Origin of the sequence: Bacillus sp. NPDC077411 (assembly GCF_044543425.1) — a bacterium.
GTDB classification, from domain to species: Bacteria; Bacillota; Bacilli; order Bacillales; family Bacillaceae_G; genus Bacillus_A; species Bacillus_A bruguierae.
The window spans coordinates 346,154-671,369 of sequence record NZ_JBITWA010000001.1 but is presented as its reverse complement, the minus strand read 5'-3'; the positions used below and the strand labels follow the sequence as shown (position 1 = coordinate 671,369).

The window sequence follows — 325,216 nt, the reverse complement described above, 5'->3', positions numbered from 1 at the left end:
CTTGCATGGGAATGGTGGAGAACAATTATTAATGAACAAAATGTTCCATTAACAAATGAAATGAAAGTTTCAATTGGAGGAACAACATTATACCCGAGTGCTAATATTAGTCATTAATTAAAAGTGAAGCGCCCTGTTTATAGGGCGCTTTTTTACTTGGTCGCAAGTATATCGGTGTTTTTTCAAATATATCATACTCCTCTAATTGGGGTAAAAGCCTGATTGGACGGGCTAACCATCAGTGGGAGATGAAAAAACTCTCTACTGATGGAAGTTTCACTTTATTTAAATAAACATAATTTGGAATTTAATAGGTTTTTTTTCCTTTTTGTAGAATAGATTAATAGATATGGAGTGATATTAAAGAAAGTATTTTCAAAAAAATTTATAAGGAGTTGAAATAGATATGTGGCTTTTATTAGATACACTTAATCTTTTTATATATTTGCCTTTTTTTAAACCAAGTGAAGAGGATATAGTTAGGAATATAAATGAATTGAAGAAATATGAATGGTTTAAAAATTTATCCAAAGATGAAAAGAATGCTTATCTTATAATACATGATTTGAAAATAAGACAAACGATTGGTAGATTTAATATAAAAAAAATGAGTAAAGACAGTTATCAAAAATATTATCAAAAAAAACTTAATAAAATTTTGAAAAACAAATAATAAAAGATCAAGTTCAAAATTTGAAATTGATCTTTTATTATTTTAGAGGGCATTGATAGATTACTATTGCCACTTGTTTCTACATTGCCATCCATATGTAGCTGCTTCAACTGCTATGTCAGCAGCATTTACTTTAAAACCAGCTTAATGTATTAGCTATTAATTAAAGCTAAATCATATTATTTAGCTTTGATATAAGTAAAAATTGCTCCTGTTAGGAACTGTCTAGCAATACTTCCAATTAATAAATTTATTTGCAACATAATATATGCAATGTTGTATCGCTATAAAAATCAAGTCATAGATAAGTGTGGAGAAATTTTTCTATATATGTAACATGCATGGAAAAATCAAATTCTGTTACAAAAATCAGTGCTTTTGGCAATCAACAATCGATTTTTTGTGAATGTTATGACGGACTAGAACAAGAACCCTGTGATTATCCCTTATAAGAAGTAATAGTATTAATTACCTAAAAATATTATCTTCTACAAATTTAATTTTTCCATAATAAAGATGACATAATTCTAAACCCTAAAGGGAAAATTTTATTAATGAATAACTTTATGCAGTAAATTTTATAAAAAGAAAAGGTGATGGAATGGAATTGTCTAACGAAAGCAAAACTTATCGTGCTGGAGATATTGTCTATGTTTTTTATCGCAATCCCCACACTCAGGATGTAGCAAATATACAAGCCGCAGCTGTTGTAAATAACCCTAATACTCCTAATGAATTAGCATTGTTTCTTTATGAAACTTATTATCCACTTTCACCTGAAATGGCCGTTTATTCTACAGAAGAAGAGGCAAACCAAGCCTACAACTACTATTATGAGGATACTTCAGAGGAGGTGCTAGAATGAATAATCCATTCATGCCTAAACTTGTATACTTTGAACCCAAAGCATTGGATTATCCATTAGGGAGAGAGCTTCATGAAAAATTTGCAAAAATGGATGTTGAAATTCGGCATACTACTTCTCATAATCAAGTGAGAGATCTCCCAGGAGAAAACGATTTTCAAAAGTATCGGGTAGCAAAATCTACTCTTGTCGTTGGCGTTAGAAAAACATTAAAATTTGATACCTCAAAACCTTCAGCAGAGTATGCTATTCCGTTTGCAACAGGCTGTATGGGCCATTGTCATTATTGCTATTTACAAACAACGATGGGAAGTAAGCCATATATCCGTACCTATGTAAATGTTGATGAAATCCTAGAAGCTGCTGACAAATATATAGAGGAACGCGCACCTGAACTGACAAGGTTTGAGGCCTCCTGTACATCCGATATTGTAGGAATTGATCATTTGACTCATACTCTCAAACGCGCAATTGAGCATTTCGGAGAATCCGAGTACGGAAAATTGAGGTTTGTTACAAAATTTCATCATGTAGATCATTTGCTTGATGCAAAACATAACGGAAAAACAAGATTTCGATTTAGTGTAAACGCTGATTATGTTATTAAAAATTTTGAGCCAGGAACTTCTCCCCTAGCTAAAAGGATTGAGGCAGCTGGAAAAGTAGCAAGAGCAGGATATCCTCTCGGATTCATTGTTGCTCCTATTTATCTTCATGAAGGTTGGCAAGATGGGTACTATCAGATGTTTGAGCGTCTTGATGCTGAATTACCCTCTGATGCACGTGATGATATGACGTTTGAATTTATTCAACATCGTTTTACAAAGCCTGCTAAGAGAGTGATTGAAAAAAATTACCCAATGACAAAATTGGAATTAGATGAAGAGAAAAGAAGATATAAATGGGGAAAATACGGAATTGGAAAATACATTTATCAAAAAGAAGAAGAAGAAGATATAAAAAATTATCTTTATTCTTATATGGAGAAGTTCTTTCCCAATGCAAAATTAGAATATTTCACATAAAAGAAGACCAACTCTGTTACAACAATATATAGGTGTTGGAAATAAAATACAGTTTATAATGCCAAATTAAATGTATCTCAATTTAACCCATTGATTACTTACAAGAGGTTAAAGCGATTTTTTATATAAAAGGGATCGCCACATCCCCATCAACTTAAAAATTCAAAATTACCCTAAAATGAAGAAGAGTACGAAATTAATAGGGCCCTTTTTTTACTTTTCTCGAATGTAAACTTTCAACTATTTGTTTACATTCGAATCTCCTTTAATCATTGACTTCACAACAAATCCCCTGATATCCTCAAAATTAACAACAAAAGTATACATTCAAAACACTATACATAAAGAGGTCTAAAATCCATAAACAAAAAACCACATCTTATTGATGTCCAACCCATCCGTAGCAAAGAACAAATTGAAGATATGAAGTGGGCTCTTAAACGTCATTGTTTAGAGAGAGACTATATTTTATAAAGGTCCATCTCCTTTTTTGTTTTGGAGAACATTAAATCTCTTAACTTGATGGCAATGATCATGGAACCCTTTAAACAAATAAAAAAATAGTTGTAATATAAAATCATGACGATTAAAAAGAACCGCAATATAGTAATGGCGGTTCTTTTTCTTGGTATTATATTGTATTTTATGTAAAATATATCTAAATACATATAGATAAAAAGCTATTAATATCAAAAAATATAGAGGAGAGAAATAATGTCTCGTAAATTATACTTTGCACTCATTATACTAAGCTTGATTTGGGGAGGATCTTTTTATTTTTTCAAGGTTTTAATTGTAGATTTCAGTCCTTTAGTTGTAGCATTTTTACGTGCAACTTTTGGAGCTATAACACTTATTGTACTTATACCATTTTTCCGAAAATCTTTTAAAGGAAAAATTCCTTTTATACCTTTATTTGCTGTAGGAATACTAAATACTTTAATCCCATGGACACTTATTTGTTTTAGCGAGCAAAAATTGACTAGTAACTTAGCTTCTGTGTTAAACGCAACCCAACCATTATGGACAATGATTTTAGGGGTTTTATTATTCGGTGTACGTTCTAATCGTAACCAACTTATAGGTTTATGTATCGGATTTATAGGTATTTTGATACTCTCAGATGTACATCTATCTAATTTTTTTTCAGTAAATTCATTAAATTTTGCCGCGATGTTGACAGCAACGTTTTGCTACGGCTTAGCAACGCACATAACAAAACGTTATCTTAAAGAAATATCAATGTTTCAAATTTCTTTAGGTACATTATTGGTCGGTAGTATATGTAGTGGTTTTATAGTCTTATTCTTAGAAGAACCAATTCAAATTTTAACTAAAATATCATGGCATCATATAGGAGCATTAATTGGAATAGGTGTATTTGGATCAGGTATAGCTTATTTACTTTACTTTTACTTGATCCAAAAAGGAAGTCCAGACTTTGCTTCCATATCTACATATTTGGTACCGGTATCAGCTATTTTCTGGGGATATATTCTTCTAAATGAAAATATAACTTGGAGATTAATCATTGGATTAACTTTTATACTAATGGGAGTCTATATAACGAGTCGTAAAGTGAAATTAAATATTCCAGTTAAAAGTTCAAAAGTGTAATATCTAGCCTATTAAGTATGTAGCTTTAATTGAAAAACCAGATTTTGTCGAAAGAGAATTCGATGAATTTTCTGGTTTTTATTGTGTAACTAAATCTAAATAGGTATTTATAATACGAAATACAATTTGAATTATCTTGAAAAATAAATGGGACGTTTCATGATTAAGCCAGGAACTTGAATGATTTCAGTATGTTAGAGTATAGGACTAGGGAAAAGGTGGCTTTGAATTTGCTGTACAACCAGGAATCATTTCTTACGTAAGGAAGGAGTATAAGGGGTTATATGAAAAGAATGAAAAATGTAATGTTGTTAGTGGTATGTTTCTTATTTTTGAGTGGTTGTAACTATGAAAATGAAAAAGAGGTAAAAACATACTTTAAAGAAAAATATGGGATTGATGTTATTGTAACAGATTGGGAAGAAATACATTCAGGGAATATGGGACATGTATATCATACTGTTCAAGTAAAAGATAATAAAAACATTCAATTCCGAGTGGAAGTAGATGGTGTATTTTATTCTACAATAATAGGTGATGAATACAAAGATGGTAAAAATGCATATGAAGCATATAAGAAATTCAAACCAACTCTGAAAGAAATCGAAAAGTTAGGATTCTCGAAATTTGAAGAGGAAAATACTATTCAATATATAACTGAGCATATTGAAGAATACCTAAACAATAATTTGCTACTAACTTTAAAAATGAATAACAAAATCGATTATAGTCAATTTGAATCGACAGAATTAGATCGCTTCTTTGCTTTATTACAACTCATTCAAAGGAATAATAAAAAAATAACAGAGCTTAATCTAAAAGACAATACAGGTGAGCATACTATATTTTATTATAAAAAAATACAAAAAAATCCAACGAAAGAGGATCTGCTACTAGCAATGAAAAACGCATCAAGAGATTACTGGACATATTTAATTCAAACACAAGTTCATGACAAAATAAAAGAAATTCAAAATGAAAGATTTATATTCAAAGAAATCACTTGTTCATATACAAAAAATGGGGACTGTCCAGAGTATAATGTAACCTTAGATTTTAATGATGGTATGTTGCAATATAAAAACAACCCGAATTTAATCCAGGATTTAACCAAAGTAGCCACTTGGGTGAAAGAAGAACTACATAACAAACAATTCAATATTAACTTGACCTACAAAGAAGGTACGAAGTGGGAAGGGAGAATGTCATCAGAAGATATGGAAAAAAGTAATAGTGTTGAAGATTATATGAAAGAATATTTTCTTGAAAAGTAATTACATATTGTTTATCCCGCATTAACGGGCAGTAAGACCCCCACCTCAAGATTCAGAGAGAAGCATTGTCCAGCTCTAGCGGCTAGAATCTCCGGTCGTTTCGCCCCCTCGGACGAGGCAAAAAACGCCTCTCTGTCGCGGGCTCCAACGTCCTGCGCTTTTGGGCGAGTCGCTTCCGTTTTTCTAAAGAGGATAGGTGGGGGATAACTGCCCGTAAAAGCCCGATTGGGCGGGCTTTCCATCAGTGGGGGATAAAGAAAACCCCCACTGACGGAAGTTTCACTTTATTTACTCCAAGCATTTGCTAAACGAGAAAGTATTACATAGCTATAGCTTTCATCGAGAATAAAATGGATTCTTTTTATTTACCATAAAATATTGGTTTGTGAGGCGTTTTTAATCAAACTTTATTTCAAAATATGATTTATATCTGTAATATAACTGATATTTATGTATTGTATCTTGTATCTTTGTATGCAGAAATGCTTCGGAAAAACAAAGATATCCTATAATTTGATTTTTTTAAGTAGGAAAATGAAGGAGAGAGCGACTATGCTCTCTCCTTCATTTGTTTTGACAAGATATAACAATAATATGTTATTTTATATTCCTAACAATTGTTTTCCCTGTTCCTTTAAACTCAAAAACTTTATGTATGTAACAATTTTCCCTCAAAAATATGTACATGTATAGAATGTTATAACTCTATTCACATGTTTGAGCTATTTATATTCATTATTGATACAAAAAGAAAAAGACACTCAGATGAGTATCTTTTTCTACTTCAACATCATAGAGTTAATATCAAGCTTAAGAAGTTTAAAATGAAAGACTTGTTAATGAAGATACAACACTTAAATCATCATTTAATGTGATTGAGAAACATGCTACCAATGGTAATGTGATAGTAATTGAACCGTCTGGATTAATCACTATACTTGGGCTTGTCCCACATGTTCCGTCACAATTTACAGACGATGTTGTTCCACCACCAGGAGTAATTGTAACTACAAGACATACATCAAAACAAACATTATCTGCAGTACATGCCATTGTTTTTGCCTCCTTTCTAACACTTCTATATAAAGATATTCAGCATGTAGAATGAGAGGCACGGCATATCAATCAGTTTCATACAAATAAAGAGAAATTTTAGTAGTTTATCTCTTTATAAGGGCAGCTAATTCAGTTGAAAAACTAAAATCATTATTTAAAGTGGTATTAAAACATGCTGTAAAAGGTATAACATTAAAGTCAGATGAACAATCATCATTACACCTTACAGTAATTTCTGCACCACCATTAGGATTAAGCTTTGTCTCTAAACAAATATTGAAACAGCTTCTATTTATACATGCCACTATATATCCCTCCTAATAGTATAGTCATTAACAATATATTATAATTGTTAAATAAATGTGCGTAGGATTATTAAAAAACAACCAATGAAAATTTAAAAACGAGAGAAAAAATTGAATTTATCGTGAAAAAATATTTACAAAAAGAATAGCTATGAAAGAGTCGGTATCTTAATGATTACGAAATTGACTCTTCATATTTCATAAACAAAAATTAGAAATTGTAGTACTTGATGATTCCGTTCACTTAAATCCACTCTTACGAAAATAATAACTTTTAAAATCAGAAGAGAATAGATATGTAATCAACCATTATTATGCCGAATGTATTCATTTGTTAGACATGAGTAATGATGAATTGGATCGTTATAGAATGAAAGAAAAGGCGTACCAGATTTAGACACGCATCGTGTTGGGCAAAAAACTTTCATGCTTTTAATATAAAACTTACAAGCTTAAAGCACTTGATTGTGAAGTGAACCCAAAAAGTTAGACCAGTTATTTCATTAGGAAACTTCTTGGGGATGGGCTCGGTATTGTACCAATCAATCATGGTTCCCGAACCTCGGACAAGAGAGGGTATACAAAATGCAGATGAGCACGTTGTGAATTCACCTGAAAATGTGAAAATACCTGATGGAGCAACAGTTTGGGGAGAATAAAAGGTTATTAGAGTTGGCAAAATCAAAATCAACAGAAAACCTACAATGATTTTTCTAGATACTGATAAACAATCATAATTTAATAGGCGGTGAGAAAGTGTTAATTAATCGTGTGAAAGAAGTAATAAGTGAAAGAATGTCAATCCATCCAAACTATAGCTTTGGGATAGAGCATTGTTGGAATAAGCTCATAAACTTATTGAGTGAAGATACTCAAAAAACAATCGAAGTTCTCAAAGAATTAGATGAAGAGCAGGTTCTTTATGTAAGTGAAGTGTTTGAGGATATAGCTTATAAGTTGCAAAGCCAAGACTACATTAATGAACTTGAAAAATTAGAAAAAAAATTTCCTAATCTAAATCTTGCATCTTTTGTAGAGACGGCTAAAGATTTTATGAATTAAAACAAGTAGAGGTTATGATTATGAGAAAATATGTTAAGTTAGAAGTGCCTGAAGTAAATATTCACCCTTTGAGAATAACAGAAGGATGGAAAGTGAACTATAACAATTTTTTTGAAATAGATCCACGAAGTTTGGAACCCGATGACGATTGTTGGTTTATGTTTACTGAAAGTTTGTTGCAGCTTTATCATGAGAAATCATCAATCACAGTGGATCTCGGTTGGGATCCTGGTATTTCTCCTGATGGTAATTACCTAGTTTTGATTATAAAAAACATGGACTGGGAAAACCCTATTCACGAATTTACATCTGATAACTATAAAAAAGTTATTGAATATATTGAATTTCATTTAAAACAAATTACGTCTACATGGTGGAAATAAAATTGTTATTGGCTGTAGTGATAAAGATATAAAACGACTATCTTACTACTTAATTTATATTTGGATACGAGAATGATAAAGCCCGTGGTACTAGATGAGGGAAGACATAGGTACATAAGGCAAGTTAACAAAAAATAAATAAAGGAATTATGTATGGGATAACATGAACGATGGTTCCCTGAAATTCATAATTCATGACGCTTGTACCATCATGGAGTTTTGTTTTTATACTAGGATAGTATGAAAAGTACGAGAATTAGACGAGATGAAATTTTATTATTCAAGTTTTATTATTATCTTATAAATATTTGGCAGTTTTTGAGAAAGAAGGTTTTGATATGTGGAAAAATCTGATTTTAGAAATTGAAAAAATAGAAAAAAGTTTCAATGGTAAATTGAATACACCTGCAACAGATATTGAAGTTCAGAGATTGAGAGAACGTGTGAAAGAGAATTTTAATGTTGATTTACCAAGTGAATACGAAGAGTTTCTTAACACTGTAAATGGTTTAGATTTTGATGGACTGGTACTTTACGGAGTTGATCCTTCTTTACTAGAAACAAAAAGAGATGAACAAATTTGCGGATTTATAGAAACGAACGAGATTTGGTATGAAAATGAATTTCAAAAAGAGTATCTTTTCCTTGGAGATTCAAATATAGCATGGTTTTGTAAAAATTTATCTGATGGTACGTATCTAGAACTGGATAAACCATCTGGTACAGTGATGAAAACATATAATGATTGCAATACAATGCTTGAAGAAGCATTAAAAGTAACTCTTCTTTGAATGAAGGGATAGAAGCGCTGATTCCTCTTCCTCCTTGTTACGAATACATACTAATACCGTCCAGCAACAATCATTTCGTATTCTCTATGATATTCAGATAACGCTTCTTATCTTCTTTGTAAACCAACATCGCTCCCCTCTCTTCGGTACCAGCAACATAGAACACTGCCTATGCACGATAGATTTCGAAGGTAATACATCATTTCCATGTTTGATTTTCACATAATACAACTATAAAATCAGGTCGTCCATGAAAAATGCCTGATATAGATAAAGAATAAAAATAAAGGAGATAAATTATGGCAATTCATATCACAATGAATAAAGAATTCGAAGATAACGAAATCGTTGTATATCAGTATTATCCGTCAGAATCTTCAGGAAAAGTTGGAAAAATGTATTTTCATAAGAAAGAAGAAATGTTTTATGACATAGAACCTGTTCCAGAAGAATCAGTTGGAACAAGAAAACATTATTTTAATTGTGCATGTTCTAGAATAGTAATGTGCATTAGAAATGGTGGGGAATTTTTAGAAGAAATGACATATGGAGTATAGTCAAATAAACGAGTGTATGAAAAACCGGTTTTCTTCATTACTTAAATACACGACCATTCAAGTTGTAGCATGTGTACCAATACGTCCTCTGTCTTTAGAATTGTCATCAATAATATCTTTCTCTAATCCACATTTCTACGCATCTTGCCCAAAATCACTAGGTTGTTTGTTTTGCTCTTTATGATTTGAATTGTCTATTTAGGACAGGTTTTTAGCTAGAGGAATGGCAGTGGTTGGTAAAGGTTATTTTAATTCTGATTATCCTCTGACATTAGCTTGGCAATGTTCGGATTTTAAGTGAATATCCTCCAATTAGTATAGACTTATTGCATGATGAGATTTTTGAACCCCGATTTGAAGGGGGTGGCAAAATTAATGCTATGATTGCTCATAAAAAAACGATGCAAAGAAGAATTTGACATTTTCCAGATGAGAACTTATATCGTAATAAATTAATTAGAAAGGAAATTAATAATATGGGAGTATGTGTAGACTTATTTAAAGAATATGAAAATAAAGAGGAGGTTGTTTATCGCTTTTTTCCTTGTGAAGATGAAGAAAAAGCAGGGAAAATTCAATTTAATAAACTAGAAAAAAGGTCCGTAGAATTAGAACCGGCTAAAGGTGAAGGTACAAATTACTATTTTCTTAAAGCTGTTGGTGCTGTGCAAAAATATGTTAGAAACGCATCAAACTTAGATGAATTTCCTGAATTTCTATTTTCACAGTCATAAAATTTTTAATTAAGGAGTGTTTAGAACAATGGGAAGATATCCACTGATTGCAATAATCAAAGAGAATGAGGATAAAGAAAATGTAATTTACAGTTTTGGTCCAGATATTCATTCTTGTGAGAAATATCCACAACGTTATAGGAGATGGAATTTTAAAGTCTTAAAGAATGAAACTAACCCTGATGAAGCATTTGTCTTACTGGATGATATGCCTGATAAACATATTTCTTTATTATATAAATGTATGCATAAGGTGTATGTTCACGTAAAAGAAAATGGTGGCATGGAAAATATGACTAATATAGATTTTCCAGAATACCTTGAGTTTATCGTGTGAATTTTAGAAATATAAGCTACTAGACTCAAGAATCATTGTAGACTCTTTGGGTTATTTTCTACCTTCAGTTGATTTACTTATGAAAGTAGATTAGGAGAATGAATAAAGAATAAAAATAAAGGAGATAAACTATGGCAATTCATATCACAATGAATAAAGAATTCGAAGATGACGAAATCGTTGTATATCAGTATTATCCGTCAGAATATCCAGATAAAGTTGGGAAAATGTACTTTCATAAAAAAGAGCAAATGTTTCATGAAATAGATCCGGTTCCGGTAAAATCAGTTGCAACAAGCGAACATTACTTTTATTGTGCATGCAGTAGAATAATGAATTGCCTCAAGGGTGGTGGAGAATTCTTGGAAGAAATGACATACGGGGTATAGTCAAATAAATAAATAAACGAAAAGCCGATTCATAAGAGCCGGCGTTCTTCCCTCCTCCCATTATTCGTACATTGTTGTAATATGTGTACCAATATGCCCTTTTTCACTTCGTTATGTGGTTTAGAATTGCCATCAATAATCTCCTTCTTTAATCCCTATTTCCGCACATCTTACGCTCAATCACTAGATTGTTTGTTTTGCTCTTCCATGATTTGAATGGTTTAATTGGGACAAATTTTTAGCTGGAGCCGTGGCGGTGGCCGGTTTGACAGCAGTTGGTAAAAGTTTCAACATGATTGCTAAAGCAGTAAAGGCATAAAAAACGCCTCAAAAGTAGATCATTCAATTTATATTAATTCCAGTACAAGAAATGGTAGTATTTCTGTAGATGAATTTTTTCGTAGAGAAGGATATTTGATAACAACATATGCAGGAATAAGAAAATCGACTTAACATCAAAGCTATAGCTGAAAATACTGGAATACATGAAAGACATATAAGGAGGCCTTTATATATGGCGGTATGTTTAGCAATGACTAAAGAATTTGAAGATGAAGAGATAGTTGTTTATCAATACTATCCTTCTGAATCACCCGATAAAGTCGGAAAAATGTATTTTAATAAAAAGGAAAGGATGTTTTATGATTTAGAGCAAGCTCCAGTGAAATCAGAAACAATGAGAAAATATTATTTTGATTGTGCATGTACTAGAATTGTACGATGTCTGAAAAGGAATGAAGGCTTTCCTGATAGCATGGCATATGAAGCATAATGAAATGAACAAATATAAAAGTTGGCTCCTTTGTATACAGAGTCCATGAGTCCACTTGATACACATTTTAAAATCTCTTTAGATAAAGCGTTTAATTAAGGAGTGAATTGAAATGGGAAGATATCCAACGATTATAATAACAAAAGAACTAGACAATAGCGAATATGCAATTTATAGTTTTGGTCCTAGTATTGATATGTGTGATCAATTTCCAGAACTGTACGAAAGATGGCGTTTTAAGGTTTTGAAAGATAAGTTAACGATTGAAGAAGGTTATGCTTTACTTGATGATATGCCTAAAAAACACTTCCCATTATTTTATAAATGTATGTTTAAAGTATATAAGCAAGTTGAAGAGTGTGGTGGAATGGCAAATTTAAAAAATATTGATTTACCAAATCAAATTGCATTTATTATTTGAAATTGATAGGAATAGATTGTATTAGAAGTTGTTTATCAGTTTTAAAGAAGTGCCATAGACTTAACCTTTTCAGAATACTATTTAAAAACACATGAACTTAAAGCATTTGTTTGTCTTCTATAGGCAATGAGTGCTTTTTTTCATGTTTAAATTGACATGTAAATTTGTAAAATGTAAGGTGGATATGGTGCTTAATTATGGTTAGTTTAGAAATTTAAGGTTAAAATAATCATTATTTTGATATAAAAAAGGGGAATAGAATATGTTAACTAATACAAATGCAGACAAAGTATTCGATAAACTAATGGTAGAAGGTGAGACTTATGTTCATTACTTCTATGTTATGAAAATGGCATCTACCTTTCAATGCTTAGCTTTTGGTTTGGGTGCACTTGGCTTAAATAAACATTACCTTGTAGGGTTCACAAATAAGAGAATCTTACTAATAGAGTTAAGTCCTGCAACTGGTAATGTCACTGAAAATATTACTCACTTAGATTTAGATAAAGTAGAGAAAGTAAGTGTAAAGAGGGGTATCCTTAAATCCAATATCACTTTAAAGTTAAAAGAGGACAAAGGGATACTAGAAATGAAACCGAACAGTTTCACAGTTGGTTTATCAAATCACAAAAAGGGTTTAGTTGAGTTAGAAAAATTGTATGGTTAATAAAAAGTATGGAGTCATTTCGCACCTAAAATATTGACTCAAATCTAAAGTTTAAAGTAGAGGGAGAAGTTAAGATGTTAAGTTCAACTTTACCAACAGTATTAGATTATGCAATTAGAACTTTATGCTTTGTTCTTCAAACGTTCATTATATCATTAGTATTAAAATATCTAATTCAAAAGAAAGATGTAAACGAGTCGGCGTTAATTTGGATTTCTACGATTGTGACAATGATTGGTGTAGGGGTAATTATATCTTTAAACACATCTTTACCTTTAACTCAAACAACTATAGGGATTTTAAGTCTTAGTTTTATGTTAAACCAATTTCTTTTTCTATACTATCTAGGATCATGGACAGTAAAACGATTTAAAAAACTTAAAATATTTAATAAGGTATCTAAATTTATGAACATAGTGATTCTTGGACTAATAAGCATCGTTTATATTTGCTTCTTATTGTTCTTTGCCTTAAGTTGGTTTGAGTCTAGCTTGAAGTAAGACTTATAGTGAGTTCAATTCTTATTTTAAAATTATATGAATCCATGTTGATTTTTCGACATATAGATTGCTGCTATGTAGAATACAACATGACCTGTACTTTCTTGCTCCCTTTGTTTGAAACCTCGCATGTGGCAAGAAAAGGCTCTGACCGCTTCTATGCACAGCCAGATGCTCTCGTCCACCTCTAAAAAGAAAGAGGTTTTTATGTCGGGTTTTTAATTGGCATTTATATAGTTAACAAGTATGAACTCTATATTTGTTAGCTATTTTATTATGAAAGCGGATTCATTCTCTGATCTCGGACACATACTATCCTTAACTCATTGTTTCATAGAATTGCTCTTTATTTTGTCAGGTTGCTTCTTTTTTGCATAATAAAGTGAAACTTCCATCAGTGGGGGTTTTCTTCATCTCCCACTGATGGAAAGCCCGCCCAATCGGGCTTTTACGGGCAGTTTTCTCCCACCTATCTTCTTTGCTTCTCTCTCAATCTTGAGGTGGGGGTCTTACTGCCCGTTAATGCGGGATAAATGTCCTCTTATTAAGTGTCCAAGTTCATTAGGGGCTAAAGAGGGGATATCAGAAAGTATGCAAGAGGGTTTTGACGGTGAATAAGGTGGATGGTACCATAAAGAGGAAGGGAAAGGAAAATAAAAACAGAAAAGGTAGGGGTATCCATGAAAGTAAATAAACTACTATGTTTTGCAATCCCATTGATGTTATTAGGTGGTTGCGGAACAGGTGCATCAACAGACAAACCAAAAGATAAAGTTGAGTCTAAAGCAGAAGCTAAAGAAACAAAATCTGATGTTAAGAAAGTAAGAGTCTTAGCAGAAGACTATCCTCAATATTTAGTAGACTTAGGTAATGAGTTTGATAAAGCATTCTCAACGTTTAGTAATACGGTAAAGGAAGCCTTTGACGGCAAGAAAACGAATCAAGACATCTTAGATAGTATAGATGAAGTAAACAAAGTAATTGCTAAGTTTGAAGCAATTGACCCACCTAATAAATATGTAGACGCCCAAAAAGATATTGAGAAAGCAATCGTAAAGTATAAGAAAGCATTTGCATTGGTAAAAGACGCTCATACAAGAGATAAGTCAAACTCAAATGATAAGAGAACAGATAAGGAAATTATTGAACAGGCTGAGAAGATTATCAAAGAGGGTGACAAGTACTGGGTTGCAGTCTACAAAGAAATGAAAAACGAAATAACAAAGTCAAAAGGTGGAGGGGTATCATCTCAAGACCTAAAGGATACAAGTAGTGGTTCAGGGGTAGACTATGATGCGGTTCAAAAGAACGTACTAGATGGTACAGAGTTAATTGCCAACTGGGGTGTAAATCGTGATGATGGATTCAAACCGTTATTCATCCTAAAAGGTGGAAGCCCTAAGACATTTGAGGTATATACCGCAGGCGATTATCCAAATAAGACAAACTACATCGAAGGTACATGGGAGTATGATAAGTCTAATATGATGTTAAAACTACATATCTCAAAGCAAATGGCAAATGGAGTAGTAGCAGAAGTTGTTCATAAAGACATAGATTACAAAGTACAAAACTATGACACAAAGCATTTGCAATTATTTAATGAGAATTCAAAAGCTATAACTAGATATGTAAAACAACAGTAAAATAAAACAGTAAGAACAATTCGTGTGAGGGACTGGGTTTGTAATGAACCTAGTCCTTTATTCATATGGAGGTGTATTTTGGATTTTTAGCTTGGGGTGGGTTCGTTTTTAAAGTTTTTATATTAATAAATATATATATAATGTTAATCTTGTTAAAAAATGTTATTATTCTATATGTAATATTGTTATTCATACAAGGGGTAACAAATAAATGGGAGGGTGGGATTAAAATGATTAGTGATTTAAAAAGAGCGGCCTTATCTTCATTAAAAGGTAGATGGGGTTTGGGAGTAGGGGCATCGCTTCTGTATAACCTCATTTCCGGTATTGGTATGCTTATTATAGGACTTCCAATTTTTCTACTGAGTATTTTATTGATGGCTGCAATAATAGGGTCTAGTGCTTCAATTACAGAAGAAGAAACGTTAAGTGTGGTAATCTTTTTAATTTATGCATTTACTTTTGTTATTGCATGCTTTGCTTTTATAGCTGTACTAGGCATTATATATTATGGGTATTGTAATGTTACATTGCGTTTAGCGAAAAAAGAATCTACTACAATTGATGATTTATTTGAAGGATTCCGAAAAAAGAATGCATTTAGATCGATGAAGCTAGCGTTATTAATGGGTGTATACGTATTTTTATGGAGTTTATTGTTAATTGTTCCAGGTATTATAAAATGTTTCTCTTATTCTATGGCTTACTATATCATGTTAGATCATCCAGAATATACGGCAAGTGAAGCGCTTAAAAAGAGTCAAGAAATGATGAAAGGACATAAGTTAGATTTATTCATACTATCTTTAAGTTTTATCGGATGGTTTATTTTGGGGTATTTTACACTTAGTATTGGGTATCTTTGGATCTATCCATATTACATGATAACAATATCGCATTTCTACTTGAATTTAGCGAATAGAGATACAGTTATAGAGGAAAAAACAGCTATCTAGAAGAAATATTGTTTGTTTCATATTTCTGATGACAGTGCAACGTATTCATACAAAAGAAGCTTTCTCCAAAAGATCGTTATTTAACGACCTTTTGGGAAAGCTTCTTTTATTTTATCTCACGAAGCATCCGCATTCTCAAACTGACTATTATAAAGCGAAGCATAAAAACTACCAGCCTTCAATAACTCTTCATGATTACCTTGTTCTACAATATCCCCGTCTTTCATGACAAGAATTAAATCTGCATCGCGTATTGTTGATAATCTGTGAGCAATGATAAAGCTTGTTCGGCCTTCCATGAGGTTTTCCATCGCTTTTTGGATGAGCACTTCTGTACGAGTGTCAATTGAGCTTGTTGCTTCGTCGAGTATGAGTATTTTCGGATCCGCTAGAAGGGCGCGGGCAATTGTTAGTAGTTGCTTTTGTCCTTGAGATACGTTGCTTGCTTCTTCATTTAATTCCATGTTGTATCTATTTGGTAATGTTTTGACGAAGCTATGAGCGTGAGCTGCTTTCGCTGCTTCGATTACTTCTTCGTCGGTTGCGTCCAATCGGCCGTAACGGATATTTTCCATGATTGAACCGTTAAATAGCCATGTGTCTTGGAGTACCATGCCGAACATGCTGCGCAGGTCTTCGCGGGTGAAGTCTTTTATGTCGTGACCATCTATGCAGATGGCACCGCTGTTTATATCATAGAAACGCATTAATAGTTTTACGATCGTTGTTTTCCCTGCTCCGGTTGGCCCGACGATTGCTACTTTTTGACCAGGTTTAATGTGAGCTGAGAAATTGTTTATGATGATTTTATCTGGATTATAGCCAAATTGAACATCTTTGAAGGTTACTTCTCCGTTTACTTCTTGCAGCTTCACTGGATTTTCTGATTCTGGCGCTTCCTCTTCTTCTTCTAAAAATTCGAAAACTCTCTCTGCAGCTGCTGCGGTTGATTGAAGTACGTTCGCGATTTGAGCTACTTGAGCGATTGGTTGCGTAAAATTTCTAACGTATTGAACAAAGGCTAAAATATCTCCAACTGCAATGGTTCTCTTTACCGCAAGCCATCCGCCTAAAATAGATACAGCTACGTAACCGATATTACCGATAAACATCATAATCGGCATCATCATTCCAGATAAAAATTGAGACTTCCATGCCGAGTGGTAAAGTGTATCATTCACCTTTTCGAATTTTTCCACTTCTTCTTCTTCTTTGTTAAAGGCTTTTACAATATTGTGGCCACTATAAATTTCTTCGACTTGACCGTTCACATGTCCTAAATACTCTTGCTGGGATTTGAAGTATTTTTGTGATCGTTTTACGACTCCCATTATGAGCATCATGGATACTGGCAATATTAAGAGCGCCACTAATGTCATTTGCCAACTTATTGATAACATCATGATGAATACACCGATGATTGTAATAACGGATGTTATGATTTGCGACATACTTTGGTTTAAAGTTTGGCTTACAGTATCTACGTCATTTGTAATTCTCGATAATACTTCTCCGTGCGTTGTTTTATCAAAGTATTTGAGCGGCATTCGGTTGATTTTTTCATCAATTTCTTTTCTGAAGTTATACGATACTTTTTGGGCTACTCCTGAAATGATATATCCTTGTATAATAGCAAACACAGTGCTCGCTATATATAATCCAAGGAGTAACAGGACAATGTTTCCGATATAGCCAAAGTCAATTGCAGCACCAGGTACTCCCGTTACTTTGTCTACGAGTCCTTCGAAAAGCTTTGTTGTGGCTTTCCCTAAAATTTTTGGACCGACGATTATAAAGGCGGCACTACCGATTGCGAAAATGATGACAATTATAATTGATAACTTATATGGCTTTAAGTATTGAAGTAACTTATTCATCGTTCCTTTGAAGTTTTTCGCCTTCTCGATCTTTTGCATGCCGCCGCCCATATGGCCGCCGCCATGACCACCTTGTCTTCCTGTTTCTACTTTTCGCTCGCTCATGATGACAACTCCTCTCTTGAAAGTTGTGATAAAGCAATTTGCTTATAAACCTCACAGTTCTCCATAAGCTCCTCATGAGTACCAGTTCCTACTATTTTTCTTTCATCAAGTACGATGATCTTATCTGCATTCATAATTGTACTGATTCTTTGGGCAACAATTAAAACAGTACTTCCTGCAATCTCATTGTTTAAAGCCCTGCGAAGTAGGGCGTCTGTCTTAAAGTCAAGAGCTGAGAAACTATCATCAAATATGAAGATTTCTGATTTCTTAGTAAGAGCACGCGCAATAGAAAGCCTTTGTTTTTGACCACCGGAAACATTCGTACCACCTTGTGATATCTCTGTCTGGAAGCTTTCAGGTGTCGCGTTAATAAACTCCATAGCTTGAGCAATTTCAGCGGCTTTTACTAGTTCTTTTTCAGCAGCTTCTTTCCTACCGTATTTCAAATTACTTTCGATCGTACCTGAGAATAGAACTCCCTTTTGCGGCACATAACCAATTTTCTCTCTTAACTCCTTCTGAGATACTGCTCTAATGTCAGTACCATCTATTAATATTTCGCCGCTTGTTACATCGTAAAAGCGTGGAATTAAGTTGATAAGTGTCGATTTCCCGCTACCTGTACTTCCAATGAAAGCTGTCGTTTCTCCAGGTTTTGCAGTAAAGGTGATATGAGAAAGTACATCTTCTTCTGCATCTGGATATCTAAAGCTAACATCTTTAAATTCAACATAACCTTTCTTATCTGATGCGAATGTTTTTGGTTCGTTTGCATCACGAATGGAAACGTCAGTATCTAGAACTTCTGCAATGCGTTGTGCGGATACAGAAGCACGCGGAATCATAATGGATACCATAGAAATCATTAAAAATGCCATGATGATTTGCATTGTATATTGCATAAATGCCATCATATCACCAACTTGCATATGTCCCATATCCACTTGGTGTGATCCAACCCAAATAATAAGTACAGTAACGGCATTCATGATAAACATCATCATCGGCATCATAAATGTCATTAAACGGCTTACAAATAAATTTGTTCTTGTTAAATCTTGATTTCCTTTTTCAAATTTCTTTTCTTCATGCTTTTGATTATTAAAAGCACGAATAACGAGCATACCTGTTAAAGATTCACGAGTGATTAAGTTAATTTTATCTACTAACTTTTGTATACTCTTAAACTTAGGAATCGCGATGCTGAATAAACCAATGACTAAGCTTAAAATCGCGATTACCGCAACTGCGATAATCCATCCCATTGAAAGGTCTGTAGTAAGTACCTTAATAATGCCGCCTATGCCTAAAATCGGTGCATAGACTACAATTCGAAGCAGCATAACCATAAGCGTTTGTACTTGCTGAATATCATTTGTACTTCTTGTGATTAAAGATGCAGTGGAAAATTTATCAAACTCCGCATTCGAAAAGCTTGTAACCTTCCGAAATACTTTCTTTCTAAGATCTCTGCCGAGTCCGGCAGCTACTTTTGCAGCAAGTAAACTTACGATAACGGTAGCTGCCATACTCACTAAGGATAAAAGGAGCATTTTCCCGCCAGAAGTAAGAATATAATTGGATTGAAGCTTATCTGTATTGATACCGATCGTTTTATACTCATTCTCAATAAATGTAACAGCTGACTGTGTTACCATGCTGCCTGGCATCTTTTTAAACTTTTCATTTGCCTTTTCTTTCATTGCATCAATTTGATCTTGAGGTAGTTTCGCAATGACTGCGAAAGGATCTGTATTTGCCGGAAGCTTCATCGGTGTTTTGTTATCACCTGACGGAGGGAAAGCGGAGGCGCCGCCTTTTTCAATTCCTTGTGTAATTAACATTGGTTTTCCAAAAATATCGTTAAGTTCGTTAATTGTATTTGTATCCTTTGTATGTAGCTTATAAAGCGGTTCTTTATCAAGCTGCGGATAATCTTTTAAGTCATTTTTCAACTCACTTTTAGAAAGATTGTTCTTATCTAAAAGTACATAGTTGTCAGCTACTTTTTTCTTTTCATTTTCATTCATAAAGAGCTTGAGTTTATCCATCTCACTTTTACGAATAACCTTAGGTACTGCGTTTTCGACACCTTTTTGTTGAATACCGACATTCACAATGTTAGACATGTAGTCTGGCAGTGATAGGTCACATACTGCTTGTATGGATAAAAGACATATAACTGCAATGATTGAGGTAACAAATGGTTTTAAATGTTTGATTATCTTTAACATTTAATTCATCTCTCCATTTTCCTTTTCAAATTTTTTTAGCTTTTTCTTTTTTCTTCAGTTTACCCGCTCTTTATCTATTTTCGACTACAGACTAATTCTATGACTATATTAAGATGTAATGCAACTTTTAGAGTATAGAATAATAAATATAAAGTTTCACTTTATGGATTTTTTATATTATTTACTTTTGCACTAAATGCTGTTACTATATTGATATCATTTTTATAACTTAATGCATACTTTTTTGAAAGCGCTTAATTGAAAAGGCATATGTATTTCAAATGTATGGCCTGTTGTAAATTTTTCTAAATACAAGCAGTTCCTCTGTCACATGTTATTGGAGAAGGGGAGTTGCTTTTTATTGTTAAAACTATGAAAAAATGAATGTATGATGTGAGGAGGTATCGTTGTGAAAAACAGTTTTGTTTTTCACAAGAATATATATGGGTAATGTAGGATTATTGATTTCTGGTGCAGCGCTCTTTTTAAATAGCCTTGTGATGCTAGGAAAAGCGGACGAAAAGAGTGCAGGTGTTTTTAATTTATTTGTAGGTGTACTACAAATTATTATTCCTTTCTATTTAATTGTAGTATCTGATCAAAGTAATTGGACAGTTTATTTATATGCAGCTACTTTTTTATTTGGTTTAACTTATTTATATGTAGGAGTTACTTTCATTGCAGGATTGAAGGGTGATGGATTAGGCTGGTTTTCTCTTTGGGTAGCGATTATTGCACTATTCTACATGATTGTAGCTATTATACATTTTCATGATATCGTTAATGCGTTAACTTGGTTCATGTGGGCATTTCTATGGTTCTTATTTTTTATTTCTAATGTACAGAAAAAGAGCATCAATCATTATGTTGGAAAAATAGCCTTTGTACAGTCATGGGTTACACTAACTTGTCCTGCTCTTCTTTCCCTTATAGGTGTATGGGAAACTTCTTATGTATATAATTTATGGATATGTATATCTATTCTTTCGATTATATATTTCTGTGTTTGTACGTTTAAGTTGAAAAGGAACGTAAATGCTGTTCATAAAAATATAGATACGCACACCATTGAAAAGTGTGGAAACACCAAGTGAAGTTAATTTACCAACCTATTTATTTAGAAAAACGCGATCAATTCCTAAATGATTATTAGAAATTGATCGCGTTTTTTGTTCTGAGCAAGCCGCTTCCGCTTTTCTTTATGATCCAGCTCCAGCGGCTAGAACAGTCGGTGGCTTCGCGTCTTCCGCCGAGGCAAAAAGCGCCTCTATGTCAGAAGCTCCATCCCCCTCCTGTTCTGAGCGAGCCGCTTTCGCTTTTCTTTGTAAGTCGCGGCTATGCAGAATACAACATGGGCTGTACTCGCTTTTTCCTTTTGTTTTAAACCTTGTATGTGGTAAAAAAGTGACCTGACCGCTTCTATGCATGGCCAGATACTCTCGCCCGCCTAAAAAAAGAGGATTTTTTAATTTATATAGGTTCAACACAAAAAGCCACGATACTCTACTTAATAGAGTATCATGGCTTTTATGTTGTTTAATAAGAATTGACGGTTTTCTAATCAAACATTTTTACAGGTTATGACATTACAAATACAAAAGTTGGCCAAATAACTTTTGTAATATAAGGATATCACTTTATAGAGTATTAGAAATCAATATTTTTTCCTTTAATAACTGAAAAAAAAGAGCGTTTTCACGACTTTATTTGTGGCTACAGTTTTTATAGTGCGTATTTTTTTACGATAGATTCTCAATGGTACTCGAAAGTGTACAAAAGGTTATCAAAATTACTAATAGAGATAATGAGAAGCATGGAATTAAACTATATAAACCCATTTTAAGTTTTTGACATATAAGTTGCTGCTATGCAGAATACAACATGAGCTGTACTCGCTTGCTTTTTGTTTAAACCTTGCATGTGGCAGGAAAAGACCCTGACCGCTTCTATGCACGGCCAGATGCTCTCGTCCCTTCTTAAAAGAAAGGGGTTTTTATGTTGTTTTTTAACTTATATATATTAGAGGTCATTCTATTATTATGGTAAAATTATCAATAGTTTATAATAAATTCTAATATCTATCTTTAATTAACAATAAACAATAGTAATATATAGAGAGAATTCTAATTATATAAATCCATTTTAATTTTTCGACATATAGGTCGCTGCTATGGAAGGCCAGATGCTTTCGTCCTCTCCTAAAAAGAAAGGGATTTTGACTTCGTTTTTCAATTTGTATTTATATAGCTTTAAAGTCTTGATAGTTTTGAGGGAAGGTAACAGATTAATGCGTAATTTTATTTATAGTTTAATAGATGATAAAGCAATAAAACGACAAATTTTTATACTGGAGGCTTTAAATCGTGAACCAAAATTAGTATCTTCTCAAAATTTTGCAGATCAGCTACAGTGTTCGACACGAACAATCATGAATGATATTTCTCAATTAAGAAAGAAATTGCCAGGGAATTGGAAAATTATTAGTGTTAAAACGAGAGGATACATTTTAAATAAACCGGTGGAAGAGTCTGTATTACCTGTGATTCATTCTTATTTGACAGAAAGTGTACTTTATAAAGTTATGTTAGAAATATTTCATAATAAGTATTACACATTAGAAAAATGGTCACAAATTTTATATATGAATAAGTTAACTTTGAGAAACCATTTAAAAGATTATAATAGAATTTTAAATGAAAGTAGGTTAAATATTAAATTCAGGAATCTTCAACTAGAAGGAGATGAAATGAATATAAGATATTACTATATTTGTTTCTTTTACTTTACACAACAATTTTCAGATCAATCTGTCTTACCTATTGAGTTAAGAAAAAAACTTTTATCTATTCTCTATCGTAACGAAGTTCACATGGATATCTTATTGTTACGCAGTATTGTTTTTGTTTTTATAAATCGATTTTATAATAAACATTGTGTAATGAAAGAAATAAAATTCAAGCCTATATACAGCCGTAAGCAAGCAACTTGTCTTAATGAAATGATTATAGAAATTGAGAATTATTATAAGATCAAATTTCCAAAATACGAAAAAGATGCACTGAATTTATTTTTATTTTTCGGATTAATAAGTACAAGTTCACAGGGAAAGGCAATGCTTGAATATGTAAGTGAATGTGATCAGGAGGTTTATAAAAAATTCATTAATCTTATTACTACCCTTTTAATATACAATCAATTACCGAATGAATTGAAGGGAAAATTGAAAGCTGAAGTAATTCCGTATTTTTATATGGTGTGTATTTTAAGAGAACTTCATTTTTCAATTCGTCATGTTTTTGATCCAATAAATTCTTTAGATAGTGTATTATTGCGAAATTATAAGGAGAATCTCTCCTTAATTTCTAATTGGAATGAAACATATAATGAGAAAAAATTTACGAAAGATGAAATAAAATATATTGCCTCTCATGCAACAGCGATTCTTAACTCAATTTGTAATGAAATAAACATTGTACTTGTATTTTCTGGGACAACCGTTGAAAAAAATCTTATTTATAGGAAGTTAAAACAAAGCTTAGGGGAAAATGTAAATATAGATAGGATACCAAACTATAATATTAAATATGATTTTATTATTAGTAATTGTCAATTATCAGATACAAGGGCACCTGTCATTTATATTTCTCAAATGTTGACTACAAATGAAATCGATTCTATAAAAAATCGTATTTTTAATTTAAATTAAAGATAGAAGTAGTGAAATGCATTCATAATGAAACGAGAAAAACTAGAGATTTTAACTAAAGATACACAGATGAAAATCATTGATAAAAAAGTCCTGGAAATCATAGTTCCCAGGACTTTTTATCAAATTGGTTAAGAATCATAGTATGATTTAACTTAAATCTTTAAGTAGATTATTTTCCCATGGAACAGCACTCAATAGAGTTTTTTTATAATTAAACAAGTGCGATACGTAATTAATATTATACTTATCTTTATTTATGAATTCTATATCATTTGCGTTAAAGTGGCTGCCGATACGAAAGGCGTTAAAATACTCGTGCCAATCTGAATAAGAATGTTGTGAAAGTCCTGCAGCCTGTATCATAAAGTTCTTTGCTTCCTGTTTTGATAAATAACCGAGCCTTCTACCGACCCGACATAAACAGATACACCATGCATAATCAAACGCTGCAATTCCGGAATCCGTCAAAATATGTAATCCGTAATTAGCAATATAAAGTTTTTCATAGTCAGGATGGTCTTTCGATAATTGCTTTCGCGCTGCCTCGGAAAGAGGGGTCAATTGATGGCGTATACGATTAAATTCCTGCCGTGTTCCTTCTTCTAAAAACCAAATGATTTTCTCTTTTAACTCCGTCGAATTTTCGATCTTCCATGTCCATAACACGTTCTTCAAAAAACGTTTCCCAATAAGGCGGTCTCTGATAAGGGTGAATTCATATCGGGTAAAATAGTTTGTAAGATAAACACAATTCAAACAAACGGAAGACAGACAGCGGAAATATAGTTCGAGCTGTTTCTCTCGTTTTCTTTTATATAAAATAGGCATTCTGTCTCCTCCTTATGCTAATGTTTTAAGCCTAACGAATTTCCATGCTTCCCAAATAAGTGGGAGTAGGAGAAGTAATGCATATTTAGATGGTAATGGGGTTAAAACAATAAGAATCATAAAGATCAAATAAACCCAGGTACGGCTAATAAATAGAAATAAAAAGTATAGCGCATAGCCGATAATAAACTGCATATTTATTTCTTGTTTCTGTCTCTTCTCTGGAATTTCAGTGTGAGCTCGAATACTGTATGAACGAAATTCGAAGCGTTCCGGATAACGCTTTACCACATCCAACGCCCTAGTGGCTACAGTTTCTATATCACCTGATTCGAACGAATACTTCACTAATAAGAACTGTGCGTCCATATGCTCCGGTTGAATCGAAAGTAGGTGCTCACAGTCCCGGATAGCATCTGCAAACTGACCACGGTTATAGTAAATCTGGGCGCGATACAGTAAACCATCTGGGTCATCTGGGTAAATGAAAAGAATGTCATTGAATGATTGTAACGCACGTTCTTTATTTTCGATGCGCAAATAATAAATGCCTTGCATACGTATAAGGTCCGGATCTTCTTGATAAAGCTCGTATGCAAAATCTAGCGCACTTTTTGCTGCTTCTAAGTTATTATTCATAAGTGTGTGCTGGACTTCTTCACGTAAATGTAAATACGCTTCAAAATCTAGATCATCACTTTTCTTGAAAATATCATAACGCATTTCCTTTGCACCGTTAATTCTCTCTAGAAGAAATTGTACCGTTTCTTCACCGTATTCAAACTCTAACTCCTCTTCTTGTTCACTAAAGTGGAATACATTGTCGAGAAGTTCCCAAATTGAGCGTGGGAAATGGTAATGATATTCTAAAAACTCTATTAATCTATCTTGAATTGCTGCAGCATGTTCTACGTTCCAGATCACATCGGAACTTAATAAGTCTTCCCAGTTTTTCGGTTCAATCCGTGCAAAGAAATCGTCATACAGCGTCTCGATTTTTTCCATAAATACGTGAACAGGATGCTCTGAAACGAGAGTCGCAGCAAGTTCAGCGTTCCCATCAATCCATGTAGGAAATGCAGGATTGATATAGGAATTCTCTTCGTTTTCATCCGTTTTTTCTAGTTGAGAGGGAGGTGTGCTCTGCATTTGTTTTGCATTTTTTATCGCTTTATCAAATGCTTCTCTCAGTCGCTGATATCCTTCAGGATCGTCTTCGGGATGATAAATCTTTAGAAGTTTTGCATAAGCCTTTTTAATAGCTGCAATATTGTCGGTAGGCTCAATTTCTAACGTTTCCCAAATGCTCATGAATGACTGATCCACCTTTCTATATTCTCTAAATGCTCTTTTAATACACGAGCAGCTTCTTTCACCTTTTTATCATCTTGCGTTGTGAGCACACTTTCAAATTGTTGTAACAAGGTAGCGACTTTTTGGCGTTCGTCACCGAGTAACTCTTCATAGAGCCGCTCGCCTTTTGCGAGCAGTAATCGGTTTTCGGACCGGTCTCGTGGATGAATTTTAATTTCTTTCAATTCCAAAAGTCTGGCTTCGATCTCTTTTTCCGTAAGGTTTCCGGCATTTTGTTGAATAACGGCTCTTTTTTTCTCTCCAGTTGTTGTACTTATCACTTCGACTTCGAGAATACCATTAATATCGTATGTATAACGTACATCAACAGACTCCTTCCCAGCAGGAGCGGGAGGGATTTTGATTTTGAGTTCACCAAGTTTCAAGTTGTTTTTTACTAGACGATGTTCTCCCTGATAAACATCAACAAGTAGCGATTGCTGTCTATCATTGACGGTATAAAGTCGTTCAACTCTGCTTACAGGAATCGGTGTATTTCTCTCGATAATAGGGAAGAAATATCCGGACTCTTTTGTACCGTCTCTAAGTTCTTGAACAACATCTGTTCCTAACGTATATGGACAAACATCAGTTAAGATGACTTCTTCTAACGCTTTGTTCCGTTCTTTTAAGGCAACCTGAATCGCAGCGCCTAAAGCAACCGTTTCATCAGGATTAATATTCGCATAAGGCATACGTCCGAACATTTTAGAAATGACGGATCTGATAAGCGGCATTCTTGTCGCACCGCCAATTAGAATGACAGCATCTAAATCATTAGGATTTAGCGATGCATCACGAAGTGCGCGTTCAATAGGATAGCGAAGGCGTAAGAGAAGCGGAGTTACCAATTTTTCAAATTCGCTTCTGTTAATATGAGTTTCATATGTTTTATTATTGATAGCGACTTTCATATCCGCTGTGAGCCCATCACATAATGTGAGCTTACAACGTTCTGCTTGTGTATAAATTAACGATAAGGTTTTTGAATCAAGTGAATCAGGATCAAGTTGGTGTGACTCTAAGAAAAAGGTCATTAGGCTTTTTGTGAAGTCTTCGCCCCCAAGATAATTATCGCCGGCAATTGATTTAACATCCATCACTTCTTCAAATAATTCCAAAATGGACACGTCGAATGTACCGCCGCCTAAATCAAATACAAGAAACTTTGTTTCTGCAGCTTCCTGGTACAGCCCGTAAGCGATGGCAGCTGCCGTTGGTTCACTAATAAGTCGTTCAACTTTTAATCCCGCAATTTCAGCAGCCCGTTTCGTAGCCTTGCGCTGAGCATCGTTGAAATAAGCTGGAACGCTAATAACAGCACCTGTAACCGATTCATTTAAATAAGCTTCTGCATCTTGTTTTAAAGATTGAATGATAAAAGATGAGAGCTCTTCTGAAGAAAAATTGTATGTACCTAATTGGTATTTTTTCTCTGTTCCCATAAATCGTTTAAACGTTGATGCTGTAACGTGTGGATGGGTAATAAGTCGCTCTTTAGCAATGCGTCCGACTAAAATTTCACCGCTCTCTTCAACGCTGACGACCGATGGTGTAAGATATTCGCCAAGTGCATTCGGGATAAGGGATGCGCCGTTATCCGACCAATAGGCTACTAAACTATTTGTTGTTCCTAAGTCAATTCCAATCGTTGCCATAATAATCTCCTCCCTTTTTCATCTATCTTACTATACCATTATAATAAGGAAAAGTATGAGAAAAATGGAATCATAAGGTTGTATTTCTTGAAGGGGAGGGAATGGAGATCTGACTATTTTAGTAGTTTAGAATAGGGCAGGGATTTTGATAGTTATGAATCTAATTTTCAGCATTAACTTAGTTTTCTCAGAGTGAAATTGAAAAATAAAGTCAGAAAGGAAGTAAAAACATAATATATTGATTATTACCAGCAAGAAAAGTATAATAATGGTAGAGATGTAATGAAAGGGGAATTAAGATTCTGCATGTGGCAAATCTTGTAATGATTACGAAATGAAATAAATAGAGTGCTTTTCCTATAAATATCCAAGGGGGGGAGTATGTCTATTTATTGAAACAATAATCATACAAGGGATGCATGGTGTGGAGTTATCATTCCATTTATTAGGCGGATACCTGTGTGTATCGGCTTTTCTTTATGAGAACAATACATCTCTACTTACACATATCATCGTGTCCCTATTTATCCCGCTTTAACGGGCAGTAATTACTCCTACCTCAAAATTCAGCAAAAACAAAGAAGTTAGGTGGGAGATAAACTGCCCGTAAAAGCCCGATTGGTTCAACTAATAATCAGTGGGGGATGAAGAAAATCCCCACTGATTAAAGTTTCACTTTATTAGGGGGAATATAAAATGACGCATTTACAAAATAAAGTTGCACTTATAACAGGGGTAAGTAGTCCTAGAGAGATAGGTACCGCTATATGTCGCAAATTGGCTTCTCAAGGTATAGATATTTTCTTTACACATTGGAATTCTGAGGCTAGTTGGCCGGAGGATTTCCGAGAAGAGATTTTGAAATTAGGAGTTCGTTGTGACAGTCTAGAAATTGATTTATCAGATGCAAATGCTGCATTTAAAATAATGGATACTGTTTCAAAGCAGTTAGGTCCTCTTTCGATTTTAGTTAATAACGCAGCATATTCAACAGGAGATGGATATGCAAAGTTAGATGCTCATATACTTGATAACCATTATGCAGTTAATATGAGATCAACGTTTCTTCTTTGTACGGAATTTGCTCGTCGTTTTGAGACATCGAATATAGGTGCAGGAAGAATTATTAATATGACATCCGGACAAGAATTAGGGCCAATGCCTATGGAATTAGCCTATGCTGCAACAAAAGGAGCAATTGTAGCTTTTACTAAGTCTTTATCAGCAGAACTTGCTCCTTTAGGAATTACGGTTAACGCTGTAAACCCAGGACCAACAGATTCAACGTGGATGACAGATGAAATAAGAAAATACCTTTTACCTAAATTTTTAATGGGACGCATTGGCATGGTAGAAGATGCAGCACACATCGTAGCATTTCTCGCTAGTGACGATGCGAAGTGGATCACGGGTCAAGTGATTAACTCAGAAGGTGGATTTTTGCGAAGTTAAATGAAGGATAAAAGGAACCTGAATTGTAGATACTATTTATGAATTGAATAGCCAGTATATGAAACATGAAGAAGATGAGTTCTATAGTAAACAGGGCTCATCTTCTTCATGTTTCTTTTGATTTAGATAGATAATTACGTTGGGAATGATAATGGCGGAAAGAAGAATAGAAATATAGCATACATAGAATAAGAGAATGCAGTACAGATCAGTATGGTTAGAAACGAAGTGTAGCATAAATGATACATGTTTTATATTGAAAATCATTGACAATAAATATTTTAATAGATTAATTTACAATATTTTGCTATCATAAAAAATGGTTAATATGGGTAAAAAAGGATTAACCTGAATATTGAATCGTACCGTAGAGTTTGTAACTGGCTTAATCGGAGGAATCTTTGGATGCCTATTTTCTGGGCTTGTTGTATTTGGTCTTGTTTCCTACGCTACTTTTGGACATAGCGTATCGTAGGTACATTAGATAATAAAATTATGTAACTATTTCAGTGTTTTAATAAAGTTAGAGTATTGAAATAGTTACATAGAGTAACTATTTCAAACCTAGTGTTAACTGTATGTTAGGCAAGAAGGGGGAATAAAAACTTATATGCGTAGTTTCATTTAATAAGGTTTGAAAGCGCCTTCGTCTTTATAAAACGTAAAAGTTTTTCCAATAAGTAAAAGGGGTTGTCGTATTGAAACAGAAGAAGTTATTGTCACTATTTGTAGTATTTTTTATCTCGTTAACCACGTTTATGCAACCAATGGTCACTTTAGGTGCTGGGAACGATACTGTAAATGGTTCTAAGATTAATCAAGAGTATGTAATTAAGAACCCAGATGGAACTCCAAAAGTAGAGTTCAAAAGAGGTGAACAAGTTACTTATAATATAAACGTAGCAACTAAAGGAGACCCTAATACCGGTGTTGCTTTAGACTACAAAGTTAGATTAGAGTTACAGGATGCTAGGGCTTATCTTATTGAGATTCCAAAACATCAAGGTTATATTAGTGACGTAAAAGGTTTTGTAGAAAATGGTAAAAGGGTAGCGGTTATTTCACTATCAAAAGTACCTAATGATACTAAAGTAACGATTCCTGTCAAGTTTAATTTTCATGACGATGCATCTAACGGTCATACAGTAACCCTAAGTGCAACATTACAGTCAGACACAGGAGAAAATTTAGCTTTTGCTAATGATGTATCGTTTAAGGTTTTTGTACCTGTAACTCCTAAAGTAACAAAAGATGTTGAGGGTAAAGACCATTTAGAAATTGCAAAAGGTAAAGAGTTTAATTACAATTTAAAAACAGTAGTACCAGAAAACTTAAAGGGATATGAGTCTTTAACTCTTTCTGATACATTAGATAACAATTTAACAATTGTAGGTACAAAAGTACTTGTTGATGGAAAAGAATCAGAATTAAAAGCTAATGTTAATAAACAGTTGGTAACATTAAAATTAACTCGTGAGCAATTAGAAGTTATCAAAGGTAAAGAGATTAAAGTTGTAGTTACATCCAAGATTAACGAAAACGCACCTATTGAAATTATAAGTAGCAAAGCAACTATTCGATTAAACGATAACCCTTCGGAAGATTCTAATGTTGTAACGGTAATTCCTACTAAAGAAGAACCAACTAAAGAGGAATCAACTAAAGAGGAACCAACTAAAGGGGAACCAACTAAAGGGGAACCAACTAAAGAGGAACCAACTAAAGAGGAACCAACTAAAGAGGAACCAACTAAAGAGGAACCAACTAAAGAGGAACCAACTAAAGGGGAATCAACTAAAGAGGAACCAACTAAAGAGGAACCAACTAAAGGGGAATCAACTAAAGAGGAACCTAAGCAACCGCAAAAAGAAATTCCTAAGATGAATCAAACTAATAATTCAACAGTTACTCTAATTGGTACATTGTTAGTATTAGGAGCATTATTTTCGTTCTTTATTGTAAGACGTAGGAAGAATTCTTAATATGGTAATAAAGAAACCTTCATGCATAAGTATGAAGGTTTCTTTATTACAGTTGAACCATATTGAGAACAGCAGATATTAAAATGTTTAGTATATTTTAATAGGAGACTAGGAGGTTTAATATGAAAAATAAATTCTTATATGTGTTAATCGGATTAATTTTTGTAACTGGGATTGGTTTAATTGTGTACCAACCTCTTTTTAATTATTATGTAATCCCTAAACAATTAGAAAAATCGTATGAAGAAAACTATAACAAAGTAACTACAAATGAGATAAAAGAGAACGTATACAATTCAAGTAAAAAGGTAAATGCTTTTGATTACGATAGTGTACAAAGCGTAGACGAGTTTGATTTTAATTCTGTAAAAGGTAAATTAGATAAAAACATGATTATCGGGTTGATTTACATTCCGAATGTACATATTAAACTCCCTATTTTATACGGTACAAATTATGAGACAATGATGCTAGGTGCAGGTACTTTAAAACCGAATATGACGATGGGTGTAGGAAACTATGTACTTGGTAGTCATAGTATGAGAAATAAAGAGCTATTATTTACACCTACAAGAAATATGGGTAAAGGAGATTTAATATATTTAACAGATAAGGAGTATGTATATACGTATAAAACAACTTCAAAAGATGTTATTTCTCCAAAGGAAACACATGTAATGAATGATAAGAATGGGTTAAATGAAGTAACATTGATAAGTTGTTATGACAGTAAAGGGGAAACAAGATTAGTAGTAAAAGGGAGATTAGAATCAAAGAAAAAGCTAGAAGAGGTAGATGGAAAAGTTAAGTCTCAACTAACAAGTTATTAAGAGTTTCAATAATTTAGTGGAGTTAATATAGTCATATAGACACGACTTAGTTAAGTACTTACAATGGATTTCAAGGAGGAAGTGCTCGTAAGACAAACAAGAAATTTAATGAAGAGTTTAAATGATGGTTGAGTTATATTGTTTGGGACAACCTGTAAAACAATTAAGCAGCGAGTATGGGGTTCAGCTCATTGCCATAAAGTTTAGACAAATTTGTATCGATACTAGAAGTTCTATCGGGATGCTATTAATAGAAAGAAAAGTAAGGGCAGCGGAGAGATACACATATCTCGGCTGCCCTAATCGTATACTATATAGAGTTTGTCCGCTTTTTAACAATCGGAACATGAAGAAAGTAATTCATAATTTATATAACTAGAGTCATAGTAAATAAATTGGTTTCCTCCTAAATTTAACCATCCATTTTGTTCGTAATATACTTTATAGGATTCATTGTGATGTAATGTTCGAATCACATTGCCGCTTGTAGAAGGTTGATCTCTTAAATTCACATTATCACCTGTAATCGTAGCAACACCTATATAGTTGCAATAACAAATATAACTAGGATCATAATAAATAAATTCATTTCCCCCTAAGTTTAACCATCCATTTTGTTCGTAAAATACTTTATAAGACTCATTACGATGTAATGTCCCAATGACATTGCCGCTTGTAGAAGGTTGATCTCTTACATTCACATTATCACCTGCGATTGTAGCAACTCCTATAAAGGAGCTGTTAGGTCCATTATTATTGTTATTAATATTCAAATCTACATAGGCTATATTACAATCGACATTCCCGTTAATGCCTTGTACACTTCCGGTATCTGTGTATTGCCAAATATCACAATCCATTCCTGGACCCCTTGTATTATAACGTGCGACCCACAATAAAGTATTTTGTAAACGTGAAGGGTTTAGACTATTCTGGAAGAAATATAAATTGCTATAAACTCCGGTACTAGTATACCCTGCATTTTTTAATTCTGTTAAAAATGCATTCACAGCATCTGTTAATGTATCCGGATCTAAATTTCTATCATTGACTTCTACATCGACAAATACAGGGGCAGTTAATGTGACGCTCTGTAAATTTTTAATGAAGAAAGCAGCCTCTTGTTTCGCATCATTAACAGAAATTGCTCGAAAAAAGTGGTAAGCCCCTGTCAGGATGCCAACATTATTAGCGCCATTGATGTTGTATTGAAAGGTTGGATCTACATAATTGGTACCTTGCTCAGAACCCTCTGTTACTTTTGTAATCATAAAGTTTACTTGGTTAGGATCATTCTTTACTTGATTCCAATCAATTGTCCCTTCATGGTGACTGACATCAATTCCAAAAGACATAATATAACACTCCTAAACTGTTTATTTAATATTTTGAGGTATTATACTACTTTATATTCTAAATCTTTTAAATTGTTAATAAATGTTTAAAGAGATTTATACCATTTCTACTATTTGTGATAAGTGTGTTTATGTTAATGTTAAATAAGAAAAGACATCCAAAAGGATGTCTTTTCTTGTTTTCTAGATCTACATATTAATTGGGTTTGATAGAGTTGGGTTTTTACTGTAAAGATGGTGATTCTTAACTAGAAAATTTAATTACTCGAAAATTATCTCCTTGTATATTTCTAATATCTAAAGCTTCTCTATCGTTAGTATGTCCTGTTAAATAAACAGTTTCTGCATCCTTTTTTACTACAAACATTGCATGATAGTAACTTCCGCCTGATTTTTTTTGAAGTTGTATAACATCTCCAACTTCAATATCTCTCATAATATTTAATTTATCTGGTGTAATTACTTTTTGAGTTTTACTCCAAAAAGTATAAAAATCTTCGACGTTTATCCATGTACTAGATTCAGTAAAAATATTATATCCTTGTTTTTTGCTGTACCAGTAATTTTTATTTGTATCAATTCCTGAAGGTGGTATAGTTGATGGAAGTGTTTCTTTTATTCCGCCAGCTTTTAGAATTTGAGAGACATAATTCATACAATCGTTTGGATCCCATTTTGCATACTCAGGATTCCTCTTATTCCACCAGTTATTCGCATAATCTAATGCATTTTTTATATTAAGTTGTTGATTTTCTGCTAAATTATTAGTCACTAATTCATCTTGGTTTTTTTGATAGTTATCTATTGTTGATGCTAAAGCAATTGTATTGTCTAGTGTATTTTGAGTGACCAAAATGCCAAAAAATAATGTTGTGTACATAATTTTTTTCTTAAATTTCATACAAACCTCTCCTTACTATTGTTTTGGTGATACCGCGTACATTTTATATAATTAAGAGATTCCTTTGTTTTATTTTTTTAATAGGTTATTTATGTTAATCGGAAATAAATTTTATTAAACTCGGATCATTTTTATATACTATCAAAAATTTGATATTGTAAATTCTTCCACAAACTAACGAAGAAACCTTTTAAAAAGAGTTGAGAAATAAAATATCAATATACATATAAATCCCCCTGTTTTAATTCATCATAAATAAATTCTGTTTTATTGGTGACTGTTGCTGAATCAAATCATCTCGTTTACGAATACAGTATCACTATGATACAATATGGATATTAATTCCAGAGAGGATGATGGGTGGACGATGATTAACTAATCTTATTTTTAAATGTTGAAATTGGATATTTCAATTTACAAAAAATAGGATTAGTCTGCCCATTTTCTATAAGAACGTATTGCTATTTCATACAATAGCTTATTTGGGTATAAATCATATAACGACTAATCCTGCCAAATATAATTGGGAGGATTTTTTGTTCTCCTTTTATAGAAAGGGATGGATAGTATGAAGGAACTTTTAAAATTAAAAGATGTTTATGTAGAAATCATGGAAAATACCTTGTTAGAACAAATAAATGCTACAGTGAAACAGGGAGATATCATCGGAGTAATTGGAAAAAATGGTGCTGGAAAATCCACCTTGTTACAGTTGATAAATGGAAAAATAGGACCAACAAAGGGGCAACTAGAATGGCAACAGACGAACGTAACGATGGCATATGTTGAACAAGAAAAAGAGGCATTTACATCTAAAGAAGTAACAACAGTAGAAGCGGAACTTCTTGCAAAGTGGAGCGTACCAACAAACGATTTTCATACGTTAAGTGGTGGAGAAAAACTTAAAATCCGGCTTGCGAAAGGATTTGCGCAAAATCCAACTCTTTTAATGCTAGATGAACCGACAAATCATTTAGATGAAAATAGTACAGAACTTCTTATTGAACAGATAAAAAGCTATAGTGGAACAATCATTGTCGTATCACATGATCGTTATTTCTTAGATGCTGTTGCAACGAAGATTTGGTCGATAGAAGATAGAAAACTAATTGAGCATAAAGGGAATTATACGAGTTATATGAAAGCTCGAGAACAAAAAAGGCTCACTCAGCAACGCAAATATGAAAAGCAACAAAAAAACATTGAACGTATACAATCACAAATAAAAGAATTAACATCATGGTCGCAAAAAGCACATGCACAGTCAACAAAAAAAGAGGGATTTAAAGAATACTATCGTGTTAAGGCAAAGCGAACGGATGCGCAAGTTAAGTCAAAACAAAAACGTCTGGAAAAAGAGCTTGAAAAAACGAAAATAGAGCGTGTTAAGCCAGACCCAACTGTAGAGTTTTCCATTCAAGCAAATAAAAAGGTAGGAAAGCGTTTTTTAGAAGTGAAACAATTAAAAAAATGTTTTAAGGGAAGAACATTATTTGAGAAAGTTAATTTTACAATTCAACATGGTGAAAAAATTGCAATAGTTGGTCCTAATGGTTGCGGGAAAACAACATTATTGAAGATGATTATGGGACAGGAAACAGTTGAAGGAGAAGTATGGATTTCACCATCTGCAAACATTGGTTATTTAACACAAGAAGTATTTGATTTACCACTTGAAAAAACACCAGAACAATTATTTTATAAAGAGACTTTTGAAGAAAGAGGAAAAGTACAAAATGTAATGAAGCATTTAGGCTTTACATCTTCTCAATGGAAAGAGCCGATCAAGCACATGAGTATGGGTGAGCGTGTAAAGTGTAAGCTCATGGCGTACATTTTAGATGAAAAAGATGTACTTATTTTAGATGAACCGACAAATCATCTTGACTTACCTTCACGCGAACAGCTTGAAAATACATTAGCGCAATATAATGGTACCTTGCTTATTGTTTCGCATGATCGGTACTTCCTTGAAAAAACAGCTAACAGCAGACTCGTGTTTTCAAACAATAGCATCCAAAAGCAATTGAAGGAACCATCTCAAAAAAGAGATAGCCTCGCTGAATTACGTTTAAAGCTTGAAACAGAGAGACAAGAAGTTTTAGGAAAACTCAGCTTTTTAACTCTTAAAGATGAAGAATACATGGAACTTGATAAAAGATTCAAAGAACTTACAAAGCAAATGAAGGAGCTTTAATTGAAAATATTTGTATAAGAATGTATTAGCTGCTCAGAAAAAAAGAAAAGCTGATCTTCCTTAGTTTAGAGGAAATCAGCTTTTCTTTTTCATTTGCTTAGTGTACAAAATTTAAGCCATCGCCATCAAATTAAAAATTGGTTTTGGGGGATTATTTTTTTCTTTTATAAACGCTTTATTTACCAGACAGGTTTTAAGCTTGATGATAATTTGCCCTCATTTGCTTCATAAACTAATTTTGTTAAATCTTCTTTGAGCATTTGCATTCGTTCAGCACCGATCTTTTCAATCCAGCGCCCTTCAATCTCAGTTAGTATCTCATCTTTTGTTTTCACCGCTAACCAACCTCGTTCGGTCAAAACAATAATTTTTCCTCTCTTATCAGTGGGATGAGTTTGACGCATTACATAACCACTTTTCTCAAGATGATCCACCATTTTACTCACAGCTTGCTTTGTAATTCCTAAGTATTCAGCTAGTTCTATACCTGTCGCTCCATTAGGGGTGATACGTTTAAACATAAAACCATGTGCAGGTCTAATATCTCCAAACCCTAATTCACTCATTCTGTCATTTAGTTCATCAATCAAAGTACTAAAGGATAATGACAAAAGTGATGTAAGATCCAATTTACTAAATACTTGATGATTCATACTTAAAACCTCCTTGAATAAAGTCAATTAAGTTGACTTTATTTGAATTCCATTGTACTATACGCAATATAGTCAATCAAATTGACTATATTGCGATAATGAAAGAAACAGGATTCACCGAAATAAAAATGAATAAATTATGATGGGTTCCCTTGCTATGAATTTTATAAACAAACAGATTTTGGTCCATTTGAATTCATATATATACATGATTTCAGAGAAACTGGTGATATTCCCGAAGCGCTAGCTGGAGAAATGGAATACAGTTTTAAAACGACAATATAGATATAAAGTGAAACTTCCGTCAGTGGAGGTTTTCTTCATCCCCCACCTATCTTCTTTAGAAAAGCGGAAGCGGCTCGCTCAGAAACGCAGGACGCCCACGCCCCTGACAAAGAGGCGCTTTTTGCCTCGTCAGAGGGGGCGAAACGACCGGAGATTCTAGCCGCTAGAGCTGGACAACGCTTCTCTCTGAATCTTGAGGTGGGGGTCTTACTGCCCACGAATAGCGGGATAAATATGAATCAAAAGATATCGCTATTTAAATAAGAAGCAGCAATTGATTATGCGAAAGAAATTGCGGCCTGTTTTGCGGGGGGTTCAATGTTATGTATTACCCAAAATAAAATTAGAATTACAGAGGTGTGTCTCATGACTAATATCGTTAAAATTAGAGCAAGTGTATTTATTCCAATGTCTTGGACTGAACCTAGGAAGGATATTCAAACAGGAAACGTAATTCAATTCGAAGGTGATTCACGTGAATTTACACCTTATGCTGTAAACGCTATGCGTTCCAGAGTGGAACAAGAAGTAGTTGTAGATTTTTACAAAAAAGAAATTTTCACATATGCGAATACTGGCATAACAACAGAAAGAGTCACAACTTCAGATGGTTCCGTTAATAAAAGAACAGGAAAAGCGAGTACAGAAGGTATTTTGTGCACTGATATTGTATGGGGTTCTGATGACGTCAAATTTCAAATGGGTGCAAGTGCTAGCAACCCATTAAATGTATATGCACCTCCCGTTGACTACCTATTAACAGTACATGTCAAAAAAGATGGTACTGTCGATATTCAAGGTACACATGATGGATTTCCTTGTTTTGAATTTTATAAGCAAGTAAATTTTGGGCCGTTTGAACAGATTTATACACATGATTTCAGAGAAACTGGTGATACTCCTGAAGCACTAGCCGGAGAAATGGAGTATAGCTTTAAAAAAACAGTGTAGATACTTTATTAGACGTGTACTGAGCGGTGGATGTTGTAGAAGAGGAAAAGTTGTTTCATTTCCATGAAAGGCCGTCCTATAAGAGCAAATATACAAATTGTTTTAAAGGTTGTTGCACAAGAAGCGATGGAGCAAGTATTAGAGAATATGGCAATGGAACAACTCGTTACATCATTTATAGAACCTCCTCAAATAAGGTCAATTAAGTTGACTTTATTTGAATTTTATTGTACTATGCATAACATAGTCAATTGGGTTGACTATGTTGTTTTTGTTATAAAAGAAATGGGATACCCATTTTTAATGTGTAAATATAGAACAACGTAAGAGTGAGTAACAGGAGGAAAAGAGAATGACAACAGTTTTATTTGTAAGAGCAAACAATCGTCCAGCAGATCAGGCGGTTAGTGTGAAATTATATGAGGCTTTTTTAGCGAGCTATAAAGAATCACATCCAAACGATACAGTGGTAGAGCTTGATTTATACAATGAAGAATTGCCATATGTAGGAGTAGATATGATTAACGGTACATTTAAGGTTAGTAGAGGACTTGATTTAACAGCAGAAGAAGCAAAAGCTGTGGCTGTGGCTGATAAATATTTAGATCAATTCCTTGCAGCTGATAAAGTTGTATTTGGTTTCCCGTTATGGAACTTAACAATCCCAGCTGTACTACACACATATATTGATTACTTAAACCGCGCGGGCAAAACATTTAAATATACGCCAGAAGGTCCGGTAGGTCTTATCGGGGATAAGAAAATTGCACTATTAAACGCAAGTGGCGGTGTATATTCTGAAGGACCAAAAGCTGAAATGGAAATGGCTGTTAAATATGTAGCAAGTATGATGAACTTCTTCGGTGTAAAAGATATGGAGAAAGTAGTGATTGAAGGTCACAACCAATTCCCTGATAAAGCAGAAGAAATTATTGCTGCAGGGCTTGAAACGGCTGTTAAAGTAGCAAGTACGTTCTAATTAACAAAACACTTGTCATTCAATATGGCAGTACCAACACTTTTATAGCGGTGGTACTGCTTTTTTATTCTACTTTTGGGTGATAAGAACATAAACGATAGAAAGCAGGATTACATTATAATGGAACGATTATGGACAAAGAACTATATAATGCTGACAATTACAGCATTATTACTATTTAGTGGTTTTTATTTACTCATGCCAACACTACCGATGTTTATTAAACAATTAGGTGGGAGTGAATCTCAAGTTGGATTTATTATTGGAGTGTTTACAATATCGGCAGTCATTTTACGTCCTATTGTTGGCGGATTAATGGATCGATATGGCAGGCGCGTATTTATAATAAGCGGACTACTATTTTTTGCAATTACAATGTATTTTTACGATTGGGTAACAGGTGTTATATTTTTAGTGGTATTACGTATCCTTCATGGAATTAGCTGGGCAATTGCTACAACTTCGATCGGAACGGCCGTGACTGATGTGATTCCACCATCTCGTCGCGGAGAAGGCATGGGATGGTATGGACTGGCAATGACTTTAGGGATGGCTTTAGGACCAATATTAGGTCTTTGGGTAGCAAAATCATTTTCATTTCATTATCTATTTCTTCTATGCACAGCATTAGCACTTATTGCATTCATACTCGCATTTGGTACAAAAATTCCAGCAGTTCAAAGTGCAGCAAAAAAACCAATATCATTTTTTGAAAAAACCGTTTTACCAATCGCTATTGTTACATTTTTTCTATCCCTTACTTTTGGAGGCATTACCACATTTTTACCGCTGTTTGCGGCAAAAATTCAAGTTAATGTTGGTACTTTTTTCTTAGTTTATGCTGTCACACTTACAGTAATTAGGCCACTTGCAGGGAAGATATCCGATAAACATGGAGAAGGGGTCATTATTGTTCCTGCACTTTGTACACTGATAGTCGCACTATTAGTCCTAGCAATGACAAAAGGGCTTGTTGGACTAATTATTACAGCTATTTTGTATGGAATTGGATTTGGAGCAGCGCAACCTGCTCTTCAAATAGTAACTATACGATTAGCTCCACCAGAGAAAAGAGGTGTAGCAAACGCTACATTTTTTACTGCTTTTGATTTAGGGATTGGTTTGGGGTCTATTCTTCTAGGATTTGTTTCACAGCTCATGGGATATCAAATGCTATTTATTGTTTGTGCTGTATCTGGGTTTATTAGTCTGTTCATTTTTATTTTGTTGGTAAAAAAGACACTAAAATAATTTTTAATTTATGAAAAAAGCGCTATTCTTTTTGTAGAAATGTATAAAAAGGATAGCGTTTTTTATGAACTTTTCGATGCAAGATGATTTTCATTTGTTTGCTGAAAAACTACCATTATCTTTCTAGGCTGTATATGAAAAAGCCCATTTGTTTAGACAATGGGCTTTTTTTCTCAGGGCTAGTGAGTGTACTAACCACTAAGACGGTTTGATGGAAAATTTATTGTAACACAATTGTTTTTATCTGAAAATACGAAATCATATGCAATATTGCATATGATACAAATATTACTTCGTGCTATATTAAAAATGTGGGGGGAATAGTATGCAAAAAGTTTTTGTGGGGAGTTTAGTAGCATTAGCGATGCTAACGTGTATGTCTTTTGAACGTAACGAAGTTGCAATGAATCCTAAAGAGGACACTGAAGAAGGCGATTTAATGTCTATCTTGCCATTTGAGTATTGATAAAAAAGAAACAATCGCTTATAACAGGAGATTGTTTCTTTTTTATTAATTTTCCTTCCCATATTTCGTATAAATATACTGTTTCACATCTTCTTGTGATAGATTTCTTTCATTCTTCTTGTTGTAAATTTTGTGCACGATCCCCAGAAATCCTTTTTATATCTAATCTTCTTTTTCGAGCCCATTCATTTTTAGATTCATATAATAAACCAATCTAAATATCAACGGAAAAAACAAAGATCCTATTAGGGATGGAAGAAATACTGTATTAAAAAGTGAACATACTCCAAAAAATATCACCGCAAAAAAGTAGAGCACAATAGCATTCCAATAAACAAAGCGTGAAAATTTAGTTTGGAACGTGTTACCTTTTTTGCAAGGTTTACCAAATATAAATTGGACAAATTTAATCAATGTAATCACTTCTTTCTGTAATAATCAAGGTTTTTATTCTATTAGAAATGGCTTCGCCTAATTATAGTGCGGTAAAAGTTTCAATTCCATCTGTTTTTTTCGTTAATAAAGTGTTTATTGAAAAGCGATTATACAGAAATAGTTTTTAATCAAATGCTTTTCATTTATATTATCTAGACAGTATGAAATGGAAATGTTATATTTTGAATTGAAATCCATTTTTTACTATTTTACTATAGTTATTAAAATAAGAAAGGAGAGATCTTACGTGCAATGGTATTTAAAAGTACTTAAGAACTATGTAGGATTTCGAGGGAGAGCTCGTCGTAAAGAATATTGGATGTTTTTCCTTATTCATGTAATAGTATTCTGTGTACTTGCATTCCTTGGAGAAGTAGTGTCAAAAACATTTTTGTCAATTGCTGGGATGTATGTGATCGCAATGACATTGCCAATGCTTGCTGTTAGGGCTCGCAGACTACATGATACTGGAAAAACAGGATGGTTACAACTGCTAAGCTTTATTCCTATCATTGGCCGTATTGTTCTCCTTATATTCTTTTGTCAGAATAGTCAAGAAGACGATAATAAATACGGCCCAAATCCTAAGTTTGATGGCAAGTGTTAATATTTTTTACTACATGTGGTAGCGTGCACATGCATAGTATATGAATGAAAAATTAATCGTTATCTAAATTCTTCAAATTAAATTATTCTTTTTAGAATAGGATGAAAAAATATTATTTGGAGGAGAAAGTTGTGGAAAAAGTGATTAGAGAATCTTTGAAAGATATTTTTATAAAGATATTTTCAATCATAATATTTGTTATACATAGTATTGGAATTACATTGTCTTGTTTCTATGCAGTAATACTTGCATTATTTTGGGATGATCCAAGTCTTGATATGAGTAAGGACTATCTACCTATGGTGTGGAAAATGATGTATCCAATATTACTAGGTTTTCTATTTTTGGTAATCGCATTATATGTAAGTGGGACATATGAGAAAAAAACAGATGATTCCATTTCAAAAAAGAGAAAAAAACGAGGGATTTTTCTTTTATTTGCATTGATTATTCCATTGATATTAGTTTGTTTAAGTTTTGTATAATCTTTATTGTAATGGTGTTTACTAGTTTTTGAGTCCAATCTTTATTGATATACAAAAGGAAAAAGAAGACAATCATCAAGAGATGATTGTCTTCTTTTTCCTTTTAATAGATTTAACGTATCCAATCTTCAAGAATTCGTACTGTTTTATTTGTTGCATCCATCTCTATTTTCATACCAATTGGAACGGTTAACATCGGGTGGGTGTGGCAGCAATCAAAATCTGCAATAAACGGTATGTTAATGCCATCTAAAACTTCTAATAGAATCTCATAAGGCTTTTTATTTGTACCACTATCGTTAAATTGCTCATGCTTTCCAAGGATTAAACCAGAAATTTTATTAAATATTCCATTGAGTTTTAGTAATGAAAAACTTCTTTCAATAGTAGCAGCATCTTTTGTTGTATCTTCGATAAAAAGGATATCTCCATCTTTTATTTCTGGCATGTATTCGCTACCCCAAATACCAGTTAAAGTGTCTAAATTTCCTCCAATTACCCTTCCTGTTGCCTTTCCTGCATTTACACAGATCCAATCATTTTTTATAGGTTGTTTTTCCTTCGTTTTTTCTTCCCAATTGATAAACTCATCCGTCCAATAAGGCGGCTTTTTAATAGTATATGGGAGCTTCTGTTTCTCTTCTAGCATTTCACTAAAATATTCGTATGTAAAGTTGACAAATGGTTCAAATTCACCAAATGAAGGGATTAATGCAGGGCCATAAAATGTAGTTATTCCAGTTTTGGCGTATATCCCAAGTAATATTGCAGTAACATCAGAATAACCTATCATGATTTTCGGATCTTTTATAAATGCCTCATAATCAATATAAGGCAATATTGAATTAGAATTCATCCCACCAATGGTTGACATGATACATTTGATGTTCGGATTTTTTATTAACTCATTGAATTCTTCTGCCCGTTCTTTAATATTTCCAGACCGGTAGTTATCGTGTTTTCCAGTTAAATTTCCTTCTATTATATGAAAACCTTTGCTCTCTAAAAAATTTTTGGCTCGATCAAATCTTTTCGGTGCTGTATAGGTTGCTGGTGATGAAGGAGAATAGATTCCAATTAAATCTCCTTTTTGTAATTTGCTAAGTTTCATTGTTTTCTCGCTCCCTTGAAAGGCATTGGCATTTATATTGAAATGAAAAACTAGTGTTTATGTATAATGCTTCCTTCTGTTAAGTTATTTTTTGAAAATTACTTTTTATCCAATGTATAATAAATGGAAAAGCGCTGCAATATGAATCTTTCTACATACAAAAAAGAACAAGTCTATCAATGAGTAGTTCCAATTCAAGAAGGGAAATTGAGATACAGAAACGAATGTTTTGTACTGTATTTCGAGAAAAATTTGATTGTGGAGGGATTATTTATGTATGTAACAATTTCAGACTTCATTAAGGAATGGAATAGGGAAGCATTACTAACTCAAAAAGTTTTGGATGGTTTGACAGATGAATCCTTAAAACAACAAGTGTATCTAGAAGGTCGTACATTGGGGAGGATTGCGTGGCATTTGACAACAAGTATTCCAGAGTATTTAGCTCATTTCGGGTTGAAGATAGATGAAGTAGAAAATGCAGAAAGTGTACCAACCTCAGCGGAGGAAATTGCTGAAACCTTTAAAAATATAAGTCTCGATGCGGCCAAAGTTATTGAAGAACAATGGACAGATGAATCCCTAAAGCAAATACAAGAAGCATTTGGAAGACAGGAATCAAACGCTACAATCTTAATGGGGCTAATTAAGCACATTGTTCATCATCGTGGACAAGTTACAGTTCTTATGCGTCAAGCAGGAATCAAACCATTTGGAGTTTATGGTCCACCAAAAGAAGATTGGATTCATTTAGGCGTGGAAAATCCGCCACTTTAAATGAAAACGGACTCGCTTTAATGAATGAAAAGGAGAAGAGAAATCAAGGAATCATTATTTCTCTTCTTTTTTATGTTAGGATTTGAATGTTGCTAAAAAATGTATAACTAAACTTGAATATTGAATTCAATCATCATCGCATCGTCTTTTTTTACTGCATTTATCTTTACGGCGTTTGTGACAGTCAAAACATTGAGAAAAGGAGTTATCGCTGCATTGTTCTGGATTTTGTTCGCGTGGGTTAAAGCTAGGGTTAGCTAGCACCTCGTATGGTCTCATCATGTCGTAATCTTCGTGTTCAAGAATGTGGCAGTGCCACGGGTAGGTTCCTGTAAATGGACCAAAACGTGCAATAATTCGAGTAACTTCCCCGGGATTGGCGCGAACAGTATCTTTCCATCCTCTCTCGTTTGGATCGGGTGGTATTGGTGGCCCGACTTTAAGATTAAATCCAGTTGGATCGCCGGTAAATACAGCACGATTCAAAATTTGAAAATTGACAAGGTGCAAGTGAATCGGATGAGTGTCTGGTGTCGTATTGTACAGCTCCCAAATCTCTATGGTTCCATTATATGGGGTTTCTGTAATGGGCTGATCCCACTCCATGTTATTTAATAATGGCATAGGGCGTCCAAATTTATCGGTAGCTTCAAGTAAAGTGTTTTTGCGTGTCATTACAGCATCCTGGGGATTAAGTTGTTCCAAGCAGCTCAACTTTTCAGGAATTTTACTTTTGTCAGGTTTGTAGCATGTTTGTTTGACGCGAAATTGCATAATCTGTTTAAGATCTCCAGAAGGACTTTCGCCGTCAGGGAACGGGGTTGGTGCGTCATTTGTTAAAATAATATTCTCACTATTATGGTTTGAAAAATCGACAATGACATCGGCGCGTTCCGCAGGGGCAAGGATGAGTTCGGATACTAGGACTGGTTTTTCTAAAAGTCCTCCATCCGTACCAATTTGGACAAAATTTTGCCCAGAGCTCAGCTGCATACGATAAAAACGAGAATTGGAGCCATTTAGGATGCGGAACCGGTATTTTCGCGGTTCAACCTCAAGATAAGGCCATACTTTTCCGTTGACTAAAATTGTGTTACCGAAAAATTCCGGAACAACTGACGGATTTGGTAATGCAGGGTCGATTGGTGGAGGTGGCTGCGGGGCTGGGGGCGGCATATTTCCTGGTTGGGATGGATAAAATAGTTCACCATTGGCATAGAACGAGCGATCTTGAATGACCAACGGAATTTCAAATTTTCCACTAGGAAGATTCAACTTTTTCTCTTCTTCATCTCTGAGAAGATAGAAGCCTGCAAGACCTGCATAAACGTTCAAACGGGTGATTCCAATGGCGTGATCATGATACCAAAGTGTTGTAGGGCGTTGACAGTTTGGATAATAGTAGACTTCAGTCACGAATTTCGTCCCAACATTTTTAAAATCTCTTGTGAACCATGCATCAGGATATCCGTCACTTTCTGGAAGAACCCGACCGCCATGTAAATGGACAACCGTCCTAACAGAAGGTTGGTTTGATTTCGCACCATGAACAGTTTGGTCGACAGGCAGCAGGTGTTCAAAGGGCAATTTATTTTCCCATTTTACAAAAATAGGGTGATTTCTTTCTACTTCGAATGTAGGGCCAGGGTACATACTGTTGTACCCCCAGACGGTAGTTGGCGGCAAATCACGATGTAATTTTTGTTTGACTTGCCTCATCGTTACCTCATAGAATGGGATTCCATCATAGTTACCTTTTGGCTTTAAGACAGGAGGAATGGGTAATGCATCTACAAATTTTTTTAAAGACACTTAACTGCCTCCTTTTTTAAAAATCAAATATTGTTTATCATATATAATATGAATTTAATGGCGGTATAGACGAATTTCTAATAGAAAATGAATGAAATAGGCTTGAATCGTAAAAAAGCAATTCGTCTAAGGAAAAAATCTCATTTACATGAGCTGCGGTGAACCGTACCCTAAATAAGAGGTACGGTTTTTACCATTCGTTAAAAATCATAACAGTATAAAAATACATTAAGTTTTGCTTCCGTTGAATCAAAATAAATTTCTTTTTCATTGATACGCTCAAAGTTTTGACTGTCATAAAACCCATAGTTACATCTATTATCTGTATATAAATATAAAGATTTCACATCCGTACTTTTCATATAATTATACAAATGATTCATTAAAGCCTTTCCAACTCCAAGACCTCTAGATTCTCCTGATACAATAAATAACTCTATACAACCTTCAAAATCATCTTCTTTTCCTTTGATAAGTTCTTTATAAATTTCTTGAACCTTTGCGAATTCTTTCATGAATTTTTTATTTTCCTTATTAGCCATGAGCACTTTAAGCATACTATAGGCAAGACTTAAAGTATTATGAGCTTTCTTTAAACGATTTTTGTCTTTTTTGGAATCGCCCAAAATAACACCAATAATCTTATTGTCTTTTTCTGCTACTTTGCTAAATGAACTTCCTAAAATACAACTTTGCAAGTACATATTTAATACTGAATCTAAAAATTTCTTATCCTCGATAAATTCATTGAAACCAAATGCTTCACCAATCAAAGTTTTAACAGCTTCATAATCTTCTTTAACTAGGCTTCTATATATTACTTTATCCATGGTTATAAACTCCTCTTTATATAAATGCCAATTAAAAACCCGACATAAAAACCCCTTTCCTTTTAGGGGGGACGAGAGCATCTGGCCGTGCATCGAAGCGGTTAGGGCCTTTTCCTGCCACATGCGAAGTAAAAACAGAAAGAGCAAACGAGTGTCTGCTACTTTTTATTATGCGTATCAAGGATTTAGATGTCGAAAAATTAAAATGAATTTATATAGTATTTTCTTGTGAATATCTTATTATGATAATAAAGTCTCCCTTAAGAGGAGAGTCAAGGGTAATGTAAGAAAGAATATAAAGTGAAACTTCCATCAGTGGGGGTCTTACTGCCCGTTAATGCGGGATAAAGGAAGTGATTAGGATGAAAAACTTATTTTCTATTGGAGAAGTTGCTAAAATGAAAGACATTACAATAAAAGCGTTAAGATATTATCACAAAATGGGCATTCTTACTCCAAGATATATTGATGAAATGACAGGTTATAGGTATTATTCTATAGATCAATTTATTCATATAGATATTATAAAAAGCTGTAGAGAGTTAGGAACGAGTATCGTCGAACTTCAAGAGATTTTTAAGGACTGTGATACGGAGAAATTACTACAATTTTTACAATTAAAAAGAGATGAAGCAGAAGAACACATAAAGAAAATGCAGGAAATCATCAAAACGATTGATAGCTTAAATAGGAAGGTAGAGCGTTCTAAAGATATATTACATCATGATGAGATATCTATTCAGTTCTTTGAACAGCGTTATGTCATTGTAGCACCATGTAAAGAAGTGGGAAGTTTAAAAGAGCTACTTTACTATTCAGATTTAGAGAAGATCATTCAAGATAAAGACGGAAAAATGTCAATGGAAAGAGGGATCCTCTATCACGTTAATGCAGATTGGAGTGTAGAACCAAGGTATGTTTTTAGTAGATTGCAAGAGAACTCTAATTTAGAAGCTGAACAAAATATAAAGACATTACCTAAGGGAAAGTATGTAACGTTATCCTATAGTAAAGAGAATGAAGAGGAACGTAGAAATAAAATCATTAAATATGTAAAAGAAAATCAGTTGAAAGTTAAAAATCTCATTGAGGTGGAGTTATTTAACGATTTCTTTAATACGGAATCTTATAGTTGTCAAATGCAAATGTTGATAGAAGATTAAAAAATGTTTTAAAAACCTTTTTTAGGAGGACGAGAGCATCTAGTCGTGTATAGAAGCGGTCAGGGCTTATTTCTGTTACATGCGAGGTTTCAAACAAAGGGAGTGAGCGAGTGCAGGTTATGTTGTATTCTGCATAGAAAAGATTTATATGTAAAAAAATTGAAACGGATATATAAATAAATACATAGATAAACAACCCATGAAGAAAGTCTTCACGGGTTGTTTATCTGCTTATGTAGTAAGAACAATATTAATAGTTTTCGTCAGCCTTAGGATTTGGGCCATATTTATTATCGCCTTCTTGACTATCCTGGCAACAGAATACAAGGAGAACGATACTACCGATGAGAGGAATAAAGCCCAGCAATAGCCACCATCCGCTTTTTCCGGTGTCATGTAGTCTGCGGAAACCAACAGCTAAGGATGGTAATAGGATTGCTAAAGTATAAAGTCCAAATAGAATGTTAAATATGTCTGCTATTTCCCCAAGTATTGAAAATATAAAGAAGATAATGAAGTTAATAAGAGAAAACATCCAGTATTCTTTACGACGAGCTCTTCCTTGAAATCCTACATAGTTTTTAAGTACGTTTAAATACCATTGCATATAAGGTTCCTCCTTTTTTTATTTTGATAATAATTACGAAATTGTAATATAACATTTCAATTTTATCTTGTCTAGACAATAAACGGAAAATGCTGATTCTATATAAAAAAACCTTAATTTTTTAAGGTTTTTTTATAAGAGTGGAGCAGAAAGTTTATTTCTCTTTCTGCTCTTGCTGCTTTGTCAATAACAAACTCCTTAAAACATGCGCCCGGTAACTTTCTAATTTTCGCCCCTCATAATAATTAATTCCAAGCTTTTTCAACTCATACACGTACCAGCCTTTTGTTCCGTAATACATGATGAATCTTCTCCTTTTAGATTTTTAACAGTATATGCTTCAGTAGGAAAAGGAAAGCTTGTTTTACTTATGGAAAGTGTGGATTTTTCTGCATGCTATAATAATAGAATTAAATTCAAAATAGCGGAGGACTTGCGATGCCAATCTACAACAAACTAGTACGTGATCGTATCCCAGAAATTATTGAAAAGACAGGAAAGACATGCACAACAAGAATGTTAGATGAAAAAGAATATATAGAAGAAATGTGTAAGAAAACAGGAGAAGAATTAACGGAATATGTAGAAGCGGAAACACAGGAGCATAAAGTAGAGGAACTAGCGGATTTACTGGAGCTTATCAACGCACTAGCACAGCATGAAGGCGTAACGCTCGAAGATGTGGAAAAAGTCCGCAAAGAAAAAGCTGAAAAGCGCGGTGGGTTCGGGGAGAGAATTTTCTTGATTGAGGTAAGTGATAATTAAGTAGCGGATTGTAGAGCCTGTACTATTTAAGAGTCCGTTAATGAAAGAAGAAAAAGGCACTACTTATACAAGTGATGCCAAGCTATTTGTTAATTTCAAAAAAGCTCCTCCCGTATAAGAAGGAGCTTTCCTCCATCAAGCCGACTGTCTCTTAGCCTTCTCAAGCAAACTAGCCAAAATATGCGTACGATATGACTCTAGTTTTCTACCTTCATAAGTACGGATACCTAATTTTTTCAACTCACTTACGTACCAACCTTTGCTGCCGAAATGCATATGATCGCTTCCTTTCTTGTTTGGAGTGATTCTGATTGTATTTTTTGTAAAATGATGAATTTCCATAGGAAAGAGGTTAACTTCTTTGTCAAAGACATATATACTAGAAGTAGTATATATTGAGGTGGATTGAACAGCGTGATTATTGAAAAACACGAAATTCAAATTGATCAGATTACGAGTGGCAAGGTCAATATTTTTACGTTTTATCGTAATAAGAAGCAAATTGACCATCCGTTTTTACAATTGCAGGATCCTTCTCTGACTGCAAATTATTTTTTTCATTTTCATCTAGATGCGGAAAGCTTGCGTCTCTTACATGAAGAGTTTCCAAGTATTTATCCGTACAATCGGAAAGAAAGTATTCAGCAGTGGACGGATAACATGAAGGATGAGTTAAAGCGCCTTATTCAAACAGGTATGTGGAATAAGCGTGTTCGATTTGGCAATCGAATTGTAGAAGTTGTGTTTCTGTGGTGTGAAGAAGATATAGTGTGAAAAAGAAGCGGTGTAACGCTTCTTTTTTTAGCGCTGGAATAAGACAAGCTTTCCGCTTGAAGATGTGCAGCGGTGCGTGTGGTCATACAATTGTTTGTCTCGTAAAAGGGTTTCACCTTTTGATTTTGCTTCTGCTTCTGTCGTAGCCTCAAATGATTCATCTAGTACTTTGGAACCGTCTTTTTCGAAAACTGTTAGTGTGTATATGCCCATGAAAATTCCTCCCAAAAATAATCAGAATGTTATAACTATTGTGTCACAAAATGGGCAATTATGCAAAAGAAATATGTGACATTATTTGTAATAAGTAAGATGGATTATTTAATGATACGCAAGGTCACTGGGGAAATGAAGAGGTAAAAATTTTATCCCGCTATTCGTGGGCAGTAATACTCCCACCTCAAGATTCTGAGAAAGCATTGTCCAGCTCCAGTGGCTAGAATGTTTGGTGGCTTCGCTTCTTCCTACGAGGAAAAAACCCTATACGTCAGAAGCTCCATCCCCCTTACATTCTGAACGAGCCACTTCCGCTTTTCTTAAGAAGATAGGTGGGAGATAACTGCTGGCATGCGCCCGATTGGGTGGGCTTTCCATCAGTGGGGGATGAAGAAAAACCTCCACTGATGGAAGTTTCACTTTATGTTTAACAGTTTGGACGTAAAAAGGTATAATTCTAAAGGAATGTCTTTACAAACAAAGAAAAATTTTCATGAAAAAGGGGTAATGAGATTAGATGATAATAGGGATCATATGTTTAATTTTAGGAATAGATTTAATTTGGTGGAGTAGAGGGAATTTATGGTTATTGGTACCTGGCATTCTATTTACAGCTGTGGGTGCTATATTAATCGTGACGTTTATTTGGTTGGATAAAGAAGTAAGAAAATCAAAGAAGAATAGTTAGAAGTTAGATAAATGCAAAAGTGAAACTTCCATGTGAAAGTATCTTGTTTGTTATGATAATTTTTGTTGATTAAAGATTTATATTTTTTGCTATCGGGATACCCGCCCAATTGTAATAGCTATATAAAAAGCATGTATCGGGTAGTTGGGAAGATAAGGGGTAGATTCTCCTTGACATCGTCCAATCGTTGGAAGTTTCATATTATACATAAATAAAAAAGAGGGTGAATGAAGTGGAGAAATATTATGACAAAATTAAAGTAATCTCTTTTGATAGAGAGCAAAATAGAATGGTAGAAGTAGAAGAAAGTAAAACGAGTTTTGCAGATGTTGGCGGGATGGAAGATATTAAGAAGCAAATTAATATGGATTTCATCATGCCAATTAAGAATCCTGAATATTTTCAAGCATTTGGTAAGAAAACGGGGGGGAGTTTGCTGTTTTATGGTCCTCCTGGTTGTGGGAAGACGTTTTTAGCGCGTGCAGTAGCTGGGGAAATTAATGCGAATTTTATTCATTTGGAGCTACAAGCTATCCTATCTATGTGGTCAGGTGAAGCTGAGAAAAATTTACATGAGGTTTTTGAAGAAGCACGGAAAACAAAGCCTTGTATTTTGTTTATAGATGAGTTAGATGCATTTGGCGGGAATAGACAGAAGATGGGCGCCCATCATCAACGTACATTAGTGAATCAACTGCTAGTAGAACTGGATGGAATGAATTCTTTTAATGAAGGTGTCTATATTATTGGAGCGACGAATACACCGTGGTATATTGATCCGGCACTCCGCCGTCCGGGACGTTTTAATTCACTTGTTTTTGTGGCACCGCCGAGCTATGAAGAACGTCTGACAATACTAGACTTAAAGACAAAAGATAAGCCTCGAACAGATTTACAGCTTGATATTGTCGCAAAATATGCGGAACATTTTTCAGGCGCTGATTTAACGTTTTTAGTTGAGGATGCGATTAATCAAGCAATTCAACGTTCATTTGAAACAGGACAACTGCAGCCGCTTTCCAACGAAGATTTGTTAGAAGCGATGAAGAAACGTCAGCCAACAACGTTAGATTGGTTTTCAACAGCGAAAAATTATGCAACATTTAGCGATGTAAATAAGGATTTTGATAAGGTGCTCGATTATATGGAAGAGCATAGGTTGAAATAGAAAATAAGGGCAGGGATGAGTCAAGTGATGGAGGATAACTTTAGAAGAATTCAGCATTTGGTGAAGATTGGCGATGCTGAACGGGCAATGGAAGAGGCTGAAATACTTATAGAGGAAGATCCAGAAGATGCTTCCGGATACCTTTGTTTAAGCTATGTTTATTTTTATGGGTTTGATGACAAAGATAATGCAAATAAGTACTTGGAGGAGGCGCTTAAACTCGATCATTTAAATGAGCAAGTTCTCTCAGTGGGATTAGATATTTTCGGTCGTCAAAACGATCTTGAAAGAATAGAAGAACTAGCGGAAATCGGTATAAAAAATTATCCTGAAGATGGTCAGTATTACTTCTATATGGGCGAAGTTTTTAGATGTCGTGAAAGCGTTAAGGATTCACTTGTTTATTTCGAGAAAGCGATGGAGTTGGATCCTGAAAATGAAATATATGTAGGAAGGTACGCGTATGTTCTTTATGCATCCTTCCCTAAACGAAAAGAGGAGGCATTAAAAGCCGAAAAGCGTGCCTTAGAGTTAAATCCAGAAAATACGTTCAATCTCGTTTTATTTGCAAATATAGCAAAACATAAGGGGAATTTTAAAAAAGCAAGGATGTTAGCGGAAGTCGCGATGCGGCTAGACCCAAATGATAAAGGAGTATATGAGCTTTATAAGAGTACGATTGGGACAAAAAATAAGTTTTGTGCGTTTACCGCAGGTTTTTCACATGTTGTAGGTCAAGCTTTTGTGAAGTTTTGTTCGTTATTTAGGTTTGTACGTTCCAAGAATCCAAAAATATTTTATTGTTTATGCTTGTTAAGTTTGTTAGGTTGGCTCATTTTGCCTGTATATGCAACTGGTTGGTATGCAGGGAGTGTTTATATTGCAATTCTTGTTATGTATTTCATTTCTTCTAGAATTAAAAAGAAGATTTATAAAGAAGTTGGTTTAGGAACATCATTTGATGCGAAAGAAAATCTACGTAAAAATCAATTTACAAGAAAGCAAGAAATTTCTAAAATGGCACGTACACTTGATAAAGTAGAACCTGCGGTAGTTTCAACGCCGAAATTATCACAAGAAGAAGTTGAATCACAATTAGCAAGTTTTTGGAGCACTGGAGCTGTGTTTGAGAAACAGCCAATTGAAGAAGTAGCTGCAGCCACACAACCGCAGTTATCATCGAAAGAGCATAAGGAAATTCAATCGTATTCCAATATTGAATCTCCGCGGTATAACAGATGGCAAATTTATTTAATCGTTACGCTGTCTCTTACTCTCGTTTTCCGTGCTGTGCAAGTATTTAACCTTTATCATAAAGAGGATAAAAATCCGATGCCAAATATAAGCCTAGAAGAGAAAAAGAGTATTACTGAGTCTGCACATAACGTTAAAATAGATCAAACGAAATTAAATGTGCCTATGGTTACACTCATATTCCATTCATTAAAAATAAGTGACTTTAGCGAGAATTCGCTTCGCCAAATTGTAGCAGATCAGTATGTACCAATTGTTATGGAAAAGGCAGGACAACCAAGTGTAGAGAAATTAAAAAATTCACATCTTGATAGAAATTATGAAGAAGGAACAAATACATACTTATCGGTGAAAAGTGATGATAGCACTTTTATATTAGAATTTGTAGGGAAGGAAATTAATCATATTTACGGAGAAACCTGGGATAATAGTGAGCAAGAAATGCAAAGGTATCATGAATTACTGAATAAGTTGGAAACACAAGGTGTGGAAGCGAAAGGTAAAAAAGACTAAAGTATAAGTAGGACAACGTAACGAATGATAAAGATAAGCTGGATGTTTTTTTACATCTGGCTTATTTTTGTTGTTTTAATAAGGACGAGAGTATCTAGCCGTTTCGGGCGCATCCCCAATTCGAAAAAAAGTGTTAAAATAAAGTGAAACTTTACCTATTAGTGGACTGTGAATGAGTGAAAAAACAACAAAAACTATTTTTTTAGGTAGGCGAGAGCATCTGGCCGTGTATAGAAGCGGTCAGTGACTTTTTTGCTACATGCGAAGTTAAAACAAAGAGAAAAAGCGAGTGTAGGCTCTTTTTTTCTGTATAGCAGTGACTTAGATATTGAAAAATCAAAATGCATTTAGGCAGTAAGTTTCCCGTTTCAAGATTCAAAGAGAAACGAGGAAGATCAAAGCCAGTATGAACTTGATTGGGCAGAGTATGACGGAGAAAGGACGTTATGTTGTGAAAAAAGTAAAGTTTATTCATGCGGCAGATTTGCATTTGGATAGTCCGTTTAAAGGGATGGAACTGAATGTACCGGCTTTTATATGGGAAAGAATGAAGGAAAGTACGTTTCGTTCGTTTGCGCGCATTGTGGATAAAGCGATTCAAGAGCAGGTTGATTTTGTTTTGCTTGCGGGTGATTTATATGATGCAGAGACGAGAAGTTTGCGAGCGCAGGTGTTTGTTCGTGAGCAAATGAAGCGTCTGGCGCAGTATGATATTCCGGTGTATGTGATTCACGGCAATCATGATCATTTAGGCGGAAGCTGGGCGGCAATTGAGTTTCCAAGTAATGTACATATTTTCACAGAGCCTTATATAGAAGAAAAATCATTTTATAAAAACGGGGAGCTCCTTGTCTCCATTTACGGATTTAGTTATCAGCAGCAAGCTGTGACGGATAATATGACAGAGCAATATAAAAAGATGACAGGTGCACCGTTTCATATCGGCATGCTTCACGGAAGTGTGGAAGGAGATGCGGATCATAATCGGTATGCGCCGTTTCAAATTCGTGAACTGAAGGAGAAAGAGTTTGATTACTGGGCGCTTGGTCATATACATAAACGTGAAGTGTTAGCAGAAGAACCATGCATTGTGTACCCTGGCAATATTCAAGGGCGGCACCGAAAGGAAACAGGAGAGAAAGGTGCGTATGTTGTTTCCTTGTCTCAGCAAGGGACAGAACTGACATTTTTCCGTACGAATGATGTTGTTTGGGGTGAGGTTTCTATTCCTATTGATGAGTTAGAAACGGTCGATGATCTTATTCATACGTGTACGGAGAGCATGAACGGTATGCGAAGAGAAGAGGAAGGTTTGCTTGTGACGATGACGTTTACAGGACAAGGACCGCTTGCTTCTTATTTGCGTGATGAGAAGCGCGTAGAAGAAATTCTTCATATTGTCTCATCTGGCGAGGAGCGCAGTAATTTTGTACATGTTGTGAAATGGAAGAATGAAACGATTTCGTTTGCGGAAATTGAGACGTTGAAGAAAGAGAATCATTTTATTGGGAATGTACTGCAGGAGCTTGAATCGTTCTCGAGTATGGATGAGGTGCTGCGAACAATTTGGACTTCACCTGTTGCAAGGAAGGTGCTCCATTCGTTTTCTGAAGAAGAAAAGAAAGAGATTCAAAAGGGCGCCGAGAATATTATTTTAGAGCAATTATTAGAGCAAGAAAGGAGTAAGGGATGAGAGTTGAGAAACTTCATGTTTACGGATATGGAAAATTAGAAAATGTCCAGCTGAACCTTTCTATGCTTACCGTATTGTACGGGGAAAACGAGGCGGGGAAGTCGACGATTCGTTCGTTTATGAAGAGTATTTTATTTGGTTTTCCAACAAGGGGGCAGCGCCGCTATGAGCCGAAGGAAGGCGGGAAATACGGCGGTGCGATTACGGTTTCTACTAGGGAGTACGGTCGATTAAAAATTGAGCGTCTTCCGAAAACGGCGGCCGGGGAAGTGACAGTTTATTTTGCAGATGGGAAAACAGGCGGTGAGGAAGTTTTAAAGCTGCTGTTAAAGGGAATGAATGAGCAGTTGTTTGATTCTGTCTTTTCCTTTGACATGCATGGGTTGCAAAACATTCACCATATCGGTGAAGGAGATATTGGCAATTATTTATTTTCCGCAAGTGCAGTTGGCAGCGATGGGTTGTTACGCCTGGAAAAAATGCTTGAGAAGGAAATGGAGCAGCGCTTTAAGCCAAATGGCCGCAAGCCGGAAATTAATGTGGCGTTGCAGGAGTTAAAAAATCTGCAAGATCAGCTTGCAGATTGGCAAGGGAAAATTGCCGCGTATGAAGAGCTTGTCGGAAAGAAAAAGAGTATGGAAGAGCGCCTTTCTATTATTCGCACCGAGCAGCAAGAAGCGGGGAAACGAAAGCAAGATTATGAAGTGCTAGAAGCGTTGCAGCCGCTCTTTTTAGAAAAGCGTGCGTGTGAACGGTTTTTACAGCAACATGCAGGACTTGCATTTCCAGTTGATGGTTTGCGGCGTTATGAAGGGATAAAAGCACGGCTTGAACCGCTTCAATTGCAAGGAGAGGCGCTGCGAAAGAAATTAGATAGTGCAAAGTCTGAAATAGACGCGTTGCAAGTAAATGAGGAGTTGCTTCAGCAAGATATGTACGTAGAAGAACTTCGTTTGCAGCATATGTCTTATGAAGCAGCGCTGCAAGAAGTGCGGGATTTGACAGGGCGCATTTTACATATAGAAGAAGAAATACAAGATTTGCAGCAGCAAATCGGCGCAGCATTTGCACGTGAGGACGTTCTTTCTTTTCAGACGAGCTTAGCTATGAAGGAAATGATTACGCAAATGGTGCAGCAAGCAAAAGAGTTAGAAAAGCGTAAGCAACAGTTAGATGAACGGTTTAAAACAGCACAGGAGCAGTTAGAGGAACAGGAAGAAGCGGTGAAAAAGCTGCAGTCGCAAACATTACCGGTCCAGGAGCGGGAGAGATATTTGCCAAAGGTGCAAAGTGCAGCGTCCCGGCAGAAACGAAATCGTAGTGCGGTGCAAATGAATAAAACAGCAATGGCATTGTTCGTTATGGATGTTTTGCTATTGCTTGCCGGTGTTTTCATGGATAATCGTAGGTTATTGTTTGCAGGGGTTTTTTTGTTAATTGGTCTTGTTGTTTTTTATGTGATGTATAGTAAGGGGGCGGATGAACAGGAAAGCGATGAAGCGCTTGAAATCAGGTATCGTCTTGAGAAAGACGATGAAGTGCGGAAGCTATTGGAGCGTGAGGAATTTAAGTTAAGGCAAATTGAGCGCGGGTATGAACGTGTTCTTTCTGAATATGATGAGTGGGAACGTGACTTGTTTGGAGTGAATGAACAGGTGAAATTGTATAAAGAGACGTATGCATTGCCACATAGTTTTACGTACGGTCACATATTACCAGCGTTTGAACGAATAGAAAAGATGCAGCAATTGTATCGCGAATTAGCGAAGCAGCAAGAACGAAAAGAAGTACAGGGAGACATGATTTCTCAATTTGAACATAAACTAATGAAGCTAACGGTTGTTACAGAAAGAAGCGTGGATACACCGTCGTTATTTTTGTATGGTTTAAGTAAAGATGTACAGAAAGAAAAGGAAAAGCAATTGCAGAAAAAGCAGCTGACAGAAAAGGCTATAGCGTGGGAAGAAGAGTATGCTGGAGTAGAACAGCAGATTCATCATCTATTGGAAGAACGTCAGCAGCTTTGGGACATTGCTGCAGCATCTGATGAAGAGGCTTTTTTAACAGCGGCAAAGCAAGCGGAGCAGATGGAAGAGAAGCAGCAGCAGCTTGATCGGTTAATTCCGCAAATGGATATATTGGAAGGGCGATTAATGACGTCAGCGCTAGAGAGCGGTTATCACCTAGATGGATATGAAGAGGAGCGACAAAAAGAGCAGGAGCAAATAGATAGGCTAATGCGGGAGGAAAAAGAATTGACGCATACACTTGCAGCTCTGCGCCACGATATCGCACAGTTAGAAGAAGGCCGTACGTACGGTGATGTCCTTCATGAGTGGGAACTGAAAAAATCACAAGTGCGTGAACAGGTGAAAAAGTGGGCAGCATATGCGGCGGCAAAGGCGGTATTAAGTAAAACGAAGAAGTATTATCATGAAGTGCAGCTGCCGCGTATTTTGCAAAAAGCAGAAGAGTATTTTGTATATTTAACGGGCGGAAACTATGTAAAAGTCTTTTCGCCAGATGCAGAAGAGCCGTTTATTGTAGAACGAAAAGATGGACTGCGTTTTTATAGTCATGAATTAAGCCAAGCAACAGCGGAGCAGCTCTATTTATCGCTGCGGTTTGCGCTTGCACATACGTTTGAAGGGCAGTATCCGTTTATTATTGATGATAGTTTCGTCCATTTTGACGTGCTGCGAACAGAGCGAACCGTGCATCTTATGAAGGAATTAGCGAAAGAGCGGCAAGTCATTTTCTTTACTTGTCACAAGCATCTTTTACCTTTCTTTGGAGAAGGTGAAATTCAGCGATTAAAGCAGTAAGGGAAAAGCGATGTAATATATAAATACAATTTGAAAAAACAACATATCCCCCTCTCTTTTTACGTGGACGAGAGCATCTGGCCATGCAGAGAAGCGGTCAGGGCTTTTTTCTGCCACGTGCAATGCTAAAATAAAGATAGAAAACGAGTGCAAGTTACTTTTTACCTTGCATAACAGGGATTTATATGTTGAGAAATTAAAATGGATTTATATATGCTATACTAACTATATCGATGACGGTGGAGGAAAATATATGAAAAAGAAAATTGCACAGTATGAAGTTGGTGAGCAAGTCGAGTTATATTTAATGATTAAATCGGCAACAAAAGGGATTGCAAGTAACGGGAAACCATTCTTAACGGTCATTTTGCAAGATCAAAGCGGAGATATTGAAGCGAAGCTATGGGATGTGTCACCTGAAGTAGAGCAGCAATATGTAGCAGAAACAATTGTGAAAGTAGCGGGAGATATTCAAAATTATAAAGGCCGCATTCAACTTCGCGTCAAACAAATTCGTGTGGCAAATCCAGGTGAAGTAAATGATATCTCTGATTTTGTGGAAAAAGCACCGCTTAAAAAAGAAGATATGGTTGAGAGAATTACACAATACATATTTGAAATGCGTAACCCTAATATTCAGCGCATTACAAGACATTTGCTGAATAAGTATCAAGGAGAATTTTTAGATTACCCAGCTGCAACGAAAAATCATCATGAGTTTGTTTCAGGACTGGCATATCACGTTGTGTCGATGCTTGACTTAGCAAAAGCAATTGCAGCGCTATATCCGTCTCTTGATAAAGACTTATTGTATGCAGGCGTGATTTTACACGACCTCGGTAAAGTCATTGAATTATCAGGCCCAATTTCCACAACATATACGTTAGAAGGAAATTTACTTGGCCACATCTCCATCATGGTAAATGAGATTGGCAAAGCAGCAGACGAACTAAAAATTGAAACAGAAGAAATATTGATTCTTCAGCACATCGTCTTATCACATCACGGCAAAGCAGAGTGGGGCAGTCCGAAGCCGCCGCTTGTAAGAGAAGCAGAAATTCTACATTATATTGATAACTTAGATGCGAAGATGAATATGATGGACCGTGCACTGAGCCGCACGAAACCAGGTGAATATACAGAGCGTGTTTTTGCGCTTGATAATCGTTCGTTTTATAAACCGACATTTCATAACTAAAAAGATTGAAAAAAGATTCTACTGCTATGGTAGAATTTTTTTTTTTGATTATTGAAGTGTGAAATAGAACAAAAAATAATCCGTTTTACTGCAGAAAAAATTATTCTAATAAAATAATACACATCCAATTTTCGATATATTACAAAAATATTGAAAATTACACCAATCGATAATAATATATAAATATCGACAAAAAGAGTCGGTAACTTATACATAATAGGGAGGGACTACGTTGAAAAAGAACAGAAAATTACAAACTTTTTCAGTGTTGGCAACAGGGGCTATGCTTAGTTCTATGTTTGCTTTCGGTGGTCATGCTGCGTATGCAGAATCATCACCAGCGCCGTCTAGCTTCATAGATGAGCATTTAATACCGGAAGAACGCTTGGCAAATGCGTTGAAACAACGCGGAGTTATTGATCCATCTGCATCACAAGCAGAAACTTCAAAGGCTGTAGAAAAATATATAGAGAAGAAGAATGGCGAAAATCCTGGAAAGGAAACAACGCCAGAAGACAGCCTTACTCAAGAAGCTACTGACTTTATGAAAAAAGTAAAAGATTCAAAAATGAAAGAGAAAGAGCAGCAGCATCAAACTGAGAATGGTGCAACAAATGGACAAGCACCCGGATTTAATGCTGGAAAGTTAAATGGTAAAGTGCCAACGTCTTCAGCTAAGCAAGCGCAGTATAACGGTGCTGTTCGTAAAGATAAAGTTCTTGTGTTACTTGTAGAGTTTAATGATTTTAAACATAACAATATTGCTCAAGAACCAGGATATATGTTTGCGAATGATTTTAATCGTGAGCATTATCAAAACATGTTATTTGGTGATGAGCCATTTACGTTATTCAATGACACGAAAATTAAAACATTTAAGCAATATTATGAAGAGCAATCTGGCGGCAGCTATACAGTCGATGGTACTGTAACGGAATGGTTGACTGTTCCAGGTAAAGCTGCAGATTACGGCGCTGATGCTGGCACTGGTCATGATAATAAAGGACCTCTAGGACCACGTGATTTAGTAAAAGACGCGTTAAAAGCAGCAGTAGCAAAAGGAATGAATTTAGCTGATTTTGATCAATTTGATCAATATGATTACAACGGTAACGGTAATAAAAATGAACCAGATGGAATTATTGATCATTTAATGGTTGTTCACGCTGGAGTTGGCCAAGAAGCTGGCGGCGGAAAATTGAAGGATGATGCAATTTGGTCTCACCGTTCAAAACTTGGTGCAAAACCTTATGCAATCGATGGAACGAAAGCATCTGTTCCAAACTGGGGCGGAAAGATGGCTGCATATGATTACACAATCGAGCCTGAAGATGGTGCAGTTGGTGTATTTGCTCATGAATTTGGTCATGACTTAGGTTTACCGGATGAGTACGATACAAAGTATTCTGGACAAGGTGAACCAGTTGAAGCTTGGTCTATTATGAGCGGCGGCAGCTGGGCTGGAAGAATTGCTGGAACAGAACCGACAAGTTTCTCTCCGCAAAATAAAGAGTTCTTCCAAAAAAATATGAAGGGTAACTGGGCAAACATTGTTGACGTAGACTATGATAAACTTCGTGGTATCGGATCGGCAACGTATTTAGACCAAAGTGTTACAAAGTCAAAACGTCCAGGAATGATTCGTGTAAACTTACCTGATAAAGAAGTGAAAAACATTGAACCTGGTTTTGGAAAGAAATTTTATTATAGTACAAAAGGAAATGACATCCATACAACATTAGAGACGCCATTATTCGATTTAACAAATACAACGACTGCAAAATTTGATTACAAAGCATTCTATGAACTAGAAGCAGCGTATGATTTCGTTGATGTATATGCGATTACAGAAGATGGAACGAAAACAAAGCTTGATAGAATGGGTGACAAAGACATCAAGAATGGTGTGGATACAACAAATGATAAGTGGATTGATAAATCTTATGATTTAAGCCCATTCAAAGGTAAGAAAGTAAAACTACAATTTGAATATTTAACAGATGTTGCTGTAGCTTACAGAGGATTTGCGCTTGATAATGCGACTTTAACTGTAGATAATAAAGTTGTTTTCTCTGATGATGCAGAGGGGCAAGCAAGCTTTGGATTAAAAGGCTTTACTGTTTCTAATGGAATTGAATATAAGAAACATAACTACTACTTAGAGTGGAGAAACTATGCTGGTTCTGATGAAGCACTGCAATACGGACGCGGCCCAGTTTACAATACAGGGCTTGTTGTATGGTATGCAGACCAAAGTTTTACAGATAACTGGGTTGGTGTACATCCAGGCGAAGGATTCCTTGGGGTAGTAGATTCTCATCCAGACGCAATTGTAGGAACATTAAATGGTCAGCCGACTGTGAAAAGTAGTACGCGTTATCAAATTGCAGATGCTGCGTTCTCGTTTGATCAAACACCAGCGTGGAAAATAAATTCGCCATCACGCGGAGTATTTGATTATAAAGGATTACCAGGCGTGGCTAAATTTGATGACTCTAAAGTATATATGAACAACTTAATTCCAGATGCAGGACGAAAAGTTCCAAATCTTGGACTGAAATTTGAAGTAGTAGGTCAAGCTGATGATAAGTCAGCAGGAGCAGTTTGGATTCATCGCTAAGGTGAAAGTTTCTTCAAAATAAAAGAGTCATAAAATCTTCCTTCCTTTCATACAGTGAAACTAACAAAGCTTGTCTGATGAAAGGAAGGAACTAGAATGGAAACTTTACCATGGTGGATTTATCTTGTTATTATTGGAATTGTTGTGAGCGGTTATATGGTCTTATATACGTCCAAAAAAGAGCAAGAAATTGATAATGAGTTTATTGAAAAAGAAGGCGAAGTGTATATGAAACGCCTCGCAGAAGAACGGGAGCGACGTCATCTGGATAAGGATGAGGATTCCGTTTTGCTTTAATACTTATAAAAGAGGATGCGTAGCCGAATGGTTACCATCCTTTTTTCGTTGTGATGCTTTGAAATAAAGTTGAATGGTTTATAAAAAAGAAAAGCTAAAATATCTTATTTTAATCAAAATAAGATATTTTAGCTTTTCTTCTTGAATATCCAATTTGAAGGACTCTTGTTCTACATATCTTAATGTATTTTGGGGCGTACTCTATCTATATGATAAATAATTATAAAAAATAAGTCTACATTTTTCATAATTTTCTTATTATATTTAGGCTACTGAGCTCAGCGAAATTTATGTAGGTGCTATATGAAAGGAGCATATAAATGAAATCTAATCATGTTCCAGTTTTAATTATTGGAGGCGGTTTGACAGGGCTAACCTCTGCATTATTTCTTGCGCATCATAAAGTTGATTATTTACTTATTGAAAAGCATGCTACGACTGCGATTCATCCGAAGGCAGGGGGAATTACTTTTCGTACGATGGAATTATTCCGAGAATTAGGTTTAGAAAAAAACATTCGCGCCGCTGGAAAGTTACTAGAGAACTGCCGTGGAAGGATTACTGTAAATACAATGGCTGAAGCAGACCCTGAAGAGTTAAAAAGGACTAGAATAGCTCAGTACGAAAGTGATAAAAGTATGGCCGCAATCATTAAAAAGATTAGCCCGTCAAAGAGAACATCGTGTTATCAAATTGCTTTAGAACCGATGTTGCTGCAAGAGGCCCGGAGGTTAGGAGGGAAGCTGTGGTTTCATCATGAACTTGTTTCTTACAAGCAGGATAATATAGGAGTAACTGCTATTGTACGAGATCGTGAAACGAAAAAAGAACAAATTATTCACAGTGATTATTTAATTGCAGCAGATGGGGCCAAAAGCTCTATACGTAAACATGCAGGTATTCCAACTACTGGTCGTGGTAATATCGGAGGTCATTATATAAACATTTACTTTGAAGCGGATTTGAGCGATCTCATACAAGGGGATGCCTTTATTTTCTCTATGATTTTACGCCCTGAAGTTTCAGGTGCACTTCTTCCAGTTAATAATAGCGATCGGTGGATTTATCATGTTGCCTATAATCCTTTAAAAGGAGAAACACCTGAAGATTTTTCTGCAGAGCGTTGCCAGAAAATTGTTCGAAAAGCCATCGGGAGATCAAATCTTAATGTGAAAATATTAAGCATTTCACCGTGGGAAGCGACAGAGAGTACAGCAGTCCGTTTTCAAGATAATCGTGTTTTTTTAGTTGGTGATGCTGCTCATCTTATGCCGCCTACGGGAGGATTCGGTTCAAATACAGGTATTCAGGATGCTCACAATTTAGCTTGGAAATTAGCTGCTGTTATACATGATGAGGCGAATCCGAAATTACTGGAAACCTACCATGAGGAGAGGCATCCTGTTGTACAATTAACCACGGATTACGCAAGCAGTATATTGCTCCGTGCTATGAATAAACAAGAAGATAATTTGAATAACATGGATAGTCTAGCTGTTACTGCAGGGTACAAATACTGTTCGACAGCAATTATAGATCAAGATACAACTCCGCATAGAATGGATCTTTTAGAGCTTGGCGGAAGGCCAGGAACACGCGCTCCGCACATGTGGGGTACTTATCAAGGAAAGCGTATTTCCATACTTGATTTACTGGGTAGAAGCTTTGTGTTATTTACTGGTTCAGAACATAACTCTTGGTCAACTGCGGCGCATCCTGTTGCTACTCATTTAGGAACGAGCATTCATGTGTACCGAGTTTGTCCAAAAGGAGATTTTGTTGATCAGGACAACATCTTTGGGAAGTTATATGGAATAAATCCTGAAGGGGCCGTACTCGTAAGACCAGATGGATGTATTGGATGGCGTACAGAAGGAGGCGTATTAGCCCCTGGCTTGGTGCTTGAAGAGGTGATGAACTGCTTATTAGGCAATTCATCTTTAAATGAGAAATAATTTTGAGGCATAATATTGAACTACTATTACAATAAAGAAATATAATACGAATTAACTATATATGTACAAGTTAAAAAAACGACATAAAAACCCCTTTTTTAGGTGAGGACGAGAGCATCTTGCCATGCATAGAAGCGGTCATGTTGTATTTTGCATAACAGCGATTTATAAAGAAAAGCGGAGCCGACTGTTTAAGCCTGATGGCTAAGGAGGCAGAGCTAGACAAAGATGTCGGAAAATTAAAATGGATATATATAGTAAAGGCTCTTTAAATTTAGAGAGCCTTTTTTTACATAAAAAATGTTACATGTATATAAAGCATCCGATAGTTTATTAACGTTTAGAATCTTTCGTAGCATTAAGTTTTGAAATTCTTTTCCCGTCTTTATAGTCAAGACAAGAAACCTCAATCCACAATCCATCAAATACCGTAAAGTAGAAGCCATAACTATTACCTCTTATCTTATAAGGTTCTTTATCTATTTCAATACCTCCCTCTATTAAGCGATTATATACTTGATTAACTTCATTTGGTTCTTCTACTAAGAAACCAATATGAAAAGCTTCTGGGTATATCGCATCTTTTCCACCTTTAAACGCTTTTGGATCACTTAATACAAGAATAAATCCATCATTATCACTCATGACTACAAGAGCTTTTCCTTTCTGTTCTAAAAATTGAAAATCAAAAAATGTTTCAAAGAAATCTCTCGCTGCCGATAAATCATTCACACATAAATTTAAGTGATTTAATTTCATCTACTCATCTCCTTTTAAATGTGGGAGTGTCAGGAAAATGCGGATTTACAACGTTAAGCATATTTTTCTGGTGACTATCTTGATCTTAACGAATCTACTGAGACTTGTTGCTATTTCGAATTACAGATTATTTCATATAGATTACTACAAGCATCCATAAAGCCAAAGCACCAACGATAGCGAGTGCTATACGCGTAGATAGTATCCGTACTTCGAAGTCGGTTTTCTTGGAAGGTTCAGGATATGCAATTACGTAAATGCCCTTTAATAGAGCGAGCCATGCAATGATTGTGATGAATCCTTGCCAGTTGAGTGCCCATACATTATGAAGGATAACAGTGCCTAACCCTAAAAAAATAGATAGAAGGCCATACATAATCCCAAATCCTCTGTCCTCGACTACTAATTTTTTCAGCTCACGTAGTACCGATGGACGTACGAAAAGCATTCCTGATACGATAACTATCATCCATCCCCAAAACAGTCCTAAAAAGGTGCTTACTTCCATTATTATCTCACTCCTTTTCATTCTATTTATATTTCAGGCATTTCCATCTTTAGAACAGTTTCATGTGTAAGCTAAAGGATGTTGTAAATTTATGCATAAGGAGGAGTCTATGGTATGAGTACTAAAAACGTTCATTTATGGTACTAATATCCTTAAAAGTGCTTATTTTTCAGTTCCAAAACGTATTTTGAAAAAAAGATGTCGATTTTTTTCATTGCACGAACGAAGTAAAATAGTTTCACAAACATGTAATATATGATAAAATAACAGAAACGTATGTTCTGTTATGCGGTTACATATGTTAAACATTTTAGAAAGAGGTGCTTGTGATGATTTTAGGTATTAACCCGTATGTAGTGACGAATGGTAATGGACAAGAGGCTGTTAAATTCTATGAAAGCGCATTGGATGCAAAAGTTGTAAGCCTTCAAACGTTTGGAGACATGCCTGAAAATCCGGAATTCAAGGTTCCTGCTGAGGCGAAAGACCGTGTGTTACATGCGCATTTGAAAATTGGTAATACGGATTTGATGATCTCTGACACATTCCCAGGCCAGCCACACCAAGTTGGATCACAAGTGACTATCGCTATTCGCATAGAAAATGCAGAAAAATCAAAAGAAGTGTTTGAAAAGTTACAAGACGGTGGCCAAGTAGTAATGCCGCTTCAAGAAACGTTCTGGAGTCCATTATATGGCCAAGTGAAAGATAAGTTCGGAGTAGAGTGGCAAGTTTCAACGCTAGGTGCTAATATGTAAGTCATTGCTAGGAAAAAACGGGACTGACCTATCTTTAGGGTCAGTCCCGTTTTTTCTTGTTCACCGATATCGACGATTCGACACGATTTAAAGATCATTCGACGATATTCAACACAACAATCATCGAGCCCAGCTGGAACAAAGGTACCATCTTTTCTTTTTCCCTAATTGGTGTACTATAAGAAATAGGAAGATACGAAAAAGGGGATTTTCAAATGGAATTTCATGAACAAAAAATATTACCAGCGGTTCGGCAAATAAAAGATTTAGAGAAGCTGTTACATAGTTCATATGAATATATTGTAATTTTAGATATTCATGTTGGTCAGTTGAAAAGTGTTGTGGCATTAGCAAAGCAGTATTGTAAAAAAGTCTTTTTACATGTGGATTTAATTCATGGCTTGCAAAGTGATGCGTATGCAACGGAATATGTATGCCAAGAGTTTCGTCCGTACGGTGTGTTATCTACAAAGTCTAGTGTGATTATGAAAGCGAAGCAAAAAGGTGTCGTTGCGATTCAACGGGTTTTCTTAATTGATTCTAGTGCAATGGAAAAGAGTTGTGCCCTTTTAGAAAAGACAAAGCCAGATTACATTGAAGTGCTTCCAGGGGCTTTAACGGACGTAATTGCGGAAATGAAAGAGCGAACTGGATTATCTATTTTGGCAGGCGGATTTATTCGTACTGTGGATGATGTGGAAAGGGCTCTAGCAGCTGGTGCAACAGCGATTACCACGTCGAAAAAAGAGCTATGGAAACATTTTCATAGAAAGTGACAAAAATGTGAAAAAACTAATTGACACCGCTTTCAAATGGGTTTAACATTATAGATAAGTTAATAAACGTGACGGAGAAAAGAAGAGATCCACATTTCATTGTTTCTATGATTTTATAGAAGCTTGTATTTGTGGATTTTTTCTTTTGAAAATTTAATTTTTCTCTTTCACTGAAAGCGCTTTAATTTGATTATGGAGGGGTTATATGTCACCATTTTTAGGGGAGTTAATAGGGACAGCATTACTAATCATTCTTGGCGGCGGTGTTTGTGCTGGTGTTAGTTTGAAGAAATCATTTGCACAAAATTCAGGATGGATCGTTATTACGATGGGATGGGGCTTAGCGGTTTCGGTAGCTGCTTATGCAGTTGGATCGATTAGCGGAGCGCATTTAAATCCAGCAGTAACAATTGGACTTGCGTTTAAAGGAGCATTTCCTTGGAGCGACGTACCAAGTTATATCGCAGCACAAATGATTGGGGCAATGATTGGGGCATGTATTGTATACTTACATTACTTACCACATTGGAAAGAAACAGAAGATGCAGGCACAAAATTAGGCGTATTTGCAACAGGACCAGCAATTCCAAACACATTTGCAAACCTTTTAAGTGAAATGATTGGGACTTTTATTCTAGTATTTGGTATTTTAGCAATTGGAGCAAATAAGTTTGCAGATGGTTTAAATCCGTTTATTGTAGGTTTCTTAATTGTAAGTATTGGTTTATCATTAGGAGGGACAACTGGTTACGCAATCAATCCAGCACGTGACTTAGGACCTCGTATTGCACACTTCCTTCTTCCGATCCCAGGAAAAGGCGGATCGAACTGGAAATATGCATGGATTCCAGTAGTAGGACCAATTTTAGGCGGATCATTAGCGGGATTATTCCATCAAGTTGTATTTGAAGGAAAGCAAAACTCAGCACTTATCTATGTAGCAATTGCAACAGTGATTGTTCTAGCAATCTCTTATATGGCAAGCAAACAGAGCGGGAAAAATACAAATAGTAGAAAAGTAGCATAAGGGGGAAATAAACATGGAAAAATTTATTCTTTCATTAGACCAAGGAACAACAAGTTCACGTGCGATTCTTTTTAATAAAGAAGGTAAAATTGTACATGTTGCGCAAAAAGAGTTCACGCAGCATTTTCCTAAGCCAGGTTGGGTTGAGCATAGCCCGCAAGAAATTTGGGGATCTATTTTAGCGGTTATTGCAACTTGTTTAAGTGAAGCAGAGGTAAAACCGGAGCAAATCGCTAGTATCGGTATTACAAACCAACGTGAAACAACGGTTGTATGGGAAAAAGAGACTGGCAAACCTGTATACAATGCAATCGTATGGCAATCTCGTCAAACAGCGGAAATTTGTGAAGAGTTAAAAGAAAAAGGCTATGGCGACATGGTTCGTGAAAAAACAGGTCTTTTAATTGATGCATACTTCTCTGGGACGAAAGTAAAATGGATTTTAGATAACGTAGAAGGTGCAAGAGAGAAAGCGGAGCGCGGCGAGTTATTATTCGGAACAATTGATACATGGCTTGTATGGAAATTATCTGGCGGCAAGGTTCACGTAACAGATTATTCGAATGCATCTCGTACATTAATGTATAACATCCATGAGTTAAAATGGGACGAAGAGCTTCTTGACATGTTAACAGTACCAGCAAGCATGCTTCCAGAAGTACGTCCATCTTCTGAAGTATATGGTCATACAGTTGATTACCATTTCTTCAATCAAAATGTACCGATTGCAGGTATTGCGGGTGACCAACAAGCAGCACTATTCGGCCAAGCTTGCTTCGGTGAAGGTATGGCGAAAAATACATACGGAACAGGCTGCTTTATGTTAATGAACACAGGTGAAAAAGCAGTAGCATCTGAGCATGGTCTATTAACAACAATCGCATGGGGCTTAAATGGAAAAGTTGAATACGCATTAGAAGGTAGTATCTTCGTAGCAGGATCTGCAATTCAGTGGCTGCGTGATGGACTGCGTATGTTCCAAGATGCAAGTGATAGTGAAGCATATGCAACGCGCGTTGAGTCAACTGACGGCGTATATGTTGTACCTGCATTTGTTGGACTCGGAACACCGTACTGGGATAGTGAAGTACGCGGAGCAGTATTTGGTTTAACACGCGGTACGACGAAAGAGCATTTTGTCCGTGCAACGCTTGAATCGTTAGCATATCAAACAAAAGATGTATTATGTGCAATGGAAGCGGATTCTGGCATTGAGTTAAAAACATTACGCGTAGATGGCGGCGCAGTGAAAAATAATTTCTTAATGCAGTTCCAAGGCGATATTTTAGGCGTGCCAGTAGAGCGTCCAGAAGTAAATGAAACAACAGCTTTAGGAGCAGCATATTTAGCTGGTCTTGCGGTTGGATATTGGAAAGGTCAAGAAGAAATCGCAGCGCAGTGGAATATGGATAAGAGCTTTACACCAGCAATGGAAGCGGGTACAAGTGAAGAGCTATATGCTGGCTGGAAAAAAGCAATTGAAGCAACAAAAGCTTTTAAATAATTATAAACAGTGTTACAATGATGATAAGTTAATAATTCGGTAGGAGATTTGGAGAGACCACAACACGCTATAGAAGTGATTCTATGGTGATGTTTGTGGTCTCTTTTTTCGTAATAAAAGGGAGGAATTACCATGAAATTTTCAAGTCAACAGCGTCAAAATGTTTTAAATGAAGTAAATAAACAAGAATTAGATGTTATTGTCATCGGCGGAGGAATCACAGGAGCAGGGATCGCATTTGACGGAGCAAAACGCGGATTATCAACAGTTGTGTTTGAAATGCAAGACTTTGCTGCAGGTACATCAAGTCGTTCTACAAAGCTTGTTCACGGTGGTTTACGTTATTTAAAACAGTTTGAAGTGAAAATGGTAGCTGAAGTTGGGAAAGAACGTGCCATTGTATATGAGAACGGCCCTCACGTAACAACACCTGAGTGGATGCTGCTTCCATTCCATAAAGGCGGTACGTTCGGCGCATTTAGTACATCAATCGGACTTCGTGTATATGACTTTTTAGCAGGCGTTAAGAAAAGCGAGCGCAGAAAAATGTTTAGCCGCGAAGAAACGATGAAGAGAGAGCCGCTCGTGAAACAAGAAGGATTACAAGGCGGCGGTTACTACGTAGAATATCGTACAGATGATGCACGTTTAACAATTGAAGTGATGAAAGAAGCAATCAAACATGGCGCAAAAGCAGTCAACTATGCAAAGGTAGATGGCTTCTTATATAAAGATGGAAAAGTATGCGGCGTACGTGTAGTCGACTTATTAGACGGAAACGTATATGAAGTGTACGGTAAAAAGATTGTCAACGCATCAGGTCCTTGGGTCGATTCACTTCGTGAAAAAGATAATTCGAAAAAAGGGAAAGTACTACAGTTATCAAAAGGTGTGCACCTTGTCATTGATCAAAAGCGTTTCCCATTAGGGCAAGCAATCTACTTTGATACGCCAGATGGACGTATGGTCTTTGCGATTCCGCGTGGAGGTAAAACGTATGTAGGGACAACAGATACATTTTATGATAAAGACGCAGCGGTACCAAAAATGACGACAGAAGATCGCACATATATTATTAATGCGATTAACTACATGTTCCCGAGCGTAAACATTACAGAGAAGGATATTGAATCAAGCTGGGCCGGTGTTCGTCCATTAATTTATGAAGAAGGAAAGAGCGCATCTGAAATTTCTCGTAAAGATGAAATTTGGACTTCTGAATCTGGTCTAATCACAATTGCCGGCGGAAAATTAACAGGATACCGCAAAATGGCAGAGATGGTAGTAGACTATGTAACATCTCTAATGCAAAAAGAAGGGCACGGTTCATACCCAGCAAGTGCAACGAAACATATGCCAATCTCTGGCGGTCATGTTGGCGGTTCTAAAAACTTCCCAACATTCATAGCGAAAAAAGCACAAGAAGGAAAAAAATACGGTTTAACTGTAGAACAAGCAGAGCAATTCGCAAAATTCTACGGTTCAAACGTGGATGTACTCTTCGAATTAGCGAAAGAATATAAAGGAGAGGCAGGGCGTCATAACATGCCGCTTGACGTACTTCTTCCACTCGTATACGCAATGGAATTCGAAATGACAACAAAACCAGTTGATTTCTTCGTACGCCGTATGGGAGCAGTATTCTTCAACATTCACTGGGTATATAAATGGAAAGATGCTGTTATCAATTACATGGCAGAAGCTTTAAACTGGAGCGGAGAAGAGAAGCTGAAGTATACAGTTGAATTAGACGCAGCATTAACAGATGCAGTTGTTCCGGTCGATCAACAAGATCAGGCATCTGCGTTGGCATAAAATAAAACCCACATCATTTCTAAAAGTTTAGAAATGATGTGGGTTTATTTTATATGAATGTTATTAAAAAAGTTACAATTGAATATAAAACCAATATGCGATATATTGGTTTTATGAAAAAAGATATGATTAAACCCATTAAACGTATGTCATTTAGAGATGAAGTATATTTAACTTTAAAAAAAGCAATTGTTACATTAGAACTGCAACCTGAGCAGCGTTTAAATGACAAAGAGTTAGCAGAAGAATTCGGAATTAGTCGTACTCCGGTTAGAGAGGCATTGAAACGCCTCGAGGATGAAGGACTTGTTGAATCTATTCCTGGTTCGGTTACTCGCGTTGCACCATTAAATCTTGAGGAGGCGAAACACGCATTTACTGTGGTAGCAGTTTTACACTCTTTAGCTGCTCGCTTAGCAGTTCCACTATTAAAAGAGTCCGATATTCAAGAATTAGAATTCAGTAATAAGGCTTTGCGATTATCTATTGAAAAAAAGGATACTATAAAAGCAATTGAAGCTGATGAGTTATTTCACAATGTTTTTTTAGATGTAGCAGGAAACCCCGAAATTATTCGTGCGTTAGAACGAAGTATATCTAAGATTCAGCGTCTTGAAATTTCTCAGTTTGCTTCTATAAATGGCCTAAAGTCAGTAGAACAGCATCAACAAATTATAGAGGCGTGTAAACATAAAGATAAAGAAACAACAGCCCATCTTGTAGAACAAAACTGGTTAAGTCTTGGGAAATTACTAACTCATGAAGCAAATTGAGGTGAGGAATTTGCGTCCGGTTTTTTTAGGTACTTGTGCTGCTTTCTTTTTTGCTTTCACATTTATACTGAATCGAGCGATGGAATTATCAGGTGGTAACTGGGTATGGAGTGCTTCACTAAGGTATATTTTTATGGTTCCATTTCTTTTACTTATTGTTATAAGTAAAAAGAAACTACGATCGTTATTACAGGTAATGAAAGAAAATTCAGGAACATGGTTCTTATGGAGTTTTGTAGGATTTGGCTTATTTTATGCTCCATTATGTTTTGCCGCTGCACATGCACCAGGATGGATAATTGCTGGAACATGGCAAATTACGATTATATCGGGATCTTTATTAGCTCCTTTTTTCATCCAAACCATCCAAACACCAAATGGAATTCTCAAGAAAAGAGGGGAAATACCAATAAAAGGGATGGGTATGTCACTTATTATTCTTCTTGGTATTATTCTTATGCAAATGGAGCAAGCGAAATCTCTTGCTGTGAAAGATATTTTGCTAGGCATTATCCCTGTAATTGTTGCTTCTTTTGCTTATCCACTTGGTAATCGTAAGATGATGGAGGTTTGTGGAGACCGTCTGGATGCTTATCAACGTGTACTTGGCATGACATTAGCTAGCTTACCATTTTGGTTTTTACTATCTTTGTATGGATTTTTTACAACAGGAGCACCTAGTAAGGAGCAAACGATGCAATCTATCTTAGTTGCTATTTGTTCAGGGGTAATTGCAACCATTTTATTTTTCAAAGCAACTGATATGGTAAGAGGAGATATGCAAAAACTAGCTACTGTGGAAGCAACACAATCTATGGAAGTACTTTTTGCTGTTATCGGAGAATTAGTTTTATTACATTCTTCATTTCCTTCTATTTTATCTTGGAGCGGTATGTTTATAATCATGTTAGGAATGATAGCACATAGCTATGTTTCTCATAAAGGTGAAATGAAACATAATCAAGATATTGGTACCTAAATGATGTTTTAAAACCACTATAACGTTGTAGAGTATATAGTGGTTTTTCTTTATTCCTTTTTTATTTTTGTAGATTGAAACAAATTTCTTATCATGTAATCTTAAAACCCCTCACTTCCTTCTATATAAATACAAATTAAAAAATCGACATAAAATCCTCTTTCTTTTTAGACGGGCGCGAGCATCTGGCCATGCATAGAAGCGGTCATGTTGTATTCTGCAGAACAGCGACTTATGTGTCGGAAAATTGAATATACACAAAAAATATGAAATATTACATATATAAATATATTGAAGTCTTTATAGATACTTATTATAATTTACTTAAGTATAAAGATTTGTACATCATTATTTTGATAGTTTTGTAGGAAGATGTTAAAAAACGGAAAAGTAGAGGGGAAATGAATGAAAATTTTAAAAGGAATGCTAATGTCTACAATAGTAATTACAGCTTTTACGGGATTAGGAAAAACTTCTCATATAGTGAGTGCTGCTTCAAACGATTCAGTAGTACAGAAAAAAGAAGCTAATGTAAAAAAAGAAGAAAAGCAAATCATTGTAAAGTTTAAAAATGAGATCAATTTACCGTATGAAGATGGTATAGAAAAGCAAATAAAACAGGAAACAAATGATGTAGTACTAGAAGGTATTTTTTCAGAATTTTCGGATTTGAAATTAACTCGCTTATTTACATCTGTAAGTTCTGAAGACATTCAAAATCTAGATGAACATACAAAAACATCTGATAATCATTCATCTGCTAATTTATTAAACTATTATACACTTCAAGTTCCTAAGGGTGTACAAGCAGAACAATTACTAGAAAAGCTAAAAAAATCTTCCTTAATAGAAGATGTCTATATTAACGAACCGCAAAAATTAACACCGCCTGAAATACAGATACCGAATGTATCTCTTAATCCATCTGATGACCCTAGAGTTAAAAGCCAAGGATATCTTACAGAAGCACCATATGGAATTAATGCACCTTATGCATGGGGCATAAAAGGCGGCGATGGAAAAGGGATAACATTTGTAGATATGGAGTACGGATGGTTATTAAATCATGAGGATTTAATAAATCAAAATATTAAACTTATGTCTGGGCGAAATTTAGATCAGCACGTTGCTCATGGGACTTCAGTATTAGGAATTGTTTCAGCGCAAGATAATAATATAGGTAATATTGGCATTACACCAAAAGCTACAGTAAAGGTAATCTCTCAAATAAGGGATAATGGTCAGTATAACACAGCAGATGCCATATTAAGCGCTGTTAATAATTTAAACGCTGGTGATGTTTTATTATTAGAGGCACAAGCATCTTATCCTGGATATGGTAATAAATATTTACCAGTTGAAGTGCGACCAGAGGTATTTGATGCCATTCGTACTGGAGTGGATAAAGGGATCGTAATTATAGAGGCTGGATCAAATGGTTCGATTGATTTAGATGAATTTAAAGATAAAGATGGAAAACAAGTCTTAAATCGTAATAGCAAAGATTTCAAAGATTCAGGTGCAATCATGGTCGGAGCTGGTTCATCAACCGTCCCTCATGAACGTTTACGGTTTTCAAATTATGGAAGTCGAATTGATGTATATGGTTGGGGTGAAAATGTAGATACAACTTCTGCGGAACCAAGTAGAGCTCTTACAAATTTATATAAGTCTAACTTTAATGGTACATCTAGCGCTTCACCAATTATTGCTGGGGCAGCCACTTCCATACAAAGTATTGCTAAGGAACATTTGGGTCAATCCTATAAACCAAGTGAGTTAAGAGACATCTTAAGTAACACAAACACAGGAACACAATCTAAAAATCCATCTGTCGATAAAATTGGTGTTTTACCAGATTTAAAAGCTATATTGTTAAAATTAGGATTTCAACCAAATGGAGAAAATTCAGCTTCAAAACGCTAGCGAGGACAAGAGCCAAATAACCAACATATACAAGTAAATCCGTTAAGCTTTATCACGAATCCGATCTACAAAACTTTGTAGCATATGGGCAAAATGAGTCTAATAGCATTAAAGAAAAATACAACGCGAAATCAGGGAAATATTATTTGTATGTCTATAAATATGAAAATAAAAATGGGTCGTATTCATTAAACGTAAAATAGATTTTAGGCATATGCATAAATGAAACAAAAGGAATTTCTAAAATGAACTGTACCCCAATTATTAGTTATGTCTAATAATTGGGGTACAGTTTTTTATCCCGCTATTCTTGGACAGTAATACTCCCACCTCAAAATTCAGCGAAAGCATTGTCCAGCTCCAGTGGCTAGAATGTTCGGTGGCTTCGCTTCTTCCTACGAGGTAAAAAACCTCTACGTCAGAAGCTCCATCCCCCTCACATTCTGAACGAGCCACTTCCACTTTTTTTAAGAAGTTAGGTGGGAGATAAACTGCTGGCATGCGCCCGATTGGTGAGGGCTGATAATCAGTGGGGGATGAAGAAAACCCCCACTGATTAAAGTTTCACTTTATTAGGGCACTGCTCTTTAATTCTCTTTTTAATACCTTTCCTAAAGCATTTTTCGGTAATTCCTTAACGAATATTACTTCTGGGATTTTATAGCTTGCTAATTGTAGTTTACAGTGCTGAATAACATTTTCTTCTGTTAATGATGTGTGAATGTCTTTTATGATATAAGCTCTTGGAATTTCTCCCCAAAAATCATCTGGAATTCCAACTACTGCAACTTCTAACACACCACTTATTTTATGAATGACTTCTTCTACTTGATCTGGATATACATTATCACCACCATGTACAATAACATCTTTGTATCTTCCCATTATATATAAAAATCCGTCTTCATCTAGCATCCCCGCATCACCCATGTAAAACCAGTTATTCTTTACTACTTTTCTTGTTGCCTTTTCGTTATTCCAATAACCTTTAAACATATATGGGCTTTTTACAATAATCTCTCCAACTGCATTCGCAGGTAATTCTTCTCCTGTCTTTGGATGAATAATCTTGACTTCCACATGTTTAATAGGTTTTCCTACAGAAGAAATTTTTTCTTTTCCCATATCTGGTCGCCATGAACTTACGACCCAACTTTCTGTACTTCCATATGCTTGTACCATGAATATTCCTTTTTCTGCATACTTTTGTATAAGACTTGCAGATACTTTTGTTCCACCACTTTGCGCTGCTTTGAAAGAAGAAATATTCCGTTCTTTTTTATGAAATTCATCAAGCATATGACTGTATACAGCTGGAAACGCAAGCATAGTTGTAATCTTCTCTTTTTCAATTGTATCCCAAATGAGACTAGGATGTGAATCAGATAGAAAAATCATCGTAATACCATGATAAATACAATTTAATATAGAAAGTACACCACTCATATGAAAAAGCGGATGTACGGAAAGAAAACGTTCGCCTACTGGAATCTCCCTTTGGCCTGCAATTTCTGTAAAATAATAATGTAAATTTCTATGACCAATGACACATGCTTTCGCATTTCCAGTTGTTCCAGAAGTAAATAAGAAGATCGCATCGTCATCTTCATGAACTTCTACCATTGGTTCTGTTTTCGACTGGCCTTGTAATCGTAATTCAAATGAATTTGATACTTCTATTCTTTCTCCAGTTTCTAGTACATGTTGAATTTTTTTTACTGCTTCAATTTTAGATAAAATTTCGTTAAATTCAGGATCATAAAATAATACTTTTAGCTTCGCTTCTTTTGCAATCGTTTCTAATTCATAAACAGTAAGCTGATGATTAAAAGGTATTAGTACGGCACCGATTTTTAAGCTTGCCATCATAATCGTTGGAAACATATGATTATTTTTACATAAAACCCCGATACGATCTCCTTTTTGTACACCACTGTTTAACAAGTAATGTGCAAGCTGATTTACTCGTTCGTTATATTTTTTAAATGAATATCTTTCCCCTCCACCAACAAGTGCTTCAATATTTGGTGATTGTGTTGCTCGTTTTTGTAATAATTGTTGCATTGTACGCAAGAAAAACACCCCTTTTTATTTTTAGAATTTAATTTTACTATATTAACTATTAATTTGTTGAAAAATAAATTTGGTGAATTTAATTAAACAATATCCCTTTACCTGGTGGATTAATATATAAGATTTTTTCGTTTTGGGGGAACACTAATTTCTTAAGTTGATGAATGTGAAGCGGGAACCCTATAAGAAGATGGTGTTATCAATCGCATTGTTTACAATTAAGTCCCTCTAAAAGTAGAATATGAACTAAGTGAGTACGGATGGAGTTTACAAGACATGCTAGATACTTGGGGAGAAAAACATATTACGAAAGTATATGGAGATAAATTTGCTGTTTTAGGGGATTGTATTTTAAACGATAAATTGAAATAATAGAGCTTCAAAAATTATATAATTATACTAAGGAAAAGAATGAGGAGATTATTTATATGTACCGTATTATGATTGTAGAGGATGACCGAAAAATTGCTGAGTTACTTCAGTCCCACATTAAAAAATATGGGTATCAAGGAACCCTCATAACTGACTTTGATACTATTTTAAATACATTTCAAGAGCTTCAGCCACATTTAGTATTATTAGATGTAAATTTACCAAGCTTTGATGGTTACTATTGGTGCCGGCAAATCCGTGCGATTTCCACATGTCCTATTATTTTCATCTCTGCTCGCAGTGGAGAAATGGATCAAGTCATGGCTCTAGAGTACGGTGCAGATGATTATATTACAAAACCTTTTCATTATGAGGTTATAATAGCAAAAATTCGTAGTCAGCTTCGCCGTGCATATGGTGATTATGCCCCGAAGGTAGAAGAACGCACAGTAGAACAGGCGGGGTTAATTTTATATCCAGAAAGATTGGAACTAACATTAAAGGGAAAGATGGTTTCTCTTACAAAAAAAGAGGCAATCTTATTAGAAATTTTATTACAACGTTATCCACGCGTTGTCAGCCGTGAAGCAATCTTAGATAAGATTTGGGATGATTATACATATGTTGATGATAATACATTAAGTGTGAACATAACACGCATGCGCAAAAAGCTAACAGAATTAGGAATTCAAGATGCACTGGAAACAGTTCGAGGAGCTGGATACAGGTTACATATTACATGGGATGACGAGGCATTAAAATGAAATTATTTTTCCGTGATCACATCCCGCTTATATTGTATACAGTTGTACAATTGTTTACTGTTTTACTTGTCTATTGGTATGACGGCTACAATCATTGGCTAACCGCACTGTATGCCGTGTTCTTAGGATTGGTCTTATTAATTGGCTATTTGCTATATCGTTACTTTACTCACCGTAACTTGTATGTCAGGTTATCTAACCTCCCTAAAACATTAAATGAATCAATCCAAAAAGCCGATTCTACTCCTTTATCTGTCGCAGTGAATAACGTATTGCATGCACAATATCTTTATTATCACAATCAATTAAAATTATGGGAGAAGAAAAAACAAGAACATCTCACTTTTATGAACCAATGGGTTCATCAAATGAAAACTCCTCTTTCTGTCATTGAACTTATTACACAAGACGCTGATGATGAACGGTTTGAAAGCATAGCTGAAGAAACGGATCGAATGAGACAAGGGCTCGAAATGGTACTTAATATGGCACGTCTTGAAATATTTGAACAAGACTTTTATGTAGAGAAAGTTACGTTACGAGAATTAGTAAATGAAGTGATTCATGAAAATAAACGTTCTTTTTTACGAAATTATGTATACCCAGAAATAAAGGTTGAATCCAATCTTACAGTAGAGACCGATGCCAAATGGCTACGCTTTATCCTAAATCAAATATTATCTAATGCGATTAAATATTCATCTGGAAATCGAGAAAAAATTACGATTTCTGTCTTCACAGAAGAAAGAGGTACTATCTTACAAATCCAAGACCGCGGAATCGGTATTCCCAAGTCTGATTTGCCGCGCGTTTTCCGTCCGTTCTATACGGGAGAAAACGGAAGGTCATATAAAGAATCTACAGGTATGGGATTATACCTGGTAAAAGAAGTCGTTGAAAAATTAGGTCATACAATTAAATTACAATCTGAAGTAGGAAAAGGCACAACTGTGCAGATTATTTTTCCAACTGCTTCTCGGTAGCTGATGAATGGAATCCCATTCATCTTTTTTTTAGAAATCTTACACTTTTGTAAGACAAATGAAAGATGATTCAATATGAGGAACAATAAAATTAGATTACACTGAACAACAGAAAAGCAGTTTGGAAGGAGAGAAAACATGGAGATTTTAAAAATTTGTGATCTTAGTAAAACTTATACAGGAAAAGTGTCGTATGATGCTCTTTCTAATATTGATTTAACAATTCAGAAGGGGGAATTTGTTGGCATTATGGGCCCATCAGGAAGTGGGAAAACAACGTTGTTAAATATGATTTCAACTATTGATTCTCCAACATCTGGTGAAGTGCTTATTAATGGAGAGAATCCATATAAATTATCACAAGATAACTTAGCATTATTTCGTCGTCGTGAATTAGGATTTATCTTTCAATCCTTTAATCTTCTTAACACATTAACAGTAAAAGAAAATATTGTTTTACCTTTGACGTTGAATGGAACGAACCTAGAAGATATGAATGCACGAGTGGCAGCTATCGCAGAGAAATTGGATATTACACACATTTTAAATAAACGTACGTTTGAAATTTCCGGTGGACAAGCACAACGAACAGCTATCGCACGCGCTCTTATTCATAACCCAAAATTAGTGCTTGCGGATGAACCTACAGGAAACTTAGATTCAAAAGCTGCGCGAGATGTAATGGAACTATTATTGCAGCTGAATAAGGAAGAGGAAGCAACAATGATGCTTGTCACACACGATGCAATGGCTGCCAGCTATTGTGACCGTGTCATCTTTATTAAAGACGGTACATTTTATAATGAAATTTATTGCGGAGATAGCCGCGAAGCGTTTTATCAAAAAATCATGAATGTATTATCATTACTCGGAGGAAATGCTCATGACTTTTCAACAATTCGCGTTTAATAACGTAATGCGTAATAAACGAATTTATATGGGTCACTTTTTTAGCAGTACATTTGCAGTTATGATTTTTTTCACGTATGGACTCATTTCGTTTCATCCTAATTTACAAGGAGAACTGACAAGTATTAGTACAACGATGAATACACTTGGAAAAATAGGCTTTCAAGTATCTCAATATTTAACGTTTTTCTTTTCGTTCTTCTTTATTCTATATTCTGTTAGCGCATTTTTAAAAACGCGAAAAAAAGAATTTGGGATCTTAATGATTCACGGAATGTCCCATCGACAACTCAATAAGCTCATTTTCATGGAAAATATGCTGATTGGCTTCTTTTCTATTGTTACAGGGATCGGAATTGGTCTTATTTTTTCTAAATTAATATTGTTAATTAGCGCTTCTATTTTAGCGATTAACAATGGGTTATCATTCTACGTTCCAACGAAAGCAATAGAATTAACTGGCATCTCCTTTTTTGTGTTATTTCTTCTCATTTCACTTTTCACGTCAAGAATGGTGAAAGTGAATGAACTCGTGGAATTATTAAAAGCAGAAGAAAAACCAAAGCCAGAGCCCAAAGCATCTATTTGGCTAGCTTTATTATCGATTATTTCGATTTCTGCTGGTTATGCTGCTGTATTTCATCTATCTGTTGGAAAAGATTACATGACCTCTAATCAGTTACTGATGTTAATTGGAGGAGGTGTCGTTCTTGTCGTTATCGGCACATACTTTTTATTTACACAATTAAGTGTTTATGTTATGCATGCCTTGAAAAAGAACGAGCATACATTTTTTAAGAAAACAAATTTGCTCACAATTTCAGAGTTAATCTATCGGTTACGCGATAATGCAAAAACATTTTTTATTGTAGCTATCATTTCTGCTGTAGCTTTTACTGCGATTGGCATATGTGCTGCAATGGCAAATGCAGGTTGGGGAGAGAGAATGAGCCCCTATGCCTTTCAATATGAATCTTATGCTGGTAATCCATTGGAAAAACAACATATTTCCGAAATAAAACAACAGCTAGATGATGCTCATTTTCAATATACGCTCGTATCACCTAAATTTATAACAACCGCAAACGGTAGAACACTAATCAAATTAACAGACTATAATGAGTACGCCAAAAAATTTGGATACAAAGCAGAAACATTACAACATGAAACTGACAGTTTAGTCATACTACCAAAGGGCTTAAAACCTCAAGAATTTGCAAAATTAGCAGCGGAGAAAAACATTGAATTAAATCACGGTAATGTAAAAGTTACACTTCAAATTATAAAACGTGCGGAAGTTCAAGAATTAAAAGGGTACTATGATTCTAAGATCGTTGTAAATGATTCCATCTATAATCAGGTGATAAGCCAAAAATTATCAGAAGAGTACATGGTCCGTCCAGAAGTAACTGAATACGGATTTATTATAAAAGATTGGCAAAAAACGCTAGATGTTTCAAAAACGCTCTTGAAAATCATAAAACCTAACTCTAATGACGTGAATGCACCTTATTCTTTCTCTTCCTTAAGCTTTAATTGGGTTGAGATGAAACAACAAAACGGCCTTCTATCTATAATGACAGTATTAGTAGGCATCGTATTTTTTATCTTTGCGACTAGCTTTTTATACTTCCGCTTATTCACAGATTTTGATCGAGATCACCAACAATACAGTATGATTGGTAAAATAGGATTAAGTAAAAATGAACTAAAGAAAATTGTAACAAAACAAATGATGCTACTCTTTTTCTTACCTATTTTAGTTGCCATGATTCATAGTAGCGTTGCATTTGCTGCAGTACAATATGTAGCAAAATTCTCCAATGGCGGTCAAGATATTTCTGTTGTAAAAAGCTCGATTATCGTATTAACCAGCTTTCTATGTATGCAAATTATATATTTCTTTATTATTCGTTCTAACTATATCGATCAGCTGTATAAAGCAATGTATCAAATAGAAAAAAGTGAATAACGCACGAAAAACACCCTTTTACATAAGAGGGTGTTTTTACATTAAACCTTCAAAACTTCTGTCCATTATCAATTGTAAATATTTGTCCTGTGATGGATTCCTGCGTTAATTGATACAAGACTGCCTCGGCAATTTCATCAGGTGCGGAAATTCTTTTCGGCGGTATGTTCCCTGCACGTTAAGGAGCCGGTTAAAAATGAAAAACAAGTGCTGATCATCAACGGCGGGGATGCCCGAATTTGATATATTTCTTGCACTAGAAGCAATTTTTCGAATAAAAATCCTAAATAGCCTCCTTACTCAAATTAGAAGGAGGCATAAATCATTTTCTATATATCTGTAATTGTAGCAGTTACAAATGATTGTGGGTCAGTAAAAGTACTAACATCGGCTTTAAGGATGTATGAAGCTCCTTTTTCTAACCAGACATTCGTGCTTTCCGTTATAGAGCCATAACAACCTCCAACATGTAGATTGGTGACAAGCTCAATATTTGTGGGAGAGGTCTTCTTATATAAACTGCAGGAACCATCTGATTCCATTGCTGTAGTCTTACCATAATATGTACATGTCATTTTCATGTACTGTCCTGTCCCAATAAAATGTATACTTTTCGCTGAATTATCCGAGTGTTTAGATGTTACTGATGTAAGAGTAGCAGCACTAGTTGAAGGTATAAATACTGTGAAGAGAATAACTATAGATGCCATTAATAGAGAAACATATTTTTTCATTACTAAAATCCTCCTATGTTATGAGTGGAAATCTATTTGTCTATATAAAATAAACTTATAATGATTGGGATTAATTGTAAATGAATACAAAAATACAAAATATTACAATGTAACTATCGAGTCGATAAGATTTTATTTTTATAATTAAATATTTCATCTACTGCTTTTTTATATCCTCCAGCTTCTTTAAGGGATTTTCCTATTGCATGACTGTTTTGAGAAAATTCTTTATTATTTAGTACTTGTTCTGTTGCTTCGCGTAGCATTGTAGCAGTAAGCTGTAAACGATCTAATTGAATGCCAGCTCCTACTTCTTCCACTCGTTTTGCAACGAGCGGTTGGTCAGCAGCAACGGGAATAACGACAAGTGGAACACCAAAATACAATCCTTCACTGGAGCTGTTCATTCCGCCATGTGTAATAAATACATCTGTATGTTGTAAAACTTCTAATTGTGGTAGGTAATTGTATACTAAAAAATTGGAGGGAATGTTTTTAAATTGGTTAATATCCGTTTTTTTTCCGACTGCTAGAACAACAGTAGCTTCCATATCTTGAAAAGCTTCAAAGCATTTTTCGTAGAATTTTGGTTGCTGATTGAATACGGTACCCAGAGAAATAAAAATTACTCTTTCTGTCTTGAGCTTTTCAATAGGAAAATGACTAACATCTTTTCGTGGACTAATAGAAGGTCCAACAAATATAAACGAGTCATCAAATACTTCTGCACGTGGTTGATATGGCTTTGAAGTAAATACGATTGTAATGTCTCCTGGTTGATTCATGATATCGAATACACTATTACAAACAATATTGTATTGTTTTTCCCATTTCTGCATCGTATCTAAACACGCTTGATACATCGGAGAACCTTTCGTTATTTCATCTAGTTTAGGCATAGAACCAAAAGACATATAATGATTAAAAGCAAAAGTAGTACAAGAAGAAATTTTGGGTAATTTTAATATATTAGCAATAATCTTCCCTACTATAAAATGATTATCGTAAATGACATAATCATAGTTTTCTTCTTTTATTTCCTTTAAAATTGTAGGTACTATTTTGTCTGTAACGTTTATGATTCGATGGATCATTTCTAAAGGATTGGGCCCTTCATCTATTTTTTTCATCACATCCATTTGTGAAGTAAAATCTTCATAATAACGAAATGATGCTCCGGTTTTTTCAATCTTGTCCCTATATTGTTCAACACAATAATAAACTACCGTTTCTCCTTTACGTATCAATTCTTCAACGATTGCTAGGGTTGGATTAACATGTCCCTCACCCGGAAAGCCTATAATAAGAACTTTTGACATGACCATCTCTCCTTACCTATCGATTGTGAATATTTAACATTTTAAAACTAATTATTTTGTAGTCAAGTTAAAGAAATTCCACTACCCTCAAGTGTAAAAAAAAACGAACAATTCTATTGGCATAGTTTGTTCGTTCTGGAAAAGGAGATACAATATAGAACTTCAAACGAAAAAGAGTATATGTATATTTTACTAAAAGATACAAAATATTCAATTTTTTGAGGTTGAGAAAGTTAATTTTCTATTCATGGCGTTTTTTGTTCACAGACATTCGTATCATGAACAAAAGGTTTTTGAATGAATAAAACGGAATACATCGTTTAATTCTGTAAATTCACAAAATTTTCAAAATTAAAGAAAATAAATGTTAATATTTGTTATATAATAAACTTGTCAAACCATTACTTAAGTAGTTCCCCTGTTTTGACTGTTAAGATAGTTTACCCTTACTACCATTATCTCAAAAAGGACTTGTAGTTATTGCTACAAGTTCTTTTTGCTTTTCTTGTTACACATGAACTTCCAAACAATTATTTACCATAAAAAGGAATGTTTATTTTCCATGATTCGTAGCAAATTAAAATCATAGGAGGTGATACATATGGTAAGAAAGAGTAGCAGAAATAATAATCAAGTATTAATTCAAGGTGCTGAGAATGCAATTGATCAAATGAAGTATGAGATTGCACAAGAATTTGGTGTACAGCTTGGAGCAGATACAACATCTCGTGCAAACGGTTCTGTTGGTGGTGAAATCACAAAACGTTTAGTAGCAATGGCTCAGCAACAACTAGGCGGTGGATTCACTCATTAATTTCACCCAAAGACATGCCAGGTGGCAGTACGTAGTAATTCGTTTATAAATAAGTTTAAACACTTACACTATAAGCATCCAAATAGGGTGCTTTTTTCTTTGTTATATAAGTTGAAAAAACGACATAAAAACCCCCCTTTCTTTTTGGAGGGACGAGAGCATCTGGTCGTGCATAGAAGCGGTCAGGACTTTTTTCTGCCACATGCGAGGATTAAAACAAAGGGAGAAAGCAAGTATAGGTCATGTTGTATTCTGTATAGCAGTGATTTATATAGTAACTACACAATAAAAATGATATTTGTGAAAGAGTTTTGTTATATTTGTGAAAGAGAAATGCAAGGTATTTAAATTAATATAAACTTACGAATACCGATTTTATATTAGTCGTTAGTAAAATAAAAATATCAGCAATTAGAGAAAACATTTTTCAAGATTATATGATGATTGAATCAGAGAAAGATTTCTTTCATCCTTGATAAAGGAACAGAGGAGATTTTATGCATGAAAGCAAGAATTGCAATTATAGAAGATGAAGATAATATCCGTGAAATATGCAAACGGTACTTAGAAAGAGAAGGATATGAAGTATACACCGCTGCAGATGGAACAGAAGGTTGGAATGTGTTTCAGCAATATCAACCAGATCTAATTATTTTAGATTTGATGATGCCAAAAAAAGATGGCTGGGAATTATGTGAGGAAATTCGCCGATGCTCTAATGTTCCTATTATTATGTTAACCGCTAGGGGAGAAGAAAAAGATCGAATTTTAGGATTAACAATGGGCGCAGATGATTATATGACAAAGCCGTTTTCACCTCGTGAATTAGTCTTAAGGGTGCAAATTATATTAAGAAGAGGAAATCAAGCAACGATTCAAATAAACGAACCTGTATCAGAAATGATAGAGTTTCTAGATTTGAAAATTGATCCAATAAAAAGACGTGTATTTGTTTGTGGATATGAAATTGAGTTAACGGTGAAAGAATTTGAGGTACTTTATATCATGGCAAAACATCCAAAACAAGTATTTTCACGATCTCAACTCCTTGAACAAATTTGGAAATTCGAGTATGAAGGGTGCACCAATACAGTAACCGTGTTAATGAGTCGTCTCCGTGAAAAGTTAGAGAAGCATACAACAAAAAATCGCTGGATTCATACAGTTTGGGGCATAGGTTATCGCTTTGATCCAGATGGAGGAAATGAAATATGAAGTTACGGAATCAATTGTTATTGATGAATTTATTAAGTACGGGGATTATGTTAATTGCTATCTGGTATAGTGAAATGCGAATGTTACTTAGACCGGAACAGACACGATTATTTATGGGAATTGTGATTGTAGCACTGATTATCTCAACGATTATTTACTGGTTAATGACACGTCCTATTATGAGATCTATTCAAAACTTAATTGCATTAACGAAACAATTTAGTGATAGACAATTTGGAACGATGTACATAATAGGGAAAGAACCGGAAGAGTTTAAAGAATTAGCGACAGCTTTTCAAGAAATGGCTAAAAAATTAGAAGAAAGCTTTACTAAGTTAGAAAAAGGAGAAAAAGCCCGTGCCGAGCTCGTTGCGAATATTTCCCATGACTTACGAACCCCTATGGCCAGCATACAATTGATGGTAGAAGCATTACAGGATGGTTTAATTGAAGATCCTGATCTGAAAAAGCAGTATTTAACAACAATCCTAAATGAAATACAACGATTAAGTGGATTAATTAATGATTTGTTTGATCTTTCTAAGTTAGAACTTGGACAAGAAGTTTTTCATCCAAGTTTAACACATGTAGATAGTATTCTATTAAAAGTAATAAATTCACATGCTATCTTATTGAAGGAAAAAGAGATTGATTTGCAATTGCATGTTTCGGATACATTACCACGACTTTGGATGATGCCATGTAAAATAACGCGGGTTATCAATAATTTGTTACATAATGCGATTCGGCATTCTCCTACATGTGGAACAATCGAGTTAATTGTAGAGGAAAATAAGCAAGAGCAGCAAGTCCAATTCACTTTGCGTGATGAAGGAGAAGGGATTGCTTTAAATGATCAACTACGTATATTCGAACGCTTTTTCAGAACAGACCCATCAAGAAGCTCACAATCTGGAGGATCTGGACTTGGACTCGCCATTGCAAAATCACTAGTTGAAATGCATAAAGGAGAAATTGGTGTTCGGGATCGCCCGGATGGGAAACAGGGATGTGAATTTTGGTTTACTCTTCCCGTTACGTCAGGAAAGAAATAAGATCATTGAAAGAGTTTTATAATATTTACGAGAGAGAAATAAAAAATCGACATAAAACCCTCTTTCCTTTTAGGTAGGCGAGAGCATCTAGCCATGCATAGAAGCGGTCAGGGCCTTTTCCTGCCACATGCAAGGTTGAAAACAAAAGGAGCTTGGATTCCCAAGCTCTTTTCAATATTATTTAATGCCTCTATAACCACCACTTTTCTTGTGGGATTAAAACTGTCTCAACATTAAAATTTTTCTCGAACAAATCCTTCATCAAGGTTTTATGGACAAGGTATTCTGATGCCGAATGGGAAACGCCGATTAAGGACATTGAAGTATTTGAAGCGTATTCCATCATTTTGTTGTATTTTTGTTTGCCATAATCATTATCAATATGGCAATGAATTTCACCAGTAATATAGGCTTGGACACCATTTTCTTCAGCTTCTTTCATCCAATCCACTACATCTCCACAACCAGCAACAATCGCAATTCTTTGAATATCTTCCAATTTTTTACCTTCAAAATCAACATAGGGGATTTCAAAAATATTCTCTAAGACGGAAATCAAGTTGGCAGTATTTGTTTTTTCGATATTACAATATAAGACATATTCATTTTTTGCATTTAATGTATCATCAACAAGAATTTGTGCATTTAGCTTTTTTGCCATTGCTATATTAGTTCCTAATTGTTTATGACAATCCAAAGGTATGTGGCAAGTATAAACTGATAAATTTTTCTCTTTCATTTGTTTAATGTATTTTTCTTTAATTGGTACAAATCCTTGTCCCCATTTTCCTTTTGGATCACCACATTCCATCAACAGGGGATGGTGCATAAATAATAAATCTCCACTATTGCTTTCTTCTATAAACCGTTCCAATACTTTATCGGTAGGAAAAACGGCGAGAAAAACTTTCCCAACAGTTGAATTTCCTTTTAACATCAGACCATTAAATAATTCCACAAAATCTTTTTCAAAAGCTGTTTGCCAATCAAATTTTAAAGGTTCATAAACCCTTGGGATGAACCGACTGAAAGAAGAATCCTTTCCAAATGATTTTATATCAAGTTCGGCATCTAATGTAGACACTATTTCCTTTAGTTCAACCATAACATTATTCCTCCAAATGATTTGATTCTTATTGTTTCATGTTAAAATATTACTTAATATTGGGAATATTTTAACATGAAATTCATTTTTCCTCATAAAAAAATCACTCCTGTTGTTTAAAGACTGCGATTTCCATATGATTTCCTTCTCGTTTTGGGTGTTAAGATGTGGTATATTTTTATGATTTTATTATAGTAACCCCTTACAATTTTATTATTATATATAAATATGCAATATTGCATATTATATATATCTAATTGATCAGAGGAACGATAAAGCTAGTGAACATACGGGTTTCCTGCTTTGTTTGTTCGTTTCATTAGAGAAGAAGTCAGACCTTTGAAAGACTTTTGTAACATTTATGAAAGAAAAATGAAAGATTTGTTAGATAGGATGAGGCTGGTTCTACTAGTAGATGATGCGCGCAAATGGTAAAATCATTAGTAAAAATTAAGAAGGGATGAAGACATGGTTATGAAAAGAAAACTAGCTATACTTACGTTCTTATTATTATTATTTAGTTTGATAGTTACTGTTTTTCCTACAAATTCTGCTTATGCAGCTGAAGATGATCGTATACTTGATATATACGGTGATCCAATTACCACAAATAAAGATTACATCCTAGTAGATAAATATTTATGGGTGACAGGTATTCCTTTTGAAAAACGAGTAGCACCTGTAGGTCAGAATAGACTTGGAGTAACTTATGAGAAGTTTGCGGGTTGGCATTATGTAATTCAATATAAAAACTCATCTTATTACGGTGATGCTGAAAAGCGTAAGGATACAAAAGGTAATGAGTATTATGGTACACCTATCAATTTTGAAGTGCCGGCTGGAGTAGAGAGTGATGGATATGTAAGAAATAATACTCCGATTACAATGTCAATGTGGATTGGGGGACCAAATGCTGATGCAGGAGGAACAAAAAAATATGTAAATGCAGGCAATCGAAGCTGGATTTATTTTAGTGACCAATCAAAAAGTACGTTAACAGTTAAGAAAAAGAATTCGAAGGAAATAGATTTAGTAACAGGTAAAACGGATTATCTGAGAGATAAACTTGGTAGACCTACTGACTGGTATAATGCAGATCCGCAGCAATCTAGTTATGGAGTTACCACAACTTTCCAACTAGAGTATTCAGAGCAACCATTTGCAAATCGAGATAAATTGTGGGGAATAGCTGCCCCTGAAGATTACGCTGGTTATGAATTAGTACCTTTACAATAAGGTATCCAATTACATTCAGTTTTATATAACTGTACTTATTAGCATTTCATGTGTCTTCTGGTAAAATAAGAGAAAATGCTATGAAAGAAAGTTAAATTATACATTAAATGGAGGAATATGTATGAAAAGAAAAGTTTTAGCTATAGCTTCTGTCATTGCTTTAACAGCTCCTGTTCAAAGCGTGGCGTTCGCACATGAAAATGATGGGCAATTTGATCCACCTATTGCTCAAAAATGGTCAGCAGAATCGATACATAATGAAGGAGTAAGTTCCCATTTATGGATTGTCAACAGAGCGATTGATATTATGTCTCAAAATACGACTGTAGTGAAGCAAAACGAGACAGCTCTATTAAATGAATGGCGTACTAATCTAGAGGAAGGTATTTACTCTGCGGATTATAAAAACCCATACTATGATCATTCCACATTTGCTTCACACTTCTATGATCCAGATTCAGGAAAAACGTATATTCCATTTGCGAAACAAGCAAAGCAAACGGGAGCGAAGTATTTTAAACTAGCTGGTGAAGCTTATCAAAATAAAGATCTGAAAAATGCATTCTTTTATTTAGGATTATCACTTCATTATTTAGGAGATGTGAACCAGCCTATGCATGCAGCAAACTTTACTAACATTTCGCATCCATTTGGCTTCCACTCAAAATATGAAAACTTCGTTGACACAGTGAAAGACAATTATAGAGTAACGGATGGAAATGGCTATTGGAATTGGCAAAGTGCAAATCCAGAAGAGTGGGTTCATGCATCAGCAGCTGCAGCAAAAGCTGATTTTCCATCAATTGTTAATGATCAGACGAAAAATTGGTTCCTAAAAGCTGCTGTATCACAAGATTCTGCTGATAAATGGCGTGCAGAAGTAACACCGGTAACAGGAAAACGTTTAATGGAAGCGCAGCGTATTACAGCTGGATATATCCATTTATGGTTTGAGACGTACGTGAATAACAAATAACAAATCCATTTTACACATGGCAAAAGTTATGTATGTCATAAAGTGAAATGAAAACGAATATTGGGTTCAAGGGTCATCATAAGGGTAAATGCTATATTTTGAGTTTGATAAGTGTATTTTAGAAGTTTCAAAGCTTTTAAAATCAATGAAAGACTATTGTAATATTTATAAAAACAAATTTTAATCTGAAGTAAAAAGTATAAGCAATCAATGTACAGTATAATTTCATTTTTGTAATTTTATAGAAATGATAAAGTGAAGTGGGTCATAATGTGGAGGTAAAATCCAGACTATGACCCATTTTTACATGTCTCTCGGCTAAACCCTAATTACATCCGTTAATTCATAATTTGAAAAATACCTCTGATAAAAAAACGTTGAATCAATTGATTGCAACGTTTTTAATTATTTTATTTACTTTTCACTTAAATAGATAAATGGCAATTAAATCTGAATTATTTTAAGACAATCGATGCTAAGTGTACTTGTATAACGGTTATTTATATTACGAAAACGAAAAAAGGAGATGTTGAATAATGACGAAACATATTGTAGACCTCTCAAAATACAATGATAATATCGATTGGGATATAGCGACGCCGCAACTGGATTTAGCAATCTGTCGCGTTCAATATGGCTCAAGGAAAATAGATCCACTGTACAATGAACATGTCCGAAATTTAGAAGCATATGGAATTCCTCATGCCGCTTATGCTTACGGTTGTTATGTAAGTATTGCAGATGCCATTGTAGAGGCCGAAGATTTTTTAGCGCGTGTAAATCCAAATGCAACATTTCTTGTGTTGGATGTTGAAGATGATACGCTAGCAAGCTGCGGAGCTACGAATCTAGCAGAAGCATCGCAAGCCTTTATTCATACTTGCCGAGATGCTGGTTGGAAAACTGGCTTATATGTATCGCATCATATGTATGGCTCTTACGGATTACAAAATGTACAAGCTGATTTCTTATGGATTCCACGATATGGAGGAAGAAAACCTAAATATGCATGCGATTTATGGCAATATGCAGATGGTGAAACAGGGGGATGGCTTGATGGAATTGGAAAAGTAGATCTAAATGATTTAAACGGAGATAAAACGCTCGAATGGTTCACAAATGCTCAGGAACTTTATCGTATTTTTATAGGAGACTTCAATTCGATTGAATGGACAGAAGGCGTATATCACACAATCAAAGGTATTTTCCCAGACTACGGGATGTGGACGCAACCTCTTGACGATGGAAATCAGCGTATTATCATTGGTGATTTCAACTCCAAAACATGGTGTGATGAAACGTTTGCGAAGTTGAAAGAAATTTTTCCGTCATATGGCATGTGGATTGAGCGAATTTAGATACCTTCTATAAACGCTGCATGATGTATATTGTATGGCACGATAGGAAGACCTCTTTTCTGTGAGTTTTGTGTGGTAACTCAATTCTACCAAGAAAAGGTCTTCCTTTTTAGTATCTGTATTTATACAAAATATTTTATACTCTCTTATCATTTTTTAATCTACGGAATTTTCAATGGCTATTTTCAAATACTTTGCTGACATTTTATAAGCACGATTATTATAAAAATAGTTTCCTAGTTCAGTAGCGAGTTCACGAACTAAAGGGTATTGTTTTTTTTCTAAACCTATTTCAATAGCTTTTTGCATATTTATCTCCTATCTAAAATTGATGCTTTACACCTTCAAATTTTTAATCTGTAATAACTTCATCATTTTCCCTCTCATACAATTCGACTTATATGTTTTTAAAGAGTTTAATTTGTTCAATTGTTACACCGCCAATATTGTTCATAGAGATGTTGATTTAGTTGATTTATCACAGGCATCAATAATTTTCTAATTACAAATTATCCATGAAAGCATGGTTGTTTTGGTTTGGAAAGAAAGTAAATTAGTTGACGAGTCTTTCCTTTTTTACCATAATATTGTATGAAGGAAAGGAGGAGGGAGCATGGAAGCATATTTTCGAGCAGCTCCATTAGAACCGTTTGTCCCATACTCGAAACAACACGTTATTATACTTCTTCTTATCGGTTTAGGGATTTATTTTCTATATCAATATCAGGATTTACTCCGCCAAGAGCAATGGAATATGATGGTTCGCTATACAATTGCTTTTTTGTTTATAGGCAGTGAAATTGGATTGGATATATGGCAAGTGAAGGCGGGGATTTTTCGACTCAGTACATCATTACCATTTGAGTTATGTACGATTAGTTTATTGCTGGCATCTATTATGATTATAACGAAAAGTTATAAGTTATATGAAATTGTCTTTTTCACAGGAATTATCGGGGCAGCGCAAGCAATTTTAACTCCAAACTTACAGTATGCATTTCCGCATTTTCGCTTCATAGAATATTTCATCGCACATGCATTACTCATTTTGTCACCGCTCTTTATGACGTGGGTGGAAGGATATAGGCCGACTTTTCAATCTGTTAAGCGTACGATGCTATTTTTAAATGCATTACTACCAATTATTTTATTTGTAAACTATAAAACAGGCGGGAACTATATGTTTTTAGCGCATAAGCCAGAGACGACTTCATTACTTGATATGTTAGGTCCTTATCCTTACTATATTATTTCATTAGAAGTTGTTGCGTTTATTGCATGTCTAATCTTGTATATACCATTTAATAGAAATAGAAGTCGTATGAATAAAAAATTATTAAGAAACATTTGAGTGAGAAAAGTGAAACCACACCCCGCTACAGATTTAGTGATGGTGTGGTTTTATTATTCAATAACTTGCTCGTTAATACTCGGATCATGATTGGCTATCACTTGTACACAATCTTCTCTTTTCCTAAATTCTCTGACCCAATCTAAAGATTTTTGAGCAGCATCCTTATCAATAGTTACCCCAGGTAATACATTTTGTTCCCAGGATCTCTCTGAATAACCAACATCACTAGCTAATAGTACCCAGCCTTTCGTTGTTTGTACCAGTGCAGAGCATAATCCTTTGCTATGGCCAGGTGTATATACCATATAGAGAGAACCATCTTGAAATACATCATAGCCTAACTGATAAGGGCCGTACGGAATTTCTTGTAACTGAAAAGTATTGATAGGAACACTTTCCCACATTGATTTAATGTACCCAGCGTCTTTTTGGGCTGCATGCCATTCTAGTTCATTCGTTACAATATGTTTCGCATCTGCCACGTGTTTTACTCCGCTTACATGGTCGGAATGAAGATGGGTCAGTAATACGTAATCAATATCCTTGTTCTGAATTCCTTTTGCTTGAAGTCTTTCTGCAACAGACTGTCCTTCCGGTAAAGTACCAGTAAACATAGTAGAAGTAAGCCAACCTAAATGTTTTTTCGGATTTGTTCTCATATCTTCGTGCCATCCTGTATCGATTAAGACTAATCCTTTTGGATGCTCAATTAAGTACGCGGAAACAGGCATCCATCTTTTTTTAGTAGAACTTCTGAACCATCCAGTATAAGGCATCGGATGCCATGTTTTCTCTTGAAATGCCATCGCTTGATCAATGTACACTTGCCCGGTATGCCATACATGTATTTTACTCGTCATCATTTTTCACCTCTGGATAAAAAATAAAATAAATTATAAGATGATTATGTATTTTCTGCAAAATATTTGTTTCAATGAAATATTATGTTAAATATGGAGTGAATAGACATGCAATTGGTTTTTAAAATTACATATCATCGTATGTACGACCATTATCTTCCGAAACTACTCCAAGCAATTCATCGTTTAAACACCGAAGAACTGTGGAAGCAGGAGATGAATTCAATTGGTGGAATCGCCTTACATATTTGTGAGCATATAAAAAGAAATACAGCTCGGTACTCGAATCCGGATATAAAGTTTGAAGAAGGGATTGAAGAGTATTTTCCTCATTTAGACATATCATCAACTGCTTTGTGTTCCATGATTGAAGAGACCTTTACGAATTGGAAAAAAGAGTTTGCGAAAGTGGTAAATAGTAAAAAAAATGTAGAAATAGATATACATAGCCTTCTACATCTTGTGGAACATACTGCCTATCATTTAGGGCAAATTGTTGACCGAGTGAAAAGAATAAAGAACACGAAATTTGATTTTTGTCAAAATGGACTAAGCGAAAGAAATTTGAAAACGATGATTGAAAACAATAGGCTAGATTCATAAGGATTTCTTATATGTATCCTAAAGTTTTGGCACATTTTACCGAAATGAAAGATATTGTACGATTAATTTAAGTATGAAAAGAAAGGAAATGATGCCAATGCTTACATTTCGTCGTGTCGATGTAGAAAAAGATAAACAGACTATCATTAGATTTTTCACAGATACAGATGAAGAACTTCAGTTTAATGAGAGTGAATATATAAAGTATGCAAAGCAAAAGCAACTAAATTTTCCGGAAGGATTTGTTCTCTTGGAACGTGATCAACAGGTAGTCGGGGAATTAGTGCTTCGATATGACCATTATGAAGGAAGAGAGATTGGTTATGTAAGTTTTGTATATGTAATTCCCGAGGGGCGCGGGAAGGGATATAGTAAAGAGATTTTTCAATATGCCGAGGAGCAGTTTAAAAAGCGTAATTTACTTGAATATCATCTTCGCGTTGCACAGTCCAATTTGAGAGCTATCAAATTTTATGAAAAACAAGGACTTGAAAGATTGGGAGAAGAGCGAAATTCTTACAATCAGCGTTGCTGGAGAATGAGGAAGAAGATGTAGATAAGGTTATATAAATTCAAAAAGCGGTGGTCGTATTGACAAGTAAAATTCATATTATAGGTTCTGTCGGAAGCGGAAAAACAACTTTAGCAAAAATGTTATCTTCACAGTTAAACATTCCATATTATGAGCTCGACAACGTCGTTTGGAAAAGATCTGAAAAAGGGGATATAAGAAATACACCTGAAGAAAGAGATGAGCAGCTGAATGATATTGTCAGTTCTGATGCTTGGATTATTGAAGGCGCCCATCATACATGGGTATCTCAAAGTTTTCAACATGCAGATATCATCATCTTTTTAGATGTAGCCCTTTCAAAAAGGATATATAGGATAACGAAGAGATTTATTTTACAATTATTTGGGTTTGAAAAGGCGAACTATAAGCCAAGCTTTCACATGTATTTGAAGATGTTTAAGTGGACGAGGGATTTTGAAAGGGAGAGTAAAGCAGAGATTTTGTATATGTTTGGGGAGTATAGTGATAAGGTGGTTGTTTTGAAGGATAATAGAGAAGTTGATATATAAGTTGAAAAAACGACATAAAAACCCCCCACTGATGGAAGTTTCACTTTAGTGTTTTCTTCTTCTAATTGCGATAACAATAAACGTTTTAAAGGCCCAAATACTAACTAACATATTGATAATTATATCAGCGTGGACTTCTACATTTGTTTTTATAGTTATGTTCCGTAAAATCAATCCAAAAGGTGATCTAAGGGAATATATAAAAAGTAAATTCAGGGAAAAAATAAAAATTTCAACGGTATTATGGATTCTTCTACTTCAATTTTCTATTTTTCTAGGAAGTCTCTTATTTACAAGCGTTGACCAGAATATAACAATAAAAGCTCAATTAGCTACTTCTTGGAGTACACTACTAGTGGCATTTGGTAATCATTTCATTCGAGGCCCATTAGGAGAAGAGCTAGGCTGGAGAGGGTATGTATTAAATGAATTGCAAAAAAATTTACCCCATTAAAATCAGCAATTATAGTTGGCGTGGTGTGGGGATTTTGGCATGCGCCGCTATGGTTTATATCTTCAGGATATACAGGAATACAATTGGTTCAATATATTATTTGTTTTTTAGTTTCTATTGTTTCTGTATCTATAATTATGACGGTATTTTATAACTTGAATCATAATCTTGTGATTTCAATGATGATTCATCAAATTTTCAATGGGAAGATTATGACTGGTCATTGACTTAAATCAAGAGTCAATGGGGAAGCTTCAAAACGTGCGGGGTATAGCTCAGTTTTAGGGGGAATTTCACCATATCTCGTGAAAAATTTAGAAAATATATGGTGAAATATAGTATGCGCGGCGTAGATTTTTTATGATAGATTGTCGAACAACAATAAAATCCTTGGCAGGAATGCTGAGGGTTTTATTGTTGTAAATGAATAATGAAAAATTTCATAAGTACATAAGTGTTTTAGTAGAAAAGGGTAATAAAATACAGTAAAGTTAAACAAACTACAATAAAATCCTTGAAAATTATAAGTGTAGTAATTATAATTTAGTTATAGGTTAATTTTGGAAGGTGTTTTTTTATGGAGAATCAATTTTATACGATAGATAAAATCGCAGAAATATTAGGTATGCATCATAAAACGATAAGAAAATTCATAACAGAAGGTAAGCTTGGAGCAAATAAGGTTGGAAAGCAGTGGAGGATTTCAGGTCATGATTTAAGTGTTTTTATGGAAAAAAATAATGTTAGTCCGAATGATAAAAAGATTAGCGAAGAGCCAAATATTGATTTTGCTACAAATGGAGAAGTGGGAAACATTGCAAGGCAAAAGATAAATGTATCTACTGTTGTGGATATCAGTGATATAGATATGGATGAGTATATGAGAATATCCAATATGCTTATAGCTATAATGAATTGCAAAGATCCTAAGATGGGGAAATCAACAATTAATATGAAATATGATGAGAAAATGCACCGATTAAGAGTTATGTTATGGGGGAATATAGATTTCATTGAAGGGATGCTGAGTTCAATTTCAATGCTTGTAGAACAAACTGATTGATAAGGGGGCAAACATAATGAATTATAGAGTTATGGAAAAGAACAACAAAAAGTATATTGAATGTGTTTCTGTTCGAAGACAAATTTGTTCCGAAAAAGATGTGTTAGATTTTGTAGGTATATGTGCTGAAAATGATGTATACACGTTAATCTTCTACGTTGATGCATTTTCTGAAGACTTCTTCAATCTGAAAACGGGTCTAGCAGGAATGATGTTACAAAAATTTATAAACTATCATATAAAAGTTGCTGTTATTTTAGAAAATGAAGAAAAACTTAATAATAGATTTAAAGAAATGATTATGGAAGCTAATAAAGGAAATGATTTTAGAACATTTAAGAATATGACAGATGCTGAAAACTGGATTTCGAGTTTATGATGTTCAATATAAATCCATTTTTAGAAATTTCCATTGTAAATTTCTCCACAATAATCATTTAAAATGGGCCAATATGATTCCATCTTAAATAAAATCTATACATAATACCAAAAACAAAAAATAGTGAAATAAAAAGAGAATAATATTTTTTTCTTATCTTCACAACGCGTAAAAATTTTCGGTTCGTAAATATGAACGTTGGCAAAAGAATACCACTTATTATGAGAGTAATCATGAGTCCCAAAATGATAGCAGCCCACTCTTCCTCAACCATATCTGAACAAACATTAATTAAACAATTAATCCCATTGAAGGTGATTAACAATCCAAACAGAACATAACCAAAAAGAAAACCAAAGATAAAATTAAGAAGAGAACTTATTGATAAGCATAAATATTTCATCTATTCACCTTTCAAAAACATTGTAATTATTAAGAAGCAATGTCAATCATATTATAAATTATTCATACGTAACTTCATTGTATTTCTTAAACGGTACATTATTAAGAAAATCAAGTACAATTTCATTGAAAATATTCTTTTTCATCACATTTAGAGGATCAAATGCATTCTGAAATAAAGCCAGTTTGCCATTAGCAACATTATTATAAATTGTTCTAGCTGCCTTCCCTTCATCTATACCTGTTACTACCTTCCCTGCTCCTGAAAGAATTAAAGTTTCTGATTGTATTTGATGAAGAAGATGAGTATGTGTAGGAAACGGTGCTTTTTTTATCATGAGAAGCATTTTTTTATCTATCGAAAAAGAATTACGTAAAATTTTTTGTGTATAATCGTCGTTTTTATATACTTTCATCATCATATCGATAATTTTAGTATAAGGTAGCAAGCTAAAAATGAAATTAGAAAGATGTAATATCCATTTGGAAGCTTGGGAGGGGAATTCACTGTAGCTATTAGAAATCACTAATTTTTTTACATAAGATGGATAATGAATTGCTAATAATGTTCCAAGAATTGCTCCCTGTGAGACACCTATTATATGAAGGTTAGAAATATGCAATTCATCTAAAAACGCTACAATGTCCGATACAATGAGTTCGTAGCTGTACTTATTATTAGGAAATGTTTTAATAGAATCTCCATGTCCCCTATAATCCATAAGAATTAATTTATATTGTTTAGAAAATGATTCAATTTGCGGCTCCCACATTTTCCAACACGCACCGCTCCCGTGAAGAAATAAAATGGGTTCACCTTTTCCAAAACACTTATAGTGAAATTCTCCATTTCGTGTTTTTACTACAGCCATGAGCAAAACTCCCTTTGGTTAAATTTTGAAATTCCCCATATTTAAAATATACATTACAAAAAATAAATTTCAATATTTTTTGAAGTTTTATATGCTTTATATTTCAAAATTTGAAGTAAACAAAAACCTGCTCCTTATTTATGGAGAAATTGAAAAGGTAGAAGTGTATGATGCTTATAAGACTGGAAAAGTAAATAAGTTGGGTTTTAAATTTGTATTTTATACAAATACGAATGAAAAAATCGAGGTGAAATGTATAGAGGACAAGTGGTCAGAGGAACAGCGCAAAATGGAGGAAATGGAAGAAGTAATAAAGCGAAAAGGAATTCCGATTACATACAGTTCAACTTTTAAAATAAAAGGTCAATTTCAATATTAACCGCCGCTTACTAATAAAAAAAGAATCCTAAAGTTTTAACATTAGGATTCTTTTTTAAAATGTATATAAACCTACTTTTTCACTTTTCGTCCTACTAATACCCAGTATAGAGATAAACTGAATAGAGCAATTAGTACGAGAATGAATAGGATGTTACTAAACATGGCAACATCCGCATTGTTTACCATTCCTAGGAAATTTTTCTTCATTGCGGAATGGTCCATCATCGCCGCTGTGTAAGCAATTCCGATTGACATCGCAACATTCAGTGTTAAGTTATAAAAGCCGATTGCTGTTCCTGTTTTTTCTTTATCAATTGTACAAATGCAAGAGTCAAGTAATGGTGCATACATGAATGCAAATGAACTAGAGAATAGAACCATAGATATTACGAATACAACAACGGAAGTTTTTATAAAGAATCCGCCTAATAGTAAGCTTAACATAATGCTGCACATAGCGAGTGTAATACATTGTTTGCTTCCCATAACCTTTGCAACTTTTCCGGAAAGAGCTCCGACGATAGTTGCCGCTATATAGCCTGGAATTAATAATAGTGAAATTGTATCTAACTGCAAGCCATAAATCTTTTCAAGTAAGAATGGAAATAGGAAAATATATGCTAGCTGTACAGAGTAAATGATAAACGCAACGCCAAGTAATGAGATAAACTGCTTATTTTGGAAGAATGAGATTCCGATAAAAGCTTTTGAGTTCTTACTGATATAAGTAAGGAACAAGGCAATTGCAACAATAAACAAGATTAGGTAAAGCCAATTGAAATCTGTAATATATAGTAGTAGGGACGCTGAAATGGCTCCAACTAGAAATAATCCTAATATATCTACATGACTGTTTTCCGTTTCTTCCTTAGGAATATATTTCAAAATAAAAGGAAGAGTGAAAAGTGTTACTAAAGAAAGTAAAAATAAAGTTGTCCAATGGAAATATGTTGAAACATAACCACCAGTTAATGCACCGATAAGCTGTGAAAGAGCAAAACTACTTGTACTTAATCCTAAAAATTTCTTTTGTTCATCTGCAGGTAAATGCTTTGTGACAAATATTACATATAACGTTTCAGCTGATGCTAAACCGGCAGTTTGAATAATTCGTGAGATAACAACTAGTAAAAACGAGTGTTGAAAAACATATCCCATGATGGAACCAGCACAGATTAAAATAATCCCAGCGCTAAAAAGTTTTCTAAAACTAATAGAATCCGCTAAAGCTGCGTAAACGACTGCGCCAATTCCAATTACAAGACCAGCTAATGTTGCTTGCCAGCTAACTGTTGTCGCTGAAATGTGAAAATCCTTTGCCATATCAACAGAAATAATCTTAAACGAATTATCAATTACCAAACATAATAGAAATAACAGTAAGGTAACAGGTACTGCTTTCTTAGCGCTATACTCCTGAGTTTTCTTCATGCTTACATCTGCATTTATTGTAGACATAGCGATATTCCTCTCCTTTTGTGATTCAAGGAATGGTCTTCCTGAATCATGATTGTCTAACTACCAATTGATCGAATGGCTTCAGTAATTTCTAAGCCATTTGTTTCATATAAGGGATTTCCTTGTGCACAGTTGTACCCATTTTCGTTTTTTCCTTTTTATAACGTTTGAAAAGGAAACGTTTGCACGAATGACTGGAAACATTTTAAAATTTGATTCCGCTTTCATGAACATGCATAATAATCTATTACAATATCGTATAGTTGTCTAAAACTTGTATACATCTAAAAAGTGAAAAGGATACCACACTTTGTTCTTATGATGTTTACAAGGAAGCATTTGCATGAATAATGAAAAATATCTTATACTTTGATTCCGCTTTCATGATCGTGCATAATAACTCTTTGCGATATACAATATTGTATAGTTGTCTAAAAACTTGTATACATCTTAACAATGAAAAGGATACCATACCTTTTCTTTGCTCACAACCTATCTTTCTTTCGGAATTTGTCTGTTTTGTTACAAAAAAAGCGATGTATTTTGTATGAAATACATCGCTTGCAGCTATTGGGATTAAAAATATTGAGAACGGAGATATAGCAGCGTGACCAAAAGAAGTAAAAAAGAGTTAGCATGACGCTAGCTCTTTTTTACTTCTTTGTTTTAGCCTTATTACTTTGTAATTTTAGAGTGTTGACTTAAGTACTCCTGAACTCCTGGAGAAATGTCAAAGCGGTTCGGTCCTTTATATTCGATAATAAAATCCTTACCTTCATTTGTTTCAAATGAGATCTCATAACTATCCATTTTATGATTGTAAGAAGTGCCTTTGACTTTCGCATCTAAATCGAAGTATTTCACAATATACTTTTCTGATTCAGAAATGGCGGTTTGTTTTTTCCATGGAGTACCATTCCATGTGAAGTAAAGAAATAAAGCGGTAACGCCAATGAGAGAAGTTAGTAGAATAGCTACTCTAGTTACGTTTTTATTCATTTGAGTGATTCCTCCGTAAAATGATATGAATTTATTTTAACACTATCCCAACAGAAGCCCCCTTCCTCAAGCATTTGCAGAGCATAGTCCAGGTGGTAGGGAGGGAATGAATGTTGGTCGTGTATGGCTGAAATGTCTTGTTTTCATGAGCGTATAGGGAATCCTACTTTCAACGGATAGCACGTTACATCTATCAAGCATTGAGAGGGAAAAAGAAATACAAAAATGATATCGTAAAGTAGCTTGATTAACATAGAGTTCTTTTTAGAAGGGTTTAACTTTTTCATTTCCGGTTATTTTATGAATAATATATTTCACTCCCAAATATATTCCGCCAATTAATATGAAAAGTATAACTATAATAGCATCTTCAGCACCTCCACCGGAAAAATCTAAATCCTTCTTTTTACTTATAATATGTCCCAGAATATAGGACAAGATAAAGCTGATTACAAAGGCTAAAGCAAGATACACTGTAAATTCTCGATTCGATATTGCAGCCACTATGTAACAACAGACTCCGAAAAATGTAAATAAAAGCAATAAAAAAAATAATGCTTTAAAAAATTTTTTGATATTCACCCAACATTGAGACAAAAATTGTCTAAATGTTCTCCGGTTACGTGGTCTCTTTCTGCGTCGTTTCTTTTTGTGCTCTTTCATTTCAATCATCCATCCATAATCATTGTATTTCTATAATTATATCATTAAACAATAATGAGATATATTCTTAATGTTAGATATAGTAGGGTAGCTTTAAGGTTTGAAGACAAGGGATACCTCGTTTTATGAAGAATTGTACACTAGAGGTTTTTAAATGAGGTGGTAGTTATATGTGAAGTGAATATCATCTCATATTATTACTTACAGTAGCTTGCGAGCTATAATATAAAAGGAGGTTACATAAAGAAAAGTTTATAAGTAGTTTTAGTGGTTATTTTACAAAAGAATATGGGAATGTAGAATGTGATTACGTGGAGCTATTTGATATTGACGATCCAGAATACATTAAAATTGAATTAATAGATAATAAGGTGATTGTTACTGCTTTTTTATTTGCAGGGTTTACTATATGTCGGATAAAAAAGATTTAAGAAAGGTAGCAGTTACTATAGAGGAGATTTATTCATACTCATTGATAGGGATAGAAACGTCTTATATATTTTCTTGTTTTTATTATATTTAAATAATACATAAAGATGAAAAAAGGGGTAAAACCATGGATTATAACGCATTTCTTAAGCAAGTAATTAATGGAGATTGGAAGTCAACTCAAAAAGGTTTTATTGTTTATACTCCTGAAAAAACCATGGAATATTTTGAAGATATATCAAATGAAAAAGATATATTTTTAGCGGATTTTAAGTATGTTGAAGATTTATTTTTTGAAGCATGTTCTAATGTCATAGAAAAATTTTCTCGTTCCGAAAATAATAAAGATGTATTTGTACTCGCATTGTACGTTGATACTGAGGGCGGCTATTGTGGTATATCAATAAATACAGAATCGGAATACCGAAAGATAATTGATAAGTGGTATCCTGATGAATCAGAAGAAGAGCTTAATAGCTTATATGGAGTTCGGTACCATGATTCAGCATTTCCGTTTACCTTTTTTAGTGAATTAATCACTCCGCAATTAGAAGAAATCACAAACGCATACTATTGTATAAATACGGAGCATCCAATACTTGATGTTCAAAGAAAGATAGCATTTCATAAATCCTTTTTTGCAGAACATCTAATATTAATAGGAATCAACGTGGTGAATAGACTTAAAAATATATTTTCATTGTTGGATACAACAGAAGATTTTTTTGCTTATGTAACCTTGCATGATGTCAATGCTGAACTTTCCGAATTGTTGATCAAAAAAACAGTTCCAAATGTATTGTTCGATCAGCTATTTTCCAAAAAATAAATGAAATGAATACAAAAGTCATTGAGGGATGTTCATCATAAGAAGGAATAAATCAAATCCTTTTTATCATTATTTTTTTAAGATGAAGAGAAAAGGAATAGTTCTAATTAGTTTGTATGATACATAAGACTCTTAGACAATTACATAAGGTGTCTTCTCTTGTTCCCATTCAGCAGAATATGTATAACTTTAATCACTTTATAAAATATCCTTTATAAAGAATAATATATCTCTTAAGGAACTATAAAACAAAAAGCGCACCATCTATTGTATTGGCGCGCTTTTTATTTTACTTAATTCGTGAAGGACTAATATGATCTAGCCATAGAATTCCATCATATTGTTGGTTAGGAATCATGGTTTCATCGTAAGATCCCCAATACTGTCCGATAATAGGCATATACATCCAAGAGGTTTCAGGACGATTTTCCTCACCTTTTAAATTTACAAATACTTGCGGATGTTGTGCAGCTTTCAAAATTTCTTCAACACTATTTGTTTGATGTTTTTCCTTTACATTTTCAATCGTTTTATTATCTGCTAGCAAACTACTACCACTATATGCAAATATACCAACTGTATACATTTGGTTTTTTAAATACTGTGGTATCATATCCATCATATTTGGAAATGGTAATACGGTTTGAATCATTTTAGAATTTTGTTTTCTGATATGATAATTGTGTCCCCATACAATCATTTTTTTATTCTTAAATTGCATTTCGCTTAACCATGCTAAATTCTGTGCCATCCTTTGATCTCGAGTGTAAAATGAGTAATCATCTGGATATTTTTCATGTGGAATATTAATCTCCTGATATTCTTTCACATCGCTTGGAATATATGTTTTAAGCGCATCGATTCGAATCTTGATTGACTTTTCTAGAAGATTTACATCATAAGATGCTTTAGGTGCTACTTGTTGCAATTCATTTTTATGTTGTTGGATAAACTCTTTTATTTTTTCATATTTGTCCAAAAGGGGTGCCTGCATGTCTTCAAATTCCTTATAAGAAGAGACAAAATGGTATTTCACGATTTCTCTTTCTGTTTCTACAAGTAATTTAGCTACTTCAGGATCCAATTTTCCAATCCATTCATTTGCATATGTTGCAAATGTAGCAGTATTGGCATTCCAAGGTATTTGTATATCAAATCCTGTTAAAATAAGAGGTGTTCCTTTTTCCTTTTGTTCTTTTATGTATTGAAATAATTCTTCCACATCTTCTGTAAACCACTGGTTATAAATAGCTTTCTTCATGGCTTGTTCAGCTGTTAAAGCATCTATATTTTGGTACACAGTATTCGCTTCCGCAAAGTTTGATTCAAATGCAATCACATCATAACCCATTTCTTCATGCAAATACTTAATGATACGAACCTTAGATTGATTCATTTCTGTTGAACCATGAGTAGACTCACCTAGTGAAACAATACGTTTGCCCTGTAAGGTTTGTTTTAAAAATGATAAATCCTCATTTGAACTAGCAGTTGGTTCTTGTAATTTAACTGCATGTTCACGAACCCAATTCTGCCATTTTTGTTGATCTGCAGGCAGTTCTTCAGCAGATGCTACTGTCGAAAATGTTGTGAGTGCAAATAAAGTAGCTACTAATCCTTTTTTCCATTTTGAAAACACAAATACCCCTCCTGATTGTTTATAAACTTTATTACATAAATCTAATTATCTATCATTCATTTCAAAAAATGGGAATAATTAGATTTATATATTTATACTAGAGGACAGAGATTATAAAAATCAAGGAAAAAGGTGATAATTATGTTAAGTCATAATATTCTGTGAACTTGAAAGTGGAAAGGAACCGTTAGAGTGGAGCTCTAGGAAATATCCTACATAGCTACTACAAGTATATGGAAGTTAGATAGGATTTAAAGAAGGACGGCTACTACTTAATTTGTTGAAGTAATCAATATGTTTGCGAAATACACAAAGCCCCAAGTATGTTCATACGTTCACACCTGAGGCTAATTTTAGCTACCAGCTAGCCGCTTCAACATGTGCCTTTAACCATTTTTCCCAAAGTGGATCTTCTAGTTTAAGTAAACTTAATGACGTACCCTGCATGTCTAAAGATGTTAGATGAGTTCCGACTTTGACAAATCGAATATCTAGTCTTTCAAGTTCACATAAACGACGAATGTCATTTGCGAAGATATACTGTTCCATTAAGGGGGTAGCACCTAAGCCGTTAATTAGGATTGCAAACTTGTCTCCTTGTTTCCAGCGGTAAATACTTTTGAGTTTATTCATCAGCTCAATAGCCAGTTTTTCAGAAGAACATAATATCTCTTTACGGTACCCTTTTTCTCCGTGGATGCCGACTCCGTAAAACACTTCATTGTCTTGCAAGGTAAAAGAAACTTTTCCTTGGATTGGGTTGGTTGCTGGAGAGAGGGCGACTCCTAATGTATGGAGATTACGAATGACAGATTGACCAATGTCTGTTAATTGTTGTAATGAATAGTTTTCGAGAGCCGCTGCTCCGAGTATTTTATGAACGAAAATCGTCCCGGCCACTCCTCGTCTTCTTTTATTAAAAGAAGCATCATCTTCAATGGAAACATCGTCATTCACAATTACATGATCAACAAGTCTTCCTTCCTTTTTTGCCAAATCTTCAGCAGTTAAAAAGCTTTCTACGTCAGCTTTAAAGTTTTTAATAATTAATAGGACACTTTTATCTTTAGGTACAGAGCGAATTGCCGCTAATATTTGTTCTGGTGTAGGAGGAGTGAAAATTTCTCCATTGACTGCAACTGAAAGCATTCCTTTTCCTACATAACCAATATCAGCTGGTTCATGCCCGCTGCCGCCGCCGCTTATGATCACAACATTTTGCTTGGTCTTGGCAAGATCTTTCTGATAAATGATGTTGTGTTTTGCGTTATAACATATTTTATCGTGATGTTCAAAATAAAAACCGTGTAACATATCCTGAACAATATTTTGAACATCATTCATGATTTTTTTCATTGTTTTTCCACCTTATCATTTGTTTACTGATTGCTTAAGTAAAAGTACTAATTGATTGTTTATCATATTTTTCATCATAGAAGACATGATAGCTGGATCGACAGCACAATGGTTTTCAATCCAGCTTTTTATTGTCCCAACAAATCCATGACTATAAAAAGAGGCCAGTGTATCTTTCTTCATCTCAGAAATAGCTAAGTTACAGCCAATTAATAGCTCATCGATAATTTTGATGTATAAGTTTTTCGTATGCTCGAATAGATAGTAATTAAATGAATTTTGCTCGATTACCCTAAATGCATTTCGGTAGAAGCACTGATTTTGATGAAAGTAATTAAATAATAGGTCAAAAATATTCTCCCATTTTTCATAATCAAGAAAGTCTATAATATTTTCTTTCGTTTCTTCTTTATAAATCCAACCTAACAATTCAAATTTATCTTTAAAGTGATAATAAAAAGTTTGTCTGCGCATCTGACAATGTAACATAATATCACTCACAGATATTTTATGAAAAGGTTTCGTTTCCATTAATTGTTTTAGAGAGTTGGCTATAATTTTTTTTGAAATGATAGAAGAGGTCATTTGAATTCTCCCTACAACTTTATTCTTTTCTAATAAGTAACATCCTATCTATAAATAAAGAGGGCGTCTTTAGACAAATCGTGAAATTTGTCCGTTTATCGTAAAGCGCTTTCATTTTAATATAGTTAGTAATAATACGCTTTCAAATATATCATAATTCAGAAGGGAATGTATCACAGTGGCAATACTCTATGAATGAAGAAAGTTATGAAAGTGTGTATACGAATAAGATAAACAATTTAAGAGAATAGCAAAATATATAGAGGAGGAGTACAAGTGAAAAAAATTATAAATAAACCTGAAACTCTCGTTATGGAGATGTGCAATGGAATGGTTATGGCTCATCCGGAACTGGAGCTTTTGAAAAAGTATAAGGTAATGAAGAAAAAAGAAATGAACGAGAATAAGGTAACGTTAATCAGCGGTGGCGGTAGTGGACATGAACCGGCACATGCGGGCTTAGTGGGGAAAGGGATGCTAGATGCTGCGGTGTGCGGGGATGTGTTTGCTTCTCCTTCGCAAATACAGGTATATCAGGCGATTAAAGCAACAGCTAGCAAAAAAGGTACACTGCTTATTATTAAGAATTACAGTGGAGATATCATGAATTTTAAAAACGGAGCTCACTTAGCTACTGAGGATGGCATTCAAGTAGAATATGTCCGCGTTGATGATGACATTGCAGTAGAAGACAGTCTTTATACAGTAGGACGTCGCGGTGTTGCAGGGGTTGTGTTCGTACATAAAATAGCAGGTGCAGCAGCAGAAGAAGGTATGGATTTGATGCAGGTCAAAGCTGTAGCGGAAAAAGCAGCGGCAAATGTTCGAACAATTGGTCTAGCACTAACTTCCTGTACAGTTCCTGCTAGTGGATCGCCTACTTTCAAGTTGGGTGAAGATGAGATGGAATATGGAGTTGGTATTCACGGAGAGCCAGGCAGAAAACGGGAAAAAATTGCGACTGCAGACGAATTGGCTTTGCGCATGACAAATGAACTTGTGAAGGATTTAGCGTTAGATGGTAATGAGGATGCTGAAATTGCTGTTTTAGTAAACGGCTTTGGTGGTACACCGCTACAAGAACTTTATTTATTTAACAATGCGGTTACTAGGGAGTTAAGCGGCAGAAATATACGAATAAATAGAACGTTTGTTGGGAATTACATGACTAGTATTGATATGGCCGGAATTTCTCTAACAGTAATGAAACTCGACGATGAGCTGAAAACATTGCTATCGAAACAGTGTAATACACCTGCATTTAAGGTAGATGGACCAATTGAGAGTGTAGAATACGTTGATATTGAGGGACACGAGGAAGAGAAACCAGTTTTCTTTGAGACAGAAACAGCGGAAGAACATGCGATCATCAAGAATGAGGTCATCACATTAGATCATATGATTTATCTTGTAGATAAAATGAGCGAAGTCATTATCAAGAACGAAGTGCCTTTCTGCGAATTGGATACCCATGCAGGTGATGGCGATTTTGGAATGAGTGTCGCGAAAGGATTCAAGCAATTAAAACGAGAGTGGAGTTCGGTTTTAACTCAAGAACGTTTCAATATAGGAACATTTCTAGATGCGTGTTCTATGGTTATTATGGAACATTGCGGCGGGGCTTCTGGGCCAATTTGGGGCGGCGCTTTCCGAGCTGCAGGTAAGGCTGTAGAAGGAAAAATGGAATTAACAGTCGGAGAGTTTGCTGAAATGTTGCAGGCTTCACTTAAAGGTATACAGTCCATTGGTGAGCGATCTTTCGGAAGAGGAGCAGAAGTAGGTGATAAAACGCTTGTGGATGCGCTTGTGCCTTGTGTAAATTCTTGGTCAGAAAGTGCTATAGCTGGCGTGGACTTTAAGACTGCTTTTGAAAAAGGGGCAGCGGCTGCTGTTAAGGGAGCGGAATATACAAAAGAAATCGTTGCTCGAATGGGCCGCGCTGGTACAGTTGGTGAAAGAAGCTTAGGGTATCCGGATGCTGGTGCCTACGCTCTAGGGGTTATATTTACAGAACTCTCCCGTAGTTTAAAATCATAGCACTACTTTAAAAACGTTATTTTGTTGGCTTGATAGTAATGTGGGGCGGTACGCCTAATAAGTGGTATGTAATTAGAAAATATTTTTCTGCACAAAAAAAGAGTGCAAAAATTGCACTCTTTTTACTAATTTTCATTAGAAATCGAAGTTATCAGGATCCGGACCAACACGGTGATTTTTGTTTAATGCATCGATTTTTTCCATATCTTCTTTTGTTAATTCAAAATTAAATATATCAGCATTTGCAATAATTCGATGCTCTTTCGTTGATTTTGGAATTGTTACAACTCCATTTTGTAAATCCCAACGTAAAATAATTTGCGCTGTTGTTTTACTATATTTATCAGCTATTTCTTTTAATGTTTCGTTATCTAATAATTGACCTTGCATAAGTGGTGACCATGCTTCCATTTGAATACCTTGCTCTTTACAGAAAGCTTGTAGTTCTTTTTGTGTTAAACGTGGGTGATATTCCACTTGGTTAATCATCGGTTTCATTTCTGCATCTTTCAGTACATCTTGCAAGTGATGGATTTGGAAATTACTTACGCCAATCGCACGCACATGGCCATTTTTGTAAAGTGTTTCTAACGCTCTCCACGTATCTTTATATTTGCCTTCTACAGGCCAGTGAACAAGATATAAATCTAAATAATCTAGTTCTAATTTTTTTAAGCTCTCTTCATATGCAGCTATTGTTGTTTCATATCCTTGATCTGCGTTCCACACTTTTGAAGTGATAAATAAATCTTCTCTCGAAATCCCAGCTTCTTTTATACCTGCACGAATGCCTTCACCCACTGCTTTTTCATTTCCATAAATCGCAGCTGTATCGATACTACGGTATCCTTCTTTAATCGCTATCTTTACAGCCTCTACAAGTTCTGGTCCATCTTCTACTTTAAATACGCCTAAACCGAACCAAGGCATTTCTACACCATTATGCAATACTGTTTTACTTTGTAAATTTTTCATTATACTTTTCTCTCCTTTATTTTACTTGATCTCTTTTTTCTAACTTCATACTCCAAGCTGTTAAAATAACAGCGCCTACTACCATAATGCCGCCTACCCAAGCTGTATGAATTAACCCTAACGAGTTCGTTACAATACCACCTAAATAAGCACCAAGAGCAATTCCTGCGTTAAATGCTGCAATATTAATTGCTGAAGCAATATCGACAGCGCTCGGTACAAATCGTTCAGCCAATATAACGACATACACTTGTAGCCCCGGAACATTCATAAATGCGAATAATCCCATAAGAATAATCGTAATAAGCCCAGCTACTTGAAATGGCGCTGTAAATGTCAGTACGAATAATACAATTGCTTGAATGAAAAACATATAAAATAATGCACGAATTGGATTATGATTTGATAGCTTCCCACCAATCATATTTCCAATCGCAATTGCAATTCCATACACTAATAAAATGATTGTAACGGTACTTGCTTTAAATCCTGTTACCTCTTGTAATAACGGAGATAAATACGTAAATGTTACGAATGTTCCTCCATATCCTAATGCAGTAATGATGAAAACAAGTAATAGTCTTCCATTCGTGATAAGTTTGAATTGATCACGAAATGATACAGACATGCCTTTTTTAAAATTAGAAGGAATTAACATACTGTTTGCGATTAAGGCAACGATTCCAATTACCACAATCGCCATAAACGACGCTCTCCAGCCGAATTGTTGACCAATAAATGTTCCGATTGGTACACCTGTAATGGTCGCAACAGTTAAACCAGTAAACATAAAAGCAATCGCGCTAGCACGTTTATTCTCTGGTACGAGTGCAGCCGCAATCGTTGAACCAATTGACATAAAAACGCCATGCGCAAACGCAGAAACAACTCTCGCAATAAGTAGCACAGTGAAACTTGTTGCGACCGACGCAATTCCATTACCTACAATAAAAACAATCATAATCCACATTAATAATGTCTTTCGCGACATACTAGCTGTTAACGACGTTAAAACAGGCGCTCCAAAAGCTACCCCTAACGCATATAAGGAAACGGTTAAACCAGCTGTTGTAACCGAAACATGTAAATCTTCCGAAATAGATGGTAATAAACCGACACTTATAAATTCAGTTGTACCAATTCCGAATGCACTAATTGCTAATGCTAATAACGCAAACACACTTCTTCTATTTGTTTGAACACCTGAAGAAGATACTGTATATGAATTCAATTGAACTCCTCCTTAATACGAGAAATCCAATCATAATAGTATGATAAAAAGGCCCTTTTATCTTCTGAAAAAATATATTATTTCCTATAAATGCTATTATGAATGATTTCATCTCTTTTCTGAAGAACGCACTTTTAAGTAATATAGGTACCAAAAAGTAACATAGGAATCTTTTGGTACCGTACTACTCATTTAGCTCTTACGTATGTTATTATGAAACATATTCAACACAATAAAAAGTACGTACTTTAAAGTGCTATAGGTACTTAAAAGTAACCTTTAAGTTATTTAGCTCAAAAACTTAAACCTAAATTTATCAAAGGAGATTTTCATATGAAGAAATACAATATTCCTGTGGAGGCAACTTTAGAGGTTATCGGTGGAAAATGGAAAGTTGTTATCCTTTGTCATTTAAAGACAGGCAAAAAGAGAACGAGTGAGTTAAAACGTTTAATGCCTGGTATCACACAAAAAATGTTAACACAACAATTACGCGAACTAGAAGAAGACGGTGTAATCCAAAGAAAAGTATATAACCAAGTACCACCGAAAGTAGAATATTCTTTAACTGATTACGGTTCGTCTTTAGATTCCATACTAGATTCTCTCTGTACTTGGGGGGAATGTCATCTCGAAAAGAATGGGAACACGTCCATGCTTATTACAGCTGACGAATAATAAAAAAGGAAAAAACGAACAGAAATATGTTCGTTTTTTCCTTTTTTTATCTAACATAAAAACATCTTCGTTTGTTAATTTAGAATTTATCGTTAATTATTTATCAACTTTAATAAATACGGTATAAAATTTTATAAAATCCAATACATTCATATGCTGATAGTGATTTATTAACTGTATCCTTTTGAATTCAAAATACATATTTTTACAAAAAATACAAATTTCTACCTTTACTTTAAATTCCATAAAAAATATAATCTTCTATGAAATTACATTTTTGTAGAATTTTATAATGGAAATTGGAAGGGTGATCAAAAAACAGAACGAAGCCGTTGCTTTTTATTCGCTTATTAACTTTGTTAAACTCCTTATTCTCTTGTAAGTAATTTAAGTATTTTTATATGAAGAAATCGAAAATAGTTGTCTACAAGGAGATAAACTGATATGAAAGATATTTTAGAATTATTCCCAAGCGATGATGGTAATAAAAAAACACAAAAGCTATTTTTGGAATCCATAAACAAAATAGTTAGAAATCTTGGTGATTTAAAAAATGAAAATCAGGCAACCTTAGGAAATATTGAGGAAAAATCAGTAGAATACTACAATGAATTAATTCATAGCAGTTATATACCTAAAACAGGCATTGGTATCCCTAATGTCATTGAAGAACTAAATCAATTTATGAACGGACACCCTTATCCGAATAAATATTATTTATCTAATGCTGTACCTCTTCCGAGCATTCCATCATTACTAGGTTTATTGACCATGGCACTATTAAATGGTAATGGCGTTTGGGATGTATATGGTCCTGCAGCAGCAGAAGCAGAAGTGAAAGTTGTGTCTATGCTCTCGAAATTGATTGGTTATGATCCAAATAATAGTGGCGGTTATACAACATGGGGAGGACAGGGCTGCGTATTTTCAAGCTTACGCTTAGCTATTTCAAAAAGCTTTCCACAAGCAAAAGAACAAGGTGTTCCTCAAAATGTGTATTGTTTTGCTTCTGAAAATGCACATTATAGTTTATTGAAATCGGCTGAGGCAACAGGAATTGGCACAAATAATTTAATTAAAGTGAAAGCTGATCCTCATACAAATTCTATAGATATAGAAGATTTAGAGAAAAAGATCATAGAAGTTATCGAAAAAGGAGGCATCCCTCTTTATATTCTAGCTACTATGGGTACAACAGATACATTTGCGATTGATAATATAAAGAAAATTAAAGAGGTTGCTGAATTCATAGAAGATAAATACAAATTAAACTCTATTTATATTCACGCTGATTCGGCAATGGGCGGTTTCTATAGTTTCTTTAATAATTATGAATTTGAACAGAATCCATTATTGTTTGAACCTTCCGTAAAAGATGCTTTAAAACAAATACAAGAACAAATGCAATACATGCATCTTGCTGATAGTGTATGCTTTGATTTTCATAAATTAGGTCAAACCCCTTATGCTACAAGTATTTGGATTGTTAAAAATCATAATGATTTGCACATTATGGACATAGAACAGAATGATACACCTTATCTTGGTAACAGATCATATGGTAGTTATCATACAGGTTATACACTAGAATGTTCACGGTCTGGCAATGCTATTCCAATGTATGTAAATTTATTAGCATTTGGCATTGAAGGCTATCAAAAATTATTAGCAAATTACGTTCGAGTAAATCTTTTATTTCGAAAGAAATTAAGAGAAGCTTTACCTCAAGTAGCAGTAACGAATGATTACACATATGGTCCCATTACGACATTTCGTTTCTATATGCATGGCGATGGTGAAGAGAATTGGAACGAAGAAAGAACAGGAAAATCAACGCAAGAAAGTATAGAGGAAACAAACAAATTAAATATTGAAATATTTAATCACCTAGGAAAAAATCGAGATCAGATCTTTTTAGGCGATACAACTCGTTCTTGTTTAGTTAATGCTATAAATGGAAGTGAACGTAATCCAATTTCTACTCTTAAGTTTTTTTCTATCTCTCCATATACAACAGTTGAATGTTTAGATGAGGTTGTAGCATTTATTAAAAAGCATGTTCTTACTGTAACGAATGATATCTATGCTTGTATTTAATAAGTTCATATATTATTGATTTAATATTCAGGATGTATATAAATACAAATTAAAAAATCGACATAAAAAACTCCTTTCTTTTTAGGCGGGCGAGAGCATCTGGCCATGGATAGAAGCGACTTATATTTCGAAAAATTAACATAGATTTATATAGTTCATTTTTCATTAAGAAATATCACTAATATCTTTACAAACATACTTAATTTACTATTTTATGAAAAGAGGAAGAATAGATGAATATAGAAATGCTAGGAACTCAACATATTAAAGATGCAGCTGCGCTAATTGCACAATCTTTTGCAAATAGTGAACCCCTTGTGAGTGGTTTACAAATTCCTTTTGCTTCTTTTAATAAAATGTGTGAAGAAATGGTAAGTCAAGCCGCTTCTCAATCTATGTCATTTGTAGCAATGGAAAATTTCCAAATGATAGGCGTTATCTTGGTAAGAAAAGCCAATCAACCACTCATAGATAAAGAAAAAGCAGCCGAGGTATGTCCTCAAATAGAACCAATTTTTCAATTATTAGATGCATTAGAAGTAAACTCAATAGAATTCTCCCAGCTAGATCAAGAAAATTTAGTTTACCTAGATATGGGAGCTTGTCACCCAGAGTGGATGGGGAACGGTGTAGTCACTACCCTTCTTTCACACGTAGTGCAAGAAATAGTGCTAAAAAGAAATTTTGATATGGTTGCTGCTTGTACAAATAAAATTTCTCAACAAATACTCAAAAAACGATATACACCTTTTCAAATTAATGAAATTGTATATGGTGATTTTCTTTATCAAGGTATGTATCCATTTTCAAATATAACATCTACTTTAAGTGCTCAGTTGTTATATATACCTCAATCGCAAATAGTCATCAAGGCTATTTGAAATATATAGAGGTTAACACATACTGAAAGATTCAGGTGCAAATTCTACTATAATTGTATCTTAGAGCATGAAATCGTTGAGATATAAGTTTCGTTGTATGAACAAAGAATTTGATTTGGATATATGAAAATGAGATACTCCCTTTTTTTTCGGTTTGGAGGTATCTCATTTTTCTTAACTTGATGGCGATATGGTGCTATCCTTAATGTTTTAAATAAGTACAGATTTATATTTTTTAGGTATTAGAAAAGCCAGAAATCCAATTGAGGATATCTGGCTTGATTTTATATTAAAAAAGATAGGACACTATTTACGTGTTATAAAAAAATATGAGTGTGCACAATAAATGTAACGTTACGACCAATATAGAAAAGAGGGTGTACGGCGAAAAGAAGAATGCGAGTGATGAAGCAATGTAAGGAGGGAAGTGTATGCGGATATTCCATGCAAGTGAGGAGAATCATATTCAAGTGTTTCATCCCCGAATACCTACTCGAGGGGACCTAGATCCAACAAAAGGGCTTGTATGGGCAATAAATGATCAATGCTTACCTAATTTTTTAACGCCTAGAAATTGTCCGCGTGTTTGCTACCATGTTGGCCCAAATACATCTGAAATCGACAAGCAAACATATATATCATCAAAGTCATGTTCACATGTAGTCGTTATAGAAAACAGATGGTTTGAAACGATGAGAAATACGAAATTATACTTGTATGAATTTGATACAAAGCAGTTCACACTGCAAGATGAGAACGCTGGTTATTATGTAAGTGAAACATCGCAAATTCCAATTGCCAAATTGGAAGTAGTTGATTTATTTGAAGAGCTATTTAAGCGTAATGTTGAATTACGTTTAGTAAATAACTTGTGGGATATTTTTGATGAAATTCAAAAAACAACGTTGAATTGGTCAATGTGTAGAATGGGTTTTGCGCAGCCGAGATTTGAGGGGTAATTTTTAATCAAGGCCCCCTTTTTTAAAACTAAATTCAGATTTCGAATAAGAGAATACATTTTGAGTAATCTTTTCAAAATGTATTCTTTTGCTTTGATGTGAGAGTTTGAGAAGTATTTTTCATTATTGAATGAAAGAAGCAGGACCATTGAAAAAAGGGGATTTGTTGATGTTAATAGAAAAGAATTTTGATAAAAGGAAATGGAGGGCATATATGAATAATTATTCATTGCCGAATTTTATTATTAAAGAACGTGGTAAGGTGTCGGAATGCTTTATTAAATTAAGGATATATAATTTTTATGCAGCGTTAAAGTTTGTTGGCGAATTGCCCTATGGGAGGAATTCTAATCGGTCCGATTATGAATTAGTAATGAGCGAAGGAAAGGGAACTTGTAGTACGAAACATGCTTTACTTTCTGCGTTATGTAAAGAACAAGGGGTGGAAGAAATAAAATTAATTACAGGAATTTATGAAATGAACGAAAATAACACACCAGGTGTTGGAAATGTGTTGAGAATGCACGGCTTAAACTCTATCCCAGAAGCACATTGTTATTTAAAGTATAAAAATGAAAGATTTGATTTCACTAGAATTAATGTGAATGGGGAGCCTATTGAAGAATTTTTAATAGAACAACAAATAGAACCTTATCAGATTGGAGATTTCAAAACTGATTTTCATTGTTCTTACATACCAATCTGGCTAGAAAAAAATAAATTAGATCAAAAATTCGATTTGGATCGTTTATGGAAAGTTAGAGAAGAATGTATCAAAGAGTTGTCAGCAACTTAACAAGTATTTTTTAGCTTCTGTAGAGTTTGAATGTTGAAGAGCAAGTTTTGATCAATTTTTTTTCAAAACTTGCTCTTTCAATTTATTTATTTATTTATTTATTTATTTTTTTTTTTGGCATCTTTGTCTAGCTCTGCCTCCTAAGCCAGTCGGCTCCGCTTTTCTTTATAAGTCGCTGCTATGGAGAAAAAGTATCCTGCACTCGTTGTCTCCCTTTGTTTTAACCATTGCCCGTGGCAGGAAAAGGCCCTGACCGCTCCTATGCATGGTCAGATGCTCTTGCCCGTCTAAAAAGAAAAGGGTTTTTAGATGGGCAAATGCGTTTTTTCATCCGGTTACTTAGATGTTTTAATCCTAATCTGGCTAAATTCTACCGGTATATAATATTTATTATAAATCACGGGATATTTATCGCTAATATATATACTTTCTAAAATCAAATCACATTCCTCTCCGTGGAAAAGTTGATATTTTAATGATGATGGAGTATTGACGGAATGAGAACGTTTAATTTCAATGGTAGAGGAATTAGCTAGTTCATATATTTTCTCCTCTAACATTTCCAATAGTTGTTTTTCGTTTTGTAAGTCAAGATTTAACTTGGAAACAGCTTCTATTGGCATCATCGTAAAAGCAAAAGCTACGATCTTATCGTTGCTTTTATACCAGCGTTCCAATGCAACCACTGCAGTCATTTCTTGATTTAGTACTTGCATAGCATAGTCTGTTACTAGATCAATTCGGAAAGTAAGTTCGATATCATCTATTGTTTTGGTATAGCATTTATATAAGGGATTCCCTAACTTTTCCAAGCCGTCCATACTTTCATTATGGTGAAAGTATGTAATGAAATTTCCTTTTCCATGGATATTTTTCACCAATCCATCTTCCTGCAAAAGTGCTAAAGCATGCCGTAATGTCATTCTGCTTACACCAAATATTTTGGCCAATTCGGGTTCTGTTGGCAGTTGACTGTCCGGTGGGAAGGTTCCATCCATGATTAATTTATACAATTGGTCATACACAGTGACGAATAACGGTTTTTTTTGTTTATTGAGTTCATGAAGCTTATTTTTCATTTTCTTATACCCCTATAGCTTTTCAATTTCATGACTATACATTCCGTTTCTTTATTCTATTGTAACTCACTTTTTTGTGGAAATTAATACGCTTTCAAAAAATCATTATAATTGGCACTATGTGCATTTGTCACTCAAACTGAAGAAGAAGGGTATTGCGCACTGTACAAAAAATAGCATGGTCTTCTAAACAAAGAAAATAGTAACAGTAGTTTCCTTGAATAAGCATATTTTCATTTATGAAAAATTATGCTGTAATAGTGAGAGAACAATCGTTCATTCTGTTCTATATAAATCGATTTTGATTTATCCCGCTACTTTAGGGCAGTAAGACTCCCACTTCAAGATTCTGAGAAAACATTGTCCAGCTCCAGTGGCTAGAATGTTCGGTGGCTTCGCTTCTTCCTACGAGGTAAAAAACCCCTCTACGTCAGAAGCTCCATCCCCCTCACATTCTGAACGAGCCACTTCCGCTTTTCTTAAGAAGATAGGTGGGAGATAACTGTCCGTAAGAGCCCGATTGGGCGGGCTTTCCATCAGTGGGGGATGAAGAAAAACCCCGACTGATGGAAGTTTCACTTTATCAACATACAAGTCGCTGCTATACACAACAAAACATGACATGCACTTGCTTTCTTCCTGTGTTTGAAACATTGCATGTGGCAGGAAAAGGATCTGCCCGTTTCTATGCATAGCTAAATGCTCTCGCCCACTAAAAAAAGAGACCTTTATGTTGATTTTTTAATTTATATTTATATAAGTAGTCAAAGAAGTGAGGAATTGAGATTGAGAAAGTTTAAGAAGTTTTATTTAGAGATTACGAGTGTATGTAACCTCGCATGCAGCTTTTGTCCGCCAACAGAACGGCAGAAGCAATTTCTTTCTGTGGAGGATTTTACAAAGCGATTAGATCAAATTAAGCCTCACACAGACTATATTTATTTACATGTAAAAGGTGAGCCTTTACTTCACCCTAAAATAGGTCAATTGTTAGATATCAGTCATGAAAAAGGATTTAAAGTCAACATTACAACGAACGGAACATTAATTAATAAAAAGAGAGAAAAATTATTAAATAAACCTGCGCTTAGACAGATGAATTTTTCACTTCATAGCTTTGATGGCCATGAAGGTTCTGAAGATAAGGAAGGATATGTACGAAGTATACTTTCTTTCATTAAAGAAGCAACGAGCCAATCCGATTTGATTGTTTCGCTCAGACTATGGAACTTAACACAAGACAATAAGACGAATCTTGAAATACAGCGAAACAGAGAGTTATTAGAAATTATTGAGAAAGAATTTAATTTACCGTACAAGATTGAAGAGAAGCTTACGCCAGGAAAAGGTATAAAAATTGCGGACCGCATCTTCATCAACCAAGATTACGAGTTTCAGTGGCCTGCACTGCATGAGGAAGAAGACGATGGAAAGGGCTTCTGTTATGGCCTTCGCAATCAAGCGGGCATTTTAGCGAACGGAACGGTTATTCCTTGTTGTTTAGATGGTGAGGGCATTATCAATCTTGGAAATATTAACGATGCTCCGTTTTCTGATATTATCGAAGGGGAACGAGCAACAAACCTTGTGGATGGATTTTCGCAAAGAGTAGCAGTAGAAGAACTATGTAGAAAATGCGGATATCGCAAACGATTTGGGAAATAGATAGGAAAACGTAAAATAGTACAGTAAAAAATGGACCAAAACAGTTTCTTCCTGTTTTGGTCCATCTTTTTTTACCATTCCTTTGGCTCATAGTTCAAGTCTTGGAATAATCGATTACGCTCTTTTTTAGATAAGTCTCTCCATTGTCCAACGGGTAGATTACCTAAATGAATATTCATAATTCGAGTTCGCTGTAGTCTATAAACATCGTAGCCAAGTGCTTCACACATGCGACGAATTTGACGATTTAGTCCTTGAGTTAAAGTAATTTGAAAAACGTATTTGGAAAGTTGTTCCACCTGACAAGGCAGCGTTTTCGTACCTAAAATTTTTACACCTTCAGCCATTCGTTTTAAAAATTCAGGAGTAATCGGCTTGTCTACTGTAACAATGTATTCTTTCTCATGCTTATTTTCAGCACGTAAAATTTCATTGACTATATCTCCATCGTTCGTAAGGAGTATTAAGCCATCTGAATCTTTATCTAGTCGCCCAATATTAAAAATTCTTAATGGGTGATTGACTAAATCAACAATATTACCCTTAACATTTTTTTCTGTTGTACTCGTAATACCAATGGGTTTATTTAAGGCAATATAAACATAATTACTTGCCATTCGTATTTGGTTACCGTTTACACGAACATCATCCCCGGGCTCGACTTGGCTGCCTATTTTCGCAACCTTTCCATTTATCGTGACTCTTCCTTCATTGACTAATTTATCTGCACCGCGTCTAGATGCTTTTCCAGATTCACTAATGAACTTATTAATACGCATGTTAAACACAACCTTAAGTAGAGAGTTAATAGTATTAGAATATTGGATTCACATTTGATTTTCAAGGGGGCAAGCATAATGAATTACAGAATAGCGGAAAAAACAACAAAAAATATATGGAATGTGTTTCTATTGAGGGATAACTTTGTTCAGAAAAAGATGTGTTAGATTTTGTAGGCATATGTGTTGGAAATGACGTATACTTATTAATACTCTACATTGATGCATTTTCTGAAGACTTGAAAACAGGTTTAGCAGGAATTATGCATATGGTATTCATACAATGGTGAAAAATACATACAAGAATCTATAACAAAATGAGGTTAGTACATGAGTCCACAAAGTTTTAACGATTACGCATTGAGTAAAGAAATTGTAAGAGCACTTGCTAGCTTACAATATGAAAAGCCAACAGAAGTGCAAGAGAAAGTCATCCCAATTGCATTAGAAAAGAAAGATCTTGTTGTAAAATCACAAACAGGAAGCGGTAAGACAGCTTCTTTTGGGATTCCGCTTTGTGAAATGGTTGAATGGGAAGAAAATAAACCGCAGGCGTTAATTCTTACACCAACAAGGGAGCTTGCTGCGCAGGTAAAAGAAGACATTACGAATATAGGAAGATTTAAGCGTATTAAAGCAACTGCGGTTTATGGAAAATCCCCATTTGCGCGTCAAAAATTAGAGTTAAAGCAAAAGACACATATTGTTGTCGGCACTCCTGGACGTGTATTAGATCATATTGAAAAAGGGACTTTCTCGTTAGAACGTCTGAAATATTTGGTGATTGATGAGGCAGATGAAATGTTAAATATGGGCTTTATCGATCAAGTAGAGGCAATTATTGACGAATTACCTACGAACCGAATGACGATGCTCTTTTCTGCGACATTACCAGAAGATGTTGAAAATTTGTCTCGTACATATATGGAATCACCAATCAACATCGAGATTCAAGCATCTGGCATTACGACAGATAAAATTGAGCATAGTCTGTTAGAAGTGAGGGAAGAAGAGAAGTTCTCTCTTCTGAAAGATATAACAACGATTGAAAATCCAGATAGTTGCATTATTTTCTGCCGTACGCAAGAAAATGTAGATGATGTATTTAGACAGTTAAAACGTTCTGGCTATCCTTGTGATAAAATTCATGGCGGTATGGTGCAAGAGGATCGTTTTGCCGTAATGAATGACTTTAAAAGAGGGAAATTCCGCTATTTAGTAGCGACAGATGTAGCAGCAAGAGGAATTGATATTGAGAATATTACCCACGTTATTAATTACGATATTCCATTAGAAAAAGAAAGTTATGTACACCGTACAGGAAGAACGGGACGTGCTGGTAATAGCGGAAAAGCAATTACATTTGTAACCCCGTATGAAGAAAGATTTTTAGCAGAAATCGAAGCGTATATCGGTTTTGAAATTGTAAAAATAGATGCACCTTCAAAAGAAGCAGTTATCACAAGAAAGGCGGCATTTGAAGAAAAAGTAAATGCTAAGCCAATTGTGAAAAAAGATAAAAGCGCTAGTCTTAATAAGGGAATCATGAAGCTTTATTTTAATGGCGGAAAGAAAAAGAAAATCCGAGCAGTGGATTTCGTTGGTACAATTGCCAAAATTCCAGGTGTTACAGCGGATGATATCGGGATTATTACGATTCAAGATAATGTTTCTTACGTTGAGATATTAAACGGAAAAGGACCACTTGTTTTAAAAGTAATGAAAAATACAACGATAAAAGGTAAGCAGTTAAAGGTTCATGAGGCGATTAAGTAAAAGGAACTATCCACTCTAATAGGTGGATAGTTTTTTGTGAAAAATAAGGAAATCATGTATAGAAGCAAAGGTAAATAATGAATTAGAAGACAATGAATTCGAAAAAAGGAAAGAGCCATTGCAACATTTTTTGTTATGACTCCCGATCCTTTCTTAATTTCATTTAGTTGCAATACGGTGGATTTACTTCAGCTTCAGAAATAAAATTATATAGTAATTAATTGAAAGATGAATGGGGACTGTAGCGAAAGACTTGCGACAGTCTCTTTTCTATGTGCGTAAAGCAATAAAGTGAAACTTCCATCAGTGGGAAGGTTCTTCATCCCCCACTGATGGTTAGTTGAACCAATCGGGCTTTTACTGCCCGTTAATGCGGGATAAAATCAATATCGCTTTTAGGAGCACTTTTAGACATAGCTATAGATAGCTATGTCTTTTTACTTTCCTTATAGAATCCTTATAATTGTGATTTATTCTAGACTCACAAAATATAAGGAGGAAGTTTAGAATGAGTGAGCTGATTTTAGAAACAAAAAATCTTTGCAAAACATTTCAAAGGCAAAGGGTGGTACAAGATATTTCACTTTCTGTACCGAAACATTCAATCTATGGATTGCTAGGTGCGAATGGAGCGGGGAAATCGACTACTTTGAAAATGATAACAGGCATGCTTACACCTACTTCTGGTGAAATTTATTTTAATGGTCATACATGGACGCGGCATGATTTACATTCTATCGGTGCTTTAATTGAATCCCCTCCGCTTTATGAAAATTTAACGGCAAAAGAAAATTTGCTTGTTCGTACGACTGCTTTAGGTTTGCCAAAGTCAAGGATTGATGAAGTATTGCGTGTTGTGGAGCTAGAGAATACAGGGAAGAAAAGGGCAGGGAAATTTTCGATGGGAATGAAGCAGCGATTGGGAATTGCCATTGCATTGCTTAATCATCCGAAGCTTTTAATATTAGACGAACCAATGAATGGACTTGATCCTTTTGGCATACAGGAATTAAGAGAATTGATCCTTTCTTTCCCTAGCAAAGGAATTACTGTCATTTTATCTAGCCATATTTTAAGCGAAGTAAGCCAGGTTGCAGATCATGTTGGGATTATAGCTAACGGTGTATTAGGGTATCAGGGACAACTGAATAAGAACGATGACTTGGAAAACTTATTTGTACAAGTGGCGAGAAAATATAAAAAGGAGGCATAAGAAATGATTCCGTATGTTGTATCTGAAAAAATCAAAATCAAACATACTTTTTTGAATAAACTCATATGGCTAGCACCATTCGTTCCCATACTGTTTGCCTTTTTAGTATCGGGGGATTATGTTCAATTAAATAGCTACAACTGGTGGTACACTATGATTCTTCCGGGAATGCTTTCTTTAAGTTGTGTACTTCTTGTCGAGAAGGATAAAAAAATGAATAATCGAGCCATCTTATCTTTACCTGTTTCCTTAAAACGAGTATGGCTTTCTAAAATATTACTAGTTTTAGGAATTTTGATTTGTTCCTGCATAATTTTTTTCTGTGGAATTCAGCTATTTGGTTTACTAATAAATATAAATGATTTCCTAGCTATTCCTGTAGCGGATGCTTTATTAGGAATCATTGTTTTGGTCGTTACTTTTATGTGGCAAATTCCTATATGTTTGTTTTTAGGTAACAAAATAGGTGTATTTCTAACGGTTTTATTAAACATGGGAGTAAATGTATTTTTAGGAATTCAATTTGCAACAAAAAGTAGTTGGTGGATGAATCCGTACGCATATCCAAGCAGACTCATGATTCCGATTGTAAAAATATTGCCGAATGGTTTGCTTGCAAAACCAGAAAGTGTAACGTTTAAGCCAGAACTCCTCTCCTATCATGTCCTGCTGCCAGGGATAGTCATTTCGGTAGTGCTGTTTCTTTTGTTTACTTATGTGACGACAAAATGGTTTGAAAAGCAGGAGGCAAAATAAAATGGGAGTTTTACCAAGGGTGTTAAGAGCTGATTTTTTAAAGATGAAGGGTACCATTTTTTTCTGGATACATATAGCGATGCCAATTATCGGGATTGTTCTGTTTTTAAGTTATTACTCCTTTTTAAAACTTGATTCTATTAATAAGGCTTCAGGCTATATACAAGTATTATCAATAGCCTTTCCGCTCTTAATTAGTATTGTAAGTTCTTTAGTTGTAGAACAGGAATCATTGGCAGGGAACTTTACAGAACTTTTATCAACAGAATACGGAAAGCGGAAAGCATTTATTAGTAAAGTATGTTTGCTGTTAATATGTGGATTTTGCTCCATTATAGTAGCAGTCGTTGGGTTTGCGGCAGGGTTTCATTTTCTGCTAGGGCAGAATGAACTACCACTATCTTTCTATTTTGAGATTTCTTTCGTCCTTTTTGGATGTCAAATTTTTATGTATCTATTCCATCTATTCTTGAACTTTCGCTTTAGTAAAGGTGCTTCCATTGGGGTGGGTATTATGGAATGCCTGGTGGCAGCTTTAATGTATACCGGGCTGGGGGATGTGATTTGGAAATACATTCCGTGTGCATGGGGAATGAGATTGAGTAATAGTTTTTTTGTATACAAATTGAATTCAGGTAGTTTGCATGCCTTGCAAGTAGATACCCAAATGGGAATGGTTATATGTATTTGCTCGACGATCATTGCGTTTGTTATATCACTTATCTGGTTTTCCTATTATGAGGGACGTAAAGAAATGTAAACACATTTTGTAAAAACAGCATTATAATGGAAGGTGGAGGAGGGGTTCTGTATGGCAAAAATATTAGCAATTGATGATGAAGAAGGCATTCTTTATATTATAAAAAGTGCTTTAGAAAAAGAAGGACATGAGGTAACTGCCGTGAGTAATCCTCTTACGATTTCAAAGAACAAGTTTTGTCAGTATGATTTAATTCTATTAGATGTCATGATGCCGGAAATAGATGGATTTACACTTTGCAAGGAGATTCGGAACTTGGTGGATAGTCCCATTGTGTTTCTAACTGCGAAAACAATGGAAAAGGATCTGATCACAGGTCTTAGCCTTGGCGGAGATGATTATATTACAAAACCTTTTGGAATCGGCGAACTGCGTGCAAGAGTGTCAGCGCATGTAAGACGTGAACATAGGGAAAAGCAAAATGCCTTTTTTCTGTCAGGTCTTACATTTAATCTATCGTGTAAAGAAATAAGGTATGACGATACAGTTATCGCATTTACGAAAAGCGAGTATGGAATTTGTGAGTATTTAGCTCTCAATCACGGTCAAGTATTTTCAAGAGAAAAGATTTATGAAAATGTTTTTGGGTATGATGGCGAAAGTGATGATCTGGTAATTGTGGAACATATTAAAAATATCCGCTATAAATTATCTAAGTATGGCATGAATCCAATAGAAACGGTGTGGGGAATCGGATATAAATGGAAAAAGTGAAAAGACAAATAAATCTCCGCAAAATTTTTATACGGTATATTTTCGCATTTTCAATAGGGACAATTGCTTTAGTCACTTTGCATATTAGTTTGTTCAGTACTGGAGTTAACAAAGGGGTGATTCTTCCGGCAAATTATTATGAGAAACAGATTGAATCACAAAGAGACGCCATAGTAAAAGCGGAACAGGGCGATGATCGGATTTTAAAACAATATAAATATGTTGTGTATGACTTTTCAGGAAACATCATTCAAGGGAACATTCATAAAAATGATGCGAGGAAAATATGGGATAACGTACAGAACAACGAAATAGGTGACGGAGGATACTACTATGCAGTCATAAAACGAAATAAAGATATTTGTGTCGTTTTATATACCTTGCATACTAGTTATAAAAATCCTATTTTGCAGAAGTATTTACCAATTCCGGACATTTCTTTGATTATCTCTTTTATTCTATTATTTGTTGCAGAAGTGTTATTTCTATCTCGTTCTTTTGGCAAATCATTGTCAAAGGAAATGCTGATTTTGAAAAAGGTAACCAATAAAATTCAAAAAGAAGATTTAGATTTTCAAGTAGAGCAATCTAGAATAATAGAAGTGAATGAAATATTAGATTCCTTAGTAAAAATGAAAGATGAATTGAACGATTCCTTACGTAAACAGTGGGAGATGGAATCGAATAGAAGAGAACAGATTGCTGCTTTAGCACATGATGTCAAAACGCCATTAACGATACTGAGAGGGAATGCCGAGTTGTTAAATGAATTGATGCTGGATTCGAATCAGGGGAAATGTAATGAACATATTTTGAAAAGTGTTGCTGAAATGGAAATGTATATGAAATCTTTGCTTGACATTACGAAAAGTGAGGAAGGGACTTCACTTCAATTTAAGCAAATAGAACTTCAAAACTTTATTGATCATATTATAGAGGAAAGTGCAATTTGTGCTTTGGACAAACAGTTAAATCTAATCAAAGAGGTTAAGGACATACCAAATTTTATAAATGCTGATGAGGCTGCTTTGAAAAGAGCAATTATGAATGTGATGATGAATGGAATTGAATATTCCCCAGTACATGGTGACTTGATGTTTTCAGTTGAAACTAGTAATAGTAAGGCCCGGTTCATTGTCGAGGACTCAGGAAGAGGATTTACAAAAGAAGAAATGAATTTAGCCACAGAGCAATTTTATAGAGGAGATAAAAGTAGAAAGTCAAAAAATCATCATGGAATCGGACTATATATTGCCAAAAATTTTGCAAAGCAGCACGGTGGAAATGTTTATTTAAATAATTCAGAAAAGCTAGGCGGGGCAAAAGTTGTTTTGGAAATATCGGTGTAGTGGAGAAAACGTTCAAAGTTTTGTTTTCATACAGTCTGTATAGTTTTAACTATACTAATGATAACTTATGTCTTAGTTGACCGGCTGCATTAAGGTAGTTTTCCTTTTTTCTTAAGAAAAAGGGTGTTCCAACAAAATATGGGATAAAAGATTCAAAAGCCTGGGTAAGGAAACAACCTCACCCAGGCTTTTCTTGCTGCTTTATTTTGGTAATGTGAATGTCACTTTTTTCCCATTTGAAAGGTCTTTTACCTCTTTATTTCTCATAGGTCCTAATTCGACCTCAAAGCTCTTGTTTTTCCAAATCTTTTCATACTGCTCCTCATCTAAGAGGTAAACTTGTAATAAATCGCCAGATGTTCCGGTTTTGATCACATCATTATAGTTGTAAGTTAGCAACATGCCTTCGCCGAGTGTATACTGCGCGCCATCATTCACTTTTAGTGTAGAACTTATTGAAGACAACGCAATATCTTCAGACCCTTTGTTATTGAGTTTAAATTGAACTGTCAATAAAACAATGCCATTTTTGAAATTTTCAAATCGCGGAGCTTCAGCAGAATTTGGCGTGAATTTGGTGAATTGGTATCCATCTAATGTAACATTGACATCACCTAATTGTTCACTTTTATTAATGTTTGCTTTCTCGTTTAGCATTTTCTTCTCGCCCATGTTATCAACGGTTGCTTTATCTTTATAAAAAGTCTTATCTGCTGCAACCTTTTTGCTACCTTGTTTATTTACACTTAACGCAAATGTCCCCGCACTTCCGATTGGAGCGTCAAATTTTCCTTTATTCGCTTGCGCTTCAGAAACTTTAACTGATACCGTTGATAGCCCCAAAATTTTTGTTAAATCATCTTTACCGAATGGATAAGCAACATAACCAGAAACGGTTTTCCCTGCTTCTACTAAATAATTATTTTTTGGAGACAATTTTTCAGATAATTGTTCTTCTTTTGGAATTAAATCTCTATAATTCGTGTAAGCCTTTTTAGCGCCTGTAAATGACATGTCTAAGGTTGGCATATAGTAAACATCTTTATTTGAACTATTCTTTACAGTATAGTGTGCAAGAATAACCCCACCATCTGTTTGATTGTTAAAAGGAATGCTAAAATCGTTATGAAAATCATTCAATTCAACTAATGTATAGTTATCAAGCGATACTGAAACATCTTGTAACTTATGTACTTGCGGTTCCTTGTTTTCATAAAGGACTTTCGTTTTACCGTTTGTTTCTTTCTCCATATATGAAATAAGCTTTGAATAATCGCTTGAATTAGCTTTCGCACCTTCAGATTTTTTTTCTTTTGCTGTATCCGTTTTTTCTGTCTTATTTTCTTTTTGATCTTTACTTGCTTTATCACTTTGACCGCAACCAGTTATCATAAAGGCTGCAACCATCATGATAGAAAATAAAGAAATTATTTTTTTTGACATTTCTCTTCCCCCTATTTTTCTCTCTACTAAACCCCTAATCTAGATAGTCGAATAATCGGTTGTATCGCCCTCCCTATCTTTTCTACGCTTCATTATATAAAAAATATTTACCACTTACCACCTCTTTCTGGTATCTTGAACCATTTGAGTAGATAAATCTGTATGTCAAAAAACGTAGAAAATCAACGAGGATTCTGTCAATTCAACTTTTAAAGATGGGATTGCTAAGAATGAAGAAGGATATCATTACAAACGTTCAGTAGACTAAAAAAAGAGCTTTAGTAAAGCTCTTTTTTAGTCTACTTCTTAACCTTTTTCATTTTATTTACAAAAAGACTAACGATACCGATAGCAATGAATGCATAACCTATTGGTAGTAAATAAAATGGTTCTACAAGTTTACCATCCGGAGCGACTGTAGATCCGGCAGTATTAAAGCCAACGATGCATCCGATTCCAAAAATAAATGGTAGTGAAGTTAAAATGTATTTTTTCATATTAAACCTCCATGTGTAGGGATTTTTTTGAAAATAACTGCTTTATAGTTAATAATTATAGTACTGTCATGTAGTTAGTACTATTTATATAGGTGACAAAAAGCTTACAGATCTGTAAGAGGGAAAAGTGTATATGTGTGGGTTTTAAATGAAGGGGAGGGGATTTTTGTATGGATAAGTTGCAACAAGTAATTGATAGGTTTAATTTGAATGTATTAACAATTGAGGATGTTCCGCAGTCTTTTAGTTCGGCGGTTTATCAAATTAAGTTAATGGATCATCGTACAGTTTATATCAAAATTCCTTATTCCAAAGCAAAGCTTGAACGTGAGTATACGGTGCTTGAACGATTGCGCGATGAGTTATCTGTACCACAAGTGTTAGATTATTGGGAAGGTAATGAGGATGTTACTGGCGCATTGTTGTTAGCTGCGATTAATGGGGTGCCGGCTACAGGGAGGGTGGATGCAGAGTTATCCTATGATATTGGAGTACAACATGCCAAGCTGCATGCGATTATTCCAAATGATCAGGATTTTAATAGCGCCGTTTCTAATGTGTATAGTCAATGGTCTGAGTTTATTCAGAAGCAATTTTATTCCTTCGCAGCAGATGTAAAGGAAGTAATTGAACCGCGTTTATTTGAACAATCATTGCAACATTTTGAGCGTCATCTCAAATTACTTCCATCACCAGACGGACCTTGTTTTATACATATGGACTTTCGGCCGGGGAATATTTTAGTTTATGAAAATCAAGTGGCCGGCATCATTGATTTTGAAAGTGTTCGCATCGGCGCAACCGAAATGGATTTTACAAAAATCAATCGTGATATTTTCATGAAATATCCTGGAACAATGGAGGCTTATCAGCGAGGCTATGAATCTATTCGGCCGCTTATTGATTTGCAAGAAGTTTTGCCATTTTTTCGTTTTACCGATGCATTTAATGCAATTGGTTGGTGTAAAAGAAGAGGCATTGAAAAGCATCGAAATTTTTTACAGGAGAATTTATCATATTTATCCGCTTTTTTCATGAAAGTGCGATAGGGGAAGAAGTATTATCAATTATTATGTCCCATAAAAATAGTTGTAGGCTGAATAGAAGTTTTCTGTACATGAAAGTTTCTTCAGAAGAACCGAAGAAACTTTCCGTTCATATAATCAGTGTTATTGAACTTTAACTGAGCTGGAAAAGGGCATACTTGTAGAATTATAAAGACCGGGCAAGACGGAATCCAAGGTCGTCTATGCGAAAGGTTGGATGGCTACGACGACGACACGAAGCCCCGCAACCTCTGGCCTCTTCAGCCCAGCTTCCTCCTCGGAAAATTCTGTAGGAGCCGTACACTTGTTCATCATATAAATCCCAGCACCACTCCCAAACATTCCCTAGCATATCATACAGACCCCATGAATTCGGTTCTTTTCTTCCTACTTCATGGACCCTGCCTTCTGAATTTTCATTATACCAGGCAATCTTATCAAGCTCTCCGTATCTATAACCAGTAGTCCCTGCTTTACATGCATATTGCCACTCTGCTTCTGAAGGAAGTCGATAGCCGTCTGCTTCCAAGTCACAAATAATGTTTTTACCATCGTTACTTATAGAATAACATTCTTTCAGTCCAGCTTTCTGTGAAAGCAGATTACAAAAGGAAATCGCATCGTGCCAAGAAATATTTACAACCGGTTTTAGATCTCCGTCAAAAGAAGATTGATTTGTAATCGCATAGTATAGATCTGTAGTTACAGGATACTGGGCAAGAAGAAACGGTTTGATTTCAGCTTTCCATGAGCTTTTTATTCTGTCGTCCCTTAATTCCACTGCGCCCCCTGGAATGTTCACCATTGGATAGTCAATGGAACTTTTTATTTCATTGGACACTCTAACTGCCTCCTAACGAACATTGTTTTACAAATTTTACCTCATTTTGAAGCGTGGAAGCAATACGAAAATGAAAAATTCATAATTAAAAGATAACAAGGTTGTATAGGATACAAACCTAAAACAAAAAAAGCCCGGCATATGCCGAGCTTTTTTATTATTACTTCGATTCTTTTTCAGCTTTTGGAGTTTCGAAAACATCTTTTAATTCTTTATCTTCGATCTTCACATCTGCTTTTTTCATTTCTTTTGTAACAAGATCGTTCATAAATTTAGGATCTTGCATTTTCTTGTCAACAAGCTCGTTTTTAATACGATCTTTTTCTTGATCAAGTGGTTTTAATTCTTTAATATCAGTAACTTTGATGATGTGGTAACCGAATTGTGATTTTACAGGATCACTTACTTCGTCTTTTTTCAATTTATATGCAGCATCTTCAAATTCTTTTACCATTTTACCTGATGTGAAGTATCCTAAGTCGCCGCCTTTTTCTTTTGAACCTGGATCTTCAGAGTATTGTTTTGCCAACTCTTCAAAAGATTTGCCTTGTGCAAGTTCGTCTTTTACTTTTTTCGCAGTTGCTTCATCTTTTACAAGAATGTGGCTTGCTTTAATTTCAGGTTTGTAATTGTCTTTTATTTCTTTATCTGTGATGCTTTTCTTCACAGCTTCTTTCATTGAAAGCTCAGCGCGAACAGTTTCTTTTAATTGTTTTTCAGTCATGCCGCTTTGTTTTAATGCAGCAGAGAATTGATCGCCGTATTGCTTTTTGTATTCGTCAAATCGTTTATTAACGGCATCATCTTTTACTGGGTAGTTTTTGATAAATACTTTTTCCATTACTAGGTTACGTAAGACGTTTTTACCGCCTTGTTGTTTCATTGCATTGTAGAACTCATCTTTTGTTACGTCCCCAGCTTTTGATGTTACAACCTTGTCAGAAGTGCCACATGCTGACAATGTGAATACACTTGTTACAGCTAGGGCAAGCATTGCTTTCTTCATGAAATAAACACTCCTACTATTATGTATTTTTTAATCCCGCATGAACGGGCAGTAATCCCTCACTAATGGAAGTTTCACTTTATAGTATAAGCAATATGTACAAAATTTAATATAACATATTTCGGTTCGTTTTCCTATTGATAAAGAAAAATTGCCCATTTGTTCGTAAGGATTGTCAGATTCGGTCATGTCACCATTCTGGGCTTACACGCATACAAAGAGAAATGAGGAGGTTGAATTTATAATGAATCAACAATTAATTTTATGGCTTGTGTTGTTTATTTTATTAGTAATAGTAGGTATAATTTGTTTATAGAGGAAAAAAGTGAGGAAGGGGTTTCCTTCCTCACTTTGCATGAAATATAATTTCTATATAACTAGAAATTAATAGAATGGTAATGCATATGTTAACGAACCGAAAGACACTCGTTTGACGTCGATCAGATATTTGTTTTTGTTGACACAGTGTGTGTGTCATAAGGTTTGCATAAGTTAGAACGATAAATGCAAAAGCAATAAATGTAATTATAATTGTCACGAGGAGAGTCCTCCTTTGGCGAAAATACATATAATCCTATTGTATCATACGATAATTTGTTCGTGTTATAAAATTCTGAAATAGAGACACTTAGATTATATAAATACAAATTAAAAAAGACATCCCCTTTTTAGGGTGGGAGAAAGCAGGTCAATTTTTATGTTCAATAGTAGCGATTTATATAGAAAGAGAGGGAAGAAAATGGACGTTGTGAAACGCTTAGAACAAGCAGAATATTATGTATCGCTTCTTTTTAATATGATAGATGAACAAAAGTGTCCATTTTATTCTTTAATTATAAAGAAGAAAGTGATGAAATGTGATGTAGAACATTTGTTAGTTCTTTGTGAACAAATGAATGAGCAATACTTAATGGAAAAGCAAGAAGGTTTGCTTTTATTTGATGAGCTGTTGAATAAATTTGAAAGAGCGCTTCCAGAAAGCCTCGAAGGAAAAGAGACGGCGGAAGCGCTCGAACGTCAAGGTTTATTTCAACCATTGATGCAAGAGTTTTTACGTATGATAGCGAAAAGATAATAATTTAGCATTTTTTAACAAGTTTTTCATCGTGCTCTATAAAACTATCCTCGATATTATCCAATGATTTCTCGAAAATATCGATAAAGTCTTGCCCATAAACATTTCGTAAAATGGCCATTAATTCGATGTTTTCTGGGAACTTACCGTAGAAATTACGAAGAGCCAAAGCACCATTAAAGACAGAATTACTTTCAGGATCATATTCTTCCATTAATTGCAACAGCAATTCTTCTCCCTTCTCTGTAATTTCAATATACGTGTTTCGTTTGTCATCTTCTTTTTTTGAAAATATAAGCAGACCGCGTTCTTCTAGTTTTTTAGAGAAGTTAAAAGCCGTGGATACGTGCATGACACCGAATTTTGCAATTTCTGAAATAGAAGCCCCTTTTAAATGATACGCAATCCATAAAATGTGATGTTCATTAATATTTAAATCGTATGGTTTAATCCATTGCTGCCAATCTTTTTCTACGCACTTCCATAATGCTTTTGATAATTGAGCGATACGTTGACTAAAAATCATCGCTTCTTTTATTGAATAACTTTTTTCTCCGTTTTTCATCGATTCACCCACTTTATACAATTCTTATTCATTACTATCTATTATGCCAGTAAAATAAAAATTAATAAAGTGTTTTTGTTAGAATTGTGAAAATTTTTCGTTAAAATGACAAAACTATACAAATTTCGAGTAGTAATAAAAGCGTTTCCTTGTAGGACAGGACAAAGATTGACGGAATTTTATTCTTATTTGGATGTAGAAAGAAAAGGAGTATCATTGTATAAAAAATACGGCACATGTATGTCATGTGCCGTATAAGAGACGATAAGAATCAAAAATATTTGTTATATACGAAAAATTAAGCTTTATCAGGAACCGTTTGTTGTAACTTTTCAATTGATTTTTGAATGTTTTCAATTTCTTTTTCAATGTGGCGTTTATTTTGAGAGATATCTTTTCTCCATGTGGAAAGTGTTTCGTGCATATCAACTTTTAATTCTTGAATCACTTCTTTTCCTTCAGAAGCTGTTTCAACGATTTGTCGTCTTAATAGCTTTGTATCTGCTGTAATATCAGCCAGTGTTTTCTTTATATCATTTCCTTTTTCTTTTAACTTACTTCGCATATCTTTTCCAGATGAAGGAGTAGAAAAGAGTACAGCAAGTCCAGCAACAGCTCCGCCGCAAATGACGCCAGTTAGAAAGGATTTAGATTTTGACATGAAAATGGCCTCCTTAATTTGTGTAACTCGCCATCATAGATGGAAGTTTCACAGCATTGTTATACTCATGATGTGTAAAACTGTGCATATGCATAAGACAAGGGGGGAGAAAAGTGAAATTGATTACAAGCATTTGTTTTATTGTCAGTCTTTTCTTTCTTGTACGAGCAATGCAATTATTTTTTATTTTAAAACAGAAAAGATCATACCCGCCAATACTTTCGGTGAAGCAGCAAGCTGCTAGATTCGCGTTCATTGGCGGAGTATGTATGGTATGTACAATCCTATTGTACATACTGCAATAGATAATAAAGATTTGATCTTTTACATTCATCATTTCCGATAAAAGAGTTACTTTACGCTAGTTGCAATTGTGTTTGCAATGTTTTGTAATTCTTCCATTGTGTAATCACTGTGATGAGATTTCCATACAGCACCGAAACCGTCTTTTTCACCATAGCGTGGAATTAAATGAAGATGGAAGTGAAAGACAGTTTGTCCTGCTTTTTCTCCGTTATTATTTAATAAGTTGAAACCAACTGGATTATATTCAGCTTTAATCGCATTTGAAATTTTTGGAACAACAGAGAAAATGTGCGCAGCAATTTCTGGTGTTAATGCAAATACATCTTGTTTATGTACTTTTGGAATTACGAGTGTATGTCCTTTTGTAACTTGGCTAATATCAAGAAAAGCGAGTGCATGTTCATCTTCATATACTTTTGCGCAAGGAATTTGCCCCTCAATAATTTTACAAAAAATACAATTATCCGCTGTATGATTCATATTCCTCATCCTTTCAGTAGTCTTAGCCGTATTTTATCATAATTACATAATAGAAAAAACACGAAAAGCAGGAAGCCGCTGAGCTTCCTGCCTTCTGAAGAAGGTTTGAAAAAGCATTTTCGTTTAATCTACCTTTGGGAGACACCTCATTTATTTAGGAAATGCGCGGTAACTCGACATATATTCTGCCGTCGACACCCCATTTACATTGAAATGATGTTGCAATCCTTTGGAAATGAATTGTTTATTTTATAAAACAGTATCTACTCTCCTCGAGACACCCCGTTTCTAAAATGAAACAAATTATATGACTCCGTGTAAATTACCTTTGTCCATTATAGACACCCCATTTCATGATGAGTTCGCTAGGCTGTGTTCATCACTTTTATGGTTGCTTTTTCAATGTGTTCCTTCCTCACTAATTATGATGTCCGCTTTGACGGAAGATATGCAAAGGAATTTTTTTCTTTTTATCGTATGTCTGTACTATGTAGAAGCTTTATTTTTTTGGTAAGATGATACATATACATAAATGAAGAAAGTGGTGTCATATGGAACAATTATTACGCGTGGAAAATGTCACAGGCGGATATACGAAGCGTCCTGTATTACAAAATATTTCATTCTCTGTTAAGAAAGGAGAACTGGTCGGCTTAATCGGTTTAAACGGTGCGGGAAAAAGTACAACGATCAAACATATTATCGGATTAATGGAGCCGAAACAAGGTCATATTACGATTAACGGTAAGACGTTAAAAGATGATATGACAGCATATCGCTCTAGTTTCTCGTTTATTCCAGAAACACCTGTGCTCTATGAGGAGCTAACGTTAGAAGAGCATTTAAAGCTAACGGCAATGGCGTATGGCGTTGAAGAGAAACAGTACGAAAAACGCGTAGAAAGACTGTTAAAAGAGTTTCGTATGAAAAATCGTTTGAAGTGGTTTCCATCCCATTTTTCAAAAGGGATGAAACAAAAAGTAATGATTATGAGTGCGTTTTTAGTCGAGCCTTCTTTATATATTGTGGATGAACCATTTGTTGGACTAGACCCGCTAGCGATTCAATCATTGCTGCAAATGATGGACCAAGTAAAGAAAAGCGGTGCAGGCATTTTAATGAGTACACATATTTTAGCAACAGCAGAGCGTTATTGCGATTCCTTCATTATTTTGCATCAAGGTGAAATTCGTGCACAAGGCACTCTTGAAGAGCTGCAAAGCGAGTTTAACATGCCGGGAGCAACGCTTGATGATATTTACATTGCACTAACGAAGGAAGAAGATGCTGATGAATAGTAAAGAGTTATGGAAAGAACGGTTTCGACATTTTTTAAAGGAAATTCGTACATACGGTAAATATGTGTTTAATGATCATTTGAAATTTATTTTTGTGTTTATTATCGGAGCGGGTGCGTATTATTATCAGCAATGGCTGCAAACATTAACGCCTGCATTTCCGATATCATTTGTGATGGCGATTCTGTTAGGACTTGTGTTAACGACAGGATCGATTCAAACGTTATTAAAAGAAGCGGATCTTGTGTATTTACTTCCAGTAGAAGAAAAGTTAAAAGTATATTTCGTAAAAGCATTTCAATTTACGTTTATGATCCAGCTGTATATTGTGGCGATGGTAAGTGCGGCGCTTGCTCCGCTCTATTTCCAGCAGACGAAACAATCTGGGGAAACATACATCGTAATTGTACTTGCGATCGTGTTAAGTAAAGGCTGGAATTTATTTGTGACGTGGGAAAAGTCGTATATGACGGATAATCGTATTCATCTTACGGACTGGTTTGTTCGTTTTGTACTTAACTTTTTCTTCGTTTATTTCCTCGTCGAGCGCGCTTCTGTTATGTATATGGGAGCAATCGTCATGGCGATGGTGATTTATCTTGTATACTTGCACCAGAAAGTAAAAGGAAAGCCACTGAACTGGGAATACTTAATTGCTGAAGAAGGCAAGAAAATGATGCTGCTGTACCGCATTGCCAATATGTTTGTGGATGTACCGGCGTTAAAAGAACGGGTAGCTCGCCGCAAATGGCTTGATTTTATTCTTCAGATCACCTCAGACAAACGGCCATATTTGTTCTTATTCTTGCGCACGTTTTTACGCTCAGGAAATTATTTTGGATTGTATGTCCGCTTACTGACAATTGGCGGCTTAATTCTATACTTTGCGCCGTTTCTCTATGTTCGTCTTTTTGTCGGTGTCGTGTTTTTATATTTAATCGGTTATCAGCTGTTAAGTTTATGGAAGCATCATCGTTTGAAATTATGGCTTGAGCTATACCCCGTCCGAGAAGAAGCGAAAATGAAAGATTTTCTGACGTTATTATGTACGTTGCTTTGTGTAGGTGGTGTCATTTTCACTGTACTATTTGCGTTTGCAACGAAGGATATCATGATGACAGGACTTGTTTTTCTTGAAAATATGTTATTTAGTGTCTTGTTTGTCTATCAATACGGGGTGAAGCGTTTAAAAAAATTATCCCGCATCATATAGGGAAAGGGAGAAAAGAATGACTGAATATGAACAAAAGGTCATCTTAGAATTACAACAGTGGAAAAGAAAAATGATAAAAAACTCTTCTGCAATGACACGTTTCTCTAAAGCAGTTCAAACGAAAATGCAGCAGCTCATTCCAGAAAAAGTGCAAAATATACTTACAGAAACCATTAAAAAGATGGTACAAGGCATTAGTATTGGCTCGAATTTTATTAAACCGAGGCTAAAAGAAACAGATTGGTCACTGCAAAAAAGAGATGAAGAAGTGCTAAAGAAGATAGAGGAGTATAAAAAGATTGCAGCTGCAGAAGGAGCCGGGACAGGAGCGGGAGGATTTTTACTCGGGCTTGCTGACTTCCCGCTGCTGCTCAGCATTAAAATTAAATTTTTGTTTGATGCGGCAACATTGTATGGCTATGACACGAGTAAAGAAGAAGAACGGTTATTCATTCTTCACGTATTTCAGTTAGCTTTCTCAAGCGATAACCACCGGAAAGAAGTATGGAAGGCCATTGAGACCTGGGATACGAATAAGGAAAATCATATAGACTGGGAGAAATTTCAGCAAGAATACCGCGATTATATTGACCTAGCCAAAATGCTGCAGCTCGTACCTGTCATCGGTGCGCCGGTGGGAGCGTATGCGAACTATCAACTCCTGCAGCGGCTTGGAGAAGTGACGATGAATTGCTACCGGCTGCGGTTTTTGCAGCGAGAAGGTATGATGTAATTATATAAAGGATCTGACACGAAAAAGGACTAATGTCAGGTCCTTTTCGTGTACTTGGCGTATCGAATCTCGTCGAGGAATATTTAAATTGTGTCGAAGCGCCGATATATTGTGAAAAGCGCTGATATATCAGTGAACATATAAGAAGGAGCCGATTCAAATGACATCTACATCTCTTTTGAGTCGGCTCCGCTTTTCTTTATAAGTCACTGCTATGCAGAATACAACATGACCACTACTTGCTTTTTCTTTTTGTTTTAAACCTTGCATGTGGCAGAAAAGGGCCCTGACCGCTCCTATGCACGGCCAGATGCTCTCGCCCTCCCATAAAAAAGAAAGGGGTTTTATGTCGATTTTTTTAACTTATATACATATATTTTAACATGTAACAACTTTTGTTTTATCATTTACAAATAGGGAGAGTAACATCGATCGTTGTTCCTTTATTCACTTCACTTTCAATCCATATCTTGCCTTGATGCATTTCAATAATTTTGTAACAAATCATTAATCCTAATCCAATACCTTCTTCTTTAATGCTATAAAAAGGTTCTCCAAGGTATGGTATACGTTCTTGAGGGATCCCGCATCCTTGATCCATAAATCGAATATTTATTTGATTATCATCAGCTCTATCAACTTGAATTGAAATTTCTCCTCCCGTTGGCATCGATTCAATGGCATTTTTTAAGATATTAATGAATACTTGTTTTAATTGATTTCCTTCACAATGTATCATTGGAATATTAGACATAACTTCTGCCCTAATTTGTATATTATTTATGAGTGCTTGGGGTTCTAATAGCATGACAACTTGATTCATTAACATACTTATATCATTAGGCTGAATTTTAACTGCCTGAGGTTTGGCGATTGCCATAAATTCATTCGTAATGCTTTCAATTCGATCAATTTCTGATGATACGATATTTATATAGTGATGATTACTTTCATTTTCCACTGTTTTTAATAATTGCATAAATCCTTTCATGGCAGTTAAAGGGTTTTTAATTTCATGAGCGATTGCTGCAGCTAATTGACCTACAACCGCAAGCTTTTCTGATTTTCTTAATAATTCTTCCGTCTTGATCCGTTCGGTAATATCTCGAGAAATACTTAAGAAAACTTCTTTTCCATTCAACTTGAATACGCGAATACTAATCTCTGTCGTTATTTTCTTTCCTGTAGGAAAAACATATTCATCTTGCAAAGTAAAAGAATCTTCTCCTTTTTTAATTTTTTCTATTAATCTTTTTAAAAGGGGAGAATCCTTAGAAGCAAGATCAAAAAATGGCATATTAAGAATTTTATTTCTACTTAAATTAAACCTTTCACATCCAATCGCGTTTACTTCAATCAATCGAGTGGGAGTTCGATTTTTATCCAATTCTACTACGTATACCGCATCCGCTGCCTGTTCAAACAGTGCACGATATTTCAATTCACTTTCTTGCAATTGTTGATATAATTGATGCCGTTCTTTTTCTGCTTGTTTTCTTTCAGAAATGTCCCTACATATTGCAGAGAGAGCCATTACATTCCCTCTTACATCTAGAACAGGTGAAATCGTCATGCTTATATCGATTAAATCTCCATTTTTTCGTTGTCTAATGGTCTCTAATCGAGTAATGGCAGATTTCCCAGACAGAATATTTTGAATGATTTCCATCGATTCATTCATTAAGAAATCGGGTACACAAGGAATTTTCTTACCGATTACTTCTTGTACTGACCAATCAAATATTGTTTCATAAGCTTTATTCGCTTGTAAAATATGTCCTTCTCGATCAGTGATAACAATCGCATCTACGTTGTTATCTACAAATGACTCTAGTAATTCTTTAGTCGTTTTTAATTCATCTTCCACTTTTTTTCTCTCTGTAATATCAATTGCAGAACCAACAACTTCAATCACTTTTCCATTTCGCTTAAAGGGCCTAAGAGCGATTAGCGCAATGGTTTCATCATCTGGCCAAGGAATTTCAAAGATAACTTCATTCCCTTCCCACGCCTGTACATAATACTTCAGTAATTGAGGAACGAGATGGGAAGGGATAATGGAAGGATCTATCATACGTAAACTTTTTCCTACCACTTGTTCAGAATAAAATCCATTTTGATAATAAAATTGTCCATCACACATCGTATGTATAAAGTGCGTATCTACTTTAATAAATTTAAAAATCCCTCCTTGCAGTTCATGAACAGTATCTTTCAGCTCTTGCTTCGATCTTTCTAATTTTTGATTCATTTTAAATAAATCTTGTGTTAAGGAATATAATTTTTGATAAGCTTCCATCAGAAAAAGTCCGCTTAATAAACCTACACTTGTAAAGAATAAGCTTTGCATGTAAAGAATGTTAGATATTACAGTCGGAATGAAGAGTTCACCTACCAATCGAATCATAGCCACATAACAAATCAGATAAAGAAAGCTAGCTTTAAACGGATGCAAGTTTTTGAAATATGTTTTAAAAATAGTAAATATAATACCTACTCCTAATAAGGCAACGACATATGCTCCACAATATCCATCCATATAAATAACGCGCATTATAAAAATACTAAGTAACGTAATCCAACCGGCAGTACGACCAAAGTAAACAAATGACAAAATGAGAGGAACAGCTCGAAGATCATAGTAAAACCCCATGTATTTAAAAGAGAAGGCCATCAAAATAACAGCAATGATTGCCCCATATACTTTTTCAATGAACTGGTTGGATTTAATTACAAACACTTGGATGAATATAGTTGAACTAACTAGGAAAGCAAAAATAAAAAGGTTAATAAAAAAGTCTTTGATAAACATATAGTGCTCCTCCTTATATCAAACAAATTCGACAAAAAAGGAGGAAATCCTACAAGAATTATTATAGAAATAGAGGGATATCCCATTTCTTGTTGCAACTTAATATATTGTTATAAAGTAAATGATACAAATCTACTCTTAGAATTTAAGACCTTATTAAAAGGAAAACATTACCTTAAAATAACTTGTTTTCCAATTGTGTTTTTTATATGATGGATACAGCATGTTAAATAACATGATAGAGTCATAGAAAGAAATGTACTAGATAAATCCATTTTGATTTTTCGATATATTAGTTGTTGGTATGCAAAACAAAACATGACATGCTCTCGTCCACCTAAAAAGAGGGAGATATCGACTTTTTAATTTGGGTTTATATAGATTATGAAGTAGAGGTGAAAGAATGCAACCATTACAGAATGAAATTAATCCAAAGATGGTAAGAGTATGGCAAATTAGCTCGCTCATCACATCTGGAATCGGTCTTATTATTACAATAGCTTATTTTATATTTATGATGAAATTCGATTGGACAGGCTGGATATTTGGTGCACTTGTGATAGGACTTCTTGCGTATGCACCGCTCGGTTATCTCGTGTTTCCAAGCTTACGTCAGCGCTATTATAGCTATGAGTTAAACGAAGAGGAAATGGAAATTCAAAAAGGAATGTTTACTGTAGAAAGAGTACTTGTCCCGATGATTCGTATACAGCATATTACAATTGAACAAGGGCCAATTATGCGCAAGTTTGATTTAGCTGAATTGAAAATTTCCACAGCCGCAACAGCACATAGTCTTCCTGGATTGACAATGCGCGAAGCTGAGAGGCTAAAGCGCCAAATTGCAGAACTGGCAAAGGTGAGTGATGAGGATGTATAAGCGGCAGCATCCAATTACGATCTTGTTTGAAATTAAATTGAGAGACCTTGCACCGATTGCGATATTTTTGATTAGTGCTAAGGGCAAGTTTCCATTTTGGTATTTAGTTCCGATTGGATTTTTTGCTATAGCAGTTATTTCTACCTTTGTTTCTTGGTATTACAAAACATATTGGGTTGAAAATAATATATTACATATTAAACAAGGGATGTTTACAAAAAAAGAAAGCTACTTAAATAAAGATCGTGTGCAAACCATTAATACGAGCTCAAATATTTTATATCAAATATTAGGTCTCACAAAGCTAAAGATTGAAACAGCTGGCGGGGCTGACGAAGCAGAAGTACAGTTAGTAGGGATTACTCAAGAAGAAGCAGCAAGTTTAATTGCCATGTTAAATACAAATAGCGATGTGAATGATGTATCTGAATTAGAGATCACTTCGATTGAAAAGAAAGAACATAACACAGTCGCATATACATTAACGTGGAAAGAAATTTTGCTAGCAAGTATTACGTCGGGAAAATTTGGCCTTTTATTTTCAATTCTTTTCATTTTAGCAGATAAAATTCAGGATATTATGCCGAATCATATTGTGAAGAAAATTGAGCATTATGTGGAAACGTATGTATCGGAAAGTGATATAGCCGGCTGGGTATATATGATCATCGCTTTATTACTATTATCGTGGATTGTTTCAACGATTCAATATGCGTTGCAACATGCGAATTTTACCATTTCACGTAAAGGAAATGAAATTCGCATTTCGCAAGGTTTGCTAGAAAGAAAAGAGCTTGTCTTGAAAACGCATCGTATTCACGGTATTAAAATAAAAGAAGGTATTCTCCGTAAGCCTTTTGGATATTGCTCTGTTCATGTAGAAGCCATTCAAAAATTTGAAGAAGGACAAACAGACGTAACAATCCATCCGCTTATGAAAAAGAAAAAAGTGCAAGAGATGCTGCAATACTTACAATTGCCATATGATATAAGCAGTGAGATGACAAGATTACCGAAAACGGCAATGAGACGTCACATGTTAGATAATTTTGTGTTCGCTTGTATTGTAGCAGTACCAATTATCGGTGCAAGTATTTACTTTCACAAACACTTTCTATTCGCATTGCTATTACCACTTTTCCTAGTGTCCATATGGCTTGGCCATGCGCAGTACAAAGCAGGCGGATATCGTATTGATGACGACCAGTTAACAATATCATATCGCAAAATCGCCAAATATACTGTTTTCGCTAAAAGAAGACATATTCAATCTTTAAAGAAAAGTCAATCATACTTTCAGAAAAAAGATGCACTTTGCACATATCATTTCCATAATGCCTCGGCTGGTCATACGTTAGAACATGTACGTATGGAAGATGCGGAGAAGATGCAAAGTTGGTATAAGAAGAGTAATGAAAAAATCACCCTCATGTAAGGGTGGTTTTTTTATGTGTAAATTTGGTAAAATCGTGGTGTAAAATTCCAAATAAAAGAGGTATGCCTGTGGAATATGTATTAGAAACATCTCATCTTACAAAAATGTATGATTCAAAAACAGTAGTTGATCATATATCCTTGCATTTAAAAAAAGGTGATGAAACAATAATTTGGATATATGGGATTATAATAGGAGTTATTTGTAGTGGAGGTTTCATACTAACAATAGTTAAACATAAAACATATATATTATTTTTATTTTTTATTCCTTTTATAATTCTATATTTACTATACTCATCATTATCTTTTATCCCCATATTATTTCGTTTGTTGATATTTGGAGGATCATTTATCTTAGTTTACATTGTAGTATACTGGTTTGAAACACGTTAAGTATATAGAAAAATTACTAAAATAAAGAAATTTGAAACGATAATAAATCAAAGTGGTAGCGAGAACATATAGGACAATTTCTTAAAGTGTGCTACGGAAAGGTATTGTAGCAGAGAACCATAATAGTCAAATAGCAAAGGCATTTATAGAAAGGAATTGATACCCATAAATCCAGCTACTACATTTTCTTTTTTCAACAAAATGATTAAGGTTTTTCTTTTATCATGTGATTCCTATACATTGTCAATGATGTTATAATTTGTATATAGATACATCATACACATATATTTGTAATATTCTGTAATTTTTTTATCAATCTACATAACAATAAATCTGGAAACTTACACCATAAATTGTGTTAATATTTAGATAATATTTCTTGGAAAAGGGTGATTTAATTGAACACAGGTGTTGTTGCAAAGAGTCATATCACAAATTTACTTAATGATTGGTATCGAGAAATGCGTGTGCAGCATGTGCTGGAAGCAGGTCAGTTAAAGAAAGAAATTGATAGTAAAATTGATAGGATTGAGGAAGAGCAAGAAATCCTCATGTATTATTCATTATTAGATTTTAGATATAAAATGTTGATCGGCAACTTTGATAAAGATTTAGATGAATATGACTCTATCTCTGAGCAAACAAACGACTTTTTGAAATATTATTATCATTTTTTTAAATTCATTTACGCTATGGAAGTTGGAAACTACAGCGACGCTAAAAAACATTATGAACTAGCGGAGAAATTGCTCGCTGCAGTCCCTGATGAAGCGGAAAAAGCTGAGTTTAATTACCGAGTGGCTTTATTTCACTATTACCTTTCTCAGCCGCTCCGGGCTATTCATTACGCTACAAAGGCTCAGGAGTTTTTCTCTAAAAATAAAGGTTATGAAGTTAAAACTGGAGCTTGTAAAAATACTTTAGGGATGTCTTGTATTTCATTAGGGCAATTTGAACTGGCAGAAGAATACTTAATCTCAGCACTTAATACTTTTACAAAAACCGATGAGCGTGCATCGATTTTAAAAGTACGTCATAACTTAGGTCTACTATATGCCGATCAAGATCTTTCAGAGTCAGCAATTCGACACCTTACAGAAGTTTTCAAAGAAGACCAGCATATAAAAACTAATTATTTATTAGCAAGAGAGCATTTCCGCCTGGGCCATCATGAAGAAGCAAGCCAATATATATCCAAAGGGCTTACATCTTGCGATAAAGAATATTATTACCACTTTTCGATATTAAATGGCTTAAACGAAAATGAACCTGTTGAAAAACTAGATCACTTAGTAGCCGAAGCGATTTCATATTTCAAACATCAAGAATTATGGAAAGATGTACAATTTTATGCCGAAGAATTAGCAATAAAATGGTATAATGTGGGTAATGAAGGTGAAGTGAGCAAGTATTTTTATATTGGTTATGAAGCGAAAAAAATATTGAAAAAGAGGGGATCGTTAAAATGAAAAAAATTAAATTGTGCATACTTAGTTTGATGACTGTAACTGTCTTATCTTTTGGCTTAAATGGATTGAATTTAAAAGAGAACGCGTCATCGGATACACAACGTGCTATTGATGTTCAGTATGAACACGGCAGAGGTATTTAATAAAAAGAGAGCCTGCTTCAAAACGGGCTCTCTTTTTATTTCTTGGCGTATAGGATAACTGTCGTTAAATACAATTTCTTTCTGTGTTAGGTATATTAAATTGAGTATGCTTGCAAGCCTATTTAACCCATCAGGGTTTATTTGGTATGCGCACTTTTAAAACATCTGCAAAATGTAAGCAAACAATCAAAATTGTTGAATTTACAAAAAGTCGTTTAAAATATAAGTGAGTTGTATAAAAATGGAATTAGATACTATGAAAATAGTGTTTTTTTCCAATTAAGATACAATAATAACAATAACTTTTATAAGTTAAGGGTGGGAGAAAAAAATGCATCAACTAATCTTTAAAAAATTTGAAGCAACAGACTTTAACGATTATTTCCAACTAGTGTCCAATGAACAAGTTATGGCACAAATTACAGAACGAGCGATTCCATTAGAAGAGGCTCAAGTAAACTATCAAAAGTTATTAGAGCGTAATGAAAAATATGAGCTATATGGCTCATATAAAGTTTATAATCGTGTGACGGATGAATTTATTGGACTTGGACATGTAACATTAAATGAACATAAAATCCAAGAAGCTGAAATTGGCTATATGATATTACCTAAATATTGGGGTAAAGGATATGGTGGTACAATTGCAAAACAATTAATTGAATTAGCTAAGCAAACAAATTTGAACATATTGAAAGCAATTATTGATCCGGAAAATATCCCTTCTAGAAAAATTCTAATAAAGCAAGGATTTACATCAGAGAAAATTTGTGAAATCGAAGGATTACCTGGAGAAATTTTAAGTAGGTTTATATAGAGGGGAAAGTAGACGATATACCGCCATAGTAAGCAATTTTAAAGGGCAAGTATATATTCGGAAAGATATAAAGATTAATTGAATATTGAATTGTGTACACAATTAATGTGCATGATTATAGCTAGAAAATGTTGATATCATTGAGTTTTTATAATTTGTTCACAAATATAAAACAATGTAATATGCAATATTGCATATTACATTGTTTTATGGGAATAACGTGCTATTCTGTTGGATGGATTATATAAACGGAGGAAATGTGATGAACAAGAAATTAAAATTTACGCAAATGATGCTCGGTATTAGTACAGTGGCTTTATCATTTGGAAGTATTCAAACACAAGTATCAGCGGAAGAAAACACACCTTATAATGTGTTACAAAAGAAACCACCTGGGATACAAACTTCAACAGATGAACTTGCCCATTCTACAAAAGCAGATGAAACATTGTCTTATGAAGAACGTTTAAAAGTAAACGATTTTTCACAACGTCCAGCTCCAGTCGTGAAACAAGCAGCGGCAAAACAATATCAGCAAAAGTATTCTGTGGCAGAGCTGAATAGAATGAGTGATGCCGAATTAATTGATACATTGGCAAATGTTAGTTGGGATCAAATCATAGATTTATCTCAATTTAACCAAGAAACAAAAGCGTTCTATCAAAATAAAGGGCGAATACAAGCTATTATTGATGAATTAGGTCGCCGCGGAAGCACATTTACAAAAGATGATACAAAAGGAATTGAGACGTTTGTTGAAGTATTATATTGCGGTTTTTATTTAGGCTTTAATAATAAAGAATTAGACTATTTAAATGAGCGAAGCTTCCATGATAAATGTTTACCTGCATTAAAAGAAATTGCAAAAAATCCGAATTTTAAACTTGGTACAAATAAACAGGATAAAGTGGTATCTGCATATGGTAGATTAATTAGAAGTGCTTCTTGTGATGCTGAAACAGTTCAATATGCAGGGAATATATTAAAACAGTATAACGATAATATTTCTACATATATAAGTGACCGGAATAAAGGGGACGCCTTGTATAATCTTATCCAAGCGATTGATGATGATATACAGTCTTACGTGAATGGTACAAGGAAAAAAGCGGATGAAACAATATGGTATGGGAAAATTGATGGTTTTATAAATGAAATCAGTCGACTGGCTCTTCTGAATCAAATGACAACAGAAAATACCTGGTTAATTAATAATGGTGTTTATTATACTGGTCGTTTCGGTAAATTCCATAGTAATCCAAATAAACCTTTAGAAGTACTTACACAAGCAATGCGTATGTACCCTCGTTTTAGTGAAGCTCATTTTAATGCGGTAGAGCAAATTTCAACAAACTATGGTGGAAAAGATTATAACGGAAATACAGTAGATTTAAAGAAAATCCGTGAAGAAGGTCAAAAGCAGTACTTACCAAAAACGTATACATTCGATGACGGTGCTATTGTATTTAAAACAGGAGATAAAGTAACGGAAGAAAAGGTTAAGAGACTGTACTGGGCTTCTAAAGAAGTAAAGGCGCAATATCATCGTGTAATTGGAAAAGATGGAGCGTTAGAAGCAGGAAAAGCTGATGATGTACTGACAATGGTAATTTATAATAATCCAGATGAATATAAAAAAAATAGCCAACTATATGGATATGACACGAATAATGGCGGAATTTATATTGAAGGAATCGGAACGTTCTTTACATTTGAGCGTACACCAGAGCAAAGTCGTTATAGTTTGGAAGAATTGTTCCGTCATGAGTTTACACACTATTTACAGGGAAGGTACGAAGTTCCAGGATCATGGGGACAAGGAGAAATGTATCAAGATCAACGTTTGACTTGGTTTGAAGAAGGAAATGCAGAATTTTTTGCGGGATCTACTCGTACGAATAATGTTGTTCCGCGCAAAAGTATAATTAGCGGATTATCATCTGATCCTGCACAGCGTTATACAGCAGAACGAACATTATTTTCGAAATATGGAGACGGACCAGATAAATGGGACTTTTATAATTATTCTTTTGCACTGCAGTCTTATTTATATACTCATCAATTTGAAACTTTCGATAAGATTCAAGATTTAATTCGTGTAAATGATGTGAATGGTTATGATGCATATCGTGAAGCTTTAAGTAAGGATCCAAATTTAAATAAAGGATACCAAGACTATATGAAGCAGTTAGTTGATAATCAGGGTACATATAATACCCCGCAAGTATCAGATGATTATTTAGCTGACCATGCACCAAAGCCACTAGCGGATGTAAAGAAAGACATTACAGATGTAACGAAGATAAAAGATGCAACAATTACAAAGCATAAGTCTCAATTTTTTGATACGTTTACATTAGAAGGAACATATACAGGCGGCGTAACAAAAGGAGAATCTGAGGATTGGAAAACGATGAGCAAGAAAATCAATCAATCTTTAGAACAGTTAGCGCAAAAAGAATGGAGCGGCTACAAAACAGTTACAGCGTATTTTGTCAATTATCGTGTGAATGCGAAAAATCAATTTGAATACGATGTTGTATTCCATGGCGTTGCAACGGGAGAAGAAGAAAAGCAGACTGTTAAAGTAAATATGAATGGACCGTACAATGAGATATTAAATGAAAAAGTTGAGTTTCATAGTGATGGTACAGAAAGCACAGGGGGAAAAATTGTTTCGTATCTTTGGGATTTTGGAGATGGTACAACAAGTACAGAAGCAAATCCTACTCATGTATATGGAAAAGAGGGAACATATACTGCAAAGCTAACAGTGAAAGATAATAAAGGAAAAGTGAGCCGAGGACAAACAACGGTTACCATAAAAAAGGATGAGCCAGCAGGTCATAACCATCAAGATGCAAAGGTACTTAGTTTCAATAAACTTTCAAAAGGAAATATGGATCGACCTAATATGGCGTATATGTACTCATTCAATGTCACATCTCCAAAAGAAGTAGATATTTCTTTTATAGATGAACAGGGGATTGGAATACAATGGGATGTATATCACGAATCAGATCTAGGAAATCCTGTCATTACGGGCCAAGCGGATGGAAATAATATAAAAGGGAAATTTGATGCGAAACCTGGGAAGTATTATATAGTTGCATTTTTTGAAAAGGAAAATGCAAAGGGAACATATTCATTATTAGTGAAATAAATCTATTCTAATGTATATGTAAATTTAATTTTTTAGAAGGAGCCTGTTACAATAGGCTCCTTCTGTTCTTTTTTAGAGAGTTTGTTTGGAAATTTGCTCCCCCTTGAAATAGGGATTCGGCCGGATTCCTATCAACTTCAAACATTTGAACAGTCTTAAATATCAAAAATGCTATCCTTTCTAAATAAACAGCACTTTACAGTCAACTTCTGCTTGTAGTAACCTAAAAAATTTTCTCAACATGATTCGATATTTTCTCCTAACCTATTGAAAGGATTTTATAAAAAAATGGTCGAAATTTACGTAATTGTAAAATATTTAATAAAAATAGGGGGAAATATTATGAAAAAATTGATAGCGGGAACTTTAGCATTTGGAATGGTTATTGGAGTTGGTAGCAGTTTCGCTTCCGCAGAAGAAACGAATAACATTCGTGTAAATGAAGATGTAGCGGTGCAAACGAACTTTGAAGCTATGAATATTGAATCCTTTGAAATTCAATCAATAACTGCTTCTCAATTTCAAAAGGTTTATGCGGAAATGAAGAAATATGAAGGAACACCATATCGATATGGTGGAAGTAGCCCGAAAACTGGATTTGATTGTTCAGGATTAATGCAATGGGGTTATGGTACACAAGGAATTAAATTACCGCGTACTGCTCAGCAGCAATATGATGCTACTAAACGTATAAGTAAAAGCAATCTTCAACCAGGTGATTTAGTGTTTTTCAAAGGCACTTACAATTCAGGTACTTATATCACACATGTAGGTATGTACATTGGAAACAATACATTCTATAACGCTAGCAGTTCAAAAGGAGTAAGTGCAGCTAAACTAGATAATTCTTATTGGAGTAAACATATTGCCGGTTATGGAAGAATATAAGAATAGGAATAAGCACTTGAGAAATAGATCTCAAGTGCTTATTATATATCCATTTTAATGTTTCGACATCTTTGTCTAGCTCTGCCTCCTAGGCCCTCATGTCCAAGAACCTTCCACACAAGAAGGTAAAAAGCACCTTCTGTGTGAAAGAACCTTAGCCAACGGACCTAAACAGTCTGCCTCGCTTTTCTTTATGACCCAGCTCCAGCGGCTAGAACAGTCGGTGGCTTCGCGTCTTCCGCCGAGGCAAAAAGCGCCTCTATGTCAGAAGCTCCATCCCCCTCTTGTTCTGATCGAGCCGCTTCCGCTTTTCTTTGTAAGTCGCTGCTATGCAGAATACAACATGGCCGCTACTTGCCTTCTCCTTTTGTTTTAAATCTTGCATGTGGTAGGAAAAGGATCTGAACGTTTCTATGCGCGGTCAGATGCTCTCGTTCCCCTCAAAAAAAGAAGGTTTTATATCGTTTTTTTAACTTGTATATAAATACATATTTTTAACTAAAGTATTTTCACTTTAAAAGGATCGGCAAATGTTTCAAAGTTTGTTCATTCTCTAATAGACAGTTCTCGAGCTGAAAAGATGGTGACAGTGTTATTTCTTTATGTTGTTTAATAAAGGTTGTTAGAGCGATTGTAGCTTCTAATCGTGCGAGTGGGGCACCTAAGCAAAAGTGCGGGCCTTTTCCGAATGTCATATGTTTGTCATTACCTGGTCGATGTATGTCAAAACAGCTGGCGTTAGGGAACTGTTTCTCATCTAAGTTGGCGGCACTTACCCACGTAACAATCATTTGCCCCTTTTTCATTTGTGGGCCAAATATATTTGTATCCTCCGTTATTGTGCGTGCCAGTGTGACTGGAAAGCGATAACGTAAAACCTCTTCAATTGCTTGTGGAATAACATCAGGATTTTCACGTAATTCTGCATACGTTCCTGGTTTATCAACTAAAAAACAATAGAAACTATTGATAATTAAATTGGTAGTTGTTTCATTACCAGCTGCTAGTAAGCCGAGTGAGAAATCTACAATCTCTTCATCTGTCAATCTCTCACCTTCATATTCAGCTCTTATTAAATCTGAAATAATGTCGTTTGCTAAGTGGTATCGTTTTTCTTGGACAATGGGAAGAAGATACGTTTTAAATTCTTTCATAGCAATTGCTTTTTGTTTATCTAAATCAGCAAATTTCTCTCGGCTATATGGCATGAATAAAATATCAGACCATCGTTTCACCTTTTTTAAATCTGTTGCCTCGACACCTAATAAATTAGAAATGACAGTTACAGGGAATGGGGCTGCTAAGTCTTCTACAATATCAATTTCATCACGATTTCTTAGCTTTTCTATCATTTCATTTGCGAGTGCTTGTATATGTGGTTTCCACTCAGTTAAACTGCGCGGTGTAAATGCTTTTGAAACGATAGAGCGAACATTGCGGTGTTCAGGAGGATCAGAAGAATTTAAATTCATTCGTGTTTCTCGCTTCGGAAATGAAAATTGCTGACGATCTCTTCTACTTGAAAACAAACGATAGTCAGATAAAACCCGGTTCACATCATCATACGAAAACACATTCCATACATCTTGATCGGCATCATAATAGACAGGATGATTCTCTCTCATATACTGATACCAAGAATATGGATTCCAAAGCTCATCTTTTGTTTTTAGTTTGGAAATTTCATGAATCAAAATTACACTTTCAGGTGACTTCATAGATATCTCCTCCTTTTTTCTTCGAAATAAAAGTAGCAATTAGGTCTTTCTAAGTTGTATAGGCTAACATGTTTTATTCTAGCATAAGAGGAATAAATGTTTATTTTTGGGAGGTTGAGAAAAATATTTTGGTGCAATAGGGGCTTGAAAATTTTTGCTTGATTGTGTAGGGGGATTGTGTCAAAAGGGATAATACACTATATAAATCCATTTTTTATTTTTCGACATATAAGTCGCTGCTACGCAGAATACAGCATGACTGCTACTTGCTTTCTCTCTTTGTTTTAAACTTCGCATGTGGCAGAAAAAAGGCCCTGACCGCTTCTATGCATGGTCAGATGCTCTTGTCTCCCTTTTAAAAGAAAGAGGTTTTTATGTCGTTTTTTTTAACTTGTATATACAAGTTAAAAAAGCTAGCAATTTGCTAGCTTTTTCATTATTTTGAAGTAAGTGCAACTAAAACATCTACTGGATAATCAACTGAATTTTTCACTTTATATTCTGTTGGACTTGTAAAATTCTTACCAAATTGACCACCAAGTTGACCGAAAATATTATCCCAAACACCATTTTGTTCAGAAATCCATTTTTGTAATTTTTCCCCTGGAACAACTGAATATGTTGCTACCTGTTGATATAATGCAGTTCTATATTGATCATATGCATAATCAGTCTTTGGATTAAAGTCAAATGTTTTTGTAACTGTACTTTCTGAATTTAAAGTAATACCATAACCAAAACTTGCAGTTAATGATTGATTTACTTTTGCAACCCCCTCAAGACCTACTTCCATCCCAATAGTATAAGATAATCCTATAGTTACATTATGCGAAATACCACTTGTAACCGCTTTGCTCCAATGATAACCTGAATTTTTATCTACTATATTTGAATCAATTAATTTCCAATTTAATTCTTTTTTCAATTTAGTATCTTCTAAAATTGGATCAGTTTTAGGAATTGCTAGTGAATATAATACGTCCCCTTTATTACCTGTTTTTTCATATTCTTCTCCATCTTTAAGCCAAGTACCATCAGCTTTTACAACCTTATATTTATCATTGGCATTTCCTTTTATTCCATAAACTCTTGCTCCATTACTCTTAGCAACAACATCTACATATACATAATCAATTAACTTTCCATCTTCCGTAGAAACATGCCATTGACCAGGGAATTCTTCATAAGGACCCGTAGGAATGTAAGGAAGCTGCGTACCATTTTGAGCAACTTGCTCCGCTGACATAGGTGCTTTTCCTTCTTGAGCACTAATTACTATTGGAAGATTTCCTACATTTGTGGTATTCGTATCTGCTGAAGAAAACCCTGGTGCTACAAATAAAGCTGTACTTAATACAAATGCTGCTGGAATAATTTTTGTAATTTTCTGTCTTTTCATTCTGCACACCTCTTTTGTTTTGATTTAAAATTATAAAATGTACATATTGCTCTAAGATCTGTTTACCAAACTATAAGTGCAAAAGAACTGAAACTATGTTTCTATTTGGTTATCAAGAATAAATGTAGTTGATCAGTTGATAAGAAGGTAATTATTGGAAATAAAGCCTTTTGAGCTTAAAGTTTTAGAATGATATAATCAACGACAAACTATAATGATGAACCTGTTACTTTTAAACATTCACTTTCTTTTGTTTCTCATAGAAGGTAAATCTCTTATGCCCTTATTAAAACACTATGTTTTTGTTAAGTAAATCATAAAATTTTGCTCGGAATAATATATAATTTATATATTATTATTAATTGTTTTAAAAATAATTATCTTACTAAAATCCTATCTTTATAAAATATAACAACTTTCATTTTATATTTCTCTGAAAAATAGAATTATTATAATTGATTGTAAAAATTTAGTTGTACATAAAATGTTTTTAATATAACAAAATAATATTTCGCATACCGTTTTCCTATATTTGACTATGCAAAATTGCATAAATTAGAGGTGAAAATTCACATGAAATAAAGGTTTTTTGGAAGTTTATTATCAATGATAATTTTTAAAGAATTATTATTTATTGGATAATAAATACATATTTTATAAATAGTATTATTTAGATTATACAAATCCATTTTAATTTTTCGACATATAAATTACTGCTATGCAGAATACAACATGACCGCTACTATGCATGGCCAGATGCTCTCGCCCCCCTAAAAAGAAAGAGGGTTTATATGTCGATTTTTTAATTTTTATTTATATAATATAAGGGTTCAAAGAATATAAATATTCCATACTAAGCGAATTTGAGTAGGTTGAAGTTGATATGTATACTATTAAAAAATGAAAAGTCCCTTCAGAAATTTGAAGAGACTTTTCGTTTACGTAATCCTTGTTACTATAGGTTATTTAAGTTTTTCTAATTTTGAGATGGCTTGTTCTCGATTCATAAAATTCACCTCTATACTGTAATACATCTTATCGTTAAGTATTACTCGCAATCCTCTTCTTGATTATATTGAGCCACAATTCCTTTAATTTCTGCAATTCGTTCTAGCGTAATTCCTTTTCTCTGTTCAACTGCTAAAGGATGATCAGTTGGTTCTAATTCGATAAATGGCCTGATTCCGATGTCTCTTATATAAACATGTGTTTTCAAGTTTACTGTATCAGGATAACCTGGAATTGATGTGGAAAGCCATCCGAAGTATGGCTCTTCTGTTTTTCTTTCTTCCGTTTCCCATAATTCCATTGTTTTGCTGAAGCTTTCTTCGCTTAAAGACACCCACACATTCCAAATAAATACTTCGTTGTTATTTATAATGGGGATTTCTATACAGCCTCGAATGAAGTAATATTCTTCATCCATGATGCAAATATCAGAGTTTATTTCAAAACGTTGATGTCTTTCATTTTCAGGAATATTGTAATAGTAAATAGGTGCATCACTTCCATAGCCTATTGGTAGTTCATGTTCGGAATGAGTGCAACGAAAATTTTCGTAACTAATTTCTTTCTTATTTGTTCTTCCATACGATCTTCTTCTCCGCATTTGAATATATACTCCTTATTTTATTGTTTGTCTTACGTTACATACGAGAATTGATATGTCTATCATACTCTGTTTCATTAATATAGCATGTTGTTATATTTTATATGATATGCAGGTTCATCGGACATAACTTCTCTTCGTTCTTTTAAGCAGTCACTTTGGGGGACAATTTGATTGTCACAGGCCATTACCCGCAAAAAAATCCGAATTTTGTGTGATAAGCGCTAGAGACCCTGAATACCCCAATTAATAAAATATTTTTATTTCTTAACTTTAACGCTTGAATAGGAGGTAGATTTTTTAAAATTAACTCTAAAACCTAGGGCTATTAAAGCTCCAATACAAGAAGATAAACATCCGAAAACCAAATACATTGACAAATCTGTTTCTCCAATTATCACAGATGCTATCCCACCAATTGCAGGGAATAAAGCGACCATGTAACCACTCTTTGTTCCTCCTATTTTTTCTACAAGTTTTAAATAAAATAACCAAGCCAAAAAAGAAGCAATAAAAGTTAAATACATTAGGGCTGATAAGTATGTAACGGTTGTAGGGAAAACAATTGTTTGTCCTTGCGCATATACAATTGAACCAATTAACAAACTACCTATAGTAAAACCAATAGCATTTGCATAGATTGGGTCTATCTTCTTACTAGCATTTCTGACAGAACAAGCGTCTCCTACTGCGGTAAGAACTGTACCTAAGAGAGCTATCAAAATTCCTTTCATAGTAGTTATTCCTTTGAAGTCACTTAATGTTGGATATATGAGAATACAAACACCTAAGATACCAAAAACTCCTCCAAGAAAAACTCTTGCATGTAGTTTTTCTTTAAGAAATATACGTAGTGCTATTGGAGTTAAAATAACTTTTAAAGAAAAGATTAGAGTTACGATAGCAGCAGAACACATGATAGTAGCATGATAGAGACATAGATAACTCAACGCAAAATTGCAAACGCCAAATAAAACGATGAACGGAATATCTTTTTTATTAGGTTTTCCATTAGGTTTCATAAACCATATAAGAACTAGAAATAAAATTGCAGTTAAAGCTAAACGGTATAATAATGATAGCTCTAAACTAACTGGTGTACCTTGAATTTTAACTGCAATAAAATTAAGTCCCCAAACAATTAAACAAAATAAGTACATGATTTTAATCAATGTAGCATCACTCCTGTTAAATAAGTACTGTATGAATCCGTATACTTAATATTAATTTTCGTTGTCATTTATAAAAGGTACAGTTTACAATAATTTCAAATGACAGTTGAGGTGTATGAAGTGAAAGAACTCGTTTTTAACATAGATCGGAGTAGTAATGTTCCAATGTATCAACAAGTTTATGTTTATATAAGGATACAGATATTAACAGGGAAGATTGCGCAGCATACTAAACTACCTTCTATTAGACAATTAGCAATGCTTTTGAATGTAAGTAGAAATACAACACAGGTGGCTTATGAACAACTTCTAGCAGAAGGTTATATACGAAGTGAAAGTAAGAAGGGCTATTTTGTGGAGGTAAATATGTCCGAACAATTATTTACATATGAGCCTACTACAGTAACGCATAAACAGAGACACAAAGTTATAAGTGAAACGATTGATTTTAAGATTGGAACGGTTGACAAGGAGAACTTTCCTATTGCAAAGTGGCGGAACTTAACGAATAAAGTTTTAATGGATCCTATTATGTATTCCTATGGGGACAAGCAAGGGGATATGTCGTTAAGGATGGCTATAGCAGATTACTTGTTTCAGTCGAGAGGTGTTAACGCTTCTAGTGAACAAATATTGATTGGCAGCAGTACACAACACTTGTTATTGATTTTGACACTGCTGTTAAAAGAGGAATTTCAGCAGATAGCTGTAGAAGATCCTGGTTACAATGGGGCAAGAAAGATTTTTTCCTTACAATCATTCTTAATTGAACCTATATCTGTTTCTGAAAATGGGGTTGATGTTAATCAACTTTATAAAACAGACGCAAGATTGACATATGTTACACCAACACATCATTTTCCATTTGGATATACAATGCCTGTTAATGAAAGGTTAAAACTAATTCAATGGGCTGAGCAGGTTGAGGGATATATTATTGAGGATGATTACGATAGTGAATTTCGCTATATTCATCACCCTGTTCCTTCTTTACAGAGTCTAGATTCCAATGACAGGGTTGTGTATGTAAGCACATTTTCTAAGGCATTATTACCTTCAATCCGTGTAAGTTACATGGTCTTACCGAAACGATTACTTCCTAGGTATGAGAAAATTTCGTCTTTACTAGAACAAACAGCTTCTTCTTTTCATCAAAGAACACTGGCTCACTTTATTTCAGAGGGATATTGGTATGCACATTTGAGGAAAATGAAATCTCTTTATAAACGTAAAATGAAGGTGTTGTGCGAAGAGATAAAGAATCATTTTGATAACTATATAGAAATCAAAGGAGATTCCTCTGGTATTTATGTAGTTATTGAAGTCAAAACTCAAATGAGTGAGAAAGATTTGATAAATAAAGCATCTAACAATGGAATTATTGTTTATCCATGCTCTCAATATTTTATTAAAAACGCACCTAAATATCCGCATATCCAATTAGGTTTGGGAAATTTAAGTGAACATGAAATTAAGGAAGGTGTCTGTAAATTAGCAAAAATATGGCTTGAAAAAATGAAATCTAAATGAAGTAAATAAATTCAATCTCGTTGATTTTCTTTTCTATAGAATTTACTTTTTTCTTTTAGAAAAAATCACCTCTTAAGATAACGATATCTCTCGAGATGATTTTTATCAAACTTTATTCAAAAGCTACATTTAGCGTTTGAAAATCAAACTGAACAAATGTTTCTATAAAAGGAATAATAAAAAGGAGCCCTCTTCCAATATAAGAGAGCTCCTTTTTTATTATGCACCGACTGTAAACGTCGTCACAAAAGAAGGTCTTGCAAAAATACTCTTTTGTGGCTCGCCGCTTCCGCTTTTATCATTATAGCAAGAGTTGTAAAAAAATTTGAAGATTATACATAAAGGGTGTGTTTTTTCAAATAATAAACGTACCATCATTTGGAAAGAAGGATGCGTTATGAAGAATACAAAGATGGTCCTTATTGGTTTTGTTTCCATTTTTATATTTGCGATTGTTCTATATAAACTCATTTTATTTACTGGCAGTTATATGATGGATGAAAAGAGACTTGTATTTCATTCTTCATCAAAAATTGTGGATCAGCGCGGAAAAGAAATTACAAAGCTTTATTTGGAAAATCGGGAATTGGTACGTATTGAAGATATTCCCTCATTTGTACAACAAGCCTTTTTAGCTGTTGAAGATGCGCGCTTTTATGAGCATCATGGCATTGACTTTCCTTCTATTATAAGGGCACTTTATAAAGATGTTCTCGCTGGAGAGAAAGTAGAAGGCGGGAGTACGATTACACAGCAGCTTGTGAAAAATGTCTTTTTATCCCATGAAAAAACGCTGTTTCGCAAAATGAAGGAAGTTGCGATTGCGTTTCACTTGGAACAGAAGTATACGAAGCAGCAGCTTCTTGAGATGTATTTAAATCATATTTATTTTGGACACGGGGCATATGGCATTCAAGCAGCTGCTAAATTTTATTTTAATAAGGAAGTGCAGCAATTAACAGTTGAGGAAGGGACGATGCTGGCCGCTCTTCCGAAAGCGCCAAGTAATTACTCGCCATTTTTGCATCCTGAAAAAAGTAAAGAGCGCCGTGATTTAATTTTATCGTTAATGCATAAGCAAGGATATTTATCAGCAGAAGAAACGGTGGGATATCAAGGGAAAACAATTGCTCTTTATATGAATCAAAATGAGCAGGAGCTTGCGTATATGCCGTACATTGATATGGTAATTGATGAAGCGGCCCGCACTTATGGGTTATCACATCAAGAAGTGCTGCGCGGTGGATATACGTTTGTTGTGGCGATGGATGACAAGATGCAAAAGACAGCATATGAACAATTGCAAAATGTCCGTAATTTTCCGATGCAAGACGATCATATGCAAGGCGCCGCTCTTTTCATGGATAGTAAGACAGGCGGGATAAGAGCGGCAGTTGGAGGAAGGCATTATATTGCGCGTGGATTAAATCGAATTTACGCAAAGCGGCAGCCGGGCTCTGTATTAAAGCCGCTTCTTGTTTACGCACCAGCACTTGAAACGAAAAAATATACACCATATTCTTTATTAACAAATGAACGAGGTTCGTTTGATGGCTATGAACCGCGCAATTACAACGATCAGTATTCGAAAGAAGTAACGATGTATGATGCCCTGCTGCAATCGGCTAATGTTCCAGCTGTATCCCTGCTGCATGAAATTGGATTAGAAGAGGGGAAGCAATATTTGGAAAAAGGGAATGTTCACATTCCTGAACATGGTCTTAGTACTGCACTTGGCGGTTTACAAGAAGGAGTTTCCCCATTTGAACTTGTGAAAATGTATCGTGCGTTTGTAGCGGATGGAAAAATCGTTGAACCGCATGTAATTGAGAAAGTGTTAAATCGACACGGAGAAGTAATTGGGCAAGCAACCGATAAAGAAATTAAAGTTTTTTCTAAGCAAACCGCTTGGTATATGACAAGAATGCTTGAAGGTGTTGTAAAAGAAGGTACTGCACAAGATGGTGTATATAAAGGAGCGCTTGCTGGGAAAACAGGAACAACGTCGCTTCCAAATCAAGAAGACGGGGCAAGAGATATTTGGTTTGTTGGGTATACACCTCATATCGTTGGAGCGGTTTGGATGGGATATGATCGCACGGATGATAAACATTATGTGCGTGGAAGCAGTTCTTATCCAACAAAATTATTTAAAACAATTTTAGCAAAAACAAATGTAAAAGCTGATTATACATTTGCACAGCCGCACGGTGTTGAGAACATTGGAGAGCCGATTCGCTTAAGTAAAGTGGACGATTTAGAAGCGAAGTTGACGTTTACTCCGCTTGGTTTGTTTACTGCAAAATTAACATGGAATCAACTTTCTGATAAGAGAGTGCAATATCGAATTTATAAAATAGACAAAGGGAAAGCGATTCATATTGATACAGTAACCGGAAAAGGGGAGTATGAAGTAAAATTTATGAACGTTTTTAAGGTCCCTCGCTTTTACGTTGTGCCGTTTAATCCGCAAACAAATCGAGAAGGAGAAAAAACAAAACGGGTTAAACCGTAATTTCAGCTTGTGCTATAATGAGAATGTTCCAAAAAAAACAGAGTATTACCATATGTTTGTGTCAATTTCATGAACATCGTACATAATGTTGTGCATTTTGTTTTCACTAATTGTATAGTAAGAAAAGATAATGTGAAGCTTCCAGCGATAGGGATTACATACTGATGGAAAGCTCTCACCAATCGGGCGCATGCCAGCAGTTCTCCCCCGCTTATCTTCTTTGGATTCCTTACAATTTTGAGGAGAGAGCGGGGGAGGTATTGGCCGTTAATACGAGATAAAAAGGATAGGGTTCGTTAGCTGTATTAGAAAAAGGGGGACAAGGGTTTGGTACGACAAATCAATGAAACATTTTTAAAAGCATGCAGAGGAGAACGCACGGATTATGTACCAGCATGGTATATGCGCCAAGCAGGTCGTTCTCAGCCAGAATACAGAAAGATTAAAGAAAAGTATTCTTTGTTTGAAATTACACATCAACCAGAGCTTTGTGCCTATGTAACGAAGCTGCCTGTTGATCAATATAATGTTGACGCTGCTATTTTATATAAAGATATTATGTCACCGCTTCCATCGATTGGTGTGGACGTAGAGATTAAATCTGGAATCGGACCTGTAATTGATAATCCGATTCGTTCGCTTCAAGATGTCGAAAAATTAGGGGAAATTCACCCAGAAGAAGACGTTTCATATGTGCTTGATACGATTCGCCTATTAACAACGGAAATGCTTGATGTCCCGTTAATCGGATTTTCAGGAGCGCCGTTTACGTTAGCGAGTTATATGATTGAAGGCGGTCCGTCTCGTAATTATCATAAAACGAAAGCGTTTATGTATGCGGAGCCAAAAGCATGGTTTGCGCTAATGGATAAGCTTGCAGATATGACAATTACCTATTTAAAAGCGCAAATTAACGCCGGCGCAAAAGCAATTCAAATTTTCGATTCCTGGGTTGGCACGGTAAGTGTGACGGATTACCGTTTATATATTAAACCAGCAATGGAGCGCATTTTCACAGAACTTCGTCCGATGAATGTACCACTTATTATGCACGGCGTTGGAGCGAGTCATTTAGCAAATGAATGGCATGATCTGCCGCTTGATGTTGTCGGTTTGGACTGGCGCCTGCCGATTGAAGAGGCGCGTGCTCGCGGCATTCAAAAGGCTGTGCAAGGAAATTTAGACCCATCTATTTTACTTGCACCGTGGAATGTGATTGAAACGCATGTAAAAGCGATTTTAGATGAGGGAATGAAACAGCCAGGTTACGTATTTAATTTAGGACATGGTGTTTTCCCAGAGGTGAATCCAGAAACGTTAAAACAGATGACTGCATTCATACATGACTATTCAAGAGAACAGTTGGCGAAGTAAAGGAGAAGCCCATATGAAAAAGAAAATCGGTTTACTTGTGATGGCATATGGAACGCCGTATAAAGAAGAGGATATTGAACGTTATTATACACACATTCGCCGCGGCAAAACGCCAAGTGTGGAAATGTTAGAAGACTTAACAGAACGATACAGAGCAATTGGCGGGATTTCGCCTCTTGCGAAGATCACACTTGAACAAGCGGAAAAGTTAGAAGCATATTTAAATGAGATGCAAGATGACGTGGAGTTTAAATTGTATCTCGGCTTAAAACATATTGAGCCATTTATTGAAGATGCTGTGAAGAAGATGCACGAAGATGGAATTGAAGATGCAATTGCGATCGTTCTTGCGCCGCACTATTCTACTTTCAGCGTGAAGTCTTATATCGGACGAGCACAAGAAGAAGCTGATAAACTTGGCGGCTTACAAATTCACGGTATTGATAGTTGGTATAAAGAACCAAAATTTATTGATTATTGGGTGAACCAAGTGAAAGCAATATATGAAAAGATGACAGCTGATGAACGTGAAAAAGCGGTCCTTATCGTATCTGCACATAGTTTACCGGAGAAAATCATTACACTTGGAGATCCGTATCCAGAGCAATTAAGTGAAACGGCTGATTATATTGCACGCGGAGCTGGAGTAGAAAACTATGCAGTAGGCTGGCAAAGTGCTGGTAATACGCCAGATCCATGGCTTGGGCCGGATGTACAGGATTTAACACGTCAGTTGCATGAGAAATATGGATACACATCCTTTGTATATGCACCCGTTGGCTTTGTTGCTGATCATTTAGAAGTATTATATGACAATGACATTGAATGTAAAATTGTCACAGAAGAAATTCAAGCAAACTATTATCGCCCAGAAATGCCAAATGCAAAGGCCCCATTTATTTCTTGTTTAGCAGATGTTGTCATGAAAAAGTGGAGTGCAGTTTCATAAAGCAGGGAAGGAGGAAGCAGTCGTGAAAAAGAAGATAGTGATTATAGGCGGCGGGATTTCCGGCTTAACAACAGCATATTACTTGCAAAAAGAAATTCGGGAACAAAGTTTGCCGATTGACACAATGCTTATTGAAGCATCAGGAAGGCTTGGCGGGAAAATTAAAACATTTAGAAAAGATGGATATACAATTGAACGTGGCCCGGATTCGTTCTTAGAACGGAAAGAGAGTGCGGCAAGGTTAGCACGTGAATTACAACTTGGTGATCAACTTGTGAATAATGCAACAGGGAAATCGTTTGTACTTGTGAATAATCGATTGCACAGCATTCCAAGCGGTTCGATGATGGGAATTCCAACGCAAATTACACCATTTGTATTTTCCGGGTTGTTTTCTCCTATCGGAAAGCTCCGTGCAGGATTTGATTTTGTACTGCCTCGCTCTAAACCGGTATCAGATCAATCGCTCGGTCAATTTTTCCGTCGCCGTTTAGGAAATGAAGTAGTTGAAAATTTGATTGAGCCATTGTTATCAGGTATTTATGCTGGTGATATTGATCAGATGAGTTTAATGGCAACGTTCCCGCAGTTCTATCAAGTAGAGCAAAAGTATCGCAGCATTTCGCTCGGTATGCGTACATTGGCACCGAAACAGCCAAAGGATGCAAAGGCAAAAACAAAAGGAATCTTTTTAACGTTAAAAACAGGTTTACAATCTATTGTTGATAGGATTGAAGAGCGATTAGAAGATGGAACAGTTATGAAAGGGACGCGTGTTGAAAAAATCATAAAGATCGATGACCGCTATAGCATTACGCTTAGCAATGGAAAACAAGTAGAAGCAGATACAGTTGTAATGGCCGCATCTCACAAATGGCTGCCATCGATGTTTTCTCAGTATAAACAGTTCCATTTCTTCCGTAACATTCCATCAACATCAGTTGCCAATGTAGCATTAGCATTTCCAAAAGAAGCGATTCAGCGCGACATTGAAGGAACGGGGTTTCTTGTGTCGCGCAATAGTGATTTTACAATTACAGCATGTACGTGGACACATAAAAAATGGCCGCATACAACGCCAGAAGGAAAAGTACTCCTGCGCTGTTACGTTGGGCGTCCCGGCGATGAAGCAATTGTGGAACAAACAGATGAAGAAATGGTTCGCGTCGTGTTAGAAGACTTGCAAAAGACAATGGATATAACAGCTGAGCCAGAATTTGCAGTTGTTAGCCGCTGGAAAGAAGCGATGCCGCAATATACAGTTGGTCATCAACAGCGTATGAAAACGTTAAAGCAGTTCATGAACGAAGAATTACCGGGTATTTACTTAGCAGGAAGCTCGTATGCCGGTGCTGGATTGCCAGATTGTATTGATCAAGGCGAAGCTGCTGTAAAGTATGTATTGTCTTATTTAGAACAAACAAATCAAAAAGAGTTAATGGCGTAATAAGAGGAGCATCCCTTTGGAGAAGGGATGCTTTTTATATGATAATGTGTTTGTTCTATATAAATCAATTTTAATTTTTCGACATCTTTGTCTAGCTCTGCCTCCTAGGCCCTCATGTCTAAGAACCTTGCACACGAGAAGGTAAAAAACACCTTCTGTGTGAAAGAACCTTAGTCAACAGGCCTAAACAGTCGGCTCCGCTTTTCTTTATAAGTTGCTGTTATGCAGACTGCAACACGACCTGTACTCGCTTTCTCCCTTTATTTTAAAACATCACATGTGGCAGGAAAAGGCCCTGACCGCTTCTATGCACGGCCAGATGCTCTTGTCCTCCCTTAAAAAGAAAGAGGTTTTTATGTCGGTTTTCTTATTTGGATATATATATTCAAGTAGTTGTTGTGTTGGCTTTTCAACTTGTATTTATATCATTCTACTTTAAAGTTCATGTTTCAATTTAGTAATAAAGTGCTTACAAATTTGAGAGTAATGTTTTCCTTCTGAGCGTACCCAGGCAAAATAGACATCATGTTGCTTAGGAACCTCAAGGTCAATCATGACAATGTCTTTTTTTAATAGAGTAGACTCATTAGCAAAGGAATAATCAGGACCAACAGTGATAGCTAATCCATCTTTAATAGCTTTTTGGATGGCATCTGTATGATTAGTGGTAAAAAGAATATCAACAGATCCATATACAGCCGTGAATTGCTTCATAAACCATTCGACGTAATCATCCTTGTATAAAACTAAAGAATGATTCAACAGTTCTTCTGGGGTAATTGATTTGTTAAATGCTAAAGGCGAATTACGGTTGACCCCAATAACCATTTTTCCTTTCAACAATGGTTCGAGCAAGAATCCACTGCTTTTATGAACAAGGTCTTCAAATAGAATAATGAGACCCATGTCAATCTTATGTTGGCGAATATCATCTAGTATTTCCTGTGAACCTTTTTCAAATATCTCTATTTTTACATTTGGATAATCCTTTTTAAAATTTGTTACTGTATTAACCAATAAAGGCATAGGACCAGGAATTGTTGCAATTCTTAATTCACCACTTATGGTATTTGAAAACCCGTTAGCCTCATCTTTTAACTCCTGGAGTTTCTCTAGTACTTCAGCAGCTTTTTTAATAATAATTTTTCCTTCAGCAGTAGGGATTGTACCTAAACGAGAACGTGTAAATAACGATATCCCTAATTCTGCTTCCAATGCTGAGATAGATTGACTGATAGCAGATAACGTGACATGCATATTTTGTGCTGCAATGGTTAAAGAACCTGCATTGGTAACCTCAATGATATATTCTAATTGCTCGATATTCATATAAACATGCCCCTTTTGTTAAGTGTTACTTAAGTAATAGTAAGTATATTTTAATAATATTTAATTTATAGAAGTGTTACAATTATTGCAAGAAATCTAATAACATATAGGAGGGCTAGTATGATGACAAGAAGAGTTGCTGTAATTACAGGTGGAGGAAGCGGAATTGGTCGACAAACATGTATCAAATTTGCACAAAAAGGAGATCAAGTGGTAGTCGCTGATTTTAATGAGACAAGTGGAAAAGAAACTGTAGAAATGATTAAAGCTGAGGGTGGAACAGCTATTTTTGTTAAGACAGATGTTTCACAGTACGAACACGTAGAAAATCTAGTTAATACCGCAGTAGAAGCGTATGGCCGGATTGATGTTATGTTTAACAATGCTGGAATTGGCGGTGCAGGTCCAGTGCTTAATCAAAATATGGACCTCTATGAAAAAGTAATTGGAGTGAATCAACATGGTGTTGCCTATGGAATCATAGCAGCAGGAAAGAAGATGAAGGAATTAAATATAAAAGGTGTAATTATAAATACAACGTCTGTTTATGGCTTCTTAGCTTCTCCAGGTACATTTGCATACCATGCAACAAAAGGTGCTGTTATTATGATGACAAAATCTGCAGCTCTTGAATTAGCTGAATATGGAATTCGTGTAGTAGCGGTAGCACCAGGAGTTGTTGATACGCCTATTCTTCATGGATATAAAGATAGTATGATTGAATCTATGAAAATGAAGGTTATGGGTAATGGGTTAACGAATCCAGAAGCACTTGCTGATGTAGTCTACCTTCTTTCATTAGAAGAAGCAGATGCCATTAATGGGAGTGTAGTAATGGCTGACCATGGATATGCCTCATTCAAATAATGACATGTAAATGTGATTTTCTAGTTTAAATATATATACTATTTTTTGAATATTCTATTAATTGTATTTATAATTGAAATGCTCACGATAGAACGTACAAATTTGTGGGGGATAACGGTTAGCATATGCCCGATTGGGCAGGCTTTCATCAGAGAGGAATGAAAAACTCTTCACTGATGAAAGTTTCACTTTATTAAAGGAAAGGATTTTTTATATGAAAGGGATTAGCAATATTCCACAGCCTAAAACTTTTGGTCCACTTCGCAATTTACCGTTGTTAAAGGGAGAAGAGCCCATGCAATCCATTGTAAAGCTTTCATATGAGTATGGGCCAATTTTTCAACTTGAATTGCCTGGAAGGACTCGTACCATTGTTTCTAATCATGAATTAGTGGCGGAAGTATGTGATGAATCTCGTTTTGAAAAGAGTATTGGAACCGCTTTACAAAATGTTCGTGCATTTGCTGGCGACGGGTTATTTACGAGTTGGACAAACGAACCAAACTGGCATAAGGCACATAACATTCTTCTTCCTAGTTTTAGTCAGCAAGCTATGAAGGGATATCACGCTATGATGGTTGATATCGCTATGCAATTGGTTCAAAAGTGGGAGCGTCTCAACCCTAATGAAAGTATTGATGTACCAGAAGACATGACACGCCTGACGCTAGATACGATTGGATTATGTGGATTTAATTACCGCTTTAATAGCTTTTATCGTGATACGTCGCATCCTTTTATTACTAGCATGGTCCGTTCGCTTGAAGAAGCAATGAATCAATCGCAACGCTTAGGCATACAAGATAAATTAATGGTTATGAAGAAACGTCAGTTTAAGCAAGACATTCAATCTATGTTTGATTTGGTAGATAATATTATTGCAGAGCGTAAAGAAAGTGATAATCAAAATGGAAATGACTTGCTAACTCATATGTTGAATGGGAAAGATCCGCAAACAGGTGAAATGTTGGACGATGAAAATATTCGTTTTCAAATCATTACTTTTTTAATAGCTGGGCATGAGACGACTAGTGGTCTATTGTCATTTGCACTATATTTTCTTTTGAAACACCCTGATAAGCTTAAGAAGGCATATGAAGAAGTAGATCAAGTTTTAACAGAAACGATTCCTACATACGAGCAAGTTCAAAAACTTAAATACATTCGTATGATTCTCAATGAGACGTTACGTTTGTGGCCAACAGCCCCAGCTATTTCACTTTATGCAAAAGAAGATACACTTCTTGGGGGAAGATACCATATAGAAAAAGGAAGAGAAGTTACAGTTCTCATACCAAAGCTTCACCGTGATATGAGTGTATGGGGGGATGCTGTTGAAGATTTCCAACCTGAGAGATTTGAAAACATGGAACAAATTGCCCCGCATGCATATAAGCCATTTGGAAATGGGCAAAGAGCTTGTATTGGACAACAATTTGCACTTCAGGAAGCTACTTTAGTATTAGGTATGATTCTGCAACATTTTGAAATTATAGACCATACAGACTATCAATTAAAAGTTAAGGAAACATTAACTTTGAAACCAGATGGATTTACTATGTGTGTCAAACCACGAACTAAAAAAGTTACATTAGCTGTTTCTGATCCAAGAATGACAATACAAAAAGAACAAGAAACAAAACATAACTTCAAAACTGTTGTCGATTCGCATCATACACCGCTACTAGTACTTTATGGATCCAACCTTGGAACTGCGGAAGGAATTGCACGAAAACTTGCTGATACAGCTCGCTCTCAAGGCTTTCAGAGTGAGGTGGCACCGCTTGATGAGTATATTGAAAAGCTTCCTAGAGATGGAGTCGTGTGTATTATCACTTCCTCGTATAATGGTAATGCACCTGATAACGCAAAGGAATTTGTGCATTGGATAAGCGAGTTAGAGGATGAAACACTTAAAGGAGTGAAGTATGCTGTTTTTGGATGTGGCAACCGTAGTTGGGCTAGTACATATCAACGTATCCCAAGGTTGATTGATGAAAACTTGGCATTAAAGGGTGCGGCTCGTCTGACTATACGTGGTGAAGGCGATGTGAATGAAGACTTTGAGTTCCAATTTGATGAGTGGAAAAATCAGTTATGGGAAGATGTAGCAAAAGCTTTTCATTTAGAAGTAACTAAAAATGAAGGACGTTCGGAAAATAAACTTAAATTACAATTTGTTAGTGAATTGACAAGTACTCCTCTTGCGAAAACATATCATGCACTTTCGGCTTACGTTATAGAAAATCGTGAGCTTCAAACAAAGGAGAGTGCACACAGTACGCGCCATATTGACGTTATTTTGCCTGAAGGTACTAAATACCAAGAGGGTGATCATCTAGGAGTGTTCCCGCAGAATAGAAAAGAGCTTGTAGAACGTGTTTTACAACGATATGGACTAAAAGGGAAAGATGTTCTTCTTCTGAGTGGAAGCGATCATAACATGGCACATCTTCCTTTAAAACAGTGCGTATGTGTGTATGAACTGCTAGCAAATTATGTGGAATTACAAGAGCCAGTGACACGGGCCCAGCTTCGTGAATTAGCGGCATATACGGTTTGTCCGCCTCATAAACAAGAGTTAGAGGCTCTTTTAGAGGAAGATGCATACAAAACGAGTATTCTTCAAAAACGTACAACTATGCTCGATTTACTTGAGAAATATCCTGCTTGTGAATTGCCGTTTGAAAGGTTTTTAGAGCTTCTTTCACCTTTAAAAGTCCGATACTATTCAATTTCTAGTTCACCGCAATTTGTTTCAAATCGTGCGAGTATCACAGTGGGTGTCGTACGAGGGCCATCTTGGAGCGGGCATGGTGAATACCTGGGAGTTGCTTCAAACTATTTGGCTAAGCGGCAAGTAGGAGATGTTATCGCATGTTTTATCCGTAATCCGCAATCAGGGTTTCACTTGCCAGAAAATCCTGAGAAGCCAATTATTATGGTTGGGCCTGGAACAGGAGTTGCTCCATTCTTAGGATTTTTGCAAGCACGTCGTGTTCAAAAGCAAGAGGGTCATAAATTAGGAGAGGCACATCTATACTTTGGTTGTCGTCATCCTGAGCAGGATTATCTTTACCGTGAAGAGTTAGAGCGTGCTGGGGAGGATGGATTAGTAACGCTTCATACAGCGTTCTCTCGTTTAGAGGACCAACCTAAAACCTACGTACAACATCTGATGAAACAGGATGCAAGCAAATTAATTCGTTTGCTTGATGAGGGTGGTCACCTCTATATATGCGGAGATGGAAGTCGAATGGCTCCAGATGTAGAGAGAGCTTTATGCGAAGGCTATCAAATTTATCATGGTGTTGATGATCAAAAAGCAAAAACTTGGCTTGATAATTTGCAATATGAAGGAAGATATGCAAAGGATGTTTGGGCAGGTATATAATTTTTTATAGAGAAAGAGGAACTGTTCTAAAGTGCTATTAAGCTAAAATAATTTTATATTCATATAAAAAAGCGCTATTTTTTCTGTAAGAATATACAGAAAGGATGGCGTTTTTGGTATGAATTTATCAATTTCTGATGAACGAGAATTGTTTTTTATTACAGTCTGTTTTACACATATTAATTAGAAAAACATTTTTCAAAGATTCCATAGAAAGTAACGAACTTTATTCATCAAATGGTCGCAAGAGGGAAAATGAATCCCCTGTTTTAGTGGGAAATTAATTTTTTGTAAATTTATATATAAATATAATGTCCTTTATAAAGAACTCTGCTATGATAGACATGCTAGGCATTGAGAAAAACATGTAGGGGGAGGATTTCTTTGAAAAAACTAGCAATTATCTTTTTTTCATTTGTATTTGTTTTACTAGCAGTGGATATTGTAGCAAAGGCCGAACAGGAACAAGTGTTAACTGTCGATGAAGCAATTCAGTTGTTTCAACAGCAAGGTAAGAAACAAGCAGCTGTAGAAGGGTATATTGTTGGATACACACAAAATGCAGGTAAATATACGAAAGAGCCAGCGAAATTTGGAGATACAAACGTTGCAATTGCCGCTTCTCCAGATGAAGTGAACGCTGATAAAATTATGCCTGTTCAGCTGCCGATAGGTGAAGTTCGTAAAGCAGTGAATGTAAAAGATCATCCAGAAAATATGGGGAAAAAAGTGCGTCTAACAGGTACGTTAGATAGTTATTTTGGTAGCCCAGGACTAAAGGCTGTTACAGCTTATGCGTTTCAAGATAAAGAAACTCAAAAAGTAAGCGATGTCATTGCTAGTCCAAACGGGGGCGAAGTAGAAAAGGGAACAGCGGTAACATTATCAACTAGAGCAGAAGGTGCTGCCATCTATTACACGTTAGATGGGTCAAATCCAACGTCTCAAAGTATTCGCTATAATGAACAAATTATACTGAATGAAAATAGTGTCATTAAAGCGATTGCCGTGAAAGAGGGATTTGAAAATTCTAATATCGCGACATTCTCGTTTACAATGATAAAAAATGAACCAGTTCGTATTCACGATATTCAAGGGAAGTCTCATATTTCTTCTTATAATGGAAAAGATGTGAAAGCGGTTACTGGTATTGTGACACAAGTAGATAAATCTGGATTTTATATGCAAGACCCGCAATCTGATGAAGATCCAGCTACGTCAGAAGGGATTTATGTTTATAAAAAAGATAGCGGTGTAAAAGTAGGTGACCTCGTTTCTGTCGATGGACAAGTGGAAGAGTTTATCGGACAAGGATATGCAGATCGTTTTGATACAGATTTATCGATTACAGAAATTAAAGCAAAGTACGTTATCGTGAAAGAGAGTAATCAAAAATTACCTGAAGCAGTTGTATTAGGGGAAAATGGTGTGAAAATACCAGATACAATTATTGATAATGATGGATTTGGCATTTTCGATCCAGCAGAAGATGCAATTGATTTTTATGAAAGTTTAGAAGGCATGCTTGTAACTGTGCCGCAGCCAAAAGTCGTTGGACCGCAAAAAAATGGTAATTTATATGTAACAACTGCGAATGGCAGCCAGAAAGTAACGACAAAATTTGGAACGCCGCTGCTGAAAGCTGACAATGCAAATCCAGAGCGCCTCTCTATTAAAGTTGCACGTAATTATGTAGCAAAATCAGGAGATCAACTTCTTGGAGATGTAACGGGTATCGTTGGTTATGATTACGGAAATTATCGTATTTCACCAATTGCAGAGCTTCCAGCACTGCAAGACGGCGGATTTAAACAATTTGGTGCAAACATTCAACCGCGCCTTGATAAACTAACAATTGCAACATATAATATTGAGAACTTCTCAGCGAATAAAAAAGACACGTCCGATGAGAAAGTAAGACGTCTTGCTTACGCTATTAAATACAATTTAAAAATGCCAGATATTATTGGTGTTCAAGAAATGCAAGATAACAATGGAACAATGAATGATGGCACAACAGATGCATCGCTTAGTGCAAAGCGCTTAATTGATGCGATTCAAGCAATTCGCGGACCAAAGTATGAGTATGTAGAAATTGCACCAGAAAATAATAAAGATGGCGGTGCGCCAGGAGCGAATATTCGCGTTGGTTTCTTCTATAATCCATCTCGCGTGAAATTAGCACAAAAACCAGTTTTACTTGAGAAAAATGTTGTACGAATTGGACAAAATAATACATTATTTGACGACACACGTAAGCCGTTAGCTGCTGAGTTTACATTCCAAGGGCAAAATATCGTTGTTATTTCCAATCATTTAAACTCTAAATTAGGAGATGCATCGCCATTTGGAAAAATCCAGCCGCTTGTATTAAAAAGTGAAGCAAGACGCGTGCAGCTTGCTGAGGAAGTAAATGGTTTCGTAAAAGGCATTCAAGGACGACATGCAAACGCACCAGTTGTTGCCCTTGGTGATATGAACGACTTCGACTTCTCAAAACCAATGCAAGCATTAAAAGGCGACATTATGAAAGAAATGCTTGAAACAGTTCCACAAGAAAATCGTTACACATATATTCATGATGGAAATGCACAAGTATTAGATCACATTTTCGTAACGAATAACATTGCACCGCATACAATTGTTGATCCAGTTCATTTAAACTCGAATGTTATGGAAGAACACGGTCGTATGAGTGACCATGATCCGGTGCTTGCACAAATTGATTTAAAGAAAGCTTCGTAATAAGAAGAACTGCGTTCAATGGGCTTGTATTGCCTGGTAAGTGAAAATGCACCCTATAAAATGGACAGTTTAATAAAAGGCTTTAGAACTTAAACGCATAAAAGATGGTTTCGATGTTGTATCGGATCCATCTTTTTTAATTTCTTTGTCTCAATTACTGGCCTTGGTCGCACTGTTTCAATCGATTATTGTTTTTTTCTTTGCTCTTACACAAAGTAGTTGAACTTACAAAAAGCCCAAGGTACAATAGTATATTTCTATATTAGGGGGTACCGTTCGTATTTTAACGAAAATATACGCTAAGCAAAATTTGGCATGAAAAAACGTTGATTTTACTAATCTAAGAAAATCAACTAATCTCAAAAACGTCGGTAGGTATTTGAGACAAATGAACTTCAACGTAAAAAAAGCTAAAAATAGCTTAAATGGCGTCTCAAAACTCATCTTTAAATTAAAATCAAAATCCCAATTGAAATCATGCTATTGGTTTTTGAAAATCTCTTAGCGTATAAAAACATCAAAATGTACGTGTTACCCTTTTTTAAATTTCTGTTCAATCTTATCATGTATTGATTCGATTTTTTCAGGCAACACAAATAAATATTCGATAAGGACTTCTAATAATTCTGTTACTAAAGTTATTGTTTCATCATCAATTTCCCGTTTCAATTCAAGCATTTCATAAAAAGAACCGTCCGGATGAACGAGGTAGCCAACATCTTGAATTTGTTTAGTTAAATCGATATAGTTTGGCAATTGTTGAAATTGCTGGGAAAGAGACAGCCCATTACTATCCTCTCCAAGAAAATGTTTGAGGACACTTTCAAGAACTCGTTTTGACATTACTGCAGCAGCAGAATTATCTTTTGACTGACTGACATTTAAAGCAGAGCGATATGCCCTGACAAGGTCTATAGGGATATGTTTATTGCGTTCAAGCTGGTCCAAAGGATCTCTTAAATCCGAAGGACTATAAATATAAACTTCTAATTCTCTATTTAATCGATTCGAATTAAACATAAGCACAAATTCTGATGGCTTTTTACATTCAGAACAAATCCCTTCTGCGAATAATCCTCTTTTTGTAACTTGATAATAATTCGTTTTTAACGTAAATTCACCTGATTTACCGCATTTAGGACACTGACTTTTGACATTTTTTGGCACCTTTAAATACCCATACTGGGTATGAGACAAAATGGCCCCTGGCAATATTCTCCTCATTTAAACCTCCTAAAAACTCAACCCTAATACGTAACTTATATAAATATTTCTGGTGACGATTTAGTCACCTCATGAAGATATAAGATAGTTAGAATATGTTTACCTGTCTTATCACAAGATGTAGTGGTATCGCAGAGTAGTTATTATTTCTGTATAGTTTATAATTGGTAATACCAATTTTTAAAGTTATACAAAAAGTATAACTTTAAAAATTATAATTGCAATCTATAATATGTGGAAATAATGGTTTTTTTTTAAAGTAAAGTATCACCATAAATGCCCACATTTTAACAAACGTATAAGCTAAGCAATTCGATATGAAAAAACGTCGATTTTACTATTCTAAGTTTATCATTGTTTTCATTATAACGAGGTGGTGGTGGGCAACGACGTACAAAAACCCCGAATCAGGGACATGATTCGGGGTACAGTTCACATAAGAAGAACGAGTGAGGTTCTTTTTATGTTTCAATATATAAGTTGTTATGTTGCATACAAAAATACTCATTCTGCACGAAAAGGTAGCAGCAATTTATCTGCAAGGTACAAACTTCCATGAGCTAGGTTTTTGCGTTTTTTCACCTAGTACAATCCAACTTTTTTCTGCATTTACATTTTCATAATTTAATGGATAACCATCTGTAAAGATATTATATTCTGTAGGGTTATTCGGATTAATTTGAATTTTAAAGTCAGCTAAACTATCAGATTTTTGAGCAAGGTGAACCCAACTAGAATACTTAGACCAATTTAAATATTGATATTCATTATAATTCGAGTTCTTCATGTGAAGATATACGCTCTCACCATGGTGCAATTTTGCGTCATTTTCTTTGTAAAATTCAAATTCTATAGGTGTACCAGATTGTGTATTATTATTTCCATTTGCAAGTAACACATAATCGTAACGAGTTCCTGCATACCATTTAAATGTTAAACCTTGATAAGGAGATTCACTTGGTACGATATAATAGTTTTTCCCTGCTTCTACGACATTTCCTTCTGCATCATAGATTAATGCCTTCTCTATACTTGGAGCCTGCTCATTTTTAGCAAAAGTTTTAAACCAAAGATTTAAGAAACCTGCTGTATTGCGCTGAGCTGCTGTTAAGCTTCGCTGCACAGCAGGGATAACCATCTCTTGCCACAATTGTTCTTTACCACTATTGTAATACTTCAATGTATTGTCATTAGTGATATTCTGGATTTCAGGTTTAGCTACCTTTGCTACATAATCAATCCATTCTTCAGGTTTAGTGAAAGAATCGTTATAATTCCCGCCAGTATTGACTGCAAATTGATTTTGAATGGTTGTCACATAATTTTCAAAGGCACTATGATATTTGATAGCCCTTGTATCAATTGCGGTAAAATTTGCTGCATGCATAGGCTGTGTAGCATCTGTAAGGTAGTGCGTGGCTACTCCTAAATAATAGAAAGCTTTTTCATAATCTTTATTTCGAAAATGCTCTCCAGATTCATAAAAGTATTTCTTTCCTTGTGTAAGAGCTGTTGGATCTGTTTCACCTCTATAATTTTTCTGAGTATCAGGATCATAAAAGTGAGACTTCCATCCTCCTTTGAAAACTCCGCCGATTCCTAACCCGCCATCGTTAAATTCAGAATTATAATCTGCATCATATAATCCTTTTGAAAATAAATCTTTATATTGCGGGAAATTTAAGAAGTCTACAGCCTGTTTATTTGTTTCCACATTAGATTCTGTTTTCATAATTTCAATAGCTTGTTTTGCAATCCATAAATGTGTACTTTTATCAGAATGATACGGAGCCTCTGCAGACCATTTTTCAGCAATGGGATCATTCTCATTTAAATCAATTTGATCGAGATGAGCATAGCTATGTTGAGGGAATGCTCCTAAAATACTTAAAGTCGTTCCAGCTATACATAGTGTTGAGATAATTTTTTTCATTTTATCTTCCTTTCTAACTATAATATTATAATAATCATTATATATAAAATAATAGTGATTTCAATATTTCCATGTACGATTCTTTTGTTTTTTCCTACATTGACACTTTTTTGTTACAATGTAATAAGAAATAAAACTTGAAAAAGATGGGAAGCTATGGTAATATCATAAACGTACTATATGACCGAAATGTTCAAATGGTCATTTTGGAGGTGAAAACGTGGCAATTGATCGAAAACGAGCAATTATTGAAGCAGCAACAAAATCTTTTTCAGCATTTGGGTATAAAGCAACTACGATGGATCAAGTTGCAAAGTTAGCCAATGTCGGAAAAGGGACAATTTATACGTTTTTTAAAAATAAGGAAGAGTTGTTTGGTGAAATTATCTCTAATTTAATTACAGAAATGAAACAAGCCGCAGAAACAACAATCGATCCAACTATGTCATTTTTTGAAAACGTACATCGTGCATTATACAGTATTTTAGAATTTCGAAAAGACCATCAACTTATGATTAAGCTCATTCAAGAAGAACGAGATATGGGAACAAAAGAAGTGCAAGATGTTATGCAGCAATTGGATTCGGCAATTATTACATTTATTAAATCGCATCTTGAAGCTGCAATTGCAAAAGGTGAAGTTACGGCATGTGACCCAGAAATTACAGCATTTATCATGGTTCGTTTGTATATATCTCTCATTTTTGATTGGGAAAAATATCATGAACCGTTAGAAAAAGAGCATATTGCTGAACTTTTTGAATTATATTTATTAAAAGGATTGTCAAAATGAGATAATCCTCTTATTATTATAAAATATGACCAAATGAATGATTCGGTCAGAAGTTTGTGGAGGAGGAATTGTAAGAAGATAGCAGAACATACGAGAGGATGAATTGGTCGTTATTTTCTTCTTTTTTTACAAAAACTGACTGAATGAACAAAACGGTCAATAATTAAAAAAGGGGGAGTAAACAATGCGAGGATTGAAACTGCTTGGACAAGAGTTTGCTACGATTATCAGAAGCAAAAAAATCTTAATTCCCATTATTGCAGTCTTATTTATTCCAGTATTGTACGCTGGTATGTTCTTAGGTGCGTTTTGGGATCCATATGACCGATTAGATGATTTACCAGTTGCAGTTGTAAATCTTGATGAAGGTGTAGTGTATAATGGAAAACCGATTGAAGCCGGTAAAGAACTTGTTAATAATTTGAAAGAAAAGAAAGGCTTCAAATGGGAGTTTGTCAGCGAGAAAACAGCAAAAAAAGGAATGGATGATCGGAAATACTACATGACGGTCCGCATTCCAAGTGACTTTTCTAAAAATACAACAACATTGTTGGATGCACACCCTAAAAAATCAAAATTAGAGTACATTCCGAATGAAAGCTTAAACTTCTTATCCTCGCAAATTGGTGGATCAGCCATTGAAAAAATTAAAAGCGAAGTATCAGCCACAGTAACGAAAACATATGCTGAGACAATGTTTGATTCATTAAAAGATGTATCGAAAGGCTTTGCTGATGCGAGTGATGGAGCTGGTAAGATTCATGATGGAACTGGGAAGTTAAAAGATGGCTCACAGCAAATCACAAATGGTTTAGGTGAATTATCTGGGAAAGCTAATGATGGATTGAATCAATTATCAGATGGTTCACAGAAAATTACAAATGGCTTAGGCGAGTTAAATAGTAAAGTAAGTGGCATGCCAGGTGGAGTGAATCAGTTATTAGGTGGTTCACAGAAAATTACAAATGGCTTAGGCGAGTTAAATAGTAAAGTAAGCGCGATGCCAGGTGGAGTGAATCAGTTATTAGGTGGTTCACAAAAAATAACAGGTGGCCTAAATGAACTAATTAATCCTGAAGGGAAATTGCAATCAAGTTTAGGTCAGTTATTAGATGGTTCGCAACAAATTACAGGTGGATTAAAGCAATATATTAATCCACAAGGTGATTATCAATCTGGATTAAAAGCAGCTAAAAACGGTGCACAAGAGGTAAGCACAGGAGCTTCTGAACTTTCACAAGGGGTATCTGAATGGAAGAAACAAGCTGATACACTAAGTGGTGTTGCGAAACAGACAGCCGGAGGGGCTCAACAAGTTTCAAAAAACTTAGCGGATTTAAATAAACAAATTGAAAGTTTACCAGAAGAGTATAGAAAACAACTACAGCCAACTGTCCAAGCAATAATGGCTGGTAATGAACAAGTTTCTAAAGGTACAGCAGGAGTTGCGCAAGGCGTACAAGGTTTGGCTGGAGAAAAAGGTGCTGAAAAAATTGAAGCCGGAGCAACGAAACTTGCAAGTGGTGCAGGTGATTTAAATAAAGGAATCAATCAGCTGTCGGAGAAATCAATAGCAGGTCTAAATAAATTGGCAACTGGCTCAGGGCAAGTAACAGGAGGAATAGGCCAGTTAGCAGATTCAAAAGGGGAATTCCAAACTGGCTTAAATAAATTAGCAAATGGGTCAGGACAGATCACAGGCGGTTTAAATACCTTAGCAGATAGTGCAGGCCCATTAGCAAGTGGAATTAATGCTTTATTCGATGGCTCAGGACAAATAACAGGCGGTTTAAACACTTTAGCAGATAGTGCAGGTCCACTAGCAAACGGAGTAAGTGCATTACTTGATGGTTCGCAAAAAATCTCAGGTGGTCTAGGGCAATTCGTAGATCCAAAAGGGGATTTCCAAAGTGGTTTAGTTCGTTTACAAGACGGTTCAGGTCAAGTAACAAATGGTCTTGGCGAAGCAAATAACGGTTCAAAAGAACTAGCAACAAAACTTGGCGAAGGTGCTGAGAAAACAAGTGAAACAAAAGGCGACGAGAACAAATATGACATGTTCGCTAGTCCGGTGAAAGTGAAAACTGAGAAAGTGTCAGAAGTTCCAAACTACGGAACAGGTTTTACACCGTACTTCTTATCTCTTGGCTTATTCGTTGGGGCATTGTTATTATCGATCGTGTTCCCGTTACGCGAAACAGTTGGTATACCGAAATCAGGATTTAGCTGGTTTATTAGTAAGTTTGGAGTACTACTTGCAGTTGGTGTGATTCAAGCACTGATGGCGGATGCAGTATTACTGCTTTGGTTAGGTGTTAAAGTACAAAGTGTTCCGTACTTCGTATTGTTTAGTATTATTACAAGTTTATCGTTTATTGCATTAGTTCAATTTTTAGTAACGACTTTCGGCGATGCAGGACGCTTTATTGCGATCTTGACATTGATTTTACAGTTAACAACAAGTGCGGGTACATTCCCACTTGAGTTAATTCCGGAACCGCTGCAAGTATTTAACGCATGGTTCCCGATGACATATTCTGTATCAGGACTTAAAGCGGTTGTTTCAAGCGGAGACTTTGGCTTTATGTGGCAAAACGCAGGCATTTTAATGATCTTCATTGTTCTGTTATCACTTGGAACAATTGGTACATTAACTTGGATGCATAAGCGTCAATATGGGAAATTTTCTGACGCAGAATAATTGATAAATCCTAAAGGCTTGTAGCCTTTAGGATTTTTTATGTTATGGAAAGTGAGTTGTGGTTCACCGTCCACCTGTATAGTTAATGATGTAATTGACCTTGTTTTAGAGCAAAACATACGGAACAACTATATAAATCAATTTTAATTTTTCGACATATAGGTTGCTGTTATGCAGACTGCAACACGACCTGTACTCGCTTTCTCCCTTTGTTTTAAAAAATCGCATGTGGCAGGAAAAGGCCTTGACCGCTTCTATGCACGGCCAGATGCTCTCGTCCTCCCCCTAAAAAAAGAGGTTTTTATGTCGGTTTTTTAATTTGGATATATATAGAGAAGTCAATTTAACTAAAGCTAGGTTTTCAGGCACTTACATTATGGACGATAAAATTTTACATGCTTATCATTGCGATCAAACCAACCTTTAAATGCCCAGTTAATCCATCCACCATCTCCTTCATTGGTGAATTCTCCGTCTTCAAACACCCATATGCCGTAAATTGTTCCATTATAATTTGTTGAACCATAAAATTTAACTCCTCTAAATTGTTCAACATACCCTTGATTTAAATTAAAAACCATTACATTATAGCGCTGACCTGCTGAGTAAAAAGTTGATTCCATTACATTTTTTACAAATCCGGAACGGTTAGCGTTAGCATTGATAGCATCTCTAATTCTATCAGCGATACCTAGGACATCAACATTAACATTTAAATTAGCGCTAGCTGCAAGTTTTAAACTAGTATTCTGTTGATTTTCCATAGATAAATGAAATGTCTCATTAGAAGCAACTTTTTCTTGGTTGTAGTTAGTAATAGATTTTTCTTCTGCGCTAGCGTGAGGGATGGAAATTGTACTTAATCCGATAGCACCTGCGAATGCGATTCCTGCAAATTTTTTCATTTTACTCATGTTAAAGACCTCCTGTATTTTGAAAATGTTATTTCAACTTGATTTTATCTTCCAAAATTTTGTGCTTGAAGTAGTGATATTTAATTCACATAGTTACATTTTTGAAAGTTTCTTTTATCTCAAGGATTTTTGATATTCGGTTTTTGTTGATAAAAAAATGACAGATAATTTTCATATGATTTAGGAGGTGAATGTAAAAAATGTTACGTTCGAACACAATTGAATCGCTTACCTATACGTTAAGGAGTTTTTTTATTATATGATGCTATTTTTCTTTCGCTGTTTTCGTAAGAATTGTTGCGATCTTGACCATACTGATAAAAGGTTGACTTTCAACTATATACATCCATTTTCATTTTTCGATGACCTGCACTCGCTTTCTCTCTTTGTTTTAAACCTCGCATGTGGCAGGAAAGGGGATTTTTATATCGTTTTTTTAACTTGTATATATAGCAAATCGAATTTAAAGGATGGTTAACATGAAAGATGAATTAAGTATAAATATCTACTTAGATGAAACGGATACTCCGTTTTCAAGATATTATAGCCCGGATGATGTTCACCTAAGCTCTGACCTTGAAGATTTTCTTTTGTCAAAGCTGCACAGTGGCAAAAGAAAAGACATAGAAATATCTTTTTTCGGTCAGAATGATTTTGACGAAAAGTCATTGAAGACTGCCACATTTAATACTTTTTCTAATCTCTTGGAGGAAGAGGAATATACATATGCTAGAAATGTCAAAAAGACTATTGTGTTGTTTGTGATTGGTATTATTGTTGGGGTGATATACTTGAAGCTTTCAAGCAATCATGCCTATATTGGAGGAGTATTAAGCATTGTGTGTTGGGTTTTTATTTGGTCAGGTACAGAGGTTTATTTTTTTGAAAATCAGCAAATCAAACGAACTATCAGGAAATGCAAAAATATTCTAAATGCGAATGTGCGCAAAAGATAAAATTTCAGTAAATATTTACATTCGCGAAGCTGATTTCCGGATTCGATCTTGTGCATTTATTTGGATTATTGTTTAAAGTTGGAAATTGTGATGAAGATTAATATCACTATAGTTCATAAATAAATAAGACCTCGATTTGATCGGAGGTCTTATTCTTATCGCCAAAAAACAACAATCTATCCAAAGAGCTTTTTCTTTTTACGAGAACGGTGTACGCCGTAACTTACAAGGATAAGTGTGAAAATGAGCCAAGCAAATGGTGCATATTTTTCGGCGAATGTTTTCATTTTCATATTTTTTGTGATTTCTTCTTTTGTTTTACCTATTATAATTTCAGAACCATTATATCCTTCAAGTGCGTTTCCTTTTTTAACGCCAAAAATTAGAGCTTCCGTGTTATTTTCAATCCCGTGATAGCGATATCCTTTACTATGTATCGTTAATTGCGTGTCGTCTTTTTTTAAAGTGTATTCCTCAGTCGTAGCAATGTCTTGTGAAGAAAGTGGAATAGGCTCAATTGCCAAGCGAACTTCTTTTTCGTTTAGAGTAGGAAGTGACTCACCATTTACAGAAAGATGCGCGGCAATATGTTTTTCTGTATCCGTAGTTTTCCAACTTGCTTTTTTTCTTCTATATGATTTTTTCTCGAGTAAAGCAAATTCTTTATTTACTTTTGTTTCATCTGTAACGGGTTGTTCAGTTGTTATGTTTCCTTTTAATAGGATCACACCGTCTTTCGCTGTTTGAAAAGAGGATACTTCTTTTGTTTCTTTTAGCTTGTTTACAGCGTCGTTATAATGTTCCTTTCCAAAAAGTGAATTGATGGTTTGTACAGTTAGGACGATGTATAAGATTACTAGTACGATGATGCCCTTTTTCACGATTGTTCCCCCTGAAAAATAGTTTGAATGATCTCTATATCTATTATTTTACAGAAAAACATATATTAGGAACAATTCCGTATTATTACATTAACATTACAAAATTGTAAGGTTGAGTTTCGTTGTATGGGAGTGCAGATGTGTTTTACAATAACTTTTGGTATTCAAAGTATATAAATCCATAATGATAGAGAACAAGTATGTACCAGTCGTATCTTTCCAAGAACCGACAGCACAGAAATTTATTTTTTTGCTGAAGAAGGAAGTGTATGATTACAAGCAACAAAATGGGATTATGAATAAGAAGAGGTGGAATGTATGAAGAGCTTATATGCAATTGGAGAAGTTTTAATTGATTTCATTCCTATTCAAAAGGGAAAGGCGCTAAAAGATGTAGTAGAATTTCAACGAGTTCCAGGAGGAGCACCTGCGAATGTGGCAGCTGCAGTTGCAAAATACGGTGGAAAATCATGCATGCTTACAAAACTAGGTACCGATGCATTTGGCGATTTCCTTTTAGAACAATTACAAGAAGTAGGTGTAAATACAGACAAGGTTACAAGAACGAATGAAGCCAATACAGGCCTTGCTTTCGTCTCATTACGCGAAGATGGTGAACGTGATTTTTCTTTTTATCGCAATCCTTCTGCAGATTTGTTGTTTCATGAAAATGAGGTAGATGAAAGCTGGTTTGAAAAAGGTGATATTCTTCATTTTTGTTCCGTTGATTTAGTAGAAAGCCCGATGAAATATGCGCATATAAAGGCGATTCGCTCTGCGAAAGAAAATGGAGGGATTATCAGCTTCGATCCTAACGTACGCCTGCCGCTTTGGAAACATGCTGAAGATTGTAGAAAAACAATCCTGGAATTTATTCCGCTTGCACATATCGTTAAAATTTCAGATGAAGAGCTAGAGTTTATTACAGGCATTTCTGATCCAAAAGAGGCGATTGAGTCCTTGTTTATAGGAGATGTACAGGTTGTTATTTATACAAAAGGAGCGCAAGGTGCGGAATTATATATGAAAGATAGACAGTATCAATCAAATGGATATCGTGTTGTAGTGCAGGATACAACAGGTGCAGGAGACGCATTTATTGGCGGTTTCCTGTATAAATTGCTAGAGAAAAACGTGAGACAACAAAATGTAGAAGAGGTGCTTCATATGCATTGGCAGGAGATACTAACATTTGCGAATGCGAGCGGTGCCCTTACTACGACAGGAAAAGGAGCAATATCTTCTATTCCCGTAAAAGAAGATATCTATCAGTTGCTTGAAGGGTGACCTATTTATATACAAGTAAAAAACGATATAAAGCCCTCTTTCTTTTGAGGGGACGAGAGCATCTGGCCGCGCATAGAAACGGTCAGGGCCTTTTCTTCCCCCACTATTTTTTCTTCTTATGCCATGCAAGGATAAGTGTAAAGGTGTAACTTTTTCGTAATATCTTCTTTTGTTTTTCTTACTATATACCCTTCAAGTGTGTTTTCTTTTTTAACTCTAACAATTAGAACTTCTGTTTAGTGAAATGTATAATTTTACAATTATTAGAAAATTATTAAAAAATTGGTATTGTCTCTTTTTTTCGACATAAACAGACATTATACTTAAGGTGAGTTGAATAACTCAGGAAATTATGCGAGGTGAAAAATATGAAAGGGAAAAAAAGCAATGATTACAGGTTCATTAGGGGTAATTATGTTGACGATGGCACTATACAGAGAAGGCCATGCAGAGGAAAAAATCAATTACTAGTTCAAATGCAAGAAGATTCATTTCAGACAGGTGAGCTTATCGTATCATCAAACATTCACTGGAAACTGTAGTGAAAGATACTCTCAAGAGGAAGACAAAGCAAGCATTGGCTTAACAACAAGTTATCTGTATGCAAGACGGCGTATGAAAAAACTTTTGTGGCTTATGTATTGACATTACTAATGTTAGAGGGTGTTTTTTTGATAGAGCATAATCGAGTCGTAGTGGTGAATCATAATGAAAAAGGGCAGTTGACGTCTGACTTACCATTTGAGCATTAAAACAAAGAAGAAACGATCGTCAGTAGACGCGATTGTTTCTTTTTTATTTTTTATAGAACTGTTGTTTTTTCAATTTGTATTTTGGAGTATGTTAAAATATTAACTTGATCCCCCTCTATAACGATATTTTTTCTACTGTTTATAAGTATACTTTTCTTGTTTTTAACATTTACAATATCAATATAGTAATTTCTTATTAAGGTGTGTTGCAGTTTCCAATTATATACTATATAATTCTAGTTAAGAAAACGTTTTCATTTAAAGGGGGAGAATTTCGTGTCGACGATCGAGGACGTAGCGAAATTAGCGGGGTTATCAAGAACAACGGTTTCTCGGGTGATTAATAACCATCCGTATGTATCCGACGAAAAGAAAAAGAGAGTACAATTAGCAATGAAGCATCTTGGATTTGTTCCGAATTCTGCGGCGAGAAGACTACGTAAGCAAAAGACGGAAACAATTGCAGTATTGGTTCCGCGTGTGACAAATCCTTTTTTCAGTAAATTTATTGAGGCGATTGAAATTATGGCTTCAGATCATAAATATAAACTGATTATTTGTCAAACAAGATATTTACCAGAGAAAGAGTTGGAGTATTTACAATTGTTATCTACGAAACAAGTAGATGGGATTATTTTATGTTCACTTGAAAATGCTTGGGAAGATGTTGAGCCTTATTTACAGCATGGACCGATTGTTTTATGCAATGAATATATTGAAGAAGCAAACATTCCAACTGTAAACTTTGATCATGCACAGGGAGCGTACATAGCAGCGAAGCATGTATTAGATCAAGGATATCGTCATCTTGTCTTTTGCCGTGGCAGAGAGACAAAGGTGATCAACCAGCAGAGAAAAATGGGCTTTTTGCGTGCTGTAACAGAGGCAAGCAAACAAGTGGAGTCAATTGACTTTGTTGAAAGCGCTTACTCTATTGATGATGGAAAAAATATATTCTATGAGTTTTTGCAAGACAAAAAAAATCCTACCGCTATTTTGGCAGGGGGAGATGAAGTCGCAGCAGGAATTATCGCAGAAGCAAACAAACAGGGCTGGAGCATTCCTGATGATTTAGCTGTAGTTGGTTTTAATAATCAGTTCTTATCACAAATTACAGACTCAGGCATTACGACGATTGATCAGCCAATTGATGAAATGGCGCGTAAAGTTGTGGAACTGATGATGGATAAAATTCATACGAAAAATTATCGAAATAAAGAAGTGTACGAGTTTGAACTGGAGCTCTTGGTGAAAGGGTCGACAGTGAAAAATACAATGATGCTAGCCTAGTAGATGATATCTGCTAGGTTTTTTTATGTTTATAATCTATTATTCTTCATGCGTACAATCTTCGCACTTATTGTGGTACGCTTCGTGCTGCTCATCAATCTCTCTTCCGCAATGGGAACAAGTTTTTGCCGGTAAATTTCTAAAAAACTCCATCGGTTGATCTAACATGTAAATCCCTCCATTTTCATTTGTTAGTATTATTGTATTAGTACAAAAGATTAAAGTCAACAACTGTTTTATAACAAAGTTGAAAATAATGAAAATGTGTAGAAAATCAATTATAGTTAAGAATGTAAAATAGAAAGTGAAACAGAAAGGATGAACGGATATGAAAATGACGGTTGTCGGCTTTTGGGGCGGTTTTCCAGAGGTGGGAGAAGCAACGTCTGGATATTTATTTGAACACGATGGCTTTCGTTTACTTGTCGATTGTGGCAGCGGTGTACTAGCACAGCTTCAAAAATACATAACGCCTTCTGACATAGATGCGGTTCTATTATCGCATTATCATCACGATCATGTTGCTGATATTGGGGTACTTCAGTATGCACGTTTAGTTACAAGCCTGACAAATGGAGTATTACCAGAACTGCCGATTTATGGACATACCTTTGACGAAAATGGGTTTGCCTCGTTAACACATACGCCTTATACGAAGGGGATTGCATATCATCCGGAAGAAACATTGCAAGTTGGTCCGTTTTCTATTTCGTTTTTAAAAACATTACATCCAGTAACTTGCTTTGCGATGCGTATTACAGCAGGTGGGAAAACTGTTGTATATACAGCGGATTCGAGCTATATTCCAGAGTTTGTTTCATTTGCACAAAATGCAGATATATTTATTTGTGAATGTAACATGTATGCACATCAAGATGGATCAAAAGCTGGGCATATGAATAGTACAGAAGCAGGAGAAATTGCAAAACATGCAAATGTAGGAGAACTGCTTTTAACTCATTTGCCGCATGCAGGAGAGTTATCAGACTTGGTAACGGAGGCAAAACAAATTTTTAACGGCCGCATCGTACTCGCACATAGCGGTTACGTTTGGGAATCTTGAGGTGAAACGATGTTATTTATTGATAATAAAGGAATCACAGATCCAACGATTAACTTAGCGATTGAAGAATATTGTGTAAAAAACTTAAACATTAATGAAACGTATTTACTGTTTTACATTAATGAACCATCTATCATTATCGGGAAGAATCAAAACACAGTGGAAGAAATTAATGCTGATTACGTACGTGAAAAGGGAATTCACGTTGTAAGACGTCTTTCTGGCGGCGGCGCTGTGTATCATGATTTAGGAAACTTAAACTTTAGTTTTATCACGAAGGATGATGGAGATAGTTTTCATAACTTTAAGAAGTTTACAGAGCCGGTGACAGTAGCACTTGGAAAACTAGGAATTAACGCAGAATTAAGCGGCCGCAATGATATTTTAGCGGAAGGAAGAAAAATTTCTGGTAATGCCCAGTTCCTTGCAAAAGGACGTATGTTTAGTCACGGTACGTTATTATTTGATTCTGAAATCGACCATGTTGTATCGGCGTTAAATGTAAAGATGGATAAAATTCAATCAAAAGGAATTAAATCGATTCGCAGCCGCGTTGCAAATATTGCAGAATTTTTAAGTGAGAAAATTACAATTGAAGAATTTAAACAGTTGCTTTTAGAAAATATTTTTGAAGGGGAAAATGAGATTCCAACGTATGAATTAACGGAAGAAGATTGGAAAGAAATCTATAAAATCTCAGAAGAACGTTATCGAAATTGGGAATGGAACTACGGGAAATCTCCAAAATTTAACTTACAGCATTCACATCGTTTCCCAATTGGACAAGTAGATGTTCGGTTAGAAGTGCAAAAAGGCGTAGTCTCAGAATGCAAGATTTACGGGGACTTTTTCGGTGTTGAAGATGTACGTGACATCGAAGAGCGCTTAAGTGGTAAGGTGTTTGATCAGGAAGCATTTGCGACGGCGCTAGCTGATGTCGAAGTACTACGTTATTTTGGCAATATAACAAAAGAAGATTTCTTATCTTTATTCTTTTAACCATTAAAAAAACAACCATATCTTACGTGTGGTTGTTTTTTTATATATGTTTTATGAAATGTAACTTGCACTGGCAATTTTCTTTTAATATAATGTATTTAGAATTTTTTAAATTTTACATAAGGTGGGGGTTTTGTGAATCTCGTTCAAAGATTAGCCGAAACGGTGAAAAAGAAAGGAGACAAGCCGGCTTATATTTTTCAGGATCAGTCGGTATCTTATGACCAATTTAACGGAATGGTCATAAAGTTTTCTAGTAATTTAGCAAAAATGGGCATTGGAAAAGGGGACAATGTCGCATTAATTGTTGGGAATTCGCCGCACTTTTTAATCGGTTTATACGGAGCGATGCGTGCCGGGGCAACAGTTATTCCAGTCAATCCGATTTATACACCAGATGAATTATATTACATTTTACAAAATGGAGACGTTAAAGCAATCATCACACTAGACATCCTTCTACCAGTTATGCAATCACTTACATCTAGACTTCCTTCTATTGAAAATATCATTATTTGTGAAACCTCAGCAGATTCAACTCATCAAGAAACCGAAAATTTGAAAACGTTTACGAATTTAGTGGCGAGCGGGGACCTCGCTTATCAAGGTCCGGATATACAAGAAGAAGACGTTGCCGTTATTTTATATACATCAGGAACGACAGGAAAGCCAAAAGGTGCGATGTTAACGCACAAAAATTTATATAGTAATGCGAACGATGTTGCTTCGTATTTACAGTACTCAGAGCATGACCGTGTAATTGCAGCGCTGCCGATGTTCCATGTATTTTGTTTAACGGTTGCTGTCAATGCGCCAATTGTAAACGGCGCCACGATTTTAATGTTACCGAAGTTTAGTCCGAAAGAAGTATTCCGTATTTGCCGTACATATGAAGCTACGATATTTGCTGGCGTACCAACGATGTACAATTATTTATATTTACATGAGGACGCAAGTGCCGAAGATGTTCAGACACTTCGTTTTTGTATTTCTGGCGGTGCATCTATGCCTGTTGCCCTTCTTAAAAACTTTGAAAAACGATTCCATGCTATTGTTTCAGAAGGGTACGGTTTATCAGAGGCATCACCTGTCACTTGTTTTAATCCGCTTGATCGTCCACGTAAACCAGGATCGATTGGAACAAACATTTTGAATGTGGAAAACAAAGTTGTCAATGAGTTAGGTGATGAAGTACAAGTTGGAGAAGTGGGAGAATTAATCGTTCGTGGCCCGAATGTAATGAAGGGCTATTACAAAGCGCCAGAAGACACGGCCGCAACACTTCGAGATGGTTGGCTTTACACAGGCGACTTAGCAAAAATGGATGAAGAAGGTTATTTTTACATTGTAGACCGGAAAAAAGATATCGTCCTTGTTGGCGGTTATAACGTCTACCCGCGTGAAGTAGAAGAAGTGTTATATATGCACGAAGCGATTGCGGAAGTAGTTGTAATCGGAGTTCCAGATGAAAAATTAGGCGAGGCGGTTAAAGCATACGTCGTACCGAAAACGACAAATGTGACAGTAGAAGAACTAATGGCGTATTGCGCGCTTCACCTTGCGAAATATAAAATACCAAGCAGCATTGAGTTTTTAGAAGAACTTCCGAAAAACACGACAGGAAAGATTTTAAGAAGAGCATTAAAAGAGAAAGCGCTGCAAGTATAAGGGGAATGAAAAAACAGCAGTTCAATTGTGAACTGCTGCCTTTCTTTGTTTTAAAACTTTGCGCGTGGCAGGAAAAGGCCCTGACCGCTCCTATACATAGCCAGTCCCTCCCTGGCCATTTAAAATAATGCTTTTCTGCTTTTTTTCATAGAGTGACTGAGTAGTTACATTCTTTTTATAAAAACTATAGAACAAATAGCTGAAAATCCTTGTTTAGTAATAGCCAAAAGATTATTTTTTCTTCTTTAACTCCTGCTTCCATAAGTTAAAGAAGAATTAAGTTAATAGCTTGTTAAAAATACTTTCCCGTTAGTTTTCTTAACAGATTCGACTACATCAATAGCTTTGATCACATCTATCAAGTCATACTTGGAATCTACCATCATGAAACGTAATTTTTTATCATCTATTAAACGGATCAAGTGATGAAAAGTTTCTTGCCATTTATCTACTGAGACATTTTTATTCCAATTCCGTAAATGAAACATATTAGCATTTACTCTTGCTATATTTACGATATCTTTCCAATTTACTTGTATCCCTGATAGAAGACCTATGGTTAAAAAATTACCATTAGGGTGTAAACAAAAAGCTAATTCGTTTCCATCTGAGCCTCCAATGGAATCAATAGCAGCATCTGCACCCATTCCATTTGTTAATTCCATCACTGATTCATACAGTGAAACAGTAGAAGTATTTATTACATAAGAAGCTCCAAGATGAAGTAACTCTTCTGTGTATTTATTATTTCTTGTAACTGCAATTAATCGAAAACCTAAAATCTGCGATAATTGAGCAAAAAGATGCCCAATGGAAGAACCACAAGCATTAACCAATAAAATATCATTAGGTTTTAATTTTAGAATTTCTGTACAAGTCACCCATGCTGTAACTGGATTAATATACATTTGTGATGCTGTAAAATCATTAATTGAATCAGGTATAGGAATCGCAAAGTCTGCTGATGTCTTAACAAACTCTTGCCAAGTACCTTCCCCGCGTAAAGGTAAAACACGTTTGCCAATGAGGTCTTTGGAAACGAAAGAACCTACATCTTCTACAATGCCAACTCCTTCATAACCAGGTATATTGGGTAAAGAAATTCTATGTGCGTATGCACCCCTTATTGGAATTAAGTCAGATGGATTTATAGGTCTTGCTAACATTCGAACTAAAACTTCGTTGTTTTTTGGCGGTTCTATACTTTTATCTTCAACTTTTAACACATTTTTGGGACTACCGAACTCATGAAATGTAATACATTTTCCACGCAAAACAATTCTCCCCTTAGTATAATCAGATTCACTATATCATCTTTAATTAAACTGCCTCTTTAGTTTAATTAAAGGGCCTTTAAAACAGAAGCTAAATAAGGTTGAGAACATTGTAACATTTTTAAAAACGTCGTGTTTACGACGTTTTTCATTTGTATGTATTTCTTTTTATAAAAAAAACGATAGAACAAATAGTTGAAAGACCTATTAAGAATAAAACAAATAAGTCGGTAATATTTTGGGAAATTCCACCAAGGAAAATTATAATCAATAACATTATGATACTACCTAATAGAGTATATATAACTAAAGCTAGTTTGAAAGGTAAGGATTTAGGGACTATATAAAATCTATATAATAATTCACCAATTATACAGCCTATTAATACTATGGGTGCTACATAAATTCCTATTACTATGGTAAAAGCTAAAAACTCCGGCCACTCTAATTTATTTGGAGACATAATCATTCCGAACAGATTTAGCGAAATAATTAAGCTAATCAATGAGTAAAGAAAAGCTACTATAAATTTTTTAATGATTTATCTCTCCAATCGTATAATTAAATTTTTAAATTTATTTTATCAAGAATATGGTTTTGTTGCAAAGTACTGTAAATCAAATTAAATTTTGTACAAAATTCTTACTTAAGAAATTACTATTAGTAGTATTTATATGTAATGCCAAAATGCATTTACATTTTACAAAAAATTGAATATATTTTAATTTATAGTAATGAACAAGCTGGTTCTAAATTTGAAAATAGAAAGGAGACCATATGAACAAGTGGGGAGCTGCTAGGTTTCGTTTGATTTTCGTCTGTATTACGATCATTGCAGCATGTACGTTATCACAAGGAGCCCTATATTCACGAGAAAAAATGAAGGAAGCGATGAAGAGTAATAGCATTGACATTGTAGAGGGATTTACAGATTGGGTGGATGGTGAAGGGAAACCTTATAAAACTTCTAGTGTGGGTGATGAAGCAGATGATCCCAGCAGACATGGTCGCTGGTTTGAAGACGAAGTATATCAAGGGGCAAAAGGTACGCTCATTCCTAACTTACAGCCAGGAAAAACTTCTGACATACAAAATATAATCACTTATATCTGTATAACGATTATTATATTAATCACTATTTGGCGTATTTATCGATCTAGAAAAAACCAAAAGCAATTGCCACAAGATACGATAGATGAGAAGAAGCCCCTTTCCAAATCAGGCCCACTCTCTTCTGCAAAGATAAAAAACGATTTGTTACCTCATCATCCTATACGCGCTGAATTGGTGAAGTGGGAACGACAGCTACCGGGGGCTAAACAAAGACGCTCCTATGAAACGATCCAACAGTGGTTTACACGTATTGGTTGTTCATATGAAATAGTAGGATTGTACGAAAAAATCCGTTATGGAGATTTTGCTTTTACTTCAGATGAACAGCAATTTATTTGTGATTGGGTGAAAAAGCATACGTAGTCCTATTTGTTCACGGATAATAAGGTTGTTTTCATTTCTTTTTTTGTGCTAACAGAGCAGCATATATAAGTCCATTTTAATTTCTCGACACATAAATTGCTGCTATGCAGAATACAACATGACCTGTACTTGCTTGCTCCTGTTGTTTTAAACCTCGCATGTGGCAGGAAAGAGCCCTGACCGCTGCTATACAAGGCCAGATGCTCTCGTTCGCCCCTAAAAAGAAAGGCGTTTTGAATTCTATGATAAAATTAATATATGTAATGAGAAAGATGCTTAGGAGGAAACTTACTTATTATGATTAAAATCGTCGGACAAAAAGTTGTATTAAAAGAAGCAACTCATCAAGACCTTGATGAATTATACTATTGGAAATACGAAGAAAAGGAACAAGAAGCGAAGAAATGGAATGGTCCGTACATACCTGAACCAAAAATAACAAAAGAAGAATTTCTAAAAAGCTGGGAGAAAGATTCTCAAATTATTTCAAACGTACCTAATACACTAATTATTTTTGCTGAAGATAAATTAATTGGAACAGTAGGTGCTTATTGGGTAGATAAAAATACGAATTGGTTAGAAACCGGTATCGTTATTTATGATAAAAATTACTGGAATGGTGGATATGGTACAGAGGCTTATAAACTTTGGATTGAGTTCCTATTCAAATCTACTGAATTGCATCGATTAGGGATGTCAACTTGGTCAGGAAATGTAAGAATGATGAAAGTTGCAGAAAAATTGGGGATGAAAGAAGAAGCAAGAATAAGAGAAGCAAGAATGGTAGATGGTAAATATTTTGATGCAATTAAAATGGGGATTTTACGAAGAGAGTGGGAGCAATCTTTAATTGGTTAGTATTACTTTTTGTGTAAAATCGCTCAATTCCATAGTTGACATATCGGAATTATGTATTTAAAATAAAGAAAAAAATGAAATAATAAAAGCTAATCAGAGAAACTGAAGGCGCACAACATTCACTTTGTGAAACGTTTGTGTGCCTTTTTCTATTGATAAAACAAGGAGGGATATAGATGAAGTTGCGGGGGAAAACATCAATTAAAGCTGGCGTGTTGTTGTCGACGTTGCTTCTGTTTTCAGGGTGTGCGTCGACGACATCTACTAGTAAATCAGAATCAGGAAAGTCTATTGAACTTTTAAATGTATCGTATGATCCGACCCGGGAATTGTATCAAGATTTCAACAAGGACTTCGCTACATATTGGAAAGAAAAAAGTGGTCAAACGGTTACTGTGAAGCAATCTCACGGAGGATCAGGCAGTCAGGCACGCTCGGTCATTGATGGACTAGAAGCGGATGTTGTGACCCTTGCATTAGCATATGATATTGACGCCATTAGTAAGAAGAAACTGTTACCGGAAGAGTGGCAGAAACGTTTGTCTAACAACTCGACTCCTTACACATCGACAATCGTATTTCTTGTTCGAAAAGGGAATCCGAAAAAAATTAAAGATTGGGATGATTTAACGAGAAAAGGGGTCTCTGTTATTACGCCAAATCCGAAAACATCGGGAGGAGCTCGCTGGAACTATTTAGGTGCATGGGGATATGCTTTGAAAAAAAATAATAATAGTGAAGAAAAGGCAAAAGAATTTGTAAGTCGGCTATATAAAAATGTAGAAGTGCTGGACTCAGGAGCACGCGGGGCAACGACGACTTTTGTAGAGAAAGGGATTGGTGATGTTCTCATTGCTTGGGAAAATGAGGCATTATTATCACAAAAAGAGCTAGGGAAAGACAAGTTTGAAATTGTTACACCATCTATCAGTATTCTTGCTGAACCTCCAGTAGCTGTCGTGGATAAAGTTGTCGATAAAAAGGGAACGCGTAAAATAGCTGAGGCATATCTCGAGTATTTATATACAGAGAAAGGGCAGGAGATTGCTGCGAAAAACTTTTACCGTCCTCGCGATCAAAAGGTAGCTGAAAAATATGCCCAGCAGTTCCCGAAAGTACAATTGTTTACAGTTGATGAAGTGTTTGGAGGGTGGAAAAAAGCGCAAGATACGCATTTCAATGATGGCGGTGTCTTTGATAAAATCTACCAAAAATAATTGAAGCAGATGATGTAATGAGGTGAAAGAGTATGAGGAAGAAGAGTAGGAAGAAAATTTTACCCGGGTTTGGAATTTCTCTTGGATTTACGATGTTATATGTAAGCTTATTTGTCTTAATCCCATTATCTATCGTGTTTATCCAAACTTCCCAGTTAGGATGGAGCAAATTCTTTCAAGTGATTACAAGTGAAAGAGTATTGCATGCGTATCAAATTAGTTTTACAACTTCACTGGCAGCGGCGCTTGTAAATGTTTGTTTTGGCTTATTAATCTCCTGGGTACTTGTTCGTTACTCGTTCCCAGGAAAGCGGCTGCTTGATGGGTTAATTGATTTGCCTTTTGCTTTGCCGACTGCGGTTGCGGGTATTACGCTTACAACTTTGTATTCTCAAAACGGCTGGATTGGAAAAATTTTTGATGTGTTTCATATAAAAATAGCTTTTACGCCACTTGGGATTATTGTTGCTTTAACTTTTATTGGATTGCCCTTTGTGGTACGTATGGTGCAGCCTGTCTTGCAAAATATGGAGAAGGAAGTGGAAGAAGCAGCAGCTAGTTTAGGAGCATCACGTTTACAAGTATTTTGGAAGGTTGTTTTTCCGGAAATTTTACCAGCTTTATTAGCGGGATTTTCGCTAGCTTTTTCAAGAGCGCTAGGGGAATACGGATCTGTTGTTTTTATTGCTGGAAATATGCCGCTTAAAACAGAAATTGCTCCGCTGATGATTATGACAAAACTTGAACAATACGATTATGCAGGTGCGACGGCTGTGGCAGCGGTCATGCTGGTTGTCTCTCTTTTCTTCCTGTTCACTATTAATCTCATTCAGGGCTGGAGTCAAAAACGTGGATTGCAAAATGAATAGAAAGGGGAGGAAAGAATGGAACCTTCATTCGTGAAACCGATTAGACCAAAAACAGTGCAGACACCAGTAGTCACGACAGAATCGAAAGTGATTCGCATCATTTTCATTGCGGTCACTGTTATCTATTTATCTGTATTTCTTTTGTTGCCGTTAGCGACGATTTTTATGAAGGCATTTGAGCGTGGAATGAATGTGTATATTGCCGCTATTACAGATAGTGAGGCGGTTTCTGCGATTCGTCTAACAATTATTGTTGCTCTCATTGTTGTCCCCCTTAATACGATATTTGGCGTGGCGGCAGCGTGGCTGATTACAAAATTTCGCTTTAGAGGGAAACAATTTCTTTTATCACTCATTGAACTGCCCTTTGCAGTTTCGCCGGTTATTGCCGGGTTAGTTTTTGTATTACTATTTACGCCTCGCGGTGAATTAGGGGCGTGGCTCATGGAGCATGGCGTGCGGCTTATTTTTTCAGTGCCTGGTATTGTAATTGCCACTGTGTTTGTCACATTCCCTTTTGTAGCACGTGAATTGATTCCTGTTATGGAGGCGCAAGGAACAAGTGAAGAAGAAGCGGCTTTATCGCTAGGAGCAAGCGGCTGGAACATGTTCTTTCGTGTTACGTTGCCTAATATAAAATGGGGGTTACTCTATGGCATGATTTTATGTAATGCCCGTGCGATTGGAGAGTTTGGAGCAGTTTCTGTTGTATCGGGACATGTGCGAGGTGTTACGAATACAATGCCACTTCATATTGAAATTTTATATAATGAATATCAATTTTCCGCTGCATTTGCGGTTGCGTCATTAATGTCATTGCTGGCGATCGTTACGTTAATTATAAAGAACTGGATTGAATGGAAAGGAAGGCAATAGGATGAGTATTCAAATTCAGAATGTATGGAAACAATACGGTACGTTTCAAGCTCTGCAGCAAATTAATCTAGAAATTCCGAAAGGGGAACTCGTTGCGCTGTTAGGTCCATCTGGTTCTGGGAAAACGACGTTATTACGAATTATTGCGGGGTTAGAACAAGCGGATCAAGGTGCGATCTTATTCGACGGAGAAGATTTAACGGATATTCATGTGAAAAATCGGCAAGTTGGTTTTGTGTTTCAGCATTATGCCCTGTTTAAACATATGAATGTATTTGAAAATGTAGCGTTTGGATTAAAAGTGCGCAAAAAGAAACTAAGACCGTCCGCAGCAGAAATAGAAGAAAAGGTGCTTGAGTTATTAAGACTTGTGAAGATGGATGGTTTTGCGGCGCGTTATCCCGCGCAGTTATCTGGAGGACAAAGACAACGGATTGCGTTAGCGAGGGCTTTAGCAGTTGAACCAAAAATTTTGCTGCTTGATGAACCATTTGGTGCATTAGACGCAAAGGTGCGTAAAGAATTGCGAAGATGGCTCAGGAAACTACATGATGAGTTTCAAATTACAAGTGTGTTTGTAACGCATGATCAAGAAGAAGCGTTGGATGTTGCGGATCGCATTGTTGTAATGAACGAAGGGCGCATTGAACAAATGGGAACGCCAGAAGAAGTGTACGATAATCCAGCTAGCCCATTTGTATATGATTTTTTAGGAAATGTAAATTTATTTCACGGTCGTGTTCGGAAAGGAAAATTGAATTTAGGTTCTATTGAATTAGAAGCACCGGAGCATGTGCATATTTCCGATGCTGACGCTGTTGCATATGTGCGGCCTCATCAATTATCTATTACCCGAACAAAGCAAGGCATCGATGCCATCCCAGCAAAAGTTATCTACACACACGCTGTCGGTCCTGTTGTATATATTGAATTAAAACGTGATGACGCAGACGAATATTTAGAAGCAGAAGTGAGTAAAGAGCAATTTGAACAGCTCAAGATTCGAACAGGAGAAGTTGTATATGCACATCTGAAAGAAGTAAAGGTGTTTATACCAGAGGACTTTGTTATTTAGTAAGAAAACGAAAGCCGCTTCGTGTCGTCTTTCGTTTTTTTTATTAATCTGTAAAATTAGTATTTTACAGATTAATAAAAAGAGTATAATGAATATAATCACAATTTAGAAAGAAGGTATTCCCCTTGAAAAAGATTTACATTATTCATGAAAACACAGAATGGACAAGACATCTAACGAAAAGATTGGAAGAACTCGATCTTCCTTATGAAGAATGGCATTTGGACAAAGGGAATGTTGATCTTTCGTCTGTACCGCCGAGCGGCGTATTTTATAACCGGATGAGCGCTTCTTCTCATACAAGAAATCACCGTTTTGCACCAGAGTTTACAGGGGCTGTCCTTGCTTGGTTAGAGAGACATAATCGAAAAGTATTCAACGGAAGCAGAGCACTTCAGATGGAAGTAAGCAAAGTTGCGCAGTATATGGCACTGAATGCACAAGGAATCCAAACACCGAAGACAATTGCTGCTGTTGGTAAAGAACATATTATAGAAGCGGCAGCGCAATTTGAAGGACGTCCATTCATTACGAAGCATAACCGCGCTGGAAAAGGACTAGGCGTTCAACTGTTTCAGTCTGTTGCTTCCCTAAAAGATTACGTAGAAAGTGCAGCATTTGAAGAGCCAGTAGATGGGATTACATTAATTCAAGAATACATTCAATCTCCTGAGCCTTACATTACACGTTGTGAGTTTGTTGGCGGGAAATTTGTGTATGCAGTTCAAGTCGATACATCGAAAGGCTTCGAATTATGCCCAGCTGATGCTTGTCAAATTGGCGATCTGTTCTGCCCGGTTGGAAAGAAAGCACCGGAAAAACCGAAGTTTCAAATTATTGAGGGCTTTAACGACCCGATTATTCAAAAATATGAGGAAGTTTTAGCTGCGAATGATATCGCAATCGCCGGCATTGAGTTCATTCGAAATGCAGATGGAGAAATTTTCACTTACGACATTAATACAAACACAAACTACAATGCTGATGCCGAAGCAGTTGTTGGCAAATACGGTATGTTAGAGATTGCGAAGTTTCTTGGTAGTGAATTAGAGAAAATATGATAGATAGGGAGAAAGCTGCTGATGAGGCAGCTTTCTTACATATACTTGAATTGGTAAGTAATATTTAAAGGATCTAATGTAAACATTACGATGATAGATGCTAGAATAAAAACGAATGAGCTAAATAGACAATATTTGAATATGCTCAAACTTGTCCTTTTGTAAATGAATTTATTACCGGATATCCCAATTAAAATGATAACCGTAGTAAAAACGATTGTAATAGGAAGAAAAATAATAATTATATCTTCTTCTCCTACCATATCTGATCCATCAAAATATCCAATTATAACACCTATAATACAAATACATGTAATGATAAATTTAATAACATAAGGAAATGAGAATGCTAAAAATGAGTTAAGACATACATTTAAAAATAAAAATAATAGTCTCATTTATATACCACCTTTTCATATCAGGAGTGTTGATTAACTAGAAGAAATTCATGCCTTTTGTGTATTTCTTTATAATATGTTACCAGTGAATTGGTAAAATGTATAAAACAAAAGCAAAAAACGTCAAGAAGAAAACGCACGTTCCCTTTAACATAATACATATAAGGCAGGTGAACAGAGATGGGATGTTATGAAATACAAATTCAAAAAGTAATTGATTCCATTGAAGAAGATGTGATGGAAAAGCAAACGTTAGCGAATCTTGCGCGTATTGCAGGATTTTCTGAATATCATTTCCACCGCGTCTTTCAAACACTCGTAGGAGACTCTGTGATGGAGTATGTACGAAAGAGAAGGCTCGCCCGGGCAGCTTATCAGCTTTCTCACACAGAGGAAAAAATTCTTGATATTGCACTAGAGCACGGCTTTCAATCTCATGAAACGTTCACACGCGCCTTTAAAAAGCTGTTTCATATGACGCCGAGTGAATATCGAAAGCAAGAGATTCGAACACCGTTATATTCCAAGGTGAATGTAATGCAGCGAAAATTTAATCCGTATCTAGGGGGAATTAAAATGGAATTTCGTATAGAAACAAAGCCAGCTTTTCAAGTAATTGGGTATGAAATGAAGACAACGAGTAAAGACGGAAAAAACCTGGAAGATATCCCAGCAATGTGGCAAAATTATTTGCAAAATAATTTGTCGGAAAACATTCCAAACCGTAAGCATACGAATGAGTTCGTCGAGTTAGGGATGTGTACGGATTTTAATTTAGAAACAGGTGAGTTTACGTATATTATTGGAATGGAAGCAACAAGCTTTGATGATGTACCAAGTGAGATGACGTGTCGCACATTCCCAGAAGCAACGTACGCAGTATTTACAACGCCGAAAGTTCCGCATGAAGAAATGGTAGCATCGATTCAGCAAACGTGGAATGCCATCTTTACAGAATGGTTTCCGCATTCCGGCTACGAGCACTCTGGTGTTGTAGAGTTTGAATTATACGATGAGCGCTGCCATGCTGATAAACATGATCTTGCACAATTGGAGATTTGGCTGCCAGTGCAGAAGAAACAATAAAGTGAAAAGAGACGGACTTTAAAGTAAGTAGTTCCGTTTTGTGAAGAAACATTGTAAATATCAATTAACATTAAAAATGTTGTTAAACTTTGTACTTAAAATAACGAGCAGGTTAGTTAAATAGTTATCTTATTTATTTGGATAATCTTGGTGTGGGAGGGATGGTTGATTGATGTGGAAAAGAATAGAATGTGTCGCAATTTATGCAGAAGATATTGACAAATCGGTGGAATTTTATCAATTGTTAGGTTTAACAAAAGCCTGGGAAACGTTTCAAGATGAAGAAAAACAATGGAAACTTATTGGCATGAAATTTCCTAATGGCAATTCAGAGTTAGTATTAAAGAATAACCCTAATTTGAATTTTGCTGAAACTGAGATTGTTGTTGAAGATGTTTGTGAGACTTACGAAACGTTAAAGTATAATCCTGAAGTTCAGTGGATTCGCACTCCATTCCTTAATTCTTTAGGTGGTCATGTGGCTGTAATGCAAGCTCCAGACGAAAATGTTTTTGTTTTAGTAGGAAAATAAAGTAGTAGAAAAGAGTATTAAAAGTGGAATTTAAGGAAGTCACAAAAAACTCGTTTGCGTTAGTAGGTTTTAGTGCGGCAGGAAAATGGAGTGGCAAGATTGTTAATCCGATTCCAGAACTATGGGGGAAATTGTACAAATTTACCTGTGAATGTTGATTTAAAATAAAGTTCGATCATTCATAATAAAGATTAATAATTTGTAAAAAAGTTTGATAAAAAGATCCATTTTGTAGAGTGTTTTTTTGTTCAACAATCGGGCAGGATAATGAAATACAATAAGGGGAGTATTTTTTTATGTCGGAATTTTTAGTAAACCTATTTCAAATCAGAGATACTTCATTTAATATTGGATTAAAGTTCGGTAAGTATTTACATAATAACCCACTGTTAAAAGTCTTGGATTCAATAACAAGACCAGAGATAGACTATAAAAATTTGAAATCGATTTATTCGGCCTTAGCACCTCATTTACTTGAAGAGTTAGATGGACTAGCTAATGGATTAGAGATTTCTACCAAAAAGTCTGCTTCTTTGTTTAGTGGCTATGATGTACCAAGGACAGAAGCTATGGGATGTTCTGCAATTATTACAAAAGAATATTATGTTAGGAATTATGATTTTTCTCCCGCCCTTTATGATGGGATTTTTAGTTTAGTTCAACCTGAAGAAGCCTTTGCAACAGCAGGATATAATCTTCAAGTTTTAGGAAGACATGATGGAATTAACCAAAGAGGGTTAGTAGCAGGATTGCACTTTGTAAGTAATAATAGTTACTCAAAAGGTATATCTCCATGGACTGCGATTAGGATGGTTTTGGATATGTGTTCTTCAGTTGATGATGCAATTCAAATGTTGAAAGAAATCCCTCATGCAGCGTGTTACAACTTTTCACTTGGTGACAAAAATGGCAATATGGCAGTAGTTGAAGCTAGTCCAGAGAAAGTAATTGTGAGGCTTGGACAATCATCATTATCTTGTGTTAATCATTTTCAGGACGAGATGCTAAAAAATAAAAACAGAGTATCTATTGACGGTTCGGCTAAACGCAATAGTTATCTTCAAGAAATTTCTAATAAAAATCTCACACATCAAGAAATGTTTGATGAATTTAAAGATAAAAATTCACCATTATTTTTTACTGATTATGAAAACTTATTTGGAACCCTTCATACGTTATCATACTCTTATCAAAATTCTAGAATCATAACTACCATTGCACAAAGTGAGCATGTCTTGGATTTTAACTTTCAAGATTGGGTTGATGGTGAGAATGTAAAAGAGCAAATGCTAAGAGGTATAATAGATTAAATTTTATTTATTATTTTGTGAATATTATTAAGCTAACGCATGCTTTAGCGAAAGAAGAAATAATTGATTTTATAATTGAGATCATATTTTAGTTATTCTATTATAGGGACGCTTTAATTGAGCAAGGATAACAAAAATTATCAAACTTTTTTATAAAAGGATGATTCGATTGAAAATAGAAAAAGCGTGTTTTGATCAATCTTTTTTTCAAAACACGCTTTTTCTATTTGCCTCTTTTATCAAGGTTTATTAAGTTAATTTAATCAAACTTTATTCCAAGGCTACATTTGGGCTCAGTATTTTACAGTATACGCATGTCGAACATCATCGGAGGGTCTTTATTGTCTGTCGAATCGCCGATATATTAAAAAAATCGCTGATATCGTATTATTTGTATGAAACTATTTTGTTTTTTAACATATAAATTGCTGTTATGTAGAATAAAACATGACCTTCACTTGCCCTTAAACCTTGCATGTGGCAGGAAAAGGCCCTGACCGCTTCTACGCATGGCCAGACGCTCTCGACCATCTAAAAAGAAAAGGGTTTTACATCGCCTTCTTAATTTTCTCTAACACTTCTTTACTATCAAACCCGCGCTCTCCCATACCGAATACTTCAATTAAACGATTATTTTCATCTAGTAAGTAAGAGTTAGAAGTATGAATGTAAAGACCGCTTCCAGGATCACGGTAGCGGAAGTTGAAAGATTCAGCTAGTTGTTTCGTTTCTTCCTCATCGCCGCGCAGCAGATGCCAACCTGTTGTTTCTTTCATATCAAATGTTTTGGAGTAATGTTCTAGAATTTCTTTCGTATCGTATTTCGGATCAATCGTAATCGTAATAAATTCGATTTTTGTTCCGAACACTTTTTGTTTTACAAGTTCATCTCGTAAATGTTTCATTTTGTATGTTGTAACCGGGCAAATGTCTGGACATTTTGTATACATAAATTCCACTAATTTTAATTTTTTCGGTAATTGATCAAATGATACAGATGTTCCGTTTACATCTTCCATAATAATCCCCTTTGGTATTTCCGCTGATGCTTTTCGGTAACTGGTAAAATAAAAAATTCCAATCAAGGTTGCAACAATAAGTCCGAGCGTAAAAGTAATGTACAATTTCTTCATTCCAATCCCTCCCAATTTTTATTTTATAAGAAAAATCTGAAAAATAAGGGAGGAATGAGTGAATATTACATGACAATTCATGTATTAGCTTGTTCTATTTTTTGAGGAACGAACTACAATATTAATAGACAGGCAGCGATGAGGAGGAGAAATCATGCGAAAAGTGATGAGATGGACACTTTTTTTGTACGCTCTATTTGCATTATTTATATATTGGTACTTATTTAGCTGGAATCATGAGATCATACCGGAAGCGTATAAAGGAACGAATGCAGATCCAGCAACATTTATGAATGCAAGGGAGCTGACACTTAGTCAAGATTACTCGCGGGTAAAGAATTTATTGTTTTTTTTAGCAACGCCGCTGCAATGGATTGCTTTATTATTTGTACTTATTTTCGGTGTATCAAAGCGGTTTGAAAAGTGGGCGAAAGATACAACGAGATTCCGAGTACTACAAATTGCGATTTATTTGTTTTATTTATCGCTTGTGACAACAATACTCGCGTTGCCGCTGCAATGGATTAGTCATCAAGTATCTGTTGATTACGGCATTTCTACACAATCAACGGCAAATTGGATAAAGGAGCATATACTGGATTTTTGGGTAAATTTTTTGCTTATGTTTCTTGTCGTGACAGTGCTGTTATGGCTCATTAAAAAGTATCCGAAACGCTGGTGGCTGTATGGCTGGGCGCTTTCTGTTCCATTCACGATCTTTTTAACATTCATTCAGCCAGTAGTCATTGATCCGCTCTATAATGATTTTTCGACGCTGCATAATAAGGAGCTTGAGAAAAAGATTTTAACATTAGCAGATCAAGCAAATATCCCAGCAGAGCATGTGTATGAAGTGGATATGTCAAAGAAAACAAATTCGTTAAATGCATACGTAACGGGGATTGGCTCAAATTCTCGCATCGTTTTATGGAATACTACGCTAGAGCAGTTAAAAGATAAAGAGATATTATTTATTATGGCGCATGAAATGGGTCATTACGTTATGAAACATATATATTGGGGCGTTGGGAGTTATATCGTTTTAACCTTTGTTGGCATGTATCTTATTAACCGTATTATTCGCGCGTGTATTCGTAAGTGGGGCGATACACTGCATATTTCTAAGGTAGCTAGTTTCTCAGTTTTACCATTATTTTTCCTTGTATCTTCGATGCTTTCTTTTGCAGTAAGCCCTGCTACAAATTACGTATCGCGCATTGAAGAAAGAGCGGCCGATCAATACGCATTAGATATGACGAAAGATGGTCAGTCGGGAATTAAAACATTTCAATATTTATCGAAGACGAGCTTGAGTCAAGTGAATCCGCCGGCTTTGGTGAAATTTTTCATGTACACACATCCGCCAATTTTTGAAAGAATTAATACGTTTGAAGAATACAAGAAGAAATAGTCGTTAAGAATGGTAATTGTGTATCAAAAATAAAAATGGAAAAGAACAAGTAATTTTCTAGCATAAAGACTAGGAAGCTACTTGTTCTTTTTGCTATATATCCATTTTAATTTTTCGGCATCTTTGTCTAGCTCTGCCTCCTAGGCCCTCATGTCTAAGAACCTTCCACACAAGAAGGTAAAAAAACACCTTCTGTGTAAAAGAACCTTAGCTAACGGGCCTAAACAGTCGGTGGCTTCGCGTCTTCCGCCGAGGCAAAAAGCGCCTCTATGTCAGAAGCTCCATCCCCCTCTTGTTCTGAGCGAGCCGCTTCCGCTTTTCTTTGTAAGTCGCTGCTATGGAGAATACAACATGACCGCTACTTGCTTACTCCTTTTGTTTTAAACCTAGCATGTGGCAAAAAAGGCCCTGACCGCTTCTATGCATGGCCAGATGCTCTCGTCCTCCCTAAAAAGAAAGGGGTTTTTAATTAGTATATATAGCTTAAATCACTAGTTTACAATGTAAATGTTATATCTTGATCAGTTTGATCATTATCAAATACATTTGAGGTACTAACCCCATTAAAGACTTTCAGTGATTTTGCTGCATTTGATGATCCAGAACCATGATATTCTTTATTACGGAATTGAGGATTTACATTGTATTTGTCTCCTAAATTTACAGTCCCATTACATCGTGAAATGACAATGCTGTCAACAGTTGCAGGCATGCTCTTCACCTCTTTTTTATTTTTATCCCGCTATTCGCGCCCCCATCTCAAGGTTGAGAGAGAATCGTTGGCCAGCTCCAGTGGCTAGAATGTTCGGTGGCTTCGCTTCTTCCTACGAGGTAAAAAACACCTCTACGTCAGAAGCTCCATCCCCCTCGCATTCCGGACGAGCCACTTCCGCTTTTCTAAAGAAGATAGGTGGGGGATAACTGCCCGTAAAAGCCCGATTGGTTCAACTAACCATTAGTGGGAGATGAAGAAAACCCCCACTGATGGAAGTTTCACTTTATTGTATGCTGTTTATTTTAAAAAAAAGATTGTTTATAAAAATAAGTAACCTTATTGAACTACCCCCACCTACCGTTTCGCGCTTGAGGTGGTGGTCTTCTCACCAGATATGATAAAAAATTGTTCTTTTTGTTTTTATGGAAAATATAGTAAAATAATAGTGTGAAAGCAAGGAGGAGTAGAGATGAAAAAGATTGCGCCAAGAACAATTCTTGAAAAGTGGCTAGATGGTTTGTCGCTTATTGGAATCGTTTTGATGCTTATATACATTGGCTTCATGTGGTCGTCTTTACCACATGTGATTCCAACTCATTTCGGTTTCGATGGAGAAGCAGATGGGTTTGGCGGGAAAGGAAATATTTTTATTCATCCGATTGTTGGTTTAGGATTCTATATATTATTTCATGTGTTAAGTCGCTTTCCTCATTTGTTTAACTATCCTTCGCATGTTACAGAAGAACAAAAACAACAATTATATATTCATTCTCGTACATTATTAGGATGGTTACAATTTGAGATTATTACATTTGGTGTATATAGTACGTGGGAAAACGTACAAATTGCAATGCAAAGAGAAGTTGAATATTCTACAATTTCTGTTGTCATATTTCTCGTTATATTATTTAGTACGATGATATTTTACATAGTTAGAAGTTTACGGATGATAGAAAAATAGAAGAGTAATTTTCATACTTATTGAAAAAGGTGACGGGAAGTCATCTTTTTATTTTTTATGAAAAAATTTTTCTAACCCCCCTAAAACTTATTTTCCCTCCGAATATGTATAGTGAAGAAAACAAATGGAGGAAAAATGACATGAAAAAGATATTGCTAAAAGGAACTATGGTAACAATGATGGCATGTAGTCCATTTTTAATGGGAACGGCGGCGTATGCTAGCAGCAACACAGACGCAGCAAAAACAACAGAGACAGAAAAGCCGACTTTAGTGCAAGGGGATTTCTTTTATTTCGTAAAAACGATGGTGGAAGATATTAAAATGGCACTTGCGAACAATGATTTAGCTAAGGCAAAGTTACTATCTGAACAAGCTGCAGAACGCATTGCTGAAGCGGATGTGTTAATGAAAAAGGGAAAAGATGATTTCACAAAAGATACATTAGAAAAAGCAGCTGAAAACTTAGAAAAAGCGGATGAGCTTTCAGGAGAAACGAAAACAGAAGCAGAAAAGACTGCTGAAGTAAAAGAAGAAGCAGAAAAGGCTGCTGAAGTAAAGAAAGAGGAAGCAGAAAAGGCTGCTGAAGTAAAGAAAGAGGAAGCAGAAAAGGCTGCTGAAGTAAAGAAAGAAGAAGCAGAAAAGACTGCTGAAGTAAAGAAAGAAGAAGCAGAAAAGGCTGCTGAAGTAAAGAAAGAAGAAGCGGAAAAAACTGCTGAAGTAAAGAAAGAAGAAGCAGAAAAGACTGCTGAAACAAAAAAAGAAGAAACGAAAAAGCCGGCTCATAAAGAAAAAACAGAAGCAGAAAAAGTAAAAGTTCACATCGGAAACAATATCGAAGCATTAGCAAAAGCGCTTGATAAAGTGAAAAATCCGAAAGCAAAAGCTGCGATTACCAAAAATATAGAGAAGAGTTTTGCAAAAATTGCTGCTAAAATAGAGAAAGCGCAAGAAAAGCAAGAGCGTGCTGTTGCAAAGGAAAACAAGCCAGCACAACCAGCACAACCAGCACAACCAGCACAACCGGCACAACCAGCACAACCGGAACAGCCAGCACAACCGGAACAGCCAGCACAACCGGAACAGCCGGCACAACCGGAACAGCCAGCACAACCAGCACAGCCAGCACAACCGGCACAACCAGCACAACCGGCACAACCAGCACAACCAGCACAACCAGTACATAAAGCTGCTGTTTCTCATGGGAATCATGAGCAATCCAAGCAAAAGGAAAATCATGAAGATAACGGTAAAAAAGTTGGTCATGAAAAACATGAAGAAAAACATATAGAGAAACATGAAGAAAAGCATGAAAACAAACATGAAGACAAACATGAAGACAAACATAAAGAAAAGAACTAAGAAAAGTAGGGAAATACTGTAGTGAAATGGTCACTTCTTTAGTGACCGTTTTGCTATTTATAGCAGAGGGGAGGAGAAGGATTACCTGTGTTAAGTTTATTGATGAAAGTCGTAAAAAAATCGACAATAGAAGATGTAGTATTAAATGTACAAAAAAATGAAGAAGATAAGGAAGCTTTTATCGCTCAGTATCGGCCTTTTATTCGAAAATCGATTTCAGCTGTCTGTCGTCGTTATATTACAGAGCAGGACGATGAATATAGCATTGGACTGTTTGCATTTCATCAAGCTATTGAACAATATTCATATAAAAAAGGGAAATCTTTTCTTTTATTTGCTGAGCTTCTTATAAAAAGAGATGTAATTGACTATATACGTAAGGAGTCTAGGCATAACCTTATCTTTTTAAAAGAAGACCAGCAAGAGGAAACAATGGAAGTACAAGCGGCACTTACAGAATATATGAAAGAGATGGAAAATAGCAATCGGAAGGAAGAAATTCTTCATTTTCAAAGCGTGCTATCTGAATTTAAAATATCGTTTGCCGAGCTTGCGAAGGAGTCTCCGAAGCATCGTGATACGCGGGAACATTTAATAGGAATTGTAAAGATTATTATAAAAGAAGAGAAAATGATAGAAGAGCTGTTCCGAAAGAAAAAGTTACCTCTCAAACAAATTGAACCGCATGTTAGAACTAGTCGTAAAACGCTAGAGAGACATAGAAAATACATCATTGCAATGTGCATTATTTTTGTAAACAACTACATATACATTCAAGAATATATAAGAGGGGGGCAGGGGAATGAATAAAGGAATTGTGATGGATATAAGAAAACGCAGCATAGTTGTTTTGACACCAGACGGAGAATTTATTAATTGTAAGAAAAAGTCGAACTCTTATATAATCGGACAGGAAATTGTATTTCATGAACAAGAAAAGAGGCAAGTGACATTTTCAGTTCCTTCTATATTAAAACCGGCATTGCTAATTTTTGCTTGTTTTCTATGTGTTTTTTTGTTTGTATTCAATCAGCCGGAAGAAAAAGCGCTTGCCTATGTTTCTATCGATATTAATCCGAGCTTAGAAGTAAGTGTGACAAAGGATCTTCGTGTTACGGAATTACGAGCTTGCAATGAGGATGGCAGGCGTATTTTAAAAGAAATAAAACGCTGGAAAAATGAGCCTTTGCAAGACGTAGTGCGTGCGATTGTAAAGCAAAGCAAAGAGGATGGATACTTAACGAGTGAAAAGCAAGTCATGTTAACATCCGTTGCAAAAGAAAAATCGCTAGAGCCGCAACTGCAGAAGGCTATGCAAGAGTTAAAAAGAGAGTATGATACACAACATGTTACAGTCATATATCAGGAAAGTACTATGCAGATAAGGGAGAATGCCCAAAAAGCAGGAGTCAGCACAGGGATTTATCTGAAACAGGAAAATGAGAAGAAGAAATCACCTGCTTCACCTGCACCGTCACAAGTACAAGAGGAACAACATCCTGAAGTACATTCGCAGCCGGATTCATCACCTAATTCAGATTCGCCATCGAATTCCTCTTCTTCTGTGCAACAAGAAAGAAGTGAGCCGAAAGAGCGACAAGAAAAAGAACAACAGCAACCAGCTCGCGTACAGCAGCCGCAACCAGAAAGAAATAACGGCCATAGAGAAGAAAATAACGATAAAGAACAGAAAAAAGAAGATAAGGAACAGAAAAACGAGAACAAAGAGCAAAGAAAAGAACAGAAAAAAGAATATCAAGAACAGAAAAAAGAACAGAAAGATTATGAAAAAGAGCAGAAAAAAGAAGAAAAACAGGGCAATTCTTCAAAACATGATGAAAAAGAAAAGGGAAAACATGATAAGTAAAAAGGCATAGGGTGTTGTACACTCTATGCCTTTTTTTGTTGAAGAAAATTTTTCTCTTTCATTTTGCATAATGCGACACCACGTACGTTATTTGCAAGGAATATGAAAAGTACATATAAACCAATTTTGAGATATTGTTAAAAAATTCTAAAAAATCCTTCCTTTTTGATTTTTATGTTATATAATATAAACATGAAAATCAAAACTGTTTTATAACAGTTTGTAAAAAGGAGAGGCTAATATGTCGACGCAAACTTCGCGGGTTACACTCGTTGGAGAAGTATTACCGGCGTATTTGGAGATTTTGACACCAGAAGCACTCACATTTATAAAAGAGTTGCATGAGAATTTTAACGGACGCCGAAAAGAATTACTACAGAAACGAGTAGAGAAGCAAAAGAAAATTGATGCAGGAGAGTTGTTACATTTTTTAGAGGAAACTGCAAATGTTCGGGCTGATGATTGGACGATTGCACCGCTTCCGAATGACTTACAAGACCGGCGCGTAGAAATTACAGGACCGGTTGATCGTAAGATGGTTATTAATGCTCTCAATTCAGGAGCGCGTGTCTTTATGGCAGACTTTGAAGATTCCAATGCACCGACATGGCAAAATGCAATGGAAGGACAAATAAATTTACGAGATGCAGTTAAGGGAACGATTTCGTATACCAATGAAAATGGTAAGGAATATCGTCTTAATGAAAAAATAGCTGTATTAATGGTGCGGCCTCGTGGCTGGCATTTACAGGAAAAGCATGTATTAGTAGATGGTGAAGAAGTATCGGGCAGTTTATTAGACTTTGGATTGTTCTTTTTTCATAATGCAAAAGCGTTAATGCAAAAGGGGAGTGGTCCATACTTTTACTTACCGAAAATGGAAAGTTACTTAGAAGCAAGATTATGGAATGATGTGTTCGTATTTGCACAAAAATATATTGGCATTCCACATGGAACAATTAAAGCAACGGCACTGCTGGAGACGATTCACGCTTCATTTGAGATGGATGAAATTTTATATGAGTTGCGGGATCATTCAGCAGGGTTAAATTGTGGACGTTGGGATTATATTTTTAGTTTCTTAAAAACGTTCCGCAATCATGAACAGTTTTTACTTCCTGACCGGGCCCAGGTGACAATGGGTGTTCCGTTTATGCGCGCGTATTGTTTGCGCGTCATTCAAACATGCCATCGCCGGGGTGCACCAGCAATTGGAGGAATGGCAGCGCAAATTCCAATTAAGAACGACCCGAAAGCGAATGAAGCAGCATTTGAGAAAGTGCGCGCTGATAAAGAGCGAGAGGCTTGTGATGGACATGATGGAACTTGGGTTGCCCACCCGGGACTTGTGCCTGTAGCGATGGAAGTATTTGATCGCATCATGACAACGCCAAACCAAATATATCGAAAACGAGAAGAAATTTGTATCACTGAACAAAATTTATTAGAAGTTCCAGTAGGAACGATTACAGAAGCTGGTCTTCGTACAAATATTAGTGTTGGCATTCAATATATTGCATCGTGGTTAAGCGGCAGAGGAGCAGCGCCTATTTATAATTTAATGGAAGATGCGGCAACAGCAGAAATTTCACGTGCACAAGTGTGGCAATGGATTCGTCACGAGAAAGGGAAGCTCGAAGATGGACGAAAGATTACGTTTGCATTAGTAGAACAGTTTAAAGCAGAAGAGTTAGCAAAAATAGAGCAAGAGATTGGTAGTGATCGCTTTGAAAAAGGCCGATTTGTCGAAGCTACGAAACTATTTACAAATCTTGTTCGAAATGATGAATTTGTATCGTTTTTAACGTTACCTGGGTATGAGATTTTATAAATGAGGAAAAGGGGATAGAAGAAATGAAAAATGAAAGAGTCGGACAATTACAAGAAAACTGGGAGCTTGATAAACGCTGGAAAGGAGTTACACGTCCATATTCTGCAGAAGAGGTCATTCGTCTTCGCGGATCGATTGATATTGAATATACGCTAGCACGCCGCGGTGCAGAAAAGCTTTGGAATTCTCTTCATAGTGAAGATTACATTCATGCGTTAGGTGCATTAACTGGGAATCAAGCAATGCAGCAAGTAAAAGCGGGGTTAAAGGCAATTTATTTAAGCGGCTGGCAAGTAGCGGCCGATGCAAATTTATCAGGTCACATGTATCCAGACCAAAGTTTGTATCCGGCAAATAGTGTGCCGGCAGTTGTAAAACGTATTAATCAAACGTTGCAGCGTGCCGATCAAATTCAGCATATGGAAGGAAACGGTGATATTGATTACTTCGTACCAATTGTTGCTGATGCAGAGGCAGGATTTGGCGGACAACTAAATGTATTTGAACTAATGAAAGGAATGATCGAGGCAGGAGCGTCTGGCGTTCACTTTGAAGATCAACTTTCTTCTGAAAAGAAATGCGGTCATTTAGGTGGAAAGGTATTATTGCCAACACAAACGGCAGTGCGGAATTTAGTATCGGCACGTCTTGCGGCAGATGTAATGGGAGTACCAACGCTCATTATTGCCAGAACAGATGCTGACGCAGCTGATTTAATTACAAGTGATATTGATCCTGTTGATCAACCATTTATTACAGGAGAAAGAACACCAGAAGGTTTCTTCCGGACGAAAGCTGGGCTTGATCAAGCAATTGCGCGCGGCTTAGCATATGCACCGTATGCAGACCTTGTATGGTGCGAAACATCTGAACCGAATTTAGAAGATGCGAAACGCTTTGCAGAAGCAATTCATGAAAAATTCCCTGGAAAACTATTGGCTTACAACTGTTCGCCGTCCTTTAACTGGAAGAAAAAATTAGACGATAAAACAATTGCAAACTTCCAAAAAGAAATCGCATCTTACGGATATAAATTCCAATTCGTAACACTTGCTGGCTTCCATTCTTTAAACTACGGCATGTTTGAGCTAGCACGCGGTTATAAAGAACGCGGTATGGCTGCATACTCAGAGCTGCAGCAAGCGGAATTTGCAGCAGAGCAGTACGGTTACTCGGCAACGCGTCATCAACGCGAAGTTGGTACAGGATATTTTGATGAAGTAGCACAAGTCATTACAGGGGGAACTTCATCAACGACAGCATTGAAAGGATCTACAGAAGCAGAGCAGTTTACGCGATAATAAAAGAGAGAGAGTCAGCTTTCGAGCTGGCTCTCTCTTTTATTACAAATATTTCAAAATAAAAAATATGAAATTATATATAAAATAATTTTATTTTTTATAGGAAGAGTATGTAGTTTAATTCTGTTATTCATACAGACGTATAAAAGAAAATTTTAATTTATTACTAAGAAATTGTAAAAAAATTGAAAATGACGTTTATTTTTTGTATAAAATGGTACAATTATCCATGTAGATAATTGCATGAAATTATCCAAAAATGACAAAGGAGAGGGAAAAAATGACTAGTAAAGTCGAAAAGTACACGCCGCAGTACATTGTGAATTCAAACACGATCGCATTGCTTCCAATTGTTTTAAATGACAAACGAATTGTAACACGTGTGATCGAAGAAAATGATGAATTTTTTGTGTACCAAAAGCCACTTGAGATTGTGGAACAAAGTTGTCGTCAATATGGTGCTAGCTTTGGCGGACGAAAAGATGGTACGAAAGAATACACAGGCTTTACGCATAAAGCACCGATTGCAATTAGTCCTACAGATTATATTTATTTTTTTCCTACGTTTTCTTATTCTCGCAAAGAGTGTGCTTGGTTATCGCATTTTCATATTGAAACTGTAACAAAACTTCCTCATGGAAATATTCTGATTGAATTCATAAATGACCAGACAATTAAATTAGAAGTATCTAAAAACAGCTTTGAAAATCAGAGGAATCGAACTGCACAGCTTCGGGCAGAATTTGAAGATAGAAAAAGAAAACAAGCGGCGACAAAATTTTTACTAGTGAATCAAAATGAGGTTTTAGAGCTAAAACCCGCATATGAGAAAATGTATCTTTTGAAGAAAGAAGATTGATGATATGGATGATGAAAAAGAGAGAGTACTTTCAATGATTCTATTTGAGGGGAAATTAGTTTTAGTAGAGCCGAAAACAAATGAAGAATTATATAAGAGATATGACTGAAGATGAGATTAATACATTTAAGTATTTAGCAGATAATTATATTACAATTAACAAAAGCCCTTTCATGTGAGAAGGGCTTTTATGGTTATTTCTATTTAATAGAGTTCTTGTACAATTCTGCTTGTAGAATAAAATTATCTTTCATACTTCCTTTGTATATACATCATTTCATTGTTTTTATATGGTTTTGTATAATCTTTACTAAATACTTTTTCATCACTAATACCAAGTTTTTGCTTGACTAGATTACGGTTACCAAAACTTAATAATTGCTGCGGTAATAATAATTATAAATATTCCAATTAGACCAAAACAACTCAATCTAAAAATTCTCACTATGTTGTCCTCCCTTGATTTAAATACATTATTTAGTATAACAGATGAATAAATGTATTTTAGGGAATGATTTGTTAATAAAGAAAATCACGCAAAGGCAGGTAATAATTCGTGTTATTTCATTTATGTGTTACAAGAAGTTTGGTGGACGAAAAGACGGTAAGAAAGAATACACAGGCTTTATGCATAATGCACTGATTGCAATTAGTCCTATAAAAAAAGAAGATTGATGACACGGAATAAGAAGAAGGAAGTGTAATCCATTCATGTAGAGTTTAAAAAATCACTATCTAAATCCGTTTTAATTTTTCAACATATAAGTCGTTGCTATGCAGAACAAAACATAACCTACACTCACTTTCTTCTTTTGTTTTAAACCTCGCACGTGGCAGAAAAAGGCCCTGACCGCTTCTATGCGTGGCCAGACGCTCTCGCCAACCTAAAAAGAAAGGGGTTTTTATGTCATTTTTCCTTTATCAGCAGAACTTTTTATCTGTTTTAAACAGCAATTATGTGAGATAATTTAAATACATATAAATCCATTTTAATTTTTCGACATATAAATCGCTGCCAGACCTGCACGCACTTTTCACCTTTGTTTTAAATCTTCATGTGGTAGGAAATTTTATGCGTGGCTAGATGCCTTGCCCATCTAAAAAGAAAGAGTGTTTTTATGTCATTTTTTAATTTGTATTTATATAGATGAGTCCCCAAATTATATCTATTATCAAATAGTGCACGTTTCTACTATTTCTCAATCCTCCCAATAAAGTTTGACTGGGGCTTTTTAGTTGTTTTTTCTACATAAATTAAATAAGGTTTTTTGAAGGTGATGAAAAATGAAAGCTATTAAACTACTATGCTCTGTAACTGTAGCATCTATTACGTTATTAACTTCGGTTAATAGTGCGTTTGCTGATAGTACACTTATTATTCCAGATTTACCTAAGGAACCATATCGCAATGGTGTAGGTAAGTACGAAGGGGTTGTGGCGCATTCAACTGCTACTCCTGAGGTTTCGGCAACTAACATTCAACGTTATCAGTCTCGTACATGGGGGACAGCTTTTGTTCATTATGTTGTCGATTGGGATGAGACGATTCAGACTGCGAGTACAAAATATCGTTCGTGGGGGGCAGGACCAACTGCGAATGAGAGATTTGTTCAAGTTGAATTAAGTGAGACGAAAAATCCAGTAAAGTTTAAACGGTCTTATGAACGTTATGTAAAGCTGCTAGCGGAGATTTTACGTAGCCGCAATATTCATCCATCTAAAGGGTTGTGGACTCATAAAGATGTTACGTATAAGTTTGGTGGTACTGATCACGAAGATCCATTAGCTTATTTGGCCAGCCATGGCGTATCGGAAGCGCAATTTCGTGCGGATGTACTAAAAGCATATAATGGAAATGCTATTTCAAGCGGGGCAAAAGTGCAGCAATCTAATAAGGAACACGGCGTGATACATATTAATAGAAATAATGTTAATCTACGTTCCGGCCCGTCAACGAGTAATCGTATTATTCGTAAAGTGCAAAAAGGAGAAGTGTACAAAGTGTGGGGTGAATCAGGAAACTGGTTAAAAGTAGGTAAGAATCAGTGGATTTACAATGATGCATCGTACATTCGTTACACTAAAAAATAAAGATTCTTTAGTTCATAAACAATAAATGATATGTATGTTTATTAAAACAAAAGAACCGATGCTCGATATAGAGTGTCGGTTCTATCCATTTTTTTATTTTTGTTTTCATAAATTATGTTGTACATTCTTTTTTTTATATGGTATAGTTAATTTATAGTTGAATACTTAAATCAAGCAATCCATATATTATCAAGTGCCGTGAAACTAGCGAGAAAATTATGTATGTGTTCTGTTTCGCATTTGATAATGTGTGGATTCTTTTTTTATGCTGTGAAAACTAAAAAATATATTTATTTTTAGGAGGAAGTTATTATGAAAACAGGTCAAGTAAAATGGTTTAACAATGAAAAAGGTTTCGGTTTCATCGAAGTTCCAGGCGAAAACGATGTATTCGTACATTTCTCTGCTATTACAACTGAAGGTTTCAAATCTTTAGAAGAAGGCGAAAAAGTTAGCTTTGAAGTAGAAGAAGGTAACCGTGGACCTCAAGCTAAAAACGTTGTAAAACTATAATCTTATAGATCATAGTGTGAAAAAAGGATGGCATTTGCCATCCTTTTTTGTTATTTATAAAAGGATTTTTTCTAGGAAATATGGAAAATAAATATATATTTAGTTGTCAGATATATCATTTCCCCTTATTGCAGAGTAATGGTAAAGTAATAACAGGAAAAGGTAAACTAAAATTTCAGTTAGGAAACGTCTTTTTCATGGAGTTGTACAAATCGGGCTCTTAAAGTAAGGGTAATATCCTCTTTGTTTGGAAAAAATTACAATTTGTTAGAGCAAGGTAAAGGGGTACATAGTAGAATGGATTTTCAAACAATTAAAGAATATTTCACAATAGAAAATATGGAACATTTGTTAAAGAGCTATCAAGCATTTGGTCCGCTAATTGGCATTGGGCTTCCGATGATTGAAGCGTTTATTCCAGCTTTGCCTCTCTTTTTATTTGTGATGGCAAATGCAGTTGCTTTTGGACTATGGCTTGGCTTTTTCTACTCATGGCTTGGTTCATGTATAGGGGCATTGCTTGTGTTTTTTATCATTCGTCGTTTTGGAAGAAGTCGCTTTTTTGCTTTTGTAAATAGACATCCACGAGTTCGCAGTGCGATGACATGGATAGAGAGAAAAGGATTTGCACCGATTTTCCTGTTATTTTGTTTTCCGTTTACGCCGTCAGCGCTTATTAACGTTGTAGCAGGTTTGTCGCGTATTAGTAAGCGGCAGTTTGTTTTAGCACTTTCACTTGGTAAGCTTGTGATGATTTTTGTGTTAAGTTACGTTGGTCATGATCTTGCCTCTTTTATGCATAAGCCAGTAAAAACAGCTATTGTAATAGGTGTCATTTTTGTTTTATGGTATGTCGGAAAGAAAATTGAAGTCAAGCTTGAACTGAGCAGAGACTAAACTTCGTAAGTGAGCGCACCCCTGTTATAGAAAAGAGAAAGGGATGTGGCATGATGAAGCGAAAGTGGAAAAAAGAAAGCATAGAGTGGATGAGAACAATTTTTATAGGTGTTTTATTAGCTGTATTTTTTCGCACTTTTTTCTTTGCAACATATGTGGTAGAAGGAAAATCGATGATGCCTACGCTCCAAGATGGTAATATGCTGATTGTGAATAAAGTAGGCTATCAGTTAGGTGAATTGAGTCGTTTTGATGTTGTTGTCTTTCATGCAAATAAACAGGAAGATTATGTAAAACGGATTATTGGCCTTCCGGGGGACAAAATTGCATACAAACATGATAAACTATATATTAACGGACAATTTATTGAAGAGCCGTACTTAGATGCATACAAAAAACAAATTCATGGAAGACAGTTAACAGGAGACTTTACCCTAGAAGAGTTAACAAATGAAAAGGTTGTTCCGCAAGGGTTTCTCTTTGTAATTGGAGATAATCGTTTAGGAAGCTGGGATAGTCGTCACTTCGGATTTGTAAAAATAGAACAAGTTGTTGGAAAAGTTGATTTGCGCTATTGGCCAATCAATGAAGTACAAACAAATTTCTCTAAAGGGTAATTCGAAATTTCGAATTACCTTCTTTTTCGGATAAAGTGAAACTTTAATCAGAGGGGATTTTCTTCATCCCCCCTCTGATTATTAGTTGAACCAATCGGGCTTTTACGGGCAGTTATCCCCCACCTATCTTCTTCGATTCTTTCTCAATCTTGAGGTGGGGGTCTTACTGCCCGCAAATAGCGGGATAGATCTTGATTGATCGAAGTTCACTTATAGAAAGGCGGGTTTACATGTCACTTCGATTTATAATAGGACGAGCTGGAAGTGGAAAAAGTACGATGTGTTTGCAAGACGTACAGCAAGAGCTGCAGCATCGTCCAAAAGGTGAAACGATTTTATATCTTGTGCCAGAGCAAATGACATTCCAAACGCAGCAAGCATTAATTAATGGAGACGTCAGCGGCTCTATTCGAGCACAAGTGTTTAGTTTTTCGCGGTTAGCGTGGAAGGTGCTTCAAGAAGTCGGCGGAGCAAGCCGCCTTCATATTGATGAATCTGGTGTGCATATGTTGCTTCGTAAAATTGTCGAGGCGCGTAAAGAAGAATTATATGTTTTCCAGAAAGCAGCAGAGCAAAATGGATTTTTTGAGCAACTTGGCAGTATGATTACGGAATTTAAACGCTACAATTTAACGCCGTCAAATGTGTATGCGATGTGGCAAGAATTAGAGGCTCATAGCAATGGAAATGAACAGAAACTGTTAGCAAACAAAATGTATGATTTGCAGCTTCTATATGATGATTTTGAACGAGCGTTAATTGGAAAATATTTAGATTCTGAAGATTATATGAAGCTTTTATTTGAAAAGCTTCCTTATTCAAAGTATGTGAAAGATAGCATGATCTATATTGATGGATTTCACGCATTTTCACCGCAAGAGCTAGAGATTGTAAGGCAACTACTGCGATGCGGAGCAAAAATGACAATTGCATTAACGCTTGATGAGCAGACGTTATCACAGCCAGTGAGCGAACTGGATTTATTTTATCAAACGCTTATCACGTATGAAAAACTAAAACAGGTAGCAAGTGAAGAGAAAATTGTTATTGAAAATACGATTGTCATGCGAGAGCAACCGCGTTTTACGTCGCAAGCACTTGCCCATTTAGAGGCGCATTATGATTCTCGTCCCTATGCAGAGTTTCAAGGTGAGTCACCCATTACACTATATGCTGCGGCGAATTTACGGGCAGAAGTGGAAGGCATTGCGCGCGAAATTCGCAGATTAGTAGCGGAAGAAGGGTATCGTTATCGTGATATCGCGGTGCTTCTTCGCAATGGTGAAAGCTATTACGATATGATGAGGACGTTGTTTGTTGATTATAATATTCCATTCTTTATTGATGAAAAACGCCCAATGCTTCATCATCCATTAATTGAGTTTATTCGCTCTGCGTTAGAAGTCATTAGTGGGAATTGGCGTTACGATGCGGTATTTCGCTGCATAAAAACCGAACTGTTGTACCCATTAGATGGAAATAAAGCGAAAATACGTGATGAAATGGATGAATTTGAAAATTACTGTTTAGCGTATGGCGTGCAAGGGAAAAGATGGACGTTGAAAGAGCCGTGGACATATCGTCGCTACCGTTCATTAGATGGTGTACATGGCGGTCAAACAGATAGCGAACGAGAAATGGAAGAAAAGATTAATCGTCTTCGTGAGATTGTTCGCACACCGATTATTCGTTTGCAAAAGCGATTAAAACGAGCGGTAACGACAATGAGTATGTGTGAAGCGGTTTACTTATTTTTAGAAGAGCTAGACGTTCCGAAAAAATTAGAAGAGTTACGCTTGCAAGCAGAGGAAGCAGGGAATTTCTTATTTGCCAATGATCATGATCAAGTATGGGAGCAAGTCATCACGCTACTGGATACGTGCGTTGAAATGCTTGGAGAAGAGAAAATGTCTCTGTCTATGTTTGTAAATGTGATGACGACAGGATTAGAGTCACTCCAGTTCGCGAATATTCCGCCATCTTTAGATCAAGTGTTAATTGCAAATATTGACCGTTCGCGTCTTTCGAATATTCGAGCGGCATTTGTAATTGGAGCAAATGAGGGAATTATTCCAGCGGCGCCATCAGATGATGGGGTATTATCTGACGAAGAACGAGAAGTGCTTGTTTCAGCAGGAGTTGAACTTGCACCAACAGCGCGGAAAAAGTTACTCGATGAACAATTTGTCATTTATCAAGCGGTGACGAGGGCAGCGGAGAAGTTATATATTTCTTGTCCGCTTGCAGACGAAGAAGGGAAGACGCTATTAGCATCTAGCTTTATAAAGAAGGTTAAAAGAATGTTCCCTTCTGCTAACGAAATATTTTTAACGAATGATGTAAATGATTTGTCACATAGTGAGCAAATTTCATATGTGGCCACGCCAGAAGTGACACTTTCGTATTTAACGCAGCAACTGCAAAACTGGAAGCGATACGGTTTTGAGGGGAATCTTTCTTTCTGGTGGGATGTATACAATTTTTATGTTACAACGCCGGAGTGGAAGCAAAAGAGCATTCGTGTGTTATCAAGTCTGTTTTACCGAAACAGAGCGCGTAAATTAAGCCCTGCTGTAAGCGAGGAGTTATACGGTGACAAAATTAAAGGCAGCGTATCACGTATGGAGCTCTTTAATCGCTGTGCGTATGCTCATTTTGCGCAGCATGGCTTATCTTTGAAAGAACGTGATATTTTTAAATTAGATGCACCAGATATCGGGGAACTGTTCCATGCTGCTTTGAAAAAGATTGCTGATAAATTATTGAAAGAAAAGCGTACCTGGGCTGATTTAACTGTAAAAGAGTGTGAATATCTTTCTGTTACTGTGATCGAAGAATTAGCACCGCTTTTGCAGCGGCAAATTTTATTAAGTTCCAACAGGCATCACTATTTAAAGCATAAATTACAGCAAATTATTTTCCGTACTTCACTTGTGTTAAGAGAGCATGCAAAGTCGAGCGGCTTTGTACCTGTTGATTTAGAAGTTGGATTTGGTATGGGCGGAACAAACTCATTGCCAGCTATGAAATTTGAATTATCAAATGGTGTGAAAATGGAAGTAGTTGGACGAATTGACCGCGTTGATAAAGCAGAAGATGAAACGGGCACGTTTTTACGTATTATTGATTATAAATCGAGCGCGAAAAAATTAGATTTAACGGAAGTATATTATGGTTTAGCACTGCAAATGCTGACGTATTTAGATGTCGTGACAACAAACGCAAGCAAATGGATGGAGAGGGGCGGGAACGCAAGCCCCGCCGGAGTACTGTATTTCCATATTCATAATCCAATTGTTGAAATGAAAGGTGACGTGTCAGAGGCTGAAATTGAACAAGAGATTTTAAAGAAATTTAAGATGAAAGGACTCGTTCTTGGAGACGCTGATGTCGTTCGGCTAATGGATAACACGTTAACGACAGGAAGCTCGAATATTATTTCAGCGGGCCTTAAAAAAGATGGCAGTTTTAGTGCGCGTTCTGATATTGCGAGTGAGCAAGAGTTTCATGTATTGCAGCAATACGTACATCGTACATTTGAAAACATCGGGACAGATATAACAGAAGGTGTTATCGATATTGCACCGTATAAAATGGGGAACAAAACAGCATGTACGTTTTGTAATTTCCGCTCTGTTTGTCAATTTGATGAGTCGTTAGAAGATAACAAATACAGGGCATTGCAAGATATGAAAGATAGTGAAGCGTTAGAGAAAATGAGAGAGGATACCCAGTCATGACGATACAAACTTGGCCAGCGAAACCAGAAGGAAGTCAGTGGACCGATGATCAGTGGAAAGCAATCGTTGCGGATGGCCGTGATATTTTAGTTGCAGCTGCAGCTGGGTCGGGAAAAACAGCGGTACTTGTTGAACGTATTATTCGCAAAATGATTCGAGAGGAAAATCCAGTTGATGTCGATCGCCTGCTTGTCGTAACGTTTACAAATGCAGCGGCGCAAGAGATGAAAAACCGAATTGGATCCGCGTTAGAAAAAGTATTAATTGATGATCCAGCTTCGCCGCATATTCGAAAGCAGCTTAGTTTACTGAACAGAGCATCGATTTCGACAATCCATTCGTTCTGTTTACAAGTCATTCGAACATATTATTATATGCTCGATGTTGATCCGCGTTTTCGCATTGCGAATGAGACGGAGAATGAATTATTAAAAGAAGAAGTTCTGGATGACATATTAGAAGCAGAGTACGGCATGGAAAATAATGAATTGTTTTTTGAACTTGTCGATCGTTATACGAGTGACCGCACTGATGATGATCTGCAGCGTATGATTTTGGCGCTCCATACTGAATCAAGAGCGCATCCAGATCCGAACGGTTGGCTTGATAAATTAGTTGAAGCATATGACGTAGAAGGAAAAACAATTGAAGAATTAATGTATGCCTCGTATTTATTAGAGGATGTAAAGGTGCAGCTGGAAACGGCAAAGCAATACGCTGAAAAAGCGATCGAGCTTGCGATGTTACCAGACGGCCCAGCACCGCGCGTTGAAACGCTGCAAGCGGATCTTTCGTTACTTCAGAACTTGTCCGAAGCAGCTTGTGGGTCTTGGACAAACACATATGAAGCGATGCAAACTGCTTCTTGGCAAACGTTAAAGCGTATTAAAAAGAGTGATTATAATGAAGAAATTGTGAAACAAGTTGACTCTCTGCGGAATAAAGCGAAAGATGAAGTGAAGAAACTACATGAAGAATTATTTAGCCGCAGTCCAGAAAGTTTTTTACGTGATTTTCAAGATATGCACCCCGTACTGCGTAAGCTTGTTGATCTGGTAAAAGTATTTACAGAACAGTTCCAAGCGATTAAGCGCAATAAAGGAATGGTTGATTTTACAGATTTAGAGCATTTTTGCTTACAAATTTTAAGCGAGCGTACGGATGAGGGAGAACTGCGTCCATCACCAGTTGCGTGGCAATACCGTCATAAATTTACAGAAGTGCTTGTTGATGAATATCAAGATACAAACTTTGTACAAGAATCGATTATTAAGCTTGTCACGAAAGATTCAGAGCAAGACGGCAATTTATTTATGGTGGGCGATGTAAAACAATCCATTTATCGCTTCCGTTTAGCAGAGCCAGGACTATTTTTAGGGAAATACAAACGTTTTACATCTGAAGGCATAGATGGCGGCATGAAAATTGATTTAGCAAAAAACTTCCGCAGTCGTCACGAAGTACTAGCAGGGACAAACTTTATTTTTAAACAAATTATGGGCGAAGCTGTCGGAGAAATTGACTATGATGAAGACGCTGAGCTGAAGCTTGGAGCGAGCTATCCAGAAGGAGCGGATCCATCAGCAGAATTGTTATTTATCCATCAATCTGATAGCGCGGTAGTGGATGAAGAGGAAGGCGTGGAATTAGAAAAGGCGCAATTAGAAGCACGCCTCATCGCACAAAGGATAAAAGCAATGGTCGATTCTGGTTATGAAGTATATGACCGAAAAACAAACGGCATGCGCCCTGTTACGTATCGTGATTTTGTTATTTTACTGCGTTCTATGCCATGGGCGCCGCAAATTATGGAAGAGTTAAAGCAGCAAGGTATTCCTGTTTATGCAGAGCTTGCGACTGGTTATTTTGAAGCGACAGAAGTGAATGTAATGATGAACCTGTTTCGCGTAATTGATAATCCAGCGCAAGATATTCCGTTAGCAGCTGTGCTTCGTTCGCCAATTGTTGGATTAACAGACGAAGAGTTGGCGATGCTGCGTACTCATGGGAAAAAAAGCTCCTTTTATGAAGTAATGCGCTCTTTCTTGCAAGGCGCACCATTAGAGGAAGAGAAAGAATTGCATGAGAAAATATCATGGTTTTATGAGCATTTACAAGAGTGGCGTGAATTTGCGCGTCAGCAGTCGCTTTCGGATTTAATTTGGAAAGTGTATCGTGAAACGGGTTATTATGATTTTGTGAGTGGTCTTCCCGCTGGTAAGCAGCGCCAGGCAAATCTTCGCGTGTTATATGATCGTGCCCGCCAATATGAAGCGACTTCATTTCGTGGTTTATTCCGCTTCTTGCGTTTTATTGAGCGGATATTAGAACGCGGTGACGATATGGGAACAGCACGTGCGCTTGGCGAACAAGAAGATGTTGTGCGTATTATGACAATTCATAAAAGTAAAGGACTGGAGTTTCCCGTTGTATTTGTGGCAGGGCTTGGAAGACGTTTTAACACACAAGATTTAATGAAGCGTTTCTTGCTGCATAAAGATTTCGGATTTGGCTCACAGTTTATTGATCCGAAAAAGCGCATTAAATATACGACATTATCGCAGCTCGCGATTAAGCGCAAAATGAAAATGGAGCTGATTGCCGAAGAAATGCGCGTCTTATATGTTGCTTTAACACGTGCGAAAGAAAAGCTCATTTTAATTGGAACTGTAAAAGATAAAGAAAAAGAAATACAGAAATGGCTAGATGCCCGCGAGCATGCCGAATGGTTATTGCCGGATTATGTACGTGCCGGGGCAACCTGTTATTTAGATTGGATTGTACCATCATTATGCAGACATAAAGATAGTGACATGCTTTTTGAGATGGGACAGGGAAATATTCCAGCTGATCTATATGAATATGATGCAAATTGGAAAGTAGAAGCAGTTGACGTGGCAGAGTTGCAAGCGCCAGAGCCAATGAAAGAAGAAAAGCAAGAGCTATTAGAAGCGCTCAGGGAGCAAAAATCAGTTTCTCTCTGTAGTGAGCAAAAAGATGAAGTGTATAAAAGGTTAACATGGCAGTATGGATTCGAAGATGCGGCAACGCACCGCGCCAAGCAATCTGTTACGGAAATTAAACGAAACTATCAAGCACAAGAAGGTAGTGATACATCGTTTATCAAACGAGTTCGTGCACCAATTGAAACACGTCCGCGTTTTATGGAGAAAAAAGGACTTACGTATGCAGAACGCGGAACGGCTGTTCATACCGTTATGCAGCATGTAAACTTAGCGAAAGCAATAACAGCTGAAGTGATTCAAGAACAAATTGCGGAAATGGTAAATAAAGAGCTCTTAACATTTGAACAAGCAGAAGAAATAGCACCGGAAAAGATTGTTGCATTTTTTGAAACAGAACTTGGGAAACGAATGTTAGCTGCAAAACATGTAGAGCGCGAAGTGCCGTTTACGATGATGTTATCAGCAAACGAAGCCTATCAAGATTGGACAGCTGAACAAGACGAATCCATCCTTGTTCAAGGGGTTATTGATTGTATGATTGAAGAAGAGGAGGGCATCGTTTTAATTGATTTTAAAACAGATACAATTGAGGCCCGTTTCCCAGGTGGATTTGAACAAGCGAGACCAATATTAGAAGAACGGTATAAAATACAGCTAGCCCTTTATCGGAAAGCACTAGAGAAAAGTTTACATCAACCCGTAAAAGAAACATATTTATATTTCTTTGATGGGAGTCACGTATTGCGAGTAGATTGATAAAGTGAAACTTGCAATAAGGGTTTAAGTATGGACTCGAAAGCGGGAGTTATTAAAGTTTGAATGGACAAACAACAAAAAATGGAGGGGTTCCCTCCGTTTTTTGTTATCTTGCTATTCACGGGTAGTAGGCCTCTGCTAATAGAAGTTTCACTTTATGCTGTTCCGATTTGATCTTGATCAGCTACATCAGAATCAAATGTATTTGTACCACTTACACCGTTAAATGTATTAAGGACAAAAGCGACATTTGATGAACCAGATCCGTTATAAGCTTTCGTATTTTCTTTCGGAGATACATTATAGAAATCCCCTAAGTTAAAAGAACCGTTACTATTTTGAACGACTAAGTTCCCGACAACAGACGGCATATTTTCACCTACTTCAATTTCCTTTTATGGTACTATATGATTTATTTGCGAAAAGGTTCTTTTGTAGTAAATTGACGAATTTGTAAAATGCGTGAGTTTGAAAATACATAATCAATAGACCCGATATGAAGGCAAGAAGCACTTAGCATACTTTGAATGTTAATGCAGCCTACTTCGATAAAGGGATTTTCATTAATGACAGTCATGTATACTTCGTTGACGCGAGTTGGAATCGTGATTTCGTCATCGACAAATATTTCATATGCTTCCCATTTTCCTTCTTGAGCTAAAAAGTTAGGAATTTCGCGATGAACAACAATCGCTCTGTTTTTTAATTCCGCATGATTTGTATCGCCAATTTGAGTAATAGCATCAAGTCCTAGTGTGGTGACAGAGAGCTGATGTAAAACAGAAATATGTCGCATAACGAGTCCTCCTTATCGAGGAGTGGTAGGTATAGCAGTTACGAGTGGTACAAACGGACCTCCTGTAACAGATTCAAATGGTGTATCTAAAATAGAAGATGAAATAATGAGATTTGCATCGCCAATTAGGAATAAAGCAGACGAAGATATCCCGATGGAGCTAATATTTCCTACCTTGATTTCATGATTAATAACAGTAAAATTCATATGCAATTACTCCTTTCGGAAGTTACGCGGTATATGCTGAATAAAGGAAAGAAATGCTTTATCAATATCTTGTTTCATTGCTTGAATAATGACATTTTTCATATATTGTGGATTAGATGTAATTTCTGGATGTGGCTGTACTTGAGATAAATAGTATGGAAGACGGTGTTCCATTTGTTGCTTTATATCATCGATCATCATTTGACGGTACATATCATCGAGAGGTGTTCGTTCTTCCTGTTCGAAATGAAGAATACGGCTATACGCTTCTTCGTCTAAATAGCGGTGCATTTCTTGAATGATATCTTGATAAAAATCGGGATTTACTTGGGTTTCAGGGTTTACCTTTAATGTTTCAGTTTCAACATTAAAGTCTTCAATAACTTCCCCTTTGCTCGTAAATGGATTTAAACCGATGTTTAATGTACCATTTAAATTTTCGACTTTTAGCTGATCGAACTTGTATTCGACTTTCCCAATTGAAGAGGATGGTCGCTGTTTCAGTTCTTCTATTTGCTCTGTTAGCTGCGCTAGTTGTATTTCTAAAGCATTTATTTTTTCCTGTTGTTGTTGAATGCATTGTTGCATTTGCTGTAAATAAGTATATAGATCTTGACTCACTGCTGGAAGCCTCCTTTTCAATCTGGAGGGTATATTGGTATATGTCTATGATATTAGTACGTTAAGAAGAACTAGGAGGAGGAGGGGAAATAGAAATAATTTGTCCCTCGGCTGTTAGAGGGGGGGTTGGTTTTGTAAATCCACCTGTATTAGAGAACTTTGATAATGTTTTAATACTACCGGCACTTCCAATTTGAAAGACAGCTGAAGTTGTAAGGTTCTCTATTCTTATATTTTTAATAATAATACTTTGGTGTACATACAGTTTCAATTTTTATTTCCCCCCCTTTAATAAGTAGCTGTGATTGGTTGATCGATTACATCATTATCATTTACATTTGTTGTACTTTCGTAATTGTATATAGATACATTTTCTCCAACATTAAAAGAACCCGCTCCTGCAAATGCACGGGAGTAACTAATAGGACGAATGGCAAATACATCTCCAATATGAAATACACCGCTTGATCCGATATTAACAATATTAACGTGTCCAACCATTGCAGGCATAGAAAACACCCTTTATATGAAAAATTTTTATATTTGACCTTTTTAATTCGAATGTCTACGACGAGAGTTTTACTCTATTATTGTATGGGCGTTTGTGCAAATATGTGTCTGTTATTTTAAAAATAAAAGACGTACACTCAGCGGGAGTGTACGTTTGTATGTTGAGTTGGCACATGATCTATTTGTATGAGTAATATAACATTTAAGAGCCTGTCCAGCTCTTGACTACAACTAACCGTTTTTTGAGATGTCATTCCATACCGTTTGGCCAAGTATTTCATTTTTTCACGTTTTTTTTCAATTGCTTGCTCAAACATAGAATCGGCTCCGTCTCCTTATAGATTTTAAGAGTGTCTGTAGTACATATTATACAAAGTTTCCATAAAAAAGAAACATATTCGCTAAAAGAAGAAGGGATTCTACATATTTTGGCAAAAAAGTATTTTAATTGCGCGTGTAATAGAGAGAATGTTGTAAATTAAAAATATTTTCAGGAGGATTTTTGCTAGTAGGTGCGAATACCATTACAGTATGAATTTGAAGATGGGGTGTGGAAATATGCGGTTTGTGACGGCAAAAACAGATGAAAAAGTGTTTGTTGGTGTTGTAGATGATGCATCACAAACAGTGTTGCATATAAGAGAAGCGCAGAGAAAAAAAGGCGAAAAAGTTACGATTCCCATTACAATGTTAGAGTGTATTGAACAGGGAGAACCCTTTATTACGAAAGTAATTGAGATTGTCGAATGGGCAAAAGAACATTGCGAGGATGCTTATTATTCATTATTGGAAGTTAAGTTGTTGGCCCCCATTCCAAGGCCAAGAAAAAATATTCTTTGTGTTGGGAAAAATTATCGTGAGCATGCAATCGAAATGGATGGAGCAGAAGCGGTTCCGGAAAATATCATTATTTTTACAAAGGCTCCAACAACTGTAATTGGCAATGAGGATAAAATTTATAGTCATCCGCATGCGACAAGTGAGCTTGATTATGAAGGAGAGCTTGCAATTGTGATCGGAAAGCGTGGAAAAAGAATTCCGAAAGAAGAAGCGTTGCATCACGTGTTTGGTTATACGATTGTAAATGATGTTACAGCCAGAGATATTCAAAAGAAGCATAAACAATTTTTTCTTGGGAAAAGTTTTGATACATTTTGTCCAATGGGGCCATCTATCGTACATCACTCAATGATGCATAATCCGAATGCACTTCATATTGAAACGAAGGTGAACGGGGAAGTACGTCAATCTTCTACAACGGCAAATATGATGTTTTCAATTGAAGAAATTATATCAATTGTAAGTAAAGGAATGACGTTAGAGCCAGGCGATATTATTGCAACCGGAACACCAGCTGGAGTTGGAAAGGGATTTCGACCACCTCGATTTTTACATGCTGGTGATGAGGTTGTTATCACTGTAGAAAATGTTGGAACGCTCCGTAATGGTGTCAAATAATACGCTGCGCTCTCCTTATTTCTGGCTTATCCCGATTATTTTTACTTTGCATAATGCAGAAGAGTATTACTTTTTTCGGGAAATAAAATATTTACAGCCCATTCAGATGGAAGAGAATATGCTGCAATCAAAGCATTTTTTCATAGCATTACTTATATTGACTGTTTTTGTGTGTGCGATTGTGCTTATACACAATCTGTTTTTGAAGAAGATAACGTTATATGCGATATTGATTACACAGGCAATGATTTTTATGAACGGGATTGTTCATATTGTGGGGGCAATCTTGAAGAGAGGGTACGTGCCTGGGCTTGGTACAGCTTTCTTTTTAGTCATTCCTTTTTCGGTGTTTTTGTTTTGGAGAGGAATTGCGTGCGGTTGGTGGAAATGGAAGCATGTGTGGCTATCATGTCTCATCGGTATATTACTCATGTTTCCTATTCTAGCTGGTCTGTTGTATATAGTGAGAATCATTGCATAGCAAAAAAGAAGGTTGCCTCTTAACAGGCAACCTTCTTCGATATTAAGATAATACCTCTTTAATTTTTTCAAATGCCCATTGTAGATCTTCTTCAGAAATAACAAGAGGCGGAGCAATGCGGATTACATTTTCATGTGTTTCTTTACATAGTAAACCAGCTGCTTTTAATTGTTCACAGTAAGGGCGTGCAGGTTCATTTAATTCGATACCGATAAATAATCCTCTTCCGCGCACATCTGTAATCATTGGATTGTCAATTTCGCGTAATTGATTTAACAGCTTTTCTCCTAATTGTAAAGAACGTTCTGTTAATTTTTCTTCTAATAGTACATCTAGAGAAGCAAGAGAAACTGCACAAGCTAGTGGATTACCACCGAACGTAGAACCGTGAGAGCCTGGCTCAAATACTCCTAAAATGTCACGGTTTGCAGCAACGCAAGAAATTGGGAATACACCGCCGCCTAGCGCTTTTCCAAGAATGTACATATCAGGAATGATATTGTCCCAATCGCATGCAAATAATTTTCCTGTACGGCCTAAACCTGTTTGAATTTCATCTGCGATAAATAATACATTTTCTTCTTTACATACATTGTATGCTTCTTGTAAGAAACCTGCTGGTGGAATGTTAATGCCAGCTTCGCCTTGGATTGGCTCTAAAATAAATGCAGCTGTATTTGGTGTAATCGCTTCTTTTAATGCTTCAATGTCGCCGTAAGGAATGACAACAATACCTGGAAGCATTGGTCCAAATCCGCGTTTATATTCGTCATTGGATGACATGGATACGGCACCCATTGTTCGGCCATGGAAGTTATCCACACATACAATGATTTCGGCTTTGTTGTCTTCTACTTTTTTCACATCATATGCCCAGCGTCGCGCTGTTTTGATAGCGGTTTCAACAGCTTCCGCACCTGTATTCATTGGTAAAATCATTTCTTTATTAGTTAACTTTGCAACTTTTTCATACCAAGGACCTAATTGATCGCTGTGGAACGCACGTGATGTTAATGTTACACGCCCTGCTTGGTCGATAAGCGCTTGAATAATTTTTGGATGGCGATGACCTTGGTTTACTGCAGAATATGCACTGAGCATGTCCATATAACGGTTGCCTTCTGGATCTTCTACCCAAACACCTTCAGCTTTCGTAATTACGATTGGAAGTGGATGATAGTTATTTGCTCCGTATGTTTCTGTTATTTCGATAATGTCTTTTGTTTGAATCATGCTAGTTCCCCCTTTGTTTTTACAAGAAGTTTGTAAATACTCTAAATATTATATCATTTGAGTAGAAAAAAAGCGAAATATTTCCTGAAAAGAAATGGACGTGGTATTATGTAAAGTGAGAAAGTTTGGGGAAAGAGGAGGAAGAGATTACATGACAACACATATGCATATTACTGCGTGGGCATTAGGTTTGATTTTATTCTTCGTTGCGTATTCCATGTACACAGCGGGAAAAAAAGCAACAGGTGTACATATGGTACTTCGTTTGATGTACATCATTATTATTGTAACGGGTGTTTTATTGTACATGGGTATTGCAAAAACTGCTACAGCACAAGCACACATGTTGTATGGTATCAAAATGCTTGGTGGTGTATGGGTAATTGCTGCGATGGAAATGATTCTTGTGAAAATAAGTAAACGGAAAACAACAGGGGCGTTTTGGGCTCAATTTGTTATTGCGTTTTTAGTTGTGTTATATCTTGGTTTACGATTACCACTAGGATTTGCGCCATTTGCGTAATATAAAAAATGAGGATGCTTTCAAAAGTGGATACTCCATCCCTTTTGTAACATCCTCATTTTTATTATCATGTCAATTGTGAAAATGCAATTCATCTCCATCCGCTTTTGTAATTTTAAATAGATCCTTATTGTTGGTAGAATAGCGGACATAATGGTGATGGAGGGCGCAAATCATTTCTTCATTATCAAATAAGAGAATATTAACGCCTTCGCATGAATGGTCTTTTGGCTGGAATGATAAAAAATTGTGAGCATAGATGCAGTCGTATAAAGAGTAGCCCAGTGATTGTAATGTTTCCGCGACAAGTGAAAAAGATGAATCTGAAAGCTCTTCTATCCACTCATAATAGCTTGAAAGCAACCTTTTTCGAATGCGAATGGTTTCACCGTTTTGCAGCGGATGATGTTCATTTGCTACTTGCAAAATATTATGTTCATAAAAACGAGCAGGTAACCAATTATTGTTATATAAAATCTCAAATCCATCTTCAATCATCTCTTCTAGTAAAAAAGCTTCATCGCTTTCTTCGTCAAAAAATATCCATTCTTCGTTTATATATTCAACATTTCCAATTGTATGAGCACGCGGTTGACTATACAAAATATGTTTACGTTGTTTCATTCGTGTTCGCTCCTTTTCAAATAGAAGTTTCTGTTCTTGTTATAGACAGTTCAGTCTTTCTTTATAACAATGGCACATAGAATCAAAATTGGGCATAGAATAAAAACAGACTGCGGATATGAGATGAGAAAGGGTGATCGCAATGTGTGGCATTACAGGGTGGGTTGATTATACAAAAGTGTTATTACAAGAAAAAGAAGCAATAACGAAGATGGCCGAAACGCTCGCGAAAAGGGGCCCGGATGATACGAACGTTTGGCTTCGTAATCGTGTTGCTTTTGGGCATAAACGGTTAATCGTTGTCGATCCAGAAGGCGGTAGACAACCGATGGTGCGGGAGAAAAGAGAAGAACGTTACGCCATTTGCTATAACGGCGAACTATATAATACAGAAGATATTCGGAAAGAATTGCTGCAAAGAGGTTATACGTTTAAGGGGCATTCTGATACAGAAGTGTTGCTCGCTTCTTATGTGGAATGGAAAGAACAGTGTGTGAATCATTTAAATGGTATTTATGCATTTGCTGTATGGGATGAACAGGAAGAAAAAGTTTTTATTGCGCGTGATCGTTTAGGAGTAAAGCCACTATTTTATAAACATGATGCTGGGCGATTGTTGTTTGGCTCAGAATTAAAAGCGATTTTAGCTCATCCTGATGTGAAGACGGAGATTACGACAGAGGGATTAGCAGAAGTATTTGGATTAGGTCCGTCTCGAACTCCTGGGCATGGTATATTTGCTGGAATCGATGAATTGCGCCCAGGTCATGCACTTACATTTTCAAAAGATGGTTTAAAAGTTTGGCGCTATTGGAACGTTGTGAGTGAAGAGCACACACATAATTTTGAAGAAACGGTCGAGCAAGTTCGGTTTCTACTGCAAGATGCCATTACAAGACAGTTAGTATCGGATGTTCCGCTTTGTACATTTTTATCAGGCGGCGTCGATTCTAGCGCGATTACCGCATTTGCAGCGATGGCGTATGAGCGAGAAGGAAAAGGGAGGCTTCATACGTATTCAATTGATTATGAAGATAACGAAAAATATTTCAAATCAAATGCATTTCAGCCAAATTCAGATACTCCGTTTATTACATTAATGACAAATACATTTGATACGATCCATCATCGCTGTGTGATTTCTAATGAAGATTTAGCGGAACATTTAACGGAAGCCGTAATTGTTCGTGATTTGCCGGGGATGGCGGATATTGATTCTTCCTTACTATGGTTTTGCCGAGAAGTTAAACAAGATTTTGTCGTAAGTTTATCAGGTGAATGCGCTGATGAAATTTTTGGTGGCTATCCGTGGTTTTACCGCGAAGAGGATTTACAATCCAGTGCGTTTCCATGGATGCGGTCAACAGAGGCGCGTGAACAGTTGTTAAAAAAAGAATGGCGCAAAAAACTTAATTTACAAGAGTATGTTCAGTATCGCTATGAAGAATCAGTGCGTGAAACTCCGGTGTTAGAAGGAGAAAGCATACTGGATACAAAAAGAAGACAGTTATTTTATTTAAATATGATTTGGTTTATGACAACGCTGCTTGACCGAAAAGACCGAATGAGTATGGGAGCTAGCCTAGAAGTGCGTGTGCCGTTTGCAGATCATCGCCTTGTCGAATATGCGTGGAATATTCCTTGGGAAATGAAAATGTATAAAAACCGCGAAAAAGGTCTATTGCGCAAGGCTTTAGAAGGTGTCTTGCCAAATGATGTGTTGTATAGAAAGAAAAGCCCATACCCGAAAACGCATAATCCATACTACACGAAGGCTGTCACTTCATGGCTACAAGAGCTATTAACGGATAAACAGTCGATTCTCCATGAATTATTTGATAACGACCAGTTGCATGGATTAATTGAATCAGGTGGCAGTGCATTTCAAACGCCTTGGTTTGGGCAACTCATGACAGGGCCACAGCTGTTGGCGCATTTAGGGCAAATTCATGTTTGGTTTAAGGAGTACAATATAAATATTAAAGAATAAAACTGAAGGTCATGGCGTATAAGCTATGACCTTGTTTCTAATAAGCGTATTTGAAATCTTTTCCCTCTTCCGTTGTTGTTAATGTAATAGGTAACAGATTGAAATATCTTTTATTCCTTCTACACACGATTAGAACGAATAGATTTCCAAGCCCATTGAATGCATAGATCGCAAATTAAAAATAATATAAGGACAAGTGTAATAGTTGCCCCGGGCGGTGTCCCTAATTTATATGAAGACGTGAGTCCTGAAAACATGTTAAAGAAAAAAGGAAAGCAGAAGGCTTTCCTTAGAGATAGTATGTTGAACCAAACGGAATTGTTGAGAAATCAGTTGGATATATGACATAATGATGTGCAACATGGTGGGGTATAACATGATGATATACGACATGTGCAAAAAGAGGATCTGTTGCCATCACTTGATGAATTGCATGAAGTGTCTGTTGTGCAGCACCATATGTGACGGCGGCACCCGCACCTGCTTGTCTTGTGGTGTTAAAAACTGGATTTATCATAATAATTCATAGAGCTCCTTTATAATAGTTGAATTCTTTTTATATGTTATGCCCTATATCTAGGGAAAGAGCGTACCTTTAATCAAATTAGGGAGATTACCTATTAAGTAGTTTTATGAATCCATTTCAGATAATCCGGATTTCGTAAGTTGAAGAAGTATATAGAAGAAAGAGGATTTCAATATGAAATCCTCTTTTTGTAATTTTGTTTAAAGGCGAGCTATTTAGAAGAATGGTTTAACTTTCCATCTAAAATATCTCCAATAAGTGGAGTTTCGACTTGCTCATATGCTCTTTCGCCGTGAAGGGAAAGGTCGAGTCCCATTTTCTCTTCATGTTCATGTGCACGAACGGGGAGGAATAAGCTGATTCCTTTAATGATTGCATACGTCACTACAGCTGTAAATGCGTAGGTCGCTCCAATTGCGAGGAGTTGTTTCCAAAGAAGTGCAGCATTTCCGTAAAATAGTCCGTCTGCGCCTGCGCTATTAACGGATGTTGTAGCGAAAAGTCCTGTTGCAATGCCGCCCCAAGTTCCGCCAATACCGTGACAACCGAAGGCATCGAGCGCGTCGTCGTAACCGAGCTTATGTTTTAGGAAATAGACTGCTAAAAAGCAAAGTGCCCCGCCGATTGCCCCGATAATAAGAGCGGAGGGTGGTGTTACGAACCCGCAAGCTGGTGTAATTGCGACGAGACCAGAAACAGCTCCGCAAGCGGCACCTAGTACAGTTGGTTTTGTTTGGAAGAACCATTCCGCCAGCATCCATGTGAGCGCAGAAGCTGCAGCAGCAGTATTTGTATTAATAAAAGCGGCGAGGGCAACGTCATTTAACGTTAATGTGCTGCCGACGTTAAAACCGAACCAGCCAAACCATAATAAACCTGCTCCTAGAATTGTGAATGGTAAATGATGCGGTGAAGAGTCATGAGCATCTTTTCGTTTTCCGAGGAAAATAGCTAATACGAGACCAGCCACGCCGGATGTAATGTGGACAACATTGCCCCCTGCGAAATCAAGTGCACCGAGTTCACGAAGCCATCCGCCGATGCCCCAAACCCAATGAGCAACGGGATCGTATACAAGTGTCGTCCAAAGTAAGATGAAGATAAGAAAAGCGGAAAACCGCATTCGTTCTGCGAATGCACCGGAAATTAAAGCGGGAGTTAAAATTGCGAACATCAGTTGAAACATCATGAATAAGTTATGCGGAATTGTCGCGCTGTAGGCTTCATTTGGTGTGAAAGTAACATTTTGTAGACCGAACCAATCAAAATTACCGATGAGCCCATTCCAATCAGGCCCGAATGCTAAAGAATAACCGATGAAAATCCACTGAATGGACACGATTGCCATTGCACTATAACTGTGCATCGTTGTACTAAGTACATTTTTACTGCGAACCATTCCTCCGTAAAATAAAGCGAGCCCAGGTGTCATAATCATCACCATGACGGTGGCTAAAAAAAGAAATACTGTATCCTCCATATGCATCGTTTTCCCTCCTGTTATGTTATATAAGTTCACATCAAATGAATATATTTAGTATCATATTCAATAAATAAAAATAAATCAACAGATTTTTCTAAATATTTAATTTATTATGTAAGGAAATATAACATGTCATATTTCTATATGACCAAAATGCGCTAGTATACGAGAGGAGTGTAAATTGTTATACTTTTCTTATAATTAGAAAATTTGGAGGAAGCAATGTGAAGAGGGAGTTAGGGAAATATTTTTTATGTTTCATATGTCTATTGTTTGTATTTCAATTATCCATTCCTGTGTCAGCGAAGGAGACGAGGCAGTGGCAAGATGAAATTGTGTATTCTATTATGATCGATCGTTTTAATAATGGTGATTCTAGAAATGATAAAGAGATTGATACGAATCATTTAGATGCATATCAAGGAGGGGATATTCAGGGGATTATAAAACGACTTGATTATATAAAAGAGATGGGCTTTACTGCTGTTTTGTTGTCACCGCCCACTGCAAGTAGTAGTTATGATGGGTATCATCCAACTGATATAACAAAAATGAATGAACATTTTGGCCAGGTGAAGGACATGCAGCAACTCGTTCAAGAAGCGCACCGGCGAGATATGAAAGTTATGTTTGAATTTGTAGTGGATAATGAAAATAAAACGAGCACGATTGAATATGCGAAACATTGGATTAAGGAGACGGATATAGACGGTTATCATTTGATACATAACGAGAATATTCCGAAGTCAGTTTTGAATGAAGTGATTGCATCTATGCAGAGTGTGAAACAAGATTTTTTTGTAATAGCGGATACGCAAATAGAAGGAGCGAAAGGTGTATTGAATCAGGCTTATCAAGAGCGCATGACAGATGTGTTTGCAAAGCCGAATGTTTCTGTAAAGCCGTTGTATGATGTGACGAAAAGCAGCGGTGATACTCTAGAGGGGACGTTTGTAGATAATAGCCAAACGGAGCGTTTTGTTAGAAAAGCAAAAGAAAATAAATATTTTCCACCAGCCCGCTTGAAATTAGCGCTTGCCTATTTATATACATCACCCGGCATTCCGTTTGTATACTACGGCACTGAAATTGCATTAGATGGAGGGGAGGTGCCTGATAATCGCCGTTTAATGGATTTTAAAGCGGATGAGAAGTTTTTGCAGTATATAGGGAAATTAGGAGAACTTCGCAAAACATTACCATCTCTTCGTTACGGAACATTTGAACTATTATATGATAAAGATGGTATGAGCGTAATAAAGCGCAAGTATAAAGATGAAACAACGCTTATCGCGATTAATAACACGACAGAAACAAAAAAAGTGGAACTTGTTGCAAATGAATTTGGGAAAGATCATGAGCTGCGCGGATTGTTAGAAGATGATAGGGTGCGAGAAGAGAACGGAAAATATTACATTGTGTTGAAAAGAGAAACTGCGAATGTATATGCACTTGCAGGAAAATCAGGATGGAACTGGTCGTTTATTGCTGCTTTAGTAGGTGTGAATGTGTTATTTATCATCTTTCTTGTATTGGTAAAGAAACGAAAAGGGGCTGAATCCTATTGAAAAATAAAAGAAGCTGACCCAAAAGTGGATTTTGGTCAGCTTCTTTTTATGTACGCTTATCGGTAGTTGATAAATTGTACGTCGATTGATAAATCAGCTCCGCGCACAGCTGCGATAACTGCTTGTAGGTCATCACGGCTTTTTCCTGTTACACGAACTTGGTCATCTTGTACTTGTGTTTTTACTTTTAATTTTAAGTCTTTAATAATGTTATTAATTTTTTTAGCATTTTCTTTATCAATGCCTTGTTGTAATTTTGCGCGTTGACGTACTGTCCCGCCAGAAGCGCTTTCTACTTTTCCGTAATCTAAGTTTTTGATCGGAACTTCACGCTTAATTAATTTTGAAATCAAAACGTCTTTTACTTGATCAAGTTTATACTCATCATCAGAAGTTAAAACGATTTCCTCTTTTTCTAATTTAATATCACTTTTGCTTCCTTTAAAGTCATAACGATTTTGAATTTCTTTTAAAGCAATGTTAATAGCGTTTGTTACTTCTGGAAACTCTACTTTTGAAACGATATCAAAAGAACTATCTTTTGCCATAATAAGCACCTCCAAATTAAACTCCACCTTTATTATAGTGAATTTTGGTCAGTTGGACAAATAAAGGAAAAAACGTGTATAATGAAACTTTGTTTGGAATGATAAAAAATAATATAAAGCTGTTCTCGATGCGGGTGTTTTTATATGAAGATAACACCTGTTAGAATAAGATAAAGTATATAGAGAAGGGAATTAAAACTATGAAGTTACAACCAGGAGCGATTGAAGAAGTAACGGTTTTACGCGAAACAGAAATTGGATATATGGTCGGTTACGAAGAAGATGAAGTGTTTTTACATAAAAATGAGGTTGCTGGAGAAATTGAAGAAGGCGACACGATTGATGTGTTTTTATATCATGATCATCAAGAGCGTTTAGCAGCAACGATGAAAACGCCGCTTATTACAACGGAAGATTGGAATTGGGTAAAAGTTGTGGAAGTGAAGCCTCGTTTAGGGGTGTTTGTTGATATCGGTGTTTCGAAAGATATATTAATTCCAGCTGATGAGTTTCCAATTTATACACCAGTATGGCCGCAAGAAGACGATGAGTTATATTGTACATTAAAATTAACAAATCGCGGCCGTTTAATTGCTCTTCCAGCAAGAGATGCGGATATGCAAGAAATTGTAGTAGAAGCGACGCCATCTATGCGCAATAAAAATGTAAATGGTCGTGTGTATCGTTCGTTGCAAGTGGGATCATTTGTATTCACGGATGAACATTTTCGTGCCTTCTTGCACCATTCTGAACGCAAAGAGCAAGTGCGTATTGGAGAACGCGTAACAGGACGTATTATTGATGTGAAAGAGGACGGAACAATTAATATTTCTCTTCTTCCTCGTAAAGAAGAAGGGATGGAAGATGATGCAGCTGTTATTTATGAATATATGGAAAGCCGCGGCGGTGCAATGCCGTTTTGGGATAAGAGTTATCCAGAAGATATTGGGGAGCGTTTTAATATGAGTAAAGCAGCTTTCAAACGTGCTCTTGGTAAATTGATGAAAGAAGAAAAGGTTTATCAAGAAGAAGGTTGGACATATTTTAAAAAGTAATATAAAAAATAGCCGAACAAATGTAATTTGTTCGGCTATTTTTGTGGTTGTTCAAAACGTGTAAAAGTATCTTTTAAGTCGCTGTCTTTTACTTTAATGTTTTCTTTCTTTAATTCGTCTATTAATACTTTTTGACGCCACGTATTATCTTGTATACGCTCAACCTCAAGTGTTTTGCGAATGGAATTTTTTACTTCGTCGTATGGCTTTAAATCTTTTTTGTCTGTCAATTTAATAATATGGTAGCCTTTTGTTGATTTTACAGGTTCACTTATTTCACCGACATGTAATTTATAAGCAGCATCTTCAAATTCAGGTACCATTTTTCCAGGACCGAAGTAACCTAAATCTCCATCTTTTTCTTTTGAAATAGTATCTTCAGAATATTTTTTTGCTAAATCTTCAAATGATGCACCGCTATTAAGTTGTCTTTTTATATCGTTGGCCGTTTGTTCATCGTTTACTAAAATTTGACTAGCTTTAATTTCTGGTTTATATCGGGCTTTTATGTCTCTTTCAGTTATCGTTTGCTTAATTGCTTTATCGATAGCTAAACTAGAGCGGATTTGTTTTTTTAAATCGTCTTCGTTTTTCATTCGGTTACTTTCAAGGAACATTTTAAAATTATCGCCTGCTTGTTCTTTCACTTTTTTAAATTCCTTATCAACTTCATCATCGGACACTTTATATTTTTTAGTCATAATATCTTGTGCCATCATTTCATAGAGCATATCTTTTCCGAAGCGTTCTTTTAACGCCTTATCAAATTCGCCTTTTGTTATCGTACTAGTAGTAGAAGTTGCGATTGGATCGGAACTTTCTTTTGGATCGCAGGCAGCTAACATTAATGTACCGAGCGCTGCTGCCGCAATAAATAATTGTTTTCGTTTCATGTAAACACCTCATCCGAAAGTTGTTGTTTCTATTGTAGAAAAAGAAAGTGAACATGATGTGAATTCGAGATGACTTTTGTAGAAATAAAAAAGTACATCAACGAAAATGTCGATGTACGAGGAGGGCTTGTTCGTATTAAGTAGAGGATCTGAGTTTAAATCATAAGAATAAAATGAGTTAATTATAAGTGAGAAAATCGTTTACTATAGATGATCCGTCTTTTTGGAGTAAGCGAGTTTTCCTTGCTGTATATTCTTTTGTTGTTCTTCGTTTTTTTGCGTGCGTTTTGCGTTGTTATCACGCGCTTTTTTGTCGTTGTCACTTGTATGAGGCATATGATTCAACTCCCTTCATAACGGTTGTATGTTTATCATTTCCGTTTTCGTTAAGACTATGTATAATGTATACGATGGAATTTATATAAAGGTGGACTGGGAGATATGGACTTAAAACTGAATTATGCTGAGCTTACCAAAAAATTAGTCGTTGTTATCGTTGCCGGTTTGTTGAATGCGATTGGAATGAACTTATTTTTAACACCAGCGAAAGTGTATGCTAGTGGTTTTGCTGGATTATCGCAATTGCTTTCACAAGTGTTAGGAGATTTTCTGTCAATACATATTTCAACGGGAGTTCTTTTTAGTTTGTTTAATATTCCTGTTGTTATTTTAGCTTGGAAAAAAGTAGGGAAGTCGTTCACATTATTTAGTTTTTTAAGTGTCGTATTTATGACGTTGTTTTTAGAGATAGTACCAGTAAAAGCTGTATCTCATGATATTATTTTAAATGCCATTTTTGGAGGGGTAATTTCTGCAGTAGGAGTAGGACTTGCTTTAAAGTGGGGAGCCTCAACAGGCGGTTTAGATATCATCGCGATGATTTTATCTAGAGTGAAAGATAAGCCGGTCGGAACGTATTTCTTCTTGTTTAATGCGATTATTATTACCCTGGCCGGTTATTTATATGGTTGGGAAAAAGCGCTTTATACGTTAGTGACATTATATGTATCTTCACGTATTATTGATGCCATACATACGCGTCATGTGAAAATTACGGCATTTATTGTAACGAAAAATGGAACAGAGGTGCGAAAGGCAATTCATGAACGATTAGTTCGAGGAATTACTACAGTTCCAGCGATAGGTGCGTTTACAAATGAAAATAAAGAGATGTTAATGATCGTTATTACTCGCTACGAGTTATATGAATTAGAAAGAGTTATAAAAAAAGTAGATCCAGGTGCATTCACAAACGTTCTCGAAACAGTTGGGGTGTTTGGATTGTTCCGTAAAGATTAATAAAAGAGGACCGCGTTTGGTCCTCTTTTTGTTTGTTCCTCTAGTTACAGTTGCTCGCCTGTTGAAATGCTTTGCAGTTTTTCTTGCATTTCGCGCAATTGTACTTTTTCGGCAGTAGAAGAATTCGTATAAGCGGACAGCAATGCATTTTTTGCTTTATTAACAAGTGCTTGCTGTTCGCTGTCATTTGAACAAGATACGGCTTGTGAGACGGCATCTCGTGCTTGTTGGAATAGTAAGTTACCCATTAGAACCCTCCGAGAGAAGAGTTATTTCGTTCTTTTTCTGCTTCAGCTAACGTACCACGGTATGGGAATCTTGCGTCGTGTTTCATAACAGAATCTGACCCTTGTTGTACGAAACGTTTTGATTTGTTCTTTTTACCCATTCGTAATGCCCCCTTTTAGCAGAAAAGCATGGACACATTTGTTGTGTCTCCTATAGTATGTGCGCTTGGCGTCATACTATAAGCAGGGAATTTTCACCTTACAATCCAAGTGCCTCCTCTAAATAAAGAGCAATTCCATCTTCTTCGTTTGATAATGTTACGCGATTTGCTAATGATTTTAATTCTGGAATGGCGTTCCCCATGGCGATTCCATGTCCGGCAAATTCGATCATTTCAAAATCATTATCTTCATCACCAAACGCAATGATACGTTCTTTTGGGATATTGTAGTAACTTGAAATTTTTTGAAGGCCAATTGCTTTATTTAACCCGCTTTTCACAATTTCAATAATCGGCCAAGGAGCTCCCCATTTGCGGTGATCAATTACTTCTGCATGCATATCTGTTAAATGTTGACGAATAGAATTTGATTTTGACTCATGTGCATCAATTAATAAGCAAGTTGGATGATCTCGTAAAATATCGAGTAAATCACCTGTGAAGATTTTCGGAGAGCCAAATTCGAAAATATGTTTTTTGTCTTCATCAAGTTGTTTCACGTATACATCATCAATCACTTCTGCGTAAATATTTTCTACTCCAAATTCCATACATGCACGAACGATTTCTTGTGCAGTAGTAAGTTCAAGTGGAGAGTGATGCGTTCCCCAGTTCGTATCAAGTGGATGATGAACGTATGCGCCGTTAAAATTTACAATCGGTGTATTTAATCCAAGTTCCTTATAATATGCATGACTCGCACGAAATGGACGGCCAGTTGAGATAACAACGATATGGCCTTGTTCTTTTGCTTTTGTAATGGTTTGTTTTGTACGAGTTGAAATCATTTTTTGATCTGTAAGTAAAGTGCCATCTAAATCTAATGCAATTAAATGTTGTTTTTTCATGCGTCTCACACCTTTTATAAAAAGTTTTGTGTATATTCATCTTAATTCCTGCATGATTGCGTTGTCTACTATTTGTCATTGGTAACGAGAAAAGTCAAGTTTTTTTCTGAAAGTTCGAATAATGTTCCTTTCCTTTTGTACAATTTGTGAAAGGGGTTACAATGTGATGATTATCGTGTTTATAATGAGAATGTAATCTTCTCGTATAAGTTGTTTGACTCTCCTTTGATACTGGTCTTTATGGCCAGTTTTTTTTGTTTCCACATATACTGATTTATTTCCTGCTAAAATGTGTAATTTCATTATATGAGCATGGTTTCCTAAACATAACAGAAAAGGTTTTCTAAAATGGGACATACTAAAGATGTAATGATGGAATGGAAGGAGAATGAATATGGGACAAAGTCATCGATTCCGAGCTGGTCAAAAAGCACCGAATGACGGCATTTATGTTGAAATTGGTGAAACAGGAAGTATGGTTAAGGATCCAAAAATGGTAAAGCTTTCTGCTGGAGATAAATTTCCAGGAGTTACAAATCAAAATAGACAATGGACATATAAAAGAAAACCATAACAAATCCCGCGGTTATAAGCTGCGGGATTTATTGTGGTGAATAAATTTAAAAAATAAGATTGTCATAAAGTCCTCTTTGTTGAATAAAATGGGTAATTTGTCGTATAATCAAATCAAAGGTCAAAAAAAGTCAAACTATAAAGGAGTTGTGGCGCGATGGACTTAAATCGAATGACGACAAAAACACAAGAAGCGATTATGGGTGCACAATCAATTGCTACTAAGCATCATCACCAAGATATTGATATTGTACATCTTTTAGCCGCGCTTCTTCAGCAGCAAGATGGATTAGCAATTCGTATTTTTCAAAAGATGAATGTAAATATAGATCAGTTCGTGCAAGGGGTAGAACGCCTGTTGAAGCGAAAGCCAGCGGTTACAGGAGGAGGCACGGAAGCAGGGAAAGTTTATATTACAAGTGCTCTTCAGGGGCTGCTTGTAAGGGCTGAAGAAGAAGCGAAGCATTTGCAAGATGATTATATTTCAGTGGAACATATTCTTCTTGCGTTATGTGATGAAAAGAGAACGAATGATATACGTGAATTATTTACGTCGCTTCGTATTACGAAAGAAGCGTTATTGCAAGCATTAACAGAAGTTCGGGGGAATCAAAGAGTGACGAGTCAAAATCCAGAAGTAACATACGAAGCTTTAGAAAAATATGGTCGTGATTTAGTAGCGGAAGTAAGACAGGGGAAAATTGATCCAGTCATTGGACGTGATAGTGAAATCAGACGCGTGATTCGCATTTTATCGCGTAAAACAAAAAATAATCCTGTATTAATTGGTGAACCTGGTGTTGGGAAAACGGCAATCGTTGAGGGATTAGCGCAGCGTATTGTCCGCAAAGATGTACCGGAAGGATTAAAAGATAAAACGATTTTTTCACTTGATATGAGTGCGCTTGTTGCAGGTGCGAAATTCCGCGGTGAATTTGAAGAACGTCTGCAAGCGGTCTTAAATGAAATTAAAAAAAGTGAAGGAAAGATTTTATTATTTATCGACGAGCTGCATACAATTGTTGGTGCGGGAAAAACAGAGGGAGCAATGGATGCCGGAAATATGTTAAAACCAATGTTAGCGCGCGGCGAGCTGCATTGTATCGGAGCGACAACACTTGATGAATATCGTAAATATATTGAGAAAGATCCGGCATTAGAGCGTCGTTTCCAACAAGTATTAGCAGAAGAGCCGACAGTTGAAGATACGATTTCTATTTTGCGCGGTTTAAAAGAACGATTTGAAATTTATCATAGTGTGAATATACATGATCGTGCTCTTGTTGCAGCTGCAACGTTATCAGATCGCTATATTTCTGATCGTTTCTTACCGGATAAGGCAATCGATTTAGTTGATGAAGCATGTGCAACGATTCGGACAGAAATTGATTCGCTGCCAACAGAGCTAGACGAAATAACACGTCGTATTATGCAGTTAGAAATTGAAGAGGCTGCGCTAAGTAAAGAAACAGATCGGGCAAGTAGGGAACGCCTGCAAACATTGCAGCGTGAGTTGTCGGATTTAAAAGAAAAAGCAAGTGGAATGCGGGCGCAGTGGCAAAAAGAGAAAGAAGAAATTCATAAAGTGCGCGATTTACGCGAAAGTTTAGAGCGGTTGCGAAGAGAGCTAGAAGAAGCGGAAGGAAATTATGATTTAAATAAAGCAGCAGAGCTTCGTCACGGCAAAATTCCAGCTGTAGAAAAAGAATTGAAAGAAGCAGAAGAAGCAAGTGCGAATAAACAGCAAGATAACCGTCTTCTTCGTGAAGAAGTAAGTGAAGAAGAAATTGCGAATATCGTATCGCGCTGGACTGGTATTCCGATTGCAAAGCTCGTAGAAGGAGAACGTGAGAAGCTGCTTCGTTTAGAGCAAATTTTATCAGAGCGTGTCATCGGACAAGAAGAAGCGGTCGGTCTTGTGGCAGATGCAGTATTACGTGCTCGTGCGGGAATTAAAGATCCGAATCGTCCGATTGGTTCGTTTATTTTCTTAGGACCAACAGGTGTTGGGAAAACGGAACTTGCGAAAACATTGGCACAGTCTTTATTTGATAGCGAAGAACAAATGATTCGAATTGATATGTCAGAGTATATGGAAAAACATGCCGTATCCCGTTTAATTGGAGCACCTCCTGGGTATGTCGGGTATGAAGAGGGCGGACAATTAACAGAAGCTGTGCGCCGTAAACCGTATTCTGTTATTTTATTAGATGAAATTGAAAAAGCGCATCCAGAAGTGTTTAATATTTTACTGCAAATGTTAGATGATGGGCGTATTACAGACTCACAAGGACGTACAGTTGATTTTAAAAATACAGTCATTATTATGACGTCTAATATCGGATCGCAATATTTATTAGAAGGATTAGGAGAAGATGGCTCTATTCAAGAAGAAGCAAGAAACCTTGTAATGGGACAACTTCGCGGTCACTTCCGTCCAGAGTTTTTAAATCGAGTGGACGAAATTATTCTCTTTAAACCACTTACGACAAATGAGATAAAAGGTATTGTTGATAAAATTGTGAAAGAGCTGCAACATCGTTTAACAGATCGTCATATTACAGTGGAACTTACAGATGTTGCAAAAGAGTTTGTTATAGAGTCTGGGTTTGATCCAATGTACGGTGCACGTCCGTTAAAACGCTATGTACAGCGTCAAATTGAAACGAAGTTAGCGCGTGCGCTCATTGCAGGCACGATTACAGATCATAGTCATGTATTGATTGATGTGTTAAATAACGAGTTAGCTATTAACGTTCAATAAAAAAGAGTCCGGGTATCCGGACTCTTTTTTATTAATGCTGCTGTGCAGGTTCGTTTGGAATTAATGCTCCAAGTGCGATCACAAGTACAGTAATAACTACAGAAAAAATAGACGCTTGCCCAAAATCGTATGTAACGCCTGGCGTCATAGAGCTAATTACGTAGCTCATCATTTGCACAAGCAAGAACGACCAGATAAAGGCCCAAATTACACGCATCTTTTTACACCTCTATTCGTTCAGTTTGTCTTTATTGTATCATAACTCGAAAAAGAATATAGAAAAATATTTGTCGTTTTTGCAAAGCAAATTGCTCTTCGTATCATACATTATAAAAGAGTAAATTTGATGTTGTCATATAAGGCGGGAGAAGTATGAGTATTACGGAACGTTTTTTCTTTTTAGAACAAGAGCCATGCGTGATTCACTTGCCGGAAAAGCCAAATGGATTCGGTATATTGCTATTAGGCGACTACAATTACTTTATTGAGAATGGTACAAGTTTATGGCTTCAGCATGCAGGACGGCTGCAACTTTTAAACGAATTGCGAAAGAAGGGCTATACAGTCTTTTCCTCTAATTTATACGGTAGACATTGGGGGAATGAACAGGCGGTACGTCTGGCGAAGCGATTGTATCATATTGTTATGAAAAAGGAAATTTTGAACGAAAAGATTCATATCATAGCAGAAGGGATGGGTGCGCTTGTTGCTCTGCAAATGATGGCGCAATATCCAGAATGTGTGCGTTCGGTTCTTATGTTTAATCCGTGTCTTCATTTACCAGCACATGTTGAATTTGAAAAAGAGCACAAATTTTTTTATAAGCGATTAATTCGTGAATTGATGCAAGCATATGATGCAACGGAATCAGAATTAGAACGAAAAATTGAAAAGAAAGCATTTCCATATTTAGTATCCTCCGTTCCAGTAAAAATATTTGTATCTGCTCAAGAAAAAAAAGAACGGAAACAGTTGTTTCGGGAATATGAAAAGAAACGTTTGCAAGAGAATTGTCCGACTTCATTATCATTTCATCTACAGGATGTAAAATATAAAATGGCGCAAAATGCATGTCAGTTTTTTAAGTGGTATGAAGATTTATAAAGCTCCTATACATAAGGAGCTTTTTATGTATGTGAGGAGGGAGCGAAAATGAAACGAGTAATTGTCGTTGGGGCGTTAACGTTTATAGGTTATCATCTTGTGCAGAAGTTTCTTGAAGAAGAAATTGAAGTGTATGCGTTTGATTTTGATGATATGAACAGTGTTTCCAAAATAAATGAAGAAAAATTATGTTTGATTGGTCGAAATGCATTGTTTATGTATTTTGCTTTGCGGGATCATGACGGATGGGAAGTTTTGGAGAAAACAGATATTGATGCTGCATACTTTTGCTTATGTGAGCCGAATCAGCAAAAGAATTTTAGAAATGAACGCACCATATTGCAATATGTAAAGCGATTTGAGAGTTTTTGCAGACGAAAAAAAATAAAATTCGTTATTTCATCTTCTGTAGAAGTGAGTCATGCTTCTAGTGATAATGAAAATAGTATGCTTTTTTCAAAAATTGAACGAGAAGTACAAAAAGGCGATGCAGATTACTGCATACTACGTGTTCCGGCAGTATATGGACCGTGGCAACCATCATTTATGACGTATCACCATATCATTCTAGCAGGGTTAAAACAACAAACGATTTCTCTTCCTATAGAAGAATGTACATGTGATCTTTTGTATGTTGAAGATGTTGCGAACTGTTTATATACGATTGGTCAAAGGAAGTTGGAAATGAAACTATATGCTCTTTGTAGTGAAGAGAAAAACCGGTGGCAAAAAGGAATTGAAATATTACAGAAAACAGGGGGGGATCAAATACAGAAGAAAGAGTGTCTAAAAGGTGATGAGGAAAAGATAGTTGTTCCCAGTAAGTTTTCCTTAGAAAAGGGGATGCTGCGTCAAATTTCTCATATAAAAAAATATAGGAAGTTATACGAGACAAGTAACACGTGGTAAACTGGAAAAGAAAGTTTTGATGTGGAAAGGATGAGGAAATGTGAACGAAAAAAATATGCAGTTTTTACAAATCGCAATGAAGCATTTACCAGAAGCAAAGGCGATTTTAGATGATCACGGTGTGGCATTAGATATGGCAAAAGCGCAGCCTGTATTGGAATTATTAATGAAGGTTATGGGCGAAGCGTATGAACTTGGGAAAGCGGATGCAAAAGAGTAAAATAAATACGAATTGAAAAACCGACATAAAAACCACTTTCTTTTTAGGGTGGGTGAGAGCATCTGGCCGTGCATAGAAGCGGTCAGGGCCTTTTTCTGCCACGTGCAAGGTTAAAACAAAAGGAGAAAGCAAGTAGCTGTCATGTTATTTTCTACATAGCATTGACTTGTCGGTCTGAAAAATAAAAAAGTGAGACCTTTCCGTTTTGATGGAAAGGTCTCGCTTTTTTATCCCGCATTAACGGGCAGTAAGATCCCCACCTCAATATTGAAAGGGAAGCAAAGAAGAGAGGTGGGGATAACTGCCCATAAAAGCCCGATTGGGTGGGCTTTCCATCAGTGGGGATGAAGAAAAATCCCACTGATGGAAGTTTCACTTTATTTAGCTACTTTGTTTTTTCGTTTGAATTTACTTACTACTTCATACACAATTGGTACGATTAATAATGTTAATAGTGTAGAGCTTGTTAATCCACCGATTACTGTGACGCCAAGACCTTTTGAGATAAGGCCGCTTCCTTCAAAGCCTAATGCAAGTGGAAGTAAGGCGCCAATCGTTGCGATAGCCGTCATTAAAATTGGGCGTAATCTTGTCGCACCAGCTTCTAATAATGCTTCGCGCGTCGTAAAACCTTCGCGTTCTTTATGAATAACGCGGTCAATTAATACGATGGCGTTTGTAACAACGATACCGATTAACATAAGGGCACCAATCATTGCAGAGATGCTTAATGTTTCACCGGAAATTAGTAAGGCAACAACGGCACCGATTATCGTAAATGGAAGCGAGAATAAAATCGCAAATGGCGCCAGTGCCCCGCCGAATGTTATCACAAGAACGAAGTATACAATCGCAATGGCAGCTAACATCGCTAAGCCAAGTTGTGTAAAGGATTCTTGAATATCTTTAGATACACCGTCCATTGACACCTCAATGCCAGATGGTAAGTCTAGCTTATCTACTTCTTTTTGAATATTTTGAGAAGCTTTTGCGACATCGTCTGTTGTTGGTTTTGCAGTTACTTCTGCATATACGCGGCCGTCCCGTCTTGTTACGGTATTAGACGTTTCTCCTTCTTTTACAGTCATAATGTCTTTTACAGCCACTTCCGTACCAAACGGCGTTTGTACTTTTCGATTTGTTAAATCATCGACGTTTTCGTAGTTTTGTTTGTTCACTTCAACATACACATTCATCTCTTTGCCGTCTTTTTTAACTGTTGTTAAGACAGGGCGTTCGTGAGAGTCGGAAAGTCCCATGCCTACCTGCGCGGTAGTTAGTCCGAGTTTACTTAACTTCTCTTGATCTGCCACTAATGTGTATTCATCGTATGTTTTGGAAATGCTCGAGTCGATATCTTTTAACGTTTTATCTTTTTTCATGATATTTTGAATCTCTTTTACGACAGGTTTAATCTCTTCTAAATTATCGCCGTATACGTATAACTTGATTTCATTGTTGCCTCCGCCAGATGAGAAGTCTTGGTTTTTCCATTCTCCTTTGTTTGTCATCTTTTGCAGATCTTTAATAACTTTTTCTTTTTCTTTCTCAAAGTTCTTTGTATCGTTTTTGTATTGAACAAAGAATAATGCTTGATTCGATTTACCTGGGCTCATCGGATTTTCTCCGCCAAGTGAGAATTGAATTGTTTTCACATCTTTATTTTTCTTAAAATAATCTTCTGCTTTTGTTGCAATATTTTCGACATCTTGCAATGTTTGCCCAGGTTCTGGATTATAAGAGGCAATTACTGTTTTCTCTTCTTCAGATGGTAAGAAACTTACACCTACAATCGGCAGAAGTGCAATGCTTCCTACTAATAATAAAACCGCAATGCTAGACGTAATAATTTTATGGTTTAATACCCATTCTAGAAGGCGTTTATATCCATTAGCAAGTTTACTTGGCTTCTCTTCATGATTATGTTGTTGTTTTTCTTTCATACTTTCCTTTTTAAATAAAGAGTGTGCCATCATTGGAACAACTGTGACAGCTACAAGAAGAGATGCTAATAAGGCGAAAACAATTGTCAAAGCAAATGGTAAGAATAGTTCACCGATCATTCCTTTTACAAGACCGAGCGGTAAAAAGACCGCGATGGTTACGATTGTAGATGACATAATTGGAACGAACATTTCTTTCGTTGCTTCGCGAATTAAGTCTCTTCCTTTTAATTTTTCATCAGATAAAGCCATGCGCCGGTAAATATTTTCAATAACAACGATTGAATCGTCGACAACGCGGCCGATAGCGACAGTCATTGCCCCAAGCGTCATGATATTTAATGTAATATCCATTTCTTTTAATAATAAAATTGCAATTAATAAAGAAAGTGGAATTGAAATGACAGAAATAAGTGTTGTTCGAATGTTACGCAAGAACAACATGATGATAATAACAGCGAAAATGGCACCAAAAATAGCTTTACTTAACATTGTGCTAACTGATTTTTCGATTGGCGCACCTTGGTCGAATGTTGAAGTGATTTCGATGTTATCAAATTTCTTTTCAAAATCATTTGCTTTGTTCTTTACAGCATTTACAACGTCAACTGTATTCGCATCAGCAGCTTTTACAATTTGTAGGCTGATAGCTTCTTTTCCGTTTGTACGCGAGATGGATTCTGCTTTTCCAACTTGTTTGATATCGGCAATATCTTGCAATGATACAGTTGGAATAGCCAATGCTTGCCCAGCTGCAGCTGGATTCATATTAGGCTGCTGCGCCTGAACCGGTCCGTGTGAACTCCCTTGATTTGTAGAAGGGATAAGCGGGATTTTCATTTCTTTTAAAGAATTTAACGTTGTAATATTGCCATCTACAACAACGGATTTTTCTTTATCTTTAAATGTATACAGTCCGAGCGGCATAGAAACGTTAGAACCTTTAATCATGTTCTTGACTGTCTCTTCGCTAAGGCCTAATTCTTTCATTTTCTCTTTATTAAAGACAAGTTGTACTTCTTCTACTTGTTGACCTGAAATTTGAACAGAGGCAACGCCGTCTAATCCTTGTAAGCCTGGAACAATATCTTTTTCTACTCGCTGTGTTAGCTGTGCAAGAGATTCATTTTTATTTGTGACACTTAATGAAATAACAGGAAAAGCATTGATGCTAAGGCGAGAAATTTTCGGTTCTTTTACGCCTTCCGGTAAAGGTAAGTTAGCGAGCGCCTCTTTTACTTCTGTCTCTGCTTTTTCCATATTTTTATCAAAGTTATATTCTACTTGAACAGAAGATGCGTTTTGATAAGAAGAGGAACTGACAACGGTTACTCCGCTTAGGTTTTGCAGTCGTTGTTCGATTGGTTTCGAAATCTTTTCTGCTACTTCAGTTGGAGTAGCGCCAGGATACACAGTTGTCACTGTCACAAGTGGTGTTGTGATGTCTGGGATTGTTTCTAACTTCATACGAAGACCAGAATAAATTCCTGCAACCGTAATAATAATCGTTAATAGCCAGACGGCGAACTTATTGTTTAACGAAAAGTTAATCATTTTATTCATTTCTATGCTCCTTTTTATCGAAACTGACCAATCGGTCATAATAACCAAAGTATAAATGACTGACTGGTCAACAGTCAACGGAAAGGTAAAATATTGTGAACTACTTGCAATTTTTGACTGATGAGTCATAATGCGGATAAGAGTGTTTTTTAGGAGAGGAAAAAAATGAAGGAAAAAGAACGGTTAATTATTGAAACGGCAATTAAATTATTTGCGATGAAGGGCGTGAATGCAACGTCTATTCAAGAAATAGCAACAGAATGCGGTATTTCTAAAGGTGCTTTTTATTTGTATTTTAAATCGAAAGATACATTAGTATTGGCAACGCTCGAGTATTACTACGATCAGATTCAGAATAAACTGATGGATATTGAAAAAGAAGTATTACTTCCACGTGAGAAATTTGAAAAACAATTACATTGTCAGTTTTACGAATTACAACAAAAAAAAGAATTCATTATTATGTGTATGAGAGAAAATGTAATTCCCTTTAATAAAGAAGTAGAAGTATTTATGACGAGAATGAAACTAGAATCACATGCTTTTTATCGAAACAGTTTACTTTCTATTTACGGGGAAGAGATTGCCTCTCATCTTGTTGACTTAATTATTATGCTAGAAGGAATATCACGTGGATATTTAGAGCTAATTATCTTTAATATGGTAAATTTAGATATAGCGTATACGACAAAATTTATCTTAAAGAGAATGGATGATATCGTAGCGGGATTGCAACGTTCAAAGGACGAACCAGTCATTGTAGAACGAGAACTCAATCATTTTTTGTGCAATACGAATGTAATGAACGGACATAAGGAAGAATTATTTATAAATGAAATTATTAAGTTAAAGCGTGCGCTAGTAGACCAATTAGGAAGTGATGAATTAATGGTTACACTAGATGTACTGGAATCAGAAATGAAAACGGATCATCCGCGAGTTCCAGTTATTCAAGGGATGTTGTCCAACTTAAAATTGTATCCAGAATTGCGTGATTTTCGAGAAAGACTTGCAATGTACTATAAAATAACAAATTAATAATATATAGACAAAAGGAAACTTATCATTTAAAATTAGTACCAAGTCATAAGAATTGATATAAATCGGAGGGTTGTAATGTGAATGTAGGCGTTTTAGGGATCGGGAGATATGTGCCAGAAAGAGTTGTCACAAACTACGACTTAGAGAAAATAATGGATACATCTGATGAATGGATTCGAACAAGAACAGGGATTGAAGAAAGACGCATTGCTGATGATACAATAGATACTTCACATATGGCTGCGGAAGCTGCAAAAAAAGCACTTGAAGATGCAGGGGTTAGCGGAGAAGAAATTGATCTTATTTTAGTTGCAACAGTAACACCAGACCGTTCGTTTCCAGCGGTTGCTTGCGTAGTTCAAGAAGAAATCGGAGCAAAGCATGCAGCAGCGATGGATTTAAGCGCAGCTTGTGCTGGTTTTATGTACGGAATGATTACAGCGCAACAATTTATTCAAACTGGAACTTATAAAAATATATTAGTAGTTGGTAGCGATAAATTATCTAAAATTGTAGATTGGAATGACCGAAATACTGCTGTTTTATTTGGAGATGGAGCAGGCGCTGTTGTTATGGGGGCCGTTTCAGAAGGAAAAGGGATTCTTTCATTTGAATTAGGAGCGGATGGAAGTGGTGGTAAACACCTTTATCGTGATGAATATGTTATGATGAATGGCAGAGAAGTCTTTAAGTTTGCTGTTCGTCAGCTTGGTGATTCGTGTCTTCGTGTTTTAGAAAAAGAAGGTCTTACGAAAGAAGATGTAGACTTTTTAGTGCCTCATCAAGCAAATATTCGTATTATGGAATCAGCGAGAGAACGGCTAAATTTACCGCAAGAAAAAATGAGTACGACAATTTCCAAGTTTGGGAATACGTCAGCTTCTTCAATTCCGATTGCTATAGTAGAAGAATTGCAAAATGGACGTATTCAAGATGGCGATCTCATCATATTAGTTGGTTTTGGCGGCGGTTTAACATGGGGAGCAGTTGCTCTTCGTTGGGGTAAATAAGGACTGAGAGAAAAGGAGTGTATTTTGTATGGAAAAAAAGCGTGTTGTAATTACAGGATTAGGAGCAGTTACTCCAGTTGGAACGGATGTAGAAACTGCTTGGGAAAATATTAAAAATGGTGTATCTGGAATTGGACATCTTACACGCTTAGATGCAGATCAATTTCCTGCGAAAGTAGCCGCGGAAATTAATGACTTTGAAGTCGAGAAATATATTGATAAGAAAGAAGCGCGTCGTATGGACCGCTTTACACAATATGCAGTAGCAGCGGCAAAAATGGCTGTGGAAGATGCAAAGCTAGAAATTACAGAAGAAAATGGGCCGCGCATTGGTGTGTGGGTTGGATCCGGAATCGGTGGTATGGAAACGTATGAAGAGCAGTACAAAGTTTTTTATGAAAAAGGCGCACGCCGCGTTAGTCCATTCCTCGTACCAATGATGATTCCTGATATGGCTGCAGGCCAGGTGTCCATTGCATTAGGTGCAAAAGGGATTAATACATGTACAGTGACAGCTTGTGCATCCGGTGCAAATTCTATTGGTGATGCATATAAAGTTATTCAGCGCGGAGATGCAGATGCGATGATTGCAGGCGGAGCAGAAGCACCGTTAACAAATATGGCGGTTGCTGGATTTTGTTCAGCTAAAGCATTAACATTTAATGAAGATCCAGCAACTGCTTGTCGTCCGTTCGATAAAAATCGAAGTGGATTCGTAATGGGAGAAGGAGCAGGAATTCTTGTATTAGAAGAATTAGAGCATGCGTTAGCACGTGGTGCACATATTTATGCTGAAATCGTTGGATACGGAGCAACAGGTGATGCGTTCCATATTACGCTACCAGCTCCTGGCGGTGAAGGCGGTGTGCGTGCGATGCGTCAAGCGTTAGAAGAAGCGGGTCTTCAGCCAGAAAATATCGATTATATTAATGCGCACGGCACAAGTACAGAAGCGAATGAAAAATATGAAACGATGGCAATTAAAGAAGTATTTGGCGAGCATGCATATAAAGTAGCGGTAAGTTCAACAAAATCAATGACAGGACATTTATTAGGTGCAGCTGGTGCGGTAGAAGCAATTATATCTGTGAAAACAATTCAAGATGGCGTTGTTCCGCCAACAATTAACTATGAAACACCAGATCCAGAGTGTGATTTAGATTGTGTACCAAATAAAGCAAGACAACAAAAAGTACGTGCTGTATTAAGTAACTCATTAGGTTTCGGTGGACATAACGCAGCATTAGTATTTAAAGAATATAAATAAAAAAAAGTGCAGATGAAAATCTGCATTTTTTTTATGCTTTCTTTCGTTTCGTTGCATATGTATGGAACGAAAGGAGAGTGGGAGAGGTGGGAGTGATTCAAACGGCGGTGTGGATGAGTAAGTATTATCAGGAGCCAGAAAAAATTTGTGAGAAGTTTACAAAGTATATTCCGCTTCAGAAAGAAGCGTTATATCGGTTTCTTGTTTCAAAAGGAATGTTTCGTCCGGTAGTAGGTGGTGAGGAAGAAATAGGCGTATTGCAAAAAGAACGAGTATGGGAGCAATTGGCGATAGAATATAAAAAACTGCAGCAATGGTTAAAAGGACCTGATATACCGGTATTTATTTTGTTATCAGATCCGTATAATCGAACTGTTCAACGAGAATATAACGGAAAAGCGGGATTAGCAATGCGAAATGCTTTGTTTTTGTTTGTGAGTTCACAAAATTCGATTGCCGAGTTAAAGGCATTGCTTACTCATGAATATCATCATATATGTCGAATTCATGCAAATGAGAAGGGAGAAGAAGCGTATACCATTTTGGATACAATGATGATGGAGGGATTGGCAGAACATGCGGTGTATGAACGGCACGGGGAAAGTTACTATGCTCCGTGGGTGTCTTATTATAAGAAAGACGAGGCAATTATGTTTTGGCATCGGTTTATACAAAAAAAGCGGGGGATACAACGAGGGACACGCGAGCACGATACATTGCTAAATGGACGAGGATTTTATCCAAAAATGCTTGGATATGCTGTGGGATTTCATATTGTAAAAGATTGTGTAGAGCATAAGAAATGGAACACAACTTCTTTATTAGAAATGGATGCTAAAGCTATTTTAGAGGGAGCATTGTCTTTTGACTCATAAAAATTGCTAATCTGTTTATCCTGTATGAGTCTACACCTTAAAATTCCGTGAGAAGTAAAGCCTAGTTGGCCATCAGTGAAGGATGAAGAACAATTCCACTGATGGCTTGTTATTTGCTGCAAAAATCTAATGAAAGTTTTACTGTTAAGCATGAAAGATAGAGGATTATGAAGAAATTAATTAATAAGAATATATTTCCTCAATTGGAATAAATTTTACGAAAGATGACCATAATGAGATATACAAACAGTTGTGAAGTGAGGGGTAAGCAATGTTATATCTGCATGATGTATGGGTAAATTGGTTTGAAGGTGAAGAAAACGGGTATAACGTCTGTCATTTCTATGAATGGCGGAAGGATGATACGATCGAATTGTTAGATCAAGTACCATTAGTAAAAGTAGATTCCACATTATATCATTACATCGAGAACGAATTGCTAGAGCTTCCGCAAAAACTATTGGAAGACGTACATCATAAGGCGTATATTCGAAAAAACCATGAACGACTGCAGCAAGAGTATTGCTTTGTTGTATCAGATGGAAAAGGAATAATTGCGATTGATACAATTGGATACAATATTCCAATACGTAAAAGCCGACTGATTCCAAGACAAGAGCAAATGGTGTATGAAATGGTAGAAAACGTACAAGCAGAAACATATGATTTTGAAATGGAATCGCAGCAAAAGGAACATCATATTTTATCACCTTCCCCGCATATGATGAATGGGTTAACACGGAAAGAACGACAATTAAAACAACTGCTCTTTATGGCGCTAGACCAGCTACATACAACGAAAAATCCAGCGGAGATTCGCTATTGGTATACAGAATGGGATCCAGCAGCATATCCAGCTGTACAACATCTACCGTTTGAAGAAGTGTGGAATCGCTTATATGACGAAGCGAAGCACGGATGGTCAGGTAAACATGAACAGCTTTGTGAGCGACTTGTAAGAGGACAACCGTTCTTTGAAAAGTTGTGGGAAATGGAAAATGAGCAAAAGGTAAATTAAAAGGAATGATCCAAAAGGTGCGTAGGTGCCTTTTAGGATCATTCCTTTTTTTGTGTCCGCTAAGATATCGGCGGAAGTGATGTGTTTATCGGCGATATTTACGATATATCGCCGATTCGACACGAAATAAAGATTCTTCGACAAAATTCGTCATGAGAGTGAGCGAGCCGCATCCGCTTTTCTCTTGTCCAGCTCCAGCGGCTAGAATGGTCGGTGGCTTCGCGCCTTCCTGCGAGGTAAAAAGCACCTCTACGTCAGGAGCTCCATCCCCCTTCCATTCTGAGCGAGCCGCTTGCGCTTTTCCTCTTATCTTCGTTTTCTGCTTAACCCCATTGCGTTTTCGATTTTACGAAGTTGCTTCATTGCGACGCGGTTTGCTTTTTCGGCCCCCTGATCAAGGATTTCGTCTAATTCAGGAGAGTTAATAAGTTCATTGTATTTGTCTTGAATTGGACGAATTGCTTCTACAACAACTTGCGCTAAGTCGCCTTTAAAGTCGCCGTATCCTTTGCCTTCGTACGCTGTTTCTAACTCTTCAACTGTTTTCCCTGAGAAAGAAGAGTAGATTGTTAACAAGTTTGAAACACCTGGTTTATTTTCTTTGTCAAATTTTACGATGCCGTCTGAATCGGTTACAGCACTTTTAATTTTCTTTTCAATTGTTTTTGGATCGTCAAGTAAACTAATCATCGATTTTGGATTTGGATCAGATTTACTCATTTTTTTCGTCGGCTCTGTTAATGACATAACGCGAGCCCCTACTTTTGGAATGCGAACTTCTGGAATTGTAAATACTTCGCGATAACGCTTGTTAAAACGCTCTGCTAAATCGCGTGTTAACTCCATATGTTGTTTTTGGTCCTCTCCAACTGGAACAATCTCTGTATTATATAGTAAAATATCTGCTGCCATTAATGGCGGGTATGTTAATAAAGCAGCTGGAACAGATTCTCTTCCGTTTGATTTATCTTTATATTGCGTCATACGTTCTAATTCACCGACATATGCAGTGCATTGCATAATCCATCCAAGCTGAGCGTGTGCTGGAACTTCTGATTGTACAAATAATGTAGATTTTTCTGGATCGATGCCACATGCTAAGTATAGTGCTGCTAGACTGCGAATGTTTTTACGAAGCTGTACTGGATCTTGCGGTACAGTAATTGCATGTTGATTTACAATGCAGAAATAGCAATCGTGTTCATTTTGCAGTTCTGTAAACTGCTTCATTGCTCCTAAATAGTTACCAAGTGTAATTGTTCCGCTTGGTTGAATGCCTGAAAAAATAACTGACATATCATTTCCTCCTTGAAAAGTTGTATTGTTTTTAGTTTTTCATATTTTCGTCTAGAACCCTAACGTTTTGTGGTTTTGAACGAGCCGCTTGCGCTTTTCGAATACAAAAAAGCCCATTCATCCCTAAAAGTAGGGACGAATGGACCGCGGTACCACCCTAATTATTTTGCGAAAGCAAAATCTCTTTATCCATTGTAACGTTGGATGTGACGCCAAAGCCTACTCCTGAAACGTTTCGGTTTGGTGCTCAAAAGCCCATTCCATATTGTACAATTACTTGTTCTCACCAACCACAAGCTCTCTGAAATTGCCTCAATATGTACTCTTCTTTCTCATTGCATACGTATAAAATTGTTGTACTATTATAACACATGATAAATCGTTTGCAAATTATTTAATAGCGAAACCAATAATTGTTGATAATGCTCCTAATATGATACCAGTAATGACGATAGGGTATGTCCATGTAAAGGAATAAGTTCGATATAATATTTCTTTCGGATCGCGTTCTTCTTCTCCTTCAATTAAAGATTCAATCTTTTTATTGGATCGACCTAATTTTTTAAAAGCATACATTGTTACATTGAAAAAACCGCGTTGAAATAGAAATACAAATCCTCCGATAATAATGAAGAGTAAAGCGATATAAAACATAATATTAATAAAATACAACAAAAAAGAATTGGAAAATATAGCAGCATATGCGCCAGAAATCGCAATTGAGACTCCTGTTAGTATACTAATACGTGAAAAAAGTGTATTCAAATGCTTCCCCTCCGCAAAATATTACTAGAATTATTATACTATAAAAGTTATAATATGTACTATAAAGAATTTTTAGAAAAATATATATAATTTTGCATTTTCCTTTAATTAGATAACTTCAATGTTAAGTCCTGTCTTTACAAAATATATATAAAATACACTGTAAATTAAAAATTTTAACAAAAAAATAAAAAATTATATTCACAATCGTCGCATTATATGTATAATGAAAATTGTAGAAACTTGGAGATTATTCTTTTAATTCTAATTTTTACAAATGAAGGTACATAATGCGCAATTAGAGAACCTGATTTGCTAGATTTAATCTCATATTTAAATAGGTTTATTACAAATGGTAGTAATAATGTAATTTATTCCATCGTTTTCAAGGGTATATGCCTATGATGGGCGTATGCTCTTATTTTTAAAGATAATAGTAAGAATATTTTAAACTATCTTATTGCTTTTGAAAAAATGGGGAGGTGCTATTTATGGGACGTTATACATTACAACGTTTCGCGTACATGATCATTACATTATTTTTAATCACAACTTTAACATTCTTTTTAATGAAGTTGTTGCCAGGTTCTCCGCTTAAAAATCAGGAGAAATTATCACCAGCACAAAAAGAAATCATTTTAGAAAAATATGGATTAAATGATCCGCTACCAGTGCAATATGTGCATTATATGAAAAATTTAGTTCAAGGGGACTTGGGGGTATCATTCCAGTATGATAACCGTCCAGTAACAGATATGATTGTTGGCCGCATTGGTCCATCTGCACAATTAGGTTTTCAAGCGATTGTTTTAGGAACTATTATTGGATTATTATTAGGTATTGTTGCAGCACTTCGTACGAACACGTGGGCTGATTACGGGGCAACGTTCATTTCGGTACTCGGAATGTCTGTACCTGCATTCGTTTTTGCGGCACTACTACAATATTATGTAGCAGTAAGAGCGGGCTGGTTACCGGTAGCGTTTTGGAAAGGGTTTGAATATACAATTCTTCCAACAATTGCATTGTCGGTATCTGTAATAGCTACAATAGCTCGTTTTGCACGTACCGAATTAATAGAAGTTATGCAAGCAGAGTACATTTTAACAGCAAAAGCAAAAGGGATTAGTCAAGGTGTAATTATTGTAAAACACGCACTGCGAAATGCTCTTATTCCGATCATTACGATTTTAGGCCCAATGGTTGCTGCTTTAATGACAGGAACACTTGTTGTTGAGCAAGTATTTGCTGTACCAGGTTTAGGGGAACAGTTCGTTAAGTCTATTCCATTAAACGATTATACAGTTATTATGGGTACAACAATGTTCTATAGTGCAATTTTCATTCTTGTTATCTTTATTGTCGATGTACTATACGGTGTAGTTGATCCTCGTATTCGTTTAGCGGGAGGGAAAAAATGATGAAAGATGTACAAAAAATATCGCCAGATTTATTTCAACCAGCAAATCGCAGCAATACGGATAATGAAGTTATTGCCCGTCCGAGTGTAAAGTTTTGGGAAGATGTAAGAAGACGTCTGTTTCAACATAAAGGCGCAGTTTTTGGAATGATTATTCTTGCTTTAATTATTCTGCTAGCGATTTTTGGTCCGATGATGAGTAAATATTCTTATAAAGATCAAGATTTAGATCGTGCAAAAGTACCGCCGAAAATACCGGTTTTAGAGAAGATCCACTGGCTGCCTTTTGATGGTGTAGACCAATATGGTGTAGATCAGTATGAGAAACGTGATATTAAAGAATATTTCTGGTTTGGTACAGATGATCTTGGCCGTGACATTTGGACAAGAACGTGGGAAGGAACACGAGTATCTTTATATATCGCATTATTAGCAGCAGCAATTGATTTAGTTATTGGGGTTGCATATGGTGGTATCTCCGCATTCTACGGAGGCCGTGTTGATAACTTCATGCAGCGTTTCGTTGAAGTATTAAATGGTATTCCGTACTTAATTATCGTAATTTTAATGGTAATTGTAATGGATCCTGGTATTCTATCAATTACATTAGCGATGACTCTTACAGGATGGATTGGCATGTCACGTATTGTGCGTGGACAAGTGTTGAAAATGAAAAATCAAGAGTACGTATTAGCATCACGCACACTTGGAGCAACAAATACACAATTAATTGTAAAACATTTAGTGCCAAACTTAATGGGATCTATCATTGTTATGACAATGTTTACAATTCCACATGCGGTATTCGGAGAAGCTTTCTTAAGTTTCATTGGCCTTGGAATTCAGCCGCCATTAGCATCATTAGGTTCTTTAGTAAGTGATGGGTATAAGTCAATTCAAACATATCCACATATGATGTTTATTCCAGCGACTGTAATTAGTTTGTTGATTTTAGCATTTAACTTATTAGCAGATGGTTTACGTGATGCATTAGATCCAAAAATGCGTAAATAAAGAAGAAAGGAGAGGGAATGATGAAAACTTTGTTAGAAGTAAAAGATTTACAAGTTTCATTCGACACACATGCTGGTGAAGTACAAGCAGTGCGCGGAGTTACTTTTGATTTGAAAAAAGGAGAAACGCTAGCAATTGTGGGGGAATCTGGTTCTGGTAAGTCCGTTACATCTAAAGCGTTGATGGACTTAATTCCAAAGCCGCCAGGGCGCATTAAGAACGGAGAAATTATTTTTGACGGTCGTGATTTAACGAAGCTGTCTGAAAAAGAAATGCAACAAATTCGCGGAAAAGAGATCGCGATGATTTTCCAAGATCCAATGACGTCGTTAAATCCAACGATGACAATTGGTAATCAAATTATGGAAGGTCTTATTAAACATCAAGGAATGAGTAAAGCTGATGCGCGTAAAGTTGCGTTAGAGCTTATCGATCTTGTAGGAATTCCAAATCCAGAGGCACGTCTCAAGCAATATCCGCACCAATTTTCAGGTGGGATGAGACAACGTGTTGTTATTGCGATGGCGCTTGCTTGTAATCCGAAATTATTAATTGCCGATGAACCGACAACTGCGCTTGATGTAACAATTCAAGCACAAATTTTAGAGCTAATGAAAGACATTCAGCAAAAAACAGAAGCGGCTATCATTTTTATTACGCATGATTTAGGTGTTGTTGCCAATGTAGCGGACCGCGTAGCTGTTATGTATGCAGGGAAAGTTGTAGAGATTGGAACAGTTGATGAAATTTTCTATAACCCGAAACATCCGTATACATGGGGATTATTAGCTTCTATGCCAAGTTTAGAAGGCGGGGAAGAAGAGTTATATGCAATTCCAGGAACGCCGCCAGACTTATTAAAGCCGCCAAAAGGTGATGCATTTGCAGCGCGTAATCCACAGGCATTAAAAATTGACTTTGAAATGGAACCACCTTTCTTTAAAGTAAGTGATACGCATTATGCAGCAACGTGGCTGCTTCATGAACAAGCTCCAAAAGTGGAGCCACCTGAAATTGTCCAAAGACGTATTCGACAAATGAAAGCGGGTGAACAGCATGACTAATAATCGTGAAAAATTAATTGAAGTAAAAAATGTAAAACAATATTTTAACGTGAACGGCGGAGTTGTAAAAGCGATTGATGATGTTACGTTTGATATTTACCGCGGAGAAACATTTGGACTTGTAGGAGAGTCTGGTTCTGGTAAATCAACAACGGGAAGAACAATTATTCGTTTATATGACGCAACAGCAGGAGAAGTATTGTTTGACGGGGAAAATGTACACGGTAAGAAATCACGTGCTGAATTAAAGAAATTTAACCGTAAAATGCAAATGATTTTCCAAGATCCATACGCATCATTAAATCCGCGTATGAGCGTTGGAGATATTATTGCAGAAGGAATTGATATTCACGGTCTTGCTAAAAACAAAGAAGATCGGATGAAGCGTGTGTATGACTTACTTGAGACGGTTGGTTTGAACCGTGAGCATGCAAGTCGTTTCCCGCATGAATTCTCTGGTGGACAACGTCAGCGTATTGGAATTGCAAGGGCGTTAGCTGTAGAACCGGACTTTATTATCGCCGATGAGCCGATTTCGGCACTTGACGTGTCAATTCAGGCGCAAGTGGTTAACTTATTGAAACAGCTACAAAAAGAAAAAGGTTTAACATACTTATTTATTGCCCATGATTTATCGATGGTAAAATACATTAGTGATCGCATCGGTGTTATGTATCACGGGAAAATCGTGGAACTTGCAACGAGTGAAGAGTTATACGAGCATCCAATTCATCCGTATACAAAATCACTACTATCAGCAATTCCGCTTCCAGATCCAGATTATGAGCGTAATCGTAAACGTATCGTATACGATCCGTCTCAGCATCAATATGGTAATGAAGTGCCGGAAATGCGCGAAGTTCGCCCAGGACATTTCGTTCTTTGCTCAGAGGCTGAGTATAAGAAATATAAAGAAATCTATCAATAAGAGAAACCGAGCACATGGAAAATGTGCTCGGTTTTTTGTTTTTAGAAGAACACTTAACAACAAAGAGAGAAAGCATAGTATTTTGTACAAAATATATATCATAAAAATCCTACAATTATATTCAGATAATTTAAATAAGTTAAAAAATAACAAAAAATCAATAAATACATTGATGTTAAAACGAGGAGAAGGTATAAAATGTTAACAGAAAATTTTCATAAAATAGAAAAATAAATATACAAATAATCAATTTGTATGTATAATATGAATTGTTAGAACTTAATCACTTTTTATTATTTTCAATGAAAGATCTAACATTTTGGAGGAGGGTATAATATATGAAGAAAAAGGTGCCGGTGCTACTTGCATCAACATTGACAGTAAGCATGATTCTAGGGGGATGCGGATATTCAAAAGATGATTCGCAGGCGAAAGCAAAAGGGGACACAAGTAGTGCGAAGCAAGTAATCAATATGGTTGAAACAACTGAGCTTCCAACGATGGATACAACATTAACAACAGACGCAGCATCTTCAAGCGTAATGAACAATGCAATGGAAGGGTTATATCGTCTTGGAAAAGATCAAAAATTAGTTCCAGGTGTTGCCGAGTCGTATGACAAATCAACAGATGGAAAGAAATATACATTTAAATTACGTAAAGATGCAAAATGGTCAAATGGGGACCCTGTAACAGCAAAAGATTTTGTGTATTCTTGGCAACGAGCAGTAAATCCAGATACAGCTGCAAAATCTGCTTACATTATGTTTGATGTGAAGAATGCAGAGAAGATCAATATGAAACAATTGCCAGCAGACCAATTAGGTGTCAAAGCAGTTGATGATTATACATTCGAAGTAGAACTAGACAATCCAGTTCCGTATTTTGTAAATTTAACAGTATATCCGCTGTTCTTCCCGCTTAATGAAAAATTCGTAAAAGAACAAGGTCAAAAGCATGGGCTAGAAGCAAATACAACATTATATAATGGTCCATTTGTATTAAGTGAATGGAAACATGAGCAAAGCTTCCAATTAAAGAAAAATCCATCTTATTGGGATAATAAAACAGTTAAATTAGAGGAAATCAACTATAATATCGTAAAAGAGACAGGAACAGCGGTAAATTTATATGAAACAAAAGCAGTTGACCGTGTTCTTTTATCAGCAGAATTTGTAGATAAATATAGAAAAGATAGCGGTTTTAAAACGACAAGTGATCCAACAGTATTCTTCTTACGTTTAAATCAAAAGAATCCTGCTTTAGCAAATAAAAATATTCGTAAAGCGATTTCTCTAGGGTTTGAACGCAACGGTATGATAAATACAATGTTGAATAACGGTTCAAAAGCAGCTGGCGGCTTAGTTCCAGAAGACTTTGTTAAGAATTCTGACGGGAAAGATTTCCGTAAAGAAAATGGAAAGCTTGCAAAAGTGGATCTGAAAGAAGCGAAAAAGTATTGGGAAGCTGGTAAAAAAGAGCTTGGAAAAGACACAATTGAATTAACGTTATTAAACTCTGATACAGAATTAGCGAAGAAAATTAGTGAGTTTTTAAAAGGTGAATTAGAAAAGAATTTACCAGGCTTAAAACTAAATGTGAAAGTACAACCTTTTGCACAAGTGTTAAAGTTAGAGAGCAGTGGTGATTATGATATCTCATATAGCGGTTGGGGACCAGACTACCCAGATGCAATGACATTCCTTGATTTATTTGTAACAAACGGTGCACAAAATAAAATGGGCTATTCAAATGCTCAATATGATGAACTGATTACAAAGGCTAAGAAAGAAGGATCTGATGTAAAAGGACGTTGGAATAATCTTTCGAAAGCAGAAAAAATCCTATTCGATGATGCGGCGATTGCACCAATCTATCAACGTGGAAGAGCATTTTTAGAGCGTGAAACAATAAAAGATCTTTACATCAATAAATATGGTCCAGAGCTAAGCTTTAAATGGACTTCTGTAGGAAAATAATACGCATGAAAAAAGAAGCAGGATTCGAATCCTGCTTCTTTTTTTAATACGTATGTTTTTTATAAATTCCCTTACCGCCAACTTGATTCCAGCCAGTTTGCACTTCGGCAGATTTATTTACGAATTTCATTTTGTCTTTGCGGCCAAACAATTTTTCGCCGATCCCATTTGTTACAACCCCAATAGTTGCGGTGATCCCAATGACTAATGCTGCAACGATTACAAAATCAAGAAAAAAAGCTCCCATATGTAATCCCCCTTTGCACAAGTATAGTTATATTGTATGTTGAAAAAGACAAAAAAAAAAGAATTGTTTGATAAAAAGAGTGTATTTGTGTAGACGGCGGGAAAGTAGTTTGATAAAATAAATCAAGAACAGACGTTCCTTTGTTTTCTTGTATACATACTTTTCTTACAAAATGCACATCTTTTGCATAACTTTTATGTATATTATGAAGAAAAATTATTGTATATTTCTCTTCTGTTCTATTGTATAATGAATTATAGAAGTTACTTATTTAAAGTAATTATTTTTTTAGAGAAGTTCGCTTACAGGTTTAGAAGTTCTTTATTTTTAGATAAGTAATCATGAGTAATACAAAATTTGTTTGAATGTAATTATAAAAATGTGAAATAGTACAGAATTTGTACTCTTTTAAGGAGAGTGAGTAATGTATGGTAACACTATATAGTTCTCCAAGTTGTACGTCTTGTAGAAAAGCGAAATTATGGTTAGAGGAAAACCATATTCCTTATACAGAACGTAATATTTTCTCTGATCCATTATCGATTGAGGAAATTAAAGAGATTTTACGTATGACGGAAAGCGGAACAGATGAGATTATTTCAACTCGTTCTAAAATTTTTCAAGAATTGAATATTAATTTAGAATCTTTACCTCTTCAAGATTTATATAAGCTTATTCGCGATTACCCAGGTATTCTTCGTCGTCCTATTATCATTGATGAAAAACGCCTGCAAGTTGGTTATAACGAAGATGAAATTCGTCGTTTCTTACCACGAACAGTGAGAACGTTCCAATTGCGAGAAGCGCAGCGTCTTGTAAATTAATATAATATGCAAAAGGAACTGATTCCCTCTCCTGTTTTAGCAGGATGAGTGAATCAGTTCCTTTTCATTTTGTACGGAGGATATACTGTACATTTCGTCAAACGACCGATATTTTACAGAAATCCATTTTGATTTTTCAACATATATGTAGCTGCTATGCATGGCCAGATGCTCTCGTCCCCCTAAAAAGAAATGGGGTTTTTATTTGTATTTATAGCAGACAGCAAAAGTCTGATAATAATCAATGATAAATAGTTCAAGTATTTCGCAGCTTTACTTGGTTTACAACAATTCCAACTAGTAGCACCGTAATCATAAAAAGAAAGGGAATGCTTGCCGTGAAAAGTGGTTTTGTCTCGAAAAATGATCTAAGATTTTCTTCATGTGTTACCATGCTGCCTGCTGTGTAAGCTAAGATTGTAGCGCCGATATAGACGAGAAGAGGAAATCTTTCCATGCATAATAAAATAAGCTTACTTCCCCAAATAATAATAGGAATAGAAATGAGTAATCCGAGAATAACTAATGTAATATTTCCATGAGAAGCTCCTGCGATTGCAAGTACATTATCAAATCCCATAACAAGATCTGCGAAAACGATTGTTCGCACAGCTTGGAATAATGTTGTCTTTGCCTTAATACTAGAAAGATCATGGCTGTTATCTGTAAGCAGATTGATTGCAATGAAAGTGAGTAAAATGCCACCTGCTAATTGCAAAAAGGGAATATTAAGTAAATAAACGGCCATTATTGTGAGTAGGATACGTAATATGATGGCTAAACCAGTGCCTAAAACAATAGCTTTATTCCGTTCTGTCTCTGGTAAGTTTCGACTAGCGAGTGCAATGACAATTGCGTTATCGCCGCCTAATACAACATCAATACCAACGATTATAAAGATGGATGTGAGAAAGTCTAAATCCATTCAGTTTGCCTCCATTTACTCAGTCCTAATAGAGAGAAATATCGTCTATTAGGAGCGGATTTGTTTTCAGTCACGTCATAGGTAAGAGATATATGGACAGCCGATGTATTTGTAAGCTTGTTTCGTTTACATCATATGCAGGAAAAAAGAATATAGGACAATCATTTCCGGTGATAGCATGTCCAATGTTTTTTCTGAAATAAGAAGAGGGAATCCATTTTAACTTTCGACTCTATTAGTTGATGCTACGAAGAAACAACATGACCGCTGTGATGCTAGGCCAGATGCTCTCGCCCATAAAAAGAAAGTATTTTAGTTCGGTTTTTGATTTTCAACATATAAATCGCGGCTATGAAGAAAAAAGGTGCTTTGCACTCGCTATCTCCCTTTGTTTTAAATCCCGCCCGTGGCAGAAAAAGGCCTTGACCGCTCCTATGCATGGTCAGAAGCACTCGCCTAACTAAAAAAAGCGTTTTTTTCAATTTGTATGTATATATTGAATGAGAAATTAGGTAAATGACTGTTTTTTTGGTAAATAAGGTGATTTTATTTCCATTCTGGTGCATCTTATCATAAAATGAGAGTACAAGATTCTAATTTTTTTGTAATATGATTGGGGAGTCCCTTCATAACCATTCCAAATAGGAAGGGAAAGGTGCATTATGGATATTGAAAGAGTTAATGATCATACGATGAAATTTTATATCTCGTACATTGATATAGAAGACCGTGGATTTAACCGTGAAGACATTTGGTATAATCGCGATAAAAGTGAACAATTATTTTGGGAAATGATGGATGAAGCGCGTGACCATGATGACTTTTTTATAGACGGGCCGCTTTGGATTCAAGTGCAGGCACTTGAAAAGGGAATTGAGGTACTTGTAACGAAAGCACAGCTTTCGAAAGACGGACAAAAATTAGAATTACCAATTGGTCTTGATAAGATTATCGATATTCCTTTAGATGAGCGAATTGAATCGTTATTTGAGCAGGAATTAGAAGAGGCAGAAGCAGGAGCAATTTTTAACGAAGATGGTACATTCGGTTTTTTAATTAAATTTGACGACTTTGAGCATGTTATTTCATTAAGTCATCGACTTATATTTGAAGAGATAAAAGATGAATTATATTCATTTGAAAACCGCTATTATGTATATGTCGAGTTTGATGAGGTAGTGCACGATGAAGAGGAAATTGACCGTATTTTAAGCGTGATGTTAGAATATGGCGAGGAATCCGCTTTAACAATTCATCGTGTTCGTGAATATGGAAAGCAAATTGTTACTGAAGGGGCACTTGAAACGATTCGTCATCATTTTTCTCCTGGAATGTAGGCCGATTTCCTTATAATGAAATCGGCTTTTTAAATGCACATATACGAACCGTGATTGTAAGTAAGGAGGGCGGATATGAAAAATACGTTGAAGCTATTGTTCTTTTTAATTGGTTTATTTGTGGTATTTATTTCGTTGCGTCTATTTATTGATGTAGCATTTTATTCAGATGTAATTGGTATTAAAGATATTTCGTTTTTAGGAATTTTAAGTATTTTATTTACAATATCAGGGTTTCTAATTGGTTTTGTCATTTTTTTGGAAAATCGTCATCCCTCGAAAACACTAACTTGGTTAATTGTACTTGGCATTTTTCCGGTAATCGGTTTTTTTGCATATCTTCTGTTCGGACAAAATTTTCGAAGGAAACGAATGTTTCAAAAGAAAGCGCTTTTAGACGAACAAGCATTTTTACAGTATAAAGGGCATGAGTACGATCAAGATCGTATATTGAAAAAGCATGAACATCAAGAATTGTTATTTCGGTTAGCTGATCGTTTAGGGGCATTAAATATTTCCTTTCATACGGAAACGAAAGTATTAACAAATGGGAAAGAGACATTTCAAGCTATTTTAGATGGATTGAAAAAGGCAAAGCATCATATTCATATGGAATATTATATTGTGCGTGATGATAAAATTGGTACAAAAATTAAGGACATTCTTATTCAAAAAGCAAAAGAGGGTGTAAGCGTTCGATTTTTATATGATGCTGTAGGGAGTTTTAAACTTTCAAACACATATATTGAGGAATTGAACAATGCCGGTGTTGAAATGGTTCCGTTTTTTCCTGTACGTTTTCCTATTTTAAACGACAAGATTAACTATCGAAATCACCGGAAAATTATTGTTGTTGACGGAAATGAAGGGTTTGTTGGCGGTTTAAATATTGGGGACGAGTATTTAGGAGAAAATAAATATTTTGGTTTTTGGCGAGACACTCATTTGTATTTACGAGGCGAAGCTGTGCGAAGTTTACAACTTATCTTTTTACAAGATTGGTTTTATATGACGGGGGAAGCTGTATTAACTCCTGATTATTTACAGGCGGATGTTGTAAAAGGGGATGAACAGGGAGGTGTGCAGCTCGTTGCAGGCGGACCTGATAATAAGTGGGAAACGATTAAGCATTTATATTTTGCAATGATTGCCTCGGCACGAAAATCAATTTGGATTGCAACGCCATATTTTATTCCAGATGATGATATTTTATCAGCATTAAAAGTAGCGGCCTTAGCAGGTATTGATGTTCGATTGTTAATGCCGAGCAAACCGGATAAGAGGACGGTATTTTATGCGTCACGTTCTTATTTTCCAGAATTATTAGAGGCAGGCGTCAAGATATATGAATATGAAAAAGGATTTCTACACAGCAAGGTTGTGATTGTTGATTCTGATTTGGCGTCAATTGGAACGGCAAATATGGATATGAGAAGTTTTCATTTGAATTTTGAAGTGAACGCTTTTTTATATGATACAAACAGTATTCGCAAACTTGTGACCGATTTTGAAAAAGATTTGCAGGTGTCGAATGAAATTCATGTCGATCGTTTTAATAACCGTCGTCTTGTGATGCGGATTGTAGAATCGACATACCGTTTATTATCTCCGTTACTTTAAAGGCTCATGGAAATGAGTCTTTTTTGTATCCCGCTACTTTAGGGCAGTATCTTCTAGTGTCTCAAGACGAAAAAACTGCCCGTAAGAGCCCGATTGGTGAGAGCTTTCCTTCAGTAGGAAAAGGCGCCTACTGAAGGAAGTTTCACTTTATCTGGGCAGGAACTCGTTTGTTATTGTCGAATAGTCCATACGGAAGAAAGGAGTGATTCTATGTTTGTTGCGAAGAAAGAAAATGGAGAAGAAATTCATCTTCTTCATGGATGGCAGGAAAAGCAGCTTATGATGTTACGGGAGAACGAGCGCTTTTTCTGTCCCATTTGTCATTACGAAGTACAGTTGAAATTAGGAAAACAAAAGCAGTGGCACTTTGCACATAAGAAATCACATAGCTGTAAAGTTGAATTTGAAAATGAATCGGCGTACCATTTGCGGGGGAAAGAGCAGTTATACAGATGGTTTCAGTCACAAGTTTGTTCAATAAAGATAGAACACTATTTACCAGCGATTCAGCAGCGGCCGGATTTGTTTGTAACAATTGATAATCGGCAAATTGCAATTGAATATCAATGCGCAACTTTATCAGAGAAGCAGTTGTTAAAGCGAACAGAAGGGTATTGGAAAGAAGGGATTCAAATATTATGGATTTTAGGAGGGAATCAATTCAAACGTCACGGGGCATATTGGTTGTCGCTATCCTCTTTTCATTCCTGCTGTGTGCAATATTGTCCAAATCCATATCTCCTCTATTTTTGTCCTAATGTAAAAGCTTTTTTCAAATGTAATCTTCTTTTACCTTTTTCCTCGTCGATCGTTTTTTCACATGCAATTTATTTTCCTCTTCCTATCACTACATTCAAAACCCTTCTTACAACATCACCTATTTCCATTGAACGTTTAGAAAAAGAGTGGATGAATAAAAAACAGCGCTTCCGAGCAAATGGCATTCATATGTGGAAGCAGGGGGAGCGTTCTTTTTTAGAGCTTCTTTATGAGAATCGTATATCTCCTTCTTGTTTTCCTGCTGAAATAGGTGTTCCGTTACCATCGCTTTTGGCATTTCGTACGCATTCTTTCATATGGCAAGCTTATATTTTAATTGAGCTACTGGGAAAATTTGCGGTAGGAGAATATTTTTCATTGCATACTGTTTTTCAGTATGTGGAACGACATAGGGGGATTCGTAGAAGGTCCCTGCCATATTTTCCGCAAATATTTTGGCAGCAAGCAGTGAGAGAATATATGCGATTTTTATGTGTAATTGGGGAAATTGAGCAAGTTGATGTTTACAAATATCGAAAAATACGTTATTTTTTTGTTCCTAAAACAGAAGAGGAAGTGCAGAAATTTGATCGCTTATTTTTAACAGAGGCTCTTATGCTTTTGGAAGCAAAGTACAACATGAGTAAAGTGAAAACGGATATAATAGAAAAGTACCCAGAAGGAATTACATAAGAAGAATCGAATTGTACTATATAAATACGAATTGAAAGAACAGCATAAAACCCTTTCCTTTTAGGTGAACGAGAGCATCTGGCCGTGCATAGCAGCGGTCAAGGCCTTTTTCTGCCATGGGCACGATTTAAAACAAAAGGAGAAGGCAAGTAGCGATCATGTTGTTTCTGCATAGCGGCGACTTGTATGTTGAAAAATCAAAATGGATTTATATGGGATAGAAATAAGGAGGGTTTATAAATGAATGAACAAAAAACTGTAAAAGCATTGCCAGCGCGTAGCGAGATTGAAGTAGAAAACACGTGGCGCTTAGAAGATATTTTCCAAACGGATGCAGAGTGGGAAACGGAATTTCAAGCGGTAAAAGAACTATTACCAAAGCTGACGGAATTTAAAGGAAAACTTGGAGAGTCAGCAAATACATTGCTAGAGGCACTGCAATATGAAGATGAGATATCAATGCGTCTTGGCAAACTGTATACATACGCACATATGCGCTATGACCAAGATACAACAAATTCATCTTATCAAGCGTTAAATGATCGTGCAAAAAGTTTATACTCTCAAGCGTCAAGTGGCATGGCGTACATTGTGCCAGAAATTTTAACAATTGAAGAAGAGACATTACAATCATTTTTACAAGAAAATAAAGAATTAAAGGTATATGAGCATGCATTAGAAGAAATTACGCGTCAACGTCCTCACGTATTATCAGAGGCGGAAGAAGCGTTATTAGCTCAAGCTTCTGAGGTTATGGGTGCATCTAGTAACACGTTTGGTATACTAAATAACGCAGACTTGAAATTCCCATCTATTCAAGATGAAAATGGGGAAGAGGTAGAAGTGACGCATGGACGTTATATTCAATTTTTAGAAAGTGATGATCCTCGTGTGCGCCATGATGCATTTCATGCTGTATATGAAACGTATGGGAAATATAAGAATACATTTGCAAGCACATTAAACGGTGCAATTAAGCGAAATAATTTTTATGCAAGTGTCCGTAAATATGATTCTGCTCGCCAAGCTGCGCTGAGCAATAATAATATTCCAGAGTCTGTGTATGATCAACTTGTGGAAACAGTAAATGAAAATTTACATTTATTACATCGTTACATTGATATTCGGAAACGAGCACTTGGATTAGATGAATTGCACATGTACGATTTATACACACCGCTCGTACCAGAAGTGAAAATGAACGTCACATATAAAGAAGCGCAAGATATGCTCTTACAATCATTACATGTACTTGGGGAAGAGTATGTTGAAATTTTACAAGAAGCATATGAAAATCGCTGGGTAGATGTATATGAAAATAAAGGGAAACGAAGCGGCGCTTATTCATCTGGTGCATATGGAACAAATCCATATGTATTAATGAACTGGCATGATAATGTAAATAATTTATTTACGCTTGCGCACGAGTTCGGTCACTCTGTGCATAGTTACTATACAAGAAAAACGCAGCCTTACGTGTATGGTGATTATTCGATTTTCGTCGCGGAGGTAGCGTCTACATGTAATGAGGCACTTCTCAATGACTACTTATTAAAAACGACAGATGATAAGAAGAAGCGCCTATACTTATTGAATCATTATTTAGAAGGTTTCCGTGGCACAGTATTCCGTCAAACTATGTTTGCTGAGTTTGAACATGTGATTCATCAAAAAGTGCAAGAAGGTCATGCAGTAACACCAGATATGTTAACGGACATTTACTATGAGCTAAATAAAAAGTATTTCGGCGATAGCTTAGTTATCGATAAAGAAATTGGTTTAGAGTGGTCCCGTATTCCACATTTCTATTACAACTATTATGTATATCAATATGCAACGGGCTTCAGTGCAGCAACTGCTCTATCAAAACAAATTTTAGAAGAAGGTAAGCCAGCTGTAGAACGTTACATTAATGAGTTCTTACAAGCAGGAAGCTCTGACTATCCAATTGAAGTATTGAAAAAAGCTGGTGTTGATATGACGTCATCAGAGCCTGTAAAGGAAGCAATGCAAGTATTTGAAGAGAAATTAAATGAATTAGAAGCACTTCTATTTGAAGAGAAGTAGAAAGAAAACGAGAGTCGCATGACTCTCGTTTTTTTGTTAAAACCCTTTGAAACGCTTTTGGTTATTGAAATAAGATACAGCGAATATAATTGCTCCAAATAAAAGTGGAAGTGCTAAAATAAGCGGAAACACTTGTAATAATGAGAGAACGTATAAACAAAAAAACAAAAAAATAATACAAAGGAGTAATACAAGATAGGATTTTTTCAATGAAAACCCTCCTAAAAAGACTCTTTATATATTGTATTCTAAAATGAAAACGTTTAGAATGTGACAGAAATGTGAAATTCGACAAAAAAGGTTGTCAATTAACGTCGAATCTTGTAATATAATAAACGTGAACGAATTCACATACAAACATATACCCCTTTGTTTGAACGTGAAATTTCTCCCATCCCCTTTAATATTTTTATAAGCCGTAAAGAAAACGACCTAGTGTTTACACTAGGTCGTTTTCCTTTGTAATCCATTTCCAATAATGTTCTCGGTTTATATCAATCATGCGCACTTTTCTCTTCAGTAACAATTTTTTCATTTCTCGTTCTGTTTCATTTTCAGAGTAATTATAAATAAAAGCAATTTCTTTTGTTGATATAAACTGAACATGCTCTAGTAATAGTTCTAGAGAAGGAAGTGGTTGTGGCTCAATTTCTTCTTTTACAATTTCTTTTAATACTTGTACGTATACATCGTAACAATAAATACCGCCAATTTTAATTCCTTCTTCGTTTGAATTTGCATGAAAGAAAACGAGAGAAGGAATTTCTGTAATGTGCATTTCATTCGTAAATTTTAAATCGCATTGAAATGCTTTTGCTGCACTTACAGAATGTAAATCTTGTTTGAATTCTTCCACATCAATTCCACTTTGCTTCGCACATATGAGCAGCGTATCTATGTTTGGTTTTGCTATATTTTCGAGTAAAATGCACTCTTGGAGTTTTCGTAAAAATTTCGAACCTGCTTTTCGACCTTGTAATTCTGCCGCTTTAATTGCAAGTGAAGTGATATATGGAGTTGATGCGCCGCTGTGCATATATACTTTTCCGTCGCAAGAAAACCCTTGTAAACTTGTTGTTTTCTCCCACACAAATCGAATATTAGCAGGTTTATTCCATTTGTGTGATGGGGAAATAGCCCCTTCTACCTTACCAGTAACAATGTGACGGAGTGAAAAGTATTTTCCATATTCGAGCCATAATTTAATTATTAATGGCTCAATTTCCCAACAATCTTTACATAGTGGATCAATAAATAAATATGCTTCTACAGACTTAGGCTCACATTTTGAAGAAGAGATTGGTACAGTATGTTTTGATTCCTGTTTATCCATTAAGCTTCACCTGTTTCAGGAGTATTAACCATATGCTGTGCAGTTAATGTTAAACGTTCAAATATAAAATCACGAATCGGTCCGTGTACATCCGTATCATCCATTGCTTGCTCCATACAGGAGAGCCAGGCTTTTGCTCGCTTTGGTGTAATTTCGAATGGCAGATGGCGAGCGCGTAGCATGGGATGACCATGCTCTTCTGTATAAAGGCTCGGTCCTCCTAAATATTGCGTTAAAAATTGTTTTTGCTTCCTAGCAGTTTCTGTTAAATCGTCTGGGAAGATGGGAGATAAGTCAGGGTGTTTACTGACATAGGAATAAAATGTATCGACTAATCTTGCAATGCCTTGTTCACCGCCAATTGCTTCAAATGGTGTCGTTGGTTGCTTGTTCATCCTTATAACTCCTTTTTCCATCAAATATATCTATCCCCGCTATTATTTGTAGAAAAACAAAGAGATAGGCGAGAGATAATTGTAAGTAAGAGCTTTCCATCAGTGGGAAAGGCACCCTCTGATGGAAGTTTCACTTTATTGTAGCAACGGATTGTCATGAAGAGCAAATAAATAGCTCTCAATCAATCCTTTGCTAGTTTATTGCTCTTTTTGCTCTTTGGCAAGAAAAAAGCGTTGCACTTTGTTTTTTGTATGTCTGACAGGAATATTATGTTCCTTTAAGAAAGAAGAAAATGCTGTTTGTCCAGCCTGCTCATCGCTTACTTCATATTCGATTTCATAATCATCATGCTCGTAATAAAAACTATGATCGAATACGAGTGTACCGCCTTCGAATGTTGTTTCTGCTCGTTCTGTTGTTAAGCTTCCCATATACTGTATTGAAGAAACAGGAATTTGTAGGCTTTCTAATTGCTTAGAAACAGCACCCTCGATTACTTTATTTGTTTCAATCATTATGTGAGCTTCTTCTTCTGTTAACGTTTGATGTGTCTCTAATAAGCCAACCTCTGCTGGCTGTTTGAGTGTTAGCGTATACGTATTATTTTTATAGCGAATACGAAGGGCAGAACCAGCGTTTTTTAATGAAAATGCTGGCGTTTCGAAATAATGATTGACTTGTTTTGCAAATGTTGTAATGGAAAATGCATGACATAAAGAATGGAATTCTTCTTTTGTCACTATATTTTTAAATTCAATTTCAATTTCTTGTTTCATATGTACGCTCCTTTTATAAAATATCTGTTACTCATTATCGCTTTTTCTTAAATTTCAATCAATGTTTTATTTGTTTCAGTATATGTTATGTTACAATGAAAGTGTTGATTATGACAGGAAGTATGATATGGAGGAGTTAAAGTATGCAAAATAAAATTCAAGTTAAGAGCGTAGAAAAAAGAGAGAATGCTCTTATTTTTTGTGCAGAAAATACAGAGCTATGTGTAGAAGAATTAAAGGCACGTAGTCATGTACTTGTGGATTCAGACAATTTATCATTTTTATATATTTTAGAGAATGAAACATCTTTTATTTACGTAAGCATCCCACATACGTGTTGGGAAGAATTAAAACATGCAATGCAGAATGACGAAAAAATGTTTGTGCGTATTCAAGACGTTGAAATTGAGTTAGAACAAATGAAGGAAGAATTAGATTATTTAATTGAAAATATTGAAGGAAATGCAAATTATGGTGAGAAACTCGTAAATGAAGTAGAAAGAGTGTTTCTGTAAAGAGAAGCTTTCAGTGAGATAAAAGAAACTGATTTGTTTTGGTGGTGGTTACATTGGATCGAAATTGGGAAGAATTTTTAGCTCCTTATCATCAAGCTGTAGGAGAATTGAAAGTAAAATTAAAAGGAATGCGTTCTCAGTTTGAAATGTTGGCCGAACATTCGCCGATTGAGTTTGTAACAGGTAGAGTCAAATCTGTTGCAAGTATTATTGATAAAGCAGAAAAACGAAACATTTCGCTCAGTCGTTTGCAAGAAGAGATGCAAGACATTGCGGGGCTTCGGATGATGTGCCAATTTGTTGATGATATTAAGCCAGTTGTAGAATTTTTACGAAAACGTAACGATTTTGAAATTGTCGAAGAACGCGATTACGTGACGAAAAAGAAAGACAGTGGATATCGCTCCTATCACGTTGTTATTAGTTACCCTGTGCAAACGATTCGCGGAGAGAAAAAAGTGTTAGTTGAAATTCAAATTCGAACGTTAGCAATGAATTTTTGGGCAACAATCGAGCATTCTTTAAATTATAAATATCGTGGGCGCTTTCCAGAAGATATTAAAGTGCGTTTGCAGCGCGCAGCTGAAGCAGCTTATTTATTAGACGAAGAGATGTCTTCGATTCGTCTTGAAATTAAAGAGGCACAAAAGATTTTTTCGCGCAAGAAAGAGACGAAGGAAACAGAATAATAAACTAAAGGGTGTTGGGCGATGAAATTTGCAATTATGTCAAAGGGAGATCAATCATCAAATGCGCTTATGGGTACGATGATCGAGTACTTATGTAATTTTGAATTTACAATGGATGAAAACGAGCCAGATATTGTAATTTCCGTTGGAGGAGACGGAACGCTGCTGCATGCGTTTCATCGCTACCAAAATCGGTTAGACAAAACAGCATTTGTCGGCGTGCATACTGGGCATTTAGGATTTTATGCAGATTGGTTACCGACAGAAGTTGAGAAGCTTGTCATTGCAATTGCGAAAACGCCTTTTCAAGTTGTTGAATATCCATTATTAGAGGTCATTATTCGTTATATGAATGGAAGTAAAGAATCACAATATTTAGCGCTAAATGAAGCAACGGTAAAAAGCAGTGAAGGAACGCTTGTTATGGATGTAGAAATTCGTGGTGAATATTTTGAAACATTTCGCGGCGATGGTCTCTGTATTTCAACACCTTCTGGTAGTACTGCGTATAATAAAGCACTTGGTGGTGCAATTATTCATCCATCGTTGGAAGCGATTCAAATTACAGAAATGGCGTCTATTAATAACCGCGTTTTCCGTACAGTCGGATCTCCGCTCGTACTACCGAAGCATCATACGTGTGTGTTAAAACCAGTTACAGGAATGAACTTGCAAATTACAATTGATCATTTAACAATGGTTCACCAAGATGTTAAATCAATTCAATATCGGGTCGCAAATCAAAGGGTTCGATTTGTTAGATTTCGCCCATTTCCATTTTGGAAGCGGGTGCGCGATTCATTTGTTGCGGATCAGTAAAGTGTAACTTCCTTTCATGAAAGGTTAGCCCGGCTAATCGGGCTCGTACGGGTTGGTTTTGCATCGTAAACACACCATTAGAGAGGGTTAGAAGAGAGTTATGCAATTGAGAAGGTTTACTTTAACGTGGTGTATAACAAAAACGGATGAAGGAATGCTTATTCGAGAATTTTTGAAAGCGAAAGGTATTTCAAAAGCAGCATTAACAGATATAAAGTTTCATGGCGGAGAAATTGAAGTGAATGAACATCATGTAAATGTACGTCATGTTTTGCAAGAAGGAGAAAAGTTAGTAGTATACTTCCCGCCTGAGCAGAGAAGCGAAGGGATGCGAAGTGAGAGTATTCCTCTCTCAGTTGTGTATGAAGATGATTCTGTTCTTGTTATTAATAAGCAGCCGTATATGTCAACAATTCCATCAAGAGAGCATCCAATCGGGAGTGTAGCAAATGCTCTTTTGCATTATTATGATCAGCAAAATTTGGCAAGTACAGTACATATCGTAACAAGGCTTGACCGAGATACATCTGGTTTGATGTTAATTGCAAAAAATCGTTTTATTCACCATTTGCTATCAAAGCAACATCAGCAAAAACAAGTAAAAAGAACATATGAAGCAATTGTTCATGGAATGATAGCAGAGGACAGCGGAACAATTGATGCTCCCATTGCAAGAACAGATGATAGTATTATTGAGCGTATGGTCCGTAAAGATGGGCAGCGAGCAGTTACTCATTTTCAGGTGCAAAAAAGATTGAAAGATAAGACACATGTAGCGCTTCAATTAGAAACAGGGCGTACTCATCAAATTAGAGTTCATATGGCGCATCTTGGCCATGCGTTACTTGGTGATGATTTGTACGGGGGGAAAACGGATGAAATAAAGAGGCAAGCCCTGCATAGTACAAATTTAACGTTTTATCATCCGATATTAGAAAGGCAGCTTACATTTCATGCGGAGTTACCCGAAGATATGAAAAAGCTGATGGAACCATGATTCCATCAGCTTTTTTTAGTCAATAGAACGGAATTTCTCTGGCACAAACGTCATCGAAGAAGGAACGGACACCGTCTCCATTTCTGGATAACGAAGTCCTGTTAATTTTCCGCCAAATACGGATCCCGTATCAATATTTACAGTATGATTGACGAATCGAGGTTCTTGTACAGGTGTATGTCCATATACAATCCAAGCATCCCCAGTATAATGCTTCGCCCAGTCACGTCGGACAGGAGAACCATCAGGATGCTTTTCGCCTGTAATATCACCGTACAAGACGAAAGTTTGAACTTTCTTATCGCTTCTTCCAATGTAATCTTGGCGAATACCAGCGTGACAAACAACAAGTTTTTCGTTATCTAGTACGTGATAGAGAGGCGATTGTTCGTAAAGGTCGATAAACTTTTTCTGGATGATTTTTTGCTCGCGTGTGCCTAATGATTCGTATTCTGCAACGGTTGTTTCTAGACCGTGTGCCACCTGCACCTTGCGCCCAAGAAAGTAACGATATAATTTATTGCAGTGATTGCCAGGAGCATAATATGCTTCTTGTTTATGTATGACAAGTTCCCAAACAATTTCAATCATGCGAAGAGAATGAGGACCGCGGTCTGTAATATCGCCTACGAAAGCAAGTTGTCGTTTTTGAGGATGAACTGGTAATCCGCTATCCCATGTATAGCCAAGCTGCTTTGTTAATGCTTGAAATTCCTCTAAACAGCCATGAATATCTCCAATAACATCATACTTCATATGAAATCACCTACTCTTTTTTTTGATTAGTATACCGCTATGAAGAGAAGAAAAAACCATATCCACTAGGATATGGTTTAATCAAACATAAATTTCTTTGTTCGTGACTGTACGTTCAGAATGAAGCCAATTGCAATCATATAGGTAAGTAAGGAACTACCACCGTAGCTTAAAAGTGGTAATGTAATACCGGTAATAGGAAGTAGTCCAATTGTCATACCGATATTTTGGAATACTTGGAATGTAAACATCCCAATTGTTCCTGCGCATATATAACTGCCATATGGATCATTACTTTCTAACGCAATATGAATCATACGATAAATCAGCAGGAAGTAGAGTGAAATAACGACGCTTCCTCCTAAAAATCCAAATTTCTCAGCGATATTTGTAAATATAAAGTCTGTATGAGGTTCAGGGAAGTATACTTGTCCATTTTCCCAGCCTTTGCCGTACAATTCACCGGATCCAGTTGCTAAAAGAGATTGTGTTAATTGAAAACCTTGTGTTTCGTATTCATAAGGCGCTAACCAACCGTAGAAACGATCTAATTGATATTCCTTTAAAATATGCGCTTTAAAAAATGCAGTGTGCGCAAAGTAAATATACACAAGGATTGTAGCAACTGCAACGACAATGCCAGCTAAACTGAAAATAAAGCGCCAGCGAACCCCGGATACTAAAATCATAGCAGCAAGCATTGCTGAAATTACCATCGTATTTCCTAAATCAGGTTCTTTGGCAATTAACAGCAGTGGTGGTAAACTCGCCGCAAAAATTTTCCCAAGTAAGAGTAAATCTTCTCGCGGTGTTCGAATTACATATTTTTCATTATGGTCTACGATAATACGACCAACGACAAGAATTAAAAAGAGTTTCATAATTTCTGATGGCTGGAAATTACCGATACCTGGAATTGAGTACCAAGCAGTTGCCCCTTTAATTGTTACCGCGCCTGGAATATGAAACTCAAGTCCAAGAAGAAGAACCATTGCAAATCCATATAAATACCAGCAAATTTGTTTATAACGATCAAAGTCGATGATCATAACGGCAGCAATTGCGATCACACCAATTACATACCATTTAATTTGCTGGGCGACGAAGTTAACCTTTTGTAAATTTGGCGGTAAGGACGGCTGTGCACTTGCAATAGCAAAACAACTTACCATAGCGATTGATAGTACAATTAGTATTAAAATGTAATCTATTTGATATTGAGAATTTTTATCTTTCACCGTACTGTATTCCTTTCTATTACTCATTATTATAAAAAAAGACACTATTACCATCTTAGCGGATTTTTTGTTGTTTGCAAATATGTTGTTTAGATTTAGATAGAGGAATGTCAGATGTTGGGGAAGGAAACGTATGATATTGATGATTATGCGATTCTTATGTAAGAAACTACAAAATGTTTTGCTATATGAATCCATTTTCATTTTTAGATATCTAGATTACGGCTATGCAGAAGAGCCTGCACTTGCTTTGTCCCTTTGTTTTACCTTGCATGGGGCAGGAAAGGGCACTGACCGCTTCTATGCATGGCAGATGCTCTCGCCCACCGAAAAAGAATGGTTTTATGTCGGCTTTTTAATTTGGATTTATATAGCTATAAATATATAAGGCAGGATTATAATGCTTCTGTATTGAAATAAAAAAGTATTATATAGTAGAAAATGATTTTTTATTTTGCCTTATGGATAATTTATGATATTATAAAAATAGTATCAGGTACTAATAACTACTGTTATTTATGAAAATAGGAGGATAAATACATGGATCTTCTCAATCTAAAAGGAAAAAATATTGTTGTAATGGGTGTTGCAAACCAGCGAAGCATTGCTTGGGGTATTGCTCGTTCATTACATAGCGCAGGAGCAAACTTAATTTTCACATATGCTGGAGAGCGTTTAGAAAAGAATGTACGTGATTTAGCAGAATCATTAGAAGGACAAAAGTCACTTGTATTACCGTGCGATGTAACAAATGATGAAGATATCGCAAGCTGCTTCCAAACAATTAAGGAAGAGGTTGGAGTTATTCATGGACTGGCTCATTGTATTGCGTTTGCAGAACGCGATGATTTAAAAGGTGAGTTCGTTGATACATCTCGTAATGGCTTTTTGTTAGCACAAAATATTAGCTCATTCTCTTTAACAGCTGTATCAAGAGCAGCGAAAGAAGTGATGACAGAAGGCGGAAGCATTGTTACATTAACATACCTTGGCGGAGAACGCGTTGTATCGAACTACAACGTAATGGGCGTTGCAAAAGCATCATTAGAAGCGAGCGTAAAATATTTAGCGAACGACTTAGGAAAGCATAATATCCGTATCAATGCTGTATCAGCAGGACCAATTCGCACATTATCTGCAAAAGGTGTTGGCGATTTCAACAGCATCTTAAAACAAATTGAAGAACGTGCGCCGTTGCGTCGTAACGTAACACAAGAAGAAGTAGGAAATACAGCGTTATTCTTATTCAGTGATCTAGCAAGTGGTGTGACTGGTGAGAATATTCATGTAGATTCTGGATATCATATTTTAGGATAAAAAGTTTGAAAAAAGCAATTGGCCGTATATAGCCAATTGCTTTTTTGTATGTTTTTAAGTTTGCTCTAAGTAACTGACTAGGCCAATATGATGATAGAGGGAAGGCTCTGTTAAGACTCGGATTGTTTTTTAATAATTCCATCGAAAGGGGAATCTAATCATGTTAAACGAAGTTAAGATCCTGATTTCCCCCCGTGCTATAATCTGGCAAGGAGCCGATATTAATTGTTGATGTATTTGAATATTAGCAATAAAAACAATTGATAGCAAGGCGGAAGCTTGTACGACCATTTTTGACAATTGTGCAATAAGTCTCTACTTCTTTTCCATCCATCAATCTGTTGTTGATTAAACAGAGGAATTCTGGTTTTAAATTTTAAAATTTCTACTTGATAAATATGGGCGATTTTATTTATCGTTTTCGGATTATGAGTAAAGTATCATATAAACCGAAATACTCATAATCTTCATTCATGCAAAGTTCATGTATGGCTTGAGCTACCCCTAGATTATGGGGATGACCATAGTCATGGAAAGCAATTAAGCCTCCCTTTACAACTCTCGGTGTATAATGAATAATATCATGTTTAACACTTGAATATTCGTGATCACCATCAATAAATAACGCTGCTATTAATTTAGGACAATCATCATAAGCTTCTGTACTATACTTTTTAATTGGAATAACACTATCTTCTAGTCCATGATTCTTTATATTATCCCAGAAAATATCAAAATAATTTCCATAATAAAGTTCGTTATTTGGTATAAATGGGTCAATGGCATAAATCGGACACTTTTTTGTGCTCATTAAAGAACTGCCAAGACCTAATGCAATGGTACTCTTTCCTTTATATGAACCGATTTCAACTATATCTCCGTATAGATGGTCAACTAGTGCAGGTAAATGTAATAGTGCGAATTGTTCGGAAAAGTGCAGCCACCCTTCGATACTATCTACAATTGTTAGTAGTTCATATATACTTTTATTATTTTCCATATTAAAAATAACCTCCTTTCTCAATGTTAGAATATTACATATTATGTATATGCTTAACTTTATTTTTCGATATAATAAAAAGGTCTATTTTCAATACGCCCAGTCACTTCTTTTGTTTCTGTCGATTATGGACGACTGGTAACTCAGACGGAAATTGCATAAAAGGGCGCTCTTTCGTTCTCATAGAGATGACACCTATCTTTTATTGAGAATTTGGTTTCATTACCTTAATTCTGCTATAAAAGAAGGTGTCATTTTTTTTTGTATTATATATCAAGTATTGTTGTTTTATATGAAACTGAGAAAGCTGAATAATTAAGATTTTATTGTCAGCAATACTTTCGAAGGATCATTATTTTTTTTCCATTGGTAGTTAGGAACAAACACTTGTTTTCTCCTAGTTTCTAGATGTAGAATTTTTTCAACTGTTTCATCGATTATCTGATTGCGATTAGGGCATAATTGTTTAATATTTTTTTTAATATCATATAATAAAGCTTTTGTTTTCAAGGTGTCCTCATGAGAACTCTCTTTCGATATAAAAGGTATCGTTGCTATTTGTGTACGAGGGCAAGTATGTTCAATGATATAAAAAGATTTCCTAAGTAAAATTCCTTCTAAGTCAGCAATGGTTTGTAAGAGTGGGAATATACAAGTTTTTATAGTAACCAATAAATCATCATCTTCATCTGTATGATGATTTTTAAGAATTACCACCATATCATGTGCTGCATGTAAATACTTGTAAATAGAACGTTCCATATGAAAGATTGACCGTAAGGAAGATACATAGTTCTCTTCAGTAAATAGATAGAACAACACCTTCCCCTCCTTTACTCAAATAAGTATTTGTTTTATTTTGATGGACGACATTTACAGCATACTCTACGCCGGCTTTGGATTAAATCCGTTACATTTTCAAACTTTCTTAATAATAGCCATTCTTTCATTAAGACCGTTTCAACAAATCTGGTTGCTTCTCTGTTGAATTGAAGAATTTGACTGTTGGTAGGATGTGTAGGGAAATCTAAACATTTTCCAACAAAGGCTTGCATTTTTTCAGCTTCAGCGTTTAAAAGATGTGATAAAGCAATCTCCTCTAATGCTATTGATTCCAATAAATCTATGATAACTTGCTTCTGATTTGGCCGATTGGGTTCTGCCGGTATTGTTGGCATACTCAAGGTATAACACCTTCCTTTTCGTTAATGTACGTTGTTATTGTATGATTCGCCTATATTTTCTGTGACAAATGCCCTGATGAAAATGCACTCGTTGTCATCAGATACTGTTTCCGGCCTACATTGGTGACCATAAATTCAATATAGAGACGTATTATTTTACATCATAAAAAAGTCCAAAGTTAGGCTGCCACTAAACCTCCGATTAAACAAGAATTAGTTTTATTTTGTTTTGATCCAGAAAGATCCTCCATGCCGTTCGACGCCTTGCATCTTTGGATCGTCCCATAAGGGAGCCAAGACCTTACTTAACTCAGGGTCTTGAGCAATAAACATGCCCGGAAATATAATTTCATACTTATTTCCATCCGCCAATAAGGTGGAGGCAAGCAAATATTGTTCATTGTAATATCGTGTAATCCATTCTTGAGGGTAATCATGAGGAAGATATATATCATGGAACTCAATAAAAACGCCGGGTTTTAATCTTGGTAAAATTTCTAGAAAAATAACGGTCACATCCGAATTCATAAAAGAACGATGGCTATTATCTATAAAAAGAATATCCCCTGTTTCCAAATCATCAAAAATATGCAAATCAACGTCTTCAAGAGGCTGTCTCACAACATGATTACAAATGGAATCAATTTCGGCCCTTGGAGAAGGATCGATAGAGAGAATCTCAGTTTGAAGGTTATGATCCTTAATAGCTTGTTTTGCAAATTTTGTTGAATTTCCAGATCCTATCTCGTAATATCGCATTGGGTTATTCTCACATAAGAATCCGTAAATAGCTACTGAATCTAGGCCAGGCAACCATCCGTTTATCCAAAAAGGGCAATTAGGGAATGCCTTATTTTCATGCCTATTGATGTGAATAAATTTTTCTTTATGCTTCAAGAATTTTTTTAGGTATTCCTCATATAACAACCGATTTCTATTAATGATTTCGTGTAATTTTGCATGCGGAGGTTTATTCCACCCAAAACGGGGGGTTGATTTGATTGGATAATCGAGAAAAATGAAATGCTGATATTGACTCATGATAATTCCTCCTTATTTATCACTTCAGTTGGACAGTAGATACAACTAGAGGAAATGATTTCTACATATGGCAGTTAAAAATGCCCATAGAACAAAGCGTTTTGGTGCAAAAATCAAAATGAATGTCCAAGATTGGTGATTTATAATGACATATGGTGCATTTATATACCAAAACGAACTCTATATTGTGATTAGAAAGATGAAAAATATTTTTATTTATATCTTTGCACCAAAACGAACTATACTAACGCCATTTGGATTTTATTATCAGGCAAACTTTCGAAGGATTGTTATTTTTTTATTTCCTTTACTCAAAAGAAAATTTGTTTTATTTTGACGGACGACATTTACAGCATACTCTACGCCGGCTTTGGATTAAATCTGTTATATTTTCGAACTTTCTTAATAATAACCATTCTTTCATTAAGACCGTTTCAACAAATCTGGTTGCTTCTCTGTTGAATTGAAGAATTTGCCGGTTTGTAGGACATGTTGGGAAATCTAAACATTTTCCAACAAAAGCTTGCATTTTTTCAGCTTCAGCGTTTAAAAGGTGTGATAAAGCAATCTCCTCTAAAGCTATTGATTCCAATAAATCTATAATAACTTGCTTCTGATTTGGACGATGGGGTTCTGCTGGTATTGTTGGCATACTCAAGGTATAACACCTTCCTTTTCGTTAATGTACGTTGTTATTGTATGATTCGCCTATATTTTCTGTGACAAATGCCCTGATGAAAATGTATTCGTATCATCAGATGATGTTTTCGGCCTATACTGGTGACCATAAATTCAATACTGTACGTTTTATTTTTCATCATAAAAAAAGCCTCCTGCTTACAAACAGGAGGCATCTTATGAAATTCTTCTCCGGTATATGTATCACCGGCATCAAGGTTAGTCAAACGAATGATATACATAGACTAAACGGCTTTGGTGCAAGGATATAAATTTAGTTGTTTTTTGTCTTTTTAGTGACCATAACTCTAGATATAGAAGTGATTAAAAGTTTCTTAAGGAAGCGGAGTGATTGCTATCAAATCAAGGACATTTTCAAATTTGAACTGCAGTAGTATTTCCTTCTTGATGACATCACGAAGTGTTCTTTGAACACTTGAGTCGATATCAAGAAGATTGGATAACGTGACCCGACAAGGAGTAAATTTACTTTTTGACCGTAATGTTCCGAGAACAAATTGAATCTTTTCGGCCTCGGCATTGATGATGTGAGCCAGAGCTAATTCCTCAAGGGCAATAGAAGACAAAAGTAACGGTATAGTCTGTGCAGTAGTAACCGAAATAGTCGGGGTAATATTCGGAATGTTCGGAAAAGACAATGTAATTCACCTCTTTCTTTAGTATCAATTGTATGTTATTATCCTGGGCTTGTAAGTGACACCGCTATTTTGCGTATAGCATTTATGATCATCCAATTTATTCATGAAACATAAAATCCCATGGGTATCTATGAAACACTGAGTTAAGGATAGTATGTATCCAAAATTAGGGGGTGAATTGTTATATAACGATAAGAAAGACGCTAAAATTTGAGATAAAGCTGCAAACTGTTCGGATACGAATAGCAGGGAAAACGAAGGGAGAAATTGCAGCGGAGTTAGGAAATGTAGACAAAGATCAAATTAAAGTGTATGCGTTGTCCATGACAGCAAATTGGTTTTGATACTGTGTTAACACTAGTTGAAGGAACATAAAAAAGCCTCCTGCTTACAAGCAGGAGGCCTCTGATGAAATCCTTCTTCGGTTTACGCACCCACTAAGGTTAGTCAAACGGATGATATTCATAGACTAGAAGGCTTTGGTGCAAGGTTATAAATGTAGTTGTTTTTTGTCTTTTTAGTGACCATAACTCTAGAAACAGAAGTGATTAAAAGTTTCTTAAGGAAGCGGAGTGATTGCTATTAAATCAAGGACATTTTCAAATTTGAACTGCAGTAGCATTTCTTTCTTGATAACGTCACGAAGTGTTCTTTGAACACTTGAGTCAATAGCAAGAAGGTTAGATAACGAAACGACCGGAGGAGAAAGTGCAGTTGTTGTCGGTAATGTTCCGAGAACAAATTGAAGCTTTTCTGCCTCAGCATTGATGATGTGAGCCAGGGCTAATTCCTCAAGGGCAATAGAAGACAAAAGTAACGGTACAGTCTGTGCAGTAGTAACCGAAATAGTCGGTGTAATATTTGGAATGTTCGGGAAAGACAATGTGATTCACCTCTTTCTTTAGTGTCAGTTGTATTTTATTGCCTTGGGCTTGTACATGATACAGCTTTTTCGTGCGGAATTTTATATTGTCCAATTCATAAAATCCCTTGGGGAATTGGAGAGGAGGGAGAAAAAATGGTAAGCAGCCAAGGATTTCCGTCAAAAGCGCTTGGCTGCTTGTACACCTGTTGGTTCACTTTAATAAAAGTCGATGGTATTCCTTTCAGAATCAACCATGCGATATTTAATGTGTTTTTATCCGTTGCACAATACGGCCTATGCTCATATGTTAACTGAAGGTAAGAAAAGAATTTCAACTAATGTATGACATCGGGGTGTATAATATGAAACTTATATTACTGTCAGGAGGTTCAGGGAAACGATTATGGCCGCTTTCCAACGATTCTAGATCAAAACAGTTTTTAAAGATGTTAACATGTCCAGAGAATGGGTTGGAATCTATGGTTCAGCGATTGTGGCGACAATTAGATTTGAATCAATTATTGAATATTGCTTACGTTTCAACAAGTGCAACACAAGTGGATATCATTCAAAATCAATTAGGGACTCAAGTACCATTAATCATTGAACCAGAGCGAAGAGATACCTTTCCGGCAATCATATTAGCAGCGACATATTTGTATTCAATCATTGGTGTTAATCTAGAAGAGGTAATTACTGTAATGCCTGTTGATCCCTTTGTGGAAAATCATTTCTTTGATAAAGTTAAAGATTTAGAGAATGTCATTCAGCAATCGGGCATGGATGTTGCTTTAATTGGTGTAAGTCCTACCTATCCTTCAACAAAATATGGTTATATCATTCCTGACAAAGATGAAGTGAACCAACGGCAATCACAAACGTATATGAAGGTAAAAGGTTTTAAGGAAAAACCGATGGAAGAGCATGCAGAGCAGCTAATTCAGCAAAGTGCATTATGGAATTGCGGCGTTTTTGCATTCAAACTAGGGTATATCATTAACCAGCTAGAAAAAAGAGGCTTGCCTACTCAGTATGATGAGATCATTCAGCACTACGAACAGCTGCCTAAAATAAGCTTTGATTATGAAATTGTGGAAAAGGCAGAGCGGATTGCGGTTATTCCGTATAATGGTTATTGGAAGGATTTAGGGACTTGGAATACATTAACTGAGGATATGCAAACAAATATCGTTGGCAGAGGTTCAATCAGTGATAATTGTATCAATACGCATTTAATCAATGAGTTAGATATTCCCATAGTTGTATTAGGTACTTCGAATATGGTGGTGGCAGCAAGTCCCGACGGTATTTTAGTTTCAGATAAATCCACTAGCCACCATGTTAAAGAGGTGGTAAAAGATTTAGAACAACGCCCTATGTTCGAGGAACGCCGTTGGGGATGGTATCGCGTCTTGGACTATAAGAAATTAGCTGAAGGAATGGAAGTACTGACAAAACGATTATGTGTATTTGCAGGAAAAAATCTTAGCTATCAATATCATCATGAGCGAAGTGAAGTGTGGGTGGTTGTTGCAGGTGAAGGTGAATTTGTTCTAGATGATACATTGTCCTATGTAAAAAAGGGTGATGTGCTAAACATCCCAGTTGGTGCAAAACACGGGATTAAGGCAATCAAAGATCTTGAAATTGTCGAGGTTCAGATGGGTAGTAAACTTGAAGAACAAGATATTGTTCGTTTATATATGTCATGGGAAGAAATGAAGAAATCTATTGAAAACGAATGAATTCCTTTGAATTTAAATTAGAGGGTAACTACTGTCAAAATTCTTTTTGCTCCCATACAATTAAGCAACTATGTATATGGAGGGATATTATGGAACAGTGGAAAGATAAGAAAGTAATGGTAACTGGAGGAGCAGGATTTCTTGGTTCTCATGTAGTGGAACGATTAGAAGAATGGGGTTGTAAACAAATTATTGTACCGCGCAGCAAACAATATGATTTACGTAATCCACAAACAGCTATGACATTGGTACAGGAAACAAGGCCCGATTTAATCATTCATTTAGCTGCTTCAGTCGGTGGAATTGAGGCTAACAGAAAAAATCCAGGTTCATTTTTCTATGATAATTTATCTATGGGGATTCATCTGATGGAAGCCGCAAGACTAGCCAACATAGAAAAATTCGTGGTTTGCGGAACAATCTGCTCCTATCCTAAGTTTGCTTCTGTTCCGTTTAAGGAAGACGAATTATGGGATGGATATCCTGAAGAAACGAATGCTCCTTATGGTTTAGCCAAGAAAATGCTGCTTGTACAGAGTCAGGCATACAGACAACAGTATGGTTTTAACTCTATTTTTCTTCTTCCTGTCAATTTGTATGGACCCCGGGATAACTTTGACTTAGAGACTTCCCATGTAATTCCAGCTCTCATACGGAAATGTTTAGAGGCGAAAGAACAGGGAAAGGATCATATTACGGTATGGGGCAGCGGGAAGGCAACGAGAGAGTTTATATTTGTTGAAGATGCAGCAGAAGCAATTCTGCTGGCAGCAGCGAATTATAACGGGGCGGAGCCTGTAAACATTGGTACAGGAACAGAAATTTCAATTAAAGACTTAGTAGAGTTAATTGCAGCTCAAACAGGTTTTGAAGGTCAAATTCGCTGGGATTCCCAGAAGCCTGATGGTCAACCTCGAAGATGTCTCGATATACAGAGAGCGAAGGAATGTTTTGGATTTGAAGCAAAGGTTAGTCTAGAAGAAGGATTGAAAAAAACCATAGATTGGTATGTGAATCAAGATATAAGATAATAGCAGAATGGTGCCTATATATATGTTAATTAAAAATCCAACATAAAGCCCCCTTTTTAAGCGGGCGAGAGCATCTGGCCGTGCATAGAAGCGGTCAGGGCCTTTCTCTGCCACATGCGAAGTAAAAACCAAAAGAGAAAACGAGAACAGGTTACTTTTTATTCAACCTAGCAGGGAGCTAGATGTCGAAAAATAAAGTGAAACTTCCGTCAGTGGGGGGTCTTCATCCCCTACTGACGGAAAGCCCGCCCAATCGGGCTTTTACGGGCAGTTATCCCCCACCTATCTTCTTTGCTTCTCTCTGAATCTTGAGGTGGGGGTCTTACTGCCCGCGAATAGCGGGATAAAAATGAATTCATATATTCATCCAAATTTCTGGGATTATTAAGGAGGACGGATGAAATATATATTATAAAGTTAAAGATCAACGGATGTACTTGTATTGTGCGACTAATTCGACAAACAATACGGTTGACCTGTCCTCCAGTAAAATAAGATATACAAAAACAGCCAAGCGCTTCTTGAAAAAAGCCTTGGCTGTTTCTTGTCTATTATAAAAGCTTTTTTCACAATCATTTCTCGTTTCTAAAGGGAGATATGATATGAATTCGGAAAAAGGAGCAAGATTTTAAAATATATTTTTTATACGGATTTACTAGATTATTTAATTCACGGTATACATTCCTTAAGAGAAAGATACCCTCGGGAATCTATGTATGTATCTTGTATGATTATTTTTATATAGCAATAAAAAACTTATTCATTTGAAATAAAGTTACAAGCCGTTCCGATGCGAATAAAGGGGAACGCGGTGAATCTATCTTGATTGATAAACGAGGCATGGATTAAGAATTATATATCGAAAAGTTAGAGATGAAAAATCCATTTTAAAAACATGGATTCAAATTACGAAAGAGAAGGTATTATGAGGGAGATATTCTGCCTGGAAACTACGTTAATTTCTTGGTGCATCATGAAATAGATTTTACCTATAATAAGCTGACGCCTGTGAATACAGGCGTCAGCTTGCAGCCTAAAACAGTTTTGCCCCCTGAAGGAGGAAAAGAACGGATATCCTCTCTCAATTTATTGAAATATATTCTAGAATTACGGGCAAACGAAAGTAATAGTCTGAGAGGTAGTAACTGTAACTCCTAATGAAGTAGCAGTAGCTGTTATTGTTACAGAGTTTGGACCTGATACACCAGTAAATGTTCCTAAAACGCTAAAGTTACCAGCCAAATCTGTAATAGGTGTTGTAGTCGAGAAAGTTACATTAGCACCCGCTGTAGCACCAGTTACTGCAAGAGTTACTTGTGCACCTACTAATGGAAGGCCAAGTGCAGTGAGTAACGTACCTGAAATAGGAAGAACTGCACCACACGTTGCACCAGTAACAGGAGCAATTGATATGCTTCCTGGTGTAGATGAAGCACTGCTCGCTAGTAAATCTAGTATATTTTCAAACTTGAACTCTAATAGCATTTCCTTCTTGATGACATCACGAAGAGTTCTTTGAACACTCGAGTCGACAGCAAGAAGATTGGAAATCGTAACTACCGGAGGAGAAAGTGCAGTTGTTGTCGGTAATGTTCCGAGAACAAATTGAAGCTTCTCTGCCTCAGCATTGATGATGTGAGCTAGAGCTAGTTCCTCAAGAGCGATGGAAGCGAAAAGCAATGGTATAGTTTGTGGAGTAGTAATTGAAATGGTAGGTGTAATATTAGGAATAATTGGAAAAGACATTGTATCACCTCTCTTTCTTCAGTACTAATAACATATTATTATTTAGTACCTTTGAAAGACACGGCTAGTACACTATTTTTTCTAAAATTGTTAATTTTATTATAGAATCTCGATAGACAGCCCTGTAGTGATTAGAGTTTAAACATCTAAATCTGCTGGTAACTCCTTGAAAATATCTTGGTGTTTTATCTTCAGTTTACGTAGAGCCTCTACAGGAGAATCGAATGTTTGTGACAGATTTGCAGCCAGTGCGTAAGACTTCGCAGCTGCCTCGATTTGTCCGAGCTTTTCAAGGCAGCAGCCTATATAATATAAAGCTTGAAAGCTACCTAGTCCCTTTAAGGTAAGATGATGTAAATTTTCTTCGCCCAGTTTAAGGCAGTGTTCAAATGTCTCCAATGCTTCTTCATAAGATTCTCTGATGTATAAGATCAAACCTTTATAAAAGTGTAAATCCACATAATCCGGATAGAGAGAAACTGCTCTGTCGATGCCGGGCCATGCTCCGTCAATGCTCCCTGAGGCGATCAATATCGAATACTTTAGTCTGTACAGCAAGGAAGGTGGTGTTTTTAGCTCCTGCAGGAAACCTCTAATGGAACGATTGACATGATCGAATGCCTTGTCATATTGCTCTACACGGTAATATTCACTTGCAATATGATAATCGATCCAAGGGCTGTGATCTTTTTGGGTGAGTTCATTTTTTAACATTTCAAGATTACGTTCAAATTTCTTTTTATTTTTATTCACATAATCCAAGTATCCGTAATGATATACCTTAATTGGAACGGTTTTGATGGCCTGATTATTGTCCGTTTCCGTCAGAACTTCATCTGCGTTAAGCATTTCATGGATATTATTTCTAAATTTAAACCCTTTATAATTCCGGAAAAGACGAGTATGAGCAATATCGAATGTTTTATTTGGATCTGGAAGATCACCATAATAATTAATTAAATGAATAGACAGGAGATAGTCATCGTAGTAGAGGACATTGCGAAATTTATATGCATCAGAAGAGTCTACCTCTTCGTCTGCATCCAACCATAAAATCCAATCCCCCGTTGCACGATCCAAACCATAGTTGCGGGCCGCTGAAAAGCTCCCGTTCCAGGGGAAGTCGAAAACTTGAGCCCCGAATGATTTACAGATTTCAACGGTTCGGTCCGAAGACCCTGTATCTACAATAATCATCTCGTCTACAACATCCTTTATACTGTTTAAGCACTTACCAATACAATCCTCTTCATCTTTTACAATCATACACAATGACAGTCGGCGCAAATTCATTATTCCTTTCCTCCCTTATAACATGAAATTAAGTAATCAATTTCCATCATATGATTTCAACTGGGTAAAAGTGCTTTTTTGGAAACTTATTTGACCGTGCTTAATATAATAAAAAAGGTGATGAAGAAATGACATAATCAAAATCGAGGAGGATAGCATTGAAAATAGGAACATTCAAAATAAACTGGGCTGGTCCTCAATTTGCCGATTATAGTCTTGCGATCGTAAACCGAAGTATTTGTAAATATCTTCGGCAAGATCATCAAATTGACCTTAGAATAAAGGTGCCTGAGTCAGAGAAGTTGAATTCCCAATCTCTTACAGCAGTAGAAGAAAAGGAGAGATTTTTGCCTTTTCCTGAAGCAGATTTTACAATTGTTCACCAGTGGCCGCCCGAGTGGACGATGCCAAAAAGCAGGCATTGGATTTGTATGCAGCCATGGGAATATGGTGCAATCCCCAGAGAATGGTATATCCCTATGAAGTATTGGGCAGATGAAATCTGGGTTTACAGTGCATACAATAAGGAAAGCTACACACGTTGCGGTATTCCTGAAAACAAAGTTCATGTGATTCCCCTTGGTGTAGATGAAAAAATATTTCACAACGGTGTTGAAGCTCTAGCTTTAGAACCCTCCTCTTTTCGCTTCCTATTCGTCGGGGGAACAATTGGCCGTAAGGGAATCGATATTCTGCTTCAGGCCTATCTTAATGAATTTACTGCAGAAGATGATGTTTGTTTGTTCATCAAAGATACCGGGACTCAATCTTTTTACAAAGGAATAACGCTCGAGAAAATGATTCTTGAAGCAATGGCTAATCCAAGTAATCCAAGTATTATATACATGGATAAGGAATTTTCGGAAGCGGAGCTGGCGGGATTGTATAAAGCGTGTGATTGCTTAGTTCATCCATACAGAGGAGAAGGATTTGGGTTGCCGATTACGGAAGCAATGGCTTGTGGCATCCCGGTAATTGTACCGGATAAAGGATCGTGCCGGGATTTTTGTAACGAAGAAACAGCATTCTTCGTTTCCTCAAAGGAAGTTGCTTTACCAGAGAAAAAAGTAAGTAATCTCGATACGGTAGATTATCCATGGTGGTTATCAATTGACAGGAATGATTTGCAGAAGGTAATGCGATTTGCCTACGAGAATCGTACATTGGTTAAGGAGAAAGGACAGAAAGCTAGTAAGCAGATCTTATCCTCATTTACCTGGAAAAAGAGTGCACAGGCCGTTTCCGATAGAATAAAACAGCTAGCTCAGAAGGAATTGAATCCGAAACCAACCGCGGAAGATATCATTAAAATGGAGCTGGAACATGGAAATGAACTGTATGCAGAAAACCTTATCGATGATGCGTTAGAGATATATCTGAATATTTTATCCGTATATCCCTCATTACTTATGACAAGGTACAATGTAGCAGTCATTTATATTAGACAAAAAAACTATAAATCTGCAATTGAGCATCTCGTTTATATTGCCAATAACATGGAGCGAGAAAATAAGGATTTTCAGGAGAAGATCTGGCTCATGATGAGAACTTGTTATTTGGAAATATAGTTCTTTTAATAGGGGATTAAAATTTTTATAACGAAGCAAAGCAAGGCAGTATTACTCAGGAATTTAATAGGAGGAGGTTCATTCGTATGAAAACAGCTCTTATTACTGGTATTACAGGGCAGGATGGTGCTTATTTAGCAAAATTCCTTTTGGATAAAGGATATCGAGTGGCCGGTTTGTTTCCGCGGCGCAGTTCCAACACATCTTGGAGATTAGATTTCTTGAACATAACCGATGAGGTGGAATACGTGGAAGGGGATGTGACTGATCTCCCATCGCTCTTAAGAGCTTTAAAGCTGACAAAACCTGACGAAGTGTATCACTTAGCAGCACAAAGTTTTGTCGCTTCATCCTGGAAGCAACCAATTTTGACGGCACAAGTCACAGGTATTGGTGCCCTGAACATATTGGAAGCTATTCGAGAAATCGATCCTGGAATTAAAATGTACCAAGCTTCTTCCAGTGAAATGTACGGAATGATCCAGCAGCCTGAACAGACAGAAGAAACTCGTTTTTATCCAAGAAGTCCTTATGGCGTATCTAAGGTTTTTGGTTACTGGATGACGAAAAATTACAGAGAAAGTTTCGATATGTTTACCTGCAATGGAATTCTGTTCAATCATGAATCACCGCTTAGAGGAATTGAGTTTGTCACGCGAAAAGTCACCGACGCTGTAGCTCGGATTGTTGCTAGGCAGCAAAAAGAACTTCGTTTAGGAAATATTCATGCAAAACGAGATTGGGGCTTTGCTGGAGATTATGTGGAAGCGATGTGGTTAATGCTCCAACATGACTCACCGGATGATTATGTAATTGCAACTGGAAGAACTACAACAGTTGAAGAAATGTGTAAAATCGCCTTCAATTATGTGGGATTAAATTATCAAGATTACGTTGTTATCGATCCACAACTTTACCGTCCTGCAGAAGTGGATTTACTTCTTGGGGATCCGACTAAGGCCAAGAGCGAATTAGGCTGGACAGCTAAGACCAGCTTAGAACAATTGATCCAAATGATGGTTGACGCTGACTTGGAACGGGTTAAGTAAAGGACACTATATATAAGTTAAAAACTTCTTTCTTTTTAGGGAGAACGAGAGCATCTGGCTGCGTATAGAAACGGTCAGGGCCTTTTCCTACCACATGCAATGTTTTAAAACAAAAGGAGAAAGCAAGTAGCTGGTCATGCCGTATTTTGCATAGCAGCGACTTATATGTCGAAAAATTAAAATGGATATATATAGGGTGAAACAGAAGCACCTTATATTAGGTTACAAGAATAGAAGTAGGATTTAGAGGTAACGAAAGCATATTGAAGCGGGGGGCTTACGATTGCAATATTATAGCCAGATTGGCCAGGATAAATTTGTGAATGAAAAAATATTCCAGGAAATGGAAAATGGTTTTTTTGTCGACATTGGGGCTCATAATGGAATACATCTCAGTAACAGCTATTTCTTTGAACAGCACAAAAATTGGAATGGTATTTGTGTTGAGCCAATACCAGAAGTATTTGAATTATTGAGTAAAAATAGGAAGTGCATTTGTATAGAAGGAGCGATATCCAATGAAAATGGATATCAAGACTTTTTACAGATACAAGGGCCAGTAGAAATGCTTAGTGGCCTGGTTGATAAATTTGATTTCAGAGATAAAAAAAGAATAGACATGGACTTACAAGAGCGTGGTGGAAGTTGTAAGGTTATCAAAGTTAAAACATATACCCTGCAATCTATTTTGGATGATCACAATGTTACTCATATTGATCTATTAAGTGTTGACAGCGAAGGAGCGGAATTAGCAATTCTTCAGTCAATTGATTTTAAAAAGGTGAAGATTGAATGTATTGTAGCGGAAAATAATTATCAAGAGAAAAGTGTGCAAGAATTTCTAGCAATGCAGGGTTACAGGTTAGTAGAAAAATTACCATTTGATGATATATTTCTGTATAACAAGAGTAAGTTTTCAGTCATATAGTCCAAGAAGCTTAACTTTTATTGATAGTACAGCTTGATAAAATTCTAGAAATTTAAGTAAACCGGATAAAAATATTCAAATATCTACGAATGGGGAGGTAGCTTTGTGACTGAAAGTAATCGTTTTTTACTAATCAAATCTTGGAAATGCGGTTTCTGGTCAGCTATGGAGCATGTTGCTGGTCAACTTTTAATTGCTGAACTCACCGACCGCATTCCTATTATTTTTTGGGGAGCCGATTCTTTGTATGCTTCTGAGGCTCCATTAGTTAAAGATGCATTTACAATGTACTTTTTGCCTGTATCAAATTATTCCGTTTATGATCTTGAAAAAGGAAACTACACCTACTATTCATCAAGATGGAATCGAAATAATTTACGCTTGCCAGGTGAATTAGACTTTTCAGGTGCACAAGATATACCTGGTCTTTTTAATAGGTCAGAAAATGTAATAGTAAGTAATGTTCACATGTCTATACTGTACTTTACACAATGGATTAAAGAAAATCATCCAGTATATGGTTTAGAGTTTCATGATATACACCGCTATCTTTATAATAAATATTTTAAACTGCAACCGTATCTGTCCGGTGAAATCGAAGATTTTTATCTTAAGAATATGAAAAATAAGCACCCTATTTTAGGAGTGCATATTCGTGGCAGTGACAAAATTGATGAAATTCCGAATTTATCTCAACTTAATGACTTATATCCGCAAGAAATTGATAACTATCTAAAAAATAACCCAACAGCATCCATTCTTTTGTTAACAGATTCCGAGAGTATTTTAGAAAAATATAAAGAGTTATATGGCGATAAAATAATCTGTACTGACAGTATGCGAACACCTTATGATACTATTCCTCTGCACCAGTTACCTTATTATCCCACAAGGCTGAAGGGTATTGATATTATTACAGATACTTATCTCGCTACGAAATGCGATCATTTTATTGGCGCCAGTTATTCTAATGTTTCCTTAGCAGTCTTTCGCCTTAAAGTTTGGCCGGAAGGGACAATTAAGCTTATTCAGCACTAGAATAAGTTCAGCATATTCAATAAGTCACTGAATTCGCTTTAAGTAAGAAAGTTAAGACATAGATATATAAAGGGAAGGAATGTTTGTGAACGAAAATAATCGTTTTTTACTAATCAAAGAGTGGGGATGCGGTTTCTGGTCAGATGTAGAGCATGTTGTCGGACAGCTTTTGATCGCAGAACTTACCGGTCGTATTCCTGTAACTTTTTGGGGAGAAGGTTCTTTGTATGCTTCTGAACATTCGCTGTTTGAAGACGCATTTACGATGTATTTTTTGCCTGTATCAAATTACTCCGTTGATGATCTTGCACATGAGTATTACACATATTATCCACCCAGATGGAATCGTGATAATTTACGATTGAGGGATATTCATGATGTAGTCGATGTAGCTGATTATTTTACTAAATTAGAAAATGTATTGGTAAGTACCCGTCACATTTATGTACACGATTTTACACAATGGATTAACAAAAGTCACCCAGCATGTCGTATGGGGTATCCAGATGCATACAGCTATCTGTATCAAAAATATTTGAAATTACAACCTTATTTATCTGCTGAAATCGAAGATTTTTACTTTAAGAATATGAAGCATAAACATCCTTTGTTAGGGCTGCATATTCGTGGCAGTGACAAAATTAACGAGTTTCCCCATTTATATCAGCTTAATAACTTATATCCTCTTGAAATTGATAATTATCTACAAAATAATCCGACGGCTGCTATATTTTTGCTTACAGATAGTGAAAATATTTTGGCAAGATATCGAGAGTTATATGGTAATAAATTAATTTATACCGACTCCATACGAACATCTGATGAAAATTTTTCAGTGCATGCAGGATTACCTTTTTGTAACAAACAACAGAAGGGGATAGATATTATTAAAGACACGTACCTTGCCACGAAATGCGATCATTTTATTGGTGCCAATTATTCTAATGTTTCTGTAGCGGTTAGTTGTCTAAAAGATTGGCCGGAAGGGACAATTAAGCTTATTCAGTATTGAAAAATTGACAGCATATAATCAGTATCGAATGAAATCACTAAAGAACTTTAAGACGAGAAAACTTAGTAATACAATACAATATAATATAAAGGGAAGGAATATTTGTGAACGAAAGTAATCGCTTTTTGTTAATCAAAGCTTGGGAAAACGGTTTCTGGTCAGATATATCACATGTTGCCGGTCAACTTTTAATCGCTGAACTCACCGACCGCATTCCCATCATTTTTTGGGGAGCCGATTCTTTGTATGCTTCTGAGGCTCCATTAGTTAAAGATGCATTTACAATGTATTTTTTGCCTGTATCAAATTATTCCGTTTATGATCTTGAAAAAGAAAATTATACCTGCTATCCATCAAAATGGAATTATAGTAATTTACGTTTCCCAGGTACAAAAGATTTAACAGATTTGGAGTATGTAGCTATAGCTAGTGTTTTTGGTAGACCTGAAAATGTGTTGGTAAGTAATGTGCACATTTATGTAGACTATCTTACACAATGGATTAAAGAAGGTCACCCGGCATATGGTTTGGGGGTTAAAGATGTATATGACTATCTTTATCGAAAATACTTTAAATTGCAACCTTATCTATCTGCTGAAATCGAAGACTTTTATCTTAAAAATACGGAAAATAAATATCCTATTTTAGGAGTGCATATTCGTGGTAGCGACAAAATTAATGAGCGTCCGGATTTATATCAGGTTAATGACTTATATCCGCAAGAAATTGATCATTATCTAATAAATAATCCGACAGCATCTATTTTTTTGCTAACAGATTCTGAGAGTATTTTGACAAGATATAAAGGATTGTATGGTAATAAATTAATTTATACTAACTGCCAGCGAACACCTTATGATCATGTTTCTGTGCATAATGGTGGTGTACCTTATTATAGTACAATACAGAAAGGTCTAGATATTATTAGAGATACGTATCTAGCCATGAAATGCGATTATTTTATCGGTAATCATACTTCTAATGTTTCAGTAGCAGTCAGTCGTCTAAAAGATTGGCCGGAAGGAACAATTAAGCTTCTATAAATAAGCCTATTAAGAATGAAATGAAAACAAGGAGGTATATGCATGAATCAACCGCTTGTCAGTATTATTACTCCCTCTTATCAACAGGATAAGTTTATTCAAGAAACGATTGAAAGTGTGCTTTCTCAAGATTATCCTAATTTAGAGCATATCGTCATTGACGGAGGGTCAACAGACAGCACAGTAGAAATTTTACAGTCATACAATTACCTCGGAGAACGTTTTCGCTGGGTATCAGAAAAAGATCGGGGGCAATCTCATGCCATTAATAAGGGACTTGATATGGCCAAAGGAGAAATTATAGGTTGGCTGAATTCGGATGATACTTATATGCCTCATGCTGTAAAAAGAGCGGTGTCTGCTCTGCAGCAAAATCCGAAATGGGGAATGGTATATGGACGAGCAAACTATACGGATGAGCAGAGTGAGGTGCTTGGTCCCTATCCTGTTGAGCCTTTTAATCGAAAGCGGCTATACGAAGGATGTATTATTTGTCAGCCTGCGGCATTTATACGTAAAGAAGTATTTGATACGGTAGGCGAAATAGATGAGCAATTTCATTTTTGCATGGATTACGAATTATGGATGAGAATTTCCAAACATTATCCGATCGGTTTTATTAAAAATGTTCTGGCAACTTCCAGAATGCACAAGGATAGCAAGACCATGACAAAATATTTTGATGTCGGACTCCCGGAAATCATTAGAGCAAGTACTAAAAATTATGGATCTACTTCGGATCAATGGCTGAATCAATATTTTTATTATATAGTATCACAGAATCCCGAGAAGTTGTGGAAACAGCTGACGCGTTCAGAAGAGGATAAGAACATATTGTAGTTAAGAAAGGATTTGAAGCGGAGTTTCTGAAGAAGATGACTTCGCTTTTTTAGTTATTATTGGAATCCACAGCACACTGTATAGATGGCTCGAACGAAAAATAAAATAGGTGTTCTAAGGAGTAGTGCGTACTAAAAAATACATAGTTTAGTCTTTCAAAAAGAAGGGAAAGTGTGAGGGTATACACTGTTCCTTCTTTTTGAACGTGCCAAGAAATTGTTATCGTAAGGCTGATATAGAGTGGCAGGCACTTGCTTGAAGTGGTAATCAACACAATAATTTTAACGAAAGGGAGTTCAATATGACTTGCCTCATAATGATAGAACTGTAGTAACGAGGTTATTTGTATACGTAGGGGATCCAATTTGATTTTCTACCATTTGTACTGCCTTTTGGATTAGGTGAAATAAACCCTAGTATTCATGTTTTTTTCCACCGTTGCCATAAAGTTAAGGTGTTCTGCTGAGCTGACCATCCTAACCAGAATTAACCTCTTCATACTTGCTCAACGTTAGAAGAGGTATGAAACCAATCTTGATGATTCATATACCAGTCAATCGTCATTTTAATTCCCCTGTTAAAAGGAGTATTTGGCTGCCAGTTGAACCCGTTTTTCATTTTTGACCAATCAATTCCATACCTTCTGTCATGACCCTTTCGATCGGTTACGAATGCAATTAAATCATGGCTTTTTCCTATATAATTCAATATGATTTTCACAATTTCAATATTTGATTTCTCATTACTTCCACCAATATTATAGATTTCTCCTGGCTTTCCGTTCACCATAATAGTATAGATTGCCTTGCAGTGATCTTCGACAAACAACCAATCTCTTACGTTCTGTCCATCACCATAGATAGGTATTTTCTTATCATGAAGGGCATGAAAAATTACTTTCGGGATGAGTTTTTCGGAATTTTGGTTTGGACCATAGTTGTTGGAACATCGTGTAATCATTACCGGAATTTTATACGTTCGATAAAAAGAATGGATAAGTAAATCAGCGCTTGCTTTACTTGCTGAGTAAGGATTATTTGGAGAAAGAGGATGGGTTTCTTTAAATGGATGCTCATTTACTTTTAATGATCCATATACTTCATCTGTTGAAATTTGCAGCATTTTTTTTGCTTTACCATCAAGAACTTTTTGAAGCAAGTAATAGGTGCCTAATACATTCGTATGAACAAACGAGTGTGAATTTTCGATACTACGATCAACGTGTGTTTCTGCTGCAAAATTGATAATCATGTCGTATGTTTGATCAAATACTTTATCTAATTCGTCTTTTTTCGTAATGTCAACTTTGATAAAACGGTAATTTGGATTGTTTTCAAAGTCCTCAGTATTTTCTTTGTTTGATGCGTACGTTAATGCATCGATATTCGTAATACTGACATTCGTGTTTTTCAGCAATAACCGAATAAAATGTGAGCCGATAAACCCGCATCCTCCAGTAATTAATAGGTTTTCAGTCATTAGTTATCCTCGCTCTCTCTTTCTTTATATCCTGATAAACGAGAGAATTGGCTTTGAATAAAGCTTCATATGTTCCAGCATCAATCCACCAATGTCGAAGAAAATCATAGGTTAATTTATTTTTCTCTATATACATGTTATTAACATCCGTGATTTCTAATTCACCCCGTTTGGATGGAACAATTTTCTCAATATAGTCAAATACTTTTTTATCATACATATACACACCAATTACACAATAATTGGTTACTGGTGATAATGGTTTTTCGTCAATTGAAGTGATAATTTTCGTCAACTTATTTAGAGTTGCTATTCCGTATCGATGTGGATCCGGAACTTCCTTAAGCAATACTTTTGCTCCATCTTTTTGATATTTAAACGATTGGATGTAAGGTTTTAATGAATCTTTATAAATGTTGTCACCTAGTAATACAATAAACTTTTCTTTTTTAACAAAATCTTTTGCCAAATATACTCCATCCGCAATGCCATTAGCCTCCTTTTGAACTTTATACGTGAGTTTAACTCCGTATTCTTCACCAGAACCTAAAAGAATGATAAAGTTGTCTAGTTCTTTTGGATTTGTAACAATCAAAATATCAATAATTCCAGCTTCTTTTAACTTTTGAATAGACCAATATATCATCGGATACGGACCGACTGGAAGTAAATGTTTATTAATGATTTTTGTAAGTGGTGCAAGCCTTGTACCGTGTCCACCTGCTAAAATTATTCCTTTCAAAACTTTCACCTCTTTAATGCTGTACGAATGCAAAGAATAACAGCAGTAGCATCCTATGGTTTTTTCTTATTACACTATGTATATACAGCCTATTTCGTTACATTGAAAGTCTTTGAATATTTTAGAGTAGAATAACCCTGCTGTCATAAAAGTTCAGTAAGCATTTCTTATTACGTAAATTCTGTGTACGAAGAGGGCTTCCATGTTTAAAAAGATTGATTGGAATCACGGATCGTTTAGGGCTTAATAAAATAGTCAACGAGTTTGAACTCGCTGACCGAATATTATTGATACAGCTAAATCCTTGAACAATTGCATCATTTAAATACTTTTTTTGAAAAGAAAACCTTTATTCTGTGATTGGGCATCCTCTAGCTTCCATGATTCAAATGAATCAAATGCATCTATGATATCGTATTTGGTCCTAAAAAAATAAAGAAATTTATCTAAATTAAAAAACCATGCCGGGTAGCTGGCTTCATATATTTCAGGGGGGACAATCTGAAGGGTCATACGGTCTTCAACATCAAAAAATGGAGTTCTGTCAAATAGAATGAATTTAAAATTATATTTCATCACTTGTTCTAAAAATTCGTATGGCTTCTCAAGATATTGAATCACACCTGAAAATAAGATCAGATGGGGATTTTCCATTTGCACGCATTCGTCTATACTATAGTAAAATTTCAAGGGACCTTCTTCGAACGACTGTTTCCCACAGTCTACAAAATGTTTTTGCTCAACGATATTCCAGCTTAGCTCATCTAAATGCTTAAGAGAATTTCGGCACGCGTAATATGAGGAACCTAAAGAACCACCGAAATCAAGGATACGAAGTTTATTCTTGTTACAAGAAGCGATATGCAATAAACAGCGAATTAAGGGCTGCACATATTCGCACTCATTAAACAGTATGGAGTCTCTCTCGCATAGTGCTTCTCCCGATTTCACTTTTAATGCTGCTTCTTTTACTTTATCTAAAATTCTCGATGTATCATAACCGGTTGATATTTCCTGTATTTCCTGCCATGAACTGTAATTTCCTGAAAAACCGTATATTTTACCTGTCATACCGTTAACCTCCATTGAATTTTTTAATCCAGAACCCCTCTCATATACCGCTTCTCCTAACTTAACCTTTAATAATAACTTCTTTCAGATTATCTAATATATCAAATTTCCTGATTTTCCGTAGTCTTTGCGGGCCTATCATTCTTTAGATATTTTATGTTGAAAATGTTATGTTGTTCAAATACTCTTGAGCCTACTGAAAAATGGGATATCGCCTCGGTCTAGTATGATTAGGTTGTATATTTTAGAAGCACGGTAAAAAATCATTCTACTTACATGCTATGTGTGTATATAAATAGTGTGAGGTGATAATATGGCGGCGTTTTCCGGTAAAAGTGTTCTAATCACAGGTGGAGCTGGTTTTATTGGCAGTAATCTGGCGATAAGAATGATTGATGATGGTTCACGAGTTACTTTAATGGATTCTCTAATACCGGAATTGGGTGGGAATTTATTTAATATTGAATCTGTACGCAATCAAGTAAATATTGAGATTTCTGACATACGTGACTGGTCTAGTTTATCCGATATAGTACGTAATAAGGATTATATTTTTAATCTTGCCGGGCAAGTGGGCCATAGATACAGTATGACCAATCCACTGCTGGATATGGAAATTAACGTGATGGGACACCTGATGCTCCTGGAAGCATGCAGGCAATATAATCCGGATGCAGTCGTTTTATATACCAGCACACGTCAATTTTATGGGCCGCCACAATATCTTCCCGTAGATGAAAGTCATCCTCTTAATCCTACGGATATTAATGGAATCAATAAATTGGCAGCAGAACAATATTATTCTCTGTATGCAAAGATATATGGTTTAAAAACAGTTTCTCTTCGATTAACAAATACCTTTGGTCCGCGGCAGTTTGTAAAAAATGCGCAGCAAGGCTTTATGGGGTGGTTTATCAATCGTGCAATAAACCGTGAGAGCATTCAATTATTCGGCAGCGGCAGACAACTTCGCGATTTTAACTACGTAGATGATGTTGTTGAAGCGTTAATGTTAGCGTCACAAACGAAAACTTGTTATGGAAATGTTTATAATCTTAGCGGTGAAAAGGCTAGTTTAAAAGAGGTAGCGCAGATTTTAGCTGAAATTTGCGGCGATTTGAAAATTGAGACTGTACCTTTTCCTAAAGAGTACAAGGAAATTGATATTGGCGATTTTTACGCTGAATCCACCCGATTTCATCAGGAGAGCGGATGGGTTCCTCAAGTGAATTTGTATGATGGGTTAGTCAGGACTATAGAGTATTTTAGAAAATATAAAGATTATTATTTGTAGATGGAATCAATACGTAAGAGAAATCACAGATGATGTCCTTACATTTTGCAAGCGAGGGGAAATCATGAAAATCCAATTTTTTAATTTACAGAAAATAAATTTAGAAATTGAAGATGAGATTAACCAGGCTGTGCAAACCGTTATTCATCGTGGAGAATTTATTTTAGGTCAGGCAGTAAAAAAATTCGAAGAAGAACTAGCATACTATCTGCTTGGTCATGATCAAGGGTATGTTACAGGGTGTAATTCAGGCACAGATGCATTGATATTATCTCTGCTTGCGGAAGGGATTAGTGCGGGTGATGAGGTAATAACCGTTTCTCATACTGCAATCCCAACTGTTGCCGCAATTTGTGCGATAAGAGCAAAACCTGTTTTTGTCGATATTGATCCTGAAACTTGGGTAATGGATATGTCTAAAGTAGCATACTCAATTACGACTCAAACGAAGGCAATCGTTCCTGTTCATCTCTATGGAAATATGGCAAATATATTCGAACTAAAGAATTTGTTACGGGATATGAAAAGAGAAGACATTATAATCGTTGAAGATGCTGCGCAAGCTCATGGATCAAGGTTAAATGGGGCACATGCGGGAACAATTGGCGATTACGGTGCATTTAGTTTTTATCCGACGAAAAACATCGGGGCTTTAGGTGATTCAGGCGCTGTCTTTTGCAGAAGCAAGGACAATGACAGCCGTTTAAAAAAACTTCGAAATTACGGTCAGAAAGACAGGTATCATCTACAATTAAATTACGGCATTAATAGTCGTCTTGATGAAATCCAAGCTGAGATATTAAATATCAAATTAACTTATTTAGACAAATGGAATGAAAGGAAATCAAGAATCATGGATGTTTATCGTACTGAGTTTGCAGATTTACCACTATTTTTTCAAAAATGTTGCGCAGGATGCAAGGCTGCCTGGCATTTAGGTGTAATAGCACTTCAAGATCGTCTGACCCGCGATAGATTAGTCGAATACTTACGTTTACATGGAATTGGCACCATAATTCATTATCCGGTACCTGTTCATAAACAAACAACATTTTCTTCAAATCCAGTCAAGCGATTATCTGTAACTGAGGATTTGGCTGATCGAATATTGTCATTACCAATGAATCCGGCATTGCTTTATGAAGAACAAGAACATGTGATTAAAACAGTACGCTCATTTTTCACCAAAAAGCTTTGAAGGGAGAGAAAAATGGATGCATTCTTTCTGTACGCTCTTTAATTCGAATTATTTGACTCGCGGCCTAACCATGTATGATTCGTTATGTCGGACGGAAGAATGTTTCACGCTTTTTATATTTTGCTTTGATGATTTGGCTTACGAGATGCTTAGAAGTTTAAATCTTAAAAATGCAGTGTTAATTACACTAAATGAATTTGAAACGGATGAATTGAAAGAGGTGAAGAAACTTCGATCGGAGGCAGAATATTGTTGGACTTGTACCCCTCATGTAATCCGCCATGTACTGGACAATTATGACGTGAAAGAGGTTACTTATCTTGATGCAGATTTGTATTTTTTTAATAAGCCGTCAATTCTGCTAGACGAATTTCACCAAAGCAATTGTTCGGTAATGATCACTGAACATAGATATAGTCCAGAATATGATCAAAGTGATACATTCGGTATATATTGTGTTCAATTTATAACATTCAAAGCGGATAATCATGGTCTTAAAGTTCTGCAGTGGTGGGAGGATCGTTGCCTGGAATGGTGCTATAACAGAGTAGAAGACGGAAAATTTGGCGACCAAAAATATCTTGATCGATGGCCAGATTTATTTGTAGGGGTCCATGTTTTACAACACTTAGGCGGCGGTGTTGCTTGTTGGAACATACAGCAGTACGAGGTTACGGATGGCCCTCAAGTCTGTGGAGTGCCGATTGTGTTTTATCATTTTCATCAATTGAGATGGGACACCGCATATCAGTTTGATTATGGAGTCTATGAACTTTCGCAAGAGGCTATATCGCTCATCTATGGCCCGTATATACAAGCTTTACGTGAGCAAATAGATATGATTGTTCAGTTATACGATCAATTCAAAGACAATTATACTAAGGATAATTCGGAATATGACATTACCGGAGCTCTTAAGTAGTTAGCACTGAAAAAATCGATTTTTGTTTTGTCTCTCTTTCTTATTTACAGCGAAACAGAGCATCTACCCAAGTATTTATATACAAGTTAAAAAACACATAAAACCCTCTTTCTTTTGAGGGGAACGAGAGCATCTGGCCATGCATAGAAACGGTCAGGGCCTTTTCCTACCACATGCAAGGCTTAAAACAAAAGGAGAAAGCAAGTAGTATTCATGTTGTATTCTGCACGGCAGCGACTTATATGTCGGAAAAATAAAATGGATTTATATAGTATCAGTTATCCTGTACGTTTTTTTAATTTTAATCGTTTTGTGAATCAATATGATAAGGTGGACAGTACGGAGTCTTTCTTTTGAACAATGTGAATTGCATGATGGGTTCCGGGCCCAGAGTAGAATTGTTTTACTCAAAAGAAAATCATAGACAGAGGGTGGGATAAGAACATGTCCGAAGTTCAATATGGTTTCTGCGGAAATTATGGATCGTGGGAGGAAGCATTGCAGCATTCAAGAGGGTACGACGATCCTGCTATTTTAGAAAAAGTAAAACATGCACTCTTAAAAGTAAAATCAGGGGAAAGCGTCTACGAGAGAGATTCTGTTCTCTTTGATGAAGTTCAATACTCGTATCCCTTGCTCACGTATTTGCTTTTTATTGCATCTGAAAATAGACAAAGACTAAGTATTCTCGATTTCGGAGGGTCATTGGGATCTTCTTATTTTCAATGTCGAAAATTTATGAGGCACTTAAGGAAATTAAAGTGGAACATCGTCGAACAAAAACATTATGTAGAATGTGGCCGGGAACGGTTTCAAGATGATGTTCTAAAATTTTATGATCGGATTGAGGAGTGCTGTAACGCAGAAAGTCCGGATGTGATTCTATTGTCTGGAGTTTTTCAATGTTTGGAAAATCCATATGAAGTTTTGTCTGAAGTGATGGGTTATGAGTTTGAGTATATTATTTTTGACCGTACCCCTTTTATTGATCAGCCAGATCGGATTACAGTACAGAGGGTTCCACCTGAAATCTATGAATCCAGTTATCCTATCTGGTTTTTTAATTACGATCGATTTCACAGTTTTTTTAATGATCGATACGAGCTGATAGACGAAACCGATTCATTCGAAAAGGATCAATTGGAGGATGGTGTACACTCTCAAAGCAAAGTAATGTTATTTCGAAGGCTTTAACAGCTTGATTTGAATAATGTGAAGAGTCAGTGCGTTATAGCAGCAAGTGATAGTTTGAAATGCATGAATCATAACCCCTGCAACAGTATAGTGGCAGGGGTAGATGAATCTCTTAACTACAAGACTGAAAACTTACTCTGACTATGAAGAAATATATCATCATATTCTAATTTTTCTACTAATCTGTAACCTTGCATTGTTAGATATTCTTCCACATTTTTTGTTTGGTAATTATTTTCTACTGTGATACATTCAATCTTTACCTTTTTAAAATCGATTGATTGAAGAACACTCAATTCAGATCCTTCGGTATCAATACTGCAGAAATCAATATGGGTAACATTATGAGTATCTAAAATCGACTGCAACGGAAATGTTTTAACTTTAATAACTTCCGAACTTCCATTAGAACCTTGAATTTCTATGTCTATTCTATTTTTATGTCTGGAATCATATTCATTAACTAGGCCACTAAGCATTTCTGTGTTTGTCGGCCCCTGTACTCGTAAGAAGTCCTGATATCCATCTTCAAAGAATATCGCTCCCTCTATACAAATACACTCCCTATTTTTTCTCAATAATTGATACACTTCTGGTAATGGCTCTACACAAATACCTTTCCAGTTTTTATGCTTTTCAAAAAAGTAGCTATTACTGTAACTTATCCCATCATGTGCTCCAATATCAACAAAAAAGCCATTTTCCATTCCACGAAATATTCTTTCATTTACATATTTATCCTGACCAATTTGACTATAATATTGCATAGTATCACCTTTTACTTTCCTTATTTTCACTATCTTTGCTTTTCTAGAAACCTAGTATAGGGAACTTCTGTTTTATTCCAGTGTTCTTTCTTTAATTTGTTCTACATCGGCCTTAAGCACAAAGTCTGGAGATACGTTGGTTTCTGGTCAGCTATAGAGTATATTTCCGCCGAGCTTTTGAAAATGAAACTCACGAATCGTATTTGTATTATTTTTAGGGGAGCGGATTCTTTGTACTTTTTTAAAACTTATTTAATCCGATTCCCCTGACCTCATTAGTGATAATAGCCATATCCATAAACATGTTGAGGACTCTAAGTCCCGAAAAACTTAATGACGACTACGCCATTTCCTGTACCGGCACCGGCAGTGTTCACTTGGTTTGTTCCGTTATTTAATGAACCGCCACCACCGCCGGCGCTGAAGCTTCCAATGGCTTGGGCGCTGCCACCGCTACCACCGCTGTAGCCACCACCACCGCCGCCATTTGCACCACCAGCACCACCACCGCCGAAACCGCCATCAGCTCCGAAAGTTCCGGGACTTCCGCCATCAGCTCCAGCGATAATATTCGTACCGCCACCACCGCCGACAGTTCCTCCCGCACCGGCACTTCCAGTTCCGCCATTTGAGAAGATGCCAGCACCGCCGCCGCCGCCGCCGAAAGTCGTGTCAGTACCACCAGCACCACCGTTACCGTTAGCACCACCATTTCCGCCAAGCGGATTACCAGTAGTACCGTTTGGTGAGGTTGAAGCGTCTTGGCCAACGTTGACAACATCGACAGCACCACCGCCGCCGCCTGCTGCGACCAGCAGGGTTGATGGAGAAAGATCACCAAATCCGGATCCTCTCCATATAAAGGAGCCGCCACCACCACCGCCAGCCAATACACCTAGATTACTGTCCATACCTCCAACTAGTATTGCTAGTGGTTCTCCAGATATGACAGTGAAGTCACCTTGTATAAAAGCCCCTTTACCTGACGGTGAAGAAAAAGCTCCAAGGGAACCTGCCGCTCCTATTGCCTGGATTGTTGCAGAAGTTGCGCCTGGCGGGACAGTAGTTGTTTGAAGTCCTCCTGTAAAGGAAAAAATTTGTTGCGTTAAAAGTACTGGTGTTGGTGCTGGTGAAGTGTTTGTAATCAGATCTAATATGTTTTCAAATTTGAACTCTAGTAGCATTTCCTTCTTGATGACGTCACGAAGGGTTCTTTGAACACTCGAATCGATAGCAAGAAGATTGGATAAAGTAACCACTGGAGGGGAAGGTGCGATTCCGGTTTCTAATGTTCCTAAAACAAATTGAAGTTCCTCTGCCTGGGCATTGATAACATGGGCTAGAGCTAATTCTTCAAAGGCAATGGAAGCCAAAAGCAATGGTATTGTTTGAGGAGTACTAATAGAGATATTTGGTGTGATATTTGGGATTATTGGAAAAGACAATATAAGTTCACCTCTTTTGTAGGAAACTATCAAATGGATTGATTATGCGCATGCCTAGGTTTTCTGCTTTTGTCAGTTGCATGTACATAAATCTAGGTTAAAAGAAACGAAATAACAAAAGTCTGTTTAGTTATAGTTTATTCAATGAGTGTTTGAATGAATGAGTATTTGTCCATGGATAGAAGGAAATTTTTTTTGTTAAAAGAGCCCTTTTTGGTTCTGTTATAAGAAATCTATGAAATTCGGCTATACTGGTGCTAGCAATCTAAAAAGGGCTAGTTTCAGGTTGGTAATGTTTTTATTTGAGTAGGTTTTGTTTTTTCGTATCGATTATGCGCCTTTTTAGAATAGTAGTATCAATATGTTGAAATTTGATAGATTACTTATCATTAGTTTAAGGTTTCTATACCAAAATTGATTGAAGTGAATAGGAAGGAGTATTGTCACAAAAGTAACTTGTATGCTTTGAATCCCAACTATCTACTTGTTTATTGCTAAGAAGAACTGAAAGAGTGTGAAGAGATGAGATGCATTTATTTTAGAAGAGAGTGACTGTTGATTTTCTATTGGACAAGTATACACTTTCATAGTATCTAGTGTTTCTGCCGTTTTCTAGTATTTATATTCTGCATACTATACAAGAATAAAGAGTGAAAAGGGGGGATTTTTTTGGCATGTCTTAATAATCCAGTTTCAATTCCTATTTGTATTACTCTTAAATTTAATGTATTTAGTGGTTCAGGTAGTACAACTGTTGCCTGCAATAGTTGTACCGCTAGTACAATCTTTGACCCTGCAACTGGTGATTTAACTATCACTCAACCAGCAGTTGCTCATTTTACAATTGATGTTAACGACGACCTCTCAACTGCTGTTGTTTTCGTAGGATTGTCCTAACCTTAATTATAATTTTAGGGAAGCTTTGGAAACCTTTTAACCCGAAGCTTCTTTTTTTATTTTTCTTAGGTTAACCGTTTCTATTTTTTGTGCCATAACCATCTTTTTCGATAGATTGATAGTATCGGTATGTCTAGGTTTGCTAGATTTCTTGCATGAAAACCCAAAAATTTTAATCGATTTAGGCAAATGTCGTGACGATTAATACTTAGAACTCATATTAATACAATGGAGCGAAGCGGGACAGTTCCATTCAGGAATTAGAGATCCTATATAAGTTTAAATGAATGCTTCAACATCTGTACACGCGGATTTCTGTTTGAGACGCGTAAACTCGATTGGCAATTACATTTTCATTTCATTCAGCTTATATAGTTACTATGTGCGGAAGCGGGGTGATGTAAATTGGTGAAAAAGGCTGTAATACCGGCCGCAGGATACGGAACAAGAAATCTTCCCATCACGAAAGTTTTGCCTAAAGAAATGTTTCCCGTTGCAGGGCGTCCAGCAATTGACTATATCGTACGCGAAGCGGTTGAAGCGGGAATTGAGGAAATTTTGATTATCATCTCACGTTCTAAAAATATGGTTATGGACTACTTTGATCGTTCATTGGAATTGGAAATGTTCCTAAGTCAGGCTGAAAAGTCACACTTGATTCCGTTGTTGGAAACACCAAAAGTCCATATTCAATTCATCCGGCAATCTTATGCAAAAGGGCTGGGTGATGCTGTTTGTTTAGCAGAGCGGTTTGCAGGGAATGAACCATTCGCCGTTTTGCTTCCAGATCTACTTTTTATAAATGAGACAGCTAACGCACTCCAAAAAACGATAGCGGTTTATAATGAATACAAAGAGAGTGTAATCGGCGTGAAGGCCGTGAAAGAAGAGGATCTAAAGCTTTATGGCGTTATAAAAGGTACTGAACTTGCTGAAGGGTTATACGATATTACTGATATTATTGAAAAACCTCAAACTTCTCCTCCTTCAAATTTAGCTGTAATGGGGCGCTACGTTTTTACTCCTGAAATTTTCCCTTTTTTAAATGAGACACTCCCTGGAATCGGGAATGAAATTCAACTTACTGATGCAATAAAAAAGATGCTTACAAAGTATGAGGCTAAAGCACAAGTACTGGAAATGGACTGTTTCGACTTAGGGAAAAACGAAGAGTACATGACACTTTTAAATTATATGTTTAAGAAAAAATAAGTCTAATTGTATGAATGCCGTAAGGAGGAACATATGGACATCTTAGTAGTTGGTACAGGTTATGTAGGTACTACAACAGCTTTGATTTTTGCTGAACAAGGTCATAGGGTAACAGGACTGGATGTGGATACAAATAAAATTGAAAATTTACAAGCCGGGAAACTGCATTTTTATGAAACAGGTCTTGAAGAATTATTAAATAAGCATCTGCAACAGAAAAATATTGTATTTACTACAAATGTAGAAAAAGGAATTCAAAATAACGAAATTATTTATATTTGCGTAGGGACACCGCAAAAGGAGGATGGGAGCGCCAATTTGATATACGTAGAACAGGTGGCAAAATCTATTGGAAAGCTGATGAACGGCTACAAAACAGTGGTAACAAAAAGTACAGTTCCGGTAGGGACAGCTGAAAAGGTAACAGAATGGATTAAAGAATCCCAAATAACCCCATACGAATATGATGTTGTATCCAATCCTGAATTTTTACGAGAAGGATCGGCGCTATATGATGCATTACATCCTGATCGTATTGTTGTGGGGGCTCTGACAAAGAGAGCTTTTCAAAAAATGCGCGAAGTATTCGGAGCGGTGTCATTTCCTTATTTAGAAACAACTCCAAGAGCTTCCGAGTTAATTAAGTACGCAGCTAATTCGTTTTTAGCATTAAAAATTTCCTATATTAATGAACTGGCAAGATTGTGTGACCGACTGAATATAAATGTTAGGGATGTAGCAAAAGGAATGGGGTTAGACAAAAGGATTGGAACAAGTTTTTTAGAGGCCGGCATAGGGTATGGAGGGTCGTGTTTTCCGAAGGATGTAAATGCTCTATTGGATGCAGCGAATCAATATGGAGTCACACTATCTATTCTAAAAAGCGCTATAAACGTAAATAAAACGCAGCCTTTTTATGTTTTGGAGAAGATGAAACAGGTACTTGGCAGTTTGAAAGGGAAAACAATTGCCATTCTAGGGCTGTCTTTTAAAGCGAATACAGATGATATAAGGGAAGCTTCTTCTTTGATTGTTATTGACTATTTATTAAAAGAAGGAGTAAATATCAAAATTCACGATCCTGTGGTTACGTTATCTTCTTCGTGCTTCAAGCAATATGAGACAGTAGAAGAAACAGTCACAAATGCGGATGCTGTTTTAATTTGTACCGATTGGTCCCAATATAAGGATTTTGCCTGGGAAACAATAAAAGATAAGATTGCCAATCCGATTATTTTTGACGGAAGGAATTGTTTAAACGCTGAAAAAATCAAGCACTCAGGATTTATCTATAGAGGCGTTGCGTATCCTTAATGTATACAAGAGTGGCTATGGAAGGATAAGGAATTGTTAAACCAGTATAGGTTGTATACTTCAAATTTAATGGAAACAGTCCGTTATTCTTATAAAAAAATAAAAATCTATTTATCTATTAAATGAACGTTTTTATTTGGGGTTTATCCCGTAAAAGCTCGGTTGGGCGGGCTTTTCATCAGTGGGGGATGAAGAAAATCCAAACTGATGGAAGTTTCACTTTATTGTTAATCTATATAAATCCATTTTAATTTTTCAACATCTTTGTCTAGTTTTGCCTCCTAAGCCTTCATGTCTAAGAACCTTCCACACGAGAAGGTAAAAAACAACTTCTGTGTGAAAGAACCTTAGCCAACGGGCCTAAACAGTCGGCTCCGCTTTTCTTTATGATCCAGCTCCAGCGGTTAGAACAGTCGGTGGCTTCGCGTCTTCCGCCGAGGCAAAAAGCGCCTCTATGTCAGAAGCTCCATCCTCCTCTTGTTCTGAGCGAGCTGCTTCCGCTTTTCTTTATAAGTCGTTGCTACGCAGAATACAACATGACCATTACTTGCTTTCTCCTTTTGTTTTAAACCTTGCATGTGAAAGAAAAAGACCCTGACCGCTTCTATGCATGGCCAGATGCTCTTGCCCGCCTAAAAAGAAAGAGGGTTTTTATATCGATTTTTAATTTGTATTTATATATTTTAAAGAAGGGGGAGAATGTCATGCTAGTTTCCGTAGTAACAGCTGTTTACAACGGAGAAGAGTACCTTCAGGAATGCATTGAGAGCATTTTGAATCAAACATATACAGAATTTGAATACATCATTGTGAATGATGGATCGACAGACAGGACAAAGGAAATGTTAGATGCTGTACAAGATACAAGAGTCAGAGTGATGCATTTAGAAAGAAATTATGGGGCTGCGTTCTGCCTCAATCAAGGAATCAATCAAGCAGAGGGGAAATGGATTGCTGTCCAAGACGCCGATGATATGAGTGCTCCAACGAGACTGGAGGAACAGATCGATTATTTAACAAGTCATCCCCAAGCTATTGGAGTAAGTTCTTTTGTTAAAGGAATAGCAGGAAAGAAACCTGTGTCAGAAAAACTTTTGTATGCCCATGAGTTCCATTTCAACAAGGTATTATCTAAAGAAGAAGTTTATACGTCAAGATTTTTGACATGTTATGTATGCCATGGTTCAGTCATGTTTTCAAAAGAAGTGTTCTGCCGCTTGGGTGGGTATAATCCCCTCTTTAAAATAGTGTACGACCGCGACCTATGGTTCCGGATGTTTGAAATTGCACCATTTGAAAAGATACCTAAGGTGTTGTATTACTATCGTGTTCTCCCTGATTCTCTTAGTCATGGTAACCCTGCTGAAGTAAATAAAGAATTATTATTGGCTACAACAGCGGGTATACGAGATGTCATCTATCGCAATAAAGGATATCTTCATAATGAGAGTCCTAATGTCATCGTAGTGGCATCTCGAAATAAATGTGAATTTTTCAAGGAAAATATTGCTCCTCATGTCGATATGAATGTTCAAAGGTATATTAATCCTAGCAGAAAAATGAAGGAATGGGGATTTAAGGGGTTGTTGAATGAAGGGATCAACGATGGTGTACTGGTAATGAATGATTATCAATCGAATCGTTTCATGAAAAAACTTATTCATAAAGGATTAAAAATGAATAAGCATATTTTTAGGATTGAATAGCAATATGTATTCAGAAAAGAAGGTGAGCATATGATACTAGTTTTAGGTGGAGCCGGCTATATAGGCAGTCATGCAGTAAAAGAATTATTAGATAGAGGATATCATGTATTGGTTATTGACAACCTTTCGACAGGGCATCGTCACTCGGTGGATATGAGAGCTGTATTTGTAGAAGGTAATATAGGGGACTGTATGCTTTTGGAACGAATTTTTACTCAATACAATATTGAAGTTGTTATGCATTTTGCCGCAAGCTGCCTAGTTGGCGAATCCATATCCAAACCGCTTGAATATTATGAGAACAATGTTATAAATACCTTTCACTTATTAAAGGTAATGATAAAGAATAACATTAAGAAGATAATTTTTTCCTCTACTTGTGCTACATATGGATTGGCTGAAACCGAATTCTTGAATGAAGAATCTCCTCCATCTCCGATTAATCCATACGGACGTTCTAAATTAATTGTTGAACAAATGATAGATGATTGCTTTAAAGTATGCGGATTAGAGTATATAATTCTTCGTTACTTTAACGTTGCGGGCGCTGATTTTTCTGGTCGAATCGGGGAACATCATGACCCTGAAACACATCTTATTCCGAATATTTTTTTGCACCTGTTGGGAAAATCAAAACATATAGCTGTATTTGGGAATGACTTTCGTACTGTGGATGGAACTTGTATACGTGATTATATCCATGTACTTGATTTGGTAGAGGCACATATATTATCGCTGCAAGCATTGCTAAATTCCTCATCTGTAGGGAAAGTTTACAACATAGGTAATAATAAAGGGTATTCGGTTAAACAGATTATTGAAGAGTGTGAGAGATTAACAAATAAGAAAGCAACCATTGTATATGAGGAAAGAAGAGAAGGAGATCCTCCTTATTTAGTTGCATCCGCAAAAAAGATTGGTGAGGAACTCGGCTGGGTGCCTAAGTATTCTTTAGAAGACATGCTTCGTTCTGCATGGCAATGGCATAGGAATAATCCGGATGGGTATAACAACTGAGATTTAGACATGATTTTATCATGACCTCTCTTCGGCACCCCTTTTTGTTTACTGGAATTTAAGATAAGCCTATGTGAATGACAGATGTTGATACAAAACTGGTTTTAACGGACAAAAGCCCTGTCATTCATCTTGTTTAAAACATAGTCTGATAAGGATTAGGGAAAATTCTTTTAGTCTATTAAATGTAAGGGGAGCTGCTTAATGTTTGTATCTGTTGTAATGGCTGTTTATAATGGTGAGTATTTTATACAAGAAGCAATTAACAGCATCCTTTCACAATCATATGAGTATTACGAATTGATTATAATTAATGATGCTTCAACGGATGATACTTCAAAGATTTTAGATGAAATTACAGATCCTAGAGTCAAAATAATACATCTTTCGAGTAATCATGGAGCAGCTCAGGCACTTAACATAGGTATTGAGCATGCAAACGGGGAATGGATTGCAATTCATGATGCGGACGATATAAGTGTTTCTAACCGTCTAGAAACACAAGTTGCTTACCTTTCAAAACGTCCTGATCTAATTGCAATAGGTTCTTGGATTAAGTGTATCTCAGGTGATAATCAAGTATTGGAGAATGAGCTTCAATACTTTGAGATGGGAAGAAATTGCATTACGGTGGATTCTGACATAGCTTCTATTTTATATCATGGTTGTCCATTAACTCATGGAAGTGTAATGTTTTCAAGAAACGCTTATGTGACAGCTGGAAAATATGATGCTAACTTAAAAATTGCTTATGATTATGATTTATGGACTAGGCTCATTACGTTAGGCCGAATAGAAAATGTTCCTGAAGTACTTTATTACTACCGAAGATATAATGAATCGCTATCTAATAAGAATATGCATGAAACAGTGAAAGAATTATTTTACTCATTTTCAAAATATGTTCGAAATACAATTTATAACTATAGGGAGGATTATCCAAAATTTGTTGTGGTTGGAAGTAAAATAGGCTGTGAATTATTTGTAGAGCAGTCAAAATCATCACTTGAAATTCCATTAATGATTTATAAGAAGGAAAGAAGTTATCTCCCACAGCTCAAGTCGTGGTTCAAAAGAGGGGAATTAGACGGAGTGATTTTATTAGATAGTACCGTTCATAAGCATGGACTGATTAGGTCGTTAAAAAGGTATGGAATGGAATATAATCGAAACATTTTCGAATTTTATAGTGGTGATCTGTAATAAAAAATGATTATTGAGGTGATTCCGTGTCATGCAATTGTCATAGTTATCAACATAAGTTTTTGAGTACTTATGAAGTACTTGGTATTTTAGAGGAAGCGATAAATAAGAAAGAGGCATTTTCATTGACCCGATTTTCACATGCAGAAATTTCTTGTTTAAGTCGGAAGTGTAATCGGGAATTATTTCATTTAATGAATGATCTTCGATTATATAACGGTTTTAATGGGACTATTGAATCTACAGCAAGAAAGGTATTAAAATCTCTTCAAACAACAAATGTGACAGGGCTAATTAGGCAGGACTGTGAAGATAGTGGGGATTTTTGGTATGGGAATACTAAAAAATTGCTCCATCACCTACGCTTTGTTCCTAAAATAATATGCTCAGTCTGGGTAACGCATGAAATGATAAAGGAACAAAAGTTTTGGGAACTCCTTCAAAATAAAAAGATAGCTATTATTGGTAGACGTGCACAAGAAGCCATACCGTATTTTCAAGAAAAACATGTGAATGTAACTATTGCTTTACCATTAGAAGGAACAAATCATATAGGGGAATTGCATCAATATTTATCAAAGAGCAATGATTGGGACATTGCTTTACTATCTGCAGGTATACCAGCGACTATCTTAACACCAATGCTAGCCAATTCAACAGGGCGAATCGTTATCGATTTCGGCCACGCACTTGATATGGTCATTGATGGAGATAGCTTTGATTTTAATGAAATATTTAAACAGTGGAAGAATCAGCAGAATTAGGGATGTTTCAAATCATTCTATTGCAACATATGGAATGTCAAATGGGTCTCAATAAGTAGAAAGCAGCTTTTCTTATAAAGATAAGCTGCTTTCTACTATAAATTAAGTTTCTTTTTATATGCATCAATTGTAAGCTGTAACCCTTTTTCTAAACTGATCCGAGGTTCCCATCCTAAAATTTTCTTAGCTTTTTCAATACTCGGTCTTCTTTGTTTTGGATCATCTTGTGGTAATGGATGAAAAGAAATTAAACTCGATGATTTTGTGAGGTCCTTCGCTAAATATGCTACATCTATAATTGTATATTCTATAGGATTTCCAATATTAATTATTTCTCCGTTTGCTGCATCCTTCTCCATCATTAACATAAGTCCTGCAATTGTATCTGTTACATAACAAAATGAGCGTGTTTGTAAACCGTCTCCGTATACAGTAATGTCTTTTCCATTTAGTGCCTGTGTTACAAAGTTGGAGATAACTCTTCCATCATCATTTCGTAATCCGGCTGAATACGTATTAAAGATTCTAGCTACTTTAACAGAAACGTTGTAAAGAGAATGGTATAAATAACATAGAACTTCTCCCATTCGTTTCGATTCATCATAACAAGCTCTTGGTCCCCATGTATTTACATTTCCTCTATATGTTTCATGTTGAGGATGAACTTCAGGGTCTCCATAAGCTTCACTTGTACTTGTATATACAATTTTTGCATTGGTTCGTTTTGCAAGTTCTAGCATATTTTTTGTACCAGATATATTTACATCTATCGTATCTAATGGAGTAGATTGATAAAATTTTGGAGAAGCAGGAGAAGCAAGGTGATAGATTTCATCTGCTGATAATAGTGATACTAGCTGTAAAATATCGGATGATGATACGTCAGCTTTTAGAAATTTGAAATTACTATTATGAATGATTTCTTGCAAGTTTTCCATATTTCCGGTAGATAAATTATCTAATCCTATTATGAAAATTCCATTTGTATTCAAAAGTGTCTTGGCTAAATAAGAGCCAAGAAAACCAGCCACTCCAGTAATCACAACTGTTTTTGTCAATTTGTTCACCTCGTGCCGTTGTGTATAAACGTATGTTTTATCTTACTACTTGCGGGCAGTAAGGTTCTGTGCAGGAAGTAAAGAAGTTAAAGGGGAGATAAACTGCCTGTAAATCCCGATTGGTTCCATTCATCTCCACTAATGGAAGTCTCACTTTATTAGCTGTAAAACAATTCATCAATATAGTATATGAACGATGGAATGGAACGTTCTGGGAGGTTTTTGGAATATACGATGCATGTGATTCGTATGATATTATAAACGCGGTTTGTTTAGGAATGTATGGCCCTATAGGGTAATAAAGTGAAAATTCCATCCGAGGGGGGGGCTTACTGCCCACGAATAGCGGGATAAATAATAAAGGGGGGGAATTTATCGTCTCAATTATTACGGTTACAAAGCGTAAACATTTTTGTGAGAATGTTTTTAATAATTATAAGCGGCAACGGTATAAGGACAAAGAATTAATTATTATATTGAATGATGATGCTATGGATATAGACAATTGGCGGAAAAAAGCGCAGGAGAGTGAAAATGTTCGTGTTTTTCAACTGGAAAATAGTATTACTCTTGGAGAGTGCTATAACTTCGCTATTCCGAAGGCTAAATACGAGTATATTGCAAAATTTGATGACGATGATTATTACTCCCCGTATTATTTAGAAGAAGCAATGAAGGGATTACAAGTAAGTGGTGCAGATATGATTGGAAAGAGTACGATCTTTATTTATTATCTTAGTAATCAAGTATTAACTCTTTTTAACGAAAAGAAAGAGTTTATTGAGTTATACCGGGAAGAAGAATTATATGAAAAATATTTAGTAGGTGCTACTTTTGTATTTAAAAAGGAAATATTTCCAAATGTAATGTTTGAAAAAGTAAATGATGGAGAGGATACGCTTTTCTTGAAGGCTTGTTTAAATAGAGGTTTTAAATTATTTAGCACTTCTAAATATAACTATGTGTATATTCGTTATCCTAACATCCATCATCATACTTCTACATTTCAAGAACATAAACTTTTTCCGAAATCAATAGCGCTGAAAAGAATCAATAATTTTCAAGAATATGTTGAGTGCAGTCCAAAGGATATCTTTAAGTAACTATATGTAGGTGCTTGTAAAAAAGAACAGTAAGTCGAGCAGAGGAGGGAAAATGATGAGGAAGGAGAAAAGTTTTTCTTTAGAACAACCGCCACTTCTTTATACTACCCAACCAAAATCCTCACAACCAGTGGGGGGGATGCAAAAGGTTTTTGTCATCAAACAACATCAATTAGACTTAGCGAAGAAAAAGAAAACTAAAAATAAAAAGGAAAGTTTAGTAAATACCTCTAATTCAGAAGCGAAAAGTGAAGAAACAAAGGCACAAGTAGAAGAAATACTTTTTCAGGATGAAAAAGAAAGTATTTCAGTTGATAGTGAAGTAGAAGTAGAGAGTGAGGGAGTGAAAAAGAAACTTTTTTCACAAATGACCAACGTAGAAAAAATTAATTATATAGTAAATAGACCACATTATATTCCTAATGCCCAGTGTATAGTTAGAACAAAGAAGGATATATATATTGGATATATCCTATCATTTGAAAAAAATGTTTTGAAAATGAGAAGTAGTACTTACTTTAGTGCTATTATGATAGAACTTGCGGATATTGTGACCATACAACTGAAAGGATTAGAGTAAATAGAAAAGCGGTAGAAAAATTCTACCGCTTATAGTTTTTAAGTTTACATTATTAAACGCCTGGGATAAAAGTATCTTCAATGCATGCAATTGCAAGGAAACGATTTAGGTCAACAATAATACATTGGTCTGTTTTTTCAAACCTACACATGCCTAAGCTTCCATCTTGTAATGTTAACACTCGTAATACAGCGCAGCAGTCATCTACGCTTTCTACGCGGAAAAATTCTGAAGAGTCTCTAGTACAATTCGTTGTTAAGAATTCTGCTTCAAATAGGGTACCATCTTCGGTGTATAAAGAAAACACTCTTGTATTAGCTCTCATGCCGCTAGATGGCATACCTAGCATAGGGTTTAAGCAACTTGAAGTGCAGGTAAGATCATCGCATGCTGACTGTAACTCATCAATAAACTTTACAACATCACATACGCAGCCAACATTTTTAGAGTTGCTGTGTTTGTCATTACAACCCATGTAGTCCACTCCTTATCATTTATTTTTACTTTTACATTAATAGAATATTGAAACGAGTGTGAATTGGTTACTATCCTAAGCTTGTCTTTTTGGAAATAGGCATAACTTCTTCTGAGGAGAGATGAGGAACTTGATTTTTGAGAGCTGGCTTATGTTTTTTATTTTCTCGTTTGCAGTCTTTCGGTTAACACGTCTGTTTGTCTATGATAAGATTACGTCTTTTATACGTGCGCCTTTCATTGAAGAATTGCAGATTGCGGAGCCAGATGGTACGGTTTCAACGTATACGAAAATAAAAGGAACGGGTTTACGGAAATGGATTGGTGAATTGTTAAGTTGTTATTGGTGTACGGGGGTGTGGGCTAGCGCTTTTTTATTGTTATGTTATTATATGATACCAAAAGTAATCGAGCCAATTATTGTATTGTTAGCAATTGCTGGAGTTGCAGCAATTATTGAGACAGTTATTAGTCGATTGATAGAAGAGTGAGGAATGAAGGAACGAAACAGAATGGTTGTTCATATAATAAAGCGAGTGTTAAAAAATAGAGGAGATGCTTGCAATGGCCAATTATCAGCAACCTGATCCGTATAATAATCTTGAATATTGGTATCAACTGCAGCAACAAATGCAAAAGAAACAGCAAGAGCAGCAGCAAATACAACAGCAACTGGAACAGCAAGGATATGTGAAGAAAAAAGGTTGTAACTGCGGCGGGAAGAAAAAATAAATATCCAAAGTAATAAAATATGTAAATAACGGGTCCGCTGTTGAACAAAAAATACCCTGTTTTATCCTTTAAATAAGGAAAAACAGGGTATTTTTTGTTTTGAAAGATTGCATTTCAGAAAGTGTCATGTAGTGGCGTTTCAGGCAGATATCATTTCATTTGTGATTTTGTTTTTTGTAAGTCATTCCTTGTCAAAAATAAAGTGAAACTTTAATCAGTGGGGGGAGTTCTTCATCCCCACTGATTATTAGCCCTCCCAATCGGGCGCATGCCAGCCGTTTATCTCCCACCTAACTTCTTAAGAAAAGCGGAAGTGGCTCGTTCAGAATGTGAGGAGGATGGAGCTTCTGACGTAGAGGGATTTTTTACCTCGTAGGAAGAAGCGAAGCCACCGAACATTCTAGCCACTGGAGCTGGACAATGCTTTCGTCTAATTTTGAGGTGGGAGTATTACTGCCCACTAATACGGGATAAAAACCTAGAAACATCAAGTTTCTTTCCTCTAAAAAACTGCGGGGAAGAAATGTACAATTCTTCTTTTGCACGAGTAATAGCAACATATGCTAAGCGTCGTTCTTCCTCTAATGCTTCCGAAGTGTCAGTAACGCGGTCTTTTGCATCTTTTAAGGATGAGGAATGCGGTAATATCCCGTCGCTTGCACCTAGTAAGAAAACACATGGGAACTCAAGTCCTTTGGCGTTATGAATAGACATAAGCGAGACAGCATCTTGCTGCGTTCGTGTTTTTAATGCTTCCATTTCTTTTTGACTTTGTATCGCTGTGTTGACAAATTCTAAATAGGATGGAATATCGGAAAAGCGACTTGCAGATTCTATGAGTTCTTCTAGCATTTCTTCTTGTATTTCTTTTTGCATTGTAAAAGAAGAGCGGTCATTGCTCTGCAAATATTCTAAATACTGTCCTTTTCCTTTAATGATTTCTTTTAATGCATTTTTTGGCTCAAGTTCTTTAATAAACTTTATGAAATCAATACGGTCATTAATTTTCTTTACTTGGAAGGATTTTAAATTTGGATTGAGTAAAAGAAAATGTAAGAGGGAAGGGAAGCGACCTTCACCGTATTTCCATTGTTCTCGTTCAATAAATGATATACATTCATCGCGCCCGATATACATTGTCGGTAAAATGCTTGCGAGTGATTCTATGCGAAATGGTTCAAAGGCTAACCGTAATTGATCTAATACAGGTTTAATGAGCGAGTGTTCATAAAACGATTGGCTTGCCCCGTATTTGATGAAAGGAATCTTATGAATAGTAAGCTGATCGAGTAAGGAACGGCTTACGGAATGCGTCCGGTATAATAAACAAAAATCTGTATAGCGCCGTTGGCCGCTTGCTACTTTATCTTGAATGAGTTGCAGCACTTGATTTGCTTCATCTAATGTTGTTGCGGGCCTTGAATAATATGGCTGTATTCCTTCTTCGTGAACGGTGGACAATTCTTTGTTAAATCGTTCTTGATTCAGCTTAATGACTTCATTACCAAGCCCGACAATGTATGGATTGGAGCGATAGTTTGTATTTAAAGTAATAATGGTTGTATCATCAAATTCCTTTGGGAAAGAAAGGATAATTTGATGACTAGCTCCGCGCCAGCCGTAGATCGCTTGATCGTCATCCCCTGCGATAAATAAGTTGTTTTGCGGTGCTGCTAATAGTTTTACAATTTCATACTGGGCGTATGATGTATCTTGAAATTCATCGACTTCAATATAGTGAAAGCGCCGTTGCAGCTGTGTTAATAATGCTGCATTATTTTCTAGTAAATAGAATGTTTCAAGTAAAATATCATCAAAATCTAAATAACTGTGACTTTGCTTTACGTCTTCATAGCGCTGATACACTTCTTGAAATTCACGTTCCACAGGTGTTTTAGCTTGTACATCTTTCGGTCTATTTAATTTATTCTTTTCAAGTGAAATCATTGCTAGCATACTTTCCGCATCATAGTCATCTTTTAAACGAAGTTCTTTTAAAATCTTCTTGATAATAATTTGTTTATGCTTTTCATTTGCTAAAATTTGTTGGTTGTATCCTTGGCTGCGAAGTAACTTTAAGAAAACAGAGTGGAATGTTCCAGCAACAAGATATTGGCTCGCTGCGGGTGTCATACCAGGTAATGTTGCTACGCGGCTTCGAATTTCTTCCGCTGCTTTTTGCGTAAATGTAAGCAGTAATATATTGCGCGGATGAACACCTTTTACATTGACTAAATAGCCAACGCGCGTTGTTAAGACAGACGTTTTTCCGCTGCCAGCACCAGCTAATGTAAGAACGGGCCCTTCAGTCTGACGAACAGCTTCTAATTGCTTTTCATTTAAATATATTCCTTGTTTTTCAAGAGCGCGAAAATAAGTAACATCCGTATCGTTTTGATGAACTAAGTCAGTAGATGTTTTCGGAATATGATAAATTGCGCGAGGTATATTCGAATGTGTTAATGATTTTTGCGAAAAATTTTCCTTATTCATAATTTCACCTTCAATAAGTAGCATCAACTTATAACTTTATCGGAAGATAAGGGAAATGGCAATGTAAAAAAGTGAGATAGTAATTTGGATGAATATATATTGAAAAAAACCTTTTCTTTTTAGGGAGGGAGAGAGGAACTGGCCGTGCGTAGAAGCGGTCAGTGCCTTTTCCTGCCC

The 325,216-nt window shown here is 35.8% G+C and carries 303 protein-coding genes, 8 pseudogenes and 1 other annotated feature; of the genes and pseudogenes, 203 read left to right on the top strand and 108 right to left on the bottom strand.

Annotated elements, in window-relative coordinates; translation table 11 throughout:
- The 7 genes and pseudogenes from ACIGHG_RS03335 to ACIGHG_RS03305 all read left to right on the top strand — a co-directional run.
- The coding region (locus tag ACIGHG_RS03335; protein ID WP_144569611.1) for a thiol-activated cytolysin C-terminal domain-containing protein at window positions 1–117 on the top strand (117 nt) is incomplete at its 5' end.
- Window positions 118–406: 289 nt separating this feature from the next.
- Entirely contained in the window at window positions 407–673 is a 267-nt protein-coding gene (locus ACIGHG_RS03330) for a hypothetical protein (protein WP_336472367.1), read from the top strand.
- A 601-nt stretch (window positions 674–1,274) separates the two neighbouring features.
- Window positions 1,275–1,538 carry a transcriptional regulator SplA domain-containing protein gene (locus ACIGHG_RS03325; protein ID WP_336472366.1) on the top strand — a complete coding sequence of 88 codons (264 nt, stop codon included), beginning with the start codon at window positions 1,275–1,277 and terminating at the stop codon, window positions 1,536–1,538.
- Entirely contained in the window at window positions 1,535–2,563 is a 1,029-nt protein-coding gene (splB, locus tag ACIGHG_RS03320; protein WP_336472365.1) for a spore photoproduct lyase, read from the top strand. Before ACIGHG_RS03325 ends, splB begins: the two co-directional genes overlap by 4 nt.
- Before the next feature lie 360 nt (window positions 2,564–2,923).
- Window positions 2,924–3,034: pseudogene (locus tag ACIGHG_RS03315) on the top strand (tyrosine-type recombinase/integrase); the annotation flags it as partial.
- 243 nt (window positions 3,035–3,277) lie between these two features.
- Window positions 3,278–4,180 carry a DMT family transporter gene (locus ACIGHG_RS03310; RefSeq protein ID WP_336472364.1) on the top strand — a complete coding sequence of 301 codons (903 nt, stop codon included), beginning with the start codon at window positions 3,278–3,280 and terminating at the stop codon, window positions 4,178–4,180.
- A gap of 284 nt (window positions 4,181–4,464) precedes the next feature.
- Window positions 4,465–5,454: a hypothetical protein gene (locus ACIGHG_RS03305; protein WP_336472363.1), complete on the top strand. Its 990-nt coding sequence runs from the start codon at window positions 4,465–4,467 to the stop codon at window positions 5,452–5,454.
- Between the two features lie 819 nt (window positions 5,455–6,273).
- On the opposite strand, the gene ACIGHG_RS03300 is transcribed toward ACIGHG_RS03305, so the two are convergent.
- On the bottom strand, window positions 6,274–6,507 hold the full coding sequence (locus tag ACIGHG_RS03300; protein WP_336472362.1) for a hypothetical protein: 234 nt from the start codon (window positions 6,505–6,507) through the stop codon (window positions 6,274–6,276).
- Between the two features lie 107 nt (window positions 6,508–6,614).
- A complete protein-coding gene (locus ACIGHG_RS03295; RefSeq protein ID WP_090918281.1) occupies window positions 6,615–6,815 on the bottom strand; it encodes a hypothetical protein in 201 nt (66 codons plus the stop codon).
- Window positions 6,816–7,348: 533 nt separating this feature from the next.
- Here ACIGHG_RS03295 and ACIGHG_RS03290 point away from each other — a divergent pair.
- The 13 genes from ACIGHG_RS03290 to ACIGHG_RS03230 all read left to right on the top strand — a co-directional run bounded on the left by ACIGHG_RS03290 (window position 7,349) and on the right by ACIGHG_RS03230 (window position 16,030).
- The gene (locus tag ACIGHG_RS03290; RefSeq protein WP_336472361.1) at window positions 7,349–7,474 is read left to right on the top strand and encodes a hypothetical protein; all 126 of its coding nucleotides are present in this window, start codon (window positions 7,349–7,351) and stop codon (window positions 7,472–7,474) included.
- A 97-nt stretch (window positions 7,475–7,571) separates the two neighbouring features.
- Window positions 7,572–7,877 carry a hypothetical protein gene (locus tag ACIGHG_RS03285; RefSeq protein WP_336472360.1) on the top strand — a complete coding sequence of 102 codons (306 nt, stop codon included), beginning with the start codon at window positions 7,572–7,574 and terminating at the stop codon, window positions 7,875–7,877.
- Between the two features lie 20 nt (window positions 7,878–7,897).
- The gene (locus ACIGHG_RS03280) at window positions 7,898–8,260 is read left to right on the top strand and encodes a hypothetical protein (protein ID WP_336472359.1); all 363 of its coding nucleotides are present in this window, start codon (window positions 7,898–7,900) and stop codon (window positions 8,258–8,260) included.
- A gap of 338 nt (window positions 8,261–8,598) precedes the next feature.
- Window positions 8,599–9,051, top strand: coding sequence for a YrhA family protein (locus tag ACIGHG_RS03275; protein WP_336472358.1), 453 nt, complete (start codon window positions 8,599–8,601; stop codon window positions 9,049–9,051).
- A gap of 299 nt (window positions 9,052–9,350) precedes the next feature.
- The gene (locus ACIGHG_RS03270; protein ID WP_336472357.1) at window positions 9,351–9,608 is read left to right on the top strand and encodes a hypothetical protein; all 258 of its coding nucleotides are present in this window, start codon (window positions 9,351–9,353) and stop codon (window positions 9,606–9,608) included.
- 476 nt (window positions 9,609–10,084) lie between these two features.
- Entirely contained in the window at window positions 10,085–10,342 is a 258-nt protein-coding gene (locus ACIGHG_RS03265) for a hypothetical protein (RefSeq protein WP_396547157.1), read from the top strand.
- Window positions 10,343–10,370: 28 nt separating this feature from the next.
- On the top strand, window positions 10,371–10,679 hold the full coding sequence (locus ACIGHG_RS03260) for a hypothetical protein (protein WP_336472355.1): 309 nt from the start codon (window positions 10,371–10,373) through the stop codon (window positions 10,677–10,679).
- A gap of 131 nt (window positions 10,680–10,810) precedes the next feature.
- Window positions 10,811–11,068, top strand: a complete 258-nt coding sequence (locus ACIGHG_RS03255) for a hypothetical protein (protein ID WP_396547155.1) — start codon at window positions 10,811–10,813, stop codon at window positions 11,066–11,068.
- 514 nt (window positions 11,069–11,582) lie between these two features.
- Complete coding sequence (locus ACIGHG_RS03250; RefSeq protein ID WP_090918291.1) at window positions 11,583–11,840, top strand: hypothetical protein; 258 nt, start codon at window positions 11,583–11,585, stop codon at window positions 11,838–11,840.
- Between the two features lie 112 nt (window positions 11,841–11,952).
- Entirely contained in the window at window positions 11,953–12,261 is a 309-nt protein-coding gene (locus ACIGHG_RS03245; protein WP_396547153.1) for a hypothetical protein, read from the top strand.
- A 262-nt stretch (window positions 12,262–12,523) separates the two neighbouring features.
- Window positions 12,524–12,928: a PH domain-containing protein gene (locus tag ACIGHG_RS03240; protein ID WP_336472351.1), complete on the top strand. Its 405-nt coding sequence runs from the start codon at window positions 12,524–12,526 to the stop codon at window positions 12,926–12,928.
- 1,219 nt (window positions 12,929–14,147) lie between these two features.
- The gene (locus ACIGHG_RS03235) at window positions 14,148–15,074 is read left to right on the top strand and encodes a DUF7018 domain-containing (lipo)protein (protein ID WP_396547207.1); all 927 of its coding nucleotides are present in this window, start codon (window positions 14,148–14,150) and stop codon (window positions 15,072–15,074) included.
- Window positions 15,075–15,304: 230 nt separating this feature from the next.
- Complete coding sequence (locus ACIGHG_RS03230; RefSeq protein WP_396547151.1) at window positions 15,305–16,030, top strand: DUF975 family protein; 726 nt, start codon at window positions 15,305–15,307, stop codon at window positions 16,028–16,030.
- 116 nt (window positions 16,031–16,146) lie between these two features.
- Here ACIGHG_RS03230 and ACIGHG_RS03225 read toward each other — a convergent pair whose 3' ends face one another.
- Window positions 16,147–18,012, bottom strand: coding sequence for an ABC transporter ATP-binding protein (locus ACIGHG_RS03225; RefSeq protein WP_396547149.1), 1,866 nt, complete (start codon window positions 18,010–18,012; stop codon window positions 16,147–16,149).
- The gene (locus tag ACIGHG_RS03220; protein WP_396547147.1) at window positions 18,009–20,249 is read right to left on the bottom strand and encodes an ABC transporter ATP-binding protein; all 2,241 of its coding nucleotides are present in this window, start codon (window positions 20,247–20,249) and stop codon (window positions 18,009–18,011) included. The genes ACIGHG_RS03225 and ACIGHG_RS03220 overlap by 4 nt, the downstream gene beginning before the upstream one ends.
- 443 nt (window positions 20,250–20,692) lie before the next feature.
- Here ACIGHG_RS03220 and ACIGHG_RS03215 point away from each other — a divergent pair, with 443 nt between their 5' ends.
- Entirely contained in the window at window positions 20,693–21,343 is a 651-nt protein-coding gene (locus ACIGHG_RS03215; RefSeq protein ID WP_396547145.1) for an AmiS/UreI family transporter, read from the top strand.
- Window positions 21,344–21,448: 105 nt separating this feature from the next.
- Here the strand turns inward: ACIGHG_RS03215 and ACIGHG_RS03210 are convergent, their stop codons facing one another.
- Window positions 21,449–21,676 (bottom strand): hypothetical protein, encoded by a 228-nt coding sequence (locus ACIGHG_RS03210; protein ID WP_396547143.1) that lies wholly within the window; start codon window positions 21,674–21,676, stop codon window positions 21,449–21,451.
- An 860-nt stretch (window positions 21,677–22,536) separates the two neighbouring features.
- On the opposite strand from ACIGHG_RS03210, the gene ACIGHG_RS03205 reads away from it, so the two are divergent.
- A complete protein-coding gene (locus tag ACIGHG_RS03205; protein WP_336472345.1) occupies window positions 22,537–23,955 on the top strand; it encodes an AcpB/EbpR/MafR family transcriptional regulator in 1,419 nt (472 codons plus the stop codon).
- A gap of 150 nt (window positions 23,956–24,105) precedes the next feature.
- Here the strand turns inward: ACIGHG_RS03205 and ACIGHG_RS03200 are convergent, their stop codons facing one another.
- The 3 genes from ACIGHG_RS03200 to ACIGHG_RS03190 are packed head-to-tail and all read right to left on the bottom strand — an operon-like array spanning window position 24,106 to window position 27,797.
- A complete protein-coding gene (locus tag ACIGHG_RS03200; protein ID WP_336472344.1) occupies window positions 24,106–24,786 on the bottom strand; it encodes a DUF1266 domain-containing protein in 681 nt (226 codons plus the stop codon).
- Between the two features lie 12 nt (window positions 24,787–24,798).
- On the bottom strand, window positions 24,799–26,097 hold the full coding sequence (locus ACIGHG_RS03195; protein WP_396547141.1) for a J domain-containing protein: 1,299 nt from the start codon (window positions 26,095–26,097) through the stop codon (window positions 24,799–24,801).
- On the bottom strand, window positions 26,094–27,797 hold the full coding sequence (locus ACIGHG_RS03190; RefSeq protein ID WP_396547139.1) for a molecular chaperone HscC: 1,704 nt from the start codon (window positions 27,795–27,797) through the stop codon (window positions 26,094–26,096). Before ACIGHG_RS03190 ends, ACIGHG_RS03195 begins: the two co-directional genes overlap by 4 nt.
- 696 nt (window positions 27,798–28,493) lie before the next feature.
- On the opposite strand from ACIGHG_RS03190, the gene ACIGHG_RS03185 reads away from it, so the two are divergent.
- The 3 genes from ACIGHG_RS03185 to ACIGHG_RS03175 all read left to right on the top strand — a co-directional run bounded on the left by ACIGHG_RS03185 (window position 28,494) and on the right by ACIGHG_RS03175 (window position 32,061).
- Window positions 28,494–29,249: an SDR family oxidoreductase gene (locus ACIGHG_RS03185; protein WP_336472341.1), complete on the top strand. Its 756-nt coding sequence runs from the start codon at window positions 28,494–28,496 to the stop codon at window positions 29,247–29,249.
- A 698-nt stretch (window positions 29,250–29,947) separates the two neighbouring features.
- A complete protein-coding gene (locus ACIGHG_RS03180; RefSeq protein WP_396547137.1) occupies window positions 29,948–31,231 on the top strand; it encodes an isopeptide-forming domain-containing fimbrial protein in 1,284 nt (427 codons plus the stop codon).
- 122 nt (window positions 31,232–31,353) lie between these two features.
- Window positions 31,354–32,061 carry a class A sortase gene (locus tag ACIGHG_RS03175; RefSeq protein WP_396547135.1) on the top strand — a complete coding sequence of 236 codons (708 nt, stop codon included), beginning with the start codon at window positions 31,354–31,356 and terminating at the stop codon, window positions 32,059–32,061.
- Between the two features lie 332 nt (window positions 32,062–32,393).
- On the opposite strand, the gene ACIGHG_RS03170 is transcribed toward ACIGHG_RS03175, so the two are convergent.
- Together ACIGHG_RS03170 and ACIGHG_RS03165 are read right to left on the bottom strand one after the other, a co-directional pair.
- Complete coding sequence (locus tag ACIGHG_RS03170; protein ID WP_336472338.1) at window positions 32,394–33,416, bottom strand: GH25 family lysozyme; 1,023 nt, start codon at window positions 33,414–33,416, stop codon at window positions 32,394–32,396.
- A 244-nt stretch (window positions 33,417–33,660) separates the two neighbouring features.
- Window positions 33,661–34,317: an amidase domain-containing protein gene (locus ACIGHG_RS03165; RefSeq protein ID WP_336472337.1), complete on the bottom strand. Its 657-nt coding sequence runs from the start codon at window positions 34,315–34,317 to the stop codon at window positions 33,661–33,663.
- A gap of 568 nt (window positions 34,318–34,885) precedes the next feature.
- Between ACIGHG_RS03165 and abc-f the strand changes: the two genes are divergently transcribed.
- Window positions 34,886–36,514, top strand: coding sequence for a ribosomal protection-like ABC-F family protein (gene abc-f / locus ACIGHG_RS03160; RefSeq protein WP_396547133.1), 1,629 nt, complete (start codon window positions 34,886–34,888; stop codon window positions 36,512–36,514).
- A gap of 179 nt (window positions 36,515–36,693) precedes the next feature.
- Here the strand turns inward: abc-f and ACIGHG_RS03155 are convergent, their stop codons facing one another.
- Window positions 36,694–37,167, bottom strand: a complete 474-nt coding sequence (locus ACIGHG_RS03155) for a MarR family winged helix-turn-helix transcriptional regulator (protein ID WP_336472335.1) — start codon at window positions 37,165–37,167, stop codon at window positions 36,694–36,696.
- A gap of 138 nt (window positions 37,168–37,305) precedes the next feature.
- On the opposite strand from ACIGHG_RS03155, the pseudogene ACIGHG_RS03150 reads away from it, so the two are divergent.
- From ACIGHG_RS03150 to ACIGHG_RS03125, 6 genes and pseudogenes are all read left to right on the top strand, one after another.
- A pseudogene (locus tag ACIGHG_RS03150) lies at window positions 37,306–37,452 on the top strand (DUF3238 domain-containing protein); the annotation flags it as partial.
- A gap of 366 nt (window positions 37,453–37,818) precedes the next feature.
- Window positions 37,819–38,403 carry a DUF3238 domain-containing protein gene (locus ACIGHG_RS03145; RefSeq protein ID WP_090918324.1) on the top strand — a complete coding sequence of 195 codons (585 nt, stop codon included), beginning with the start codon at window positions 37,819–37,821 and terminating at the stop codon, window positions 38,401–38,403.
- Window positions 38,404–38,466: 63 nt separating this feature from the next.
- Window positions 38,467–38,730 (top strand): hypothetical protein, encoded by a 264-nt coding sequence (locus ACIGHG_RS03140; RefSeq protein WP_336472334.1) that lies wholly within the window; start codon window positions 38,467–38,469, stop codon window positions 38,728–38,730.
- 25 nt (window positions 38,731–38,755) lie between these two features.
- Window positions 38,756–39,382 (top strand): FMN-dependent NADH-azoreductase, encoded by a 627-nt coding sequence (locus ACIGHG_RS03135; RefSeq protein ID WP_336472333.1) that lies wholly within the window; start codon window positions 38,756–38,758, stop codon window positions 39,380–39,382.
- A 120-nt stretch (window positions 39,383–39,502) separates the two neighbouring features.
- The gene (locus tag ACIGHG_RS03130; RefSeq protein ID WP_336472332.1) at window positions 39,503–40,633 is read left to right on the top strand and encodes an MFS transporter; all 1,131 of its coding nucleotides are present in this window, start codon (window positions 39,503–39,505) and stop codon (window positions 40,631–40,633) included.
- 340 nt (window positions 40,634–40,973) lie between these two features.
- A complete protein-coding gene (locus tag ACIGHG_RS03125; protein ID WP_302847824.1) occupies window positions 40,974–41,099 on the top strand; it encodes a hypothetical protein in 126 nt (41 codons plus the stop codon).
- 162 nt (window positions 41,100–41,261) lie between these two features.
- On the opposite strand, the gene ACIGHG_RS03120 is transcribed toward ACIGHG_RS03125, so the two are convergent.
- Window positions 41,262–41,513, bottom strand: a complete 252-nt coding sequence (locus tag ACIGHG_RS03120) for a hypothetical protein (protein WP_336472331.1) — start codon at window positions 41,511–41,513, stop codon at window positions 41,262–41,264.
- 268 nt (window positions 41,514–41,781) lie between these two features.
- On the opposite strand from ACIGHG_RS03120, the gene ACIGHG_RS03115 reads away from it, so the two are divergent.
- Window positions 41,782–42,141, top strand: a complete 360-nt coding sequence (locus ACIGHG_RS03115; RefSeq protein WP_090918331.1) for a DUF805 domain-containing protein — start codon at window positions 41,782–41,784, stop codon at window positions 42,139–42,141.
- 131 nt (window positions 42,142–42,272) lie between these two features.
- Window positions 42,273–42,626 (top strand): hypothetical protein, encoded by a 354-nt coding sequence (locus ACIGHG_RS03110; protein ID WP_336472330.1) that lies wholly within the window; start codon window positions 42,273–42,275, stop codon window positions 42,624–42,626.
- A 112-nt stretch (window positions 42,627–42,738) separates the two neighbouring features.
- Here ACIGHG_RS03110 and ACIGHG_RS03105 read toward each other — a convergent pair whose 3' ends face one another.
- Complete coding sequence (locus ACIGHG_RS03105) at window positions 42,739–43,737, bottom strand: S66 family peptidase (protein WP_396547129.1); 999 nt, start codon at window positions 43,735–43,737, stop codon at window positions 42,739–42,741.
- 273 nt (window positions 43,738–44,010) lie between these two features.
- On the opposite strand from ACIGHG_RS03105, the gene ACIGHG_RS03100 reads away from it, so the two are divergent.
- Window positions 44,011–44,514, top strand: a complete 504-nt coding sequence (locus ACIGHG_RS03100; protein WP_396547127.1) for a DinB family protein — start codon at window positions 44,011–44,013, stop codon at window positions 44,512–44,514.
- Window positions 44,515–44,640: 126 nt separating this feature from the next.
- Here ACIGHG_RS03100 and ACIGHG_RS03095 read toward each other — a convergent pair whose 3' ends face one another.
- Window positions 44,641–46,326 carry a multicopper oxidase family protein gene (locus ACIGHG_RS03095; protein ID WP_396547125.1) on the bottom strand — a complete coding sequence of 562 codons (1,686 nt, stop codon included), beginning with the start codon at window positions 46,324–46,326 and terminating at the stop codon, window positions 44,641–44,643.
- Window positions 46,327–46,526: 200 nt separating this feature from the next.
- The gene (locus tag ACIGHG_RS03090) at window positions 46,527–47,156 is read right to left on the bottom strand and encodes a GNAT family N-acetyltransferase (RefSeq protein ID WP_396547123.1); all 630 of its coding nucleotides are present in this window, start codon (window positions 47,154–47,156) and stop codon (window positions 46,527–46,529) included.
- Window positions 47,157–47,518: 362 nt separating this feature from the next.
- Between ACIGHG_RS03090 and ACIGHG_RS03085 the strand changes: the two genes are divergently transcribed.
- Window positions 47,519–48,319, top strand: coding sequence for a MerR family transcriptional regulator (locus ACIGHG_RS03085; RefSeq protein ID WP_336472325.1), 801 nt, complete (start codon window positions 47,519–47,521; stop codon window positions 48,317–48,319).
- A 250-nt stretch (window positions 48,320–48,569) separates the two neighbouring features.
- On the opposite strand, the gene ACIGHG_RS03080 is transcribed toward ACIGHG_RS03085, so the two are convergent.
- Together ACIGHG_RS03080 and ACIGHG_RS03075 are read right to left on the bottom strand one after the other, a co-directional pair.
- Window positions 48,570–48,926 carry a DUF805 domain-containing protein gene (locus ACIGHG_RS03080; protein ID WP_336472324.1) on the bottom strand — a complete coding sequence of 119 codons (357 nt, stop codon included), beginning with the start codon at window positions 48,924–48,926 and terminating at the stop codon, window positions 48,570–48,572.
- A 154-nt stretch (window positions 48,927–49,080) separates the two neighbouring features.
- Window positions 49,081–49,227: a DUF2639 domain-containing protein gene (locus ACIGHG_RS03075; RefSeq protein WP_336472323.1), complete on the bottom strand. Its 147-nt coding sequence runs from the start codon at window positions 49,225–49,227 to the stop codon at window positions 49,081–49,083.
- Between the two features lie 137 nt (window positions 49,228–49,364).
- Between ACIGHG_RS03075 and ACIGHG_RS03070 the strand changes: the two genes are divergently transcribed.
- Window positions 49,365–49,691 carry a pyrophosphohydrolase domain-containing protein gene (locus ACIGHG_RS03070; protein ID WP_336472322.1) on the top strand — a complete coding sequence of 109 codons (327 nt, stop codon included), beginning with the start codon at window positions 49,365–49,367 and terminating at the stop codon, window positions 49,689–49,691.
- A 135-nt stretch (window positions 49,692–49,826) separates the two neighbouring features.
- On the opposite strand, the gene ACIGHG_RS03065 is transcribed toward ACIGHG_RS03070, so the two are convergent.
- Entirely contained in the window at window positions 49,827–49,967 is a 141-nt protein-coding gene (locus tag ACIGHG_RS03065; protein WP_090918344.1) for a YflJ family protein, read from the bottom strand.
- 138 nt (window positions 49,968–50,105) lie between these two features.
- On the opposite strand from ACIGHG_RS03065, the gene ACIGHG_RS03060 reads away from it, so the two are divergent.
- A complete protein-coding gene (locus ACIGHG_RS03060; protein WP_090918346.1) occupies window positions 50,106–50,465 on the top strand; it encodes a hypothetical protein in 360 nt (119 codons plus the stop codon).
- Between the two features lie 27 nt (window positions 50,466–50,492).
- Here ACIGHG_RS03060 and ACIGHG_RS03055 read toward each other — a convergent pair whose 3' ends face one another.
- Complete coding sequence (locus ACIGHG_RS03055; protein WP_336472321.1) at window positions 50,493–50,678, bottom strand: YhzD family protein; 186 nt, start codon at window positions 50,676–50,678, stop codon at window positions 50,493–50,495.
- A 520-nt stretch (window positions 50,679–51,198) separates the two neighbouring features.
- On the opposite strand from ACIGHG_RS03055, the gene ACIGHG_RS03050 reads away from it, so the two are divergent.
- The 9 genes from ACIGHG_RS03050 (at window position 51,199) to ACIGHG_RS03010 (ending at window position 64,892) form a co-directional block, all read left to right on the top strand.
- Entirely contained in the window at window positions 51,199–51,369 is a 171-nt protein-coding gene (locus ACIGHG_RS03050; RefSeq protein WP_336472320.1) for a hypothetical protein, read from the top strand.
- 223 nt (window positions 51,370–51,592) lie between these two features.
- The gene (locus ACIGHG_RS03045; RefSeq protein WP_090919295.1) at window positions 51,593–52,537 is read left to right on the top strand and encodes an ATP-binding protein; all 945 of its coding nucleotides are present in this window, start codon (window positions 51,593–51,595) and stop codon (window positions 52,535–52,537) included.
- 27 nt (window positions 52,538–52,564) lie between these two features.
- Window positions 52,565–54,304 carry a tetratricopeptide repeat protein gene (locus ACIGHG_RS03040; protein ID WP_396547205.1) on the top strand — a complete coding sequence of 580 codons (1,740 nt, stop codon included), beginning with the start codon at window positions 52,565–52,567 and terminating at the stop codon, window positions 54,302–54,304.
- Window positions 54,305–54,755: 451 nt separating this feature from the next.
- A complete protein-coding gene (locus ACIGHG_RS03035) occupies window positions 54,756–55,997 on the top strand; it encodes a metallophosphoesterase family protein (RefSeq protein ID WP_336472318.1) in 1,242 nt (413 codons plus the stop codon).
- Window positions 55,994–58,822 carry an ATP-binding protein gene (locus tag ACIGHG_RS03030; RefSeq protein WP_396547119.1) on the top strand — a complete coding sequence of 943 codons (2,829 nt, stop codon included), beginning with the start codon at window positions 55,994–55,996 and terminating at the stop codon, window positions 58,820–58,822. The genes ACIGHG_RS03035 and ACIGHG_RS03030 overlap by 4 nt, the downstream gene beginning before the upstream one ends.
- Window positions 58,823–59,075: 253 nt before the next feature.
- Window positions 59,076–60,020, top strand: coding sequence for a 3'-5' exoribonuclease YhaM (gene yhaM, locus ACIGHG_RS03025; RefSeq protein WP_396547117.1), 945 nt, complete (start codon window positions 59,076–59,078; stop codon window positions 60,018–60,020).
- Window positions 60,021–60,303: 283 nt separating this feature from the next.
- Window positions 60,304–62,640, top strand: coding sequence for an immune inhibitor A domain-containing protein (locus ACIGHG_RS03020; RefSeq protein ID WP_396547202.1), 2,337 nt, complete (start codon window positions 60,304–60,306; stop codon window positions 62,638–62,640).
- A gap of 96 nt (window positions 62,641–62,736) precedes the next feature.
- A complete protein-coding gene (locus ACIGHG_RS03015; RefSeq protein ID WP_090919309.1) occupies window positions 62,737–62,937 on the top strand; it encodes a sporulation YhaL family protein in 201 nt (66 codons plus the stop codon).
- Window positions 62,938–63,257: 320 nt separating this feature from the next.
- Window positions 63,258–64,892 carry an FAD-dependent oxidoreductase gene (locus tag ACIGHG_RS03010; RefSeq protein WP_396547115.1) on the top strand — a complete coding sequence of 545 codons (1,635 nt, stop codon included), beginning with the start codon at window positions 63,258–63,260 and terminating at the stop codon, window positions 64,890–64,892.
- Window positions 64,893–65,225: 333 nt separating this feature from the next.
- Here the strand turns inward: ACIGHG_RS03010 and ACIGHG_RS03005 are convergent, their stop codons facing one another.
- Window positions 65,226–65,651 (bottom strand): VOC family protein, encoded by a 426-nt coding sequence (locus ACIGHG_RS03005; RefSeq protein ID WP_336472313.1) that lies wholly within the window; start codon window positions 65,649–65,651, stop codon window positions 65,226–65,228.
- A gap of 127 nt (window positions 65,652–65,778) precedes the next feature.
- The gene (locus tag ACIGHG_RS03000) at window positions 65,779–66,159 is read right to left on the bottom strand and encodes a hypothetical protein (RefSeq protein ID WP_396547113.1); all 381 of its coding nucleotides are present in this window, start codon (window positions 66,157–66,159) and stop codon (window positions 65,779–65,781) included.
- Window positions 66,160–66,488: 329 nt separating this feature from the next.
- Here ACIGHG_RS03000 and ACIGHG_RS02995 point away from each other — a divergent pair, with 329 nt between their 5' ends.
- From ACIGHG_RS02995 to ACIGHG_RS02960, 8 genes and pseudogenes are all read left to right on the top strand, one after another.
- Complete coding sequence (locus tag ACIGHG_RS02995) at window positions 66,489–66,917, top strand: VOC family protein (protein ID WP_090919322.1); 429 nt, start codon at window positions 66,489–66,491, stop codon at window positions 66,915–66,917.
- Between the two features lie 215 nt (window positions 66,918–67,132).
- Entirely contained in the window at window positions 67,133–67,693 is a 561-nt protein-coding gene (locus tag ACIGHG_RS02990) for a glycerol-3-phosphate responsive antiterminator (RefSeq protein ID WP_336472311.1), read from the top strand.
- Window positions 67,694–67,898: 205 nt separating this feature from the next.
- Entirely contained in the window at window positions 67,899–68,720 is an 822-nt protein-coding gene (locus ACIGHG_RS02985) for an MIP/aquaporin family protein (protein ID WP_090919327.1), read from the top strand.
- 13 nt (window positions 68,721–68,733) lie between these two features.
- Entirely contained in the window at window positions 68,734–70,224 is a 1,491-nt protein-coding gene (gene glpK / locus ACIGHG_RS02980) for a glycerol kinase GlpK (RefSeq protein ID WP_396547110.1), read from the top strand.
- Between the two features lie 132 nt (window positions 70,225–70,356).
- On the top strand, window positions 70,357–72,039 hold the full coding sequence (locus ACIGHG_RS02975) for a glycerol-3-phosphate dehydrogenase/oxidase (RefSeq protein ID WP_336472309.1): 1,683 nt from the start codon (window positions 70,357–70,359) through the stop codon (window positions 72,037–72,039).
- A gap of 113 nt (window positions 72,040–72,152) precedes the next feature.
- Entirely contained in the window at window positions 72,153–72,812 is a 660-nt protein-coding gene (locus ACIGHG_RS02970) for a GntR family transcriptional regulator (RefSeq protein ID WP_336472374.1), read from the top strand.
- The gene (locus tag ACIGHG_RS02965) at window positions 72,799–73,791 is read left to right on the top strand and encodes a DMT family transporter (protein WP_336472308.1); all 993 of its coding nucleotides are present in this window, start codon (window positions 72,799–72,801) and stop codon (window positions 73,789–73,791) included. Before ACIGHG_RS02970 ends, ACIGHG_RS02965 begins: the two co-directional genes overlap by 14 nt.
- A 405-nt stretch (window positions 73,792–74,196) precedes the next feature.
- Window positions 74,197–75,920, top strand: a pseudogene (locus tag ACIGHG_RS02960) (S8 family peptidase).
- Between the two features lie 361 nt (window positions 75,921–76,281).
- On the opposite strand, the gene ACIGHG_RS02955 reads toward ACIGHG_RS02960, so the two are convergent.
- Window positions 76,282–77,790 (bottom strand): class I adenylate-forming enzyme family protein, encoded by a 1,509-nt coding sequence (locus tag ACIGHG_RS02955; RefSeq protein WP_396547107.1) that lies wholly within the window; start codon window positions 77,788–77,790, stop codon window positions 76,282–76,284.
- A 186-nt stretch (window positions 77,791–77,976) separates the two neighbouring features.
- Here ACIGHG_RS02955 and ACIGHG_RS02950 point away from each other — a divergent pair.
- The 5 genes and pseudogenes from ACIGHG_RS02950 to ACIGHG_RS02930 all read left to right on the top strand — a co-directional run.
- Window positions 77,977–78,162 (top strand): annotated as a pseudogene (locus ACIGHG_RS02950) (winged helix-turn-helix transcriptional regulator); the annotation flags it as partial.
- A gap of 56 nt (window positions 78,163–78,218) precedes the next feature.
- Window positions 78,219–78,926 carry a response regulator transcription factor gene (locus tag ACIGHG_RS02945; protein WP_396547105.1) on the top strand — a complete coding sequence of 236 codons (708 nt, stop codon included), beginning with the start codon at window positions 78,219–78,221 and terminating at the stop codon, window positions 78,924–78,926.
- Window positions 78,923–79,909 carry a sensor histidine kinase gene (locus tag ACIGHG_RS02940; protein WP_396547103.1) on the top strand — a complete coding sequence of 329 codons (987 nt, stop codon included), beginning with the start codon at window positions 78,923–78,925 and terminating at the stop codon, window positions 79,907–79,909. The genes ACIGHG_RS02945 and ACIGHG_RS02940 overlap by 4 nt, the downstream gene beginning before the upstream one ends.
- A 138-nt stretch (window positions 79,910–80,047) precedes the next feature.
- Window positions 80,048–80,818 carry an ABC transporter ATP-binding protein gene (locus ACIGHG_RS02935; RefSeq protein ID WP_396547101.1) on the top strand — a complete coding sequence of 257 codons (771 nt, stop codon included), beginning with the start codon at window positions 80,048–80,050 and terminating at the stop codon, window positions 80,816–80,818.
- Window positions 80,793–82,790 carry an FtsX-like permease family protein gene (locus tag ACIGHG_RS02930; protein ID WP_396547099.1) on the top strand — a complete coding sequence of 666 codons (1,998 nt, stop codon included), beginning with the start codon at window positions 80,793–80,795 and terminating at the stop codon, window positions 82,788–82,790. The genes ACIGHG_RS02935 and ACIGHG_RS02930 overlap by 26 nt, the downstream gene beginning before the upstream one ends.
- A gap of 49 nt (window positions 82,791–82,839) precedes the next feature.
- Here the strand turns inward: ACIGHG_RS02930 and ACIGHG_RS02925 are convergent.
- From ACIGHG_RS02925 to ACIGHG_RS02915, 3 genes and pseudogenes are all read right to left on the bottom strand, one after another.
- Window positions 82,840–82,965: pseudogene (locus ACIGHG_RS02925) on the bottom strand (3-ketoacyl-ACP reductase); the annotation flags it as partial.
- A 154-nt stretch (window positions 82,966–83,119) separates the two neighbouring features.
- Entirely contained in the window at window positions 83,120–83,524 is a 405-nt protein-coding gene (locus ACIGHG_RS02920) for a hypothetical protein (protein ID WP_396547097.1), read from the bottom strand.
- A gap of 113 nt (window positions 83,525–83,637) precedes the next feature.
- The gene (locus tag ACIGHG_RS02915) at window positions 83,638–84,843 is read right to left on the bottom strand and encodes a macrolide family glycosyltransferase (RefSeq protein ID WP_396547095.1); all 1,206 of its coding nucleotides are present in this window, start codon (window positions 84,841–84,843) and stop codon (window positions 83,638–83,640) included.
- 601 nt (window positions 84,844–85,444) lie between these two features.
- On the opposite strand from ACIGHG_RS02915, the gene ACIGHG_RS02910 reads away from it, so the two are divergent.
- The 3 genes from ACIGHG_RS02910 to ACIGHG_RS02900 all read left to right on the top strand — a co-directional run bounded on the left by ACIGHG_RS02910 (window position 85,445) and on the right by ACIGHG_RS02900 (window position 87,927).
- Window positions 85,445–85,657 (top strand): alpha/beta-type small acid-soluble spore protein, encoded by a 213-nt coding sequence (locus tag ACIGHG_RS02910; RefSeq protein WP_336472300.1) that lies wholly within the window; start codon window positions 85,445–85,447, stop codon window positions 85,655–85,657.
- A gap of 501 nt (window positions 85,658–86,158) precedes the next feature.
- Window positions 86,159–86,872, top strand: a complete 714-nt coding sequence (locus ACIGHG_RS02905; protein ID WP_336472299.1) for a response regulator transcription factor — start codon at window positions 86,159–86,161, stop codon at window positions 86,870–86,872.
- A complete protein-coding gene (locus tag ACIGHG_RS02900) occupies window positions 86,869–87,927 on the top strand; it encodes a sensor histidine kinase (RefSeq protein ID WP_396547092.1) in 1,059 nt (352 codons plus the stop codon). Before ACIGHG_RS02905 ends, ACIGHG_RS02900 begins: the two co-directional genes overlap by 4 nt.
- Window positions 87,928–88,117: 190 nt before the next feature.
- On the opposite strand, the gene ACIGHG_RS02895 is transcribed toward ACIGHG_RS02900, so the two are convergent.
- On the bottom strand, window positions 88,118–89,032 hold the full coding sequence (locus ACIGHG_RS02895; protein WP_396547090.1) for a Nif3-like dinuclear metal center hexameric protein: 915 nt from the start codon (window positions 89,030–89,032) through the stop codon (window positions 88,118–88,120).
- A 468-nt stretch (window positions 89,033–89,500) separates the two neighbouring features.
- Between ACIGHG_RS02895 and ACIGHG_RS02890 the strand changes: the two genes are divergently transcribed.
- The 3 genes from ACIGHG_RS02890 (at window position 89,501) to ACIGHG_RS02880 (ending at window position 92,602) form a co-directional block, all read left to right on the top strand.
- Window positions 89,501–90,268: a hypothetical protein gene (locus tag ACIGHG_RS02890; protein WP_396547088.1), complete on the top strand. Its 768-nt coding sequence runs from the start codon at window positions 89,501–89,503 to the stop codon at window positions 90,266–90,268.
- 121 nt (window positions 90,269–90,389) lie between these two features.
- Window positions 90,390–91,244: a phospholipase C gene (locus ACIGHG_RS02885; protein WP_396547087.1), complete on the top strand. Its 855-nt coding sequence runs from the start codon at window positions 90,390–90,392 to the stop codon at window positions 91,242–91,244.
- Window positions 91,245–91,780: 536 nt separating this feature from the next.
- Window positions 91,781–92,602, top strand: coding sequence for a GH25 family lysozyme (locus ACIGHG_RS02880; RefSeq protein ID WP_396547085.1), 822 nt, complete (start codon window positions 91,781–91,783; stop codon window positions 92,600–92,602).
- Window positions 92,603–92,758: 156 nt separating this feature from the next.
- Here ACIGHG_RS02880 and ACIGHG_RS02875 read toward each other — a convergent pair.
- Window positions 92,759–92,920: pseudogene (locus tag ACIGHG_RS02875) on the bottom strand (helix-turn-helix domain-containing protein); the annotation flags it as partial.
- 295 nt (window positions 92,921–93,215) lie between these two features.
- Between ACIGHG_RS02875 and ACIGHG_RS02870 the strand changes: the two are divergent.
- On the top strand, window positions 93,216–93,953 hold the full coding sequence (locus ACIGHG_RS02870) for a YwaF family protein (protein WP_336472294.1): 738 nt from the start codon (window positions 93,216–93,218) through the stop codon (window positions 93,951–93,953).
- A 53-nt stretch (window positions 93,954–94,006) separates the two neighbouring features.
- On the opposite strand, the gene ACIGHG_RS02865 is transcribed toward ACIGHG_RS02870, so the two are convergent.
- Complete coding sequence (locus ACIGHG_RS02865; protein WP_396547083.1) at window positions 94,007–94,819, bottom strand: N-acyl homoserine lactonase family protein; 813 nt, start codon at window positions 94,817–94,819, stop codon at window positions 94,007–94,009.
- 105 nt (window positions 94,820–94,924) lie between these two features.
- On the opposite strand from ACIGHG_RS02865, the gene ACIGHG_RS02860 reads away from it, so the two are divergent.
- From ACIGHG_RS02860 to ACIGHG_RS02830, 7 genes are all read left to right on the top strand, one after another.
- Window positions 94,925–95,419: a DinB family protein gene (locus tag ACIGHG_RS02860; RefSeq protein ID WP_396547081.1), complete on the top strand. Its 495-nt coding sequence runs from the start codon at window positions 94,925–94,927 to the stop codon at window positions 95,417–95,419.
- 73 nt (window positions 95,420–95,492) lie between these two features.
- Window positions 95,493–95,975 carry a GNAT family N-acetyltransferase gene (locus ACIGHG_RS02855; RefSeq protein WP_396547080.1) on the top strand — a complete coding sequence of 161 codons (483 nt, stop codon included), beginning with the start codon at window positions 95,493–95,495 and terminating at the stop codon, window positions 95,973–95,975.
- A 26-nt stretch (window positions 95,976–96,001) separates the two neighbouring features.
- Window positions 96,002–96,502, top strand: a complete 501-nt coding sequence (locus ACIGHG_RS02850) for a shikimate kinase (protein WP_396547078.1) — start codon at window positions 96,002–96,004, stop codon at window positions 96,500–96,502.
- A 157-nt stretch (window positions 96,503–96,659) separates the two neighbouring features.
- Complete coding sequence (locus ACIGHG_RS02845; RefSeq protein WP_396547076.1) at window positions 96,660–96,956, top strand: hypothetical protein; 297 nt, start codon at window positions 96,660–96,662, stop codon at window positions 96,954–96,956.
- A gap of 20 nt (window positions 96,957–96,976) precedes the next feature.
- Window positions 96,977–97,183 (top strand): hypothetical protein, encoded by a 207-nt coding sequence (locus tag ACIGHG_RS02840; RefSeq protein ID WP_396547074.1) that lies wholly within the window; start codon window positions 96,977–96,979, stop codon window positions 97,181–97,183.
- Window positions 97,184–97,533: 350 nt separating this feature from the next.
- Complete coding sequence (locus ACIGHG_RS02835) at window positions 97,534–98,019, top strand: helix-turn-helix domain-containing protein (protein WP_396547072.1); 486 nt, start codon at window positions 97,534–97,536, stop codon at window positions 98,017–98,019.
- A 16-nt stretch (window positions 98,020–98,035) separates the two neighbouring features.
- The gene (locus tag ACIGHG_RS02830) at window positions 98,036–98,398 is read left to right on the top strand and encodes a DUF4180 domain-containing protein (protein ID WP_396547070.1); all 363 of its coding nucleotides are present in this window, start codon (window positions 98,036–98,038) and stop codon (window positions 98,396–98,398) included.
- 461 nt (window positions 98,399–98,859) lie between these two features.
- Here ACIGHG_RS02830 and ACIGHG_RS02825 read toward each other — a convergent pair whose 3' ends face one another.
- Window positions 98,860–99,672 carry an alpha/beta fold hydrolase gene (locus ACIGHG_RS02825; RefSeq protein WP_396547069.1) on the bottom strand — a complete coding sequence of 271 codons (813 nt, stop codon included), beginning with the start codon at window positions 99,670–99,672 and terminating at the stop codon, window positions 98,860–98,862.
- A gap of 79 nt (window positions 99,673–99,751) precedes the next feature.
- On the opposite strand from ACIGHG_RS02825, the gene ACIGHG_RS02820 reads away from it, so the two are divergent.
- Window positions 99,752–100,051, top strand: a complete 300-nt coding sequence (locus ACIGHG_RS02820) for an RNA-binding protein (RefSeq protein ID WP_396547067.1) — start codon at window positions 99,752–99,754, stop codon at window positions 100,049–100,051.
- 71 nt (window positions 100,052–100,122) lie between these two features.
- Here ACIGHG_RS02820 and ACIGHG_RS02815 read toward each other — a convergent pair whose 3' ends face one another.
- From ACIGHG_RS02815 to ACIGHG_RS02805, 3 genes are all read right to left on the bottom strand, one after another.
- The gene (locus ACIGHG_RS02815; protein ID WP_396547065.1) at window positions 100,123–101,511 is read right to left on the bottom strand and encodes an MFS transporter; all 1,389 of its coding nucleotides are present in this window, start codon (window positions 101,509–101,511) and stop codon (window positions 100,123–100,125) included.
- Window positions 101,512–102,186: 675 nt separating this feature from the next.
- A complete protein-coding gene (locus ACIGHG_RS02810; RefSeq protein ID WP_336472286.1) occupies window positions 102,187–102,510 on the bottom strand; it encodes a YfjL-like protein in 324 nt (107 codons plus the stop codon).
- Window positions 102,511–102,774: 264 nt separating this feature from the next.
- Window positions 102,775–103,173: a permease gene (locus ACIGHG_RS02805; RefSeq protein ID WP_336472285.1), complete on the bottom strand. Its 399-nt coding sequence runs from the start codon at window positions 103,171–103,173 to the stop codon at window positions 102,775–102,777.
- Window positions 103,174–103,729: 556 nt separating this feature from the next.
- Between ACIGHG_RS02805 and ACIGHG_RS02800 the strand changes: the two genes are divergently transcribed.
- Window positions 103,730–104,431: a hypothetical protein gene (locus ACIGHG_RS02800; RefSeq protein ID WP_336472284.1), complete on the top strand. Its 702-nt coding sequence runs from the start codon at window positions 103,730–103,732 to the stop codon at window positions 104,429–104,431.
- A 289-nt stretch (window positions 104,432–104,720) separates the two neighbouring features.
- Here the strand turns inward: ACIGHG_RS02800 and ACIGHG_RS02795 are convergent, their stop codons facing one another.
- The 3 genes from ACIGHG_RS02795 to dhaS all read right to left on the bottom strand — a co-directional run bounded on the left by ACIGHG_RS02795 (window position 104,721) and on the right by dhaS (window position 108,011).
- Window positions 104,721–106,070 (bottom strand): erythromycin esterase family protein, encoded by a 1,350-nt coding sequence (locus tag ACIGHG_RS02795; RefSeq protein WP_396547063.1) that lies wholly within the window; start codon window positions 106,068–106,070, stop codon window positions 104,721–104,723.
- A 357-nt stretch (window positions 106,071–106,427) separates the two neighbouring features.
- Complete coding sequence (gene dhaQ, locus ACIGHG_RS02790; protein WP_396547061.1) at window positions 106,428–107,426, bottom strand: DhaKLM operon coactivator DhaQ; 999 nt, start codon at window positions 107,424–107,426, stop codon at window positions 106,428–106,430.
- 15 nt (window positions 107,427–107,441) lie between these two features.
- Complete coding sequence (gene dhaS, locus ACIGHG_RS02785) at window positions 107,442–108,011, bottom strand: dihydroxyacetone kinase transcriptional activator DhaS (RefSeq protein ID WP_336472281.1); 570 nt, start codon at window positions 108,009–108,011, stop codon at window positions 107,442–107,444.
- Window positions 108,012–108,287: 276 nt separating this feature from the next.
- On the opposite strand from dhaS, the gene dhaK reads away from it, so the two are divergent.
- The gene (gene dhaK, locus ACIGHG_RS02780; RefSeq protein ID WP_396547059.1) at window positions 108,288–110,048 is read left to right on the top strand and encodes a dihydroxyacetone kinase subunit DhaK; all 1,761 of its coding nucleotides are present in this window, start codon (window positions 108,288–108,290) and stop codon (window positions 110,046–110,048) included.
- A 135-nt stretch (window positions 110,049–110,183) separates the two neighbouring features.
- On the opposite strand, the gene ACIGHG_RS02775 is transcribed toward dhaK, so the two are convergent.
- Both ACIGHG_RS02775 and ACIGHG_RS02770 read right to left on the bottom strand, forming a co-directional pair.
- On the bottom strand, window positions 110,184–111,023 hold the full coding sequence (locus tag ACIGHG_RS02775; RefSeq protein WP_396547057.1) for an aldo/keto reductase: 840 nt from the start codon (window positions 111,021–111,023) through the stop codon (window positions 110,184–110,186).
- Between the two features lie 16 nt (window positions 111,024–111,039).
- The gene (locus ACIGHG_RS02770) at window positions 111,040–112,254 is read right to left on the bottom strand and encodes an MFS transporter (RefSeq protein WP_396547055.1); all 1,215 of its coding nucleotides are present in this window, start codon (window positions 112,252–112,254) and stop codon (window positions 111,040–111,042) included.
- A 333-nt stretch (window positions 112,255–112,587) separates the two neighbouring features.
- On the opposite strand from ACIGHG_RS02770, the gene ACIGHG_RS02765 reads away from it, so the two are divergent.
- From ACIGHG_RS02765 to ACIGHG_RS02745, 5 genes are all read left to right on the top strand, one after another.
- A complete protein-coding gene (locus ACIGHG_RS02765) occupies window positions 112,588–112,932 on the top strand; it encodes a winged helix-turn-helix transcriptional regulator (RefSeq protein ID WP_336472278.1) in 345 nt (114 codons plus the stop codon).
- 444 nt (window positions 112,933–113,376) lie between these two features.
- Window positions 113,377–115,029: a pyridoxal phosphate-dependent decarboxylase family protein gene (locus ACIGHG_RS02760; protein ID WP_396547053.1), complete on the top strand. Its 1,653-nt coding sequence runs from the start codon at window positions 113,377–113,379 to the stop codon at window positions 115,027–115,029.
- Between the two features lie 233 nt (window positions 115,030–115,262).
- A complete protein-coding gene (locus tag ACIGHG_RS02755; protein ID WP_396547051.1) occupies window positions 115,263–115,910 on the top strand; it encodes a hypothetical protein in 648 nt (215 codons plus the stop codon).
- 431 nt (window positions 115,911–116,341) lie between these two features.
- Entirely contained in the window at window positions 116,342–116,869 is a 528-nt protein-coding gene (locus tag ACIGHG_RS02750) for a DUF6886 family protein (protein ID WP_396547049.1), read from the top strand.
- Window positions 116,870–116,999: 130 nt separating this feature from the next.
- Window positions 117,000–117,665 (top strand): hypothetical protein, encoded by a 666-nt coding sequence (locus tag ACIGHG_RS02745; RefSeq protein WP_396547048.1) that lies wholly within the window; start codon window positions 117,000–117,002, stop codon window positions 117,663–117,665.
- 335 nt (window positions 117,666–118,000) lie between these two features.
- Here ACIGHG_RS02745 and ACIGHG_RS02740 read toward each other — a convergent pair whose 3' ends face one another.
- Window positions 118,001–118,744 (bottom strand): GntR family transcriptional regulator, encoded by a 744-nt coding sequence (locus ACIGHG_RS02740; RefSeq protein ID WP_336472274.1) that lies wholly within the window; start codon window positions 118,742–118,744, stop codon window positions 118,001–118,003.
- Between the two features lie 786 nt (window positions 118,745–119,530).
- On the opposite strand from ACIGHG_RS02740, the gene ACIGHG_RS02735 reads away from it, so the two are divergent.
- Window positions 119,531–120,409: a radical SAM/SPASM domain-containing protein gene (locus tag ACIGHG_RS02735; protein ID WP_336472273.1), complete on the top strand. Its 879-nt coding sequence runs from the start codon at window positions 119,531–119,533 to the stop codon at window positions 120,407–120,409.
- A gap of 71 nt (window positions 120,410–120,480) precedes the next feature.
- On the opposite strand, the gene rluF is transcribed toward ACIGHG_RS02735, so the two are convergent.
- Window positions 120,481–121,197, bottom strand: coding sequence for a 23S rRNA pseudouridine(2604) synthase RluF (gene rluF / locus ACIGHG_RS02730; RefSeq protein WP_396547045.1), 717 nt, complete (start codon window positions 121,195–121,197; stop codon window positions 120,481–120,483).
- A gap of 321 nt (window positions 121,198–121,518) precedes the next feature.
- On the opposite strand from rluF, the gene ACIGHG_RS02725 reads away from it, so the two are divergent.
- From ACIGHG_RS02725 to ACIGHG_RS02700, 6 genes are all read left to right on the top strand, one after another.
- Window positions 121,519–122,964: a DEAD/DEAH box helicase gene (locus ACIGHG_RS02725; protein ID WP_396547043.1), complete on the top strand. Its 1,446-nt coding sequence runs from the start codon at window positions 121,519–121,521 to the stop codon at window positions 122,962–122,964.
- A gap of 508 nt (window positions 122,965–123,472) precedes the next feature.
- Window positions 123,473–124,177, top strand: a complete 705-nt coding sequence (locus tag ACIGHG_RS02720; RefSeq protein ID WP_396547041.1) for a lantibiotic protection ABC transporter ATP-binding protein — start codon at window positions 123,473–123,475, stop codon at window positions 124,175–124,177.
- A gap of 3 nt (window positions 124,178–124,180) precedes the next feature.
- Window positions 124,181–124,933 carry a lantibiotic immunity ABC transporter MutE/EpiE family permease subunit gene (locus tag ACIGHG_RS02715; RefSeq protein ID WP_396547040.1) on the top strand — a complete coding sequence of 251 codons (753 nt, stop codon included), beginning with the start codon at window positions 124,181–124,183 and terminating at the stop codon, window positions 124,931–124,933.
- Window position 124,934: 1 nt separating this feature from the next.
- Window positions 124,935–125,693, top strand: coding sequence for a lantibiotic immunity ABC transporter MutG family permease subunit (locus ACIGHG_RS02710; RefSeq protein ID WP_396547038.1), 759 nt, complete (start codon window positions 124,935–124,937; stop codon window positions 125,691–125,693).
- A 51-nt stretch (window positions 125,694–125,744) separates the two neighbouring features.
- Window positions 125,745–126,407, top strand: coding sequence for a response regulator transcription factor (locus ACIGHG_RS02705; protein ID WP_336472267.1), 663 nt, complete (start codon window positions 125,745–125,747; stop codon window positions 126,405–126,407).
- Complete coding sequence (locus ACIGHG_RS02700; RefSeq protein ID WP_396547036.1) at window positions 126,395–127,756, top strand: sensor histidine kinase; 1,362 nt, start codon at window positions 126,395–126,397, stop codon at window positions 127,754–127,756. The genes ACIGHG_RS02705 and ACIGHG_RS02700 overlap by 13 nt, the downstream gene beginning before the upstream one ends.
- Window positions 127,757–127,957: 201 nt before the next feature.
- Here the strand turns inward: ACIGHG_RS02700 and ACIGHG_RS02695 are convergent, their stop codons facing one another.
- Together ACIGHG_RS02695 and ACIGHG_RS02690 are read right to left on the bottom strand one after the other, a co-directional pair.
- Window positions 127,958–129,199 carry a DUF5068 domain-containing protein gene (locus tag ACIGHG_RS02695; RefSeq protein WP_396547034.1) on the bottom strand — a complete coding sequence of 414 codons (1,242 nt, stop codon included), beginning with the start codon at window positions 129,197–129,199 and terminating at the stop codon, window positions 127,958–127,960.
- 299 nt (window positions 129,200–129,498) lie between these two features.
- Window positions 129,499–129,696, bottom strand: coding sequence for a DUF3955 domain-containing protein (locus ACIGHG_RS02690; RefSeq protein ID WP_396547032.1), 198 nt, complete (start codon window positions 129,694–129,696; stop codon window positions 129,499–129,501).
- A 170-nt stretch (window positions 129,697–129,866) separates the two neighbouring features.
- Here ACIGHG_RS02690 and ACIGHG_RS02685 point away from each other — a divergent pair, with 170 nt between their 5' ends.
- Window positions 129,867–130,745, top strand: a complete 879-nt coding sequence (locus ACIGHG_RS02685; RefSeq protein ID WP_396547030.1) for a phosphotransferase family protein — start codon at window positions 129,867–129,869, stop codon at window positions 130,743–130,745.
- Window positions 130,746–130,908: 163 nt separating this feature from the next.
- On the opposite strand, the gene ACIGHG_RS02680 is transcribed toward ACIGHG_RS02685, so the two are convergent.
- Both ACIGHG_RS02680 and prsA (ACIGHG_RS02675) read right to left on the bottom strand, forming a co-directional pair.
- Entirely contained in the window at window positions 130,909–131,547 is a 639-nt protein-coding gene (locus tag ACIGHG_RS02680) for a formylglycine-generating enzyme family protein (protein WP_336472372.1), read from the bottom strand.
- Window positions 131,548–131,743: 196 nt separating this feature from the next.
- Entirely contained in the window at window positions 131,744–132,589 is an 846-nt protein-coding gene (gene prsA / locus ACIGHG_RS02675) for a peptidylprolyl isomerase PrsA (RefSeq protein ID WP_336472262.1), read from the bottom strand.
- Between the two features lie 172 nt (window positions 132,590–132,761).
- Here prsA (ACIGHG_RS02675) and ACIGHG_RS02670 point away from each other — a divergent pair, with 172 nt between their 5' ends.
- Window positions 132,762–132,905: a YjcZ family sporulation protein gene (locus ACIGHG_RS02670; protein WP_396021734.1), complete on the top strand. Its 144-nt coding sequence runs from the start codon at window positions 132,762–132,764 to the stop codon at window positions 132,903–132,905.
- Between the two features lie 30 nt (window positions 132,906–132,935).
- Here ACIGHG_RS02670 and ACIGHG_RS02665 read toward each other — a convergent pair whose 3' ends face one another.
- Window positions 132,936–133,121, bottom strand: coding sequence for a hypothetical protein (locus ACIGHG_RS02665; RefSeq protein WP_396547200.1), 186 nt, complete (start codon window positions 133,119–133,121; stop codon window positions 132,936–132,938).
- A 207-nt stretch (window positions 133,122–133,328) separates the two neighbouring features.
- On the opposite strand from ACIGHG_RS02665, the gene ACIGHG_RS02660 reads away from it, so the two are divergent.
- A complete protein-coding gene (locus tag ACIGHG_RS02660; RefSeq protein ID WP_336472260.1) occupies window positions 133,329–133,664 on the top strand; it encodes a DUF1878 family protein in 336 nt (111 codons plus the stop codon).
- Window positions 133,665–133,668: 4 nt separating this feature from the next.
- On the opposite strand, the gene ACIGHG_RS02655 is transcribed toward ACIGHG_RS02660, so the two are convergent.
- Entirely contained in the window at window positions 133,669–134,229 is a 561-nt protein-coding gene (locus ACIGHG_RS02655; RefSeq protein WP_090917614.1) for an HTH-type transcriptional regulator Hpr, read from the bottom strand.
- 298 nt (window positions 134,230–134,527) lie between these two features.
- A complete protein-coding gene (locus ACIGHG_RS02650; protein WP_139207714.1) occupies window positions 134,528–134,890 on the bottom strand; it encodes a YtxH domain-containing protein in 363 nt (120 codons plus the stop codon).
- Between the two features lie 113 nt (window positions 134,891–135,003).
- Between ACIGHG_RS02650 and yhzF the strand changes: the two genes are divergently transcribed.
- The gene (gene yhzF / locus ACIGHG_RS02645; protein WP_396547027.1) at window positions 135,004–135,195 is read left to right on the top strand and encodes a membrane protein YhzF; all 192 of its coding nucleotides are present in this window, start codon (window positions 135,004–135,006) and stop codon (window positions 135,193–135,195) included.
- A 46-nt stretch (window positions 135,196–135,241) separates the two neighbouring features.
- On the opposite strand, the gene ACIGHG_RS02640 is transcribed toward yhzF, so the two are convergent.
- Window positions 135,242–135,676 carry an HIT family protein gene (locus tag ACIGHG_RS02640; RefSeq protein WP_396547025.1) on the bottom strand — a complete coding sequence of 145 codons (435 nt, stop codon included), beginning with the start codon at window positions 135,674–135,676 and terminating at the stop codon, window positions 135,242–135,244.
- Between the two features lie 551 nt (window positions 135,677–136,227).
- Between ACIGHG_RS02640 and ACIGHG_RS02635 the strand changes: the two genes are divergently transcribed.
- From ACIGHG_RS02635 to ACIGHG_RS02625, 3 genes are read left to right on the top strand one after another with little or no spacing between them, the layout of a single operon-like run.
- Window positions 136,228–136,974: an ABC transporter ATP-binding protein gene (locus tag ACIGHG_RS02635; protein WP_090917607.1), complete on the top strand. Its 747-nt coding sequence runs from the start codon at window positions 136,228–136,230 to the stop codon at window positions 136,972–136,974.
- Window positions 136,967–138,187, top strand: coding sequence for an ABC transporter permease (locus ACIGHG_RS02630; RefSeq protein WP_336472256.1), 1,221 nt, complete (start codon window positions 136,967–136,969; stop codon window positions 138,185–138,187). The genes ACIGHG_RS02635 and ACIGHG_RS02630 overlap by 8 nt, the downstream gene beginning before the upstream one ends.
- A 16-nt stretch (window positions 138,188–138,203) precedes the next feature.
- Window positions 138,204–138,920: an EcsC family protein gene (locus ACIGHG_RS02625; protein WP_090917603.1), complete on the top strand. Its 717-nt coding sequence runs from the start codon at window positions 138,204–138,206 to the stop codon at window positions 138,918–138,920.
- 403 nt (window positions 138,921–139,323) lie between these two features.
- Here ACIGHG_RS02625 and ACIGHG_RS02620 read toward each other — a convergent pair whose 3' ends face one another.
- Window positions 139,324–141,732, bottom strand: a complete 2,409-nt coding sequence (locus ACIGHG_RS02620; protein WP_396547023.1) for a PAS domain S-box protein — start codon at window positions 141,730–141,732, stop codon at window positions 139,324–139,326.
- Between the two features lie 403 nt (window positions 141,733–142,135).
- Between ACIGHG_RS02620 and ACIGHG_RS02615 the strand changes: the two genes are divergently transcribed.
- From ACIGHG_RS02615 to ACIGHG_RS02590, 6 genes are all read left to right on the top strand, one after another.
- On the top strand, window positions 142,136–142,612 hold the full coding sequence (locus ACIGHG_RS02615; RefSeq protein WP_090915610.1) for a PH domain-containing protein: 477 nt from the start codon (window positions 142,136–142,138) through the stop codon (window positions 142,610–142,612).
- Window positions 142,605–144,047, top strand: a complete 1,443-nt coding sequence (locus ACIGHG_RS02610; RefSeq protein WP_396547021.1) for a PH domain-containing protein — start codon at window positions 142,605–142,607, stop codon at window positions 144,045–144,047. Before ACIGHG_RS02615 ends, ACIGHG_RS02610 begins: the two co-directional genes overlap by 8 nt.
- A 793-nt stretch (window positions 144,048–144,840) precedes the next feature.
- Window positions 144,841–145,911, top strand: coding sequence for a response regulator aspartate phosphatase (locus ACIGHG_RS02605; protein ID WP_396547019.1), 1,071 nt, complete (start codon window positions 144,841–144,843; stop codon window positions 145,909–145,911).
- A 474-nt stretch (window positions 145,912–146,385) separates the two neighbouring features.
- On the top strand, window positions 146,386–146,871 hold the full coding sequence (locus tag ACIGHG_RS02600; RefSeq protein ID WP_396547017.1) for a GNAT family N-acetyltransferase: 486 nt from the start codon (window positions 146,386–146,388) through the stop codon (window positions 146,869–146,871).
- A 262-nt stretch (window positions 146,872–147,133) separates the two neighbouring features.
- Window positions 147,134–150,034: a collagenase ColA gene (gene colA, locus ACIGHG_RS02595; protein ID WP_396547015.1), complete on the top strand. Its 2,901-nt coding sequence runs from the start codon at window positions 147,134–147,136 to the stop codon at window positions 150,032–150,034.
- 342 nt (window positions 150,035–150,376) lie between these two features.
- Window positions 150,377–150,922, top strand: coding sequence for a C40 family peptidase (locus tag ACIGHG_RS02590; protein ID WP_396547013.1), 546 nt, complete (start codon window positions 150,377–150,379; stop codon window positions 150,920–150,922).
- A 509-nt stretch (window positions 150,923–151,431) separates the two neighbouring features.
- Here ACIGHG_RS02590 and ACIGHG_RS02585 read toward each other — a convergent pair.
- The 4 genes from ACIGHG_RS02585 to ACIGHG_RS02570 all read right to left on the bottom strand — a co-directional run bounded on the left by ACIGHG_RS02585 (window position 151,432) and on the right by ACIGHG_RS02570 (window position 156,808).
- Window positions 151,432–152,640: a cytochrome P450 gene (locus tag ACIGHG_RS02585; RefSeq protein ID WP_396547011.1), complete on the bottom strand. Its 1,209-nt coding sequence runs from the start codon at window positions 152,638–152,640 to the stop codon at window positions 151,432–151,434.
- A 436-nt stretch (window positions 152,641–153,076) separates the two neighbouring features.
- Window positions 153,077–154,039 (bottom strand): hypothetical protein, encoded by a 963-nt coding sequence (locus tag ACIGHG_RS02580; protein WP_396547009.1) that lies wholly within the window; start codon window positions 154,037–154,039, stop codon window positions 153,077–153,079.
- Between the two features lie 1,048 nt (window positions 154,040–155,087).
- Window positions 155,088–155,648, bottom strand: coding sequence for a DUF2199 domain-containing protein (locus tag ACIGHG_RS02575; RefSeq protein ID WP_396547007.1), 561 nt, complete (start codon window positions 155,646–155,648; stop codon window positions 155,088–155,090).
- Between the two features lie 260 nt (window positions 155,649–155,908).
- The gene (locus ACIGHG_RS02570; RefSeq protein ID WP_396547198.1) at window positions 155,909–156,808 is read right to left on the bottom strand and encodes a DMT family transporter; all 900 of its coding nucleotides are present in this window, start codon (window positions 156,806–156,808) and stop codon (window positions 155,909–155,911) included.
- A gap of 132 nt (window positions 156,809–156,940) precedes the next feature.
- On the opposite strand from ACIGHG_RS02570, the gene pdxR reads away from it, so the two are divergent.
- The 5 genes from pdxR to hemY all read left to right on the top strand — a co-directional run bounded on the left by pdxR (window position 156,941) and on the right by hemY (window position 164,635).
- A complete protein-coding gene (pdxR, locus tag ACIGHG_RS02565) occupies window positions 156,941–158,350 on the top strand; it encodes a MocR-like pyridoxine biosynthesis transcription factor PdxR (RefSeq protein WP_396547196.1) in 1,410 nt (469 codons plus the stop codon).
- Between the two features lie 397 nt (window positions 158,351–158,747).
- Complete coding sequence (locus tag ACIGHG_RS02560; protein WP_396547005.1) at window positions 158,748–160,865, top strand: transglycosylase domain-containing protein; 2,118 nt, start codon at window positions 158,748–158,750, stop codon at window positions 160,863–160,865.
- A 327-nt stretch (window positions 160,866–161,192) separates the two neighbouring features.
- Window positions 161,193–162,239 (top strand): uroporphyrinogen decarboxylase, encoded by a 1,047-nt coding sequence (hemE, locus tag ACIGHG_RS02555; protein ID WP_090915635.1) that lies wholly within the window; start codon window positions 161,193–161,195, stop codon window positions 162,237–162,239.
- Between the two features lie 13 nt (window positions 162,240–162,252).
- Entirely contained in the window at window positions 162,253–163,188 is a 936-nt protein-coding gene (gene hemH / locus ACIGHG_RS02550) for a ferrochelatase (protein WP_336472242.1), read from the top strand.
- A 22-nt stretch (window positions 163,189–163,210) separates the two neighbouring features.
- Window positions 163,211–164,635, top strand: coding sequence for a protoporphyrinogen oxidase (hemY, locus tag ACIGHG_RS02545; RefSeq protein ID WP_396547003.1), 1,425 nt, complete (start codon window positions 163,211–163,213; stop codon window positions 164,633–164,635).
- Window positions 164,636–165,070: 435 nt separating this feature from the next.
- Here the strand turns inward: hemY and ACIGHG_RS02540 are convergent, their stop codons facing one another.
- Complete coding sequence (locus ACIGHG_RS02540) at window positions 165,071–165,964, bottom strand: LysR family transcriptional regulator (protein ID WP_336472240.1); 894 nt, start codon at window positions 165,962–165,964, stop codon at window positions 165,071–165,073.
- 120 nt (window positions 165,965–166,084) lie between these two features.
- On the opposite strand from ACIGHG_RS02540, the gene ACIGHG_RS02535 reads away from it, so the two are divergent.
- The 3 genes from ACIGHG_RS02535 (at window position 166,085) to ACIGHG_RS02525 (ending at window position 172,970) form a co-directional block, all read left to right on the top strand.
- A complete protein-coding gene (locus tag ACIGHG_RS02535) occupies window positions 166,085–166,831 on the top strand; it encodes an SDR family NAD(P)-dependent oxidoreductase (RefSeq protein ID WP_336472239.1) in 747 nt (248 codons plus the stop codon).
- 214 nt (window positions 166,832–167,045) lie between these two features.
- Window positions 167,046–170,225, top strand: a complete 3,180-nt coding sequence (locus tag ACIGHG_RS02530; RefSeq protein WP_396547001.1) for a bifunctional cytochrome P450/NADPH--P450 reductase — start codon at window positions 167,046–167,048, stop codon at window positions 170,223–170,225.
- 378 nt (window positions 170,226–170,603) lie between these two features.
- Window positions 170,604–172,970 (top strand): DUF6359 domain-containing protein, encoded by a 2,367-nt coding sequence (locus tag ACIGHG_RS02525; RefSeq protein WP_396547194.1) that lies wholly within the window; start codon window positions 170,604–170,606, stop codon window positions 172,968–172,970.
- Window positions 172,971–173,501: 531 nt separating this feature from the next.
- Here ACIGHG_RS02525 and ACIGHG_RS02520 read toward each other — a convergent pair.
- On the bottom strand, window positions 173,502–174,194 hold the full coding sequence (locus tag ACIGHG_RS02520; RefSeq protein ID WP_396546999.1) for a hypothetical protein: 693 nt from the start codon (window positions 174,192–174,194) through the stop codon (window positions 173,502–173,504).
- A 532-nt stretch (window positions 174,195–174,726) separates the two neighbouring features.
- Window positions 174,727–176,127 (bottom strand): zinc dependent phospholipase C family protein, encoded by a 1,401-nt coding sequence (locus ACIGHG_RS02515; RefSeq protein ID WP_336472236.1) that lies wholly within the window; start codon window positions 176,125–176,127, stop codon window positions 174,727–174,729.
- Between the two features lie 220 nt (window positions 176,128–176,347).
- Between ACIGHG_RS02515 and ACIGHG_RS02510 the strand changes: the two genes are divergently transcribed.
- Window positions 176,348–176,920, top strand: coding sequence for a TetR/AcrR family transcriptional regulator (locus ACIGHG_RS02510; RefSeq protein WP_336472235.1), 573 nt, complete (start codon window positions 176,348–176,350; stop codon window positions 176,918–176,920).
- A 184-nt stretch (window positions 176,921–177,104) separates the two neighbouring features.
- A complete protein-coding gene (locus ACIGHG_RS02505) occupies window positions 177,105–179,621 on the top strand; it encodes a YhgE/Pip family protein (RefSeq protein WP_396546997.1) in 2,517 nt (838 codons plus the stop codon).
- A gap of 374 nt (window positions 179,622–179,995) precedes the next feature.
- On the opposite strand, the gene ACIGHG_RS02500 is transcribed toward ACIGHG_RS02505, so the two are convergent.
- A complete protein-coding gene (locus ACIGHG_RS02500) occupies window positions 179,996–180,526 on the bottom strand; it encodes a hypothetical protein (RefSeq protein WP_396547192.1) in 531 nt (176 codons plus the stop codon).
- 488 nt (window positions 180,527–181,014) lie between these two features.
- Between ACIGHG_RS02500 and ACIGHG_RS02495 the strand changes: the two genes are divergently transcribed.
- Entirely contained in the window at window positions 181,015–181,491 is a 477-nt protein-coding gene (locus tag ACIGHG_RS02495) for a hypothetical protein (protein WP_396546995.1), read from the top strand.
- A gap of 176 nt (window positions 181,492–181,667) precedes the next feature.
- Here ACIGHG_RS02495 and ACIGHG_RS02490 read toward each other — a convergent pair whose 3' ends face one another.
- Window positions 181,668–182,372: a hypothetical protein gene (locus ACIGHG_RS02490; RefSeq protein ID WP_396546993.1), complete on the bottom strand. Its 705-nt coding sequence runs from the start codon at window positions 182,370–182,372 to the stop codon at window positions 181,668–181,670.
- 177 nt (window positions 182,373–182,549) lie between these two features.
- Between ACIGHG_RS02490 and ACIGHG_RS02485 the strand changes: the two genes are divergently transcribed.
- The 3 genes from ACIGHG_RS02485 (at window position 182,550) to ACIGHG_RS02475 (ending at window position 185,701) form a co-directional block, all read left to right on the top strand.
- Window positions 182,550–182,645 carry a GH32 C-terminal domain-containing protein gene (locus ACIGHG_RS02485; RefSeq protein WP_336472370.1) on the top strand — a complete coding sequence of 32 codons (96 nt, stop codon included), beginning with the start codon at window positions 182,550–182,552 and terminating at the stop codon, window positions 182,643–182,645.
- 45 nt (window positions 182,646–182,690) lie between these two features.
- Complete coding sequence (locus tag ACIGHG_RS02480; RefSeq protein ID WP_396546991.1) at window positions 182,691–183,659, top strand: carbohydrate kinase family protein; 969 nt, start codon at window positions 182,691–182,693, stop codon at window positions 183,657–183,659.
- Between the two features lie 1,028 nt (window positions 183,660–184,687).
- The gene (locus ACIGHG_RS02475) at window positions 184,688–185,701 is read left to right on the top strand and encodes a LacI family DNA-binding transcriptional regulator (protein ID WP_090915663.1); all 1,014 of its coding nucleotides are present in this window, start codon (window positions 184,688–184,690) and stop codon (window positions 185,699–185,701) included.
- Between the two features lie 39 nt (window positions 185,702–185,740).
- Here the strand turns inward: ACIGHG_RS02475 and yhfH are convergent, their stop codons facing one another.
- Window positions 185,741–185,869: a protein YhfH gene (yhfH, locus tag ACIGHG_RS02470; protein WP_090915666.1), complete on the bottom strand. Its 129-nt coding sequence runs from the start codon at window positions 185,867–185,869 to the stop codon at window positions 185,741–185,743.
- Between the two features lie 160 nt (window positions 185,870–186,029).
- Between yhfH and ACIGHG_RS02465 the strand changes: the two genes are divergently transcribed.
- The 4 genes from ACIGHG_RS02465 (at window position 186,030) to ACIGHG_RS02450 (ending at window position 189,559) form a co-directional block, all read left to right on the top strand.
- A complete protein-coding gene (locus ACIGHG_RS02465) occupies window positions 186,030–186,764 on the top strand; it encodes an MBL fold metallo-hydrolase (protein WP_336472230.1) in 735 nt (244 codons plus the stop codon).
- Between the two features lie 9 nt (window positions 186,765–186,773).
- Window positions 186,774–187,763 carry a lipoate--protein ligase gene (gene lplA, locus ACIGHG_RS02460; protein WP_336472229.1) on the top strand — a complete coding sequence of 330 codons (990 nt, stop codon included), beginning with the start codon at window positions 186,774–186,776 and terminating at the stop codon, window positions 187,761–187,763.
- A gap of 135 nt (window positions 187,764–187,898) precedes the next feature.
- Complete coding sequence (locus ACIGHG_RS02455) at window positions 187,899–189,431, top strand: fatty acid--CoA ligase family protein (protein WP_090915672.1); 1,533 nt, start codon at window positions 187,899–187,901, stop codon at window positions 189,429–189,431.
- 5 nt (window positions 189,432–189,436) lie between these two features.
- The gene (locus tag ACIGHG_RS02450) at window positions 189,437–189,559 is read left to right on the top strand and encodes a hypothetical protein (RefSeq protein WP_396546988.1); all 123 of its coding nucleotides are present in this window, start codon (window positions 189,437–189,439) and stop codon (window positions 189,557–189,559) included.
- 153 nt (window positions 189,560–189,712) lie between these two features.
- On the opposite strand, the gene ACIGHG_RS02445 is transcribed toward ACIGHG_RS02450, so the two are convergent.
- Complete coding sequence (locus ACIGHG_RS02445; RefSeq protein WP_336472228.1) at window positions 189,713–190,705, bottom strand: zinc-dependent alcohol dehydrogenase family protein; 993 nt, start codon at window positions 190,703–190,705, stop codon at window positions 189,713–189,715.
- Window positions 190,706–191,482: 777 nt separating this feature from the next.
- On the opposite strand from ACIGHG_RS02445, the gene ACIGHG_RS02440 reads away from it, so the two are divergent.
- From ACIGHG_RS02440 to ACIGHG_RS02395, 10 genes are all read left to right on the top strand, one after another.
- Window positions 191,483–192,181 carry a hypothetical protein gene (locus tag ACIGHG_RS02440; RefSeq protein WP_396546986.1) on the top strand — a complete coding sequence of 233 codons (699 nt, stop codon included), beginning with the start codon at window positions 191,483–191,485 and terminating at the stop codon, window positions 192,179–192,181.
- Window positions 192,182–192,478: 297 nt separating this feature from the next.
- Window positions 192,479–193,039, top strand: coding sequence for a GNAT family N-acetyltransferase (locus ACIGHG_RS02435; protein WP_336472226.1), 561 nt, complete (start codon window positions 192,479–192,481; stop codon window positions 193,037–193,039).
- Window positions 193,040–193,215: 176 nt separating this feature from the next.
- Window positions 193,216–194,256 carry a sulfate ABC transporter substrate-binding protein gene (locus ACIGHG_RS02430; protein WP_336472225.1) on the top strand — a complete coding sequence of 347 codons (1,041 nt, stop codon included), beginning with the start codon at window positions 193,216–193,218 and terminating at the stop codon, window positions 194,254–194,256.
- A 32-nt stretch (window positions 194,257–194,288) separates the two neighbouring features.
- A complete protein-coding gene (cysT, locus tag ACIGHG_RS02425) occupies window positions 194,289–195,125 on the top strand; it encodes a sulfate ABC transporter permease subunit CysT (RefSeq protein ID WP_336472224.1) in 837 nt (278 codons plus the stop codon).
- 15 nt (window positions 195,126–195,140) lie between these two features.
- Window positions 195,141–196,001 carry a sulfate ABC transporter permease subunit CysW gene (gene cysW, locus ACIGHG_RS02420; RefSeq protein WP_336472223.1) on the top strand — a complete coding sequence of 287 codons (861 nt, stop codon included), beginning with the start codon at window positions 195,141–195,143 and terminating at the stop codon, window positions 195,999–196,001.
- 1 nt (window position 196,002) lies between these two features.
- Window positions 196,003–197,076 carry a sulfate/molybdate ABC transporter ATP-binding protein gene (locus ACIGHG_RS02415; RefSeq protein ID WP_336472222.1) on the top strand — a complete coding sequence of 358 codons (1,074 nt, stop codon included), beginning with the start codon at window positions 196,003–196,005 and terminating at the stop codon, window positions 197,074–197,076.
- Between the two features lie 125 nt (window positions 197,077–197,201).
- Entirely contained in the window at window positions 197,202–198,137 is a 936-nt protein-coding gene (locus ACIGHG_RS02410) for an ATP-grasp domain-containing protein (protein ID WP_396546983.1), read from the top strand.
- 578 nt (window positions 198,138–198,715) lie between these two features.
- Entirely contained in the window at window positions 198,716–199,621 is a 906-nt protein-coding gene (locus ACIGHG_RS02405) for an AraC family transcriptional regulator (protein ID WP_336472220.1), read from the top strand.
- 172 nt (window positions 199,622–199,793) lie between these two features.
- Window positions 199,794–200,153, top strand: a complete 360-nt coding sequence (locus ACIGHG_RS02400; protein ID WP_336472369.1) for a VOC family protein — start codon at window positions 199,794–199,796, stop codon at window positions 200,151–200,153.
- Window positions 200,154–200,449: 296 nt separating this feature from the next.
- The gene (locus ACIGHG_RS02395; protein WP_396546981.1) at window positions 200,450–201,463 is read left to right on the top strand and encodes a C45 family autoproteolytic acyltransferase/hydrolase; all 1,014 of its coding nucleotides are present in this window, start codon (window positions 200,450–200,452) and stop codon (window positions 201,461–201,463) included.
- Window positions 201,464–202,011: 548 nt separating this feature from the next.
- Here ACIGHG_RS02395 and ACIGHG_RS02390 read toward each other — a convergent pair.
- Window positions 202,012–202,596 (bottom strand): SCO family protein, encoded by a 585-nt coding sequence (locus ACIGHG_RS02390; protein ID WP_090915699.1) that lies wholly within the window; start codon window positions 202,594–202,596, stop codon window positions 202,012–202,014.
- Between the two features lie 154 nt (window positions 202,597–202,750).
- On the opposite strand from ACIGHG_RS02390, the gene ACIGHG_RS02385 reads away from it, so the two are divergent.
- Window positions 202,751–204,007: a M48 family metallopeptidase gene (locus tag ACIGHG_RS02385; RefSeq protein ID WP_396546979.1), complete on the top strand. Its 1,257-nt coding sequence runs from the start codon at window positions 202,751–202,753 to the stop codon at window positions 204,005–204,007.
- 496 nt (window positions 204,008–204,503) lie between these two features.
- Here ACIGHG_RS02385 and ACIGHG_RS02380 read toward each other — a convergent pair whose 3' ends face one another.
- On the bottom strand, window positions 204,504–204,719 hold the full coding sequence (locus ACIGHG_RS02380) for a spore germination protein (protein ID WP_336472217.1): 216 nt from the start codon (window positions 204,717–204,719) through the stop codon (window positions 204,504–204,506).
- A 472-nt stretch (window positions 204,720–205,191) separates the two neighbouring features.
- On the opposite strand from ACIGHG_RS02380, the gene ACIGHG_RS02375 reads away from it, so the two are divergent.
- From ACIGHG_RS02375 to addA, 13 genes and pseudogenes are all read left to right on the top strand, one after another.
- Window positions 205,192–205,683 carry a DUF1648 domain-containing protein gene (locus ACIGHG_RS02375; RefSeq protein WP_336472216.1) on the top strand — a complete coding sequence of 164 codons (492 nt, stop codon included), beginning with the start codon at window positions 205,192–205,194 and terminating at the stop codon, window positions 205,681–205,683.
- Window positions 205,684–205,823: 140 nt separating this feature from the next.
- On the top strand, window positions 205,824–207,044 hold the full coding sequence (locus ACIGHG_RS02370; protein WP_396546977.1) for a DUF5667 domain-containing protein: 1,221 nt from the start codon (window positions 205,824–205,826) through the stop codon (window positions 207,042–207,044).
- 102 nt (window positions 207,045–207,146) lie between these two features.
- The gene (sigI, locus tag ACIGHG_RS02365; protein ID WP_396546975.1) at window positions 207,147–207,854 is read left to right on the top strand and encodes an RNA polymerase sigma-I factor; all 708 of its coding nucleotides are present in this window, start codon (window positions 207,147–207,149) and stop codon (window positions 207,852–207,854) included.
- Window positions 207,847–208,911, top strand: a complete 1,065-nt coding sequence (locus tag ACIGHG_RS02360) for an anti-sigma factor domain-containing protein (RefSeq protein ID WP_336472213.1) — start codon at window positions 207,847–207,849, stop codon at window positions 208,909–208,911. The genes sigI and ACIGHG_RS02360 overlap by 8 nt, the downstream gene beginning before the upstream one ends.
- Before the next feature lie 241 nt (window positions 208,912–209,152).
- Window positions 209,153–210,742 carry a malate synthase A gene (gene aceB / locus ACIGHG_RS02355; protein WP_396546973.1) on the top strand — a complete coding sequence of 530 codons (1,590 nt, stop codon included), beginning with the start codon at window positions 209,153–209,155 and terminating at the stop codon, window positions 210,740–210,742.
- A gap of 23 nt (window positions 210,743–210,765) precedes the next feature.
- Entirely contained in the window at window positions 210,766–212,043 is a 1,278-nt protein-coding gene (gene aceA / locus ACIGHG_RS02350) for an isocitrate lyase (RefSeq protein ID WP_396546971.1), read from the top strand.
- Window positions 212,044–212,323: 280 nt separating this feature from the next.
- A complete protein-coding gene (locus tag ACIGHG_RS02345) occupies window positions 212,324–212,902 on the top strand; it encodes a competence protein ComK (protein ID WP_090915718.1) in 579 nt (192 codons plus the stop codon).
- Between the two features lie 1,284 nt (window positions 212,903–214,186).
- Window positions 214,187–214,990 (top strand): annotated as a pseudogene (locus ACIGHG_RS02340) (N-acetylmuramoyl-L-alanine amidase); the annotation flags it as partial.
- A gap of 315 nt (window positions 214,991–215,305) precedes the next feature.
- On the top strand, window positions 215,306–215,506 hold the full coding sequence (locus ACIGHG_RS02335) for a cold-shock protein (protein ID WP_035437341.1): 201 nt from the start codon (window positions 215,306–215,308) through the stop codon (window positions 215,504–215,506).
- Window positions 215,507–215,803: 297 nt separating this feature from the next.
- On the top strand, window positions 215,804–216,403 hold the full coding sequence (locus ACIGHG_RS02330; RefSeq protein WP_336472210.1) for a TVP38/TMEM64 family protein: 600 nt from the start codon (window positions 215,804–215,806) through the stop codon (window positions 216,401–216,403).
- Between the two features lie 53 nt (window positions 216,404–216,456).
- A complete protein-coding gene (gene lepB / locus ACIGHG_RS02325; protein WP_090915888.1) occupies window positions 216,457–217,020 on the top strand; it encodes a signal peptidase I in 564 nt (187 codons plus the stop codon).
- A 230-nt stretch (window positions 217,021–217,250) separates the two neighbouring features.
- Window positions 217,251–220,760: a helicase-exonuclease AddAB subunit AddB gene (addB, locus tag ACIGHG_RS02320; RefSeq protein ID WP_396546969.1), complete on the top strand. Its 3,510-nt coding sequence runs from the start codon at window positions 217,251–217,253 to the stop codon at window positions 220,758–220,760.
- Complete coding sequence (addA, locus tag ACIGHG_RS02315; protein WP_396546967.1) at window positions 220,757–224,482, top strand: helicase-exonuclease AddAB subunit AddA; 3,726 nt, start codon at window positions 220,757–220,759, stop codon at window positions 224,480–224,482. The genes addB and addA overlap by 4 nt, the downstream gene beginning before the upstream one ends.
- Before the next feature lie 155 nt (window positions 224,483–224,637).
- Here the strand turns inward: addA and gerPF are convergent, their stop codons facing one another.
- From gerPF to ACIGHG_RS02280, 7 genes are all read right to left on the bottom strand, one after another.
- Entirely contained in the window at window positions 224,638–224,853 is a 216-nt protein-coding gene (gerPF, locus tag ACIGHG_RS02310; protein ID WP_090915729.1) for a spore germination protein GerPF, read from the bottom strand.
- Window positions 224,854–224,894: 41 nt separating this feature from the next.
- Window positions 224,895–225,278: a spore germination protein GerPE gene (locus tag ACIGHG_RS02305; RefSeq protein WP_396546964.1), complete on the bottom strand. Its 384-nt coding sequence runs from the start codon at window positions 225,276–225,278 to the stop codon at window positions 224,895–224,897.
- Window positions 225,279–225,290: 12 nt separating this feature from the next.
- A complete protein-coding gene (locus tag ACIGHG_RS02300) occupies window positions 225,291–225,485 on the bottom strand; it encodes a spore gernimation protein GerPD (RefSeq protein ID WP_336472206.1) in 195 nt (64 codons plus the stop codon).
- A 6-nt stretch (window positions 225,486–225,491) separates the two neighbouring features.
- Window positions 225,492–226,106 carry a spore germination protein GerPC gene (gerPC, locus tag ACIGHG_RS02295; protein WP_336472205.1) on the bottom strand — a complete coding sequence of 205 codons (615 nt, stop codon included), beginning with the start codon at window positions 226,104–226,106 and terminating at the stop codon, window positions 225,492–225,494.
- A gap of 61 nt (window positions 226,107–226,167) precedes the next feature.
- A complete protein-coding gene (locus tag ACIGHG_RS02290; RefSeq protein ID WP_336472204.1) occupies window positions 226,168–226,377 on the bottom strand; it encodes a spore germination protein GerPB in 210 nt (69 codons plus the stop codon).
- 17 nt (window positions 226,378–226,394) lie between these two features.
- A complete protein-coding gene (locus ACIGHG_RS02285; RefSeq protein WP_336472203.1) occupies window positions 226,395–226,616 on the bottom strand; it encodes a spore germination protein in 222 nt (73 codons plus the stop codon).
- Between the two features lie 137 nt (window positions 226,617–226,753).
- Window positions 226,754–226,933 (bottom strand): aspartyl-phosphate phosphatase Spo0E family protein, encoded by a 180-nt coding sequence (locus ACIGHG_RS02280; protein ID WP_090915739.1) that lies wholly within the window; start codon window positions 226,931–226,933, stop codon window positions 226,754–226,756.
- A gap of 241 nt (window positions 226,934–227,174) precedes the next feature.
- Between ACIGHG_RS02280 and ACIGHG_RS02275 the strand changes: the two genes are divergently transcribed.
- Together ACIGHG_RS02275 and ACIGHG_RS02270 are read left to right on the top strand one after the other, a co-directional pair.
- Window positions 227,175–228,074: a fumarylacetoacetate hydrolase family protein gene (locus tag ACIGHG_RS02275; RefSeq protein ID WP_336472202.1), complete on the top strand. Its 900-nt coding sequence runs from the start codon at window positions 227,175–227,177 to the stop codon at window positions 228,072–228,074.
- Window positions 228,061–228,555, top strand: coding sequence for an HXXEE domain-containing protein (locus tag ACIGHG_RS02270; RefSeq protein WP_396546961.1), 495 nt, complete (start codon window positions 228,061–228,063; stop codon window positions 228,553–228,555). Before ACIGHG_RS02275 ends, ACIGHG_RS02270 begins: the two co-directional genes overlap by 14 nt.
- Window positions 228,556–228,597: 42 nt before the next feature.
- Here ACIGHG_RS02270 and ACIGHG_RS02265 read toward each other — a convergent pair whose 3' ends face one another.
- A complete protein-coding gene (locus ACIGHG_RS02265) occupies window positions 228,598–229,788 on the bottom strand; it encodes an ornithine--oxo-acid transaminase (protein WP_090915743.1) in 1,191 nt (396 codons plus the stop codon).
- A 151-nt stretch (window positions 229,789–229,939) separates the two neighbouring features.
- On the opposite strand from ACIGHG_RS02265, the gene ACIGHG_RS02260 reads away from it, so the two are divergent.
- On the top strand, window positions 229,940–230,311 hold the full coding sequence (locus tag ACIGHG_RS02260) for a YisL family protein (protein ID WP_336472200.1): 372 nt from the start codon (window positions 229,940–229,942) through the stop codon (window positions 230,309–230,311).
- A 72-nt stretch (window positions 230,312–230,383) separates the two neighbouring features.
- On the opposite strand, the gene ACIGHG_RS02255 is transcribed toward ACIGHG_RS02260, so the two are convergent.
- A complete protein-coding gene (locus ACIGHG_RS02255) occupies window positions 230,384–230,935 on the bottom strand; it encodes a DUF2777 domain-containing protein (RefSeq protein ID WP_396546959.1) in 552 nt (183 codons plus the stop codon).
- Window positions 230,936–231,077: 142 nt separating this feature from the next.
- On the opposite strand from ACIGHG_RS02255, the gene asnB reads away from it, so the two are divergent.
- Window positions 231,078–232,925 carry an asparagine synthase (glutamine-hydrolyzing) gene (gene asnB / locus ACIGHG_RS02250; protein WP_336472198.1) on the top strand — a complete coding sequence of 616 codons (1,848 nt, stop codon included), beginning with the start codon at window positions 231,078–231,080 and terminating at the stop codon, window positions 232,923–232,925.
- Between the two features lie 175 nt (window positions 232,926–233,100).
- Here asnB and ACIGHG_RS02245 read toward each other — a convergent pair.
- The 3 genes and pseudogenes from ACIGHG_RS02245 to ACIGHG_RS02235 all read right to left on the bottom strand — a co-directional run.
- Window positions 233,101–233,188 (bottom strand): annotated as a pseudogene (locus ACIGHG_RS02245) (zinc ABC transporter permease); the annotation flags it as partial.
- Window positions 233,189–233,214: 26 nt separating this feature from the next.
- Entirely contained in the window at window positions 233,215–233,442 is a 228-nt protein-coding gene (locus ACIGHG_RS02240; RefSeq protein WP_090915750.1) for a hypothetical protein, read from the bottom strand.
- 220 nt (window positions 233,443–233,662) lie between these two features.
- Complete coding sequence (locus tag ACIGHG_RS02235; protein ID WP_396546957.1) at window positions 233,663–234,937, bottom strand: ammonium transporter; 1,275 nt, start codon at window positions 234,935–234,937, stop codon at window positions 233,663–233,665.
- Window positions 234,938–235,158: 221 nt separating this feature from the next.
- Here ACIGHG_RS02235 and ACIGHG_RS02230 point away from each other — a divergent pair, with 221 nt between their 5' ends.
- A complete protein-coding gene (locus ACIGHG_RS02230) occupies window positions 235,159–236,502 on the top strand; it encodes an alpha-amylase family glycosyl hydrolase (RefSeq protein WP_396546955.1) in 1,344 nt (447 codons plus the stop codon).
- A 56-nt stretch (window positions 236,503–236,558) separates the two neighbouring features.
- Here the strand turns inward: ACIGHG_RS02230 and ACIGHG_RS02225 are convergent, their stop codons facing one another.
- The gene (locus ACIGHG_RS02225) at window positions 236,559–237,050 is read right to left on the bottom strand and encodes a YajQ family cyclic di-GMP-binding protein (protein WP_090915756.1); all 492 of its coding nucleotides are present in this window, start codon (window positions 237,048–237,050) and stop codon (window positions 236,559–236,561) included.
- A 200-nt stretch (window positions 237,051–237,250) separates the two neighbouring features.
- Between ACIGHG_RS02225 and ACIGHG_RS02220 the strand changes: the two genes are divergently transcribed.
- Entirely contained in the window at window positions 237,251–238,105 is an 855-nt protein-coding gene (locus ACIGHG_RS02220; protein WP_090915758.1) for a CvfB family protein, read from the top strand.
- 35 nt (window positions 238,106–238,140) lie between these two features.
- Here ACIGHG_RS02220 and prsA (ACIGHG_RS02215) read toward each other — a convergent pair whose 3' ends face one another.
- Window positions 238,141–238,998 (bottom strand): peptidylprolyl isomerase PrsA, encoded by an 858-nt coding sequence (gene prsA / locus ACIGHG_RS02215; protein ID WP_396546953.1) that lies wholly within the window; start codon window positions 238,996–238,998, stop codon window positions 238,141–238,143.
- 204 nt (window positions 238,999–239,202) lie between these two features.
- Window positions 239,203–239,334 carry a DUF3941 domain-containing protein gene (locus tag ACIGHG_RS02210; RefSeq protein ID WP_098306147.1) on the bottom strand — a complete coding sequence of 44 codons (132 nt, stop codon included), beginning with the start codon at window positions 239,332–239,334 and terminating at the stop codon, window positions 239,203–239,205.
- 105 nt (window positions 239,335–239,439) lie between these two features.
- Between ACIGHG_RS02210 and ACIGHG_RS02205 the strand changes: the two genes are divergently transcribed.
- Entirely contained in the window at window positions 239,440–240,297 is an 858-nt protein-coding gene (locus ACIGHG_RS02205) for a YitT family protein (protein WP_336472194.1), read from the top strand.
- Between the two features lie 44 nt (window positions 240,298–240,341).
- Here ACIGHG_RS02205 and ACIGHG_RS02200 read toward each other — a convergent pair whose 3' ends face one another.
- The 3 genes from ACIGHG_RS02200 to ACIGHG_RS02190 all read right to left on the bottom strand — a co-directional run bounded on the left by ACIGHG_RS02200 (window position 240,342) and on the right by ACIGHG_RS02190 (window position 241,593).
- Complete coding sequence (locus tag ACIGHG_RS02200) at window positions 240,342–240,545, bottom strand: DUF3813 domain-containing protein (protein ID WP_090915798.1); 204 nt, start codon at window positions 240,543–240,545, stop codon at window positions 240,342–240,344.
- A complete protein-coding gene (locus tag ACIGHG_RS02195) occupies window positions 240,545–240,685 on the bottom strand; it encodes a hypothetical protein (RefSeq protein ID WP_035437292.1) in 141 nt (46 codons plus the stop codon). The genes ACIGHG_RS02200 and ACIGHG_RS02195 overlap by 1 nt, the downstream gene beginning before the upstream one ends.
- 98 nt (window positions 240,686–240,783) lie before the next feature.
- On the bottom strand, window positions 240,784–241,593 hold the full coding sequence (locus ACIGHG_RS02190) for a Cof-type HAD-IIB family hydrolase (RefSeq protein WP_396546950.1): 810 nt from the start codon (window positions 241,591–241,593) through the stop codon (window positions 240,784–240,786).
- A gap of 394 nt (window positions 241,594–241,987) precedes the next feature.
- Here ACIGHG_RS02190 and ACIGHG_RS02185 point away from each other — a divergent pair, with 394 nt between their 5' ends.
- Together ACIGHG_RS02185 and clpB are read left to right on the top strand one after the other, a co-directional pair.
- Window positions 241,988–242,167 carry a YjzC family protein gene (locus tag ACIGHG_RS02185; RefSeq protein WP_242221120.1) on the top strand — a complete coding sequence of 60 codons (180 nt, stop codon included), beginning with the start codon at window positions 241,988–241,990 and terminating at the stop codon, window positions 242,165–242,167.
- 156 nt (window positions 242,168–242,323) lie between these two features.
- Window positions 242,324–244,930 (top strand): ATP-dependent chaperone ClpB, encoded by a 2,607-nt coding sequence (gene clpB / locus ACIGHG_RS02180; protein ID WP_396546948.1) that lies wholly within the window; start codon window positions 242,324–242,326, stop codon window positions 244,928–244,930.
- Between the two features lie 31 nt (window positions 244,931–244,961).
- Here clpB and ACIGHG_RS02175 read toward each other — a convergent pair whose 3' ends face one another.
- The gene (locus tag ACIGHG_RS02175; RefSeq protein ID WP_090915806.1) at window positions 244,962–245,147 is read right to left on the bottom strand and encodes a YjzD family protein; all 186 of its coding nucleotides are present in this window, start codon (window positions 245,145–245,147) and stop codon (window positions 244,962–244,964) included.
- A 155-nt stretch (window positions 245,148–245,302) separates the two neighbouring features.
- Between ACIGHG_RS02175 and ACIGHG_RS02170 the strand changes: the two genes are divergently transcribed.
- Genes ACIGHG_RS02170 through ACIGHG_RS02160 form a run of 3 tightly spaced genes read left to right on the top strand, consistent with a single transcriptional unit; the run spans window position 245,303 to window position 247,163 of the window.
- A complete protein-coding gene (locus ACIGHG_RS02170; RefSeq protein ID WP_336472191.1) occupies window positions 245,303–246,034 on the top strand; it encodes an alpha/beta hydrolase in 732 nt (243 codons plus the stop codon).
- Window positions 246,035–246,082: 48 nt separating this feature from the next.
- Window positions 246,083–246,943 (top strand): NAD-dependent epimerase/dehydratase family protein, encoded by an 861-nt coding sequence (locus ACIGHG_RS02165; RefSeq protein ID WP_336472190.1) that lies wholly within the window; start codon window positions 246,083–246,085, stop codon window positions 246,941–246,943.
- A 40-nt stretch (window positions 246,944–246,983) separates the two neighbouring features.
- A complete protein-coding gene (locus tag ACIGHG_RS02160) occupies window positions 246,984–247,163 on the top strand; it encodes a ComZ family protein (protein ID WP_020059831.1) in 180 nt (59 codons plus the stop codon).
- Window positions 247,164–247,540: 377 nt separating this feature from the next.
- On the opposite strand, the gene ACIGHG_RS02155 is transcribed toward ACIGHG_RS02160, so the two are convergent.
- A complete protein-coding gene (locus ACIGHG_RS02155) occupies window positions 247,541–250,669 on the bottom strand; it encodes an efflux RND transporter permease subunit (RefSeq protein ID WP_396546944.1) in 3,129 nt (1,042 codons plus the stop codon).
- A 165-nt stretch (window positions 250,670–250,834) separates the two neighbouring features.
- On the opposite strand from ACIGHG_RS02155, the gene ACIGHG_RS02150 reads away from it, so the two are divergent.
- The 5 genes from ACIGHG_RS02150 to ACIGHG_RS02130 all read left to right on the top strand — a co-directional run bounded on the left by ACIGHG_RS02150 (window position 250,835) and on the right by ACIGHG_RS02130 (window position 255,880).
- Window positions 250,835–251,707, top strand: a complete 873-nt coding sequence (locus ACIGHG_RS02150; protein ID WP_336472188.1) for a TetR/AcrR family transcriptional regulator — start codon at window positions 250,835–250,837, stop codon at window positions 251,705–251,707.
- Between the two features lie 80 nt (window positions 251,708–251,787).
- The gene (locus tag ACIGHG_RS02145) at window positions 251,788–252,720 is read left to right on the top strand and encodes a beta-ketoacyl-ACP synthase III (RefSeq protein WP_336472187.1); all 933 of its coding nucleotides are present in this window, start codon (window positions 251,788–251,790) and stop codon (window positions 252,718–252,720) included.
- A 28-nt stretch (window positions 252,721–252,748) separates the two neighbouring features.
- Entirely contained in the window at window positions 252,749–253,987 is a 1,239-nt protein-coding gene (gene fabF, locus ACIGHG_RS02140) for a beta-ketoacyl-ACP synthase II (protein WP_336472186.1), read from the top strand.
- Window positions 253,988–254,073: 86 nt separating this feature from the next.
- The gene (locus ACIGHG_RS02135) at window positions 254,074–254,862 is read left to right on the top strand and encodes a DUF2268 domain-containing putative Zn-dependent protease (RefSeq protein WP_336472185.1); all 789 of its coding nucleotides are present in this window, start codon (window positions 254,074–254,076) and stop codon (window positions 254,860–254,862) included.
- 271 nt (window positions 254,863–255,133) lie between these two features.
- Complete coding sequence (locus ACIGHG_RS02130; RefSeq protein ID WP_396546941.1) at window positions 255,134–255,880, top strand: YjbA family protein; 747 nt, start codon at window positions 255,134–255,136, stop codon at window positions 255,878–255,880.
- A 306-nt stretch (window positions 255,881–256,186) separates the two neighbouring features.
- Here the strand turns inward: ACIGHG_RS02130 and trpS are convergent, their stop codons facing one another.
- Window positions 256,187–257,176: a tryptophan--tRNA ligase gene (trpS, locus tag ACIGHG_RS02125; protein WP_336472183.1), complete on the bottom strand. Its 990-nt coding sequence runs from the start codon at window positions 257,174–257,176 to the stop codon at window positions 256,187–256,189.
- Between the two features lie 128 nt (window positions 257,177–257,304).
- Window positions 257,305–257,521: a binding site (T-box leader), on the bottom strand.
- A 45-nt stretch (window positions 257,522–257,566) separates the two neighbouring features.
- On the bottom strand, window positions 257,567–257,941 hold the full coding sequence (locus ACIGHG_RS02120) for a DUF3899 domain-containing protein (protein ID WP_396546939.1): 375 nt from the start codon (window positions 257,939–257,941) through the stop codon (window positions 257,567–257,569).
- A gap of 491 nt (window positions 257,942–258,432) precedes the next feature.
- On the opposite strand from ACIGHG_RS02120, the gene opp3b reads away from it, so the two are divergent.
- The 5 genes from opp3b to ACIGHG_RS02095 all read left to right on the top strand — a co-directional run bounded on the left by opp3b (window position 258,433) and on the right by ACIGHG_RS02095 (window position 264,346).
- Window positions 258,433–259,362, top strand: coding sequence for an oligopeptide ABC transporter permease (opp3b, locus tag ACIGHG_RS02115; RefSeq protein WP_336472182.1), 930 nt, complete (start codon window positions 258,433–258,435; stop codon window positions 259,360–259,362).
- Window positions 259,359–260,375 carry an oligopeptide ABC transporter permease gene (opp3C, locus tag ACIGHG_RS02110; RefSeq protein WP_336472181.1) on the top strand — a complete coding sequence of 339 codons (1,017 nt, stop codon included), beginning with the start codon at window positions 259,359–259,361 and terminating at the stop codon, window positions 260,373–260,375. Before opp3b ends, opp3C begins: the two co-directional genes overlap by 4 nt.
- A gap of 20 nt (window positions 260,376–260,395) precedes the next feature.
- Entirely contained in the window at window positions 260,396–261,439 is a 1,044-nt protein-coding gene (locus ACIGHG_RS02105) for an ABC transporter ATP-binding protein (protein WP_396547189.1), read from the top strand.
- On the top strand, window positions 261,432–262,367 hold the full coding sequence (locus ACIGHG_RS02100) for an ABC transporter ATP-binding protein (protein ID WP_336472179.1): 936 nt from the start codon (window positions 261,432–261,434) through the stop codon (window positions 262,365–262,367). The genes ACIGHG_RS02105 and ACIGHG_RS02100 overlap by 8 nt, the downstream gene beginning before the upstream one ends.
- A 338-nt stretch (window positions 262,368–262,705) precedes the next feature.
- The gene (locus tag ACIGHG_RS02095) at window positions 262,706–264,346 is read left to right on the top strand and encodes a peptide ABC transporter substrate-binding protein (protein ID WP_336472178.1); all 1,641 of its coding nucleotides are present in this window, start codon (window positions 262,706–262,708) and stop codon (window positions 264,344–264,346) included.
- Between the two features lie 43 nt (window positions 264,347–264,389).
- Here the strand turns inward: ACIGHG_RS02095 and ACIGHG_RS02090 are convergent, their stop codons facing one another.
- Window positions 264,390–264,593: a hypothetical protein gene (locus tag ACIGHG_RS02090; protein WP_090915838.1), complete on the bottom strand. Its 204-nt coding sequence runs from the start codon at window positions 264,591–264,593 to the stop codon at window positions 264,390–264,392.
- Window positions 264,594–265,021: 428 nt separating this feature from the next.
- Here ACIGHG_RS02090 and spx point away from each other — a divergent pair, with 428 nt between their 5' ends.
- A complete protein-coding gene (gene spx / locus ACIGHG_RS02085; RefSeq protein ID WP_090915839.1) occupies window positions 265,022–265,417 on the top strand; it encodes a transcriptional regulator Spx in 396 nt (131 codons plus the stop codon).
- Window positions 265,418–265,673: 256 nt separating this feature from the next.
- Here the strand turns inward: spx and ACIGHG_RS02080 are convergent, their stop codons facing one another.
- On the bottom strand, window positions 265,674–266,342 hold the full coding sequence (locus ACIGHG_RS02080; RefSeq protein ID WP_336472177.1) for a TerC family protein: 669 nt from the start codon (window positions 266,340–266,342) through the stop codon (window positions 265,674–265,676).
- A 662-nt stretch (window positions 266,343–267,004) separates the two neighbouring features.
- Here ACIGHG_RS02080 and mecA point away from each other — a divergent pair.
- The 4 genes from mecA (at window position 267,005) to pepF (ending at window position 272,818) form a co-directional block, all read left to right on the top strand.
- On the top strand, window positions 267,005–267,679 hold the full coding sequence (gene mecA, locus ACIGHG_RS02075) for an adaptor protein MecA (RefSeq protein ID WP_336472176.1): 675 nt from the start codon (window positions 267,005–267,007) through the stop codon (window positions 267,677–267,679).
- Between the two features lie 75 nt (window positions 267,680–267,754).
- Window positions 267,755–269,299, top strand: coding sequence for a cardiolipin synthase (cls, locus tag ACIGHG_RS02070; protein WP_090915845.1), 1,545 nt, complete (start codon window positions 267,755–267,757; stop codon window positions 269,297–269,299).
- 210 nt (window positions 269,300–269,509) lie between these two features.
- Window positions 269,510–270,751 carry a competence protein CoiA gene (locus ACIGHG_RS02065; protein WP_396546936.1) on the top strand — a complete coding sequence of 414 codons (1,242 nt, stop codon included), beginning with the start codon at window positions 269,510–269,512 and terminating at the stop codon, window positions 270,749–270,751.
- A gap of 240 nt (window positions 270,752–270,991) precedes the next feature.
- Complete coding sequence (gene pepF, locus ACIGHG_RS02060; protein WP_396546934.1) at window positions 270,992–272,818, top strand: oligoendopeptidase F; 1,827 nt, start codon at window positions 270,992–270,994, stop codon at window positions 272,816–272,818.
- Between the two features lie 36 nt (window positions 272,819–272,854).
- Here pepF and ACIGHG_RS02055 read toward each other — a convergent pair whose 3' ends face one another.
- From ACIGHG_RS02055 to ACIGHG_RS02040, 4 genes are all read right to left on the bottom strand, one after another.
- Window positions 272,855–273,028, bottom strand: coding sequence for a hypothetical protein (locus ACIGHG_RS02055; protein WP_090915851.1), 174 nt, complete (start codon window positions 273,026–273,028; stop codon window positions 272,855–272,857).
- Between the two features lie 229 nt (window positions 273,029–273,257).
- Window positions 273,258–274,151, bottom strand: coding sequence for a ClpXP adapter SpxH family protein (locus ACIGHG_RS02050; RefSeq protein WP_336472173.1), 894 nt, complete (start codon window positions 274,149–274,151; stop codon window positions 273,258–273,260).
- Window positions 274,151–274,546 (bottom strand): globin domain-containing protein, encoded by a 396-nt coding sequence (locus ACIGHG_RS02045; RefSeq protein ID WP_090915855.1) that lies wholly within the window; start codon window positions 274,544–274,546, stop codon window positions 274,151–274,153. The genes ACIGHG_RS02050 and ACIGHG_RS02045 overlap by 1 nt, the downstream gene beginning before the upstream one ends.
- A 198-nt stretch (window positions 274,547–274,744) precedes the next feature.
- Window positions 274,745–275,323 (bottom strand): CYTH domain-containing protein, encoded by a 579-nt coding sequence (locus tag ACIGHG_RS02040; protein WP_336472172.1) that lies wholly within the window; start codon window positions 275,321–275,323, stop codon window positions 274,745–274,747.
- 143 nt (window positions 275,324–275,466) lie between these two features.
- Here ACIGHG_RS02040 and ACIGHG_RS02035 point away from each other — a divergent pair, with 143 nt between their 5' ends.
- The 4 genes from ACIGHG_RS02035 to ACIGHG_RS02020 all read left to right on the top strand — a co-directional run bounded on the left by ACIGHG_RS02035 (window position 275,467) and on the right by ACIGHG_RS02020 (window position 278,343).
- Window positions 275,467–275,838: a UPF0738 family protein gene (locus ACIGHG_RS02035; RefSeq protein ID WP_090915859.1), complete on the top strand. Its 372-nt coding sequence runs from the start codon at window positions 275,467–275,469 to the stop codon at window positions 275,836–275,838.
- 53 nt (window positions 275,839–275,891) lie between these two features.
- The gene (yjbM, locus tag ACIGHG_RS02030; RefSeq protein ID WP_090915861.1) at window positions 275,892–276,527 is read left to right on the top strand and encodes a GTP diphosphokinase; all 636 of its coding nucleotides are present in this window, start codon (window positions 275,892–275,894) and stop codon (window positions 276,525–276,527) included.
- 21 nt (window positions 276,528–276,548) lie between these two features.
- Complete coding sequence (locus tag ACIGHG_RS02025; RefSeq protein ID WP_090915863.1) at window positions 276,549–277,346, top strand: NAD kinase; 798 nt, start codon at window positions 276,549–276,551, stop codon at window positions 277,344–277,346.
- 106 nt (window positions 277,347–277,452) lie between these two features.
- Entirely contained in the window at window positions 277,453–278,343 is an 891-nt protein-coding gene (locus tag ACIGHG_RS02020) for an RluA family pseudouridine synthase (RefSeq protein WP_396547187.1), read from the top strand.
- A 15-nt stretch (window positions 278,344–278,358) separates the two neighbouring features.
- On the opposite strand, the gene prpE is transcribed toward ACIGHG_RS02020, so the two are convergent.
- Both prpE and ACIGHG_RS02010 read right to left on the bottom strand, forming a co-directional pair.
- Window positions 278,359–279,099 (bottom strand): bis(5'-nucleosyl)-tetraphosphatase PrpE, encoded by a 741-nt coding sequence (gene prpE, locus ACIGHG_RS02015; protein WP_396546931.1) that lies wholly within the window; start codon window positions 279,097–279,099, stop codon window positions 278,359–278,361.
- A gap of 77 nt (window positions 279,100–279,176) precedes the next feature.
- The gene (locus tag ACIGHG_RS02010; RefSeq protein WP_090915867.1) at window positions 279,177–280,337 is read right to left on the bottom strand and encodes an FtsW/RodA/SpoVE family cell cycle protein; all 1,161 of its coding nucleotides are present in this window, start codon (window positions 280,335–280,337) and stop codon (window positions 279,177–279,179) included.
- Window positions 280,338–280,470: 133 nt separating this feature from the next.
- Between ACIGHG_RS02010 and ACIGHG_RS02005 the strand changes: the two genes are divergently transcribed.
- Together ACIGHG_RS02005 and fabI are read left to right on the top strand one after the other, a co-directional pair.
- Complete coding sequence (locus tag ACIGHG_RS02005; RefSeq protein WP_396546929.1) at window positions 280,471–280,725, top strand: hypothetical protein; 255 nt, start codon at window positions 280,471–280,473, stop codon at window positions 280,723–280,725.
- 152 nt (window positions 280,726–280,877) lie between these two features.
- Window positions 280,878–281,654 carry an enoyl-ACP reductase FabI gene (fabI, locus tag ACIGHG_RS02000; RefSeq protein ID WP_336472169.1) on the top strand — a complete coding sequence of 259 codons (777 nt, stop codon included), beginning with the start codon at window positions 280,878–280,880 and terminating at the stop codon, window positions 281,652–281,654.
- Between the two features lie 412 nt (window positions 281,655–282,066).
- On the opposite strand, the gene ACIGHG_RS01995 is transcribed toward fabI, so the two are convergent.
- The 6 genes from ACIGHG_RS01995 to ACIGHG_RS01970 form a co-directional block, all read right to left on the bottom strand.
- Complete coding sequence (locus ACIGHG_RS01995; RefSeq protein WP_336472168.1) at window positions 282,067–282,654, bottom strand: class I SAM-dependent methyltransferase; 588 nt, start codon at window positions 282,652–282,654, stop codon at window positions 282,067–282,069.
- A 315-nt stretch (window positions 282,655–282,969) separates the two neighbouring features.
- Window positions 282,970–283,416 (bottom strand): hypothetical protein, encoded by a 447-nt coding sequence (locus tag ACIGHG_RS01990; protein WP_396546926.1) that lies wholly within the window; start codon window positions 283,414–283,416, stop codon window positions 282,970–282,972.
- Window positions 283,417–283,508: 92 nt separating this feature from the next.
- Window positions 283,509–283,832 (bottom strand): alpha-helical endospore appendage domain-containing protein, encoded by a 324-nt coding sequence (locus ACIGHG_RS01985; protein WP_244547957.1) that lies wholly within the window; start codon window positions 283,830–283,832, stop codon window positions 283,509–283,511.
- 225 nt (window positions 283,833–284,057) lie between these two features.
- Window positions 284,058–284,879 (bottom strand): class I SAM-dependent methyltransferase, encoded by an 822-nt coding sequence (locus ACIGHG_RS01980; RefSeq protein WP_396546924.1) that lies wholly within the window; start codon window positions 284,877–284,879, stop codon window positions 284,058–284,060.
- A 328-nt stretch (window positions 284,880–285,207) separates the two neighbouring features.
- Complete coding sequence (locus tag ACIGHG_RS01975; RefSeq protein ID WP_336472165.1) at window positions 285,208–285,531, bottom strand: alpha-helical endospore appendage domain-containing protein; 324 nt, start codon at window positions 285,529–285,531, stop codon at window positions 285,208–285,210.
- Between the two features lie 361 nt (window positions 285,532–285,892).
- A complete protein-coding gene (locus ACIGHG_RS01970; protein ID WP_336472164.1) occupies window positions 285,893–286,216 on the bottom strand; it encodes an alpha-helical endospore appendage domain-containing protein in 324 nt (107 codons plus the stop codon).
- A gap of 173 nt (window positions 286,217–286,389) precedes the next feature.
- Here ACIGHG_RS01970 and ACIGHG_RS01965 point away from each other — a divergent pair, with 173 nt between their 5' ends.
- Window positions 286,390–286,560 carry a hypothetical protein gene (locus tag ACIGHG_RS01965; protein ID WP_336472163.1) on the top strand — a complete coding sequence of 57 codons (171 nt, stop codon included), beginning with the start codon at window positions 286,390–286,392 and terminating at the stop codon, window positions 286,558–286,560.
- Window positions 286,561–286,775: 215 nt separating this feature from the next.
- Here the strand turns inward: ACIGHG_RS01965 and ACIGHG_RS01960 are convergent, their stop codons facing one another.
- A complete protein-coding gene (locus tag ACIGHG_RS01960) occupies window positions 286,776–287,099 on the bottom strand; it encodes an alpha-helical endospore appendage domain-containing protein (RefSeq protein ID WP_090915043.1) in 324 nt (107 codons plus the stop codon).
- 344 nt (window positions 287,100–287,443) lie between these two features.
- Between ACIGHG_RS01960 and ACIGHG_RS01955 the strand changes: the two genes are divergently transcribed.
- The 3 genes from ACIGHG_RS01955 (at window position 287,444) to ACIGHG_RS01945 (ending at window position 290,414) form a co-directional block, all read left to right on the top strand.
- On the top strand, window positions 287,444–288,826 hold the full coding sequence (locus ACIGHG_RS01955) for a sugar phosphate nucleotidyltransferase (RefSeq protein WP_336472162.1): 1,383 nt from the start codon (window positions 287,444–287,446) through the stop codon (window positions 288,824–288,826).
- Between the two features lie 89 nt (window positions 288,827–288,915).
- Complete coding sequence (locus ACIGHG_RS01950) at window positions 288,916–289,857, top strand: GDP-L-fucose synthase family protein (protein ID WP_396546921.1); 942 nt, start codon at window positions 288,916–288,918, stop codon at window positions 289,855–289,857.
- Window positions 289,858–290,261: 404 nt separating this feature from the next.
- Window positions 290,262–290,414 (top strand): DDE-type integrase/transposase/recombinase, encoded by a 153-nt coding sequence (locus ACIGHG_RS01945; protein WP_396547185.1) that lies wholly within the window; start codon window positions 290,262–290,264, stop codon window positions 290,412–290,414.
- 550 nt (window positions 290,415–290,964) lie between these two features.
- On the opposite strand, the gene ACIGHG_RS01940 is transcribed toward ACIGHG_RS01945, so the two are convergent.
- Together ACIGHG_RS01940 and ACIGHG_RS01935 are read right to left on the bottom strand one after the other, a co-directional pair.
- On the bottom strand, window positions 290,965–291,603 hold the full coding sequence (locus ACIGHG_RS01940; protein WP_396546919.1) for a carboxypeptidase-like regulatory domain-containing protein: 639 nt from the start codon (window positions 291,601–291,603) through the stop codon (window positions 290,965–290,967).
- Window positions 291,604–291,741: 138 nt separating this feature from the next.
- The gene (locus ACIGHG_RS01935) at window positions 291,742–292,869 is read right to left on the bottom strand and encodes a glycosyltransferase (RefSeq protein ID WP_396546917.1); all 1,128 of its coding nucleotides are present in this window, start codon (window positions 292,867–292,869) and stop codon (window positions 291,742–291,744) included.
- A gap of 185 nt (window positions 292,870–293,054) precedes the next feature.
- Here ACIGHG_RS01935 and ACIGHG_RS01930 point away from each other — a divergent pair, with 185 nt between their 5' ends.
- The 7 genes from ACIGHG_RS01930 to ACIGHG_RS01900 all read left to right on the top strand — a co-directional run bounded on the left by ACIGHG_RS01930 (window position 293,055) and on the right by ACIGHG_RS01900 (window position 300,374).
- Complete coding sequence (locus ACIGHG_RS01930) at window positions 293,055–294,464, top strand: glycosyltransferase (protein WP_396546915.1); 1,410 nt, start codon at window positions 293,055–293,057, stop codon at window positions 294,462–294,464.
- A gap of 86 nt (window positions 294,465–294,550) precedes the next feature.
- Window positions 294,551–295,513: a GDP-mannose 4,6-dehydratase gene (gene gmd, locus ACIGHG_RS01925; protein WP_336472157.1), complete on the top strand. Its 963-nt coding sequence runs from the start codon at window positions 294,551–294,553 to the stop codon at window positions 295,511–295,513.
- 283 nt (window positions 295,514–295,796) lie between these two features.
- Window positions 295,797–296,441 carry an FkbM family methyltransferase gene (locus ACIGHG_RS01920; RefSeq protein ID WP_396546913.1) on the top strand — a complete coding sequence of 215 codons (645 nt, stop codon included), beginning with the start codon at window positions 295,797–295,799 and terminating at the stop codon, window positions 296,439–296,441.
- Window positions 296,442–296,546: 105 nt separating this feature from the next.
- Window positions 296,547–297,479, top strand: a complete 933-nt coding sequence (locus tag ACIGHG_RS01915) for an O-fucosyltransferase family protein (protein ID WP_336472155.1) — start codon at window positions 296,547–296,549, stop codon at window positions 297,477–297,479.
- 79 nt (window positions 297,480–297,558) lie between these two features.
- Complete coding sequence (locus ACIGHG_RS01910; RefSeq protein ID WP_396546911.1) at window positions 297,559–298,491, top strand: O-fucosyltransferase family protein; 933 nt, start codon at window positions 297,559–297,561, stop codon at window positions 298,489–298,491.
- Window positions 298,492–298,595: 104 nt separating this feature from the next.
- Window positions 298,596–299,534: an O-fucosyltransferase family protein gene (locus tag ACIGHG_RS01905; protein ID WP_336472153.1), complete on the top strand. Its 939-nt coding sequence runs from the start codon at window positions 298,596–298,598 to the stop codon at window positions 299,532–299,534.
- Between the two features lie 42 nt (window positions 299,535–299,576).
- The gene (locus tag ACIGHG_RS01900; protein ID WP_336472152.1) at window positions 299,577–300,374 is read left to right on the top strand and encodes a glycosyltransferase family 2 protein; all 798 of its coding nucleotides are present in this window, start codon (window positions 299,577–299,579) and stop codon (window positions 300,372–300,374) included.
- Between the two features lie 495 nt (window positions 300,375–300,869).
- Here ACIGHG_RS01900 and rfbB read toward each other — a convergent pair whose 3' ends face one another.
- From rfbB to ACIGHG_RS01885, 3 genes are all read right to left on the bottom strand, one after another.
- On the bottom strand, window positions 300,870–301,853 hold the full coding sequence (rfbB, locus tag ACIGHG_RS01895) for a dTDP-glucose 4,6-dehydratase (protein WP_336472151.1): 984 nt from the start codon (window positions 301,851–301,853) through the stop codon (window positions 300,870–300,872).
- A complete protein-coding gene (locus ACIGHG_RS01890; protein WP_336472150.1) occupies window positions 301,846–302,595 on the bottom strand; it encodes a sugar phosphate nucleotidyltransferase in 750 nt (249 codons plus the stop codon). The genes rfbB and ACIGHG_RS01890 overlap by 8 nt, the downstream gene beginning before the upstream one ends.
- A gap of 321 nt (window positions 302,596–302,916) precedes the next feature.
- Entirely contained in the window at window positions 302,917–303,666 is a 750-nt protein-coding gene (locus tag ACIGHG_RS01885) for a TIGR04325 family methyltransferase (RefSeq protein ID WP_396546908.1), read from the bottom strand.
- A gap of 313 nt (window positions 303,667–303,979) precedes the next feature.
- Between ACIGHG_RS01885 and ACIGHG_RS01880 the strand changes: the two genes are divergently transcribed.
- The 4 genes from ACIGHG_RS01880 (at window position 303,980) to ACIGHG_RS01865 (ending at window position 308,274) form a co-directional block, all read left to right on the top strand.
- Window positions 303,980–304,960, top strand: coding sequence for an NAD-dependent epimerase/dehydratase family protein (locus ACIGHG_RS01880; RefSeq protein ID WP_336472148.1), 981 nt, complete (start codon window positions 303,980–303,982; stop codon window positions 304,958–304,960).
- Window positions 304,961–305,024: 64 nt separating this feature from the next.
- Entirely contained in the window at window positions 305,025–306,158 is a 1,134-nt protein-coding gene (locus ACIGHG_RS01875; protein ID WP_336472147.1) for a DegT/DnrJ/EryC1/StrS family aminotransferase, read from the top strand.
- Between the two features lie 133 nt (window positions 306,159–306,291).
- On the top strand, window positions 306,292–307,080 hold the full coding sequence (locus ACIGHG_RS01870) for a hypothetical protein (protein WP_396546906.1): 789 nt from the start codon (window positions 306,292–306,294) through the stop codon (window positions 307,078–307,080).
- A 444-nt stretch (window positions 307,081–307,524) separates the two neighbouring features.
- Window positions 307,525–308,274, top strand: a complete 750-nt coding sequence (locus ACIGHG_RS01865) for a TIGR04325 family methyltransferase (protein ID WP_396546904.1) — start codon at window positions 307,525–307,527, stop codon at window positions 308,272–308,274.
- A gap of 116 nt (window positions 308,275–308,390) precedes the next feature.
- On the opposite strand, the gene ACIGHG_RS01860 is transcribed toward ACIGHG_RS01865, so the two are convergent.
- Both ACIGHG_RS01860 and ACIGHG_RS01855 read right to left on the bottom strand, forming a co-directional pair.
- Window positions 308,391–309,041 carry an FkbM family methyltransferase gene (locus tag ACIGHG_RS01860; protein ID WP_336472144.1) on the bottom strand — a complete coding sequence of 217 codons (651 nt, stop codon included), beginning with the start codon at window positions 309,039–309,041 and terminating at the stop codon, window positions 308,391–308,393.
- Between the two features lie 314 nt (window positions 309,042–309,355).
- Window positions 309,356–310,486 carry an alpha-helical endospore appendage domain-containing protein gene (locus ACIGHG_RS01855; protein WP_396546902.1) on the bottom strand — a complete coding sequence of 377 codons (1,131 nt, stop codon included), beginning with the start codon at window positions 310,484–310,486 and terminating at the stop codon, window positions 309,356–309,358.
- A gap of 669 nt (window positions 310,487–311,155) precedes the next feature.
- Between ACIGHG_RS01855 and ACIGHG_RS01850 the strand changes: the two genes are divergently transcribed.
- The 7 genes from ACIGHG_RS01850 to ACIGHG_RS01820 all read left to right on the top strand — a co-directional run bounded on the left by ACIGHG_RS01850 (window position 311,156) and on the right by ACIGHG_RS01820 (window position 318,599).
- Window positions 311,156–311,383: a hypothetical protein gene (locus ACIGHG_RS01850; protein WP_090915076.1), complete on the top strand. Its 228-nt coding sequence runs from the start codon at window positions 311,156–311,158 to the stop codon at window positions 311,381–311,383.
- A gap of 405 nt (window positions 311,384–311,788) precedes the next feature.
- Window positions 311,789–312,595, top strand: coding sequence for a UTP--glucose-1-phosphate uridylyltransferase (locus ACIGHG_RS01845; protein ID WP_336472142.1), 807 nt, complete (start codon window positions 311,789–311,791; stop codon window positions 312,593–312,595).
- Between the two features lie 33 nt (window positions 312,596–312,628).
- Window positions 312,629–313,909, top strand: a complete 1,281-nt coding sequence (locus ACIGHG_RS01840) for a UDP-glucose dehydrogenase family protein (protein WP_336472141.1) — start codon at window positions 312,629–312,631, stop codon at window positions 313,907–313,909.
- Window positions 313,910–314,487: 578 nt separating this feature from the next.
- On the top strand, window positions 314,488–315,615 hold the full coding sequence (locus ACIGHG_RS01835) for a glycosyltransferase family 2 protein (RefSeq protein ID WP_396546900.1): 1,128 nt from the start codon (window positions 314,488–314,490) through the stop codon (window positions 315,613–315,615).
- A 30-nt stretch (window positions 315,616–315,645) separates the two neighbouring features.
- Window positions 315,646–316,632, top strand: coding sequence for a UDP-glucose 4-epimerase GalE (gene galE / locus ACIGHG_RS01830; RefSeq protein WP_336472139.1), 987 nt, complete (start codon window positions 315,646–315,648; stop codon window positions 316,630–316,632).
- Window positions 316,633–316,836: 204 nt separating this feature from the next.
- Complete coding sequence (locus ACIGHG_RS01825) at window positions 316,837–317,835, top strand: glycosyltransferase family 2 protein (protein WP_336472138.1); 999 nt, start codon at window positions 316,837–316,839, stop codon at window positions 317,833–317,835.
- 62 nt (window positions 317,836–317,897) lie between these two features.
- Window positions 317,898–318,599, top strand: coding sequence for a GT-D fold domain-containing protein (locus ACIGHG_RS01820; protein ID WP_396546897.1), 702 nt, complete (start codon window positions 317,898–317,900; stop codon window positions 318,597–318,599).
- A 95-nt stretch (window positions 318,600–318,694) separates the two neighbouring features.
- On the opposite strand, the gene ACIGHG_RS01815 is transcribed toward ACIGHG_RS01820, so the two are convergent.
- A complete protein-coding gene (locus ACIGHG_RS01815; protein ID WP_336472136.1) occupies window positions 318,695–319,657 on the bottom strand; it encodes a GDP-mannose 4,6-dehydratase in 963 nt (320 codons plus the stop codon).
- 314 nt (window positions 319,658–319,971) lie between these two features.
- On the opposite strand from ACIGHG_RS01815, the gene ACIGHG_RS01810 reads away from it, so the two are divergent.
- Window positions 319,972–320,760, top strand: coding sequence for a glycosyltransferase (locus ACIGHG_RS01810; RefSeq protein WP_396547183.1), 789 nt, complete (start codon window positions 319,972–319,974; stop codon window positions 320,758–320,760).
- A 52-nt stretch (window positions 320,761–320,812) separates the two neighbouring features.
- Entirely contained in the window at window positions 320,813–321,340 is a 528-nt protein-coding gene (locus ACIGHG_RS01805; RefSeq protein WP_336472134.1) for a CotO family spore coat protein, read from the top strand.
- A gap of 52 nt (window positions 321,341–321,392) precedes the next feature.
- Here the strand turns inward: ACIGHG_RS01805 and ACIGHG_RS01800 are convergent, their stop codons facing one another.
- Window positions 321,393–321,815, bottom strand: a complete 423-nt coding sequence (locus ACIGHG_RS01800; protein WP_090915096.1) for a CotY/CotZ family spore coat protein — start codon at window positions 321,813–321,815, stop codon at window positions 321,393–321,395.
- A gap of 130 nt (window positions 321,816–321,945) precedes the next feature.
- On the opposite strand from ACIGHG_RS01800, the gene ACIGHG_RS01795 reads away from it, so the two are divergent.
- On the top strand, window positions 321,946–322,305 hold the full coding sequence (locus ACIGHG_RS01795; RefSeq protein WP_090915097.1) for a DUF1360 domain-containing protein: 360 nt from the start codon (window positions 321,946–321,948) through the stop codon (window positions 322,303–322,305).
- A 64-nt stretch (window positions 322,306–322,369) separates the two neighbouring features.
- Window positions 322,370–322,546, top strand: coding sequence for a cytochrome C oxidase subunit III (locus tag ACIGHG_RS01790; protein ID WP_396546894.1), 177 nt, complete (start codon window positions 322,370–322,372; stop codon window positions 322,544–322,546).
- A gap of 450 nt (window positions 322,547–322,996) precedes the next feature.
- Here ACIGHG_RS01790 and ACIGHG_RS01785 read toward each other — a convergent pair whose 3' ends face one another.
- On the bottom strand, window positions 322,997–325,039 hold the full coding sequence (locus tag ACIGHG_RS01785; protein WP_396546892.1) for an ATP-dependent helicase: 2,043 nt from the start codon (window positions 325,037–325,039) through the stop codon (window positions 322,997–322,999).
- Between the last annotated feature and the right edge of the window lie 177 nt (window positions 325,040–325,216).

Coding starts and splice junctions, on each gene's coding strand:
- ACIGHG_RS03330 (WP_336472367.1), top strand. CDS start 407: ATGTGGCTTTTATTAGATACACTTAATCTTTTTATATATTTGCCTTTT.
- ACIGHG_RS03325 (WP_336472366.1), top strand. CDS start 1,275: ATGGAATTGTCTAACGAAAGCAAAACTTATCGTGCTGGAGATATTGTC.
- splB (WP_336472365.1), top strand. CDS start 1,535: ATGAATAATCCATTCATGCCTAAACTTGTATACTTTGAACCCAAAGCA.
- ACIGHG_RS03310 (WP_336472364.1), top strand. CDS start 3,278: ATGTCTCGTAAATTATACTTTGCACTCATTATACTAAGCTTGATTTGG.
- ACIGHG_RS03305 (WP_336472363.1), top strand. CDS start 4,465: ATGAAAAGAATGAAAAATGTAATGTTGTTAGTGGTATGTTTCTTATTT.
- ACIGHG_RS03300 (WP_336472362.1), bottom strand. CDS start 6,507: ATGGCATGTACTGCAGATAATGTTTGTTTTGATGTATGTCTTGTAGTT.
- ACIGHG_RS03280 (WP_336472359.1), top strand. CDS start 7,898: ATGAGAAAATATGTTAAGTTAGAAGTGCCTGAAGTAAATATTCACCCT.
- ACIGHG_RS03275 (WP_336472358.1), top strand. CDS start 8,599: ATGTGGAAAAATCTGATTTTAGAAATTGAAAAAATAGAAAAAAGTTTC.
- ACIGHG_RS03270 (WP_336472357.1), top strand. CDS start 9,351: ATGGCAATTCATATCACAATGAATAAAGAATTCGAAGATAACGAAATC.
- ACIGHG_RS03265 (WP_396547157.1), top strand. CDS start 10,085: ATGGGAGTATGTGTAGACTTATTTAAAGAATATGAAAATAAAGAGGAG.
- ACIGHG_RS03260 (WP_336472355.1), top strand. CDS start 10,371: ATGGGAAGATATCCACTGATTGCAATAATCAAAGAGAATGAGGATAAA.
- ACIGHG_RS03255 (WP_396547155.1), top strand. CDS start 10,811: ATGGCAATTCATATCACAATGAATAAAGAATTCGAAGATGACGAAATC.
- ACIGHG_RS03250 (WP_090918291.1), top strand. CDS start 11,583: ATGGCGGTATGTTTAGCAATGACTAAAGAATTTGAAGATGAAGAGATA.
- ACIGHG_RS03245 (WP_396547153.1), top strand. CDS start 11,953: ATGGGAAGATATCCAACGATTATAATAACAAAAGAACTAGACAATAGC.
- ACIGHG_RS03240 (WP_336472351.1), top strand. CDS start 12,524: ATGTTAACTAATACAAATGCAGACAAAGTATTCGATAAACTAATGGTA.
- ACIGHG_RS03235 (WP_396547207.1), top strand. CDS start 14,148: ATGTTATTAGGTGGTTGCGGAACAGGTGCATCAACAGACAAACCAAAA.
- ACIGHG_RS03230 (WP_396547151.1), top strand. CDS start 15,305: ATGATTAGTGATTTAAAAAGAGCGGCCTTATCTTCATTAAAAGGTAGA.
- ACIGHG_RS03225 (WP_396547149.1), bottom strand. CDS start 18,012: ATGAGCGAGCGAAAAGTAGAAACAGGAAGACAAGGTGGTCATGGCGGC.
- ACIGHG_RS03220 (WP_396547147.1), bottom strand. CDS start 20,249: ATGTTAAAGATAATCAAACATTTAAAACCATTTGTTACCTCAATCATT.
- ACIGHG_RS03215 (WP_396547145.1), top strand. CDS start 20,693: ATGGGTAATGTAGGATTATTGATTTCTGGTGCAGCGCTCTTTTTAAAT.
- ACIGHG_RS03210 (WP_396547143.1), bottom strand. CDS start 21,676: ATGCATAGAAGCGGTCAGGTCACTTTTTTACCACATACAAGGTTTAAA.
- ACIGHG_RS03205 (WP_336472345.1), top strand. CDS start 22,537: ATGCGTAATTTTATTTATAGTTTAATAGATGATAAAGCAATAAAACGA.
- ACIGHG_RS03200 (WP_336472344.1), bottom strand. CDS start 24,786: ATGCCTATTTTATATAAAAGAAAACGAGAGAAACAGCTCGAACTATAT.
- ACIGHG_RS03195 (WP_396547141.1), bottom strand. CDS start 26,097: ATGAGCATTTGGGAAACGTTAGAAATTGAGCCTACCGACAATATTGCA.
- ACIGHG_RS03190 (WP_396547139.1), bottom strand. CDS start 27,797: ATGGCAACGATTGGAATTGACTTAGGAACAACAAATAGTTTAGTAGCC.
- ACIGHG_RS03185 (WP_336472341.1), top strand. CDS start 28,494: ATGACGCATTTACAAAATAAAGTTGCACTTATAACAGGGGTAAGTAGT.
- ACIGHG_RS03175 (WP_396547135.1), top strand. CDS start 31,354: ATGAAAAATAAATTCTTATATGTGTTAATCGGATTAATTTTTGTAACT.
- ACIGHG_RS03170 (WP_336472338.1), bottom strand. CDS start 33,416: ATGTCTTTTGGAATTGATGTCAGTCACCATGAAGGGACAATTGATTGG.
- ACIGHG_RS03165 (WP_336472337.1), bottom strand. CDS start 34,317: ATGAAATTTAAGAAAAAAATTATGTACACAACATTATTTTTTGGCATT.
- abc-f (WP_396547133.1), top strand. CDS start 34,886: ATGAAGGAACTTTTAAAATTAAAAGATGTTTATGTAGAAATCATGGAA.
- ACIGHG_RS03155 (WP_336472335.1), bottom strand. CDS start 37,167: ATGAATCATCAAGTATTTAGTAAATTGGATCTTACATCACTTTTGTCA.
- ACIGHG_RS03145 (WP_090918324.1), top strand. CDS start 37,819: ATGACTAATATCGTTAAAATTAGAGCAAGTGTATTTATTCCAATGTCT.
- ACIGHG_RS03140 (WP_336472334.1), top strand. CDS start 38,467: ATGAAAGGCCGTCCTATAAGAGCAAATATACAAATTGTTTTAAAGGTT.
- ACIGHG_RS03135 (WP_336472333.1), top strand. CDS start 38,756: ATGACAACAGTTTTATTTGTAAGAGCAAACAATCGTCCAGCAGATCAG.
- ACIGHG_RS03130 (WP_336472332.1), top strand. CDS start 39,503: ATGGAACGATTATGGACAAAGAACTATATAATGCTGACAATTACAGCA.
- ACIGHG_RS03105 (WP_396547129.1), bottom strand. CDS start 43,737: ATGAAACTTAGCAAATTACAAAAAGGAGATTTAATTGGAATCTATTCT.
- ACIGHG_RS03100 (WP_396547127.1), top strand. CDS start 44,011: ATGTATGTAACAATTTCAGACTTCATTAAGGAATGGAATAGGGAAGCA.
- ACIGHG_RS03090 (WP_396547123.1), bottom strand. CDS start 47,156: ATGGATAAAGTAATATATAGAAGCCTAGTTAAAGAAGATTATGAAGCT.
- ACIGHG_RS03085 (WP_336472325.1), top strand. CDS start 47,519: ATGAAAAACTTATTTTCTATTGGAGAAGTTGCTAAAATGAAAGACATT.
- ACIGHG_RS03080 (WP_336472324.1), bottom strand. CDS start 48,926: ATGCAATGGTATTTAAACGTACTTAAAAACTATGTAGGATTTCAAGGA.
- ACIGHG_RS03075 (WP_336472323.1), bottom strand. CDS start 49,227: ATGTATTACGGAACAAAAGGCTGGTACGTGTATGAGTTGAAAAAGCTT.
- ACIGHG_RS03070 (WP_336472322.1), top strand. CDS start 49,365: ATGCCAATCTACAACAAACTAGTACGTGATCGTATCCCAGAAATTATT.
- ACIGHG_RS03065 (WP_090918344.1), bottom strand. CDS start 49,967: ATGCATTTCGGCAGCAAAGGTTGGTACGTAAGTGAGTTGAAAAAATTA.
- ACIGHG_RS03055 (WP_336472321.1), bottom strand. CDS start 50,678: ATGGGCATATACACACTAACAGTTTTCGAAAAAGACGGTTCCAAAGTA.
- ACIGHG_RS03050 (WP_336472320.1), top strand. CDS start 51,199: ATGATAATAGGGATCATATGTTTAATTTTAGGAATAGATTTAATTTGG.
- ACIGHG_RS03040 (WP_396547205.1), top strand. CDS start 52,565: ATGGAGGATAACTTTAGAAGAATTCAGCATTTGGTGAAGATTGGCGAT.
- ACIGHG_RS03030 (WP_396547119.1), top strand. CDS start 55,994: ATGAGAGTTGAGAAACTTCATGTTTACGGATATGGAAAATTAGAAAAT.
- yhaM (WP_396547117.1), top strand. CDS start 59,076: ATGAAAAAGAAAATTGCACAGTATGAAGTTGGTGAGCAAGTCGAGTTA.
- ACIGHG_RS03020 (WP_396547202.1), top strand. CDS start 60,304: ATGCTTAGTTCTATGTTTGCTTTCGGTGGTCATGCTGCGTATGCAGAA.
- ACIGHG_RS03015 (WP_090919309.1), top strand. CDS start 62,737: ATGGAAACTTTACCATGGTGGATTTATCTTGTTATTATTGGAATTGTT.
- ACIGHG_RS03010 (WP_396547115.1), top strand. CDS start 63,258: ATGAAATCTAATCATGTTCCAGTTTTAATTATTGGAGGCGGTTTGACA.
- ACIGHG_RS03005 (WP_336472313.1), bottom strand. CDS start 65,651: ATGAAATTAAATCACTTAAATTTATGTGTGAATGATTTATCGGCAGCG.
- ACIGHG_RS03000 (WP_396547113.1), bottom strand. CDS start 66,159: ATGGAAGTAAGCACCTTTTTAGGACTGTTTTGGGGATGGATGATAGTT.
- ACIGHG_RS02995 (WP_090919322.1), top strand. CDS start 66,489: ATGATTTTAGGTATTAACCCGTATGTAGTGACGAATGGTAATGGACAA.
- ACIGHG_RS02990 (WP_336472311.1), top strand. CDS start 67,133: ATGGAATTTCATGAACAAAAAATATTACCAGCGGTTCGGCAAATAAAA.
- ACIGHG_RS02985 (WP_090919327.1), top strand. CDS start 67,899: ATGTCACCATTTTTAGGGGAGTTAATAGGGACAGCATTACTAATCATT.
- glpK (WP_396547110.1), top strand. CDS start 68,734: ATGGAAAAATTTATTCTTTCATTAGACCAAGGAACAACAAGTTCACGT.
- ACIGHG_RS02975 (WP_336472309.1), top strand. CDS start 70,357: ATGAAATTTTCAAGTCAACAGCGTCAAAATGTTTTAAATGAAGTAAAT.
- ACIGHG_RS02970 (WP_336472374.1), top strand. CDS start 72,153: ATGAAAAAAGATATGATTAAACCCATTAAACGTATGTCATTTAGAGAT.
- ACIGHG_RS02965 (WP_336472308.1), top strand. CDS start 72,799: ATGAAGCAAATTGAGGTGAGGAATTTGCGTCCGGTTTTTTTAGGTACT.
- ACIGHG_RS02945 (WP_396547105.1), top strand. CDS start 78,219: ATGTACCGTATTATGATTGTAGAGGATGACCGAAAAATTGCTGAGTTA.
- ACIGHG_RS02940 (WP_396547103.1), top strand. CDS start 78,923: ATGAAATTATTTTTCCGTGATCACATCCCGCTTATATTGTATACAGTT.
- ACIGHG_RS02935 (WP_396547101.1), top strand. CDS start 80,048: ATGGAGATTTTAAAAATTTGTGATCTTAGTAAAACTTATACAGGAAAA.
- ACIGHG_RS02930 (WP_396547099.1), top strand. CDS start 80,793: ATGACTTTTCAACAATTCGCGTTTAATAACGTAATGCGTAATAAACGA.
- ACIGHG_RS02920 (WP_396547097.1), bottom strand. CDS start 83,524: ATGAAAAAATATGTTTCTCTATTAATGGCATCTATAGTTATTCTCTTC.
- ACIGHG_RS02915 (WP_396547095.1), bottom strand. CDS start 84,843: ATGTCAAAAGTTCTTATTATAGGCTTTCCGGGTGAGGGACATGTTAAT.
- ACIGHG_RS02910 (WP_336472300.1), top strand. CDS start 85,445: ATGGTAAGAAAGAGTAGCAGAAATAATAATCAAGTATTAATTCAAGGT.
- ACIGHG_RS02905 (WP_336472299.1), top strand. CDS start 86,159: ATGAAAGCAAGAATTGCAATTATAGAAGATGAAGATAATATCCGTGAA.
- ACIGHG_RS02900 (WP_396547092.1), top strand. CDS start 86,869: ATGAAGTTACGGAATCAATTGTTATTGATGAATTTATTAAGTACGGGG.
- ACIGHG_RS02895 (WP_396547090.1), bottom strand. CDS start 89,032: ATGGTTGAACTAAAGGAAATAGTGTCTACATTAGATGCCGAACTTGAT.
- ACIGHG_RS02890 (WP_396547088.1), top strand. CDS start 89,501: ATGGTTATGAAAAGAAAACTAGCTATACTTACGTTCTTATTATTATTA.
- ACIGHG_RS02885 (WP_396547087.1), top strand. CDS start 90,390: ATGAAAAGAAAAGTTTTAGCTATAGCTTCTGTCATTGCTTTAACAGCT.
- ACIGHG_RS02880 (WP_396547085.1), top strand. CDS start 91,781: ATGACGAAACATATTGTAGACCTCTCAAAATACAATGATAATATCGAT.
- ACIGHG_RS02870 (WP_336472294.1), top strand. CDS start 93,216: ATGGAAGCATATTTTCGAGCAGCTCCATTAGAACCGTTTGTCCCATAC.
- ACIGHG_RS02865 (WP_396547083.1), bottom strand. CDS start 94,819: ATGATGACGAGTAAAATACATGTATGGCATACCGGGCAAGTGTACATT.
- ACIGHG_RS02860 (WP_396547081.1), top strand. CDS start 94,925: ATGCAATTGGTTTTTAAAATTACATATCATCGTATGTACGACCATTAT.
- ACIGHG_RS02855 (WP_396547080.1), top strand. CDS start 95,493: ATGAAAAGAAAGGAAATGATGCCAATGCTTACATTTCGTCGTGTCGAT.
- ACIGHG_RS02845 (WP_396547076.1), top strand. CDS start 96,660: ATGTTCCGTAAAATCAATCCAAAAGGTGATCTAAGGGAATATATAAAA.
- ACIGHG_RS02835 (WP_396547072.1), top strand. CDS start 97,534: ATGGAGAATCAATTTTATACGATAGATAAAATCGCAGAAATATTAGGT.
- ACIGHG_RS02830 (WP_396547070.1), top strand. CDS start 98,036: ATGAATTATAGAGTTATGGAAAAGAACAACAAAAAGTATATTGAATGT.
- ACIGHG_RS02825 (WP_396547069.1), bottom strand. CDS start 99,672: ATGGCTGTAGTAAAAACACGAAATGGAGAATTTCACTATAAGTGTTTT.
- ACIGHG_RS02815 (WP_396547065.1), bottom strand. CDS start 101,511: ATGTCTACAATAAATGCAGATGTAAGCATGAAGAAAACTCAGGAGTAT.
- ACIGHG_RS02810 (WP_336472286.1), bottom strand. CDS start 102,510: ATGAATAAAAACGTAACTAGAGTAGCTATTCTACTAACTTCTCTCATT.
- ACIGHG_RS02805 (WP_336472285.1), bottom strand. CDS start 103,173: ATGAAAGAGCACAAAAAGAAACGACGCAGAAAGAGACCACGTAACCGG.
- ACIGHG_RS02800 (WP_336472284.1), top strand. CDS start 103,730: ATGGATTATAACGCATTTCTTAAGCAAGTAATTAATGGAGATTGGAAG.
- dhaQ (WP_396547061.1), bottom strand. CDS start 107,426: ATGAAAAAAATCATGAATGATGTTCAAAATATTGTTCAGGATATGTTA.
- dhaS (WP_336472281.1), bottom strand. CDS start 108,011: ATGACCTCTTCTATCATTTCAAAAAAAATTATAGCCAACTCTCTAAAA.
- ACIGHG_RS02775 (WP_396547057.1), bottom strand. CDS start 111,023: ATGAAAAATTTACAAAGTAAAACAGTATTGCATAATGGTGTAGAAATG.
- ACIGHG_RS02765 (WP_336472278.1), top strand. CDS start 112,588: ATGAAGAAATACAATATTCCTGTGGAGGCAACTTTAGAGGTTATCGGT.
- ACIGHG_RS02760 (WP_396547053.1), top strand. CDS start 113,377: ATGAAAGATATTTTAGAATTATTCCCAAGCGATGATGGTAATAAAAAA.
- ACIGHG_RS02755 (WP_396547051.1), top strand. CDS start 115,263: ATGAATATAGAAATGCTAGGAACTCAACATATTAAAGATGCAGCTGCG.
- ACIGHG_RS02750 (WP_396547049.1), top strand. CDS start 116,342: ATGCGGATATTCCATGCAAGTGAGGAGAATCATATTCAAGTGTTTCAT.
- ACIGHG_RS02745 (WP_396547048.1), top strand. CDS start 117,000: ATGAAAGAAGCAGGACCATTGAAAAAAGGGGATTTGTTGATGTTAATA.
- ACIGHG_RS02740 (WP_336472274.1), bottom strand. CDS start 118,744: ATGAAAAATAAGCTTCATGAACTCAATAAACAAAAAAAACCGTTATTC.
- ACIGHG_RS02725 (WP_396547043.1), top strand. CDS start 121,519: ATGAGTCCACAAAGTTTTAACGATTACGCATTGAGTAAAGAAATTGTA.
- ACIGHG_RS02720 (WP_396547041.1), top strand. CDS start 123,473: ATGAGTGAGCTGATTTTAGAAACAAAAAATCTTTGCAAAACATTTCAA.
- ACIGHG_RS02715 (WP_396547040.1), top strand. CDS start 124,181: ATGATTCCGTATGTTGTATCTGAAAAAATCAAAATCAAACATACTTTT.
- ACIGHG_RS02710 (WP_396547038.1), top strand. CDS start 124,935: ATGGGAGTTTTACCAAGGGTGTTAAGAGCTGATTTTTTAAAGATGAAG.
- ACIGHG_RS02705 (WP_336472267.1), top strand. CDS start 125,745: ATGGCAAAAATATTAGCAATTGATGATGAAGAAGGCATTCTTTATATT.
- ACIGHG_RS02700 (WP_396547036.1), top strand. CDS start 126,395: ATGGAAAAAGTGAAAAGACAAATAAATCTCCGCAAAATTTTTATACGG.
- ACIGHG_RS02695 (WP_396547034.1), bottom strand. CDS start 129,199: ATGTCAAAAAAAATAATTTCTTTATTTTCTATCATGATGGTTGCAGCC.
- ACIGHG_RS02690 (WP_396547032.1), bottom strand. CDS start 129,696: ATGAAAAAATACATTTTAACTTCACTACCATTTATTTTTGGAATCGGA.
- ACIGHG_RS02685 (WP_396547030.1), top strand. CDS start 129,867: ATGGATAAGTTGCAACAAGTAATTGATAGGTTTAATTTGAATGTATTA.
- ACIGHG_RS02680 (WP_336472372.1), bottom strand. CDS start 131,547: ATGGTGAACATTCCAGGGGGCGCAGTGGAATTAAGGGACGACAGAATA.
- prsA (WP_336472262.1), bottom strand. CDS start 132,589: ATGAAGAAAGCAATGCTTGCCCTAGCTGTAACAAGTGTATTCACATTG.
- ACIGHG_RS02660 (WP_336472260.1), top strand. CDS start 133,329: ATGGACGTTGTGAAACGCTTAGAACAAGCAGAATATTATGTATCGCTT.
- ACIGHG_RS02655 (WP_090917614.1), bottom strand. CDS start 134,229: ATGAAAAACGGAGAAAAAAGTTATTCAATAAAAGAAGCGATGATTTTT.
- ACIGHG_RS02650 (WP_139207714.1), bottom strand. CDS start 134,890: ATGTCAAAATCTAAATCCTTTCTAACTGGCGTCATTTGCGGCGGAGCT.
- ACIGHG_RS02640 (WP_396547025.1), bottom strand. CDS start 135,676: ATGAATCATACAGCGGATAATTGTATTTTTTGTAAAATTATTGAGGGG.
- ACIGHG_RS02635 (WP_090917607.1), top strand. CDS start 136,228: ATGGAACAATTATTACGCGTGGAAAATGTCACAGGCGGATATACGAAG.
- ACIGHG_RS02630 (WP_336472256.1), top strand. CDS start 136,967: ATGAATAGTAAAGAGTTATGGAAAGAACGGTTTCGACATTTTTTAAAG.
- ACIGHG_RS02625 (WP_090917603.1), top strand. CDS start 138,204: ATGACTGAATATGAACAAAAGGTCATCTTAGAATTACAACAGTGGAAA.
- ACIGHG_RS02620 (WP_396547023.1), bottom strand. CDS start 141,732: ATGTTTATCAAAGACTTTTTTATTAACCTTTTTATTTTTGCTTTCCTA.
- ACIGHG_RS02615 (WP_090915610.1), top strand. CDS start 142,136: ATGCAACCATTACAGAATGAAATTAATCCAAAGATGGTAAGAGTATGG.
- ACIGHG_RS02610 (WP_396547021.1), top strand. CDS start 142,605: ATGTATAAGCGGCAGCATCCAATTACGATCTTGTTTGAAATTAAATTG.
- ACIGHG_RS02600 (WP_396547017.1), top strand. CDS start 146,386: ATGCATCAACTAATCTTTAAAAAATTTGAAGCAACAGACTTTAACGAT.
- colA (WP_396547015.1), top strand. CDS start 147,134: ATGAACAAGAAATTAAAATTTACGCAAATGATGCTCGGTATTAGTACA.
- ACIGHG_RS02590 (WP_396547013.1), top strand. CDS start 150,377: ATGAAAAAATTGATAGCGGGAACTTTAGCATTTGGAATGGTTATTGGA.
- ACIGHG_RS02585 (WP_396547011.1), bottom strand. CDS start 152,640: ATGAAGTCACCTGAAAGTGTAATTTTGATTCATGAAATTTCCAAACTA.
- ACIGHG_RS02580 (WP_396547009.1), bottom strand. CDS start 154,039: ATGAAAAGACAGAAAATTACAAAAATTATTCCAGCAGCATTTGTATTA.
- ACIGHG_RS02575 (WP_396547007.1), bottom strand. CDS start 155,648: ATGCGGAGAAGAAGATCGTATGGAAGAACAAATAAGAAAGAAATTAGT.
- ACIGHG_RS02570 (WP_396547198.1), bottom strand. CDS start 156,808: ATGTACTTATTTTGTTTAATTGTTTGGGGACTTAATTTTATTGCAGTT.
- ACIGHG_RS02560 (WP_396547005.1), top strand. CDS start 158,748: ATGAAGAATACAAAGATGGTCCTTATTGGTTTTGTTTCCATTTTTATA.
- hemH (WP_336472242.1), top strand. CDS start 162,253: ATGAAAAAGAAAATCGGTTTACTTGTGATGGCATATGGAACGCCGTAT.
- ACIGHG_RS02540 (WP_336472240.1), bottom strand. CDS start 165,964: ATGAATATCGAGCAATTAGAATATATCATTGAGGTTACCAATGCAGGT.
- ACIGHG_RS02535 (WP_336472239.1), top strand. CDS start 166,085: ATGATGACAAGAAGAGTTGCTGTAATTACAGGTGGAGGAAGCGGAATT.
- ACIGHG_RS02530 (WP_396547001.1), top strand. CDS start 167,046: ATGAAAGGGATTAGCAATATTCCACAGCCTAAAACTTTTGGTCCACTT.
- ACIGHG_RS02520 (WP_396546999.1), bottom strand. CDS start 174,194: ATGAGGAGAATATTGCCAGGGGCCATTTTGTCTCATACCCAGTATGGG.
- ACIGHG_RS02515 (WP_336472236.1), bottom strand. CDS start 176,127: ATGAAAAAAATTATCTCAACACTATGTATAGCTGGAACGACTTTAAGT.
- ACIGHG_RS02505 (WP_396546997.1), top strand. CDS start 177,105: ATGCGAGGATTGAAACTGCTTGGACAAGAGTTTGCTACGATTATCAGA.
- ACIGHG_RS02500 (WP_396547192.1), bottom strand. CDS start 180,526: ATGAAAAAATTTGCAGGAATCGCATTCGCAGGTGCTATCGGATTAAGT.
- ACIGHG_RS02495 (WP_396546995.1), top strand. CDS start 181,015: ATGAAAGATGAATTAAGTATAAATATCTACTTAGATGAAACGGATACT.
- ACIGHG_RS02480 (WP_396546991.1), top strand. CDS start 182,691: ATGAAGAGCTTATATGCAATTGGAGAAGTTTTAATTGATTTCATTCCT.
- yhfH (WP_090915666.1), bottom strand. CDS start 185,869: ATGTTAGATCAACCGATGGAGTTTTTTAGAAATTTACCGGCAAAAACT.
- ACIGHG_RS02465 (WP_336472230.1), top strand. CDS start 186,030: ATGAAAATGACGGTTGTCGGCTTTTGGGGCGGTTTTCCAGAGGTGGGA.
- lplA (WP_336472229.1), top strand. CDS start 186,774: ATGTTATTTATTGATAATAAAGGAATCACAGATCCAACGATTAACTTA.
- ACIGHG_RS02450 (WP_396546988.1), top strand. CDS start 189,437: ATGAAAAAACAGCAGTTCAATTGTGAACTGCTGCCTTTCTTTGTTTTA.
- ACIGHG_RS02440 (WP_396546986.1), top strand. CDS start 191,483: ATGAACAAGTGGGGAGCTGCTAGGTTTCGTTTGATTTTCGTCTGTATT.
- ACIGHG_RS02435 (WP_336472226.1), top strand. CDS start 192,479: ATGATTAAAATCGTCGGACAAAAAGTTGTATTAAAAGAAGCAACTCAT.
- ACIGHG_RS02430 (WP_336472225.1), top strand. CDS start 193,216: ATGAAGTTGCGGGGGAAAACATCAATTAAAGCTGGCGTGTTGTTGTCG.
- cysT (WP_336472224.1), top strand. CDS start 194,289: ATGAGGAAGAAGAGTAGGAAGAAAATTTTACCCGGGTTTGGAATTTCT.
- cysW (WP_336472223.1), top strand. CDS start 195,141: ATGGAACCTTCATTCGTGAAACCGATTAGACCAAAAACAGTGCAGACA.
- ACIGHG_RS02415 (WP_336472222.1), top strand. CDS start 196,003: ATGAGTATTCAAATTCAGAATGTATGGAAACAATACGGTACGTTTCAA.
- ACIGHG_RS02405 (WP_336472220.1), top strand. CDS start 198,716: ATGGGATGTTATGAAATACAAATTCAAAAAGTAATTGATTCCATTGAA.
- ACIGHG_RS02400 (WP_336472369.1), top strand. CDS start 199,794: ATGTGGAAAAGAATAGAATGTGTCGCAATTTATGCAGAAGATATTGAC.
- ACIGHG_RS02395 (WP_396546981.1), top strand. CDS start 200,450: ATGTCGGAATTTTTAGTAAACCTATTTCAAATCAGAGATACTTCATTT.
- ACIGHG_RS02390 (WP_090915699.1), bottom strand. CDS start 202,596: ATGAAGAAATTGTACATTACTTTTACGCTCGGACTTATTGTTGCAACC.
- ACIGHG_RS02385 (WP_396546979.1), top strand. CDS start 202,751: ATGCGAAAAGTGATGAGATGGACACTTTTTTTGTACGCTCTATTTGCA.
- ACIGHG_RS02380 (WP_336472217.1), bottom strand. CDS start 204,719: ATGCCTGCAACTGTTGACAGCATTGTCATTTCACGATGTAATGGGACT.
- ACIGHG_RS02375 (WP_336472216.1), top strand. CDS start 205,192: ATGAAAAAGATTGCGCCAAGAACAATTCTTGAAAAGTGGCTAGATGGT.
- ACIGHG_RS02370 (WP_396546977.1), top strand. CDS start 205,824: ATGAAAAAGATATTGCTAAAAGGAACTATGGTAACAATGATGGCATGT.
- sigI (WP_396546975.1), top strand. CDS start 207,147: ATGAAAGTCGTAAAAAAATCGACAATAGAAGATGTAGTATTAAATGTA.
- ACIGHG_RS02360 (WP_336472213.1), top strand. CDS start 207,847: ATGAATAAAGGAATTGTGATGGATATAAGAAAACGCAGCATAGTTGTT.
- aceB (WP_396546973.1), top strand. CDS start 209,153: ATGTCGACGCAAACTTCGCGGGTTACACTCGTTGGAGAAGTATTACCG.
- aceA (WP_396546971.1), top strand. CDS start 210,766: ATGAAAAATGAAAGAGTCGGACAATTACAAGAAAACTGGGAGCTTGAT.
- ACIGHG_RS02345 (WP_090915718.1), top strand. CDS start 212,324: ATGACTAGTAAAGTCGAAAAGTACACGCCGCAGTACATTGTGAATTCA.
- ACIGHG_RS02335 (WP_035437341.1), top strand. CDS start 215,306: ATGAAAACAGGTCAAGTAAAATGGTTTAACAATGAAAAAGGTTTCGGT.
- ACIGHG_RS02330 (WP_336472210.1), top strand. CDS start 215,804: ATGGATTTTCAAACAATTAAAGAATATTTCACAATAGAAAATATGGAA.
- lepB (WP_090915888.1), top strand. CDS start 216,457: ATGAAGCGAAAGTGGAAAAAAGAAAGCATAGAGTGGATGAGAACAATT.
- addB (WP_396546969.1), top strand. CDS start 217,251: ATGTCACTTCGATTTATAATAGGACGAGCTGGAAGTGGAAAAAGTACG.
- addA (WP_396546967.1), top strand. CDS start 220,757: ATGACGATACAAACTTGGCCAGCGAAACCAGAAGGAAGTCAGTGGACC.
- gerPF (WP_090915729.1), bottom strand. CDS start 224,853: ATGCCGTCTGTTGTCGGGAACTTAGTCGTTCAAAATAGTAACGGTTCT.
- ACIGHG_RS02305 (WP_396546964.1), bottom strand. CDS start 225,278: ATGCGACATATTTCTGTTTTACATCAGCTCTCTGTCACCACACTAGGA.
- ACIGHG_RS02300 (WP_336472206.1), bottom strand. CDS start 225,485: ATGAATTTTACTGTTATTAATCATGAAATCAAGGTAGGAAATATTAGC.
- ACIGHG_RS02285 (WP_336472203.1), bottom strand. CDS start 226,616: ATGCCTGCAATGGTTGGACACGTTAATATTGTTAATATCGGATCAAGC.
- ACIGHG_RS02280 (WP_090915739.1), bottom strand. CDS start 226,933: ATGTTTGAGCAAGCAATTGAAAAAAAACGTGAAAAAATGAAATACTTG.
- ACIGHG_RS02275 (WP_336472202.1), top strand. CDS start 227,175: ATGCGGTTTGTGACGGCAAAAACAGATGAAAAAGTGTTTGTTGGTGTT.
- ACIGHG_RS02270 (WP_396546961.1), top strand. CDS start 228,061: ATGGTGTCAAATAATACGCTGCGCTCTCCTTATTTCTGGCTTATCCCG.
- ACIGHG_RS02265 (WP_090915743.1), bottom strand. CDS start 229,788: ATGATTCAAACAAAAGACATTATCGAAATAACAGAAACATACGGAGCA.
- ACIGHG_RS02260 (WP_336472200.1), top strand. CDS start 229,940: ATGACAACACATATGCATATTACTGCGTGGGCATTAGGTTTGATTTTA.
- ACIGHG_RS02255 (WP_396546959.1), bottom strand. CDS start 230,935: ATGAAACAACGTAAACATATTTTGTATAGTCAACCGCGTGCTCATACA.
- asnB (WP_336472198.1), top strand. CDS start 231,078: ATGTGTGGCATTACAGGGTGGGTTGATTATACAAAAGTGTTATTACAA.
- ACIGHG_RS02240 (WP_090915750.1), bottom strand. CDS start 233,442: ATGATAAATCCAGTTTTTAACACCACAAGACAAGCAGGTGCGGGTGCC.
- ACIGHG_RS02235 (WP_396546957.1), bottom strand. CDS start 234,937: ATGCATATGGAGGATACAGTATTTCTTTTTTTAGCCACCGTCATGGTG.
- ACIGHG_RS02225 (WP_090915756.1), bottom strand. CDS start 237,050: ATGGCAAAAGATAGTTCTTTTGATATCGTTTCAAAAGTAGAGTTTCCA.
- ACIGHG_RS02220 (WP_090915758.1), top strand. CDS start 237,251: ATGAAGTTACAACCAGGAGCGATTGAAGAAGTAACGGTTTTACGCGAA.
- prsA (WP_396546953.1), bottom strand. CDS start 238,998: ATGAAACGAAAACAATTATTTATTGCGGCAGCAGCGCTCGGTACATTA.
- ACIGHG_RS02210 (WP_098306147.1), bottom strand. CDS start 239,334: ATGCCTCATACAAGTGACAACGACAAAAAAGCGCGTGATAACAACGCA.
- ACIGHG_RS02205 (WP_336472194.1), top strand. CDS start 239,440: ATGGACTTAAAACTGAATTATGCTGAGCTTACCAAAAAATTAGTCGTT.
- ACIGHG_RS02200 (WP_090915798.1), bottom strand. CDS start 240,545: ATGGGTAACTTACTATTCCAACAAGCACGAGATGCCGTCTCACAAGCC.
- ACIGHG_RS02195 (WP_035437292.1), bottom strand. CDS start 240,685: ATGGGTAAAAAGAACAAATCAAAACGTTTCGTACAACAAGGGTCAGAT.
- ACIGHG_RS02190 (WP_396546950.1), bottom strand. CDS start 241,593: ATGAAAAAACAACATTTAATTGCATTAGATTTAGATGGCACTTTACTT.
- ACIGHG_RS02185 (WP_242221120.1), top strand. CDS start 241,988: ATGGGACAAAGTCATCGATTCCGAGCTGGTCAAAAAGCACCGAATGAC.
- clpB (WP_396546948.1), top strand. CDS start 242,324: ATGGACTTAAATCGAATGACGACAAAAACACAAGAAGCGATTATGGGT.
- ACIGHG_RS02175 (WP_090915806.1), bottom strand. CDS start 245,147: ATGCGTGTAATTTGGGCCTTTATCTGGTCGTTCTTGCTTGTGCAAATG.
- ACIGHG_RS02170 (WP_336472191.1), top strand. CDS start 245,303: ATGAGTATTACGGAACGTTTTTTCTTTTTAGAACAAGAGCCATGCGTG.
- ACIGHG_RS02165 (WP_336472190.1), top strand. CDS start 246,083: ATGAAACGAGTAATTGTCGTTGGGGCGTTAACGTTTATAGGTTATCAT.
- ACIGHG_RS02155 (WP_396546944.1), bottom strand. CDS start 250,669: ATGAATAAAATGATTAACTTTTCGTTAAACAATAAGTTCGCCGTCTGG.
- ACIGHG_RS02150 (WP_336472188.1), top strand. CDS start 250,835: ATGAAGGAAAAAGAACGGTTAATTATTGAAACGGCAATTAAATTATTT.
- fabF (WP_336472186.1), top strand. CDS start 252,749: ATGGAAAAAAAGCGTGTTGTAATTACAGGATTAGGAGCAGTTACTCCA.
- ACIGHG_RS02130 (WP_396546941.1), top strand. CDS start 255,134: ATGTTATATCTGCATGATGTATGGGTAAATTGGTTTGAAGGTGAAGAA.
- trpS (WP_336472183.1), bottom strand. CDS start 257,176: ATGTCAGTTATTTTTTCAGGCATTCAACCAAGCGGAACAATTACACTT.
- opp3b (WP_336472182.1), top strand. CDS start 258,433: ATGGGACGTTATACATTACAACGTTTCGCGTACATGATCATTACATTA.
- opp3C (WP_336472181.1), top strand. CDS start 259,359: ATGATGAAAGATGTACAAAAAATATCGCCAGATTTATTTCAACCAGCA.
- ACIGHG_RS02105 (WP_396547189.1), top strand. CDS start 260,396: ATGAAAACTTTGTTAGAAGTAAAAGATTTACAAGTTTCATTCGACACA.
- ACIGHG_RS02100 (WP_336472179.1), top strand. CDS start 261,432: ATGACTAATAATCGTGAAAAATTAATTGAAGTAAAAAATGTAAAACAA.
- ACIGHG_RS02095 (WP_336472178.1), top strand. CDS start 262,706: ATGAAGAAAAAGGTGCCGGTGCTACTTGCATCAACATTGACAGTAAGC.
- ACIGHG_RS02090 (WP_090915838.1), bottom strand. CDS start 264,593: ATGGGAGCTTTTTTTCTTGATTTTGTAATCGTTGCAGCATTAGTCATT.
- spx (WP_090915839.1), top strand. CDS start 265,022: ATGGTAACACTATATAGTTCTCCAAGTTGTACGTCTTGTAGAAAAGCG.
- ACIGHG_RS02080 (WP_336472177.1), bottom strand. CDS start 266,342: ATGGATTTAGACTTTCTCACATCCATCTTTATAATCGTTGGTATTGAT.
- mecA (WP_336472176.1), top strand. CDS start 267,005: ATGGATATTGAAAGAGTTAATGATCATACGATGAAATTTTATATCTCG.
- cls (WP_090915845.1), top strand. CDS start 267,755: ATGAAAAATACGTTGAAGCTATTGTTCTTTTTAATTGGTTTATTTGTG.
- ACIGHG_RS02065 (WP_396546936.1), top strand. CDS start 269,510: ATGTTTGTTGCGAAGAAAGAAAATGGAGAAGAAATTCATCTTCTTCAT.
- pepF (WP_396546934.1), top strand. CDS start 270,992: ATGAATGAACAAAAAACTGTAAAAGCATTGCCAGCGCGTAGCGAGATT.
- ACIGHG_RS02050 (WP_336472173.1), bottom strand. CDS start 274,151: ATGGATAAACAGGAATCAAAACATACTGTACCAATCTCTTCTTCAAAA.
- ACIGHG_RS02045 (WP_090915855.1), bottom strand. CDS start 274,546: ATGAACAAGCAACCAACGACACCATTTGAAGCAATTGGCGGTGAACAA.
- ACIGHG_RS02040 (WP_336472172.1), bottom strand. CDS start 275,323: ATGAAACAAGAAATTGAAATTGAATTTAAAAATATAGTGACAAAAGAA.
- ACIGHG_RS02035 (WP_090915859.1), top strand. CDS start 275,467: ATGCAAAATAAAATTCAAGTTAAGAGCGTAGAAAAAAGAGAGAATGCT.
- ACIGHG_RS02025 (WP_090915863.1), top strand. CDS start 276,549: ATGAAATTTGCAATTATGTCAAAGGGAGATCAATCATCAAATGCGCTT.
- prpE (WP_396546931.1), bottom strand. CDS start 279,099: ATGAAGTATGATGTTATTGGAGATATTCATGGCTGTTTAGAGGAATTT.
- ACIGHG_RS02005 (WP_396546929.1), top strand. CDS start 280,471: ATGATATTGATGATTATGCGATTCTTATGTAAGAAACTACAAAATGTT.
- fabI (WP_336472169.1), top strand. CDS start 280,878: ATGGATCTTCTCAATCTAAAAGGAAAAAATATTGTTGTAATGGGTGTT.
- ACIGHG_RS01995 (WP_336472168.1), bottom strand. CDS start 282,654: ATGGAAAATAATAAAAGTATATATGAACTACTAACAATTGTAGATAGT.
- ACIGHG_RS01990 (WP_396546926.1), bottom strand. CDS start 283,416: ATGGAACGTTCTATTTACAAGTATTTACATGCAGCACATGATATGGTG.
- ACIGHG_RS01985 (WP_244547957.1), bottom strand. CDS start 283,832: ATGCCAACAATACCGGCAGAACCCAATCGGCCAAATCAGAAGCAAGTT.
- ACIGHG_RS01980 (WP_396546924.1), bottom strand. CDS start 284,879: ATGAGTCAATATCAGCATTTCATTTTTCTCGATTATCCAATCAAATCA.
- ACIGHG_RS01975 (WP_336472165.1), bottom strand. CDS start 285,531: ATGCCAACAATACCAGCAGAACCCCATCGTCCAAATCAGAAGCAAGTT.
- ACIGHG_RS01955 (WP_336472162.1), top strand. CDS start 287,444: ATGAAACTTATATTACTGTCAGGAGGTTCAGGGAAACGATTATGGCCG.
- ACIGHG_RS01950 (WP_396546921.1), top strand. CDS start 288,916: ATGGAACAGTGGAAAGATAAGAAAGTAATGGTAACTGGAGGAGCAGGA.
- ACIGHG_RS01940 (WP_396546919.1), bottom strand. CDS start 291,603: ATGTCTTTTCCAATTATTCCTAATATTACACCTACCATTTCAATTACT.
- ACIGHG_RS01935 (WP_396546917.1), bottom strand. CDS start 292,869: ATGATTGTAAAAGATGAAGAGGATTGTATTGGTAAGTGCTTAAACAGT.
- gmd (WP_336472157.1), top strand. CDS start 294,551: ATGAAAACAGCTCTTATTACTGGTATTACAGGGCAGGATGGTGCTTAT.
- ACIGHG_RS01910 (WP_396546911.1), top strand. CDS start 297,559: ATGTTTGTGAACGAAAATAATCGTTTTTTACTAATCAAAGAGTGGGGA.
- ACIGHG_RS01900 (WP_336472152.1), top strand. CDS start 299,577: ATGAATCAACCGCTTGTCAGTATTATTACTCCCTCTTATCAACAGGAT.
- rfbB (WP_336472151.1), bottom strand. CDS start 301,853: ATGACTGAAAACCTATTAATTACTGGAGGATGCGGGTTTATCGGCTCA.
- ACIGHG_RS01885 (WP_396546908.1), bottom strand. CDS start 303,666: ATGACAGGTAAAATATACGGTTTTTCAGGAAATTACAGTTCATGGCAG.
- ACIGHG_RS01880 (WP_336472148.1), top strand. CDS start 303,980: ATGGCGGCGTTTTCCGGTAAAAGTGTTCTAATCACAGGTGGAGCTGGT.
- ACIGHG_RS01875 (WP_336472147.1), top strand. CDS start 305,025: ATGAAAATCCAATTTTTTAATTTACAGAAAATAAATTTAGAAATTGAA.
- ACIGHG_RS01865 (WP_396546904.1), top strand. CDS start 307,525: ATGTCCGAAGTTCAATATGGTTTCTGCGGAAATTATGGATCGTGGGAG.
- ACIGHG_RS01860 (WP_336472144.1), bottom strand. CDS start 309,041: ATGCAATATTATAGTCAAATTGGTCAGGATAAATATGTAAATGAAAGA.
- ACIGHG_RS01840 (WP_336472141.1), top strand. CDS start 312,629: ATGGACATCTTAGTAGTTGGTACAGGTTATGTAGGTACTACAACAGCT.
- galE (WP_336472139.1), top strand. CDS start 315,646: ATGATACTAGTTTTAGGTGGAGCCGGCTATATAGGCAGTCATGCAGTA.
- ACIGHG_RS01825 (WP_336472138.1), top strand. CDS start 316,837: ATGTTTGTATCTGTTGTAATGGCTGTTTATAATGGTGAGTATTTTATA.
- ACIGHG_RS01805 (WP_336472134.1), top strand. CDS start 320,813: ATGATGAGGAAGGAGAAAAGTTTTTCTTTAGAACAACCGCCACTTCTT.
- ACIGHG_RS01800 (WP_090915096.1), bottom strand. CDS start 321,815: ATGGGTTGTAATGACAAACACAGCAACTCTAAAAATGTTGGCTGCGTA.
- ACIGHG_RS01790 (WP_396546894.1), top strand. CDS start 322,370: ATGCTTGCAATGGCCAATTATCAGCAACCTGATCCGTATAATAATCTT.
- ACIGHG_RS01785 (WP_396546892.1), bottom strand. CDS start 325,039: ATGAATAAGGAAAATTTTTCGCAAAAATCATTAACACATTCGAATATA.